General features: G+C 50.1%; 335 protein-coding genes, 1 tRNA gene, 6 pseudogenes and 1 riboswitch (2 of these 343 cut by a window edge). Of the genes and pseudogenes, 72 read left to right on the top strand and 270 right to left on the bottom strand.

The window, feature by feature from the left end:
- The 6 genes from MKY64_RS18950 to MKY64_RS18975 form a co-directional block, all read right to left on the bottom strand.
- A protein-coding gene (locus MKY64_RS18950) for a hypothetical protein (protein WP_155991451.1) crosses the window boundary here: on the bottom strand, positions 1-657 show its 5' portion. 168 nt of this gene lie to the left of the window's left edge; only the first 657 of its 825 coding nucleotides appear in the window; it begins with the start codon at positions 655-657; the stop codon falls past the left edge of the window.
- 61 nt (positions 658-718) lie between these two features.
- Positions 719-1,312 carry an RNA polymerase sigma factor gene (locus MKY64_RS18955; protein ID WP_036725686.1) on the bottom strand — a complete coding sequence of 198 codons (594 nt, stop codon included), beginning with the start codon at positions 1,310-1,312 and terminating at the stop codon, positions 719-721.
- 283 nt (positions 1,313-1,595) lie between these two features.
- Complete coding sequence (locus tag MKY64_RS18960; protein WP_340955038.1) at positions 1,596-2,564, bottom strand: glycoside hydrolase family 43 protein; 969 nt, start codon at positions 2,562-2,564, stop codon at positions 1,596-1,598.
- A gap of 72 nt (positions 2,565-2,636) precedes the next feature.
- Positions 2,637-3,473 (bottom strand): carbohydrate ABC transporter permease, encoded by an 837-nt coding sequence (locus MKY64_RS18965; protein WP_076155496.1) that lies wholly within the window; start codon positions 3,471-3,473, stop codon positions 2,637-2,639.
- A 24-nt stretch (positions 3,474-3,497) separates the two neighbouring features.
- The gene (locus MKY64_RS18970; protein WP_036725691.1) at positions 3,498-4,388 is read right to left on the bottom strand and encodes a carbohydrate ABC transporter permease; all 891 of its coding nucleotides are present in this window, start codon (positions 4,386-4,388) and stop codon (positions 3,498-3,500) included.
- Positions 4,389-4,579: 191 nt separating this feature from the next.
- On the bottom strand, positions 4,580-5,977 hold the full coding sequence (locus MKY64_RS18975) for an ABC transporter substrate-binding protein (RefSeq protein WP_036725692.1): 1,398 nt from the start codon (positions 5,975-5,977) through the stop codon (positions 4,580-4,582).
- A gap of 460 nt (positions 5,978-6,437) precedes the next feature.
- Between MKY64_RS18975 and MKY64_RS18980 the strand changes: the two genes are divergently transcribed.
- The gene (locus MKY64_RS18980) at positions 6,438-7,400 is read left to right on the top strand and encodes an ArsR/SmtB family transcription factor (protein ID WP_209878121.1); all 963 of its coding nucleotides are present in this window, start codon (positions 6,438-6,440) and stop codon (positions 7,398-7,400) included.
- A 118-nt stretch (positions 7,401-7,518) separates the two neighbouring features.
- Complete coding sequence (locus MKY64_RS18985) at positions 7,519-7,677, top strand: hypothetical protein (RefSeq protein WP_036725695.1); 159 nt, start codon at positions 7,519-7,521, stop codon at positions 7,675-7,677.
- A gap of 64 nt (positions 7,678-7,741) precedes the next feature.
- Here MKY64_RS18985 and MKY64_RS18990 read toward each other — a convergent pair whose 3' ends face one another.
- The 17 genes from MKY64_RS18990 to MKY64_RS19070 all read right to left on the bottom strand — a co-directional run bounded on the left by MKY64_RS18990 (position 7,742) and on the right by MKY64_RS19070 (position 21,596).
- Positions 7,742-8,104 (bottom strand): hypothetical protein, encoded by a 363-nt coding sequence (locus MKY64_RS18990; RefSeq protein ID WP_340955039.1) that lies wholly within the window; start codon positions 8,102-8,104, stop codon positions 7,742-7,744.
- 412 nt (positions 8,105-8,516) lie between these two features.
- Positions 8,517-9,287 carry a class I SAM-dependent DNA methyltransferase gene (locus MKY64_RS18995; protein WP_340958127.1) on the bottom strand — a complete coding sequence of 257 codons (771 nt, stop codon included), beginning with the start codon at positions 9,285-9,287 and terminating at the stop codon, positions 8,517-8,519.
- 22 nt (positions 9,288-9,309) lie between these two features.
- Positions 9,310-10,233, bottom strand: a complete 924-nt coding sequence (locus MKY64_RS19000; protein WP_340955040.1) for a CvfB family protein — start codon at positions 10,231-10,233, stop codon at positions 9,310-9,312.
- Positions 10,230-10,577, bottom strand: coding sequence for a ribosome silencing factor (gene rsfS / locus MKY64_RS19005; RefSeq protein WP_036725699.1), 348 nt, complete (start codon positions 10,575-10,577; stop codon positions 10,230-10,232). The genes MKY64_RS19000 and rsfS overlap by 4 nt, the downstream gene beginning before the upstream one ends.
- Positions 10,574-11,152: a bis(5'-nucleosyl)-tetraphosphatase (symmetrical) YqeK gene (gene yqeK, locus MKY64_RS19010; RefSeq protein WP_339257359.1), complete on the bottom strand. Its 579-nt coding sequence runs from the start codon at positions 11,150-11,152 to the stop codon at positions 10,574-10,576. Before yqeK ends, rsfS begins: the two co-directional genes overlap by 4 nt.
- On the bottom strand, positions 11,136-11,726 hold the full coding sequence (locus MKY64_RS19015; protein WP_340955042.1) for a nicotinate-nucleotide adenylyltransferase: 591 nt from the start codon (positions 11,724-11,726) through the stop codon (positions 11,136-11,138). Before MKY64_RS19015 ends, yqeK begins: the two co-directional genes overlap by 17 nt.
- Positions 11,727-11,738: 12 nt before the next feature.
- Positions 11,739-12,032 (bottom strand): ribosome assembly RNA-binding protein YhbY, encoded by a 294-nt coding sequence (gene yhbY, locus MKY64_RS19020; protein ID WP_340955043.1) that lies wholly within the window; start codon positions 12,030-12,032, stop codon positions 11,739-11,741.
- A gap of 51 nt (positions 12,033-12,083) precedes the next feature.
- Positions 12,084-12,962 carry a shikimate dehydrogenase gene (gene aroE, locus MKY64_RS19025; RefSeq protein ID WP_340955045.1) on the bottom strand — a complete coding sequence of 293 codons (879 nt, stop codon included), beginning with the start codon at positions 12,960-12,962 and terminating at the stop codon, positions 12,084-12,086.
- 20 nt (positions 12,963-12,982) lie between these two features.
- A complete protein-coding gene (gene yqeH / locus MKY64_RS19030) occupies positions 12,983-14,104 on the bottom strand; it encodes a ribosome biogenesis GTPase YqeH (protein WP_340958128.1) in 1,122 nt (373 codons plus the stop codon).
- Positions 14,105-14,112: 8 nt separating this feature from the next.
- Entirely contained in the window at positions 14,113-14,637 is a 525-nt protein-coding gene (locus MKY64_RS19035) for a YqeG family HAD IIIA-type phosphatase (RefSeq protein ID WP_036697929.1), read from the bottom strand.
- Positions 14,638-14,732: 95 nt separating this feature from the next.
- The gene (locus MKY64_RS19040; RefSeq protein ID WP_340955047.1) at positions 14,733-16,976 is read right to left on the bottom strand and encodes a DUF4129 domain-containing transglutaminase family protein; all 2,244 of its coding nucleotides are present in this window, start codon (positions 16,974-16,976) and stop codon (positions 14,733-14,735) included.
- Positions 16,973-18,223: a DUF58 domain-containing protein gene (locus MKY64_RS19045; RefSeq protein ID WP_340955049.1), complete on the bottom strand. Its 1,251-nt coding sequence runs from the start codon at positions 18,221-18,223 to the stop codon at positions 16,973-16,975. The genes MKY64_RS19040 and MKY64_RS19045 overlap by 4 nt, the downstream gene beginning before the upstream one ends.
- Before the next feature lies 1 nt (position 18,224).
- On the bottom strand, positions 18,225-19,181 hold the full coding sequence (locus tag MKY64_RS19050) for an AAA family ATPase (RefSeq protein WP_076079719.1): 957 nt from the start codon (positions 19,179-19,181) through the stop codon (positions 18,225-18,227).
- A 221-nt stretch (positions 19,182-19,402) separates the two neighbouring features.
- Positions 19,403-19,753: a stage V sporulation protein AE gene (gene spoVAE / locus MKY64_RS19055; protein ID WP_340955050.1), complete on the bottom strand. Its 351-nt coding sequence runs from the start codon at positions 19,751-19,753 to the stop codon at positions 19,403-19,405.
- On the bottom strand, positions 19,750-20,784 hold the full coding sequence (gene spoVAD / locus MKY64_RS19060) for a stage V sporulation protein AD (protein WP_340955052.1): 1,035 nt from the start codon (positions 20,782-20,784) through the stop codon (positions 19,750-19,752). The genes spoVAE and spoVAD overlap by 4 nt, the downstream gene beginning before the upstream one ends.
- Positions 20,785-20,787: 3 nt before the next feature.
- Positions 20,788-21,285: a stage V sporulation protein AC gene (spoVAC, locus tag MKY64_RS19065; RefSeq protein WP_076079722.1), complete on the bottom strand. Its 498-nt coding sequence runs from the start codon at positions 21,283-21,285 to the stop codon at positions 20,788-20,790.
- 134 nt (positions 21,286-21,419) lie between these two features.
- Complete coding sequence (locus tag MKY64_RS19070) at positions 21,420-21,596, bottom strand: hypothetical protein (protein WP_209878112.1); 177 nt, start codon at positions 21,594-21,596, stop codon at positions 21,420-21,422.
- A 148-nt stretch (positions 21,597-21,744) separates the two neighbouring features.
- On the opposite strand from MKY64_RS19070, the gene MKY64_RS19075 reads away from it, so the two are divergent.
- Complete coding sequence (locus MKY64_RS19075) at positions 21,745-22,818, top strand: M42 family metallopeptidase (RefSeq protein WP_209878110.1); 1,074 nt, start codon at positions 21,745-21,747, stop codon at positions 22,816-22,818.
- Positions 22,819-23,022: 204 nt separating this feature from the next.
- On the opposite strand, the gene MKY64_RS19080 is transcribed toward MKY64_RS19075, so the two are convergent.
- The 8 genes from MKY64_RS19080 to MKY64_RS19115 all read right to left on the bottom strand — a co-directional run bounded on the left by MKY64_RS19080 (position 23,023) and on the right by MKY64_RS19115 (position 32,794).
- Positions 23,023-24,168: a mannitol-1-phosphate 5-dehydrogenase gene (locus tag MKY64_RS19080; protein WP_036725725.1), complete on the bottom strand. Its 1,146-nt coding sequence runs from the start codon at positions 24,166-24,168 to the stop codon at positions 23,023-23,025.
- Positions 24,168-24,602, bottom strand: a complete 435-nt coding sequence (locus MKY64_RS19085; protein ID WP_076079725.1) for a PTS sugar transporter subunit IIA — start codon at positions 24,600-24,602, stop codon at positions 24,168-24,170. Before MKY64_RS19085 ends, MKY64_RS19080 begins: the two co-directional genes overlap by 1 nt.
- Positions 24,603-24,618: 16 nt before the next feature.
- The gene (locus tag MKY64_RS19090) at positions 24,619-26,685 is read right to left on the bottom strand and encodes a BglG family transcription antiterminator (protein ID WP_340955056.1); all 2,067 of its coding nucleotides are present in this window, start codon (positions 26,683-26,685) and stop codon (positions 24,619-24,621) included.
- A gap of 108 nt (positions 26,686-26,793) precedes the next feature.
- Complete coding sequence (locus tag MKY64_RS19095) at positions 26,794-28,233, bottom strand: PTS mannitol transporter subunit IICB (RefSeq protein WP_340955058.1); 1,440 nt, start codon at positions 28,231-28,233, stop codon at positions 26,794-26,796.
- 399 nt (positions 28,234-28,632) lie between these two features.
- Positions 28,633-29,496 (bottom strand): aldo/keto reductase, encoded by an 864-nt coding sequence (locus MKY64_RS19100; protein WP_340955060.1) that lies wholly within the window; start codon positions 29,494-29,496, stop codon positions 28,633-28,635.
- 110 nt (positions 29,497-29,606) lie between these two features.
- Positions 29,607-29,921, bottom strand: coding sequence for a DMT family transporter (locus MKY64_RS19105; protein ID WP_339254722.1), 315 nt, complete (start codon positions 29,919-29,921; stop codon positions 29,607-29,609).
- A 1-nt stretch (position 29,922) separates the two neighbouring features.
- Positions 29,923-30,282, bottom strand: a complete 360-nt coding sequence (locus tag MKY64_RS19110) for a DMT family transporter (RefSeq protein WP_076079730.1) — start codon at positions 30,280-30,282, stop codon at positions 29,923-29,925.
- 59 nt (positions 30,283-30,341) lie between these two features.
- Positions 30,342-30,453, bottom strand: a riboswitch (guanidine-I (ykkC/yxkD leader).
- Positions 30,454-30,514: 61 nt separating this feature from the next.
- The gene (locus tag MKY64_RS19115; RefSeq protein WP_340955062.1) at positions 30,515-32,794 is read right to left on the bottom strand and encodes a glycoside hydrolase family 3 C-terminal domain-containing protein; all 2,280 of its coding nucleotides are present in this window, start codon (positions 32,792-32,794) and stop codon (positions 30,515-30,517) included.
- Positions 32,795-32,910: 116 nt separating this feature from the next.
- Here MKY64_RS19115 and MKY64_RS19120 point away from each other — a divergent pair, with 116 nt between their 5' ends.
- Together MKY64_RS19120 and MKY64_RS19125 are read left to right on the top strand one after the other, a co-directional pair.
- The gene (locus tag MKY64_RS19120) at positions 32,911-34,167 is read left to right on the top strand and encodes a helix-turn-helix domain-containing protein (RefSeq protein ID WP_340955064.1); all 1,257 of its coding nucleotides are present in this window, start codon (positions 32,911-32,913) and stop codon (positions 34,165-34,167) included.
- A 140-nt stretch (positions 34,168-34,307) separates the two neighbouring features.
- Complete coding sequence (locus MKY64_RS19125) at positions 34,308-34,622, top strand: hypothetical protein (RefSeq protein ID WP_340955065.1); 315 nt, start codon at positions 34,308-34,310, stop codon at positions 34,620-34,622.
- A 139-nt stretch (positions 34,623-34,761) separates the two neighbouring features.
- On the opposite strand, the gene MKY64_RS19130 is transcribed toward MKY64_RS19125, so the two are convergent.
- From MKY64_RS19130 to iolG, 18 genes are all read right to left on the bottom strand, one after another.
- Positions 34,762-36,009 carry an MFS transporter gene (locus tag MKY64_RS19130; protein ID WP_340958129.1) on the bottom strand — a complete coding sequence of 416 codons (1,248 nt, stop codon included), beginning with the start codon at positions 36,007-36,009 and terminating at the stop codon, positions 34,762-34,764.
- Positions 36,010-36,051: 42 nt separating this feature from the next.
- Positions 36,052-38,007: a B12-binding domain-containing radical SAM protein gene (locus tag MKY64_RS19135; RefSeq protein ID WP_340955067.1), complete on the bottom strand. Its 1,956-nt coding sequence runs from the start codon at positions 38,005-38,007 to the stop codon at positions 36,052-36,054.
- 28 nt (positions 38,008-38,035) lie between these two features.
- On the bottom strand, positions 38,036-39,406 hold the full coding sequence (locus MKY64_RS19140) for a radical SAM/SPASM domain-containing protein (RefSeq protein ID WP_340955069.1): 1,371 nt from the start codon (positions 39,404-39,406) through the stop codon (positions 38,036-38,038).
- A 77-nt stretch (positions 39,407-39,483) separates the two neighbouring features.
- Positions 39,484-39,618 (bottom strand): hypothetical protein, encoded by a 135-nt coding sequence (locus tag MKY64_RS19145; RefSeq protein WP_281068293.1) that lies wholly within the window; start codon positions 39,616-39,618, stop codon positions 39,484-39,486.
- 69 nt (positions 39,619-39,687) lie between these two features.
- Positions 39,688-41,070, bottom strand: coding sequence for a radical SAM/SPASM domain-containing protein (locus MKY64_RS19150; RefSeq protein WP_340955075.1), 1,383 nt, complete (start codon positions 41,068-41,070; stop codon positions 39,688-39,690).
- Between the two features lie 353 nt (positions 41,071-41,423).
- The gene (locus tag MKY64_RS19155; protein ID WP_340955077.1) at positions 41,424-43,202 is read right to left on the bottom strand and encodes a hypothetical protein; all 1,779 of its coding nucleotides are present in this window, start codon (positions 43,200-43,202) and stop codon (positions 41,424-41,426) included.
- Positions 43,203-43,272: 70 nt separating this feature from the next.
- Entirely contained in the window at positions 43,273-44,175 is a 903-nt protein-coding gene (locus MKY64_RS19160; protein WP_076076924.1) for a sugar phosphate isomerase/epimerase family protein, read from the bottom strand.
- Positions 44,176-44,254: 79 nt separating this feature from the next.
- Entirely contained in the window at positions 44,255-45,127 is an 873-nt protein-coding gene (locus MKY64_RS19165) for a carbohydrate ABC transporter permease (protein WP_036725750.1), read from the bottom strand.
- A gap of 25 nt (positions 45,128-45,152) precedes the next feature.
- Complete coding sequence (locus tag MKY64_RS19170; protein WP_235191891.1) at positions 45,153-45,992, bottom strand: ABC transporter permease; 840 nt, start codon at positions 45,990-45,992, stop codon at positions 45,153-45,155.
- A 137-nt stretch (positions 45,993-46,129) separates the two neighbouring features.
- A complete protein-coding gene (locus MKY64_RS19175; protein ID WP_036725756.1) occupies positions 46,130-47,743 on the bottom strand; it encodes an extracellular solute-binding protein in 1,614 nt (537 codons plus the stop codon).
- Between the two features lie 411 nt (positions 47,744-48,154).
- Positions 48,155-50,422 carry a helix-turn-helix domain-containing protein gene (locus tag MKY64_RS19180; RefSeq protein ID WP_340955081.1) on the bottom strand — a complete coding sequence of 756 codons (2,268 nt, stop codon included), beginning with the start codon at positions 50,420-50,422 and terminating at the stop codon, positions 48,155-48,157.
- Positions 50,423-51,175: 753 nt separating this feature from the next.
- Positions 51,176-52,072, bottom strand: a complete 897-nt coding sequence (iolE, locus tag MKY64_RS19185; RefSeq protein ID WP_036725856.1) for a myo-inosose-2 dehydratase — start codon at positions 52,070-52,072, stop codon at positions 51,176-51,178.
- 94 nt (positions 52,073-52,166) lie between these two features.
- Positions 52,167-54,113, bottom strand: a complete 1,947-nt coding sequence (gene iolD / locus MKY64_RS19190; RefSeq protein WP_340955083.1) for a 3D-(3,5/4)-trihydroxycyclohexane-1,2-dione acylhydrolase (decyclizing) — start codon at positions 54,111-54,113, stop codon at positions 52,167-52,169.
- Between the two features lie 23 nt (positions 54,114-54,136).
- A complete protein-coding gene (locus tag MKY64_RS19195) occupies positions 54,137-55,597 on the bottom strand; it encodes a CoA-acylating methylmalonate-semialdehyde dehydrogenase (RefSeq protein ID WP_340955085.1) in 1,461 nt (486 codons plus the stop codon).
- Positions 55,598-55,644: 47 nt separating this feature from the next.
- Positions 55,645-56,655: a 5-dehydro-2-deoxygluconokinase gene (iolC, locus tag MKY64_RS19200; protein ID WP_340955087.1), complete on the bottom strand. Its 1,011-nt coding sequence runs from the start codon at positions 56,653-56,655 to the stop codon at positions 55,645-55,647.
- A gap of 1,091 nt (positions 56,656-57,746) precedes the next feature.
- Positions 57,747-58,757 (bottom strand): LacI family DNA-binding transcriptional regulator, encoded by a 1,011-nt coding sequence (locus MKY64_RS19205; RefSeq protein WP_076076418.1) that lies wholly within the window; start codon positions 58,755-58,757, stop codon positions 57,747-57,749.
- Positions 58,758-58,955: 198 nt separating this feature from the next.
- A complete protein-coding gene (iolB, locus tag MKY64_RS19210; protein WP_340955089.1) occupies positions 58,956-59,789 on the bottom strand; it encodes a 5-deoxy-glucuronate isomerase in 834 nt (277 codons plus the stop codon).
- A gap of 39 nt (positions 59,790-59,828) precedes the next feature.
- Positions 59,829-60,878, bottom strand: coding sequence for an inositol 2-dehydrogenase (gene iolG, locus MKY64_RS19215; protein WP_209875191.1), 1,050 nt, complete (start codon positions 60,876-60,878; stop codon positions 59,829-59,831).
- Between the two features lie 207 nt (positions 60,879-61,085).
- Here iolG and MKY64_RS19220 point away from each other — a divergent pair, with 207 nt between their 5' ends.
- From MKY64_RS19220 to MKY64_RS19260, 9 genes are all read left to right on the top strand, one after another.
- Positions 61,086-62,072 (top strand): alpha/beta hydrolase, encoded by a 987-nt coding sequence (locus tag MKY64_RS19220; RefSeq protein ID WP_036725774.1) that lies wholly within the window; start codon positions 61,086-61,088, stop codon positions 62,070-62,072.
- A 119-nt stretch (positions 62,073-62,191) separates the two neighbouring features.
- On the top strand, positions 62,192-63,121 hold the full coding sequence (locus tag MKY64_RS19225) for an alpha/beta hydrolase family protein (RefSeq protein WP_340955093.1): 930 nt from the start codon (positions 62,192-62,194) through the stop codon (positions 63,119-63,121).
- A gap of 145 nt (positions 63,122-63,266) precedes the next feature.
- Entirely contained in the window at positions 63,267-63,530 is a 264-nt protein-coding gene (locus tag MKY64_RS19230; RefSeq protein ID WP_340955094.1) for a hypothetical protein, read from the top strand.
- Positions 63,531-63,905: 375 nt separating this feature from the next.
- Positions 63,906-64,430, top strand: a complete 525-nt coding sequence (locus MKY64_RS19235) for a GrpB family protein (RefSeq protein WP_036725784.1) — start codon at positions 63,906-63,908, stop codon at positions 64,428-64,430.
- A 4-nt stretch (positions 64,431-64,434) separates the two neighbouring features.
- Entirely contained in the window at positions 64,435-65,013 is a 579-nt protein-coding gene (locus MKY64_RS19240) for a hypothetical protein (protein ID WP_340955097.1), read from the top strand.
- Between the two features lie 171 nt (positions 65,014-65,184).
- Positions 65,185-65,526, top strand: a complete 342-nt coding sequence (locus MKY64_RS19245) for a DinB family protein (RefSeq protein WP_340955099.1) — start codon at positions 65,185-65,187, stop codon at positions 65,524-65,526.
- Between the two features lie 37 nt (positions 65,527-65,563).
- On the top strand, positions 65,564-66,016 hold the full coding sequence (locus tag MKY64_RS19250) for a GNAT family N-acetyltransferase (protein WP_076076440.1): 453 nt from the start codon (positions 65,564-65,566) through the stop codon (positions 66,014-66,016).
- A 74-nt stretch (positions 66,017-66,090) separates the two neighbouring features.
- Positions 66,091-67,020, top strand: a complete 930-nt coding sequence (locus MKY64_RS19255) for a phosphotransferase enzyme family protein (protein WP_340955101.1) — start codon at positions 66,091-66,093, stop codon at positions 67,018-67,020.
- Complete coding sequence (locus tag MKY64_RS19260) at positions 67,001-67,375, top strand: hypothetical protein (RefSeq protein WP_340955103.1); 375 nt, start codon at positions 67,001-67,003, stop codon at positions 67,373-67,375. Before MKY64_RS19255 ends, MKY64_RS19260 begins: the two co-directional genes overlap by 20 nt.
- A 481-nt stretch (positions 67,376-67,856) precedes the next feature.
- Here MKY64_RS19260 and MKY64_RS19265 read toward each other — a convergent pair whose 3' ends face one another.
- Together MKY64_RS19265 and MKY64_RS19270 are read right to left on the bottom strand one after the other, a co-directional pair.
- Positions 67,857-68,996: a glycoside hydrolase family 88/105 protein gene (locus tag MKY64_RS19265; protein WP_340955105.1), complete on the bottom strand. Its 1,140-nt coding sequence runs from the start codon at positions 68,994-68,996 to the stop codon at positions 67,857-67,859.
- Between the two features lie 16 nt (positions 68,997-69,012).
- The gene (locus MKY64_RS19270; RefSeq protein ID WP_340955107.1) at positions 69,013-72,147 is read right to left on the bottom strand and encodes an alpha-mannosidase; all 3,135 of its coding nucleotides are present in this window, start codon (positions 72,145-72,147) and stop codon (positions 69,013-69,015) included.
- Positions 72,148-72,305: 158 nt separating this feature from the next.
- Between MKY64_RS19270 and MKY64_RS19275 the strand changes: the two genes are divergently transcribed.
- On the top strand, positions 72,306-73,217 hold the full coding sequence (locus MKY64_RS19275; RefSeq protein ID WP_340955109.1) for a helix-turn-helix transcriptional regulator: 912 nt from the start codon (positions 72,306-72,308) through the stop codon (positions 73,215-73,217).
- Between the two features lie 53 nt (positions 73,218-73,270).
- On the opposite strand, the gene MKY64_RS19280 is transcribed toward MKY64_RS19275, so the two are convergent.
- From MKY64_RS19280 to MKY64_RS19290, 3 genes are all read right to left on the bottom strand, one after another.
- Positions 73,271-73,708: an Imm26 family immunity protein gene (locus tag MKY64_RS19280; protein WP_340955111.1), complete on the bottom strand. Its 438-nt coding sequence runs from the start codon at positions 73,706-73,708 to the stop codon at positions 73,271-73,273.
- On the bottom strand, positions 73,705-77,898 hold the full coding sequence (locus MKY64_RS19285) for a hypothetical protein (protein ID WP_340955112.1): 4,194 nt from the start codon (positions 77,896-77,898) through the stop codon (positions 73,705-73,707). The genes MKY64_RS19280 and MKY64_RS19285 overlap by 4 nt, the downstream gene beginning before the upstream one ends.
- Before the next feature lie 152 nt (positions 77,899-78,050).
- A complete protein-coding gene (locus MKY64_RS19290) occupies positions 78,051-80,891 on the bottom strand; it encodes a glycoside hydrolase family 3 C-terminal domain-containing protein (protein ID WP_340978977.1) in 2,841 nt (946 codons plus the stop codon).
- A gap of 255 nt (positions 80,892-81,146) precedes the next feature.
- Between MKY64_RS19290 and MKY64_RS19295 the strand changes: the two genes are divergently transcribed.
- Entirely contained in the window at positions 81,147-82,358 is a 1,212-nt protein-coding gene (locus tag MKY64_RS19295) for a sugar efflux transporter (RefSeq protein WP_340955116.1), read from the top strand.
- 24 nt (positions 82,359-82,382) lie between these two features.
- Here the strand turns inward: MKY64_RS19295 and MKY64_RS19300 are convergent, their stop codons facing one another.
- The 4 genes from MKY64_RS19300 to MKY64_RS19315 form a co-directional block, all read right to left on the bottom strand.
- Positions 82,383-83,081 carry an SDR family NAD(P)-dependent oxidoreductase gene (locus tag MKY64_RS19300; protein WP_340955118.1) on the bottom strand — a complete coding sequence of 233 codons (699 nt, stop codon included), beginning with the start codon at positions 83,079-83,081 and terminating at the stop codon, positions 82,383-82,385.
- Between the two features lie 33 nt (positions 83,082-83,114).
- Positions 83,115-83,591 (bottom strand): VOC family protein, encoded by a 477-nt coding sequence (locus MKY64_RS19305; RefSeq protein ID WP_339254656.1) that lies wholly within the window; start codon positions 83,589-83,591, stop codon positions 83,115-83,117.
- Positions 83,592-83,729: 138 nt separating this feature from the next.
- Entirely contained in the window at positions 83,730-84,557 is an 828-nt protein-coding gene (locus tag MKY64_RS19310; protein ID WP_340955119.1) for a metallophosphoesterase family protein, read from the bottom strand.
- A 120-nt stretch (positions 84,558-84,677) separates the two neighbouring features.
- The gene (locus MKY64_RS19315; protein WP_340955120.1) at positions 84,678-85,259 is read right to left on the bottom strand and encodes a TetR/AcrR family transcriptional regulator; all 582 of its coding nucleotides are present in this window, start codon (positions 85,257-85,259) and stop codon (positions 84,678-84,680) included.
- Between the two features lie 298 nt (positions 85,260-85,557).
- On the opposite strand from MKY64_RS19315, the gene MKY64_RS19320 reads away from it, so the two are divergent.
- On the top strand, positions 85,558-86,988 hold the full coding sequence (locus MKY64_RS19320; protein WP_340958130.1) for a DHA2 family efflux MFS transporter permease subunit: 1,431 nt from the start codon (positions 85,558-85,560) through the stop codon (positions 86,986-86,988).
- Between the two features lie 162 nt (positions 86,989-87,150).
- A complete protein-coding gene (locus tag MKY64_RS19325) occupies positions 87,151-87,441 on the top strand; it encodes a hypothetical protein (RefSeq protein WP_340955121.1) in 291 nt (96 codons plus the stop codon).
- 44 nt (positions 87,442-87,485) lie between these two features.
- Here the strand turns inward: MKY64_RS19325 and MKY64_RS19330 are convergent, their stop codons facing one another.
- Together MKY64_RS19330 and MKY64_RS19335 are read right to left on the bottom strand one after the other, a co-directional pair.
- On the bottom strand, positions 87,486-87,827 hold the full coding sequence (locus MKY64_RS19330; protein WP_340955123.1) for a hypothetical protein: 342 nt from the start codon (positions 87,825-87,827) through the stop codon (positions 87,486-87,488).
- A 187-nt stretch (positions 87,828-88,014) separates the two neighbouring features.
- On the bottom strand, positions 88,015-90,393 hold the full coding sequence (locus MKY64_RS19335; RefSeq protein ID WP_340955126.1) for an ABC transporter ATP-binding protein/permease: 2,379 nt from the start codon (positions 90,391-90,393) through the stop codon (positions 88,015-88,017).
- Between the two features lie 216 nt (positions 90,394-90,609).
- Here MKY64_RS19335 and MKY64_RS19340 point away from each other — a divergent pair, with 216 nt between their 5' ends.
- Complete coding sequence (locus MKY64_RS19340) at positions 90,610-91,284, top strand: response regulator transcription factor (protein WP_340955128.1); 675 nt, start codon at positions 90,610-90,612, stop codon at positions 91,282-91,284.
- Positions 91,281-92,324, top strand: coding sequence for a HAMP domain-containing sensor histidine kinase (locus tag MKY64_RS19345; protein ID WP_340955130.1), 1,044 nt, complete (start codon positions 91,281-91,283; stop codon positions 92,322-92,324). The genes MKY64_RS19340 and MKY64_RS19345 overlap by 4 nt, the downstream gene beginning before the upstream one ends.
- 64 nt (positions 92,325-92,388) lie before the next feature.
- Here the strand turns inward: MKY64_RS19345 and MKY64_RS19350 are convergent, their stop codons facing one another.
- The 16 genes and pseudogenes from MKY64_RS19350 to MKY64_RS19425 form a co-directional block, all read right to left on the bottom strand.
- Positions 92,389-92,541: a hypothetical protein gene (locus MKY64_RS19350; RefSeq protein WP_340955131.1), complete on the bottom strand. Its 153-nt coding sequence runs from the start codon at positions 92,539-92,541 to the stop codon at positions 92,389-92,391.
- A gap of 121 nt (positions 92,542-92,662) precedes the next feature.
- A complete protein-coding gene (locus tag MKY64_RS19355) occupies positions 92,663-93,343 on the bottom strand; it encodes a hypothetical protein (protein ID WP_340955132.1) in 681 nt (226 codons plus the stop codon).
- A 295-nt stretch (positions 93,344-93,638) separates the two neighbouring features.
- Positions 93,639-94,721 carry a Gfo/Idh/MocA family protein gene (locus tag MKY64_RS19360; RefSeq protein ID WP_340955133.1) on the bottom strand — a complete coding sequence of 361 codons (1,083 nt, stop codon included), beginning with the start codon at positions 94,719-94,721 and terminating at the stop codon, positions 93,639-93,641.
- 112 nt (positions 94,722-94,833) lie between these two features.
- Complete coding sequence (locus tag MKY64_RS19365; protein WP_036725823.1) at positions 94,834-96,438, bottom strand: response regulator transcription factor; 1,605 nt, start codon at positions 96,436-96,438, stop codon at positions 94,834-94,836.
- A 43-nt stretch (positions 96,439-96,481) separates the two neighbouring features.
- On the bottom strand, positions 96,482-98,245 hold the full coding sequence (locus tag MKY64_RS19370) for a sensor histidine kinase (protein ID WP_051478050.1): 1,764 nt from the start codon (positions 98,243-98,245) through the stop codon (positions 96,482-96,484).
- A 100-nt stretch (positions 98,246-98,345) separates the two neighbouring features.
- Positions 98,346-99,191, bottom strand: a complete 846-nt coding sequence (locus MKY64_RS19375) for a carbohydrate ABC transporter permease (RefSeq protein WP_076076492.1) — start codon at positions 99,189-99,191, stop codon at positions 98,346-98,348.
- Positions 99,188-100,150 (bottom strand): carbohydrate ABC transporter permease, encoded by a 963-nt coding sequence (locus MKY64_RS19380; RefSeq protein ID WP_036725828.1) that lies wholly within the window; start codon positions 100,148-100,150, stop codon positions 99,188-99,190. Before MKY64_RS19380 ends, MKY64_RS19375 begins: the two co-directional genes overlap by 4 nt.
- Before the next feature lie 199 nt (positions 100,151-100,349).
- The gene (locus MKY64_RS19385) at positions 100,350-101,699 is read right to left on the bottom strand and encodes an ABC transporter substrate-binding protein (RefSeq protein ID WP_076076497.1); all 1,350 of its coding nucleotides are present in this window, start codon (positions 101,697-101,699) and stop codon (positions 100,350-100,352) included.
- Positions 101,700-101,900: 201 nt separating this feature from the next.
- Positions 101,901-103,085, bottom strand: a complete 1,185-nt coding sequence (locus MKY64_RS19390; RefSeq protein ID WP_340955137.1) for a hypothetical protein — start codon at positions 103,083-103,085, stop codon at positions 101,901-101,903.
- A complete protein-coding gene (locus MKY64_RS19395) occupies positions 103,067-103,624 on the bottom strand; it encodes an RNA polymerase sigma factor (RefSeq protein WP_235191889.1) in 558 nt (185 codons plus the stop codon). Before MKY64_RS19395 ends, MKY64_RS19390 begins: the two co-directional genes overlap by 19 nt.
- Positions 103,625-103,817: 193 nt before the next feature.
- Positions 103,818-104,309: a pyridoxamine 5'-phosphate oxidase family protein gene (locus tag MKY64_RS19400; RefSeq protein WP_036725832.1), complete on the bottom strand. Its 492-nt coding sequence runs from the start codon at positions 104,307-104,309 to the stop codon at positions 103,818-103,820.
- Between the two features lie 107 nt (positions 104,310-104,416).
- Positions 104,417-105,124 (bottom strand): annotated as a pseudogene (locus tag MKY64_RS19405) (DNA alkylation repair protein).
- Between the two features lie 19 nt (positions 105,125-105,143).
- Positions 105,144-105,629, bottom strand: a complete 486-nt coding sequence (locus MKY64_RS19410; RefSeq protein ID WP_036725835.1) for a molybdenum cofactor biosynthesis protein MoaE — start codon at positions 105,627-105,629, stop codon at positions 105,144-105,146.
- Between the two features lie 170 nt (positions 105,630-105,799).
- Positions 105,800-106,337, bottom strand: a pseudogene (locus MKY64_RS19415) (Rpn family recombination-promoting nuclease/putative transposase); the annotation flags it as partial.
- Positions 106,338-106,535: 198 nt separating this feature from the next.
- Positions 106,536-107,822, bottom strand: coding sequence for a cellulase-like family protein (locus MKY64_RS19420; protein ID WP_340958131.1), 1,287 nt, complete (start codon positions 107,820-107,822; stop codon positions 106,536-106,538).
- Positions 107,823-107,882: 60 nt separating this feature from the next.
- Positions 107,883-111,239: a tetratricopeptide repeat protein gene (locus MKY64_RS19425; RefSeq protein WP_340958132.1), complete on the bottom strand. Its 3,357-nt coding sequence runs from the start codon at positions 111,237-111,239 to the stop codon at positions 107,883-107,885.
- A gap of 323 nt (positions 111,240-111,562) precedes the next feature.
- Between MKY64_RS19425 and MKY64_RS19430 the strand changes: the two genes are divergently transcribed.
- Positions 111,563-112,459: an AraC family transcriptional regulator gene (locus tag MKY64_RS19430; RefSeq protein ID WP_340955139.1), complete on the top strand. Its 897-nt coding sequence runs from the start codon at positions 111,563-111,565 to the stop codon at positions 112,457-112,459.
- Positions 112,460-112,562: 103 nt separating this feature from the next.
- Here the strand turns inward: MKY64_RS19430 and MKY64_RS19435 are convergent, their stop codons facing one another.
- A complete protein-coding gene (locus MKY64_RS19435) occupies positions 112,563-114,278 on the bottom strand; it encodes an ABC transporter substrate-binding protein (protein WP_340955141.1) in 1,716 nt (571 codons plus the stop codon).
- A 129-nt stretch (positions 114,279-114,407) separates the two neighbouring features.
- Here MKY64_RS19435 and MKY64_RS19440 point away from each other — a divergent pair, with 129 nt between their 5' ends.
- On the top strand, positions 114,408-115,268 hold the full coding sequence (locus MKY64_RS19440) for a helix-turn-helix domain-containing protein (protein ID WP_340955143.1): 861 nt from the start codon (positions 114,408-114,410) through the stop codon (positions 115,266-115,268).
- A gap of 74 nt (positions 115,269-115,342) precedes the next feature.
- On the opposite strand, the gene MKY64_RS19445 is transcribed toward MKY64_RS19440, so the two are convergent.
- The 4 genes from MKY64_RS19445 to MKY64_RS19460 form a co-directional block, all read right to left on the bottom strand.
- A complete protein-coding gene (locus tag MKY64_RS19445; protein WP_340955145.1) occupies positions 115,343-116,866 on the bottom strand; it encodes a glycoside hydrolase family 43 protein in 1,524 nt (507 codons plus the stop codon).
- Between the two features lie 147 nt (positions 116,867-117,013).
- Complete coding sequence (locus MKY64_RS19450) at positions 117,014-117,679, bottom strand: serine/threonine protein kinase (RefSeq protein WP_340955147.1); 666 nt, start codon at positions 117,677-117,679, stop codon at positions 117,014-117,016.
- 179 nt (positions 117,680-117,858) lie between these two features.
- Complete coding sequence (locus MKY64_RS19455; RefSeq protein WP_340955149.1) at positions 117,859-118,896, bottom strand: Gfo/Idh/MocA family protein; 1,038 nt, start codon at positions 118,894-118,896, stop codon at positions 117,859-117,861.
- Position 118,897: 1 nt separating this feature from the next.
- On the bottom strand, positions 118,898-120,430 hold the full coding sequence (locus tag MKY64_RS19460) for a DUF5605 domain-containing protein (RefSeq protein ID WP_340955151.1): 1,533 nt from the start codon (positions 120,428-120,430) through the stop codon (positions 118,898-118,900).
- Positions 120,431-120,747: 317 nt separating this feature from the next.
- Here MKY64_RS19460 and MKY64_RS19465 point away from each other — a divergent pair, with 317 nt between their 5' ends.
- On the top strand, positions 120,748-121,785 hold the full coding sequence (locus MKY64_RS19465; protein WP_340958133.1) for a LacI family DNA-binding transcriptional regulator: 1,038 nt from the start codon (positions 120,748-120,750) through the stop codon (positions 121,783-121,785).
- A gap of 127 nt (positions 121,786-121,912) precedes the next feature.
- Here MKY64_RS19465 and MKY64_RS19470 read toward each other — a convergent pair whose 3' ends face one another.
- From MKY64_RS19470 to MKY64_RS19485, 4 genes are all read right to left on the bottom strand, one after another.
- Positions 121,913-127,621, bottom strand: coding sequence for a HAMP domain-containing protein (locus tag MKY64_RS19470; protein WP_340955152.1), 5,709 nt, complete (start codon positions 127,619-127,621; stop codon positions 121,913-121,915).
- A 4-nt stretch (positions 127,622-127,625) separates the two neighbouring features.
- A complete protein-coding gene (locus MKY64_RS19475; RefSeq protein WP_340955155.1) occupies positions 127,626-128,855 on the bottom strand; it encodes an ATP-binding protein in 1,230 nt (409 codons plus the stop codon).
- Positions 128,856-129,035: 180 nt separating this feature from the next.
- Complete coding sequence (locus tag MKY64_RS19480) at positions 129,036-130,469, bottom strand: PAS domain S-box protein (RefSeq protein WP_340955156.1); 1,434 nt, start codon at positions 130,467-130,469, stop codon at positions 129,036-129,038.
- A gap of 78 nt (positions 130,470-130,547) precedes the next feature.
- Positions 130,548-131,837, bottom strand: a complete 1,290-nt coding sequence (locus MKY64_RS19485; protein ID WP_340955158.1) for a DUF1963 domain-containing protein — start codon at positions 131,835-131,837, stop codon at positions 130,548-130,550.
- Between the two features lie 170 nt (positions 131,838-132,007).
- Between MKY64_RS19485 and MKY64_RS19490 the strand changes: the two genes are divergently transcribed.
- On the top strand, positions 132,008-134,041 hold the full coding sequence (locus tag MKY64_RS19490) for an ATP-dependent DNA helicase (RefSeq protein ID WP_340955160.1): 2,034 nt from the start codon (positions 132,008-132,010) through the stop codon (positions 134,039-134,041).
- Between the two features lie 273 nt (positions 134,042-134,314).
- Here MKY64_RS19490 and MKY64_RS19495 read toward each other — a convergent pair whose 3' ends face one another.
- Positions 134,315-135,382 carry an SGNH/GDSL hydrolase family protein gene (locus tag MKY64_RS19495; RefSeq protein ID WP_340955163.1) on the bottom strand — a complete coding sequence of 356 codons (1,068 nt, stop codon included), beginning with the start codon at positions 135,380-135,382 and terminating at the stop codon, positions 134,315-134,317.
- A gap of 108 nt (positions 135,383-135,490) precedes the next feature.
- Here MKY64_RS19495 and MKY64_RS19500 point away from each other — a divergent pair, with 108 nt between their 5' ends.
- Together MKY64_RS19500 and MKY64_RS19505 are read left to right on the top strand one after the other, a co-directional pair.
- Positions 135,491-136,372 (top strand): AraC family transcriptional regulator, encoded by an 882-nt coding sequence (locus MKY64_RS19500; protein ID WP_340955165.1) that lies wholly within the window; start codon positions 135,491-135,493, stop codon positions 136,370-136,372.
- A 109-nt stretch (positions 136,373-136,481) separates the two neighbouring features.
- The gene (locus MKY64_RS19505; protein WP_340955167.1) at positions 136,482-137,762 is read left to right on the top strand and encodes a glycoside hydrolase family 27 protein; all 1,281 of its coding nucleotides are present in this window, start codon (positions 136,482-136,484) and stop codon (positions 137,760-137,762) included.
- Positions 137,763-137,871: 109 nt separating this feature from the next.
- Here MKY64_RS19505 and MKY64_RS19510 read toward each other — a convergent pair whose 3' ends face one another.
- Positions 137,872-138,921: an NAD(P)-dependent alcohol dehydrogenase gene (locus MKY64_RS19510; protein WP_340955169.1), complete on the bottom strand. Its 1,050-nt coding sequence runs from the start codon at positions 138,919-138,921 to the stop codon at positions 137,872-137,874.
- Between the two features lie 117 nt (positions 138,922-139,038).
- On the opposite strand from MKY64_RS19510, the gene MKY64_RS19515 reads away from it, so the two are divergent.
- Positions 139,039-139,428: a MerR family transcriptional regulator gene (locus MKY64_RS19515; RefSeq protein WP_340955171.1), complete on the top strand. Its 390-nt coding sequence runs from the start codon at positions 139,039-139,041 to the stop codon at positions 139,426-139,428.
- Positions 139,429-139,532: 104 nt separating this feature from the next.
- Entirely contained in the window at positions 139,533-139,739 is a 207-nt protein-coding gene (locus MKY64_RS19520) for a hypothetical protein (protein ID WP_036723873.1), read from the top strand.
- 91 nt (positions 139,740-139,830) lie between these two features.
- Here the strand turns inward: MKY64_RS19520 and MKY64_RS19525 are convergent, their stop codons facing one another.
- From MKY64_RS19525 to sbnA, 11 genes are read right to left on the bottom strand one after another with little or no spacing between them, the layout of a single operon-like run.
- Positions 139,831-140,805 carry a 2,3-diaminopropionate biosynthesis protein SbnB gene (locus MKY64_RS19525; RefSeq protein WP_340955174.1) on the bottom strand — a complete coding sequence of 325 codons (975 nt, stop codon included), beginning with the start codon at positions 140,803-140,805 and terminating at the stop codon, positions 139,831-139,833.
- A gap of 13 nt (positions 140,806-140,818) precedes the next feature.
- Positions 140,819-142,060 (bottom strand): ATP-grasp domain-containing protein, encoded by a 1,242-nt coding sequence (locus tag MKY64_RS19530; RefSeq protein WP_340955176.1) that lies wholly within the window; start codon positions 142,058-142,060, stop codon positions 140,819-140,821.
- Entirely contained in the window at positions 142,038-143,264 is a 1,227-nt protein-coding gene (locus MKY64_RS19535; protein ID WP_340955178.1) for an ATP-grasp domain-containing protein, read from the bottom strand. Before MKY64_RS19535 ends, MKY64_RS19530 begins: the two co-directional genes overlap by 23 nt.
- Positions 143,252-144,490, bottom strand: a complete 1,239-nt coding sequence (locus tag MKY64_RS19540) for an MFS transporter (RefSeq protein ID WP_340955179.1) — start codon at positions 144,488-144,490, stop codon at positions 143,252-143,254. The genes MKY64_RS19535 and MKY64_RS19540 overlap by 13 nt, the downstream gene beginning before the upstream one ends.
- Positions 144,487-145,005: a citrate lyase holo-[acyl-carrier protein] synthase gene (citX, locus tag MKY64_RS19545; protein ID WP_340955181.1), complete on the bottom strand. Its 519-nt coding sequence runs from the start codon at positions 145,003-145,005 to the stop codon at positions 144,487-144,489. Before citX ends, MKY64_RS19540 begins: the two co-directional genes overlap by 4 nt.
- The gene (locus tag MKY64_RS19550; RefSeq protein WP_340955183.1) at positions 144,945-145,901 is read right to left on the bottom strand and encodes a triphosphoribosyl-dephospho-CoA synthase; all 957 of its coding nucleotides are present in this window, start codon (positions 145,899-145,901) and stop codon (positions 144,945-144,947) included. The genes citX and MKY64_RS19550 overlap by 61 nt, the downstream gene beginning before the upstream one ends.
- Positions 145,898-147,139 (bottom strand): hypothetical protein, encoded by a 1,242-nt coding sequence (locus MKY64_RS19555; protein WP_339313165.1) that lies wholly within the window; start codon positions 147,137-147,139, stop codon positions 145,898-145,900. The genes MKY64_RS19550 and MKY64_RS19555 overlap by 4 nt, the downstream gene beginning before the upstream one ends.
- Before the next feature lie 9 nt (positions 147,140-147,148).
- Complete coding sequence (locus MKY64_RS19560; protein WP_340955185.1) at positions 147,149-147,880, bottom strand: HpcH/HpaI aldolase/citrate lyase family protein; 732 nt, start codon at positions 147,878-147,880, stop codon at positions 147,149-147,151.
- Complete coding sequence (locus MKY64_RS19565; protein WP_340955188.1) at positions 147,877-148,149, bottom strand: hypothetical protein; 273 nt, start codon at positions 148,147-148,149, stop codon at positions 147,877-147,879. Before MKY64_RS19565 ends, MKY64_RS19560 begins: the two co-directional genes overlap by 4 nt.
- A complete protein-coding gene (locus MKY64_RS19570) occupies positions 148,149-149,273 on the bottom strand; it encodes a glycoside hydrolase family 88 protein (protein ID WP_340955190.1) in 1,125 nt (374 codons plus the stop codon). Before MKY64_RS19570 ends, MKY64_RS19565 begins: the two co-directional genes overlap by 1 nt.
- Positions 149,274-149,279: 6 nt before the next feature.
- A complete protein-coding gene (sbnA, locus tag MKY64_RS19575) occupies positions 149,280-150,251 on the bottom strand; it encodes a 2,3-diaminopropionate biosynthesis protein SbnA (protein ID WP_340955192.1) in 972 nt (323 codons plus the stop codon).
- Positions 150,252-150,509: 258 nt separating this feature from the next.
- Here sbnA and MKY64_RS19580 point away from each other — a divergent pair, with 258 nt between their 5' ends.
- Both MKY64_RS19580 and MKY64_RS19585 read left to right on the top strand, forming a co-directional pair.
- The gene (locus MKY64_RS19580; protein WP_340955194.1) at positions 150,510-151,775 is read left to right on the top strand and encodes a cation-translocating P-type ATPase; all 1,266 of its coding nucleotides are present in this window, start codon (positions 150,510-150,512) and stop codon (positions 151,773-151,775) included.
- A gap of 21 nt (positions 151,776-151,796) precedes the next feature.
- Positions 151,797-153,215, top strand: a complete 1,419-nt coding sequence (locus MKY64_RS19585; protein WP_340958135.1) for an HAD-IC family P-type ATPase — start codon at positions 151,797-151,799, stop codon at positions 153,213-153,215.
- Between the two features lie 44 nt (positions 153,216-153,259).
- Here MKY64_RS19585 and MKY64_RS19590 read toward each other — a convergent pair whose 3' ends face one another.
- From MKY64_RS19590 to MKY64_RS19605, 4 genes are all read right to left on the bottom strand, one after another.
- Positions 153,260-155,182 (bottom strand): FtsX-like permease family protein, encoded by a 1,923-nt coding sequence (locus MKY64_RS19590; RefSeq protein ID WP_340955195.1) that lies wholly within the window; start codon positions 155,180-155,182, stop codon positions 153,260-153,262.
- Positions 155,179-155,958, bottom strand: a complete 780-nt coding sequence (locus tag MKY64_RS19595) for an ABC transporter ATP-binding protein (protein ID WP_340955196.1) — start codon at positions 155,956-155,958, stop codon at positions 155,179-155,181. Before MKY64_RS19595 ends, MKY64_RS19590 begins: the two co-directional genes overlap by 4 nt.
- 169 nt (positions 155,959-156,127) lie before the next feature.
- Complete coding sequence (locus tag MKY64_RS19600) at positions 156,128-157,165, bottom strand: sensor histidine kinase (RefSeq protein WP_340955198.1); 1,038 nt, start codon at positions 157,163-157,165, stop codon at positions 156,128-156,130.
- Between the two features lie 14 nt (positions 157,166-157,179).
- Positions 157,180-157,863, bottom strand: a complete 684-nt coding sequence (locus MKY64_RS19605) for a response regulator transcription factor (RefSeq protein ID WP_036723891.1) — start codon at positions 157,861-157,863, stop codon at positions 157,180-157,182.
- A gap of 145 nt (positions 157,864-158,008) precedes the next feature.
- Between MKY64_RS19605 and MKY64_RS19610 the strand changes: the two genes are divergently transcribed.
- The 4 genes from MKY64_RS19610 (at position 158,009) to MKY64_RS19625 (ending at position 161,537) form a co-directional block, all read left to right on the top strand.
- Positions 158,009-158,704: a response regulator transcription factor gene (locus MKY64_RS19610; protein ID WP_340955200.1), complete on the top strand. Its 696-nt coding sequence runs from the start codon at positions 158,009-158,011 to the stop codon at positions 158,702-158,704.
- 1 nt (position 158,705) lies between these two features.
- A complete protein-coding gene (locus MKY64_RS19615; RefSeq protein ID WP_209874978.1) occupies positions 158,706-159,749 on the top strand; it encodes a HAMP domain-containing sensor histidine kinase in 1,044 nt (347 codons plus the stop codon).
- A gap of 121 nt (positions 159,750-159,870) precedes the next feature.
- On the top strand, positions 159,871-160,821 hold the full coding sequence (locus tag MKY64_RS19620; RefSeq protein ID WP_340955203.1) for an ABC transporter ATP-binding protein: 951 nt from the start codon (positions 159,871-159,873) through the stop codon (positions 160,819-160,821).
- On the top strand, positions 160,821-161,537 hold the full coding sequence (locus tag MKY64_RS19625) for an ABC transporter permease (protein ID WP_340955205.1): 717 nt from the start codon (positions 160,821-160,823) through the stop codon (positions 161,535-161,537). The genes MKY64_RS19620 and MKY64_RS19625 overlap by 1 nt, the downstream gene beginning before the upstream one ends.
- Before the next feature lie 261 nt (positions 161,538-161,798).
- On the opposite strand, the gene MKY64_RS19630 is transcribed toward MKY64_RS19625, so the two are convergent.
- Positions 161,799-164,123, bottom strand: a complete 2,325-nt coding sequence (locus MKY64_RS19630) for a helix-turn-helix domain-containing protein (protein WP_340955206.1) — start codon at positions 164,121-164,123, stop codon at positions 161,799-161,801.
- Positions 164,124-164,349: 226 nt separating this feature from the next.
- On the opposite strand from MKY64_RS19630, the gene MKY64_RS19635 reads away from it, so the two are divergent.
- The 5 genes from MKY64_RS19635 (at position 164,350) to MKY64_RS19655 (ending at position 169,861) form a co-directional block, all read left to right on the top strand.
- Positions 164,350-165,285: an ABC transporter permease gene (locus MKY64_RS19635; RefSeq protein WP_340955208.1), complete on the top strand. Its 936-nt coding sequence runs from the start codon at positions 164,350-164,352 to the stop codon at positions 165,283-165,285.
- A gap of 21 nt (positions 165,286-165,306) precedes the next feature.
- Positions 165,307-166,179 (top strand): carbohydrate ABC transporter permease, encoded by an 873-nt coding sequence (locus MKY64_RS19640; protein WP_340955210.1) that lies wholly within the window; start codon positions 165,307-165,309, stop codon positions 166,177-166,179.
- 58 nt (positions 166,180-166,237) lie between these two features.
- The gene (locus tag MKY64_RS19645; RefSeq protein WP_340955212.1) at positions 166,238-167,800 is read left to right on the top strand and encodes an extracellular solute-binding protein; all 1,563 of its coding nucleotides are present in this window, start codon (positions 166,238-166,240) and stop codon (positions 167,798-167,800) included.
- A 33-nt stretch (positions 167,801-167,833) separates the two neighbouring features.
- The gene (locus MKY64_RS19650) at positions 167,834-168,784 is read left to right on the top strand and encodes a DUF1861 family protein (RefSeq protein ID WP_340955213.1); all 951 of its coding nucleotides are present in this window, start codon (positions 167,834-167,836) and stop codon (positions 168,782-168,784) included.
- 66 nt (positions 168,785-168,850) lie between these two features.
- Positions 168,851-169,861: a glycoside hydrolase family 130 protein gene (locus MKY64_RS19655; RefSeq protein WP_340955215.1), complete on the top strand. Its 1,011-nt coding sequence runs from the start codon at positions 168,851-168,853 to the stop codon at positions 169,859-169,861.
- 65 nt (positions 169,862-169,926) lie between these two features.
- Here MKY64_RS19655 and MKY64_RS19660 read toward each other — a convergent pair whose 3' ends face one another.
- A complete protein-coding gene (locus tag MKY64_RS19660; protein WP_340955216.1) occupies positions 169,927-170,571 on the bottom strand; it encodes a hypothetical protein in 645 nt (214 codons plus the stop codon).
- 318 nt (positions 170,572-170,889) lie between these two features.
- Here MKY64_RS19660 and MKY64_RS19665 point away from each other — a divergent pair, with 318 nt between their 5' ends.
- A complete protein-coding gene (locus MKY64_RS19665) occupies positions 170,890-174,015 on the top strand; it encodes an amidase family protein (RefSeq protein ID WP_340955217.1) in 3,126 nt (1,041 codons plus the stop codon).
- Positions 174,016-174,430: 415 nt separating this feature from the next.
- Here the strand turns inward: MKY64_RS19665 and MKY64_RS19670 are convergent, their stop codons facing one another.
- From MKY64_RS19670 to MKY64_RS19735, 14 genes are all read right to left on the bottom strand, one after another.
- Positions 174,431-177,397, bottom strand: coding sequence for a chromosome segregation protein SMC (locus MKY64_RS19670; RefSeq protein WP_340955218.1), 2,967 nt, complete (start codon positions 177,395-177,397; stop codon positions 174,431-174,433).
- Between the two features lie 254 nt (positions 177,398-177,651).
- Entirely contained in the window at positions 177,652-178,284 is a 633-nt protein-coding gene (locus MKY64_RS19675) for a hypothetical protein (RefSeq protein ID WP_235191972.1), read from the bottom strand.
- 25 nt (positions 178,285-178,309) lie between these two features.
- Positions 178,310-179,764 carry a hypothetical protein gene (locus MKY64_RS19680; protein WP_340955220.1) on the bottom strand — a complete coding sequence of 485 codons (1,455 nt, stop codon included), beginning with the start codon at positions 179,762-179,764 and terminating at the stop codon, positions 178,310-178,312.
- The gene (locus tag MKY64_RS19685; protein ID WP_340955221.1) at positions 179,740-181,047 is read right to left on the bottom strand and encodes a DUF2399 domain-containing protein; all 1,308 of its coding nucleotides are present in this window, start codon (positions 181,045-181,047) and stop codon (positions 179,740-179,742) included. Before MKY64_RS19685 ends, MKY64_RS19680 begins: the two co-directional genes overlap by 25 nt.
- Positions 181,048-181,264: 217 nt before the next feature.
- Positions 181,265-182,569, bottom strand: coding sequence for a glycoside hydrolase family 1 protein (locus MKY64_RS19690; protein WP_340955223.1), 1,305 nt, complete (start codon positions 182,567-182,569; stop codon positions 181,265-181,267).
- 107 nt (positions 182,570-182,676) lie between these two features.
- Positions 182,677-185,094: a glycoside hydrolase family 2 TIM barrel-domain containing protein gene (locus MKY64_RS19695; RefSeq protein ID WP_340955224.1), complete on the bottom strand. Its 2,418-nt coding sequence runs from the start codon at positions 185,092-185,094 to the stop codon at positions 182,677-182,679.
- 165 nt (positions 185,095-185,259) lie between these two features.
- Positions 185,260-187,548, bottom strand: a complete 2,289-nt coding sequence (locus tag MKY64_RS19700; RefSeq protein ID WP_340955226.1) for a glycoside hydrolase family 3 C-terminal domain-containing protein — start codon at positions 187,546-187,548, stop codon at positions 185,260-185,262.
- A gap of 63 nt (positions 187,549-187,611) precedes the next feature.
- On the bottom strand, positions 187,612-190,122 hold the full coding sequence (gene bglX / locus MKY64_RS19705; protein ID WP_340955228.1) for a beta-glucosidase BglX: 2,511 nt from the start codon (positions 190,120-190,122) through the stop codon (positions 187,612-187,614).
- A 38-nt stretch (positions 190,123-190,160) separates the two neighbouring features.
- Positions 190,161-192,416, bottom strand: a complete 2,256-nt coding sequence (locus MKY64_RS19710; RefSeq protein WP_340955230.1) for a glycoside hydrolase family 3 C-terminal domain-containing protein — start codon at positions 192,414-192,416, stop codon at positions 190,161-190,163.
- A 29-nt stretch (positions 192,417-192,445) separates the two neighbouring features.
- Positions 192,446-194,212, bottom strand: coding sequence for a family 43 glycosylhydrolase (locus MKY64_RS19715; protein WP_340955232.1), 1,767 nt, complete (start codon positions 194,210-194,212; stop codon positions 192,446-192,448).
- Positions 194,213-194,258: 46 nt separating this feature from the next.
- Positions 194,259-195,146, bottom strand: a complete 888-nt coding sequence (locus MKY64_RS19720) for a carbohydrate ABC transporter permease (protein ID WP_340955234.1) — start codon at positions 195,144-195,146, stop codon at positions 194,259-194,261.
- A gap of 17 nt (positions 195,147-195,163) precedes the next feature.
- Positions 195,164-196,114: an ABC transporter permease gene (locus MKY64_RS19725; protein ID WP_340826585.1), complete on the bottom strand. Its 951-nt coding sequence runs from the start codon at positions 196,112-196,114 to the stop codon at positions 195,164-195,166.
- 206 nt (positions 196,115-196,320) lie between these two features.
- Complete coding sequence (locus tag MKY64_RS19730) at positions 196,321-197,856, bottom strand: ABC transporter substrate-binding protein (protein WP_076076706.1); 1,536 nt, start codon at positions 197,854-197,856, stop codon at positions 196,321-196,323.
- 129 nt (positions 197,857-197,985) lie between these two features.
- Positions 197,986-199,578: a response regulator transcription factor gene (locus tag MKY64_RS19735; protein ID WP_340955235.1), complete on the bottom strand. Its 1,593-nt coding sequence runs from the start codon at positions 199,576-199,578 to the stop codon at positions 197,986-197,988.
- Positions 199,579-199,675: 97 nt separating this feature from the next.
- On the opposite strand from MKY64_RS19735, the gene MKY64_RS19740 reads away from it, so the two are divergent.
- A complete protein-coding gene (locus tag MKY64_RS19740) occupies positions 199,676-201,331 on the top strand; it encodes a sensor histidine kinase (RefSeq protein ID WP_340955237.1) in 1,656 nt (551 codons plus the stop codon).
- Positions 201,332-201,503: 172 nt separating this feature from the next.
- Here MKY64_RS19740 and MKY64_RS19745 read toward each other — a convergent pair whose 3' ends face one another.
- The 4 genes from MKY64_RS19745 to MKY64_RS19760 all read right to left on the bottom strand — a co-directional run bounded on the left by MKY64_RS19745 (position 201,504) and on the right by MKY64_RS19760 (position 206,670).
- Positions 201,504-203,000, bottom strand: coding sequence for an alpha-L-fucosidase (locus tag MKY64_RS19745; protein ID WP_340955239.1), 1,497 nt, complete (start codon positions 202,998-203,000; stop codon positions 201,504-201,506).
- Between the two features lie 53 nt (positions 203,001-203,053).
- On the bottom strand, positions 203,054-203,962 hold the full coding sequence (locus tag MKY64_RS19750; RefSeq protein ID WP_036727859.1) for a carbohydrate ABC transporter permease: 909 nt from the start codon (positions 203,960-203,962) through the stop codon (positions 203,054-203,056).
- Between the two features lie 16 nt (positions 203,963-203,978).
- Entirely contained in the window at positions 203,979-204,896 is a 918-nt protein-coding gene (locus tag MKY64_RS19755; RefSeq protein WP_051478221.1) for an ABC transporter permease, read from the bottom strand.
- A gap of 76 nt (positions 204,897-204,972) precedes the next feature.
- Positions 204,973-206,670 (bottom strand): hypothetical protein, encoded by a 1,698-nt coding sequence (locus MKY64_RS19760; protein WP_340955240.1) that lies wholly within the window; start codon positions 206,668-206,670, stop codon positions 204,973-204,975.
- Positions 206,671-207,006: 336 nt separating this feature from the next.
- Here MKY64_RS19760 and MKY64_RS19765 point away from each other — a divergent pair, with 336 nt between their 5' ends.
- Positions 207,007-207,834: an AraC family transcriptional regulator gene (locus tag MKY64_RS19765; RefSeq protein ID WP_340955241.1), complete on the top strand. Its 828-nt coding sequence runs from the start codon at positions 207,007-207,009 to the stop codon at positions 207,832-207,834.
- A 242-nt stretch (positions 207,835-208,076) separates the two neighbouring features.
- Here MKY64_RS19765 and MKY64_RS19770 read toward each other — a convergent pair whose 3' ends face one another.
- Positions 208,077-211,160, bottom strand: a complete 3,084-nt coding sequence (locus MKY64_RS19770) for a glycoside hydrolase family 2 TIM barrel-domain containing protein (protein WP_340955242.1) — start codon at positions 211,158-211,160, stop codon at positions 208,077-208,079.
- Between the two features lie 139 nt (positions 211,161-211,299).
- On the opposite strand from MKY64_RS19770, the gene MKY64_RS19775 reads away from it, so the two are divergent.
- A complete protein-coding gene (locus MKY64_RS19775; RefSeq protein WP_340955244.1) occupies positions 211,300-212,148 on the top strand; it encodes a helix-turn-helix domain-containing protein in 849 nt (282 codons plus the stop codon).
- Between the two features lie 41 nt (positions 212,149-212,189).
- Here MKY64_RS19775 and MKY64_RS19780 read toward each other — a convergent pair whose 3' ends face one another.
- The 12 genes and pseudogenes from MKY64_RS19780 to MKY64_RS19835 all read right to left on the bottom strand — a co-directional run bounded on the left by MKY64_RS19780 (position 212,190) and on the right by MKY64_RS19835 (position 222,028).
- Positions 212,190-212,426: a hypothetical protein gene (locus tag MKY64_RS19780; protein ID WP_445323314.1), complete on the bottom strand. Its 237-nt coding sequence runs from the start codon at positions 212,424-212,426 to the stop codon at positions 212,190-212,192.
- Entirely contained in the window at positions 212,419-212,598 is a 180-nt protein-coding gene (locus MKY64_RS19785) for a hypothetical protein (RefSeq protein ID WP_036727852.1), read from the bottom strand. The genes MKY64_RS19780 and MKY64_RS19785 overlap by 8 nt, the downstream gene beginning before the upstream one ends.
- A 176-nt stretch (positions 212,599-212,774) precedes the next feature.
- Positions 212,775-213,287 (bottom strand): annotated as a pseudogene (sigK, locus tag MKY64_RS19790) (RNA polymerase sporulation sigma factor SigK); the annotation flags it as partial.
- A gap of 117 nt (positions 213,288-213,404) precedes the next feature.
- Entirely contained in the window at positions 213,405-214,136 is a 732-nt protein-coding gene (locus MKY64_RS19795; protein ID WP_340955246.1) for a hypothetical protein, read from the bottom strand.
- A gap of 48 nt (positions 214,137-214,184) precedes the next feature.
- The gene (locus tag MKY64_RS19800; RefSeq protein ID WP_155991595.1) at positions 214,185-214,370 is read right to left on the bottom strand and encodes a hypothetical protein; all 186 of its coding nucleotides are present in this window, start codon (positions 214,368-214,370) and stop codon (positions 214,185-214,187) included.
- A 289-nt stretch (positions 214,371-214,659) separates the two neighbouring features.
- Positions 214,660-216,192 carry an AAA family ATPase gene (locus MKY64_RS19805; protein WP_340958137.1) on the bottom strand — a complete coding sequence of 511 codons (1,533 nt, stop codon included), beginning with the start codon at positions 216,190-216,192 and terminating at the stop codon, positions 214,660-214,662.
- Entirely contained in the window at positions 216,162-216,878 is a 717-nt protein-coding gene (locus MKY64_RS19810; protein WP_340955249.1) for an AAA family ATPase, read from the bottom strand. Before MKY64_RS19810 ends, MKY64_RS19805 begins: the two co-directional genes overlap by 31 nt.
- Positions 216,879-217,197: 319 nt before the next feature.
- Positions 217,198-217,728, bottom strand: a complete 531-nt coding sequence (gene sigK, locus MKY64_RS19815; protein ID WP_340955250.1) for an RNA polymerase sporulation sigma factor SigK — start codon at positions 217,726-217,728, stop codon at positions 217,198-217,200.
- Positions 217,725-218,774 (bottom strand): hypothetical protein, encoded by a 1,050-nt coding sequence (locus MKY64_RS19820; protein ID WP_340955252.1) that lies wholly within the window; start codon positions 218,772-218,774, stop codon positions 217,725-217,727. Before MKY64_RS19820 ends, sigK (MKY64_RS19815) begins: the two co-directional genes overlap by 4 nt.
- Positions 218,771-219,874 carry a glycosyltransferase family 2 protein gene (locus MKY64_RS19825; protein ID WP_036727845.1) on the bottom strand — a complete coding sequence of 368 codons (1,104 nt, stop codon included), beginning with the start codon at positions 219,872-219,874 and terminating at the stop codon, positions 218,771-218,773. Before MKY64_RS19825 ends, MKY64_RS19820 begins: the two co-directional genes overlap by 4 nt.
- A complete protein-coding gene (locus MKY64_RS19830; RefSeq protein WP_036727843.1) occupies positions 219,861-220,967 on the bottom strand; it encodes a glycosyltransferase family 2 protein in 1,107 nt (368 codons plus the stop codon). Before MKY64_RS19830 ends, MKY64_RS19825 begins: the two co-directional genes overlap by 14 nt.
- Positions 220,964-222,028 carry a hypothetical protein gene (locus MKY64_RS19835; RefSeq protein WP_155991594.1) on the bottom strand — a complete coding sequence of 355 codons (1,065 nt, stop codon included), beginning with the start codon at positions 222,026-222,028 and terminating at the stop codon, positions 220,964-220,966. The genes MKY64_RS19830 and MKY64_RS19835 overlap by 4 nt, the downstream gene beginning before the upstream one ends.
- Before the next feature lie 349 nt (positions 222,029-222,377).
- Here MKY64_RS19835 and MKY64_RS19840 point away from each other — a divergent pair.
- Positions 222,378-222,719: pseudogene (locus MKY64_RS19840) on the top strand (TIGR04141 family sporadically distributed protein); the annotation flags it as partial.
- 282 nt (positions 222,720-223,001) lie between these two features.
- On the opposite strand, the gene MKY64_RS33440 reads toward MKY64_RS19840, so the two are convergent.
- From MKY64_RS33440 to MKY64_RS20045, 43 genes are all read right to left on the bottom strand, one after another.
- Positions 223,002-223,154 carry a transposase gene (locus MKY64_RS33440; protein ID WP_155991593.1) on the bottom strand — a complete coding sequence of 51 codons (153 nt, stop codon included), beginning with the start codon at positions 223,152-223,154 and terminating at the stop codon, positions 223,002-223,004.
- 149 nt (positions 223,155-223,303) lie between these two features.
- Positions 223,304-224,377: a hypothetical protein gene (locus MKY64_RS19845; RefSeq protein WP_340955254.1), complete on the bottom strand. Its 1,074-nt coding sequence runs from the start codon at positions 224,375-224,377 to the stop codon at positions 223,304-223,306.
- Between the two features lie 9 nt (positions 224,378-224,386).
- Entirely contained in the window at positions 224,387-225,397 is a 1,011-nt protein-coding gene (locus MKY64_RS19850; protein WP_036727835.1) for a hypothetical protein, read from the bottom strand.
- Positions 225,398-225,507: 110 nt separating this feature from the next.
- On the bottom strand, positions 225,508-226,536 hold the full coding sequence (locus tag MKY64_RS19855) for a BtrH N-terminal domain-containing protein (protein ID WP_036727833.1): 1,029 nt from the start codon (positions 226,534-226,536) through the stop codon (positions 225,508-225,510).
- A gap of 203 nt (positions 226,537-226,739) precedes the next feature.
- Positions 226,740-228,335, bottom strand: coding sequence for a serine hydrolase domain-containing protein (locus tag MKY64_RS19860; RefSeq protein ID WP_340955258.1), 1,596 nt, complete (start codon positions 228,333-228,335; stop codon positions 226,740-226,742).
- A gap of 39 nt (positions 228,336-228,374) precedes the next feature.
- Positions 228,375-229,316 (bottom strand): hypothetical protein, encoded by a 942-nt coding sequence (locus MKY64_RS19865; RefSeq protein ID WP_340955260.1) that lies wholly within the window; start codon positions 229,314-229,316, stop codon positions 228,375-228,377.
- Complete coding sequence (locus MKY64_RS19870) at positions 229,313-230,797, bottom strand: class I adenylate-forming enzyme family protein (protein WP_036727827.1); 1,485 nt, start codon at positions 230,795-230,797, stop codon at positions 229,313-229,315. The genes MKY64_RS19865 and MKY64_RS19870 overlap by 4 nt, the downstream gene beginning before the upstream one ends.
- Positions 230,794-231,042: an acyl carrier protein gene (locus MKY64_RS19875; RefSeq protein ID WP_036727825.1), complete on the bottom strand. Its 249-nt coding sequence runs from the start codon at positions 231,040-231,042 to the stop codon at positions 230,794-230,796. Before MKY64_RS19875 ends, MKY64_RS19870 begins: the two co-directional genes overlap by 4 nt.
- Entirely contained in the window at positions 231,017-231,823 is an 807-nt protein-coding gene (locus tag MKY64_RS19880) for a 2-amino-3,7-dideoxy-D-threo-hept-6-ulosonate synthase (RefSeq protein WP_340955267.1), read from the bottom strand. Before MKY64_RS19880 ends, MKY64_RS19875 begins: the two co-directional genes overlap by 26 nt.
- 39 nt (positions 231,824-231,862) lie before the next feature.
- Complete coding sequence (locus MKY64_RS19885; protein WP_036727821.1) at positions 231,863-232,957, bottom strand: 3-dehydroquinate synthase II; 1,095 nt, start codon at positions 232,955-232,957, stop codon at positions 231,863-231,865.
- Entirely contained in the window at positions 232,954-236,142 is a 3,189-nt protein-coding gene (locus MKY64_RS19890; RefSeq protein WP_340955268.1) for an amino acid adenylation domain-containing protein, read from the bottom strand. Before MKY64_RS19890 ends, MKY64_RS19885 begins: the two co-directional genes overlap by 4 nt.
- Positions 236,143-236,157: 15 nt before the next feature.
- Positions 236,158-243,345 (bottom strand): amino acid adenylation domain-containing protein, encoded by a 7,188-nt coding sequence (locus tag MKY64_RS19895; protein ID WP_340955270.1) that lies wholly within the window; start codon positions 243,343-243,345, stop codon positions 236,158-236,160.
- Positions 243,346-243,369: 24 nt separating this feature from the next.
- The gene (locus MKY64_RS19900; RefSeq protein WP_036727815.1) at positions 243,370-244,341 is read right to left on the bottom strand and encodes a serine hydrolase domain-containing protein; all 972 of its coding nucleotides are present in this window, start codon (positions 244,339-244,341) and stop codon (positions 243,370-243,372) included.
- Positions 244,342-244,363: 22 nt separating this feature from the next.
- Entirely contained in the window at positions 244,364-246,409 is a 2,046-nt protein-coding gene (locus MKY64_RS19905) for an ABC transporter (RefSeq protein WP_162174709.1), read from the bottom strand.
- Between the two features lie 333 nt (positions 246,410-246,742).
- The gene (locus MKY64_RS19910; RefSeq protein WP_340955272.1) at positions 246,743-247,906 is read right to left on the bottom strand and encodes a U32 family peptidase; all 1,164 of its coding nucleotides are present in this window, start codon (positions 247,904-247,906) and stop codon (positions 246,743-246,745) included.
- Between the two features lie 18 nt (positions 247,907-247,924).
- On the bottom strand, positions 247,925-252,865 hold the full coding sequence (locus tag MKY64_RS19915) for an SDR family NAD(P)-dependent oxidoreductase (RefSeq protein WP_051478217.1): 4,941 nt from the start codon (positions 252,863-252,865) through the stop codon (positions 247,925-247,927).
- A 33-nt stretch (positions 252,866-252,898) separates the two neighbouring features.
- A complete protein-coding gene (fabD, locus tag MKY64_RS19920; RefSeq protein ID WP_340955274.1) occupies positions 252,899-254,170 on the bottom strand; it encodes an ACP S-malonyltransferase in 1,272 nt (423 codons plus the stop codon).
- Positions 254,171-254,194: 24 nt separating this feature from the next.
- The gene (locus tag MKY64_RS19925; protein ID WP_036727807.1) at positions 254,195-255,247 is read right to left on the bottom strand and encodes an HAD-IIIC family phosphatase; all 1,053 of its coding nucleotides are present in this window, start codon (positions 255,245-255,247) and stop codon (positions 254,195-254,197) included.
- Positions 255,248-255,278: 31 nt separating this feature from the next.
- The gene (locus MKY64_RS19930) at positions 255,279-256,406 is read right to left on the bottom strand and encodes an acyl-CoA dehydrogenase family protein (protein WP_036727805.1); all 1,128 of its coding nucleotides are present in this window, start codon (positions 256,404-256,406) and stop codon (positions 255,279-255,281) included.
- A gap of 30 nt (positions 256,407-256,436) precedes the next feature.
- Positions 256,437-256,676 carry an acyl carrier protein gene (locus MKY64_RS19935; protein ID WP_340955277.1) on the bottom strand — a complete coding sequence of 80 codons (240 nt, stop codon included), beginning with the start codon at positions 256,674-256,676 and terminating at the stop codon, positions 256,437-256,439.
- Between the two features lie 20 nt (positions 256,677-256,696).
- Entirely contained in the window at positions 256,697-257,557 is an 861-nt protein-coding gene (locus MKY64_RS19940; RefSeq protein ID WP_036727801.1) for a 3-hydroxyacyl-CoA dehydrogenase family protein, read from the bottom strand.
- Complete coding sequence (locus tag MKY64_RS19945) at positions 257,550-257,807, bottom strand: acyl carrier protein (RefSeq protein WP_051478215.1); 258 nt, start codon at positions 257,805-257,807, stop codon at positions 257,550-257,552. Before MKY64_RS19945 ends, MKY64_RS19940 begins: the two co-directional genes overlap by 8 nt.
- A gap of 4 nt (positions 257,808-257,811) precedes the next feature.
- Entirely contained in the window at positions 257,812-263,052 is a 5,241-nt protein-coding gene (locus MKY64_RS19950; RefSeq protein WP_340955280.1) for an amino acid adenylation domain-containing protein, read from the bottom strand.
- 12 nt (positions 263,053-263,064) lie between these two features.
- Entirely contained in the window at positions 263,065-268,158 is a 5,094-nt protein-coding gene (locus tag MKY64_RS19955; RefSeq protein WP_340955281.1) for an SDR family NAD(P)-dependent oxidoreductase, read from the bottom strand.
- Positions 268,159-276,024, bottom strand: coding sequence for an amino acid adenylation domain-containing protein (locus MKY64_RS19960; protein ID WP_340955283.1), 7,866 nt, complete (start codon positions 276,022-276,024; stop codon positions 268,159-268,161).
- A 3-nt stretch (positions 276,025-276,027) separates the two neighbouring features.
- Positions 276,028-279,927, bottom strand: a complete 3,900-nt coding sequence (locus MKY64_RS19965; protein WP_340955285.1) for an SDR family NAD(P)-dependent oxidoreductase — start codon at positions 279,925-279,927, stop codon at positions 276,028-276,030.
- Positions 279,915-283,763, bottom strand: a complete 3,849-nt coding sequence (locus MKY64_RS19970) for an SDR family NAD(P)-dependent oxidoreductase (RefSeq protein WP_340955287.1) — start codon at positions 283,761-283,763, stop codon at positions 279,915-279,917. Before MKY64_RS19970 ends, MKY64_RS19965 begins: the two co-directional genes overlap by 13 nt.
- 11 nt (positions 283,764-283,774) lie before the next feature.
- The gene (fabD, locus tag MKY64_RS19975; RefSeq protein WP_036727795.1) at positions 283,775-284,998 is read right to left on the bottom strand and encodes an ACP S-malonyltransferase; all 1,224 of its coding nucleotides are present in this window, start codon (positions 284,996-284,998) and stop codon (positions 283,775-283,777) included.
- Positions 284,998-292,395, bottom strand: coding sequence for an amino acid adenylation domain-containing protein (locus MKY64_RS19980; RefSeq protein WP_340955289.1), 7,398 nt, complete (start codon positions 292,393-292,395; stop codon positions 284,998-285,000). The genes fabD (MKY64_RS19975) and MKY64_RS19980 overlap by 1 nt, the downstream gene beginning before the upstream one ends.
- A 35-nt stretch (positions 292,396-292,430) precedes the next feature.
- The gene (locus MKY64_RS19985) at positions 292,431-296,285 is read right to left on the bottom strand and encodes a non-ribosomal peptide synthetase (RefSeq protein WP_340955291.1); all 3,855 of its coding nucleotides are present in this window, start codon (positions 296,283-296,285) and stop codon (positions 292,431-292,433) included.
- A gap of 24 nt (positions 296,286-296,309) precedes the next feature.
- Entirely contained in the window at positions 296,310-298,262 is a 1,953-nt protein-coding gene (locus MKY64_RS19990; RefSeq protein WP_340955293.1) for a carbamoyltransferase C-terminal domain-containing protein, read from the bottom strand.
- A gap of 32 nt (positions 298,263-298,294) precedes the next feature.
- Complete coding sequence (locus MKY64_RS19995) at positions 298,295-299,293, bottom strand: U32 family peptidase (protein ID WP_036727789.1); 999 nt, start codon at positions 299,291-299,293, stop codon at positions 298,295-298,297.
- Between the two features lie 21 nt (positions 299,294-299,314).
- Positions 299,315-300,682, bottom strand: a complete 1,368-nt coding sequence (locus MKY64_RS20000; protein ID WP_051478210.1) for a hypothetical protein — start codon at positions 300,680-300,682, stop codon at positions 299,315-299,317.
- 45 nt (positions 300,683-300,727) lie between these two features.
- A complete protein-coding gene (locus MKY64_RS20005) occupies positions 300,728-308,098 on the bottom strand; it encodes a non-ribosomal peptide synthetase/type I polyketide synthase (protein ID WP_340955295.1) in 7,371 nt (2,456 codons plus the stop codon).
- Between the two features lie 10 nt (positions 308,099-308,108).
- On the bottom strand, positions 308,109-308,819 hold the full coding sequence (locus tag MKY64_RS20010) for a thioesterase II family protein (protein ID WP_036727785.1): 711 nt from the start codon (positions 308,817-308,819) through the stop codon (positions 308,109-308,111).
- Entirely contained in the window at positions 308,816-311,998 is a 3,183-nt protein-coding gene (locus MKY64_RS20015; protein ID WP_340955297.1) for a cyclic peptide export ABC transporter, read from the bottom strand. The genes MKY64_RS20010 and MKY64_RS20015 overlap by 4 nt, the downstream gene beginning before the upstream one ends.
- Positions 311,999-312,017: 19 nt before the next feature.
- On the bottom strand, positions 312,018-316,535 hold the full coding sequence (locus MKY64_RS20020) for an amino acid adenylation domain-containing protein (RefSeq protein ID WP_340955298.1): 4,518 nt from the start codon (positions 316,533-316,535) through the stop codon (positions 312,018-312,020).
- Positions 316,536-316,866: 331 nt separating this feature from the next.
- Positions 316,867-317,457 (bottom strand): antiterminator LoaP, encoded by a 591-nt coding sequence (loaP, locus tag MKY64_RS20025; RefSeq protein WP_036727781.1) that lies wholly within the window; start codon positions 317,455-317,457, stop codon positions 316,867-316,869.
- A 1,329-nt stretch (positions 317,458-318,786) separates the two neighbouring features.
- On the bottom strand, positions 318,787-319,107 hold the full coding sequence (locus MKY64_RS33445) for a 4'-phosphopantetheinyl transferase family protein (RefSeq protein ID WP_081751260.1): 321 nt from the start codon (positions 319,105-319,107) through the stop codon (positions 318,787-318,789).
- Positions 319,108-319,119: 12 nt separating this feature from the next.
- A complete protein-coding gene (locus tag MKY64_RS20030; RefSeq protein ID WP_051478208.1) occupies positions 319,120-319,506 on the bottom strand; it encodes a 4'-phosphopantetheinyl transferase family protein in 387 nt (128 codons plus the stop codon).
- A 701-nt stretch (positions 319,507-320,207) separates the two neighbouring features.
- Positions 320,208-320,504, bottom strand: a complete 297-nt coding sequence (locus MKY64_RS33450) for a zinc ribbon domain-containing protein (RefSeq protein WP_445671729.1) — start codon at positions 320,502-320,504, stop codon at positions 320,208-320,210.
- Positions 320,505-320,621: 117 nt separating this feature from the next.
- Positions 320,622-320,909, bottom strand: a complete 288-nt coding sequence (locus MKY64_RS20040) for a recombinase family protein (protein ID WP_162174707.1) — start codon at positions 320,907-320,909, stop codon at positions 320,622-320,624.
- 37 nt (positions 320,910-320,946) lie between these two features.
- Entirely contained in the window at positions 320,947-321,603 is a 657-nt protein-coding gene (locus MKY64_RS20045) for a hypothetical protein (RefSeq protein ID WP_051478205.1), read from the bottom strand.
- Positions 321,604-321,825: 222 nt separating this feature from the next.
- Between MKY64_RS20045 and MKY64_RS20050 the strand changes: the two genes are divergently transcribed.
- Entirely contained in the window at positions 321,826-322,077 is a 252-nt protein-coding gene (locus MKY64_RS20050; RefSeq protein ID WP_235191965.1) for a single-stranded DNA-binding protein, read from the top strand.
- Between the two features lie 505 nt (positions 322,078-322,582).
- Here the strand turns inward: MKY64_RS20050 and ltrA are convergent.
- The 11 genes from ltrA to MKY64_RS20105 form a co-directional block, all read right to left on the bottom strand.
- Positions 322,583-323,875, bottom strand: coding sequence for a group II intron reverse transcriptase/maturase (ltrA, locus tag MKY64_RS20055; protein ID WP_036727773.1), 1,293 nt, complete (start codon positions 323,873-323,875; stop codon positions 322,583-322,585).
- A gap of 580 nt (positions 323,876-324,455) precedes the next feature.
- Entirely contained in the window at positions 324,456-325,616 is a 1,161-nt protein-coding gene (locus tag MKY64_RS20060; RefSeq protein WP_036727771.1) for a hypothetical protein, read from the bottom strand.
- A gap of 186 nt (positions 325,617-325,802) precedes the next feature.
- Entirely contained in the window at positions 325,803-326,861 is a 1,059-nt protein-coding gene (locus tag MKY64_RS20065; RefSeq protein ID WP_051478204.1) for a hypothetical protein, read from the bottom strand.
- Positions 326,862-326,964: 103 nt separating this feature from the next.
- Entirely contained in the window at positions 326,965-327,519 is a 555-nt protein-coding gene (locus MKY64_RS20070) for a hypothetical protein (RefSeq protein ID WP_036727769.1), read from the bottom strand.
- Positions 327,507-328,073: a phospholipase D-like domain-containing protein gene (locus MKY64_RS20075; protein ID WP_051478203.1), complete on the bottom strand. Its 567-nt coding sequence runs from the start codon at positions 328,071-328,073 to the stop codon at positions 327,507-327,509. The genes MKY64_RS20070 and MKY64_RS20075 overlap by 13 nt, the downstream gene beginning before the upstream one ends.
- A 61-nt stretch (positions 328,074-328,134) precedes the next feature.
- Positions 328,135-328,650 carry a hypothetical protein gene (locus MKY64_RS20080; RefSeq protein WP_036727767.1) on the bottom strand — a complete coding sequence of 172 codons (516 nt, stop codon included), beginning with the start codon at positions 328,648-328,650 and terminating at the stop codon, positions 328,135-328,137.
- Positions 328,651-329,071: 421 nt separating this feature from the next.
- Positions 329,072-329,962, bottom strand: coding sequence for an InlB B-repeat-containing protein (locus MKY64_RS20085; protein ID WP_340958138.1), 891 nt, complete (start codon positions 329,960-329,962; stop codon positions 329,072-329,074).
- A gap of 548 nt (positions 329,963-330,510) precedes the next feature.
- Entirely contained in the window at positions 330,511-331,212 is a 702-nt protein-coding gene (gene sigK, locus MKY64_RS20090; RefSeq protein WP_036691086.1) for an RNA polymerase sporulation sigma factor SigK, read from the bottom strand.
- A gap of 128 nt (positions 331,213-331,340) precedes the next feature.
- Entirely contained in the window at positions 331,341-334,589 is a 3,249-nt protein-coding gene (locus MKY64_RS20095) for a DEAD/DEAH box helicase (RefSeq protein WP_340955311.1), read from the bottom strand.
- A 44-nt stretch (positions 334,590-334,633) separates the two neighbouring features.
- Positions 334,634-335,443: a protein phosphatase 2C domain-containing protein gene (locus MKY64_RS20100; RefSeq protein WP_340955313.1), complete on the bottom strand. Its 810-nt coding sequence runs from the start codon at positions 335,441-335,443 to the stop codon at positions 334,634-334,636.
- A gap of 180 nt (positions 335,444-335,623) precedes the next feature.
- Positions 335,624-336,361, bottom strand: coding sequence for a hypothetical protein (locus MKY64_RS20105; protein WP_340955314.1), 738 nt, complete (start codon positions 336,359-336,361; stop codon positions 335,624-335,626).
- A 197-nt stretch (positions 336,362-336,558) separates the two neighbouring features.
- On the opposite strand from MKY64_RS20105, the gene MKY64_RS20110 reads away from it, so the two are divergent.
- On the top strand, positions 336,559-337,191 hold the full coding sequence (locus MKY64_RS20110; RefSeq protein WP_340955315.1) for a CPBP family intramembrane glutamic endopeptidase: 633 nt from the start codon (positions 336,559-336,561) through the stop codon (positions 337,189-337,191).
- Positions 337,192-337,231: 40 nt separating this feature from the next.
- Here the strand turns inward: MKY64_RS20110 and MKY64_RS20115 are convergent, their stop codons facing one another.
- Complete coding sequence (locus tag MKY64_RS20115; RefSeq protein WP_036727757.1) at positions 337,232-337,861, bottom strand: YfbR-like 5'-deoxynucleotidase; 630 nt, start codon at positions 337,859-337,861, stop codon at positions 337,232-337,234.
- Between the two features lie 297 nt (positions 337,862-338,158).
- Here MKY64_RS20115 and MKY64_RS20120 point away from each other — a divergent pair, with 297 nt between their 5' ends.
- Positions 338,159-338,377: a PspC domain-containing protein gene (locus tag MKY64_RS20120; RefSeq protein WP_339222989.1), complete on the top strand. Its 219-nt coding sequence runs from the start codon at positions 338,159-338,161 to the stop codon at positions 338,375-338,377.
- Positions 338,378-338,439: 62 nt separating this feature from the next.
- A complete protein-coding gene (locus tag MKY64_RS20125; RefSeq protein ID WP_340955319.1) occupies positions 338,440-339,111 on the top strand; it encodes a PspA/IM30 family protein in 672 nt (223 codons plus the stop codon).
- A gap of 68 nt (positions 339,112-339,179) precedes the next feature.
- Here MKY64_RS20125 and MKY64_RS20130 read toward each other — a convergent pair whose 3' ends face one another.
- From MKY64_RS20130 to MKY64_RS20165, 8 genes are all read right to left on the bottom strand, one after another.
- Positions 339,180-340,808 (bottom strand): glycoside hydrolase family 13 protein, encoded by a 1,629-nt coding sequence (locus MKY64_RS20130; RefSeq protein ID WP_340955321.1) that lies wholly within the window; start codon positions 340,806-340,808, stop codon positions 339,180-339,182.
- 5 nt (positions 340,809-340,813) lie between these two features.
- Positions 340,814-342,535 (bottom strand): glycoside hydrolase family 66 protein, encoded by a 1,722-nt coding sequence (locus MKY64_RS20135; RefSeq protein WP_340955323.1) that lies wholly within the window; start codon positions 342,533-342,535, stop codon positions 340,814-340,816.
- A 43-nt stretch (positions 342,536-342,578) separates the two neighbouring features.
- A complete protein-coding gene (locus MKY64_RS20140; RefSeq protein ID WP_340955325.1) occupies positions 342,579-344,153 on the bottom strand; it encodes an ABC transporter substrate-binding protein in 1,575 nt (524 codons plus the stop codon).
- 89 nt (positions 344,154-344,242) lie between these two features.
- On the bottom strand, positions 344,243-345,121 hold the full coding sequence (locus MKY64_RS20145; protein WP_036727749.1) for a carbohydrate ABC transporter permease: 879 nt from the start codon (positions 345,119-345,121) through the stop codon (positions 344,243-344,245).
- A 12-nt stretch (positions 345,122-345,133) separates the two neighbouring features.
- Positions 345,134-346,096: an ABC transporter permease gene (locus MKY64_RS20150; protein ID WP_340955327.1), complete on the bottom strand. Its 963-nt coding sequence runs from the start codon at positions 346,094-346,096 to the stop codon at positions 345,134-345,136.
- A 75-nt stretch (positions 346,097-346,171) separates the two neighbouring features.
- A complete protein-coding gene (locus MKY64_RS20155) occupies positions 346,172-347,797 on the bottom strand; it encodes a response regulator transcription factor (protein WP_340955330.1) in 1,626 nt (541 codons plus the stop codon).
- Positions 347,798-347,800: 3 nt separating this feature from the next.
- Positions 347,801-349,555, bottom strand: a complete 1,755-nt coding sequence (locus MKY64_RS20160; protein ID WP_340955332.1) for a sensor histidine kinase — start codon at positions 349,553-349,555, stop codon at positions 347,801-347,803.
- A gap of 71 nt (positions 349,556-349,626) precedes the next feature.
- Positions 349,627-354,735 (bottom strand): glycoside hydrolase family 66 protein, encoded by a 5,109-nt coding sequence (locus tag MKY64_RS20165; RefSeq protein WP_340955333.1) that lies wholly within the window; start codon positions 354,733-354,735, stop codon positions 349,627-349,629.
- A gap of 409 nt (positions 354,736-355,144) precedes the next feature.
- Between MKY64_RS20165 and MKY64_RS20170 the strand changes: the two genes are divergently transcribed.
- Both MKY64_RS20170 and MKY64_RS20175 read left to right on the top strand, forming a co-directional pair.
- Positions 355,145-356,149, top strand: coding sequence for a LacI family DNA-binding transcriptional regulator (locus MKY64_RS20170; protein ID WP_340955334.1), 1,005 nt, complete (start codon positions 355,145-355,147; stop codon positions 356,147-356,149).
- Positions 356,150-356,381: 232 nt separating this feature from the next.
- On the top strand, positions 356,382-356,924 hold the full coding sequence (locus MKY64_RS20175) for a hypothetical protein (protein WP_340955336.1): 543 nt from the start codon (positions 356,382-356,384) through the stop codon (positions 356,922-356,924).
- A gap of 90 nt (positions 356,925-357,014) precedes the next feature.
- Here the strand turns inward: MKY64_RS20175 and MKY64_RS20180 are convergent, their stop codons facing one another.
- The 10 genes and pseudogenes from MKY64_RS20180 to MKY64_RS20225 form a co-directional block, all read right to left on the bottom strand.
- A complete protein-coding gene (locus MKY64_RS20180) occupies positions 357,015-358,355 on the bottom strand; it encodes an LLM class flavin-dependent oxidoreductase (RefSeq protein ID WP_340955339.1) in 1,341 nt (446 codons plus the stop codon).
- 55 nt (positions 358,356-358,410) lie between these two features.
- Positions 358,411-358,935 (bottom strand): DinB family protein, encoded by a 525-nt coding sequence (locus MKY64_RS20185; RefSeq protein ID WP_340955341.1) that lies wholly within the window; start codon positions 358,933-358,935, stop codon positions 358,411-358,413.
- 403 nt (positions 358,936-359,338) lie between these two features.
- Complete coding sequence (gene solA / locus MKY64_RS20190) at positions 359,339-360,499, bottom strand: N-methyl-L-tryptophan oxidase (RefSeq protein WP_445165094.1); 1,161 nt, start codon at positions 360,497-360,499, stop codon at positions 359,339-359,341.
- Positions 360,456-361,641, bottom strand: a pseudogene (locus MKY64_RS20195) (amidohydrolase). Before MKY64_RS20195 ends, solA begins: the two are co-directional and overlap by 44 nt.
- Positions 361,638-362,660: an LLM class flavin-dependent oxidoreductase gene (locus MKY64_RS20200; RefSeq protein ID WP_339254447.1), complete on the bottom strand. Its 1,023-nt coding sequence runs from the start codon at positions 362,658-362,660 to the stop codon at positions 361,638-361,640. Before MKY64_RS20200 ends, MKY64_RS20195 begins: the two are co-directional and overlap by 4 nt.
- Before the next feature lie 11 nt (positions 362,661-362,671).
- Positions 362,672-363,424, bottom strand: coding sequence for an amino acid ABC transporter ATP-binding protein (locus tag MKY64_RS20205; RefSeq protein ID WP_339254445.1), 753 nt, complete (start codon positions 363,422-363,424; stop codon positions 362,672-362,674).
- On the bottom strand, positions 363,421-364,131 hold the full coding sequence (locus tag MKY64_RS20210; RefSeq protein WP_209874845.1) for an amino acid ABC transporter permease: 711 nt from the start codon (positions 364,129-364,131) through the stop codon (positions 363,421-363,423). The genes MKY64_RS20205 and MKY64_RS20210 overlap by 4 nt, the downstream gene beginning before the upstream one ends.
- A complete protein-coding gene (locus tag MKY64_RS20215; protein ID WP_339254440.1) occupies positions 364,131-364,913 on the bottom strand; it encodes an amino acid ABC transporter permease in 783 nt (260 codons plus the stop codon). Before MKY64_RS20215 ends, MKY64_RS20210 begins: the two co-directional genes overlap by 1 nt.
- A 34-nt stretch (positions 364,914-364,947) precedes the next feature.
- Positions 364,948-365,820, bottom strand: coding sequence for a transporter substrate-binding domain-containing protein (locus MKY64_RS20220; protein ID WP_036727732.1), 873 nt, complete (start codon positions 365,818-365,820; stop codon positions 364,948-364,950).
- A gap of 122 nt (positions 365,821-365,942) precedes the next feature.
- On the bottom strand, positions 365,943-366,830 hold the full coding sequence (locus MKY64_RS20225) for a LysR family transcriptional regulator (RefSeq protein ID WP_340955346.1): 888 nt from the start codon (positions 366,828-366,830) through the stop codon (positions 365,943-365,945).
- A 275-nt stretch (positions 366,831-367,105) separates the two neighbouring features.
- Between MKY64_RS20225 and MKY64_RS20230 the strand changes: the two genes are divergently transcribed.
- The gene (locus MKY64_RS20230; protein WP_339254434.1) at positions 367,106-367,660 is read left to right on the top strand and encodes a GNAT family N-acetyltransferase; all 555 of its coding nucleotides are present in this window, start codon (positions 367,106-367,108) and stop codon (positions 367,658-367,660) included.
- 636 nt (positions 367,661-368,296) lie between these two features.
- Here the strand turns inward: MKY64_RS20230 and MKY64_RS20235 are convergent.
- Together MKY64_RS20235 and MKY64_RS20240 are read right to left on the bottom strand one after the other, a co-directional pair.
- A complete protein-coding gene (locus tag MKY64_RS20235; protein ID WP_339257335.1) occupies positions 368,297-368,962 on the bottom strand; it encodes a vWA domain-containing protein in 666 nt (221 codons plus the stop codon).
- Positions 368,963-369,196: 234 nt separating this feature from the next.
- Positions 369,197-369,670 (bottom strand): annotated as a pseudogene (locus MKY64_RS20240) (TerD family protein); the annotation flags it as partial.
- A gap of 144 nt (positions 369,671-369,814) precedes the next feature.
- Here MKY64_RS20240 and MKY64_RS20245 point away from each other — a divergent pair.
- Complete coding sequence (locus tag MKY64_RS20245; protein WP_339254432.1) at positions 369,815-371,185, top strand: TerD family protein; 1,371 nt, start codon at positions 369,815-369,817, stop codon at positions 371,183-371,185.
- 85 nt (positions 371,186-371,270) lie between these two features.
- Here MKY64_RS20245 and MKY64_RS20250 read toward each other — a convergent pair whose 3' ends face one another.
- Positions 371,271-372,227 carry a 3'-5' exoribonuclease YhaM family protein gene (locus MKY64_RS20250; protein WP_076076858.1) on the bottom strand — a complete coding sequence of 319 codons (957 nt, stop codon included), beginning with the start codon at positions 372,225-372,227 and terminating at the stop codon, positions 371,271-371,273.
- A gap of 192 nt (positions 372,228-372,419) precedes the next feature.
- Entirely contained in the window at positions 372,420-374,741 is a 2,322-nt protein-coding gene (locus MKY64_RS20255) for an FMN-binding protein (RefSeq protein ID WP_340955350.1), read from the bottom strand.
- A gap of 485 nt (positions 374,742-375,226) precedes the next feature.
- Between MKY64_RS20255 and hemH the strand changes: the two genes are divergently transcribed.
- Positions 375,227-376,252: a ferrochelatase gene (gene hemH, locus MKY64_RS20260; protein WP_340955352.1), complete on the top strand. Its 1,026-nt coding sequence runs from the start codon at positions 375,227-375,229 to the stop codon at positions 376,250-376,252.
- Between the two features lie 73 nt (positions 376,253-376,325).
- Here the strand turns inward: hemH and MKY64_RS20265 are convergent, their stop codons facing one another.
- From MKY64_RS20265 to MKY64_RS20355, 19 genes are all read right to left on the bottom strand, one after another.
- Complete coding sequence (locus MKY64_RS20265) at positions 376,326-376,781, bottom strand: IDEAL domain-containing protein (protein WP_036727946.1); 456 nt, start codon at positions 376,779-376,781, stop codon at positions 376,326-376,328.
- Between the two features lie 767 nt (positions 376,782-377,548).
- The gene (locus tag MKY64_RS20270) at positions 377,549-379,357 is read right to left on the bottom strand and encodes an adenine deaminase (RefSeq protein ID WP_340958139.1); all 1,809 of its coding nucleotides are present in this window, start codon (positions 379,355-379,357) and stop codon (positions 377,549-377,551) included.
- A gap of 318 nt (positions 379,358-379,675) precedes the next feature.
- A complete protein-coding gene (locus tag MKY64_RS20275; protein ID WP_340955353.1) occupies positions 379,676-380,908 on the bottom strand; it encodes a pyridoxal-phosphate-dependent aminotransferase family protein in 1,233 nt (410 codons plus the stop codon).
- 103 nt (positions 380,909-381,011) lie between these two features.
- Positions 381,012-382,406, bottom strand: coding sequence for a Zn-dependent hydrolase (locus MKY64_RS20280; RefSeq protein ID WP_340955355.1), 1,395 nt, complete (start codon positions 382,404-382,406; stop codon positions 381,012-381,014).
- Entirely contained in the window at positions 382,370-383,767 is a 1,398-nt protein-coding gene (allB, locus tag MKY64_RS20285; protein ID WP_340955357.1) for an allantoinase AllB, read from the bottom strand. The genes MKY64_RS20280 and allB overlap by 37 nt, the downstream gene beginning before the upstream one ends.
- Positions 383,768-383,829: 62 nt before the next feature.
- Positions 383,830-384,228, bottom strand: a complete 399-nt coding sequence (gene uraH, locus MKY64_RS20290; protein ID WP_340955359.1) for a hydroxyisourate hydrolase — start codon at positions 384,226-384,228, stop codon at positions 383,830-383,832.
- 38 nt (positions 384,229-384,266) lie between these two features.
- Positions 384,267-384,785, bottom strand: coding sequence for a 2-oxo-4-hydroxy-4-carboxy-5-ureidoimidazoline decarboxylase (gene uraD / locus MKY64_RS20295; RefSeq protein WP_340955361.1), 519 nt, complete (start codon positions 384,783-384,785; stop codon positions 384,267-384,269).
- Positions 384,786-384,837: 52 nt separating this feature from the next.
- On the bottom strand, positions 384,838-385,767 hold the full coding sequence (locus tag MKY64_RS20300) for an ABC transporter permease (protein WP_340955363.1): 930 nt from the start codon (positions 385,765-385,767) through the stop codon (positions 384,838-384,840).
- Between the two features lie 30 nt (positions 385,768-385,797).
- Entirely contained in the window at positions 385,798-386,913 is a 1,116-nt protein-coding gene (locus MKY64_RS20305) for an ABC transporter permease (RefSeq protein WP_340955365.1), read from the bottom strand.
- The gene (locus MKY64_RS20310) at positions 386,910-388,442 is read right to left on the bottom strand and encodes an ABC transporter ATP-binding protein (RefSeq protein ID WP_340955367.1); all 1,533 of its coding nucleotides are present in this window, start codon (positions 388,440-388,442) and stop codon (positions 386,910-386,912) included. Before MKY64_RS20310 ends, MKY64_RS20305 begins: the two co-directional genes overlap by 4 nt.
- A 107-nt stretch (positions 388,443-388,549) precedes the next feature.
- A complete protein-coding gene (locus MKY64_RS20315; protein WP_340955369.1) occupies positions 388,550-389,725 on the bottom strand; it encodes a BMP family ABC transporter substrate-binding protein in 1,176 nt (391 codons plus the stop codon).
- A gap of 213 nt (positions 389,726-389,938) precedes the next feature.
- Complete coding sequence (locus MKY64_RS20320; protein WP_340955371.1) at positions 389,939-390,568, bottom strand: NTP transferase domain-containing protein; 630 nt, start codon at positions 390,566-390,568, stop codon at positions 389,939-389,941.
- A gap of 44 nt (positions 390,569-390,612) precedes the next feature.
- Entirely contained in the window at positions 390,613-392,187 is a 1,575-nt protein-coding gene (locus MKY64_RS20325) for a PucR family transcriptional regulator (protein ID WP_340955373.1), read from the bottom strand.
- A gap of 450 nt (positions 392,188-392,637) precedes the next feature.
- Positions 392,638-393,159 carry an integrase core domain-containing protein gene (locus tag MKY64_RS20330; RefSeq protein ID WP_340955374.1) on the bottom strand — a complete coding sequence of 174 codons (522 nt, stop codon included), beginning with the start codon at positions 393,157-393,159 and terminating at the stop codon, positions 392,638-392,640.
- On the bottom strand, positions 393,105-393,569 hold the full coding sequence (locus MKY64_RS20335) for an IS3 family transposase (protein WP_340955376.1): 465 nt from the start codon (positions 393,567-393,569) through the stop codon (positions 393,105-393,107). Before MKY64_RS20335 ends, MKY64_RS20330 begins: the two co-directional genes overlap by 55 nt.
- 5 nt (positions 393,570-393,574) lie before the next feature.
- Positions 393,575-393,889, bottom strand: a complete 315-nt coding sequence (locus tag MKY64_RS20340; RefSeq protein ID WP_340955378.1) for a helix-turn-helix domain-containing protein — start codon at positions 393,887-393,889, stop codon at positions 393,575-393,577.
- A 326-nt stretch (positions 393,890-394,215) separates the two neighbouring features.
- The gene (locus MKY64_RS20345) at positions 394,216-395,529 is read right to left on the bottom strand and encodes an amidase family protein (protein ID WP_340955380.1); all 1,314 of its coding nucleotides are present in this window, start codon (positions 395,527-395,529) and stop codon (positions 394,216-394,218) included.
- Positions 395,530-395,874: 345 nt separating this feature from the next.
- Complete coding sequence (ggt, locus tag MKY64_RS20350) at positions 395,875-397,452, bottom strand: gamma-glutamyltransferase (protein ID WP_340955382.1); 1,578 nt, start codon at positions 397,450-397,452, stop codon at positions 395,875-395,877.
- 226 nt (positions 397,453-397,678) lie between these two features.
- Positions 397,679-398,056, bottom strand: coding sequence for a PH domain-containing protein (locus MKY64_RS20355; protein WP_036696174.1), 378 nt, complete (start codon positions 398,054-398,056; stop codon positions 397,679-397,681).
- Positions 398,057-398,517: 461 nt separating this feature from the next.
- Here MKY64_RS20355 and abc-f point away from each other — a divergent pair, with 461 nt between their 5' ends.
- The gene (gene abc-f, locus MKY64_RS20360) at positions 398,518-400,551 is read left to right on the top strand and encodes a ribosomal protection-like ABC-F family protein (protein ID WP_339254401.1); all 2,034 of its coding nucleotides are present in this window, start codon (positions 398,518-398,520) and stop codon (positions 400,549-400,551) included.
- 45 nt (positions 400,552-400,596) lie between these two features.
- A complete protein-coding gene (locus MKY64_RS20365) occupies positions 400,597-401,070 on the top strand; it encodes an ASCH domain-containing protein (RefSeq protein ID WP_339254399.1) in 474 nt (157 codons plus the stop codon).
- 95 nt (positions 401,071-401,165) lie between these two features.
- On the opposite strand, the gene MKY64_RS20370 is transcribed toward MKY64_RS20365, so the two are convergent.
- The 3 genes from MKY64_RS20370 to MKY64_RS20380 all read right to left on the bottom strand — a co-directional run bounded on the left by MKY64_RS20370 (position 401,166) and on the right by MKY64_RS20380 (position 403,153).
- Positions 401,166-401,321, bottom strand: a complete 156-nt coding sequence (locus MKY64_RS20370) for a hypothetical protein (protein WP_156949647.1) — start codon at positions 401,319-401,321, stop codon at positions 401,166-401,168.
- Positions 401,322-401,522: 201 nt separating this feature from the next.
- Positions 401,523-402,140 (bottom strand): NUDIX hydrolase, encoded by a 618-nt coding sequence (locus MKY64_RS20375; protein ID WP_209874774.1) that lies wholly within the window; start codon positions 402,138-402,140, stop codon positions 401,523-401,525.
- 50 nt (positions 402,141-402,190) lie between these two features.
- Positions 402,191-403,153 (bottom strand): TRM11 family SAM-dependent methyltransferase, encoded by a 963-nt coding sequence (locus MKY64_RS20380; protein ID WP_442792658.1) that lies wholly within the window; start codon positions 403,151-403,153, stop codon positions 402,191-402,193.
- Between the two features lie 304 nt (positions 403,154-403,457).
- On the opposite strand from MKY64_RS20380, the gene MKY64_RS20385 reads away from it, so the two are divergent.
- A complete protein-coding gene (locus tag MKY64_RS20385) occupies positions 403,458-404,813 on the top strand; it encodes a dipeptidase (RefSeq protein ID WP_036727698.1) in 1,356 nt (451 codons plus the stop codon).
- A 165-nt stretch (positions 404,814-404,978) separates the two neighbouring features.
- Here the strand turns inward: MKY64_RS20385 and MKY64_RS20390 are convergent.
- The 3 genes from MKY64_RS20390 to MKY64_RS20400 form a co-directional block, all read right to left on the bottom strand.
- Positions 404,979-405,052 (bottom strand) — tRNA-Gly (locus MKY64_RS20390).
- Between the two features lie 85 nt (positions 405,053-405,137).
- Positions 405,138-407,261 (bottom strand): putative bifunctional diguanylate cyclase/phosphodiesterase, encoded by a 2,124-nt coding sequence (locus MKY64_RS20395; RefSeq protein WP_036727697.1) that lies wholly within the window; start codon positions 407,259-407,261, stop codon positions 405,138-405,140.
- 188 nt (positions 407,262-407,449) lie between these two features.
- Complete coding sequence (locus MKY64_RS20400) at positions 407,450-408,409, bottom strand: aldolase catalytic domain-containing protein (RefSeq protein WP_200869575.1); 960 nt, start codon at positions 408,407-408,409, stop codon at positions 407,450-407,452.
- Between the two features lie 218 nt (positions 408,410-408,627).
- Between MKY64_RS20400 and MKY64_RS20405 the strand changes: the two genes are divergently transcribed.
- From MKY64_RS20405 to MKY64_RS20420, 4 genes are all read left to right on the top strand, one after another.
- Positions 408,628-408,870 carry a FeoA family protein gene (locus MKY64_RS20405; RefSeq protein ID WP_036696155.1) on the top strand — a complete coding sequence of 81 codons (243 nt, stop codon included), beginning with the start codon at positions 408,628-408,630 and terminating at the stop codon, positions 408,868-408,870.
- Positions 408,867-410,879 (top strand): ferrous iron transport protein B, encoded by a 2,013-nt coding sequence (feoB, locus tag MKY64_RS20410; protein ID WP_036727693.1) that lies wholly within the window; start codon positions 408,867-408,869, stop codon positions 410,877-410,879. Before MKY64_RS20405 ends, feoB begins: the two co-directional genes overlap by 4 nt.
- A 36-nt stretch (positions 410,880-410,915) precedes the next feature.
- Positions 410,916-411,107: a FeoB-associated Cys-rich membrane protein gene (locus tag MKY64_RS20415; RefSeq protein ID WP_327196469.1), complete on the top strand. Its 192-nt coding sequence runs from the start codon at positions 410,916-410,918 to the stop codon at positions 411,105-411,107.
- 112 nt (positions 411,108-411,219) lie between these two features.
- Positions 411,220-411,351, top strand: a complete 132-nt coding sequence (locus MKY64_RS20420) for a hypothetical protein (protein ID WP_256707444.1) — start codon at positions 411,220-411,222, stop codon at positions 411,349-411,351.
- 108 nt (positions 411,352-411,459) lie between these two features.
- On the opposite strand, the gene MKY64_RS20425 is transcribed toward MKY64_RS20420, so the two are convergent.
- The 5 genes from MKY64_RS20425 to leuB all read right to left on the bottom strand — a co-directional run bounded on the left by MKY64_RS20425 (position 411,460) and on the right by leuB (position 417,050).
- Positions 411,460-412,992, bottom strand: coding sequence for a leucyl aminopeptidase (locus tag MKY64_RS20425; RefSeq protein WP_340955387.1), 1,533 nt, complete (start codon positions 412,990-412,992; stop codon positions 411,460-411,462).
- A 129-nt stretch (positions 412,993-413,121) separates the two neighbouring features.
- A complete protein-coding gene (locus tag MKY64_RS20430; protein ID WP_036727689.1) occupies positions 413,122-414,225 on the bottom strand; it encodes an ATP-binding protein in 1,104 nt (367 codons plus the stop codon).
- Positions 414,226-414,559: 334 nt separating this feature from the next.
- Positions 414,560-414,967 carry a hypothetical protein gene (locus MKY64_RS20435; RefSeq protein WP_036727687.1) on the bottom strand — a complete coding sequence of 136 codons (408 nt, stop codon included), beginning with the start codon at positions 414,965-414,967 and terminating at the stop codon, positions 414,560-414,562.
- A gap of 223 nt (positions 414,968-415,190) precedes the next feature.
- Positions 415,191-415,730, bottom strand: coding sequence for a peroxiredoxin (locus MKY64_RS20440; protein WP_036727686.1), 540 nt, complete (start codon positions 415,728-415,730; stop codon positions 415,191-415,193).
- 237 nt (positions 415,731-415,967) lie between these two features.
- The gene (leuB, locus tag MKY64_RS20445) at positions 415,968-417,050 is read right to left on the bottom strand and encodes a 3-isopropylmalate dehydrogenase (RefSeq protein ID WP_036727684.1); all 1,083 of its coding nucleotides are present in this window, start codon (positions 417,048-417,050) and stop codon (positions 415,968-415,970) included.
- A 226-nt stretch (positions 417,051-417,276) separates the two neighbouring features.
- Between leuB and MKY64_RS20450 the strand changes: the two genes are divergently transcribed.
- Positions 417,277-418,257, top strand: coding sequence for an aldo/keto reductase (locus MKY64_RS20450; RefSeq protein ID WP_036696143.1), 981 nt, complete (start codon positions 417,277-417,279; stop codon positions 418,255-418,257).
- A 117-nt stretch (positions 418,258-418,374) separates the two neighbouring features.
- On the opposite strand, the gene MKY64_RS20455 is transcribed toward MKY64_RS20450, so the two are convergent.
- The 4 genes from MKY64_RS20455 to MKY64_RS20470 all read right to left on the bottom strand — a co-directional run bounded on the left by MKY64_RS20455 (position 418,375) and on the right by MKY64_RS20470 (position 421,054).
- The gene (locus MKY64_RS20455; protein ID WP_340955389.1) at positions 418,375-419,466 is read right to left on the bottom strand and encodes a LiaF transmembrane domain-containing protein; all 1,092 of its coding nucleotides are present in this window, start codon (positions 419,464-419,466) and stop codon (positions 418,375-418,377) included.
- A gap of 19 nt (positions 419,467-419,485) precedes the next feature.
- A complete protein-coding gene (locus MKY64_RS20460) occupies positions 419,486-419,983 on the bottom strand; it encodes a hypothetical protein (RefSeq protein WP_076076916.1) in 498 nt (165 codons plus the stop codon).
- 61 nt (positions 419,984-420,044) lie between these two features.
- Entirely contained in the window at positions 420,045-420,515 is a 471-nt protein-coding gene (locus MKY64_RS20465; protein ID WP_209874751.1) for a zf-HC2 domain-containing protein, read from the bottom strand.
- On the bottom strand, positions 420,512-421,054 hold the full coding sequence (locus MKY64_RS20470) for an RNA polymerase sigma factor (protein WP_036727677.1): 543 nt from the start codon (positions 421,052-421,054) through the stop codon (positions 420,512-420,514). The genes MKY64_RS20465 and MKY64_RS20470 overlap by 4 nt, the downstream gene beginning before the upstream one ends.
- A 211-nt stretch (positions 421,055-421,265) precedes the next feature.
- On the opposite strand from MKY64_RS20470, the gene MKY64_RS20475 reads away from it, so the two are divergent.
- Positions 421,266-422,414: a response regulator gene (locus MKY64_RS20475; RefSeq protein ID WP_340955391.1), complete on the top strand. Its 1,149-nt coding sequence runs from the start codon at positions 421,266-421,268 to the stop codon at positions 422,412-422,414.
- A 156-nt stretch (positions 422,415-422,570) separates the two neighbouring features.
- On the opposite strand, the gene MKY64_RS20480 is transcribed toward MKY64_RS20475, so the two are convergent.
- The 5 genes from MKY64_RS20480 to ilvB all read right to left on the bottom strand — a co-directional run bounded on the left by MKY64_RS20480 (position 422,571) and on the right by ilvB (position 432,978).
- The gene (locus MKY64_RS20480; protein WP_340955393.1) at positions 422,571-427,430 is read right to left on the bottom strand and encodes a SpaA isopeptide-forming pilin-related protein; all 4,860 of its coding nucleotides are present in this window, start codon (positions 427,428-427,430) and stop codon (positions 422,571-422,573) included.
- 463 nt (positions 427,431-427,893) lie between these two features.
- Positions 427,894-429,435: a 2-isopropylmalate synthase gene (locus tag MKY64_RS20485; protein WP_036727673.1), complete on the bottom strand. Its 1,542-nt coding sequence runs from the start codon at positions 429,433-429,435 to the stop codon at positions 427,894-427,896.
- A 108-nt stretch (positions 429,436-429,543) separates the two neighbouring features.
- Complete coding sequence (ilvC, locus tag MKY64_RS20490; RefSeq protein ID WP_036727672.1) at positions 429,544-430,536, bottom strand: ketol-acid reductoisomerase; 993 nt, start codon at positions 430,534-430,536, stop codon at positions 429,544-429,546.
- Between the two features lie 205 nt (positions 430,537-430,741).
- A complete protein-coding gene (gene ilvN, locus MKY64_RS20495; protein WP_036727931.1) occupies positions 430,742-431,221 on the bottom strand; it encodes an acetolactate synthase small subunit in 480 nt (159 codons plus the stop codon).
- Positions 431,222-431,226: 5 nt separating this feature from the next.
- Complete coding sequence (gene ilvB / locus MKY64_RS20500) at positions 431,227-432,978, bottom strand: biosynthetic-type acetolactate synthase large subunit (RefSeq protein ID WP_036727670.1); 1,752 nt, start codon at positions 432,976-432,978, stop codon at positions 431,227-431,229.
- Between the two features lie 621 nt (positions 432,979-433,599).
- Here ilvB and MKY64_RS20505 point away from each other — a divergent pair.
- Entirely contained in the window at positions 433,600-434,046 is a 447-nt protein-coding gene (locus MKY64_RS20505) for a GNAT family N-acetyltransferase (RefSeq protein WP_036727669.1), read from the top strand.
- Positions 434,047-434,067: 21 nt separating this feature from the next.
- On the opposite strand, the gene MKY64_RS20510 is transcribed toward MKY64_RS20505, so the two are convergent.
- The 5 genes from MKY64_RS20510 to MKY64_RS20530 all read right to left on the bottom strand — a co-directional run bounded on the left by MKY64_RS20510 (position 434,068) and on the right by MKY64_RS20530 (position 439,518).
- Complete coding sequence (locus tag MKY64_RS20510; RefSeq protein ID WP_036727667.1) at positions 434,068-434,418, bottom strand: hypothetical protein; 351 nt, start codon at positions 434,416-434,418, stop codon at positions 434,068-434,070.
- A gap of 274 nt (positions 434,419-434,692) precedes the next feature.
- Complete coding sequence (locus MKY64_RS20515) at positions 434,693-435,649, bottom strand: ABC transporter permease (RefSeq protein WP_036727665.1); 957 nt, start codon at positions 435,647-435,649, stop codon at positions 434,693-434,695.
- Entirely contained in the window at positions 435,650-436,726 is a 1,077-nt protein-coding gene (locus tag MKY64_RS20520; RefSeq protein ID WP_339313108.1) for an ABC transporter permease, read from the bottom strand.
- Positions 436,719-438,257 (bottom strand): ABC transporter ATP-binding protein, encoded by a 1,539-nt coding sequence (locus tag MKY64_RS20525; protein ID WP_340955395.1) that lies wholly within the window; start codon positions 438,255-438,257, stop codon positions 436,719-436,721. Before MKY64_RS20525 ends, MKY64_RS20520 begins: the two co-directional genes overlap by 8 nt.
- Positions 438,258-438,435: 178 nt before the next feature.
- Positions 438,436-439,518: a BMP family lipoprotein gene (locus MKY64_RS20530; protein ID WP_036727661.1), complete on the bottom strand. Its 1,083-nt coding sequence runs from the start codon at positions 439,516-439,518 to the stop codon at positions 438,436-438,438.
- A gap of 308 nt (positions 439,519-439,826) precedes the next feature.
- Here MKY64_RS20530 and MKY64_RS20535 point away from each other — a divergent pair, with 308 nt between their 5' ends.
- A complete protein-coding gene (locus MKY64_RS20535) occupies positions 439,827-440,369 on the top strand; it encodes an acyl-CoA thioesterase (RefSeq protein WP_036696107.1) in 543 nt (180 codons plus the stop codon).
- A gap of 85 nt (positions 440,370-440,454) precedes the next feature.
- Here MKY64_RS20535 and rplT read toward each other — a convergent pair whose 3' ends face one another.
- The 4 genes from rplT to MKY64_RS20555 form a co-directional block, all read right to left on the bottom strand.
- On the bottom strand, positions 440,455-440,814 hold the full coding sequence (rplT, locus tag MKY64_RS20540; RefSeq protein WP_036649386.1) for a 50S ribosomal protein L20: 360 nt from the start codon (positions 440,812-440,814) through the stop codon (positions 440,455-440,457).
- A 31-nt stretch (positions 440,815-440,845) separates the two neighbouring features.
- Entirely contained in the window at positions 440,846-441,046 is a 201-nt protein-coding gene (gene rpmI / locus MKY64_RS20545; protein WP_036696104.1) for a 50S ribosomal protein L35, read from the bottom strand.
- 57 nt (positions 441,047-441,103) lie between these two features.
- Positions 441,104-441,601, bottom strand: a complete 498-nt coding sequence (infC, locus tag MKY64_RS20550) for a translation initiation factor IF-3 (RefSeq protein ID WP_036696103.1) — start codon at positions 441,599-441,601, stop codon at positions 441,104-441,106.
- A 284-nt stretch (positions 441,602-441,885) separates the two neighbouring features.
- A complete protein-coding gene (locus tag MKY64_RS20555) occupies positions 441,886-443,127 on the bottom strand; it encodes a glycosyltransferase family 2 protein (protein ID WP_340955398.1) in 1,242 nt (413 codons plus the stop codon).
- Between the two features lie 417 nt (positions 443,128-443,544).
- Here MKY64_RS20555 and MKY64_RS20560 point away from each other — a divergent pair, with 417 nt between their 5' ends.
- Positions 443,545-444,072: a phosphatase PAP2 family protein gene (locus MKY64_RS20560; protein WP_036727657.1), complete on the top strand. Its 528-nt coding sequence runs from the start codon at positions 443,545-443,547 to the stop codon at positions 444,070-444,072.
- Between the two features lie 53 nt (positions 444,073-444,125).
- Complete coding sequence (locus MKY64_RS20565; protein WP_340955400.1) at positions 444,126-445,265, top strand: MGDG synthase family glycosyltransferase; 1,140 nt, start codon at positions 444,126-444,128, stop codon at positions 445,263-445,265.
- Positions 445,266-445,344: 79 nt separating this feature from the next.
- On the opposite strand, the gene trmB is transcribed toward MKY64_RS20565, so the two are convergent.
- Together trmB and MKY64_RS20575 are read right to left on the bottom strand one after the other, a co-directional pair.
- Positions 445,345-446,061, bottom strand: a complete 717-nt coding sequence (gene trmB / locus MKY64_RS20570) for a tRNA (guanosine(46)-N7)-methyltransferase TrmB (RefSeq protein ID WP_076160578.1) — start codon at positions 446,059-446,061, stop codon at positions 445,345-445,347.
- A 201-nt stretch (positions 446,062-446,262) separates the two neighbouring features.
- The gene (locus tag MKY64_RS20575; RefSeq protein ID WP_179090500.1) at positions 446,263-446,436 is read right to left on the bottom strand and encodes a hypothetical protein; all 174 of its coding nucleotides are present in this window, start codon (positions 446,434-446,436) and stop codon (positions 446,263-446,265) included.
- A gap of 244 nt (positions 446,437-446,680) precedes the next feature.
- Here MKY64_RS20575 and MKY64_RS20580 point away from each other — a divergent pair, with 244 nt between their 5' ends.
- The 4 genes from MKY64_RS20580 to MKY64_RS20595 all read left to right on the top strand — a co-directional run bounded on the left by MKY64_RS20580 (position 446,681) and on the right by MKY64_RS20595 (position 450,362).
- A complete protein-coding gene (locus MKY64_RS20580) occupies positions 446,681-447,637 on the top strand; it encodes a TIGR01212 family radical SAM protein (protein WP_036727652.1) in 957 nt (318 codons plus the stop codon).
- Entirely contained in the window at positions 447,637-448,233 is a 597-nt protein-coding gene (locus MKY64_RS20585; protein WP_036727651.1) for a tRNA (mnm(5)s(2)U34)-methyltransferase, read from the top strand. Before MKY64_RS20580 ends, MKY64_RS20585 begins: the two co-directional genes overlap by 1 nt.
- A gap of 120 nt (positions 448,234-448,353) precedes the next feature.
- The gene (locus MKY64_RS20590) at positions 448,354-449,322 is read left to right on the top strand and encodes a type I phosphomannose isomerase catalytic subunit (protein WP_036727649.1); all 969 of its coding nucleotides are present in this window, start codon (positions 448,354-448,356) and stop codon (positions 449,320-449,322) included.
- Between the two features lie 89 nt (positions 449,323-449,411).
- Complete coding sequence (locus tag MKY64_RS20595) at positions 449,412-450,362, top strand: alpha/beta hydrolase (RefSeq protein WP_340955402.1); 951 nt, start codon at positions 449,412-449,414, stop codon at positions 450,360-450,362.
- Between the two features lie 78 nt (positions 450,363-450,440).
- Here the strand turns inward: MKY64_RS20595 and MKY64_RS20600 are convergent, their stop codons facing one another.
- The 8 genes from MKY64_RS20600 to recQ form a co-directional block, all read right to left on the bottom strand.
- On the bottom strand, positions 450,441-451,844 hold the full coding sequence (locus MKY64_RS20600; protein ID WP_340757849.1) for an aldehyde dehydrogenase family protein: 1,404 nt from the start codon (positions 451,842-451,844) through the stop codon (positions 450,441-450,443).
- Between the two features lie 36 nt (positions 451,845-451,880).
- Positions 451,881-452,129: a hypothetical protein gene (locus MKY64_RS20605; RefSeq protein ID WP_340955404.1), complete on the bottom strand. Its 249-nt coding sequence runs from the start codon at positions 452,127-452,129 to the stop codon at positions 451,881-451,883.
- Positions 452,130-452,208: 79 nt separating this feature from the next.
- Positions 452,209-453,051 (bottom strand): hypothetical protein, encoded by an 843-nt coding sequence (locus tag MKY64_RS20610; protein ID WP_340955405.1) that lies wholly within the window; start codon positions 453,049-453,051, stop codon positions 452,209-452,211.
- Between the two features lie 114 nt (positions 453,052-453,165).
- Complete coding sequence (locus MKY64_RS20615) at positions 453,166-453,642, bottom strand: histidine phosphatase family protein (RefSeq protein ID WP_340955407.1); 477 nt, start codon at positions 453,640-453,642, stop codon at positions 453,166-453,168.
- A gap of 27 nt (positions 453,643-453,669) precedes the next feature.
- Positions 453,670-454,251: a nucleotidyltransferase family protein gene (locus tag MKY64_RS20620; protein WP_340955409.1), complete on the bottom strand. Its 582-nt coding sequence runs from the start codon at positions 454,249-454,251 to the stop codon at positions 453,670-453,672.
- Positions 454,244-454,753 (bottom strand): GNAT family N-acetyltransferase, encoded by a 510-nt coding sequence (locus MKY64_RS20625; protein ID WP_340955411.1) that lies wholly within the window; start codon positions 454,751-454,753, stop codon positions 454,244-454,246. Before MKY64_RS20625 ends, MKY64_RS20620 begins: the two co-directional genes overlap by 8 nt.
- Positions 454,754-455,210: 457 nt before the next feature.
- Entirely contained in the window at positions 455,211-457,148 is a 1,938-nt protein-coding gene (locus MKY64_RS20630) for a B12-binding domain-containing radical SAM protein (protein ID WP_340955413.1), read from the bottom strand.
- Positions 457,149-457,163: 15 nt separating this feature from the next.
- Positions 457,164-458,990: a DNA helicase RecQ gene (recQ, locus tag MKY64_RS20635; RefSeq protein WP_036727639.1), complete on the bottom strand. Its 1,827-nt coding sequence runs from the start codon at positions 458,988-458,990 to the stop codon at positions 457,164-457,166.
- A 187-nt stretch (positions 458,991-459,177) separates the two neighbouring features.
- Between recQ and MKY64_RS20640 the strand changes: the two genes are divergently transcribed.
- On the top strand, positions 459,178-460,803 hold the full coding sequence (locus MKY64_RS20640) for a spore germination protein (protein ID WP_339313099.1): 1,626 nt from the start codon (positions 459,178-459,180) through the stop codon (positions 460,801-460,803).
- Positions 460,796-461,373: the 5' portion of a GerAB/ArcD/ProY family transporter gene (locus MKY64_RS20645; RefSeq protein ID WP_339313098.1), read on the top strand. Its footprint extends 520 nt past the window's final position; 578 of the gene's 1,098 nt are visible here — the first part of the coding sequence; the start codon lies at positions 460,796-460,798; its stop codon lies off the right edge, out of view. Before MKY64_RS20640 ends, MKY64_RS20645 begins: the two co-directional genes overlap by 8 nt.

The raw sequence follows: 461,373 nt of genomic DNA on the forward strand, positions 1-461,373 counted from the left end.
TGTTATAGTCTCTGCTGACGGCTCCTCAGAATGGTGTATCGTTAACTTCTCATTCATTTTCATCGGCTGAACGAGAATCATTTGTCCCTCCCCTTTATACGTAACGATCATACTCCAGCCCTCTTTAGACACATCAAGCATTCTCATAGCATATCCATCTTTGGAATCCCGGGCTTCTTGCGCTAATTGTTCTGTCAATTCAGCTTCTTTCTGGTCGGTGAGCGGATCAGGATTATAGGTCAAAGCACCTGTAACAAAATCATATTTATCCTGCAGCCTATCATAAATAAGTGCGCCGGACTGCTTCAGCTCATCGCGAAGTGTAGCTGCATCCGAGAACCCGGATGCTGCTCCTCTCCTGATGTAAAGCTCTCCCTCAGTATTCTCTCCTGCCATATAGATTGCTGCTGCCTGGCCCGGCTGCAGCAAGTCGTTTCCTAGACCGTGTGCTTTTAAGCTGCGTAGCTGCTCTTCCTTCGTATAATCCGGAAAATTTGAATCCTCGAATTTCTTTTCCTCATAGATTACATCCCCTTTGTTGTTCGTGAGTGTAATCAGCTGTGTAGCCGCAAAGGCTGATGAAGCTAACAACAGTGATGCCAGTACGATAAGAGTACTCAGCTTATATTTAGAATAGAAGGTAACCCGTTTATTCATTTTCTCATCCTCCAATATATTCATCACAGCTTTCGTTACATCTGCCTCAGGAACTTTGACGTTATGAAATATGGTTCTGAGGTCTTGACTGCTGTCGTGATCCATCCGATATCCCTCCTGTAAGATGAGCATGATACTTTCTGAATTTAGCTGCCGTGCGTTCAAATTTCTTACGGAGACTGCTGCTGTTTTGCTGCATAATTTCTCCGATTTCCTTATAGCCCTTATCTTCCACACATCGCAGAATCAGCAGGCTTCGTTCCTCAGGTGTCAATTTGGACATTGCCCGCAGAACATGCTCATTGTAATAGTTATCCTCAATGGCTTGATCTACATGCTGATTCTGTTCATCGCTGCGATACAGGAATGGAAGATATTTACTTAACCTTCGCTTACGAATGGTGTCGATACAGCAGTTAGAGGCTATCGCATACAACCAGGCTTCAAAAGGCTTCTCCAGGTTGTATTGGCTTAACTTCCGGAATGTCTTAATAAATACCTCCTGCGTACAATCCTCCGCTTCTGTATAATGACCTAACATATGGTAACAATACGAAAAAATCCGTCTCTGATACCGGTGCATGATCTGTTCAAACTGAGCAGTATCCCCGTTGAGGATATCCGGGATGATCTGCTGCAGATCAGTTTCATCCATTTTCCCACCTCTTTCCTAAAGTCCCTGTGAACTCTTTATATTCTGTACTACGGATGAGCCCTGCCCTGATGTGACATCCCGGCTAATAAAGTTGAATCCGCGCAAGGTCAACTTCTCCAGGCTGAACCTATGTAAAAATAGAGGTAGCCAAGGACATCATCATAATGTCCTTGGCTACCTCTATTATAGTGTATTTCTAGGGAGTCAACCGCTTAAGCAGCGCCGCAATAGCCGCGTTCCTGATGCATTGAATGCTTCGGAGCTGCCGGATCTCCGTTTATTATCAGAACTTGCTCAGGCTATCCTTCACCGGCACCCCGAAATCCGGCGTGCCGTCCGCGTTCCACCGCAGGCGCTTGGCACGGGTGTGGCGGTTGGGGTCGTAGAGCGGGTCTCCGGTGATCTCCTTATAACTTCGGGCATGGTAGATCAGCACATCCTCGCCGTTCTCGTCCACTGTGAAGCTGTTATGACCCGGACCGTACTGCCCGTTCTCCTCACTGGTCTGGAACACCGGCTCGGGATGCTTGGTCCAGGATGCGGCGTCCAGCAGATCGCTGTCCTCGTCTGCGGTAAGCAGTCCCAGGCAATAGTTATGATCGGTGGCGCTGGCCGAGAAGCTCACGAAGATCCGGCCGCCCCGCTTCAGCACCGCAGCGCCTTCATTCACCTTGAAGCCGATGACCTCCCACGGATACTCCGGCGAAGAGATCATCGTCTGCGGACCCTTGAGCGTCCAGCCGTTCTCCATGGCTGAGATATACAGATTGGAGTTGCCGCCAATCTCAGGGTCCTTTTGCGCCCATACATAGTACTGTACTCCCTTATGCCCAAATGAGGTACCGTCCAAGGCAAAGGATTCCCAGGCCGTTTTTATCTGGCCCTTCTCCACCCACTCCCCTTGCAGCGGGTCCGCCGAAGTATTCTCCAGGGCGTACATCCGGTGGTCGAACAGCCCTTCCTTCGTCTCCGTGGTCCGGGCCGCCGCGAAGTAAATATACCATTTGCCGTCAATATAATGGATTTCGGGTGCCCAGATATTGGCGCTGAGCGGGCCGCTCTCATATTTGCGCCAGGCAACTACCGGCTGTGCTTCCCGAAGTCCCTCAATCGTTAACGCTCTGCGTACCTCAATCCGGTCGTACTCCGGCACGGAAGCGGTGAAATAGTAATAGCCGTCGGTATGCTTGTATATCCAGGGATCTGCACGCTGTTCGACAAGCGGGTTAGTGTACTCTCTATTTGTATTCATTATGGTTTCTCCTTTGGTCTTGAACTGGTGGCTGGTGGTCTCAGCCGGTATTTCGGTATTCCGAAGGAAGGGTCAGCCCTTCACTCCGGAGATGGCAACTGATTCAATAATTTGCTTTTGGAAAACAAGGAAGATAATCAGCATCGGCAGCAGGGCAATAATCGAAGCCGCCATAATCAGCGGATAGTCCGTCTGGATCGCATAGGTCGCATTGAAGTTGGCGATAACCAGCTGGAGGGTCTGCTTCTCCGGTGAATTCAGATAGATAATCGGAGACAGGTAGTCGTTCCAGATGCCCATGAACCACAGGATCAGCTGCGCTGCAACCGCCGGCTTGATAAGCGGGAAGGTAATCGAGCTGTACAGGCGGAAGTACGAGCTTCCGTCGATTTTGGCCGCTTCGATAATGGCATTCGGCACACTGCTCAGATACTGCCGCAGGAAGAAGATCATGACGATATTGCCGAACAAGCCCGGCACGATCAGCGGCAGCAGCGTATCAATCCAGCCCAGCTTCGAGAACATGAAGAACTGCGGAATCATAACTGCCGGATACGGAATCATCAGGGATGACAGCATCAGCAGGAATATTTTATTTTTACCCGGAAACCGCAATTTAGCAAACGAAAACGCCGCAAGACTGGAGGTGAACGTACCCACGATCGTTACTGTGACGGCGATAATCAAGCTGTTCTTGATCCCGCTCAGCAGCGGACCCGCTTCCCAGATCTCACTATATTTATCGAAATGGAACGGCCGCGGAATCCACACCGGAGGCAGGGCGAACACATCCTGCTTATCCTTGAATGAGGTGGACAGCATCCAGAGCAACGGGCCGATCATGAACACCGCGCCGATTAAAAGTAGAACAAAGATAATGCTATGCGTAACTCTTCTTCTGCTCGTCATATTTATGGTCTCCTCCCTCTTCAGTTAATCGACATCGAACGATTGCTTCTCGTTCATTCGGAATTGGATAAGAGTCACAACAAATATGAACACGCCGAGGAATACCGCCATAGCAGAGGCATAGCCCATCTGGAAGTTGCCGAAGGCTTTTTGCCAAATGTAGAACACCACGGAGGCTGAAGCATATTCAGGCCCGCCTGTAGGGGTCATAATGTTCATCTCGGTAAAAATTTGCGATCCTCCAATAATGTTGGTCACGATGATGAAAAAGGTTACCGGGCGCACCATCGGCCAGGTGATATGCCAGAAGGACTTGAAGCCGCTGGCTCCGTCCAGCTCCGCCGCTTCATAATAAGATCTGGAGACACTCTGCAGCGCCGCCAGATAGAGCAGCATCGTATAACCGAGGCCCTTCCATACCGCCATAATGATCAGCGCCGGCTTGACCGTATATTTATTCGCCATCCAGTTCGGCCCGCTGATTCCGAAGAGATCAAGGAACTGGTTGACGAGACCATAATCACCGTTATAGGCCCAGTTCCACATGATCGATACTGCGGCCAGAGAAGAAATGACCGGAACATAATAGATGACCCGGAACGCTGTAGTCCCGGGCACCCCCCGGTTAAGCCCAAGCGCCAGCAGCAGCGCCAGCGTAATGCCAATCGGAATGCCAAGCATCATAAACAAAGTATTGAATAAGGCCTTATGGAACAGCTCATCCGACCACAGATCCTTGAAGTTGCCGAGGCCGATGAAGTTCATCTGGCCGAGCCCATCCCAATCCGTGAATGAGCCATAGATCGAATAGATCATCGGATACAGTGTAAAAATCAGCAGTCCCAGCAGCGGAGGCAGGATAAACAGAAATCCGTAGATTTTCTCCTTGCGGTACAGACCCAGCTTAGTGTTCATTAGAATCACCTCAAATTCGGATAGTCTATAACTTTCCCCACAAAGTGATGCATCAGCTCCGATGAGTATTCAGATACTTTGCGGGGTCCCCAAAATATATACAAGTTCATCTCAGAATAAAGTGATGCCGGCCCGCTGTTACAGGAGACCGAGCATCACTTTGTATGCTGGATAAGAACGATGCGTACCGCTTATTTCTTGGATTTCGCCTCTTGCTCAACCGCTTTATCCAGCAGCTTCTGCATCTTCGGCTGTTCCGTCTTCACATACTCCTCAGGGGTAACCTTGCCGTCAAGCACTGGCTGGATGTCCGTGTAGAACAGGTTATACCATTCAGCATTGTACGTGTAGTGGCCAGGCAGCACCCGTCCATATTCATTCACGACCTGGAGGAATTCTTCCTTGTTCGCCGGTTTGGTCGTAGTATCAGCAGCCCATTCCTTAGCCATATCCATCAGGTTCGGAATTTGCACCTTAGCCTTCACCAACGCTTCCATTCCCTCCTTGGAGGCCGTCAGATAGTTGATCAGATCCACGGCTTCATCGGGATGCTTGGTTTTGGCGGAAGCACCGATACCGAGTGAGCCGGTCCATGTGGCGGATTTGCCTGTAGAGCCGGCAGGATATGGAATCAGGTCATAATCGAAGGGAAGCTTCTCGTAAGTGCTCATATCCCAAGGACCTACAGGGAAGAAGGCCATTTCACCTTTCATCCAGCGCTGGTAGGTATCCAGAGTCTGAGCTTGTTCCGTTGATGGCGTAATTCCGTATTTAAGCTGCATGTCAGTGAAAAATTGCAGGGCTTCGATAAACTTCGGATCATCAATCGTAACCTTGGTCTTAGTCGCATCCAGCCAGTCCGCCCCGTTGCTCCAGACGAAGGAAGGCAAGGCCCACTGCACGTTGAAGCCTGCGCCGAATTGATCCAGCTTGCCGTCCCCGTCCTTGTCAATCGTCAGCTGCTGGGCGACTTTGATGAATTCATCCCAGGTGTACGGTTTGTCTTTGTCCGGCAGCGGGATACCCGCAGCTTCGAACATGGTCTTATTATAGCCGAGTGCAAAAGGGCCTACGTCCTTGGGCATCCCGTACAGATTGCCTTGCCCTGCCATGGTGCCGTCGTAACGGTACAGATCCACGCCATATTTCCAGATATTATTCAAATCAATGTTAGGGTTCTTCTCCACATAGCTGGTCAGGTCCAGCAGCACACCGCTGTTCACATAAGCCTTCAGATCACCGGATTCAAAATAGAATACGTCCGGAACGCTGTTTCCCGTAATAGAGGCTTTCAGCTTAGTCGCATATTGATCCGCCGCAGTCACAACGATCTTAACCTTGACGTTTGGATGATCGGCTTCATATTTTTTCACTACACCCTCATAGGCCTTCTGCTCATCGGTTCCCCCGCGGAACATAAAGGTAAGATTCTTGGTTTCCTTGGAATCCTTGCTCCCGGCATTCGCCGTAGCTTCGCTTCCGCTATTGCCCCCGGACGATGCATTGTTCTTCCCGCCGCAGCCTGTAAGTACAACCGATACCATCAGAACCAACGACAGCAGTGTGAACCAGCCCTTTTTCTTTAACACTGTAACCCCTCCTAGGATTTGCTGAGCAATTCAATTGATACAATCTATATAGAAGAACTAGGGAACCTCACCGGCTCTGTTAGTTCAAGCTACCGCATGATGTACTATATTTCACACTTTAATCAAATAATTGAGAAACAATTGAATGTATTCGCTTACAGGTATAAAATAGCATATATAAAGTGGAGTGTAAATATAAAAGTTAAATCTTTTTAAAGATATTCAAACTAAACGTTGTAAATTGTCTTTTTACTGAAAAAAATCATTTAATATTGACTTAACCGCGCATTAAGTATTCATATTTATGTAAAACAAACAGTCTTAAACTTTTGCTTTTAACTTAAATTTAATCGTTTTCTACAAAAAAAGGCAGAATACTTTCCTTTTAGGGTGGGTTAGTTTATAATTTTATAAAATAGTTTCGATTCTCATGACCTCAGTGGAAGAAGGTATTCTAAATATGATTTATATTAAAGATCTGATGAGCGGGATTGATATCTTCAAGGCGCTCAGCTCGGAAATCCGCATTCAGATTCTTGAGCTGCTGGCGACCAATCAGGCCCTGAATCTCAACGAAATTGCCAAGAAGCTGAATCTCAGCAACGGGGCCATTACAATGCATATCAAGAAGCTGGAGGAGAGCGGCTTAATTGAGATCAATACGGCCGTAGGCAAACACGGAATTCAAAAGGTCTGCTACCTGAATAAAGATAAGCTGATGGTGGATCTGCGCAGCAAGGATGTCGATAATCTGTACGAGGTCGAGATTCAGGTGGGCCATTACAGTAATTATCAGGCTGTTCCGACCTGCGGTCTGGCCACCAAGGACAGCATCATCGGGGACTTCGACGAGCCGCGTTACTTCGCCGATCCCCAGCGGATCGATTCCGAGATTATCTGGATGGCCGAAGGCTTCCTGGAGTACCGCATCCCTAACTATCTCAAAGCCAACCAGACCTTCCGGGAAATCCAGTTCTCCATGGAGATCGGCTCCGAGGCTCCCGGGTTCAGCGACAATTACCCCTCGGATCTGTACTTCTATGTGAACGGAATTGAGATCGGCTTCTGGACCAGCCCCGGGGACTTCGGCGATGCACGCGGCACCTTCAACCCGGACTGGTGGCCACCCCACCTTAACCAGTATGGCATGCTGAAGCTGATCCGCATTAACCAGGAGGGCAGCTTCATTGACGGCTGCCGCATCTCAGACATCACCTTGGATGACATTAAGCTGGATTACAAGAGCGAACTGACCTTCCGCATTGCCGTCACCGACAAGCCGGTTAACAAACGCGGCTTGACCATTTACGGCAAGCACTTCGGCAATTACAGCCAGGATCTGCTGGCGCGTGTGCTCTATAATGTGCATGAGGTCGAAGATCCTGCCGGCCGGCCGGCGACCACAGCGGGAGTGGCTGATTGACTGTTTATGACAGATAGCCGCCTCCCTGCCGCCGCTGGCATAAACTCTAAGTATAATTGTTCCCTCCGTAACCCACACTAACGAATGTCTTTCAAACTACCGTGAGGGAGTGTTTCGAATGCGTGAAGGGATGATACCCGCCGTACTGGGGACCGTAGTTACTGCTTCGAGTGCAGCTTTTCTGGGAAGCAGATATAAGATCGCGGCAACCGGCATTCTTGGATTTGGTCTGGCGCATATTGTACTCGGCACCATCGATTTGTTCGAACACCGGTAAGCCTGCTTGAAAGATGACCGGACCGTATCCTTCGGATAGGGTCCGGTTTGCTATGTCTTGCAGATTAGAACGGCTGATGCGTCCCTTGTACATATGGTACTTGTACATCTGCCTCACTCGCCCTCGCATCAGCACATCGCGCCGATTGTATGCTGTTTTCCACATACATTTTGTCCATGTACCTCAGCAGCGCCCATTGTATGCTGTTTTCCACATACATTTTGTCCATGTACCTCAGCAGCGCCGATTGTATGCTGTTTTCCACATATATTTTGTCCATATGACCCAGCAGCGCCGATTGTATGCTGTTTTCCACATACATTTTGTCCATGTACCTCAGCAGCAGCGCCGATTGTATGCTGTTTTCCACATACATTTGGTCCATGTACCTCAGCAGCGCCGATTGTATGGTGTTTTTCACATACATTTGGTCCATGCACCTCAGTTGTGCCGATTGTATGCTGTTTTCCACACACATTTGATCCATATCAAGATCAAAGAAGGCCCTTACCTAATTCAGGTAAGGACCTCCAATACAACCTCAACCATATATGAAGCTCTAAAGAATTCAACAAGAAGCAAAAAGGAACGGAGGGGAAATTTGGAACTGTAGGAGCGGTAGCGTCCGCCTTTGTCTGCGGATTTCTACCGCGAACAGCAGTATTAAATCATGAAATCTGCAGACAACAGCGGCCGTAAGTCCAAATGTTCACCGCAGTGACGATTACGCTTCAAGTTCTCATCTGTGCTCTATACAATAAAGAACTCTGTTGACCAGCGGCTAAAAGTCCAAATGTTCTCCGCAGTGACGATTACGCTTCAAGTTTTCTTTAGCAGCTTCATTTCACAGCCACATAGAACAGCCGCTGCGCCGAATCATCCGCCGCCACCCACTCGAAGTCCGCATACACCGACACCTCGCTGAATCCGGCGGCAAGCAGCTCCTGCTTCATCCACTCCGGGTCATAGGCACGCTGGGTATGAGTCTCTTCGAAGCGCCGGTACGTGTCTGAACGGCCCTCCTCGCGGGCGAAGATGGACAGGTGATGCTCAATCTCCCGGCGCGGCACATCCAGCTCACAGGTCCAGATGTAGGATACCTCCGGCTCATCCAGTACAAAAGGCTGCTCTTCCTCATAGCGGATCAGCGTGTTCGGATGATGCACATCGAACAAGAAGGTCCCGCCTGGCTTCAGTCCGTCATATGTACTGGAGAACACAGACCGGATGTCCTGCTCCTCCAGCACATAGTTCAGGCAGTCGCAGAAGGAGATGACGGCGTCTACCGGCTCCGGCAGCTCCCATTCCTTCATGTTCTGCTGAACCCACTGCACACTGCCCTCCCGCAAAAAGCGCCGTCCCTGCGGCTGCTGCTCCAGCTTACGCTGGGCAACGGACAGCATGTCCGAAGAAAGATCAATCCCCGTCATGTGGTAACCTGCCCCCGCCAGCGGAATCGTCAGGCTGCCGGTACCACAGCCGAGTTCGGCTACCGTGCGCGGCTTGCCGTATTTGCCCCATGCCGTCTCGGCAAAGGCCAGCCAATCCGGATACGGCATATCCGCCATAAGCGCATCGTATACATAAGCAAATTTGCCATAGGAAGACACTGCGTACACCGCTTTCTCTATACTATTGATTGTCAGAATCGCTGTCCGGTCCGGCCTGCTCCTCTTCGCGGGCAGCCAGATAGGTCCAGTTCTCCTTCTGGACAACCATCCCTTCCTTCATCAGCTTGCCAAGCGCGCGCTTGAACGCTGATTTACTGATGCCGAAGCGCTGCTTGATAATATCGGGAGGTGTAGCATCCGAATATGGCATTCCGCCGCCTGGACGGGAAGCCAGAAAATCCAGCAGAGCCGCCGAATCCACATCACGGCCCACTTCCTTGCGGTGGCCCATGCTAAGGTTGACGCGGCCATCCTCACGGATATGGGCCACGCGCGCTTCAATCACTTCACCCAGACGCAGCAAGCGAACGCGTTCAGAGGAGTGGACCATACCGATGATGCCGAAGCCGAGCACACCGGCATCTACAAGCACGAAGGTGCCCATCTGCAGCGGCTTGTATACCCGGGCAGTGACCGTCTGCCCCTGCCACGATTCCGGTGCAGGCAAGGCCAGCGGCGCAAGCTCCTGCTCTCCGGCCAGCTTGGCACGGAGACGTCCCTGCTTGTCATGCTCCATAATTGCGAAGACCTTGTCGCCAATCTGCGGACGCAGCTCCACCAGCTCAGGAAGCTCGCTGAGCGGCAGCAGCAGCTGCCGTCCAAGCCCCATCTCCAGAAAGCAGCCCAGCCGGGGATGGATATCCGCCACTTCAAGCAGCGCCATCTCGCCAAGCGTCAGATAAGGCTTCTTCATCGTTGCCGCAGGACGGTCCTCGGTATCGAAGAAGAGGAAGACCTCCACCTTGTCGCCGATCTTCGGCTTGCTGCCCACAAGCTCGGTGTAATGAAGCATGATATCCTGGTCACCTGCGCTCAGGAAGTATCCGTAAGGGGATACCTCCCGCATCACTTCAAGCGTAACCGTAGTTCCTGCAATCAGACTCATACCGTCTCCACGACCTTGGCATCCGACCACAGACGCTCAATATTGTAATATTCACGTTCATCGCGGTGGAAGACATGGACGATCACATCGCCAAGGTCCATCAGTACCCAGCGTGCGGCATCCATCCCCTCAATGCCTTTGATCATTCCGCCAGCTTCATGAACAACCTTGCGCACCTCAGTGGCAATTGCCTGAACCTGGGTATCGGAATTACCGTGGCAGATGATGAAATAATCGCTGATCGGCGACACACTGCGCAGATCGAGGGCCACCACATTCATTGCTTTTTTATCCTGAACGGCGTGTAACGCCAGTTCAAACAGCTTGTTTGATTGTACACTCATAGTTTATCCTCCAATGTTCTAACTAAATCGTTGCGCGCCAGCACCGTAAGCGGAAATACGACCCGGCGCTTCTCCAGCAGTACGCGTATAGTGGAGTCCAGTCCGGCAATCAGCCCTTCCTCCAGGCTTACCTTCGATAGCCTGCGGATCTCCTCCACACCGGGGAAGTCCCGTCCAGGCTCAATATAATCAGCCAGACAGACGATCCGCTCCAGCAGGCCCATGTTCTCCCGGCCCGAGGTATGGTAACGGATCGCATCCAGTACCTCCGAATCCGTAATGCCATAATCATGCTCGGCGGTATAAGCACCAACCTCAGCATGCCATAGCTGCTTGTCATATTTCAAAAGCTCAGCGGATAATCCGTTCTGTTCAATGATCTCCCGCATCCGTTCCACCGGCCAATATTTGGCCACATCATGCAGGATGGCGGCGGTCTCGGCCCGCTGCGGGTCAGCGCCATACCGCTGCGCCAGCTTCACAGCAGACTCCATCACACCGAGTGTATGCTTCCAGCGTTTGTCCGGCATCTGGCCGGAGACCGCCTCAATCAGCGCTTCACGGCTGTACTCCATACAATCCACTCCTTTGAACATATTCATATACAGCATCCGGAACCATATAGCGGATCGACTTTCCTTCGGCGGCCCGGGCTCTGAGCATGGTGGAGGAGAGATCGACCAGCGGCATATCCGCCAGCAGCACTTTACCGGCAATGAACTCCGGCAGCAGTCCCAGATCCAGCGGAGTGCCCGGACGTCCCACACCGATGAAGGTCAACCGCTGCACCAGCTCTTCGATCCCCTGCCACTTGGGAAGATACTGAACCATATCCGCACCCACGATGAAAAAGAATTCATGCTGCGGATACTCCTCCTGCAGACTAATCACCGTCTCCAGCGTATAGGATACTCCGCCCCGCACGATTTCCCAGTCAAGAATGCCAAAGGAAGGGTGATTCTTCACCGCTCCCTCCACCATAGCCAGCCGTTCTTCACCGGTTGCCCCGGCCTCATGCTTATGAGGCGGAATATGCGAAGGCATGAACCAGACCTCCTGCAGACTGTAGCTCTCGCGCGCCGTCTCAGCAGCCATCATATGGCCGATATGCAGAGGATCGAAGGTCCCTCCCATTATGCCTACTCTCAAGAGGTCAACCTCCTATCTTGGAAGCTCGATCGTTTTGTTGTCGCGTGATTCCTTGTACAGAACGATAGTCTTGCCGATAACCTGAACAAGCTCCGAACCGGACTGCTCGGCAAGCGCGGTACCAATTTCCTTGGGATCATCAGCGTTGTTATTCAGTACACTGATCTTCATCAGCTCGCGTTTCTCAATAGCTTCTTCAATGTGACGGATCAGATGATCGTTTACGCCGCCTTTGCCAACCTGAAATACAGCATCCAGATGATGAGCCAAAGAGCGCAGATAACGTTTTTGTTTGCCTGTTAACATAAATGTGAAAACTCCTTAATTAACATATATTATTACCCTGTTTAGTGAAAATCATTTGCCCGGCACCTGGCCAAGGCAATCCGCAATAGTCTGCCGCATAATCGCTGCGGGAGCCACAAGCCCCGTCCAATACTCCAGGGCGTAGGCTCCCTGGTAGACGAACATGCCCAGCCCGCCGTGAACGGTGCAGCCGCGCTTCAGACTCTCTGTAAGCAGCCGGGTATGCAGCGGATTATAGATCAGATCGCTGACGATCATCCCTTCATGCAGCCCGGCCGGATCGATCGGCATGTCCTCCATATGCGGATACATGCCTACGGATGTTGTATTAATTACAATATCCATGCTGCCAAGCACGCCGGGAACGGCATCCATCCCTGCTCCGGTTAAGCTGCCCCGGCTGCTGAAGCTATTTGCCAGCTGACGGGCCCGTTCCTCATTTCGGTTCACAATCAGGACCATTGCCGGCTGCTCCTTCAGCAGCGCCGAGACAATCCCTCTGGCCGCACCGCCGGCTCCAATCACGAGGATGCGGGTGCCGGTAAGATCCGGCGCAGCCTCTGTCTTCAGTGAGCGGACATATCCGATGCCATCCGTATTGAAGCCGGTCAGTATACCATTGTCGTTGACGATGGTATTGACTGCGCCGACATCCACCGCACTTGAATCCAGCCGGTCCAGATACTCCATCACGGCAACCTTGTGGGGGATCGTTACATTCACGCCCCGGAAGCCAAGCGTCCGTATCGCCTGCACCGCATCGCCCAGCTTGTCCGGCGTAATGTGCAGCGGCACATAAGCGCCGGAGAGACCGAGCGCCTGGAGCGCCGCCCCGTGCATCAGCGGGGATTTGGACTGGGCAATCGGGTCACCCATCACGCCCAGCAGGAGCTCCCCGTGACTCTGCGTGTTCCTGTTTGTCTCAGTCATGTCGCCTTCCTCCTGTACAATTAGATCAGCGAAGGACGGGTAAGCACCTTGACGCCGCGCGGCACATGGACAGCTACTACTGCTCCGGCTGTACCGTTCAACTTGATCCAGCCCAGACCGGAGATGAACAGGTCGGTCTCACTATTCCTGGCGATACGGAATTCATGGCGCTGCCACTGCGGCAGCTTGTCTATGTCGGCAGTCCCCGGCGGAGACAGCAGCTCACCCCGGTGGTCTTGATACAGGGAATCTGCACGCTCCAGCTTCGTGCGGTGAATCTTGAGGGTGCCGCTGATGAAGCAGGTGAAGGACTGGCGTTCCCCCTGGATGAAGTCGAAGCGTCCCAGTCCGCCGAAGAACAGCGACTGGCCTTCATTCAGCTGATAGACCGCAGGCTTGAGCGGATTCTCGGGCATCACTGCGCCCAGATCCTTGCGCTCAACCAGCTCGCTGTAGCGCCACGGGTAGACGATTCCCGGCGTATCAATGATGGAATGGCCGTCATCCAGCGGGATTTTGACCATATCAAGGGTCGTGCCCGGATAACGGGAGGTCGTCAGCTCCTCTTCCAGGTCACTGTAATCGGAGATCAGCCGGTTAATCAAGGTGGACTTGCCTACATTGGTAGCCCCGACAACGTATACATCACGCTGCCCGCGCAGCTCGGTAACGGCCTCCAGCAGACGGTCGAAGCCCTGATTGCGCTTCGCGCTGACCAGGACAATCTCCGCCGTGCGCAATCCCTCTTCCTTACAGCGCTGCTGCATCCAGTTGCGCAATCGGTTCCAGTTGGTCACCTTCGGCAGCAGATCGATCTTGTTCACCGCCAGAATGACCTGATTATTGCCGACAAACCGCTGCAGCCCGGAAATCAGACTGCCTTCGAAATCGAACAGATCCACAATATGGATCACCAGTGCATTCTTCTCGCCTACTCCGCTTAACAGCTTCAGGAATTCATCCTGATTCACCGATACGGAAGAGGCTTCATTGTAATTCTTGATCCGGAAGCAGCGCTGGCAAATTACCGGCTCCCGTTCGAAGGCGACCTCCGGGATATAGCCGGGGAGCTCCTTGTCCACGCTCTGTAGCTTAATGCCGCAGCCGCTGCATTTCTCAGGCCGCGCTGTTCCATCATTCATTGCATTCATTAAGATTTATCCTCCTCTTGCCACAATCCTTGCTTCCGCAGACGGGTCAAGGCAATCTGCTCCACTCTGCGGTTAATTCTTGTTCCTATTCCCTCATCCTTGACGGAGATCGGCAGCACGAGTACCGTGAACAGACCCAGCCGGTTGCCGCCGTATACATCGGTCAGCATCTGGTCGCCGACTACAATCGTCTGCTCCGGTCCCAGCTCCATCAGCTTCATGGCCCGCAGGAACGGGGAATTGCTGGGCTTCTTGGCCTGATGTACAAATTCAATATTCAGCGGGGTGGCAAAACGCGACACCCGGTCCATATTGTTGTTGGATACGATCACAAGCTTGAAGCCCAGCTCCTTCACCTTGGCGAACCAGAGCAGCAGCTCAGGAGTAGCCAGCGGCGCCTTGGCGCCGACCAGCGTATTATCCAGATCCGTAATAATTCCCCGGTAGCCTTGGCGGTACAGCTCCTCCAGAGCGATATCAAACACCGTGTTTACCCGGAGCTTGGGGACTAATCTTTCAAACAATACATTCACCTCATTTTCATACAGGAAACTTGTAACCCGGCTCTATAGGACTGCAAAAACCCCAGGGTCCGGCAGCATTTCATCACCAGTGGGCATTACTTGCCGGACTTCATGCTTTTTCGCAGCCGCAAAGCTTCAGTATACACGCTGTGCCAGTCTTTGTCTTCAATAACCTCAGGGCTGTAATTCGCCCGCTCGAACATCTTCAGCAGCGCAGCAAGACTGCCTGCAGCTTGCGGGCGTTCCACGCTCCACCGTGCCACGGATTCGCGCAGGGTTTCATGCTCTTTCTTCAGCATACCCTTCCTGCGCATATACCTTACCCAGCGCTCCGTTTCTGCGATAACTTTTTGCGCCGGACTCGGCTGACCGCCGAGACGCATACGGGTAATCAGGAAGCGCAGGCTCAGCCGGCGCTGCCAGATCAGGAATAGGGTCCAGAGCAGGAGTACAGCAGCTGCTCCAGCCACGGCCCAGGTGCCGGGATGGAATCCGGAGGACTTGTCCGTCTGGCCCGCTGCCGCCGGTTCAAGCTCCTCGGGCTCCTCAACCTCTACTTCAGGCTGATCCGGATTATCCTGCTCACTCTGCGTCAGCACCGGAACATCGAAGCCCGGCGTTGCCTCTACAGGAACCCAACCGTAATCGCCGAAATAGATCTCAGCCCAGGAGTGGGCGTCCGCATTGGTAATCGTGTAGTTGTTATTCACATAACCGGCAGCGCCCTGCTGAAGCATTACGCTATCCGGAATCTCGGCCTGCTCCCCGGGAGCATATCCCTTCACCCAGCGGGCCGGTATATCCAGTGACCTCGCCATGGTGACAAGCGCCGTGGAATAGTAATCGCAGTATCCCTCCTTAATCTCAAACAGGAAGCTCTCGACCATGTCCTTGCTTCTGGCCCGTGAGGTATCCGGCTGATTCGTATAAGGGAAGGAAGCTTGCAGATATTGCTGCAGCAGAATCGTCTTCTCGTAAGGCGTCTGCGCTCTCGCCGTAATCTCCTTGGCCAGCGCGCTCACCCGCTCAGGATAGTTATCCGGGAGCTGAAGATACTGCGGGTCGATATTCTTGTTGCTGTAGAGCTGCTCGAAGGTCTGCATGCTCAGTTCCTTAAGGGGAACCACCGGCACCTCCGAGGTTACCACATAGGTCTGCGGGTAAGCCCTTGTTTTGCCTCCGGGATTCCACAGCAGTTCACTGTCTTCACTACGCCAGGACAAGCCGCTGCTCTGTTCCTGCCCGTCCACCGAGTCTACCCCCGAGATCGAATAGCCGCCGAACAAAACCGGATAGCTGTTCCCTCCGAGCAGCTTGACAGTCTGCTTGAGCGTACGGGTCTCCGTCTTGGAGGCGGCAGCACGTTCCAGCGGCTCGCCCACCTGCACCTCGTTATGCGTTCCCCGGCCGGAGGTATCATCGTCTGTCCAGCCTTTGCCCGAATACACGCTGCGGATCTCGCCGCGCATATAGGTGCGCAGATCGGAGGTCACTTGCATGACCGGCGAATAATCGAAGTTGAAGCCCCCGCCCAGATTGTCATCATTCAGGCTGTAGCCCGAGGTCGTCCCGTTCGCCGCTGACCCGCCGCTTGCAGCGTCCCCGCTCCCGGAGGAGGGTCTGGACGAGACGGAGTTCCCGTTCCACTTTTGCCAGGCGGTATAAGGGTCGGTCAAGGTGGGACGCACGCCCGGCATATTCACCCCGGCAAGGATAACCAGTGAGAAAATAATCGCTATATTCAAGGCAACCTTCATCGGATACCTCAGCATATAGGTCCAGCCGCGCGGATAATGCAGCTGGAAATTCCTCAGATGCCGGGTGACCAGCCAGCCCATACCGGCAAAGACCGTCCAGGCTACCTCCTGCCACATGACCGCTGTCGTGAATGAATCCAGCGCGGCGAAGGCCGTGATATTCGCCGCGATGAACATCAGAATCCGCGCCTTGCCGTTCACCCACCAAGCGGACATAAGCAGCAGCGCCCAAGCCCCCAGCGCAAACCAGATGTAAGGAATCATCGATACCGCTATCCCGGGCAGCCGGTCAAGAAATGCCGGCAGCAGAGGATCGGGAATGTAAATCCCGTAGCTGATAATCACGTTGTATACAATAAATACCACTGCCGCGCCTTCCAGCAGCATGCGGTACACTCTTTTGAACGGAAAAATGATTTCAATAGCTGTAACAGCCAGCAGGGTTAGCGCCACAGAAACGGTGGTCTCCTGCAGCCAGAAGGGCACCGTATAGGACACCCACTGCATAGCGATAATGCTCAGCCATAGCAGCGTCAGCCCGTGATGCCATGAGGAACGTATCGCCTGGAACCAGTGCTTCATCGGACAGAATCACCTCCAAGTACCGCAGGAAGCTCCTGAAGTGTACTGATGCTATGTCCGGTAACGCCATGCGAGTGCAGAATATTCTGCCACTCTCCGGCCCGGTATTTCCCGGAAGGATGCAGAACATGAATATGGGAAGGGGTCATCCCCCGGTTCTCCGCCCAGCGCAGCGTATCCAGTACCGCTCTGCCGCTCTGCGGACTGATCAGTACGAAATACGATCCCTTGGGGAACAACCGCTGGACACTCTCCAGCCTGTCAATCAGCGGCCCCTTGCCTTCCGCGTTGATGTCTATTAAATATTGAATCATCTTTTGCCGCTCGGCATTGCCTTCCGCCGGACTGAACACCTTATTATGCTTATCCAGACAGCACAGGCCGATGCCTATCCGCTCCCGGATGCCGAAGCCGAGGAGAGAAGCCGTGACCGAGACTGCCAGCTCGAATTGTGCGGAGTTGTAATAGCCGCTGGAGGTTCCGTCCAGCACCAGAATGGTTCTAGGAACGGATTCATGCTCGAATTCCTTCGACTTCCACTCGCCGGTCTTCGCCGTTGCATTCCAGTGAATGCGCGTCAGCCGGTCCCCGTAGACATAATCACGGACACCGTTGATCTGCGTGGTCTCGCGCCTGGACTGAAGCAGCGATACCTGCGGCCCCGACAGCCGCGCCTTGCGCTCATACAGCTGCCAGCGCGGCACTACGACGGCCCGGGGCATCACCCGGAATTGGCCTTCTGCCTTGAAGGTCCCCTTATGCTCCATCAGACCGAAGATATCCTCGCTGAGAATATCCGTATTCTCAAAAGAATAACGGCCCCGCTCCAGCAGCGGCGTCTGGAACAGCAGCTCGCCCCGTCCGCCCATGTTCGGAATCAGGCTCTCCTCGAACACCCAGGACTCTCCGTTATGGCGCTTCAAAATTTCTCTTACAACCACGTAGGGCAAAGGCAGAAATCCCGGAATGGTCACTTCCAGCTTCACCTTTAAAAAACCCCCGGCATAGAGCAGATCCGGCTTATCCTGTTCGGAATAGAAGCTGCGTGCGCCTCTGGCCCGCCGGACCCCTTCAAGACCGCCAATGAACAGATACAGAAAAAGAACAGAGACCATGATGAACAGCATGAACGAGGTTTTGCCGCCCTGAAACAGCACGTAGAAGAGTGTAATGACCCAAATCGCCAGAACGCCCGTGAACTTCCTCAGCTGAACCGCAGCGGCAGCCCGCGTAAGTAAGGCCCTCATCTTATTGCCTCATGGTTACAGGCACGTTAATGCTCTGAAGCAGCTTCTGCAGCAGGGAGTCCATGCTGACGTTGTCCAGGCGTGATTCCGGCCGCAGCAGGATCCGGTGTCCCAGTGTATACGGGGTCAGGGTCTTCACATCATCAGGCAGCACATAATCCCGTCCCTGGAGAAAAGCGTAGGCCTTGCAGGCCATCATGAATGATAAGGATGCCCGGGGGCTTGCGCCGAGCAGCACCAGCGGATGCACCCGCGTCTGGCGGACCACATCCAGCAGGTAGTTCAGCACCGGCTCGCTGATGAACACATCGCGGATCTCCTCCTGAATGGCAGCAATCGTCTCCATGCTGGTTACGGGAGCCAGCCTGTCCACCGGTTGGCCCTGCTGATGGGTTAGCAGCAGGTTTTTCTCGGTATCGGCATCGGGGTAGCCCAGGCTGATCCGCAGCATGAAGCGGTCCAGCTGAGCTTCGGGAAGGGTATAGGTTCCCTCGAAATCTATCGGATTCTGGGTCGCACAGAGCATGAACGGATGTGGAAGGGGATAGGTCTCTCCATCGACCGTAACATTGCGTTCTTCCATTACCTCAAGCAGTGCGGACTGGGTCTTGGTGGTCGCCCGGTTGATCTCATCGGCCAGCAGGATATTGGTCATCACCGGACCCGGACGGAAGTGGAACATCTCATCACGCGGATGATAGACGGATACGCCGGTAATATCACTCGGAAGAATATCCGGGTTACACTGGATGCGCCGGTATTCGCCGGACATCGACCGGGAGAGCGCGCGGATAAGCTGGGTTTTGCCAGTCCCCGGAACATCCTCAATCAGGACATGTCCGCCTGCTAACAGTGCAGTCAGCAGCAGTTCTATTTCAAAGCTTTTACCAAGAATACAGGATTCCAGATTAGTGCGGACAGCGTTCATAATTTGCGTGGATTCTTGACGTACGGGCATGTATATTAAACCCTCCTATATCAGAATAAGCAGTAATATATACATTTTACATGATAGGAGTACCGAAAGTACATGTTAGGCCAAGTGAATTTATAGAGTCGCATGCTATATTCGTCCAAAAGAAACCCGCATCAGGCGGCGTAACCCACCTCCATATAAAAAGGGACCGCCTTAGGCGATCCCGGAATCAACTTATCTATATACACTCCATCTATCGTCAGTTACCCCTTTGGCCGGACCACCAGCGCAGCCAGGAAAGAGAAGACAATCGCCGAGGAAATCCCGGCGCTGGTCACATCGAAGATCCCGGTGACGACACCGACCCAGCCATCGCGCTCCAGCTCAGTCAGCGCGCCGTGCACCAGGGAATTCCCGAAGCTGGTAATGGGCACGCTCGCCCCTGCTCCCGCGAATTTTACCAGCGGATCGTAGATTCCAAAAGCGTCGGCAACCGCGCCCAACACAACCAGCGTGCTCATGGTATGGGCCGGAGTCAGCGCAAACACATCGAACATCAGCTGGCCGATTACACATATTGCTCCCCCGACCAGAAAAGCCCATAAATAAATCATGCTCCCTCACCTCCACTCTCTAGGGCTACCGCATGGGCTACACACGGAATACTCTCCCCTTGCTGATAAGACAACGGTGACAGAAGCGCTCCGGTCGCTACGATCAGTACCCGCTTCAATTCCCCTTTCTTCAGCCGGCCCATAATATGACCATAGGTTACTGTGGCTGAGCAGCCGCAGCCGCTTCCCCCGGCAATAACATACTTTTGCTTGTCCAGGTCATAGATCATCAGGCCACAGTCATTAAAGACCGTCTCCTCCATGGGGATGCCTTCCTTGGCCAGCAGATCCTTGGCAATCGGCAAGCCGACAGAAGCCAAATCGCCCGTAACAATCAGATCATAGTGACCAGGCGACAGCCCCGTATCGCGGAAATGTGCCGTGATGGTATCGGCGGCTGCCGGGGCCATGGCCGTTCCCATATTGAACGGATCTTTCAGCCCCAGGTCCATGATGCGCCCAAGAGTTGCGTACACCACATGCGGGCCTTGAACCGTCCCATCGTTCACTCCTACCACTGCGCAGCCGGAGCCTGTAACGGTGTACTGGGCGGTGGGAGGCTTCTGCGAGCCATACTCTGTCGGGTAGCGGAACTGCTTCTCAACCGTACAGTTGTGACTGGATGTTCCGGCCAGCGCATACTTTCCACCGCCGGAATCTATAATCATTGAGGCGATCGCCAGGCTCTCCATCGAGGTAGAGCAGGCGCCGAACACTCCCAAGTAAGGCACGCCGAGCTTCCGCGCGGCGAAGGAGCTGCTGATGATCTGATTCATCAGATCCCCGCCGACGAAGAACTCCAGCTTCTCCTGCTCCAGATTCGCATTCATCAGGGCGAGCTTGGCGGCTTTTTCGAACAGGGCGCGTTCTGCCTTCTCCCATGTCTTCTCGCCCATCTCCAGCGAATCATAGACGAAGTCGAAGCTTGAGGCCAGCGGCCCTTCTCCCTCTTCAGGCCCCACCACAGCGGATGTCCCAAGGATCACCGGACGGTTCGTAAATTCCCAGGTCTGACTACCGAGCTGCTTCATCGTTTAATGCGCACCTCCCCAGCCCATAACGGCATACACTACACCCACGATAAAAGCGGCAACGACACCGAACACAATAACCGACCCGGCCAGCTTGAACATGTTCCCGCCCACGCCCAGCACCAGCCCTTCAGCCCTGTGCTCCAGTGCGGCAGAGCACATGCTGTTGGCGAATCCTGTGACAGGCACCGCTGTACCTGCACCGCACCACTGGGCGAGCTTGTCATATACCCCGAAGCTGGTCAGTATGACGGAGAGTAGAATCAGAATGGCCACGGTCGGACTTGCCGCCTCTCTTGAGGTCATATCGAATATCGCCATGAATGCTTCCTGGATGCCTTGTCCCAGCACACAGATGAGTCCCCCGGAGAGGAAGGCGCGTATACAATTTTTGAATACAGGACGAGAAGGCACGTAAGGCTTGGCCAATTCCTGATAAGCCTTCGGGGTCAGACCGTCAAGGTTCAGCTTGACGCCTGACTTTTTTGTTTTTGCCGGCAATGCAGACACCCCCTGAACTGTTGGATACGAAAGGGAACGGGCAGCGGGTAAGCTGTAGTCCCGTTCCTTCGTGCTATGCGGAATTAAGTTTTCCTTATTGTTCACTTCAGGCGGCCCCGTTATGTCCCTCCTGCTCAGGAAAAATAAAACAGCACAACAATCAGCAGCAGAAACAGCACCAGAATCAGCACTGCCTCATTCTCCCGCCCGTACCGGCGGCGGTACCGCCTGGGCAAGCCCTGCCTGCGGACCGGCACTTTCCGGAAACCGCTCCGGCTGCCTGCCTGGGCTACGCTACCCGAGAGCCACATTCTCCTCGCTTCCTTTCTCCGGCCCCTGCCTGCAGAGCCCTTACCGTATAGTATTCGCACAATGAGCCTCTGTGTTCATTTGCCCTTCCAGCATGGACAAGCGGCGCAACAATGTTCATACTAGATGACATAAAGGAGCGATATATGTATGAATACAGACACACTTGAATTATTTAAGACATTGACTGAATTCCCCTCAGCCTCCGGCTTCGAGCGCGAACTGCGCGCTTATGTCAAAGAGGCAATGACGCCTTATACGGACGAATTTGTACAGGACCGACTGGGCAGCCTGTTCGGCGTGATGCGCGGTGAAGCTAACGGTCCAAAGATTATGGTGGCCGGCCATTTCGATGAGGTAGGCTTCATGGTTACTGGCATTACAGACAACGGGATGATCCGCTTCACACCGCTGGGCGGATGGCTGGCTTCGGCAGTGGCCTCACAGCGCCTGCAGATTATTACGCCGAAGGGTACGCTGAACGGCGTGGTCGGCAGTACACCTATCCATCTGCTGAGCGCGGATGAACGCGGCAAGGCCGGGGAGATCAGCAAGATGTACATCGATATCGGCGCAGACAGCCGGGAAGAGGCGCAGAGCTTCGGTGTAGCTCCGGGACAGCAGGTCGTGCCGGTCTGCCCGTTCACACCACTCGCCAATCCGAAGAAGATTATGGCCAAGGCCTGGGACAACCGCTACGGTGTCGGCCTGGCTATTGAATTAATGAAGGAACTGCACGGACAAGCCTTGCCGAATACGCTTTACTGCGGGGCTACCGTTCAGGAAGAGGTGGGACTGCGCGGTGCCCGGACGGCTGCCAATCTGCTGCAGCCGGATATTTTCTTCGGGCTGGACGCCAGCGCCGCTGCCGATATGACCGGCGACCGCCAGGCCTTCGGCCATCTGGGCCAAGGCGCGCTGCTGCGTATTTTTGACCCGACGATGATTACCCACCGGGGACTGATTGAATATGTGCAGGATACAGCTGACACCCATAAGATCAAATACCAGTATTTCGTCTCCCAGGGGGGAACGGATGCGGGCCAGGTGCATCTCAGCGGAATCGGTATTCCTTCAGCGGTGATCGGGATCTGCTCCCGTTACATCCACACGGCAACCTCGATCATCCACAGTGATGATTATGCGGCAGCCAAAGAGCTGCTGATTAAGCTGGTACAAGGACTGGACCGCACGACACTGCAGACGATTCTGGAGAACAGCTAGAGAATCTCCCGATAAATTGGGGCTTTAGCTCCGAAGCCTATTCAGGTACTTTGCGGGGACCCCAAAATATATAAAGTCTTTTCTTTCAAGCGAAAAACGGTATTGCCACTCTTTTAAGAGTCACAGACTAACGCAAACAGCCGCAGGGATAAGCTTATAGGCTTTCCCTGCGGCTGTATTTTTATGTTGTTAGCTCATATGTTCTTAGCTCAGCTTCGCGTATTGCTCCATCGCCGACTGATGAATAGGGTGATCCGCAGCAAGACCCGTGTACTTCGTCAGCGCTGCTTCTGCTCCAAGCTCCGCGATTGCGGCTTGCAGCTCCACCGCTTCCGGGTCATCCCCCTCCTTGAACAGCAGCGCACCGGCCATGGAACGTGTCAACGCGGTGTAGCTCAGCCCTCTGTCATACGCCTGCGTTGCAGGGGATACCAGACGGTCATTTGGCGACAGCTTGCGCAGCGGCGAACGGCCTACACGGGACACCTCATCGGTCAGCGCCGGATTGCGGAAGCGCTCCAGGATTTTATCGATATACTTACTGTGCTCCGCTTCATCGAAGCCATGCTTCTGGACCAGCACTGCGCCGGTCTCCTCAAGTACCTCACGAACCTTCGCCGTTAACGCCTCATCCGCCATAGCCTGCTGTATGGTCTCGTAGCCCTGCAGATAGCCCAGGTACGCCGCAGAGCAGTGCCCCGTGTTCACAGTGAAGAGCTTGCGTTCAATATACGGCTCCAGATTCTCTACATAATGCACACCTTCAACCGGCGTATAGCCCGGGATCATCTGCGAGGCGTCCACCACCCATTCATAGAACGGCTCAACGACCACCTTCAGAATATCCTCATGCTGCTGGAGCGGAACGATCCGGTCCACTGCCGCGTTAGGAAAAGCAACCGAAGATTCAGCCTTCGCACGGGCAGCTTCATCGAGCTTCGCGTACACCAGCTCCTTGAGCTGTGCACTGCCGCCAATCGCATTCTCGCAGGCGATCACATGCAGCGGCGCGGAGGAGACAGCTACTCTTCTGCTGATGCCATCAGCCAGTACACCCGCGATATGCTTCAGAATCGACACGCCGACCGCCGTAGTAACCAGATCCGCTTCAGCAATAGTCGCCGCCACTTCATCCGCATGCGTGACACTGCTAAGAGCCGTTACATTCTTCACGATGACCGTTTCCTGACCGTCGCTGGCCAGCGTGACCGGATACTCGCCGCGTTCCTTGAGCTGGGTAACAAAGGCCTCATTCACATCCACAAAAGTAACTTCATAGCCCGCCTGCGACAGCAGTAGCCCGATGAAGCCCCTGCCGATATTGCCCGCGCCGAAATGGACCGCCTTCATTACTCCAGTCCCCCTTCGAAGATTGCAATAACATCAGCAGCCGTAGGGGCGTTCATGACGCGGTCAATGGCATCATCCTCGGTGAAAATCATCGCCACGTTCGTCAGAACCTCCATATGCCCGTCACCTGCGGCTGCAATGCCGATGACTACAAACGCCGGCTCATCGCCGCCGAAATCCACCCCGTCCGGAAAGCGGATGATAGACAACCCAGTTGACTTAATAAAAGGCCGCGCTTCTTTGGTACCATGCGGAATAGCCAATCCGCCGCCCATATAAGTGGACACCACTTCCTCGCGCTCCAGCATCTTGGGAACATATTCCTCCGTTACATGCCCTGCATCGACCAGCAGCTTGCCCGCCATCTTGATGGCTTCGTATTTATCGTTTGCCGCACCGTGCATAATCACTTTATTTTCTGACAGTATACTCATATGGTTTTTCCCACTTTCAACTTTTATTTTGGAAAAAATGAAGCAGCTCCGAGGACAAATACCCCCGGATCTCAGACTCTGAACGTTCTTCTAGCAATTGAACCAGCTCGGAATTCAGCAGCAGTGCGCTGATCTCGCTGAGCACCTCCAGGCTCTCCTTGGAGAGTCTGCGCGGAGCCAGCATGAGCAAAATGACTCTGACCTCTGTATCCCCCTCCAGAATTACGGGCTGATCAAGCCGGTACAGGGTCAGCGATGACAGGTGAATATGGCTGCTTCTGGTATGGAACAACGCCAATGCGGTATCGGGGATCACTTGGCTGGTCATCCGCTCCCGTTCGAGCAGACGCTCCAGCACAATACCGGCATCCCCGACCACGCCGTTTCCATTCAGTGTCTCCAGCATCTCCACTATCGTCGCTGACAGATCCATCCCCTTATTATCAATCGGATGGAAGCGGAACCGCTCCAGCAAGCTGACGATCTCATCCAGAATACCCTTGTAGCTCCTGAGCCGTTCAAGCGAGGCTTCCTCCCGCGCCGCATGTTCCGGTTCACCGGACATCCCCTTCCCTCGTTCCCGCAGCGTAGTATTCTGGATGTAATTCAGCAGCTTCTCAATCTCCTCCGCTGTGAGCAGGGGGCTGATCTTGATGTAACGCTCCTTATCAATCGGCAGATCAATGGTAGATATAATCAGATCGTAACTTTCATCCGGCAGGCGTGCCGCTTCATACCAGGAGATGTTGCCGAGAATCTCAATCTGCGGCATTTCCTTGGTCAGCCGGGTGGCTAGCAGCCGGGAGGAGCTAAGGCCGCTGGCACAGACCAGAATGGCTCTTACGTTGCGCCTTAGCTGGTTCAGCCGCTCTGCGGAAGCTCCGAAATGCATGACCAGAAATCCGATCTCTTCATCCGGAATCTCCAGTTCCAGCTGCATATCCTCCACGGCTGCGCGGATGATGTTGAACAGATATTCGTAATCCCTGCGGATCGGGCCGAGCAGCGGGTTGCGGATGCGTGTGCCTTCCCGGATCCGCTTCAGCGCCGGATCAATATGCTCCAGCAGCCCCTCGCGCAGAGTACGGTCACTCTGGAAGGGCAGCCCTGTCCGCTTGACCACACTCTCCGTCAGCTTATAGACAATCTCCATTAATTCAATATCGCCATAGGCGTAGCCCGACGAGGAGAAGGAATCCTGGACCCGGTCGAACAGCCCGGCGATATACATAATCTCTACCCGCGGGATTTTCAGCTTAAGCACCTCAGCGAGCTGCCCCACAAATCGCTCGGCTCCGGCAATGTTCCGGTGATCGGACACCCTGGAATAGCCCGCTTCCGCCCCGCTGTCGATGCTTCGGCTAAGCTCAATCCGCCGGGTAGTGACAGCAAGGGCCAGGAGCATCTCCATATAGACAATTTCGGGCAGCTCCGCCGTCCATTTCCATTCCATATCCCACAGTGTATTCTCTACTTCCATAAGGTTGGATTGTCCAACTGTAGTTAATAGAACACGAAAAGCCGGATTGCTCTCAGCCACAGAACCATGGCCGACCAGATCAGACAAATCCAGATGCTCTGCGGCTAACCGGCCAATCGCCCGGCGCTTGTCGATCTCGCTGCCGGTGATTTCTACGCCGTAGCCTCGTCTACGAACCAGCTCCAGGCCGAACTTACGAACCCATTGCTCCAGTTCATCCAGATCGTAGCTAACAGAAGCAACTGTAACCTTGAGGGAATGCGCAAGTGTGAACAGCTTCACCGGCTCCTCTGCCTCCAGCAGCACGCAGAGCTCGAATACCTTTCGGTCTTCGCCGGAATAATCCGCCGGCTTCTCTTCCCGCAGGAATAGGCGCAGCTCCGCAAGACCGGCCTCCGGGCCGCTCAACTGGATACCTTTGCCTGATTTTTTGATCAGATCAAGACCAAAGTCCTCAAGCGCGGACTCTATATCCTCCATCTCCCGGTGTACGGTTCTTACGCTTACCCCGGTAGCCTCGGCAATTTTTACAGCGGTAATCTCTCCGCTTGCTTCAAGCAGAAGCCACAGGATCTGGCGCTGTCTGGCGGTAATTTTCGTCATTTCCGCTAACCCTCCGCCTTGCATCAAATACAAACGGATATGCCGTCCTATAAGGGACGGCATCCGTTTCAGCGAGAACTATATACTTAGATTTTACACTTGTGCCGCTTACTTCAAACGTTCTACGAGCTCATCATATTTCGGACTCTTCAGGAAGTTATCGATCGAGATATGCTCTGCCTTCGGATTGCTGGCAATCGCCCGGTCGGTAAGCGTCTTCTGGGTAACTACGATATCCGCGTCAGCAGGAATTTCACTAACAGCAGAGTTCGTCACCGTAATGTTGACCCCTGCGTTCTGCAGTTTCTTTCTCAGCACCGAGGCCCCCATGGCACTGGAACCCATCCCTGCATCACAAGCGAAGACGATTTTGTTCACATTGGCTTTGCTGCGGACATTGGAAGCTACAGCTGTAGTTGCGGCGGTCTGTGCTGCTGTACCGGCCGACTTCATGTCTCTCATTCTGGCTTCTGCCGCTTCCAGATCCATCTCCTCTTCATCATTACTCTTGGAAGATCTCAGAAGCACAGCTGCAATCAGGAACGATACGATGGTAGCCACGACAACCCCGGCAATCATCGGAAGATATCCGCCCTTAGGCGTCATTGCGAAATAGGCAAAGATACTGCCTGGTGAAGGAGAAGCTACCAGACCGGCGCCCAGCATCTGGAAGGTGAATGTACCGGACATTCCGCCACCGATGACCGCCAGAATCAGACGAGGGTTCATCAGGATGTAAGGGAAGTAGATCTCATGAATCCCGCCCAGGAAGTGAATGATAATAGCGCCCGGTGCAGAGGATTTGGCAGAACCTTTGCCCGCCAGCCAGTATGCAAGCAGGATACCCAGACCAGGACCCGGATTCGATTCAAGCATGAACAGGATGGATTTGCCGATTCTCTGGGACTCTTCAAGCGCAATCGGTCCCAGTACCCCGTGGTTAATCGCATTGTTCAGGAACAATACCTTGGCCGGCTCAATGATGATGTTGATGAGCGGCAGCAGATTGTGGTTAACCAGGAACTCCACGCCATTCGAGAGGATATTGGTCAATCCTTGAACCAGCGGTCCAACGCCCTTTAAGGCTCCAAGCGTCAAAGCGCCGCCGATGATACCCAGCGAGAAGTTGTTGACCAGCATTTCGAACCCGGCTCTGATTTTGCCGTCCACAGCTCTGTCGAACTGCTTCAGCACCCAGGCAGCCAGCGGACCGACAATCATCGCACCCAGGAACATTGGAATCGTCGAGCCGACGATAACCCCCATGGTCACCAGCGCGCCGATGACAGCACCGCGTTTGCCGTGAACCATCTGTCCGCCGGTGTACCCGATCAAGAGAGGAAGCAGGTAGTTAATGATTGGGCCTACTAGAGCTGCAAGGCTCTCATTGGGATACCAGCCCGTTGGAATGAATAATGCTGTAATCAATCCCCATGCGATAAAAGCGCCGATATTCGGCATAACCATACCGCTGAGCATACGTCCGAATTGTTGAACCTTCACCCTTGCACCGCCGGATGAAGCTTGTTTCGTTGCCGTTGTGGCCATTTAAGATGCCCCCTTATTGTAATGATCGGGAACCTTCCGCACCGCATACTGAAAGGTGTTTTCCCTTTGAACACATCGTAAATCAAAGCGCTTTCTTTGTCACCAAATTGAAAACACGGTTTCGGCATGAACATTGTTGACAACATTTAAGAGTTCCTGCCAAGGGGCTTAAGTCCGGTATCCGCCCTGCTCCCATCGGCCTACAAGCTTCCTCATAGGATGCACAATTTCACGTATAATATCATTTAAGGCTTAGGTAGTGTAAAGAACAGAATCAACCTGCGGATGGATAATGTAAGAACTTAGGGCTGTAGCTCATACGGCTATGTTTCCCAGACAACAAAAAAGCCGCCCCCTCAGCGGAGACAGCTATGCCATGCAACAGCGGTTAAGCTATGATTAAATCATGTCCAGCGGAACCTTCCACGACGGCTGGGGAAAAGCATCGTCGAGCTGCCACAGCTCGTCGTCTGTGAGCACAAGCCTAGCGGCAGCCGCATTCTCATTCACATGCTCATGGGTGGCAGCCTTGGGAATAGCGATGACCTCCCCGTCCCGGATGGTCCAGGCCAGCAGAACCTGCAGCGGAGTGACCTCATGATTCCGGGCAATCTGCTGCACAGCTTCATTCTCAGTCAGCCCTTTTCTCAGCGTGCCTGCCTGGGCCAGCGGAGAATAGGCCATGACAGGAATCTTATGTCCTCTCAGCCAGGGCAGCAGATCATGCTCGATCCCTCTTGAGCCCAGATGGTAGAGCACTTGATTGACTGCGCAGTGATTGCCGCCGGGAATACTCAGCAGCTCCTGCATATCTGCCGTATCCAGATTGGATACGCCCCAGCGGGCGATTTTGCCGGAAGCAACCAGTGCCTCCATCCCCTCCACGGTCTCTTCCAGAGGAATGTTGCCGCGCCAATGCAGCAGGTACAGGTCCAGATGGTCTGTGCCGAGCCGCTTCAGGCTGGCTTCGCAGCTGTTAATAAGCTTAGTCCCGCCCGCATTATGCGGATAGACCTTGGAGACCAGAAATACGCTGTCGCGGATTCCCCGCAGCGCTTCACCAACCAGCTCCTCGGAGCGGCCGTCCCCGTACATCTCAGCCGTATCAATCAGATTCATACCCAGTTCCACGCCATGGCGAAGCGCAGCAATCTCTTCTGCCCGCTTCGCCGGCTGGTCACCAATCCGCCACGTCCCTTGCCCCAGTCTGGGCAGCACGACTCCGTCCTTCAGACGGATACTTTCAGATACAGGTCTGCTCATATGTGATAAGTCTCCTTATAAGAATAATGTTCTTACTTACTATACTTACCATATCCAGGGCAACGAAACATCCGTTAAGTGTCCAACTCAGTAACGTTTCAGCGGAATTCTCAGCCGATCAGCTTCAGGCCTGCTACGGCTCCCAGAATCACTACAATACAGGCAATCCGCTTCACATCCCTCGCTTCACCGTAGAACAACATGCCCATAATCGCTGCCCCTGACGCTCCAATCCCTGTCCAGATCGCATATGCAATCCCCATCGGCAGACTCTCCATCGCCAGAGACAGCAGCAGGAAGCTTGCCCCGAAGCCTAGAACCAGCAGGCAGACAGACTGCCAGTTGCGGTCCTTGTGCAGCTTGCCAATCATGGCGACCCCGAACATTTCACATATACCAGCGGCAATCAGCATCACCCATGCCATATCAGTTCAGCTCCTTTGTCTGTTCAGATTCAGCCTGAGCCGGGGTAACCAGCTTCAGTCCGACGACCCCGGCCAGCAGCAGGCCAATCAACAACAGCTTCAACGGCCGCAGCGGTTCACCGAATAGAACTCCTCCCGCCAGAACGGTACCCGCGGTTCCAAGTCCGACAAATACAGCATAGACCGTCCCGACCGGCAGCCTGCCGCTGGCCCAGATGAGGGCGTAGAAGCTGATCACGATAGCCGCTACAGTAACCGCCCATTCCCATGGAGCGGAGGCGTGCTTCAGCCCGATGACCCATACCACTTCAAAGCAAGCAGCGCCTGCAATCATGATCCAGCTCTTAGTGCTCTTTTTCATTTCTCCTGCCTCCTGTTTCATAAAATAAGCCCGGAAGGTTATCGTCATTACCTGACGATACCTCCCGGGCTTTTGTCCCTCCGTGTATACACGGATTAGCTTCATCCGTGTGTTCTCCCTCGGACCAGGCCAGCGGTGTGTACCTGCTGCGGAACCCTAGAGAACTATTAACTGCTTATGAACTTACAACGTATGTTAGCAAATTACGTTGCCAAAAGCAACTCTGTATCTCTTACTCCTGTCCGGCCAGCCTGTTCAGCTCCTGCAGATCCGCTTCCAGATCCGCCTCGGTATACTTGCCCTGACCGAAGCCGATCATGGCGCGCAGCGGCATGTATTTCATCATGGCCAGCAGCATCTCCGGATTGTCGCCAAGCACATCCTCCAGCCCGAACACGCTGCTGAAGCTCTTCGCCTTCTCCTCCGTCAGCGGATTGGCAAGCAGGTCACCGACGGTGGTGTTGCGGTGGAACCGGGTGGTCAGCTTCACGGTGGATTCCACCTCAAGCTCCGTGCTCAGTCGGATATCGCGTGAGGAAGATCCAACAGAGATCTTGAACCTCCCGCTCTCCACATGCCAGTCGCCTAACTGCACATTATAATAAGCGAAGGAACGCTTATCCAAGGTGATGGTTAAGCTGCGTTCTTCCCCAGGCTGCAGCTCAATCTTGCCGAAGCCCTTCAGCTCCTGCAGCGGACGGATCACACGGCTCTCCACATCACTGACATAGAGCTGCACGACTTCTTTGCCCGCTCTGCTGCCGGTATTCTTGACAGTGACCGATACCTGAACGGTATCTGTGTCCTGAATGCGGGTCTGATCCAGCAGCAGGCGGCTGTACTCGAATTCCGTGTAGCTGAGGCCGTAGCCGAAGGGGAACAGCGGCTCGATTTCTTTTTTGTCATAATAACGGTAGCCTACGAACAAGCCTTCCTTGTACTCCACCGTATCGCCTTCACCGGGGAAGTTCAGGAATGACGGATTGTCGCTCAGCTTCATAGGGAAGGTCTCCGCCAGCTTACCACTCGGGCTCACTTCGCCGAACAACAGATCCGCAACCGCACCGCCAAAAGCCTGACCGCCCAGGTAGCCTTCAAGCACCGCCTTCGCCCTATGCAGCCAAGGCATCTCGACCGGCGCGCCGTTGCTCAGCACTACAATAATTTCGCTCTGAACCTCGGCCACCGCTTCAATCAGCGCCTTATGGCTCGCAGGAAGCAGCAGATGGCTACGGTCATAGCCCTCCGATTCGTAGCGGTCAGGCAGACCAAGGAACAGCACAGCTGCATCCGCCTTAGCTGCTGTATCACAGGCTTCGCGCAGCAGATCATCATTGATGTCATCGCTCTCCAGCTCATAGCCCTGTGCGTACAGGAAGCTGGCCGCATCCCCGGCAACGGCCTGCAATTCAACGAAGGCATCATCCATCCGGGATGGATTCACATGCGAGCTGCCCCCGCCCTGATAGCGCGGCTGCTTGGCGAATTCACCGATCACGGCGATCCGGCCGCTCTTCACGAGGGGCAGAATCCCGCCTTCATTCTTCAGCAGTACCATACTCTCCCGGGCCACTTCGCGTGCAAGCTGATGATGCTTATCTGCATCGAAGACAGCGTGCGGGTTGCGGTTTTCGACACTTTTGAAGGTAAAGGCCAGCATCCGCTCTACAGCGAGATCCAGCGTCTCCATAGCCAAATCACCGCTCTTCACAGCCGCTACAATCTTGGCGTCTCCGATTCCAGCACTTGACGGCATTTCCAGCTCAAGCCCTGCTGCCAGTGCCTTTACCCGCTCATTAACAGCTCCCCAGTCGGACACGACGAAGCCTTCGAAGCCCCATTCCTCACGCAGCACCTTGGTCAGCAGCTCATAGCTCTCGGAAGCATACTCTCCGTTCACCTGATTATACGAGCACATCACACTCCACGGCTGGCTCTGCTTCACGGTGCCTTCGAAGCTGGCTAGATAAATCTCGCGGAGCGTCCGCTCATCAATAACTGCATCCACTGACATGCGGCGGTGTTCCTGGTTATTGGCAGCATAATGCTTCAGCGACGTCCCCACTCCCTGGCTCTGCACACCCTTCACATGATTTGCAGCCATCTCTGAGGCCAGGAACGGGTCCTCCGAGAAATATTCAAAGTTCCGCCCATTCAGCGGAGAACGCTTGATATTATTGCCTGGTCCGAGCAGAACGGCGACATTCTCCACCTGGCATTCCGTTCCCAGCGCCTCGCCCACCCGGAAGATCAGATCACGGTCCCACGAGGAGGCCAGTCCGGCTGCTGACGGAAAACAGGTTGCCGGTACACTGTTATTCAATCCAAGATGGTCTGCGTCACCCTGCTGCTTGCGGAGACCGTGGGGACCGTCTGTTACCATCACTGAGGGGATACCCAGACGTTCAATGCCTTTGGTGTTCCAGAAATCCAGCCCGGAGCAGAGTCCGGCCTTCTCTTCTAGTGTCATTTGCGAAATGAGCTTTTGAAGCTCTGTTACGTCCTTTGCCATTATATAGCCTCCTATGAATACGGTTTCTTGACTTCATTCTATACGACTGTCCCGGCCAATTATGGTACTCTAATTCGATTTTTGGTATTCTAAGTAGACAAAAGAGGGGGTGGCCTATGGCGAAGGAAATCGGGAATGACGAAGGTATACAATACATCTGCAAACTGATCTACGAAGCTTACCGGGTCCCGGTCTTGTGGCTGGATGAAGCGGCTGCGCCCCGTCTAGCCCTGGGACCGGCTGCACTAAACCGCCCCTCCGTTCAGGGAACAGGCGGCCTGCCGGTTGAGGTGATGGAGCTAGTGCGTGCGGACCCCAGCGCGGAGGCGGCCGCACCCGCGTTACCGCGTCTGTACGCAACTGGCTTCCTGGAGAACTTCATTATTCTCCAGCTTCCCGGCGCTGACGGTGCCATCGTCACCGGCCCGGCGCTGAACGCACCTGTTACCGGTGATAATGCAGCCAGCCTGCTGCGCGACCACAACATCCCGCCCGGGCAGCAGGCAAGCTGGCTAGAGTATTACGGCAACCTGCCTATAATTAGCCGGAAGCGCTGGTATCATGCGGCGCTGCTGCTCTACACGCTTGTCACCGGGCAGGCATTGTCCGTAACGGAGCTGCTGCTGGCGGCGGGTCCGCTGGCGGAACCGCTGCATCCGGCGGACGACAGCCCGGATCTGGACTTGTCCTACCGCCGCGAGCATACATGGCTGCACCATGACCCGATGCAGGAACGCGAAATGTTCCGCTATATTACCAATGGGGACAAGGCGGGGCTGCTGCGGACCCATGCTTCTTTTGCCGAGGAGAGCTTCGGAAGGTTGTCCCGCAAAAGCCAGCTGCGCAGCAAAAAAAATCTGGCTGTCTCCTCCATCACGCTGGCCACCCGCGCGGCGATTGAAGGCGGACTGTTCTGGGAGGCTGCCTATACCCTGAGTGACTTCCATATCCAGTATATTGAGGAGCTCCGTGATATTCCGGCGGTGGATCGTGCTATGCTAGCCGCACTCTGTGACTTTGCCGATCAGGTGGAGGGCAGCCGCAGCGCAAGACATTCCCGCATCTCCGACCGGTGCCGGAATTATATTTACAATCATCTGTATGAGGAGCTTCCACTCGGCAGGCTGGCTGAATACGCCGGAATGAGTGCCAGTTACCTGTCCCAGCTGTTCAAAAAAGAAACTGGAACCGCCATCAGCGACTACATCCAGCAGCAGCGGGTCGAAGAAGCCAAGCGTCTGATCCAGCTGCCCGGGATCACGCTGTCGGATATCGCTACCCGTCTGCATTTTAACGACCAGAGCTATTTTACCAAGGTATTCAAGAAGTATACCGGCCTCACCCCGGGACAATTCAAGCAGCATTTCAAGTAGTTTCCAGAATTATGGTATGATTCAGCTATGAGGGCAATCCTACATTTAGTTAAAGGAGAGGTTCTGCATGATGGGAAGCTTAATATTCGCAGGAGCAGTTATCTTCGTTGCGGTGAAGTTGATTAATCGCAGTAATCGTAATGCGCGGTACAAAAATTACGGCAATAGAACCCGCTCTCACTCTGGAGATCATTATTTTATCACAGGTACCGGAGCCGATGCGGGCAGCTACAACGAAAACAGCCCACACAAAATCCATCCGGGCACGGACGGGCACAGCGGCCCCAGCCATCATCATGGTCATCACCACGGGAATCATACCCATGATCATCATCACGGCAGCCACGGAGGCTGGGATAGCGGAGGTCACAGCAGCCATGGAGGAGGCGATTTCGGAGGCGGTGGCGATTCTGGTGGCGGTGATTCTGGTGGCGGTGGCGGAGACTGACGGATAGAATTATGGAGCCTCTCAGACTGCCGGGAAGCGGCAGCTTGGGAGGCTCTTGTGCTGATTATGATTACGGTGAACGCTTGCTGCGTCTGAATGGGCTACTCTTTAACGCTCATCCCGCCGGTACATCCCGGGTTAGGCTGTTACTGGGACGGGCTGATGAACTCCTGCTGTTCGGCACGGACTCTCCGGGCCGGGGAGAGTACAGACTGAAGGCTAAGGGCCAGCAGAAACGCCATGAAGAACAGCATAGTGGAGATGCCGAAGATCAATCTGGCGCCAGTGTACACATACAACCATCCGAAGAATAAATAAGACAGCATATTGGTCGCCAGCGGACCGCCTTCAAACACGGAACCGACGCGTCCGAGCAGGTTCTCAGGAACATAGGTCATTAACAGAGTCGACAGCGTAATGCTCAGCAGGGATATGCCAATCCCGATAATGACACGGCTGAGCAGCATGGACCAAGAGCCGAAGGAGAGCGTGAGCAGCAACAACCCCAGAGTCATGACCGCTGCTCCCCAAATGTTGATTCGCACATAATTTTTGAATTTTGCCCCAAGCAGGTTCAGACCGAGCGCCCCCGCGAACATACCGATGCCCCCGGCGGTGCTTGCCCAGGCTAAGTAATTCTGGTCTAAATGCAGCTCTTTCACTACGAAATATATATTTAACAGATTAATCGCTCCTGTGCACGCCCCCATTACCGCCAACATGATAAATAAGCGTTTGGTGAGCGCAGAAGCGAAGATATACCGGAAGCCTTCCAGGACATCCACCCAAAAGGAGGTTGCCGGACCGGAATCGGAGGGTGCTGCCAGGGGGGCCGGGCTCACCTTAAGACTCAGAATGAACAGGCTGCCTGCGATGAAACAAAAGCCGTCCACAATTAAAGAAGTTGACGCCCCCCACCATTGGTAGACAAAGGCTCCGATTGCAGGCCCGGCAAGACTGATCAGCGTATCTACCGTCTTTACAGAGGAACTGGCGGTACCGTAATCCTCGTTGTCCACGGCTGTGACCGTTAATTTACTGATGGCAGGCTGAAAAAATTGCTGAACCGTACACGTGAAGGCCAGCATGACCAGCAAAAGCGGAACCTGCTCCATCCAGATCAATCCGGCCAGTACAAAAGACATCGCAGCCCGGATCACCAGCGTCGCCTGCAGCACCTTCTTTGGTTTCCTGCGGTCAACCCATGTTCCGGCAAGAGGAGCCATGATAAAGACCGGGAGCATCTGGGCAAACAAAAGAGCCGTCCGGTAAAAGACAGCTTGATCCGCTTCCGCAAATACCCAGAACAGGATGGCCCAGTTCCTGATCTCATCTCCTACAGAGGATAAGGTCTGCGTGCACCATAATCGGCGGAACACTCCGTTCTTCAGCATACTCCACAAGGAAAGGCCCCCCTCTCTTTCGGTATTGTCACCCTAGGAAGTCAGCAATTCATGCGTATGGAAATGATCGTACACCCGGCTGATCCATTCCTGCCGATCCTGTTCGCTGGCAGCAAAAGGATTCTCTAACGCCAGGTTGTGTACAACCGTACGGAAGTCGCTCCCGTCCTCCATCTGTTGAATAATAGCAATGCTTAAAGGGTCCATGCTCATCACCCGGACGTAGCGCCTGCGTCCTTCAAGAGCCGGTGCGCTCTCCAGCACCAGCAGAATCCAATCTTCATGCCCTTCCGCAAGCTCAAGCTCTGCAGGAAGGGGACTGTGCAGCTTCAGCGCAGGGATGGAATAGTGCGGCTGCATCACTTTGACAGGCTTCATAGCAGTTGTGTCCTGCGGTGCTGTATCCTGCTGCATCAGTTCCATCACCGCACGCTCATAAGACAGGAAGTCCTTAAGGACCCGTCCGGTTTCCGGCACAAGACCCTGCACCAGCTCATCAAGAATGAGGGCCAGCTCCGCTTCCGGCGGCATTGCCTCATGCATATCCAGCCTGGCAGAGACATAATCGATTGTACGGGTGTATGGAACAGCCGCCAGATGATTGAGATAATACAAGGTACGGAAGAACGAACGGGCCAGCGGGTAGTAGAGCTTTCTGATCCTGTGCAGAGTGTGTGTATCCACAGACCGCAAGGAGTAATAGTTGCTGAAAATTTGCGGGTAGCTGGCAATCCAGTTCTTTTCAATGCCGGATAGCTGGAAATCACTGTTCATATCGTTCGTGCTCCAGAACTGCTCGTCCAGCACCAGGCTGCCCTTCGCTGCGTCAAACAATTGGGTTCCGGGAAAAAGGGACAGTTGATGCAGCTGCACATCCGCTATTCCTATGGAGAGCAGCCGGACAATCATATCCAGCGTCTGATTAAGGTCTTCGGTTGTCTCTTCGGGAAATCCGGTAATAAATGAAGCCGTACATGACAGACCCAGCCGATGAAGCTCGCGGAGCAGCTCATAAGCCTGGTTCAGATCGAGCTTTTTGCCAATGACCTGCTGGATGGGCTGGCTGCCGCTCTCAATCCCGAAGAAGACACCATTACATCCAGCCTGCATCATCACCTCAAACAGTTCTATATTGACGTGGTCCGTCCGGGAGGAGCAGCTCCAGGTGAAGGGCTCGCTGCAATCCAGCAGCTCCCGGCAGAATTGTCTGACAAACTTCTGATTAACCGTGAAATTATCATGCGTTAAGCTGAAATGGGTGATTCCCCAACGATCCCTGACGTATCTCATCTCGGCGATGATCCGTGCAGGACTTTTAGTTCTGTATTTTCGTGAAAAGAAGGTCGAGGTGCTGCAAAAGCTGCAATTAAAGGGACAGCCGCGTCCCGCCTCAACCGGAAAAAACCGGCTCTCCGGAGTGGTAAAATAAGCTTCAATATCCTCGATTAGATGAAAGGCAGGGAAGGGCGTATCATCGAGATTCCTCAGAATCGGCCGCGGCGGATTGGTGCGGATTGTCCCCTCTTCACGGAAGCAGATTCCTTCTACCTCTGAGAGCGGATGGCCCGACTCCAGGACCGCAATCAGCTCCGGCAGCGTCAGCTCGCCTTCTCCGGCAACGATATAGTCTATCGCTGGGAAATGGGTTAAGGTTTCAGCCGCTACGAAGCTCGCATGGGGTCCGCCAAGAATAATGATTCTGTCCGGGTCCAGCCGTTTGCATTCCTCCGCAATTCTCAGTGCGATCGAATAATTGCCGCACATCGCCGTGAATCCGAGAACTCTGGATGGCTTGCCGATGATTAATTGGGCAATACCGGCAAGGGCTGCTGTATCGAAATGGCTGGTGCCTGAATAGAGTAATGCCAGATCAGTGAGACATACCCCGTACCCCGCTTCAAGAAGTGCAGCGCCTAGCACAAGCAGGTTGAGCGGAGGATCAACGGTATCCACAGCTGCATTATAGGGCGGACATATCAATTGAATCATTTCCCAGTCACCTCACGTAAGAGAAGATTTAACTTAAGGCGGTGAACGAAGCATTCAGCAGCTCCAGATGGCTGTCAAGGTCACGCTTCACATTTCCGCAGTAGGCGCCTAAGATCGAACCGGTGGTCCGGTCGGCTTGAACCGGACAATTCCCGGAGCATAGAAAAGCGATATTGCATCCTTTACACTCCGGCTGATTCAAGACATGACGTTCCTTCCAGAGCGCCAGCTTCTGGTCATCCAGCTTAAGCTGAGGGTAATACGTTCCAAGACTCCATTTGGGATTACCTATAATACTGGTGCAAGGGTAGACCTGGTGGTCCGGCGAGAAGGTGAATGTTTTTCCTCCGGCCGCCTCACAAAAATAATAGTTAGGGAAATAGTTATCTTTAGCGAGGCCTGTTCCCAGCACGTGCTCGAACGGCAAGGAGAGTCTGGTTAGATCACTGTTTAATACGACATTCAGCCTTTTTAATTTATCGTTTGGCACATGCACTTTGATGAATTCCGTGAGCTGATAGCTGGGCAGCAGGCCCGGGGCGGAATTCCCTGCATAATTCTCAACGGGAGACAGTGAAACCGAGAAGTTAGGGTAAGCATTCCATTGCCGTTCCTGGAAGAAATCCAGGAGTTCATTCAGATGCTCTATATTCTCACCATCCAGATTGACACGAATAGCGATGTCGAAATCATGCTCCAGGAAGGAGTCAATCTGAGCGGTTATTTTCATAAAGGTTCCCTCATTGGCCCGGGTGATCCGCCGCCGGTCATGAACCGCCTGGGGGCCGTCTATGGTTAACTGGATTCTGAGCATGTCCTTGTAAGGCTCTAGCAATTCCTGATAGTGTGACAGGAACACCCCATTGGATATGACCGTTCCTGTAATTCCCCTAGCTTTGGCCTGCTCAAGAATAAGTCCGACGATAGAATGGTTCAGGGGCAGGAGTGGTTCCCCGCCAAAAATAACAAAATGATGCCGGGTAGACTGTTGCTGCTCCATGATTTGATCCATGGCCAGGAAGGCAGCCTGCACCTGATCTTCAGTCATCTGTTCATGGCTGGAGCGGATCTCTTGGGGCTCAAAGCAGTAGACACATTTCAAATTACAGGTCATGGAAGGACAGAACACAAAGGAAATGTCACCCGATCCATGCTGATCCAGGTATTCTTTGTACCGGCGGATCAGGGCTTGCTCCTCTTCACGCTCCCTGTACAAATAACCTCTGCCGGCCAGAAACTGTTCTTCATCAGCGGTGAGAGTATAGGCAACAGGCTGATGTTTCTGGAGGAACCGGCTGATATGCTCTTCCACAATATCCATTGCGCCTGACAGGGAATTGAAGATAAGATGACGGCCGTTTCTTAAGCGATACGTAAGAATATATTCTGAAATATACAATGTCTATCCCCCCTGGTATGAACAGCGGGAAGGCATAAGGATGCGCTTCCCGCTATTTCCCAAATATAAGGATGCTGTTAGATGGCTTTTTTGGTAGGATTGTTGATTTGAATGGATGCTTTCTGGCAACATGCCATTGGAACCGTAATTTCTTCAAGGTCTTTGGCTGAGAGATTCGTCCAGAGATCCTTGTTCTTCGTCAGTGATTTCATGTACATTACCTCCTCTCCTCTAAGAATATTTATGGCAAGGTAAATACCTTGACATCAGGGTAATGGTGTTCACCGGCAATAGCTTTCGAGCAGACGGTCCCGGTGAAGATCGAGATAGGTCTTCAGATATTGCCTTGTATCGCTGCAGTTCGATTCGAAATCCCTTAATTCCCCGTCTCTGCTTCCTTTCAGTACGCAGCCGCCCCCACAGAGAGGCGCAAGATTACAGTGTCTGCATTTGTCATTCACCACGATATCCCGGTGCCATCTCTGCCACTTCTCTTCATCCAAATGCAGCCCTTGAAGGTAGCTTCCAATCGAATAATCCGGGAATCCGACGGTTTCAACACAAGGATACAGCCGCCCGTCTGCACCAAATACGAGATTATGACGCTTTGAAGCACTGCAGCCGGACAGATCGAAGTAATAGTGGTCATCGTCTGTGTCAAACATAGCTTTGCGGAGTATCCGCAGCTTCTTCTCCATGAAATACCCCAGGCTGACCTTATACCTGCGCCGGGTGGCTTCCCAATCCGGGAAGAGTAAATGAAGCTGCTTCAGAAGATCAGATTCAGGCTGGAAGCCGGCAACCTTCCCCGTATTGAAATTATCATTGATCGGGGCAATCTGGCAGGAGAAATCAGGTGAGCTTGTCCACTGAAGCCGCTCGAACCCGGCGAACATCTCCGGCAAATGCCGGACATTCTCCCGGCCTGTGTTGATTCGGACGGTTACGGGTATATGGTGCTCCAGGAGAAAAGTAATGTTTGAGCAGATAAGATCATAGCTGCCGCTGTTGTTCCTGTATTTACGCAGCTGGTCGTGGATCTCCTTCGGGCCGTCCAGTGTGATTTGCATATGGCGGAAATGCGCCGAGTGCTTCTGCAGAAAAGGGAAATACGCACCGAGTTCGGTACCGTTCGTAATGGAGAGAATAGGCCAACTCCGCTCAATAGCCTGCTGTAAAATATACTCCACCTGAGATTGATTACGGGCCAGGAAGGGCTCACCCCCGAAAAGCTCGAACTGGACGGCCGCCTCAGGCTTCAGATGCACCATCTGATCCATCGCCTGAAATATCTCATTAATCTGTGCAAGGTCAAGCGTCGGCGAGTCCTGGTGAATGTCCGATTGGAAGCAATAAGGGCAGGCGAGGTTGCATTTGTAGGTGGGGCAGATTGTGAATTGTAAGGCCGGATGAGAGCGGTAGTAGGTTTCAAGTGATTCGCGGACATATTGTTCTTCACTCATATCCGTGAGATACCCTCTGCTCTTAAGCAGGGTACGAGTTTCCGGATCCAGATCGTTTAATGCAGATGTATCAGAGCTTCTATTAAAAAGAACACGGGCTACCTTAGGCTCAACCAAGTCTACAGCGCCGGTTAATGTATTCATGATCAGCAGAACATCATCGCTTAATCTGTGTTTGTAGTTATACTTAGACAATCTCATACGCCCTCATCCTCCTCAGGACTGATAGAGTTGCATTTACTAACTTGTAAATAATGTAAAACTTTTCCTGATGGACAACTATGATAAAAGTCATAAAATAGGAAATAATCTATTAAATGATAAAAAAACAGAGAAATAGAAATTTCCAATTACTCTTGCAATAAGTAGATAGAAGCGGTTTACCACTCCAGTCCGCACCTGCCGCCAACTTTCTCCGAAATCAGGTGCACTAATGCACCTCATTGTGCCAACCGTATCCTCACGCCAAAGACACCAGCCTCCGAAGATGCTGGTGTCTTTGCGCATGTCCAAGCGAACATGCCATCGCCCACACGCTACTACTTCTGCCAACTCTACTGCGCAGGAGAGAGAGTTAGCGTAAATGTCTTGTCAAACGGGGTCACCAGGTTAACCTGCACGGTTTTGTAGCTCTTCGGCGGGCCGGGTTCCGGGGATGTTCTGCCGAGATGGGCCATTTCGCCGCCCGTCAGGTCGATCCACTCTCCGCCAGAAGTATACCGAATCTGCCCGCCGCTCCACAGGAAGTTATCCTCGTCCACTGACTGCAGTTCTCCCAGGGTGAAGTTGTTCTGATCCGCTGGCTCTAGCTCACCTGAAGCGAAGTTACCTTCCCAGCCGAATTTGAAGGACAATTGAGCCAGGACCTGGGCAGGCTCCGCGCAGCGCAACCGGATAGTCCAGCCCGTCTCCGTACGGTGTACCTCAGTCTCCACAGACAACGTCTGTTCATGGGTCAGCGGACGGCTCTGATGCGGCAAAAGATACCACGGACTGACAGCCGTACCCGCTTCCGGCGGGAGAAGCGCACCCTCCACCGGACCGTAGTAGCCCTTCTTCTGCACGCCCTTCAGCAGGTAGCCCTCCGGCAGCCGGGTCATCTCCTGCATCGGCACGAATCCGGGGTAGAAGCTGGTATTCAGCTGCACGGCCAGCAGCCTTACAGCACCGTGACGCATCGCGAAGAACGAAGGCGTCTCCGTGATCAGCGTCACGCTGGTCGCCCCGTCTCTGAGCCGGGCCACAGGCGCCCCGAAGTCGGTATGCAGCCGGCTGTGGTAGATCCGTCCCTGGTGACCCGCCGACTCCATTCTTTGCAGATAGCGCTCCCGCAGGAAATCACCGTTCAGGATTTGCTCATACTGTACAGGCAGCTCTGCTGTAGCCTCCGGCGGCTGCTGCAGCTCCGGCTCCAGCAGCATACGTACCAGGGCGTTCACCGAGCAGACGCCCGGATTGGACAAGGAGCGTCCGGCCCATTCCGCCATACCGGCCAGCACGGCATCCTTGTCCGAACGGGCAAGGATCGCATACGGCAGATAATAAGGAGACAGATCATGGAGCACCCCCAGATCCTGCCGCCCGGAATAATCGGTCACGACTTCGCCGGACGGGTGAACAAGGTAGACCATCATGTGCAGGTTCCGGCGCACCGGTTCCAGCAGCTCCGGCTTATCCAGCAGCCGGGCGGCATGAATCAGCATAATATCACTTACGGCGCTGTAGATGCCGTTGCTCCGCTCGGTCCATTCCCCGTCCGGCGTGATGTCCATTCCTTCTGCCAGCCATTCATCCGCCCGCTGCCGGGCCTCTTCTCTGCCGAACAGCTCATAGAGAAACCCTAGCGCCGCGCACATCACCCAGCGGTGATTCGGAGTATGGACCCCGCCCGTAAGCATTACGGGGAGGGACTGCTCCAGGAACAGGAGCATGTTGTCCAGCACCGGCTGAAGCGGCGGCCACTCCTGCTTCGCCAGCAGCTGATATAACTGCGCGTAGCCGACCACAACGAAGGCCGTATCCGGCGGCGAATGATAATTCGTCCAGCCCGGGGAGATGGAGCCGTCCTGATGCTGGAAGCGCAGCACGAACTCCGTCGCCAGCTTCAGCCGTTCCAGCAGCTCCTCATCCCGGTAATACTTCGAATCCGGGTTCACCAGCGCCGCACCCCAGTAACACATATCCGTCGGGGTACCAGTGGTGTGATTCACCCAGGCAATCCCCGTATGGGGATCAAGAGTTCCTCCATAATACAGGTTGCTCTGATCCAGCACCTGCCGGGGGATTCCCTGTTCTACTGCTCTGTCATTACTCTCTACCAATTGCTTATACATTAGGGTTCCTCCTTGCGGGAAGCTCTCTGGCTAATTTCTCTGATTTCTCTGATTCCCATCCGCCTTCTGCCTATCCCCTGCGCGCCAGCTTAGCTGTAAGCAGACGGTGGCTCTCATGTATCTCTTCCGGGCGGCAGGCCGCCTTCAGCTCATACACCTTGACCTGCGCCCGTTCAATCATCGGCAGATAGGCATCGTAGAAATCCGGATCTCCGCTGTTCACATAAGGGCACCAGTGGTCGGCAAGGCCGATCGTCTCATGAATATGGACACCGACGATATCATCCATCAGCCCTTCCATTTCCCCTATACTGTCATACAGGCCCAGACGGTCCATCAGAATAGCGTGACCCGTGTCGTACCAGATGCCGACAGGCGCTCCCTTTAAGGCATGGATGATCGTCTTCGCTTCCGCCAGTGTCGGAATCTGCTGCGGCTTGGAGCGGGTCTCGATGCCGAAGCGGATATTCAGCCCCTTGGACACCGCGCGGTTACACACCTCGTCCAGACTCTCGATAATGGTCTGCACATAGCCTGTACTATACGCTTCACGCCGCTCCATCAGCTCCGCCCATTTGCTGCGGTAAGCTGCCGAATCCCTGCCCTGCCCCTCGTAGATCTGCTCCAGCTCCCCGGAGATATCATACGGGAACGGTACCTCGCCCGGATGCACTACCACTGCTTCGCCGCCGTAACGCTGAGCGTATTCTGCCGAGCGAACCAGCAGGTCTATCGCCCGCTTCCGTTTCTCCTTGTCCTCGAAGCCCAGCAGGACCGAATCCGTGCCGTAGTCAGGGTCCGGGACATGGGGGAACGTATTATGAACGCTCGATATACCGATCTCCCCGCGTTCAATCATCGGCTCGATGGTAACCAGCATTTCCTCCGTCACATTATAATTCAGCTCCACCCTGCGGAACCCCAGCTCCCGGATCTCATTAAGTAATCCATCACCTGTAGAATGACGTCTCATATTCCAGCAGGTGGAGAAGGAGAATTCTCCCTTATCCTCCACGACCGTCTCTCCTCTCGCAACGCCTAAGTAATATCAATCAGCCCTTCACAGCTCCCAGCATAACACCACTGACGAAATATTTCTGCAGCCAAGGATAGACGACCAGAATCGGCACCGTGGCGAAGACGACAGTGGCGGCCTTGAGGCTCTCCGGCGGCAGCTTGGTGCGGGCCGCCCCCTCCAGGTTCGTCAGCTCAGTGATCATATTGTTCTGAACCATCTGGAAGAGCTTCAGCTGAAGCGGATACAGATCGGGATTATTGATATACATCAGGGAATCCTGGAATCCGTTCCAGCGTCCTACCGCATAGAAGAGCGCAAGTGTAGCCATAACCGGCATAGATAACGGCAGAACGATTTTGAGCAGGGTGCGGATATGCGAGCTGCCGTCAATCTCGGCCGATTCTTCCAGACTCGGCGGAATGCTGCGGAAGAAGGAGATCAGGATAATCAGGTTGAACGGGCTGACCAGACCGGGCAGAATCAGCGACCAGACAGAATCGATCATATGCAGATCACGGATCAGCAGGTACTCAGGAATAATACCGCCGCTGAAGAACATGGTGATGATGATCAGGTACATGAACATCGTACGGCCCTTCAGCTTGCTTTTGGTCAGCGGGTAAGCAGCTGCAACGGTGAAAAGCATACATAATACCGTAGTCGCAACCGTCAAAATAATGGTGAAGATCAGCGAGCGGATCATCGCATTGTCGGTGAAGACCTGCACATACGCCTTCCAGTTCAGCTCAATCGGGAAAATCGTAACTTCCCCGGAAGTAATAGCCCGCGTGGAGCTGAGGGACACCGCAATAACGTGTATAAACGGAGCCAGGCAGAACAGCACGAACAGCGCAATAAAGGTAACGTTAACGATATCGAATATCCGGTTAGAGGTACGTTCACTCATTGTACTCCGCCTCCTTTCTGTATAATCATAGAATGCCGTCGCCGGTCACTTTTTTCGATATATAATTGGAACCAAGGATGAACACCAGTCCAACCACCGCCTGGAACAATCCAACTACAGTTGCCAGCGTATACTGGCCCGATTCCAGACCAATCCGGTAGACGAAGGTACTAAGCACATCGGAGTATTCGCGCACTGCCGTATTCCCGATGATGTAAGGACGATCGAAGCCGATGCTGACCATTTTCCCCAGGTTGAGAATGAGCAGGGTAATAATGGTTGGTTTGATACTGGGCAACGTAATGTAGAAGATCTTCTTCATCCGGGTAGCCCCATCCACTTCAGCAGCCTCGAACAGCTCGCGGTTGACACCGGTAAGCGCCGCCAGATACAGGATGGTCCCCCAGCCGGCACTTTGCCAGACACCCGTGAACAGGTAGGTAATCAGCCATGGATTTTTTTCGGTCAAAAAAGGAATAGGATTCAGCCCCATGCTCTCCAGTACACCGTTCACCATACCGGATTGGTTGCCGAACAATTGATAGACGATACCCCCGATAATCACCCAGGAAATGAAATGGGGAATGTAGAGGAGGGTCTGTGATATTTTTTTGAACCATACCGACTTCACTTCATACAGCATAATAGCCAGAATAATCGGGGCCGGGAAAGACACTATCAAATCGAGAAAATTCAGCATAAACGTATTGCGCAGACTGCTGTAAAACTCCTTCATGCCAAACACTTCGCGGAACGCATCGAAGCCGATCCACTCACTGCCGTTGATGCCTTGGAACAGGTTGAAATCCTTAAAGGCAATCTGTACCCCGTACATCGGGCCGTAGCGGAAAATCAGGAAATACATAATGGGCAGTGAAAGCAGCGCGTATAGTTGCCAGTACCTTCTGATGTAAGACGCTTTGCTCAAGTTCCTCTCCTCCTATGGAGAAAAAACCGGGCAGAGCAGCATGCCAGCTCCCCCCGGTTTTCACTTTTTTTAGTTTATTTGGCTGAAATCTCTGTAAGCGCCTGCTCCAGCTCCGCTTTCAGCTTGTCTCCGCCCAGAGACATGTAGTCCTTCATTTCCTGTTCGAAAATAGTATCGAATTGATCCGGCTTCGCCATCGCAGTCTTCACGATGATCACGTTAAGCTTATCGCTGAGCGTAGTGCCGTATTTCGATTCCGATTCAATCGGCTTACCGAAGACGATAGGACCCACAGTATCTGTGTTGGCAATATCAATAGACTGCTTCAGCGCCTCCTGGTTGTTGGCAGGGAAGCCCAGAATCCAGGCTTTCTCATTGGTAGCCTGATCGCCGAGGTTCTTACCGTTGGAGATAATTGCGGTGTCCCCGGAAGTGAACAGACGGTCTTGGAATTCCTGGGAAACATCAGCCTTAACGACCGGGATGCCGTCCACCATATCATAGTTCTCGCCTTCAACACCGTTGTAAATGTCAATCAGGTTGTTGCCAGTCGCCATCCAATCGAGATATTTCACCGCTTCCACCGCACGCTTGCTGCTCTTAGGGATCATGATGTACATACCGTTCGAGGCATAGCGGGATTTGATATATTTATTGTCCACCTTGGCATTGGTGAGGATATCCGCCGGCAGCACCTTGCTGCCCGGCACATTCTTGTAGAGATTATCAAGAGTGCCATCGGCATAAAACATACTATCCACATCCTCCGACCAGAAGCCGACGTTGCCGTTCTGAATATCCTTGGATACCTGGGCTTTGTCTTCATCCAGACTGAAGTCCTTGCTGACCAGCCCTTCATTGTAGAGCTTGTTGAGGAACTGTGCCGCATCCTTGAAGCCCTCATGCAGCGGCAGCTCGTAGCGCTGGCTGTAAGTAAGGTCGCCGCTGATCGGCTTGATGAAGGAGTAGATCAGGGTCTCCAGCTGAGCCGAGCCGAGGGACATGCCCATCGGAATGGTTTTGCTGCCAAGACCGCCCGGGTCCTTCTCTTTAAACGCTTTCAAAGTAGTGTATAGCTCATCGGTGTTCTTCGGTACCGGCAGCCCCAGCTTATCCAGCCAGTCCTGGCGGATGTATGAAGCGTAACGGCCTGTAATCGCCCGTTTACCAGGGATGGCGAACTGCTTGCCGTCGAGCTGGCCGAAGGCCATCGTCTCGTCACCAATGAATTTCTTCAGCGTCTGGCCGTGCTCCTCTAATAAGGAACCTACGTCGGTCAACCCGCCCTGCTGGGCGTAACGGTAGAAGACACTGGAATCATAAGTGAAGACAATATCCGGCACATCCGTATTACTGGCCATCAATACGTTCAACTTGGTCACTTCTTCCGAACGCTGTACCGGGACAAATTCTACATTGATATTATTAGGATCACCGAAATTTTTCTGAATCATCTGGGACACGAAGTTGTTGGTAATGGTGTATTGCTTCGGCGTTTTACCGCGGTCGAAGATCTCCACCTTCAAGGTTACGCGTTCCGCGCTCTTCCCCGGTGCGTCTGTACCTCCGGCTGCCGAATTCGATTTACCGTCTGAGGAACAGCCTGCAAGCAGAGTAGCTCCCATTACTGCGGTCAAGCCGATGCCGATTGCCTTCTTCAGAACTCTTTGGTTTACGTTCACTGTCATTGTTCCATCTCCCTCGCCTTAGCAGGCTATAATGGTGACTTCATGATACCCCCGAGCTTGATGATGCCCGTATGTCTTATTCGTTCATCCCGTTCATGTAGGCCGGCCTCAGTGTTTCAAGGCTGCTTGCTGCTGCGGGATGACCACAGTATTCCATAACATTCGGAGGTCTGACAATAAACCTGTTTCGGATGCGATAAAGCGCCTGAATTCGGACATCCGGTTTATCAGACCAACGATTTTCGTACAATAAACCGCTTTCATATCAGCAAAAACACAGGCCGCATCGCTATTCGCCCCCCTTGTTCAGCGGTTGGCGTAAGAGAAATGCGGCCTGGACCTTACACGAATGCGGCAGATGAATCCCATGCTTCACCATCAAACGGAATTCCTTCATTTCCCCAGCTTACGCTAGTCCTGCGGCTCCAATCTGGAGGCTGCTTCGCGGCGTCTGGAGGAGCGGTAATCGCCCGGCGTGATGCCGGCAATCCGCTTGAAGACTCTTCCGAATGAAATGGCATTCCCATACCCTACTTGAAGTGCGATATCCTGGAGGGAACAATCCGTATCTATCAGCAGCTGCTCCGCTTCCTTCATCCGCAGCTCGGTGAGGAAATCCACGAACTTCATTTTGAATTCGGTCTTGAACAAATAGCTGGCATATTTGCCGGAGACCTGGAACCGGTCACTCAGATGCTTCAGCGAGAGATCGGGATTCGTGAAATTCTCTTCGATATAATCCTTCATCTCATTGACCATGGCCCGGTAGCTCTTCGTTTCGCTGGCAGAGACATAGGTGCGGAATAAGTCGGTGACATATTCGAATAGAACCGTCTTCACTTCATGGAGCGCCTCGGCCTCCTCCAGCTGCTTCAGCCGGACCTCAGCATTCTCTGCCGACAGCTCGTCCTGCAGCTGTTCAGACATCACCGCCACTTCCCGGCTCAGCATCTGCAGCATAGCCTGGATCAGGGAACGGATATCCTCGTCCTTCAGGAAATCCTGTTCAAACGACCCGAAGATCCGTTCCAGCTGCTCCCGCCACTGGCCGCTCGACATGCGGAAATACTTCACGAATTCAGCAATCATCTGCAGATATTTATACGTCTCAAGCAGCGGCTGGCGCGCTTCGCCGCTGCCTGCCAAGACGATATCCTCATGAATCAGCAGCTTGTGCTGCATCACATATTCGGCTGCCGCATAAGACTCCCGGATCATCCCCGGCCCGGCGGCAGCGGAGCCGATACCGAAGCTGAGCGAGATCCGCAGATTCTGCTCGACCCAGGAGCGGCAATCCTCCGCGAAGACCCGGAGCTTGGCCTCCATCTCCTGATCGCTGCCAGTCGCCAGGAACAGAATCGCTGCGCGTTCGGTGCCCACCCATTCTGCCCATCCCTGCAGCTCCGCATTCCGTGCCAATTCCTGAAATACATTCATCAGAGCAAACTTCAGCGTATTCTGATCCCCCCGGGTATACCTGTCCTCGAATACCTGCTCATAGCGGTTGATCTCCCCAAGCACAACGATGAAGCGCGAGGAAGCATTCGCACCAGTAAGCGGAGACAGCTCCTCCAGCCGCCGGGTCACCTGCTCCAGCCGCTCGCTATGCAGCAGATCGGTGAACAGCTTGCTGCGCTGCAGCAGCAGGTTCTCCCTGGTTTTGGTATCATAATCGGTCATGTGGTTAATCAGATTCTCCAGCACGCCGTCAATCAGCATCATCTCGTCCGGCCTGTCGGTAGACTGATCCATCGTGCGGATCTGATGGCCTTCAATCCGGTTCATAATCACCTGGATCGGCTTATAATTGCGCCGGGTTACATAGATTAGATACAATACCGCACAGAGCACGGTCCCCACCGCAATCGCTACCCAGAGATAAGAGATCACAGAGACCCAACTGAACAGATTCCCCGCCTTGATTCCGCTCTCGAACGTCCAGCCGGTTCTCTCCAGCTTAAGTGTGTTCAGCAGCTTGCCGTCAGCCGCACCTTCCGTATCGGAATGGGCCTGGTACACGGTGTTGCCATTGCCGTCCACAATAGTCATGAACGAGAGCTGCTGGTTAACCATGCTGTCGATGAGCTGCTCCAGGGCACTCACTTTAATGTTAATGACCAGTATTCCCCCGGAGCCGAAGGGAAGCGGCATTGCTTTATTGGTTGTCAGCACACGAATTTCTGTACGCTGGGACAGACCCGAATGATAATCCCTGACCGGTTGCCAGCCTTCCGGTACTGCCGGAGTCGAAGTCATGGCCCTGATCCAGTCCTCATCGGCGAATCCCTCCAGCTCCTTCAGCCCCGTATCGGTAAGAACGCTTCCACGCACCCGGTCATACAAATACACCGACTGGATATATGAGGATTCCTGTATCAGATTGCGCAGACTCTGGGCAACCGCATAGACCGTCGCCTGGTCCGGCTGGCTCTGCGTATTGAAATAACGTTTGTAGACCTCGCTCCGCTCTACCGCATCCAGCACCGACAGCTCGGCTTCCTTGATCGTCCGGTCCACACTATCCCTGAGATAGCTGGCGGAGATGCGGTCTGCCTTCTTCGTCTCCGTCCGGGAGATATCATTAATAAACACAAATGAGGCAAAGATCAGAATCGTCACCGTCAGCAAAAATATAGGGAAATAAGACAGCAGCAACCGGCGATACCAGGAACGGGACATTCGACAACCTCCTCCACAACCATCAGAATACCCGGCCGCATCCGGCCGCTTCATATACATATCGTCCAAGGCTGCTCTGGGGCGGCTATGGACTTCAGATCTATTTCATCTGCGGCAACCGGCCATACTGACCGCCGTTCGAATTCCTGCCATTATAGCACATGCGCTTCCCCTCCAGCTAACCAGATAAAGTCAACTCCCCTCGGGCCTTTTCCCGCCATTCTCCTGTGCTGGTGCAGGTTGTAACTGCCTCCACAAACAGTCAGTAATTAGCGCTTCAACCGCTTCGGCGGGTGCCACTGTAACTGCGCACGCACTACCTTAACAATCACAGCGGCCAACGCTGCTGTAACTGCTTCACAACCACCTTGGCATACCTCGGTAACCAACTCCGGCACTGTCTTCAACCCACTCGTCCACCACCCCTGCAACCGACTCCGGCCACAACAGGTGGATAAATGCATCTTATTTATTCAATTTATTACATTTATGCCCAAGCAAGTGGAAAAACAGCATTTAATAGTATCGATAATGGCACTTTGAATGAAATGTGATTAAATTAAGTGCTGTTTTTCCAACTGCTGTTGTACCAGGATTCATTCTTCCGGCAGCAAGTGGAGTAATTCCAACTAACTCCGCCCGTAGCTTCCACCTGATCTATGGATTTCATGAAAAAACGGAGCGCGCACAGCCGCAGCTGTGCACCCCCGCATATTCCTGCCCTTCAGACATACAGGCTGCCACCCGGATGTCCTACAAACCGCTATGCTCCCGGATATACCGCCGCGCCTTGATCGCATATTCCAGCGGATCGGCCAGCGCCGGGTCCTGCTCCGCTTCGACGACGAACCAGCCCGTATACGGGGAGGCCGCCAGTTCGGCAAAAATCTCCCCGAACGCGATGCAGCCATCGCCCGGTACGGTGAAGGCTCCCGCTTTTACCGCCTGAAGGAAGCTTAGGTTCTCTGCCTTCACCCGCTTGACTACCTCCGGACGGATGTCCTTCAGATGCACATGCTTAATCCGCGGCAGATGCTCACGCAGCACCTCCAGAGGATTCTCGCCGGAGAAGGCCAGATGTCCCGTATCGTATAGCAGCGATACTTCATTAGGATCTGTAAGCTCCATCAGCCGGGCAATCTCCGCTGCAGTCTGCACCCCGGTGCCCATGTGATGGTGATAGACCAGCGTCATGCCCTTCTCAGCCGCCAGCCGTCCCAGCCCGCTAAGACCTGCCGCAAGCGCAGCCCAATCCGCTTCGGTAAATACCGGCTTGTCAGCGAACAGCGGCGTATCCATCTGCCCCTGAATACTCCGGCCCTGCTCGGATACTACAATGACCTTGGCACCCATCTCATGCAGGAAATCCCGGTGCGCACGGAAGGCTTCCGCTGTCTCCTCATACGGACGCACCGTCAGGAAGGCGCTGAACCAGGCACTGGCGATACTCAGACCGCGCAGTTCCAGTGCCTTGTGCAAAAGCTCCGGGGAACGCGGATACTTGTTGCCCACCTCGCTGCCCTCATATCCGGCAAGCGCCATCTCGCTGATGCATTGCTCGAACGTATTGCCGCCACCCAGCTCAGGCATATCATCATTCGTCCAGGCAATCGGAGCGATCGCCAGCCGGACGGCATTGTCTCTGAACATGCTCATGTTCTACCCCTTCCACAATCCCAAGTATGGCAGAATCCTTGATCCACTGTGCGCCGTCTGCCTTGGTTCGCGCACATGCAGCGCCCGCTTAGTAGCTCCGGGCTTTCTTGAGTCCGCTGTGCTTCCGGTCATAAGCCTCCTGTACCGCTTCCTTGCCAGACACTTCCGCAACCCCGACATTCCACCAGGCCCCATAGCCATGGGTCATCGTCTTCGGCAGCACTTTGATGTCGATCAGCGTGGAGCGTTCCGATTGGCGGGCCGCCGCCAGGGCCGTGTGAAGCTCCTGGGCTGTAGACGCGCGGAAGGTCTGCACCCCATAACCGGCCGCACTTGCCGCATAGTCGATCCGCATCAGCTCACCACTGAGCTGGCCGTCCGTACCCCGGTGGCGGAATTCTGTGGCCATGCTGTCCATTCCCTGCTCCATCTGCAGATTATTAATACAGCCGAAGCCTGCATTATCCAGCAGAAGGACGTTGATCTTCCGGTTCTCCTGCAGGCTGGTTACCAGCTCAGAATGCAGCATCTGGTAGCTGCCGTCCCCGACCAGCGCGTAGACTTCACGCCCCGGCTCAGCCAGCTTGATGCCCAGCGCCCCGGCAATCTCATAGCCCATACACGAGAATCCGTATTCCATATGATAGGTATCCGGCACCTCCGAGTTCCACATCCGCTGCATATCTCCAGGCAGACTGCCCGCCGCTCCAATGACAATCGCATCCTGCGGAATCGCTTCATTAATGATCCCCAGCACCTGCGTCTGGGTCAGCGAAGTGCCTAGCACCTCTGCATATTCCGGGAGCTTCTCATCGAGATGACCGGCTACCTCCGGGGTGAACGCACCTGTGTTGCCGGTGTTCACCGGATACTCCACACCAGCCAGGCGTTCTCTCTCCGCAGCCCACGATTTCTTCGCCTGGGTGATCTCATCCGTATACGCAGAGCGGTATCCCCGCTCTTCCAGCGCTGCGGCTAAGGCGTTCAAGCCTTCAGCAGCATCGCAGACCACCGCAAGCGCATCCAGTTTGGCCGCATGATATGGCGAGGCGTTCAGCGTCAGGAATTCCACCTCAGGATGACTGAACAGACTCTTCGAGGCGGTGGTGAAGTCCGTAAACCGGGTGCCTACGCCGATCACCAGATCGGCCTCAGGGGCCAGCTCATTCGCGCAGCCGTTGCCGGTGACGCCAATGCCGCCGAGGTTGTACTCGAAGCTGCTGGCTACGGCGCTTTTACCGGCCTGGGTCTCTCCGAACGGAATGGCGAATTTCTCGGCAAAAGCGCGCAGCGCCGCTCCGGCATCCCCATACCGGACACCCCCGCCGCAGACCAGCAGCGGCCGCTGCTTGCTGGCGATCAGCTCAGCCGCAGCCGCAATCTCCTGCGGATGAGGCAGCCGGGCGATGACCCGGTGAATCCGCTTGCGGAAGAAATCAGCCGGGTACTCCCAGGCTTCGCCCTGCACATCCTGCGGCAGCGCAATCGTAACCGCCCCGGTATCTCCCGGATCCGTCAGCACCCGCATCGCGTTCAGCATTGCCGACATCAGCTGCTCCGGCCGGGTGACACGGTCCCAGTATTTGCTGACCGCCTTGAAGGCATCATTGACCGTGATCGACAAGTTATACGTATGCTCCATCTGCTGGAGCACCGGGTCAGGCTGGCGGGTAGCGAAGGTATCTCCCGGCAGCAGCAGCACAGGAATCTGATTCGCCGTTGCTGTTGCAGCAGCCGTCAGCATATTGGCAGCCCCCGGCCCCACTGAAGCCGTACAGGCCATAATCTTCCGTCTGCGGCTCTGCTTGGCGAACGCGGTCGCCGCGTGAACCATCCCTTGCTCATTGCGTCCCTGGTAGACGGTCAGTTCACCCGGCGCTTCCTGCAAGGCCTGCCCCAATCCAAGTACATTACCATGCCCGAACACGGTGAATACCCCGTGCACGAAGCGTTCCGGCCCGCCGCCGTAATCCACATACTGCTGATTCAGAAATTTAACCAGCGCCTGCGCTGTCGTTAATCGGATACGTTCCACTTCATGTCCTCCCTTCGCCTTGTCTACTGCCAGCGGGCAGTGACGACTTTTTTGCGCGTATAGAATTCTACCCCGTCGCTTCCGTTCGCATGAAGATCGCCGTAGAACGAATCCTTCCAGCCCGAGAACGGGAAGAAGGCCATCGGTGCAGGCACTCCAACATTGACTCCCAGCATGCCGGACTCGATATGTTCGCGGAAGTAACGGACCTTCCCGCCATCATTCGTGAAGATACAAGCTCCGTTCGCAAACCGCGAGCGATTCGCAATCTCCACCGCCTGGGCCACATCCTTCACCCGGATCACCGACAGCACCGGCGCAAAAATCTCCTCCTGCCAGATCTTCATCTCCTCTGTCACCCCGTCGAACAGCGTAGGTCCGATGAAATAACCGTCTCGCTGTACCGCCGCATCCTCACGGCCATCCCTGAGCAGCTTCGCGCCTTCGGCGATCCCCTGTTCAATGTAGCTAACTGTCCGCTCTTTATGGCCTTGACGGATCACCGGCCCCAGGAACGTATCCTCCTCCAGTCCATTCCCGATGGTCATGCTGTTGCACTCCCGCAGCAGGATCGAGATCAGCTCATCGGCGACTTCCTCCTGCACCGTTACCACCGAGCAGGCCATGCAGCGTTCCCCGGCAGAGCCGAAGGCCGCATTCACAATCTGGGAGGCCGAAGCCTCCAGGTTCGCGTCCGCCAGCACGATGGAGTGGTTCTTCGCTCCGGCTAGCGCCTGAACGCGCTTGAGATGGTCTGTTCCTTTTTTGTATACATATTCCGCCACCGGCTGCGATCCGACAAAAGAAATCGCCTTGACATCCGGGTGCTCCAGCAGCCCGTTCACCACCTCATGCGCGCCGTTCACCACATTTAGCACACCGTTAGGCAGTCCGGCTTCCTCCAGCAGCTCCGCAAGGCGGGCCGCCAGCAGCGGTGTACGCTCCGATGGCTTCAGCACAAAGGTGTTGCCGCAGGCAATCGCCAGCGGGAACATCCAGCAAGGCACCATCATCGGGAAATTGAACGGGGTAATCCCGCCAACCACTCCAATCGGATAGCGGTACATGCCTGACTCGATGCCAGTCGCAATATCCGGCAGCTGCCGGCCCATCATCAGTGTCGGAGCACCTGCTGCGAATTCTACGCATTCAATGCCGCGTTGGACCTCGCCGTAGGCTTCTTTGAAGCTTTTGCCGTTCTCCAGGGTGATGATCTTCGCCAGCGGCTCCCAATTCTCTACTAGCAGCTGCTGATATTTGAACAGAATCCGTGCTCTGCGCGGCACCGGTGTTGCAGACCAGCCTGCAAAAGCTGCCTTAGCCGCCGCCACCGCCCGGTCTACATCGGCTCTGCCGGATAAAGGCGTTCTGCCCAGCAGCTCACCTGTGGCCGGATTAACTACCGGCTCCGTCTGCTCCGTATCGGCTGTTACCCATTGCCCGTTGATATAATTTTTGAGTACTTGTGCCGTTTGCTCTGTCATTCTGTCCACTCCTTCTGTTCTATATAAAGTCTGCTGACTAACCTTACTTATTGCGCTCCTGCTGTAACCTCCTCGTTAGTTCGCAGGAATTCCTCCAGCTCCTCCAGGGTTGGCATAGCATCGGAGCAGCTGTGGCGGGAGATGACAATCGAGGCCGAGGCACTGCCGCGCCGCATCGCCTCGCTTACACTGTGCCCGCTCATCAGACTGTGGATGAAGGCTGACGCATAGGAATCGCCTGCGCCGAACGTCTTGAGCACTTTTGCCGGGAAAATCCCGCTCCGGTGGCTCTGCCCATCCGCTGTATAGCCGATCGAGCCGCTGCCGCCGTGCTTGATGACCACCAGCTCTGCCTGATGCGAGAACCAGCGGGCTGCGGTGGCCTGATCATCGGCGCCAGCCAGATTATACAGATTCTCCATCATATCGAATTCTTCGCGCGTGCCGATGATGCAGTGGCTTTTCTCGGCTGCGAGGTTATAGTAGACCGCCGTTTCAGCGGCTGATGTCCAGGTATAAGGGCGGTAATCGAGATCGAAGAACACGGTCACGTTATGCTTGCGGGCAAATTCCAGTGCCAGGAACACCGCTTCGCGGGAAGGGCTCTGCGCCAGCGCCGTACCGGAGATGAGCAGCGCCTTGGAGCTGGCGATGTACTCCTCCGAGATCTCCTCCGTGTTCAGCAGCAGATCAGCCACATGGTCGCGGTACATTAGAATGCTGCACTCCTGCGGGCTCTTAATTTCTGTAAAAGCCAGCCCCGTCACCGCACCCGTCCGGTCCACGCACACCTGGCTGTCGTCAATGCCATCCTTGCGCAGATAGCTGCGGATGAACCTGCCCATCTGGTCGTCGGCCAGCTTGCCGATAAAACCGGTACGCATGCCGAGCCGCGCTGCACCAATGATAATATTCGCCGGAGAGCCGCCGACATATTTGGTGAAAGTCATCGTCTCTTCCATCGGCCGCCCGGTCTCATTGGCGTTCAAATCAATACACAACCGGCCAACAGCAACTACATCCAGCCGCCGGTCAGAGTCGAACTGTAAACCGTTCATAGTGATGCCTCCTTGATCAAGCTAGGGAAAAGGTGGTTCATTCGGTAATACGAATGGCTGTAAAACGCTGTGAATGGGACAATGAAGTTGAAAATCACACAGTGAAGTTGTAGATCGTACAGTGCAGCTATAAATCGCATAATCGTAAGTTTAATTTGATACGCAGCTGTAAGAGTCGCTTGGCGTGCGGATTGAATATTTCAACATTTAATCGTTTCCTTCGGCACAGAATGTTTCATTTCTTTTTGGGGGAGGGTAAGCGCTTAACCTAATTTTCTACTTTAGTATAGTTTAGAAGCGAGCTTTTGGCAATCCTCAATTTGAAAGCGATCTCAACAAGCAGGGTGAAGGAATTGAAGGGGAACCTCACCCCCCGGAAAAACAGGTGGAAAAACGCAGCTTAATTTCTCATTTTTTGATACTTAGGAGCAAGCAAGTGGAAAAAAGCAACTACTGTGATTGATTTTGCAGCCAAGGTGGATGTCGGGATTATTCAAGTGCCATTTTTCCAACTACTGCTCCTCCGGCGGGCAATTGTTCGCCAGCAGCTGTAGTAAATCCACTTGTTCTCCGACTTAGCACATGCTGCTGCCTAGCGGGGAGAGTCGGCTAGCCCATTGTGTTCGGTTTTTCGCCTACATTTGGCCCACGCGCCTCGCGCCTGCCCAATGTGTTCGGTTTTTCGTCTACATTTGCTTCACGCGCCTCCGCACTGCCCATTGTGTTCGGTTTAATACGAAAATAAAAGTCGGGATGCGACTGATGTACCCGACTTATTTTCATTCCTGGGGGTGACAAGGCCTCTGTCTTGTCATGCCTGTTTTTCGCCTACATTTGGCCCACGAGCCTCCGCACTGCCCATTGTGTTCGGTTTTTCGCCTACATTTGGTCCATGCGCCTCCGCAATACCCATTATGTTCGGTTTTTCGCTTACATCTCGCCCACACACACTCGCTCGGCCCATTGTGTTCGGTTTTTCGCATCCCTCCAGCACACTCCCCCCACACATCTCGCTCTTCCCCAACTACAGCACGCAAAAAAGACCCGCTCCCAGCCGCAGCCGGAACAGGCCTTGAATAGATAATGTGTGCTTAGTGCGGAACCGGACCCGTCGAATGGCGGATGACAAGTTCGGGCATCAGCATGATTTTGCGCTTGGGGCTGGTGGGGTTACTGATTGATTCATTCAGCAGAAGCATCGCCTGCTCGGTCATCTCGCGCAGAGGCTGGGCGATACTGGTCAGCGAGGGATGGCAGATTTCGGCCAGCATCGTATTGTCGAAGCCTACTACGGACAGGTCGCGGGGAATGGACAGGCCGGCACTGCGCGCCTCCTTGAGCACCCCGATCGCCAGCAGATCATTGCAGCCAAAGATGGCTGTCGGGCGTATGTTCTGTGCCTGGTTCAACATTTCTGCTGCTGCCGTACGCCCGTTCTCCAGCGTTGCCGAGGTGTGGATCATATTCGCCGGATTGTCAAAAGAAATCCCGGCCGCCTTCAGCGCATCCAGGAACCCCTCCACCCGCAGCCTGCTCCCCGGCAGATTGTCAGAGATCACTCCCAGCCTGCGGTGACCGAGGGACAGCAAATATTCCGTAGCCTGATAGCCGCCCTTGTAATCATCGACGGTGACACTGTTGCCCTCCAGCATACGGATATCGGCTGAGAACAGTACGAGCGGCACATGATCAGCCACCATTCCGCGAATCAGCTCAGGATTCCCCGTATGAGAGGCAATAATCAGGCCATCCACCCGTTTGCGCAGCAGCAGCGAGATGTACCGGGCCGCCTTCTCATCGCTGCGGTCCGTACTGCACACGATTAAGTCGCTGCCCTGCTCCTGGGCGTAATCCTCGATGCCGCGGGCCGTCTCCGCAAAAAAAGGATTGGCAATATCGGGGATCATCAGCCCGATGGTACCCGTCCGGCGGCTGGTCAACGCAGAAGCTACCAGACTGGGCTGGTAGTTCAGCTCCTCCATGACCCGCCCTACCTTTTCCCGCGTCTTGTCGCTGATCCGGCCGCTTTTATTCAATACCTTGGACACCGTAGCGATAGAGACGCCTGCTTCCCGTGCCACATCATAGATCGTAGGTTTCATTGTTATTAAGCCCGCCTTTGCGTTCATGCCTTCTTATCCTTCGATTATAAGGAAGTCCTCCCACGCTGTCCATCTATCGGGTATGTGTGTCTTCTACAGACCAGCTAGTTCAAAAAGGCTCCCGCTGCGCGGAAGCCCCATAATAATCCATTCGCTTATCTGCCAAGCTGCATAACTTTCTACACTCTTCAGCTCTATTTACTCTGCCGCTGCCGCAGAGCCGCTCTGTCCCGGCTTGAACAGCCACTCATGATCGGGATCATTGTGGAACACCCATGTGCGCACCGGTCCGGCCATCACGTTAAGATAATACGAATCATATCCCGGCGGTGCTGAGACAGGATGATAGCCCTCCGGCACAAGCACAATGCTCTTATCCGGAACAGCAATAGTCTCGTCGAGACTGCGGTCATCATTATAGACCCGCTGCACCACGAAGCCGTGGGCGGGATTAACCCGGTGATAGTATGTCTCCTCCAAATAGGATTCGGCCGGCAGGTTATCCTGGTCATGCTTGTGCGGCGGATAGCTGGACCAATTGCCGCCGCCCGTGCGCACCTCGACCACCAGCAGGCTCTCGGCTACGCTGTGTTCTGGCAGGATATTAACAACCTTGCGTGACATACTGCCATAGCCGCGATCCTCGATTGCCGCATCTGACGGGGTAATCAGCCGTGCCGGATATTTGCCGCTTCCCGGAGCAAGACAGACTCCAAGCTCCAGCTCTGTCAGTGCAGTAACCTCATAATGCGCTCCCGCCGGAACATACACAGCATAAGGAGCCATATCTTCAAAGACCGACATGCGTCCGCCGATATCGGCGAACCGCTCGCCATCCACCTCTATGTCTGCTTTGCCCGCCAGCAGCACCAGGCAGATCTCGTCCCCCCCGCTATCACGCTCCAGGGTAGCCCCGGCCTGCAATTGGTACACCTTGAACCCGACATACTTCCATCCGGCACTCTCGGGGCTGACCGCAGCGATACAGCCATCCTTATCCGGCGCTCCGGCCTTAATCAGTAGATCAGACATCCTCGTTCATCCTCCTCTGTCTTCAGAATCTGTATCCGCTTACAAGGCCTGCAGTTCAGAAAATCCTGCTTCCGCAGCAGTTACAGACAGCTTGACGGGAAGTCCGCTCAGATACGATTCTCTGGCTGCTTCAGCAATGAGCTGTGCGGCTTCGCCGTCACGGCCGCTGCAGATCACCGGCTCCTGTAGCCGCACGGAACGGGCGAACGCAGCAATCTCCTCCGTGAATGCCTGGTTATAGCGCTCCAGGAAGAAATGCTCCGGCTGATCGCGGGTAACCGAAGTCGCGGTGGATACCTCAACTGTTGTCGGGCGGCAGTTGTCGGCGGTCGCCGAACCCAGCGTTCCGAAGACCTCGACCCGTTGATCATAGCCGTATACGGCCTGCCGGCTGTTGTCGATCACGCAGATCGCCCCATTCACGAACGTCAATGTAATGACGGCGGTGTCCACATCCCCGCAACGGCCGAACATCGGATCAATCAGGTTCGCCCCCCGGGTATAGACCTCAGCCACTTCACTGCCTACGAGATAACGGGCCATATCGAAATCATGAATCGTCATATCCATGAACATCCCACCGGAAGAACGTACATAAGCTTCACCGGGAGGCTGCGGGTCACGCGAGGTAATCTTCACAATATGAGGATTTCCCAGCTCTCCGGACTGAACCAGCCGCTTCAGCTTGCGGAAGCTGGGGTCCATCCGGCGGTTGAAGCCGACTTGCAGCAGCACGCCAGCGTCCTCTGCCGCCTGCAAAGCCCGCTGGGTCTCTTCCGAGGAGAGGCTAATCGGCTTCTCACAGAAGATATGTTTGCCCGCGTGCGCAGCCCGCTCAATCCAGGACGCATGCGAATCAGTCGGCGTGCAGATGAACACCGCTTCAATCTCAGGATCATTCAGTATATCTTCACCCGCAGCAAAAACAGAGCCAAGCCCCCTGCTCTCTGCCCAGGCCAGCAATTCCTCACTCATCATAGCTTCAGCTATGGACTTCAGTTTGAACGACGGCATCGCACGCAGATTGTCTGCGTGGAGGCGGCCGATTCTTCCCGCTCCGATAATGCCAACTACAATCGGTTTAACCATGTTCGCTTATCCTCCTCAAAGGGTAAGCGCTTAACCTTCCCGAGAACAGTATACTTCATGCCCGGGAAAGCTTCAAGCAAATCTTTTCTCAAAAAGATCAGATAAGCGTAGGCCGAAATAAAATAGGAAATAGATACAGTAAGATTTCTCTTTAACACCCCATGAATTCCTATATTATCTAAACTAGAACAGCAAATGAGGTGACTTATGAGCAAAATTAATTTTACCGAAAGCCTTCTTCGTGTCATTATTTCTCTGATCGGACTTCCATTCACAGGGATTCAAGCGGCTCTTTCCAGATACCTTCTGTATAAATATAAAGCTCCAGGAGAAAAGATTTCAGTTGGCTCACATCATCTCCATGCGATGGTTACCGGCAGCAACACAAGTAATCTTCCGACGATTCTATTAGAAGCAGGAATGGGTGGTTGTGCTCTGGATTGGTCATTGGTTCAACCCGCATTAGCTAAGCATACCAAGGTCCTCTCCTATGACCGGGCCGGTTTCGGTTGGAGCACTACACCTATCAGTGAGCCAACTTGCGAAGGCTATGTTCGTGATTTGCGGGAATTATTGACGCAGCTTGAATTAGAACCCCCATACATTCTTGTAGGGCACTCCTATGGCGGAATGATCATGCGGCTGTTTGCTTCTAAGTATCCTGAAGAGGTCTCCGGGATTATTCTTGTGGACTCCACACATGAGCAAAGATTCATAGAATCCACTTTTAATCAAATCAGATATGAAGAACGGCTGCGGCACCTGAGACGGCTAAGAATGGGTTATCTTTTATCCCCTATTGGGTTGCCCCGTCTATTAAAACAACCTATTGGTGCCAAACGGCTGCCTCCACCAGTTCAACATACAGTGAATACACTCGGATATCGAAATAATGCGTATAAAGCGGCATATCTGGAATCTCTCTGCACTATAGAAAGTGCCCTCCAATTAATAGAGTCAGAGCCTTTAGTTCCGGAATTACCAATCATCGTATTATCTGCCGGAAGGCAGAATGAGGATTGGCAACAATCACAGAAGAAGCTCCTCCAGTTAACCGCAAAAACCCGGCAGATCATCGCCACGGATAGCTGGCATTCCATTCAACTCTATCAGCCGCAAGCTGTCGTAGATTCGGTACTGAGTTTATTAAGAGAAAATCATCGCAACCAAACAGACAAGCAGGCGTCTATTTAGTAGGAATATATATCCATTATGAAAGGTGAGCTAACATGATTGGGAGATTCATAAGGGTTGTGGAAGGAAGTTCCAGACTCGTTATTAGTATTTTTCATCCAGCCATCGGGGGAGAACCGGTGAAGGGTATAGACCTGTATGCCCCTTGTCAGGCGAAGGCCGCCAAGCTTTTGACAGAGATGGGCGTGGATCTGGACAACTTGAATATTACCAGTGTAACAACCAACGGGGCCATAGCTCCAAAACAGGGAGGGTATCCCGTCGTCCTCTTCTCCCCTGGTTTCGGTGTAGAACGCGATATGTATCTTGGATTGATCTCCAAACTAGTCTCCAAAAACTACGTGGTAGTTACAATTAGCGCTCCGCATGAGTCCGTGTTCACCGTATTTCCAGATGGCAGCTATCTCAAGCAGGCACCGGAAATGGCGGAGCTGGCAAGCAGTGACTACACCAGTTGGTCCCGTCTGTTAAACAACCGGGTTCAATATATACACGCAGTTATGGACGTTCTTGAGACGCTTAACTGCTCCGATGATGCTGAGCTCGCCGGGCTGTTCGACCTGGATAAGATTGCTGTCCTGGGACATTCGCTCGGAGGTGCCGCCTCCCTGGAGGCCGCCAAGCAGGATCACCGGATCAAGGCGGCTGTCCTGCTCGATCCCAGTTTTCACCTCATACGCCGCGAAGACGTCCCCTCTTCTGTTCCAGTTCTGCTGCTGCGGCAAGAAGCTTCGGCGTACCGGGAGATGGCAGCATCTATGAATGAGACCATTGCATCCGATTACATCGATGGGCAGCGCTATGCCTTCAACTCTCTGAATAATGTCCATTTCTATCGGGTAAAAGGGGCTCAGCACATGTCGTTTTCGGATATTCCGCTTCATTACGGTGATCAACACGCAGTTCCCGTTCACGCCGTTACCGCAGAAGCTGCAACCGCATTCATGGAGGCGGTCTTTTGTAAGGGTGAGGCGGGCCGAAATTTCGCTTTACAGCCTGGAGAAACCGTTGTTCCCATCAACGCAGAGGGTGAACCTGTAGGAACTTAGCACGAAGACACCCTGCACATGACGGACCCTCTTAGATTAGTTACAGGGGCAGTATTGCTTAATTTTAAATGTTCTTTACAGCTAAATACGGGTACTCAATGATACACTTAGGCTATCTTAACTCTTGCTTGAAGGAGTGCTCCAAATGCAATTACAAATAGTGAAAGTGCCCGGCACAAACGATACATCTTATGTTACAAACAAAATGATTGAATTCAATCTCAAGCATTTCCCTGACGAATTGAAGGGCAGATATCAAGCCGTCAACCTTCTTATGAAGGATAGCGATGGAAATGTATACGGCGGACTAGTTAGCCAGCGTTTAGACTACCGCCCCCCCAGGAAAGCAAACGTCTATTCAATTGGGAAAAGCAGATTGGAAATTAAAGGTGTTGCCGGAAGCATCTAAGAGAAGGATAGATTACTTATGAAAGCTAATAGGAATATAGCACTTATTCTTAGTTTCATTGCCTTAACTGGAGGCATGTTCATCTCGTCGCTGATTGGTGTTGTCTTTGGAATCATTAGTATAGCTTTGAGTTTGCAACAAATGAAGGCTGATAGAAAGAAATCCTTAATCGCTATAATAATCAGCACAATTGCAATGTTAATTCCAATAATCCTGGCGGTCACTCTAGCCACTATACTCGATGAGTAGGATAACGCGGGAGTATTTTCATAAGGGTGCTGTGTCTCGAAATGTAGCATTACAGCCTAGCGAAACCGTTGTTCCAATCAATTCAGAGGGTGATCCTGTAGTAACTGTATCGTAGGAGGGTTTTTCATGAAAGTTAGACTAAGCGATTATAATCCGGACTGGGTTAACCGTTACCAAGAGGAAGCTTCGTTTTTAACTACAATATTTGCGGATGAAATCGTACGTTTTGAGCATTTTGGCAGCACCTCAGTGCCCGGTTTAAAAGCTAAACCCGTCATTGATATGATGTGTATTGTAAAAGACATAGGCAAAATCGACTCGTACAACGATAAGATGACACTGCTCGGATATGATGCAGGTGGAGAATGGGGAATTCCCGGCAGAAGGCTATTCCGCAAAGGCGGAGAGGCAAGGACGCATCATATTCATTGTTATCAGGCAGACAACCCTCAGATTGAACGGCATCTCGTGTTCAGAGATTATTTAAGAGCCCATCCGTCGGAAGCGGCAAGATACAGTCAGTTCAAACAAGAATTAGCGGATCGCTTCGAGGATACCAGCCAGTACGGCCCGGCCAAAAAAGCATTTGTGAGCTCAATGGAACAACAGGCGCTTTCCTGGTACACAAGCCTGCGTTCTGATGCGAGGTGAGCCGATGAATTTCAGATGTGAATGCGGACACCGAATCCACGACAATACGGATTATTTGCCCTATAAAGGATACTTCCTTGCGGACCAGGATCAGGATGATCTTATGGATGAGATTGACGATGCTATTGAGAAATCGGGTCCGACGCCGCGGGATAAGGAAGAAGCTGCTATGAGGATTAGATCCTTAATCACTAGACTGTTCAAATCCGCTTACCAGTGCTCCAATTGCGGGAACCTCTTCATGGATCTTGGTCCTGCCGGACTGGAGATGTTCAGGGGAGTTGATCCTGTGAATAAGAATCTGTTACGGTCGGCTTTAGGGGAGCAGTGGCGGGGGCATGTATATGGAGAATGGAAGGACATCCTGCCTGAATGGCAAACTTCCCATGGCATCCTGTACAATGAGACCAATGTCAGCTGTCCAAGCGGAGAATCGGCGGGGAATGGACATTATAGCGATTGGGAAGCCTTGGAACGGGACTATTATCAGTTGTTTCATGAACTCAAGAACAGGAATGCCATACGTTACAGCCAATTGGAAAAGAACGGGACCCTAATTCATTCATGGAGCTTACCTAAATAGCTTTTCTGTATAGGCTGAATGAGTGGAAATAAGCTAAAAAACTCTAAGGAGGAACTCCAATGAAGACAATCCTGCGCATGATGGACCACCTGTACTGGGCGGACGGGCGGATCTTGGATGCGCTCGAAGCGAGTCACACGAAGGACGCGGAGCTTCTGAAGCTGGTGCGGCATGTGGCGGTGGCGGAGCAAGTCTGGCTGTCGCGATTGCAGGGAAAGGGCAACGTACAATATTGGTTATGGGAGGAAGCAGAAAACCTGCCGGAGATTCGGCGAATGTTCGAAGCTAACGCTAAGGAATACCGCAGCTACCGGCAAGCTGGAAGAATCTGCGCTGGATCAGATGATCAGCTACAGCAGCCAGAATGGACGTTCGTTCCAGACCTCCATCCGGGACATCCTGCTGCAGGTGCTGTTACATGGGCAATATCACCGGGGACAGATCAACCGGGCCCTTCGGATGGAATCGGCAGAGCCTGCCCCTGTTGACTACATCGCATTCTCAAGGCTTTAACCTCGCAACTATTAATGAACAAGGAGCGATGCAAGAAATGGAGATCAGAGCATTACATACGGGTGAACAACCACCAACCGGATTACTCTTATTGGCGGACCCTTCCCCGAAGCTGGTTGAAGACTATGTGGCAAGAGGGCAATGCTTCGTTGCTGAGGCGGATCAACAAGTGGTCGGAGTCTATGTGTTACTGCCTACAAGACCGGAGACTGCCGAGCTGGTCAATATTGCAGTGAATGAGGAGTTCCAGGGGCAGGGAATCGGGAAGCAACTGGTGAATCACGCGATTCAGGAGGCTAAGCGGCTCAGATTCAAAACGCTGGAGATCGGCACAGGCAACTCTAGTATCGGCCAGCTTGCGTTGTATCAGAAATGCGGCTTCCGGATCACCGGGATAGACAGGGACTTTTTCATCAGACATTATAGTGAAGAAATCTATGAGAACGGGATGCAGGTGGTGGATATGATCCGACTGTCTCAAGATCTGTAAGTCATTCTCGGATACGGAACAGCTTCACCAATGTTAATGCAGTGCAGAAATTACCGCGGGAGGTAACGCATCTTATGCAAGCACAAATATTGCAATTCCTCAATAATACCTATCCGGTTCAACTCTCCAGTATGGAGGCCGTCACCAATGAAATGTACCGTTGCCACTCGGAGAAGGGGACATTCTTCGCCCGAATCACGAATTATAAGACCTATGAAGAACAATTAGCTGAAGTGAACTGGACTACTTATCTGTTTAATCGGGGCGTACGGGTGCCTGAGGTTATACCTACAATACAGGATTCGCTTGTCAGCACCCTGCTGATGAATGAAGAAGAGAAGTGCGTAGTCTTGTTCCAGGCGGCAGCCGGAATTCATCTGCCCCGGGCCAAATGGGACAAAACCATATTCAGAACCCTTGGACAGCAGATAGGCAGAATGCATCAGGTGAGCAAAGAATACCAGCACTCTGAAGCGGCCCAGCCGATTCCGCATTGGTATGATAACGATGAATATGATTTTCTCAAGTCTATTCCTGCAGAAGAGAGGGCCATACGGGATATTGTGAAGGATGTGCTCAAGCAGGTCCGAAGACTGCCCAAAGATGAGGCGAACTACGGCATCATCCACGGCGACTTGTGGCTGAACAATACGCTTGTGGACAGTGACTCTGCGCTGACGATGATTGACTGGCAGGATTGCGAGCGGCATTATTACGTCTATGATCTGGCGGTGCCTATCTACTCTGCCCTGGAGTTCTCGTTTGCGGGCGGACAGAACCTCATAGACTATAAGCGTGCGATAACTAAGGCAATCACGGACGGATATAAGGAAGAGCATTCCCTCTCCGCCGAGATGTCCAGACAGCTGCCGCTGTTTATGAGACTGAAAGAGCTGTTTGAGTACAACCTGATGCATATGTATTGGAACTTCGAGGAGCTCAGCGAGGAGCAGGTGCGCATTCTAAATCTGTACAGAAGCAAGATTGAGTATATGCATACGTGAGGTGAGTGAGGTGTATGACTATATCAGTATTCATTCTGCGGGCTACGCCAAGACTGTAAGGACGGAGGTACTGGTGCGGTTTATCGTGCAAACCTTGGGATTTGAGCAGACTGGACCGCTTCAATTCTCCAAAAGGCTTCACGGCACGCATGTTGGACTGAAGGGAATCTCCGCAAATTCGGATGGCAGTTATGCTTACTACACCCTGGAAGGGATTGAAGAGGTGAATCTGGTCGAGGTCATCCTGCCGGCGATGATGGATGAGCAGCTCGAACATGCCATAACCGGTCTGGCGATGGCCATTGCCGACGAATTCGGCTGGTGCATTGATGAGGACCACGGTTTGGATACTTGACGCAATCATACCTATTCTCCGTGCCTGCACAATGTATGCTGTTTTTCGCATACATTCGGGCCATATGCCTGCTTGCGAACACAATGTATGCTGTTTTTCGCATACATTCAGGACATACGCCTGCATGTGAGCACAATGTATGCTGTTTTCCACATACATTCGGGCCATGCGCCGGTATGTGAGCACAACGTATGCTGTTTTCCACATACATTCGGGCTATGCGGCGCTGCTGTACCAGCCGATTGCATTCGGTTTTTCGCATACCTTCAGCAACACAGTTACTCTACGAATCACTCTAAGAAATCTTATCCACAAATTTACACACACCTTATCCACTGCAGGAGGAAACGATAGCTTCCTATGCAAAAAAAAGCGGCAACCGAGGACGATTCGTCCTTCGCCGCCGCTTGTCTGATCCGCTGGCTTCTGTCACCTGCCCACTTCCTGTTCCGACTCTTCTCGCCTAAGCAGAGTTTCCCCCTCAGCAGTAATGCAGCGCTTCGCCCAGCGCGACCAGCGCCATCGCCTGGCCGTAGGCCATAGGGGCAATGATGATCCCTTTGTAGTCCTCCTTGGCTGCGCCGATGGGAGTACCGCCGGACACGCCGAGCACTGTGCCTTCGCCGTCAATTCTGTCCAGGATAGCACGGATTGCCCGCAGAGCCGGTTCGCTATAGGCCTCCGGGAGCAGCCCCCGGCGCACACTGTTCAGAATACCAGCGGCAATCGCAGCCGAACCCGAAGTCTCGGTATAGCTGCCGGGGTCATCCAGCAGGGTATGCCATAGTCCGTCCCCGCTCTGACAAGCGAGCAGGGCTTCGGCCTGGGCCTGTAGCGTCTGCTGGAGATAGCTGAAGACTCCGTCTGCCAGATAGGGCCGCATCAGCTCCAGATATTCCGGCAGGCCGAGAGCGAACCAGCCGTTGCCGCGGCACCAGAAGGCTTCACTGAAGTTATGGCGCTCTGCAAAATGCCAGCCATGGAAGAAGAAGCCGGTTTTTTTGTCATACAGATATTTAATATGCAGCAGCAGCTGATGCAGCGAGGTCTCGCGCCACTGCGGGTTGTCGTACTTCACACCCATTTTGGCAGTGAACAGAATCGCCATGAACAGCGTATCAATCCATATCTCGTTCTCATGGAGCGAGACCTCATGCTTCTGAGTCCCCGTAGTCACATGCTGATAGCCTTGCTCCAGCGTCCGGGGCAGGCCGTGCATTAGCCATTCTATCCATTCGAGACTCAGCTCTCCGGCCTCTTCCAGCTCCATCAGCGAGAGCAGCGGGGCAGTCGTATTAATATTCCGGCTGGGTAGTCCCTTCGTAAGCTGCCGGGCCATCCATGGCTTGGTGTATGCCGCATAACGGCCGTCCCCGAAATGCCGGTCAAGCTTTTGCAGGCCATACAGCCCCACTCCCTGCGGCCAATCCCACTCTTCCATCCCGAAGTCCCTGGCAAAATACCCCCGGCGTCCCGCATCCTCCCCCAGGTTCTGCAATTCCGCTTCATTATCCGGCCGGCCCAGCTTCAGCAGCTTATTCGTGACCAGGTCCAGCTTCTGCATAACCTCTTCCTTGCTCACACAGCTAACCGGCACCACTTGCTTCTCTCCTGCTCCCATCCTAGCCTCTCTCCTCTCAGCTCTGCGCCCCGCGCAGCTTGATTCTGAACGTCCTGATCTCATACGGCTTCACCTGGAAGCTCAGCTCCTCTGCTTCCTGCCAGTCTCCCAGCGGCTCCTCCATCAGGTTGCATTCCTGCCAGGAAGCCATAGAATAGGCGCTATCTACAGTAATCTGTGTCCGGGAACCGGCGTACTCATGCAGCCGCAGCACCACATACTTGCCGTCCTCCGAACGTTTGATAGCATCCACTGTCACATGCTCACCATCAATATAGAGCAGCGGGGGCCCTTCCAGCTCACCTGCCACACTGCGAAGCGGATTATTCAGCTCCCACGCCTCCTGGACCACCCTGCCTTCGACGAAATCACCGGTATGCGGGTACAGGGCATACGTAAATTCATGATGCCCCTGATCCTGCTGCGGATCGGGATGAACCGCCGATTTCAGCAGCGTCAGCCGGAGCACGCTGTCCTTGATGTCATAGCCGTATTTGCAGTCGTTGAGCAGCGCTATCCCATAGCCCTTCTCGCTGATATCCGCCCACTGATGGCCCACCGTTTCGAAGCGGGCGTAATCCCAGCTCGTATTCCAGTGTGTAGGACGCTTTACGTTACCGAACTGAATGTCATACGTAGCCTCCAGCGCATGAATATCCACCGGGAAAGCCACCTTCAGCAGCTGGTTATACCCATGCCAGTCCAGCTCAGTGCGGAAATCAATCCGCGCGGTATCGCGGTAGAAGATGATGTCCTGAGTTACCGCTGTGCGGTGATAGGTCCAGGTCATGCGCAGCACCGCCCGCAGCGGTCCGTTCTCGGTCAGCTCACATCCGGTCAGCTGTGAGATCTCGGTCATCTTTTCCTGGTAGAAAATATCGATATCCCATGCTTCAAAATCCAGCGGCTTATCCTCGAACACCTGTAGCACATTCCCGCGCTGCCCTGGCGCCAGCAGCTCGCGGCCGCTCTGCCGGTCGATCATTGAAGTGAAGTGGCCCTGTTCATTCCATACCACTTCCACAAGCGGTGTGCTCAGCGTGTTGCCGGATACGGCTGCAAGCGGCTGAATCCGCGCCTCCAGGGAGGCCTCGGTTGCTTGCCCGTGAACTACCTTCAGCACTGCCGTGCCCAGTGCAGGCACAGACGGAACATAGACCAACACTTCCCCGTCTGCCGTCCGCTGCTGCCACAGCCGGTTCCCGTCAGCGTCATGAACACTTGCGGAATCTGCGGCACCCATAGGAAGCAGCGCATAACGCGGGCGGTTCCAGTTCGAGCTGTTCAGCAGAGTGAAGCTGCTGTCCGTCTTTTCTTGGGCTACACCGTTAATCAGAGCTAGTGAGCGCGCCTCGCCTTCCGCATATTCAGCATCACTGTCCTCGTAGACCTCAGCGATCGACGAACCGGGGATGATGTCATGGAACTGGTTGCGCAGCAGGATCTCCCAGATCCCGGTCAGTTCAGCCGCAGGATAAGCGGTTTCAAGTTTCCCCTGTCTAACACCCATCAGTGTATACAGCCACTCCGCATCCCGCAGCAGCAGCTCCAGGCGTCGGTTATATTTCTTGTTGCGGGCTTGAGAGGTATACGTGCCCCGGTGGCATTCGAAATACAGCTCACCGTTCCAGGTGTGTACGAACGCCTCCGCATTCCCGATCCGTTCATGCAGCCCGGTAAAATACTCCCCGGCACTGCCCATCTCAATCTTCGGAATGCCCGGAAGCTTATCGAAGCGCCGGCGAAGCTCCAGCATCTCCCGCGTCGGCCCGCCGCCTCCGTCACCCCAGCCGTATGCAAACATCAGATGATCGTTGATCTCCTTATCCTGATAGGAATTCCAGATCCCGCGCAGCAGCCCCGCCGTCATCCGTCCGTTATACGTGTACTCCGCCCCATCCTTCTCAGAGGTCGTGATGAAATGGGTCAGCACATCCGAGCCGTCCATCCCCCGCCACCAGAAGGTGTCATGCGGCATCCGGTTGAACTGATTCCAGCTGATTTTGGTCGTCATGAACGTATCGATGCCCGATTTGCGCAAAATCTGCGGCAACGCCCAGCTGTATCCGAAGACATCCGGCAGCCACAGGTACTTGCTCTCTACGCCGAATTGTTCACGGAGATAGCGTTTGCCCAGCATAATCTGGCGGACCAGCGACTCGCCGGACGGGATATTACAATCCGACTCCAGCCACATCGCCCCTTCCGCTTCCCAGCGGCCTTCCTTCACCTTCTCGGTGATCCGCCCGAATAGCTCCGGATAATCCTGCTCCAGATAAGCGTACAATTGAGGCTGCGTCTGCAGGAACTGGTACTCCGGGAACTCCTCCATCAGCCGCAATACGGTGGAGAAGGAACGGGCTGTCTTTTCACGGGTATGCTTCAGCCTCCACAGCCAGGCAACATCAATATGGGTATGGCCCACAGCCGTAAGCGTTACGTCAAAAGTCTGCGGCATCGCCTCTATCGCCTGATTCAGACTGGCGCCTGCCTGATACAGCGAAGCAGTATGCTCCGGTGAACCCGGCTCCGACCAGTCGATCAGACGGAAGGCCTCATTCAGCGCTCTAAGCAGCCACTGCTTCTCCGGCTGGTCTCTGCCAAGGTAACGGAAGGTGTCGAGCGCCGCCTTCGACATGTAGAACAGATCATCAATGCCCTCGTCCAGATAGCCGATGAACGCTTCGCTGAGCCGGTGCTCCTGAATTCTGGGCAGCCCGCCGCCCTCAAGCCCCGACCACAGCCGGAAGGCCAGCTCTACCGTCTGTCCGCCCCATTCATCGCCGAAGATTACCTCTCTATGGTTGTTATCTACGCCTTGATAAGGCGACCCGTTCACGAACAACAGCGATTCGAAGCCGGAGTTATTGAAGTCCCCTGTTTTGCCAAAATCAAATCTGCCGGCAATTTTGAAGCCTGCCTGACTAGGCGGCAGCACGATCTCCGTGCGCAGCCAGATGTAACGGTCCCGCCCGCGCCAATGCTCCTGAAGCCTGATGATGCCATCAAAGGACACCGACTCCGGGTATACACCGTTAGCCCCTTCCTCATCCTCAGCGAACGCGAACTCTGTAAGCTCCTGGACCTTAAGATATCTATACTTTTCTACTTCAGCCTGGCGTTTGATCAGCTTTTCTTCTGTGAATAACATCTCTATCACTCCCTGTATCCGCTTTCATATGGTCACTATAGCAAACCTTCCAATCCAAAAACTACCCTACTCTTGCTGTATTCCGCCCTATTCATTGCATATTTTGCTTTTTTGAGCCTATAATATACAGGATAACGGCAATAGTGAGGAGAGAGGATATGCTTGACAGCGACCTGTTATACGAGCAAGGATACAGCATACGCATCAATACTCCGGCTGATCCGCTCTTTTACTATTTTGACTACGATCAGCGCTCTCACGACATCAATATGGAGTTCCAGCACGATCATGACTTTTATGAGATTCATATTCTGCTGGATTCCAGCGCTACTCATATTATTGAAGGTAATGTACATGCCCTCCAGCAATATGACATTGTTCTGCTTGCTCCGTACCGGCTGCATATGACCCAGTATCCCGCAGGCCCGCCGCATAAGCGGCTGATTATCAACTTCAACCTGCCCAGGAATACACCCGGACTTGAGACCGCTTACAATGCAATGCTCCAGCCGTTCGCCGAGGAGGTTCCGATCTACCGGTTCACCGGAGGGCCGCGCAGTGCCGTGTTCGAGCCGCTCAATGCTATTTTCAACTGCTCCCGCAGCACTTCACCGCTGAATCCGGTGCTGATTCATAGTCTGTTCCAGCAGTTCCTCTGCAGTCTGTCCCAGCAGAATGACAAGAATGCTTACGTGCTGGAGGAGATCGGCAATGCCATGATGCAAAAAATCTATTCAATCACCGCCCACATTCACAGCCATTACGGCAGCGAGCTGTCCCTGGACTCAATCTCCAAGGAATTCTATATCAGCCCTTATTATTTATCGCACCAGTTCAGAACCGTCACCGGCTTCACCTTGACCGAATACATCCAAATGACCCGCGTCCGCAAAGCCCAGCAGCTCCTGCTCCATACCCGGCACAAGATCTCCGACATCGCCGGACAATGCGGCTTCAACAGCTTCTCCCAGTTCAACCGCATCTTCAATAAGCAGAGCGGCATGTCCCCTTCCGCGTTCCGCAAGGCGCAGGGGGCGTCTGGCGGGGCTTCGTCTACGCTGTCGTATTGAGTAATTAATATAGAATCTGAACAACATATAGTCGTTCAAGGTCGATTCATTAACTACTTTAGCGGGTCTCTATGCCATTTATCGTCGCCCATAATTCTATCAATTATATGTTCTGCCTCCCACACTGCAGCAACTTCCAGGCCATCACATTCTTGCTTACTAGCTGCTTTTAGTTCTCCTTTATAATAAATTGAGTATTGATCGGATAACTTATCAATAACACACGCAGGGGGAGGCCATGCTTCCTCCTCATCCTTAAACGGCCGGTTAGCAACAACTGGCCACTGACCCGATTTAAGTACATCATCATAAACTCCGACTATAAACTGATAATCCTCGTCTTGAGGCAAATCTTCAACCGATTCACCTATGTAACGATAGAGTGCAATACTTGCATCCTTTAACCTTCTTCCGAATGCAAATCTATTATTAGGTAAAGGTATCGCATAAATATCTCCAAGTTTTGTTCGCTTACGTTTCGTACTTTTCATGGTTTACCAAACTCCTTTATTGCAGCATTAATATAAGCATTAATTTTGTCGTTCTTTTCTGAAATCCCATTTATACTGTTCCCCGAAGTCCCTTTTTGAGATTTTGCACGGCCGTGCTTCTCTATCATCATTTGCTCCCTACCACGGATTGCAAAATAGTTACTTGACGTTTTATCAAGAGTTGCACGTCCAAATCCTTTCTTACTCATATGATGATTGGCATCCCTTTTCGCAATATTTTCCAACGGAGTCCCTTTACCACTCGTACGACCCGTATACACCTCATTTATAGTAAGATTTGTTTTTGTGTATGTTTGATATGTGGTTTTACTCTTCCCCTCAGCCCCACCCTCTTTTTTCTCCAGATACTGTTCAACCGCTCTAATCACAGGCACTACAGTTTCTAGATCTGAACTCGCTAAATCATCTACCGGCGTTGCCCCGATCTTTGCAGCATATCCTTTCAATTGATTGATCAGATCTGCTACGTTAACTTCAGAAGCATCTTTCTCAGTTTCTTTTTTCCCATTTTTATCCTGATTTAATTTCTCTATGCGTGTCTCAAATCCCTTTATTATGACAGTTAAAGGTTGTGGATACTCACTAGCCATCATCACCACATGCCTGCTGCCGCGTTTCTCGACCCAGAGCTGGTGGCTTTCCTTGCCGATTTTGAAGTTGACCAGCAGACCGGTAATGGCGTTCTTCAGTTTCCCTGCACCCGCGACTACGAGATTAACCCCTGATTTCAAAAGCTTCTTGCCGAAGGCTAACAGGCGGGTATGCACGCCTCCCTTGACAGTGCCGAGGAAGTCACCGGTGGTTTCATTTTTGGCAGCGCCCGCTTTTCCGCTGGCCTTGGGTTCTTCTTTTTTGCCTGAGCTGTTTTTCCCTGGACTGTCTTTGCCCGCACCGCCGGTGATCCCGGACAAATTAGCCAGCAGCTTCGTGCCGTTGCCGAAGACCTGATTGGTCTGCGACTGGGCTTCATCCACAAGTCCCGTTGCTCCTTCTGTGGCTTCGTCGATCAATCCGCCTACCTTATCCACTGGCCCCTGAAGCGGCTGAAGCAGGCCCTGGACCGGGCTGGACGCTGCAATTTTGTTAATCAGCTTGTCTGCGAACGGAATATGCTGGCGGATCAGGTCAACCAGTGATTGGCCCGCCACGGCTTCAATCCCTTTGAATACGGCCTTAATCAGTGCTGACGGCGGATTAGTGATGATAAAATTCAGTACCATATCGACGCCTTTGTTAGCCAAGACGGACATAAGCTGGGCCGGTTTTCCGAGCAGCTGAACCTTTGCTTTAATGCCGCTGGCGGCTTCGGTTACCTTCTCACGAATTCCCTTGAACAAGCCTCCAGCCGCTTCCTTCAGCTTGCCTGCCCCCTCACTCAGAGCCTCGGTAGGGTTCTTCAATACCTCCAGACCCTGAACCATACCGGCATACACCATGCTGAACGGATTGAACCACGACTTGCCCGAGATGTTGATCACCGGCAGAGCCTTATTAATCGCGCCTGCCACCTTGCCGACTGTCTTTTGAAGAATTTCGAACACGCCCTGAAGAAGCTGCAGCACCTTCATCAGTCCTTTTTCCTGGCTTCCGCCCTTCGGAGCCTTGCCCCCATCCTTGTCATCTCCCTGGCCCGTCTGTAGTGGCTTCAGCTCACCGAACAGCCCCTTGACCAGAAAGCCGCCCAAGCCCGCCGGATTCAAAAACTGCTTCAGATTCTGCACCTTGAAATTCCGCAGGGTGTTAACCACAGTCATGACCGTGTTCGCCTGACGCAGCAGCTTAGGGAGGGTCGAGGTCAGCCAAGTGGCGATCTGCACCAGGACACTTCCCCCGCCCGTAGCAAAAGCAGCCGCAACCTCCGCAGCAATCTGCGCAACCTCCAGCGCCTTGCCGAAATTAATTTTGAATTCACCACTCAAGAACTTCCCAATTCCCGATAATATGCCGTTATACAGCGACTGTACGCCAGCGAACAGCTTATCCACCGTTATCCCCATGACATCCAGCACGGCACTGACCCCCTTCTTCAGGAGAGCAGCAGCCGTATTCACAGCTTGAACTGCCTTGTTGACCGCACGGTCGATCCAGCCGTTAATCTTCTTGGCAATGCCCGGGAAGCGGGCAAATAGGGTATTCGCAATTCCCTTCAGCACGTTCCCGAAGCCTTTGATCGCACTGACAATCAGCTTCCGGCCGGCTTCAATCAGCCCAACAACCGCTTGTTTAGCTTTATCGAAAATGGCTTTGACGGCCTTGCGCAGCTGTGTGAAAAGGAAATTCATCCCCTTTTGGATGGCCTCGCCAATCTGCTTGCCTTTTTGCTTGAGCCACTCCCAGGGATTGTTGGCCTTTTTCTTTTGTTCTCCTTCAGCCTCCCCTTCCTTTTGCTTCTCCTCTGCCTGGCTCTTCGTGTTCTTGTATTCCTTGCGGGAATCAGCTTCTGCAGCAGACAGCTTGCGCTTAACCTCGTCTTCCTTCTCATCCTTGATTCCCTTGATTTCCCGATTCTTCTCAGCTGTGGCTGCCCCTGCTTCGCGGTCGTACTCCCCGCTGGTAGCCTTGATCTCTTCCTGCCACTGCGTCCTATATCCTAAGACCTCCGCTTTAGCCGCAGCCTGTTCAGTTTGCTGCTTCCCGGATGCTTCAGTCTTCAGCCGTTCGATCTCTGCCTTGGTATCGCCCTCTGCAGCTGTGACTCCCGCATCAAACGGCGCCTTTCCTTTCTGGTACTTCGCTTGACTATTCTCCATATAGACCTGAAGCTGAGCCGCCAGCTGCGGGTTGAGGTAGCCAGCTACATCGGGCGGAATTGAACCCGCGGGTTTCAGTTGAAAAGCTGGCGGCGCCACCGCGCGGATCGTATGCGCAGAACGCAGAATGCTCTTATCAGGCTTGGGCTGAATCCGGTTTTCTCCGAAATCCTGCCGGGTCTGCTCCAGCTCGGAAGCCTGTACAGTCTGCACATGCTGCTTGGCTTCTGCCTGAAAGCTCTCCACCTGGGATGGATCAGCTTCACCAGTGAGAGCAACCTCCGGCGGATTCGCCGCATACCTGCTTGCTTCCTCCATCATCTGATCCGGATCTGTCTCCTCGGTGACTTGAGGAAAGCTGTTCACTCCAGCTGACGTATCCCCGCCTTGCTTACCGCTCTGAAAAGCAGGCAGCTTGGCGGCGGGCAGCGGAGCTGCCGCTGTGCGCTTCATAGGATCAGCAGCCGGGCCGGGTGCAATGCCAGTGGGTGCCGCAATGACAGGCAGCGCCTTCTCTGCCTGCTGTCTTTGCTGCCCCAGCGCCTCACCGGAGACACCTACCGCCTGGTTGTACGCCTGAGTGATTTCAGCCGGAGCAACGCTGCTTAGCTGCCCGATTATGCCGCCCGGATTGCTGCCTTTAATATGAATAACCGGAGCTTTAACACCTGTTCTCCTGGCTTTCAGAAGCGAGGCAGAAGACTGTGGACCTGCTGCTGTAGACTTCTGTCCTGGCGTAGCTGGCTTGTCTGCAGACTTTTGCTCCGGCCCAGCTAGCTTGTCTGCCGGCCTCTGCCTTGGCGCAGCTATTCTAGCAGAGGTCTTCTCCTCTGCCTCAGCGCCCATCTTAGCTTCCGGTTTGCGTTCCGGCTTCGCACTGGAGCTCACTTTCACCGGAGGCTTGAGTCCACCTTGTGACCGGGCATGGATGGCCGCCTCCGCTTTTCCAGTCTTCTCTGCCTGTGCTTGGACTACGGCAGGCTTGACCTCTGACTTCCCTCCCCGCTTGGCTTCCGACTGTGAGGTTTTCCTGAAGGCATGGATGGCCCGGGCCGTATCCGGTTTTTCGATGATTGGTGGAGACTTGATTTCAGCCGTTTTTTTGGAGCCTAATTCAGGTAAGCTAGGTTTGTCTGCTTTCGCGCGGGTCTGTTCAGCCTGTTCAGACTTGGTTCGCTTGCCTTGGTCCAGCAGCATAAGCGCGCTCCGCAGGCCAATTACACCGCTGAGCAGATTGAACTCTCTGGAGCTTACAGTCTCCGGGGCTGTTCGAAGGCGGTGGGCCAGCTGGTTGAGCTCAAGCGGGGTTCGCAGCGGCGGCTTCAATGCCGCCTTGTCTGCGAGCGGGACTTGCACTGGTCTTCTGTGGGTCACGTTCTGCGGCTCTGCCGGTTTATGCACTGCAATCTTGCTTGGCATAGAAGGTCACTCCCTGATTATTCCGTATACAAGTAATGGTATTTTTAGGGACTGATTCACAGCCAGTTCAACAAAAAAGCTTCTGGACCGCCCAAAGGGCCATCCAGAAGCTTTTTTCACATCTATACAAAGGTCCCGCAATGCAAGAATACCTACACCGTAAACTGAACGCGGCTGAGCAGAATCTCACCCCGCAAGACAAGATATATATCCGTGATTCCGGCGTCCACACCCGCTATAGCGGACTGGCCATGCCACTGCTGCTCACCGCCTGCCGGAACCGCGAGCGTTGCTGCCAGCTTGCCGGACGGACTGCCGGTCCGGACTTCAACCACGCCTCCCTGAACGGAGGATACAAGCATCTCGACGCCCGCTGCACCCTCTGCAAACCGGACATTATGGAAGGCGATCCATGCCCCTTCCTTCACCGGATGCACCGCAGCGCCGCCAGCCTTGCATTCATCAAGGAAGACGCTATCGTAATCATCGTAATTCTCAGCCTTAACCGGCGTATACAGATCACGCGGCGGAACGGTCTCGCCATGCAACCTGATTGTGGCTGACAGCCGGATATCTCCCGAGGAACGGCCTGCCATCAGCATGTATTCCCCATCCTCCACACAGTACTGTTCGCGGCTGACGTCCCAGAAGGAAAGTTCAGCGGCCGGTAAGGTGAAGGTGACCGTCTGCTTCTGTCCGGCAGCCAGCCGGATTTTGTCAAACCTCTTCAATTGCTTAAGCGGACGCCTGATCCGGGTAGACAAGCACTGGACATACAGCTGAACTACCTCGTCACCGTCTACACTCCCGCTGTTCTCAAGCTCTACGTTCAGACTGATAATACCATCCTGCTGTACTTCCTCCGCTGCCAGTGATAGCTTGTTATAATTCACCTGCGCATAGCTCAGACCGTGACCGAATGGGTAGAGCGGCTCACCGTCAAAGTACATATAGGTTCTCTTGCCTTTGATAATATCGTAGTCCATGAATTCAGGCAGCTGGCTGACGCTGCGGTACCAGGTCATATTCAGCTTGCCGGACGGGCTGTAATCGCCGAACAGGACATCTGCGACTGCATGGCCCAACTCCTGTCCGCTGTGCGAGGTGTACAGCACAGCCGGAATATGCTCGTCGATCCAGGTGGAGGAAATCGGATAGCTGCCGACGATCACCACGACGGTGTTCGGGTTGGCGGCATAGACAGCCTTGACCAGATTCTCCTGCTCTGCGGGCAGTACGATATCCGGCCGGTCAATCTCCTCCTTGCCGTTCAAGAGCGGATGGTTACCGACGAATACAACGGCAACCTCAGCGGCCCGGGCCGCTTCCGCCGCTGCTTCTACGCCGTTCACGACAACTTTCTTATGGAATTGGGCTGCTTCGGCAGACGTTTCTTCTTCAGCAGCGCGAATGGTTCCGTCCTCAGCACTGATAACGAGCGGCTGATTGTTCCAGGTACGCAAGCTGACGGTGCCTTCCCCCTCCGGGACCAGATTCAGCGATTCCTTCACATACCAGCCATAGATTTCATCAGCGGAAGCGGTCAGTGTGCCGGCATCTGTCAGGGTAACATATTGTCCCCTGCTGGCAGATTCAAGGGTATGAGCGGTCCAGCCCCACGCCGTATGGCGGAACATCTCTCCCCGCTCCGGCTGATCATGCAGCACTGCGAGCCGTCCGTCCTCGCCCGTGATGCCCACTGCTTGTCCGCTGGCAGCGGAGGTCAGAATGATCCGGTCATCCCCGCTCTCGAAGGTGACCTGCTTACCTGCCAGCTTCTTGATGATTCCCTGCAAAGGGGTCACCGCATATGGCAGCGTACCGGAATACCAGTCTCTGAACGCTTCGTCCCCCAGCGTGCCGATCACAGCGACCTTGGACAACGAGGCTGCATTCAGCGGAAGGGCAGCGTTGTCGTTCTTCAACAGCACTATGGATTCCTTCGCGGCTTCGAGTGACAGCTCGCCATGCGCTTTGCTGAGAATGGCTGAGTCGTCTATCTTCGTATACGGATTACCTTCCTCCGGATCGAACTCACCGAGCCGGAAGCGGACGCGGAAGGTGTTCGCCAGCGCGCGGTCCAGATCCTCCTCGGTCAGCAGCCCTTCACGAAGCGCCTCGTGAATGACCTTAATGGTCTCCTCCGTCTCTTCGGTCACACTGTCAATACCATTCTTAATGGATTCCGCCATGGACTGGGCGAAGGAATCATAGTACTTATGGTCCTTCACAATCCCGAACAGGTCTCCGGCATCGCTGACAATGAAGCCGTCCATCTCCCATTCGCCCTTCACAATCTCCATCACCGCCGGATGGAGGATAACCGGCACGCCGTTCACCGAATTGTAGGCGGTCATCATGGATTGTGCGCCGCCTTCCTTGAAGGCAGGCTTGAACGCTTCCAGATAATATTCGCGCATATTGCGCGGGTCAATGCTGGACGAAGCCACGCCACGGTCGATCTCATTATTGTTCCCGAGGAAATGCTTCAGGGTCGCTACCGCTTTCAGATACACCGGATGATCCCCCTGAATTCCCTGGACGAGCGCTGTACTCAGCCGGCCTGTCAGCTCAGGGTCTTCCCCGTAGGCTTCCTCTGTTCTCCCCCAGCGCGGGTCCCGTTCCATATCCACAGTCGGTGCCCACAGAGTCAAGCCGTTAATAGTGGGATTCTTGCGGTAAAAGGCTCTGGCCTCATCCCCGATCGCCGAGCCGATTCTCTGCAGCAGCGCCGGGTTCCAGGTACAGGCGAGGCCGCTTGGCTGCGGGTAAGAGGTGGCTTTGCCCAGCCATGAAATCCCGTGCGCTCCCTCCGTTCCATGCTTGTAACCGCCTACACCCAGCCGTTCAATGGCAGCCTGATATTGCGGCATCAGACTGACCTTCTCCGCAAGCGTCAGCCGGGAGAGCAGATCCTGAACACGTTCATCTAATGGCAATTCCGTTTGTCTAAAGGGATATGCAGCAGCGTCCAAATGTAATCTCTCCTTCATTCTTCATGATAACGGTTTCATCTCCAGCCAAACCAGCGTCCTCTTTCCTCCGCACAGCCCGGCTGTCCTATCCTCCTCCATCTTAAAAGATCCTTCCTGACAATAACACCTGAACAATTGGCCCAAAAATCAGTTCATTATTAGGGATTCCGTACTGTAAAGACGTTAATCAGATACATCACATACTATTGACGTTATACTATAGATAAATCGAAGTTAAGACTAAACAATGCTGAAAGGAAGTTCACACACTCTATGCTCAAAAGAACCTATGCTCTGCTCCTCATTCCAACCTATCCTATATTCCTGCTCTGCATGCTGTTCCAGGGAATGGCCATCTCGATCAGCGCTCCATTCCTGGCGGTCTACTTCACAGAAGAACTCGGCGTATCCGCCGGAACCTTCGGAATATTTACAGCGGTGACGCTGCTTAGCGGAGTAGCCTTAAGCATGTTCATTGCCAAACGCTCCGACGCCGGGCTGAACCGCCGCAGGCTGATGGTGATCTGTATGATGTTCAACGCGGTGGCTTTTGCCGGATACATATTCATCCATGACTTCTACCCGCTGCTGGCCTATATGACCATATTCACCGCAGCCGGCGCCCCGGCGATGCCGCAATTATTCGCCAGTGCCAGAGAAGCTGTGAGCGCCAGCAGCTCTCCTGATCATGCCTTGGCTAACTCGGCCCTGCGCTCGATGTTCTCCCTTGGCTTCATCAGCGGTCCGCTGGTAGGAGCCGCCCTCCTGAGCCGCTTCGGATTTCAGGGGATCTTCTCTTCGACCACTCTGATCTTCCTGCTCAATGCTCTTCTGGTGTTCAGCTTCGTACGGCCTTCAGCCGCTAAGCAGCAGCTTCAACAGCGTGTCCGGCAGCCCGCCGGGGTGCAAAGGAATGCCAGGGTACTGGTTCCTTTTCTCATCCTGACCCTGCTCTATACCGGACACTGGGCCAATAATCTGAATATCTCCTTGTTCATTGTCAATACGCTGGGAGGCACTACACAGAATGTAGCTTCGGTGGCCAGTATCTGTGCGTTAATGGAAATTCCGTTCATGCTGGTGCTGGGGCTGCTGTCAGCCAAATACACAAGCAAGGCGCTGCTGGGCTGGGGAATGGCAATGGGGGGAATCTATTATGCGCTGGTGATCGGAGTAGGTGAGCTGTGGCAGCTCATCGCCGGACAGGTACTGCTGGCTTTTTTTGTCGCTGTGATCTCTGCAATTGGCATCAGCTATATTCAGGATCTGCTGCCGGACCTTCCCGGCTATGCCTCCACGCTGTACACCAATGCTACAACCATCGGCAGACTGGCCGGAAGCCTGGCGGGAGGAGCCGCAGCCCAGTGGTTAGGATACCGCCATTCCTACCTGCTCTGCGTAGTGCTGGTAGTCTGCTCACTGGGATTGCTGCTCTGGCCCCGCCGCTCTCCGGACGAGAACATTACAACTCCACTCGCCTCTTGACAGGTGAAGTGCCGGGCATGGCGGCTAGATATCCATATCCTTACCTGTGTAATCCACGAATCTGAAATGGCCGGACGGCTCGGCTCTCTGCCCGATCAGGTCCAGAATCCCTTCGGCACTGGTGCGCGGGTGAAGCGGTGCCTTAGCTCCGCCCATATCCGTAGGCATCCAGCCGGGATGGACGCTGAGCACATGGATGCCGCGGTCCTTCAGCGTGACATGGAGCTTCTGCGTGAACATATTGAGCGCGGTCTTAGAGATCGTATACGGATAGCTGCCCGGGTAAGCATTGGTGATACTGCCTGCCTCTGATGAGATATTAATGATTGAAGCATCCGGCCCTGTCAGCAGAGGTAGAAGGTGCTTGACCACCCGCATCGGCCCGTACAGATTGATGTCCATGGCATGCTGCATCTCTTCCATATCCAGCTCTTCAAGCGGGGTGTCCGTGGCATTCAGCACTGCGGCATTATTGATGATGACGCCGAGTGTCCGGGCCTGCTCTGTCAGGCTGGCGGCAAGTGCTGCTATTCCGGCCTCGTCCGTCACATCAAGCGTTACTAGAGTCAGCTTATCCCCGTGTACTGCCGCCAGATCAGCTAAGGCTGCCTGCCCGCGCATCAGATCCCGTCCCCCGGCAATAACAGCATGTCCACGCTCCAGCGCAGCCGCCGCCAGCTCAAGGCCCAGTCCGCGTCCCGCCCCTGTAATCAGAATATTCATTGTATAATTCCTCCCGTCTGAATTCTATTTGTATTACTGATCCTTATTATTACTGTTATCGTTGTCATTCTCCAGCAGTTCCAGCACTACCTTCAATTCCTTGAACGTATCCAAGTAGGCATACCGTCCGCCGGTATACTCGCCCTTCTGCTGGAGCGGGAATCCCTTGCCTTCGAGCAGCATGATCTTGTCCTTCATGCCTTCGACCACGAACGCAATATGGTGAACCCCTTCCCCGTGCTCATTCAGGTAATCGCGCCAGGTGCTCGGTTCATGATCCGGTTCAATCAGTTCTAACTGCAAGGAGCCCATGTCGAAAAAAGCCAGCTTCGCCCTCGACCCTGTCCCTCCGCCGTTATACTCCGTCCGGGCAATGTCTGCCGTGTCCGTGATGCTGATCTGAGGCTTGTCCAGTCCGAAAAAGTCTGCATACGCCTGACTCACCTTCTCGATATCGTGAACCAGAATCCCAATCTGTGTCATGAAGTGATTTCCAAGTAATCCTGACATTCTGTTCTGCCTCCTTTATCTGCTGACCAGACAACCATACCCAACCTGTGAAAGGGCTGTCAAGTTCTCATAAGGCAGCAAAAGACAAAAGAGAATGCCTTGAAGACATTCTCCTCAGTTATGCTCCGTCTAATAAGCTTAGTGGGCAATAAAAGCCTCGACTTTATAGCCTGATCCGCTGCTGGTTAATGTGGCGTTATAATAGCCCATATTCCCGCCGAGCTTGCATTTGTAGTCCCCGGAGCAGCCGGTGACGAAGAATTTGGTCTTCGTGTACCCCGGATAGATGTTATTCAGCTTCCGGTAGAATTTGTGACCATGATGTGTGAAGATCGCCAGCACCTTCTCTCTGGCTTTTGCCGGAATGGCTGTGAAGAACTTGGAGGTCTCGGCCGCACTGAGCACATGGCTGGAATCCACCGTAATGCCCTGTACCCGGAGCGGCCAGTGGAAATCAATAATATAGAAATACCTGTCATCCAGATTACGCAGCAGATTGAGGCTGGCCGGCGTGAACTGGCCCAGTGCGCAATCCAGCCATACATATCTCACCTTCCCCTGCGTTCCCGGAAAATTCATCTGTCCGGACACCGCCCCCAAGTATTGAGTGAACAACGACCGTGTGCTGGCCTCCCAATTTCCAATAGAAGCCTTGTAAGGGATGCTTCCCAGCGTACTGGTAACGGTGTCCTTGAATTCCTTATAGTACGTCCCGGCGTTATTCCCGTGATCCGCCCCCGCCTGGGTGTTATCTCCCCCGAAGATGATAAACCGTTTGTTCCCGCTGCTCACTGCCTTAGGCAAAAGACTCTTAAAGATGCTCAAGCTGTTACCATATCCCACATGGCTGTCACCAAACACCGCAAACTCAACTGTCTGTGCCTTGATTCTGCGCTTCACTCCGGGTACAGCCTGCCGCTTGGCGCGAAGCACCCGCTTCCGTGCCGGTCTTGCCTGTCTCTTCATCTCGCACCACCCCACCTCATCAAAAATAGCTTCAGAATACATAGTAGTCTCTACTATTTATATGCGGGAGGAATTGGCTGCTCTTGGACCTGTGGAGCCATCCTGATCTGCCCCTCGCAATCAATTCGCCCGTAGCGAAGTGATCTGCTTGGCCAGATACTGCGGTGTATACGGCATATCCTCCCGGAGCCAGGCGATGATGGTACCAATGAGGGCCGCCGAGCCGTACCACACAGCGATGTCCTTCTGTACCGTTACTTCGGAAACGTCATGTGCGGTAACCCTGCTCTCCACCCGTGCAGAAATAATGTCTGCCATCAGTTTAAAAAGCCGGTCGGTAAATATCGTGCTCTTCCGCGACGTAAGTACGATTTTGTAGAATTTGGCGTTCTCTGCAATATGCACAAGCAGGTGCTCCAGCATCGGCCACTTCTCTTGTTGTGCGGCTTCCATAAAGTCTGTATCCTCTCTCACTACTTCCAGAACCTCCTCAGCCATATCATCCGCCATTTTCTCCAGCATATCCGGGATATCCCGGTAATGCAGATAGAAGGTCACACGGTTAATTTGGGCCCGCTGCGCAAGGCGGTTGACGGTAATTTTCTCTATACTCATCTCTTCCATCAGCTCTATTAGAGCCTCTTTAAGAAATTGGCGTGTACGAAGGACACGCGGATCTGTCCGCTCGGCGGGATTCGTCATTTCTGTTCTCTCCAATCTGTGCTGCCCAAGAGCAGGCTACATTTTCAGTCAAAAGTGTCGTTTTTCAACTATATACACTACACATATCCTCAAAGTGTAAACTAATTTACATTTTCACGAAAATCGTTGCTTGATTACATGATATTTTCATTTATAATCTACTTTATACATTGTAAACTATACGACACATTGTAAATTTAGTCCATGAGTTGGCGGTTTGAAAGGATGAAGAATAGTGAGTAACAAGACAGCAAGCAAAGAAGCCCAATCCATTTCCAAGGGACCTATTCTTTTCGTAATGATTCTGGGTGCCTTTCTGGCTACACTAAATCAGACCATCATGAGTGTTGCTACACCGGAGCTGATGCATGACTTCAATATTACGGCGGCCACGGCCCAGTGGCTCACTACCGGCTATATGCTGGTTAACGGTGTGCTGATTCCCATTACGGCCTATCTGATGCAGCGATTCACTACACGGGAGCTTTTCCAGGCCTCGATGTTTATTTTCTTTGCGGGTACCCTTGTATCAGCGCTCGCGGGAAGCTTCCCGGTGCTGCTTACCGGACGGATGATTCAGGCTGCCGGTGCCGGCATTATCATGCCGCTGCTCACCCAGGTTATTTTGACCCTCTTCCCGCGTGAGAAAAGAGGAGCCGCCATGGGGATGGTCGGGCTAGCCATTATCTTTGCCCCGGCTATCGGCCCTACGCTGGCCGGATATATTATGGAACGTTATTCTTGGGAGATGATGTTCTACGGCATGCTTCCACTCACGGTTATGGTCATCGTATGCGGTTTTATTTATCTGAGAAATGTGGCCGAGCGATCTTTTCCCAAAATCGATATTACCAGCGTGATCCTGTCCACCATCGGATTCGGCACCCTGCTCTATGGCTTCAGCCGGGCAGCCAGTGCTGGCTGGTCCAGCGCAGAGGTGCTATTGTCGCTGGCCGCCGGCGCCGTGTCCCTAGGATTATTCATATGGAAGCAGCTCACCTCCGTGAGCCCGCTGCTGGATCTGCGGGCCTTCCAATACAATATGTTCTCCTTGACCACCGTCATCAGTGTGGCGGTTACGATTGTGATGTATGCGGATATGATGCTGCTGCCGCTCTATCTGCAGAATGCCCGCGGCTTCACCGCTATGGAATCCGGCCTGCTGCTGCTGCCCGGCGCGGTGATTATGGGGGCGCTGATGCCGGTCACCGGCAAGCTGTTCGACCGCTTCGGAGCGAAATGGCTCGCCATTATCGGCCTGACGATCACGATTCTGACTACACTCAGCTTCGTGAATCTTACAGACTCGACAAGCTACGGGTATTTGATGCTGATGTCCACCGGCCGCCGGATTGGCATGGCCTTGCTGCTGATGCCGATTCAGACCCTCGGGCTGAATCAGCTGCCCTCCAGGCTGAATTCACATGGTACAGCGATCTCCAATACCGTAAGGCAGGTTGCCGGCGCAGTAGGCACTTCTCTGCTGGTCACCGTGATGACCAGCCGTACCGCCACTCACTTCCAGGAACTCGCAGCCAGCGGCGGAACTGCCGGCGAGAGTCAGAAGCATATGGTAATGGAGGCTTCCATCCAGGGCATCAACGATTCCTATCTGGTTATTGTGGGCATCGGCATTATCGGGCTCTTACTCTCCTTCTTCATTAAGCAGGTGGGTCAAGCCAAGGAACCGGCCCTGAAGCAGCAGACCGTTGTCGCCGAGGAGGTCTGAGGAGAGCACCTGCCTGCTGTGCTATTCCATAGGCTGCTGACAGAAGAAGACCCGCGGAGCGCACTCCACGGGTCTTCTTCTACACCCTCGCATATACGTAGCGCTTATAGTACAATGATATCCTGACTGCTTATTATATTAATAAAAGTAAGAGGTGCCCGTATGGCTATTAATTTCACAAAACCGGTGCTGGATCGTTTAAACCAGGAGATCGCAGAGATGGAAGCCGGTATTACAGAGCTGCAGAAGAAGACCCGCAAGACCAAGCTCAAGATCAACCAGCTGGAAAAAGACTGTAAGCTAAGCCCATCCCCAAGCTCCCTCAGCAGTAAAATGAGCCGTATCACCAAGCTGCAGGCTGAGCTCAAAAAAATCTCCCAGCAGCAGTTAGAGCTGTCCAAGGAGATTAACAAAAAGAAAACGCTGCGCGCCCAGCTGCCTTCTGCGGAGTAATCCCAGACTGCTGCTCCGGCTACATCCAATGCAAGCGGCTGCTTTTATCTTGAGGGGCTTAGCCGGGCACGCATCCAGATTAACAGGTAAATTACGCACATGAAAATCCAAAAATCATTAGCGAATACGCTCTGCTCCAGAACTACGGACAAAAGGATATGGTATGCGCAAGTGAATATCAGCAGTGATACTAACGCTACCGTCATCGTTTTGCCGGATACCTGCTGCGGAAGACTGATTTTGGAAAGAAAATAAGCAGCGGCTACCGCTACAGTGATCGATAATACGATTCTCAGAGTCTGATTCTCCAGCACATCGTGCAAGGTAATAATAGCCGCCAGCATAAGAAAACCTGCAATGACCTGCAACCTGCCTCTGGTCTTCATTTAATCCCTCCTGGATACATGATTAAATCTCTATTTCCTGTTATTTTATCCCACAATATCCCTGTCTGTCTGTGATCTATGACAATTTATCATGCGGAAATTAAATGCAGAAAGAACCAAAGGAACGGATTCCCTTGGTTCTTTGTTATTTCGTTATTTCAGTCTGGCTGATCTGGACTACGGCTGGTTATTCACTGCGCAGGGCAGTCACCGGGTCCTTCTTCGCCGCCATCTTGGCCGGAATAGCTCCGCCCAGCATAGTGAGCAGGACGCTGATGACACCAAGAACGAGCGCGTGGAGCGGATTCAGCTGGGCAACATTTTTCAGCTCCGTCAGGTTGTAGAGGACTGCATTGACAGGGATGGTCAGCAGATAAGTGATGCCGATGCCCAGAATCCCCGAGCATGCTCCGATAATGAAAGTCTCGGCATTGAACACCCGCGTGATATCCTTCTTACGGGCACCCAGTGCACGCAGTACGCCGATCTCCTTCGTACGTTCCATCACGGAGATATACGTAATGATCGCAATCATGATCAGGGAGACCACCAGGGAAATCGCCGCAAAAGCAATCAGCACCATCGTAATCCCGTCCATAATTCCGCCGGAAATGTTGGTGACTATAGCTGCGAGGTCGGTGTACTGTACCTGAGCTTCGGCAGCCTTCCCTTCATTCCACTTATCGAGATAAGCCGTTACAGATTCCTTGGCGCTGAAATCAATCGGATACAGCGAGACTGCGCTTGGAATATCCGTGGCCCCCAGCGCTGCAAGGGCATTCTCCTTCGTCATGGACGACATGCTGGCTGCCGCTGCCATCCCGGCGTTCACTAGCGGCATCTCGCCCATTCCGGTACCGGAGCCTCCGCCTGCGACCCCCTCCGACAGGGCTTGCCCCGTCAATACATTGATATCGGATTTCTCTTGTGCGAGTACAATTTTCGATTTCTGTGCATCTGCAATGAAGGAAGCCGCCAGCTCATCGGAGTAGACCAGGCCGGGCGACAGCGTTGAGATTGTCGACCCCTCCTGTGCGCGCAGCACACCGACAATATTAAGTGTTACTGCCTTAGGGCTGTTGTAGAGGTCATTCAGATTCCCTCCGGTTGCATTGACTACAAACTGTTCACCATTTTGCTTATAATAATCATTGTTCATGACCAGCTTGAGCGGAGTTCCGACCAGATCACTCAGATTGATACTCTTTGCTTTATAATCCAGTCCAAGCGCATTCACTGCTCCATCGGTCAGACGGTTGTACTGATCCACGATCAGCACAAGATCCGTCTTCTCTGTCGGGAATTTCCCCTCCAGCAGATCATAGTATTGCTCCAGATAGCTGCCCGAGGCACTGCCCTGTTTGCTTGGATACGGTGCTACTGTGATCTTGCTTTTATCCAGAACCGACGCCTTGTCCCCATTCTTCACCAGCCAGTTCATATTCACGGTACGGGTGTAAGAGACGCCGTCAATCAGCTTGGGATCGATTCCGTCAAGGTACTCGATATACTCCTTGGTCAGCACGTTCGTGTGGATGGCTGAATTCACCGTAGGGTCGTATGGATACAGCTTTTTCTCAGCCGGATAGGAGGGGAGCTCCGTTGTTTCCTGGCCTGGAGGGCCTGCATTCTGCAAATTCATTGCCGTCTGGTTGATGGAGATCGGGAAGTTGGATAAGGCCCCGGTTTCATAGGAGCTGATCTGTTTGTCGAAGCCATTGGACAGGGACAGGATCAGGGCAATACCAATGATTCCGATACTGGAGGCAAAAGCGGTCAACCCCGTGCGCCATTTCTTGGTGGCAATGTTTTTGCCGGATAATTTGAGGGCTGTGAAAAAGCTCATGCTTGTCTGCTTCAGCTTATACGCACTTGAGGTCTTCTGTGTAGGCAGCGGATTGCTGTCCGAGATCGCATGACCATCCGAGAAGCGGATTACGCGGTCTGCATAGTTCTCTGCCAGCTCAGGATTATGGGTAACCATGATGACGAGCTTATCCTCGGCAATCGACTTGATCAGCTCCATGATCTGCTCACTGGTCTCCGAATCCAAGGCTCCGGTAGGCTCATCGGCCAGGATAATATCCGGATTGTTCGCGAGTGCACGGGCAATCGCCACACGCTGCATCTGTCCGCCTGAGAGCTGGTTCGGCTTTTTGTGCACATGATCCTTAAGTCCGACCTTCTCCAGTACCTCCAGCGCCTTACGGTGCTTCTCGGCTGAAGATACCCCGCTGAGTGTCATCCCCATCTCCACGTTGTCTGTGATGCTTAAGTGCGAGATCAGATTATAACTCTGAAAAATAAAGCCGACACTGTTATTGCGGTACGCATCCCATTCGCTGTCCTTGAAGCGCTCCGTCGATTGGCCGTTAATGATCAGCTCTCCGCTGTCATACTGATCCAGTCCGCCGACGATATTAAGCAGCGTGGTCTTGCCCGAGCCGCTTTGGCCCAGAATCGCAACGAACTCACTTTCTCTGAAATTGAGATTTACTTTATCCAGTGCAACTTGAGTGAATTCGCCGGTCTTATAGCTCTTGGTAATGTTTTTTAATTGCAGCATTGTCCAGTCTCCCTTTCCATTCCTATACTCTTATTCTCTGTAGGTGCGACGCACTTCCTGTCCTGCTGTTCCCCAGTATAATCGTCCAATATAAACTAAACCTAAACTCCCGGTTGAGATTAAGTTGATCTTGATGAGGTATACTTAAAAAAAACCACAGAACATATATACAGGCTATACGTTCTATAACATGGAACCGTTCCAGGAGGAGAATCTATGTTTACTATTCTTGTAGTTGAGGATGACGCCAAGCTGCGGCAGCTCTTCTGTACTGTACTGACCAGACACGGCTACCGCACGGTTCCGGCTGTGAATGGCGAGGATGCGCTGGCGATGCTGGATAAGGAATATATCGATCTGATGATCTGCGATATTATGATGCCCATGATGGACGGCTTCGAGCTGACACGGATGATCCGGGACAACAACAGTCAGCTTCCGGTCCTGATGGTGACGGCGCGGGAGAATTTTGCCGATAAGCAGCAGGGCTTCCTCGTTGGCATTGATGATTATATGGTCAAGCCGGTCAATGTGAATGAGATGCTCCTGCGTGTCGGGGCGCTGCTGCGCCGGGCCAAAATCATCAGCGAACGCAAAATCGAATGGGGAGAAACGGTGCTGGACTATGATGCGTTAACCGTGATTCAGGGGCCTGAGCGCATCGTGCTGCCGCAAAAAGAATTCTATCTCCTCTATAAAATGATCTCTTATCCGAATAAAATTTTCACCAAGCAGCAGCTCATGGATGAAATCTGGGGGATGGACTCCGAGTCGGATGAGCATACGGTGGTGGTTCACATTAACCGGCTGCGGGAGCGTTTCAGGGACAATCCGGATTTTGAAATCGTCACGGTCAGAGGGCTTGGCTATAAGGTGGTGAAGCAGGGATGATTCGGGGAAGAGACAGGGGGCTATGGTGGTATTTCGTCTCAATGGTGTTCGTGATCATTCTGTTCTTTGTCTTCATCCTGGGAGTCATAGCCCTCCTGTATTACCGGCTGGGCAATCATACCAGGGAGCACGGCAATCCGTTTCCGCCCGTTCTGACGATGATACTGTTCAGCCTGGTCGTCGGGACCACGATCACTATTATGGTGGGCAAGAAGATCCTGGCCCCGATTACAGACTTCAGCAGGGCAGCCAAAGAGATTGCAGACGGCAACTTCAATATCTATCTGAATGAGTCCCACCGGATCAATGAGATCAGTGAGGTGGCACATCATTTCAACCTTATGGTTCAGGAGCTTCGCAGCATCGAGACCCTCCGCAATGACTTCGTCGTGAATGTGTCTCACGAATTCAAGACGCCCATTGCAGCAATCGAAGGGTACGCCATGCTGCTGCAGGAAGAGAATCTGAGCAAGGAAGAGCATAACGAATACACCGGAATGATCATTGAAAGCTCACGGCAGCTCTCCAACCTGTCCGGTAACATCCTCAAGATATCCAAGCTGGAGAACCAGGAGATGCTCTCAGAGCTGGCCGAATATCCCCTGGACGAGCAGCTCCGCCAGGCCCTGCTGCTGCTGGAATCCCTCTGGTCCGCCAAGCAGCTGAATCTGGATATTGAGCTGGATGAGCAGCGGTATTATGGCAACGAGGAGCTGATGATGCAGGTGTGGCTTAATGTGCTCGGCAATGCGATCAAGTTCACGCCGGAGGGCGGAACGATCTCGGTCGCGCTCCACTCGGACGGGGCCTGGATCTCGGTGGTCATCGCGGACACCGGCATCGGCATGACCCCGAAGGTGCGCAAGCACATCTTCGAGAAGTTCTACCAGGGCGACCCCGCCCGCGCCGCCGGGGGCAACGGCCTCGGCCTGCCGCTCGCCGCGCGCATCCTCAGCCTGAGTAAAGGCACCATTGAGGTGCGCAGCGAGCCGGGCCAAGGCTCGGCGTTCACGATCAAGCTGCCGGTGGGCGGGGGGTGAGGGTTAGTTGAGGGGTGCGCTCCCTTGCGGCCGCTTATGACGGGATCAGGCGGAATCTGGTGCACTAATGCTCCTCATTTCCGCCTACCCCACTTTCTGCGAATTCAGGGGCACTAATGCCCCTCATCTCCGCCTCGCCGCCGACTTTGCCGGATTCAGGGGCACTTGTGCCCCTCATCTCCACCTCGCCACCGACTTTCTCCGCATTCAGGGGCACTTGTGCCCCTCATTTTCGCTCGCCACCGACTTTCTCCGCATTCAGGGGCACTTGTGCCCCTCATCTCCGCCTCGCCGCCAACTTTGCCGGATTCAGGGGCATTAATGCCCCTCATCTCCGCCTACCATATCTCTGAATCAATGAAACTATGAATCAGCTCGTACCGGCAGACTCGACTACTATCCTGCGCCAAAACGGGTTTAAATTTGCCTTTCTCACATAGAATATTGATATATTTCCTCGCAATCCGCCGATTTACTCCAAGCCCCTCCACCACATCCACCGGCCGAATCATCCCATTCATCCGGCTCGCCATCCGCAAGATGTCGCGCTCTATCCTCGTAAATTGACTGCTCCCCTCCGAACTGGTTTTCAACAAACTTGGGGTTAGCAAAGCTTTCAGCAGGGAGATGGTCTGCTCCGGTGCAGACTCCAGATCATCGTACGGGATGGCGATGACGCGGTATCCGGCAATCTGCAGATACGTCTCCCGGTTCAGCTCTTGACGGTATCTGGTCCGGTCCGTGTTCTGAACATGCGGCCCATATCCCTTGATCTCAATAGCGAACTTAACCTGTCCAGGCTTCCACACAAAATCCACAAAATACGGCCTGCCCCGCCAATCGGCAACCTCGTACTCCGGATGAAGATCATCCAACTTCCCGAAAATCGGCCACCATACCCGCTCCACAAACATTTGCTCCCCATGCCGGTGGCCCCGGTCCAGCCGGTCCAGACGTTCCCCCGTCCTGCATTTCTTATGATATTCCAGCCATCTCTGATGCTCTTCAGCAAATCCCATTTCTCTCTTCCTCCTCTATAAAATCAACTCTCCCCCCGCAAACTGAGCTTGATCATCCCACCTGTCTCCACTCACTTCCGGGGGCGTCAGAACCTAAAGTTACAGGCATATTCACGCACAAAAAATCCCGCACCCAATCAATCAGGGTGCGGGATGTGCTTCATCCGTTTTTCAGATTATAGTACCGGCTTGCTCCCCCCGTCAATAACATACTCCACACATTCAGCCACAGCAATAGCTCAAGCCGGGCCAGAATGCGAGCAGCATAACCAGCAGCTACACTCCCGCCACTACCCTACTTCCCCTCCGCCCAGCACATCCGCTCTGCTCTTACGGCTTCGCCGGACTCAATGGCCTTCTCAATCAGCTTGCCGAGGTATACATCCTGCGAGGCTTCCTCCAGTCCGTAGAAGGCGGGGCCGCCAGCCGCATAGAGGGCCATCTTATCCAGACAGGACGCAATGGCGAGCTCGTCATCGTACAGCCGAGCCGGGGCGAATGGGTTGTTATACAGCCATTGCTCTCCACAAATTATCCCTTGGAGGTAATAGCCTTCGGCATTCTCCTGTTCTCCACGGTTGATGCGCTTCAGCTCCATTTGCAGAGGCACCAGATTCTCCTGCTGGATCAGCACCCGGTTGTCGAAGATCTCCCCGCGCTCTCCGCGCACGCTAAGATGATTCGAGCGCGTCCAGGAGCGGTGCTGGTCCTTGGTGAAATCGTAAATGCCCAGCCGGTCTCCGAAATCCAGCCAGGCCAGATCCCTCTGCAGCGGAATCAGCTTGTCTTCAACCGGAGGGCCGCTGCGGGTTGGTCCGCCAACCCAGCTGGAGTCGAACCGCATCCCCCGGATGACCGCCTCCTCGAACCCGATGCCGAGCATCCTGCGCATCAGGGCTGCCCCATGATACAGATGAGATACCGAGACCGTCGTCTCGGTGATTCTGCCCAGCCTGCCGGAGCGGATCAATGACAGCCGCGCCTCCTGGATCGGATGGTACGGGTACTGCTCTGCGACTTGTATCCAGGCCCCGTGCACAGTCAGCTCCTTATGCAGCTGCTCCAGCTCTTCCAGACTGGAGGCAGGCGGCGTCTCTGTCAGTGCCGGAAGGCCAATCTCGGCCAGCCGGTACAAATAGTTCATTGCCGCCCCGCAGCTGACGGAGACTACTGCGAAATCCGGGTCCTCATTCCGCAGCAGCTCGTCAAGGGAACGGTATGTCTGAACACCCCACGCAGCTTCTATCTCCTGTCCCTGGGCCCGGTCCCTGACTACAAGGCCGCCGATCCGAAACAGGTCCGGCAAGACCCGGGCAATTCGTAAATAATACTGTGCGCGGAATCCTCCTCCGCCGATAATGCTGAAGTTAACGGGCATACCCCTGTCCTCCTTGATGACACATTGATGTTGATGCAGCTCAGCCGCAAATCCCTGCTCTGTCATCGCGGCTTCTATCATCATACTTGTCTCTAGCGGATTATATGTGTCATCATTTGATCAGCTCCGTGGGATTCATGCCGGTGATCTTCTTGAATAGAGTACTGAAATAAGGAATGTTCTTGTAGCCAACCCGCTCCGCCACTTCATAGACCAGCATATTGCGTTCCATGAGCAGCTCCCTGGCCTTCTCAATCCGTACCCGGGTCAGGTAATTGTTGAAGGTCTCCCCGGTAATATTCTTGAAAATAATCGACAAATGATTCCGGGAGATGAACACCTTATCCGACAGATCAGCCAGCGTAAGCTCCTCGGCATAATGCTCATGAATGTAGTTCGTCATGAAATCAACGACCTGCCGGTGCTTACTGCTGCCCTTCCATTGACGGCTGGCACAGATGGCTGTGATTTTGGCGGACAACCAGCTTGCCAGCTGGTCGGGTATGGCCAGGTTGCCGATCTCCTGGGCAATCTGGTCATTGGTGAACAGATCATCGAGCACGAATCCGGACTCATACAGGGAGTAGGTGATAATGCCCCATAGCTCGCTGCCGAGCATCTGCACATAGCTGGCGGAGACCCCTTGCTGCGCTTGCAGCTCGGTAATGTATCCGTATACAAGCTGCTGCGCCTCCGCCTCCTGTGAAGCCTTCATCGCGGCGGCCAGCTTGTAAGAGAACTTCACCGGGAAGAGCACCCCACGGTCCTGCCCGCTGCTGTGGCTCTCCCGGTAGCAGTACACCTCATAGGCCGGACTGATCCGTAAGGCTCCGTGATCCATGGCGCGGAACGCCTCCTCCGTCGATTCTGGAATCTTCGTCCATGTATCCTTCAGTCCTCCAATCCCTATGCGGACTACCAGCCTGAGATACGAGTGGATGCTGTCGACTAGCCGGGTCCCCAGCTCCTCCAGCTGCTGTGTGCATTCTGCCTCGGGGTGAATAATCAGCAAGGCCCGGTAGCTGTTCAGCTCGGTGTATTCCATATTAGCGTAATGCTTGCGCGTAACCTCACAGGCAATGTTACTGACTGCGAAGCGCAGCAGATTCCAGTCCGAGACCGAGAAGGAGCTGGCCCGGTCATCACGGATCAGCTCGATCCCTATGCTTGCATGCCTGCCTTCCAGCCAGTAATGATACGAAGGCGGAAGATGGGAATTGTTCCGGTACGAAGGCTCCAGGGTGCCGACCGCAGCGGACCGGACCCATTCCTTCTCGACAAAAGGCTCATACAGCATCATTTTCAGCTCCAGCTCGCCTTGTCTGATCACCTTCTCCTGCTCTCTGAGCAGCTCTGCAATAACCTTGTGCAGGATCGTTCTAAGCGTAGGCAGACTGATCGGCTTGGAGACATAGTCACTGACCTGAAGCCGGAGGGCTTGTCTGGCATGCTCGAAGTCTGAATAACCGCTTAGAATAATGATTTTGCCCTTGAAGCCCTCGTTCCTTAATTGCTCCATCATCTCCAGGCCGCTCATCACCGGCATATAGATATCTGTGATTACAATGTCCGGGCTGGTTGCCCGGATCATCGCCAGACCGTCCTCCCCGTTCAGCGCCTCACCGGCCCATTCCGCACCCAGCTCCTCCCATGGAATCGCCCGTTTCATCCCCTGAAGTACTTGGCGCTCATCGTCAATAATAGCGATCTTCCACATCATGTCTGCCTCCTTAAGCTTCTCTGGCCCGCAGCAGCCGTCCTCAGCCTTCCTTCGCAGCGAGAGAAGCAGTCAGTATCTGTGCCGGAGCCTCTGTGAGCAGCGGCAGAACAATCTCTACCCGGGTCCCTCCCTCTTCACGTTCACTCAGTGTAACCCCGTAGTCATTTCCGAAATATCCGGCAATCCGCTCTCTCACATTCCGTATGCCATAGCCGCCGGTATGCCGCCTGTGCGTCCGCGCCTCCGGCTGCTTCAGGCCTGCCCCGTTATCATCAATTATAATCTGCAGCGTCTCCTCTACCTTAGTTAAGGAGATCGAGACATGGCCGCTGCGCTGCTTATTGAAGCCGTGTACAATGGAATTCTCCACGAACGGCTGCAGGGTGAGCTTGGGAAGATAAGCCTCCTGAAGCCCCGGTTCCACCTCGATGGTGTACTCCAGACCGTCGCCCCAGCGGAGCTGCTGGATTTCGAGATAACACTGGATATGCTGCAATTCCTCCGATACCATAATGAAGCTTGCCCCGTTGGATAAGCCGATCCTGAACATCTGGCCCATCAGCTCCAGAATCCGGCTCAGCTCATCCTGTCCGGCCTCAATCGCCATCCAGTTGAGCTGGTCCAGCATATTGTAGAGAAAATGGGGATTGATATTGGCCTGCAAGGCCTCAATCTCCGCTTTGCGCTGCTGCTCGTACCGCCGCTCCAGCGACAGGTACAGCTCCTCGATACGCTCGGTCTGCTTGCGGTAGCCGGAGAATAAATAACCGAATTCATTCTCGTAGTCGCTTGGCAGCTCCTCCTTGTGCCCGCCGACTGAATATATTCTCATAGCGCTTACAAGCTGCTTAATGGGCTTGGAGAATTGCCTGCTCAGATAGTGCGTCAATAGCAGGACCAGCAGAATCGCTCCAATTCCGATCAGCCCGATCCATTCCGCCAGCTCCAGACTGCTTGCCGTAATCTGCTTCCAGGAGGTGAACTCAATCAGCGTCCAGATGGAATTATCCATTCTGGAGTAGACCAGCAGCGTATTGCCGGTATCCTTATCGCCGGGAATGTGGACATAGCCGGATTTGTTGCTCTTGAGGTCGATCCATTTCGACCACTCGCTCTGCTCCAGCGTCTCCCCGATGCTCAGAATCTGCTTGCCGGCGCTGTCCGCCATGATCCGGTTCGACCCGGAGGAGTTGCCGGTCAGCAGCGCACGGATTTCCCTGGCTTTAATATGAACGACAAGCACACCGAGATAGTCGTTCTCGTTCATGATTTTCCGGGCGAAGCTAAGCACCGGAATGTCTCCCTGCACACTGGGAATGGAATGTTCTCCCGACCAGGCGAAATCGCTTTTCACCAGATTCCTGGCCCAGGACTGCTTATCCAGATCGCGAATATTCCGGAATTGGATATAGCTCTGGCCGTCGCTCGGCATCGGCTCATCCATATACAGGTCAATCCCCTGAATCAACGGAATGGCATAGGTCAAATTGCCAAGCGCACTCTCAACGCTTACACGCTTGCGGTACCGCTCGAAATCATCCTGCCTGTTCAAGAGAAAGGTCGTCAGCTCGTTGTCCCGGGAGGTGGACAGTGAGATCTGCTCAATCATATCGAGCCGGGTGGTAATCTCATTGTTCAACTCATCCAGCAGCCGCTGCTGATAATGGGAGGTGGTCTGTACAAGGGCCTTGGAGGAGTTGCTGTAGCTGGTCCAAGCCGTTACCGCTATCACCAGAATAATTATAATGGCAAAGCTGTGAAAAAACAGACGGTCGATCCTGTACTTTTTAAAAGGATTGGTCAAGTGATCCCCTTCCTTCGCCTCCGCTTCATACGAAATAAACGGTAAAGCGTCGAATAAGGCCCAGGCGCTTTACCGTTATCGGACGGATGTTTTTTACATCTTATCCCTTTATGCCTGTTGTCGCAATCCCGTCCACGAAATACTTTTGCAGGAAGGTGAACACAAGCGTTGCCGGAACAATAGAGACAAGCGACATGGCCAGAAGCTGGCCCCACTCGGCTGCAGACTGGGAGTCATTAATCATGCGCAGCGCAAGTCCCACCGTGTATTTGTCTACCGTGTTGATGTACAGGAGGTGTCCCAGGAAGTCATCCCAGTTCCACAGGAAGCAGAAGATCGTCACCGTAACGACCGCCGGGAAGGCGAGCGGCATGACCACTCTCCAGAAAATCCCGAACCAGGAGCAGCCGTCGATTTTGGCCGATTCGTCCAGCTCCTTGGGCACGCCGCGGATGAACTGGATCAGCAGGAAGACGAAGAAGCTTCCGCCGGCCCCGCCCGCCAGCAAATGGGGAACGACAAACGGCAAATACGTGTTCACCCAGCCCAGCTGATGGAACAAGGCGTACTGGGGAATGATCAGCACCTGACCAGGCATCATCAGCGTCAGCATCAAAATCGAGAACCAGAATTTCTTCAGCGGAAAATCCAGTCTGGCGAACCCGAAGGCAACCAGCGTACAGGATAACAGCGTTGCGATCAGCACCATAATTTCCAGCCAGAAGGTGTTGAGGTAGAAATCAGTGAACGTATGTCCGGGAACTGAGTTCCAGCCTTTGGTGAAGTTCTCCCACTGCGGGACGGACGGGAAGATTCCCGGTGAACTCAGCTCGGTGCTGTCCTTCAGCGAGGCTCCGATCCACCAGACAATAGGATAGACCATGAGGAAGCTGAAGAGAATCATGAACACATGCCGGAATGCAGGCTTCCAATTCAGAGTTGTCATTTGCGTTTTTTCCCTCCAGTGTCAGTCTCATAGAATACCCAGTACTTCGAGGTGTAAGAGATCAGAAGTGTTGCGGCCACAATGGCGACCAGCATAATCCAGGCCAATGCAGAAGCGTAGCCCAGCTCGTACCGGCTGAAGGCCCGTTCGTACAAATACATGGCATATACATATGTAGCGTTCATCGGTCCGCCATTCGTAATCACGAAGGCCGAGGTGAACATCTGGAAGGCGTTGATCACGGCCATAATCAGGTTGAAGTAGAGAATCGGCGACAGCATAGGCAGTGTAATGCGGAAGAATTGAATGAACCTGTTCGCCCCGTCTACCGAGGAAGCTTCATACAAGTCATTGGGAATCTGCTTCAGCCCTGCCAGGAAGATAACCATGGTGGAGCCGAATTGCCAGACCGTGAGCAGAATCAGTGTGCTAAGCGCGGTGTCCGGGTTGGTAATCCAGCTTTTCCCTTCGATGCCAAAGACGGCAATCAGCTTGTTAAAGATCCCGTCTACCCCGAAGATGTTACGCCAGAGCAGCGATACCCCGATACTGCCTCCGATTAGAGAAGGGAAATAGATCGCTGTGCGGTAGACGCTAATCCCTCTGACCGCTCTGCTGAGTACCATGGCCACGAGCAGGGCCGCAATCAGCTTAAGGGGCACAGAGGCCAGCACATACATGACTGTGACTTTGGCGGATTGAATGAATTTGGGGTCTGCGGTGAAAATCCGTTCGTAATTGCGGGACCCGATCCATTTCATCGGCTGCATCAGGGTGTAGTCGGTAAACGAATAGTACAGGGATAAGAACAACGGATACGCCGTCAGTACCAGGAACCCGATCAGCCAGGGCGAAATAAACAAATAGCCTGCAAGCGGAGCGTTCCACCGGCTTTTGAAATAGGAGCTTTTTTTCGGCGCTGGCGAGGCTTGGGCTAAAGTGGTTGTGGAGCGGTTCATCTGTGGTCACCTCTTGTGGTCAATTTGTATAGCTTAAGTATAGTATTGGCCCACACTTTGGCTAAAGGAGGGCAATGCTCGAATTCTTTCAAAATATAACGATTAATTCGAAAACACGAGTATAACCGCGTTCCAAGTGGAAACGATATTTCAAAAGATAAAGCCCGGAACATCGCTGTCCCGGGCTTCTGTACATAAATTATTTCTCGTAGGATAGCGAGGCTTCCTTCAGCTGCTTGAACGCCTCTTCTGGTGTAGACTTGCCGAAACTGAGCTGGTCGCGGACAAGTACCCAGTCCTTGTCGATGAAGTTCGTCCAGCCGCCGGCTCCGGCCGACCAGGTCTGGCCATCCGGCTCCGTAGCACGGAGCAGAGCCAAGCCTACCTTATCCAGATCGCTCATGTTCGCTTCCAGCAGGGCCGCATTATCCTTGTTGGCCGGCAGACCGCGGAAGGTTTGGGTAATATTGGCCGCTTCAGCATCATTCACGAACCAGTTGATGAATTTCTTGGCTTCTTCAGCATGCTTGGAGTTCTTGGAGACCGCCATGTACATCGACGGCTTCAGCCAGCCTCCGGCCTCTTCGGCACGCGGCATGGTTACAAGTGCGTAGGCTCCCGGCTTAATGCTGTCCCAGGTTCCCAGATTGTTGGAGAAGCTGTAACGGAACAGCACCTTGCCTGCTGCGAGCAGATCCATTTGCGGATCATTTTCCTTATCGGAGGCATTCACATCCGCCGGAGGAACCAGTCCTTCCTTACGCAGCTCTTCGAATTTACGGGTCCAGTCCAGATACGTGGCTTCATCCACGTTGAAATGACCCTCATTCGTGATAACCTGCCCTTTGCCTTTGGCATACTGATACGCCGAGTACATGAAATAGTTACCTGCATAGTCGAGGGTGAAATACTGTCCCTTCGGCAGCTTGGACTTGGATTCCTTCGCTAAGGCGAAGAACTCATCCCAGGTCCAGCCGTTGGCCGGGTTCGCGATGCCCAACTTATCCATAGCCGCTTTATCATATACCATACCGAAGGCTACCGAACCGAGCGGAACAGCGTACTGCTTGCCGTCAAGCTGTCCGCCGGACAGCAGCTTCGTATCGAATTTGCTTACATCCACCTCAGGAGCGAGGTCTGCCAATTGCTGGCGGGCCATCCAGTCCGGCATCCAGCCCGGGTCAAGCTGAACCACATCAGGTGCATTGTTGGCCGCAGCCTGCGTGGATAATTTGTCCAGATAACCGTCCATACCGGAATACTCCGGCTCGAAGGTTACGTTCGGATTGTTCTTCGTGTACAATTCCAGGGCCGCCAAAGTGGCTTCGTGACGCGGCTGGGAGCCCCACCACATAATCCGCAGCTTGACCGGCTCATTGGTGCTTGGTGCATCAGTTGCAGCAGCCGTCGCAGCAGCATTGGTGCTGGCAGGTGCTTCTGTAGCCCCTCCTGCATTGTTTACTTTATTCCCTCCGCCGCCGCAGGCAGCCAGTGTACCTAATATCGCTGTCATCGCCAGGACCGAAAGAGAACGCTTCCATTTCAACATCTTTAACCCTCCTGTATACATCTGTATTCTCTTGCTACATTGCTATAGTAACAATATGGAATTGAAGTTCATAGGAGAGCAATGCACGAATTCTTATAAAATCTTACGAATATGCCTTCCTGCAGACAGTCCAAAAACGTTCAAGGGCTGCTCCGCTATCCTAAGATAGGGAAACAGCCCTGAGTGTCAACTCTGCGTTACTTATTTCATCATACTGGCGGCAATGCCGATAAGCTCGTCTTTCGTTAGCTCCGTATTCTCCTGGCCGGCGATCACAGAATAGATAACCTTTGCACCCGGATCAGACCAAACTAACTCGTACTTAAATCCCAAGTCAAGCTCCTTGTTGCCGGAGTCATCCGAAAAAATAGCTTGTCTGCCTTTGATCTCTATATTCTCCATCTTTGTATGTTCACTCCACGAGAGCTTATCAGCCGGGTTTTGGTAGTCATCCACACGTGAGACACCGATTCTCACCTGAACCTCCCCTTTCTTGTATACCAGTGAGGAATACGGGTAGTCAATGTTCTCCGCCTTCTCCACTCTCCAGGCCAACTGGAAGTTGTCTCCCAGGTCTCTCTCGTTTCCGCCTTTAAGCTCCTGCACATCCGGAACTTTTAAGAAAAAAGGCTTGATGATTGCCTCATGCAGGGCATATCCTTCCGGCAGATACGCCGGCTGCTCCAGGATCGGAGCGTTGTGCTCCTCTACACTGGTCTTATAGGCGGTATAGTCCTTGAACGTGAGGGGCGGGCGATACATATTCATACTCCCCTCTCCCTCGTCACCTTCACGTGTAATTAAATAGGTGGCATACTCTCCGGGAAGCAGCAGCTCCTTCATGAGTGCTGCCCCCTTTGAATATTTCTGGTTATAGAGAATACTCAGCTTCTGGTTGGCTTCATGCTCAATACCCGGCTGTGCTTCCGGGATATAAGGCTTCAAGGGTTCTTTCGCCTTCTCAATCAGCGTTCCGCCGGAAGCCGTCGCCGGAAGCGGCTGATAAGGAAGCACCTTATATTGGGCTCCGGCCCCTTGCCGGACTTCACCCGAACTCTGGGCTTCAGCTCCTTGCTGGAGTTTGCCGGAGAACTGGGTATAGCCGCCGCCCAGCAAGACCAGTGCCAGGACCGCCGCCGCCCAGCCCTTCACCGGAATCCGCTTCTGTCTCCGCCCGGTTCTTGTTTCCATTCTGCGCATTACTTTTGGTGCCTCTCCGCTTGGCGGAAGGGTCTGAAGCAGGGTCTCGTCTTCTTCAGCAGTCAATGCCCCCTCAAGCCCGAGCGCCTTCATTACTGGTTCATGAACATCAACGGTGTTCCAATGTGCTGAACGGTCTCCCTCCTTCAGAAACTGCTCCTCTGGAGTTAATTCACGCTTGCCCATAATTGTTTCTCCTTTCTCTCAATCGCTTTTTTAAGTTTTTCCCTGGTCCGTTCATATCTTTTGCGTACGGTAGCCGTACTCACACCCAGAATTTCACTGATTTCCGCAAATGATTTATCTTCATAAATCCGCAGGATCAATAAATTCCGGTCCTCCACATCCAGCTTCCCCAGAGCAGCCGAGACCGGCTCGCTGAACAGGCGGTTCTGGGCTATTTGCTCTGCACTTTTCTCCGTAACCTCCTGCCGGAGCAGTTTCCGCACCTGCTGCTGGAATTTCTGCCGCCGCAGCAGGTTCAGGCAGTGATGATAAGCAATTTTGTAGAGCCATGAGGTGAAATCTGCCTGAGGCTTGTACTGCCCGATATTCTGGTAGGCCTTGATCAGGATGTCCTGTACCGCATCTTCCGCATCTTCCTTGTTATTCAGCAAGCGGTAACAATAGAGGTAAATCCGTTGCTGGTACAGCCTGATCACATCCGAGTACAGGCCTCCTTCCCCGTCTTGTATCCTTCTAATTTTCTCTTCAATAGGGTCCACGATAATCTCCTTTCTGCAAATCATATAGATATAACACATGAGCCGTATGTAATGTGACAATTATCTTTTCCCGGCTCCACAGCAAAAAAAGAGACCCACAGATGAATTCTGTTGATCTCTCCGTTGCAGAACCTATGAACCTAAGGCTTCCTAAAACCGTCTGTCTGTCTACTCTACTCTACTCTACTCTACTCTACTCCAGCTCGACCGTCTGATTCAGATTCAGCTTGTCAGTGTCCTGGCCGGTCATCCGTTTGAACATGTATACTGCCTTCTCGGCCAGGTTGCCGCTCTTCCAGTATTCAGCCGCTTCGGCATGGACTTTAATCAGAATGACATTCGGGTCATCATAGCTTGTCTTCAGGAACGCCTCGTACCCTGCACTCCAAAACTCTTTTTTCTTACTTACATCGGTTACAATCTCGGCCGTTCCACGGATGGAGACATAGGACTTGTCGGCATACACGACATTGACGCGCGGGTCATACAGTATCTCCCCGAACTTGCTCGTATCCTTCTTGGTCAGGAACCACAAGTCTCCGTCGAATTCAACCTCCTGTGTCTTCATAGGCCGGGAGACCAGCCCTTCCTCCGAAATCGTGGTAAGCATAGCCATATCAATACCCTTGATCAGCTTGCGGACCGTCTCAACGGCTTCCTCGTGACTATGGTGTGTAGTTGACATCTTAACCGCCTCTTTTCTTCCGGGATAGGGAATAGGTTATCCAAATGCATAGCATTTATTAACCAGAAACGGCGAAGCATTACCGGATGCCGGTGAAAACCGGGAAATCAGCAGCGTACATGTTTGCGTTTGAAGCCGGTCCGTCCTTTGCCGACAGCCTTCATAATATTATCGTAAGCGCTGATGAGCTTGCTCTTCGGCTTGTCCTTGTCCACCTCGACCGGACCCACCCGCTCCGCCGTCTCACATGCCAGATCATGCAGCGGTAAATAGGACACGGCTACGGTATACATAAAATTGTTCATAGAGTACCGGGTACGCTCCGGGGAGTCATGAATGGTCCTACCTACAAGCTCCAGCATCCCGGCCAGCTTGTCGCGCTGGAACTCCTGATCGGGGCGGCTTCCCAGCAGCCAGCAGTAACAGCTCCAGCCTGCAGACATTCTAAGGTCCTCTCCGCTCCTGATCCACTCATCCGCCACCTGCTGGGCAATATCTGCTTCAGCCAAGGTTACAGCCACCACGAAATCAGACAGCATATAGAAATAAGCCCCGTCCATCCAGCGGTTATAGTCCGCTTCTGTCATCCCGTTCGGGTCGGCAATGATCCCGGCAAAATACATCGCATCATAATTACCTGTAGCATACAGCTCCTCAGCCAGCGCCTGATCGATCTTGGTTTGCTTGAAGATCGGCTTCATTGCACCGGTAGCCACACCAAAGAGCGGCTACCGTGCGCCGTTTGCGGTATACATCTTCTTGGTCCGTTCCTTGCCAAGCGCTTCAAGCTCCTGCATCACTTGTTCTGCATTCATTGAACGTTCCTCCTTTTAGCTACCTCTCGTCTTCCGCCGGAATATCTGGCAGCAGCGGACGGCCCTCAGGGTAGGCATTTTGATTCAGCTGGTCGCCAATCCACGCTTTGCCGTCCTCACCGGTTTCTTTTTTCCAGATGGGGACGATTTGCTTGATCCGCTCAATCACGTATTCATTCGCTTCATAGGCAGCCTTACGGTGGGGCGAGGAGACTGCGATGACCACTGCAATGTCGGTAATCTCAAGCTTACCTATCCGGTGGGTGACTGCAACCTTCGTATCCGGCCAGCGCTCCAGCACTTCCTGCCCGATGCGCTTCAGCTGCGTTACAGCCATGGACGGGTATGCTTCATATTCAAGATACAAGGTTTTCTTCCCCTGTGTGAACTCACGCACCGTCCCAATGAATAAGGTAATCGCCCCGGCTTCTCTGCGCAGAACTTTATCGGATACCTCAGCGGGTATAATTGCGGACTCTGTAATTTCAAATAACGAATGGCCCATTCGCTCACTTCCCTTCGATAGATGCAGCAGCCAGCTCTTCCGATTATAACACTACTCCGTTGTTTATCTGTCATCTGCTGATTTATCCAGTAGAAGGATAAGTTATTGAGTGAAACATATAAATTCTTATATTTTCAAAAAAACTGCCCCAAGTTGGAGCAGCCTGTTGATCCTCTCAGCAATCCCTCAGCCTTAGCACCATTCATTCGTGACGCCTCATCACGTAAATACTTCATCCGGGCATCATATTCCATACGTGTAGCGGCATCCTGACTCAGGAACTCGAGCGTATCCATTGCTTTTTTCAACATCGGTTCATTCATGGTCAGCACCTCCCAGTTTGGTTGTTCAACACCCTTGAGGAATAATAGCCAGTTGATCAGACCACCAGTTAATGGAACGGCCTGCTCCTCGAGCTTCGTTAATTCCATCACATGAATCTCAAGATCGTTATTAAGAGAAATTCCAGTGTGATCTTCCCGAAGATGAAACACATTATGATGACGGTCATTCGGCAGACAGGAGTAGTTCAGTATATTGATCATCGTCGCCTTTTTGAATTTGGTGGTAATACATCTCACTCCAGTAGAAAAGCGTCCGCTTCTCCATATTGTATGGATTGAACAGCTGCATTTCGATGTTGATCCGTTTGCCCTCAGCCGTCTTGGCCTTGATGTCCAGAATAGACTGTTTTTCTGCGATTATATCATGGCAGAACTACTCGTTGTAGACAAAGCCAGCCCATTTGGGCCTCATATACTGCTATTCTGTCCCCAAAGCTCTATAAAACATACAGCCAAGACAATGCGCTCTCTCGTGTTACTTCGGAACGGCTGTCCGCCCCGGAGGGACGCGGCATGACAAGCTGCCGGTCTGCCGCGCTGACTACGCCGCTTCACTACTCCGCTACTCCGCTTCAAGAATGTACCGGTTCCACCGCTGCTGCCAGGCCACATCCTGCCAGAACGGATGATGCGGCGCACAGTTGGAGCACAGCGTCATGCCCCAGAAGCCCAGCGCCATCCCCTTACGCAGCGCATACTCGGCAATGAACTTCCCGACCGGGCCTTCCTCGAAGCCTGCAAGCAGCGGGGTATAGCCGACATAGCCTTCGCCGATCACTACCGGCAGGCCCGAATGTACCGCCCATTCCTGCGCTTCTTCCAGGCGCATGTCCGCTTTTTGCAGCATCGCCAGCTTATGGGCTCCGTAGCGGTCATATAGATAGAGATCCCATAGATCAGGGTCGGCCCAATCATGCAGATAGATCAGCTTCATCCCGACCGGATTGCCCTCCATCCGCCACTCCTGCCCTGCGGGCAGGGTCCATTCTCCGAAGGGTGGGGCATCTTCCCTCAGCATAGACCGGACAAAGGTATTCGGAAAAGGCACCCCCTCATCATTCAACCCCGCTGCGTCCATAAGCTCATTCAGCACGCCTTTGATATAGAGATGATAGTGAGCCACCTGTAAATTACGGGCTACATATGCCTTCGGATAAGCTTCGTTCAGTGTATAGCTGGCTGTGATCAGAACATCAGGATGCTGTTCGCGGAGATACCCTACCGCTTCCTCGATATAAGGCTGCATGGCCTCCACCAGCCTGGGCGTATCCGCTGCGCCGATTCCCTGCACGGTACCCACGGCGGTAAGCTGCCCGAATTCCACTTCATTATGCAGCTCGGCATAAACAATTCGATCAGCGAAGCCTTCCCCCTTGACATACCGGATGAGCTGGTCCATCGACCGGGCCAGGGCCATGAACCGCTCTGCGGGAGCAATTGCTGCCAGCTCATCACGCAGTGCGGGATAGGCCAGGAAGCTGGGGCTCTGCTGATATTCCCAGGAAGACAGCATAATATAGAGTCCGTGCGCCTTGGCCTGCCTGAACAGCTCCAGCAGATGCGCATGCCCGTCCAGCTCGGCACCGCCGCGACAGTTGTACCAGCGGGTACGCTGGCCCACTTCCCCCAGACTGCCGAAGTGCAGCGGTCCGGGGCGTTTGCCTTCCGCTGTGAATAACAGGAACGGCATGGCGCAGATCCGGATGGTGTTATATCCTCTGTCGGCTGCCTCCTTGCATCTTGCCGCCAGATCATGATAAGGCTCGCCCGGCAAGGTCATGGTGTACCAGGAGAAATCCCACATGGTAAGAGTAAGCTTGCGGGGCAATCTGTTCAGCACTGCATCCATACTGTCCATGCTAATCCTATGCCGTCCTGTTGTATGCATAATCTGTTGTCCTCCTTCTGCTTAGAGTTGTCCCCGGTTCAGGGCACTATCGGCCATCCGTCTGTGAACCCCGGCTCCTTGATGATTAGGGTCCAGGGCAAGAGCTGAATCAAGCTCCGCTGCCGCAGCTTCATACCGGCCCAGCCCGAGAAGCCCGAGCCCCCGCATGTAGCGGCAATGTATGACATTGCGCCGGTTGAGGTCATCCTCAAACACCAGGAAATCCGGCAGCGATACGGCGAAATAGTCCAGCTTGATATCATCGAAAAGATGACGCTCGGCATAATCAATCAATATATTGAAGCGGCGCTTGGCCTCCTTCGGCTGCTGGAGCCTCAGCCAGGCCAGCCCCTGGTAGAAAATCATCTCCGGCGGCTGGTCATTGTAGAACACCGCACTTGCCGGCTCCGCCAGACCTTGTGAAGCCGCCCTGTAGCAGCGCTCAGCCTCTTCTTCCTGCTGAAGCCCTTCGTATACCCGGCCAAGAGCATATTGAATATTATTCTCCTGCGCCCCTTCCAGCTTCCCTTCGCCCAGATTATGCGGATAGGCCAGCGCCAGCCGGAAATGCTTAAGCGCAGCGTCATACTGCCCGTTCTCCAGTGCCAGTCTGCCAAGCCCGCTATGGGCGAATTGGTATTGCCCGGTCACCTTCCCCTCTCCGCCCTCCCAGGGATGGAAGGTACGCGAGCTTAATGCCCTAACCGCTTCGTCATAGCGCTCAAGCTGGTTAAGCATCGTTACATATTCGATATACAGATCATCCCGCTGCTCCACCAGACTGCGTTGTGCTTCAAGATGACCCAGCCGTTCCCCGGCAGACCACACGAGCTTCTTGCGCAGCTGGTCCAGCTCATACAGAATCCGCGCATCCTGCGGCGCACAGGCGAAGGCCTGCTCCAGTGAAGCGAGCGCCGCCTCAGGATTGTTCTGCTTGTTGTAATAGGCCAGAGCCAGATTGCGGTGAACGATGGCGAAATCCCCTCTCAGTTCACGTGAACGTTCCCAGCTTGCCGCCGCTTCCTCCGGCCGCTTCTTGTCATAATAGAGATTGCCGAGATAGTAATAGGCCTTATCATCCAGGGGATTCGCCCGGACGGCGCTTAACAGCCATTCAAGCTCGGACAGGGAGTTCGGGAAGCAGTGCAGCGGGGAGGCTGCTTGCCCCTGGCGGCGGGCCTCCCGTGCCTGCTCATTTTGTCCCGTACACTCATAACATTCGCCAAGGGCATAATGCAGCATCGGATAGACCGATTCGGATTCTAGTTCCAGTCCGGGTTCAGATTGAGGTTTGGAGCTGCCCCGTTCGACCGCTCTCTCTCCTATAGCAAGAGCTTCCGCATACAGTCCGCAGCCCATATAATCTGCCATAAGATTAAGGTAGTTGTGTGCGTCACCACGCATAAGCCGTTCCAATTCTGTCAGCGCCTCTTCTGCCGCAGCAGGGTCACCCAGTGCTGCAAGGACCAGGGCCAGTTCGTTATATGCGCCAAAATCAGCAGGATCAAGCTGCACAGTCTCACTTGCGAATCGCCTCGCCTGCTGCGGCCGGCCAAGCCTCCGCAGGAGAGCAGACTTGAGGTTCCTCGCCTTATAGTTACGCGCATTGCGGATCAGCGAACGCTCCGCCAGCTCCAGCGCCTCGGCATACCGGCCCTGCCGGCAGGCAATCTGAGCTAGTGAGTAATACCCTGCATCCTGCCAGGTTGCCGACCATACCGCTTTGTAATAAGCAGCAAAAGCCTCATCCAAGCGGTTCTGGCCGCGCAGGGCAACCCCCAGCTGATAATAGGCTTCGCTGTCATACGGGTTAGGATTACGCGAGGTCAGACGCTCAATGGCGCGGCGGAGCAAAGGCTCACTCTGAGCATATTGCCCGCGGCGGAGCAGCAGCGTTCCATACGCTACATTCAGCCGGATATCCCCGCTGTCCCGTTTAAGCCCCTCCAGATAATAGGCCTCCGGCTCAAAGGTGGCATGCCGGTACTGCTCCAGATGCAGGCCGGCCAGATACAGCTCCTCTGCTGAGCGCAGCTCTTCCGGCGGGGCCAGCGGCTTCGCCGCCTCAGGGATACGCCCAATCTCCGGACGCTTCGGCTGATAGGCGACCAGCAGCCTGCCCTCCCCGCTATGGACTGTCAGCTTGAGGTCATGCTCCTGCTCTCCATGGTCCAGCATAACCGTAAGCTCTATAGCCTCTGCCAGAGACAGATCGGCAGTCTCCCGCAGATATTCGCCTGCGGCTCCACTTAACCGGATAATGGCCTGTTCAAACCGTGAAGTCACGTATACCTTCACCACCGCCTGAGCTAATGCCGCATCCACCTCCAGATTGACCGCAGCGTCTACCGAGGCATTTTTCACCAGACCGATGCCTTTATACGGCATGAAATACTGGTTGAAGCTCTTCTCCTCATACGGCTGCAGCCAGGTGAAGTCAGGCTGGTTATCCGTGTACACGCCCGTCATGAGTTCAATATAAGGTCCGTCTTCATCGGTCAGCTGGCGGTCCCAGGCCTGGCCGAACTCCCCGTTCCCCCAGGTCCATTGCTTCTTCCCCGGTGAGATGTGATGATCAGCCACATGCAGCAGCCCCGCCTGGACGCCGTGATCATATCCACCGACGAAATTATAATCCGACTTGTAGGCCATATAGGAGGTCGGAACCGGAATATTCTTATAGCGGGAGATGTCCACGCCTTCCGAATAATCCTGTTTGTAGTAGGTACCGGTCGCAATAGGGAACCGCGATACATCCCTTTTGCCATGATCGAAGACGGCTGTGACATCAGGCGGAAAAACAGACTGCGTCTGATCATTGACCGCAACCGCCGGGTTGGCCCACCACAGGAAGGTCTGCGGCAGCGGCGTCCGGTTATAACACTGCGCATGGACATCCAGATAGGCTCTCCCGGGATAGAGTCTGAACGCAGCCGTAACCTTCGTTCCGTACATCCGGTCAATCTCGCTCACCCATACGGTAGCGCTTCCATCCTCAGCAGCCTCAAGTTTATATTCAACCGGGCCGAACGTATTCGGGCGGTGATGCTGCGGCCAGTTGAACTCAATGCCCCCGGAGATCCAGGGACCTGCAAGGCCGACCAGCGCTGGCTTGATTACACGGTTATAATAGACAAAATCATAATTGTTCGTCTTGTCGAGCGCCCGGTAGATCCGCCCCCCAAGCTCCGGCATGATCTCTATCCGCAGATATTCATTCTCCAGAATAATCAGCTTGTACGTCCTATCCTTCTTCACATCCGAGATGCTCTCAATCACGGGATGCGGATATACACGCCCTGAGCTTCCCTGATAGACTCTTTTCTCCAGAAACATGGGGTTCGGATCAGCGGCGCCTGCCTCATAGGTTGGTATCATCACACTGGTCTCCCGTACCTGTACCCGGTCCGCGCTGTCCGTATTGTCCCTGTTGTCTGCGTTGCCCGCATTGTACGTATTGTCCACATTGTCCGTATTATCCGCATTATCCCCATTGCCACCGTAGTCAGCGTTGTCCCCGGCTGCCTCCGGCTTCTTACCGCCACCTGCATACTGCATGCCCTTCACTGCCTCCCTTGACTTGATAGTTCTACTCTAGCCGCTGGCCGGGGAGTTTCCAATTGACGAAATGCGGGAAGTGATGGATTATATTCTTATTCTGTGTAAGCTTGTTAACCTACTATCTGTTAGGGGGAAGCGGCATGAATCACGGTCATATCCGCAAGCCGGAAGGGTTTGTGGAGGAGAAGCTGTATGTGCTGCCGGAGTACTGGATGAAGGAATTGGAACAGGAGGAGCTGACCGCCTCCTTGTTCATTACGGACATTGGTTATTTCCCGAATGCCCGTTATCATTTCAGGGAACGCCTGGAAGGCAGCCCGTCGCATATCTTGATCTTGTGTGAAGCGGGGGAGGGCTGGGTGGAGCTGAATCATGGGGAGCAGATGACCATGCAGCCGGGGGACATGGTCATTATTCCTCCACACACCCCGCACCGGTACGGGGCCATGCAGGAAGAGCCATGGAGCATTTACTGGTTCCATTTCAAAGGAAATCATGCGGACCGGCTGGTGAAGCTGTTCGGATTGTCGGGCGCTCCCCTCGCCCTGGCCCCGAGCGGCAAGGCCCGGCTCATCGAATGGTTCGTTCCTGCCTATGAGCTGCTGGCTGAGCGGACCTACGCCCTGGCTACCCATGTGCACATCGCCCAGACGGCCAGACAGCTGCTCTCCGGCATCGGCATTACGGCAGGCCCGTCCGCGCAGGAGAAGAAACGCGGGACGTATCTGGAACAGGCGATCCAGTATATGAACGGACGGCTGGGCAGCAACCTCACCCTGCCTGAGCTCGCTAAGCAGGTCGGCGTGTCAAAGCAGCATCTGATCTATATCTTCAACGCTGAGACCGGGGTCTCCCCGATCGGGTATTTCCTGCGGCTCAAAATCCAGCGGGCAGGCCATCTGCTCGATCTTACCGAGCTCAGCATTAAGGAGATCGGCTCCGCTATAGGGATCAACGACCCTTATTACTTCTCCAGGCTGTTCAAGAAGATTTCGGGGTTCTCTCCTTCAAGCTACCGGAAGATCCCGAAGGGCTGAATCTGTACTCGAACGAAAAGGGCCTTCCAGGCTAATTTCTTAGCCGCAGAAATGCCCTTTTTGAATATCTCTGAATATCTGCCGCGTAAGCTAAGCAGCTCTGCTATTCAATCTCCTTCCCGGTAAACAGCGAGACTCTCGCTTTAACCAGCTCCGTATATTCCTTCTCCATTTTCTCTGCACCCGCTTTGTTCAGCTCCGCAATGAAATCATCGTAGATTTTATCGAAATCGGCTGTGCGGGAGAGGATGGCTTCGGGAATCCTTTTATGGACGATATCCTGCGTCTTTTGATAGATTACCTGATAATCCCCATCTGTCGGCACCGGCATATTGTACAGCGCGCCCCATTCCTTGACCGGGAATTCATCCTCCGCCGGGAACAGGTCTTTCCAGGTTGTTGCGTTATACGCAGCCAGACTCGCCTTCTCCGCATCCGAATATTCGGCCAGAATCTGTTCCGGGAAGTTCGTAGTATAGTAATTGCCTGTAGAATCCTTCACACCGTCCCCATAACGGACTCCCAGCGTGGAATACAATCCCACCCCTGTCGCCTTGGTGAAACTTGCTGCATCGTTGACCTTCTGATCGAGAATGTCGGCAGGGATGACGCGCTTCCCGTTCTCCACATTATAATGCTTGCCTTCGATCCCCCAGTTTCTCAGCACCTGGCCTTCTTCCGAGGAGAGCCAGTCCAGGAATTTAATCGCGCGGACCGGATCTTTACAAGCCGTGGTGATACTGATCCCGTAGCCGTCCACTCCGACAGACTGCATGGCGTGATCCTTGTACTCCTCACTCAGCGTAACCGGGAAGTGGGCGTACGTATATTCGTCTTTGCCCGCAGCCTTCAGGGCGTTCTCCGCATCCTGATACTCCCATTCCACTGAGGTGAGCCCCAGCACCCGGCCGCTGGAGATTTTGGATTTGTACTGGTCATCCTTTTGAACAAAGGATTCCTTGTCGAGCAGCCCTTCATTGTACATATGGTTCAGCCAGCGGAAGTACTCCTTCTCTTCAGGCTTCTTATAATGCAGCATCGTCTCGTACGTCTCAGGGTTCACATAATATTCGCCGTCATTGGTTCCTCCGGTAGTGATATCGCCCTGGTTGGTCACCGTAATCATGATCTTCCAGCCGTCAGCATTGACGGTCAGCGGTATGGTCGGCTGCCCGTCCGTCGTTGGATGCTTAGCCACATACGCCTTGAGGACATTCTCGAAATCCTTCACCGTCCGGACTTCGGGATACCCAAGCTCTTTCAATACGCGGTGCTGAATCTGAAATCCGTTCGTCGCATCGAAGCTCTGTTGATCAATGCCGACATTCGTCGGGATCGAATAGATCGCCTGATTATCCTTGCTGTATTTCATCCGGTTCATGTTCCCATCCATGACTTTCTTTATATTCGGAGCATATTTATCAATCAGCTCGGTCAGGTCGATAATGGCTTCGGCATCCACCAGCTTGCCCAGCTCTCCCTTGGCATAGATCATATCAGGATACTCTCCGCTGGCTGCCATCATTGAGATTTTGTCCTGTCCCCCTCCGCTGCCCACATCATATTCCGCGTTCAGGGTAACACCTGTTTTGGCAACAATCTCCTTGCCGATATCATCCTCCATCCTGTTCCAATTCGGACTGGCATCGGCGCCAAAGAAGGTAAACGTTACGGGAGCTGTATCATTTGCGCTGTTATTTCCGTTCGTTATATTCTTTGTGTTATTTCCGGCACTGCTGCTGTTGCTGCAGCCTGCCGAAATGAGCAGCATACTTGCCAGCAGACCCATCCCTAATCTTCTTGGCATTTGTTTTTTCATCCGTCTCATCCCCTTTGGTTGAATGCGTTTACAGTTATATTTTAGCGTCACCTTTGGCGGATAACCTTGATTTTCAAGTCGCAGACTAGCATTATATAGACAAATACGTATTTCTGAGGTGGGAGCTTTGTGAGCAATGTTTATTTGAACTGGTTCACGACTGACGAGCATTTTCCTTTCTTTATCCAATATGGCGGGCACGAAGAAGACACCTCCCTCCATCAGCATGCAGACTTCTCCGAGCTTGTCATTGTGCTGAACGGACATGCTGCGCATATCGTCAACGACGAAGAGGCTTTTATCAAGAAAGGCAATGTATTCGTGATTAACGGCGGCACTCCCCATGCCTATAAGGACCCTTATGATTTCATAATTTGCAACATTATGTACAAATCAGGCATGCTTAAGCTGGCCGGACCGGACTTAAGGACGCTGAACGGCTATCAGGCGCTGTTTGTCTTAGAACCCTTTTACCGCAGCATTAACGCCTATAAAAGCAAAATGAACCTCCCCATCGTCAGCCTGGAGGCTGTCTCATCGCTTGTGGCCGGCATGATTACCGAATATGAACAGAAGCAGCACGGCTATCAGACCATGCTCGCCTCCAAATTCATGGAGCTGGTCGTGTATCTGTCCAGACATTATGACATTCAGGAGAAGGGCGTGGACAACAGCCTGATGCACCTCGCCAGTGCGATCTCCTATATTGAGGATCACTATCATGAACCGGTTACTCTTGATGCCATTGCCGCCAAATCGGATATTTCCGTCCGTCATTTGAACAGGATATTCCAGGCGTATTATCTGACTACACCGATTGCTTATATTCAGCGTCTCCGGCTGGAACATGCATGCTCACTGCTCAAGCAAACCAGACACCCTATTACAGACATCTCCTATAGGTGCGGATTTAATGACAGTAACTACTTCGCCCGTCTCTTCAAAAAAACGTACGGCAAGTCCCCGAAGGCCTACCGCAATCAGCAGTAGTTGTGCAGCAGCCAGGTCCATACGTGTTTAACGCAAAAAAAAGCAGCATGTCCCAAGGAACTGCTGCTCACAACTTATACCGCCGGCTGATCCAGCGGCTCATAATCGAACCAGTCATACGCTGCCGGAGCGCCCTGTCCCGTCACGGACGTTGCATACATGGCGACGAATACCCCGGTGAACCCTCCTGAGATTTCGGTGCTGAGATAATGTGTCTCTCCAGCCCCCAGCTTGATCACCCCGGAATCCGGTGCCTCAACCGAGGCTTCTATGCTGCCGGGCAGCGCCTTGATTCTCAGGATGACCGGCCCGTCAGGACACTCCTCCACATGCTCCACCCGGAGTGAACCGACCGTCCGCCGGAACACGGCGGCTCTCCGCCCGCTGACAGAGCGGATCACCAGCTCATAATGATGCTTCTCGTTCTTGTATACTGTAATTCCGGCTTCTTCCCCTTCATGCTGCGGCTCATAATCCAGCTCTGCTGCTATATTGGCCGTGAAGTGGCTGAGGCGGCGGCCCGCAAAGGCAGGTGCGGCGGCTTCATTCAGCGTAGCCTCGTGGCCATGCAGAACGAGATGGCCCGGCCGTTCTTCAAGCGACCAGCTTCCTTCTGCCGGATTACGCAGAAAAGTCCAGTCCAGCCCCAGCCGGGTATCATCGAAATGGTCTCTTACGGGCTTCGCCGGCCAGCGGACTTCCGGCAGCAGCGGCGAGTCCATAACCGGCTCGATGTGGCCGCCGTTCCCGATAACCGGCCAACCCTCGGATGTCCAGGTTACGGGAGCCAGGAAGCTCTCTCTGCCCAGATGATGGCCCATCGGATAGGAGACCGGACGAATGCCTAAGCACACCGCCCACCAGCTCCCGTCCTGCGCCTCAACCAGATCGGCATGGCCTGTGGCTTGTATGCTGATTGCCGTACTGCGGTTGGACAGAATCGGATTATGGGGACAAGCAGCATACGGGCCATACGGCTGGCGGCTTCTGGCGATGGTCTCCATATGTCCATACTCCGTTCCGCCTTCGGCGATCATCAGATAATACCAGCCGTTCTTCCGGTACAGATGCGGAGCCTCGGGATGAGCGCCGCCCGTTCCTGTCCAGATCAGCACACTCCCGGTCAGCATTTCCCCGGTCCCGATATCAATCTCGCACTGGTAGATTCCTTTCCCCTGTCCGCCGTCCATGGCGGACTGGAAATATACGCGCCCGTCCTCATCGAAGTACAGGGAAGGATCAATTCCGCTCTGCGCAACCAGATAGGGCTCCGACCAGGGGCCTTCCGGATGCTGTGTTTTGACGAAGAAATTGCCCATCCCGCTTACATTCGTGGTCACCATATAGAACCAGCCGTTATGGTAACGGAGGGTCGGCGCGAATATTCCGCCTGAGCTCCACGAATTCTCCAGCGGCAGCTGTTCTACCGTTGTAAGGCAATGGCCGATCTGACGCCAGTGGACAAGATCCCTGCTGTGAAAGACTGGTACTCCCGGATAATATTCGAATGTGCTGGTTACCAGATAATAATCATCCCCTACCCTGCAGATGCTGGGATCGGGATGGAAACCGGATATGATGGGATTGGTATAGTGCATGAAGCCGCGCTCCTGTCCATTTTCAATTGAATTCTAGGTTCTATATCGATTATATCTGGAATCGCTCTGCCAAACCTTCACTTTCAAGTCACGGGAATAGCAAAATCCAGACATGGCCGCGCTTAGTTCCGTGCAGATGTTATATAGTTACCTTTTCAAATGATTGAAGCCGCTCCGCCTCTGCTTCCGCCGCCGCCAGAACCGGTACCCTCTGCGGACCGTCTCCAGAATCAGGCGCGGAACCGGAAATACCCGGCGGGAAGCCACCGGCTGGTACAACCGGTAATACAGCCGCTTATAATCCTCCCACATGCTGCAGTCGTCATCCTTCAGGAAATCCGAGACATCTACAATCAGTCCCCGCCCGTCCCGGAGCATCACATTCTTGGCATGGATATCATGCGGGCGCAGTCCCCGGGATCTCGCATACTGAAGCGCGTTGTCGATGTCTTCAATAGCCTGTCCGGTAATGAGAATGCCGCGTTGCATGGAATCGTAGAAGGTGACTCCTCCCAGCCTTTTGAGGACCAGGAAATCCGCTCCGGCATAATAGCACTCCGAGAAGGCCGGATGCTGTCCAAGGCGGCAGTACACTTCTGCTTCTTCCTCAATGCCCGGCCTGCCCGGCGCGTAGATCTTCACTGCGAATTCCTCGGCTCCCTGCCGGCAGAAGACAGCCGCATAATTTCCGGTTCCGAGCACACTCCAGGGCTTTGGTACACCGCTGACCTTCACCGGCTCCAGCGGATTCACGCTCTCAATACTAACCTGTCCCAGCAGCTCGCCCGTGATCTGCTCCAGCAGCTTGTCCATCCTTCTCACCCCGCAGCTTAAGTTCAGTAATGACTCTACCCACCCAGTGTACGCTATTCCCCGGAGATCAGCCAATCTTGCCGGTAAGCATGGCGAAGAACCGGACAACAGCTCTCCGGCTCTTCGTATATATGAACGTACCTGTACACTCGCCCATTATCCACGCCGCCACCTTGGAGTTAAGCTAAATGAATGACCTCATGCTCCTCCGCACTTCGGTAGGTTCCGAATACAAGCTCCAGCGTCTTCAGATTATCTTCGCCGCTCGTCTGGAATTCCTCACCCTTATTCAGGCATTCAATGAAATGCGACTGCAGGCGGTAATGACTCTCTTCAAAATCAAGCCCGTTGTCCTCCGAAACCACCGTCTCGGCTCCGCTGTTATCAATCAGGCTGAGTGTGCCGCTGCTGTACAGCTTAATTGTAGCCTGATCGCCTTCAATAATCAGCTGCTCCTTATGGTCCGGCAGCACCGGAAGAGTTAGCGGGCCGGGCAGATTCTGCCGGGTGGCCCAGCTCATATCCATCAGTCCCATATAATCGTCGTAGCCAAGTGTAATCAGCCCGGCATCCTCTCCGGCAATATAAGAGCTGACCTTCCGGGTCTCCGCATATAGCCGCTTAGGCTCCCCGAACAGGAAACGCCACGTATCATACCAGTGAACCCCCATCTCATAGAATAGCAGCTTCGGCATCTCCCGGAAGAACGGCTGCGGAAGCTCATTCTCCGGGGCAAACCGCGGTGAATAATAATCCGTGTGGATATAGCGGATCGTCTGGAGCCGTCCTGCCGCTCCCTCATCCAGCAGCTTGCGGATGGCCTGAATCGGCTGCAGCCAGCGCCAGTTCTCTGTAACCATCAGCCGGACGCCCGCAGCACGGGCCGTTTCCACCATCTCACAGGCTTCCTCCATGGAGCGGGCAAAAGGCTTTTGGCACAGGATATGCTTCCCGGCCCGTGCGGCCAGTCCGACCAGCTCAGGATGAGTATCCGGCGCAGTAATAATATCTACTATATCCAGTTCCGCAGAAGACAGCATGTCTTCCAGCGTAGAGTACAGCATGTCCCGGGGAATCCCGTATGCCTCACCCTTACTGTGCAGCTTAACCGAATCCAGGTCACACAGGCCTTGAATCTGAACGCCGGGGATACGCTGCCATGCCTGCAAATGCTTGTCCGACCAATACCCTGCGCCCACAACACCAACCTTCCACATCTTATTTCGCCTCCAGGTCATGCTCATCGCGCAGACGCGTCATTCTCACCGCCATATATGTCCGTCCCGGCAGATCGACCCTGAAGGTTCCCTGATAGCTACCCGCAAGCTCATCCACCGTCATGTTCCAGGTATCCAGCAGCTCCACCTTATAGCGGAACTCCGGGTTCATCGTGAACTGGCGGAACTTCGGCCGGTTGAATCCGAAATAATAGAGAACATATTCATCCTCCACCCCGGCTCTGGGCAGATCCCACTCCGAAGGCAGCGGGTTCAGACCCTCAGAAGGCCCTTCTTCCAGCACGCGGCGCAGAAAAGCAATCCGCTCAGGGCTCGTACCATACAGCCGGCCACCCTTGGCCCACCAGAGCTTATCCTCCGGGTGCAGATAGGTTTCCCCATGTCCGACATACCCTCCACGGACCGCGCCTTCCCAGAAACGGCGGACCATCTCTTCCCCGGTAATATTCCCCCAGCCATGCTCGACATTGCCCTCGTAGGCACATTCATCGATCACGACAGGCTTATTCCAGCGCCGTCTCCATTCATCCGTATGCTCAGAGGTCTTGTAAGCATCCACACGCTGAATGCTACAATGCGTAACCCAGGGCTGGTTGAAATCATAGAAGGCAATGCCATTGTGATTAGAGATCAGGTGCCCGTAAGGATCATACGACGTTACAATGTGGGCATACCGCTCCCAATCAGCCAGCACCTTGTTGCTCATGAAGTCATATTCATTGGCCAGCGACCACCAGACATGACGGTACGCCGAGAGCCTGGCTACAAGGTACCGGAGATAGCGGTCATCCGCCTCCTTGCCCATATCCGCGAAGCCCCAGCGGTCATACGGATGGAACAGGATCAGGTCGGCCTCGATGCCCAGCTCCCCAAGATCTGCAATCCGCTCCTCCAGATGCCGGAAGAACGCCGGGTTGAACCGACTGTAATCCCAGCCTGCCTCGACCGTGCCTTCATAGGGATAGTACTCCGGTTCATTCTCGTTATAGGAGTATGACTTCGGGAACACGCACATTCTTATTTTGTTAAAAGAAGACGCTTTCAGCGTGTCCAGCGTCTGGCGCTCCATCTCATCCCCCTGATGGGTCCAGGCGTAGCAGGTCGTGCCGACAGGAAGATAGGGCGTTCCGTCCGCATAGGCAAAATGAAAAGTATTCCGCACCCGGACCGGACCGTGATTCCCGCCTGCCGCAGCCGTGCATTCCAGTCCCCCTTCAAGCTCATGCAGCGCAGGCTCATTGCTGCTGGTCCGGAACGTCCACTTCCCCTGATGCTCTGGCATGAAGCGGATGCGATATACCCCGTCTCCATCATAGAAGCCCAGAACAAGAACCGAACGTTCTCCCATCGAAAATTCCGCCTGCAGCGCTACCTCCGTAAACGGATTGCCCCCGGCAGGGCCTCCTTGCAGTACAATTTCACATACGCCCCACTGTGAAGTCTGGTCAGGCACCGATACGGAGACCCTCCCCTGGAATGCTTCAGCCTGCCCTGCTTCCTTCGGATTAGCCATAAGTCCTGCTCCCTTCTGTATAAATCCTAAGATATACAAATAGCAACATCAAACTAAACAACAACTAAAAAAAACTAATATCACTAACTATAAATTTATTATAAAGCAATCCTACAACACCTTCATGCCATCGTCAACGTTCTTATTCAAGCTAAAAACCAGCTTATTCAACTATTATATTAACCTCGATGATATGCCAAATTCACTAAACATAACTAAACAAAAATACAAATTACGCTTCATTGCTAAAATTAGCGCCTTCCCTTACACTAAACATACTTAAGCTACGATGCTGAATGGAGGTCTTGTCATTGAATATGGAGGAGCTTGCCCGGCTGGCCGGGGTCTCCAAAGGGGCCGTCTCGCTGGCGCTAAACGGAAAGCCGGGGGTCGGGCCGGAGACACGCGGGCGAATCCTGCGCCTGGCGGAGACCTACGGATACACCGGCAGGGGAAGAGCAGCGGCCGCCGAAGCGAACGCCACCACCCTGCGGTTCCTAGTGTTCACCAATGCCGGACTGGTTCATGAGGAGTATTATCAGCAGCCCTTCTTCCGGGAGCTGATTCATCATATCGAGGAACGCTGCCGGATGGGGGGCTACAGTCTGATGTTCTCCGCGCTTGAAGAGAAGAACTATGAGCAGGGCATTCAATCAGTGATGGAGGAGCCTACCAGCGGCGTGATTCTGCTCGGGACCAGCCTGGATGCGGCCAGAATAGCCGATATCTCGGACAAGCTGCCCGGCTTGATCGTGCTGGACACCTGCTTCGATGCGCTGCCTGTCCATTTTGTCGAGATCAACAATTATATGGGTGCTTATCAGGCAGGCACCTATCTGACCGGCCACGGGCACCGGAGAATCGGTTATATCGCATCCGAGGAGCGGATTCATAACTTCGGGGAACGGGAGCGCGGGTTCATGGACGCCATGGCGGAGTCGCAGGTGGAGATTCCCCGGAGCAGCCTGCTGGCGGTGCCGCCGACTTTATTTTCCTCTCAGGGACCGTTACGGGACAAGCTGCAGCAGCTGAAGGACAGCGGACAGCCTTTTCCCACCGCCTTCTTCTGTGAATGTGACTACATCGCCATCAGCGCGATCAAGGCGCTCAGCGAGTTGGGCTTCTCCGTCCCGGAGGATGTATCCGTCATCGGCTTCGATAATATCAATGAATCACAGATTGTAGCCCCGGAGCTGACCACGGTTCATGTAGAGAAAGAACGGATGGCCGCATGGGCAGTGGATCTGTTCACCGCTTCTCTTCACCGGCAGTCCGCAGTCAGCACCAAGGTCAAAGTCGACACCCTCTTGATCGAGAGAGCTTCCTGCCGGCGGCTCGAACCCTCTACGGATTAATAAGCTACACTCACAGCCTATTTGCAAAAAAACAGGAGTCAGCCCTAACCGCATCATCGCGGCTAAGGGGTTGGCTCCTGTTCCTGTTCCATGGACCTGTTTTAGGGTCCGTACTAATCGTCCTGCTCTATTCGTCCAGCCAGCTACGCATCATCGATAACAGCTGTCCGCTGTTTACCGGCTTGGTAATATAATCCGAGCAGCCTGCTTCCAGGCACAGCTCCCGGTCCCCTTTCATCGCCTTGGCAGTAAGCGCAAGAATCGGGAGGTCCCTCCACTCCGGCTTCTCCCGGATCGCCCGGGTTGTCTCGTAGCCGTCCATTCCCGGCATCATGATGTCCATCAGGACAATTCCGATATCCGGCGTCTGCTCCAGCAGCGTGATCGCATCCTGCCCGTTCTCCGCAGGGATCACCTTCATCTGATGACGCTCTAGAATAGAGGTAAGCGCAAAGATGTTGCGGATATCATCATCCACGACAAGCACCTTTTTATACTCGATCATCTCATCCGATTGATACAGCTTCACCAGCTTGTCTCTGGAGAGCGGCGGCAGATCCTCTGCCTTGCGGTGCAGGGCGAGGGTGGATTCATCAATCAGCTGGGCATCCGATTTCACCTCTTTGAGCACCGCCATCTTGGCCAGCTCATCCCATTCGGTTTCTTCCTCCGGCGTCAGCTTCCGGTTCATCTGCACCAGCACAGGGATTCTTTTGTTCCTGGCGTTCTTGTACATCTCCCGGAGGAAGCGGATCAGATTCATGTCTGCCAGGCTGCTGTCCAGCACGATCGCATCGAACGTCTTGCTGTTCAACTGGTTCAAGGCTTTGCGCCCGGTCTCTACGGCGGTGAGTGTAAGATCAGGATTGTCCAGCAGCTCGGCTATATGCTTGCGCTCCTGTTCATCCTGGACGGCGACCAGCAGATTAGCCGTGGTGTGATCCGCGAACCGGTTCAGCCGGTCCAGCGCATTCTCCAGCTCCTCATTGGTCACGGGCTTGCGGAAGTAGTCGTAAGCCCCCTTCTGCAGCAGCTGCACCTCGTCTTCATCCACGGTCATTACGCAGACCGGAATATGCCGCACCCCGATATCGTTTTTGAGCTGCTGAAGCACCAGCCAGCCGTCCGTATCTCCGCCAAGATGCAGATCCAGCGTGATGGCCGACGGCTGGTATTTCTGAACCAGCTCCAGGACATCCCAGCCGCTGGTGGCGATAACCGCTTTGATTCCTTTTTTGTGGAGCATCCCCAGAATGATCTCGTTGAACTTCTGGTCATCCTCAACGATCAGGAACACCCGGTCTCCCGGTTCAATCCCATCGCGGTCATCCGCGAAGGGCTCCTCTTCCGGCTTGACAAGGCTGCTTCTGCGTTTGGCCGGGGTAATGTCAATGACCTCCGGAACATGAACCTTCGGAGGCTCCGGTTCAGTGAATTCCGCATCTGTCGGCAGGTACAGGTTAAATACGCTTCCCTTGCCCACTTCGCTGTACAGGCTAATCTCTCCGCCGAGCATCTCGGCGATCTCGCGGGAGATGGCAAGCCCGAGACCCGTTCCGCCGTATTCCCGGTTCGTACTGCCGTCCGCCTGCTGGAACGCTTCGAAGATAATCTGCTGCTTCTCCGCCGGAATGCCGATTCCCGTATCACTTACCGAGAAGCAGATTACGGTGGTGGCCCGCTCAAGCGACTCCTTATCCGGGTGCCACCCGTCAGCCGCTTTGCGGATCTGCAGCATAATCTGCCCCTGCTCGGTGAATTTGAAGGCGTTCGACAGCAGGTTCTTCAGGATTTGCAGCAGACGCTTGGAATCCGTGGCGATGCTGGCCGGTACACCGGGATCAATCTTGATCCGGTAGTCGAGCTTCTTGGCATCCACCATATGGCGGAAAGAACGGTCCAGCCCGTCCGTCAGCTCCGCCAGCGAGACTTCGCTGAAATCCGGCGTGATCGTGCCGGATTCGATTTTGGACAGATCGAGGATATCATTAATCAGGTTCAGCAGTTCCAGCCCGGAATCCTGTATCGTCTTGGCGAACTTCACCTGCAGCTCATGCAGATTCTCATCCGGATTCTCGGCCAGCTGTTCTGCCAGAAGCAGCAAGGAATTGAGCGGCGTGCGCAGCTCATGGGACATGTTAGCCAGGAATTCGGATTTGTACTTGGAGGTAAGGGCAAGCTGCTCCGCCTTCTCCTCCAGGTAACGCTTGGCCACCTCCACCTCATGGTTCTTGCTCTCCACCTCCGCCTTCTGGAGTACGAGCAGCTTCGCCTTATCCTCCAGCTCGTCATTCGTGCTCCGCAGCTCCAGCTGCTGCTTCTGCAGCTCCTCGGTGAGCGACTGGGACTGGATCAGCAGCTCCTCCGTACGCTGGTTCGCCTGCATCGTGTTGATCACACTGCCGATGGATTCCGTAAGCTGATCCAGGAAGGCGATGTCGATATCGCTATAAGGCCGGAAGGTCGCCAGCTCCAGAATCGCCAGCACCTGATCCTCGAAGATGATCGGCAGCAGAATGATATTAAGCGGCGTTGCTTCGCCCAGTGCGGACGAGATCATCACATAGTCGCCCGGAACATTGGTCAGCAAAATCCGCTGCTTCTCAATCAGGCACTGGCCGACCAGCCCCTGCCCCGCCCGGAATTCATTCGCCAGATGCTTGCGGTTCTGATAGGCATAGCTGGCGAACAGCTTCAAGACCGCTTCCCCGCCGGAGGGTTCATTAATGTAGAAGACGCCATGCTGCATCGATACCAGCGGAGCCAGCTCGGACAGGATCATCCGGCTGACTGCATACAGATCACGCTGCCCCTGGAGCATCCGCGAGAACTTGGCCAGATTGGTCTTCAGCCAGTCCTGCTCGGTGTTGATGCGGGTCGTCTCCTTCAGATTACGGATCATCTCGTTGATGTTATCCTTGAGCGTGGCAACCTCCCCGGAGGCGGACACATCAATCGCCCGTGACAGATCGCCGTTAGTCACTGCGGTAGCCACATTGGTGATGGCCCGCACCTGTGTGGTCAGTGTACTCGCCATGTAATTGACGTTGTCCGTCAGATCACGCCAGGTACCTGCGGCCCCCGGCACACTGGCCTGACCGCCCAGCTTCCCTTCGGCTCCAACCTCGCGGGCCACGGTAGTCACCTGATCGGCGAAGGTGGCCAGCGTCTCGATCATGTTATTAATCGTATCCGTCAGCTCGGCAATCTCGCCCTTGGCCTCCACCGTCAGCTTCTGCTTCAGGTTACCGTTCGCCACTGCTGTCACGACCTTGGCGATTCCCCGCACCTGATCGGTCAGATTGGTAGCCATAATATTCACGTTGTCGGTCAGATCCTTCCAGATGCCCCCGACACCGCGCACCTGGGCTTGTCCGCCCAGCTTCCCGTCCGTGCCGACCTCGCTCGCTACACGCGTTACCTCAGAGGCGAACGAATTCAGCTGATCCACCATCGTATTGATCGTGTTCTTCAGCTCAAGCAATTCGCCTTTGACATCCACCGTAATCTTCTTGGATAGATCCCCGTTCGCTACCGCTGTGGTTACACCGGCAATATTGCGCATCTGAATCGTCAGGTTGCTCGCCATGAAGTTGACGGTATCGGTCAGATCCTTCCAGGTGCCGGACACATCCTTCACCTCGGCCTGCGCTCCCAGCTTGCCGTCCGTACCCACCTCGCGCGCTACACGCGTCACCTCGGAGGCGAAGATGGAGAGCTGATCCACCATCGTGTTGATCGTATTTTTCAGCTCCAGAATCTCGCCCTTGACGTCTACGGTGATCTTCTTGGACAGGTCACCCTTGGCTACCGCCGTGGTCACATCTGCAATATTACGCACCTGGTCCGTCAGATTGCGGGCCATGTTATTTACGCCTTCGGTCAAGTCCTTCCAGGTGCCGCCGACTCCCTTCACCTGCGCCTGGCCGCCGAGCTTGCCGTCTGTACCGACCTCGCGCGCTACACGCGTCACCTCGGAGGAGAACATGGAGAGCTGGTCCACCATCGTATTAATCGTATTCTTCAGCTCCAGAATTTCGCCTTGCACATCCGCAGTGATTTTCTTGGACAGGTCCCCGTTCGCCACCGCTGTCGTTACGACCGCGATGTTGCGCACCTGATTCGTCAGGTTGGACGCCATATAGTTCACGCTCTCGGTCAAATCGCGCCAGGTCCCGGCTACGCCCTTCACCTGCGCCTGTCCGCCCAGCATCCCTTCAGTGCCGACCTCACGCGCCACGCGCGTCACCTCGGAGGCGAAGATCGACAGCTGCTCCACCATGGTGTTAATGGTGTTCTTCAGCTCCAGAATCTCGCCGGTCGCATTCACCGTAATCTGCTTGGACAGATCCCCCTTCGCCACTGCAGTCGTCACTTCGGCGATATTGCGCACCTGATCCGTCAGCGTACCAGCCATGAAGTTCACGCTGTCGGTCAGATCCTTCCAGGTGCCGGAGACTCCCTTCACATCGGCCTGTCCGCCGAGAATTCCTTCTGTAGATACCTCGCGCGCCACACGCGTAACCTCGGAGGCGAAATTGCTGAGCTGGTCCACCATGATGTTAATGGTGCTTTTCAGCTCCAGAATCTCGCCCTTCGCATCGACGGTAATCGTCTTCGACAAGTCGCCCTTGGCTACCGCCGTGGTCACTTCCGCGATATTGCGCACCTGATTCGTTAAGTTGGACGCCATATAGTTGACACTTTCGGTCAAATCCCGCCAGGTGCCGGACACGCCCTTCACATCAGCCTGCCCGCCGAGAATCCCTTCCGTACCCACCTCACGCGCCATCCGGGTCACCTCGGAAGCAAAGGTCGATAACTGGTCCACCATGATGTTGATCGTGTTCTTCAGCTCCAAAATTTCACCCTGCACATCGGCGGTAATCTTCTTCGACAGATCGCCGTTGGCCACCGCCGTGGTCACCACCGCGATGTTCCGCACCTGGTTCGTCAGGTTGGACGCCATGTAGTTGACGCTCTCGGTCAAATCCCGCCAGGTGCCGGAGACATCCTTCACATCGGCCTGTCCGCCGAGCTTGCCTTCGGTCCCGACCTCGCGCGCCACCCGGGTCACCTCAGAGGCGAACATGGAGAGCTGGTCCACCATTGTGTTGATCGTATTCTTCAGCTCCATGATTTCGCCGCGTGCATTGACCGTAATCTGCTTCGACAGATCGCCGTTCGCTACGGCTGTGGTCACCGCCGCGATATTGCGCACCTGATCCGTAAGATTCGTCGCCATATAATTCACGCTGTCCGTCAGGTCCTTCCAGGTGCCGGAGACCCCCTTTACATCAGCCTGTCCGCCCAAAATACCTTCGGTACCCACCTCACGCGCTACACGTGTAACCTCGGAAGCGAACGTGCTGAGCTGATTGACCATCCTATTGATATTGCTTGCCGTTCGCTGGAACTCGCCCGTAAGCGGCCGTCCTTCAATCGCCAGCTCCACCTGCTGGGACAGATCGCCCTTGGCTACGGCGTTAATCACCCGGACCATCTCGCTGGTCGGCTGAATCAGGTCAATGACCAGCCCGTTCAAGGAATCAGTAACCGTCTCCCAGGACCCGCCCAGGTTCTTCTGCACGAACCGTCTGGACAGATTCCCTTCCTTGCCGACCACTCTGGCCACCGTCTGAACCTCGTTCACCAGGCTCTCCTGAATCTCCATAATCTCGTTGAACGTATCGGCTACCTTACCGGCGAGCCCTGTCCGGTCATAAGGCATCCGGTGGGAGAAATTGCCCTTCTTCATCGCCATTAAGGCGCTCAGCAGTTCACCTGCGTCTATTCCATCGCCCTGGTTTTCTTTGATTTGGTTGTCATCGCTCATAATATCAACCCTGCCCCTTATTCAGCACGTATTTTTGCTCCAATCCAAGATGCTCACGAACGACAATTGTAAAAACAAACGTAGCCCCGGGCTCCTCCGATGGCTCGACCCGGATGCTTCCGCCCATCAGCTCAACCAGTGCTTTGCTGATCGATAAGCCAAGCCCCGTGCCTTCGAACCTGCGTGTGGTAGAGGCATCGAGCTGGGAGAAGGGCTGGAACAGCTCGCCGATTTTATCCGGGGGAATCCCGATTCCTGTGTCTCTGATCGTGAATTCAAGCGTAAGCTTCTCCGCCGGTCCCTCCTGCTTGTTAACCATTATGTATACACTGCCTGCATGGGTGAACTTCACGGCATTGCCTACGAGATTATTCAGCACCTGGCGGAGGCGGTTCACATCTCCCACCAGATCAGGCGGCACAGCAGGATCAATCTCCACTACCATGTCAAGCTTCCGCTCACGGATCTTAGCAGTGAACAGAGCAATAGTCTCACTCAGGCAGTCCTGCAGAGAGAACGGCGCATCTTCCACCACCAGCTTCCCGGCTTCCAGCTTGGAATAATCGAGAATGGGATTGATCACCGACAGAAGGGCATTGCTGCTCGTGTGGATAATCCCCGCCATCTCACTATATTCCTCCGGCAGATCAGAGGCCAGCAGCAGATCAGACATCCCGATGATCCCGTTCAGCGGCGTGCGGATTTCATGGCTCATCATCGCCAGGAATTCCGATTTCACCTTGGAGGCAACTTCTGCCGCTTCCTTCGCTTCCCGAAGCTCCTGATTCGTCTTCTCCAGCTGCCGCGCCTGCTGCTTCAGCATTTCGCTCTGGAGCTGCAGCGTCTTATTCGCTTCATACATGCTGACATAGCCCTCAATCTTGGACTTGAACAACTGCGGGACGAAGGGCTTCGTCATGTAATCCATCGCACCCACAGAGTAACCTGAGAAGATATCCTCCATCGTCGTACTGTTAGCGGACATGAAAATAATCGGCACCACATGATTCTTCTCCCGGGTACGGATTAGGCGCGCCGTCTCCAGCCCGTCCATATCCGGCATTTGCACATCCATCACAATGACGGCGAATTCCTCCTCCAGCAGACAGCGTAAAGCTTCAATCCCGGAATAGGCCCGAAACAACCGGTAAGGCTCTCCGCGGAGAACGGCCTCAAGGGCAAGCAGATTCTCGGGATGATCGTCTACGAGCAGGATGTTGACCGGAAAATCCATGAGAACCCTCACTTTCCAGCTTGTAGCATGCCTTGCGTTTATATTTCGAAAATATAGCTTATATACCCAAAATTTCAAATAACGAAACCCCATTATTCTTAGTGTGAACTTTCCCTGAGCGCAGATAATCAAAAGAGCAGCGGGGTCTGGTCTGACCTCACTGCTCCGTTTGGATACCGCTTATGTATGTTGTAATTCATGAAGCAAAGGCAGCGTAATCTCAACTATTGTTCCCGTCGGCTGGTTGGTTTTGAACTGTAGAGTCCCCTTATGATTATGGATAATTTTCTTACTGATCATAACACCTAATCCATTCCCTCCGGATTTGGTCGTGAAGAACGGAGCACCGATCTGCTGCAGAAGCTCTACCGGTATGCCCGGCCCGGTGTCGATGATGCGAATAATGGCTGTATGCTCCTCATGTTTCAGCTCCAGCGTAATTTCTGCTCCGTGCGGGCTTGCTTCTATCGCATTTTTCAGCACATTGATGAACACCTGCTTCAGCTTGTTAACCGCGCACCGGACAGGCAGGCTGTCGAGATCCGTGTGCATGACAATTTCGTTATCTGTCATATGCGCCTGCGCATTCAGCAGGACAATCACCTGTCCGAGCAGCCGGACCAGGTTACAGTCTGCCAGCTCGGACGGCATTTCCTTGCCCAGCAGCAGCAGCTCGCTGATGATTGAATTGATCCGATCCACCTCTGACAGGATGATCTCGTGCAACTCCCTGTTCATCTTGGAGCGGGAATACAGCAGCTGGACGAACCCGCGGATGCTGGTCAATGGATTGCGGATTTCATGGGCAATGCCTGCGGACAGCTCACCGATCATGGACAGGCTCTCGCTATACCTCAGGAACTCTTCCGTTTTTTTTCGTTCGGTCATATCGCGGGTAATCGAGATTACCAGCTGGCGGCCATTCAACCTGAATGGCTTCGCACTGATCTCCACCGGAATTTCCCTTCCATCCTTCGTAACCTCAACCCATTCGACGAACATTCCTTCTCCGCTAAGAATGGACCCGAACATCTTATTCACCTCCGGCACCAGAGCTTCTGCGGCAATAGAGCGCGGGGTCTTGTCCAGCAGCTCATGGCGTGTGTAGCCCAGCATCCGGCAGCCCGCTTCGTTCACATCCAGGAACTTCGAAGGCTTGCCCTCCTCATCCTGCTCATAAATGAAAATGGGATCGTTCGCTTCATTAAACAGCTTGTAATATTTCAGCTCTGAGAACTTGATCTCCGTTACATCCCGTAGTACACATACATATGCTGTAATGCGTCCTTCCGGATCTTTGACAGGGGATATGGTTATCTTGACACTGATCAGCTCTCCGTTCCGCTTAATCCGGAAGGTATCGAGGGCAAACAGAGGCATCCCCCGATCGATGAAATTATACATCTGGTTAAGCTCGTCCCTGAGCTCTGGGGGAACATGAGGGAAATCATGGAGGTTCAATTCCTCTGTTGACCAGCCGTACAGCTCCACGAATTTGGAATTGGCGTAGCTCACTTTTTTGTCCATACCCAGAATGTAAATCGGGTCCGGGCTGTGCTCGGCAAAAGAATACAGTGAATAATGCATCATCTGATGAACTGAGAAACGACTCATATATCAGCTCCCGCAGCCAGTTTATTTTTCATTCCATGGTAGCACTTTACCCGTAACTTATCTGTGACAAAAGCAGGCTCAGGTCTGCTGGTAATTCACCGCTGTAATCAGGCACTCCCGGCACAGAAAAGCATAATAAATTCCCTCGTCCTCCGCCACCTGGCCCATATCCGCCTGCGCCGCAAAAGTCATCGTCTGTGCGCAGCAGGGACAGGCCGGATAGTCCGCATCCTGAATCCAGGCCGGATGACCTCCGATCTGCGAGGCCGGTGCCTCCAGAACCCAGTATGCACTCTCATAAGTACCTGCCGGCTGTTCCGACAGCTGCATTACATGCCACGTGTTGAACGCCAATGCTCCTCCAGTATTGTCAGGCAGATATCCAGGAACAACATTATATTCACTCCATGCATACCCGCCCTCCAGATCAGCCTTCATATATACAGTGCCATAACAGTTGCAGTGCATACAGGCTGCAATTCTTAGTCGCTTGCCGGGAAGCTCCATGAACCTAACCTGCGGATGCTGCAAATCATAATCAAATAAAACAGTTAGCGCACCTCCGCACCAAGGACAGGCGTGCGTTCCTGTCTGGAGCATTTGAACAGCCGCCGGAGCACCGGGCGCTTCCAGAGTGTCTTCCCTGCTTACCAGGAAGGGGTAACATTCAGGATGATACAGCTGCCTTTTGTCCCCTCCGGCATCCAGCTCCCAGCCCGCTTCACGGGCATACATCTCGGGAGCTATATATAACGCTGACGCCCACTCCGGCGGGGACTGCCGCCATGCCGATAACAGCCTGACCACCTCTTCATCGCCAATCCAGGCCAGCGCCAGCAGCAGCAGATTACGGTTAGCCGGATCGGACTCCACCTGAGCAATGAGCCGGTCCCTGACCTGCGCGTCAGCATCCTTGAAGAGGATCGCGGGCGCATAATTCCCTGTGTGGAGGAGCATTTCCAGACCCGGCCCAAGCCGTGTATCCGTGAAGCAGAGGAGTGACACCAGCACCGTCTCCGCCTGGTCTATATCCTCTTCTTCTAATAAATGAACGGCGTAGCTCTCCATCCGCCCTCTCTCTTCCTCCGTCAGTCCGTGATACAGCTCCTGTGCGGTCCGGGGGTAGGGGACTTCCTTGATCAGCGGATCAGGCTTCCGCGGGCTGTGCATCATGGTGAGAATTTCAACCGGATCATGGATACCGGCGTACCTGTTCACCTCTTTACGGTTCTGCTCAATATAAGCTTGTCTCTCCTCTGCAAGCTTCCGCTGCTGGCAGGGCATACAGATACCCCCGGTCTTCAGTGCGGTTGCAGGAAGAATGCTTCCCGTGCAGCCCGGGGTCTGACAAGGCAGACGTTCGCTCATATGTTCTCTCTCCCTTCGTGATCAGTACGCAGACTATGATTTTATTAACATTATAAGATAGAGGACTTCCGGGATGCCAGCAGACGGATTCCGCCCTGGCCCTTGACTGTTCGCCCGCCATCTAAGATAATAACAACCTCTGCCGTATATCATGCAGGACAAGACTAACATTGACAGGAAAAGGGGCGGTCGTTATCAACTGGTTAAATGATCTCTACAAATTACAGAAGCAGGAGCCGGCCAAAGACGCCGAGCCTGCTCTGGTCAATGCCATCTTCCGCATGTATGACCGGTTCAAACGGCTCGGTCTCACCGAACGGCTCGGCCAGCAGGATATGTCGCTGGATATTGCCGACGCTTATGTCCATGGCCGAAATGCCATGATTGAAGCCGGAGTCGGTATCGGCAAATCCTTCGCCTACCTGATTCCCGGCCTGCTCATCAACCAGCTCTCCCGGCAGCCGGTCATTATCGCCACCTCGTCCATCCAGCTCTCCGAACAGATCCATAAGGATCTGCGGTTCATCGGCAGCCGGCTCGGCTTCTCCATGGTCCGCTCTGTAGTCGGCAAGGGCATGGGGCAATATGCCTGCCGGTACCGGGCAGCGGACCTGTTCCCGTCCGGGGAGTCCGGCTCACCGCTCACTGTAATGGCAGAACGTATCCTGAATGCAGAAATCAGCGAGCGGGCAGATCTGAAGGGCGGAGTCAGTGATGCCTTATGGTCTAACGTGTGTGTGACAGATTGTAAGTTCGAGCACTGCCACTACAAGCATACCTGCGCCTTCTACGACATGCGGGCCAAGATCAACGCCGGCCCGGGCGAGATGGATATCATCATCGTGAACCAGGACCTGCTGATCCGAGACCTGATCAAGAAAAAGGAAGGGACCAAAGGCCTGATCACCGAGCGGCCTGCTCTGATCGTTATAGATGAAGCACATAATCTTGAGGCCAAGGTCAGGGATGCCCAGACGCTCGAATTCACCTTCCGGCAGATCGCCCGGGTGCTGGAGGATGCCATGCAGCTTCTGTTCAAGCAGTCGGCGGACCGCAGCCTGATGAAGTCCTGCCAATTCGTCCGTCGCTGTGCCAAAGAGTTATTCAGACAGATAGAAGCAGACCTGCTGCACACGGCCAAGCAGGACACTGACCGGATTAAAGTATCGGCGATTACCGGAGTCCCGCTGCAGCAGGCCGTGCAGATTCTGCAGGAGTTCCGCCTCAGTCTCTCGGTCCTGACCTCCCGGCATGAGCGGGAGATTGATAATACCTTCGAAGCGGTTAACGGAATGATTGACCTCTTCCAGGTGCTGGCCGGGACGGAGGACAACTATCTGCTCTGGGCCAGTGAGCCCCGGGGAGAAGCTACCGTCAGCATCTGCCCCAAGGGGATCAGCCAATTCCTGAAATACAGTCTGTTTAGCGGCAAGACCTCTGTCATCCTGACCTCCGCAACCCTCAGCCAGTCCGGCGGTACGCTGGAGGAACAATACGCTTATCTCTCGCGTTCGCTGGGCTACAGAGGGGAGTATATGGAGCGTCAGGCTTCACCGTTCGATTACGACAACCATACGATGATGTATATTGCCAAAGACGTTCCTTACTATAACCACAACAACCGGGAAGCTTATCTGGAAGCGGCGTATAAGGAGCTGCTGCGGCTGTGCAATGTAACGGACGGGCGGACGCTGGTGCTTTTTTCGGCCAAAGAGGATATGAAGTACATTCACAAGAAGCTGAGTGCGGAGAAGCTGAACTGGGCGCTGCATATGCAGCGGGAAGGCTCGTCGCAGGACGGTGTGATCGCTGAGTTCCGGGCGAGTAAGGGCGTGCTGCTGAGTACCGGTGTATTCTGGGAAGGGGTGAATATCGAGGGTGCAGATCTGTCGCATCTGATCGTCTTCCGGCTGCCGTTCCCGGTTCCGGCTGATCCTGTCTACGAATACAAGGCTGCGCAGGCGAAGAATCCGCTCATGGAGGTCTACGTGCCGGACATGCTGCTGCGCTTAAGACAAGGTACCGGGCGCCTGATCCGCAGCGAGACAGACCTCGGTGTACTCAGCATCCTGGATTCCCGCCTGGCGGCCGGAGCCCGTAACCCGTACCGGGAGCAGGTTCTTGCCGCCCTGCCGTTCACCAAGGTGACGGAGGAGTTCGGGGTGCTGGAGAGGTTTGTGCGTGAGAAGGGAATTCATCGGTGATGAGGGACGGAATGGCAGGTTGGAGTGCTGAGACGTATGTGCCTATTGCACTTTGTACATTAGATCGAGCTATAAAACTACCCTTCTAGCCTTTCTACTGTATTATGTACAGCAGAATTTAGAGATTTTGCCCATATTGGGCCTCTCTCCAGTATTCTACTGTACTAAATACAATAGGGACTATTTTTAGAGGTGTTTTATGAATTTCTATTGCACATAGTGCAATCACCATTGGACTACTGGACTACCCGCTCCATTTCTTCACCAGCCAGATCACCACTTCATCAGCTTCCTGATCTCTGACGCCAGTCTATCCGCCGCTTTGCGGTGGGTCACCCGGGAAGGGTGGAAGTCGACGGCGTAGCCGTCCTCTTCGCGCTGCACCTCGAATTTCATCACCGAGATTCTACTGTCACCGGTTTCCCGGACATAGCGGTCCACCGCCTGCTCCAGGATAGGATACAGCCTGTCCCCCATGATCCCGAGCGTACACAGAATGGTCGAATCGGGATTATTCCGTCTGACCATTTGTAGAAAAGCGACATAGTTCTCTGCATAATCCGCCTGCTTGGCAGGGTCATCCTTCGTGTACGAATCGTCGTTGGTCCCCAGATTAATAACGATCAGCTCCGGCGTGAATCTGCTGAAATCCCAAGCTATCTCCTGAGGCAGCAGACTGCCGCCGAACCTCCCTTCAGACTTGCCTACCTTCTCGTAGTAATCGGGCAGAAGATGCGTGGTGAGCTTCTGATCATTTTCTGTATAGCCGGTAATAATGCCGTATCCGCTGTAACACACCATACTGTAATCCGCACCAAGCTGCTCTGCGCTCAGGTAGGCATAAGCCTTCGTTACATTTTCTGTAGCCGTAGAAAAGGTATGCAGCGCTTCTTCATCATCCACACCATACCCGCAGGTAATGGAATCGCCGATGAATTCGATCGTATGCTGCGGAGATGGAGTCGGCTTAATCCCTTCCTCAGCCTGCACCGCGATCTCCGCAATGCCAACCGTTGACATGGCTGCTTCAGACAGCTTCGTTATTCTTACAGTAACCTCTTGCCCGGTGTCGCTTTCAAACACTGTATACGTTTTGCGTAGCTGATCCACCTGATCGTCTATCACCTGCTGGCCGTTAACACTGATTCCAATCCGGGCCAGATTGTTGCCGGTTGCAGCGATATCATCGCCTTGCAGAGTGATCCGGGCCGCCCGGCCGTAGAATGAGAATTCCACCCCGCTCCCGGAAAGAGCCAGCCACAGCACCTCTCCCATCCAGTGGGTCCGTCCGATGAGTCTGACATGATTAGCTGCCGGTTGGTACGTCTGCATCTGGGACATTCCATAACCTTCCTTCTCTCGTTTCTATTCGTAACAGTAGCAAAGGCGCTTTATATTTTCAATGATATGTTAAGATATTAAGTACTTGTTGAGAAAAGGAGGCTATCCATGGACATCCCCAGAGGGACCTATGGCTTTCGCTTTGCCGAAGATAAGGAGCTGCAGCTGTGCGTATTGTTCGCAGCCGGTTATGATTCCGTCTCCGATCCCACATACCGCTGGGACGGGATGGAGCGCAGCGACGGCCCGCTGCTGCTGTTCCAGTACACGCTCTCCGGTGAGGGCGTGTTCGAGTCAGAGAACCGGACCTACCGGGTCCGGGCCGGACAGGCTCTGCTGGCGGAAATCCCGGGACCTCACCGGTATTACTATCCGCCGGATGCGGCAGAGCCCTGGGAGTTCCTGTTCCTCCTGCTGCGCCCAAGCCTGATCCTGCCCCACTGGCGCAGATTCCTGCGCGAAGCGGGCGAGGTGCCCCGGCTGCCCGCAGATTGTGCCCCTGTCCGGCTGGCGCGGATGATTGTAATGGATGCCGGAGCGGGCAGAATCTCCGATCCGCTGATCGCCTCATCCAGCGTCTATCAATTCATGACCGAATTGACCCGAATGCAGACAGCTACGCTACGCGACAGGGACAAATGGTCAGAGAATATTAAGCGCGCCGCTGCATTCATCGAGCAGCATTACCCGCAGATGATCAGCATCGACCAATTGTCGGAGCATGTCTCCCTGTCCAAATATCATCTCATCCGCCGTTTCTCGGCCAGCACCGGCCTGACACCCGGCGCTTATCTGACCCGGGTCCGAACGGAGAAGGCGATGGAACTGCTGCGGGGGACAAGCTTAAGCATTGAAGCTATTGCACAGCAGATCGGCTATTCCAGCGGAAGCTACTTTATCAAGGCCTTCCGCAGCCTGACCGGACTGACACCAGGCGATTTCCGCAGCGGGGGCGAGAGCCTGATCTACCGCCAGCTCTTTTTCGATTAAGCGCAATATAGTGCTATTCCACTTGCAACATTACTATAGATATTGGGTTTCTCCTTGATTATGATGGACTTATGAGGAGCAATAATCCATCTGATAAGGAGATTACACAATGAATCATAAGCTTGCAGCACCTATCCCCCCGCTGGGCTGGAATAGCTGGGACTGCTACGGCGCAGCCGTAACCGAAGCGGAAATCCGCGGCAATGCGGAGTATATGGCCGAGCATCTCAAAGACTACGGCTGGAGCTATATCACCGTTGATATCCAGTGGTATGAGCCTGGTGCCGTGTCCTCCCTGTACCGCCCCTTCGTCCCTCTAATCATGGATGAATACTCCCGGCTGATGCCAGCCGAGAACCGCTTCCCTTCGGCAGCGGGCGGGCAGGGCTTCAAGCCGCTGGCTGACTATGTCCACGGCCTAGGACTGAAGTTCGGTATTCATATTATGCGCGGCATTCCGCGTCAGGCCGCCCATGCAGGCACCGCGATTCTGGGGACGGAGGCAACTGCCCGCGAGATCGCGCACACGAACTCCATCTGTCCATGGAATACAGATATGTACGGTGTCGATGCTTCCAAGGAAGGCGCTCAGGCCTACTATAATTCACTCTTTGAACTGTACGCGCAGTGGGGCGTCGATCTGGTCAAGGTGGATGACATCGCCGCTTCCAGACTATACGATACCCATCAGCCGGAGATTACCCTGATCTCCCGGGCAATCGAGAACTGCGGCCGCCCCATGGTCCTGAGTCTCTCCCCCGGCCCTGCTCCGGTAGAATATGCACAACATTTCATCGAGCATGCCAACATGTGGCGCATCACGGATGACTTCTGGGACCGCTGGGAGCTGCTGCTGGACATGTTCAGCCGCTGCCGCAGCTGGCAGGGCGTCCCGCAGGCCGGCTCCTGGCCGGATTGCGACATGCTGCCGCTCGGCCACATCGGCGTCCGCTCCGTTGACGGCGGCGGGGATGACCGCTGGACGCGCTTCACCCGGGATGAGCAGCTGACGATGATGTCGCTGTGGAGTATTTTCCGTTCGCCGCTGATCTTCGGCGGCGAGCTGCGGGACAATGACGACTGGACCCTGTCGCTGCTCACCAACCGCGAGGTGCTGCGCATGCAGCGCGAGAGCCATGGCGCCAGGGAAGCCCTTCACCACGATGAGCTGATCGTCTGGACCGCTGCTCATGACGACGGCACCCGGTATGCTGCCGTCTTCAACACCAGTAACAGCCCGCTGCCGGTTGACCTGAACCTCGAAGAGATTGGCCTCGACGGCGTGGCCGCAGGTACGGAGCTGTGGAGCCAGACGCCTGCTGAGCTTAGCGGCGGCGTGCTGCAGACCACCGTGCCTCCGCACGGGGTGCGATTATATAGCTTCTCGTAGGAGAAGCTAGGCAGAAATATCAACAGCCTGCGGGAATGGAGTAGTTCCATTCCTGCAGGCTGTTTTTCAAACAATATAGATTAAGAATCTTTCTTGCTCCTCTAAAGACTTAAGCCTTCCCCATCGTGCTGATATCAATCACAAACCGGTAACGCACATCCGAGGCCAGCACACGTTCCCAGGCTTCGTCAATCTGGTCAGCCGAAATCACTTCGATCTCGGAAGCAATCTGATGTTCAGCGCAGAAATCAAGCATCTCCTGTGTCTCGCGGATTCCCCCGATCATCGAACCGGCAAAGGAACGGCGGTGTCCGATCAGCGAGAAGGCATTAACAGCCAAAGGATCAGCAGGCGCACCGACATTCACCAACGTCCCGTCCAGCGCCAGGAGTGACATGAAAGCATTGATATTCACCTGCGCACTGACCGTATTAATGATCAGGTCGAAGGAACCGGCCAGCTGCTTAAATGTCTCCGGATCAGTGGTGGCATAATAATGATTTGCGCCCAATTGCAGGCCGTCTTCCTTCTTCTTCAGGGATTGGGATAACACCGTAACCTCAGCCCCCATGGCATGAGCAATTTTTACTGCCATATGCCCCAGCCCGCCGAGACCCACTACAGCCACCTTTTTGCCGGGAGCAGCTCCCCAGTGGCGCAGTGGTGAGTAAGTAGTGATTCCGGCACACAACAGCGGTGCAGCAGCGTCAAGCGGAAGGCTGTCAGGAATCCGCACCACGAAGTCTTCAGTGACAACGATATGCGTGGAATATCCGCCTTGCGTATAGTGCCCGTGGCGGTCAGTCGCTCCATAGGTTCCCGTGTTTCCCTCCAGGCAATATTGCTCCTCGCCTTGCCGGCAGCTGCTGCACTCTCCGCAGGAATCGACCATACAGCCTACCCCGACACGGTCGCCAACTGCATATTTCGTCACTCCAGAACCGATCTGGCTGACAATACCTGCAATTTCATGCCCCGGAACCAGCGGATATTTCACCGGTCCCCACTCCCCGCGGACGGTATGAATATCGGAATGGCAAATACCGGCGTATTTAATCTCGATCAGAACATCCTGCGGCAGCAGCTCCCGGCGTTCGATCGTAGTCAGCTTGAACGGGCCTTCCTGGCTGAATGCAGCACGTGCGTTAACTTGTATCATAGTGAACCTCTTTTCAATAGAATAGTAGACATCATTCTTTAAGCTTTACAAAGCCTATGATATTCCTTAAAGTTAACTCTAAGTCAAGCCCGAAATATCCAGGACAGGAGAACGATGATGAAGACCTATTCCATAAGCGAAGCGGCAGCGCATTTCAACATGACCCCGTATACCCTGCGTTATTATGACAAAGAGGGCCTGCTCCCTTCTATAGAGAGAACTCCCAGCGGCAAACGCGTATTCAAGCCCTCCGATATGGAGGCCCTGCGGATTATTGAATGCCTGAAGGCCTCCGGGATGCCCATCAAAGAGATTAAGCATTTCATTGAATGGTGCTCCGAAGGAGATTCCACCCTGCAGCGCCGATACGACATGTTCTTGGAGCGGAAGGCTTCCGTAGAAGCGCAGATGGAGGAATTAAGAAAAACGATGGAAGTCATAGACCATAAATGCCACTATTATAAGACTGCCCTGGAAAAGAGTATGGAAGTGGTCCACCAATCCTAACCAGCCGTATGGTTCATCAGCCTCCGCTGCGGTTATCGATACATAGAACGGTTACCGCAGACACATCCTAAGACAGAACCTGCACTTAGAAGGGAGACTGACAGATGAAGGATGATAAAAAAGCACCGCTCGACGGACGCACCGCAGGCGTCCACCCGATTCCGGAGGGCGAACCCAGTCCGGCGGACGGTCAATCGGAAACAGATAAGCTGGATGAGGTCGTAGGCGCCGTGCTGGGGAATGACCCCGAGGTGTCAGCTCCTGGCCTTGCACCAGATCCGGAAGAGAAGAAGCACCGCAAGAATCCATAGCCTTGTGATGAGGCAGTACACAGCCGGGCCGGACAAGAGGATATCTCTTATCCGGCCCGTTTATTTTGTATGCTGATTTTGCCCCCTGCTCCTACTCCTCCAACTCCTTACCACACCCGCGATTCAGCGCTTCACGATAATATAGTGATCCAATGGCAATATCAAAGGCAGCCATTCCCATCGGATTGAACATGACCGCTTCCTCCTTCGGGAATTTCGCCAGCGCGTTGCCGCAGACCACCTCGACGATGGACGCCGTGTCTTCCTTCCGCAGCCCTCTTTGATGATGCATATGTTCAATATCCGTATTCGCACGGCACACTTCATCCCAGTCATCGACAATAATGGCCGAGGTGTAGCTTAAGATCGCCGGGGTGAAATCGCGCAGAGACACGTTCAGCAGCAGACTCTGTTCTTTGGGCTTGCGGTCAATATAACCGGAGCTGGAAATTGTACAAGTGATGAACAGATCAGCCCCTTCGTAGGCTTCCTTCCAGGAATCCACAGGCCGTACCCTTGTCCCAAGCTCTTCCGGGATATGATCCAGAGCACCCGGATTCTGATCAAAGATCCGAACCTCCTCCAGCCGGTCCCCGAGCAGCTGATTCAGCATCGACAGATGGAGCTGACCGATCGGTCCGAACCCGACAATACCGGCAATCATTTTACCGGCAAAAGGGTGTACCTTCTCATATTCCTGAATCATCAGCCCGCTGACCGAAGCCGTGCGAATCCCGGAGATAAGCGGACTGTTGATGATAGCCACAGGCTTCCCGCTGCCGGAATCATTCAGTATCGTCACCGAGTGGGCACGGGGAAGCTGCCTGCCATGGTTACCGGGAAAACTGGCGATCCACTTGATGCCTGCCATCCCGATCTCTCCGCCCACATAAGCGGGCATGGCAATAATCCGGCTGCTTGGATCTTTATCAAAGAGCAGATAGGGTTTAATCGGCTGGGAGAATTCATGCGCTGCCATCACTTGGACAGCACTCCGTATCGTATCCATGCATAGTGCCCAGGGAAGATTCATCTGCTCCAGGTTTGTGGTATTCAGATATAACATGCTCAAGGCCTCCTCAGCTTATAGGTCTGGCTGCAATGTGCAAGCCGATCGTATTCTGGATTTCACTGCACTTCTGCTCAGCCTGCTCTGCATCGTCCCCTCCAACCATCACTCGGCCAATCCAGTCAAAATTAGATCTCGGAAAGGACACCTCGCGCCCGGCAGCAATGAAATGCGATCGCAGAATGTCCGCACGCCCCTCTAATTCCTTAAGCCCCGTAACCTCGATCAGCCTGCCGTCAACCGGCGAACAGAATTCCCGTGAAGCAGCACCGCGTGAGACGCTCGGCGTCAACTCCGGGGCCTCCCCCATATGCATACGAAGCACTTCACGCGGCAGGTCAATGCCGGTTGCGTATTTAATCATCTCCGGAACAGGCCCGCCTACCATCCGCGGATTAAATTCAATAATCTTGGGACCTTCAGGAGTGAGAGCAACCTCTGTATGTGTGGGGCCAAAGTCAACCCCAAGCGCATGCAGTCCCCGGCGGACCACCTCCACGATCTCCGCCTCATGGCTTAACCGAACCGGAAAGCTGGCGCCAGTCTCTACAAAATAGGGAAATCCAACCAGACGGCGGTCCGTAATCCCGATCAGGTGATCCTGCCCTTGATAAGTGACCATCTCCACACTGACCAGAGGTCCGGCTGCATATTCCTCAATGAGCACATCCGTACTTCCATAGAGATTACGCCCAAAATTCCGGTTGTTCACATAGCTGTCGTAAGCCTGCCGCAGCTCTCGCTCATTGTTGACAAAGACCACCCCGATACTCATAGCCCCGTCACACGGCTTAACGATACAGGGATAACCCATGGAATGGGCGTGCCGGCAAGCTTCCTCTATACTGCCTGCGAGCAGTGAACGGGGAACCGGAACGCCGCTCTGAACGCAGATTTCTCTGGATTTATATTTATTCCGGGCATTCTTGGCCGCCAGCGGCTGCATGGTCGGCACACCAATCGCATGCGCAGCAGCCGTTGCCTGAACCACGTAGAATTCCGCAAAAGACATCACTCCGGTCAAAGGGTTCGCTTGATGGTACGCTTTGACAAAGTCAACCACAGCTTCTTCATTAAAGGTGTCCACTTCATGAATGTAATCTACCAACCGGAGCGGGTGGGACTCCAGCGGCTGGCCCTTCAGGTAATGCTGAATATTCTGGGTCAGCAACGTTACGGTGTACCCCATCTCCTGGCAGGCCTGGATACCTGCGATAGACTCATTGCTCTCAACTAGTAACAGGTGCTTCATTGGTTGTATCCTCCTTATAGGCGGGCAGAATTTGCACTTCTTGCTCCAGATACCGCAGCAGCTGTGACAGCCTGGCTTGCAGCGATGCCGAATTCTCGCCTACGATGATTACGGTCATCACGGCATCCACGCTGGAATGAGCCGCGTCCAGCTGTTCGCCTGCTCTGACACGGGGAACATATTCCGCCACCCATTCAAAGGGCAGCGTCTGCGGAATGGTCTCTACCGTTCCCGGGCGTTTCGGCATTAGATATACCCCCGCTACCTGTGACGGCCTTGGCACCGGCAGCTTCAGCGGCAGTCCGCATTGCCCCCGGACCCACTCCCGGTTCAGATCAACGTCATACATGGCGCTGATTGACTCACTGATCCGCCCGCCTGCGGTCCGGCTGGCAATTTCACAGAATACCCATTCATCCTCCGGGGTATGGAACATTTCACAATGAAAGGTTGAGACTCCCGGTGAGGGCAAGGCTTCAATGACCTGCTGAACTTCATGAACCAGCCGCTCATACACCGCGCAGCCGGGGCTGAGCAATTCCACGAAGCAATCCTGCTGGAGTATCTCCAGCGGCTTGCAGGAATATTTGCCGACAGAAGCGAAACGGATCTCCTGGCCCATCATCAGCCCATCGATCTCATACATTTCTCCCTCTACGTAGGCTTCAACCATTAAGCCGCTGCCGAGGCCGCGTTCCCATACATCGTTCAATTGCTCCCGGGTCCGTATAATGTCCGTATTCATGGAGCCCATGCCGTCCACCGGTTTAACCACAACCGGCAAGCCGTGCTCCAGCACAAAATCATACAAGTGAAGCGGTGAAGCCAGTCTGCGGAATGCCGGGCAGGATACCTGCGGGCTGACTAAGCTTTTCATCACCGCCTTATCCCTGTAAGCCACTGCACTCTCCAGCTGTTGACCAGGCAGGTGCAGCCGTTCACGCAGCCGGGCCGCACGAATCAGATCACTCTCATCGAGAGCGATGATCAGACGGTAAGGATGTTCCTCATACAATCGTAACGCATCGATCTCTACCCGGTCATTGCTCACCCAGTTGTCGAACACTTGCACAAGGGCAAAGGGTTCCGTTATCTCACCATATGCCGGCGAAGTATACAGGTATACTTCTTCATCCAGATCCTCCAGCCAGGTCAGATAAGGAGCGAAGGCCCGCCTCCTCTGATTCAGAATTAATACCGCCATAGTTTCTCCTCCTCCTTGTGATGAACAGGTGACCGGTTTAGCATTACGTAAAGTACAAGAGACAGTCCAGACAGAAGAGCCAGGGACAACCAGAAATAGGACAGCTTTCCGTAGATGCTCCACATATGTATGAATTGCAGCCCGGTATATACACCGATTCCTTCTCCAAGGGCTGTGGACAATCCGATGACACTGAAATATGTGATACGCAGATCCGGGTGGGCAGCGTTAGAGACATACGCATCTATCGTAGGGATGAATAATATTTCTGCAAGGGTGAACAACGCGACGAATACGTAGTAGCCCCAGATCGAACCGATGATCGCATTCATTGAGAAAGAAACACTAAATAGCAGAAACGCCAGCATCAGCCGGTATCCCTCACGCTGGCCTGACAACGCGGTATTCATCCAGCGCCCGACCGGAATCTGCAGCGCCACCACGAGGATTCCGTTCAGCATCAGCAGACTTCCCAGCCTTTCCGGAGCGTTATAATAAGTGCCGATTAAATAAGGAAAGGAATTGAACAATTGGGTGAAGAAGAAGCAGCCGATCATATTGAACAGCAGCACTTTACGGAAGCTTTTATCGAGCAGAACGGTCTGATATCCTTTCCAGAAGCTTACCGGCTTCCGCTCCCGGCCCATCAGACTACACCCGGGCGGGAAGATATTGAGCAGGATGGCACCTAACACATAAAACCCTCCAACGAAGGTCAACGTGAAGCTTTTCAAGGAGCTAGTCAGCAGAAAGGAGCCGATTAAGGGCCCGGCAATGGCTGCACCGTTCGTATACATATTGGAATTCGCAAAATAAAACAGGGCATTGCCATCCTTACTCCCCACGAAGGATAAAGAAGCCTTCGAGGATAAGCCTCGGACAGAGTAGCCGATCCCGGCAATGATAAGCTGTATAGTAATCAACACCGGAGACTGCCAGAAATCTACCATAGCGATGGAGACCCCTGTTAGCAGGCAGCCGAACCACATGCATTTGAACGGGTCCATGTTGTCCAGCAGGGGTCCGGTAAGGAATCTCGCACTGCGGTAAGACACCGTGAAGATCATGGTAACTACAGCGGTAACCGACAGCGGCAGTCCTTTGACCTGAGACAGATAGACCGTTAATATCGCCGTCATAGCGTAGAAGCCAAGATGGGTAACCAGTGTGTTCAGACAAATGGCAAACACCGGCCGGGGCACCTTTAAGTTTCGGAAAAGATTCATGTGACTGCCTTCCTTGCCGCCAGATCAGCAGCCATACGTCCGATTAATTCCTCTGGCGAATGATGCTGCAGGAATCCGCACACTTTAGCAGGCTGCCCGCACAGATAACAGCGGCGTGAAGGAGCCCCCAGCTCATGCCTGCCCATTGCTTTTCCCGATGAATCATAAATATCCATATCCCAATAAGCGCTAAGCGGATGCTCCCCTTCAAAGGACAGACAGAATAGCTTCAATGCCGCCGCATCCGCAGATACCTGAAGATAAGCAACCGGACCAAGCGCCAGCCCGATCCGCTCCAGCGCAAGAATCTTATAAGCTGCAACCGCCAGAGCTTCCTGTAAAGCCTCCATACAGAGCTCGAATAGTTCATAGGCAACAGCCAGCCTCTTATCCGGCCCCGGAATATTCATCATAATCTGGATCAGCGAGCCTGCTGCCGGATACCTGGCCTCTCTTAGCTCATGGAGGCGCTCCCGGTCGCGAAGGATGGCTGATACAGCGGAATCGTTCGCCACACTCTTTCCTCCCCCTGATTCTCAGTCCACAAATGCAAAGCAAGCGTCATCGCCAGCAGATCGGCTGATCCGCCGGGAGATAAGGAACGGAGACGAAAATCCTCCTCCATGGTGCGGATATAGGCTCTGCCTTCAGAGGTGAACAGACTCCCCCGGTCCAACGCCGCTAATGCACTCGCCTGAGTATAGTCAATCCTTGTCCTGTCGAACTTGCGGTTCAGCAGCGTGGTATCCTGTACCACAGCCATCAATGATAGCAAGCAGTGGATCAGCGCCGTCCGCAAATCTGCTCCTTGTTGAAGCGCCTCCCGCAAGGCAGGCAAGCCCTGCTGAAGAATGGACGGAAATCCGTCTATAACCTCGCCCCGTATGCCTCTAATCCCCCACTCCCTGTAGGCGCGTCCGCCCGTGCTTGCACTGTGCGTCTCCTCCAGAATGTCCGCCAATTGTGCCCGCAGCGGATACTCAGCCAGCCTTCCAGCCAAGCGGCATATCTCCTGCGGTTCTACTGCACTGGATGGACTTTGACTCGTCATTCCGGCAGCCGCGCATAGAATCAGTCCCAGGAAGATCGTTCCTTTATGGGTATTCACTCCCCCGGTAGCCCTTAGCATGTCAGCCTCGGCCCGCCGCCCGGTCTTCTGGAGCATCCTGAACAAATCCTCCCTGCCGGTTCGGCCCCCGGATTGTTCTATGCCCAGGCGCGCAGCTTCCTGGTAATACGGCTGAATGCGGAGTGCGCTTCTCAGAAAAGTGTAAATATCCATATCCCCGTGACATCCGTTGCTGACCGCCGATACCAATCCGGGGGAAGGCCAGCTCACAGCCTCGGCCAGAACACTATAGACAAGCGTTTCGGCAATCCAGACCGATGCTGCTTGGCCGGAAGCAGTCACTTTACGCTCTCCGGGATAGCCGCAGGCCAGTGTTCACTCTGTAGACCGTACTGCTGAAGGAAGCTCCATACTACCCGTTCCAGGCCAAGTCCGATGCAGCCCGACCATGTCTCAGCGTTGTCCCTCAGTCTAAAGTTAAAGGTCTTTGCAAAAAAATCGCCGTGCGTGTCATAGGAAGCAATCGAAATCGTGTCGTTTTTATACGGGATATCCGCACGAACCTCGTATTTGACATGTTTGGGCACTTTGAAATTCTGCTTCACCTTACCCGGCAGGAAGAATGGATCATTGGCTAAGACACACCCGCCTTTCAGCCCTACCGCTTCCATCCACTCCACGGTCCACTCTAATGTCAAGTCACGCATCCGGGTGACGTATTCGGGAGTACCCAGAAATACGAATTCCCGCATGGTGAAATTCAACAACCGTTCCAGCAGATATACACGTTTGCCCTCATTGCGGAAAGACTGGCCTTTGAGTACAAAAGCGGTATTGTCCTCAAACACCTGATCCTCCATTTCCATATAGACTTTATAGCAGGGGGCAGATTGCAGAATATAGGGAGGCGTCTCCAGATAAGGGCCGCAGTCCTGCGGCAGCTTCCCGTTATTCGCGGATACATCTGCAGCGAAGGATTTCATTGTCTCATGATCATGGCTTAAATGGGTGGCCAGCAGCAAATGCATTGGTGCGCTATGGAAGTAATTCATCTTCTCGGCGAACGAAGCAGGCAACAAGACCGAATACTGCCGCTGCTGACAATCCCCAATTCTCCGGCCGACATAATCCACATAACTCTGGTCAAAATACTCCAGCAGAGTGATGATCGGACGATGGTACGCCAGCTCCTGATTCTTCAATAAAGTCAGCCATCTCTGCTCCAGCAGGTCATCCGAGATATTCCGCTGATTGCCCGGCGTGCAGCAGGAGCACAGCTTCTCCAGCGGCGGCTCATGCAGCTCCACCATATTCAGCTCAGGCTCCAGTATTTCAGCGGATGATGCGGATGCCTCATCATGCTCCGGGGTGAAACGCTCCAGGAAAATAGCAACCTCCCGCTCAATCTGCTCCCTGGGATAAGACGATAGATAGGTGACGCTGATCCGCTTCCCTTGAATCGGGTCGACCTGCACCTTATGGGCAGATACATTTTGCAGGAACATATGGGTGAACACAGGGATTTGCAGCTTATTTAGAGTCACAGGCTCAGGCAATTCCAATCGGTATGTTGTGAACATAACAGCCTCCTACGCTATTGAAATTCCGTATATGTCTTGGACGACGGCAACCTGGTCCGGATGGATTACGGAACGCCCCGTGAAGCCGTATTCCCTGGAGAGCAGACAATCCTCGCGGAACCCCTCCAGATCACGATAAGCCATGTAAGTGGTGTCAAAGCATTGAAGGCCCACACTGCGGCAGTATTCCCCCAGCTTCTGCTTGGCCTTCCGGACCTCCAGGGCCGGGTCCCCAAGCCCCTTAGCCACACAGTCATTGAAATAATCTGTTCCTCCAAAGGTAAAAGCATAAATATTCCGGCTGGCCTGATGAATCTCTCCGAGATTGGCAATAGCCTCACAGCATTCAATCATGACTTCATAGCTGGGTGAATAGTTCAAGCTACGCTGGTGTATAACATCCTGCACCTTGCGTTCCACTTGCCGTAAATCCTCAGCCGTCCGGACCATGGGCAGCCGGATTCGGGCAGGGCGCTCTGGCACAAGCTCTTCCAAATCCTGCTCCCAGTGAGGGGTATGAACACTATTCACGCGGACAATGAGCGTATGCTCCGAGTCGCTGCTGAATTCCTGAAGGGCATTCTTGACCACGTATCTTGCTTCAAGCTTCTTCTCCTCCGGCGTACCGTCTTCCAGACAGAGAATAATATTCATAGGATAGAAGGTCATAGCGTACTCTATGTAATTCGGTTTGTATCCCGGAACATAGAAATAGACTAAGGGTTCGGCAGCTACACTCATCCTGTTACACCTTCCCGCTGATTAACCGTGTTCAGAGAGTAGGCCAAGGCTTCGCAGCGGCTGCGGATGACCCACTCATTGGCTCCATTGAACCAGATCTGGGGGGACAGATCCGCCAAGCCATACTGCTTCAGAATGGGAACAACATATTCATAGACTTGGCGGTCCGTAAGCTCCGGCACCATATTCATGCATTGCATTGCAGCGTGGCCTTCTTCGATGACAATTTTAATATCGCTAGATTCTATCGATCCGGCACTGACATTCATTAAGAACCGACCTCCAATGAGTAATATAGAGCCTCCAGCAGAAAATAATCGCCCCAGATCTGGGACTCTCCTGCGGCTTGAACGACATGCAGCGGCGTGCTGGCATGCACCAGCAGTCCCTCATGCTCCGGACCCGGGGGCGCATACTCCGCAGAAATCAGAACATCGAGCACCCTCTCTGCTTCTTGCCGGAACTGCTGGCGTAAGGGATCATCAGGGCTTAAGGCTGCGGCAAACTGGTAGAATGCAGAGCAAGCGATCGCAGCAGCCGAAGCATCCCTCATAGCCGTCTCCTGATGGGACAGCATCAGATCCCAGGCCGGAACACCATCCGAACAGACATGGGCTAAGTAGAAGGCAGAGAGCTGCTCAACCTTTGTCCTCCACTCCTCTTCATGACCCAGCACATACATTTGAACTGCTCCATAGAGTGCCCATGTGTGGCCTCTGGCCCACACCGATGCTGAGCTGAATTTGGCGTTCTTGTTGTAGGGCTGCTCCGGGGCTCCCGTAAGTGAGTCCATTCTCATATATTCGTAAGTGAAGCCGTCTTCCCTCATCAGCGCAGCACTTGTAATCTGTGCTGATTCGATGGCAGCGGCGCGATAGCGCTCCTCACCGGTTATCCGATAGGCCCATAGCCACAACCGGATGTTCATCATACTGTCGACGCCTGCATAGCGCTTCCCCTCGGGCAGCCAATTGCATTCCAGATAACCGCCCGGGAGACGCGAATCAAAGAGGCTGTCAGCAGCTTCAAGCGCAATCGTTCTGTATGCTTCCTTACCGGTCAGATCGTACCCGAACGCATAAGAATAATAGAACAGGAAGCCAATATCCTGATAATCCCCCTGATTCTTATAAGTCTCAATCCCGCCTATCCAGCGGTCAGCTTCCTCAATATAAAGAGTATCGCCGGTCAACTGATAGAGCTGGTAGAGGAGTCCAATGAAGAATCCGGAGGACCACTTATCCTCCAGCATATATCTTCCGTTGTTCGTAACATAAGGAAGCCTAATCTCACCGGAGGATGGCATAGAAGCAAGCTTGTCAAGCTGCCTGCGGGTCTGTCTGACGGCACGGTCAATCACCTCATTACGTAAGGAAACGGTAATCTCCAGCACCCCCGATCATATTTTCACAGCGCTTTTACCCAGTTCAATTCCAATCTGCTCCAGCCATTCATCCGAAAAAATAGTATTGTAGTACCGGTCTCCGCGATCTGGAAGAATCGCAAGCACTTTGTCCCCGCCAGTCAGGCGGCGGGCAAGCTTCAGGGCCGCGAACACCGCTGCACCTGCGGAGCCGCCGACCAGCAGCCCTTCTTCCTTAACCAGCCTGCGGGTGGTGGAGAAGGCCTCTGCATCCGAGACATGCGTAATCTCGTCATACAGCTCTCTTCGCACATTGCCCGGTACTATAGCTGAACCAATGCCAATCTGATGTCTGACACCCGGCGGCTTCCCGAAGGTAACCGAGCCGGCAGCATCAACAGCCATAATTTTTATGTGCGGGATATGTTCTTTCAGCCCCAGGCTGCACCCGGTAATGAGACCGCAGGTGCCTGACGGTATCACTGCCCACTGAAGCTCATTACCGAACGCCTCATAGATTTCAAGCGCGGTCGTTTGTCTGTGTGCCTCAGGATTACTCGGGTTATTATACTGATTAGGCCAAAATGCTCCCAGTTGCTTGACGAGCTCCTGTACCTTGTCCAGGCGGGCTCTAAGATAGTTGCCATACTCATCAGCCTGATCAACCATTACCGTCTCCGCACCATAGGCCTGGATAATACTGAGATTGACCAGACTGATCTTGGGATCGACCACACAGATCAGCTTGTACCCCTTTTGCCGTGCCACAAGCGCCAGTCCGATGGCCAGATTCCCGGAGGAGGATTCAACAATCGTGCCGCCGGGCTTCAGTTGTCCCGCTGCCTCCGCTTGGCTGATAATGTAGAGCGCCGTGCGGTCCTTCATGCTGCCGCCGGGATTAAGCCCCTCCAGCTTGATGAATACCTGCGCCCCATACGGGTCCGGAAGATAATTCAGTTTAACAATAGGCGTGTTCCCAATTAATTGCAGCACATTGTCGTAGATCAAACCTATCACCTCCCAAGGCATATTCTCATAGATTTTTCTATAAAAAGTAAAATAAATACATTTGCATCATACACTTCTATCCTAATAAATGTAAATATATTAAAAATTTTTATCACTTTGATTCAAAACTTCTATAAAAATCCATCACCTTGTATTTTCTATTAGTGAACATTTCGCAACGACTTCCCTCTAAAGCGTTTGCCCGGACGGGTTCCCGTTTAATGAATGGGAAGATTTGAACCAGAGGAGGCGACTGACTTGGCGAAGAAGCAGGACAAGCTGTGGCATGCCATGGACAGCCAGCGTACGCTGGAAGCATTGGAGACAAGCAGGGAACAGGGATTGAGCGGCAGCGAGGCAACCGCGCGGCTGAACCGCTATGGAAGGAATGAGCTGCCGGAAGGTAAAAAATCGCCGGCGGCCCTTAAATTTGTAAAGCATTTCAATGATGTGCTGATCTACATTTTGCTGGTTGCTGCCGTCATTATGGCCCTGCTCGGCCATTGGACCGATACCATCGTCATCATTATCGTAGTCATCGTCAACGCGGCCATCGGTTTCGTGCAGGAACACCGGGCCGAGCAAGCGCTGGAGGGCATCAAGAATATGCTGTCCCCGGAAGCTCAGGTACTGCGGGACAGCAGCCCGGCGGCCATCGAAGCGGCAGAGCTGGTGCCGGGCGATATCGTGCTGCTGAATCCAGGCGACCGAATCCCGGCAGATCTCAGGCTGCTCAGCAGCAGCAATCTGAAGGTCGAGGAATCGGCGCTGACCGGCGAATCTACCTCGGTGGAGAAGCAGACGGAAGCGCTGGAGGAGGACTGTCCGCTTGGTGACCGGACCAACATGGTTTTCTCGGGCACAACCGTTGCTTCCGGGACAGGAATTGGAGTAGCGGTGGCAACCGGCGGCAAGACGGAGCTCGGGAAAATTAACCAGTCCATCGCCTCCGTGGAGGAGATCCGCACCCCGCTTTTGCAACAGACCGCCCGTTTCGGCAAAATGGTGTCGGTTGTTATCGTAGCTGTGGCCGCCTTGATGTTCGGCTTCGGCTACGGGCTGCGCGACTATGAGACCGGAGAGCTGCTGCTGTCGGTCATCGGACTGGCTGTAGCGGCCATCCCCGAAGGCTTACCGGCCATTCTGTCCATTATATTAGCGATCGGTGTGCAGAATATGGCACGGAGAAAGGCCATCGTCCGCAATCTGCCTTCTGTAGAGACGCTGGGCGCGGTCTCCGTCATCTGCTCGGATAAAACGGGAACGCTGACCAAAAACGAAATGACCGTCACCTCTGTAGTAACGTCCATGCATGAATACGGGGTTACGGGAACCGGATACGCGCCTGAAGGTGAAATTATACGGGATGAAGACAAGGAGGCCGATCCAGAGCAGGACCGGACGCTGAAGCATCTGCTGATATGCGGGGTGACCTGCAACGATTCTGTGCTGACGGAAGAACAAGGGGAGTGGAAGCTTCAAGGCGATCCTACAGAAGGCTGCCTGCTGACGCTTGCGGGCTAGGCCCAATCTGAAGTTACTGAACTGAAGACGCGCTCCAAGCTCCCGTTCGACTCCGAATACAAATACATGGCGGTCCTGAGCGAATACGAGGGACGTTCAGTCATTTATGTCAAAGGTGCGCCGGACCGTCTGTTTGAAATGGCGGACCGGCAGGCGGACGACGAAGCCGAGACTCCGTTCGATGCTGATTTCTGGTACGGCCAGATGCAGGCCCATGCCCGCAAGGGACAAAGGGTCATCGGACTGGCGATGAAGGAGCTGCCGGAGGACTCCTCCCCTGAGCAGATAGACCATGATGATCTGAAGGAAGGACTGGTGCTGCTGGGGCTGGCAGGGATCGTCGATCCGCCGCGTGATGAAGTGGTGGATGCGATCCGCGAGTGCCAGAACGTCGGGATCGAGGTCAAGATGATTACAGGCGACCATAAAGAGACAGCGATGGCCATCGGTGAACAGCTGGGCATCGGCGATGGGAAGCATTCGATTGAAGGCCGGGAGCTGGACAACCTGTCTGCGGAAGAGTTGAAGGAAGCTGCACAGAAGTATTCCATCTTCGCCCGCACCAGTCCGCAGAACAAGCTCCAGCTGGTCGAAGCGCTTCAGAGCAGCGGCAGCATTTGTGCCATGACCGGTGACGGGGTCAATGATGCCCCGGCACTCAAGCGGGCAGATGTAGGCGTAGCCATGGGCATCAAAGGCACCGAAGTATCCAAGGACGCCTCGGAAATGGTTCTGGCCGACGATAATTTCAGCACCATCGTCAAGGCCGTCAAGGAAGGCCGGCGTGTGTACGACAATTTGAAGAAAACCATCCTGTTCATTTTGCCGACCAACGGTGCAGAAAGCTTCCTGATCATGGCGAGCATCCTGCTGGGCACGATGATTCCACTGACACCGATCCAGATTCTGTGGGTCAATATGGTCAGCTCGGTCACGGTCTCCCTGGCACTGGCGTTTGAGCGGATTGAGCCCGGAGCGATGAAGCGGCCCCCGCGCAATCCGGCGGCCCCCCTGCTCAGCGGCTATTATATCTTCCGCATTCTGTTCGTATCCGTATTGCTCGGCGGGGGAACCCTGGCCATGAACATGTCCATGCTCAGCAATGGATATGAACAGGCTGTCGTCAATACAGTGACCATGCAGACCATCGTCCTGGCGCAAATGTTCCATCTCTTCAACTGCCGCACCGAGCTGGGACCGGCAATCCGCAAGGGATTTTTCGACAATAAAGCGGTCTTCGTCGTATCCGGCCTGCTGGTCGTACTCCAGCTGTCCATCACCTACCTGCCGTTCATGAACCGGGTGTTCGGCACAGTGCCGATCGGCCTGTCCTACTGGTCCTTCCCGCTCATCATGGGAGCCGCGCTGTTCGTAATTATTGAGCTTGAAAAGGCGGTTACGCGCGGAATTATCCGCCGCCGACGCCAGTGGGAATGGTGACCGTTCGGCTGCTGCTTGAGTAGAATAGATACTGTTCTTCCTTTCTATATAGCATCAGTAACAATACTTCTGTAATACCGGATGGTCACCACGGTAAACATCAGATAGATGACGATATATGCAGCCATGCTGATGAGGATGGGGGTGAGCATACTTGCGGCGATGAGGACCGAGCCGACGTTAAGCGCAAACGCAGCATGAATTAACCCGATCCCCAGAGGAATTAAATAGACAAAAAGCTGTTTGCGGATGATGCCTTTCATGATGTCGCCGACTTGAAATCCAAGCTGCCGCAGGGTGCGGTAATGGGCTTTCTCTTGTTCAGCCTCGGTCATTTGCTTGAAGTATAGGATACTTCCCGTGGACAATATAAACACAAATCCCAGGAATCCGGCAATAAAAATGAGCAGCCCGAAGGTCTGGCGCGATCCCTCATAGGCGGATTGGAAGTCCGTGAGATACCGGTCACTGTCCACATTCGACAGGAAGATGTCAGAAGCAGCCCCTGCTTGCTCAGGGTCCAGCACATTAAAGACCTCATAGGTCAGGAATTCTTTGTACTCCTCCTTCTGAATACTATCTCTCATTCGCTCGAACGTATCACCCGAGACCAGCAATTGATCCCCATAGAAAATGTAATTCATCACGTTCGCAAGCTTATACCTGGAGACGGACAGGCGGTCTGCTTGATCGCTTGATTCATACAGCACCTCTTGGGGAGAGACAATCTCCCTTCCTTCTATCACCGCCCGTGAACTATAATAGATGCCTTCACCATCCTGGGGATGCTCCAGATCTAACCCAGCCTGCGCCATCTGCTCTGCGGAGAATAGCAAAAACGTGCTGTCCATCTCATCTGCTGTTGAACCCTGATCCACCCATACGCCATGAAACCGGATGGCCTCGACTTGATGGCGGTCGAATGCAATCTGCTCCTCTTCTAACCGGCTGGATATCTTAGCGGCTTCCTCAGGCATATTCTCCACGGCAAAGTCAAAGGGCATCGACAATCTCACATCGCTCCGCGTGGAATAATATAAGGAATAGGACAGGGACACCATCGTAATTGTCATCGCAGACAACACGGTAATTAAGGTTAGGGAATTGGCGTGACCCTTGATTCTGTGCATTAACGGGGCGACCGACAGGCTGTTATACAAGCCCAGATTTCCGTTCCTCCTGTTCCGGTATACATTGAGAATCCAGCTTATGGTCGTATGGAAAATCAGATAGGTTCCCAGTATCGTACTTGCGAGCACGAGCAACATCAGGAACATCAGTATATCGGTGTTGGTAACAATTAATGTAGACAGATAATAGCCACACCCGATCAACCCTAATCCGGCTATTCCCAACATGCCTGAGATGATGCTTGGACGTTTGACCGGGGAATCCTGCCTATGATTAGCCTGGAACAATTGCAGTAGCGTACTGCGGTATACCGTCCATATGATCTGTACCGAGGTGACCACAATTAAGCAGGTAAACACAGCAAGGGTCTGGAGGGCAGCCGTGCCGGAGAACGTTAAGCCAATCACCGCTTCAAGCCCTAACAGGTTCATGAACAGCAGCTGGAAGAGCCGTGAGAGCAGCGCCCCGACCCCCATGCCAATCAGCAGTGCACCCAGACCCAGCATAGCGTGCTCCAGGATCAACACCCGGGCAACCCAGGCTTTGGATAAGCCGATTAACTGATACAATCCGATCTCTTGACTGCGTCTTCGGATGAAGATGCCCGTAGCGTACATGGTAAACACAATGGTGATTACAACGAGCAATATTCCGGCAACTTGTAAGGTTGTGGAGAAGTCCATACTGGATTTCACCATCGTTACAATCGTCTGATCATTCTGCAGAGTCGAAAAGATAAAATACAAGCTGATGCTGAAAATCATCGCAAAAAAGTAGAGGTAGTACATCTTGAGGTTCTTGCGCATACTGCGAATGACTAATTTTCGTAGAGTCATTGCTGGCTGCCTCCTCCGAGTACGGCCTGCATATCGAGAATGTCCTTGAAGAAGGCTTCCCTCGTCTTGTCACCCTTGTACAATTCCGCGAACACTTTACCATCCTTGAGGAAAATGACACGGCTGCAATAGCTGGAGGCGAGCGGGTCATGCGTAACCATCACAATGGTGACCTGCCGGGTCTGGTTAATCTCATGCAGATTCCCCAGCAGGTTAGAAGCAGCTTTGGAATCAAGAGCTCCGGTAGGCTCATCCGCAAAAACAAGCGAAGGCGAGTGAATTAACGCCCGTGCCGCAGAGGTACGCTGTTTTTGGCCGCCTGAGATTTCAGCAGGGTACTTGCCCGCCAAATCCATAATATCCAGAATCCCGGCAATGGCATTAAACTCCGCCTCGGCCTGACTATTGCTTATACGGGTTAACGACACCGGCAGCAGGATATTCTCTTTGACCGTTAAGGTATCGAGCAGATTGTAATCCTGAAAGATAAAACCCAGGTGCTTACGGCGGATGTCGGAAAGCTGGCTATCCTTCATTTTGGAAATCTCGTATTCTTGTATAAAAATCTGCCCCGCTGTGGCACGGTCAATCGTAGCTAAGGTATTAAGCAGAGTGGTCTTGCCGGAGCCTGAAGGCCCCATGATTCCCACAAACTCCCCCTCCAACACCCGCAGGTCGATCCCCTGTAACACCTGCTGGGCATTTCCTTTGGCACCATAAGATTTATGCAAGCCTTCAGCCAATAAAACAGTCTTCGTTGCGCTCTGATGTTTCATCTGAGCCCCTCCCATCCGGTTGTTCTATACACAGTGTAAAGGGTTCTACGGCCCCGGGTCGCAAGCTTTAGGTGATAAAAAGAGGCCTAATGTGATATTTTTGTCACCTTCACGTAAATTAAAAAGCAGCCAGGCTGTAAAAATCCTGACTACTTCATTTATGCCCATTTTACACTAAGGAGCGTCTAATGCGTTCAAATGGATTATCACTGGAGAATATCATCCGAACCGATGTACCTTCGCCAATAGCCGAGTCAACTTCCAGCCGGATGTGCAGCTTCCTGCTTATTTCTTTGGCCAGGTACAGTCCCATGCCCGTGGCGGAGTGCTGGACTCTCCCGTTCTCTCCGGTAAAACCTCTATCAAATATTCGCGGCAGGTCATGCGCCTGAATGCCGGGCCCTTCATCTGTAATCGTTACGGTGACGAATTCATGCTCATCGGGGGCGATATGAATAGTTACCTTTCCATCCGCCCGGCTGTATTTAATCGCATTCGTTAGCAGCTGTCTTATCACGAACCCGCACCACTTTTTGTCCGTGTACACGGTACACTCTGTGTCCCCCGTCAGATCGATGGATATATTCTTTTCCATACACCAGGTGGCCAGCTCGCGAACCTCTTCCCTGATCAGGTCCTGCACCCGCTGCTTCTCCGGGAGTAAGTCGGAGTCTATGTTAGCCAACCGCGAAATATACAGCTGCCGGTCAATTAACAGGTGCATCCGGAGCCAGGGCGCGTCAAGTTTCTGAGCTAACTCATTCGATCGATGGGCATCCATGATAATCTTCATCGCTGTAAGCGGCGTTTTCACTTCATGCACCCAGGAGGACAGATCATCATGCTCCATCCGCTTGGCAGATTGATACTCACGGTGCCTGTGCTCATCATGCTTATGAATGTTCTGCAGAAGAGTATAGATCATCCCCTCTGGATAACGGCTGCGCGGTTCCGGGATATTCACAAACCAGTCCTCTTCCACCCCGTTAGACAAGCTAAGCAGAGACTTATAATAAGCAGTTTCCTTCTTGTACCTCCAGATCAGGAAACCAGCACAGACCGTCAGGAACAGAACATTCAAATAGAGCAGAGATTGAGGCTCCACACCGATACCATCGTCGAATTGGATCAGAGCGTTGGTAAGCAGCAGCAGCAGACCCATTAAGCCAATCCAGCTTTTTTTATAAATAAGATAAGCGATGAACAACGGATTCCTCCCTCCTACAGCGTGACGGCCATATAGCCAAGACCTTTTTTGGTGACAATCCCTTCAGCTAATTGGAGAGCAGCAAGCTGTTGCCGTAACCTGGTGATGTTGGCAGTGAGCGTATTGTCATTCACATATTGATCATCGTCCCACAGCTTCTTCATCAGTTCATGACGGGAGACGATCTTATGATTAGACCGGACTAACGCCGCCAGAATCAGCAATTCATTTCTCGTCAGGCTAATGGTCTTCCCATCCTTATAAATTTCGCCGCTGTGTACATCAATCAGTGCCTGATTCCACTCCATCATATCCGGGGATACCTCTTCATACGTATACGTGCGGCGCAGTACCGCCTGAACCTTGGCAAGCAGGACATCCATATGAAAAGGCTTCTGGACGTAATCGTCCGCCCCTAGGTTCATCGCCATGATCATATCCGTTGGATGATCTCTGGAGGACAGAAAAATAATCGGAACCTTGGAGACGGCCCGGATCTCCCTGCACCAATGAAAGCCATCGAATTTGGGAAGCTGGATATCTATAATCACCAGATGCGGCCGATGCTCAGCAAAGGCTTCCATCACCCCAGCAAAATCACTGGGGCTGCTTACTTCATAGGACCACTGGCTTAAGCTTTCTCGAAGCGCTTCCAGAAGCAGAGCGTCATCCTCAATAATAAAGATGTTCCTATTCATGATTCGCAGCCCTTTCTGTCAGTATACTTAGCAGACAAAGCAATACGCCCGTCAGCTAATGGTACCATTTTGGCAAGGATTGCAACAACAAGGGTAAGCAATTATGATTAACCACATAATTGTTAGTGCCCCGGGAGGTAGTCCAATGTCCAAAACAATACTAGTTGTAGACGATGATGCAGAAATTGTGAAGCTCATCACCAAGACGCTAAGGTACGAGCAATTCGCTGTAATTACGGCATGCTCCGGGAGAGAAGCCCTATCTGCGGTGGAGGATCACCCTATTGATTTCATTGTTCTCGATGTCGTCATGCCAGATATGAGCGGACTGGATGTCTGCAGAACGATCCGGTCGTCTTATAATGTTCCGATTATGTTGTTAAGCGCACGGGATCAGGACATTGATAAAATTGTCGGTCTGGAAATCGGCGCAGATGATTACATGACCAAACCGTTCAGTATTCAGGAGCTGGCCTCCAGGATCAAGGCGCATTTCCGCAAAGTGGACAGGCTGCACAAAGAGTGGGGCGAGCTTAGTCCTGCCAAAGACAAGGCGGATGCTCCACTCATTTTGAATGACAAAACGTATGAAGCCTTCCTCTACAGCCGGAAGCTCGACTTATCCGCGAAGGAATTTCAAATTCTGTCTGTCCTGATGCGTCACCCCAACCAGGTACTGAGCCGGGAGCAGATCTATGAGAACGTCTGGGGAGACGAATACGGCGAGATCAATACCGTAACCGTTCATATCAAGAATATCCGCAAGAAGCTGGGTCCTGAGCAACACTTCATCAAAACCATTTGGGGCATAGGCTATAAATACACGGAAAGAGAGCAATAGGATGAAACTGAAAATCAAGCTTCCCCTGTTATTCCTGCTGATGCTGCTGATTCTGATGTTCTCGATTGGTTTGTATTTAAAGTTTATCTTTGCTGTATATTCCCCCATACGTACCACTTTGCTGGACTCACCATATGTAGTATTACTGCTGCCCATCTTCGTCATCGCCGGCTGCATATTTTCCATTCTGATCATCTATATTCACTTCCGCATCGAGCAGCCCATCCGGCGTCTGAATGCCCGGCTGGAGGAAGTCAATGTGGTCCGTCCCCTGCCTCCGCTGGCTTTGAAGCGTAAGGACGAGATCGGAGAGCTATATAATCACTTCAATAAGATGGAGCATCGGCTTCAGCTCGCCCACAGAGAACAGACCGATATGCTTGCCGCCATCGCCCACGATTTGAAGACACCCCTGACCTCGATTAACGGCTTCACTGAACTGCTGGCTACACACCAGAACTTACCCGAAGCTGAGAAGCAGGAGTATTATGAATTAATTCAGCGGAAGTCCGCCTATATGGTGGAGCTCCTCAATGATTTCTCCAGCTTCACCAAAGAAAAATCGGAGCTTGAATCCATGACCGCCAAGCCTGTAAAGGCGACAGAATTATTCGCAGACATTGCTTTTGAATATGAGTATGAGCTGGCGGGACTTGATATTGAACTGGTTTGCCGCCATTCCTTCACGGACAGCATATGGCTGACGGTTAATGAACCGATGCTCCGCCGGGTGTTCGGCAACCTGTTCAGCAATGCCGTCAGATATGGCGGGAAGCCGGATCTGAAGGTGTATATGACCGGATATCTGCGGGAGCATCATGCCTATTTTCAAATAGAAGATAATGGAATTGGCGTACCGGATCAGGACATGTCTTCACTGTTCCTCAAATTCTTCACGGTGGACCCGTCGCGGCAGATCCGGAAGGGCGGACTCGGGCTGGGGCTGGCCAGCTGTAAATCGATTATTGAGCACCATGGAGGCGAGATTACGGCCTTCTCCTCGGAATATGGCGGTCTCGGGATCAGATTCAGCCTGCCTTTATAGTTTTTTATATTCTCTTCAGATTTGTTTATTTTTCCTTTAATGAAGCTTCATGTTTGGATGTGACAATACGTTGTAGCAGGATACAACAATCACTGGAACCAAGCAGGAGGTCGGAGGAAGAATGAGTATTCTATCCAAGAAAAGAATCGGCAGCACGCCCGCGATACAAATTGACGGAGTGCACAAAAGGTTTGGCGACTATACCGTATTAAACAATCTTTCGCTGGAGGTCACCCGGGGTGAGATCTTCGGATTCCTGGGACTGAACGGCGCCGGGAAGACAACGACGATCAAGATGCTGCTGGCGATGATCAAGCCTAACTCGGGCTCGCTCTATATGTTAGGTGAGAAGGTCGACGCCGGAAACTCTAAATTATGGAGCAACGTCGGATATTTGGAGGAGGCGACCTTTTATCCGGATCTGACTGTAACGGAGAATCTGGAGATCGCCAGACGTATGCAAGGGGTGCCGGACAAGGATGCCGTACCGCAGGTAATCTACAAGCTGGGGCTGGAGCCGCACAAGAAGAAAAAAGCAAAGCATCTCTCCCTCGGGAACAAGCAGCGCCTGGGACTGGCCAAAGCGATGATTCACAACCCGGAGATTCTGATCCTGGACGAGCCGATCAACGGTCTTGATCCCGCAGGCGTAGCAGAGATACGGAATATGTTATATAATCTGGCGCACAATTTCGGCATCACGGTGTTTATATCCAGCCATCTGTTAGAGGAGCTCTCGAAGGTGTCCACACGGATCGGGATTATTCACGGCGGCAAGCTAGTGCAGGAAGTCGCAATGGACAAGCTGGAGCAGTCCTTGGAGAAAAGCCTGGTCGTGAACGGCCGGAACAAGCCTGCCTTAAAGAAGGTGCTGGAGGAGCATGGCTATGACTTCGTGGATACTTCGGACGGCTCTATTAAACTAACCAATGAACATGCGGCAGATCATCCCGAACGGCTGGCCGAACTGCTCGTGCAAAGCAATCAGCCGCCAACGTCGCTCCGGGTAGTTACGGAGGATCTGGAAGGCTATTTTCTCCGCACCATCGGGGTTAACAGGGGGATTAAATAATGAATATTCTATCGGTGCTACATTGTGAGCTTCGCAAGATTATCCGCTCGAATGTGTTCTGGATTATGTTCCTCGTTCTAGGCTTCGGGCCCATCATGATGGGCGTCGGAAATGTATTATCCAGTGAAGCCGGCGGTGTTACCTGGGAAGCGTATTTAAACGGATTGCTGGAGACGCTTGCCCCGCTGGGACTGATCGGATACACCTTTGTGGCGGCATGGGTCTTCGGACGGGAATTCTCAGACCGGACCATCAAAGATTTACTGGCCAAGCCCATTTCCCGGGCGAAAATTGTATTGGCCAAGTTCCTGGTCATTTTGGCATGGTGCCTGTTACTTTCCATCTATATGTTCGCAGTAGGTTTTGCCGTAGGAGCCATTCTGGGCGTTGCAGGCGGGTCGGCCGCTTTCATTTGGAGCTTGTTCCTTAAATTTCTGATTACCTCCCTGCTGTACATTTTGGTGACCGCACCAAGCATTCTTTTGGCTAATGTAACCAAAGGCTATCTTGCCCCCCTGGGGCTCATCCTGATCATCGTCATTCTGTCCAACGTGCTCAGCTCCTTCGGATTCGCGCCTTATTTCCCATGGACGATCCCATCGGTATTTCTAAGCACCGGTTCGCTGCAGCTGAGCAGTATCATCATCATTGCCTATACCGGGATTATCGGAATCGCCGGAACCTTCGCCTGGTGGAGATATGCTGAGCAGCCATAAGCGGAACGGATCGTCTCAAATCATACGAAGAAAAGAGCTGTTCCCAAAGCCATGAAATGGCTGCTTGGGACAGCTTTTTTATTGCGGAGCAGGATCAACGTAAGCACTTAGATGGACGCTACGCAAACGGACCGTTGTTACAATCGCTGTTGTGTCCAGATTTTTTTCATTTCCCTTAGCGGTGAAAATCCTTACACAAAGGCGACCGCTGCCGCTTTTTCACAATCGTTCCGTCCGCTCCGCTGTTTAAGCGGGAAATAATCACTCATCATCACCTGCAGCACTCTTCATCGCCTCCTGTTCGCGGAAGGCCGAAGGGGTTAGCCCGTACTTTTTCTTGAACAGGGTGGAGAAGTAAGTGATGTTGTAGATCCCGACCGCTTCACTGATCTTAGCCGCCGTGTCCGAAGTTCCAGCAAGCAGCTCCTTCGCTTTGTCCAGCCGGGTGTTGTTCAGGTATTCACTGAAGGATTGCCCGGTCGCTCCTTTGAACAGCTTGCCCAGATAGCTGGGAGACAGGCCGGCGATTTTGGACACCAGATCGAGTGAGATGTTAGGCTCGGCATAATGCTCATGGACATAATTCTGCACCTTTTCAATGAGACTATTATGCTTCTTGGCATTCATCCAGTGATTCTTGTCTTCAATTAACTTGCAGATGGTGGAGCAATAGCGGTTAAACAGGTTACGGATCTCCGTGAGATCCTCAGCACCTTCAATTTCGGTTACCGCCTGCAGGTAGTCATTGAAATTAGAATCCGGCACATGCTGCAAATAATCAAAAGCTTTAAGCAAAGACAACATGAGCTGCGTGCTGAAGGTGATGATCTGATGAACTGATCCGCCAGATAGGGTGTCGATAAACTCATCAATGGTGCTAACAATAGGCTCCGGCTTGCCCTGCTGCACAGCATCAATCAGCTTCTTCTCGCTGGCGGCAGGATAACTTAAGGCCGTTAACACATGGTGCCGTGTGGCTGCCGCGTCCAGAATCGCTTCTTTCCCATAGATTAAGCGGTATTTCACATACTGCTGGGCTGATGTATACGAGGACGGAATATTCCCCTTGCCAAAGGAGATATCTCCTACACCTATCGATACGGTCACCTTGAAGTAACGGTTCAGGAAGCTTTGAATATTGCGCAAGGCAGGCACCAGTTCCTCCGGCAGCTGATTTTTCGTATATTGAAGGATGGCGGCAGCTTCGTTTCCTCCCATAATAAGAACATCGCAGGGGCCGATATGCTCCAGCAGCTCTTTGGCAATATTCCCTAGTGCGAAGCGCAGTAAGGACTGCTGTTTCCCCTCTACCCTCTCCCCTGCAGGCTCAAGCTCATTAATTTTGAACACCAGCACGCCGAAGAACGGTCCGGCAACCTCCTCGCCGATCTCCTTAATCATTTCGCTTGAGACCGAGTCCTCCAGGGATTGACCGCGCAGCAAGGCATGAAGATAATGCTCACGGACCGTCCGGGAGGAATGGCTGATGACGAACTGCATCGATTTCTCACGTTCATGATAGGAGTGGAACACCTCGGTCACCATTTTGTATTCATCAATCAGCGCCAGGCCTGATGCGGGTTTGACTGGGCTCGGCATGACCTTCTCCAGCAGCGCCGATAAGGGCTTATTCATGTTCGAGGTCAACAGGATAGAGATCAACAGACCTGCAAGTACAATACCGGCTGTGACCAGCAGCGTAATCCCCCGGAGCTGGTCAATGTCAGTGATGAGCTCAGAATACGGTGAAACGCTTACAAAATACCAGTCCAGTTCCTCTGATTTCACATAAGTGACCAGATTCTTTTCGTTTGCGATCGTTGTGGTGAAGCTGTTCTCCGGTTGGTTCTCAATTAATATGGTCCGTACATACTCCTCCCCGGATAAGTCATCCAGGAACAGATTGGAATCGGTATGAGACAGCACTTTACCTTCATTATTGATCACGAAGACATTATTGGCCGCGTCCGCTTTGCCGATCTTGCGGATCGTCGTCAGAATCGACTGCTCCTCCACATTGATATAGATCAGCGGACTGCCTGTGGTCTGGTATGCGAAATTCGGATACAGCAAGAAGGTCAGGAACTGTAACGGCCTGCCGTTATTCCGGCCCGCAACCTTCAGGCTGCGCGGATTGAACTCCATGTACTGCTTCGCACTGAGCGCAGTGAGCGATGCGTCGAACGGAAGCCCGGCTGTATCGATGGTCGTGCCTGTAGAAGGCCGGTGGATTCCGATACTGTGGATGTACGGGTTCAGATTGGCAATCTGTTCGATCTGCTGATGAATATGATAATTGCTCACCTTATTCTCCGCCGTCTCATCCAGAAAGGACAGGATCTCCGGTTGAATCAGCAGTGTATTTCCGATTGTCATGACTTGGTTATAGACGACATCCGAAGCATATGTGATTTGGGATAACATGGCCCGGGAATTGCGTTCGATCTCCTTGATGGCACTTCGGGAGAACAAGGCGAAGAGTACACTGGACAGCAGGCTTACAGTAAGCAGAACGAGCAGGAAATATGAAATTGTGAGTTTTTGAAAGGCCTTGTATCGAACAAGCCGCTTGATGGTTGCCCGCATGCTGTATTCCTCCCCATGCTGCTCGGTATCATTTCTAAATATAGTACATTTCCGTCTGGAACGGTACTGAATCAGGCGAAAATGAAAGCCATTCCGTTTTTTTGAAAGCCTCGTGAGCGAATTTGAAAGCGTTTGCCGTGTTTTAAAATAGACACTTGCTGCGGCCATGGCTAAGCTGAAATCAAGGCAACAGTAATCTATACAAACAAATAGGGGGGAACAGGAATTGAAGAAAAAACGGCGTCCAGGGCTCAGCATACTGTCAGACATCCGCAGGAATGGTACATCCTATTTGTTGGTTTTGCCGGCCATGGCATACACGTTTATTTTCGGCTATATGACCTATCCTTATATGGTTATTGCTTTCCAGCGCTTCAATTATACAAAGGGAATCTTCCATAGCGAATGGGTCGGCTTCAAAAACTTTGAGTTTTTCTTCCGTTCCAATAAAGCGCTTACAGTTACCTTTAATACCATTTACCTTAATTTGCTGTTTATTGTTTTCGGTACGCTGATGGCGCTTACTATTTCACTGGTGCTGAACGAGCTGCGCAAGAAGCTGTTTGTGAAGATCAGCCAGTCGCTGATGTTATTCCCGAATTTCATCTCATGGATCGTCATCAGTTATGTGCTGTACGCGCTTTTCTCCATGGATATGGGCGTAATTAACAGAATTCTGAACCAATTCGGCATGGCCTCCGTGAACTGGTATACCGAAGCCCAGTCCTGGCCTGCGATTCTGACCATCATGCATGTGTGGAAGGGCGCCGGTATGAGCGCGATCATCTACCTGGCGACTATTACCGGCATTGACGAGACGTTGTATGAAGCAGCAGAAATTGACGGGGCGAACCGCCTGCAAATGTGCTTCCGGATCACACTTCCGCTAATGATGCCAACGGTTATTATTCTGACGATGCTCTCGGTCGGCAAAATTATGTACGGCGATTTCGGGATGATCTATGCGCTCATCGGGGACAACGGCACCCTGTATTCGACTACGGATATTATTGATACGTATGTGTTCCGTTCCTTGCGCCAGATCGGTGACCCTTCCGAAGCTATGGCCGTGGGACTGTTCCAGTCGGTTATCGGATTCATCCTTGTCTTTGGTACCAATGCCATTACCCGTAAGTACTTCAAAGATGGCGCATTATATTAAATCCGGGAAGGAGGAGTATTAATGAAAAGAATTTCAATCAGCAGGACGGTCATGTACACGCTGACTGCGGTCTATTCGGCGCTGTGCCTGCTTCCGATGCTGCTTGTGCTGATGATCTCCATCACGGATGAGGATGCCATTCTTAAGAACGGCTACAGCCTGTTTCCGGAGAAATTCTCTCTGTATGCCTATAAGCTGATCTTCACGAGCGGCTCCCAGGTCATTCAGAGCTACGGCATTTCGATCTTTGTTACACTCGTCGGCACCACGCTGGCCCTGCTGATTACTTCTATGGCAGGCTACACCCTGGCGAACAAAAATGTGAGGTACCGTAATCTGCTGGCCCTTTACTTCTTCATCACCATGATTTTCTCAGCCGGGATTGTGCCCTGGTATCTGATGAACCGGGCGCTCGGATTAACCGATAATATTCTCGCCCTGATTATTCCGTCGCTGCTGTTCAGTCCGTTCAACCTCTTCCTGGTGCGCAATTTCATGAACGGCATCCCTGACTCACTGCGGGAATCAGCAACCATAGACGGAGCTAGTGATTTTGTCATTGCTTTCAGGATTTATCTTCCGTTATGTAAACCGGTACTGGCGACGATTGCCCTCTTCTATGGACTGGATTATTGGAACAACTGGTGGAATGCGATCATGCTGATTGACACGAAAGACTTGTACCCGCTGCAATTCATGCTTCTGCAGATGCAATCGGAGATCAGCATGCTGAACGATATGGCCATGCTGGCGGGAACAAGCGACGTTACGCTCCCCTCGGAGTCGGTCAAGATGGCGACAGCTATCGTAACCATCGGGCCGATCATCTTCCTGTATCCTTACTTACAGAAGTACTTTGTGAAAGGACTCGTGATCGGTTCAGTGAAAGGCTGATGTCATCCCTTAGGGGTTAACATATAGAAGACAACATAAGAGGAGGTCCGTATTATTCATGAGAAAATCCTATGCCACCCTGTTAGCTGTGGTGCTTGCCCTGTCCACCCTCGTTGGATGCGGCAAGTCCGATAATGCCAGCCCTGCCGCAAATGGAGAAAGCAATGCTTCATCCCCGAATGCAGAGAAGACTAATTCCTCTGAGGTCGTCAAGATCAAATACGTGGTTCCCGGCACCGAGCCCAAAGACTACCAGAAGGTGTTCCAGAAGGTCAATGAGAAGCTGGCTGCTGACGGTGTCGGGGTTGAGGTGGAGAAAATCTACATCCCCTGGGATGCGTGGGACCAGAAGCTGAACCTGATGCTGTCCACCGGCGAAGATTTCGATCTGTTCCATGTCATGCAGGACCGTACTCCGTTCTCCAACTACTATACCCGGGGAGCACTGGCAGATATCTCGGAGGAAATTGAAAAGTACGGGGCTAACCTGAAAAAGAATATTCCGGAGGATATCTTCAACGGGGCGACCATCGGCGGGAAATATTATATAGTGCCCTCCTATTGGGTTGAAATGGCTAGCGAAGGCCAATTCAATATCCGCCGCGACATTCTCCGCGAGAACAATTTGCAGGAGCCGGCAACTCCGGCTGAGCTGATCAGCGCCTGGGAGACGGTGATGAAGAACTGGAAGGGAAAGAACAAGCCTTACTTAGGCACCCGGGCTGATTTTGACCCGATCAATCTGCATACCTCCATCCTGCACCGGACCTACGACACCTTCCCGTTCACCGTTAAGGATAAGTTCTTCTATGTCAACCAGAACGGAGAGGTCAAATCCTGGATTGAAACTGACGAATTCAAGAAGGATGCCGCCTTCATGCACGAGCTGTACACCAAGGGAATTACGAATCCTGACATCCTGGTCATGAAGCAGGAACAGGTAGATGCCCAGCTCGACAGCGGGGAGTGGTTCGTACGCCTGGGAACGGGCGGAAGCCTGAATGGGCTCCAGAAGTACAATCCGGATGCTACAGTGGACGATATCGGCGTAGTATGGTTTAACCCGGAGAAAGAGTATCTGCGTCCCCTCTCCTTCAAGAACGGAAATGCCGTACCGGCGAACAGCAAGCATCCGGAGGCCGCTGTTAAATTTATGGATTGGATGCTGGCCAGCCAGGATAACTACGATCTCGTTCAATACGGCATCGAGGGTGAGCACTACACCAAAGATGGCGACAAAGGCTTAAAGCCGATCAGAGACCCGAACAACAATAATAATCCGCGGTACAGAGGCTCAGATTCGCAGAACGGCAATGTGAACTTTATGCGCTTCGACCCGGAGAGCAGTATTCCTGAGAATAACAAGGTCTTATTCGAGCCTAATCCGAGTGCGGTCAACAGTATTGCAGCCAACTTTATTTTTGACCCGACGAATGTAAGAACCGAATATACCAATATTCTCTCGGAAGCTTCAGCCAGCATCACTCCAATCTATATGGGGGTCCTGGACTACGACAAGGCCTTCCCCGAAGCGTTGGATAAAATGAAGAAGGCAGGTCTGGATAAGGTCATTGCCGAATATCAAAAACAGTTCAAGGAATATCAAGCTTCTCAGCAATAAAACGAGCTGCAACACCAAAGGAGCGGAGAAATCGTGAGCCTGCATCAGCAAAAACAACAATTTGAAGCAACCAAAACCATCTATGACAGCGCAACTCTGGTATTTAAGAACGTGGACGGATTCGATGTCTATAATATTTCAATTCCTTTGGAACGGGATGGCAAGCGTTACTTGTTCGGCCGGGTGGAACGCCGGGAGGAATGGGCCCGCTCCTGGGTCCGTCTGTTCGAGCAAACAGGCCAGGATGAATGGACTCTTGTGGAGAACAGCATGATCTATACGCTGGAGGACCCGTATATCACTGAAATAGGTGATGAGCTCGTACTGGGCGGAACGCATGTGCAATATGAAAGAGGCAAATACAGCACGTTTTTCGGATATTTTTACCGGGGGACGGACCTCCACGATTTGTACTACTTCACTACCGGTCCTAACAAAATGAAGGATATCCGCCTTGTTGCTCTGGCGGACGGCAGAATTGGCGTCTTCTCGCGTCCGCGGGGCCATGAGGTGAAGGGCCAATATGGCAGCGAATCGATGATCGGCTTCACGGTGATTGACAAGCTGGAGGATTTGACTGCTGAAGTCATTGAGAACGCCCCTTACATCCATGGTATCTTCGGAGCAGGTGAATGGGGAGGCGTCAATCAGGCTTACCTGCTGAGCAGCGGCAAGATCGGAATCATCGGCCATATTTGTTATTCGCATCAGGAGGAGAGCGGACAGGAAATCAAGGTCTATCTGAACATGTCCTTCATCTTCGATCCCGTGACCCGGGAATCCCATGACCTGCATCTGATCGGAAGCCGCTCCTGCTACCCGCCCGGACCGGCCAAGGCACCGTATTTGACGGACTGCGTCTTCTCTTCGGGGATCGTGATGCTGGGGGACGGCAAGGCCGATCTGTACAGCGGCGTTGGCGACTGCCAGGCCGGACGTATTACGATCGACTATCCGTTCGCACCCTACGGAAGCATTGTCTAAATAGATTGAACTAAAAATTCAAGTTAAAGAAAAAGCAGTTCAACACTCAAGGAGGATTATTCAACGATGAATGATAACAATACACCCGTCATAGGAGCTTTGGCATCCAGTCCCTTCATCCGCCGTCATCCGGCCAACCCTGTGCTGGATGCAGCGCGGGTCCCTTACCCCACCGCACTTGTGTTCAACGCGGGAGTGGTTAAGTTCGGCGGCCGGTATGTGATGGTATTCCGCAATGACTACGGCTCCCTTGAGAAGCAGACCCTGGAGCCGTCTCACACAACGGATCTCGGTATCGCTTTCAGTGAAGACGGAATTCACTGGACGGCCGGGCCGAAGCCGGTGTTCAAGCTGAACGACGAAGAGTTTGTGCGCGGATACGATCCGCGGCTGACGGTAATTGATGACCGTTGCTACATGTGCTTCGCTGTAGATACGCGGCATGGGATCCGGGGCGGGATCGCAGTCACGGATGATTTTGAATCCTTTGAAATCTTGAGCCTGTCTACGCCGGACCTGCGGAACATGGTGCTGTTCCCGGAGAAGATCAACGGCAACTATGTGCGGCTGGAACGGCCGTTCACCGTATACAGCCGCGGAGGCAAGGACCGGTTCGACACCTGGATCGCGGAGTCGCCGGATCTCATCTATTGGGGCCGGTCCGATCTTTTGCTGGCGGTGGAGCAGGTCCCGTTCGCCAATGACAAGATCGGTCCAGCAGCACCGCCCGTGAAGACAGATAAGGGCTGGCTGACCACCTTCCATGCGGTGGATGTTGATCCCGCCAGAGGGAAGAACGGCTGGGAGCCGTCCTGGAAGAAGCGGTATACGGCAGGGATTATGCTGCTTGATCTTGACAATCCGAAGAAAATTCTCGGGATGAGCGCTTCGCCGCTGCTCGCCCCTGAAGCTCCCTACGAAATCGACGGAGGCTTCCGCAATGACGTCATCTTTCCCGGCGGCATGATCCTGGAGGACGATGGCGAAGTTAAAATCTATTACGGCGCCGCCGACACCGTAGAATGCCTGGCCACCGCTCATGTCGATGATTTGATCAGGCTTTGTTTGGGGCAGTAAAACTGACATCTTAACTAACAGAAGCGGGTATCATCCTTCAATGAGGATGATACCCGTTTTTCAAACTATGCTTCAACCGCTTGCGGTAACGTTCTTTCGTACTCCTTATATAACACATAACGCTGGACGCCCCTCGAAGCCTCTACTGCTTCCCTCGCATGAGTGATAGCAGTTTCAATGTTACCTGCTTTGAGTTCAATTTCTGCGAGCAGAGCTGATCTCATCCATTGCTTCCTAATGGACTCAAGATGTTCCCGCGCCTGTGCACTTTTCCCTTCCTCCAACAGCAGAACCACTTCATAGTACGCTCGGTAATCAGCATGGCGGATATACGGCACGGCTTCCTGAACAGCAGCCATGTCTTTGCGGTACAGTCCGTAACCCGCCTTGAATGTTGCCTGTACTGCTACCCTTTTATGCTTGCTCATCAGCTGCTCCATAACCGTTCCCGCTTCATCCTCAAGCCTGTTCGCAAGAACATACTGAATATAAAGGGCTGGATTACTTTTTTGGCTGCGCAAAAAAGACTCCACGCGCTCCACACGCTTTTCCAAAACTGCCGGATAATAGAATTGGATTGTAAAAACAATGAGACAAGCCGCCACAGCCCCCATAACAATCAGGATGGGTGAATAGTCATTGAATAATGCGAATAAGACAAACACGAATAGCATGAAATAAACAGCAATGCTCCAGCGAAAGCGTTTCATTATAAATCTCCTTTGAGTGTCATCCTATACAAGCAAAAATTTCATTTAAAATATTGTAACAAATTCCATAATCTATCAGCATAAAAGTAGGATTATGAAAAAACTAATCAGTATAACTACCATATACATAACACAAAACGTTATATAAAACACCTTTATATTATTTTTCATGCACTTTTTAATAAATAAAGTACTCTCCCTTTGTTAAAATCTCTAAAAATAGTTCAATTTCATATTATTCATTGACTGAATTAATATACAATGTTATATTTCTTAACACAATTAATAATATACATAGAGGAAAGGGAGATTGCCTACATGAGTAAGTTAAAACGTCTGCGTAGAACGAAGAGGCAAGTTATAGCTACTTCCATTGCGTTATCTGTTATTGCTTCAGGAGTCATTCCGTTTCAAACGGCCGATGCTTTAACGAGGGTTACTTCATCTAGTGGCACCGTATGGGAGATTCACGATGCTTTTGCACCCAGCTTGGACACAGGGAGCTTGCGTACCGTCGGTACTACACAAGTACAAGGCTTCGGTAATATTTTTGTTAAAGTATCTTCGCCTTCCGCCTCCCTAATGAATGGACAGATGATGCGCGGGTTCGACCTCAAATACGATGGCGTTAATAGATTCACTTCCTCTCAATCTGTCAATCTGGGAAATGTCACCGTCACCCGTGATGTGTATGTGGACACTATCAATAACCGGACTAGATTCTTTGATACTTTTACCAATAAGAATGATATGGCTGTAAAGGTTGATGTATCCTTCGGCGGCTCCTTAGGCTATGGCACAGCGGCCAATGCTTCAGTGGTCAAGGCAACCTACTCCAATGATCTGGAGGTGACTACAGACGATTCATGGATTGTGGTCGATAGCAGCGCCAGAAACAATAAACCTCTAGGTGTTGCGGTCGGGTCTCCACATCCATTTAATAATGGATTAACCGCTCTAGGGAATCAGCAGCAGAATCCATTCACCACACCTCTGGCCAAGTCCGGTAATGAGGCGAATTTCTATGGCTTCATTAATACCTTGAATCTTGAACCGGGCCAGTCGAAATCCCTGGTGAATTTTGTACAAGTTGGAGAAGCTGGTGAAGCCGGGCTGAACAATCTGGTTGCCACGCTTAATGGACTTAATCAGCAGCTGGATGTATCCGGCTTAACCCCTGCACAGATCCGCTCTATCAGCAACTGGGATATCTCAGGCATAGAGGGACTTAATACTGGAGATAACCTGTTCATTCCAGAGGCTCCTGCAGCGCAAAGCTTCATCACTTCCTCCCCTTACGATGTTGTGAATAAATCCATTGCACAGATGCAACAGGATATGATTAGTGGTAAAACAACTTCTGTCCAAATTACGCAAGCGTATCTCGATCGAATCAAAGCTTACGATTTCGGGCAACTTGGCTTCCATGCCTTCCTGCATGTATCCGAAACTGCGCTGGCTCAGGCCAAAGCGGCTGATGATGCCCGTGCACAAGGCGCTTCAGGCGATCTGCTGGGAATTCCGATTGCGATCAAAGATATCTATGACACCAAGGACATGCCGACTACAGGCGGCAGTAAAGCACTTGAAGGGTGGCGGCCTGAATCGGATGCCTTCCAGGTGAATAAGCTGCGCGAAGCCGGCGCGGTCATTATTGGTAAAGTGAATACTTCGGAGTTCGCGAACAGCGGAAGCTTTAGTGAAAGCGGCTGGATGCAGACATGGAACGCACTCTATCCTTCCAAAACCTCTTTCGGCTCCAGCGGAGGATCGGCAGTATCGGTTGCAGCTGATTTCGCAGCGGCAGCTATGGGATCGCAGACCGGGGTATCTCTCTATGCACCGACAACAGGCGCCAGTCTAAAAAGCTTCCGTGGTACAGACGGCATGGCGAGTACGACAGGTGTGCTCCCGCTCACTTGGGGACAGGATTATGCGGGACCCATTGCCAAAACCGTAACGGACCTGGCTATTATGCTGAATGCTACAACGGGTACGGACCCGCAGGATATTTTCACCGTAACTGCTGATGCAGATCATAAACGTCCGGAGAACTGGAAGGAGTCGCTGGATGCCGGCGCACTGAAAGGAAAGAAAATCGGATACATCCCCGAATCCTTTGTCTCCAGCTACGCAGATGATGATACCGGAGTGGCAGTAAAGAATAAGTTCTCTGAGCTGCAAGCTGCGGGAGCGGAAATGGTTGAAATGTCAAAAATGCCAGCAGCCCCTACCCGTCCTCAAGGCATTAACGGTTCTACGGAAGGCTGGGCACGCTACATTGAGCTTCATAAGGCCTTCCCTTACGCGGATGGAGCAAGTGTGCTCGCTTCAGATAAGGTGCTTATCTATAATCAGAGAGGATATACTGCACCTACGCGGATGACGGAACAGGCTGTACAAGATTACATCAAGTATAGAACGGACTATAAAGAAGTGATCAAAGGCTGGATGGACGAGAATGGCGTGGATGCCATTGTCTATGCAGGCTTCATCAGTGACGTGTATAACAATGACGCATCAGCCTCTCAGTTAAGCTCTGACCGCAACACGGGAGTATTAACGTCTAATGTCGGCCTCCCTACCGTAGTGGTTCCTGTAGGAACGAACGACAGCGGTTATTCGATCTCGATGCAGCTTGTGGGCAGAGCATGGGACGATGCCAAAGTTCTGGGTATGGGCTATGCGCTTGAGCAGCAAAGTCAAGCCAGACTGCTTACCGCTTTTGCTCCAGCACTCCCATATGTTCCAACCCCTACTGATCCTGATCCAGTAGATAATGAACCAAGCAATCCAAGTCCTGGAGGAGGTACCGGAACTCCACCGGTAACAGCAACACCAACGCCAGCACCTACAGCTACACCGGCTCCTACAGCAACACCAGCACCAGCAGAAACAACAGCACCAACACCTGCGCCGGAAGTGGTAAGTTTTACAGATACACTGAATCATTGGGCAAAAGCAAGCATTGACCTGCTGATTTCCAAAGGATTACTAACAGGTTATGAAGATGGAACCTTCCGTCCGAATGCAGGCTTGACCCGTGCCGAAGCCATTAAGGTCATTACAACGCACATGGGGCTTGACGGACAAGCAAGCAGCTTCACCGATGTATCTGGAGCACATTGGGCGAACAAGTTCATCGGCGCAGCCGCCAGTGCCGGCCTGATGAATGGTTACAGCGACGGCACCTTCCGCCCTAATGCGAAGATTAGCCGCAGTGAATTAGCAACCCTAATCGCCAGAGCCTTCAAGCTGACTGGTACCGGAAACACCACATTCAAAGATGTTAAAAAAGACGCCTGGTATTATAACTCCATTGATGCACTAGCATCCAATAAAATTATTACCGGCTACGAAGACAGTACATTTAAGCCTGCAAAAGACATTACCCGGGCAGAGTTCGCTACCATGGTGGCGAGGTTGCTGGAGAGTGGGAAGTAATTATTAAAAGTATAGAATTCACAGGAAAGGCCATCCCGAAAGGGATGGCCTTTAACTTGCTGTAACAAATTCTTGATTTGTACTGCTGCTTGTGGTTAAAGTTTCATTTAGTGAATGCAAAAATAACGAGAATTATAAACATAACAAAAAAAATTGTGAATATTATCAAGCTAATTTTTACATGATTATAAATCCTCATCAATTCCGGTTTTCTTTCTATCAACTTTAAGGAGGATAGGGATAGTAATGGGATACTCAGTAGTGCTATAAACGCTGGTATTATAGTAATCATGCTTGATGGATCAACATAATTGTACTTTTTCAAAATAGTAACAGTTTGCATCACAGAACAAATCAACCCGTTAGACCCAATAATGTTCAGCTCACTCTAACGGGCCAATCTACTCTCAAGCTCTCATTCACGCTTTAGAATCAACCCCGTCACCTTACTCCAAGGTACGGTAGGGTTATGTTGCACAATGTACGCTTTGGAGAACCGGTCCAGGTAGGAGTTCTCATGTGACTTCGGAGATAGGATAATTAATTTGCGCTTTAGCTCGCTCGCATAGAGATCAAATACTTTTAACTTCCGCTGCTCATCTAACGCACTATCGAATTCATCCATCACAATAAACCCCGGTGCCGTTTGCAGATTCTGTAACAAAGCGAGTGCAAACAGTAGTGAACTAAGCGACTCCTCCCCGCCAGAGACACCCTTACCAACTCTTCCTCCCCGTGCCTTCACACTGACATCCTCTAACGTTCCCCGGTGCCCTTCCTTACGGGCTCTTATGAATAAATGGAACAGCACCCGTCCCTTGCGATCCTCTTGCTGCTTCCAATCAATCTGCCCCTCGAACTGAAAACCGCTCATGTAGTTCTTGAATCGCTGCTGAATTTCAAGCACTCTCATATTAATGGTTGTCTCCAATTGATCCCTGAGCGTCTCAGCCCGTTCTTGATTCTCTTCATACAATAAGCTTGTCCGCTTATACTCATCCTGCAGCCGGTGAACCTCTTCTTCAATGACTTTGTAATTCTCAGGTGCAGCAGGGTCTAGACCCGATTCATACCTGGCATTATCAAATGTAACCTTCCCGGACTCATATTCTTGACGGAGCTTGGTAACCGACTGCGTTTTTTTGACATTACTAAGTTCTGGTCCAGGCTCGTTAACCAGCTCATCATAAATAAACCGGGCTATTCCTTTGAAATTCTCAATTTCTTCGATGGCCGTAAGCAGATTTATTTGTGATGTCTCAAGCGCCTCATGGGTATCTTTTAATTGGATATTCATTTGCTGCAACGTACGCGTTACCTGTTCAACATCGTCTTGATTCTTGGCAAAATTCCGGTTTTGTCGGCGTTCATTACCCTCTATACGATCAAGCTGTTCTTCAAGAGTGTCAGATTGCTGCTTCATCATATCCTGTTGTGCGGCTAAGCTCTGGCGGTGCTTTGTCTTCTGCTGCAACGTCTCATACTGTTCCTTCTGCTGTCCCAAGCGTACATAAAAATCCGCTTCCTGCTGCAAAATTTCCTGTGTATGCTCCAGCTTGACCTGTTTCTCGAGGATTTTTTTGTGCACAACCTTTATTTCCTGAAGCTGCTGCTTCTGCTCGTCAAGACGTAGCACTTCAAGTGCATATTTCGCAGCCCGTCCTTCACGTTCATGCTTCTTGGTGAGGAAAGCTTCGGATTCACGAACAGCTTGAATAATCGCATGCAATTCCTGCATAGTCTGTGTATCTTTCTTAATGGAGTCTTCGATATCCGCAAGCACTGTATTTAATTGGCTAGTGTTCTTCTGAATTTCCTCTTTGCGTTTCTGCAGAGCCTTCTGGCTTAGGATATAGTTCTTCTTCTCCTGTGGCCCGCGAATCCCCCTCGGATCAATCAGCAGACCCTTCTCTACACGTATTTCTCCTGCCTGATAGAATTGCTCTACCCACCATAGAGCTTTAACTGCATGCGGGAATACATCATCACTGATGCCTTTTTTCACATGAATCTGAAGCTCTTGAATGTCAGTAACCGATCGATCCGGCACGATACTCCGCAGAGGAACATGATACAAATCATTCGGAGCCTGTACATGCATACCATCAAAAAATACTGTATATTTAATAGCTTCGAATTGCTCCTCTGCTGCGGGCCGGGCGGACTCGTCTAATTCAACCAGCTCATTTAAGGTATAAGCACGCACTCCATTCGCTTTAAATAGCGCAAGTGATTCTCTTTGGCGGTCCGACCATAATTGATTATGCTCAAGCTGAAATCCCTCTTCCGTTAATGCCTGAAGCAGCTTCGCCTTCTTATCTCGTTCATGCTTAAAGTCTCGAATTCTTTGCTCTAATGCTGCAATATTCTTATCCACATCATAACTGCTGTGATATTGCCATAACCGTCCCTGGTGTTCGTACTCCAGTGCCTTATCCTGCTGAATCTGCGCATGCAGAATATAGCTTGAATTCATTAATTGCGCTATCATACCCTCGGATTCCTGGATGTCTGCATCAGCCTTCGCCAAGTCACGATTCCGTTCTTGAAGCTGTAAAGTGATTGCCTCGAGCTGCGCCTGTACCTCTTCTTCAGTGCGCGTAATTCCAGACTTTTCTTGATTCAGCTCCTTCAGCTGGTGGTTCAATTCATTAATAACGTTCGTGGTTTCATTTATTTCATTATTAACAAGAGATAGCTTCTCCTGTAATAAAGTGATTTCCTCGTTAATCTGCTCTTTTTCCGCTTGGACCTGCGTTAGCTCATAAGTAATCCGCTCGGCTTGCTCCTGCAATAGGTCAAGGTTGTCCTTCGTTGCTTCCTGGTCCACGAGCAATTGTTCTTGCTTGGCTAATAAATGCTGTTGTTCCTGCTTATAAAAGGTTTCTAATTTCAGCAGTGCTCCAGCGTACATCCGGCCTCCTTGTACAAGACGCTTGCGATTATCCTCATACCGTTCCAGCGCTGCCTTCGCAATTCCCAGCCATTGCTTTTTATTGGAAACGTTAATGTCAGCTGTTCTTAGACTCTCCTGCACTTCCTTCAACTTCTCCATACTTTCTTCCCAGTTGTGCTGTACCTGATTAATGCCATGCATTTCAGCAAAAATACGAAACCGCTCCTGCGGGTCCATGACCGCGAATTGATTAACCTCCTGCTGATACCAAATCAGGTAGAACAGGTCGGGATCAATTTTGTATTTGTACTGGAGGTCCTTCTTGTACGTAGTGAAATTGTATTGCCGGTCACCTGAAGTATACTTAATAGTCTCATCCCATTGCTCCGGATCATCCCCCGATTGAATGATAAATTCCTTCTTGGCCGGCTGTCCCGGTTCCTGCACAATATGAATCGAGAATTCGATAAAAGCAGGGGCATCCATGCGCACGCTTCCCTCATTCTTAAACAATAGCCGAATATGAGCTTTCCACATATCATCCGGAAGGAGATTGCGGGATTTTAGACCCTCTAAGTCTACCTTGGAAGAATACAAAACAACCCCCATGCAGTACGTTATGGTAGATTTCCCTGCTCCATTCGGGCCGGTGATCAAGATATGTGATTCTTGTCCTGACAAGTCCATCATCGTTGGCTGATAATCCCGAATGCCAGTAAACCACATTTTCCAAGGTATCATTATGCTTCGTCAGTTCCTTCCTGATACAGATTATATCGTTTGAAAAACTTCAGAACTTCCTCTTTGTTTAATTGATTGGATTGACTGAATTCAACCGTACGCCGCAGAAAGGAATCCGAGAACATATTAGCCCCAATTCCAGTGATGGTATACGCCTTCTCATTTGAATTGGTATCATATTCTTCGAGTGCCCCGATTTTTTTCAATTGGTCAATATTTAGAATCAAACGCTGATTTGCCTTTGTCGTCTCATGTCCAAGAGCATTTAACAATTGATCGAATAGCGTGAACTCATGCTGCAACACTTCTTGCTGATAAAAGATAAACAAGAGAATGGCCAGACTTTCTTTGGACAATGTACTGCGTGCCGATCGGGCAGGAACCCGCATCATCACGATCACCTGATCTCTTTTCACATCATAGATTACTTTAAAATACCGGCTTACCGCCTGATTAACCCGCATTAAAAATGAATTGAACTGCTCATCATCATTAGATATCTTTAACTGCTTCTCTACCTCGCGCCGGGATAAGCCGAAATTGCCCACACGTATTGTTGCAGAGGATGAGAATAAAAGATTCATGAACACGATCTCTTCCGCCTCGGTTAGCATGCCTTTGATTGCCTGCATGACATTAAGCGGATTTACATTTAATTCATCCGTCAAGCTCATCGTCACTCCTCTTCTGCCTGTTCATTGAAGCTTTGTTATGCTTAACGACTTGATTAATATCCTTCGGATTCATCCAGTCCCATTCCTTGTCATATCGGGGGGCTTGGGATTCTGATTCCGCCCCCGCTTCCTCCATTGTCAGCTTCTTGCTGCCTACTAACGCAGATAACGCCGTAAGTGCGTTAATCGCATCGCCCCACTCCGCAGATGTTGCTTCAATGATTACCGTCTCTAGCGGAGCTTGCTCCACTTCCTGCATGAATCCTTCAATGGCGTCCGTCTCAATCATAGATTTCGTCAGCAACCACGCTGAATCTCCCATCATATCCTCTAATTGTGTAATATCAATCTCCTCATGGATATATTGGGTCTCCTGGATATCTTCCTGCATTCGATCCACTAGCGGCTCATAGTCCTCAAGATAATGAATAGCTTCACTAATAGCTGCACCGGACAGCGGCGCGGCGAATTTAACAGGCATCCACAGACCATCCATGGACTCCCCCTCGTATTCATTCTGCTCCATAAAGCTCATAATCTGATGAGCATTAGGAATGTCCGATTCTGGAGGCGGGTCATACATTTGAGTAATGAACATCCGAACTTTTTCGGGATTAATCGAGGACAAGAGCATCGTTTGCTTCATCATCGTAAATTTGAGATATTTATTAATCATCCCCATGCTCAGATTCGTGCCATCGGCAAGTGCAGATGTTCCTGCCTGCATTAAATCACTGAGCACCAGACTGTCCTCTAATGTATGAAACTTACGGAGACGCTCTGTCAGCTTCATCTCCAGCTCCTGCATCAACTGATGGATAATCTCTAACTGAGGCAGTGCATTACGGTCCGCCAGCATTTCTAATTCACGTTCCTTCATCAGTTGTATAGCATTTTCCACGTTGCGAATCATACTGGCAATTTTGTTACCGCCGGAAATGCCATGATCATCATAGGCTTCGCTAAGCTCGGCATCCCGTCTGGCCTGGAATAACGATCGACCTATATCATCATGCATATAATAGGCTAAAGAATCATTGGCAAGCCGTATGAGCGTATCCATCATCCGCTTCCCTACATCACGCATTTTTAGCTGCCTGGTTTGTTTGGATATCCAGTTATACTTCACCAGGACATTTACAATTTGTTCAACCTTTTTCTTGCTTGGCGGGTCGAGGTCCTCATAGCGGTTCCGGTAACGAAAATACAGGGTATCTACGTTCTCAATCGGTTCATCCAGCCCCAGGGCCTCCTCATTGAGCAGTTGAATAATACGTAAGAACCGTAAAATTTCGATAGGCGTCTGCAGAAAGTTCTGGGAGCCCAGATCATTCAATACCCCTGACAACAGAGCAATATCCCTTAAGGCCTGGTGCATTTCCGGCCCGGATTCGTCAGTCTGAAAAATTGAAATTAATGGTTGATCCAGCTTCTCCAATCCTCTGCCTCCCCTAACACAATCTCTTGTTCCAACTTCATATACTGTAGCAAATCCTCCAGACGCTGTTGATACTCCGGCCAACTGGTTAGTATGGAGCGATCAGGGCAGATCCATTTATGTCGCACATCATGTCCACTAAGCGACTGGTACATTTCCCTTGCAATTTGCAGCCCCGCCTCATCATAATCACTCCACATGATTACTTGATCAATGGCGCTGTTATTCATTAATTGCCTGATAAAATACCGGTGCACACTCCGGATATGGCCGTCCACACATATAATCACAGAATTAGTCGCCTGCAAGAAATGGGGTTCTGCTGACATCCGCGTCAAAACAGCCCGATTCTCGACTAACCATAGCGTAGTTGCTGCGGTTGAATACTGGTCTTGGGATACTGAAATATTGGTTAAGGCATGAACAGGTCCTGCCTGGAAATTGGACCATTTCCCTTCAAGGGTACCGGCAAAATAGATCGGCGTAATCTGCCCTCCGCTTATCATTCCTAATGCTTCAGCTGGCTGACCGCTTAGCGTCTCTAGCATGTTAAGAAACTCTATTTTAGACAGATCAAATGCCTTAGAGCCTCCAATACCCGGGTAATACTGCGCGCCAATTTCTTTCCAGTCAAATATTTCTTTGGTACAAGAAATCATGCCAAAAGCCAGTAAAAAGTGTAATGAATGGATTCTCTTAGATACGCTCCAATTCGCAGGGAAAACAACCTGATCCTTCAACGTACCAATACTCCACGCTAAACTATCCGTTAAGAATATTGTCAAACCCTTTAACTGAAGCATCCGTTCGCCCGGTACACACATTATTTCTTCCATTCGCCGGGCAGCTTCTGACTGATAAAACGTAAATTGATCTATTATATCCCTTTCTGTGTCTTTTTGCTTATTTATCAGTTGAACATATAATAAATACCCCATACGGTAATATATCCGGTCTACCGATTTCCCGTCTTGCTTGAACCGGACCTCCTTCACAATCCATCCCTTACTCAGCCAGTCAAAAGTTTGTTGATTGTCATCTAATAAGGCACGCTTCCCCACTGTCCAGCGTAACAGCTGCTGCTCCGGAGGTTCTTCGGCACTTAAGCCATCCTGCCATGCAACGGTAATGATCCCTACTCTTCGTAGCGTACGGGCAGTCCTTTTTACAATATCTATATCAACAAGAGAATCATCACTTATTACTGTTGGCATCTCCAGTTGCTCATCTTTTTTCAAATAATTTCGGCTTATAAACGAAAGGATATCATCTGAAGTATTCACTTTTGCCTCCTACCCTAAGCTCTTTAATTACATATTCAAGCTGCTTAGATAAGTATAGCGGAAAGTAGAATGCTCTACGATGATACCCAAAATTTGTTCATGATATAGAAACATAAATAGCCTGTAGTAATGAGACGTTATTCTCTCATCTCTACAGGCTATTATCCTCAGCGGATGCTTCTATGTCGTCCGCTAGTAAGGTTATAGAAAATCCACACTAATAAATAATATTAGCTCGGGCAATCTTTCCAAGATGATAAGCGCTAGGTTTAGGAGTGCGCTCCTGTGTCTGGCGGTTTACTTCAACTAACCCGAAACGCTTGGAGAATCCAAGCTGCCATTCAAAATTATCAAGTAGTGACCAATGCAAGTATCCCTTAACTGGAATCCCGTCAGCAATACATGCAGCTACACCCTTTAAAGCCCGATCAATAAAAGCAACACGGCGTGTATCATCATCTGTAGCAACACCATTCTCCGTTACGATAATCGGCTTGTTCAGATGCTTCGAAGCACAACGAATAACATTCTCTAGAGCTTCGGGATAGAATTCGTAACCCATCTGGGTACGCTCACTATCAGCCGGTACAGGGATGAGACCATCCGGTCCGTAGATCTCACGTGAATAGTTCTGTAAGGCCAGGAAATCATCGTCCTCCATATAAGGAAGGAATTGTAGAAATTCCTCATGTAATTCATGAGCAGCCTGTTCTTCTCCACCAGGGACGGACTGAAAATCAAAGAGCGACATGCTTAATCCGATTTTAGTGTTCGGACTAACCTGCCGGATAGCCGCCCTTGCCTCCACATGCGATTGGAAGATGATGTGCAGGCCTTTTTCGGAACGTGGTGACAGGAAGGTATGCACCTCCATGGGTGGTATACCAAATGCTTTGGACAATTCAGCATAGTAGTCCCGCATTTGTTCCTGAAAATCCATGTTCATGCCAAGTTGTCCTGCTGCAGATCCCCCCTGCTGATACTGCTTCATAACTTTTGCAATTCCAATAGAAATATTTGCCTCATTGATTGTACATACATAAGGAATTTGATCTCCTAATTGGCTCATGACATGAGCACAATAACGTGCAAACCTTGCTGGCGTACCTTCAGCTTCCCAGCCTCCGGCGCTAATAAGCCATTGCGGGGAGGTGAAATGATGAAGCGTTACGACCGGGGTTACATTCAAGTTGCTGCAAGTTCTTAATACATCCCGGTAATGTTCCATGGCTGCTTCATCGAATTGCCCTTCCTCCGGTTCAATCCGGGCCCACTCGATGGAAAAGCGATAAGAATTGAGGCCAAGTGCGGCTAAACGTTCAATATCCTCTCTGTAGAGTCGATAATGATTTACTGCAATTCCTGATGGCTCCTTGTAGCTCGTGCCTTTCAGGTTTTCCATCACCCAGCTATCGCTATTTGTGTTATTGCCTTCTACTTGGTGGGCGGCTGTTGAAGCCCCCCATAAAAATTTGTCTGGGAATTGATATTGCATGGTTAACTTTTTACTATTATCGTTCATAATATATCTCCTCGTGAATCTATTTGAGATGACTCTTCCCGCGACAGGCGGCTCCCGCCCATTGCTATGATCGTCCTTAGGGGGTAATGTCTCATATCAAACCCTCCCTATTTACAAACTTCAATTTTCGCAGTTTTTGTCGCACAACCCTCAGCCTCAACCCTCATCTCAATACTTCCGGCCTCAGTAGGACGAATGACAGCCAAGACTCTTCCATCGTAGGTAAAGTGCGTAGAATTTACATAGCTTTCTTCATTTTTGGGATTCGCGCTTCCCAGACCCTGAAGGATTCCCGCACCCTTTACGGTGACGGATACTTTCCGGTCGGCAAGGGGTTTCACCACTCCTTTATCATCCACGAGCGAAATCGTAACAAAGGCCAGGTCAGTATCATCTGCCTTAATTTGCATGCGGTCAATCTCAAGCTGGACGTTCACTTCGCTCTCAGCCGAAACCAGGGTCATACGTCCGGTTTCCTTTCCATCCGAATAGGCGATCGCCACCACTTCACCGTGTTGGTATACGGTATCAAACAATGCTTTAAAGTCATGCGCTTCACCGGCCTCTGCCTTGCCAACTGATTTTCCATTGATCAACAATTCAACTTCCGTCGCGTCAGAGTATACCTCTACCTTAACAGGCTTACCCTCAAAGCCCTCCCAGCTCCAACTGGAAACGGCGTCACTCCAGCTCCAAGGCATCATTGTAGGCTGCTCACCGTAATGTGCAGGACGCTGAACGGCAATATACGGCTCTTTGCGCAATCCGAAGACAATTTCACGATAATAAGAAACAGGAAGACGATGACCCGTAATGTCGATATCGCCACAATGTGCTGTCAGCCATGGAAATGCTCCGGACGCCCCAAGCCCTCGGCTGACTTCTCCATATTCAACCCTGCCAAGACCTGATTCCCCTAGATAATCCCATCCTGTCCAAGTGAAATCACCAATGACGTGTCCATTTTCTAGTACCAACTTCCAATTATTGGCGATATCTTTAGGGAAGGTTTCACTTCCGCAGATCACCCGGTTCGGAAAAAATTCTTTATCAGGTACATAGCAATTGTCCGCATAGTTATATCCCGCGATATCCACCGCCGCAAAGGATTCAGCTGTTGCATTCTTAACAAATTCCAAACCTTGCACGTATTTAATCATATCGCCGGCAGAGGCCATGGCCGTATTGACATCACCTGAGAGTTGGCTGCTCATGACATCCTTCAATTTATCCATGATAGAAACAAAGCCGTTAATCGAGTTAATTACATATCTTGTGCTATCCATACGGCGAATCTTCTCTGCAAGCTTTCTGCCCCATGCCGCACCATTGGCACTCCCTGTCTCTTTGATCTCATTTCCAATGGAATACATGATCACACTCGGATGGTTAAAATCCTTATTCACCATAGCTTCGATATCCCGTTCCCACCATACAGGGAAATTCAAGGCATAATCGAAATCTGATTTTGTGTTCGTCCATATATCGAAGCTTTCATCCATGACCAGCATACCCAGACGGTCACATGCATTCAGCATGGCCTTACTCAAAGGCTGATGCGAGCTACGAATGGCATTGAATCCGGCTTCTTTCAAAATCTCAATGCGGCGTTCCTCAGCACGGCCGATCGTGGCTGCTCCAATCACACCATTGTCATGATGGATACAAGCTCCTCGGAGCTTTACAATTTCTCCATTGATAGATAGACCTTGTTCAGCATTTAAAGAGAGAGAACGGATTCCAAATGTACTCATCTCCTCATCCAGAATGTTGTCCCCATCCATTACTCTGCTGTTGCAGGTGTATAGATACGACGTCTCTACACTCCACAGCTTTGGCAGCTTTACAACCAGGCGCTGGCGCATTGTTGTAACTTCTCCCGCAAAAACAGTTAATGGGGAATGGTCAAAAGCTACTACGTTGCCCTCAGCATCCAGGATTTCCGTGGATATCCGGGTCGTTTGCGGATTCACGCCCTCATTCTCTACAAACGTTGCCACGTTCACAATAGCATACCCGTTAGAAATTTCAGGTGTTGTAATTTGAAGGCCATCCACTTGGAAATGCACCAGATTCGCTACCATCATTTTTGTATCACGGTAAATCCCTGTTCCTGTATACCATCGTGAATCGTCACTGCTCTTGGTAACCACTTTAATCTCATTGTCTTCCCCATATTTCAGGAATCGATCTGCTTTGATATAGAAATTGGAATACCCGTAAGGATGCTGTCCTGCGAAGTCCCCGTTGATGTATACCATGGCGTTCATATATACACCTTCGAATTCAAAAGTGATTCTCTTCTCCTTATAGGTCTCGGGTACATGAAATTGCTTTACATAATCGTAAGTTCCATCAGGAAAATATCCCTTTTTGCCTCCACTCACGGCATTCTCACTTCTTAACTTAGAGATCATAGCATCATGGGGCAAAGTAACCTGCTGCGGCATTTGATCTGGAGCCATGTTAAAGAATCCACTATTTGGACCGACGGTCCAGCCCTCATTGAAAGAAACTCGAATCATATTTCACAACACCTTTCGTGATTATTTAGAAAGCAGCACAAAAAATAAGCCCATCAGGAGAAATGAGCTGCTATAGCACATTCTCCCTGCGGGGACGTTATAATATCAATCCTATTCGTTCATTGCGAATTCCGAGAAGTTGTACCATTGCGTTATACATACGAATCACTTCTCCTTCTGAGCTGAGTATTTGATGTTCATTTGCTCTAATATTTCGTTGATAGGTTGGCCATCAAGCTCTGGAACAAAGGCCGTCATGATCGATATAGGCTGGATCATTAATGCTGAGTCGTTATTTCCAAGCTGCATACCCGCTGCAAGCGCCTCTTCCTGGACTAAGCCGGTTCGCACCATTCCTTCTGCCATCTTGCCAAAGTTCGCTTCCCAAAAGGTTTTACCAATCGGATGACGTATAAAGTCCTTTATAGGTGTGAACATTGTGTATTCCATTCCTTCGGGGTTCTCTTTCCCTTCGATATGCAATGTGGTTTCTTGTGCAATCGAATAAGAGGAATACCCAATTTGCACAGTGTATTCACCTGTTTCTACTGCCCAGTCTTGCGCAGCCATGTTCCAATAAGCAAAATCCCGCTTACCCAGTGTAAAGGTCACCGTTTTCATTTCCCGTGGGTTCAGTTCAATTTTCTCAAAGCCCTTTAATTCACGTACCGGGCGGATGATCTCCCCTTTATGAGGTGCGATATATAACTGTACTACTTCTTTCCCTGTCATACTTCCAGTGTTAGTTACGTCAACCGAGACAGTTACCGTATCATCTTCCGTCATGTTTGTTGCGCTAACCCTTAGGTTACTGTACGAAAAAGTCGTATAGGACAACCCATGACCGAATGGAAACAGCACGTCCATCTTTTTGCTCTCATAATAACGGTATCCAACAAACATCCGTTCACTGTAATCCACTACCCCATTTTCCCCGGGAAAAAATAGATAGGAAGGGTTGTCCTCCAGACGAACCGGGAACGATTCCGGTAGCCGTCCAGAGGGATTCTCCTCACCAAACAACACCTGGACTGTTGCTTCGCCGACCGCTTGCCCCCCGAGGTATACTTCGAGAATGGCTTTCGGTGCTTTAACCCATGGCATTTCCACAGGCGAGCCGTTATGCAGCACAACAACAGTATTGGGCTGGGCAGCGCTTACAGCAGCAATCAGTTCATTATGATTGTGTGGCATCCGCATGTCACCACGGTCGAAACCTTCCGATTCCATCGAATCCGGCAATCCGGCAAAGATTACAGCAACGTCTGCATCCTTGGCTGCAGCAACTGCTTCCTGGACTAAATCCGCATCCGGCTCCAAACTGTCCAAGTGATAACCTTGAGCATAGGTTAAGTTACCAGACATGAGTTGAGCAGCAGCATCGAAAGCATTTGTAACTTTATAACTGTTAATATGACTGGAACCACCGCCTTGATAGCGGGGCGCCTTGGCAAACGCACCTATAAATGCAATTTTTGCATTCTTCTTTAGCGGTAATACATTATTGTCGTTTTTCAAAAGCACCATTGATTCAGCTGAGATCTTACGCGCCAATGCATGGTCGCTGTCGTAATCAAAGGTAACATCTTCTTTACGGTTATCCATTGATTTAAAGACAAGCTTCAATAAATGAATGCAGGCTCTGTCCAGTTCACTTTCGGATAGCTCACCTTCCTGCACAGCCTTTACAATCTCCTGATCTGTTTTGGTAGCTGAAGGCATTGTAAGATCGGTTCCTGCGGCCACAGCTTTGACCCGGTTGTGCGTCGCTCCCCAATCACTGATAACAAGACCCTCAAACCCCCATTCCTCACGTAACAAATCGGTGAGGTATTGTTTGTTTTCTGTAGAGTACGTGCCGCCAATTTTATTATAAGAAGCCATAATGGTCCACGGCTGGGATTGCTTGACTACCCGTTCAAATGCCGGCAAATAGATCTCACGCATGGTACGCTCATCCATTTCAGAAGAAGCGTCCATGCGGCGGTACTCCTGATTGTTGGCGAAGAAATGCTTAAGGCTTGTGCCTACACCCTGGCTTTGAACACCATTTACAAATGCAGCACCAAGTTCTCCGGACAGCATAGGGTCTTCGCTGAAGTACTCGAAGTTACGGCCACAAAGCGGACTGCGTTTAATATTGATACCAGGTCCAAGCAGCACCTGCACATCCATCGCCTGAGCCTCTCTCCCTAAAGCCTCCCCCATGCTACTCAGCAACGCTCGGTCAAAGCTGGCTGCCGTGGCACACCCTGCCGGGAAGCAGACTGCTGGCTTACTATTATTTGCACCAGGCTGATCATCAAACGTCCGTAGACCATGAGGTCCGTCACTTGTACGGATGGAAGGGATGTTTAACCGCTCTACCGCTTTTGTCAACCAATCGTCTTTTCCGGAACACAGTCCCGCTTTTTCTTCAAGCGTCAATGTACCGACCAGTGTTTCGATATTCATTCTTCTACCTCCTGATTTATACTTTTACTCTTGTTGATCATTTTCCGTATTGTTTCCCGATACCTACACCAGTTCGAAAGCAACTTCCATTACATCAACTGAATTTGAGCCAATATATAGTTTGAACTCTCCGAGCTCTGCTTCGTATCTATGATTGCCTGTGTAGTAGATCAAATCTTGCTCCGAAATTTGGAATTCTACCATTTGACTTTGACCCGGCTCCAGCCATATAGAGCGGAAGTTTTTAAGTTCTTTGACCGGACGAACAGTGCTGCCGTATAGATCTTGAATATAAAGCTGTACAATTTCTTCACCGGCATAATGTCCCGTATTGGTTACTGTCACGCTCGCATGAAGTACTTCTTTCCGGGTCATCTTTGGTGAGTCTAAATGGAGATTCGAGTATTCAAATTTGGAATAACTAAGTCCGTATCCGAACGGGTATAACGGATCATTAGGACAATCAATATATTTTGAGATATATTTCTGATCCCGAGTTGCATTCGTCACTGGACGTCCAGTTTTAAAATGATTGTAATACACCGGCACTTGTCCTACGTTCTGTGGAAAGCTCATTGTGAGTTTACCAGATGGATTGTAGTCACCAAATAAAACGTCGGCTATGGCATGACCTGCCTGGGAACCCAAAAACCAAGTTTCAACAATCGCATCCGTATGCTGTTCAAACCAATTAAGCGCAAGAGGCCTGCCGTTAGTTAATACCAGAACAACTGGCTTTCCTGTTGCTACAACCGCTTCAGCCAATTTCATCTGAACCGCTGGGAGTGTAATATCTGTCCGCGAAGCTGCTTCTCCACTCATATCGCTGTGTTCACCTAATGCGAGAACAATGACATCTGACTCCTTGGCAGCCATAATGGCTTCCTCGATACCGTTCTCAATATCTGTCTCTACACCGCATCCCTGCACGTATTTCAGCTGGCTCTTGTCCAACCCTTTAGCCGATATCCCTTGTAATAAGGATATGGTCTCGTAAGCATATTGGGAGAATTGCCAAGGTCCAAGCAAATCTCTGCTCGCACCAAAAGGCCCAATTACTGCAACCTTTTGTTCTCTTTCCAGAGGGAGTACTCCGTTATTTTTGAGCATTACAACCGATTTACGAGCTAATTCTCTACTCTTCTCCAAATGATCTGGATGAAGATGGAGTTGAGCTTCTTTCTCTGGCTGGATATAACGATAGGGATCATCCATAATTCCTATTTTATATTTGTAAGTTAGAATCCGGCGAACAGCGTCATTAAGTTGTTCCTCTTTAATAGTACCTGCTTCTACCAGGCGAGGGAGCTCATCAGCATACGCTCTTGTGACCATCTCAATATCCATCGTAGCATTGATGGCCATAGCCGCCGCTTCTCTTTTATCCCGGGCTGCTCCATGAATCTGTATCTCTTCCACAGAACCATAATCCGAGATTAACATTCCCTCAAATCCAAGCTCTTCACGCAGCAACTCACGAAGCAAGAATGAATTCCCGGCTACAGGCACACCTTGATAAATATTGAAGGCATTCATCACTGAACCCGCCCCTGCCTCTATACCCGCTCGGAATGCCGGCAAATGGAAATTCCGGAGTGTTCCCTCGGAGATATCCACAGTATTGTAGTCGCGTCCTCCTTCAGTCCCTCCGTAGCCAATAAAATGCTTCAGGCAAGCAATCAAGGTTTCGTCGCTAAACAAACTATCTCCTTGAAATCCCTCTACTTGAGCCTTAGCGATTTGAGCTCCAAGGTAAGGATCTTCTCCCGCTCCTTCTACGACACGTCCCCAACGTGGATCCCTGGTCAAATCAACCATAGGTCCGTGATTATAGGTATTGCCGGAAGCTGTCGCTTCCTTTGCTGCAATGGAACAAGCATCTTTAATTAATTCCATGTCCCAACTGCATGACCATGCCAGCGGAACAGGAAAAATAGTCTGAAATCCATGGATAATATCCGCGTTGAAGAATAACGGAATTTTATGAGGAGACTGTTCTACCGCAATCTTCTGCAGCTCATATATACGCTTTAGATCAAATGCTCCAAGAATAGAGCCTGCTTTTCCTTCCGCAACTAATACTTCAGGTGGTGCAGATTCCACTTCACCGCCAAAAGAGTGATTGGACGATAAACACTGGCTCATTTGCCCAATTTTATCTTCTAGAGACATCTTGCTTAGCAGCTTATCAACTTCTTCTTTTATCTCCGCATCTGTTCGGGGACTTAGATCCGTTTTACGGACCTTTTCCGCTAGAGCTGCGAACTCTTCGGACAGAGCGGTTCCTCTACCTTTTTCACCAATCAGCTCAAGCTCTTGACCCATCATATCTAATTTTCCTGTAAAAGAGTTTTCTTCAAAATATAAATCGAACGTAAGGATACCAGGCGCATATTTATTATGTCCCTTAGCAAAAAGATGATTTCCCTCTATAACCGTCTCATCTATCTCAACCATAGGGACGGGCTCAGACCAGACGCGGAGCTGCAATCCGTTCAGTTCCTCAATTTGAAAGATAAATTTAATACTAGCAAGTTCTGTTTCAATTTTACTGTTCCAAATTCCAATTATCATAATAACCCTCCCTGGGCTTATCTGATTTGTCTAGCCTTCTAGCCCTCATTTAAATATGCAAGAAATTGCTCCAGCTGTTCCTGCGGCATTGCTCTTTGGTTCTCAATAATTCTGAGCTTAATACTGTTCAGTAAAGATTCCATGTCCATTCCAAATGGCCCCTCAGATCCTGAGCTTCCGAAGCCCATCCCTGTCAATAACGATGAAATAAATGAAGCAGCAGCTGGTTCAGACTTAATATCGCCTAAGGTAGAATCTAAGGTATATTTCTTGCGTAATCTAACGGATGAATTGACCTTGATTGTATCTTGCAGAACGATCTCTTTAGAGGATTTACCAATAAGAAGTTCAAAGTCACCGCTTTCCACATGCCAATCCTTTAATTCAACGTTATAATAAGCAAACGCACGTTTCCCCAGTTTAAAAATAACCCGCTTTTCCTCTCCTGGAGCTAACTCAATTTTTTCAAAGGCCTTTAATTCTTTAACAGGTCTGATAACACTAGACACAATATCCTGCACGTAGAGTTGTACAATTTCTTTCCCTGCTCTGCCTCCTGTATTCTTCACCTTTACCGAGACTATGACTTCTTCGGAATCTGTAATTTCTTTCTTATTCAATTGAAGCTCGGAATATTCAAACGTGGTATAGGAGAGACCGTGCCCGAACGGGAATAAAGGTTCAATCTCAACTTTATCGTAATAACGATAACCTACGAATAGGCCCTCTCTATACTCTACCTTGTCACCTTCACCCGGGAAGTTAATGTAAGATGGGGTTTGGCTCAGTTGAACCGGGAAGGTTTCCGCGAGTTTTCCGGATGGATTCTTATCACCGAAAAGAATATCAGCTACAGCACCGGCCATCCCTTGTCCACCCAAATATGCTTCAAGCACCCCCTTCACCTTGTGAATCCATGGCATTTCAACAGCAGAACCATTGAATAGAACAATGACAGTGTTGCTCTGAATCTCGGTAACTGCTTCTATCAAAGCATTCTGATTATCTGGAAGCTTTAAGTGCTCTCTGTCCACACCTTCAGCATCATATTTCTCTGGCAGTCCAACGAACAAAATCGCTACTTCCGATTCCCCGGCAACCTTTTTAGCTTCCTGAATCAATTGAGCATTAATCTCGCCTGAGTCCAATGAATAACCTTCAGCATATTGTACTCGTGCTTGCGACGCTGTTTTAGCTATTTCGTCCATTGGGACTTCTAACTGTGTAGGATTTACCCGTGAACTTCCTGCGCCTTGGTATCTTGGATGCTTTGCAAAGGCGCCGATTACTGCGAGTTTTCCTTGTTTTTGAAGCGGAAGAAGCTGATCGTCATTTTTCAATAACACCATGCTCTCTGCTGCTACGGATCTAGCGAATTGGTGATGAGCTTTTTGATTATAGGTTACGTGATTCTTTTTATTGTCTATCGCTTTATATATAGTTGAAAGAATTCTTTCAACAGCAACATCCAAGATTTCTTCAGACATAGTACCACTGCGCACGGCGTTAATAATCTTCTCGCTGCCTACACCATTACTGTCGGGCATTTCCAGATCCATACCTGCTGAGAGTGCAACATCCCTCTCACTAACAGCCCCCCAGTCAGAGACAACTATTCCTTCGAACTCCCATTCCCCTCTTAAAATATCATTTAATAATTTCTCGTTTTGTGAGCAATATTCACCATTAATCTTGTTATAAGCAGCCATTACACTCCACGGCTGTGCTTGTTTTATTACATTTTCGAAGCCCGCAAGATAAATCTCACGTAACGTTCGCTCATCAAGAATGACATTGATATTAAACCGTTTCGTTTCCTGGTTATTGACTGCAAAATGTTTGAGTGACGTTCCTACCCCTTGACTTTGAACGCCTTGAACATAACTGGTCGTTAATTCAGATGATAAGTAGGGGTCCTCAGAGAAGTACTCAAAGTTTCTTCCGCACAGCGGCGATCGTTTGATATTTGCCCCGGGTCCAAGGAGAATATGAACATCTTCTGCCTGACATTCTTCGCCAAGTGCAGCTCCAACTTGTTCTAGTAAAGTCTTATTCCACGAACTGGCTAGTCCTGCTGCTGTAGGAAAACAAGTTGCCGGCACACTGTTGTTGAGCCCCATATGATCTTGGGCTCCTGATTGTTTTCTTAGACCATGCGGCCCGTCTGTGAGCATTAGCGATGGTATTTCGTGTTCAGGAAGAGCAGCTGTATTCCAAGCGCCTACTCCTGAGCATAATTTCACTTTCTCTTCCAAGGTCATCCGTGAGATGATTTCTTTAAGATCTCTATTCATTTCAAGCATCTCCTGTCGCGCTAGACGTATTAGATCGCCTTGTAAACTTCGCCTTCAGTTATCCCGATCTCATTGAAACTATCTACCCGGACATATAAAGGCTGATCTTTGATTAATGCCTTAATTACCATCTGATTTTTTCCGAATATCATGTGACTATGGTACAGTTTATCTGGAGCAAATCCCCAGAGCACATTGTAACCAACCGCTTCAACACTGTTCCATGAAACCGAAAGATCAAGATCATTTAAAAGTTCGAGTTGAATTTCGCTCGTTTTATCAGGGAGTGTTCCAACGCCAATCCCGAACACGCGAAGACCCGAAATACATGCCTGTTGGTTAAACGGAAGCTCCTTTACAATGCACCGGAGATACCTTGCCTTTATTCCGTCTTCTTTCACTATGAGATCATGTGACAAATCCGTAGTTGCATCCGACTTATCCTCAATTACAAAATATTCTTTTCCATCCACTGATCCTTCGAGAATCCATCTGGTATAATGCTGACGTTCGTCGATGAATCGTCCCTCTGTCATAGCCGCTCCCTCTGGAAGCGAAAGATTCAACTGATCGTCGGCAAAATTGATTTGGATGGCATGTACGTCGCATGAATGCTTCAAATCTACTTCGATCCATTCTCCGGAACCATTAGAGCCTGCTTGCCACCATGTTTGAACATTCTCATCCGTCGCTTTCGAAGCTTCTTTTCCTTCTGTACAGGAAGATGCCTTAGCGGGTTTATTGTAAGACAACAGCATCCATTCCGGCTTGTCCCATGGATTCATCTGTGCCTGTTCGATCCTGAAGGGCCAGTCCCCAAATCGCTGATTGCAGAATAATTCCCCGTCCTTATCGAAGCCTGCAGGCCATAATCCCAATCTTCTTTCAAAAATATAATTGATGCTGATTCTCATGGTTGAAGAATGCCAAAGATTCCCGTATTTATCTTCCATTGTCGATCCGTGCCCAGCACCTGGGATGAACCCCCCCGGCTTGTAGGAGAAAGGATTATTATTCGCCAGCGTAAACGGTCCTAATGGTTTATCGGATACGTAGACCCCATCCGAATAAATGTTACACTCCGTCCCGGGGCTAGAATATTGAAGATAGTATTTTCCGTTATGCTTATCCATCCATGCGCCTTCAATGTATGGATCACCCCCTACCGCCTGCCTAATTATATTCAGATGCTCATCAGTAATACCCGGATTTGCATTTGCATAGCCTTGCACTATCTCCTCAATTTGCTCGAGCGTTTTTGGGATATGATTTTCGCCATTTCTCTCATAACCAATAACCGTAGTATTGCTATAGATCAGTTCTAGCGGCTCCCCTTTGGGTTTCATATCCCTTGGATCCAGCTCGACCCCATAGATAGGCGTTTGACTGGAACATCCCCAGTAAAAATAAACCTTACCATCATCATCTACAAATAGATTGGGATCCCAGAATGGAAATGTCCCTTCTATTTCCTCAAACTCACCGCGAATCGGGTCTTTTGTTCTGTAGAAAGAGCAATTCTTCGATCGGCTGGATGCAGAAAAATACATATACTCCCCGATAACCCGCACATCCGGAGCATAATCATGAATAGGCAAACCCTTCAAAGGATAAAATTCCCAGTCATGCAGATTATCGCTTACTAGAAATCCCGCTGTCATTGAGGGAAACATATAGTATTTTCCATGAAATACAATCATAGAAGGATCAGCAGCTTCCCTAAAAGTAAGCATTTTCCCTGCTCCTTCGATAAACTGATATTTGTATTCCATGTTAATAGGATTGCAAACGTACATCTTATATCCACTCCCTTTAATTGTTATATTCTCGTTTCAAATATTTCTACCCTTTAACTGCCCCATCAGTTGCCCCTTTAACGAACCATTTCTGGAAGATTGGGAACAACGCCAGCATCGGCAAGACACCGACAACAGCAATAGCCATACGTATGGTAACTGAAGGTAAATCTGCTGTTGTTACCGCTGTCCCTACATTATTTTGCTGTAGGAATTTGATATTCTCATTAATATTATTAAGAATGGTTTGAATACTTTGAAGTTTACTGTTCGTCGAGAGGAAATACATCCCGTTCGTCCAGTCGTTCCAATAGGTCAATGCTGAAGTCATCCCGACCGTCACGATCATTGGCATAGACAGCGGTATTGCAATTTTGTAAAAGACCTTAAACTCTGTTGCCCCATCTATTCTTGCAGATTCTACAAGCGCTCCCGGAAGAGTGTGCTCAAAATAATTTTTGAACATGATAACGAAATAGGCATTCATCAACAAATTTGGCATCATCAAACCAAAAATTGTGTCTTTGACATGCAAGATCTGTGTATACACAATATAAGTTGAAGTCAATCCACCATTAAAAAGCATCGTAAAGGTTAGCAGAAACATTAGTAGCCGGCGTCCAGGCAGATCATGTTTACTAAGCGTATATGCAAGCATAGCCGATATACTTACGCCAAGGATTGTTCCAACTACGGTAATGAAAATGGATACCAAGTACCCTCTCCCAATAAGCTCCCATTGCCCCAGAATATAAGAATATGCATCCAGAGAAAATTTTTGCGGAAAGAAGCTGTAGCCGTCCTGTAATGCCGTTGCTTCGTCCGTTATAGAAGACATAAACAGCAAAATAAAAGGTGCAACCGCGAGAACGCTTAAAATTATCATGAGAACATGTCCAGCAATGGACCATCTTTTATCTTTGTTTTCTATCATCGTTAATCGCTCCGTGTTCAGAATAAGGAATCTTCTTTGCTAGCCTTTTTAATCACTGCATTTGCAATTAAAATCAATATGAACCCGACTGCTGACTGGTATACACCTGTTGCAGTTGACATTGTAATGTCACCAAGCTTCATGAGCGCCCGGAACGAATACGTATCGATTGTCGTCGTAACGTCATACAGTGCACCTGAGTTCATTGGCACCTGATAAAACAATCCGAAATCCGAATAAAACATTCTTCCAATAGATAAAATTGTCGTCAATATAATTACTGGTTTGAGAAGCGGCAGCGTAATGTTCATGATTTGCTGAAACTTTGTTGCACCGTCTATTTTTGCAGCTTCATAATAATCAGTACTGATCGTAATAATTCTCGCTGTATAAAACATTAGATTGTATCCCAAACTTTTCCATATGTTTATAAATAACAGAATGAATGGCCAGTACTTTGATTCGGAGTACCAGGATATAGGCTCGATCCCTAATGGCTTCAAGATGGAATGATTAATGAAGCCATTATCACTGCTAAGGAATGCGAAGACTAAATACCCTACAATAACCATTGAGATAAAATAAGGAATCAATACAGCAGATTGATAAGCCTTGGATATCTTCTTACTAATGATTTCATTAAAAAGAATCGTTACAACGATAGAAAATAGGGTTCCTACAACGATAAACAGAAGATTGTATAAAACTGTATTTCGTGTCATGATCCAGGCATCATCAGTTGCAAATAAAAACTTGAAGTTCTTGAACCATACGAACTTTCCGCTGAAAATACTTCCCGAGAAATCAAGCTCCCGAAAAGCAATCTGCATTCCGTACAATGGCATGTAATTGTTAATAAACAGATAAATTAATGCGGGCAGAGCCATAAGATATAAAGGAATATAGGACTTCCACTTAATCTTTTTTCCACCTCTGTTCTGTAATCTTAAATCTGATATTGCTTTCACCGCTTCCGCCTCCCCATTCAAGTTACTCTCTTCATTTATCTTACACAAAGAATAAAGGCTAACGTTATACTTTGAACGACGTATAATATATCCTTTTCCGACTTGTTACTTGCTGTTTCATCTCATTCGGAGATAAAAAAAGAGCCGCTTCACCTGCAAAAAACGCTACAGGAAAACAGCTCCAATTATGATCATTATCGTTTGACTTATTTCCCGTTTTGTGCCAGCCAAGCATCTAATTGACGCTGTTTTTCATCTATTACCTTTTGCAGGCCTGCTGCATATAAACTTTCATTAAATGTCTTAGCCATTTCATCCGTATCCACAGCACCGTTGCCTATCACCTTCACATATTGTTCACTAGCAGCGTCCAATGCCGAGATTTCCGTTTTTACGGGTGTCGGATCGAATATAAATCCATACCCAGGAGATTTCGCCGTTTTGTCATTCCACTCTTTCAGTTTCGTTTTATATTCCTCGACGGAAAGACCGGTTGGTTCAACAAATTTAGCAGCTAACGGTAATTGATCATAATCCCCGAACATCAGCCAGCTGTTTTGATTGTAATTTGTATTTTTGGACTCATCAATGGTCCCGTCTTCGTTTATCTCGTAATGTTCGCCTTTAATACCAAAACGAAGCAAGGTCGACAACTCAACATTGGAGTTCATCAGGTTCAAGAATTGAACTGCCTTGTCGGGACGTTTACTAGAAGAGGCTACCGCCCAAACGAATAACTGCGAATCTACAGTTGAGAGAACAGGCGGATGCAATGCCACTGTTTTCTGCTCAATGGGCTGTGAGAATCCGCCAGCAAATCCGACAGAATTAGCTGCTGTTGCAAAAACTTTTCCACTCTCAAGTAGCGCAGCGCCATCATCTTGCGAAGTGCTTACATCTTTGGAGATATACCCTTTTTTGTACCATTCCCGAACTTTTTTCGCTGTGTTCATCCACTGCTCGGATTCATACATGTTCACCAGCTTCGTACCGCTGCCATCCATGAGCACACCATATGAATTCCCGAGCCCATCTCCATATACCAGGGAGTTTGTAATATTGGACGAACTTACTTCAGGAGCAAACGTGATCATTTTGGGTTCCCCCTCGTGAACCTTGGCCAACACGGAGTCCATGTCAGCGATCGATTGAATAGAAGTAAGATCAATATTGTACTTATCCAAGACTGCTTTGCTCATATTAAAGCCAAATGTAAGTTTTTGATCCATCTTTTGCGGAATCCCGAATTGCTTCCCGTTGAATTGGCCAGTTTTGATTATATCCCCCAACGTTTCTTTAAGCGCGGGTCCCCACTTCGCAAGTTCATCGTCAATGGGACGAATCATTTTGTTGTTCGCAAACGGAGCGAGATAAGCACTTCCGGGCATAAGGAGCATTAGGTCTGTTTTCTCGCCGCTGGAAGCTTTTAGCGCATATGCATTGGCCATATTATATAGACTAACACCTTCAAGATCGACTTTTGCATTAATTTCTTTTAGAGTGATTTCATTTACCTTTTCCTCGATTTTAGGCAGATCCACTTGTTCTTGCCCCAGTACCGCATAGTTGACTTTTATCGTGTACGGTTCTTCCTTGAAATCAATTCCCCCAGGCTCCACACCTTCACTTAGTGAACCATTCCCGTTGTTTGTAGCTGATGAATTCGAATTGTTACCGTTTCCACATCCTGCTAAGGCTAGCGTTAGACTGGCTGCCAGTAATACAGGTGTTATTTTTTTCAATGTTATTTCCCCCTCATAGTAAATGGATTTATTTTTTCTGTCTTGTCTTCATTATAATAAGCGGGGGAACGCCTACGTTATACTTGTTCCGACTATATAGATTACAAAAACCGACTTTTAATATATCGTTTAATTTCTGTTCCTGATTTTGAATTCTTGAGGAGACATTCCCGTCTCTTTGGTAAAGATGCGATTAAAGCTCGAGTAATTGTAGTATCCGACAAGTGAAGCAATCTCCCCAATACTCCTGTCAGTATGGATTAGAAGTTCTTTTGCAACTTCCATTTTTTTGTTGATAATGTATTTACTAATCGATATTCCTACCTCTTTTTTAAAAATCCTCGTCAGGTAATCGGCATTTAGATGCACATTCTGTGCAATTAATTCCATCGATAATTCCTCAGAAAGATGAATATGGATATACTTTTTTGTCTGTTCAACCGGTAAATCTCTATTTGCATTTTCCTTATCAAAATTCCGCATGAGAATTATGGCATGATTCACCCATTTCAGCATACCTTCTAATGATTCCGAAGCGTTCTCAAATAATTGATTAGATTCCTCGTCGCCCAACAGCTCATTAATAAAGATACTTCGATCATGGGTAAATCCAAAGATCAAATAATAGAAATCTCTAATGAATTTATTCAAAAATTCCCGGTTAATCTTGAGCCTTTGTTCTTTAGAGGTTAACCTGGTCGTAATATCATCCTCTACTTGGTTATATCTTCCTTGCCTTAACCATTCTCTCCACTGGGCAATAGGGAATTCTGATTGTACTGAACTATGCGTACGGCGTTCTTGTTTCAGATAGAATACTTCGGATTCATGAATTACGTTATTAAAATCCCTCTCTTGCAGCGCTTCAATAACGGAGGGCATTTCATAAATAGTATCTTTATCGCCAATATAACAGCAGATAATCTCCTTAATGTACTTCGCAGCTGTATCACTTAATTGGCGGCAACAATCATTAATTTGATTATATAGACGATGTTCATCTTGGCTTGCATCCATCTCTAGCATAACTAATATGGTCGTTTCCGAAAAAGGGATCACCTCTTCAGCAACTCCAGGAATTACAAAAATCTCCTCCGTTATATTCCTCAAAGCATAATGCAGCAGTTTTTGGTCTTCTTTGGTTACAGACTCCGTGAATTTCTTCGTCACAATCAGAATAGGAAGATAGGCGTTCTCCAGATTAATCTCCAATCGTTTCTGTCGAAAGTAGTTCGTCAGGCTATCTTTATTCGGCGATATCTCACCAAGGAAAAAGTCTTTCCAAAATTGTTTTACTACAGATTTTTTATTCTGGATCCAAGAGTTACTATTTTCATTCAGAATCCGGTCCGCCAGGATATTGTCCTTCGTCTCCTTTAGAACGAGCTCCATTTTATCAAAATTCAAAGGTTTCAGGATATAGTTAACACTCCCCAATTGCATAGCTTCTTGTAAGAAGCGGAAATCTGCGTGACAAGTCATAAAGATGCATTTCACATGGGGATGATGCGTATTTACCCATCTCAACAATTCCAGGCCTGTACCCATCGGCATTTCGATATCGCTAAGCAAAATGTCTATTGGAACATTATCGAATTGGCGGGTAGCCTCCTGCACATTCATTGCGGTAAATACATTTTCAATTCCGATCATTCCCCACTGTATACCGTTACGCACAGCTTCTATGGCACTCAGCTCGTCATCAACTATCAGCACATTCATGATTTTGAACCTCCTGTTGCATTTTTTCTTGATTTAATCTTACAATATGATGTACTGTAGCACGGTAGTTTAATCACAAACAATAAGGGGCCGAGCGATGAAGCGATTTTACCATAAGGAGTTCTATAACTCTATTTTTTTTAAACTCATATCCATCTTCACGCTCCTTATACCGGTAATCGGGATGTTTATTTACAACAATTATGAATCCCGGTCTACACTGCTGGGGCAAGTGCACAGCACTCATGAAAATATGTTAGAGTCCTATTGGTTTCAGGTTGACAATCAGCTTAATAATGCAACCACCTTTATAACTACTACAGCGTTGTTTGATAATGATCCCCAGTTGGCAATGAGCAATAATGAAACAGACTCAATGTTAGCTAAGCAAAGAATTAGCCTGACTCTCTCTGAGAAAATTATAAATATAGGCAGCAGCATCGATATGTTATTTGTCTATACTGATGATAGTTTTATATCGGGAAGCCAGGCCACCTTAGAATTGAAAGAACGAAGTGAAATCCAAAACTATGTTTTAAATACCGCCCATGCTGAAGATACAGATAATCTGAAATCAAATTGGCAACTTATGAATATCAACAATCACTTCAGTATGCTAAAAATCATTAAAAATGGCAATGGCGTTTTAACCGGGGCTTATGTTAATCTGGACAGGCTTTTAAGTCACTTTGTACCTAATCAGGAAAGCAAATCCCTAAGACTGGTAGCGGAGGGGGATGTTGTAAACCCCAAACTTTCACAGCATGATAATGCTTTGGTTGTTACAGCTTCTTCCTCTGCTGCACCCATCACCTTCATTGAAATCATACCATTCAATGAGTTATTGAGGACCCTTCCATTCATGCAGAAGTATGTAGTGGCAATATCTGTAATCGTCGCCTTGATGCTTCCCTTTGTTTTTTATATTTTGAGAATTACGGTTGTTCAACCGCTACAAAAATTGAATAAAGCCATGAAACATATTCAACGAGGCGATTTGCAATACCGGATTCCCCATTACCGCGCGTCCAATGAAATTGCCATTGTCAATAAGACATTTAACCAGATGATCGATGAGGTTCAGCATTTGAAAATAAGTGTCTACGAAGAAGAAATCAAGGCTCAAAAGTCACAACTCCGGAATCTTCAACTTCAAATCCAACCTCATTTCATTATTAATTCGTTAAATATGGTTTATAATCTCCTGGAGAATGGAGATTCGCAGACCGCTCAGAAATTGATTGTTCATTCTGTCGACTTCTATCGGTACATGATCAAAATAGAGGTCGATTTGCTCCCACTTTATGAAGAAATCAAACATGTTAACACTTATCTTCAGATTCAGTCAATCCGCTATAAAGACAGGTTTACCTATTCCATTGAAACCGATAAGATGATCGAGGATATGCTTGTTCCACCTATGCTTATTCAAAATTTTGTAGAGAACTCCATTAAATATGCTATACAACCCGATAAATCAACACATATTTCAGTTAAAATTGTCGCGATCGAACTCGATTTCTACCCATTTGCTAAAATAATGATTTCCGACACAGGAAACGGATATCCTGCAGCTCAACTAGAGCAATTGAATCAAGGGAAAGCTATAGTTGATAGCAAGGCTGAGCATATTGGAGTCAGTAATACCCTGCAGCGTCTCTCCTTGTTATTTGAGGGAAAAGCAAAATGGCGCTTTTATAATCAAAACGGCGCCGTAAGTGAACTCATCTTGCCTGCGCTCTTCCAAGAATAAGTAAAGTCACAGTTAGCAGCTCGGACGTCATGAGTTGAGTGCGGCGTATTACGATCGACTATCCGTTAGCACCCTATGGAAGTATTGGCCTAGAACACTTTTCGTACACTTTGTTTGGGACAGTGAAGCAAAAGCGGGTATCATCCTTGAATGAGGATGATACCCGCTTTCTCTATCCTTCCAGTTCGACCGCAAGACAATGCACGTACGGCGTCGGCAGATCTTCCGGCAAAGATACAACCAGCGGGCCTAATGCCTGGCTGAATTCTACCGGTCCTGCACCGAGCAGACGCACGTGTCTAACCCGTTCTTCCGGCCCGAATGACCGTATGACAGCCATCCGGTCACCGGGTGCCTTCATCTGGAAGGCGTAGACCGTATTCCCTTTCTGCGTGAACCGGAAATCCGTCGCATCCCACTCCACCCTGCCCTCTTTGTATTGCTCGATAACCACGCGCGAATTCCCTTCGCCAGACACGTGGAACGGCCTCGTCCCGTAGACGCCTTCCGAAGATACAGCCATCCACTGAGCCATCTCCTGAAGAATATATCGGCATTCGTCATCAATTGTTCCATCCGGTCTCTGGGGTATATTTAGCAACAGATTGCCGTTCTTGGAGATGATATCGATCAGGATTTCAATCACGTGATCCGGTCTCTTGTATACGGCTTTGGCATTATAGAACCAGTCACCGACACAGGTGTCCGTCTGCCAGGGCTCTTCCTTGATACCCGGCTCCTGGCTGCGTTCGATATCCAGGACGCCGACCGAGTACACTGCTTTCCTGCGGTCTTTCTGATTATAGACCGCCTTATTCACGCCTCCGTTACGGGCGGCGCTGCTGTTATAGAGATGGGCAACCGCATGAAGCCCTGCCGCCATAACCGCCTCGTCCGGCGCAGTGGCCGCATCCTGAAAGATGTCAGTGAACGGAAGTGCTCCGTCGGAATACAGCAGATCCGGCTGGTACAGATCGATGAGCTCCATCATCACATCCAGCCAGCGCTGATGCCACTCCGGCTCGGTGGCATACCACGGATCCAGATCGTACATCTTTTTATCTGCGTGATAATACATCTGGTTGGGCAGGTACAGGTCTTCGTATTGCGGATCATTGCCATCGTATGGGACACCCTTGTACAGGCCTTCCTTATCCTGTCCCTTATTGCTCTGGAACCAGCTGAAAGTTGCTCCAAGATGCTCGGTCAGGCCGAATGGCAAGCCCCGCTTGTCTGCTGCTGCTTTCCACAAGGCCACGATATCCTTCTTGGGTCCCATCTGAACGGAATTCCAGCGGTGCAGCCTGGAATCGTAATTGAAGAAGTTGTCATGGTGCATCGCCTGCGCCACGAAATATTTGGCACCCGCAGCCTGATACAGATCCATCAGCTCTTCGGGATCGAACTTCTCTGCCTTCCAGAGCTGGACAATGTCCTTGTAGCCAAAGACCGACGGATGGCCGTAATGACGGATATGATAGCGGTATTGGTCCGAACCTTCAAAGTACATGTTACGGGCGTACCAGTCACCGAACATCGGCACGGACTGCGCTCCCCAGTGCGACCATATTCCCAGCTTCGCATCCCGGAACCAGGCTGGACATTCGAAGGTTTGCAGAGAAGCAAGCTTCGGCTCAAACGGTCCTTTGACCCTAGCAGATGTCTTCATTGAACGTTCCTCCAATTCGCTTTGTGTTTTAGAGACGGGTAATATGCCTGTACCTATTCTTTCACCGAGCCGATCATGACCCCCTGTACAAAATACTTCTGCACAAAAGGATAAATGATCAGAATGGGAACAGTTGTAATGACGATCAGTGAATATTTCAAAAGCGTCTCCATGTTCTTCATCATGGTCAACCGCTGAGGGTCGAGCGACGCGGACATGCTGGTGTAGTCGATTTTGTTCTCGACCAGAATCTGGCGAAGCACCAATTGCAGCGGATACAGAGACTGTGAATTCAGAAAGATCAGTGCATTAAAATACGAGTTCCATAACCCCACCGCCGACCATAACATCAGGACAGCAAGAATCGGCTTCGATAACGGCAAGACGATACGGGTCAGGAACTTGAAGTCCCCGCAGCCATCCAGTTGGGCAGCCTCGTACATTTCCTTCGGCAGCGAATTCTGGAAGAACGTCTTCGCAATGATAATCGAGTAAATATTGAGTGCCGACGGCACGATAATCGCCCATGGCGTATTGAGCATCCCCAGATCCTTGACTACAAGATAGAAAGGAATAAGTCCTCCGTTAAACAGCATCGCGAACAGAATCGCCCAGATCCAGATGTTGCGTCCAACCATCTCTTTTCTTGACAATGGATAGGCCATCATGACAGTAAGCGATACGCTCAGCAGGGTGCCGCCCACCGTGTAGAGCAGCGAGTTGACGAATCCCGTCCACACCGCATTGTATTGAAAAACACCAATATAGCCGTCCAGCGTGAAATCCACCGGCAGCAGCCAGACCTTGCCTCCCTGTACCGCCGCTGCCGAGCTGAAAGAGGAGCTGACGATAAAGATCAGCGGGTACAACACCAAAAGCAGAACTATTGTTAATCCGGTGTACACGCAAAATAAAAAGATGCGGTCTGAGCCGGACTCTCGAATCGCGGATGTGCGACGCATGAAATTTCCTCCTAACCTAGAACAGACTGCTGTCTGAAACTTTACGGGCGCTATAGTTGACCGCGGTAATCAGGATCAGGCCGATGACAGAGTTGAATAAGCTGATCGCTGTCGCAAAGCTGAAGTCGGCGTTAACCAGTCCGATCTTGTACACATACGTGGATATAACTTCCGAACTGCTTAGATTAAGGTTGTTCTGGAGCAGGAATACTTTCTCGAAGCCGATACTGAGCAGCCCACCCACGCTGAGAATCATCAGGATAATAATGGTGGAGCTGATGCCTGGCAGATCAATATAGCGGATCTTTTGCAGCCGGCTGGCTCCGTCAATTCTTGCCGCCTCGTACAATTCAGGATTGACGCTGGCCAAAGCCGCAAGATAGATAATTGCCGCATACCCGGTTTCTTGCCAGATGCCCGACCAGACATAGACCGACGAGAAGCTGTCGGCGCTTGCCAAGACATTCGGAGGATTGTTGTTGCCGAGCAGACTGGAGAACAGCGCCAGAGGGCCGCTCGTCGGAGACAGCATGATCTGGATCATACCGACCAGGATAACCGTCGAGATAAAATACGGCGCGTAAGTAAACATTTGCACGGTTTTTTTGAAGCGGACATGCTTCACTTCGTTCAGCGCCAGCGCCAGAATGAGCGAGCACGGGATCGACACGATCAGATAGTACAGGCTCAGGACCAGCGTATTCTTGACCAGCGGCCAGAAATACGGTGACGAGAGAAACAGCTCGAACTGCTGAAGGCCGACCCAGGGACTCCCCCAGATACCCTGAACCGGATTAAAGTTGCGGAAGGCAATCTGAACGCCAACCATCGGCCAATAGCTGAACACGAGCAGAAAAGCTGTCGGGAGCGCGATGATGGCGTACAGCGGCCAGTGCCGGACTATGCGTTGCCGTAATTCAGAATTCGGTTTCATCGTCGATCATTCCTCGCTTAAAAAAGTTGCATCATCCGCTCCGGAGTACCGCGGAGCGGATGATGCCCATGCCGCTTTATTGCAGCGATTCGAGATTCTTCACCACTGCATCATCGCGCTGGTAGCTGCTCGTATCAAACGGGCTCACGATCGCTTCTTCGGTGATGCTCAGGAAGTCTGCCAGACCCAGCTTCTTCACACCCTCCACATATGCATCCCAGTCCTTGTCGATCGATTTATTGCCGACGATGAACTCGGCGGTCCATTGGTTGACGTATGAAGTAATGTTCGTCTTCAGCTGGGAATATTGCTGCGACTTGGCGGGATCGATCCAGATTGAGGCTGGCACAACTTGCGCCGGCTGCTTGCCTTTGTAATCCTTCTCCGTATAGTAGTGCAGCAGCGCTTCCGAGCCGGAGCCATCCGGCGTGAACGGGGATTTGGCGACGATGCTGTTGCGCCATTCCTCCGACTGGTAGATCGGCCCCAGCTGATTCCAGCCCCGGGTGAACGGTGTCGGCGGCTGAAAATCAATATCGAACAGCGCCGGTGTCCCGACCAGTCCGGTTTCACCTTCCTTAGCTCTAGTCCAGTATTCGCCTTCCGGCCCCATGTTCGCCATGGTCGCGCCTTCCGGCGTCCAGATGAAATTCAGCAGCTTCATGATGGCAATTTTCTCTTCTTCTGATGCTTTATTCGTAATGGTGAAGACGGCTCCACTGACACCATTGCCGCTGAATGCCGCGTATTGGGCGCCCCCCGGACCTTTGAGCGGCGGGATGGTGACCCAGTCAATGATTTCACTCATGTTCTCGGCTCCGACGACGCAGTTGATGCAGCCCCAAGGCACTACGCCAACTTCATGATTGACCGCTTGCTTGCTGAGTACGTCATTGGTCTGGGTAAATGCCGCACTGCTGATCAGACCTTTGCTGTACAAGCGGTTGATATAGGAGAGCCCGTCTTTCCATTCATCCTTGATTGCGGCAAATTCAAGCTTTCCGTTATTCATCTCCAGGCGGTTCCCGCCGTCGTTATACACGAAGGCATTCATCAGGAACGTCGTCGGATCGGAGTTCCAGCCGTCCGTGGACCCTGTAAGCGGCAGGATGCCGTTCGACTTAAAAACCTCCAGCATATGCTCAAATTCATCCGTAGTCGTCGGAATACTAAGACCGTACTTTTCCAGGAGCGGCTCATATACCCACAGCTTGCTGGAGTAGTAGCAGTGCAGGCAGTAGTTATAGAACGGCAGGCCGTAAATGTTGCCGTCCGGAGCGTATACCCCTTGCTTGAGCGCCGGCGTGTTCTCGATTTCCTTCCAGACATTAGGCGCATACTCTTTCAGGAGATCGTTTAAGGGCACAAATACGCCTTGCTTGCCGTATTTCAGCAGGTCCTCATTGGTGAACTGCCCCGCCCAGAAGATCGAAGGATAATCTCCGCTGGCCAGCAGCAGCGGCTGCTTGGTCGTAACATCCGTATTAGGTACAGTTGACCACTTGATATCTATATTAAATTTCTCTTCGGCATACGTTGTGAACCAGTTGGTATCCATATTCCCGTTGGTGCTCGATGTGCCGGCGAACAGATTGACAGTGACAGGCTTGCCTTGTCCGGATGAGTCCGTCGGATCCGTTGCGTTTGTACCCGATACACCAGCCGGAGTGGTAACGCTTTCTTTTTTACCGTTATTACTTTGCGAACATCCGGCTAACAGTATAATGACCATGATCGTTAACATTAAAATTACGGTTTTGCGTTTCCCGTTCATCCTTGAAGCCCCCTCTATTTTATTCATGCTGTACAACGATACTGTGAATCACCCCCTTAAACTGAATAATCCATTCTTAAAATTATATAAGATTATCACTGCTGCTTCAGACAAACAATAACTGTAGCGGAATGAAAATGAATACCCTTTCAAAACTGTTGATAACGGATAAACAGACCTCTATCCATTGTTCCAATCCAATAATCAGAAGGTTAGGTGCTGCATTTCGTTCAAACTTTGTCTTGATTATAAGGGATGGCAGTTCAGAGTAAAATCAGGTAAAATTAAAGTATCATATAAAAAAATGAAAGTTGTTGATGGTCCATGGAGCGTTATATGAAGCATTACATGAAGCAATTTCTCGTCACCACTTTGGATCGGACACTGCCGATTTATATAGAACTGACGGGCTATAATGAATGGCAAGAGGAATTTGACCGGCCAGAGGGCTATCACTGCTATCACTGGCTGCATACGGTAAGCGGGGAAGGCCAATTCGAATGTTCGGGAACCACGGTTACGCTTGGACCGAACCAGGGAATCCTGCTTCCTCCGCATGTCCCGCATCGTTATGTCACCTTATCACACCCGTGGTCCACCTGGTACGTTACCTTCAATGGTAATTTAGCTCCGACCATTATCTCCTCATTGGGATTGGCTACATCTACGGTCATTAGCTGGGAGCCCGGCTCCAGGCTGTCCAAGATTCATTACAGAACGCGCCATCTGGAGCAACGGCCATCCGAATTCAGCGGAATGGACAGCTCGGCTTTCGTCTATCGCTTCCTGATCGATCTAAAGCGCTTTGGACAAGTGGATAACCAGCGCTCCTATTCCCAGCATTCGAAACGTCTGCTACCCATGATTCAGTTTTTGGAGAATAATTTTCATGATCCCGGCATCGGTCTAGCCAATCTTTCCGAGTTCACCGGCCTCAGTTCGCAGCGGCTAAATTATTTATTCCGCATAACCACCGGGATGAGCCCTTATCAATATTTGATTCATTTACGCATTCAAAAGGCCAAGGAGCACCTGATCCTGGACAAACACCTGACCATCAAAGCCATTGCCACACTTGTCGGTTTTTTGGACGCGAGCCATTTCATCTCCACCTTCCGCAAATTCGAGGCCGTTACACCCCAGCGCTTCCGGGAGCTTAATTGAAGATGCTGTAAATATCAATAAACCGGAACCTCTTCTGGGTTTATTACTCGTTATTTAAATGTGACATTGTTTATAGACCAACAAAAAAGACCCGCCTATGGCAGGTCTGCTTTGTCTCTCACCGCTTCGCCTTATAATACCCCAATACGGTAATATATCCGGTCTACGGATTTCCCAGCTTGCTTGAACCGGACCTCTTTCACAATCCTTCCCTTACTCAGCCAGTCAAAAATTAGTTTTTCTTAAGAAATGATTTCTATAGTTACCGTATAAACATAGATACCTTTCTTAATTTGATAGGGATCGTGAATATTTTTGGTCCAGCCGGTATCTCCGCCAAGACCTGCATGTTTGTGATCAATATGAAGATAAACAGAATCTGAATCTCCCAGCTCGTCTTCATAGGCGGCGTTGTCATATTGCTCAATACTGTGTCCATGAATATCGAAATGGAAATGTCCCGCTGCCGAGACTTTTACTGCTTGTTCTTCGGATGACAAATATAAATACCGGACATCCTCCTTACCACCGCATTCTACCGGTAAGATATAGGGTACGTGCTGCTGTTCTACAGTACTCTCATATACTCCAACGAATGCGGCAGATTTACGATCCGCGTAGTTCTCCCATGGCCCGCGGCCATACCATTTCATCTTCTTCCAGGCATCAGAGAACTTAAAGCTTAGTCCAATTCTCGGGAGGGTGTCGACCTTGGCATTGTTCACAACTGTATTGGTGATTTCTATACCTTTGCCGCCGACGGTATAATTGGTTTTGGTTTCAATGCATCCATGATATATACAATGAACTTGAATGATAACAGCAGCCGGTGCTGCAAATACCCGAATATTCTTGATTTCTTTCTCATTGGAATGGAGCCCGAGAGCTTGCCATTCATCTGCATAATTGGACGTTTCGAGATGAATACCTGCATCAATTCCTGTTGGAGGGCGATAGAAGTTATTGGTTCCTCCCGTGAAATAATTCTTGTGATTATATTTTACAGCAATGAACTCTGCCGTTTCTTTCGAGAAAAGAACCGTTGTATTTTCATTATATATACGAATTTCATTTGTCGTTTCATCATACTTCAAGCTATCCTTTTCAATATCTCCGGTATGCACTTTATTCACAGAATCCTTAATCTCTATCTGGCAGGCATAAATACAGGCTCCCTTCTTCGAATAAAAGGTGTCCTCGTCTAAATAAGCATAGAAATTAAGAAAAGCTTCCCCGGAGACTTTAGACGAATCGTATGGCGCTTGCAGCTTATCAACGGATCCGGGTGCTGTGTGATATCTAGGCAAACTACCGCTTTCTATCACATTGCCATCGCAAACCAGTTCCCAAGCCATATTCAAATGGCTTAAATCCCGATGCGTGTAATGATTATAAATTCGATAGCCATCATTCCCAGGCATGTAATCCATTTGGATAGGAGCTTGTACATTTTTGATTTCATTCGCAGCCGGCTTGAGAGTGAGATCTGGGAAAACTATACCATTCAGGCACATATCAGGTGCAGGATCAGTAACCTCTTCCTGGAATGCCCCGCCATAGACATACTTTTTATTTCCGTCTTTATCCTGCTTAACCAGCGCTTTATCCTGAAAATCCCAAATAAATCCTCCTTGAAACCGCGGGAATTTATGAATGAGATCCCAAAATTCCTTAAAGTTTCCGTTACTGTTACTTTTCGCATACGCATATTCACACATAATAAAAGGACGCAAATCCTCGCTTTCAGCCATGACATCCAGAATCCAATCTTTCTGAGGATACATAGGCGCCATAATATCGGAGATGTTTGCCGGAGGATTCAGAGACTCATACTGAACGTACCTTGTTTTGTCATACTCCTTAATCCAGCCGTACATCGCAGCATGATTCGCTCCATAACCGGATTCATTACCCAGAGACCAGAGAATAATGGATGGATGATTTTTATCTCTCAGAACCATCCGTGTAGCCCGTTCCATATACGCATTTGTCCATTCGGGGGATGCGCTTAACTGGCCGCCAAGACCGTGTGTTTCAATATTGGCTTCATCCACCAAGTAAATGCCCAGTTCATCACACAAGTCATACCATTCGATTGCGTGCGGATAGTGACTTGTTCTTACCGCATTGATATTCAGCGATTTCATGACCTTGATTTGCTCGCGCATATATTCTGTTGTTACGACTCGTCCGGTTTCAGGACAAAAGGCGTGAAGATTGGTTCCCCGTATAATGAGACGCTTCCCATTAATTCTCAGGACCCCTTTTCGATCGATATTCACTTCACGGAAGCCGACATTCGCGCTCTCAATATCAACTACATTTCCAGACAAATCAATCATTTCTAACACCAATTTATAGAGATAAGGGCTCTCGTCGCTCCACAAGTGAGGATTTGAAATGGTTTTCGTAACCTTTGCTACATATTTTTCTCGCAGGTAGGAATCACAATCCGCAAACTTTGGCGTTTCAAACTCAGTAACCAATTTCTGTTCGCTATCATACAGGGACAACCGCACATGAGCCTCACCATAACCATTCACTTGATTATTAGGTGCAACCGTCACTTTTAATTCGGCATTGTTGTAATTCCCTGAAAAGAGGGTTTCGATCTTATAATCATGAATGCGCATACGTGGTTTTGCATAAATGAGAACATCCCGGTAGATCCCCGAGAGATGCCAGTAATCCTGATCCTCCAGATAAGTCCCGGCTCCAAACCGCATCACCTGAACAGCTATAAGGTTTTGTCCCTTTTGAATGTAATCCGTGATATCAAAAGAAGCGTTAAGCTTACTATCCTGAGAATAACCAACCAGTTTGCCGTTTAACCACAGATAAAAACACGATTCTACACCTCCAAAATCGATAAATATATCCCTTTCGTTAAAATGTTCGTCAACTTCAAACGTTCTAACGTAACAACCGGTAAGGTTACTCTCTGGAACATGAGGCGGATTCAAAATGTATTCATTATTCCTGAGTTGAATTTCGTGACTTGAACCCTCCCCTTTTTGAACAAAAGGATACAACATATTGGTGTATACAGGTTTTCCATACCCCGAAAGCTCCCAATTGGAAGGAACCGGAATATGATCCCAATGGGAAACATCATATTCAGGACTATAGAATTCATCCGTTACTTCATCGGGAGATCCGAACATTTTAAACTTCCACATTCCATTCAGGCTTTTTACGTATTTAGACTTTCTCCGGTCTCCGCTTAAAGCCTGTTCAACGGTTTCGTATACTCCGTAGGGCTCATGCATGGGATAACGGTTTTTTTGAGTAACATATTGATTTTCCCAATCTCTGCTTAGCTTCATCGGCTTAAATAACACTCCCATCCATTGTTCTAATTGGTTGATCTTTCAATGTAGATACCCCTATAATATAAGGAAAATTCCTAATATTAAATGTTGAGTATGGTATTTCATTTATCCATTTTGGTAGGAGTGTGAATACATGAATTTTGCAGACATTAATGAAAATGATGTAATCTACCGATGTATCGGCAAAGACTTTAATCAGGGTATTTTATCTTGCGGCTTTATGCGGAAAAGATCAGCAGAGCGTTCTCAATATGATTTTAAGATAGGATATTACAGCTGTTTTGTGGTATTGCAAGGCAGTGGAACATTTATTTCTGCGGACGGTACCGTTACTCCTATGCAAGCAGGCGATCTTGTTCAACGTCTACCTGAACGTTTGCACTCTACTGCAATTGAATCAGATGGGAATTGGATCGAGTTTTATATCAGTGTCGGGTATCCTGTCTATTCATACTTAAAGACACTTGGAATTATTAATTCCGATAAGGAAGTCCAATCGGCACAGCATACGAATGATTTTTTCTTTGATTTTGTTTCCTTGCTGAAAGCCTTGAAAAGTGCAACAGATGAAAGTCTTCCCTCCCTGCTAATGAAGTCTCAGGATTTGATTATCAGATTGCACAGTAGCATTCATAATGCTCATAGCAATGAAATTGAAAGTAAAATAACAAAAGCCTGCGAGCTGATTAGTGTCTCCAATGATATTCACTTTGATATTCAGGAGGTGGCATCTGCCGTGAATATGGGCTACGAGAACTTCCGGAAATTTTTTAAAGAGACTACCGGGATTTCCCCTAAGCGGTACCACACTGAACATTTAATGAGACAGGCAAAAATGATGCTGCTATCCGGACTTCCCATCAAACACGTAGCCGTTAGCCTTGGTTACGGGGATATATATTCATTCACCAAACAATTTACGAAGTCAGAAGGGGTATCTCCAGGACGATATATCCGTAAAACAAAACCTGTTCAAAATTAAGTTTGAAAAACAAAAAGCAACTCATCCGCAGACAAGTTGCTTTATAAATGCTCTATTGTTATCGGATTACGGATGCATTCCCTGGCTATTCTTATGGCTTCCTTTCCAGCGGATACTTTACTCTTTTCAGGATGCCCATTATTAATTTTACGGGCCAGTGCATCGGGGTCAATATTTACACTTACCCCAAGCCTGTCAACAATCAAGTTGCGGATTGTGCTCTTGCCACTTCCATTATTACCGGCAAACACAAACATCGTTACCTTTGTCTCATTCATGGATGAAATCCTGTTCATTCATTTTCTCAATTTCACCCGTACTATATTCTCTAACAATTTGCCCCTCATTTGTCTTATATACTATATATGTTCCATTTGCTTTAGCATCCAACTTCGCCCGGTCACCTGTTAACCGAATCAATTTAGCAAGGTCCTTCGTAAGATTCATCATTCCACAAACACCTCATTTCGCACTTATAGTTCGAGTATACCACAGTACAGCGCATTTTATATCCGCTTCAATCCTTACAGATAACACAGTGATTTTTGAATATCTTATTAAAAAACACAAACAACCTGCAGGACCGAGATATCTAATGTCTCATTCCTACAGGCAATTTTCTTACCTCACCGCTTCACCTTATAAAACTCATGATACAGCTTCATCAGCGCCCTCTTCTCTATCCGCGACACATAGCTCCGCGAGATCCCCAGCTCCTTCGCAATCTCCCGCTGCGTCCTCTCTTCTCCACCTGTATCAAGCCCAAACCGCCCGACCACAACTTCCTTCTCCCGGTCATCCAGGATATCCAGATTACGATAGATCTTGCTCTTCTCAATCTTCAGATCTACTTCCTTAATTACATCATCCGCTTCCGAGCCTAGGATATCGATCAGGGTGATCTCGTTGCCTTCCTTATCCGTTCCGATCGGATCGTGGAGGGATACGTCTTTGCGGTTTTTTTTCAGCGAGCGTAAGTGCATCAGGATCTCATTCTCGATACAACGGGCAGCAAAAGTAGCCAGCTTCGTGCCCTTGTTCGGGCGCTAGCTCTCGATGGCCTTGATTAGGCCGATGGTGCCGATGGAGATCAGGTCCTCCATGTCTTCGCCGGTGTTGTCGAATTTCTTGAGGTTATGGACACGATGCGATGTCATTTCATTAATCAATTTTAACTTAATGAAAACATGCATTTCTGAACAAAATCTAACTATAGCACTTTTTAATAATTCCCATAAAAATTCAAGTTTTCTACTTTAGACCTCGTTGTTGTAGCGTGATTTATACTTAGCAAAGCGTTCATGGTTCATAAATCCTTCTCGATACTTTTGGTTTATTTTAACTGCTTGGACAAATCTCATATGGATTTGTTGGTTTCTTTTTGCGAAAGAACATTTTTCAAGTGCTAAATACCACAAGTCAAAAATAACGATAGTAAGATACCCGATCTCCCAAAGGAAAGCTTTTTGCATCACTACATCACGACTATCGATAAAACCAAAATGATCCTCTTTACTAAGCGAATTAAACATATTCCCATGTGCATAAAAATTATTTATCATATCTTTAATTTGCTTTAGCTTTTGAGAATGACTTGGAAATTCTTTTTCCACATATTTAAAAGAATTAACTAGGGCCGCCTTTATTGGCTTTGCCCCATCTTCATCCTGACCAAGGAATTTCTCAATGTTTGGTTCGACAAGAGAATAAGCCGCCAAACATGCTTTTTCAATAGCTTGACGTTTCATTAATTTTGATTGTGTCTCATGTCCTCTTAGAGCAGATAGTAAACAAAGATACAAATCATTTTTAACCTGGTTACTTAGAAGAAAAAAACTTCCTGCCTTCTTATCTTCAAATATAACAATATCCGATAAAAGAACAAGTAGCTCATTAATATTAGAAATAAGATCTTGACTCTTTTTTAATGAATCTTGCAATACCATTTCCTCTTTATGAATATAATCACCGATATCATTTTTTCTCATCAGGGCCTCCCTTCCATTCCCTCCGGAGCCTCTACCCGGGCATCTATATTATAATTTTCCTAGTAAGACACGTTGACGATAATCTCTAAGCATTTGATTCAGGACTTTTCCCGTTTTCAACCGAACCACGACCTGCTCTTCTTGACGTTTGGTATTAGCCTCAATCCATGGCCATTCACCATCAAGAGCAGTTAAGCCTTCTAGGAAGTCATCTTTGTAACGGTGTATATTCAAGAAATGCATTCTCCATTGTATCTTCAAACAACAAGATGACCTCGAAGAACCTTCCTCGAGCAAAGCTTGCTTCAGGTTCTTCTTCATCATACAAAAACTCATTAAGCTTATAAGCGGGACTATTCTTAATAAAATATTTCAAGGCATAATCTGCATGAACTCTATATTCTCCAAAATAAAGGAATTCCCGTTCTGGTGTAGGGGTTACATACCGTCCACTGTCTAAATAAACTATCTGTTTACCATATAGTTATATTCTTTCTTAATAAGAAGGATAAGAAGGACTCAATCATGATACCTGTGCTTGAGGAATCTTATTTTCTTCCTCAATGCCCATCATCATATTGTAATGTGCATGATGATTTGTAACCTTGAATATTTTCTCGAAAATATTCAGGTACCTAGCATTTGTATCTAATGGATGCTCAATATACAAATCATCACTTGCAAAATGAGACCCATCATTCGCCCAGGACAAAAGCGATTTACATACTACCTTTTCTTCTTCATCGAATTTATTCAGTATATCATCTTCACTAAAATTTCCAAATACTTTGAAATAGTTTTCTATAATTCTACGAATCAAGTTTTGAACCGTAGTTGAAGAACTAATCTGTGTTGCTGATCTAAGTTCTTGCCACATTAACTCGTACGAAGTTTTAATTGGATTTGTATCGTAAGATTGAGCCGCTGTAACATCATTATTAACTTTTCGAATAATCCAAAAAGTTTCATCATGTAATTTAACGCCCTTTGAACGCTTTTTATTAAACGTTACTTCCTTGTGAAAGTAGACATTATGGGTTAAAACAAATAATTGAACAACATTGTTTTTATTGTTCCTGCTATCCTCTATAAGTTTCAAAATGAGATTGCTAACGATAAATAATACGTTGCTATCCAAGCTAGAAATTGGGTCATCTATCACAACGACTTTATTCTCTGAAATAAGATCTCTGTTATTACTTCCATTCAATAAATGCATAAAATATAAAAAGGTTACGAATGTTTTTTCTCCTTCACTTAACGTCTGATTTACATCTTCTCCAGTGGATCGTACCAATCGATAATTACCCTGGTTTTGTGTATGCGCAAATTTAAAATTTGTAAAATTATATGCTTTTAACAGACGGTTCATCTCATTAACGGATGGAATTACACTAGTGATTTGAGCCTCCAACCCCTCAACTTCTGAAATTAATCTGTTTTTCTCAGATGTTTTTGACGTAATCCTATCCTTTATCCCCGTTATCGCATTCTTAATGTTAAATTCTTTTCGTACATATTTTTCGTGATTATGCAGATTCTCATTTGCTATGAATCTCAATATCTGATTCTTTAGTAGTTGTTCTTCCAGAGTCCGATTACCAATCAACCTATTATGTCCATGAATCTCCTGATTTACTCTCTCAATTTCCAGATTGATATTTTTTACAAATTCATCAACAGGAACTAGTGTCATTCCTTTACTCGGTTCTTTTTGTTTTTGTTCAATCAATTCGAGATTGATTTCATTCTTCGATCTGATTAGTTCAAACTGTTGATAAATTTTCTCTTTATCGATATATGGCAATTCCTTTTCCAATAGGTCCTGGATTGAAGTTTTAAGAATACTATAAGATTCCATGTACTGATCAACACACTTTTTTAATTCCTTCATCTCATTTTCATAAGTTTCATTAAAATACTCTTCTAATTGATGTAGAAAACCAACCGGCAATGACTGTTGACAAAAAGGGCATTTACCTTCTGAATTATGTACATGATCATATCCTCTTTTTACCCAATCGCTTATTGCCAGTTTAGAAATGAGAGCGGCGATATCAACCTCTTGTTACCAACAATTTGATTTTGGTATATCTGACTTGAACAAGCAGCGTCTAGTTCGTCATTTTTTATTGATTGTATAGCTTGAATTATCACTAAACTTCCATTGAATAATTTATTTGAACGAGCGCGTAAATTTTCAACATCACATAACATACCTTCAAGTGAATGCGACTGTTTACATTTATTCATAAAGTTAATTTTATTATTTCGAACACCTGAAAAAGCTTGCAAAAACTCGTTATCATATTTTCTTTTCATTTCCCAACAATCATCTATAAACTCATTTTCATTCGAGGTATATTCTTCTTCTTTATTGGATAAGTTAGTGCGCATTTTCCGAATCTCTTCATCTAATTTATCAACCAGCCTCTTTTTTTCAGTAATTTCGTTTTTTATTTCAGTTGACTCCTTACCTAATGTGAATATACCTTTTATGTTCGATTCCTGATGGAAATTTTCCTCAACGAATTTCTGGTTATATACCAATGTTTTTAATGGTTGAGATACCCAATTAATATTACAATCTGAAAAGTTATCAATATTCTTCATAACATTTGATAATGATGTTTTCCCACTTCCATTAGAACCGTAAAAAAAATTAATTTTATTTAATCCGCTAAAGACAACACCTATATCGTTATAAGTGGCTATCTTCTTAATGGAAATCTCTTGAATCATTACTTTTCACCCCTTAACCGTTAATTGAGCGTGATACGCCATCAGATCATTATCTGTTCACGAATAGCAATATTCCTGGATTTTACAGCTGCACGTTGCGCTTTCGCAGTTTCTTTAATCAATTTAATAACTGTAATTCCAAAACTCCTAGCCACCTCACCCCCTCTAAATTACCTTGTATTGAATCACATATATCCAAATTATAACATCAGATTTCAAATGTTTTACATGGAAATCCGACTTTTCACATAATTCTTTTGAACTACTTATCCATATTTCGACAACAAAAAGAGCCTGTCAAAAGACAGACCCTATACTCTTACCGCTTCACCTTATAAAACTCATGATACAGCTTCATGAGTGCCCTCTTCTCTATCCGCGACACATAACTCCGCGAGATCCCCAGGTCCTTCGCGATCTCCCACTGCGTCCGCTCCTCGCCTCCAGTGTCCAGGCCGAAGCGGCCGACGACAACCTCTTTCTCCCTCTCGTCCAAGATATCGAGGTTACGGTAGATCTTGCTCTTCTCTATCTTCAAATCCACTTCCTTAATCACATCGTCCGCTTCCGAGCCGAGGATATCAATCAGCGTGATTTCATTACCTTCTTTATCTGTCCCGATCGGATCGTGCAGGGATACGTCCTTGCGAGTCTTTTTCAGCGACCGAAGATGCATCAGGATCTCATTCTCTATACAGCGAGCTGCAAAAGTAGCCAGCTTCGTGCCCTTGTTCGGGCGGTAGCTCTCGATAGCCTTGATCAGACCAATGGTGCCGATGGAGATCAGGTCCTCCATGTCTTCGCCGGTGTTGTCGAATTTCTTGAGGTTGTGGACACGATATGATATCAAAGTCCACTAGCGGCATATTTTGTTAGTATCTCACCAAAAAAACTGTTTTTAGGGATTAACTCTTTAAGAAACTCTATATCCCAAAAATATTTCAATATTGTTGCCCCATACGGAATAAGTTGCTCATATTCCAGTTCCATAAACTCAATTTGATACAACTCTTCCATTTTATAATTCTCGATATCTTGAGAAAAGTACTTTTGCTCAAATTCAAATAATTCAACTATATTAAAATCTGTGCATAAAGGGCTATTTTTAAATAGTCCCTTTTCATGGATTCTCTTAAAAAAGATTAATATGATGTATCTGGTAATTTTGGAATACCAGTAATGATGAATAGTACAATCAGTGTTGCAGATCTTATACTGTTTACCATAAACAAATGACAGAGCAAATTGCTCTAAAATGCGGTAATGAAACTTCTCATAAATCGTATCTATCATTTCCAGGACCTCATCCAGTGAAGAAAGATGGGATTTATTAAGTCCAACTACACCTGAATTCCACATTTCCATAGTAAGAGGTACTTTAATTTCTTTAGCACTTGTGGTCATAAAACTGTTATCTTTAATAAAATTCAACAGACTGAGTTCAGAGTTCTGCTCTTTGGGGTCGATGACCACTTCCTGATGAATCCGCATTCTTTGCTCAAGCGTATTTTCCTGAGCATACATATGAAATTGATTTTGGCTAATTCCGCAGAATAACTCCTCCAGATTATCTTTTATAAAGATGGTATCTGTATCTACTAATAATAGATTGCCCGGATATTTGCCCATACAATCTTGGAGTAATTTAATTTTCGCTCTATAAACATAACCTCCTTTCATCCAAGATTCTCTCAGTGTTTCTGTCAACTCCTGATAGATAATTCTGTCGTTCTTTCCAAACACACGTGTGAAAAAATCGCTTTGATCCGTATAAATTATAATGCTAATGTCTTTATGGTCTTCAAAGCCAGCGGAATAATAAAGTGACAGAATTGAATAGACTGCTTCCAGAGCAAATTCACGTTTTCCGTAAGCCAAATAGGCAATATAGTTCATTTCTCGCCTCCGTCCAGAACAGTACTATAAGTAAGTTTTTTGGACATTGGGAAATATTTAATAACACTCCTGGTCTCGCCCAGCAGCTGAATATATATATCCAGGTCTGTAGATTCAATGTAATCGTACACAACCAGTTCCAGGCCTTCTTCATTAAGACATTTTATAATAACCTGCTTGATTTCTAGTAATTCTTCAGTTTGCTTGAGATTAAGTTCAATTCTTCTGAGAATAGCATGAGCAGGAGTAAGCAACTCCAGCATTTGATCATTCATAAAATAGTCAGTTAAATTTTCAGGCAACTGATTCAGCGCATCCGGGTATTTCTTAAAAAAGAGGCTGATATTGTTTGTGAATTCAATTACTTTCACGTTCTCAGGTGTATCTCTCATCTCGTTGTGAGGCTGATGCAAGACTTCGATTTTATGATTTATAATAAACTTAACGCCCGCTTTAAAAAGTCTGTACATTAGTTCTGACTCATCAAAGCCCCAGCCTTTTATTTCTTCACTAAAGAGCCCTACCTTATTAATATAGGCCTTGGGAATGGAAACAATATTTGTATGCGCCATAAGCCAGGGGTGCCTCATAGCATTGGAGTTGTAAGAAAGCACATTATATTTTCTGTAGCGGTCATCCAGAGATTCATTATTACTGCCGTCAAATCTGTGCTTCATGAATATACTTTGATCATGCACCGCTTCATACTCCACATTCCGCTCCAGCATAATCCGTGCTCCAGCAACTACAATATTACTGTCCATCGAATAACATCTATCAAATTCACTCAATAGATTTTTATTGGCTAAAACGTCTCCGTCCATACAAATAATAATCTCACCGCCGGCTTCCTTGATTCCCAAATTTCTCGCCCTATTTCGGCAGGATAACTGGCTTCTTTCCGTAAAGATATACTTCATTTCATAATTTCTGTTAATCCCCTGTACATATTCTTGCGTTCCGTCCATAGATCCGTCATCTGAAACAATAACCTCAAACTCATCCCTTCCGAATCCTTCCATATAGTTTAACGCTTCTAATGTATTTCTCAAGGTTTCTCTCATTTGATATGTAACGATGACAATGCTATATTTTCTCATACACAGCCTCTCTTTTCTCAAAGATAAATTTCATTGTCATTGGATAGTATCTTATAGAGCTTTTTCTTTTCCCCAGCAACTGGATCCAAATATCTAAATCTGTATCCTCAATGAAGTCATAGATCTCTAATTCGTGTCCCTCCCAATCAGAGATCTTTTCAATTGTTTCTTTGAGCATTTCCAGATCCTGTTTTTCACTGAACTCGAACTTCAATTTTAATGGATTATTTTTGCGGGCCTCCAACATATTATACCTCGTGGCTATACTGCTAAAGAATGCATACACTTCCTCATCCGACAGCGGCAACACACCGCGATGCTTGCGCAGGAATACATCAATATTTTTATACAGTCCCTCTATTTTATCTTCTTCAACGAAATTCCCATGATTTCCATGCAGTTGATGCAAAACCTCCAGCTTACTATTTATTATTACTTTCACACCTGCTTTATACAGTCTGTAGGATAATTCAATATCTTCAATCCCCCAGAATATTAACTCTTCGTCAAATCCGCCAGCCAGTTCTATTTTGCTTTTAGGTACGGCCAGATTGCACGTTAAACCATAGATATAAGGGAATTTCATCGCAGAGCTGTTATAAGAAAGTTCATCAAAGATGGGAAGGCGAAAGTCAAACATTTCCGGCTTATCTGCTGTTAAAGAAAATTTATCAAAAACACTTTTATTACATATGTCCTGGTATGTAACATTATCTCTAAGCATTAGCCGTGTACCCACTACCATCGCTTCCGCTTCCATCCGATAGACACGATCCAGTTCGGCCAGGTAATCAGGTTTTACAATAATATCTGCATCAATAAATATAATATATTCTCCTCTGGCTACCTTCAAGCCGTGGTTCCTGGCTCTAGATCTGCTGGATAATTCATCTCTATCAAGATATAAATAATCCAAATCATAATTTTGATTTATATTTTCAATAAAGGGATATAACGGATAGTTCGAGCCATCATCTATCACTATAACCTCATATTCGTCTCTCACGTAACCTTCTTGATAATTAAGCGCTTTCAGACAATTAAGAAGAAGATCCTTATTCTGGTAAGCAGGTATAATAAAGCTAAATCTCATTGAACAACCTCCTTCCCGTTCCTGAATGCATTTGTCTGTCTGATCTTCTCCAGAAGCTCCGACAAAATCATTTGTTCTTTATGAGCAATATCGTCTAGTGAATTCACAATAGTATCGATGCATGATTTATTCCCTGTTAACATATATTTAATCATAAGCCCATGGAAAATAACGAACCTCTTTTCTATTTCGACATAATGTTCATATAAAGGTTCTATACCCATGAGATATCCTTTGTCGTGCATGTGCTTTATCCTTTTCAACATACATCTTTTATGCTCAACTAAAATACTAGTAATTCTTGTATCATATTTTATTTTACGATTTATCAAATGCATATAATATTTTTTCAAATAAGGATACACCTCCATTCCAAAAGCTTTGTTCTCATTTGACCATGGATTACTTGATGCCCGATGTTTTTCGGAGGTATTTATGCCAAATAAATAATCATGGAGCAGTTCTTCTACCAGCTTCAAATCAAAATTGTACTGCCCATGATTATTGAATTTGAAAAGATAGACCCAATCGTGCCAATAAGGAATATTTTTATTAATAGAATAGCCTTGCAAAAAACCCTGTTTAAATGTATCGAAACTAATCTCGAAGTGATCAAAGAGCGCATTTTTGTCATACGCTATGACCATAAAGATACTTTTTTCCTCATCATAACCATAAATCATCAGATCATGTAAAAAATGATGTTTTCGATGATCCATTCTAAATGGAACATAAAAATCATCTAAATGACCATAAAAATAGTAGCCAAGATCGATATGGCCGATAATAAACTTGATGATGTCCTGCTGTGTTTTAGCCAATGTACATCCTGACAAATGCTGATTTTTAAGCCAAGGGGAGGTGAAAGCCTGATTTTTCCCGTAAAACTCTAGAAATAAATACCCATCCTCCAATATATTTTTACTACAGAATAACTGAATATAGTTACTATAGAACCAATCCAGATAATCTTCTGTATTAGCCAAGATAGATAGCGGACAGGCATCGTATAGATAGCATTTTACTAATGGCTTACTAATGGGCAAAACATTTCGACTCATCGCTATCCTCTCCAAATATTCAAATTCATAGAACTTTCCAATAATTATCCCCACACTATGTTTCTCTAGTTTGTTTTCAATTTTATACCAATACATGCCAAGTAAAGTATGATAAATGATATAATTCTTATAAAATGAAATAATATTAGATGATCTATACTCGTTGGATCAGGATTTTCTCACCGAGATTCAAGCTAAAGAAAAAGAAGGACAGTATAATGAGAGACAAAATTCGAATTATTAATTATGTTTAGATAAACAGAACTTTCAGGTGGCGAATTCAAGAAGCAAAATTGAAGTTTGCGACCAACTATCTAAAGATAAACATTTTGTTTGAGTAAAGAAAAGAACACGTTCAGCGACCCTAAGTCACCTCTTTGCTCATGATTCTGTTTCAATGGTCTTATTAAAAGATTCATCTGATTATTTAAATTTTGTAGTAGAGCAAGCGAATGTGAAGTTCCCAAACGAGAACTTTAATCAGGAAAACCTCCCATATAATGATTGCACATTAGTTTATGTTATTTCCTCCACGAACCCGAATGACATCAAGGCAATACTCCCATACTTCAGTAAAGTAAACCTTTTGCATCATGTTAACCTAATTAAACGTTTAGGTATCAAGGTTGCCTTGTTCAAAATTCCTGTAAATGGAGAGGCTAATGAGACTGATGAGGGCGAAGAAGAGTAAAAGTAATTTATTTTGTCATACAGTAGGACGTTTAAAGGGACGAGTCATTATGATTTGTCCCTTTTTTTACTTGTGACTTATTTTAGTTCATCTCTAGACCACTCTCATTTTAACAGGTAAAAGTTTATTCAAAGAAGAATCTCAGCCTTAGCCTTATCGAAGTATTGGTTTAGCCAATTTGGAATAATGGGAAAGTCGTAATTCAAATCGGTCGTCTGGACTTTAAATTTCCCCATCGCCTGTGGCCGCAGAAGGTGTGCCCGTATGGCCGACCTGGTTTTTTCACGCACCGCAAATCCAGTTCTCGAGTGGCCATTTTGGAATGTTTAGTTCCAGAGCAATCTCATCCATAGACTTCCGTTGTTCTTGAATGTTCTTTACCGCTTCTTCTTTAACCTGTTTGTTGTATCGCTTCCGTTCGGCCCTGGTTACCACCTCTTTTAGTGATTAATCTATTATCCTGAGTTAGATTTACCATATCTATCTACTAATCTAATTCAAACCTTCTGATGAAAAGCTTTGCAAGGTCCCGGTCGCGTTGTTTTGAAGAGCCATATAGGCATCACGCTACTCCGATATTGTTCTTATAAGAATACATAGAGATCATGTAAAAGCCTGTTGAGAATTACAATCTCTTTTCTCACGTAAGAATCAAGCATACTGCAAAACAATTTGTTTTTCATGTGTTTTTTTAATAAGTTTCCTTTCAATACAACATTACGCAGTTTCAAAAAATCGCGTTGTAAATCCTTTGCATCCACTATGTATTCAACTTCTCTTTTGAATATATTTTTTGAAATATATTCAATTCTGTCCAGCATTACTTTTTTATGTTCCCACAATAAGTAAAAAGGGCGTATATCAAAATCGTGAAATTGTAGTTGATAGTCATAGAATTCTTTAAGTGCTTCATACACATTCCGCATTTCTTGAAATGAAGTGGAATTCAGATAGGCGTCTAGTAAAGAAACAACTTGCTTCAGATCGAACGCAAGATCGGCATTTTGGGGAGCGTAAAGATAAATATACTGCATCCAATGATATTCTTCCCGATCAACTCTAATAAGCCGATTTGCACTCATAAATGCTTCTTTGAATTCATTAAAAGTAATTTGGGCTTCAATAAAACCACTCTTTTCGTCATATCCAAGCACATGAAAAATCATTAAATCCGAATCATAACCATATAAAAACAATTCATGCGGAGTATGATTTTGATGAAATACACGTTTGCGAAAAGGTATAAAATAATCATCGAGATATATTTTGATGTAATAGCCGTTTTCAATAAACTGAATAATGGCAACAACAATATCTTTCTCAATTAAGAAACCATTTTCTTTCATTTCGATAGCATAAGGAGAGTAATTGTGAAATGGCGCATTGGTGTCATAGTTAAAAAAATCTATAACTTTGTTTGTTTCTTGAGGAAATTCGGGAGGGCAAGCAATTTGAATATAGTTCGAATATAGCCACGCTTCGTGATTTTCGCATGCGGTCACAATGGATAAATGAGAGGGATGAACCGGATACGAGATGATGGGAGGCTTTCCAATACAAAGTTTTTTTTCACAATTAATCTCCTCGAAATCATTTAGATTAGGAATGAAATTCCACCTAGGATTAGCATACGTAGCCCTGAAATAATTTGCCGTCAAAAATTCCGCTCATTGTGGAACTATCTCGGTCAATAGCTGAATAACCTCGGATAAAGTACGGATTTCCCTTTCTCGAACCTCCTCTATAACGTTTACAATATGCTCCAGCACTACTGGATTTTTATTCATCTGATACTTCAAACCAATATTACGGGCTTTCAATGCGTCTTGTTCGATTTTGCAGTATTCATTTATTAAGTATTCCGGTATGTCTAACGTTGATGTATCCAGCAAATATTTCAACCTGGATACCATGCATTTTTTGTGTTCGTAAATAATATGAAGAGGACGAATATCCAGTTCGTCTGTTGATTTTCTGAGATACTGTACAACGGAATCATATACATCGACCCCATATATGTTTTCCGATGGATCATCGTACATCCGAAATCTGATCGAAGTATTCCGCGATAATAAATAATCCTGCATGAGTTCAATAGTAATCTTCAAATTAAAATGAAAGGACTTTTCGAATTTCACTTGAAACAAGTGCATTCCATTGGCCCATCGGACTAAATAACCATCCGAAGTTTTTATATCAATAAAAGCTTGCTCGAAGTCACGTAAATTGACTTGCGAATATCCGTACTGCATTTTTGCATTAAAACCAGCGACATCTAGAACTCCTTTCGTCTCGTCGAAACCATATAGGAGAATATCATGCACATTATGAAATTTCCGATATGCCGACCGATTCGGGATATAAAACTCATCAACAAACGTAACAATATAATGATCGTTACTTATGGAATCGATGAGAAACCTCATTGGGTCAGCGTATTTGAATATAAAAGTTTTCGGTAAATACATTTCTTCCAATAGAGGCGACTTAGGATTCAGTCTCGAAAATTCATAAAAGTTTAAATTAAATTGAGGAGTATCGTTATTACAGTAGAGTTGAATATAGTTGCAATAAAACCAATCGTAAAATGACGGATGCAGTGAACTTATTGATAACGGGTATGCGTGATGTTGATAACCTATAATTGGTGACTCACCCAACGGCAACTTTTTAATCATACTGCTAAGCACCACCCTTATATTTTTTTATCTCTATCAAATAGACAACCTTCGTATGATCAAATAAACACAAGCATATCGCACAATTCGTGAGGATAGCTAACAGTCCGCTATAGTAATTTCACCAGTTTTCTTAATGCAATTTCTTCGGTATTTACAACTTCACTAATAATAGTGTCTATTTTGTCTAGGATACTATCATTTTTAGTCATATTATATTTTATAGTCAGGTTCCGGATATTTAATGAACTATTTACAATTTTCTCATAATCACTATAAAAATCGTACACTCTTAAGTTTAGATAATTGATTCGTTCAACCATACACTTCTTATGTTCCCATAGAAGGTGGGGAATTCGTATATCCAAATTTTTAGTATCTTTTGTCTCTTTTACTTGCTTGATGAGTTGCCGCATATAGCTATAAACTTCATGGCCAAATATCCAATATTTTATATTCTGCGCATAAGCATGAGGCCCATCAATGGGATTTTGGTCCCAGTAGACTCCATTATTGATAATGTTCGATGATAAATAACCTTCTATTTGATTTTTGAGATGTGTGGTGTTAAGTTTATATTCGCCTTCTTTAAAATTAATTACTCGAAACAATCTTCGAAAGTGTTCGCAAATATCGCTTTCCCAGGCTTCTATCAGTTGTTGATATGAAATCATTGTTTTTATAAACTTACCGTTGTCTAAATTATCAGCTATATAAAATATATTTGCTTCATCATCATACCCATAGACAAGTATAGAATGTTCTTTATGAATTTTCTGATAAGAGTTGCTTTGGGGAATATAAAACTGATCCAAATAGAGCCACACATACTTATTTTGGTTTAAATAACCAATTAAAGTATCCTTAATCCGAAATATGTACTCATAGTAAATTGTTTTATGTGGCGGCTTATAAACCTCTAGCCACGGACATGAGCTTAATCCATCCCCATACTCAAAAAAAGTGAAATGATCAGTAAAATACAAAGTATCATCACAAGTATTAATTCCTAATGATATAAAATTACTATAATACCAGGGAAGATAGCTTTCATCTTTCGCAATAATTGAAAATAATGCAGCATATACGTTGAAGGTATTTAGTTTGGGTTCATACATCGGCAGAATAACGCTCTTCACTGTTAAATCATCTCCCAAATATGGTGTTGTAGGCATGATGCAGATTTAGAAAGGAATCCCTTTTTCATATTTCGATTGAAAGATGTGCACAATGCATCGCTTATCCCATCTTCCTTTTGCTAGTTCTCTTCCCGTAAAGCAATCAGCTCCTTCTCTTCCGAAGAAGGATTTCCCTCTTCAGAGAAAGAGCCTGCCGTTTACGCTCACAACAATATGGACCTGTCTATTCTAGTAAAGTATATATTTTTAGCTTGGATGGCAGAGGATACAATGCACCCGATCACTTGGTCATTCTCCCTAACAAATTGGACAGACCTGAACCAGTAGTGTTCCCCGGAAAAGTGATCCCTCTGATAATGAAACAATTCCATACTTCCATGCTTCATATGCTCCGCGTAAAGCTCTTTCTCCCGTACGATCATTCGGTAAGCAACGTTCAGCCCGCTGTTATAATACACACCTGCATAGGCCTCAACCCCATCGGATACAGGCACAATCTTCTGCACCCGCTTCTCTTCGCCGCACCAAATAAGTGTCATACTGTCTATCCGGTTATCCCCGTTCCGATAAAATACAACAGGATCACCGTCTTGATCTATGAAATTGTCCTGCAAATGCGGAACCAGTTCGAACTTGGGCCCGCCTGTTATTTTCCAGAAAACTTGTCCGTCCTCAATGCCAATAACCGCAACATGTCCTTCGCAGATGAGGTAATGGCCCGAAATCTCTTGATCCGGTACATGCTGGACAGACCGCAAGGGCTGGCCGGATTGAGCCGCCACCTGCTCTTCCTCACTGTCATTTAAGAGAAACTCTATAATCCCTCTTACAATATCCCATTCCTTCAACGAATCGAGATTGCTAAGCAGCGCGACGCCAATGCGTTTCTCTGGAATAAAGCTAAGTGCGCTTCTGTAGCCTGCGTACTTCCCGCCGTGTTCCAGCACCTGTACCTTGTTATGCTGGCCGAGAAACAGACCGAAGGCATAATTGGTTACAGACCCATCTGCCAGTTGGCCCGGTACGGCCATTCGCTCCACAACGCTTCCTCCGTCAAGGAGATGGCCGAGCCATTGCCCCAAATCCTCAATGGTGGTGTATAGGCTGCTTGAACCAGCCACGCGCAAATAGTCCCTGCACTTCGCATACGTTCCGCGGTCTGCCAGCCGATAAGAATACGCCATACCCGGAACAACCTTATACAAATCATCATTGAAGAAAGAATGCTTCATTCCGATACTGCCAAACACATTCCTGTCCATCCATTGATGAAAAGGCTCACCCGCAATTCTGGATATGATCTCCGCCAACAGCGTGTATCCAGTGTTGACATATTCGAATTGCTCTCCTGGCGCAAAATTGCGAGAGTTCATGCGGGGAATCAGCGCTCTCACATCATCCATTGTAATTTCGTCCCCAAAGCGCCAACCGGCAATCTGCAGGATATCGCCCCATTCCTGCAACCCGCTGGTGTGGTACAACAAATGACCGACGGTAATTTTACCGCTTGATTCCGGAAATTCCGGCAGATAGGTGCGAATGTCCTCGCCGAGGGACAGCATATTTCGTTCAATTAATAATGAAACCGCATATGCGGTAAATTGCTTTGCCAAAGAACCGGAGTCAAAAACCGTACGGCCTTGAATAGGCATCTCATACTCCAGATTGGCTGCCCCGTACCCTTGGATAAGAACGGGTTCGCGGTCCACATACACTACAACCGCAGCTCCAGGCGAGTGTTGGTCGATCGTATCTTGCATCAGAGAGTCCACGTACCGCATCAAAGATTTCTGATCCATGCTTCACCTCGTATAAATGACTTTTTTAATGCGTTTTTATCATAGCCGAGTGGCAAGCTGCTCTAACCCGGCAAAGGCTTTTCTCTCCGACTGAACGGCATGCATAACCCGCTCTATGATTCTGGCTCTTAAATCCTCTTCCATGGTATGGCTTAGTTTAAACAGCAAATTAGCGATCATTCTCCACTGTTCCGATAAATCATGAAACTCTTCGTCTTCACTATCGCCGTAAATATCCCGTTCTCTTTTTATCTCGGCTATAAATCTGCTCATGAGCAGCCTGCTTTGCGCCAGTCCTCCGGGTCTTTGAAGTTGAAAATAGATTGGGTAGATCTGCTCTTCCCCCGTATGTGTCCGTATCGTCTCACAAAGCTTATTCAACCCGTCATAACCCAACAGCATGTCCCCGTGTGATGTCATATTCATATGCTTTACCGCACCGAGCAGTCCCCTCCTCTCCATAAGGTACCGGTCTTCCTTCCACACCGGTAAGCCGTCAAAAGTGTATAAGGTAACCAGTCCATCTCCGAATCCCGCCGCTTTTGCAAAAATATCCGTATCCAGCTCTCTGATGCCGTTGTCGTAATAAGTAAACCGTTCCTCCGAAAGATGAAGGAAAACTACGATCCTGCCGCAATCCTTCACACCGTAGTTTGGAGAATACTCCAGATAGAAGTCATTGACCCATATGAGGTATGGAGTCCTTCTCATCTGTTCCAGGTCCTGGATCACCGGGACATCTATGCGGGTAAGCTTATGCGTGAATAAAGCTTCGAATCTTATAAACAGCTCCTGAAAATCACCATTAAATCCAAATAAATAGTCTGCTCCCCGGACATCTTGATTAATGCGGAAGCCAACCAGCCCCAGAATGCCCCCCAGCCAATCCTCTGACACATTTAAGCCGTGGAACTGGAGATAATTCCTTACGTTGGCAAGAAAACAAAAATTGCGGGTATCTTGCTGGAAATTATCGGTCATTTCAGTTCGGACTCCTTAATGCTACTTGAGATAAGTCGCTCATTGTTGAGCTGTACGCTCTTGCCAAGACTGGTCTTTGTAATCTCATTAACGAAATAGACTACCCTTGGTGCTTTGTATAAGGCCAGTTTCTCGTAACAATACTGCATAATCTCTTCTTGTGTAACATTGGCAGCCGGATGGGGGATTAGATATGCCGCTACAATTTCTCCAAATTCGGGATGCAGGAGGCCGCCTACCATCACATCAGCCACCCCGGGATGTGCCGCTAGCACCGCTTCCACCTCTTGCGGATTGACTTTAAGCCCGGCGACATTAATCATCTTCTTGAGCCTTCCCAGAATGAAGATATTGCCCTCACGATCCATTTTTCCAAAATCACCTGTAGGCCACCAATCGTCTTCGAAAGGAGCATCGTTTAAGTACCCGTAAGCATGCCCTTTTTTACGGACGAATAGCTGTCCCTCTCCGCTTCCTTCATCCGTAATCCGTATCTCAACATTAAACAGCGGCTTTCCGACAGATTCAATATTAAGCTTCATATCGGGACTTAAATTCACGGCCATAGTACCTGTTTCAGTGCTTCCATATTCCTGATGGATAACATGACCTGTCTGCTTGTAGAATTCGGCCGCCTCCATCTCCTTGATTGGAGCACCTGCTGAAATGCATAACCTTAATGATGACAAATCATATGTACGGGATTCCAGCTGTTGGATTAACAGATGATACATGAATGGAACCCCTTGAAAAACCGTCGCTTTCTCCTCCTCTATAGCCTTAAGGATTGGTCTAGGAATAAAGGTGTCATACAACAATAAAGTCCCCCCAATAGCCAAACACGACAGGAAACAAGAGCCAAACGCATAGGAATGGAAAAAAGGGGTAACTCCTACAAATATATCATCAGACGTAAACGGAAGCGTTCCCAAATAGTTGGACAATGCTTCGTTCAGCGTACGGTAGGTATTGACGATTCCTTTGGGATATCCTGTTGACCCTGAAGTATACAGAATCAGCGCGATATCGTCCTGACTGGGCACCTCCAAGGCGTTGGCTTCCGGTGAATCAGGGCTAAATCCGGTAGCGTCAGGCTGGAGCCGTGAATTGACATCAATGATAATCTCATCGCTTAGATCTACATATTGCCGTAAATGCTCCAGACTCTGTCCATTTCCGATAATGCACTTCAATTGGTTCTCAGCAAAAATATGTTTCATTTCTTGCTGATATTTAATATCTGCAAGCACCGGTATCGCTCCGATACCGGTGCTTGCAAAGTAGTGGACAACAAAATCAATGCTATTGGGGAGATATAACAGAATTTTATCCGTTCTGCCGATGCCCTTATCCGCCATATCATTCATTACTCGGGTAATCTCCTGGATTAAGGACCGGTATGTCCATTCCTTTCCTTGATATTTGATGGCGGTATGGTCCGGCCTGTTGCAAGCATGACTGTGAAGAAAACTGAACGTCATTCAGGCTCCTCCCCCGACTGTTTTTTTTGGATGCTGTCAAGCAAGCTGCTGACGGATGCAAAACCGCCCCTTGCCCAGTCTTCATCATCGATACTGATGTGAAAGGTTTGTTCAATAAGTGTCATGAGTTTAAGAAATGCAAGAGAGTCCATGACAATTTTCTTATCGCAATACAATGTATCTTCGGCGTCCAACTCCAGACCCGGCAAATCTCTCAGCTTATCTAAAATATCTTGGCGATTCATCGAGTTCCTCCGTCTCAATGCGAAATAAACAGTCCTTATATTCGTATTCCCGGTGAATAAGCCTGCTTAACGTTTGCGTTACCGATTTGGGATTCGGATGCTGGAAGATGTTCCGTCCCATTGCAATTCCCGAAGCTCCCCCAGCCAAGGAATTTTCCACCATTTGTAATAATTCAATTACGGGTTGCTTTATTCCTCCAGCTACTATGACTGGAATGTGAACACTATTCGTAATTTTCATAACCGCTTCCCTTGAACCCGGATATTCAATCTTGACAATATCTGCCCCCAGCTCTTGTGCAACTCTGGCCGCATGTGCAGGGGTATCTGCACCGCCATTTTTCGCATATATCATGACTAAAAGCGGCATCCCCCATTCCTCACAGGAATATGCCACCCTGCCTAAATCCTCCAACATCCGGGGCTCATATTCCACTCCAAGATTCACATGCATGGATATCCCATCTGCCCCCAGCTTTACCGCCTCTTCTACTGTCGCAACAAGCACCTTGGCTCCTTGTGCCGGATTCAGTACGGTTGAGGCAGATAAATGAATCAACAATCTGCAGCGCAACGGTTTTGGCAATGTCAATACTTGCCGGAGGAGGCCTTTGTGCATCACGACTGCATCAGCCCCTCCCTCATCCACTTGTGTAAGCATATGTGCGATATTCTCCAGGCCTTGCAATGGCCCATTGGTTACACCATGATCCAAAGGAACTATACATAGTTTACCATCTGATGGAATTAATCTTTGCAATCTAATTTGCTTTCCGTTCATTTTCCAACCACCTCTCTCTGAAGATACAGCAGTATTGGATTATTTCTCTTCAAAGTGCTCATCAATTTTAATCCCGACATGCCGGCCTCCCGAACAAATATAAGCCGCCAATTCATCCCCTGGCTTCAATGTCGAAGCGTTATAGGGTTCTCCATTAAATCCTAAAATGCGGATATGCCAATCATCCTGTACAATTGTATTGATAACCTCATTCCCGGCATCAACCTCAATTTTTATTAAAGGTCTCATTTCCGTTTTCACTCTGCCAACAGATACTTCCCTCGTATTCCCTTCTACATCCACACATAGCACTCTACTGCCAGCCTTCAGGTTAGCCAAATATTCGGTCATCCCCTGCGGAGTCCAAATATATGAATGAATGGCTCCCGCATTGACACGGAACGGCCTTAGCTCCATATAGGGAAGATAATGGGTCTCCGAACTGACCAATAGCCCTCCTCTTGAAGTAGAGCCGATGATCATGCCCTCAATTTGCGTCATCAGACTGGTGGTATCTACACAAGCTCTGTACCCCATACCAATGTGTTCTATACTTCTAACGACACCTTTGACTAGATTCAACTTGCCTTGTTCCTGTTTACCGAGTAATTCATTCATTTTCACCAATTCGGCAGCCTCTTTCGTTTCTAGAACTACACCATGACATCCCACTTCCATTACACCGAATGCAATTTCCGCATCCTGTGCGCTATCCACCGCCTTAAGAATTTTCGTGTCGGTCTGTTGAAGACGGGCGATTAACAGCTCCAAGGGGATGTTGGTAACATCCTTAAATTCTGCGATCAAAAAGTCATGCTTCATTCCGGCTTGCCAGGCGCTGTCCATTTCCTCTTGATTTCCAATTTGTTGAATAAATGCAGTGACATAGCCCTCTGCTTTTTTGGATTCCAACAGTACCCTGTTTCTGGACATGATAATGACCTCCATGCTAAGGTCCTCGCAGTCCTCTTCATTCCGGCACTCCACAATAAATTTTAATTTGCTGGGAGCTTTCAATATTCCCAAGGCGCTCCGCTGAACGATTGCATATTCAAACCGCTGGCTGAACAGCAACGGCCAAAGATTGCTTGCAGCTTCAATTTCTCTTCCGTCAAACCATACCGTTTTATTCATAGGTCATCATCTCTTTCACTAATGGATTGGAGTTGTTTCTTGGATTTCATAAACGTAACCAGATCTTCAACCGTACTTAAATGGTCACCCGCTAGCTCTCCGTCGTCAAAGGCAATATCCGTAATTTGTTCGATAATCACGATCAGCTTGATGTATTCCAGTGAATACATGCCCAGATCATTCAGGAGTACCTTCGGCTTCACCAGCTCTGGCTCAACGCTCAGAATATCCACTAATATCTGCCGAATGTTCATAAAGTCCTCATCCTCCAAATAGGACATGTCCTCCTGTTCCATGGCAATCACGCTGGTTGCAAGCTCCCGGGCCATTTGGGCAAGGACATTTTTATGAATCTTTTCATTAGCAGTTAGAGGAAGCTGGTCTACCTTAAAAAACTGCCCAGGAATCATATATTGCGGAAGCAGCTGCTCCAGCCGCTCCCTTAGTTCTGAAGGGGTCACGGAAGTACCCGAAATATAGAACGCTACGATTTGAGAATGTTCATTATCGTCATCGGTCACAACTGCAACAGCATTTGTAATTCCAGGCAGGCCCAACATGACATTTTCAATTTCTCCGAGTTCTATTCTGTAACCGCGTATCTTGATCTGGTCATCCATTCGCCCCGCTATTTCCAGCTCACCATTCATCCCCCATCTTGCGATATCCCCGGTTTTATAGATTCTGATATCTTGGGAATGTCTGCTGTATACGAACCGATCAGTGGTTAAGCCGGGTTGCGTATATCCTCTGGCCAGTCCGGTACCCGAGATATATAACTCTCCGTACACCATCGGCGGCTGCAGACACATATTGTGGTCCATAATATAAATCTGCATATTTGTGATCGGGCCGCCAATTGTGACATCGTCCTTATCTGTCATATCTTCCACTGTTGCATATACAGTGCATTCGGTAGGGCCGTAAACGTTGTATACTCTTGCTCTGGTATTCTCCCTAAGCTGCTGCAGCAGCGGAGGTGACAGCGGCTCTCCGCCGGTTATCACAATATTCACCTTTTGTAAGACAGGGGCTGATATATTGTCGCTTAGTATAAGCTTCAGCTTAGACGGGGTGAATTGCAGTATTTTAATTCGTTCATTTCCAATTAATTGAGCCAGCAGCCTTGGATTTTTTTGCTCCTCCTTCGAGGCGATGACAACCGTCATGCCTATACATAAAGGCAGAAGTGTCTCCATTACAAAAATATCAAAAGAAAAATTAGAAGAACATAATATGGTCTGCTGGGAAACAAAATCAATCTTCTCATTCATCCCCTCAATAAAATTGACAACCGCTTGATGTTCAATTACAACTCCTTTTGGAGTTCCGGTTGAACCCGAGGTATAGATGAGATAAGCCATGTGGTTTCGTTCTGCCAGCGGGAGCAAATTAACATCGTCATAATCTTCGTATTTAATGTCGGCAAGGTTGATCACATCTTGATCAATTCCGGGCGGGACTTCATCCATGTTCGTCAATACCAAGGCAGTCTGGCTATCCTGCAAAAAATACTTAATTCTTGCTTCCGGCAATTCAGGGTCAATAGGAAGATAGGCCCCCCCTGCTTTTAAAACGCCTAAAACGCCCACAATCATATCAACAGAAGGCTCCAGTAGTAATGCAACAACACGTTCCGGTCCAACCCCCCTGTCTCTTAAATACCGGGCAAGCCTATTCGCGTGACGGTTAATCTCGTTATAATTAAATGTCTTATTATCAAAGACGACCGCAGCGGTACTTGCTGATAGTTCTGCCTGTTGCTCAAATATTTGATGGATGTTCTGTGTATAGTAATGATTGCTGACATTATTGAAGCTATACGGGATGAGATGCTGCTGCAGAGACGATATCTCCATATGTTCCACCGGCATTTCCGGTTTGTCCAATACTTGCTGGATCAGACTTCGTAGATGACAAGAGATCGATTCGATAAATTCCGGCTGATAAACATTTGCATTGTATCTGAAATGAAAGGTTATTCCATCCTTCATAATCGGAACCGTTACAGTGCAGTTGTAATTAGTCTGGCCGGTCATATGAGTCTCTTCAATTTCAAAAGGAAGCCCGCTCTCTTCACTGCCAGCTCTTATATTCTCGTTGATGGGATAATTCTGAATGACCAAGATATTATCGAACAGTTCCTTCTGAAGCGGGCTCATAGCCTGTATAGAATTCAATGGGTAATGACTATAAGCAGTTGTTTCAATCGACTCTTTTTGTATTTGTTTAAGCAGATTGCTGAAGGGAATTCCTTTCGGAATATTCATTCGCAACGGAACCGTGTTTACAAACAGTCCCGGCATTTTTTCGATTCCCTCCACGGCGGGATTTCTACCGGAAACAACCAAGCCGAACAATACATCGTTTGTACTGTTGTAGCGGGACAAAAGTATTCCCCACAGGGCTTGAATCAAGTTGCTTATGGATATTTTGTTGTCTTTGGCAAATACAATCAACCAATTCGTCCATTCTTCACCCAAACTGAATTCAAATTGCTTCTGAAGAAACCCGGATTTTTTTTGCTTTAGCAGCGCGGGTAAGCCTGTCGTCACTTTTAAGCCGTCAAGATATCCTTTCCAGAACAATGAACTCGTTTTATAGTCTTTTTGTTCCTCCACCCACTTCACGAATGTTCCGAACGGTACAGCTTCGTCCAAGCTTGGCTGCTTACATTGGGACAAGGATTGATAAACAACAAGAAACTCATTGAACAGAATCCCCATTGACCAGCCGTCCAAAATAATGTGGTGGTAAGACCAGATCATCATATAGCGGTTCTGCCCAAGTTTCACCAGTGTTGCCCTGATTAACAGGTCTTCCTGTAATTTGAACCCCCGTGTCCGATCTGCTGCCTTTAAGCGCTCAATGTATGCGCTCTGTTCCTCCAATTCCAAGTGCGAGAAGTCATGACAGGCGACGCGGGCTATTCTTTGCTCCAGTGTAATCTGCAGGAAATCCTCTACGTTCTCATAAACAAATATGTTGCGAAGCACCTGGTGCCGATGGATTAAATAATTTAGACTTTCCTCGAATATCTTTAAGTTTACTTCTCCTTTTACCATAACGCTGCATTGTTCGAAGTACGTTTCCGGGTTGCCGCTCCGCAGAGAATGATATAATATTCCTTCCTGTGTAGGTGTCAACGGTAAAATACTTTCAATTTCATTTATCGTCGTTTCCAAGGCTCCAATCCTCCGCTATTTGAGATTTTTGATTCGTTGAGTGAGCTTGTCCAGATCTTCAATTCGCAGATTCTTCCGATACCCCAAATCTGAAGGAGTCTTCATTTGCGTATCGCGCAGCATGCAATAATCCAGAATCCCCTTCAATTGTTCAAAGTATAAATTCATCAAGCTCTGCATTGATTCATACCGGTATTGATTGTTGCTGAAACGGACGGATGTCACCAGCTCATCGTTATTGATCCAGGCTTTAAACTCCAAAGCAACCGTCTGCGGAAACAACGGGCTTATCGTCTGACCGCATTGACTGGATACAAGGAAACCCGGTATCTTCTCAGCCGTTCCCTTCTCGGATTGCCCACTATACGAAAAACTGATTGCAGGCGTGATTTCAATTTGTTCGCGGTTTGGAGTTAAATAGGCAAGCATTCCAAAACCCGCTCCTTGATTAGGAATTCTTCTGATCGTCTCCTTGATATTTCTGATGTTGTAGGATAAGTCGCCGGCTTGTTTCATCTCTATTAAAACCGGAACCCTTGTATCAAAGCAGCCAACCGTCCTCTCCGTGCTCCCCCCGTTATGGACATTGCTTCTTCCGCTCAACTCCATCTGTAGAAGCAATCGTTCCATTCCGGACCACTTATGAAAAGCCAGCATCAGAGAGGTAATCAGAAGATCGCTGATCTCGGTATGAAATGCAAGATTGGCTTTCGTAAGCAGAGCATCGATATCCAAGCTCGGTATTGCAACCTCAATGACTTCACTTTCTCCAACTGTGCCTGCTGTTCCGCCCAGTTCATTCTTCAATTCAATTCCAGCCGCTAGTTTCTTTAAATTTCTCCAATACGGCAGTTCGTTGTCCAAATTAGAACTGGCATATTCAATGGTTTGTATTGCCCAATCCTTATATGAATGCGTTTTGTCCGGGAATGTAATGCTCTTGCCCTGGAGAAGCGCTTCATACCCTGAAACAAAATCCTCATAAATAATATTCAAAGAGATACTGTCAGCAAGAAGATGATGAATAACGACAAGCAACCGGCTATCTGTGCCACACTCATACAGGGCCAAGCGTACAAGCGGTCCTTCTAACAGATTCAAGCTGCTGTGAATAGCATCCGCACTCTCCCGGAGGATACGCTTAGAATGCTCCTCGTCCAGTCCGCAAAGGTCAAAGCTCTCTAATGAGAAAAGACCGCTATCCCATCCCCTGTTGATCTGAACGGTTCTTGTACCCTTCCTGGCAAATATGCTTCTTAAGACGTCGTGATGCATCAGGATAGAGTCGAAGGTACTGTGTACCAAGGCCTCGTCAAACCCGCCCTCCCGATGAATCATCATGGCTTGATTGAAGTGGTTGACCTGGCCGTTCGCAACTTCAAAAAACCAATGGTGAATCGGCATCAGAGGAATCTCTCCTACGATGAGGCTCTGGTCAATGCTGCTGTTGGTATCCTTAAGACATTCACTTAGTTTGCTGATCGTCTGAAATTCAAACAAATCCTTCATATCGAAGTACATCTGATGCTTATGCAGCTGCGACAAGATTTGAATAGATTTGATGGAGTCTCCGCCCAACTGGAAAAAGTTCTCCTCCACTCCGATTCGCTCGTAACCGAGCACTGCCTGCCAAATCTCCGTTAATATCTTCTCGTGCTCTGTTACAGGCGCTGCATAAGGAGTTGTGTCCGGCTGATGGTGATTCTTCTTTACGGCTGGGAGCTGCTTTTTATCCACCTTGCCATTTCCGTTAAGAGGAAATTGATCCACTTCAATAAAGTAAGAAGGAATCATGTAATCGGCCAGCTTCTCCATCAGGTACTCCCGTAAATTCAAGGATATGCCCTTGATTACTGGGAGATAATACGCGACTAAGGAACGATGACGGTCTTCATTCAAGAAATCCGATACAATAGCCTCTTTAATTGCCTCATGCTGCCTTAACTGGTATTCGATCTCTCCGAGTTCAACCCGGAATCCTCTGATCTTGACCTGGTTCTGCTCTAACCTTCCCATAAACTCAATATTGCCGTCCGCAAGAAATCTGCCCATATCACCGGTTTTGTACAACTGCTTGCCAGTGTAGGGATCACTAAGAAAGGCTTCCTTCGTCATGCCCTCATTCTTGTGATATCCCAGGGAGAGCCCCGCACCGCCGATAAATAGTTCTCCGACAGCTCCATAGGGCATACGCTGCAGGCTGTTGTCCAAAATGTAAAACTGATTATTGTCAATCGGCTTTCCGTAAGGAATGCTTACCTCATACGCACATGATTCCTCTATCGGATAATATATCGACCATATTGACGCTTCTGTAGCACCGCCGAGGCTGATACATTGGGCATTTGGAAAGAAGCCCTGTATGCGGGCCGGCAATCCGACACCGATCCAATCTCCGCTCATAAACACCAGCCGCAGATACGTCTGCTTGGTCGTCAACTCGCTGTCTTCCATGTATCCGACCAAATGCGATAACGTTGAGGGAACAGAATCCCAAAAGGTGATTCTCTGCTCGTACAAAAGATTATGCAGCTTACGTGGATCCATAACGCTTTCTTTATCTGCTATGACAACTTGTCCACCTGCCGATAAAATCCCGAATAAATCATAAACTGATAAATCAAAGCTAATTGAAGTCACAAATAAAAGCCGATCATCCCGTCCGATGTCAAAGCGCTGATTCACCCAACAAATCAAGTTCACCACGGAATGATGTGCGATGGTTACCCCTTTGGGGGTTCCTGTCGAACCTGATGTGTAAATTATATAAGCTACATCCACTCCGCTTACTCTTACATCGTTGTTATGCGATGGAAATGACCTGAAGTGTTTGTCGTTATACCGTAAGAGACGGGGATGATATATCCCTTCCTCCGCGTCACCTGACACCATTAAGCGGACTTCCGCATCCTTCATAATCGCTTCTTTTCTTTCCTGCGGATAATCAGGTTCGATTGGAACGTATGCCGCCCCCGATTTCATGACCGCAAGTAAGGTTACGATCATATCGAACCCGCGATGCATACAAATAGCTATCCGATCACCCGGTTGTATTCCGAACTCCCGTGTTAAACAGTGCGCTAATCGATTGACCTTCCGGTTTAATTCGCCATACGTGATCGTTGCATCTTCCAAGAGAAGTGCAATATTCTCCGGGAACAACTCCGCTTGCTCCTCAAAAAGCTGATGGATGGTTGTATTCGATGGATACTCTTTCTGCGTCTCATTAAGAGCGTTCATCCGCTCCAATTCCCGGTCATTCAGAATCTGTTCTTTATTAGTCTGGATATCGGGATTCTTAATGAATTGCTCCAAAATAGCAAGATAGTAATCGGCATATATTTCGACTTCGGCAACCGGCAAATAGGCTTCTTTATAAATCATTCTGATTTCCAGTTCTGAGTCAAAATTGCTGATCGTAAAATCAAATAAAGTATTGGTCCGTTCATAGTTACTGATCGACAATTCACTCTTCGCTGACAGGTCCTGCTTCACTTCGTTATAGACATAGAAGTCTACATAATTAAACAGGGTATCGAAAAACGGATTGGAGTTGCCCATTTCACCCAGATGTTTGGAAATCTCATATAACGGCATTCTTCCAAAATACTTTAGCTTTGTTAACTTCTCTTCAACGCGATGGATGAGATCCCTCCAAGTCAACCGGCTGTCCCCCAACTGAAAGCGAACAGGAATCGTATTCAGGAAGCAACCCAGTATCTTATGACTATCCTCAGACATAAGCCTGTTCTGATCTACAATACCTGCTACAATATCATTATCGTGGGAATACAGGTTCAACATATACAGATAAGCGCTGAATAAGACGGTTTTCAAAGAAACTTGATTCTGGGCAGCAAATTGCTTCAGCGATTGTGTTGTAATCTCATCAATCTTAAATATGGATGCCTTACTCTCCGCCCCTTCTCCCGCCTCCTTACTGCGTTTAGGGAATTGAGAGCGCTTATACTCGTTTAGCTCTTCCTCCCAGAAGTGATAAATGTCGTTCTTTTCCTTCAGCGATAATTGATAGAGAACGTAGTCATAATACGTACTGCTTAATTTCTCAAACACGGCGAAGCCATCTGATTTCATTTGGAAATACGTATTAATGATTTCCGTACTGAAGGTTGCGTTGCTCCAACCGTCCAGCAAAGCATGATGGAAGCTCCAGCAGATGCAAACGGATTGAGTATTAATTTGGAATGCCTTCATTCTCCACAACAGCGAGAACCCTTCCTGCAACGGGTAAATAAAAGGCTTACGCTTATCCTCTTCCTGGTATGAAGCGATGATTCTTTGCTGATCGTCTTTGGAGTACCCGGTTATGTCTATGTAATCAATAATATAATCCATATTATTGTGAACGATCTGAACCGGCTCGTGAAAATGTTGAATATCAAATGTGGTTCTGAGAATAGGATGCTTCTTCAGCATTAATCCCATGGATTTATTAAGCGCTTCCAATACAAAGCAGTCATCCTCAATTTCATAAACAAATTGTTCATGATAAACAGCATCCCCGGAGTTTTTCAATGAGTAAAAGATCATGCCCAACTGAATATCGCTGATCGGGTAAAAATCTTCATATTGCTCAGGAAGAAAAGCTGCCTGCAGCGGATCGTTTAAGATGGTGTCCCTGAGCTTTTCGACACGCTCGATAGCACCGGATAAATCGTTCGCAGGTGATTCATTTTGTTTCGCATGCACGGCTAATCGGCGAATCGTCGGATGTTCATATATATAGCTGATATCCAATTCAATGTGTGATTTCTGCAAAGCTGCCACAATCTGAATAGCCTTAAGGGAATCTCCCCCCAAGTTAAAAAAGTTATCGTCAATTCCAAACTCACTCAAACCTAAAATCCCCGCCCAGGCTTTATGGATTCTACGTTCCATTTCATTTGCAGGCTGCTCCTGGCCGTGATCTACTTGCTCTGTTAACATCTTCAGTGCATGCCGGTCAATTTTCCCATTGGCATTCAACGGCATCTCATCCAAATGGATAAAGCGGGCAGGAATCATATAACCCGGTAAATAAGCACTTAAGAATGCAGCGAGCTCCCCCGCCGGCGCGGCCTTACCTGCAGCATAATACGCGGTCAATTCCTTATTGCTGGAACGGTCCTCCTGAACCAGCACCACTGCAGACTTCACCATTTCAACCTTCAAAAGCTGCAGTTCAATTTCAGGAATTTCGATCCGATTTCCTCGAATTTTCACTTGATAGTCGATCCGGCCAATGTATTCCAGCTCACCGCCGGCTGTCCATTTTGCCCAATCGCCGGTTCTATACATCTGTCCCTCATGGGTAATGCAGTTATCTTTAAATCTGGCATCAGTGAGGTCCTGCTGATTCAAATAACCTCTGGCAACCCCTACACCTGTGATGACCAATTCTCCCGGTACCCCGACAGGCTGCAACTGATTACTGCGGTTAACTACAAACAATCCGATGTTATCAATCGGCTTGCCTATTGGGACTGCATCAGCCTGATGCGATTCACTGCACACATGATACGAAACATCAACGGTTCCTTCAGTCGGCCCGTACAAGTTCACCAATTGCTTATTCCGGAAGACGGAGTGGAAATTTTGTACATGCTTTCCGTGCAAGGCTTCTCCGCTGGCAAACACTACTTTTACTGTATCCATAAGATGTGCGTTCCCGGTTTGTTGAACATAATCGACAAAGATATCAAGCATCGACGGAACAAAGTGCATCACCGTCACCCCGCCCTGATGAATAGCTTCCAGTATTGCAATGGGGTTTTTTTCGCCTTCCGGCTCTAGTATGCATACCTTCGCACCTTGGAAAGACCACCAAAAAATCTCCCAAACCGAAACATCGAAGGTATAGGGGGTCTTCTGCAATATGACGTCATTGCGCTGTAACGGAAATTTTTTTTGCATCCAATGCAACCGGTTCACAACGGAATGGTGCTCAACCATAACCCCTTTTGGCACTCCTGTCGAACCCGATGTATAAATGACATATGCAAGGTCTGCCGGGGAATTGACAGGAGCCATATTGGTAGCTTCCCCGGAATAATTCGCCGCTTCATCAAGGGCAATGATCTCCAGGCCTTGCTTCTCAAGCCCGGGACAGCTGTGGTCTGTCAAGACCACCCTCACACGGCTGAAGTCCAGCATATAATCCCGTCTTTCAATGGGACATTTGGGATCAATCGGCAGGTAGCATCCGCCCGCCTTAAGAATAGCCATGATACCGACCAGCATCTCAGGAGAACGCTGGCAATACATCGCAACGGATTCATTGCATCCTACTCCCAGTGAACGCAATTTCCTGGCCAGTTGATTGCTTCTCCGATTCATTTCTTTATACGTCATTCTTTCATTCTTGCAGATAATGGCCACTTGATCCGGCGTTTTGGCCGCCTGCTCTTCAAAGAGCTCATAGAGGAGTTTATCCTTCGGATAGTAGGCTTTTGTGTTATTGAACTCATATATGATTGTATTTTTTTCTTCAGATGTAATATACTCATACTCTTGTATCGGGCGCTCCATACTGCTCATCACCTGCATGAACAGTTGAATGAACCATTCTGTAATCCGGCAAATGGTAGCTTCGTCAAAACTGCCCAAGCGGTACAGTACCTTCCCTTTAATCAGCCCGTCAGTCTGAGCAAAGGAGAACACTAACTCATTATTTGGGTTGGAGCTAAGGCTGGTGATGAATTCTTCCCGGTGTAACCCCTGCATATGCAATGCCACCCGGAATACAGATTGCGCAGCTTCTTCTCCAAGAAGCTCACTTAATCTGCGGATAGAGAAATAATGATGCTTGTAGGCATCCATCAAGCTTTGCTTCTCCTGAAACAGCAGACTCTTAAATGTTTGTTCAGGGTCGATTTCTGTTCGGAGAAACAAATACGGATTCAGCGATTCTTCTGCTAACGCAGGAATAACAACCGTCATGTCATCCTGATCGCACCATTTGTTTAGGAAAACATGCAATGCGCATAAGATCACGGTAAACACCGCTAAATTCTGATTTTTCCCGAGCCGCAAGATTTGCGCCGATAATTCGGCTGGTAGGTTAAAAAGATACTCACCCTTTTCATTTCCCTGAGCAGAATAATCTTTTGGAAGTCTCAATTCCTGGTATTCCTTCCTGAACTTTTCGATCCAGTAATTCATCGTTTCACTTTGTAAACCTGATGAAAGAAGAGATTCATTCATTTTTGCGCCTCCAAAGAGATGTTTTTAACTTAAGCCGATGTATGGGAATAAATGTGTATGCATCGCCTCCATAGGATGGCGGAACCGCTTCAGATGTTTAGCTTGAAAAACAATAACCATATCCGCTTGAGGCAGAATGATTATGCTTGTTCCCCCGGCCCCTGAGGCATAATAGCCATGCGGATGCAGCCACCACAAATATGAATAGGGACCGCTTCCGGCGGTGGATTCAGTTACCCAAGTGGAGGGGATAACTTGTACACCGTTCCAATCCCCCTCATTTAAGTACAAATAACCGAACCGGGCCATATCTTTTGCAGTTAAATGCAAGCTTCCGGCCAAATGCTGCTGCGGATCCTCGCATTCCCAAGCATCGGCGTGTATACCGATTGGACCAAACAGCCACTTGTTGGCCAATTCGTAAATTGACATTTGGCTTACTCTCTGTAACACAGCCGAAAGAAGCCAAGCATCGAAATTATTATATTGAAACCGGTTCATCGCCCTGTTCTTGACAGGAAGCTCAAGAATATACCTTAACCAGTTATCAGACCTGCGCATCCTGTCAACCATTGGCTGACTGTCGGCTGCAAGTCTGGGATAGTAGAAACCCGATGTCATCGTTAATAGATGCTTGATGTTGAGACAGAGTATCCTTGGATCACAATCCTTGCTGAGAAACTCGGGAAACAGTTCTATGATTTGCTGATCCGTATTCGACAGGTATCCTTTAGCTAAGGCTATACCGGCCAAAGCTGACAGTATACTTTTATTCACAGACAGAATATCCCGTTTATCAGTCTCTCTTGTTCCTCTGTAATACTGTTCAAAGGCGATTCTTCCATGTTGTACTACTAAAAAACTGTATACATGGGGGAAATCTCTCTGAAGATGCTTACTGGCATTCCATAACAGCTCCGGATCGATTCCTGCTGAGCTTGGAGTGCCGTATTCCCATTCCTCCGCCGGCCATATCTTTGATCCGTGAACCACCATGGTATTGCTAGCCTCCGTAGTTTTAGTTTAGATATAAGAAGCTTCCTATAACCGAATGCGGATTATGGACTAGCATCTCAGGCGTCCCCTCCGCAATGATAGAGCCGCCCTGTTCCCCGCTTCCCGGACCCAATTCCAAAATCCAGTCACAACATGAAAGAAACAAGGCGTCATGCTCAATCACGATCACGCTATTCCCTCTTCCAACCAATTCATTTAATAAGGTCAGCAGCTTGCCTATATCATGATAGCTAAGGCCCGAAGTAGGCTCATCAAGAACAAACAGCTGTCCTGTATGCTTGTGATCGGCTAATTCCTTAGTCAATTTTATCCGCTGGGCCTCTCCGCCGCTAATCGTTGTAATCGGTTGCCCCAATGCAATATAACCTAATCCTACATTGACCATGGTTAACAGAATCCTTGCGATTTTTGGATCATGAACAAATACTCCAGAGGCTTCTTGTACGGTCATCCGCAAAACGTCACTGATGGTATAGCCTTGATACCGGATTTGAAGAATTTCAGGCTTAAAGCGCTTCCCTTCGCAGCTGGGACAAACATGGCTGAACCGGGCGATCTCAACGATACCGTCACCACGGCATTGCTGGCAAGCTCCCCTGGAGTTGAAGGAGAAATCTCCTTCGGTATAATGCTCTCCCTGATCAATGGCTTGCTTGGAAAACGCCTGCCTGATAAGGTCCCAAACTCCGATGTAACTGGCAGGAATGGACGTTTTGGCCCTGCCTATAGGCTTTTGTTCAACTAAATGGCACTTCCTAATATGCTCCGCTCCATCTAAATGTGTGGAACCGGCAACACTCTTTCTTCCCTTGGACAAGTGCTCTTGCAGTGCCGGAACAAGCGTGTCCGTGATCAAGGAGCTTTTGCCGCTTCCGGATACGCCAGCAACTCCAACCATTGTGCCCAGTGGAATGGCAACATGGATATCCTTCAGATTGTTTGTGTTAACCCCATACAGGCTAAGACGCGGTGTATCTGCAGTTATAATCAGATCTCTTCTTCTCAGCAAACGCTGCACTTGTTCCTTTGCAATATATTGGCTGATCACACTCTCCTTACAGCTGATGAACTGTTCATAGTTTCCCTGGAACAGAATCTGTCCGCCTTCTTGTCCACCGCCGGGTCCGAATTCAATAATGTGCTCCGCTGCCCTTAGCATCATATGGTCATGTTCAACGACTATAACGGTATTACCGGCTTCCTTTAACTTAAGAAGCTTATTAATAACCTTATCTTTCTCAATTTCGTGCAGCCCGACTGTAGGCTCGTCAAAAACATACATGATCTCATTTAATTCAATATCAAAGAATGAAGCCAGATATAGTCTTTGCAGTTCTCCTCCGCTTAACGTTGGAATTCTGCGTTGCAAAGAGAGATAGGACAATCCGACATCCAATAAATGCAGCAGTTTTCTGCACATAAGCTCGGCAAGCTGCACGGACCGCTCATCGTGCCCGTGCTCGGCTGCCTCAGTCAGAATCCCGTAAAGCTCCTTAACCGAAATGGATTTCAGGTATGAGATATGGTGGTTCAATACCTTTACCTTCAGAACCTCCGGAGCCAGTCCGCTGCCCTCACACCCAGGACAAACCGTGGTTTCTGCCCAGTCTTCAATATCTTTTTGAGCGTAGATTTGATTAATGTAGGGAATATAGCCAATAAAATAAAATTCATTGCTCCCATACAAGTAGTCACGCTGTATTGCGGGAGACTGCTTGGAATACGGCAGATTGGCATCAAACCCTGCCAGCTTCGCATAACGCAGAAGCTCCTGTTTCAAATTCCGGTTCGTATCGTTGTACAGGCTTGCTTTGGATAACATTAGCTTTTCAAATATACTTTTTTCATCCACATGGGAGATAACGCCCCGTCCGTAGCATTGAAAACACATGCCGATGCTGGAGTTAGGCGAGAATGCTGAAGGGACGTATTCCCCGTGGCGGCTCCCACAAACCTTACAACTTGTATTGACGGCTACGGTGTTACCGCATACCGTACATTCCAACGTTCCGTAAAGTGAAAAGAACAACTCCAGCAACCGGTTCATTCCCAGCTTCGTCCCGACCGTGCTGCGGGGATTGCTCTGCCGGACAAGCTTCTGTTCCACCGCAACCGTCGGGTTAAGTCCCTCCATCTTGTCGAAGGAAGTAGTCTCATATTCATAATTCAGATCCCATTCTCCAAGTGCGCTAAGGTAACGTTTGGTGCCTTCGTAATGAATCAAATCAAAGGCAAGGCTTGATTTACCTGAGCCGCTCGGTCCGGTAATGACCGTTAACCGGTGCTTCGGTATTTCAACATAGATTTCCTTTAAGTTATGCAGGCGCGCTCTGTGGATTTTGAGCGATGACATCGTAACTCCTCCCCGGTATATACAAGCTTAGAAATCAAACTCGATTTCGATACCGCCTACAGTGCTCGAAGCTTCTTCTTTCTTGTCATGATCAACAGCTCGCACAAATTTCTTGTAATCATCGTATTTGGTATGAAAATCCTTGGCGAGTGCGCTTATTTCATTGACTCCGTCACTCACAACACTTTTGCTGGCATACCTGTCGCAGTAACTGCATCTTGTACAGTCTTTTTTGCAATATCCCTGAATGTCGTAGAAAGGTTTGAGGAAACCATCGAGCAGCTTATTGTCAACTGAAAACTTATAAGCATAATTCGATGAGAACATATCCAGCAATTCCATCAGATTCCCGTCAAATGACCCTCTGAAATATGCTTCCACTGCCTTAAGCGGATTCCCGCGGTTCACGTATTCTCTGCCTTGTAATTTGTAATAGCGGATTCCGATGCTTTCATAGTAATGCAGGTCCTCAGGACGGATCCAAGACAACTTCATAAGTTGGTTTACATCCTGAAAAATTTTCAGCGCACACCTGGTTGTATAGTAGTTTGTTCCTGTATCCATAGGATCCCGTACAACACCGCTTGTCTGGTTGTAATGGAACATCCGGTACGTACACTCCTGATGGCACAGGGAGTTAATAATGATTTCCGATTTGTCGCCGAAAGCGCTCGCGATTCTCCGGAGCATGTCAAAATCCCGGTTGATTGATTCGTCCAGCACGATACGGTCTACACCATTCTTCTTGTAGTGCAGAGCTTTGTTTACGGAATTGATCTGGCAGATGACAGACGCTTTAATCTTTATGTCCAACTCCATGGAGTTCACAAGATCCATCAGCGATGGGAGTGTTACGGTCAACGATCTGACCCCTGCTTTATATAATGCGGATATAAACTGCTTCGTCTCCTTCACGCCTTCTGCAGTAAACTCACGGTTATGCATGTAAGGTGCATTGAAAACATAGTTAAAACCAATGCCCTTCGCTTCACAATACCGGATGTATTCTGTCAAATCATACATGTCAATCTGGGGTAAATATTCGTTGATCCGTCCCGATTCAAAAGAGTTATTAATGGATATTTGCCCGTAAGTCTCGAGTACCTGACTACCGGGATATTGCTTGGCAAGCTCAACATACCCGTTGATTGTAGTCTCTTTGAAATCCGCCGGAATACTGAAAAACCTCATTTTAGCATAACCTCCATTTTAGTCCAGTTCAAGTTCAAAATTGAAATCCCAGCTGTCTGCCAGCGGCTTTTGCTCTACAGCACGGGAGGTTAGGCTCCCGATATCCATGGAAGGGTCGTTCAGGGTTAATTCAATCAGCTTGTTGTACTCATCGGCTATGCTGCGGATCGTCTCCTCTTTATAAAGAGCCGTTTTGTAAGTAAAATTAATCCGCAGCTGCGCGGAAGTTTCCGTAACTTCAACCTCCAAGTCCATTTTGGAAGCAGTCTGGTCAATGGAATAAGGGACCAGCCTCACATCCTGGAACTGCCCCTGGATCTTAGTAGAATTTTGCAGTACGAACAAGGTGTCGTATAACGGGTTGCGATTGGTATCCCGCTGTATTCCCAAGGCGTTAACCAACTCATCGAATGGAAGCTCCTGATTATCATAAGCTTCCAAAAGACTCGTTTTTACCTCAAACAGAAAATCCAGAAAGCTCTTGCAGGGAACAGGATAGTTTCTTAGCGCCAGGGTGTTGACAAATAAACCAATGATCTTTTCCGTCCCCATTTGCGTTCTTCCTTCAATAGGAAATCCCACCACAATATCCTCTTGTCCGGAGAATTTGTTTAGCAGCACATAGTAGACAGACAGTAACACCATATAGAGAGTACATTCTTTCTCCGCAGCGAAGCTTCTCAGCCGATCCGTCGTCTTCCGGTCTACCTCGATAGAAAACATACGTCCTTCGAAACCTACATATGATGTTCTTACATAGTCCGTCGGAAGTTCCAAAGGCGGAGCCAGTGTTTGATACCGGCGGAGCCAGTACTCGGTTTGCCTCTTGAAGTACCCTTCCTTTTGCATCTCGCTCTGCCAGGTGGAATAGTCTTTGTATTGCAGCTCCAATGGAGGCAGCGTTCTTCCTTCGTAGCCGTCTCCCAATTCACCCAGAATAATTCCCCGGGAGGTTCCGTCGGTAACAATATGATGGATATCAATAAGCAGCAAATGCTCGTTCTGCTGCAACTTGATAAGCTTCGCCCGTATCAGCGGAGAAGTGCCTAAATTAAAACAGCTGATGAAGGGGCGAATACAAGCCTCAACCTCCATGCTGGTATCCTGGGAGAGATCCGCCCATTCAAGCCTAAAGCTGCACTCGCTGGATACTTTCTGTACAACCTCTGCTCCCTCAACTAAGAAATACGTTCGAAGGGTCTCATGCCTATGAATCAAAGAAAGAAAGGCCTTCTCCAATCTTTGGCGGTCCAGATCGCCATCTATCCTGAAGGCATCCAGCATATTGTAAGCCGTGTTATTTCTGCTGATGCTTTGCAAAAGAAATATTCTTTTTTGTGCAGCCGACACCGGATAATATTTCTGTTCCTTGGCTGGAACAATCGCCTTTAACATGGATAATTGTTGCCACAATGTCTCCAAATGTCCGGATAACTGATGGACGGTTGGATATCTGAAGATATCCGCTACCTCCAAGCTACAGTTCAGCTGATTCTGGATTCGGTTGATAATTTTGGCCGCAATGATAGAATCAACACCCAACTCAAAGAAGTTCTGGTTATAATCCACATGCTCATAAGATAAGAGCTCTCCAATCAGACTTCCGATCTTCTGTTCAATTGTCCGTGTTGCGGTCTTATTGTTCACCTGAATACGACTGTCTGCATCCGGCCTGAGCTGTTGCCGTTTATGAAACTCCTCGTTGACGGATTCCGAAAAACGGATCGGCAATTGTTCAGAGATTTCATACAACTCACATCCCCAATTTATCCTGCCCGGGATCAAATCGTGGACATTATGGTGCAGCACCCAGTCAAAATAACGTATGGCCCTCTCCAGTAACAGTGGCTCAAATAATTCTTTGCGCAGATTGGTTTGCTTGCATTCTGCCAGCCCGGTATCCGTCCATTCAGGCCACCTGATGTTAATAAACGGAGTCGATGCGCTGCAGCGCATACTCGCGTAACTGTTCATGTAACTGTTAGCTGCTGTGTAACCGGCAGCCCCGTATCCTCCGATCAGGGTCATGGCCGAAGAGAATAGACAGATAAAGTCAGGCGGTTCGTTACATGTCAGCCGGTCCAATATCCAAGTGCCCTGCACCTTAGGACGCAGGATTCCCCTAAGGCTGTCTTCCGACAACTCATGGATTTCTTTGACCATCCCGTTTCCGGCACAATGAACAATGCCATTCAACGGGCCATGTATCACCCTGATCTCCTCCATTATTTGCTTCATCCGGTCAAAATCCGCAATATCCGCAGCATAATGGATAATTGTACTGCCGGAGTTCTCCATCTGCTTAATCATGTCCATCTTTCGGGCATCCGTATCGGGAAGTCTGGAACGGCCGAGAAGAATAAGCCGGACTTTCTTTTTACCGCTCAGATACTTGGCCAGTTCCAGCCCGATCCCGCCAAATCCCCCGGTTATCAGATACAGCCCGTTTTCCTTTATCCCCACATTGCGTAATTCAGCATGGACGGTAGTCTCGGACATTGGGTTCAGCTCTTCATAATATCTTCTTCCAGCACGGAGAGCCGTTATGAAATAAGGTGACTGGCAGAGCACTTCACGCGTGATAACGGAAAGCTCAGTGGCATCGTCTATATCAATGCATTTGCAGCCCACCTGGGGAAATTCCCAATGAAATGACTTGGCAAACCCGTGCAAGGCCGCATTCACAGGTTGTACCAGGTCTGTTTGATTCACCAGATAGGCATACCGGGTAACAATGACCAATTCGGCCTCTTGGATTTGATTCATCTGAAACGTTCTAATCAGTGTAAGCAGATTGATAACCGGGTCTATCATGGATGTTCCCAGTTCCATATAATCATCCGCAGCGTTGACTGAGCCCACGGAAGTCATATGAACCAATTGTACTTTCCCGCTTATGCCGATTTGTCTGAACAGCCATTGATACCCCGTTCTATCACCTGTGATGAAGAACCTTTCCCCCTCCTTGGCGCAATAATCCGTTATCGTCACAGGAATTACATTCTCGGTATCTGCCTGCAATGATGCTAGAATCGCCCTCTCCCGCTCTCCGCCTCCGCCCAACACTATGGTGACTACATCATTACGGGCAGCAGCCGGCCGGTTCGGGCTCAGATCCTCCTTCCAGACCACCTCATAGCCATCCTGCATTTCAAAACACTTCCCAACCCGGCTATGTTCCGGTATTTGGATCCAGCACCGCTTCCGTTCAAAGGGGGTAACCGGAATTCTGACCCTATGCCTGCTCTGGCCTCTATATAGGGCGGAGAAATCAATCGTCATACCAGCAGCATAGCGCTGCGCAATAGTCTGAAGCGGCAGGGGGGCCTCTTCGCTGCAAGACAACGCCTGCTGTGTGAAGGCTTCCTCACCGCCAATATATATATCCGGTTCCTGAATCCACAAAGAATCATCCATGCAGTTCAATTGTTCCAGCTTTGACAGCAGATCTTCTTTGCTCTTAATAAGCATGGATAGTCTGTGTTTGTAATGCGTTCTGCCGTTGTTAGCTGTAAAACAGAGATCTTGGATATTCAATAAGTCTAAATGGGTTCGAAGGTGTTGTTCATATTGCTTCATTAGCTCAATCAAAGATTTCCTACTTTTTGCGGAAAGACAGAGAACATCGGGCAGTTCCTCCTCGCGAGGTGGAACGGAGGGCTCCTCCTCCACAACAATATGACAGTTGGTTCCGCCAATTCCAAAAGAACTGATCCCACTTCTTCTAGGCACAGCATTCCAGGGCTCGTTCCTGTCGCTGACATAGAGAGGAGAATCAATAAACCGGATTCTCTTATTCGGTTGCAGAAAATTTATTTGCTTGGGTATCACTTTATACTGCATAGCCAATATAACCTTGATCAGTCCCGCCAAACCGGAGACACAATTTAAATGGCCCAGATTCGTTTTGACTGAGCCGATGGCACAGAACTGTTTTTTCGAGGTATACGCTTCAAATGCTTTTCTGATTCCTAAAACTTCAATCGGATCCCCGATTTTGGTCCCAGTACCATGCGCTTCGATATAGGTAATGGTCTCTGGATCAATATCCGCATTCTTCCACGCCTTTCTGATGACATTGCCCTGTGCCTCCGCACTGGGAGATGTCAGGCCGATGGTTTTACCGTCCTGGTTAACCGCACTGCCCCTGATCAGGGCATAGATATGGTCCCTGTCTTCCTTCGCCTGATTGTAGCTCTTCAATAGAAGCGTAATTACACCTTCGCTCTCAACGGTACCGTCCGCTGAGGCATCGAATGTCTTCGTCTTGTTGAATTCCGACTCAATTCCAATCTTTACATCACTCTGTATCGGATCAGGCATGATATAAGCTCCACCGACGAGAGCCATGCTGCAGTCGCCTGAACGGATAGCTTGGCATGCCAGATGGAGGCCGACCAAAGAGGAAGAGCAAGCGGTGTCTAGGGTCATGGAAGGCCCTGTGAGATTGAGCAGATAACTCACTCTATTAGCTACTATAGCCGTTGCGTTCCCCGTCAAGAAATTTCCATACCCCTCCGGATCAACTTCTTTTGCAATCGTTGCATAGGCGGAATGATTCAAACGGACTCCCGCATAAACCCCCGTATCGGTTCCTGCCAATCGTTGTACGGCATAACCTGCGTCCTCAATTGCTTCCCAGCAAGACTCCAAGAACATCCGGTGGGTGGGGTCCATCACCGAGGATTCTTTGGGTGAGATCCGAAAATGACTGTTGTCAAACTGGTCTATATTTTGCAAAAAACCGCCCTTATTGTACCTAAGCTCATGATCATATCCCGCGGAATAATCCCGGTAAGCTTCAATATCACGCTTCCGGGCCAAAGGCAGGTCAGAGATGCACTCCTTCCCCTCTGTAATAACTCCCCACAATTCTTCCAGACTGCCGGCTCCAGGCACTTGCATAGCGATTCCGATAATCGCTATGCTCTCTTGATTGTATTTGTCAGATTTATTCATCCAAAGATGCTTCCCTCCTGCACTAAACCAGACTTAATGGTAAATAAAATCGGCGAACAAGGCTTTTGTACCGGTCTCTTCAAAAATTTGATCAAACCGCTTTACTCTAAGCTCCGCGGGAGTACGTTTAGTTTCAAATACACTCATCAGCATCGCAAGCGCTTCTTCCATGTGTTCCTTCGTCGGCATACTCTGCTCTTTCTCCAGTTGATCCTGAAGGGCTTGTATTTTCTCGTAAGGCATAATTACGCCGGTTTCGTATTCTTCGTTGTTGTCATTATTATTTTTTGTACAAACCGCGATTGCTAGGCAACGGGTAATCACCGTAAACTGATTGTCCTCTGGAGTGTTGACATGATGAGTCTGAAATTTATCCATTACGGAGTTGCGGTCGTCAATCTGACCAAAGGAGTAAGCCTGTACGTTGCTGCAGGTTGCCCTAATGACATTGGTCATGATGGATTGCGGTCCCATCTCAATATACAAATCTGTGCCTTGTCCAGACAAGTATTCCATCGTCTTGTCCCATTGAACCGGCTTGTACAGCTGCTCGGTCAGATTGGTGATGATTTGCTCTGAGGTTGTATATGGCATTCCGGTAACATTTGAAATGACAGGCCACTTTACGTCGTTCAGTGTAATTTTTGATATTTCTGCTCTCAATTGATCCGAGACATCCTTCAACAACCCGCTGTGAAAGGGAGGACTCGAAAACAACGGTGTAATCTGCACGTCGTCGGCAAGTTCAAGCAGTTCATTCTCCGCATCCGTGATAGCCTGTTCACTGCCGGCAATCACCTGCTGGTCTTTGAGATTGAAACAAGCAATAGAGACGGTATGTCCCAACCGGGACAGGCAATTGCATACTGCTTCCACCCGGGCTGAATCTAGTCCGTTCACCACCGTCATCCAGCTTGGATGTGTATCCTTGACATTCATCGCCAGTGAACCCCTTAACCGGACAAGCCGGAGGGCATCGGCAAACCGAAGCCCTCCCGAAGCAACCAAAGCTGAGTATTCTCCCAAACTGTGACCGGCCAAATACCTTGGTTCAAGTCCGACCTTATCCATAAAGGCCCTGAAGATGGCATAGCTTGCCGTCAATAAAGCAGGCAACATGTTCTCAATGGCATTCAGCTCCAAGACAGGCCCTTCAAAGCAAAGTTTTTTAATATTAAACCCCAGGATATCATTCGCTTCCTCGAATACTTCCCTCGCTACTGAATAGTCATCACAGAGTGTTTTGGTCATACCGACAAATTGCGATCCTTGTCCCGGAAAAACAAACGCCAGCTTGTTATTCATTTATTGCAGCTCCTTCGTCATTGGTTAATCATTGATGATAATGCTTACATAATCGGGCAGCTGAGGAATTTGATCCGTATTCCGCTCCATAATTGTACAATTCCCTTGTTGTTCAACTTCTTGGAACCCGGCAAATTTATAGGTAATCAGCATAGGCCTGTTCCGGTCATTGGAAATAAACTCTGCCCGCAGCTTCACTCCGGCGTTGGCAGCTTCCTGCATCAGATAGGTTAACATTATGCTGCCGACACCGCGCGACATGACACGGCAAGACATCAGCAGCAGCTTAATATTCCACACCTTGTCCTGACATTCCAGCAGGACAATACCGATTTTTCCATATGTGCCGTATTTGTCGCTGAGACCGGATATAATCAGCCTGTGGCTGTCCGATTTGATAAACTCTCTTAGCTCCTCATATGAATAGGTATACCCGGTAGTATTAAGCTGGTGTGTGCGGACAGTCAGCTCCTCGACTCGCTGTAAATCTGTTTCGGTTGCGGAAGATATTGTGAACTCCATATCCAAGGAAGCCAAAAAATCCTCCTGGGCTCCCTCAAAGCGTTCTTCCACCAGCTTACGTTCAATATCATCCTGATACATTTTCCGTCTAATCTTGGAATCTTCCGTAATAAAGACAGGGTGCAGCTCTGGTAGATCAAGCAGACCGTCCAGCCCTTCCGCTAGAATGCAGAAAACATCAGGATGAACAAACTGTACTTCATCCAATTCAAAAGGCTGGTCATCTATAAAGGCTATACTGTCCAGACTGATATTTAAGGATTTTGCAATTGTGCCGATGGAATCCGATTTATTATTCCAATTGATCTGCGGGTACAAGAAATACTCGTAAAGGCCCAAATCTCTTAGCTTTTGTTCCGCATCCGCATGATTGTTTTTACTGGCGACCGACTGCAGTATTCCCCGTTCATCCAATGTACGTATGATCTCGCTGACATTGTCCTTGACCGTAACTCCGAAACCTTCCAGCAGTACGCCATCCCACAGGGTATGATCCAAATCCCAAACGACACATTTCATTTTCAGCGTTTTGTGTGCTGCACCTGCAATACTCATTTCGCTCGTCGCCCCGTTTCTAATCTATTCTTCAGATATTCCGAAAGGCATATGTTGCAATCAAAATCTCATGCATTTCGTTTGTGCCTTCGATAATCTCATTGACCTTAGAGTCCCTGTAAAAACGCTCCACATGATACTCTCTGCTGAAGCCGTTGGCTCCGTGGATTTGAATAGCATCGCTGGCGACTTTGGATACCATGGTTGAAGCAAAATATTTTGCCACCCATGTTTCCATGATTGAATCTGGCTCTCCCGCTTCTTTTAAGCTAGCGGCATGATGGCATAAAGCTCTCGCCGCTTTGATGTTCGTTACCATGCCGGTAATCATTTTTTGAATCAACTGATGTTGTCTGAGCGATGCACCGAACTGCTTCCGTTTTCTGGCGTATTTTAAGCTTGCATTCAGACAGGCTTGGCCAAGTCCGACGCATCCCCATGCTATTGTAAACCGCCCATAGTCCAGCGAAGCAAGAGCTACGTGGGATAACCCCGTGCCCAAGCTGCCTACAAGATTTCCCTTCGGGATTCTGCAGTTCTTAAAGTCTATTTCGGCTATCATTGAAGCTCTTGCTCCCAACAAACCCTCAATCGGCTTTATCTCCAGGCCAATGTTATCTCTTTCAACGAGGAAGGCAGTGGGTAATCCCTCGACCTGGGCAAAAACCAAAAAAAGGTCGGCGATTTGCCCCATGGTCGTCCATTTCTTCGTTCCGTTTAAAACGTATTCATCCTGCTCCAGCGTTGCAGACATGGTAATATTTTTTGCATCGCTTCCAACAGTAGGCTCAGTAAGGGAAAAGGCTCCAATAACCTCTCCCCGGGCTAATTTTCGAAGCCACTTGTCCCTTTGTTCCGGCGTACCCCATTTTAAAATAGCGAGTGCAACCATCCCTTGAACCGTCAACAGGCTTCTTACACTCGAACAGCCTCTGCCGATCTCCTCATTTAATAAGCCAACTGTAACCATATCCAGCCCCAGGCCGCCGTAATCTTGAGGCAGCATAGACCCCAGATATCCCGCATCTGCAACCTTTTGCAGCAGCTCCGCTGAGATCTTTTCCTCTCGGTCATTCTGTTCCGCAACCGGAATCAGCTCACGATCGACAAACAGACTGAAGGATTCCTGCCATTTCAATTGAGAAGGTGTAAATTCCATTTCAAGGCCTCCCTGTATATTTAAAATTGATCAAACAGCCTTTTTCTGTTCTACGAACTGCGCAATGCTCTCAATGGATCTGAATTTATTCATGTCCAGGTCATTGTTTTCAACCCGGATGGAAAACTCTTTCTCCATGAACATAACCAGCTGCATTGCAAAGAGTGAGTTTACAAAGCCCAGCGCAAAAATATCTTCGCTATCAGATATTTCTCTTTTTCTATAAAACTTGCTTAAAAAACCTTTTGTTTTTTCCTTGATCTGTTCCATGTGTTATAACCTCGCTTTTTTTAGTATATAAAGAAACCCTGGCCCGATTTCTTCCCGGTCAGCCCTGCACTGACCATTCTCTTTAGCAGCGGACAGCAGCGATACTTCGGATCCTGAAAATCCTGATAGAGCACTTCCAGCGAATCCACTACCGTATCGAGGCCGATCAGGTCGGCAGTCTCCAACGGCCCCATCTTATGTCCATAACATCTCTTGAATATTTCATCCACATCATGCGCAGACGCAACCTGATCCTGGACAACAAATGCCGCTTCATTCATCAGCAGATGAGAGATACGGTTCGACACAAAACCCGGTGAATCCTGAACAATCACACAGTCCTTATCAATAGAGGAGAGAACGTCCTTCGTCTTCTCTATGGTCTCATCGGAGGTGTAGAATCCTCTTATTACCTCTATCGTTTGGATGAGGGGAACTGGATTCATAAAATGCGTGCCGATGACACGCTCTGGCTGCTTGGTCAATGCTCCGATCCGGGTTATTGAAATACAGGATGTATTTACAGCAAGAATGCAATCCTGTCTGACTGTCCGCGATAAAGTAGCATATACCTGCTCCTTTACCTCCCATTTCTCCGACACATTCTCTATAACAAATGTAACGTCTGCCAAGTGATTATAGGATGTTGTAAATTCGATTTGGCTCAATGCCTCTTCAGGCTTTACTGTGAGCTTGTCAGGATGGAACATAGTATACAGGCGGAGGCTGTTGCTGATTTCTTCCTTCGCTTTGGCCAGTATTTCTTCAGAGATATCAATCAGAATAACTCCATAACCATTCTGTGCAAAAGTTTGTGCAACGCCTCTTCCCATAACTCCTGCGCCAATCACACCGATTTTCCGTACACTTATTTCACTCATGGGAATCTTCCTTACGACGCGCAATATAGGTAATCAAGCTTTCCAACGTTTCAAAGTTCTCGGAATCGAAATCTTCATCTTTGAATTGAAATCCGAATTGTTCTTCAACAGCTAAGATCAATCTCAGCAGCCCGGCTGAGTTTAATCCGTAATCGGCCAAGCTGTCGTTCACTTGGATACTGTCAACGCCTTCAATGTTCAAGTCTTCCAGAATCGCTTTCAATTCCAGCAGCATCTGTTCGTCCCCCATGACTTTAACCTCCTTGTATTGTCTTCGAAGACTCCAAGACCATGTCTACCTTCTCAATCAGTCGCTGTTTCAGGCCTTCCATGGTTTCCTTTGCATAAACCAGTGAGTTGTATACAAAATTCACCTGATATTCATCTTGCGGAAGAATAACAATATTCAGGTTGTGGCTTGTCTCCTCATAACTGTGTATTCCTACCAAGCGGAAGGTGCTTTTCACCTTGGTAACTACCTCTTCCAAACGCGGATAATTCTCATATATAATCATGTGATCTATGATTATGTTGTCAATACCTGCGTTGCTAAGAACCTCACTGAGAGGAAGACAACCGAATTGTTCGGATGACAAGATAATCTCCTGAACGGAAGCGGCTGTTTCCGGCACTCCGGATGTTAAGACATTTTTGACTCGTACCGGCACAGCATTAATGAACATCCCCACCATTTGGTCAATTTCGCTGATCTCTGTGGGTCTTCCCGATATTACCAGGCCAAATAATGCCTCATTCGTCCCGCATATGTCTTGGAGGAGTAATCCCCATACTGTTAAAAACAATGCACTCTGCGTTACCCCTAAATGCTCGGCCAGCTGTTTTAGACCTTGTGTTCTGGCCTCCCCCAGAGAGGTTTGAATCTCTTCTTGAACATACTGCCGGGTCCCACCTCCCTTTTTGAATTTCGACAGCTGCGTCCCAGCCGTGGCACCATCCAGCGTATGTCTCCAGTACGCAATCGCTTCCTCCCGCTTGTTATACTTCTGGAACCATTGGAGGTAGTCGCGGAACAGCCGGGGCTCCCTCAGCCGAGGTGGATCTTGGACCGACAAGGCTTGATAGGTTTCAAAAAACTCCCTCATGATGATACTTAAGCTCCACCCGTCCAGGAGAATATGATGAAAGTTCCATATTAATAAATGCTTCGTATTGCTTCGCTTCACTAATACAATCCGAAGAGGAGGGGAGCTGCTTAAGTGAAATCTGGCATTTCTGGAGCTACAGATAATCTCTTGAATGGATTCAGACTGTTTCTCCTCGTCCATGCCTGAGAGTTCAATTATTTCCAAAGGAACCTCTGTCTCTTTCAGCACTATTTGAACGGGAACCTCGATAGTACGGAATGTAAATACTGATCTCAAGGTCGGATACCTCTTGATTAGAACAAGCAGACTTTCCTGAACCAGGTCATTCTGTATGGACCCTTCAAAATCAAAAGACATCTGATTAAAATACGAATTCTTCTCTTTATAGAGCATGGAATGAAACAAGATCATTTTCTGCGTCGGCGTAAGCGGGTACACATCTTCCAATTGAGCATTTATTCCCCCGGCAAAACGGCAGAGCCGTTCCAGCTTGTGCTCATTCAACCCTTGAAGGGTAAGATCGCTTGGGGTTAAGGTTTGCTGCTTTCTTTCCATGCAATGGACGATCATACCCGAAAGATTGTTCTTCATCACATCGGCGAACCGCTCCATGGTTGCCTGTCCAAGCTGATGCTTGTTATAGGTCATAGATATGGAGAGCTTTCCGCCGATATGGATACCTGAAATGTCGAGATCATGCTTTCGCTTCCAGCGAGGCGAGACCATTTCCCCCATAGAGATGCCGGAGAAATGAAACCCCTGATAATCAGACACGTCAAAATTCCCCAAGTAATTAAAGCTGACTTGAGGTTTTCGCGCTCTGTGTTCTCTTTTGCCGGTCCCGTAGTCAAGCAGCATACTTCCGATTCCTTTGTTCGGAACGGCTCTTAAGGTTTCTTTCGCCAGTTTGATATATTCGGAATAGTCGTCCGAGAGTTCTTTGACCCTTAATACAACCGGATAAATACTTGTAAACCAGCCGACTGTTCTGGAGATATCCGCTTCTTCAAACAGCTCCTGATTCCTGCCGTGCGATTCCATATCCACTGCAGCCTTGTCTACATTAAAGCACTGTTTCAGGGTTAATGCGGTCGCGGCCAGCAAGATGTCGTTGATTTCGGTGTTGTAAGCGTGATGGACAAGCTTCATCATTGCTTCCGTTTCGGCGGCAGACAACTCAAATTCAACCCTGGCAACATCCTGAAAGCAATAGCCCTTTCCTTCATGATTACTTGGCAGGAACGGTTCGATCTGCTCCTCCACTGCAGTCCAGTAATCCTTCTCCCTGTCAGCTCCGGGCAATTCAAAATACCTGTTCAGCCGCTGAATCCACTGCACATAGGAATCAGTTTTTCCAGACAAAATCAGCCCCTCACCTGCAATTGCCTGATTATAAAGGGTAGTGAAATCCTCCAGAATAATTCTCCAAGAAACCCCATCAACCACAAAGTGATGGATCAAAGCAGCTACATAATCTTTGTCTTTGCAGCGAAAATGCACTACCTGCAGCAACGGGCCATCAACCAGACGCATGGCTCTTTGTTTCCCATTCAAATGTCCCGTAATCCGCTCTTCTGCATGTTCAAGCTGCGACAGGTCCACCGTTTCAAAGGCAAATAAAGGGCGAGCACCGGGTTCTCTGATTTGCTGAACGGTACCTTGCTCATAGACGCGAAGAACACTACGCAACGCATCGTGATGTTCCATCAGTTTGTAAAAAGCCTGTTCTATACAAACTGCCCTCATCCGCTCGACTGAGGTTAAGAGTATGCCTTGGTTATAGTGATTGGCGATCTCCAAGGAGCATTCCTCCAGAAACCATTGCTGAACAGGTGACAATGCAGCCTCGCCGGAAACGCTGTCATAGTTGTCCAGCTTCTCCGCCGGCTCCATGTGGTTACTGATCTCCCGGATGGTGGGAGAATGAAAGAAGTGCTTTAACTCCACCTTCCAGTTTTTTTGCCTTAACTTAGAAAGAATTTGTATAGCCTTGATCGAGTCTCCGCCCAACGTGAAAAAGTGGTTGTCTATACCGACCTCAGCCACCTTAAGGACATCCTGCCACACCCCGGCCATAATCCGCTCCGCTTCGGTTCTGGGCTGGATCACACCCTGTTCCCTCATTAAGACTGGGGAATTCTCCATTAATTGTTTTCTGTTGACCTTCCCGTTACTCGTCAGAGGAATCTCCCTGATGCGTGAGAAGAAAGCCGGAAGCATATAGTCCGGGAGCTGCTGCCCTAAGTGCGATCTGATATCCGTAAGGGTTAATTGATCACTGCCGGTAAAAAAAGCATGCAAGTACCTGCTGTCTTCCCCGTCCTTCATATCAAGGACAACTGCATTCCGCACCCCGCCCAGCTTCAACAACTGGTTCTCGATCTCTCCCAACTCAATCCGGTGTCCTCTGATCTTCACTTGCTGATCTATCCGGCCCAAATAGAGCAGTTCGCTGCTTTTTGACCATTTTACCAAATCCCCTGAACGGTACACCCTCGATCCGTGTTGAAAGAGATCCGGAATGAACTTGTCCTCTGTCAGTTCTTCACGGTTTAAATATCCCCGGGCAACTCCTAGTCCGGCAACCAGCAGCTCTCCCGGAATTCCTTCCGGCACCAGCTGCAGGTCTTCATCAACAACATAGGCAGATAAAGTGGGAAGCGGCCTCCCTATATTGGAATGTCCCTTCGAGATCTCCGTTTCCGTAATCTCTTTATAGGTCACATGAACAGTTGTTTCCGTTATGCCATACATATTGATCAGTTTGGTTGCCTTATATTTGTTATGCCAGTCCCGGAGAATTGAGGGATTCAGCGCTTCCCCGCCGAATATGACATAGCGCAATTGCGATAGACCTGCATCATGATAGCTCTCATCTTCCCGAATCAAGGTATGAAAAGCCCCCGGAGTCTGATTCAGAACGGTTACCCGCTTCTCTATAAGCAGCTTACGAAAGCGGGGAGTATCCCGGGCAACCTCCTTGGGGACAATGATCAGATGCCCTCCGTTCAGAAGCGGGCCGTACATCTCCCATACAGAGAAGTCAAAGCTGAAGGAATGAAACATGGTCCATATATCATCATTATTGAAATCAAACAGGCTTTTGTTATTGCTCAGCAGCCCCGCCACATTTCGATGTTCAATCATGACCCCCTTCGGTCTGCCAGTCGATCCTGAAGTGTAGATCACATATGCCAACTGCCCTGGATTCCGATCAGCTGGCTTAGAAGCGGTCTCCGGTTCTTCATTCAAGCGGGCCAAGTCCTCGGTATAGATGACGGCTGCTTGTCCTGATTCTCCCCCTGTATCTGCGAACCGTCTGCTTGTGATAATGACAGGGGACCGGCTGTCTTCAATGATTTCCTTCATTCTCGCCGCCGGCATTTCCGGATCAATCGGCAGATAAGCTGCACCCGATTTCAATATTCCTAACGCAGCTGCCACCAAATCAATGCTTTTATCCAGCTTCACTCCAACTATAGTTTCCTGCGGAAGGTTGAGCTTGCGAAGCTGCCGCGCGTATACATTTGCCAGCTGATCGAGTTCTTTGTAAGTCAATGAGCTGCTGTCGCAGGTTATGGCAACCCGGTCTTGGTAACACTCGGCAACCCGTTCAAAGAGTTGGTCGATGGTATGGGCCTCCGGGTATTCTGACGCCGTCTCATTATATTCGGTTATTATCCGCTGCTGCTCTTGGTTCGTTAACAGTTGAACATCCTTCAATAACGTATTGGTATTGCTCAGGACCTGCTCAAAAAAAACATTTAACTGACCGAAGATACGGCGAATAGTACCGGCATCGTAATATCCGGGATGAAATTCGATATCCAATGCAATACGGCCGCAATCATCCGAATAAAAGGAAAAGCAAAGGTCCGCCTTCCACTTTTCAAGATAATGGATATCCCGGTGAACGACTAAGGCGGGCAGAGACATCTCCGGTAGAGGGTGAAAACCCGAATCCGGGCTATTCAGGGCCTGCTGCAGCGTTTTTCTCACACCGTCCATATAGGATTTAAAGGTCATCTCCCGCTTTAAATGAAAACATACAGGGATAAGCAACTTTTTGACAACATCAACGTCCGGTTTATCCCACTGATTCATTAGCGGAGTTACAGCAATAACCTCGGAAACCCTTCCATATTTGGACAGCAAAAAAATGACTCCCGCATTCAGCATCATAAACTCTGCGTAGGGAGATTTCTTGGTGATCCGTTTAATTTCGTTATTTATTGCATCCGGAAACAGGAACGTTTCAACTGATGAAGGATAATCGGAACTGCCAACGTGTACACAATCTCGTGGAAAACCGCTTACTTTCTCCACCAGCGTTTGTTTGTCCTTCCAGTAGTATTTGCCATCCCCTGGATATGCATCTTCTAATTCCATCTCATTCCCCCCTTACCAATCAAATTCAACGCTTTCCAAATCAACCTTGCGCGATATCTTCGAAGGATCATCCAGATTGATCCGGGCCAGCTGAATATCCCCGTTGCCTGCAACTGCTTCCAATATTGTTGTATACTGGCGCAACAGCTCCTCTGCCGTTTCCTTTTGATACAATTTGGTGTTGTAATCCATATTGCAGCTCAATACCCCATCGTAGTCCTGAATATTTAACGTAAGGTCATATTTGGAATTCGAATTCTCATACCTGTACGGATTGGCCTGCAGACGCCCGAAGGAAGCTTGGGGTATCGGAATATTTTGCATGGCAAACACAACATCGAATATAGGATTGCGGCTGACGTGACGCGGTGCATTCCATAAGGATACCATCTCATCATAGTACAACTCCTTATGCTCAAAGGATTGCAGCACTTCACTCCTAAATCTGGCAAAAAAGCCGTTAAAGGTATCCTCAGGGACCGGACGGGTCCTTACCGGCACAACATTGACCAGGTTTCCGACCAAGCCTTCCAGGGCTGGCTGATCCCTTAAAGCTATGGGTGTACCGACGATGACATCCTCATAACCGGAGACCCGCATGAGAAGAATGTGAAAAGCCGCAAACAAACTCATGAACAAGGTGCCTCCTGATTGATGTGCTAACCGGAATAAACCACGATTTACGTCCCCGCTGACGTCCAAAGTGACTGTGTCTCCAGCAAATTCTCTGATTGGTCCCCGCGGGAAATCGGTCTGAAGCTCAAAAGAAATTGCCGGCCGGTTCAATTTCGCATCCCAGTATTCCAGATCAGCCGCCATCTCATTGTGCTCACATTGCTTGCCGCGCACATAAGCATAGTCCTTAAAATGAATTCTCACCGGTTCGAGCCTCTCTCCGTTGTACAAACTTGAGAGCTCCTTAGTGAGAATGCTAAGCGACACTGCGTCAGATACAATATGATGGATATCAAAACATAAGATAAATTGCTCTGTACCTGCTGCCAATACCTCTAATCGTGCCAGCGGAGCGCTTAGAAGATGGAATGGGCGGATAAAAGCCTTTAAATAATGTCTGATCTCCTCCTCCGTCTCCACTTGTTTGACAGTTACGATTCCCGGTACATCCGATTGGACGGTTTGAACAACCTCGCCGTCGGCAATCCGGAAGGCAGTCCGCAACGCTTCATGTCTCCGAATCAGAGCTCCAAAGGCCTTTTCCAGTCTGTTCAAATCAAAGTTACCGGTAATTCTGACTACATTAGTCATATTGTAAGAACAACCGGCGTTTCCCAGCTCTTCGATAATGAAAATCCCCCGTTGAATTGGAGTAACGGGATAATAATTCTGCTCAGGTGCCAGGAGAATGTCTCGGCTAATATCCCTCGCCGTGTTCTGTGAAGAATCTTCAACCATGGTCTGCTCCGCAATAAACCCGGTGAAAGCATGAAGGTCTGGGAACCGCAGCAGATCCGTTACCTTAAGTGCCGTCTGGAAGACTTGATTAATTTGCACTATTACTTTCATGGCAATGATGGAGTCCCCGCCAAGCTCAAAGAAGTTGCTCTCCAGATCAAGCTTCTCCATGCCAAGGACGCCGCCGATGATTTGTCCAAGGCTTTCCGAATGTCCATGCGGTGGTACCTTTTCCCCCTTGTACCTTACCTCGACCACACGTTGATACGAAGAAGCCTGTTCAAGCCCGCCTTTGATTCTTTCAATAATGGAATCGGACAGACGGAAGGAAAACTCCTTATAGTAAGGAAGAAGCTCGCCCTGGTAGTTTAATCCTCCAATAATGGACTCCTGCACGTCATGGTTTAAAATGTCGTGAAACGCTTCACGTACCCTCTCTGAAGAAATGACCTGGAACAACTGCTTCTGCGGATTAAACCGCTCCCCCATCAACTGCACTGTGAACTCCCACGGTGCCCAGCTCATGGCAATCGTTCGCTTACCACCAGTATTTCGGTAATGAACGAAGGAATCCAAGAAGGAATTGGAACAAGTATAACCTGAAAGTCCCACACCGCCGATCAGGGTGACCGGTGAGGTGAACAGCACCATAAAATCCAGCTTATCCTGCTGTGTTAAGCGATCCAAGAGCCATGTTCCCTGAACCTTTGGGGCTAATGTGCGAAGGAAGTCTTCTTCTTCCTGCTCTTGAATACTCACCCCTCTGGCACCCGTTCCTATTCCTGCACTATGGATAACTCCGTGAATGCTGCCGTAAGTCTCACGAACCTCATCCAGAACAGAAATCATGTCCTCCGGGCAGGAAACATCCGCCTGGTAACACCGGACCTGAGATCCTCGTCCCTCAACTTGTTGAAGCGACTTCACTTTATCGCTTAAGGCATTGGCAGGATCGGCCGCTATTGCTGCCCACTCTTTCTTATCCGGGAAGCAGGAGCGGTTAATCAGAATCAAGGTTACCTGATTTTGAACCGACAAATAATGGGCAACCTGAAGCCCTAGCCCTCCCGTTCCCCCTGTAATGACATAAACACCTTTGGGCCGGATACCGGTCGGTTTCAGCTCCATATCCAGAGGCTGGAAGGTCTCCAGCCGTTCCACATATCTGATCCCTTTCCGGTAAGCCACGTTCGAATCCATTGCCGCTGACGCAATCTCATTGGCGATGACTTCGGCTTCCGTCTCGGAATCTATATCGATGCATTTGCATTGGGTATTGAAATTTTCGTACTTCATTACTTTCGCCAGCGCGAACATCGGCGCGAAGACCGGGTTGATTACGGGATCACTGCGGTGTATAGCGTTGACGCGCTCCGCTATCAAATAAAGGTCCAAGTCTGCAAAGGTTTCTTCTGCCAGAGCCAGATGGAGGTTTCTAAAACTGTACACTCCCCGCTGAAGACCTGCAGTCAAATCATTTTCGCTGTCCATCCCCCCCTGCTCGGAAAGGCTGGCTAAGTGCACAATCGCGGTCAAATTCATGTCCTTCATTTGCGCAAGCAGAGCCGAGAAGTCCGCTGCCGTATTCCGAATTAGATACTCCATCGCACTGATCTTGGAATATTCACGGCCGAGTTGTGCCGTTACAACATATCTTTGTCCACGGAGCTCCTTCATTATCGCATCGGAGAGACAACCATCCCCCACAATGACCAGAACAGCACCTTCCCATGTTCGCCCGGGTGGAACAGCCTTCTCTGCCTCCACCCAATTGAGTTGATAATACTGTTCTTCCCCTCTGTCTTCCGTCTCCTTGGCAACCCAGCACCTCTTTTCATCAAAGACGTAAGGAGGTAATGGGACTCTGCGAAATACCGTATTCTTGTACATCGCGCTCCAGTTCACTTCATGTCCTTGAACATACGATATTGCAAGCCGGCCCAGCCGCTTCGGATCATGGCCTTCCGCCAATACATCTTCATAAGCTTCCAAGAGAGCTCCTGCAGCATCGGCAGCCGCTTTATTGACTGAGCCATAATAAATTTGCAGCTCCGGGCAGTTTTTCTTCCCGGATTGGAACAGCATTAATTTATTCTGAAGATCCAATTGGTCGTTCGTAATGATCGCCAGCCGGTATTGATAATGCCCCCTTCCAATATTTGAAGTGTAGCAAACCTCTGCCAGACTACAAGGATCATTGAAGTATTTAATGTAGCTTTGCACAAGCTGATATAATGAGCGTTCTGTTTTGGCCGACAGTGTAAAAAGAGAATCCCCGGTTGCTGCTGCACCAGGCCACTTCCTTGTGTACTCCTCCAAGACCATGTGACAGTTGGTTCCGCCGAGACTGAAAGAACTTACACCGCACCGAACCGGTTCCTCGCTCTCCTCCAGGTCCCGCAGCACATCATTCACATAAACCGGAGATTTGTGAAACCCGATATTCCGGTTGGGATAACGAAAATGCAGGGATGAAGGCAATTGACGATTTTTCAGAGAAAAAACAGCTTTCATGAACCCGATCATTCCCGCCGCATTGTCCAAGTGGCCGTAATTGGATTTGACCGATCCAATCGAACAGAATTGCTGCTTCTCCGTGAATTGGCGGAAGGCCTTCGTGATTCCCTCCACTTCAATCGGATCCCCCAGCTTAGTCCCTGTGCCGTGAGCCTCTATAAAGGACAAGCTTTCAGGGTTAATTCCGGCGGCCTTCCATGCACGAACGATTACTTCTTCCTGGGCAAGCGGATTCGGTGCGGTAACCCCCATGGAATCGCCGTCATTATTAACCGCACTGCCCTTAATGACAGCATAGATATGGTCGCCGTCCTTCTCCGCCTGGACTAGGGGCTTAAGCAGCACCGCACCAACCCCTTCGCCACCTGCTGTTCCATCGGATGACTGGTCAAAGGTCTTCGTAAGCTGATCCGCGGATTCAATTCCCAGCTTCTCTGGCGGCTCAACGGGGAGCATATTCAGTTTGATGCCTCCTGCGATCGCCATACTGCATTCTCCTTGCATCAGAGCCATGCACGCCATATGAATCGCAACAAGAGAAGAGGAGCATGCGGTATCCACCAATATAGAGGGTCCATGTAAGTCAAGCAAGTAGGCTATTCTGCCTGCCAGCAATGACTTCAGATTACCCGGTATGGACATCGCAGTATATTCAGGACACAGCTCGGCAATAAGCCGGCTGTATTCACTGTCGCTGCCGAAGCCGGCGTATATACCGGTTCTTGTCCCCTTTAAGCTGTGCCCTCCATATCCTGCGTCCTCGATCGCTTCCCAGACAGTCTGTAAAAAAAGTCTTTGATTGGGGTCCATCAGACTCGCTTCTCTGGGAGAGAGATTGAAAAAATTATAGTCGAAGCGGTCAATGCGCTCCAAATACGACCCACGGGAATATTGGATCGCAGCGGGCTGTCCAGACATAGAGCCCAGAATGTCGTCGAGATCTTGTCTGCGGCTTAACGGAAGTGACTTCACACAATTTTTCCCACTGACAAGATTATTCCAGAATTCAGTCTGATTGTCGGCATCGGGAACCCTGAGCGCCAAGCCGATCACGGCAATATCCTGGAAGTTTCTGATTTGCTGTTCTTTCATCATGGATAACAGCTGTGAAGCAACTGTACGGTTGATAGTGCCTCTTTTTGTCTCCTCAAGAATGAACCGGTAGACGGACTCCAATTAATCTCCCCCAATACCCTTTAAATCCTGGAGCATTTGCTCCACATCAAAATCGTCACTGTCAATACTGTCCAGCATCTGGTCAATCTCATTCTGTATAACCGTTTGGTTCAGGACTGTCTTTAACGTGCCGCCCTCCCCCTTCTTGCCGATATAATCGGCCAATGCAGAAATGGTGGTGTAGTTGAATAAGTCAACCAGCTTAACCTGTTGCGGAAACACCTTCTCCAGACGGTTATGCAATCTGACAAGTGAAATAGAGTCGCCTCCCACATTGAAGAAGCTTTCCCGGGGATCAATCCGGTCAAGCTGAAGAATCTCTTGCCAGATCAGTGTAATCTCCGCTGTCAGCCCGTCGTCGGCAGGCCCGCTCTGATTCTCAAGCCTCAGGGGCTCTTCCAGTGCAAATAGTACATCCGCAGCAATTTTGCCGTTAGCATTCAACGGTAACTCATCCACATAGGTGAAGCTTGCCGGAATCATATACTGAGGCAGTACGCCGGCCAAAGCGGTCTGGAGCTCTTCACGGCTCATCCGGTTATCACCAATCAAATAAGCCCTTAATTGATGGACCTCATCCTTGCCTTGCTGCACCAGCACAACCGCCTCATGAATTCCTTCAATCCCGCCGAGTTTTGCCTCTACTTCACCTAATTCGATCCGGTAGCCGCGGACTTTAACCTGCTTGTCTTTTCTCCCGCCATACTCGATTTGGCCTCTTGCATTGAACCGGCCCAAATCCCCGGATTTGTACATCCTTCCGTTTGGAATGAACGGGTCGGGTACGAAGTATTCATCCGATTTCTCCCGGTCATTTATATATCCTTTTGCAACCCCGTCACCGGCAATATAAATCTCACCCATGACCCCCACGCCACAGGGAACCCGGTGCTGGTTCAAAATGTAGATCCGTACATTATCCGCAGGTTTCCCGATCGGCACAGAGCGCCCTGTATCCTCCGTTTCGTCATACCGGTGGATCATGCATCCGACTACGGTTTCCGTTGGACCATATTCATTGTAAATCTCGATCCGGTGCTGAAATTTATTAACAATACTGCGGGCCAGAGAAGTCTTCAAATCCTCCCCTCCAACTATAAACCGTCTAACAGATGTATTGCCGATATCAACATCCGTTAACAGCATCAGGTGAGACGGAGTCAATTTCACAACCGTTGCCCTATTATCCTTCATTACTTTGTACAAAAGAAATTCATTTCCATCATTTCTGTATACCTCAATTGTGCCGCCGCAAATAAGCGGAGTAAAGATCGACGTAAGTGTCAAGTCAAAGGCTAGGGATGAATACAAAGGGAACACCGCATCCCCCTCATTGGCATACATTTTTTGGGCCCACCAAATATAATTTAGCAGTCCCTGATGCTCCACCATGACCCCCTTCGGCCTTCCTGTTGAACCCGAGGTATAAATAACATAAGCAAGCTGATCCGCAGCAATTCGGGCAAACACCGGTGTAGCCTCCGTCTCCGGTTCCCCTATCAATCGCAGGTCTATGATCTTGCCTTCAAATGCTGTGTCTTCCTTCATGTCCGTATTGGTCAGGAGCAGGCATACTTGCGAATCAGCCAGCATGTAGTCCACTCGCTCCGCAGGGTATTCGGGATCAATTGGCAAGAAAGCCCCTCCCGCCTTCATAACGGCAAGCAGCCCGATAATGGTTTCCGCCGAATGCTCTGTCATCATGCCGACAATCGCTCCCCGCTTAACTCCCTCTGTCACCAGCCGGGAAGCCAAATGAGTCACACGCCGTTGCAATTCCGAATAGGTAACCGTAAGCTTATCCTCCGAAACGGCTGCTTTGAAAGGTTCTCTCTCCGCTTGCTGCTCAAACAATTCCACAATGTTGGAGTGACTGGGATAAGGAGCGCCGGTAGCATTGAATCTGTTCATGTAGATCTCCCTGTCATCCAAAGTGAGAAGCTCCATCTCTTCTAGCTTTACGGATCTAACCACGACTGTGTCTATCATTTTCTCGTAGAAGCGGGATAATCGTTCAATCGTTGACGGACTATATAGATCACTGTTGTACTCAAACCTGATTTCCGTCATCCCCTCCACTTCCCGGCAGCTCAGGTATAAATCAATCAGACTTGTATCATCACTAACCTGGGCATGCTCGTAAAATTGAAACATCGTCGAGTAAATTGGGGATGTTGTCAAATCCCTTTCAGGGTTAACCTTTTTCACCATCAAATCAAAGGGATATCTGCCGTTTTTGAATGCCAGCACTGATTTTTCTCTGACAACATTCAGCACATCCTGGAAGGTCTCAAGATTACGGAATTGGGCCCGAATGCATAACGTGTTGATAAACAGACCTATCAGATTCTCCACCTCTTCAGAATCCCTGCCTGCGATTGGGAAACCTACGATGATATCCTCATCGCCCGTTACCGAATGCAGAAGAAGGAAGTACACACTCAGGAAGAAGACATGCTGAGATGTCCCCCATTCCCTGAGTTTACTTTTAACCGACTGGGTCAGCTTTTCATCAAGGCGGAACGTATGGGAGCCTCCATTAAAGGTCTGTATGCTGGGACGGCTGTAGTCGGCAGGTAAATTTAATGCTGGCAGCGGCTTAACTAATTCACCTAACCAGTAGGATTCCATCGAACGGGCCTGCTCGCTTTCAAACCAGCTTTTCTGCCTCATCATCCAGTCTACATACCGCATGGCCGGCATGCTCAAATCAGGTACTGTATCTTGTGCCAGCGCCTTATACATGGTCATTAATTCTTCAAAGAATATTTTTGAACTCCAGCCGTCTGTAATTAAATGATGCAAATTAACATAAAAGCACCAATCCTGGCGGTTCAGCCGGAACAAAATGAACCTGTGCAAGGGCTTGCGCAAGTCAAACGGCATTCTTTTATCGGCATTGATCATTGCAAGCAAAGTTTCTTCCTTATCTGCGTCATCTGCCAGGTCGATAACCTTGATGTCAGCATGGCAGTGATCGACTATTTGCTGGCGCGGAGAACCATCAGCATCCTCTACGAATATGGTTCTCAAGGTTTCATGGCGGGCCAAGAGCCTGTCAACCGCATTGCAGACAAGCTCCGTATTCACCTCCATTTCAAGCCGGAATGATGACGGAAGATTGTAGGCAGTCAAGCCCGGATGAAGCTTCTGCAGGAACCACATCCGCTCTTGTGCATGGGACAGCTCATAATCAATATTGACTAGGGCGGTTTCCGGTTCGCCGGCAAGAGAAGCCTGGTTCAGTTTGTCTTTGACATGACCCTCCAGTTCCCCTATGGTTGTGTAAATGAACAAATCCCCCATGTCTATATCAATGCCGTATTCCTTGTTTAAAACATTTGAAATTTTTATGGCTTGAATGGAGTCCCCACCAAGCTCATAAAAATCATCAAATACATTAATGGTCTTCAAACCCAATACTTCTCCCCATATTTGGCCAATCCTCGTTTCAAGCGGGCTATAGACCCCATTGGCTCTTCCTTTCAGTTCCAGTTTCTCCAGTGGTCGCGCCTGCTCTTGGAAATCGGCCTGCAGACTTCTGTAGTTAACAAGCCGGCTTTCAATATTTTCGCAAAACCGATATGGGATTCTGTCCAAGCTTCCTAATAGTGGATAATTAAGTTCACCGACCATGACTTGATGCTCATTCAAGCTTAAAATATCTTTATACGCCGCTACTCCTTCCTGTGGATCGATCGGATGAATGATTGCCTGATCGTGTTCCAAGGCGCTTCCGGCAGCCATGCCAACAAATTTCCATGTAGTCCATTTTACACTTATTGCAGGAACTTTCTTACAGTTCCTAAGATAGTCGGCAAATGAATCTAAATAAGTATTCGCCGCTGTATAATCGCTCTGGCCTGCTCCGCCGGCCAGACTCGCGACAGAGGAGAACATCATAAAATAATCAAGCTCATCGTCCTTCGTCAACTGATGAAGGATCCATGTCCCGTTAACCTTGGGTTGTAGAACCGCCCGCAGCTTATTCCTATCCTTTCGGCCTATTACACCCTCTCCCGGAACTCCGGCAGCATGTATGACGGCGTTAATGCGGTGGAACTCTTGGCGGACCCTTCCAACGATTTCACGCATCGATTCATAATGGGAAACATCCCCGGCATAGAAAACGATTCGTGCGCCTAGACTCTCGATTTCCCGCAGCTTCCTGATTATGCTCATCAGTTTGCTATCGATGCCTGCGGCGAGAATCCCAGCCCACTCCTCCTTGGATGGAATGGCAGTACGGCTCACAAAAGCCAGCGAGACCGGGCCGCTTCTCGCCATTTCCAAAGCAACCTCTAAGCCAATCCCACCGGTTCCGCCTGTAATCAGGTAGACTCCGTCTTTTTTCACTTTTATCGAAGAAGAGTGCTCCATGACTTCGATTTCCGCTATTTCCTCCTCATACGCTAAGTCATTCCTCATAGCGGTAAGGTAGGATGACGGTGTGCGTCCGATTTCTGTAACTAATGAAGGAACTGATGTCTCATCATCCAGATCGATGCACTTGACTGTCAGATTGGCGTACTCTTTCTGAATCACTTTTCCGAATCCTGCCATTGTTGCATTTATGGGAATTACCGTCCGCTCATTTCCGGTTACGGAAAATGCATATTTCGTAATAACGGTCACATGAATTGGCTGAGCATGTAGATGCTGAGCAATGGCTTTAGCACAGAAGAAGAGACTGTCAATCCCGTCTGCTTGGGCGTCCTCCAGCTCATCCAAGGTGTCCGGCTCCTGTCCGGTATTCAGAGAGAACAGATACAAGATACTGTTTATCTGGTTTCGCTTCAGGTCTTGGAACAGCCGCTGAAAGTCGTCCTCGCTTGAACTAATCGTATAATGCTCCTCATCCGTCTTCTGATAGACCGGGCCCCTTTCCACATGAATCACCGGGAAGCCATGGCCTGTAAACTGTGTAATCAATTCTTCCGATATGCCCTGCCTGTCTTTCATAATTACCGTTACACCTAACCTGGGCGCTGATTCCCTGGGAGCCTCCTCCTTCTTCTTCCAGCTGATCCGGTGTAACTTTTGTTGTTCCCGTTCTTGAATGAACCCGCTTTCATGATTTTGTAGCCGGCGCATTCCATAATCCGTTACTTCTAATATGACATTCCCATCCGTATCAAGAAAGGTAATGTCAAACAAGGCCATGCGGGAAGGAGAACCCTCCTTTCGTCTGATATAGCTCAAAAAACGGGAAGGGATCGGTGCATATGCAACCAATTTTTTATAGCTATAAGGAACATACAGGCCCTCGTCGATTAATTTCCCTGCAAAGTTTATACCAATATCCATCAAGGAAGGATGCAGATGAAACTGCCCCAATTCCCGAAGAACATCCCCGGCAGCTTGCACCTCCAGCAGCAGGCTATCCTTCGTCTGCTGTAGCATCAGTTCATTGCCATGCCAATGCTTGCCGAATACGAAAGGTCCCCCCATAGAGCTTATATTAATCGGCTGCTGCTCTTCTCTGAAGGCTTGCTTTAATATCCCTACCGCTTTCTTGTCCGGGGGAATTTCCGCTCCCCGCCGGAAAGCGCCCTTAGCATGAACTGTCCGCACACCACCGTCATCAACAGACTCAATTGCGAACGTCAGAGCATCCTGCGGACCAGAATGAATAGCGGCCACTAGCTTTTTCTTGCCTGGAGCGTCAACAAAATACGGGCTCAAAAAGGTAACATCCCTCAGCTCAAAGGATTCCCCCTTCCACCTCTCGTTCACAGCCTCCAGCGCCATTTCCAAATAACCAGTGCCCGGCAGCATACTTCGCTCATGCCATTTATGCTCATTCAATACCCAACTTGCCTTGGTCTCCATGTCCAGACGAAAGATTGTTTCAGATTCACTACTCTTTATTCTCTCTTTAATGAACGGCGCCTTATTGAACCTCTGCTCAGCTCTCTGCCCGATACCTTCCGGGGCGACCCAATAGCGCTCTTTTTTTAAAGGATACGCCGGTAAGGGAAACTTAGTACATTGCTGCGAGTAGAGCCTGTCCCAATTCACGTCCGCCCCCTGTATGTATAATTGGCAAAGAGAGGTCAACAGAGAAGAGTCCACACCACCTGCTAACGCGGCCCGGTCCAGTATCTCGGACGATAACCGATTTAGTCTGTCCAGTTCCCGGACGGTAATGCCCCCCTCCTCCGCTAAGTGTCGATTGTTCTTTGTCACATGATGTGTCCCGGTAAAAATCCCCCGGCCCTCTTTCGTTAGCCCGTGAATATATACATGTATCAGTTTTTTCCGCAAATCAATCCAATCGGTGTAGAGAATTGCCAGCCTGTTTGAAAAATGCGGCCTTCCTACTGAAGCACTATACGAAATATTGTCCAAAGGCAAGGAATCTGTGCCAATGATGAATTTAACGAACCGCTCGACATACTGAACCAAGGAATTATTGTCCCTTGCTGACAGGGTCAGAACCCTCGCTTTGACGTCGTTCTCTGCAGCAGCCTCCCGGGGGGCTTCCTGCAGAACAACGTGGCAATTCGTTCCACTGAAACCAAAAGAGCTGACACCCGCCAAAAGAGGCTTGTCCGGCTGTTTCCATTCTTTAAGCCGACTGTTCACATATAGAGGCGATTGGCAGAAATCAATGAAAGGATTGGGCGACTCAAAATTAACAGTAGGCGGTATCTGCTTATTTTCCAAAGATAAGATCAATTTAATTAATGAAGACATTCCGGAAGCTCCCACCAAATGGCCAATATTCGGCTTTACAGACCCGATGCCGCAAAATTGGCTTTTGGAGGTGTACCTTCTGAACGCATTGGAAAGCGCCCTCACTTCAATAGGATCGCCTAATTTCGTTCCGGTTCCGTGGGTCTCAATATAGGTAATATCCTCCGGATTGATACCCGCCCTCTGCCATGCAGTAACAATGACATCTTCCTGCGCCTCGGCATTTGGGGCCGAAATCCCATTGGAGGTGCCATCATTGTTGATGGCGCTGCTTTTAATTACAGCCCTTATATGATCCCTGTCCTTTAGCGCCTGTTTCAAAGGTTTCAGCATGACAATGCCTATCCCTTCTCCCCACACGGTGCCGTTCGCATTTTTATCGAAGGTGCGCACCAAGCTTTCCGCCGATTCTATCATACTGTCTCCACTTACAGGAAACAGAGAAAGATTTATTCCTCCGGCCAAAGCCATCTCACAGTCCTTATTCTTCAGTGCCTGACAGGCCATGTGAAGCGCCACCAGACCAGAAGAGCATGCTGTATCGACGACGATGCTTGGACCCTTTAAATTCAAGTAATATGAAATCCGGCTTGCCATAATGCCGGCAGTCGATCCGGTTATCGCTAAAAAATCCGAATCATGCACCAACCGCTTGTATATCGTATCGCTCGAATGATCCCGTCCAGCAAAGACACCAACCTTTTTCCCATGAATCTGCTTTCCGGCGGAGCCTGCGTTCTCAAGTGTTTCCCATGCCACTTCTAGGAAAACCCGCTGGTGGGGATCCATTAATAATGCTTCTCTCGGTGAGATCCGGAAGAATGCTGGATCAAACTGATCAATATGCTCCAAATATCCCCCTCTGCCGTAAAAATCCTCTGGAGAATCCCCCTCGGGGATAAAGCAATCTGTATCCTTTTTGCGCGTAAAGGGAAAGTCCCGTATCATCGATTTGCCATTTTTGAGATTCGACCAGTATTCCTGTTCATTATCCGCCTCAGGGAATCTACAGCTCAATCCGATAATGGCAATGTCTTCGTCTTGGTGTTCATGCTGGGCTTCATCCTGTTCATTGATTGTTGTAAGAAGCGTCAAAGCGGTGTCTTCATTTAACCCGCCTTTTTGCAACTGGTCCAGAATATATTTATTCAGCATTTCGATTTCCACAGCTTAGTTCTCCTTTCTGTGCTGCTTCAGAATCTGCAACCCATTTTCAACGGATACCGCTCCTGCTTTCACACTACCGATCAGAGCTCTTAAGCCCTCATTATCCAGAGCGGCAGTTAGTCCCCGCTGTTCTGCTTTATTCGGTTCCGGCCTTTTATTTGAAGCAGCCTCTAGCTGTTGTTCAATATATTCGGAGAGCAGCGACACCGTCGGATAGGTGAATATATCCGAAATATTGATTACGCCAGGAAATCTAAGCTCCAATTCTTTGAGCAAGTCGATAGCCAGCCTGGAGTCCCCTCCAAGCTCGTAAAAATTCATATCGACATCAATCTCATAGATATCCAGCACCTTTCCCCATAAAGAGGAGACAGTGATTTCCGTCTCAGAATAATGAATTTCGTTTCTTCCCATCAATGTTACTGATTCGATGGGCACGGGAGCAGAAGGCACTCCATCCTGATTCATGCGAACCCGCTCGATCGCCGATACAATGTCCTCGGATAACCTGATACCCAACTTAGCCGGGTCATCGGCATGCAGGAACAAGGCATCGTTATAATTCACCCGTGCCGCAATAATCCGTGCGCCTGTGTGGTTGAGTGACTGCAGTATTAAGGAGATACCCCCTTCCTTTTCTAATGCATGGAACAATGTATCTTTGTTAACCCCGTGCCGGACAGACATCCCTACATGTTTCCATGTAGCCAAATTCACCGAAACAGTTTTGCGCCCTGTCTTACTCCGCTTCATAGCATAAGCATCCATGTAGGCATTGGCTGCTGCATAATCGGCCATCCCCAGCCCTCCGGCAAACGATGCAATGGAGGAGAATAAGACCATAAAGTCCAGTTCATCCTTTGCCGTTAACTTGTCCAGAATCCATGTCCCATCTACTTTTGCCTGAAGTACGCCGGATATATCGGCATAGCTCTTATGATAGATCATATTCGTCCCGGAAATACCCGCGGCATGGAAGACTCCCGAGATCCTTCCGTATCTGCTTCTGGCCTCCTGCAGAACAGCCGCAACTTGTTCTTCATCCGACACGTCGGCAGAGAAATAATCTACAGTTGATCCATTTCGTTTCATTTCAAGAATAGCATTATGCTTATCCAGCCATTCAGCGTCCTCTGATTGAGCAGGAAATTGCTGTCTGCCAAGCAAGATAAGGTGAACCGGGCGCAAGGCGGCTATAGCCTGCGCCAAGCTGAAGCCTATTCCGCCAAATCCTCCGGTAATTAAATATACGCCAAATTCATGAATCCAGTGCCCGCGAGCTTGAACGGGATTAGACTTTTCAGCTTCAATGATTTCAACATATCTGCGCCCTTCCCTATAAGCGGTCAGGTACGACTCTGAATGATGCATAATTTCACTGGTAAGTTGTTGCAGGGAGGTTAACTCATCATAATCAACACATCTGCAGGAGATATGAGGCAATTCCTGATGGATTACCCGGCCCAGGCCAACCAGTAGAGCATATTCGGGAATAATATACGGCTCCGTCCCTGTCACTTCATGCGACGACTTCGTTAACAGAACCAGATCAATATTTGAACTGACATTATTGTGAACCAGCGATTTGATTAAATTCAACAGGCTTTGGATGCTTTTATCCTCGAAGCAGTGGATGTCATTCAATGAAGCAACCGTCGTTTCCATGAAGACTGACAGGATGATCTTATAAGGTCCTGAACCCTTAACGGAAGAGATGAGCCTCTTGAAGCTGTCCTCCGATAGGTCTACCATATAACGCTCGGCTTCCAGCCGTTGAAATTGCTTGCCTAACGTTATATCGAGCACCCCGGGGATGCTCTGCAGCAAAGAAGCTGCTGTCGGGTTTCCGTCATGAATCAGCAATACGGATTCCTCGGGAGTTAGATTCCCGCTTGCTTCCACCGGCGCTTCCATCCAATTTATTCTATAGAAGGAGTCCTGCGATTTGTCGGTGCCGGCAGATTCCTTTTCCCCATACCGCCGGAGCTGCAGCCAGTGCCGTTTGGATTCAAACGGATAGGTTGGCAGGGATGTCTTCCGGTACCCCTGTTTAAGGTACAGTACTTCCCAGCGAACATCAGCACCACTAATATACAATCGGCAAAGCTCTGTAAGCATGGACTCCTGAGTCTCTTGAGATTCCATCATCTCTAACCAATGATCGACCGTTCCGCTAAGGCTTTTTTTCATATCCTCGGTCAGATCGTTCACGGATAAAGCCTTCTTATTAAAAACTAAATTAAAATGGCCATAATGAATTTGTTGATTTGTTCTGCTTGCCGCTTCCAATCCTATTCCATTAATCAAAATCAGCAGCGACTTCAATTCATCCAAATCCTTCGCAAGCAAAGCCATACGATGATTGTAGTGTTGTCTGCCGGTGTTAGCTGTAAAACAAATGTCCCCCAGACTCGATTCGTTTTTCTCCAGAAAAAGTAAATATTTCTTAATATACTGCATTAATCCTTTTTCGCTGTAAGCAGACAATACAAACACAGAGCTGCCCGATTCGCTCTCCGGAATCACACGTTTTTCAAGTGAAGGTGCTTCCTCAAAGACCATATGACAATTAGTTCCGCTAAAACCGAAGGAACTAACGCCACATCTTCTAGGGAAGTGGGCCGGCTCCCAAGGAGTCAACCGGTCAACGATATACATGGGCGATTGGATAAGCTTCACCATCGGGCTGGCTTCTTGAAAATGAAGGGTAGGCGGAAGCATCTGATGCTTAAGTGCTAACGCCACCTTGACCACTGATGCCAGGCCTGATACCCCTTTGGTATGACCGATATTAGTCTTTACAGAACCTATCCCGCAAAAATTACGTTTGTCGGTGAATCTTCTGAAGGCCACATTCAGGCCCTTCAGCTCTACCGGATCACCCAGCTTTGTCCCGGTCCCATGAGCCTCAATATAGCTGATGGTTTCGGGATTTATCCGCGACGCTTTCCATGCCTTCTCGATTACCTCTGTCTGAGCAACGGGGTTAGGTGCTGTTAATCCGTTTGAGGATCCGTCATTATTTATCGCACTGCCCTTAATCACCGCATATATTTGATCTCTGTCCTTTAACGCTTTATCCAGGGGCTTAATTACAATGGCACATATACCTTCACCCCACACTGTACCATCCGCTCTTCTATCAAAAAAACGCACCTTACCCTCCGGCGAATTCAGCATTTCATTTTGCTCCGGGGTCAGTGTAACTGAAATACCGCCTACAATCGCACTCTCACATTGCTGGTCCACCAGGCTTCGATATGCGGTATGAAGCGCAACCAGACTTGAGGAGCATGCGCTGTCCAAGACAAGGCTTGGACCGGTCAGGTTCAGCAAGTAGGCAATTCTGCTGGCAGCAATGCTGGTGTTCGCTCCTGTTGCCAGCAGGGGATCAGATGTATCAATTACATTAACGTAACGCAAAGCACTTGTATCCTGTCCGACAAAAACACCGGTTCTGGTTCCTGTTAATTGCTGGGTAAGCCCTGCATCTTCTACTGCCTCCCAGGCGACTTCAAGAAACAGCCTCTGGCAAGGATCCATTACCTGTGCTTCTCTAGGCGATATCTTAAAAAAACCGGCGTCGAACTTATCGATCTCTCTTAAGTATCCGCCTACACAATCCTCACGCTTAGCGTCTTTAGCTAATAGCTCCTTCGTATCCGCCCATCTTGCTTGGGGAAACGGAGCCAGACAGCTCCGGCCTTCTGAGAGCTGCTTCCAATATTCATTAACCGATTCCGATAAAGGCAGTCTGCAGGCCATACCAACGATTGCCACATCCATGGCTTCTTTCCGTTGATCCTGCATCTGCATCATTTCAGCTAATATTTTCTTTGACTCTTCTTTGGACAAAGCACCCGATGTAATTTGCGAATAAATATATTTTTTTAGGTGTTCCAACTATCTTCACCAACCATCTTTAAATACTCGCCAAATTGCTCCTCCGATACTTCACCTTCGGTAATTTGCCTAAACAGCTCATCCAGGTCCATCGCTTCATTTTTTTCTTCCTGCTCTGCTTGTCCCGAATTCCGGTCTAAGAATTGAGCCATGCTAGAAATCGATGAATAGGAGAAGACATCTACTATCTCGAGTCTCCCCGGGTATTCAAGTTCCAGCTCTTTAAACAATTGGGCAACCATGATAGAATCTCCGCCCAGATCATCGAAATGGTCATATATGCTGATCTCCTCAACGCCCAGCACTCTCGACCATATTTCCGACAACCTCTGCTCGGTCGTTGAGCATTTATTACCGCCCCCTGATTGGGCCGCCTGTTTGTCAACAGCAGGGGTTCTATGCTTAGTTTGACGCTTTTCAAGCCTGGCAAGCTTCCTTTTGATCTCAGGCGAGAATTCTATCGGCAAAAAGCGTTCAAGGTACATCAGATTCCCGGAATAATTAAGCTCACCTATAATCAACCGGCTGACACTCTTGGAAACCGCAGCCTGAAATCCACGTAAAGCATCATCCACTTTCAGAAGCTTAAATAAATGCTTCGATTCGTCAAAAGTAGTAAGCGTGTGTTCAACCGAGTGCCTCCAAGTCGGCCAATTAATAGATAGTGTTCTTTTCCCTCTCCGGCTCCGCCAGGAAGCGAATCCATCGAGATAAGCATTAGCTGCAGTGTAGCCTCCAACACCAATGCCTCCGGTAAGTGCTACAACAGATGAGAAGAGTACAAAAAAGTCCAGTTGATCCTTTTCGGTCAATCTATCGAGAATCACTGCACCTTTTACCTTCGGCTCCATCACCCTTTCAAGTGAATCCCTGCTCTCATCTTTTAGTAGAACAAGCTCACGGCCCGCGACCCCCGCACCATGTATAATACCGTTAATTGTCCCGAACTTTCTCCGGAGATCATTCAGAATCGCGCTCATATCGGATTCAATGGTTACATCACCCGCATAGACAGTTACGGACGCACCGGTTGATTCAATTTGCAGCAAGTCTTCAATTTTATTCCTCAAGGCTTTGCTTTGGGCTTCATCACGCACTAAGGCAGTCCAAGCATCTTTTGGCGGCAGTTCCGATCGATTGATCAACGCAAGATTAACTTTGGCCTGCGAAGCTAAATGTTTCGCGAATAGAAGTCCAAGTGAGCCTGTCCCCCCAGTAATAACGTATACTCCATTCTCCTTATACACGACTGGATGATGGTCATCCACCATATTTATGCTTACGCTCTCCAGCGAACCTGTATACCGCTTTCCTTCTCTGTAAGCAACATCCAGCGCCGTATGCCGTGCTCCCATTTCATCAATAATTTTATTAATAAATACATGCTGGTCAAAATCAATCGCACTTACCTGTAAACGATGATTTTCGAGATTTACTGCTTTGCCAAGTCCTAGAAAAGCTGCATTCCCAGGATTCATGTTCTCTTTAAAGGATGTGATTTCATTTGCATTCTGGGTAATAAGATACAACTCCGCTTTATTGATATGGCTCAGTGCTTCTATCGCCTTTGATATATGGAACAGGCTGTACACTCCAAGCTCCGGTTGTTCATCTCTTTCCCCTGCAATTGAATTGCCAATCGTGGCCATATGAACAATCCGCAACGAAGACGCCGGCTGGATTTCATCTAATAACCGGAAGATGTCATTCTCCGAATATCCGATAATGTAGCGGTTATCACCGGCCCGCTGAAATCCATGGCCGTACTCAACCTCTACAACCCGTTCACACCCGTAATTCCTTAATCCCGATGCCAGTTCACCGGCATACCCTGAACGGTCCTTAAATATAAGGACTATAGAGGCTTCAAAAGGGGCCCTGGGATCTTCCGACTCATTCACACTCCATGAAGTGCGATACATAAAGCCCGGTTCATCCGGATACCGGACCCAGCACCGATCCATTTCAAACACATAGGAAGGCAAATGGACCCGCTGAACGTCCCCCTCATATAACATATTCCAATTCGTGTCCGCCCCCAGCGAATAGAGCAGCCCTATCCTATTGAGATCTCCTTCTCCCTGCAGAAACAATTGGACCTCTGATGCAAGCTCCATGTCTATTTTCTGTTTCTTTGGCAAAGTCATTTCCCATGGGTCAAGTTCAGGCTTCTCCGCCGGAGCAACTGTGTAAAACCCCCAGTGTATGGACTGATCTGCAGCAGCATCAAGCCCATGTTTGTGAACATGGTTTAGCTTGTGGAGTAAATCATCGAGACTGTCACAGACAATCGACAATCTGCACGGATGATGATCCCTTCCAGTCGATGCAGTATAGCAAATATCCAGCAGCCTTAACCGCCTGTCACGATGTAGCGCGTTTGCATATTCGTTGATTAGAGCAGTAAGACTATTTTCAGTTTTCGCAGATAACACGAAAAGCTGGCAGTGCTGATCCGTTTGGTTAACCTCCTGATGCTCAACATACTCCTCGAGTATGACATGACAGTTGGTCCCGCTGATTCCAAATGAACTTACGCCGCATCTTCTGGGGAGAGCACCCTCTTCCCAATCCATTAATATGTCATTAATATAAACTGGCGATTTGTGGAACGGTATTTTTCGGTTCGGACGTTTGAAGTGTATGGAAGGCGGTATTTTCTTCTTTTGCAAAGACATAACAGCTTTCACAACACCAGCCAAACCGGATAAGCTGTCCAAGTGCCCCAGGTTGCTTTTTACGGAACCGATCGCGCAGAACTGCTGCTTTTCCGTATAGTGATCAAAGGCCCTTTTGATTCCGTCTATTTCAATAGGGTCACCTAGCTTAGTAGCTGTTCCATGGGCTTCAATGTAGGATAAAGATTCCGGTTTAATCCCTGCATCTCTCCATACGCGAAGATGAAGCTCTTCCTGGGCTAGGGGGTTCGGAGCAGTTAAACCGGCTGAAGCGCCATCTTGGTTAACGCTTGAGCCCTTGATAATAGCATAGATAGGGTCTTTATCTTCAACTGCCCGATCATAGGATTTAACGATCAGAGCAATGCTTCCCTCACCCAGGCCAATCCCCTCACAGTCATCGCTGAATGACCTGGATCTGCCGTCGGATGACAAAATGCCGATGCTGTCCTGCAAATCTGCAATAGGCGCAAGCGTAATTTTGACCCCCCCGACGATGGCCATCTCACAATCGCCGTTTCTTATCGCCTTACAAGCGGTATGAAGAGCTACCAGGGACGATGAACACGCCGTATCAACAAGAAGGCTGGGGCCTCTAAGATTCAAAAGATAGCTGATCCTGCCGGCGATAACCGATTTTATATTTCCCGCCGTTGCCAAATGGGATAATTCTTGTTCCATATCATAAACAACTCGCTTGTATTCCAAAGGCGAATCGCTGTTATGGCCTACATAAACCCCTGTTTTTGTCCCCCTGATCCGGTCCCCCCCGTATCCCGCATCCTCAATTGCACTCCACACGGTCTGCAGAAAGATCCTCTGTTGCGGATCCATCAACCGTGACTCCTGGTAGGATAGGTTGAAAAAACGGTAGTCGAAACCGTCTATTCTATTAAAATAGGAACCTTCCATATACTGGTTATCAGTGACTTGGTTTCCACTTGCTCTAAAATAAGCTTCCATATCGTCGCAGCGGTCTTCAGGGAATTTCCCAATGCAGTCTCGGCCTTCAACCAATGCCTCCCACAGCTGTTCGGCCGATTCCATGTCGCCGATCTGACAAGACACACCAATTATAGCCATGTCCTTTATCGTTTCACTCTCTACGACCACCTCCTTCTCCAGGCCCTCCAAATCCAAATCCGAAAAGTTTATCATGTTCACCCTCCTTAAACATTACACTCTATCTGCGATTTCAGTTCTATTTGTTCCTCTGCAGATACTCCTTTGGTTACCAGTATTCTTTCAAGCAGCATCAAGCAGGTATCCGTCTCATCATGGGTGACCGTTCTGTTCTCCCTCTCAATGGCTCCTTGAATTTCGACCAGCTTCTTATAAGATTCAATGACACCTTCGGAATATGCCTGAGTGTCCCAATTATCATTGATAGTTGAGACAGCAACGGCCATGCACCTCTCCACAAACCCTGCAGACCGGGTAGAGGGTACAGACTTGCACAGCCTGCTTGCCAGCTTGTCCTTTAGCTCTGCAAGGTCTTGATCATTGTCAAAGGAGAAGGCGTCCGCGTTCCATGATGATTTGCGGATTAATTTTGTCAGTACATCTTTGGGTCCCATTTCAACAAATAGATCCGCCCCGGCTTGAACAAGATAAGCCATTATTTGTTCCCATTGCACTGGCCGGGTCATTTGCCGGAGCAGCGAAAATCTGATATCTTCCGGTTCCTGATACGGTTTGGCTGTAACATTGGATATAACCGGCCACTTCGTAGGCCTCCACTTTATTTCCAGCAAATCAGTGGCGAAGCGTTCAGCGGCAGTTGCCATTAAAACAGTATGAAAAGGTGCAGGCACTTTTAAGGGAACAACCGATGCCCCTTCTCTCTCTAAGGCTCTCGCCGCTGTGGACAGAGCTTCAGTATGACCTGCGATGACGTATTGTTCCTTAGAATTGTAATTTGCAACAGAAACGAACACTCCTTGTTCGGAGTGTTCATGGCACAAGTTATTAACAGTAGACAGCGGTACTCCCATAACTGCTGCCATGGAACCGGTCCGTGAAGCAGCAACTTCCTCCATATATCGGCCCCTTGCATCTATTAGGCGTAAGCCATCCGCATACGAGATACCGCCGGAGCATGTAATCGCTGTATATTCGCCTAAGCTATGCCCTGCCATGAATGAAGGAGCCGCATTCGTTTCTGTCATGTACGCATGGAAGGATGCAACACCCATGATATAAATTGCAATTTGATTCAAATGTGTGCCTTGGGACAAATCCATCTCTTCATCTAAACATATTTGCGCTACATTCCGATGAAGAATATCGCTTGCTTCTTCAAACACCCGCTTAGTGGAAGGAAAACGCGACATCAGCTTGCTTCCCATACCCTTGTATGGAGAGCCTTGACCTGGAAACAGCAGACATATCATCAGTTCGACTCACTCCGTCCTTTTCGTGACAGTATAACTAACGATTTTGCATAGAAGCGGATAAGTTCCATCATTCGTTGCTTCTTAAGCTTCGCGTTGTTGAAATGGCAGACGATCTTGACTACACCGTTTCTTTGCTCTATCACTGTAACCACTAGATCCGTCCGCATTGCTTGATTGTGACGGGTAAAGACAGGAATCATCCGATCCTTATCAACCGGCTGCTTTAAATGATTCATAAACGTATCTCTGTCGTAATGATTGTCTGTTTCACACTTCCGCTCTTTATAGGCAGATCGGACTGTCTGCAGAATGTCGGCAAAATCAGCCTTTTCAAAAGGCAATGGAACAATGGATGAATTATGATCATAGCTGCCATAGACCATCACTTGCCCGTAGCCGGTCTGATCCAGCAGACCATAAGCGAACATAGATACGAGTATATCGAATAAGCCAACATCTATCTGCTGCGCAATCAGCTTTAACGATGTAACAGAATCGCTGTCCAATTCAGTGGATATCGACACTGTATCCACATAATCAGTTTTACCTGCCAGGAAGTTATCCGGGACGGCCAGCTGCTTCAAAGAGGCTTTGCTTGGATCAAGACCTCCCGATGTAGTATCCAATATATTTACCAAGCTTTTAATGGTCGGGTAAGTAAATAAATCGGCAACAACAATCTTGCCGGGGTACATTCTGTTAATTTCGTCGTACATATGGATTACCTGGATCGAATTACCTCCAAGCTCAAAGAAATGATCGTATACGCTTATCTTGTCTCTTCCCAATATCCTCTTCCATAAGTCAACGATGAAGGTTTCCGTTGCTGTCTCCGGAGGCGAGAATTGGCCTGCCGTCTCTTCTGCCAACTTTTGGACTTCCCGCAATTGCTTATAATCGACTTTGCCGTTGGCCGTTAAAGGAATCTTGCTGATTAAGGTAATAAAATTGGGAATCATATAATGCGGCAGCCGTGAGCGGATACTCTCCCTGATCATTTTAGGGCGTTCTTCTGCGACTGTATAAGCAACGATATTGTCTTCGCCATCCATCGTCTCCACTGTAACTATGACGGATTCTACACCGCTGACATTTCCAATTACGCGTTCAATCTCCTTAAGGTCAATCCGGTAACCCCTGACTTTGACTTGATTATCAGTTCTTCCGATGAAATCGATACGCCCATTTGACAGCCATCTTGCAGCATCGCCAGTTCTGTACAGAACTTCGCCCTTTATGAATGGACTTGGAATAAACTTCTCCATTTGAAGCTCATCTCTGTTCTGATACCCCTTAGCTATGCCCGTTCCGGTTAAATAGAGCTCTCCAGGTATTCCCACAGGTTGCGGAACCAGCATTTCATTAAGAATATAGACCTTTGTGTTGGCAACTGGGATCCCGATAGTTATTGTTGTCTCGCACTCCAACCGGCGTTGGTATGTCGCTACTACGCTGTTTTCTGTTGGTCCGTACGCGTTTACAATTTCTATATGGGGCATCAGCTCTACACATTTTTTCACGAGCTTTTCATTTACCTGGTCACCGGCCAACGTAATGACTTTCAACGATTGGAGGTGCTCCGGTTCAGAACAATCCAGAAGCAGCCTCATCATTGCCGGAACCGTGATGAAGTGGGTAACTTGCTCGCTTTTGATTAGGTCTCTTACTTCAAATACATTTCGTGGATCATTCACAAAAACCGACTTAACACCACTTGTCAACGGCGTGAATAAACTGGCTACATAACCGTCGAAGGCCGGAGAGAACAATTGAATGAAGCTGTCTTCCTGCTTCAACTGATATTCCGCTCTAAACCATGAAATTGAGTTATGTATCCCCTGATGAGAGATCAAAACTCCCTTGGGATAACCGGTTGTCCCCGAAGTGTAAATGACATAAGCAGTGTCGCTCGGTCTAACCCCAGTCTTAAATGGTGTGCTGTATCCATTGGTCAACCTGTGAGTGTCAATAGCCAGCACGCGGCCTGTAAATTCAATTCCCTTCAAATAGTCCTGTTTTGGTGACAACAGGATCTGGCTTCGGCTATCTTCCAGCATAAAATTCTTTCGTTCGGCCGGATATTCGGGGTCAATTGGCATATAGGCGCATCCCGCTTTAAGAATTCCCAATATACCTGCAACTGTCTCAACCGAGTGATCTGTCATGATGCCGATCACATCATTAGCCCCAACCTCCTGCTTATGCAGCATACTTGCTATACGCCCGGAAATAATGTCTAACTCCCCGTATGTCATCTGTGCAGCATTGGTCTTTACAGCAATAGATGACGGGTTGGCTGTTGCCTGCTGCTCAAAAAGGTCTACAATCGTCTCATTCTCCTTATAGGTACAGTGAGTCGAGTTCCACTCATCAAGAAGCAAACTTGTTTCAGCTTGGGACATAAATTCAAATTCCAGCAGCTTTTTAGCCGGTTTATGAATAATTTCATGGAGAAGACGTACATAATGATCAACAAATCTTGACATATCAGCTTCTTCATAAAGATCCGTGCAATACTCCAAATATAGGGTTAACGAGTCGTTCTTCTGGACGATTTCGAGCGTTAGATCCAACCGGGAAGTCTGCTTTTTGTAGGGATAATCGCTAATATGCAGCCCCTCTACCGTCTCCTGTTCTCCGAAGGCATTCTGCAGCACAAACATCACATCGAAAATCGGATTGCGGCTTACATCCCTGTACTTATAGAAATTTGTCACCATATCCTCGAATTGATAATCTTGGTTATCATACGCTGATAAGGACATCCTCTTCACGTACTCCAGAAACTCATTAAATGAAAGCTCACCGTTTACCTTGGCACGCATCGGCAGCGTATTGACAAACATCCCGATAATATCTTCAAGGTCCGATATAGAACGACCTGATACAGGAGTTCCAACCACAATATCCTCCTGAGAGGTATATCGCATAAGCAGCGTGTATAATCCGGCAAGTAAAACCATAAATAAAGTGGTTTTAGAGGTCTGTAAATAAGTGTTGATTCTTTGGTACAGCTCACTATCAATATCATAGATGATCGTGTTCCCTGTGAAGCTCCGCTCGTTAGTGCGTGCATGTGCGAACGGCAACTCCAGCAGTGGAATATCACCTTCCAACTGCAACTGCCAAAAGTCGGCTTGCTTCTTTAACGCATCATTCTGCAGCAGCGAACGCTGCCAATTGGCGAAATCCTTGTACTGATAGCCGGGATCCTGTAAGGCCTTGCCCAAATAAATATCGATTAATTCCCGGGTGAAAATGTTCATGGAGATGGCATCCGAAATTATATGATGCATATCCAAAATCAACATATGCGTATTGCATACATCACGAAGCTTTAGTAATTTGATTCGGAACAACGGCACCTGCCCTAATTGAAACTGTCTTACGAGTTGACTGATTTCCTCTGCAACAGAAGCATAATTGACTTGCGCAAACTCCAGTTTGATGTCTGCATCCGGATTGACCTTCTGAACCACTTCTCCATCTCTAAAGTGGAAGGAAGTCCGCAGAATAGCATGCCGTTGAACCATTTTTTTGTACGCGCTTTCAAGTCTGGCATAATTAATTTCACCTTCAAGCCTTCTGACAATTGTCATATTATAGCTCAAGTCCTGTTCATTGACCTGATTTAATATATACAACCGTTTTTGGGCGGAAGAGGAAGGATAGTACTCACGATCTGCTATTTTTTTGAGAGGGGGAGTATTCGCCCTTCTCTTTTTTGAAGAAACTTCCGCAACGAATTTAGAGAATTGCTCCAAAGTTCCATGCTGAAAAAGATCCGAGATCATTATGTCGATAGTGAAGCTCTTATTGCACTGATTGATGATTTTCATGGCACTGATGGAGTCTCCGCCGATTTCAAAAAAGTGATCATAGAGATCTATCTTTTTGAGGCCCAGTATTTTACCCCATATACCGGCCACGGCATGCTCCTCTGGAGTGTAAGTGTTATCCTCTCTTCCGGTGAATTCAAAGGCATGGATGGTCCCATCCTGAGAATCCCTTCCATATAATTGACGATATTGTCTAACCCTCTTACTCAAACTGTTTGATAGAGAGAACGGCAGATTGTCCAATATGAATATTTCACTGTTATAGTTCAGTTCGCCAAGATATACTGTCGTGCACGGAGACCGAAGAATATCTGCCAATCCGCTTAATGCCGAATCAGTGGAGATCATATTAAACAATAAGCGGTTCTCATACACCATGTGCGGATTGCTTACAGTCTCGTTCCAAATCGGCCATCCGATGGTTACCGCTGGGGTCCCTGCTCTTCGCCCGTATGTGCTGAAGGAGTCCAGATAGGCATTCGCCGCCGTGTAATCCCCTGAGCCAGCCTGAGCCAGTATCGTAATGACAGAGGAGAAGGGAATGAAAAAGTCCAGCCTCATATCTAATGTTTTTTTATGTAACAGCCATGTCCCATGAACTTTGGGAAGCAATGTCGCCCGGAATTCATCCACGGTCTGTTCCGTCACTGGAATCCCTTCCCTGTCGAACCCGACTCCCGCACAATGCATAATCCCGTGAATGATACCATGCTTTTCTCTTATTGCAGAGATGGCCTCCTCCAATTGCAACTCATCAGCTATATTCCCCCGGTAGATCTCAACCACGGAGCCATTGGCCTCGATTTCTTCGATTTGCTTCACTATTTCCCGGTGCCGCTCGTTTCGCACTGTATGCCATTCGGCTCTGTCCGGAAATACGGACCGGTTGACTAAACATAAAGTAACATTTTGCTGTGCGGAAAGAAATTGCGCGACCCGCAAGCCGATTCTGCCAAGTCCGCCGGTTATCAAATAAACGCCATTTCCCCTGATTTCAATAGGTGCCGCAGATCCAACCTGGTTATCGGCTTCCGCTAAAATTTCTGTATAGCGGATACCGTCACGATAAGCAACTTTAAAATCGGAGGCAGCAGAAGCAATCTCTCTCGCAACTATTTCAGCTGTTGTTGAAGCATCGATATCCACACATCTGCATCGGCACAGGTAATGCTCCATCTCGATTACTTTGGCAAGCCCGAAGAGAGAAGCATTCTCAGGCTTGATCGCTTTTTCCCGGCCGTCTACTTCATGCACATGATCCGAAATAATAATAATTTCATGCTTTCTATGGGTCTGGGCAAGTCTCTGGACCAACGGCAACAATCCGAGCACACCATTTCGCTGGCTGTTGTCTAATTCCTCCAAAGTTTCAGGTGTTCTTTTGTGTAGGGTTGCCATATGAATGACTCGGTCTACAGCACCAAACGGAATTTCATGCAAAGTCCGCTCCCAATCAGGACTTTCCAAGTCAATCTCTGTGACATTGAATCCATTGTCCGTTAATCTCTTCGTAACTTGCCCACATAGAGGAGATTTATTTTTTAATAGCACAATACTTCCGGTCTCCCGGGCTTGCTTATGCGGGCTTTGTTTTTCTATCCATTGTGCCTCGTAAAAACTCTGCAAAGGCTGCTCATTGCTACGTACCGCAACATTGCCTTCTAACCAGCACCTTAGATCATCGAAGGAATATGTCGGAAGACTCAGTCTGCGGCGAAATGTACCCGAATACATCGTCTGCCAATCCGGTCTCGCTCCTTGTACATACAAGCTGCATATCTGATTCACAGCATCTTCCGAGCACTCCCTTGCCCGGGCCATTTCGGCCAGCAGCCGGTTTGCTTCAAGCGTCATTTCTTTGATCTGGAGCTCAGAGAGATGATGCGGATTCCGTTCATCCTTCTCAAAAACAATTTTATGCACACCATAATAAATCCCTCTGCCTGACTGCAGGTATTCACCATCGGCAATTACGCTTTGCAGGGCTGCTAACAGTTCTTCAGTACTTGAGACAGCAACCGCCATACGGATCTCGTAATGCCCCCGCCCGACATTTGTTGTGTAACAGAGATCGTGGTAACAAATATCAGGATTCTCGGTTAAATAGACCATATAGTTCTTCACCAACCGCTGAAAAGCAGTATGGGATTTCGCGGACAATGTGAATATCGGAGCACTATTATTCGGATTGGACTGCATTTGGTAATGGTCATTATATTCCTCAAGAACAATGTGACTGTTTGTACCGCTCACCCCAAATGAACTGATCCCGCATCTTCTTGGCAATTGGTCAGTATCCCAGTCATTCAGCCCATCGTTAAGATAGATGGGCGTATGTACGAAAGGAATATTCTGATTGGGATAACGCACATGCAATGTTGGCGGAATTTGTCTGTGCATCAGCGATAGAACGGCTTTGACTAATCCGGCCATACCTGCGCAGTTATCCAAATGTCCGATATTACTTTTGACGGAGCCGAGTGCACAGAATTGTTTTTTATCGGTAAATTTAGAGAAGGCATTTTTGAGTCCTTCAATTTCTATCGGATCACCCAATTTCGTTCCGGTTCCATGTGCTTCCACATATGTCACCGTCGCAGGATCTATACCGGCATCCTTCCATGCTCTGCAAATGACGTCTTCCTGGGCAGCGGGGTTAGGAGCTGTTATCCCAATGGTATTCCCATCCTGATTTATTGCACTGCCTTTTATGACTGCATATATATGATCGCCATCATCCACCGCTTTGCTTAAAGTTTTGAGGACAACAGCTATGGACCCCTCTCCCACACCAATTCCATCGGATTGATCGTCAAATGCTTTACAGCGGCCGTCTTTTGCTTCTATACCGTACTTCTCCGTGCTTTCCACGGGCAGAACATGCAATTTGATACTGCCGACAATAGCTGTATCACACTCCCCGTTGCGCAGCCCCTGGCAAGCATAGTGAGCGGCTACCAATGAGGATGAACAAGTTGTGTTAAATACAACACTTGGCCCCCGCAAGTCCAATTGATAAGATACCCTGCTTGCAATGATCGCCGATAAGTTACCGGGTACAGCGTAAGTTAGCGAATCTTTGCCCAACTCTGAAATCATATGGATGTAATCATTATCGGCACCGTAACCAACATACACCCCGGTCATGCTGCCGGCTAACGTTCTCCCTCCATAACCCGCATCCTCTAAGGCTGCGTAGGCGGTCTCCAGAAAGACCCGCTGATTCGGATCCATTAATTCAGCTTCTTTGGGCGATAAATTAAAATAAAGAAAGTCAAAAGTATCAATACGGTCCAAGTATCCCATACGGGCATATTTAAACCGCTGACCGCCGGTGAAGGACGATTCAAGGTCTTTTCTTCGGATATCCGGAATATGACTGATGGAGTCGATTCCTCCCTTTAGATTGTTCCAAAAGTCATGAATCGAGTTCGCTTGAGGAAGTCTGCCGGAAATACCGATAATGGCGATGTCTTTCCCGTTAATCGACCGCCCGTCCCATTCCGCTTCCCAGTTTTTTGTTACAGGCTCTTTCGTGAACAGATTCTTTTTCATATTATTTCATCCTAGTAGTAAGATTTTACATTCCTTCAAATACTATATTCGCATAAGATTTGATCAATCGTTGTCAAATACATTTCAAGCAACGAGGATATTTCTTCAGCATTATCTAGTAACGAATGAAAAGTCCATTTCAGCTTAATGGTTCCCTTAACCGGCTTATCAACCATCAATAGAAGATCGAATAACGAATTCAGCTCCGATTCCGACCTACAGCATTCTTTGAGATACACCATGGGAAGCAGCGTATTTTTCACCTTGCTCTTTATGACATGTGAGAGCGGAATTATTCTTCCATTCCCCATTGTTTGCCTCCGTAATTCGTTGACCAGCTGTTGGATATGGTCTATATTGCCGAAGTCCACTGCAACCGGTGTGATACTGTCTAAGGAATGAACCATCGTATAGAGATAAATCTGCTCAGAGGCTGCTATCTGATAGAGAACATAAATGTAGGCCGACATTATGATTTCCGTCGGCTCGATTATATTTTCCGCAGCTCCTTGCTCTAACCTCCGGGTCAAGCTTTCCGGTATCTGCATATACCTTATACTTAAATGTCCCTTGTCCGAAACAGGATGGTCTTCCCTGAGGATTTCAACGCCTTCGGAAATGGCCGTTTCCTTGAAAGACAGATCGGCTCGTTTGTTGTTTTGACTTGTGATCAGCAGAGATTGGGCCTTAATTGTGGGAGAAGTGAACAAATCCGTTATTTTAACCGTTCCCGGATATGTTTTCTCAATATAGTTAAATAATCTTACCAGCATGACCGAATTGCCGCCGATCTGGAAGAAGTTATCCTCCATTCCAAAGCCGCCTGCCCCAAGCGCTTGCTCCCATCCATCCCGCAGAAACAGCTGAATTTCGTTCTCTGGTTGAATACCCTCACTATCCTTATAGACTGATACTGGTTCAATCTGCGGGAGAGATCTCTTGTCAACCTTTCCGTTGGGTGTAAGCGGAAGCTGCTGAAGCTGCATCCAATATTGGGGAATCATATACTCCGGCAGTTGTTCCGATAAATACGAGACGATTTCAGCGGACCGTAAGGGATTGTCGTTGTCGGTTACATAATAGCCAAGCAGGCAATCCTCGTTAAATGGATCCTTGCCCATAATGACAGCGCATTCCTTAATATGGGGATGGGAGCCGATATGCATTTCAACCTCTGTCAACTCAATACGGTAACCTCGAAGCTTGACCTGACTGTCAAGACGCCCTAAGTGTTGTATGTCTCCGCCGGGGAGCCATTTCCCCAGATCCCCTGTCTTATATACCTTTGTTCCATCTGCTCGTAGTGATACAAACCTGCTATCTGACAGCTCCGGTTGGTTATAATATCCTGGAGATAAACCATCCCCGCCAATGCAAATTTCTCCTTTAATGCCCGGAGGCACGAGATTTCCGAATTCATCCACAATAACGATCTGCGTATTGGCGATGGGTCTTCCTACAGAAATCTTCGTATCCCCGGTTAATTCCTTAATGGTTGACCAGACTGTAGTTTCAGTTGGACCGAAGAGGTTATATATCCGGGCATTGGTATGTTGATTCAAATAAATCAGCAATTGTAATGGAAAAGTCTCTCCTCCCAGCAGAATCTCTTGAACGCCTTGCAGGAAACCTGTATCCTCTGTGCCCTGAATCAGCAAGTTCAAGCGGGAAGGCGTCATCTGAAGCATCTTGATCTGATATTTCTTAATAGCAGATTTCAACCGCTCAGGATTCCTCTGCTCGTCATCAGTAGCCAAGATGATCTTCATTCCACGGGTAAGCGGCAAAAGCGATTCAACAAGAAATATGTCAAAAGACATACTCGTAACGGCAAGTATACTCTTCTTACTTGAGAAGCCGATTTCTTTGGTAAGCCCATGAATGAAGTTCATCACAGATCGGTGGGTAATCTTTACCCCTTTTGGTTTCCCCGTTGACCCGGAGGTATAAATCACGTACATGAGATCCTCAGGTACAGGCGCGGGGAACTCCGCCGGTTCGTAATCCATCATATGCTCAGGGTACTGCTCCAAAAAGATGTTCCGTACCTGGTGCCCACAATCAGCTGTCAAATCATTCCGGGTGAGGATAAACAGCATGCCCGAATCTTCAATCATATGGTTGAGTCTGTCTGCCGGGTACCCGATATCCAGAGGAACGTAAGCAGCCCCCGTTCTGATTACTGCCAATATTGACACAATCATATCAATGCTGCGCTCCATGCATATTCCGATAAGCATACCCGGTTGTATATCTTGCTTAATGAGGTATCGTGCAAGCCGCTCTGTCTTCTCATATAAATCATGGTAGGTTATCGCAGCTTCTCCGCAGATAACCGCGATGCTATCAGGAGTATCTTCTACTTGTCTCTCAAAGAGATCATACACAGTTGTATCTGTGTCATATTCTGATCCGGTAAGGTTCCATGATGCCAACTCATTATATTCTTTATGGGTCAACATGCTGATTTCATCAATGCCAAGATGCTGATGGGTAATAACTGTACCGATCAAATGTTTGAAGTGCTCTGTCATTCGTTCAATGCTGGAACGATGGAACAATTCGCTGCAATATTCGAAGGAACCCTTAAGTCCCTCGTTTGTTCTTCTCATATAAAGTGTCAAGTCACATTTGGACGTATTATTGTCGATCTCAAGGATCTCCACCGTAGCTTGACCAAGCTTCATTGGCTGAATCGGTGAATCTTGCATGATCAGCATCACTTGATACAAGGCGGAATGGGACAATTCACGTTCCAGCCGAAGTCCGCCGATTATCCGGTCAAACGGGAGTGTCGCATTTGACATCGCTTCCGCGGTAGTTCTAATTACTTGCCTTATGACGTCACGGATGGCGGGATTTCCCGACAACCCGATCCGTAGCGGCAAAGTATTAATGAACAAGCCGACCAGGTTTTCCACTTCTTTTGCATCCCTGCCGGCTACCGGAGTTCCAATAATAAGATCAGGATTACCCGAATACTTATACAATAAGATACTGAATAAGGACAGCAACACCACAAAAAGCGTGGTATTCTCTTCTCTGGCAAGTTGCTGCAGTGTGTTGGCGGTATCCTGCTCTATATCAAAATAGAGGGTGTCCCCCTGAAAGGATTGAATTGCAGGGCGCAACAAATCGGTAGGCAAATCCAAAAAGCCCGGAGCCTCTTGGAGTTTACTCTTCCAATAGTCCATTTCAGCACTCAGCTCATTCGTTGTATACTTTTTCCGCTGCCATTCAGAATAGTCGGTGTATTGAATAAGCAACTCAGGTAATTTATTTCCTCTCTCCTGATAATACCGGTATAACTGGGTCAACTCCCGTTGAAGAATGCCTACTGACCACCCGTCTGAAACAATATGGTGTACGCTTGCTACCAATATATGCTCATCATCACTGCACTTTATCAGAAGTACACGAATTAGCGGAGCCTGTGACAAGTCGAACGGAGCCCGAGTTTCACGCATGATCCATTCATCTGCAGCTGCCTGCCTTGCTTCTTTGGGCACATTTTCAAGACTGACCAGCTGCATCTGAAACGGAACTACTTCCTCTATTTGCTGAAGCACCTTTTCTCCATCTGCTACAAAGGATGTTCTTAAGGTTTCATGCCTGCGGATAATCTCCTTGAAGCACTCTTCGATATGGGACACAACAACCGGTCCGCGCAATAAAAGAGCCATTGGGATGATATAAGCCGGGTTACCCGGCTGAAGCTGATCCATGATCCACAGTCTCTGCTGTGAAAAAGACACACTTGGATTTATGTTGCGATCTCTTATGGATATAGGATGAATATCCTTTGACTTCAAACCTTTTTTCTCCATAAATTTCTTCACGAATTTAGCCTTCTCAAAAGCATAGCGTTCCAATGGATCAGTAAGCTCCACATCTTCACCCCAATTTGTTTACTTTTATTTGCCAGCGATTTTATCGAAAAAAGCTGCTATCCTCAGTTTGTTGATGCAGTCATCTGCATAATTTTCCAATTCTTGAACATCTTCCTTTCTCATTATGTCATACCGGTTCATAAGATCTGGCAGCATGTAATAAAAAATTAAAGCGCGTTTCGAGACGTTGAAGGGATTGTACAGCTTGGTGTAAATTTCCTTCATTCTTCCGACAGAATGAAACGTTCTTAAAGGCCTTGGTAAAGGTCTATTCTCTTCGTATTCGCCGTGACGGTGAAGTTCAACCCTCATACCATTAACATAAATAATCTTGAAATTTTTCCGGAGTGCAAAGTTAATCGCTTCCTCAATCCGGTCGATGATGGGTTCAGCTTTATCATTTAAAGAGGTATTGCATACAATCGGCACACCGGTCTCTTCGTTAAATTTCTCTATCAGTCCATACAAGAGATCCTTCTCATCTTTTTTTATCGTTTGTATTCTCGCACTGTTATCCAAATGCAGGATGGCAGGTACCTGATTCTTTTTATCCTCTCTGATGTGGTAAGTATGAAGCATGTAAGGTGATTTTTCTGAACCATCAAACCATTCCTTTAAATGCTCTTCTAAAATAATCGGAGCAACGGGCCTCCACCATTGTCTGTCTTTAACCTGATTCAACAGCGTTTTGGCATCATTGTACCTCGGGTCGGCAATAATGCTTCGATTTCCTAGTGCCCTTGGGCCTATTTCGGACCTTCCATAAAACCATATAAAAGGCCCATTGATCAGGTCCCGGACAGCCTCTTCCGGATTGAACTCACTTATGGAAAGAATGTGCTTCTGATATGGCTCTGATTCTATAACAGTTAATAATCCGTTGTGCTGATTACCGTAATAGCTGTTTCCCAATGAAAAATGAAAGGTATGTATTTTTTTGTAGAAAGCATATAGTGCAATCCCCATGGACATACCGGTATCACTGACACAAGGTGTACTAATAAACCCTTTAAAATTATATTTTTGCATTAAATAAGTATTTGTCGGGCAATTCAGCGCAAAACCACCAGTAATGGAAAGATAGGTATCTTTTCCCTCTATGCCGGACCGCTCTAATAAATTCTTGACATTTAGGTCCATGATCCGAATTGACATCTTCTGAATTTCTTTCATTACCATACTGATTTTATTGTCCTGGTAGTCAAAGGCTTTGTCGAAACCATTGAATACAATGCCGATATCTTGTTCCGTTGCCTGATCAATGTTTTTCTCTAAACCGTCAATATAATCGGAAATGACTTGATAAGAATTATTGAGAACTCCGGTCGTTTGGAATAAGAAAGTTTCTTCTTCCACATCAAGAAGCTCACTGGTACTTGCCGAAGCAAGCGCCATTAGCGTTCCCTCCCGCAGATTGTACCGAAGTCTGCAATAGGCCCACAGCAATGCCGGCGAGTAAAGCGGATAAAACTCGATTTGTCCATTCTTCACTATGCAACCAATATAGCAATATTTATTATCTCGATAAACATTTGGATCATTAACATTATCGGGACCGTGGTCAACCGCAAGACCGATAATGTTGTCATGTTGAAGAAGCCGAGTTTCGGAATAAATAGCGGAAAATAAATGTGCTACGCTGTGATATGCATATTCGGGAAAATCTTCGACAGAATGGTAATCATCTACTGTGTCCAGCCCGGGTGAACCCCAAACCTCATTCATATCATTCAGCGATAACTGGTACGTATCCAACAGGGAATTAATCACTCTTCTCGCCTGATCAATGTCCAGAAATGAAGTGGAATGTTGTTTATAGCCCGTCAATCGTTCCAATTCCCAATAATGAATAAGCTGGACATGATCCCCCTCTTTTTTCCATAACGATACATTTTGATCATGCCTGATTTCCAAATCCAGAATATGTGCCTGTGTATTGATATCTATATAAGCCGATAAGTAATATCCATCTTTCATTGCCAATACCTCCAGCCTAAGGTTTGATTTCATTAATCAGGATAATAACAAAATGCCGGGCAGCGGTTATTGAATATTTCCGCTTTGACTCTGACCTCGTATTCGTGCGGGTCGGTTATTTCGTTTGCCAGACGAATCAGGCTCTTCATAATCTTGATATCTTCAATCATGTACTCCAGTACATAGCCTCGTCCTACAACCTTCAAATGGGTAACCCCTATATCCATAAGCTTTCTGATCTTGCATACACCGCAGCCCTCGTTTCCAAACCTCGGATAATCATAACCTCTTTTCTTTTCCGGGTCCGCGAGTTTTAGACGGTCTCTGAACATCTCCATACTTTTCAGCTTATCTCCAACCTTTGGAAAAATATTCGATTCATCGTCCAACTTAGAGGTTTTTTGCGGGATATAACATGCCGGTAAAAGCTCGTCACAATGCAGCGAATTACAAAAACCTCCGGAAAACGAACAAAGTGCGTTGAGTATAAACGCTTCGAACTCGATCTGGCCTTTCACGCCCGAACCATTAATCAGTTGTTCCATATTCGCAATGGGTATTTTTCTCGGGAACACATACCTTGAGACCTCAAATTGGTTTAACAGCTGAATCGTCCGGTGATTAATGGCTTCAATCTCGCCGCTGAAATGAACCGTGCATTTAATTCCAGCTTCCCGCAGATAAATGACCAAAGCCAAATCGGCAATAATGAACGTTTCAAATCCGATGTCCATTAAACTGTTTACAATTTTGGTAATATAGGGATATAACTCATTTTGGTAATAATGTGCATTAAAAGTTATTTTAACGGGAATTCCATAGGAATCCGCCATTCGCTTCAGGATCTTCATGCTGCTATAGCTGGTCATATTGGTTGCCTTCGCCAGATTTTCTCTCCGGTTCAACGGAATAACGGAAGAAAATTTATTGAGCCACTCAAAAGGAATAAATCCGCAAAAAAATTCATCCGCTCCAGCTTCGGCCAACGGTTCAAAGTTCCTGATCTCTGATAAAGGAGATAAAATTTGCATACCAGTATCCTCCAATGATAGTTAATACACTGACAAAACAATCCTATCAATCCCGCTGGCGATATAATCATCCAAGCAGGATGAATCCTGCAGCAATGACGTTTCAACCCCGATAATACTGTTGCCGAATCCGAATATATCCAAATGCTTCGGATAGCTGAAATAAAACTCATTGCAATACTGCTGGCATTTTACGGCAAGTCTCTGGTCGCTGCGGTTTGTACTGGTACACTCAGCATACAAGGGACAATAAACCGAAGTATTGATCTGGTAAAAGGGAAAATGTAAGCTATGATTCCCCTCCGGAATACGATTTTTCAGCTTATGCGACTCGAATTCGTATCTCTCGATCCGGTGTTTCAGCAGAAATTGTCTTAAATGCTCTGTGTTTAGATTATTCTCTTCAAAAGCAATGGACCTTTCTTTGAAGCCCCACATAAAGCCTACTCTGGAATCTTTCTTTCGCTTATTCAGCAGCCGGCCAAGAATGGGCTTGAGACGTGTCGTTTGTTCGTTGATTATCCCCAACATTCCCCAGTCATTGACGCTGAATTCCACCTCTGTGTCCTGCTCGATGCACCAATTGTCGATAAATTGGATGATTCGCTCAACGCTTTCCACAGAATTCTCAAGCAAATAGGGATATGAAATCACAATTTTCAGTCCCAAGCCATGGGCTTTAGCAAGAATTTTTTCCAGCAATGGCTTTGCCGGAAATAGATTGTGACAGAATTCGTTTCCAATATAGATTGTACGGACCGCTTGAGTGAACAATTCATGCTCTTGAAGATTTAACTTAGTAAGCATCTTGTACTTAAACGCAGAGAAATCCATTTGAAAAAAATCAATATATTGGAAAAATCCTGATATTGAAATAGCTAAATCTGTTTTTTCCGATAGGGAACGAAATTGTTGCTTCTCTTCTTCCGATAAGGTAAAGGAGAACAGGCCTTGCAGATGCTCTTGGTATTGCTCTGAAAAAACGGCATCCTCTTCAAAGGGATACTTCGGTTGCTTGGCATCCAAAAAGTCTAAGTCATTCAATCCATCCGCACTAGCTTGTTTGGCAACGTTCATTATCCGGTTGATTCTGGATAAAAACTCATGAAATTCCGCTCCATCCTGACCCTCAATCTGAAAGGAAGCGATAATTATCTTATAGAACCGCATATCTTCTATATGTGATGTCTTACAACAAAGGCGGAATTTTTTATACTGGAAATCGGCATAATCAAACATTTGTATATCCAACCCAAAAGCTTCCTTTTCTATTATGGAAGGGCTTTCAATAATAACCTCATCATGTGTAATACTTCTGACTCGAATATCTTCTCCATTTCTAAAACCAACAACCAGCGTAGGAGACATTTGTTCGGTGTTAAATCTCATTTTATTCCTCCTGCCCATAGTAGGCTTCGCTTGTAATTATCATAATCACAACATGCCCTGATACTGTTCTTCCCACTTTGAGAGCTCCTCTAAAAATTCATCCATGGTATCCAGATCGCCGAAAAATTCAATAATTTTGCCCGAAATGTGATGAATCGTAGGGTAAAGAAACACATCCTGTACTTTCAGTTCCAGATGAAACTTGTTATTGATGGCATTAATCAAGCTTATGCCAACCAATGAATTACCGCCCAAATCAAAGAAATCATCATACATTCCAATGTTCTCAACCCCGAATATATCCTGCCACAACTCACTAATAGCCTTCTCAAGGTTATTACTGGGCGGGGCATATCTTACACTTAACTCCGGTCTTTGATACAACGTAGTGATGTTCGGTACATCCGTGCCGCTGGTGTTCAAATGCACATTCATCCAGGAGACCTTGTCCTGAGCAGTAATAAGATAAGCTCCATCGCTCATGCTAAGTATACTCCGCAGAATATTTAGAGTTTGTCGCTTATCCGAACCCCACTCCCACGCGGCCGTCTGATATGGACGACTTGCATAAGAGCAGTTGTTCAACAACAACCAAGCCGGTAAGCCGCTGCTGATATCCTTGTCAAATAAGTGGAGGTGTAAATGCAGCATAGGCTTCATCCCGTAGTCCTTGTCAGTCCAACGCAGGTTTGGTGCAGAACCCTCTGATGAATCGGAGAAACAAATGATGCCATTAACACCGAATTCGGATTCACAAGCATCGCGGTAAATTCTAAGCGTATGCTCCTCATCATTTCTCTGAATCTGTTCCCATCTGACTCCATCTAAGCTTCTATACTCTCCGCTCGAACTGTCAGCCACCGCAGCAATTCTGCAGCCCATCTCTGTGAGTAAGGCGATCATTTCCGCTTCCCGTTGCTTGATATCCCCCATAATAAACAAGGACATAGCTTCATCTCCGGCAGAGCTTGAACAGACGCTGTTCTCTTCGGTCCATTCTATAACCCATCGATAGCCGTTGCGGTATACCGCGATGGTCGAATCCTGTCCCTGCTCAAGCTCCATAAGAAGCTGCGCCGCACACTGCTGGTATTGCTGTTCGATCTCCATATCAATCAGCTTGCAGCGTAGATTCTTTGATATGTTATTGAGTGTTAAGCAGCACTTGTTGTAGATGGACGCATCCGTTCTTGTCGGTTCATTTCCTATCACATGGAACAATCTTGACCCGATGAGATAGATCCGGAGAATCTCATTAACCAGCACCTCCCGGAAGAGCCGTTCCAGAATGGACAGCGACTGTTCTACAACTGCCTCCTCCTCATTGAGACCCCACATATACAATATTTCATCCGGCAGGGAGCCAATTCGATCCATGATGCTGATATAATCATTCATTCTTGTGGAGTTGATGTAATATATCCCGTCCGCCTCAGAGAAGTCCTCTGCAGGGAAAATGCAGTATACCTCATTTCCTTCGTCAACCAATTGCCTTTGAATGGAGTCAATAAGCTCTGAAGGGTACCCGAAGATACATACCCGTCTGGTATTTTGCTTAACCCGCAAGCCCCCCAACGAAGCTCTCTTCCAGGTAAGTGAATACAGCGATTGTGATTCATCTCCCTCACGGCGGCTAAGCGTGTCTTGAGGAAGCCAATATCTTTGTTTGAAGAAGGGGTATGGTACCAAAGGCACCCTCCTGCGCTCTTCATTCTGATAAAAACGTTCCCAATTAAACGGAACATGCATTCCCGCTAGCATCCCTGCCGATTTTATGAGACTATAATGCTCACTGTATCCCCGGACGACATGTCCCATGGAGGCAATACATGGGACATCAGCCGATGGCTCCTCGACATTTTGTTGAATCAGGCTTGATAAAAAACGTCCTGGACCTACTTCTAGCGCAACACCTAAGCCTTCTCTCAAAAGCGACTGAATCCCCTTTGAAAAGTTCACAGTCTCACACATATGCCTGATCCAATACTCTGGGTCTGCCGCATCTTCATCCTTCATCCAATGACCCGTTACATTTGAAATATAAGGTATCGTGGGTTTTTTTAACGGAATGCTTTGAAGGAGCTCCAAAAACTGTTCCCGGGCAGATTTCATCATGTGTGAATGAAAAGCCTTGGAACCTTTAATGGCCTGATAGGCCACTCCCTGTTGCTGAAGTGACACCTTAAGAATATCAAGTTCGTCTAATGAACCTGCCACAACTGTTATACTAGGGCTATTTACTGCTGCAACGGACAGTCCCGGTGTCAAGGTTAAGATCGGAAGTGTCTCCTCAACACCCATGCAAACAGCAAGCATCCCTCCCTTTTCCGTGACCCTGTCTATTATCTGTCCGCGCTTCATAATGAGAAATAAGGCATCTTGAAGCGTAATGACCTCTGACAAACATGCCGCTACGTATTCGCCAATGCTGTACCCAATCATTGCTTTCGGTACAACGCCCCAGTGAATGTAGAGAACACTAATTGCGTATTCCAATACAAATAGAGAAAGGTGTATTTGACATGTACTCCATTCATCCGCTTGCCGTCTAAACATTATGTCTCTGATATCAAACCGAGCATGCTGCATAATAATCTTAGCGCAGCGGTCAACTGCTTCACGGAAAACAAGCTCGTTCTCGTACAAATCCTGTCCCATACCGGTATAATGCTCACCTAAGCCCGGGAACATAAATGCGACGCCATGCTGCGTATCTGCACGCTTCAGATAATGAAGTTCCAGCGGGTCTTTGGTTTCGAGTACTTCGATCAGCTCATTTACATCACTGCAAACAAGCATATAGGATTCTTTGAATCTCTTTCTCCCCACAGCCAAAGTGTAGGCGACATCCGCAAGCGATAACTCCGCATGGTTTCGAAGATGACCGATAACCCCCTCCACTGTATCGGTTAAGCTCTCCCACTTTTGGGCGGACAGAATAACTGGCAGATACCTCCTGGATTCTTTTGACGAATGTACAGCTGGTGCTTCCTCCAGAATAAGATGCGCATTCGTTCCGCCAATACCAAACGAACTGACAGCCGCCCTCCGCGGGCCCTCATGAACATTCCACGGCTTCGCTTGGTCGATAACGTAGAAGGGGCTTGTTTGAAAATCAATGTTCGGATTCGCAGACTGATAGTGCAAACTTGGGACAAGCATTGCGTTTTTAAGCATAAGGGTTGTTTTTATTAACCCGGCAATACCCGCCGCTGCATCAAGATGGCCGATATTGGTTTTTACCGATCCGATTGCACAGTATTGGATTTCATTTGTATAGTTCCGGTAAGTCTGGGTTAATGCCGCAACCTCTATCGGATCACCCAATATCGTTCCGGTTCCATGCGCTTCGACATATTGGATGGATTGGGGGTCCACACCTGCACGTGCAATTGCCTTGTCAATTACCTTGGATTGCCTGTTGACACTAGGAGCAGTGTATCCGATTTTCTCGGCTCCATCATTATTAATGGCTGAACCCTTGATCACAGCATATATGTGATCATGATCGTGGAGAGCATCCTCCAACCGTTTCAGTACAACAACACCTGCACCGTTCCCGCTGACAGTTCCATTCGCGCGTTCATCGAAAGCCCTGCACTGCCCGTCTTTAGAAATAACTCCGCCTTCGTCATGATACACAATTTCATCCTGCGGAATTTTCACAGCCACACCGCCGGCCAGAGCCATGCTGCACTCATCGTTAATAAGACTTAGGCAGGCCTCATGGACACACACCAATGATGATGAGCAAGCTGTTTGAATATTAATGCTTGGCCCGCTAAGATTCAACTTATAAGACAATTTGGTGGAGAGGAAATCCTTGTCGTTCATAAGCATGGTCTGCAGAACCCCATGTTTTTTTGCGATGCCCCAAGCTTGGCTGGAGTTTAACAGATATGTATTCATTCCTGTGGTGGCAAATACACCTATCTCACCGGAATACATCTCTGAATGATAACCCGCATTCTCAAGGGCATGGTAGGCACATTCCAAAAAAATACGATGCTGCGGGTCCATTAACTGCGCTTCCATCGGCGTATAGCCAAAAAAACCGGCGTCAAACATATCGATGTCAGAAATGACTCCCGAAGAATATGTTCTCGCTGCGCTCCCCGGCTCTTTCGGGAAAACGCTAATACTGTCAACGCCGTTCACCAGATTGCTCCAGAATGTATCAAGGTCTCCCGCTCCAGGAAATATGCCTGATATACCGATAATGGCTATGTCTGTTTCATGATGAGGGCCCATCTTATGAACTGGAAGCCGAACGTCAGACTCAGCCATGGTCAAGCCACTCAAATGTGACGATAATGCCTCTATCGTAGGATACTGGAACAACGTTGTTACCGGCAGATTCAACTGGTATTCCTGATTGATCCGGTTCATGATCCTCATTACGGAGAAGGAATTGCCGCCAAGATCAAAAAAATTATGCTGCGTATTGATCTCACTGCATTCCAGCTCTTCCCGCCATAATTCCATTACCTTTTGTTCGTAACTGCTCTTGGGAGCAGACCGCTCAATCCTCTTCTCCTCTGGACGGGTTATCTGAAACAGTCCTTGACGGTTTATTTTACCGTTTGGAGTTTTAGGGATATCATTAAGCTGTACCAGAGTCGAAGGAATCATATAAACGGGCAGGAAGCTAACCAAATAATTACGCAGGCCGGTTGTATCCAGCGGTTGATCGGATGTAAAAAATGCATGAAGATTGTCCTCTCCATGCTTGTTCTTCTTCGCAATCACAACCGCCTCTTTTACGCCCCCGAACCTTGCTATAAACCTTTCAATTTCCTCAAGCTCAACCCGGAAACCTCTGATTTTAATCTGGTTATCGAGCCTTCCAAGAATCTCGACACTCCCATTCGGAAGCCACCTTGCGGCATCTCCGGTTTTATACATTCTGCAGTTTTCTTTAAAGGGATGCTCTATAAACCTTTCTTTTGTTAAATCCGGGCGGTTAAAGTAGCCTTGTGACAGTCCCTCACCGGAGATATACAATTCACCGGCCACTCCAATTGGTTGCGGTTGAAACTTATGATTCAGAATATAGATCTGTGTATTACGGATCGGGGTTCCTATGCTGAGTTCCGCGCTGTCAGTCAGCCGCTTGACTGTGGACCATATAGTTGTTTCCGTCGGACCGTACATATTATATATTTCGCCCTTCATGCTATTTTTTAACTCTTCCAGGAGCGGTTCATGAAGGGGCTCCCCGCCGATCAACAAATGCTTGATCGCGTTTAGTGATTCTTTACCTGCATTTTTGTTCAGCAACAGCCTTAAGCGGGACGGGGTGCTCTGAAGAAAATCAATCTTCTTTTCCGTAATCATTTGGCCCAACCGTTCCATATCCGTCTGCTCAACTTCACTGGCAAGAACGATTTTTGCTCCGACTGCCAGCGGCAGCAAACCCTCCAGGGCAAAAATATCGAATGAAATCGTAGTGACTGCGGCAACTACACTAGTCTCATCCATTGGAATGCGTTGTAGCATGCCCTCTATGAAATTATAAAATGCCTTATGTTGAATCATTACCCCCTTGGGAGTCCCGGTTGAACCGGAAGTGTATATCAAATACATCATATCCGAAGGAAGAGGATGCCCATGGGTAAGCACGGAGTCATCCTCGGAAGATTGAACGAGTTCTTCCATAGAAATTGTATCAAACTTTGAACATACATCTTCATATCCGCTCTTGTCGGTAATGATAAGCTTTGTCCCGCTATCCTCAAGAATACTTGTAATTCTTTCCTTAGGATATTGAGGATCAAGCGGCAAGTACGATCCGCCGGCTTTGAGAATGCCCAAAAGGGCAATGAGCAGTTCCGGCTTCCTGCCAACCAATAAACCGACAACCTGATTGGCCCCTATTCCATGGCGACGCAGCAATCGGGCAGCCTGGTTTGATTTTTTATCAATATACTCGTATGTATATCGGTTCTCCCCTTGCTCCACTGCGATGGAATTCGGATATTGTTTGACTGAATCCTGAAGAAGACTAAGAAATGAAGTATTTTCCCCGTCCCCGTTATCCGTTTGGTTGAAATCATGAATTAGCTTATGCCGTTCGGCTGTTGTTAGTATGTCAATGGACTCCACCCATTCATTTGGATCAGCGGCCATTTGTCTCAGTGTATTTTCAAATTGCATTGCAAGGCCGGATAAGGCCTCTGCCGTAACTTGTGTTTTGGGTCCCCCTAGGAAATGCAATTCTATGACATCGGTCAGGACCACTTGCAAGGTAATATCGAAATCACTGCCTTCAAACATCGAGTAATTTCCCAACCGAAACGGCAGATTGTATGTTTTTTTGTTTATATAATCAATGGGGTAGTTCTCAATGATGATATTGGTATCAAACAGTTCCCCGGGAACAGTGGCATTGCAGAATTGTTTGATGTCAATCAGCGGTGTGTTATGATATTGCCTCCGTTCGATTAATTCTCCTTTCACTTTCAGCAATAGCTCTTGCACCGTTAGCTCTTCAATGAGATTGATTTGCATAGGTACCGTATTGATGAACAGTCCAATCATTTGCTCTACTCTCGGGATGCTGACGGGTCTGTCGCTTATAGTTGTTCCGAATATCACGGAATCGGTATTTTTATACTTACTTATGACAATAGCCCAAGCGGAATATAGAAAAGAAGCTGCAGTCAGTTCAAGATTTCTGCATACGCTCTCCATCTTTTCTTTAATTTCCGTAGAAACGACATGTGTATGCTTGAGATTAAGGTTATGTTCTTGTCTCCTGGAGTCCTTATCGGGAAACAGGAGTACCTGTTCTTGTAAATCAATTAAATGAGCACGCCAATATTCCCGCTGTTCTGCTGTATTGCTCTGTTTACTGGCTTTAACATAATCCTTAAAGCTGCTCTTGTTATTGGAATACTCGGAATAGCCCGCTAAACTTTCATAAGCAGTAAATAGATCATCTATTAAAATCACATTACTCCAACCATCAAACAAGATATGGTGATAGGTAAGCAATACTTCATAAGTATCCTTTGCCAGTCTTATCAGCTTCAGCCGCAATGGTTCTTTTTGGAGATCAATCAATTCCCTCCGGTCTTTCGTCTTCAAATCATTGACCAAGGAATTCCTTGTCTCAGCCTCAACAGCTGAATATTCATAGACCTTCACAGGGACCTGCATATGTTTCAAAATGATTTGTACCGGCTCTTTAATATTTTCCCAGCGGAATATCGTCCGCAACATTTCATTCCGCTGTACAACCATATTCCAAGCTGCCGTAAACATATTCACATCAAGAGTGCCTATCAGCTGCAATGATAACTGCTGGTAATACAATTGGCTATCAGGGTTGCTGATGCAATTGAAGAGTATCCCCTTCTGTAAGGGCGTTAATGCCAATATGTCCTCGATTTCGCGGCTAGGCGCCAATTTCATCCCCACCCTCTTATTGTGACACAAGGATTCGGCTGTTCAGGTATCGGATCAGTTCCTCTTCTCTATCATTTAGGTAGAAATGTCCGCCGTTGAATAACCGAATCTCCGTAGGTCCATCTGAATATTCCTTCCATTGCTCCATGATCGGATAAGAAACCAGTGCATCCTCTTCACCCATCAAAGCATACAGATCACAGGTAAGCTTATTCTTCTTGTTATATGTGTAATTCTCAAGCATCTTAAAGTCGGACCGTAAAATGGGGATAAAGATTTTGGCTAAATCCTCATTCTCAAATACCTCCGGGTTCGCGCCTCCCAGTTTCAACACCGCTTCGATAAATTTATCGTTGGAAAGAGTGTGATACACTGTTTTATCGCCCGCTACGTGAGGAGGCCTTCTGCCTGACAGAAATAATCCTTTGGGTTCAGGATAACCGTGCTCAATCAGCTGATAGGTTACCTCGAGTGCCAGCCAGCTACCCATACTATGTCCAAATAGAAAGAAAGGGGCGGAGTCCAAGGTTGACGTTATTTGTTGGAATACATCTTCGACCGCCTCATCAAACCGATCATACAAAGCATTTGTAAACCGTTTGCCCCTTCCGGCCAATTCGATAGGCATGATCCCTATCTCCGGATTGAAATATTTTTTCCACTTGTGGTACATCATCGCTGAACCCCCGGCATGAGGAAGACAATAGATGCGCATTTTTTCATTCATTGAACTAATTCATCCTTTGCGGCAAAGATAAGAGCTGATGCTATGTATTGCGATTGGGGCACAATTTTCCCCAAATCCATCTTTATAATTTGATCTGCCAGATGGAAGTATTGATCATCATGAGTAATGACAATTACACATTTCGATTTTTCCTTCAACTGAAACAACAAATGACTGTAGAAGTAGCTGCGGAATTCGGGGTCTTGATCAGACGCCCATTCGTCAAAAAGAAAAATCGGTTTATCCTCTATATAACTTACAAACAGCGCCAATCTTTTTCGTTGTCCGGTAGAGAGATCTACGGTGCTAAACTCTCCGTTTTCAATTCTTACTTTGTCCGCAACCTGCAATTCAGCAAGCAGATCATCTACTAAGGCATCCTTCAACCGGTTATCTTCGTTCATTCCATACAGCTTTTTGAACAGATAATAGTCGTTGAAGACGGTTGTGTATAAACCCTTCAATTGCTCTGACCCTGACTCCTCCCCGTTAAGCGAGATGCTGCCGGAATGTTGGGAATACAACCCTGTGATTATTTTGGCCAGAGTGGATTTGCCGCTCCCGTTTCCTCCTGTTATGAAAGTTACCTCTCCAGACTTAAACGAACAAGAGAGGGGACCGAGCAGAAACTCATGCCCACTTTCGGTATTATATCTGAATGCAACTTCCTTTAACTGGAGGTCTATTCTCTTTCGCTCTCTGTCAGGGGTTGCCGGAGCGGGTTCTATTGAATCCACCGTCCCGTTCCCCAGCAGATCAATCAATTGATTTAATCTGTTCCAGCTAATTCTGATCTGAAACAGGTTAGGGATCGCATTCAGAACTCCGTTAACAGGACCTGTCATGTAAAGAAAGACCAATACATAGCTGCGCAAAGAGTTATTTTGCACATTATCAAATATGACCGGAAACAAAAATACTACGACACCAATTACAAAAGTAAACAATAGCTCCCCAATAACAAAAACGTTCGTGAATTTCAAATTCCCGGCAATTTGCTTTCTTTTGTAATTATCGCAACATTCCATCATATCCTCATGAAATTCGGAGCGTTTTCTCCTATTCAAGTTGAGTTCTTTAAATCCGTCGACCATGTCACGAATGAAACCGAAGAAAAGGTTCTGCGAATCTCGGGTTTCCTCCCATAATTTATTCGCTGATTTACCGGTGGCAAAATACAAACCCGCAGCAATAGCAATAAAAATGATTGAGGATAAAAGACCATAAAAGTTGATAACACCGAGATAGATAAAGCAACAAAGCAACGTTACAATATTTGTAATCAACGAAACGAAAATATTCACAAAATTGCTGATGTTCTCTGTATCGTTATTAAGCCCGGCATACAGCTTGCCGTTATCGATCTTCTCGAACTGCTCATAATCCGAACCTAGAATTTTGGTAATCAGCTCGGATCTTTTTTCGTACACCAGGTTATTTGTTATATGAATAAATTTAGATCTTACAATCCTCTGACCGAATACATAAATCAAGATCCCCAGAACAAAATACATAACCAAAGCTGTATCTGTATCACCATTACGATTCAGCGCTTCGTTGATGACAAAGATGATTAGGGCGTTGCCAAACCCGCTTAGTAAACTTAAGGAGATCAGAGAGAATATCAATCCTTGTCTTTTTTCTTTCGCTTCAAAGATTGAAGAAATCAGACTATAGACAACAAACAAACCCACCGTAACGTATAGCAGAGCAACAGCGTAAATTACGCTGTTTGGTGCCCATACGTTAACAAAACTCCAAGGCAATCCCCAAAACAAGAGGGCCGGCATTTTGTATAAGGAAAAACCGACGGAGAGAAGAACAATAAGGGCAAATAATACTTTTAAAAAGGATTGAATGAAATTCCCCTTTGCTCTCCAGCCTTGCCTGTGAATTTGAATCAGAGACATGATCAAAAAGAACATAATAGCTAAAGATGCCGGTACCGCTACACAAAAGATTACAAAGGATATTGTGTCAGCCGACTTGTAAGTATCTCCGGTTATAGCATTCGAAGGTTCATAGCCCTGTAGAATTTCTGTAATTCCTTGCCCGATCAGCTCTGTATATGAGCTGTTCAGATTTGCCAAGACAGCTACTCCCACGCCATCCGAGGGACGAATTGAAAAGAATGAAGAATAATTGGGGTTCGAGCCAGCATGTGAAAGCTCCCCTCCGCCCTTCTGAAAAACGTTCCACCCTGCGGCATAGGAAGAACCGTTCGGCCCAGGCATAACCGATCTGTCCGGCTCATGAGATGCACTAATCAGTTTTGCCAATGAAGATGGCAGTTCGGCTTTTCCAAGCTGGATCTGCAGCCAACGCTCAGTGTCACTTGCGTTAGAAATAATATAGCCTGCAGGTGTATTTCCGCGGTATTCCGGCGCCTGATAGGCTGCAGCTCTTAAAAATTTCAGCTTATAGCCCTCTGCAATCCGTCCACTGTCCGATTTATTTCGGCCTAGGTAGGTTTGATTCATTCCCAGTTTCAGCATGACTTCATTCTGCAGATAGTCCTCGAAGGACTGGCCGGTACATTTCTCTATGATGAGCCCAAGAATGTCATAATTAATAGTCGCATACAAAAAACGCTCACCCGGATAAAAATCAAGATGAACGCCACTCACATTTTTAACAGTGTTCTCCAGCGCCATGGATGTGCTGTCAATAGGGATATCCCCAATCGTTTTAAAAGGAATGCCACTTGTGTGATGAAGCAGCTGTTCAAGGGTAATTGGGACCTTCTCCGATATTTGGTGCCCTTTATATTCACCGGAATAGCTTGCCTCAAACCACGGCAGATATTTGGTCACAGGATCCTCTAAGCGGATTAATCCGTTTTCTACTAATTGAAGAACTCCTATCGCTGTAAAAGCTTTGCTTGTCGAGCCCAATTCAAAGAGAGTATCAGGAGACACCTTGACTTTGTTCTGCTTATCCGCATATCCGTAACCCTTTTTTAATATAGTTTTGTTATCCTTCACTACGACAACGGAAATACCGGGTATTCTCCCCTCGCGCATTTGTTTATTGATATACCCTTCAATCTCTTCGAGTTGACTGGAAGGATCGCCACTATTGCCTCCGGAAGCAAATGCATACCCTGTACATACAGACATCAAAAGGATAATGCAAACAGCCGCAACTATAACCCCATTGCTAAAAACAATCCTCTTCATTATGACGTTCCTTCCTCACTTATAATGAATCTAGAATGTAATTCACCTCATCCTGCGTTAAATCGACGGAATGAAAATCTAAATTGGAACGTCTGCCTGCTGCCCCTGAATCTGCCCCCCATTGGGCGATCCTCTCAATATTCTCCTTGAAGATTGCCGCTAACCGGTGAATAGACTTCATTGTATAGCGCTTATGGTTATAGCATATTTCTGTAAAAAGCCGGCGGTTGATTATATAAATATTGATGTCCATCAGGGATGTACATTGATTGCCCGGGTGATTCTCATATTTCCGCTTGGTTAGGTCGAGATCAAAACTGTCCATGTCAAGCGCCAGATCTCCCAGATAATTGAACCGGATATATTTCTGGCATGTCCCTGTAAACAAACCCTTATGATATTGTAAAAGACCAAATCCGTTACCCTTATTCGGAATTGCCTGGAGTTGGTCTCTCAACTCGCCCAGTTGGTTCTGCAGGCTGCCTGACCCTAACGTTATTCTCACCGGATAAATGGAAGTGAACCATCCCACCGTCCTGCTCAAATCAATATCCGTATCCAGGCCATCTCGTCCATGCCCTTCTAATTCAAAGACTATATCGAGTTCCCCTGTTAAATCGTTCATGGTCCTTATAAAGGACAACAATAGCAATTCATTCATAGAAGAATGAAGCCTCACGTTGGCTGCAGTGGTCAAATGAAGCGTGGTTTCCTCACTGAATCCCCATTCATGCACAATACAATTTGCGATGATATCATCTTCCCGGGCTACTTCCTGATCATCCCCTTGAAAAGAAGCCGACTTAGCGGCAACCACGCTCCAATATTCTTGCTCTTCCTGCTCCAGATCGTCCAGCCTGCAAATCATCGCATCGGACCATTCTTTAAGCGAATGGGTTCTCACCAAGGAATTGGCAGAAAAAGCTCCCCCTTTCCCGATCAGTCCGTCCAGGTCGCGCAAGAGGATCCGCCAGGATACTCCGTCTATGATAAGATGATGGGCCACGATCATACATACTTGTCTCTGTGCGCCTAAATCCGCCAAGCATACTCTCAATAAGAGGTCATTATTCAGGTCAAAAGCCCTGTTTAACTGGAAACTGATGTGGTCCATTTGCTCAGCTTGCTCCCCTGCGGACAGCCCGCTGAGGTCATAAGAGCCAACTACTAACGGAACGTTTAAATGCCGGTTATTATAGAACATGCTACCCGATTCTTTGTCCAGGTTAATTCTTAAGCCATCATGTACACGGATGAGCTCTTGAACCGCCCGTTGCAGCATATTCTTATCGGTGTTCCGCTTCATGTTAAGTACCACCGATTGCATATAGTGCCCCGGGCTGGCTAACTGCTGCGACTTAAACCAGCGCACAATCGGTGTATCCTCAATATTTCCTTGAAGCACTTCCTGTACGCTACCAGTATTCAATTCTAAACAATCTATCATCTGTTCAATAACAGGAAACGACAAGATATCCCGTACACTTATTTTTAAGCCGAACTGGTCTAATAATGCGGAAGCAATTTGAATAGCTTTTATGGAATCGCCCCCCACATGGTAAAAGTTATCCTTTAGGGATAATTGGGAGACATTGAGAATATTTTGGACGACAGAAAGAAATAACCCGCTGATGTCATGTTCCGCTGCTCCCCTCTCTGTCACTAGGCGCTCCGTTGAATCAGAAGCACCCTGCTCAGGAACCGGAAGTGCCGAACGGTCAATTTTCCCGTTGGGGGTAAGGGGCATTGTATCCATCCTGATAAAGTAAAGCGGACACATATAATCCGGCAGCTGCCCGGATACAAAACGTCGAAGGTCCTTATCGTTAATATCCTTCTTGGCAACATAATAAGCGACTAAAGCAACAGCCCCGTTGATATTATGGTCAACAATCGTCACATGCTCAATATTCCTGTGCTTCAGCAAAAGGTTCTCAATTTCCGGTAATTCCACCCTGAAGCCTCTAATCTTCACTTGCTGGTCCATCCGCCCGAGATACTCCAAGCAACTGGCTGAGGCTAATAATTTTCCCAAGTCTCCTGTGCGGTACATCCGGTTCCCTTTATTAAACGGATCTTCCATAAATTTATCTTTAGTTGTCTCTGGTTGATTCATATAGCCTCTCCCGACACTATCCCCTGAGATATAAATCTCCCCGGATACCCCTGTAGGAACTGGCCTTTGTTTTTCATCGAGTATATAGATTCGGTTATTATGGCTGGGTTTCCCGATAGAGACCGACGCAGCCCTTTCCAGTTGCGGCTCAAAGCGGTGGATCATACAACCTACCGTCGTTTCTGTCGGACCATATTCGTTGTAAATGCGGATGTTCCCGTCAAAATTGTCATAGACGGCCTGTGCCAACGCCTGCTTCAAATCCTCACCGCCGACGATTAATGTATGGACACAGGACTCCTTATATATTTTGTCCTTTATTAAGTTCAAATGTGAGGGTGTGGCCTTCACAACCGTCGCATGTTTGTCTTTAAATATCCGATAAAAAACATATTCATACGCATTATCCTCATACACTGCGATCTCGCCGCCGCTCAACAATGGCGTAAAGACGGAGGTTACTGTTAGATCAAAGGCGAGTGAAGAATAGAATGCAAACACCTCGCGGGGTGCTTTAACATAAACTTGCTTTGCCCACCAGATATAGTTCACCAAATTGCGATGCTCAATCATGACACCTTTGGGTCTCCCGGTTGATCCCGAAGTATAGATCACATACGCAAGATCTTCTGGGGAATTCACAACGTTCAAATTCCTGTCTTCCCCATTGTACAGGGATGAGTCTTGAACATGGACGACTTCCCCCCAGAAATCATTGTCGGGAAACGATGTATTATTAACAAGAAGTATCTGTACATTCGCATCCTGCAGCATATACTTTATTCGATCCGGCGGATAAGACGGGTCCAAAGGAAGATATGCGCCTCCCGTCTTCAAGACTGCAAGTATACTGATAACCGTCTCAATGGAATGTCGGGTAAGGATGCCTACTACCGATTCCACACCCACATTCCTTGACCTCAGAAATCTTCCAAGCTGGTTGGCCTTCCGGTTCAGTTGGTCATACGTCATAACCTCTGAGCCGAAGCTTACAGCCCGTGCATCCGGACATTCATCCACATACTCTTCAAATAATTGATAGACAAGCTTATTCCGGGGATATGCGGATTCTGTACGGTTATACTCTTCCCGGATATTATCACTCTCAGTCGGGACATGAAGGCCAAGTATGCTATTAAGAGGATGCTTTATCATTTGTTCCGCGATATCTGTAATTGTCCCATACATATGATTGATCTGATCCCTGCAATACAAATCTGTTTTGTAGTCAATATCAATTGTAAGAGCGCCGTCTGCGTCCCAATCTCTGATGATGACATGCAGGTCGTACAGCTGACATCCATTGTAGAATTCCTTATTTTCAACTTTCAGATCATTGATAGCATTAGGCAACGCCGTATTGTAATAATTGATGCTTATTTTCATCAGTCCGTTTATATGTGGGTGTCGTTCTTTGAGGTCGTGAATCATCATGTCATAGGGATACTTCTGGTGGAAGTAGCATTCCTTGAGTTCCCTTTGGATGGATTTAAATGTCTCCAATACAGATGTACTAGGCTCCACCCTGAACCTGAACGGCATCGTACTTGTGAACATACCGAAGATTCCTTTTTCCTTTTTCCCTGAACGGTTCAATACCGGAGTTCCGATTACCAGTTCAGACTTGTTTAAATACAAATAAAAATACGCAACGAACATACTTATAAAGAATGTGTTAATTGTAATTTCATTATCTCTAACATATTGTTTCCATTGAGCAGCTGTATGCGGGTCTAGAATAAATGATTCTCTACACCCTTTCTTTACCTCTAAATGGACTGAGCTACAATCTTCTGGTATGATGTTAAACTTGTCACACCAGAACGCTTTATCCTTTAAACGCCGCTTTGAAGATAAATAATTGTTTTCAATTGCAATATACTCACTGAACGGCAGTGCGTCTGCACCCGCATATTCCTGAATTCCTGTAAATTGCTTATAGTGATCTGCAATCTGATTTGTTAACAAATGGATGGACCAGCCATCCGCTATAATATGATGTAATTTAACAAAATAACCGCATTGTCTATCATTTAATATGTACATCACAAAACGGAAAAGATTACTGTTTTCTTTGAAGAATGGCAGTTGCGCTTCTTCCTTCACCCAGTCATCGAATGCTTGTTCCGGTACTTTATGACTGCGGAAATCAATAATAGGGATGTCAATATCCTCACTTCTATATTCCGCTATAAACTGCATGACAACGCCGTTTACTTTTTTTAGCTGTACCCGGATTCCTTCGTTGCTTCTGATGACGGATTTTATAGCTTGCTCCATTAATTTGAAGTTAACCATCCCTCCAATGTTTACCGGGCCGCCAATATTATGGACGGATGTTCCTGAATAAATTTCCTCAATAACCCAAACCCTGCGTTGAGGATGGGTTAAAGGATAATATTGTACGTCCCTTTCCTCCATAACTAACTACCTCCGTACATATAATAATATAAAAAAAAGACAAGACACTGGGTGTCTCACCTTTTTCGTTTCAGAGATGCATTTATTAATTGATTGCCTTATAAAGACATAGTTTCACCATGTCATCCAAGTATCCACCTGCACTACGGGAACTATAAATATATGATCTCCATTAGCGGTTATCGTGCCGAAACAACGTATAACTTATAGAGACTTCTATTAAATTATCAGCTTGAATTATATATATATCAATAGATAAATTCGACAAAAATGGAACATTTTTAAAATGTGTTAATTCTGCGGGAAACTTCAAAAAACTCTACTACACTTATTAGTTGTCTATATAATTACCTTCTATGTAAAAATCCTTTTCTTCGTAAAGTAATGAGACATGTATTTTCACCTTGTGCTTGCGCTTATCAATCTTTTTTATCAAATATTCTTTTCCTACCAGAGGCCCGGAAACCACTTCTATTATACCGTCTTTAATTCTAAAATTAGAGGGCTGAATAATATGGCCATCATCGAGCAAGTTAGTTATAAATAATAAATCCTTTTCATCCACCTCTTTAAAATAACTATTTTGAAATGCTTCACTTTTTAAAGTTTCACAGTACTCTTTGTTAACTTTCTTCACGTTTTTTAACTCTAGCTTTAAATATTCTGTATCGTAATTAATTAAACGGTATAAATGAGGTGTTTTTTTTAAGTCGTAATACTTCTGGAAGTTTAGTCCTGAATCGATATTCGCAAAAATATAGCCTGGAAATAATAATTTTAACGTTGCAACCGTTTCTCCGCCTCTCCTTTCCGTCAAATAACGTCTAGGCAGGACAAACTTGTAACTCGGATGCTGCTTCATTAAATAGTCGGTTACTATTTCTTCCTTACCGCTTTCAACATACAATGCGTACCAACCCACAGGAGATCACCTTCACTAATTTAAGAGTATTGGCTTTACTGGCAGGGAATTGTTCCAACTTTATTAGTCCAATGTTTGCGTTTACAATATTAAATTCTTCAGTATGATTATTGTATTGCAGCAATGTCAGATATATCGCGTTCACACATCAATTCATTCAATACTTTAGCTAGTACTTCCCTTTCGTGCGACTGAATTTTTTGTAGGTTATTGATTATTTTATCTTTAACGATTCATTCTTTGTAAATATATACTTAATATATAATTTGCTGACCAAGTGAGAATCACGTTCAATCTCCAAGTAATCGCTAATATAGGAATTCGTAACTATTCTTTTTGGTTCCAAATATTCTAATCTCATTAACATAACTTTTTTGTGCTGCCACAATACATATAAAGGACATTTATTCCAAACCTCTTTGGCACACATTAAAAAGTTAACCATAATGTGATATTTTCCCATATAAACCCCATATCACTTACATGACTCATCCATTGATCATTAGGATTACAATATCTCTCTACGGTTCCCATTCTTTAAATCCCAAAGTAGTTTTCCACCTCGTAATTGACAAGTTTAATTCCTTCCAACCAATCTTCAAGATCCAAAATATTAAAACTTTCGTAGGCTGCATTCAATTCGCTAAACAAAACTTCTGTATAGCTATGTCTTCCATTAGCATAGTTATCTGCAGTATAAAATACCATTCTGTCAGTATCTACTCCAAAGATAAAATATCATGTTCCTGATGTGTTTGTTGGAAAGTGTCGGTGTATTTCGAAATATAAAAAGTATCAACCAGCAGATAAACATAAGACTTTTTAGAATATCTTTAAGAAAATCAGTGAAAGACCTGTAAAGCCTATCCACCATTTTTCTTGACACTTTTTGCAGATTAATCCATGAGCAAAAATGGAAATGATCATTTGTATAAAAGTCTAATCTCAGAATATCTTTTATATAGTCATTTTTGTCGGCGAATAATTGCAGATAAATATTAAAAACCCAGTCTAAATAATTCTTATTTTGTGAGATTATCGATAGTAAGTTTGCATGATTTGGATAGCAATCAATAATTGGATACTTCATATACAATTTAATTTCCAAACTCTTGCCTCCCTAATAATATCCCCCCCATATTAATCAAAATATTTCCTTATTATTCATATTACTTTGTTTTTTTAAAGTTTAATGTACTAAATATCATATTTCCCAAACCCTGTTATTTTATTGATAATACAAATACCTGATGCCCCCACCTTGTTCATATCAGGGCGTGAGGGCATCAGGTATAAGACAAATTGGATCAATATTTGTTCATCCCTTACTCAAACATGCTCTCCAGAACTATCTTCCAACTGCCTTACAGCGTCTAATAATTGATCAAGACCCCATATTATGAATTTTGGCGGAAAATCCTCACTTAAGCTGCACACAGCTAACTTGTACTGAGGATGTACCTGATATTGACGAAAATAATAACGCTCAGGGCTGTGCCTATTCTCAAATAAAATATCATTACCGTTAACCGAAAATGATACTAAATTTAATGGGATGGTCAAGCCTTGACCATAAGCTTTAATATAGCTTTCCTTTAATGTCCATAAATCATAAAAATACTGAATTTTCTCCTTTTCATCCTTTAAAATTAATTCTTTATATTATTTCTCCGCGAAGAACCTTTTAGCAATATCCATCTCTATTGGTTGAATCTTCTCCACGTCTATACCGACAGGACTTTGACCAACTACAGCTACAACCCATTCTCCAGAATGAGACACATTGAATTCTACCGGATATGTCGCTAAATATGGCTTACCATAAGCATTTGATTCAATTTGAATATCTGAATTTTTCAAACCTAATTGCTTACCGAGAAGTACACGGATAAGAAGGTCTGCGGCCAGCGACCGGAGAAAGTCCCCTTTACGAATGTATCGACTTAAACGTTCACACTTTTCTTCAGGTAAAAACTTTAAGTAAACCATATATTCACTTATTGAAGTTATTTGTTCAAGTAATGTAAATCTTATACAAATAATGTCCACAGTTTTTCTCTCCTAATTAAGATAAACGGAAGCTTAAGCCTTTTTTACTTCTGTGAGAAAGAATTTTTTATACTATTCACATTTAGGTCGTGTCTGAAAACTCTTCATTGAGTCAATTTAAAAATGGAAGCCACGTATACAAATGCCAAGAATGACTTGGCTTGTCTATCGTAGCGAGTAGCCACACGGCGAAAGTGCTTGATTTTATTGAAAAAGCACTCCACTAAGTGGCGTTCTTTATACCGATACCAATCGACGTTCCATGGGTTTTGACTATTCGCTTTAAGCGGGATGGTGTAGGATGCCTGTTTAGCTGTGATCCAATTCCGAATCGCTTCGGAGCCATAGGCTTTGTCGCCAAGAATATGCTATAAATCGAGTAGGAGGAGGCGGTGAGCCTCCCTCCTCTCACACCACCGTACATTCGGCTGTCTCTGCTCTTCATACTGTTTTTTGCAAGTAAAAAACAAGCGATATCTCTGATCGGATAGTTGCTGAGATATTATTGGACAGTCATGATAGATACTCGATAAGTTTTTTATATAACTTAACCGATATCTTAAAGCCGCAAGGGTAGCGTCAAGAAGTTTGTGTAAGAGAAGTAGAAGTACCTCCCCGGGGTTACGGGTTGGGGGTGTAGTGTTTCTGGGGGAGGGGGAACCCTTGATCTGATTAACAAACTTCACAGGATCAGTTATTATTCAGATTACCTGCCCCCAAATGTAGTCCTCAATTTGCTCAGCATTAAAAGAAGGTGCTATACATTTTTCAATCTCGGGTCCATATTTCTTGGGAACCGTATTAGGGCAACGATATCTTCGACTTTTACCAATCTCACCGGTTTCCTTATCTTTAGCACCTTTAGTAGTGGTCGCATCATATGTTCTTCCGCAATGTCCACATTTCAATAAAGACTTTAATAAGTACTGATACTTCTTATTGCCTACGTATTTATTTGTATCATTTTGAACTCGTTGCATCTGTGCCAGTTTCCACATCTCGCTATCTATAAGCGGGGGAACATCGACGGTCAACCAATCCTTACGGTCTCGAAAGGTGTATGATTTTTTGGGATTACCTCCATCAGTGAGTTCGCCTTTAACCTTCTTAGTTTCTCAGCGATTGTAATAGTACTTTCCAATATAAATTTCTGAAGTCAAGATCTTACTGATACTGGATGCTCCCCAGTTTGAACTTTCGGCTCGTTTAGGTTTAACTTTACCGTAAAGACGGTCTCCGATTTGACGCAAAGTAAGTTTCTCAAGTACATACCATTCATAAATCATTTGAACATACTGACGTTCAGTTTCATTTACTACTAGTTGACCTTCCTCATACTTATCAAAACCAAATGGGGCTACACGCATGGGCATAATCTTCTTATCATTTCTAACTTTTTCCAATCTGCCTCGGATCGTCCTTTTTCTTATCAGTTGCAACTCATATGATGCGATTGCAGACATTATTCATCGCGGTCTGGTTCAGCAATCCAACAAGCTGCGTATAGACATGCATCTCCTCGGGTGTGCGTTCAGTTGGGAAAAATTCAAAACTGATCGTGCTGCTGTCAAAACTGAAGGTGATGCCTGGGTAATATTGTTTGCCAATTTCAAATATCGCTGTCTTGAATTTTTCCATTGTATCGACATTAGCATCATTGATGGCTTTAGCAAAACTATCTTCGATAAAATTCGCTTCAATACCAAGCGATCTCTTTACAAGTACTTGTTTGCCGTAAAGCAAATTAATCAAATTTCTAAGTGTTATCCCTGTGTGACCTTCCAGCGGGACAACTACTTCCAGTGAAACATTCGTGTTTGCCGCGGGCTTGTCTGGAGTACCTGAATCAACATGTCCGACTAGTCTGACTGGTTCTTCTGATTTTAAAGGTTTCTCTTGTTTCTCAATAACCTGACTGGTCAGTAAGCTGTCAAGAGCAACCTCCGTGCCATTCGATGTGGTGATTTTACCCGCTCTGTCAATCCAGTAAATCTCCGTATCAGTCTCAATCTGGTAAGCGAAGCTCGGAACTCCCATGTACTTAGGCTCTATTCCTAGATGGTCGCTCAGCGCCTTAACGACTTCTTTTCGGTCCATATTAACCTCCAATTAGAATCGATGTTCTCAACGAGCTTGGGGATAACCCCTTCCATTGAGGTTGTAACCGTTCTAACTTGGACGGAGGTTTAATGCAAGTAAATTATCGAGCATGCCCTGATAAACGGATTGACGGATATGTATGACAGGTGTAGCATATAGCTACTAGCTATATGCTATTAGCTACTACGAGAAAATCTCGAACAGAACGGAGGATGTAAAATGCTAATCGATAAGAACACTTCTTTGGAAGACTTGATGAACATTGCCAAAGCAACTGTTCCAAGTCTGGTTCAAGGTGAGGTCTTCCTTGTCAAAGATCTGTTTCGGGGCTTTGAGTGGAACCGGATCGCAAAGGGTAATCGTACTAAGCTTGGCTCCATGTTCCTAAACTACGCTGAGAAGCATGCAAGCAATTCCCTTAAGATATTAGGGAAAACGCCGCAGAATCAGCAAATGTACGAAAAGCTGTAATCAACTTTATAAATTAAAAGAACAGGGATGGTGACTCTTATAACACCGCCCCTGTTCTTTTGAGTTTAACCCCTGCCTGCTTTTCTTACCCCTGTCTCAAAGTCATTCCGACACCATCTGACAAATGTAGATGAATGACGTAGGTACGTCTTAGCCGCGCTAGGTTCAAGTTGACCCGCCTTCAGCTTCTCCGTTACTTCTTGCTCATACTGCTCATATAATAGCTCCAATTGCTTGATAAATTCCTGCGATGCTTTCATTCGGATAACCACCTTAGAATATTGGCATAAGCTCATTATACTGAACTGGAAGCATTTGCATAAGTAATTGGAGATATGTGATTCACAGTTGTGATTGAACTATGTGAGTCTAGGATTAGGATTAAACACAGTACACAAGTCATCTAGAGTAAAGGGCTGGTATGACCCAGCCCCTCCTCATCAAACCGTACGTGAGGTTTTCCCTCATACGGCTTTCCGATGTTTGTCATTCATGGGCATGCAGATTACAATAGCGTTTTTAGTCCACACTTATTGGCCATATACTTGACCTCCGGGAATGAACTCATCCATCTCCTCCGATTTCTCTTCTTTGCATACCACCGGGTGAATCGCTGCAAAATATACCAATCCAGCTTCGCTAACCTCTTTTGGCTGTAGTTCGTGTAGTAATAATTTCTCCATCCCTGTATCTTTGGATTGAGCCATTCCACGTGTTCCTCAAACGATTTCCAGCGCATGCCAGGCGGTGCTAATCGGTCTTTGACCACGCCTCGGATGCGTTCCTCTGCCTTCTTCGTTAGCCACTGCTGGGTGGTATAGTACAACTTCCCTTGAGAAGTTTCTGCTTTCGTTTTTCGGTGGTGCATTCCTAAGAAGTCGAAGCCTTCGTCTCCTGTCCACAGACCTACAATGCGGGTTTTGGTCGGATGTAGCGTGAGTTCTAGACATTCCATAATGTTGCGGATGAGTTCATATGCATGTTCTGCATCCTTTTTGGTTTTACAGACCACGACAAAGTCGTCTGCATACCTCGTCAGTTCTCCCAACCTACTTCCGTGTTTCTCCCATAACCGGTCAAAGTAGTTCAAATATCTATTCGCCAACAGTGGCGAGATGACGCCACCTTGGGGTGTACCTAGATCGGAGCGCCGTAGGTTTCCTTCTTCCATCACTCCCGCATGAAGCCACTTCCGTATTAATTTCAGGATTCGCCTGTCATTGATACGCATTTGTACCCATTTCATGAGCTTCTCCTGATTAATGTTGTCGAAGTAGCCTTGGATATCGACGTCGACTACCCAATTTTCTTTGCGGTTGCAGGCTTTCCGGATTCGTTCCAGCGCTCCTTTCGCACTTCGCTTCGGACGAAATCCGTAGGAGACTTCTTTAAAATCGGCTTCAAAGATGGGTTCAATCACCAGCTTGGTTGCCATCTGCACTACTCGGTCACGCACGGTGGGGATGCCTAGCGGTCTTGGCTTCCCGTCTTTCTTCGGGATATAGTGCCGCCGTACCGGCTGCGGATGGTAGCTGCCTGCTTTCAGTTCTCGCTCACATCTTTTGAGAAATCTCGTCACTCCCTGTTTCTCGATTTCAGCGAGCGTTACGGCATCTACTCCCGCAGCTCCCTTATTCGCTTTCACCCGTCTCCAGGCTTCGCACAGCACATCCCACCGGTAGACTTTGTCATACAAGGCGTGGAATTTACGCTTGTTGTTCTCCTTGGCCGCATGACCTAGCTTTTCTTGGAGTTCTTGAACTTTTTCCTTGGGTGTCGTTAGCCGTTTGGCATTCACTCACTCGTACCTCCTCCAAAAGCGTAAACAAAGCAGGGCTCCTTCCCTCCCTAAGGTTATGTTGTCCTTAGGTTCTTCGGTACTATAAGCCCCTCGGACTCCCTTCCCACAGACGGTTCACTTCGTCTTCTGGACTTATAGAGCGTCTCTCTACGGGTTCCTTAAAAAAAATTTTTTTCTCCCGTGTGGGGAGGGTCTCCCCAGTTCACTGCATTATCTTTCAATCCATGCCGTTCCCTATACGCCGGAGGATTCTTCACTGCTGTTCCAAGTTCTGAACAGTTTCCTTGGCCTTCGTCTATTGTTTCGAGACTCGGCATCCTCTCTTCCCCTTCGCAGGGCCTTTTTGACGACGCGGCAAGATTCACTTCATGTTGCGGCCTGGATTGTTGCTCGCCCAGTCTCTGACTGGTACTTTTGTCGATGCGCTTTTACACACAGATTTCGCCATGCGCAAGCATCCTAGCTACAAAGGTGGCTTGGTCCCTCCTTTGGTTGGACTTTCACCAACTAGGTAATGCGTGCCTCTGGGCACGCAAACAAGAAAAGAGGTGCAGATTTTCCCTGCACCTTGTAAGCATTACTCGGAACGGAACTGAAACTGACTATCAATCCATTCCTTAACCATTGTCTTTGATTGAAAAAAGATTTGGGTTATCACGAGCAGGTCGGAGAACATAATGTCGTCAGCTCGAATCAGATGAGTGCGATAATTCGCGTCTGTAATTCGCTTGCCTTTGGTCAAGGTAGAATTCATTCGCTCTTCGATACTGTCCCCTGTATAAATGTTAATCGCAAGATCCAAATGATTAAGTCTCACCTGATCGAATGGTGTGTCATACGAATCCATTGCATCCAAGTGAATCATTCTTCCAATCAGCATCCCGTCACCAATTGATTCTTCGGAAAGTTCCTCTAGTGACATGCTGAAATGTTTCTGGTTGCCTTCATTCTTCATCGTGGCTACAATTTGTAATTTACGAATGCCATCAATTTGGTATTCCCACCACTGCTTTCGTTTCCATTCATCTCCTTGTATATCTTCAGCAGTATATTCTGGTAAAAACAACTCGCTACCTTCATGTTGATCAGGATGAATTATTAATCGTTCGATCCAATACGGGTTAGGGGGTTGAATAAACTCTTCTTCTAATGATAGTGGCGGTGCCTTTTTAGATACAATGTGTGGATCGACTCGAATGTATAATTTTTTGGTGCCATATTTATGTATTAAATAAGAAGGAACCATTGAGTTGAGGTATCTATCAATAAGAAGAAAAGAGTCTTTGTACTTACAAGTTCTGTGTTTTGGTAAATCGGGAATCGGTTTATATCCAACTGCATCTAATCGAATTAACTCTAGATCAGGATTTCCGTTCGACTTCTTTCTGAGCTTATCATAAAGCTCTGGGTGCGCCTGAAAAATTGGCTGTGAGGGATTATACTCCTCAAAAGATTTAACTTGATGATAAATGCGACTAGCCTTAAAAATCTCTCCTAATATACTGGTAAGTGCAGAATTATCATCACCAATTAGAGTAGGAAAATTATTACCAACTAGATGAACCAAATTATGGTCTTCCGGCGTAAGCATCTGCTTTCTTACCGAAATCAACCGTGTTATACTATCGGTTTCGTTCTGCAACTTGTCTTGTAAAAAAGCCGCTGCTCCGGCTAAGTCCAATCTTTGGCTTTCTGCATATCGCTGAATACACTGCTCATAGAATTCTAAATCATCCATTTTGCCGCACACCTCTTTCAGTAAGGAACCTACATTTCTCTTATCTTATCCCATTAAGGATCGTGTCTCAATTTACACCCACTATAAATAAAGTATGTATGATAGTTGCGAACGTAGCCATCGAAAAGCTTCATTAAAATAATATTCAAAGTAACCCCCATAGAGTAAATAACAATATAATACAGATCAAGTAGTCATGTAATGTTGTCTTACCCAATTAAACGTTCTTGTTGGTGCATTACTCACCTTGCCTATTTCACTATCTGGATCAAGATAGTCATGAATATAATTTTCGATTTCATCCGGTAATTTTTCTAGCTGTAGTAAATCGTTGATTCGCTTAGAAAGTTTATCAAGACCTTCCCTACTATAAGATTCATAATGATAATAAGTGTAATAATCCCAAGTCCCCATCTGAGCACCTATTCCGAAAATTTTAACCTCATTCGGCTCTAACCATCTTGTCAAATTTCTAATTGAATCTTCTAAGACCTCAGCCAACTCGTTAGCTTCTTTCCACTTTTTAATCTTCCCATCAACTATGGCATTAATTTCTTTCTTGAAATTATTAAGAGCCTCAATTCTTTTCGGTAGCTGTTCCGTATTTGCAATCACTGAAAGAGCTTCCTCTATTAATTCAAGCATCGAGTAAAACTCCCTAATATCTTTATCGGTACAACCAAACAATCCAAATGAAATCCCCATTATACCCCTAACATTCAATCCATAGAACCCAAGATCAAGCGCACTTACCATCCGATTTCCTTTTACAATCGATTCTTGAGGTAGCTGTGTCATAAATTGACTGTAGTATTTTTGAAAGAGCATAGTGTTTTTAGCTAACTCTGATTGAATGTCATCCCAAAATAATATTTGAATACTAAACGTTCCAGACGCTTTTCTTTTTATATTCTCTAATCGTACTGACTCTTGTAATACACTATCCCTTTTACCTGTAGTGGCAACGTAATAAGCATTAATAGCAGGTTTAAAGGATTCTGCCTTTTGTGCTTCATCAATTATTGTTTGAAGGTTCAAGTTTTCTGTATTCTTACATTGAACTCCAACAAACTCACCTTTATGGTTTTCTCCGAATATATCAACGCCAGCTTGGTCTTGTCCTTGCCTCCCGTTCATTTCTAAGTCAGGAGAACTCCACTTTTCACTTAACGCATCACGAGTCAGTGACTCAAATTCTTTCCAATCTTGTGGTGGTGCAAGTTTAGAAGTTGCAACTAGTGGCATTCAACATACCTCCATGCTAATAATGTAGTTTACATTTCTAGTACAACAAAGAATTGCTTGATAGAGTTTTGGTGATGCTTTCATTCCGATTAGCCCCCTTGAGCTAAGTCTTAAGCTTATAATAATGGCTGGTATTATCGATTTTTGCCTGCTGATCCTCAAGCCGATTTATTTCGTTTACAGCTGCATGGAATGAATTTTTCACTTGTTCCAAATAGTTATATAGCTCGTTTACTGGATCTTCTGCTACTTCAGCTAAGTCATATCGACGTTCAGCAGCCTTATCTACTGCATCTTGTGAAACATCATTCATGTCTTCGTTATGAACCATCTGCTCAGATAGTAAATCGGACGCATACTCAACTGTATCAAATTCAGCAAGTTCATAGATTGGTTTACCATAATCACAAAGATCACGGATTGAAGTAATAGAATCCATGTCAACAAGATTCGCTACGTTTTCCAAACCTGCGACCTCTCGGAACTCATTATCGAGTTCACCTTCGATTTCATCAAGCACATCTAGTAAACTCGCTAAATCGCTTACCTTCAAATAAGGATCGTGAATGTTGTAGATTTCCTGATCCTCATATGGATAACCTACAAACGTAAAAAGTCCGTCACGAATAACAGCAGCTGCCCCCTCTAACCTTGACAACAGGAAGAAAGGAGGATTTTCTTATCATCCAACATGCTTCCGAAGTAAGGAATACCTTCATTGATTAAGATAGGGACAATACTCTCTCTGATAATACTTACCAAATCCTGTCCTCGGACAAAGAACCCCGTTTCCCTGCTTTGTTTGCTCTCTTCGGAATAGTTGGCCGAACCAATATAAGCGATATTATCCGTCATAATCACTTTGGAATGATTACTGAAATTGAAGGATGTAGCTAAGTTATCAATGTTCGATGGATCAAGGCGTTGTGTATAGCGATCAATACTTTCTGATGCACGTTCACGTGGTGCGTCTCCATAGTACCTCTCATATCGGTCAGGGATATTCGTAATGATACGAACCTCGGCATGGGAAGTCGCATCTTCAAGTGCACGAAGCAGTTCCTTACGACGTGCTGAAATGTTGTATGTTGTTACGAATATTCTCTCTGCATTGGGGAAATCGTCCAATACCTCTTGAAAGTTGTATTCCCCTTTCGAAGTGACAATATCAATCTGCCCTGGGATTAATGGGATTATCGTGGTTCTACTCATTCAAATCCAACTCCTTACAATTTTATACTAAAAGAGTAACCCCTTTGAGTACAATGTCAAGCTATTTATTTGATATGGATGTTACTTCCACTCCCTCACCTCTGACCTCAGAGGATATGTCCTTATAGAGTTTCACTACAACTCCCTTTACCGCTTCATAATGCTGCATCGCCATTTCATACGCCGAAAGACCAGTATCCGAGTAATGTGCCATTACGATGTAGAGTCCTACCGTTGCAACCGCGCTGATCACGAGGAATTTCAGGATACTGCCGAAGAATCCAAAGAGACTGATGACCCCATTATGCAGGGCTTTGAATAACCCCTTTACTGGTGCTACAACAAAGGTCTGAATTGTCCAGTTCACCGCTTTACCAGCTCGGTCAGCGGTCGTTACTTTGTCTACCTCAACAACTTTCTCTTTGATCGCTGCGGTCTGATCGATATATTCGGCTTCTAATTGCTCGATAACAGGCAACAACGGAGAAGCTTCAACTTCATCCAACATATCGGGTTGCTCTAATGGCGATTCTGCGATATTGTCCGGAAGAGGTGCTGTATATTCAATTGCTTCCATTACCACTCTCGTCTCGGCAAATAGCTTTGCGCTGCTCTCGGCTACGGTCTCCTTGGCTTCGAAATCTTTTTTTTCTTCTGGCTCTTCATCTGTGTAGATGCTTACTCCAACAGGTTCCTTATGGTCTGACTCTGCCGCGGGGAGGTCTTCGCTGGTTGATGAATCGACTGCGATGGCAGCTACTGGCTGTTCAGGCTCAGCATCTGCAGGACTGAAATGGTCATTGGGTATCTCTGGCTCGTCAAAAGATGCTCTTCGACCAAAATCGGTATTCGAGTCAATGTCTACTCCAATTCCGGCATCAATCTTATCACCGAACGAGTCAAAGAATGAGTAGGTTTATTTTCGGGAGTCGGTACTGGCTCTGGTGTTGGTTCAGGCTTCGTCGTTGGCTCTGAACTCTGTGGTGTTTCTGGTTTGACTAGTATTTCTGGCTTGGTGTTGGCTTGGGACTTGGTTCAGGACTTGGCTCGGGCGTTGGTGTAGGCTCTGGACTCCGTGGAACTTCTGGTACTTCTGGCTCTGGATTTGGCGATGGTGTCGGTGTCGGAATAACGGCTTCCTGTTTATAAAAAAAGGGCAACCTTTTGAACGGCTCTGTGGCTGACAGCACCACTTGTTTGACCGCATCACCGATTAACTTGTATATCCCGATTATCGAGTCCGCTGTATACGATTGGTTTCCTAATGGCAAGTCAGTTAGTGTGACATCCGCTTTAACTTTACTGTTCGTATCTTGATCAACAAACTCGACCGTTATCGAGCCTTTCGGATCGGGATGAACAATGACAGGTTCGAAATAAGCTTGTACGAGCTTATCCTCATCCATGATGAATTGAAGCGACTGGTCGGATACTTCTAGATCATTTAGCACCCATTTTGAGAAGGCATACCCCTGACCTGGACTCATTACTGCATCTACCTTGCTGCCCTCATTAAATTGTCCGACTGTTCCCTGCACATCTTGATATACGACAGTTGTTTGATCGTTTGTAACATCGATTTTGCCTTGACCTACGACCTCTACGACCAGTTCAAATTGCTTCGGCATAACAGAGATAGGAGAGAAGTATGCAATAGCGTCCATGTCCCGATCCATAAATACGCTAATAGTCGGGCTTCCCATCTCAATACCGTTGATCATCCATTTCTCGAATTTGTATCCTAGCGAGGGACTAGCAGTCAGGTTTAACGTTTCAAACTCAGGAATTTTGTCAAAGTCACAGCAGCATAAGGGGCTACTGTTCCCGTACCAACTTGATCGACGGTCAATGTGTATTCCACAGGCTGCGGTGCCATTTGCTTGAAATATGCAATCGCTACCTTGTCACTGTCCATCTTCACATTTTTCAAATTAAAAGCCTGGCACTGTGTCCTGAGTCGATACAGATATCCATGCTCCATCATCGTAATCATATGTGCCGACCGTGGGGAATGTTGTGCCTTGCCCTTCCATAGTGACTGTTAGTTACTTTTTCCAGTTCGGTATGCTTGTCCATGACGTTCCCCACTTGTCCGTTTTTTAGATTTGTTTCTTATTCGACAAATGGTTCGTTTTTCCTTGTCAAGGTTTGCTAAGAACTTTGATTCAACTTATATAGATGTTTAAGAATACTACACATTTAATGTTTTCCGCCCTTCTCGTATATCTTTGTTATATTTCTCATATGATTGTAGTAACTGAATATGGAGACCATATATATCTTTGTATGTCATTCAATTGCTCTTCTCTACTAATGAAATAGTATTTTCTAAATTCCATTTCCTATAGCAAGAATAAAAAAGCAACTCATCCGTAGACAAGTCGCTCACTATACAATTTATTTCAAAGAATATTAATTTTAGTTATTCACATGTTGCTCACCGCTTTACCTTATAAAACTCATGATACAGCTTCATCAGCGCTCTTTTCTCAATCCGCGACACATAACTCCGCGAGATCCCCAGCTCCTTCGCTATCTCCCGCTGCGTCCGCTCTTCCCCACCTGTATCAAGCCCAAACCGCCCGACCACAACTTCCTTCTCCCGGTCATCCAGGATATCCAGATTCCGATAAATCTTGCTTTTCTCAATCTTCAGATCTACTTCCTTAATTACATCATCCGCCTCAGAACCGAGGATATCGATCAGGGTGATCTCGTTGCCTTCCTTATCCGTTCCGATCGGATCGTGGAGGGATACGTCTTTGCGGGTTTTTTTCAGCGAGCGTAAGTGCATCAAGATTTCATTCTCTATACATCTAGCCGCAAAAGTAGCCAGCTTCGTGCCCTTGTTCGGGCGGTAACTCTCGATGGCCTTGATCAGTCCGATGGTGCCGATGGAGATGAGGTCCTCCATGTCTTCGCCGGTGTTGTCGAATTTCTTCACTATATGGGCAACCAGCCGCAGGTTGTGCTCAATCAGCAGGTTCCGTGCCTTGGCATCTCCCTCGGCCATCATGCCTAAGTATTTGCTCTCATCCTGCTCCGATAGAGGCTGGGGAAAAGCGTTGTTCCTTACGTAAGATACCAGCAGCGTCAGTTCTTTGATCAGCAGCGCAATCGTGCTTATGATTCCAGGCAACTTGGCGACACCTCCCGCACATGTACAATGAAACCGGTCAGCAAGGAGAACTACGGGTTCATGGTCCTTTTATTCTATGTGGGTAGGTGCCTAGAAGTGCATGTACGGGGAAAATAGGTACGGGCCTCCTATACCCGAAGCAGCTCGCGGATATCCTCCTCCGACAGCCGGGTGGTCTTGTTCTCGCCAGCTTCGATGACTTCTTCGATAAGGTCCTTTTTGCGCTGCTGGAGCTCCAGTATCTTCTCCTCAATAGAGCCTTCGGTAATCAGCCGGATCACCTGGACCACATTCCGTTGCCCCATCCGGTGTGCCCGGCCGATGGCTTGCTCCTCGACTGCCGGATTCCACCACAGATCGTATAGAATCACCGTGTCCGCTCCAGTCAGATTCAGACCTGTTCCACCCGCCTTAAGCGAGATCAGGAACACTTCACCTTCACCTTCATTGAAAAGCTTGCACAACTCCACCCGCTCCTTGCTCGGAGTGGAGCCGTCCAGATACAAGGGCTGAACTCCCGCTTCGTCCAGGCGTTGCCGGATCAGCTCTAACATACTGGAGAATTGTGAGAACACCAGCATTCTGCGGCCGGAATCACGGTATTCCTGCACAATCTCCAGCAATTGCTCAAGCTTGCCGGAGCCGCCCGTATAATTCTCGATGAACAGCGAAGGATGGCAGCAGATCTGCCGTAAGCGGGTGATACCCGCCAGAATCTTCATCCGGCTCTTGTGGAATCCGTCCGCAAGCAGATCCTGTTCGGTATCGTCACGGAGCCTCGCTAAGTAAGCGAGATACACCTGTTTCTGCTCGTCCAGCAGCTCCGTGCGCTGTTCAGTATCAATGCGGTCTGGCAGCTCCTCCAGAACCTCTTTTTTGAGCCGCCGCAGAATAAAAGGGGATACGATGCTGGCGATACGTCCGGCAGGCAGCTCCTTGAAGGTCAATCGTCCGGTGAACAGCGCCGGGAAGACTGTGCTGAAAATCGCCTCCAGCTCATCCACCGAATTCTCAATCGGTGTTCCCGTCAGAGCGAATTTACGCGCGGACATAATTGATTTAACTGCCTGGGCCGTTTGGGAGGCCGAGTTTTTGATCGCCTGGGCTTCATCCAGAATTAACGCATGAAAGGTTATACCGGAATACAGATCAATATCCCTGCGGAGAAGAGGGTACGAGGTAATAATCACATCCGCTTCTTCTACGGCCTTTCCCTCCAGCAGTCCACTGCGCTCCTCCTTCTGCCCTGCCGCCACTAATACGTTAACTGCTGGTGCAAACCGGGCAAACTCATGGCTCCAGTTATAGGTTAAAGAAGCCGGACACAGAATCAGCACCGGAGCTTTCCCTTGTACCTTAAGCGGCATCTCAGCCAGCTCGGAGCAGATATAAGCAATGCTCTGAATTGTCTTGCCGAGGCCCATATCATCTGCCAGAATTCCGCCGAACCTGAACTTCGACAACGTCTTCATCCACTGGAAGCCTCTGGCCTGATAATCGCGGAGAACCGGCTTCAGCTCAGCGGGCAGCTCGAATTCCAGACTGTCCGGTTCCCGCAGCTGGTCCAGGAATTCCCGGAGGGACTTGCCCCACTTCGTATGCTTGAAGCCATGTCCCCGCTCTGGAAGCTGAAGAGCTTGTACGGAGGGCAGGCGAATTACCGAGTGTTTAAGATCCCTTTGCCTGAGATTCAGCCGTTCGGCAACGGTGCCGAATTCGCTGAAACTGTCCACTTCAATGGGCAGAAACGCCCCGCTGCGCAGGCGAACATACTTCCTTTTCTCCACAATCGCCTGCATGACCCGAACAGTCTCCTCCTCATTCAAGCCTTCCAGCTCAAAAGAGATATCCAGCCAATCCAGACCTTCGCTCAGCTCCGCTTTCACTTTGGGATAAGCTTTACGCTCCAGCACAAGTCTCTGAACAGCAGGTGTGACAAACAGCTCGGCAACCTCTTCCAAAACCGGCACAAGCTCATATAACGCCTCGTAGATGACCGGCTCACTTACGGAAACCCAGTGCTGCCGTTCCCGTCTGAGCGGAGAGTTGTCCAGAATATCAACGATCTTATTTTCCCGCTGCATATTTCGGATCAGGATCTTCTGCTTGCGCGCTTCATCCACGCTATTCTCTTCCAGCGGATGAATCACAATCTCCTCATAATGAAATTCCAGCCGGAAAGTTAAGGTGCCATCCGCATAATCCAGATACAGCTTAGCCTGCAGTTCAGGCTCCACAATTCGCTCGCTTACTGCCTGTTCCACACTTACTTTCCCCAGCTTTCTTAAGGCTGGCAGCACCTGCTGTACGACCGATTCGATTTGTCCGGGAGCGATCTCAATGTTCTGCGATGCCGTGAACTGCTGCCTTAATAGTGAAATCATGCTTATAACATCACTGTTTATGGAATATATCTTCCCGTTCATGATCATAGTGGAGTAGTCTGGAAACAACATCAGCTTATCCAGCGCTGAAGCTGACAGAACGTAGTCCTTCTTCTGCCCTGGTCCAATCGTAAATTCAAGCGGAGGCGCCTCTCCTGCAAGCTCAGCCCGAATTCCCGGGTTCCCCGATCGCCCCATAATGACATTCACCTCCGGAAAAAGCAGTTTAAGCTTGTCCCAGGCCAGCGGGGTGACGACAATTGTTTTCCCGTCCTTTAAGGAGTTATTATGATAGCTGGGGAGATCATTTCTATAAATCTTCTCAGTGTTTTTCATTAGAAGCAACAGTTCAAGGAATTTCATATCCTCAGGATTAATGTGCTGGTTTTCAGAATCAAAGGTAAATATACTCTTAAAGTATAATGGCTTACGCTGCTCGAAATACTCTAGAAATTCGTTTATTTTGGACACTACATACAGACGTTTGATTCCCACACGCATTTCAACGGAGAAATGCGGATTGCTATTGTAACCACCATGAACGTTAAGCGTGAACTCGAACTGCAGCGACTCTGCATGACCGAATAGCACAGGCTCACTCTCACGGGTAAGAACTGATTTCTGAAAAGAAGAAATAAGCTGCTCCATCTGGTTGTATTTAGACTTATTTACGCGTCTGGATGGAGCAGCTTGTGCATCGGTAGGCTCCTTAATCTGCTGCATGTGTATAGCAATAAGTGTTGCCGCCACATGTTTACAGCAGCCATAGTTCTCATAGGCAGGACAAGAGCAGTCTGCTTTGAAGGTATCGGTACGGTCATAAATATCAATATTTACCTCATATACCTTTCTTCCCTTCACCTGTGCACCATAGCTGCTATCATCCGGATAGAAGGTAAGGCTGCGGACACGCCCCTGTTCATAATAAGACTTCCCCCGGTTATAAAAGTCAGTTCCGCAAAAATCTCTAATTGTTCTCATTGTAATCTTCATATTAAGCACCTTCTCAATATAAAATTCATCTTCATCATTTATAGCTAATCACTCGGCATCGCCGCTTCTCTACTATTATCATAACTCCAGGCAACAACCGTAGCACTGTCCCGGCCTAACTGCTCATGTACATCCTCTAATACCTTGTGCACACATCCCTCCAGATCCTCTTCACCTGTAAAAGCAAGATAAAGCCTGCGCGGGTCCTCCATTACCCTTGCCCCAACCTCCAAAAGACCGTCCGTCGTTAACACGATCACGTTACGGCCCTGCCGCAGCTCACGGATGCCTGAAGAGTAACAGGCGACGGGCTGGGCGAAGGTGTTGACGAAGCCAATCCATTCGTAGTAATTGCGCTGGTTCAGCAGATATTGCCCGCGGGCAGCCAGCTCAGGGTGGAGTACATAGAGCGAGTTATCCCCTACCGAGAACCACCAGAGATAATTCTCCATCCGCACGCAGATCAGGCAAGCCGTTTCCCCTGTAACCTGCTTGCACTCGCTGATGAACGTCTCAGATGTGAAAATAGACAACAGAAATTCCTCCAGCGCCCGGAACGCCCGCTGAACCGGGAGCGACAGCAGCCTGATGATCTCATCAGCTTCATTGTCGATTGTGTGGATCAACAGCTCCGCGCTTTCTGCCGTATGATGCGCATCCAGGAGCATTACCCACTCCCATCCGCCGCCCGGCCCGCTTAATACGTAAGCGCCATCTTCATTTTTGTCGGCACCAGCCGCAGTGTTTCCGCCGTAACGGCCGATAACCATACTCTTATATGCACATATAGTGGGTTGATCCAAATACATCTCATCACTGCCCACCCAGCTAAATTTATGAATCTCCTGTTCCATCCTGCTCCTCCTGTCCGTAAGTACACGGTTTTGTATTTCTAGTATTATATACTTATACGCTTCCTGCGTTAAGCCTGCACCCAAGCAGCCGTCATTAGCTGCAAGCAAATAGGATCACAGCAAATAGCCCCCGGACCGTCCATACGGTCTGAGGGCTATTAATTGTCTTACCTATTTAGATCAGCTTACACTGCCGGCTCTCTCCATATACTCTATCTTCTCCCGGCTGATTCTGTAGAGCCTGGCATCCGGCCCCGGATTCAGGCTGTCGCTTGCAGACAGGAATCCTCTATCCGTGTCCCGCAGAATATACACTCCGCTCAGAAGCTCTCCCCCAACCAGCTTGATGTTCATCCTGGAGGCCTGGTAAACATTCGCTCTGTACCAGCAATACAGCGGCCGCATCAGCAGCTTGCCGATCACGAAATAGAGCGCAGTCATAATCAGCAGCACCACATACACCACCGCCCGGTCCTGTCCATAGACGAAATAGAGTATATCGAACTGATTCGTCATGTTAAGATTATACGTGACAATCAGCCTGCTCATCAGCAGCATACCAAACAGCAGGTAGAAGCTTATGCCAAGCACAACATGGATCAGCAAGATCCAAGGCTGGTATGGGGAGAGGCGCTTGCGCATACCGGAGGTCATAAAATACGTAACGAGCAATCCCGCAGCAACCAGCGAAATCAGCAGCGGATTGCTCAGAGGATGAAGTACATACAATAGCAAGCTGTTAATCCCGGCAAAAATTAGAATATCCGCAAGTATGGATTTGGTCCGTTCCCTGCGGCTGCCCGCCGGAAGCTGAACAGCGGAGTCGCCCTGCAGGAAGTCTACAGCCCATACGATCAGGAGCAGAACACTGAACCATAACAGCGTAGTAGAGAACGGAATAAGATTGAAATACTGCAAAAGTGATACACCATCCTTATTTTTCCTTTATCGTATCATTTCCACCGATCTTCCTGCCGTAACATTCATCTCCTACATTGTTATAAGATTTGTAATTGCTTTCTAACTGCAATGCTGCAAGAATAGATACACTTACGTTCTGATACAGACTTACCATCCATACTTACACTCCGACTATCTCTGAGGGGGCACCACTTATGCTGTTGCTGGGATCATGCGTTATTGCTGTACTGCTTTCTTTTTCATACCGGATCTTCGAGAGGATACTCGGGGTTATCTCTAAACCGCAAGAACGGTATACGATTTATTATTGGGGAGCTGCCATGATTGGAGGAAGTGTTCTCTGGAGCAACAGTTATACGTTCAGCGCTACACAGCATGTGATGAGAGTGCTTCCGCTGTTCCTTATTATTCTGCTTGTGAACCTGATCATCTCCAGATCCTCCGGCTATAATCCAGTGGGCACATATAATACAGTCAATTTCGTGTTGTGCTTCCCGATCTTTGAAGAGATTGCCTTCAGAGGACTTATACTGCCCATCCTTGCGCGCCATCCGGTACTCGGTCAGCTGCATTCCACTTCGATCATTGATGTCAGCGGGGCGATCCTCCTTACCTCACTACTGTTTGCGGTGTCCCATTTGCAGTATTACAGGCTGAACCGCGAGAGCGTCAGGTTTATGCTCTTTGCTTTTAGCGCGGGAATATTCTTTGGGCTAATCGTACAAGTTACCGGGTCTATCATGCTGACGATTCCGCTCCATATTGCTTTTAACGGATCAGCCGTGCTGTATGCCCGGGCCTCCGCAAGCAAGCACCTACAGGCCTGACGTATAACTATATATGTATGAAAAAAGAGCCACAGCTCCTCTACAGAGCCAGCGCCTCTTCCGTAATCTGTCTGATATCAATCGGAGACAGTGTCTCCTCGTTCACCATGTCCGGCAGAATCTCTGCCAGGAAATACTCGACACACTTAAGGTCAATATGTTTGATCTTGATCAGGGCATTGCGGTACATCACCACGAACTCCTTCTCCGTGTTGCCTCTTTGCAGCTCGGCGAAGGCCTCATACACCTGATCCATCTTATCCGCAACCTCCAGAATCAAGCCTTCTAGCGACTCGTCCTTGCCTTCGCGCAGCTGCTGGTAGAAGATGCTTTTGAATTCGTCCGGGATATGCTCCTTGATGAAGTTGTCGATCATGCCCTCCTCTACCTGCTGGATCAATGATCTGAGCTGGAGCGAGGAGTGCTTCACCGGCGTTTTGATATCCCCGATAAAAATCTCTCCGTAATCATGGCTGCTCGTGATCTCGTACAGCTTCTTCCAGTCGATCACCGCGCCGTGCTTCTCTTCAATATCCGCCAGCGTCTTCGCGTATTGCACGACCTTCCAGGAATGGGCCGCAACGCTATGCTCCTCGAATTTGAATTTGCCCGGACAGCGGATAATGCGCTCCAGCTCATTCAGTGAGCGAAAATACTTGTGAATTCCCATGGCTAGTCCTCCCGTATGTTAGTTAGGCTACGCTAGAGTTCAGTCTAATCCTCCAGTGTTAACCCCGGATGAACCTCAGCACCCCATTGTGTAAAATCCGCACGGCTGCGCGCATCTAACGTTTTTGCCCGGCCTCTCCCCGTCCTATTGCGGTCCCCATCCCCGACTAAGGTCGGGAACAAAGAACAGTCTGCAGGCCGTTTTGCCAGAATGAATAATTACGTACAATACATACATAGACAACGGAAATGAACACGCCACACAGGCGGTCATCTAATATGAGAGGAAGATATCACTATGACAAAAAAATTAACCCGCTCCGTAACAGACAAGAAACTCACCGGTTTATGCGGAGGACTGGCCCGCTATTTCAAAGTTGATGCAACCCTTGTAAGATTGATTGTTGCTATCGCTACGATATTCAGCTTCGGCACTGTAGTCTTTCTGTATATTATCGGCAGCCTAATTGTTCCCCAGGAATCCTACGGCGGCTTCGATGATGGCTTCAACTACTAATTCCTTCTATTAAATACTTGCGTCATACCTTAACCAACCCACATAAAAAGGAGATCATTATTATGAGCATATTCCAAAGAATCACCACGTTAACGAAGGCTGCTATTCACGAAGGACTGAACAAGCTGGAAGATCCGATCCTGCTGACCGGCCAATACCTGCGGGATCTGGAGGATAAAATCGCAGGCGCCGAAGGCAAACAGCGTGAACTTAAGGCAGCAGCCAGTGTGCTGGAGCGCCGGATCTACGAATACAAGGTGCTCGCAGAGCGCAGTGAAGCGGAAGCAGTCCAGTTCATGAGCGAGGGTAATGAACCCGCTGCCCGCACTGCGGTAATGGCTAAGCTCCGCTACACAGAGAGCGGACAGGAATGCACCGCCGGACTTCAAGAGACACAGGCAGCACTTTCCTCGCTGGAGGTACAGCTTGCCGGTGTTAAGGAAGAACATACGCGCCTCAAAGCCAAAAGAGCCGAGCTGGCTGAACGTGCCCGCAAAGCTGCGGAGATCAAGCAGTCTGCACAGGCCAGCGCATCATGCTCCCCGGCCGGATACGGCGGACAGGTGCTGAACGCGGGTGCCGCAGCACGCGGGTTCGAACGGATGGAAGACAAAATCGCCATGCAGGAAGCACTGGCCGAGCAATCCGGTCTGGCTGCAGCCGCAGCAGCTCCTGAATCCCCGCTGAACAGCGCGGTTGAAGCCGAGCTGGAGCGCCTCCGCAACCGCAAATAAGCTGACGGTGTATAGTAAGCAATAAGGCTGCCTCCCTTTTTATCAGGGAGGCAGCCTTGTTTTGGTGTCTAGGCAAGTACGACAGCAAAAGCTTCATAAGGCCGTAATTGCAGCTGCTTGAAGTCCACATCATCTCTGGAGTAGTTGCCGATAATGAATCCGGCGTGACCTAGCTCCGGCAATTCCAGTGTGATGGGCTCCCCGCTGAAGTTGGCCGTTACCAGCCAGGTCTGTCCTTCATAGCGGCGGAAGTACATGAACACTTGATCCGGAACGCCGGTCACCAGTTCGAAATCGCCCCATACCACAATTGGGTTGTTCTTCCGCAGTTCAATCAGCTTACGGTAGCAATGGAACACCGAATCCGGGTCCTTCAGATTCGCCTCCATATTAATTTCCTTATAATTCGGATGTACAGGCAGCCATGGCTCTCCGGTTGTAAATCCTCCGTTACGGGTAGCATCCCACTGCATCGGAGTCCGGGCGTTATCTCTTCCCTTCGCATTAATGGAATGAATGATAGCTTCCTTGGCGTATCCTTGCCCGATCCGTTCATGATACATATTGATGGCCTCAATATCCTGCGCTTCGCTGATATCCTGAATCGGATAATTGGTCATTCCGAGCTCCTCGCCCTGATAAATGTAAGGCGTACCCTTCATCAGGTGAAGGAGTATGGCGAACATTTTGGCGCTCTGCACACGGTACTGCTTATCGTTGCCCCAGCGCGATACAATTCTCGGCAAATCATGATTGTTCCAGAACAGGCTGTTCCAGCCCTCGTTCCCCAGCTCGGTCTGCCATTTCGCCAGCACCTGCTTCAATTCGCTGACATCCAGAGGCTTCAGATCCCACTTCTCTCCCCCGCCCTGCTGATCCAGACCGATGTGCTCGAACTGGAACACCATCGACAGCTCCTTACGGTCCGGGTTGGAATAGAGCTTGGCTACATCCGGAGTCGCCCCCCAGGTCTCTCCCACCGTCAGAACATCATGCGCTCCGAAGGTCTCCCGGTTCATCTCCTGCAGATATTCATGCAGCTTCGGACCATTCCCTGTGATCTCCTGATCGGGAATTTTGCCGACCAGATCAATGACATCCATGCGGAATCCGCCGACGCCCTTATCCAGCCAGAAATTCATCATGTCCCATACCTCTTGACGGACCTTGGGGTTCTCCCAGTTCAGATCCGGCTGCCTGCGGCTGAACAAATGCAGAAAGTACTGGCCGCTCGCTTCGTCAAGCTCCCAGGCCGATCCGCTGAAGGTTGAACGCAGGGAGTTGGGAACCCGGCCGTTGACCGGATCACGCCAGATATAATAGTCACGGTACGGATTATCCCTTCCTTTGCGGGCCTCAATGAACCATGGGTGCTCGTCCGAGGTATGGTTGACGACCAGATCCATAATAATCCGGATATTGCGCTGCCTGGCCTGCTCGATTAACTCATCCATGTCATCCATCGTTCCGAATTCGGTCATAATATCCTGGTAATCGCTGATATCATAGCCGTTATCGTCATTGGGTGATTTGTATACGGGACTAAGCCAGATGGCGGTAATGCCAAGCTGCTCCAGATAGTCCAGCCTGCTGATTATCCCCCTGAGATCGCCGATTCCATCCCCGTCGCTGTCCTGAAAGCTTCGGGGATAGATCTGATATATTACAGCTGTCTGCCACCATTTCGTATTGTTCAAGCCAATCACTCCTGTAAGCTAAATTTAACTACAACCATGGACCAGATGCGCAGGGACGGCAAAGTGAATCTGGCCGCAAGTCCTTGCCCGTGAGGAACCACCTCATAATCCAGGACAATCACTTCCTGGGCCTCATCATCCGGGTTGGCCGTGTAAATGCATTCAATCGGCTGTTCGATCAGCAGTGTGCACACCACATCATTTTGAGCTTCAGGCCGCTGTTGCTTGCCATGCTCCCAATAATCATCTTCAAGCCCGGCAAGATTAATCAGCTGCAGAATCTGATAGCCCGGCTTGCGCTTAATGATCGTCCAGACCGAGTCAATATCTCCGTTCGGGGCAAATGGCACCTTGCCTTCGAAGGTAATCTCGGTGTTCACCCCGGCGGTATAGGTATAAGACACATCTTCCAGCTCTGCATCCTGGATCAGCACCCCAAAACGCACGATGAAATCATAGTAGCGTCTGACCTCGACGGCAAATTCAGGCCGCATCACTGCATAATCGGGATAGTAGGGCATAGTCAGCATTCCATGATCCTCACCCAGCAAGAGGTGATATCCCCCGCTGGCGAATATGGAGGCCATCGTCAGCAGCGCCCCATTCTCAGCCCATTCCTTGTCATGTCCGGCTTCCGGGTAGAAGGAGGGCAGATAGGCGGAGAGAATCACCGGCTTGTGCGGGTCGAGTGAACGCGCATGATCGATCAGTCCTTTAAGCTCACGCAGCCGGACCACCGGCGGCCAGACTTCAATATATAGCGCCTCCTGATCCGCCGGGGCCGTCTTGTGTATAGGATAATTACCCACATTATTGAAAATAACCCCGGCCTCTGCCTTGATTTCCTTCACGGCCGCCTGCGTCCGGTTAATCAGAGCCGGATAACATTCCGCCAAATCGACCTGTTCTTCTTTTCCTGCGATCCGGCGCACGGCTTTCTTCGGAAAGCCATATTGATCCATATGAATTCCGTCGAATCCGGCATGTACGGCCTGACGGAACTGTTCAACAATATGATCGGTCCAAGGAGAATCCGGCGTAATATCCATAATATAGAATAGATCTATTAATTGAAACGGATCTCCCTGGCGATTATACAGTCCCCATTCCGGGCGTGCCTGCAAGAAGTCCTTAAGACTTGCATATACCGCTCCATAGGCCATGGCAGCCATCCCTTTATCGTGTACGGCTGCGATCTTTTCACGAACCACCTTATAGGACATCGTCCGTCCCATCGGATCAATAAATTCATCCTCTTTCGGAACCAGATCATCATGCCTGTACATCCAGTCATAGAACTGTATGACATTCAAGTGGAATTTGTTCATGCTGTCAACGTCACGGGTGTCTCCGGATTCTTCACTCCGGAAATCGCTTAGAAATCCATACCGTGGCGCCCGGCCCCAATGATCGGCAATATCGTAGGAGGTATAGGCGGTTGACACTACAGCTTCATTGCACAGAACTGTAGCCTTGACCCCGTAACCCGCCCACTCTGTAGCTTCAGTGAACAAGGGAACGGGCACTCTTTGTCTCAAGCCTGGTTCCGTACGGATGCTAAGTCTTGCTTCCGCAACCTGCTGCTCCAGCTTGTAGAAGCTGACCACCAGCTGCAGAACCGCTTTCTCCCCGGTCTCTACTTCAATAATAATACTGCCGGATTGGCCGGTTTTGTACTGGGCCTGATCCGGATATATATCTATATGTGTCAATACTCTATGGTCCATATGAATTCTCCAATCCTTGTAGATCGAGCTTGGTCACTTCGGCTTATTTCTTTCCATTTTCCGCCAGCCAGGCATCCAGCTGCTTTTGCGCCTCCGCGATGACTTTGTCTGCTCCAGCCGCTTTTTGTTTTTCCAGCATTTTAGGAAGAGACTCTTCCGGATCGAGCTGACCGGACTTCAGACCGTCAACAAAGGCTTTGTTGGCGTTGTCAATCGAGATCAATTCATTTTTTACCGGCTCCGCATCGAAGACAAATCCAAAGATCCGTGAAGGATTAGAAGACACCTGTTCGTTGAACTTCTCGTAGTTCTGGTATTTATTCGGATCTTCGCCTACACGGGTATAGTTGAGCATTTGATTGCCAAGCTGCCACATAATATCGTGATAGTAGCCGACATTATCTGTAGTTTTGCCTTCCGGCAGCGCAACTTGTCCGTCTTTGAGCACATAATGGGTTCCTTCAATCCCGAAGTTGAAGAGGGTCAGCAATTCCTTGTCCTTATAGAACAGGTTGAGCAGCATCATGGCACGTTCCGGATCTTGGGAGCTTTTTGAAATCGCATACATGGTTGCTGTCATTTTCCCTGTCTGCAAGCGGTCAATATTAAGCGGAATTTGCAGCATCTCACGGCCCGCTTTAATCGAACCATTCGGTGATACGGCTGCTGTGCCGATCTCCATATCCGCGATAATATCCATATCAGAGACAAAGGCGAAGCCCTTACCCGCTTGAATCTTCTTCCAGGCGTCCAGACCAGGTGTCAGCGCATCCTTGTTAATGTATCCTGCCTTGTACCACTTGTTGGTAAGCTTGGCAAGCTCCATATACCGCGGAGTCGTGTAGGAATTGATGACGGTATAATCATCTGCCGCTGTTCCCACGGTGTTAATCGCTGCAATACTCACAATAGAATCCAGATTCGTGGATGAATAGTACGCTTCGAGAGGAAAGCTCGGTGCTACCAGAGGCGTAATCCCCGGTTCGTTCTCCTTGATGGTTTGAAGCATGGGCTCCAGATCCTCGACTTTACCAGACTTCAGTGCAGTCAGATCAAATTTGTACTTGTCCACAAGCTCTTTGTTCAAGTAGACCCCTTGTGCACCGCCCAGCTCCTGGTGGGTATGAATACCGTATAGCTTGCCGCCGCGTTTAGCCGGCCCGTGATAGTCCTTCTCCACAGCTTCGATGTCCGGGCCGTATTTAGCGAGCAGATCATCCAGCGGCAGCAAGCCCCCTTTGGTCACCTGCTGCTGGAACCCGAGCCAATCCGCTGTAAACAGCAGGTCCATTTTGTCTCCGGAAGCCATCATCAGATTCGTTTTATCACTCCAGGCGCCCCAGTCGATGGGATTCAGCTTGACCGTCATGTTCATTTCCGGATAGGTCTTTGCCAGATAATCATTCATCGCATCCTGTACCCGCTGATTATCGTTTTGCGGCGCATCGGGGAATACCATTACAACTTCGTAAGGCTTCAATTCGGAGCTGCCCTCGCTTCCCGGCTGGACTGTGCCCCCCGGTGAATTCGCAGCATTATTCCCGCCGCAGCCGGTTACTAGGGCTGAAGTCAGCACAAGCGATGTCAATACAACAGAACTCTTTTTCAACCACTTCATAGATAATAGACCTCCCTGAATGATTCTGTATTCTTGCCTTTGTCCTCTAATTCTGAACTTGCTTATACTAATCCGGTCATATACCGGGATCAGCCTTTCACAGCGCCTACGGTAAGGCCTTTGACGAAATACTTCTGCAGGAACGGGAATACCAGCACCAGCGGTCCGATTGCAATCATCGCCATCGCCATCCGGATGGATTCAAGCGGCGTTGTGACCTGTGCGGTTGAGCTGTAAGCCTTATTGGCAATCGTCTGCAGGAACGAAGCGTTCATTAGGGTTTTGGTCAAAAGATATTGCAGAGAGAACAGCTTCTCATTCTGGATGAAGACCAGGCTTGTAAACCAGTCGTTCCAGTAGGATACGGTGGTGAATAACCCGATTGTAGCCATTACAGGCAAGGACAGCGGCAGAATAATGCTGAAGTATGTCCGGAATTCACCTGCACCATCGATCTGAGAGGAATCAATCAGGGAAGGCGGGATACTGTTCGTGAAGAAGGTCCGCATGATGATCACGTTGAAGCCGCCGATCAGCCCCGGAATGATAAGCGCCATCAGCGTATCCTGAACATGCAGGAACCGGGTGTAGACCAGATACCAGGGCAGCAAGCCGCCCGAGAACAGCATCGTGATCAGGATATAGAAGCTTAGAGCACCTCTGAGAGGAAACTCTTTCCGCGATAATGCATAGGCCATGGCCGAAGTCACAAACAGACTGACTACAACTCCAATCAGTGTTACCGAAGCAGAAACACCATAAGCCCGCAATATTTTTCCGGCATCTTCCAATAAATACTGATAAGCGACAAGGCTGAATTTGCCGGGCCAGAAGCTGTATCCATTCGCAGTTACCCAATCCTCATCAGCAACCGAGATCATAAAGATAAGCCAGAACGGGATCAGGCAGGCAAGACTGAACAATGACAGGACAATAAGGATAAAGGGATTGGTTCGTTTTTTCTGCATGGTGTTCTCCTTCTAGAACAAAGCATTTTCTTTGCTGAATTTACGGACAACCAGGTTGACGGTAATGACAAGTGTAAAGCCAACTACAGATTGCAGCAGCCCTGCCGAGGAGGCGAGTCCCGTATCCCCGGTAACCATTAACGCCCTGTATACATAGGTATCGATAACATCCGTTGTCTCCTTGATCATACCGGAGGCCATGGTTGCCTGATAGAACAGACCGAAGTCCGCGTTGAAGATCCGGCCGATCGCCAGCAGTGTCATGATGATGATGATCGGAGCGATCAGCGGAATCGTAATTTTCGTCATTTGCTTCCAGCGTGTGGCCCCGTCAATGACGGCCGCTTCATAATATTCAGAGTCTATCCCGACAATGGCTGCCAGATAGACGACGGCCGAGTAACCCACACCCTTCCAGGTGTTAACAATGGTCAGGATATAAGGCCAATGCTCTGCTTCCGCATACCAGTTTCTAGGATCTATTCCGAAGGGCTCCAGAATGAATTTATTGATGAATCCCAGCTCCGGATTCAGAAATCCATACACGATATAGCCGACAATGACCATGGAAATGAAATTGGGCAGGATCACTGTGCTCTGAAAGAACTTGGAGGCAAACTTATTTTTGACCTCGTTAAGGAGAAGTGCCAGCATCACTGCGAGTATCGTATTGATGATCAGGAAGCTAAGGTTGTACAGCAAGGTATTCCTGATGATCAGCCAAGCGTCGTTCGAAGCAAACAGAAACTTAAAGTTGTCTAGTCCGATCCATTTGCTGCCCCAGATTCCTGACGTATAATTCAGGTCCTTGAAGGCGAGGAAAATACCGAACATGGGCAGGTAGTTATTGATCAGCATCAGCAGCACACCGGGCAATGCCAGCACGACCAAGGCCCTGTACTTCCATATGCTTTTCCATTTTGAGCCAGGCCGCGAGCTGCCTGATTGTGCCGTTAGTGCTTTTTCCGAAGCCATAGTTCCACACCTTCTTATTGGGTTATGGCTTCATTATAAGGAGTTGCCTGCAGCTGCTCTGCCGTTTTTATAACCTTAATCTATTCGTTTTGTGACATTGCGGTATTCCTGGGGATTGACGTCGAACTGCTTGCGGAACATTTTGGTGAAATGGGAAAAATTGCTGTAGCCTACCTGCTGCGCGATCGCGCTGACCGGCATATCCGTGGTGTCCAGAAGCTCGCGTGTGCGGTCCATCTTCACCGAAATCAGGAAATCAATCAGGTTCTGGCCGGTCTCTTTCTTGAACAGCCTGGAGAGGTAAGCCGGGTTCAAGCCCGCATAATCAGCGACACTGGACCTGGAAATCTCTTCCTCCACATTCTGCTGGATGTAGCGGATGGACCGCTCAATCACACCGCCCTTCTCCTGCCGCTCAAATTCCGCTTCCATGACCGCCGATACAATTCCTTCCGCCCAATGCCTGTATTGAAGCAGTCCCCGTATCCGGGCGGTTGTCCAGTCTGGAAACAGAGCTATGCTTCCCGCATTGATTCCTCTGACCTGCAGGAAGTGATATATAATCTGCAGGGTATCCTGATGCAGGGCGTCCAGATGTCTTCCCTGAAAAGAAGGATTGGCTTCCAGCTTCGCTGTCAGATTATGAATGAACTGCACAGCGGACTCACGTTTGCCGTTCAGCATATAAGAGATCAGATCACCCAGCAGGATATCCTCCGAATTAGAATTGGCGGACAGCATCTGATCCTGTGGTAAGTATAAGAGCACGGATTGGGTCCGGGAGATATTATCACGCTCCATGGTCTTTAGACTTTCACACATTCCCGGCAGCTCCTGGATGGGTTTGAACGAACCGACATAGCAGGTTACGATGCTGTAGAACAACTCCTGGCAAGCTTGGATGAAACGTTTACCTGTGGCCGTGAGCTGCTGAAGGCTAACCTTCTTAGCCGCAGGTCCTCCCTCCACACCTCCGGCATACAACAGAATGAACAAAACCCCGCTCTTATCGGTGATGGCCTCCCCCGGATGCTCTTCTGTAAAACATTCCTCCGCCGCTTTCTTCACAGCATACTCCATGATTTCCTGATCACGCGGGCTGAGCGGTTTGGACCACTCCTCAATACTGATCAGAATCGGGAGCACCTGATCGTCAGGATTTAACCCTACCCCTGCACCCGCCAGCTCCCGGTCAAAGAAATCCCCGAACGACAGGATGCTGCGGGACAGCAAATCCTGCCAGAAGCGTTCTACACGCTTCGGCTTTTCCTGTTGCCACAGATTCAGATACTTATGATACATCTGGTTGTAGGACTCATACTCTTCCTTCTCACGGATGGCCGCCATCATCCCCGATACAGTTGACAACAGCTCCTCTGTGTCAACAGGCTTCAGCAAGTAATCAAAGCTCCCGAGGTTCACGGCTTTCTTGGCATAGGAGAATTCGGAATGACAGGTCAGAAATATCGATTCCGTCCAGGGAGAGTGCTCCCGCACCCAGCCAACCAGTGAAAGTCCGTCTTCATCCGGCATCTCAATATCACAAATCAGGAGTTCTATTCTCTGATCCTTCAGCAGCTCCCTGGCCTTGTCGGCCCTGTTCGCCGTCAAGACCTCTTCAATTCCATACGCCTTCCAGTCACAGCAGTAGAGCAGCCCCTCCACAGCGAATTGTTCATCATCTACAATCAATAATCGCATGGCTCATCGTTCTCCTTCTGTATATTCTATAGGCAGGCTAAGCCGCACACGGAATCCGGACGGCTGATTGCCGCTGAAGTGAATTTCGGCTCTCCCCTGATAGTTCATAGCCAGTCTCTGTTTCACATTCCAGATCCCGATATGTCCTTCATCTGTGGCCGGGGTATAATCCGGTGCATTCAGCTCCTGCAGCTTCTCTGCACTGCTGCCTTTTCCGTTATCCGAGATTTCAACGATCATGGTATCGGCCGCTTCTTCTGAGAGACCCGCCGAAATCTCCAGATAAAAGATCTCAGCCTTCAGACTTATGCCGTGAAGCATGGCATTTTCTACAAAGGGCTGTACGATCAAGGACGGTATGGAGGCGCGGCTAAGCTCATCGGCTACGGTGATCTGAAACTCAAACGACTGCTGGTAGCGCATCTTTTGAATTTCAAGGTAATTGCGGAGATGTTCAATCTCTTGCCCCAATGTAATATGGTTATTCTTGACCTGAAGCATAAAGCGGAAATACTGCACGAGATGCCGTACGGTCTTTTTGACCAATTCGAAACGTTTCAGATCGGCAAGCTGAAAAATAATATTGAGTGTATTCAAAAAGAAGTGCGGATTAATTTGCAGTTGCAAATGCTTCATTTCGGCCTTTTGCGCATTAATCCGCTCCTCATAGATATCAATTCTCAGATCTTGAATTTCCACAACCATGTTATTAAAGGCCTGATTCAGCGCCTGGAACTCCACCAGATTAGAATCGGGAAGCTTGGTTTCCATGGCGCCGTTGCGGATCCGGTGGATGCCGCTCAGCAAATCCAGAATCGGGCGGATGACCATACTGCGGAAATAATATAAGTAAACCAGTAAAATGAGCAAAATAACAAAAGGCAGGACATTAATAATCGTCTGGAAGGTATTGAGTCCCTGGAGCAGCTCGGAAGCGGGGATGACCACAGACAGATTGATTCCCAGGGCGGAGGACTGGCTGGACACCACAAACCACTTCAGGCCATCATGCGTAAACGAAAAGGAAGAATTCAGATTCATCTTCTCACCCGGCAGCTTGAAGTCGTAGCCCATGGAGGCCGATGGACGGGTTAAGATAATCCCTTCATTATCCACAATCAGCACATCACCGCCCGATTGCAGGTTCAGATTGCCCAGCGGTGAGCGCATAGAGTCGATTCGGATCAGAGCACCAATACAAGCGGTATGGCCCAGATTATTGCTGACGGTCCGGTTTAAATAGTACTCTCCGGCAATATTAACGATCGTCCATTTGTACTGGAGCGACTCCAGATGATCTTCATTCTGAACCTTAGCCGTGATCCAATCCCTTATCTGGTCCATATCATCCTCTGTCGTTCCCAGTACATTGGATAGTGTCAAGGTATCATTAACTCCGGAGTATAGATAGAACATGTCCACGCTATGGTAATAGGCCTGGTAGGCCTGATTTCTCTGCATAATCCCCATACGGGCAAAATAATATTCGGATTCAGTCAGCCCCGGCTGATTCAATTGAAGGAAATTCACATCATGATCGACAATATCGACCAGATTAATCGTAATGTCCTCCAGACTGCTCTCCATCATCTTAAGATTGGAGTTGACCAGATTCTGATAGGATCTGGATACCTGATCGAGTACAATTCCCTTGGCATAATATCCCCCGGCAAAAAGAACCGCGAGGAGCGGAATCGTTATTGCAGCAGACAGCTGAATCAGTCTTGCGCCCAGCGAGTTCTTCCTGTTTTTCATCATGGATCCTTTCTGCAACAGAACATAAGAAAGAGTCACCTCAGTGACCCTTATCCTATGACCTTATTTGCGGATTAATCAATTAAATGCTCTATGACCTGAGCGGCTTCTGCCCGGGTTGCGCTGGATTCAGGTGCAAAGTTTCCATTCGCGTATCCATTCATCAGACCCGCTGACTTCACCTTCAGAACTGCTGACTGTGCCCAGGCAGAGATCTCTTCGCTGTCCCTAAAGGTTAAGTTTACCTCTTCGGTCTGCTTGATACTTCCATGGATGGCTGATGCTTTGGCAAGCATCACCGCCATCTCCTGACGGGTTATCGCTTCATCAGGTGCAAATCGCTTCCCGTTTCTTCCGTTCACCAGACCTGCCTGATAAGCAGCGGCAATATCACCGGCATACCAGCTATCCGCAGTTACATCCATAAATGGAGCCGGTCCTTCGGCTTTTAACCGAAGTGCCTTGACCATCAATGCAGCGAACTGTGCCCGGGTAATCTTCGCCGCTGGAACGAACGTATTCTCCGTCATTCCGTTGATGACATGCTTCGCGGTCAAGCGGCGGACAGCCTTATATGCCCAATGCTCCGCAGGTAAGTCAGCATACGTTTTGTCATATGCAAACACGGTATAACGGCTAAAGTGACTAAGCTCAGCTGTAATCTCCTGTTCGGCCGTGTTGGCTCTGCTGCCGGTATATTCCCATTTCTTCAGCGGCTCACTGAAAGTGTAGATGCCCAGCAATTCATTCAGATCTTCTTGCTCCAGATCATCAACCTTTAAGGTAAGCTGCACCGGGCTTCTAAAGGAAGCGAGCCTGGATAATCCTCCATCAGCCGTCGTTACTCCGAATTCAAATTCATAGATCGATCCAGCGGGAACCCAAGGCTTCACAGCCGGAAGGAAAGCTGCCTGCGGCTCGATTCTGTTGAAGGTAATTTGAATTTGTGAATCGGCTGTTATTTTCCCTTTATTCTCTTCCAGAAGCTGAAGAATAGGATCATGGGTGAAGTTCAGGCTGAAATGACTTCCTTGAAGCTGCAGCTTCTTCCCCTGCAGCCCTTCCGCAACAGAGACAGGAATCTGAATCCGGTTGTACTCATCCTCATTGACCGCAATTGTGATTGTCCCATCAAACGCCGGATTCAAATCCTTCGCCTGCAAAACAAGAACATCCCTTTCCGCTGCTGCTGGAGTAGGCGTAGGCGCAGGTGTGGCCGATACCGTAACTGTACCTATATCTGCCCCTCCGGGAGCAGGTGCAGGAGTTGCCTCTGCAGTCGGTGACGGGCTTGGAAGGCCCGGTTCATCATCACTTAAGATCGGCTGAACCCATGCTGTCCTCGGCGCCTTGTCGATATAAATCATCGTCCAATACTGCATCGATGGCAGTTCAATCTGCAATTGTTCACCATTCCAAGTATAATTCAGCTCTTGTGACAGACCATGCCCGGCGTCAGGACTGGCGGCATAGACCTTCAGATCCGGTGCTTCCGTCTCGGTGATGCCGATATCGTAAGACACTTTTAAATGGTTGAGGACCGCTGGCTCATTGGCTGCATTTCTCCAGTTGTCATCATTATGAAGCAGATTGATCAGATGCAGTACATCATACCGCTCAAAGCCTGTATTAGTATCATTTTTTCTGACTGTTGTCCAGAGTGTATTCTCCGTTCCGTCTTTGCTTGTTGCCAGATTGCCGCCGTCCGCTTCCACGGACACAACAGCGGATGAATCGGCTTTGCTGCCGAACAGCAGGTTTTCATATGCAGCATTGAATTTATAATACTCCTGCATGGATTCCTTGGTGGATTCCAGCATTTTTTTGCTGCGGTTCGGATAATATTCATGGGCTAGCATGTTCGGGCCTTCCGATTGCTTCTCGGCGGTTCCCAGCTCAATATGGGTTGCACCCATCGATGCCAGCCCGGCATCCATCAGCCGCACGGACGGCTCGTTGAAATAGCCAGCCGTTACCCCGCGCAGCCGGACGCTTCCGGCAATATCATCCGCTTCCATCTTCAATGTAACGGTATGGGTCCCCGCCTCCATGTGTGGAATAATCACGTATCCGTCCCCGCTGTACTTCTCACTGCTCTCAGTTCCATCCAATCCAATCTTCAGATCGTTGCCATGTTCATCCTTGGCGCGCACGCCGTCAATATAGACCGAACGTGTGGTCATGCCGCCTGCATTGGAATAGGTGAAGATCAGACTCTGTTCCCCCGATTGAGGGATATTCACCGGATAGGTCACCTGCTCTCCGATTGTACCAAAGTTCAGCACGGTATCCTTGTAGAGAGAGAACGGTGACTCCGTATCCGTACTTTCGGCTTCATAGCTGCGGGTTACCGGGTCAGGATCACCGGATAATGCAACGTTCAGCTTATCCAGCCTGATTCCGCTGTCCTGCCCCTCCGGCATTTTGATGATTATGCGATTTATGCCTTCCTCCATTGGAATGCCGCTCATTGCCGCTTCTCCCCATTCCGAGTCAGCGGTTGGTGCAAAGCTTACAGGAGTGCCCGCGCCATTGTTAATATACACACTGCGGCTGACGGTCGCTGCCCCCGGGGCATTATTTTGATAGATCCAGCCGAGATCGTAGATGCCTGATTGCGCTGTATTCACTGTAAAAGTCAACCGGTCATTGACATTATTGAACTCGGAGGCATATCCGATGATAGGGACAACCCCGCCTGTTGTTTCAGCGCCGCCTGTACTGTATTCATACCCTCCGGCAGTGATCCCGCCCACATTGATATATTGTCCGCTTGATTCCATTCGCAGCGTAACCTTATGGTGTCCCTCCTGGACAGGGACAGATAATTCACGGGGCTGCATAGAGCCCTCCCAGCCGCCGGCTGTTTTAGCAAATGTGATATTCTGGGCCTGTGGAGCTGGTTCGCTATCCACCAGAACCGACATTACAGGATCATTATCGCCATGATACAGGACCGTAATCGTGTCCAGCGGATGTTCTGCATATACATCGTAGGTGACAGTCTGTCCTGCCTGCCCGAAATTGTCTGTCTTGCTCTGGCTGTAACTCAGGCTGCTAGTCTGCGGAACATCCGCATACAGTGCATAGTTTCTCTGTGTGCCGACCGTCATATACCGGAGCTTAATACCCAGGTCATTTGCAGACGCTCTTAGCGTTATGGTATTATCGCCTGCGTTCAGATGAACCTTGTGCAGATTGCCAAGCTCCGAGAATTTATCCCATGTACCCGTGCCGGCAAACGAGACCTCTCCTTGAGGCACATCATTCACAAGCAGCTCACGTTTCACCTCCTGCCAATCCGAAGCGTAGCTGAATCCGAGCGGATATTCTCCTTCAGCAGGAACATTTACATGGAATTTCACATAATCGCCTGCGGTATCAAAATAATACACATTGCTGTACTGATCCACAATTACCGTATCCAGCTTGGCATCTGCCGCCTCATAGCGCTCATTGATCCCCTGCCCTTGAACCTCCAGACCCGCCAGATTGAGCCAAAGGCTATTGGTATTCAGGGTAAGCTTAACGGAATTTTCACCTTCCTTTAACATTGCCGTTACTGCGGCTTGTGCTGTCGGGTTCCCCCACCCCGTATTGGCCTCAAAGGGAATTGCCGCAGCAGCAATCTCATCATTAACCATCAGCTTGCCTTCCGGAGAACCGGAGCCATTGCCCTGTCCATAATTCAGGACAAGCGTATACATTCCGTCTGCTGGAGCATTTACGGTAAACGTCACCGAATCCGTATCTTTGCGTCCAAAGTTGCCGACCCAGCCGTAAGCTTTGGCAATCCGTGATTGGTAATCCACGGTTACCGGAACATCCTGGGCTTCCGTGCCTCGTGTCGGCAGACCTGTAGCCTCTTTGTAGTTCATATAACCGGCGATCACCATCGCCTTACCGCCATCCTTCTCCCGGGTATCTTCTACCACCTTCTGAATATCCCGGTAATTGTTGCGGTCCTGCCAAATCTCACTGTAGTCGAAATCGGTTTTTGTACCCGGATCGGGTACAGCGCTGTATTCGGCATTGCCTCCCACCATATTGAAAGTAACCTTGCTCTTTAAGGGGTTATTTGCGAGCAACGAGTCCTTGACGGAATGAATGAACCGGGCATAATCCAGGGAATAATAACGTTTATTGCCGTTATAGTCATACAGGAAATTGTTATCATTGGCTCCCCACTGATCCAGGTGGATGCCGTCAAACCCGAATGTATTAATGGAACGGTCAAACTGTTTAGTGATATAGTCCTGCCAGAACCTGCTTCCCGGGTCCTGCAGGAACAGGGAGGTCGTCTTCCCGTTCACATCGAAGGTATACCCGTTCTGGTCTTTGTGCGGATTGTTCTGATCGAGCTGAGCACTGTTATAGAGTCCCCACTCCGGACTGACGCCGAAGTCCTCATAGTTCTCACGCGCTGCATAATTCATCTGATAGGCCATAGCTGCGGAGCCGTATTTCTGTGCAGCCTCCACCTGCTGCTTAACGCTGAGCGGATACAGTGAACGTCCCAATAGATCCGAATAGTGTGTATCCGCGTTAATGTCTTCATCAATGAAATTGCCGTCTGCATCTGTGACCGGCTGTCCATTGCTGTCGGTCTTGGAATACACCGAAACATCATGCCGCCACATCCAATCATAGAACTGGTAAGCATTAATGTAGTAGTCCCGGGATAATTCCCGGAGCTTGGAGTCACTCTCCTCCGCCGTCTCTTTCGGAAAATCAGCGACATATCCGTATCGTGGGAATTTCGTCCAATCGCTGGAAACATCGATTGCTGCGGTCACATACTCTGATGGCGCATCTCCTTCTATCCACGCTTTCGCCGTGTAGCCGCGGAAGTCCTCAGCCGGAGGCGTCCACCCCACGGTTAGCTTGTTGCTCCCTTCCTGCAATACCGTCAGCGCTTTGTCGCCTTCAGCAACCAGGGTATTTAACTGATAAATTTGCAGATGCAGCTGGCCGCTCCAATCCGCAGATTGATCCAGGGTCATAATCAGCTCTGCGGCTTCCCCCGGAGCGAATCGTGCCTTTGAGGGTACCATTTTTAGTATTTTGGGATTCCCCGTCCCCGTTGGCTCTGCCTGGGCCGTTCCTCTGCCGCCATAGCCTGTTGTACAAATTTGAATCAGCAGTAATAAACAGAGACAGATAACAGCTTGTTTCTTAAACATACAGCATCTCCTTTATATCCATATTGTTGAGAATACATGTTGCTGAAAGACTGAATAAGGATGTTAGGTTTTGCGAAGGTATCGAAGGAATAATAGATTTCAAGGAATCCATTTTTTACGTAAACGTTTACTCTAATAGGCAAAGAACATCCCTTTATTAAGGCCTTTCCCTCCTCCTCCAAAAAATTCATGGTGTAAATTTATACGTTTACTTGAATGTAAGTTATGTATTTTTGTACCTACAATCCTAAATTCCCATAACGTAAACGCTTACCCTAAAAGTTATCTCGTTTATTTTTCCTTGTCAATGCTTATTTTACAGAATGTTTAATTTCAGTTGACAAAGAAAAAGCAAGGACTTATATTTTCAGTAAGCGTTTACTGCTATAAACGACAAGTAGGAGAGTCCATGAATCCCACAATTAAAGATGTTGCCCAAAAGGCGAACGTATCCATTGCCACCGTCTCACGGGTTCTGCATAACTTAGGCGGATATTCAGATAAAACGAAGCAAAAGGTAGATCAGACCATCAAAGAGCTTAAATATCAGCCTAACGCTATCGCTCGCGGACTGATTAACAAGCGCACCCAGACCATCGGCGTATTATTTCCTGATGTGTCGAGCACCTTCTCCTCCGATCTGCTCCACGGAATCGGCGAATTCGTCCATGACCGCAATTACAGTGTGATAGTCTGTAATACCGATCAGGACGGCAAACGTACGCTGAAGTATTTGCAGCTTCTGCGCGAGAAGCAGGTTGACGGGGTTATTTTTTCCAGTGAAGTGCTCAAGCAAGAGTACTATGACATGCTGGAGAGCATGAACGTTCCAGTGGTGCTGGTCTCTTCCCAAACGGATTATGCCAATGTACCTTATGTGAAGGTTGATGATTATCAGGCGGCCTATGACGCTGTCCATTATCTGATCACCAAAGGCCACCGCAGCATCGGCATGATCAGCGGCACCAAGGGCGATCCCATCGCCGGAACTCCACGGGTCGAAGGATACCGCAAAGCGCTGGAAGCACAAGGCATCGCCTTTAATAGCCGTTACCTAGTGTATGGGGACTTTTCCTACGAAAGCGGCTGCAGAGCCATGGAAGCCCTATTACGGAGAACGCCTGAGATTACTGCTGTCTTCGCGGCCAGTGACGAAATGGCGATTGGTGCCCTTTCGGTCGTTACGAAGCATGGAATGAACGTGCCTGAAGATATCTCCATCATGGGATACGATGATCTCAGGTTAGCCCGGATGGTCAATCCGCCATTGACTACAGTGCGCCAGCCGCTGTATGACATTGGAATGCTCGCTTCCGAGAAGCTGATCGGCATGATTGAAACGGGGGAGCCTGCAGAGAGTCTAATCTGTGCCCACTCCATTGTGGAAAGACAAACCGTTCGGGCAATTACCTGAACAGGGGCGCATAACCGTTCTTCCTGAATCCAAAAAGGTTGCTCCTAACGCCATAATGGCAGAAGGAACAACCTTTTTCTGTACTATTGCTATTTTAAATTGTATCCCCTTCAAAGATGTCCTAAATTGCATCGACCTATCAGAGGTGTGTTTTTACCATTATTTGTAACTTTCTCTGGGCATTCGCATAGATATATTCTATAACTTATTTCAATGCCAAGGAGCGATTCTGTTGGAAAATCAAATGTTGTCCCCGCAAACCTGCAATTCAGAGACTGTTGGCCTGCCGCCGCAGTCAAATCCCAGCCCGCCGTTCATCCCGATTCCCCCAACCCCCGAAACCTTGTGTACAAACACCTGGGTGTATATCTGGACGAATACCAATGTGGGAAATCTCTGGGTTTATGTTCAGCGGGTCATTCAAGGCAAACGAAACACCTTAACCGGCTGCGCCTTGTTCCAGGATTGGAGCGGCAGGCACTATTATCAACAAATCACCGTGGACTTGGCTTATATTACGATGTATGTATGCCATTCGCCGGCCTCTGACTCCATGGGGCTTTCCCCTGACAGCGCATCTTCAGGAGCATTACCATCCGGTAAATCCTTAGTCAAGCTATGCCTGTACCAGCAGTTCCCGGTAGGCAATTTCGTCTATGAACTTACTCCACTCAATACAACATGTCCAACACGGCCTTGGGATGAACGAATTCTTAAGGGCTCCATTCTTATCCCTTACGATCCTGCGATGCCGGTTATGGGCGAGTTCAAATAAATTCACTAATAAGCGGGAGCACGCTCTAAGCCGAATAGGGGCCAAGAGCTTGCTCCCTTTTCCATCAATGGTGCGGGAGGGAAAGCAGATTCACAGCGGCTGCCCAGCCGGTTCAGAAACCTTTGTATAACGGTTCTCCGGAACCGGAAGTCCGAGATTGCCCCGCAGCGTATCACTTTCGTATTCGGTGCGGAAAAGCCCGCGCTCCTGGAGAATTGGAACGACCTGATCAACAAATTCCTCCAGCCCGTTCGGTACGGCGGCCGCCAGCATGAAGCCGTCGGCGGCTCCGCCCTCGAACCAGGCCTGAAGCTGATCGGCCACCTGCTCTGGTGTACCTATGAAGCTGCTGCGCGGCGTTGCCGATTGCAGGGCAACCTGGCGCAGGGTTAAGCCCTGCTCTCTGGCATCCTTTTTGATTTTGTCCGTGCCGCTCTGGAAGCTGTTTCGGCCCAGATCACCGACATCCGGGAATGGCTCATCCAGCGGATACTGCGAGAAATCATGATGCTCGAAGAAGCGGCCCAGATAGTTCAGCGCATTCTCAATCGTCACCAGCCCGGCAACCTCCTGGTATTTGCGCTCCGCTTCCTCCGGGGTAGCCCCAAGAATAGGTGCTATTCCCGGGAAGATCAGCACTTCATCGGGATTGCGCCCGAAGGAGGCAACACGGCTTTTCACATCCTTATAGAATTCCTGCGCGGACTCCAGCGAGTCATGACCCGTGAAGATGGCATCCGCCACGCTGGAGGCATAATCTTTGCCGACTTCAGAGGAACCTGCCTGGAAAATAACCGGCTGCCCCTGCTTCGAGCGGGCGATATTGAGCGGTCCCTTCACTGAGAAGAATTCACCCTGGTGATCGAGCGTATGCATTTTCTGCGGATCAAAGAAGACGCCCGTGTCCTTATTGCGGACAAACGCGTCGTCCTCCCAGGAATCCCACAGCCCGCGTGCCACCTCCAGATATTCGGCGGCAATACGGTACCGTTTGCCATGGTCCGGATGCTCCTGCTTGCTGTAATTGAGCGCAGAGCCTTCGAGCGGCGAGGTCACCACATTCCATCCGGCCCGTCCGCCGCTGATGACATCCAGTGAGCCGAATTGCCGGGCTACCGTGAACGGTTCACTGTAGGAGGTAGATAAGGTACCTACCAGACCGATGCGGCTGCTGACTGCCGCCAGCGCACTGAGAATCGTCAGCGGCTCGAAGCGGTTCAGGAAATGAGGGATCGACTTCTCATTGATGAACAGACCGTCTGCAATGAAAATCAAGTCCAGCTTGCCTTCCTCCGCTTTGCGTACCCATTCCTTGTATAGCTCGAAGTTCACACTGGCATCAGGCTGCGCATCGGGATGACGCCACATGGAGGTACTGCCTCCAACGCCGTGCAGCAGGGCCCCCAGCTTCAATTGTCTTGGTTTCGTCATATTCATTCCTCCTCGAATTGGTATTCAGTCCGCTTGGTTCCTCATGAAAATATTCTTACAGGGCCGCTTGCTGCGAAGCTTGAGCGGCTGATGCAGCTGGTGCAGCTTGACTTGCCTGCGCTCCCCGCTTCACTCGTTCAATCTGGGCCAAATGCCGCTCTACATGTGCAGTGAATCCGCGGACAATATCGGTGATACGCACCGTTTCGCCCTTAAAGTTAATTCCGCTTTTCTCCCATTCTGCGGGACTCAGCCTTCCCAGCAGCAGACTGTTGTAATGCAGCAGGCTGCGGAACAGCTCCAGGCTGTCAGCGGCTTGCCCCTGATTACTATGCTGACCACTGACCCATGCGTCCTGATGGAACGCCGGGAGCTGTACCTTCGTATCCGCCAGAATATCACGGATACGGAAGGAGACCACAATGCTGTGATCCGCCAAATGGGCCAGCACCTCGGTCACGCTCCAGCTTGACGGCTCCGCCTTCCACCTCAGCTGCTCATCCGATAAGCCTCTGATTGCCTGCACTAATTGCTCGTGCGTGTTCAAGTAGCTGGCTAGCTCCACACTCACACTACTCATTGCGATTCCCTCCAATATAGGTTTGGATTATCGTTGTTTCCCGCTGATGGGATATGCTTAATTGCACTTTGTACATCTAAAACGTCTGATTTTCAACCCATTATCTGTTTAATTGTAGTTCGTACAATTAAGAATCCATTTGCTTCAGATATTCACCCATTCGGGCAGATTTAGTTGTACAGGCTACACTTATACGATGCACGTACGTCTTTTCGCTGTTTTTACGTGTACATTCTACAACTATCCCTGAATGGAGGTGTGTTAAGCCTAGCCAAACACCCATGAAACGCATAAGAACAACAACTCCGGCCTGGGAAGGACTCATCCGAAGGGGAATCGCTCCACTTCCTTGGTCCTCCAGGTATCATCGCTCGCCCTCTACGATTTCAAATCGGATACACTACTATATAAATCGCGACAACGCAAACGGTGCTATATTCTGCCTGGTATGTCCCTGAACAGCCATGTCCGCGAGAATCTCTCCAACCACACTGGAGAATTTGAAGCCATGTCCCGAGAAGCCTCCGGCCAGCAGCACATGGTTGTGAGCGGGATGGCGGTCGATGATGAAATCCTCATCCGGTGTATGCTCATATTTACAGACGGAGCCCTTAAGCAGACGCCCGGCTGCGCCAGGCATATATGCTTCGAGAACCCGGCGGAGGTCGCCTTCATCACTCTCCAGGCTGCCGAACGGCTGCAGCGGTTCGCCGGGCTTCCACTCTTCGCCTGTGTCATGGCGGCCGATCTTCAGTCCCGCCCCGCCGATACTGGGAAAACCGTAGAACCCGCCTTCCTCAGCACCCAGCGTGAAGCCGGGGAACCTCCCGGCCTCGAAGTCCGGCGTACTCCCAAACCAGCCTACTACCTTTCGTACCGCCTTAATCGGCAAGTTGACGAAGGGCGACAATGAACTGAACCAGGCCCCGGCGCTAAGTATAGCAGCGGCTCCGTGGTAATCCCCCTGCTTCGTTTGGACTGTGACACTTCCTTCGCGGGCCGTCACCTTCAGCACAGGAGTATTCGTCAGCAGCTCCGCACCGTGATCCAGTGCAAGCTGCCGGTAAGCGGTAATGCACCTCTCACTGTAGAGATAACCGGCATCCGGCTCATACATCGCCTCGAAGGATTCGGGGAGGTTCAGGGCTGGCCAGCGGCGGCAGATTTCCTCGGCATCCAGCTGCTCAGCCCGGACCTTCCGCTTCCGCGCCTCTTCCAGACGTCCGGCGAAGGAATACACCTTGCTGTCTGCCAGATTGAGCACACCTGACGGAGCCAGCAGCTTGAGGCCGCTCTCTGCCTCCGCCTCTTCCCATAGCACCTGGGCACGGAGCGCCAGGTCAATATAGGCCGGATCGCCGCTATAGGCATGCCGGATCAGCCGGGTCTCCCCGTGATGGCTCCCTTCCGTATGCGGCGGATCGAAGGCATCGATCAGCAGTGTCTTCACCCCGCGCCGGGCCAGATGATAGCCTGCGCTCATGCCCATGGAGCCTGCGCCGACAATAATGACATCATAATCAGAACGCTCCGCTATGATCTGCACCCCTCTCCGCAGCCAGATGCTCAAGTACACGTACCGCCAGATCGCTGAAGAATTCTGCACCTACAGGCAGCGCTGCTTCGTCCAGATCGAACGCGGGATGATGCCATTCCCGGCTTCCGGCGGTGCCGGTGAAGACGAACAATCCAGGAACCGCCTGCTGATAGAAGGCGAAATCCTCCCCGGCCGGTGACGGCACCGGCTGCACAGAGGTATAGCCCAGCTTCGCCGCCGTCTCTTCTCCAAGCCGGGCCAGCAGCGCATCGTTGATGACCGGCGGCGGACCGCCGATCCAGCGCACACTGGCTTCGGCACCAAGCGCAGCGGCCACACCCGTGACCACCTCTTCGAAGCGCTTCATCGAAGGAACGGATCGTCCCTTCCAGCACCGCCGTGTCCGGGATGATGTTCCACGAATTGCCGCTGTGGATCTGCGTGACGCTGATTACTGCGCTATCCAGACTGCCCACATTCCGGCTGACGATGGATTGCAGCGCCGTTACAATATGCGAGGCGGCGACAATAGGATCAATCCCGGCCTCCGGCACGGCTGCATGGGTACCGAAGCCCCGGATACTGACCGCGAAGCCGTCTGCGGCCGCCATCAGCGGACCGGCCTTAATGCCAAGGGTCCCTACCGGCAGATCCGGCTTATTGTGCATACCGATCACGGCACGGACCCGATCCAGCCCTCCGGCTGCGATAATCTGCTGTGCCCCCTTCGCTTTCTCCTCGGCAGGCTGGAACAGGAAGCGAACCGTTCCGCTCAAGGCGCTCTCCTGCTCCTTGAGCTGATACACAGCTCCAAGCAGCGCCGCCGTATGGAAGTCATGTCCGCAGGCATGCATTCTGCCCGGATACAGCGAGGCATACGGCAGCCCGGTCTCTTCCTGAATCGGCAAGGCATCTATGTCAGCCCGCAGCGCAATCACCGGACCGCCCTGCTGACCGCCGATTTCGGCAATGACCCCGGTCTTCAGCCCGGAATCTGTAATCTTCACCCCCGCCTGCTTCAGCAGCGATGTGATGTATGCGGTAGTCTCAACCTCTTCCCCTGACAGCTCCGGGTGCTGGTGCAGATGACGCCTGATTTCAACCAGCCGCTCCTTGAACGCCAGTGAATGCACTTCACGGGCAGCGGATTCTGCCGCTGTACTGGTCATAATGAAGCCCCTGCAATAGCCCCGGAGAGCACCTCACTCAGCAACTCGAAGGAACGCTGCCGCTTCTCGAAGGGCTGCACGTTAGTAGTGACGATGAACTCCTCTACGCCGGAAGCTTCAGCTAACGCCAGCAGCTGCTCACGTACGGTCTCCTTCGTCCCCTTGGTAATCTCAGGCTCCCGCTCCTCCAGCGTGTACGCTTCCTCACTCTGGCGGGTGAACTCCTCGGCCTGCTCCCGGCTGGCCAGAGTCAGGGTCTTGCCGCTGGCGAAGCGGATGCGGATCAGCTTATGCGCTCCAGCCAATTCCTTGGCCTCCTCTTCCGTATCAGCCACGATAACAGCCAGCGCAATAATCACCTGCGGCTCCTGCCCGCCGCTTCGATTGAAGCCGCTGCGGTATGCCCGCACCGCCTCTAGAGCAACAGCCTGATCGCCGCCGATGAACAGGGAGAACACATACGGCAGTCCCAATCTGGCCGCGATCTCGGCGCTGGCGACACTGGCGCCAAGCACATACAGCTCCGGCGGGATGCCGGGGAGCGGGCCTGCCTTCAGCCCGTGCAGCGGATGCTCCGCCTCCAGCCGGTTATGGACATATTTGTCCAGCTCCACAATCTTGTCCGTTAATGAAGCGGCTTCCCCGCCTCCCTGCTGCAATGCCTGTGTGCTGCGCGGCAGGCCGCCGGGAGCGCGTCCTACCCCTAAGTCCACCCGTCCCGGAGCCAGCGAAGCCAGCACGTTGAAATTCTCAGCCACCTTGTAGGGGCTGTAGTGCTGAAGCATAATTCCGCCAGAGCCGATGCGGATACGCTCCGTCCTAGCCAGCAGGTGCGAGATGAGCACTTCAGGAGAAGATCCGGCTACCTGCTCAGAATCATGATGCTCGGATACCCAGAAGCGGCGGAAGCCGAGGCGTTCCGATAGCTGCGCCAGCCTGATCGTATGTGCAAAAGCCTCTTCCGGTGTCTCCCCCGGATAGATTGGGCTTTGGTCGAGTACGCTGATTGTAATTGCCATAGATATGCCTCCTAGATGGAATAGTTCAGCTCCGGCGTAATCCGCTTCAGGAACTGCTTCGTTCGTTCTTCACGCGGGTGGTTGAATACTTCCGTGGGCGTGCCCTCCTCGACAATCACACCGCCGTCCATGAAAACCACATGATTTGCCACATCGCGGGCAAACCCCATTTCATGCGTCACCACAATCATCGTGATGCCTTCCTTGGCGATCTTGCGGATCACCGCAAGCACTTCGCCCACCAGCTCCGGGTCCAGTGCCGAGGTCGGTTCATCGAACAGAATCACTTCCGGCTCCAGCGCCAGCGCCCGGGCAATGCCGACCCGCTGCTGCTGCCCGCCGGAGAGCTGGCTCGGATAGGCATCCAGCTTGCTGCCAAGCCCGACCTTTTCCAGCAGCGCGATGCTCTTCTCTCTCGCCGCCTCCTTTGGCAGCTTCTTGACGATTAGGAGGCCTTCCATCACATTCTCTAGCGCGGTTTTGTGCCGGAACAGATTGTACTGCTGGAAGACCATCGCCGTCTTTTGCCGGAGCTGGTGGATATCCTTCTTGCGGGCGTGCCGGAAGCCCAGCTTGAAGTCCCCGATGGAAATTTCGCCTCCGCTGGGCTTCTCCAGAACATTCACACAGCGCAGCAGCGTGGTTTTGCCGGAGCCGCTGGGACCGAGAATGACCACCACCTCGCCCTTGGACACCTCCAGATCAATCTGGTTCAGCACCTGATGGCGCCCGAACGACTTCGATAGCTGTGTCAGCTTAATCATGCGACTCCCCCCCGGTTATACAGATTGATCCGTCTCTCAATGACGGCAGTTGCCCGCTCAATGAGGAACGTCAGTCCCCAGAAGATCAGCGCCGCCGCCAGGTAAGCCTCGAAGAACTTCCAGTTGGTCGAAGCGACAATCTGCGCCTGGGCATTGATATCCACCACCGATACGGTAAAAGCCAGCGTAGACCCGTGCAGCATCCCGATCACAGAATTCGACAGATTCGGCAGGCTCGCCGCCAGCGCCTGGGGGAACACAATCCGCCGCAGCGCCTGAGGCGTGCTCATTCCGATGGAATGGGCCGCTTCGAGCTGACCTCGATCCACCGCGAGCAGACCGGAGCGCACCACCTCGGACATATAGGCACCCGCCGTAATGGAGAAGGAAATATAGGCGAAGCCGATCATCGGTATCGATACAGAGCGGAAGCTCCAGCCAAATTGTGCAGCAAGGCCGTCGATAATCATCGGCAGCCCGAAATAGATCAGCAGCAGATGCGTCAGCATCGGGGTGCCGCGTATGAACGTGACATACCCTACGGCCAGCGGATACAGCCCGGGGACTCTATAAATCCGGATCAGAGCCACAACCGTACCGATCACGAAGCCTGCCAACACCGACACAACCGTAATATACAGCGTCGTAGGAATGGCTCCCAGAATTTGCAGAAACGCCGTCCAGATAAAAGATGGATCCAGCTTCATTACGCACCGCCTCCTTTACCCGCTCCCATATCCGCGACAATTGTGCGGTAGGACGCTTTTCGCTGAAGAGTGAACCGCTTCTTGGCCGGACTGTCCTGGGCTTCATGCCTGAGCAGACGCTTCTCCGCAACCAGCAGCAGCTTTTCAATCGTAAAACTGATCACAAGATAGATAAGGGCAAGTGCAATATACGTCTCAATGAAATGCTGGGTCGCACTGCCCAGGGTCTGAGCCTTGCCCGTCATCTCCATCACTCCCAGCGTGAACGCCAGCGAAGTATCCTTCAGCAGCGCTATGAGCAGGTTCGAAAAGACAGGAACCGCAATTCCCAGCGCCTGCGGCAGCACAATACGGGTAAAAGCCTGGTAAGAGGTCATCCCCGTAGCATAAGCCGCTTCCACCTGGCCCTTATCGACTGCTGTCACTGAAGCGCGGATCATCTCCGACATGAAGGCCCCGGTATGCAGGCCGTAGGTCAGGATCACGAACACCAGCACCGGCGTCCGCGTCATATCCAGATTCACCAGCTTCAGCACCTCAGGCAGACCGTAATAGAACAGGAATAACTGAATGAGAATCGGCGTCCCCCGAAAAAAAGAAATGTACACCTCAGCGCAGGTCTTCAGGACCGGCACCTTATACAGGCGGGGAAGCGCAATGATAAATCCGACAATCATTCCTGCCAGCAGCGAGCAGGCTACGATCAGCAGCGTGGTACTTAGCGTAGTCAGCAGCTTGGGCAGGAACGAGAAGACAAAACCTAGATCAAACGGTGCACCCATCCTGCACCTCCTTTCCGCTGTACGGGCCTGCGCATTATTGAACCGATGAGGTGGTAACGTCCGCCCCCAGCCACTGTGTGCTTATTTTGCCAAGTGTGCCGTCTGTCTTCAGCTCCTTGACCACTCCGTCAATGGCCTCCGACAGCTTCTGCGACGGGGCATCATCCTTGCGCAGCACATACAGAATATCAGCAGAGGACAGCTCTGGACCCACCGCCTGCAGCTTGCTCTGCGGGTCAATGATCGGCAATACGAAATCCGCAGCAAGGGTAGCATCCACCCGGCCCGAATCAATCTGGTTGACCGTATCATTGGCGGCACCGTTCTGATAGACAATTTTGATCGGATCTGCACTGTGCTCCTTGTTGTAGTTCTCAAGAATTTGCGCTTGCGCGCTGGTGGCGCCGGTCAGCACCTTCTTCCCTTGCAGATCGTCCAGTGTCTGGATCGAGGTATTGCCTTTCGCTACAACGATGCGGTTTCTCCAGTGGGCATAAGCTTCCTTGTTAAAAGCGTACTTTTGCTCCCGTTCCGGGTTCTTCTCCATAACATGGGCTACCAGGTCAATCTTCTTCGTCTCAAGGCTAAGCAGCAGATTGCTGAAATCCATCGTCTGGAATTCAAACTCATACTCCGGCAGGCGCTTGTCAATCTCCTTCAGCAGTTCAACATCGAACCCGGTAAGCTTGCCGTTCTCATCGATGAAGCAGACATTGGGAAAAGCTGTCCCGGTGCCGACCACGATCTTGGTCACCTTAGCCGGATCGGCGGCGGCAGCCGTGGACTCGGAACTATTCGGAGATGCTGCCTCCGCTACCTTGCCGCTATTAGCGCTGTTATTATTGCCGCAGCCAGCGATCAGCAGTGTTAGTACAAGTGTGGATGCGAACGAAATCGTCTTGTTCATCTCTCAAACCCCTTTTCAATTTAGATAATCCCTATCTGTTTAGTGGTGATTATATGCAATTAACTTTATCACTGCATGCTGCCATGCGCTAATAGAGTTTCTTAATATGGTTATTCAAGAAGTCAATTCTGCTTGCTCAACGTCCCCGTCCCCAGCTCCAGCAGGGTGTCCAGGAACTCCGCGTTCTCCCCGTTCAGCGAGATCAGGTGGGTCCGCAGGGAGATGCCTTCGGTCTCCGTGATATCCACCCTTACCAGCGTTCCCGCCTCTACCTCCTCCTGCACACTCAAGGCTGGAAGGAAGCAGATTCCCGCTTGCTTCAGCACCAGCTTCTTGGCGGTCTCCAGGTTATCCACCTGATAGACAATGCCCGGCGGACGCTCCATGCTCTCGAATACCCGGTGCAGACGCATCCAGTCCAGCGAGCCGCATTCGAAGAATACAAGGGTCTCGTCAGAGATCTCCCGGATCGAAGCGCGGCCCTTGCGGGCCAGCGGATGACCGGCATACACATACAACGAGATCGGGTCTTCACAGAAGGGGAACGACTGGATGGCCGGATTCACTACCTTGCGGATAAAAGCGAGATCGATCTCCTTCGCCTTCAGCTTCTCAATTAATACTTCCGTAGGAGCAGTCGTCAGCTTCATACGGATGTGGGGATACCGCTGCTTCAAATGCAGCAGCAGACGGGGCATCAGATAATTGGAGACCGATACTGTGCTGCCGATTCTCAGCTCGCCGGGGATTTGGCCTTTGGATTGAATCTGATGCCTCCCGTTCTGATAGACCTGCAGAATTTGCTGCGCATAGGGGAGGAACTGACGGCCTTTATCCGTCAGGTTAATCTGCTTGCCCAGCCGGTCGAATACCTTGCAGTCCAGCTCCCGTTCCAGCGACTGGATACGGGCAGTCACTGTCGGCTGCGAGATATAGAGCACATCTGCCGCTTTGTTGAAGCTGCCGTAGTGGTTGATGTAGACAAAAGCTTCAATATTCTCGATGTTCAAGCGTAGTCCCCCTCCGCATTTTATAATTTTTACTATTCCAATCGTTTAACAATGAATTAGATCCGCACTTTCCTATAGAATTTGTTTATATCTTAGTCACCGGCCCTTTTTTTGTCAACAGACTTATTGTGTAACATACGGCCATAACCATTACATTGATCACAATTACAGATAGAACTTTTCTATCCATTAATCAAAATCATTAAATCCCTCTTATACTCATCGGATTTATAGATTATAATAACAAAAAACCATTACCGGACAGGAGGCACCAGATGAATCACTCAGCAGAAATTGTAATCCGTGAAGCCGCAGCTTCCGATCGTGAAGCCATTGCCAGGGTCTTGCTCGAAGCTTACAGCGAATATGCAGCCGTGCTGCCCGGGCCGTTCTGGGCGGAGTACCGGGATTCCATTCTCGGCTCGGTTCATGGCGATGCACCCGTCTCCCGGATTGTAGCGGAGCTGGACGGACAAATTGTAGGGAGCGTGCTGCTGTTCACCTCCTCAGAGGCTGCTTATGGCAGGCCGGAGCTGGGTATCCATACACCGATCATCCGTCTGCTGGCTGTATCTCCGGCGGTCCGGGGACGCGGGGTGGCCAGACTTCTGATCCGTGAAGCCGCAGGAAGGTCCATTGCACTGGGGGCAGCCAGCCTGAACCTGCATACTTCAGATATGATGGCCTCGGCGATCAAGCTCTATGAGAGACTGGGCTTCAAGCGGGCTTATGAGACAGATCTGAAGAACGGGGATACTCTGGTCAAAGGCTACCGCCTGGAGCTGCAAGCCCCGCCCGGTCTGCAGAGCAAAAAAACCTCCACAGCCTGAGCGGGGAGGTTGGGCTCCGTTTCGGCGGGGCGGTGGGACTCCGTTTCGACGGGGCCATGAGGTCCGTTCCCGGCGGGCGTTGAACACCTTCCGTGGGCCGTGAGGTCCGTTACTGCGGGGCGGTTGGGCGGCGGGGCTATGAGGTCCGTTACGGCGGGCGTTCAGCACCTTCCGCGGGCCGTGAGGTCCGTTACTGCGGGCGATGGGGACTGTTCCGACGGGGCGGTGGGGACCGTTCCGGCGTGACGCCCTAAAGCTCCGCCTGGCCGGGAAATTTTGCACAATCCTGCCCAAAGTACAACATTCCCCTCCTCATTCCGGCCAAAGTCCAACATTGTTGCATAAAAAGCAGGATTTCTCCACCTCCGGACGGTTTGGCGGCACAAATCCTGCATTTCGTGCAACAATCCCCCCTAACACACAAGTATCTAGGAATCCAAGTTGCAATTAGTACAACATTCCCGGCATCACTGTGCAATCCGTCCACAGTAAGGAGGCAGACACAGCTCGATGTGAGGGCCGCTAAAGAGCGGAGACAGCACGTTTTTCTGCGAATGCTACTATAGAGCAGGGACAGTACAGTTCCCTGCGAATAATGCTACTGAGCCTAGACTTTGCGCTTCCCTGCGAATGCTGCTACAGAATACTCTTCTCCTTCGCGGCCTTCAGCCACTGCGGGAATTCATTCAACAGCTGGTCATACAGCACCTCATCGGATACGTCTTCAATCCGGTCCAGATGGATGAAGCTGGCGTTATCCACCAGTCTGCCGCTCATCGTGTCGAGCTGCTTCAGCACCTCGAAGTCAGAGTCGCCGATGCCGACAAACTGCCAGAAGATCGGAAGGGCGGATGCGGCCATAATCACCTTGCGGGTCGGCTTCACTACGCCGCCGTCATTGATGAAGATAATGAACACTGGTGTCGTGTCCGGCTCCTCCTTGATGTATTTTCCGATGACATCCTGCATTACCGGCGGTTCGTTATTGCGCCCGAACTTATGAATTGAATCGTTGTTCATAATATGAGTAAAGACATAGCTGCCAAGCTCCTGCTCGGTAACCGGCGGAAGTCTGCTGAATTCCGTATCATAGACCCACACATCCAGGGAGCCGTTATCATCGAACTTGCTGGCAACCGCAAGGATACGTTCTACCACCTCCTGCACCACCCCTCTGGCATAGAGGCTGCGCATGGAGCCGGTGATGTCCAGCACGATACCCACTCTTGCGGTTACACCGGTGAGCTGTTTTTTGACCAGGGTGAGCTCCACGATCTTTTTGCGCAGATTAATCGAAGACAACACATTCACCGGAGGCTCCGCCTCGGGCTGACGGATTACCTTCGGGGTCTTATTCACCACCTCAGGTGTCTGCTCCACTAGCTCAGATGTTTGCTCCACCACTTCAGGTGTTCGCTCCAATACCTCAGCCGCCGCTGCGGCTTCGTTCCCGGACTCCTGTTCCACCTCAAGCCCGTAGCTTCGGCACAAGGCTGCAAGTCCTCCATTATACCCGCTGCCAATTGCACTGAACTTCCACTCTCCCTGATGGCGGTACAGCTCCCCGGCTACGACAGCTGTCTCCTCTGACAGATCCACCCCATACTCGAAGCGGTACAGCTCTTGCCCAGTCCTGTGGTCTGCCAGCGTTAGCTGTAAGCCGGACAGATCCTTCATCCGCTGGTTGCGCTGCTCTCCCTCATAGATCGTCAAGGTTACCGCAATGCGGGCATAATGCTGAGGTATTCTCGATAACGAAATGGACAGGTCTGCCCCGTTCTCCCCCTCCGCAGAATGAGCTACTCCCCCCTCCCTCGACACCGGATTTCCGTAAAATATAAAATCCTCATCCCGTTCACACCGGTTCTGATCTGATAATAGAAAGGCTGCCGCATCGACGCCCACTCCGCTATGCTGCGTGTTCCAGCGGAGCTGGATGGATATCTCTTGAGCTTCTCTTCCTTTGGTGATATCGACCTTTTGACCTTTTGACAGCTGCAAGTCTTTCATCTCCTCTTCATAGCAGTCTATTCCAGAAGTTCATAGATAAGGTATACCCCATTGAGGCAGCCTTGCACAACCTGAACAGATTGTATTTCCAGCTTTGCTCCTTTAATATGAAAGGTAATAGATGATAGATAGGGGCTTTACCTGATGAATTTCACTGCGATAGATTTTGAGACTGCCAATTCCGGCCGCTCCAGCGCCTGTGCCCTGGGGCTTGTTCAGGTCCGTGATGGTATCGTTACAGCAGAGCACAACTGGCTGATTGACCCGCAGCAACCGTTCGACGGGATGAATATTGCCATTCATGGAATTACACCCTCTATGGTTAGAGGCCAGCCTACTTTCGCTGAGCTGTGGCCCACGGTGGAACCGCTGCTGCAGGGGGAGATTGTGATCGCGCATAATGCCGCCTTCGATATGAGTGTGCTGCGGTACTGCCTGGACGACTACTCTCTCTGCTATCCAGGCTTTCAATATTTATGTACCTACCTACTCGGCAAAAAAATGCTCCAGGACCTCCCCTCCCATAAGCTCAATGTCATCTCGGCACATTTCGGCATCCGGCTGAAGCACCATGATGCCCTGGAGGATGCCAGAGCTTCTGCACTGATTCTCCTGAAATTGATGGAGCAGTGGCAGCAGTTCGATCCGCTGCTGTTAGCCAGTAGCCAGGGCTACAAGGCCGGGACGATGTATGACGGCGGGTATACGCCGTTCAAGGCAGCGCCCAAGAAGGCCGCGAAGAAGCCGGCCGCCGGGAAGAAGGCTGCTGCCAAGACAACCAGCAAGGAGGCCAGCACAACACCGATGCCCGCAGCATCCGGCCTGCTGGATAGCGAGGCTCCCGTTGTAGCTGCTCAGGATGTCACAGCTTCTGTGACTCACCCGGCTACAGTCAAGGAGCCTACTCCTGCAGCTCTGCTGGTCCCTGAGCTGGTTCGCGGCCAGCGAGTCGATATCGGCGACAAGCTCAGCGCCTCCAGACTCCTTGCCGCTGTGGAGTGGGACGCTCCGGCTTCGCACCTGGAAGTCAGCCAGCCGGAGACCGCTGCCTTCCTGCTCCGGGAGAGCGGACGCTGTGAGCAAGAGCGGGAGCTTATCTTCTCTGGGAATATGGAAGACCCTAGCGGCTCCGTCTTCTGCTCTAAGCCCGCTGCGCACATGGGGCATCTGTATCTTCAGCTGACCAGCCTGCCTGCAGCCATCACGCGGATTGCGCTGGCCTTTACGGTTGCGGAGTTCAGCGGTGACCGGAATCCGGGCCCGATCTGGAACGCTTCCGTATCCCTGATTGATTCCCGGACGGGAGTCAGACTGGCCGTATTCCCCTTCGTCCAGAACATTATGCCAGGCATGTCCGTTGTTATCGGCGAGTTCTACCGCTACAAGGACAAATGGAGATTCGCTGCTATCGGAGAGTTGCTGCCGGGCGGCCTTCCGGCCCTGTGCAGCCACTACGGCCTGGAAGCTGACAGCGTCACGAAGGCACAGGCGGAGTCCGCCGCAGCGGCGGACTGAAGATCCCAAATAAAGCAATCCCCCCAAACCGCAACTACGGGAGGGGGGGATTGCTTTATTTTCAGCGATACCAGTGTCTCAATCGTTATATCTTCAGCCGGTAGACGGCCTTATTCTCCAGTCCACGGATGAATGGCGTCCATTCCTCGGTCTCCGGAGTGGTATCAAGGGCGTCCTCCACCATTTGCAGCTTCGCATCCATCGCATCGATATGATGCAGGGCAACTGCTTCAGCCGTCTGGGGCTGGACCGGGCTTCCCCACTCGCCCAGATTATGATGGGATAAGACGAGATGCTGAAGCGCCATGACCTTCTCGGATTCCAGATCAATGCCGGTGCGGATGGCCGCTTCTGTAATCCAGCTTGAAGCCATCGAGATATGTCCAATCAGTTTTCCGTGCACACTGTAGTCTGAGACAATGCCGTACTGCGAGATCATCTCTTCCGGCTTGGCGATATCATGGAGGATAATGCCCGCTCTCATCAGATCAGGATTCAGGAACGGACGCTGCTTACACAGGAAATCACCAATCTCCAGCATGCGGACCATGTGATAAGCAAGCCCGGCGAAATAGGCATGATGATGGGTCTTGGCCGCCGGATAATGCATCAGCTTCTCCTCAACCTTCCCTACACAGAAGTTCACAATCGCTGCAATCTCCGGATCGGCAATACTCGCCATCTCGTTCTTAATCGTATGGACCAGGTCCACAGGACGCACCGGGGCTGAGCGGATGAAGTCGGTCAGCGATACGCCGTCGGATTCATTGACCAGTCTTAGCTTGGTGATTTTGACCTGAAGCTTCTCGCGGTACGTATGAGCCATCCCCCGGACCTTCACCAGCGCCATCGGGAAAAAAGTCTCCTTATCCGTCACGCTGACGTCCCAGTATTTCGCCGAAATCTGGCCGCTGGCATCACCTAGTACAATATCGAAGTAATCCTTGGGAGGAGTCCCGTTCGTCTGTTTCAGCACCAGTTCTCTAAGCAGATAGAAGCCGGTGAATTCATCCTGCGGGGCTAGCTGTTTGATTAATGTCATTGTGAAGCCTCCTATGACTTACAGGCCTGGGCCTGCTGGGTATATTAGTGTGTATATTAGAGGTTTGACACTCCCTTCCCAAATCCCTTTAAATTACTATACGATTGGCATTCCTATTTATGTCCACACCTGCAAAAAGGGCTGTCCCGGCCATTTGCATGACCCAAGACAACCCTTAGTGAATGGATTCTGTTATTTGCCGGCAGATTCGAGCGCTGCTTTGATCGCTTCTACCGCTTTGGCGGAGATGGCTTTCTGGGCATCATTCGCTCCGAAGGCTGCTGCACGGTACCCATACTTATGCAGTCCCTTGCCGTTCGAGGTATTCTCGATCTCGTATTTCACCAGCAGCTCATCATCCGTCAGATTATATCTTACTTTACCTTTATCATCCAGGTAGTACACAGCCATAGTTACAGGAACATTATACTTAGTAGTAACCATGACATTTACAGTCTTATCCACACTTGCACCGATGAAAATGCCATCGAAATACGCAGCCTTATCCGTTTCCGTAACTTCCGCTTTACCATAAGCTCTGTCAACGGCTGCCTTCAGCGCATTGCTGCTGCTGGTAGCGCCGGATACGGCATCCACATCCTGAGCGCCTTCTCTTGTGCCTGCGGCCAGGAAGCTGGCGGTCAGCACCGGAATAGCTTTTTGCACCTCAGCATATGCGGATTTACCCAGATCCACCATGTTCATGCCTACACGGGAAAGGGCCACATTTACGATCTTGCCGTTACGCAGTGTAACATCTGCTTTGTTCGTGCCTTTGTCATAAGCATCACCATAAGCGGTGAAAGTGCCGTCTTTATAAGTGCCTTGTACCTTGGACGCATTGGTCAAAGCATCCGTCAGTGCTGCCTTCGCTGCAGCCGACAAGGCTTCCTGTCCGGCGATATCTGGAGCCTGCACGCCGCTTGCGAGCAGTCCTGCGGTCAGCTTGTCGACCAGTGATTTCTGTCCTTCGGTCCGCTTGTCATCTGCAATCAGCTTACCGTCTGCGCCGAACAGGCTCAGCTTGATGCCCGTTACCTGATCCGCATCGATATCAACCAGCAGCATAACCTTGGACTGATTATCCACACCGGCAAATTTACCATCGAAGGTTTGACCTTCACCCGGAGTCTTCAAGGCTTTCTCAAAAGCGCGCTCTACGGCCTGGTTCCAGCCATGGCTGCTCTCCGTAGCGCCGGAGATTCCATCTACCTTCTCATTATAGTTAGCGATAAAGAATCCGTTAGCCAGCAGTTTGGCGGTCATCGGAGCATTCGCCTTCACAACTTCCGCATAAGCGGTTGCCCCTCTGTCGATCAGGTTGCTGCCCAGTCTGAACAACTTCACATCTACCAGCTTACCGTTACGGATCACAACATCCGCTCTCTCCACGCCCACACTTCTTGCTGTACCGTAGGAAGAGTAGAATCCGTCAACATAAGCAGCCTTGTTGTTGATGCTGGCATTCTGTTCGGCATCCCAGAAGGCGTTCACTGCGGCTTTGGTCTCTGCCTCGAAGCCGGCTACCGGCTGCGCACTAGCACCTTTGGCAAGCAGTGCAGGAGTGATTGCTGCAATCGCTGCGGTCTGTTCAGCCGTATATGTCTTCTCATCCACGAAATCTCCGGTAGCGCTCAGCAGATACAATTTCACCGCAGTCAGCTTGTTTGCTTCATAGGTAGCAAACACTGCATATTTGGCCTCAGGGTCTACGCCCATATGGACTCCGTTAAAATAAGTGGCATCAGCCGCTTGGTGCGCAAGGGATCGCTCAAAAGCTCTGTCTACAGACAGCTTCCAGCCGTTACTGGTACGGGTTGCACCGGATACAGCGTCAACCGCAGCCGCGCCGTCTCTGGTTTTACCCATCAGTCTGTCTTTCATCAGGCCATAGGCTGCCCACACGCCGCTGTAATTCTCACGGGCATTGCGGTCGATGATCTTCGGGCTGGTTCTGAGCAGCTCGATATCGGCGATCTTGCCGTCTTTAATCGTTACCTTTGCACCCTCTGTGCCTTTGGAATACGCATCGCCATAGGCAACATATACTCCGTCCTGATATACAGCCTTGTGCACAGTAACTGGAGCTGCCGTTGCTGCCGGCTTAGCAGTTGCCGCTGGCTTCGCTGAAGCCTTGGCAGATGCTTCCGGTGCAGTGGTTGCTGCCGGCTTAGCGGTTGCTTTAGCCGTTGCTGCCGGTGCAGCTGTCGCCTTAGGAGTGGCTGTCGGTTTGGCTGTTGCCTTCGGGGTTGCCGCCGGTTTGGCTGTTGCCTTCGGGGTTGCCGCCGGTTTGGCTGTTGCCTTCGGAGTTGCCGCCGGTTTGGCTGTTGCCTTCGGAGTGGCTGCCGGTTTGGCTGTTGCCTTCGGAGCTGGTTTAGCAGTCGCTGCCGGCGCTTCTTCCGAGGCTGCTGAAACCGCATCCACCTTCAGGTTCAAGGCCGGTGCGTTAATCGTGTAGGCTAATGGCGCGAGCAGCAAGGCTGCGCTTACAGTCAAAGAAATTAGTTTTTTCAAATGCGTATTCTCCTTTATTATTCCCCAGTAGTATGTAGCGTTTTCAAACCATCTTGTTCCGTATCATTTCCTTCTGATTACGAAGAGCAGCCAACTCTTCCTGAACGTCACCCACTCCTTCCTTCATTCCTGCTCGGCCCAGCCCGTGTAAGAAAAGATTCATCTATATATACAATCTTTCAAAAGGTGAAACAATTCACATAATAGAGTGAATTAATTCACATAAGTGGACTTCAAGCTGCTGGTGAATATTTCTGGCTTGATGGTAACAAAATTGAAACTCTTTTCTCTGTGTAGAAAATCACATACCCTATAAGAAACATCACTTTTTTGCAATAGCACAAAATATATACTCCTCCGACCTCTCATAATCTCCCATATCCTCCTTCATATGATAACGGTGAGATATATTATATTGTGTGATTGGGCTTGAATATGATATTTTAAAACGATGTCATGTTCATGGAAGGGAGTAACAGCTGCTGATGAATCAGTCGTGTATAGGCGTTATTCTTGCTCAGATCGGAACCCCTGACGCCCCGAGCGCCAAGGCGGTCCGTCCTTATCTGAAGCGGTTTCTGTCTGACCGCAGAATCATTGATTATCATCCGCTGCTCTGGCAGCCGCTGCTGCGCGGCATTATTCTGCGTACCCGTCCGCGCCGGTCCGCGAAGCTCTATCAGGAAATCTGGATGGAAGAGGGATCACCGCTGCTCGTCCATTCCAGAGCTCAGCAGGCAGCGCTCCAGGCACTGCTGGGCAGCAGTTATCAAGTCGAGCTGGGGCTTGCTTACAGCACACCCGGCATGGCCGAAGCCTTCCGCAAGCTGGAAGCTTCGGGAGTGACCCGTATCATAGTTCTTCCGTTATTTCCCCAGTATTCCTCAACAACAACAGCTTCCGTCTATGAAGCTGCCAGCTTCGCCGCTCTGGGACGGCACAGCCGCTACGGGCAGGTATCCAAGCGCTTCGTACCGGCACTGCGGTTCGTAGAAGACTACCATGATGCACCCGGATATATCGCAGCGATGCAGTCCTTATTACAGCGGCAGATCCGCGCCATGAGTGAAGAGCCGGATTATTATGTCCTGTCCTTCCACGGCATTCCCCGCCGTTATGCCGAGACCGGAGATCCCTACCCGCCGCAGTGCCAGGAGACAGGCCGTCTGCTCGCAGAAGCGATGGGCTGGACCCCGGAACGGTGGCAGCTCTCCTTCCAGTCCCGTTTCGGGCCGGAGACCTGGGTAGGGCCGTCGACTGCGGACACGCTGAAGGAGCTTCACGGACGCGGAATCCGGCGGCCGTTGATTTTCTCACCCGGACTTGTCACAGACTGCCTCGAAACACTGCATGAGTTGGCCGTAGAAGGCCGGGAGCTTTTCGCCATGGGCGGCGGGAACGCTGAGATGCTGGAGGTGGCCCCTTGCCTGAACGATACGGAAGAATGGATCAGCTTCCTTGCGGAACGGGTAGACTGCTCGGCCCAGGGCTGGCTGTCTTCCGCCGAATGAAGATAACAAAAACGCCCGGTCTCACGGATGCCATCATCCTGTGAGCCGGGCGCGTTTTATTTTGATAGTACGACTATTGAACCGTGAGCTGTTTATATTTGGCAGTCAGTTCCTCGAACCACTGCTTATCCTGCAAAGTCAGCGCAAAATCGATCAATTCGGCAATTTCATCAGGCTGCAGATCCGGTGAATCCTTGAAGCTGATCTCAGCCGAGGCCGCCGCATTCCCCTCCGAGCCCTCCGCAAAATCATAGGAGAACATCAGCTTGATGTCACTTTCCAGAAACTCATTGCGCAGGAAGTAGAGCACCTCACACATCAGAACAGGTCTGACATGGTTCTCGAACACACAATCCATAACCTTAGCCCAATAATGCTGGTTGCTGAGATGCAGCTTATCATTGGTCAGCAGGTATTGCTCACCCTGATAATCATTGACAAATTTCAGTTCAACCGGCTCCATTTTAAAAATACCGGCAATTTGCTTCCTGGTGATATTCAAGATGTCCTGTGTTTCTAATCTCAACATTCTCATGCACCCCGTTCCTCAGGTTTGGACGATCTGTATATGCTGAATTTTCATGATTCGACAATAATTTTAACTAATTTAAAAGTATTATCGTCTTTTCCGCCCCTATTGTTAATGCTTTTTCATTAAAAACTTAAAATTTTCTGTTTCACACTGCAAAAAATCGGTTAATTATTATCTTTTTTATGCCCACAGAGTAAGGACAAAGCAGTGCAGGATATGGAGTATGAATTACGGCGGCGCTTAGGAGCACGCTCCGCAAACGGAATGTTGTTCCAATCGCTCTTGTATCCAGATTTTTCTCATTCCCCTAATCGGTGAAAATCCGGATACAAAGGCGACCGCTCCACTTTTCCACAATCATTCCGCCCGCTCCGCTGTTTAAGAGTGGGAGTATCAAACCCTAATACAAGTGCACTTCTGCTCTTTACTTACGTTCGCCCACCTCCGGCGAGTTTAGGTGAACTATACGTGGATCCAATGTTGTCTCTTCCTTTCCTGGCGGTGCTCCGCCTATCTCTTGCCAATTCTAAGTGTTTTCTCTCACCGACCGATTGTATGGATAGCATTGTTGCATTTTTTGCAGGATTTCTTTATAAATGTTATTGGCTGTGGAGCATGGAGCCATACGCCATCGCAGCAGCACCGATTGTATTCGGTTTTTCGCATAATTTCCTAAACAACAAAAAGCCACCCAGTCTGTGAAAGACTGAATGGCTCAAGATTAGAATACTAGTATATCTTCCCCGGCAGGTTCTCCCTCTGCCTTAGCTGACGAACAACGGTACCAGCTGAATTCCCTCTTCGGGGGAGATCCGCACCAGGCCTTTATCGGAAATCCGCAGTGCGGGGATAACCGCCAGGGCCAGCAGAGACAGGGTCATAAAAGCATAGTTCAGCGTACATCCCGCATCATATAACGCTTTGCTGATGGCAGCGGATTGCGCGGCGGCAATCTCAAATGGCTCTGCGGACATCAGTCCGGCAATCGCCAGCGGGAACAAGGTGGTCCCGGCAGCGGTAATCACCGCAACACCACCCTGCGCTTCCGCCACGGCAGCCGCCGCCTGCGCCATCAAGCCATCATCATTGCCGATGACCAGCACATTATGGCTGTCATGAGCTACAGTCATCGCTATAGCCGCAGGCTCGCGGAAGCCAATGCCCTGCACAACCCCTACGGATTTGTTGCCGGTTCCCTTGTGCCGCTCCAGAACAGCGATTTTGCACAGGCCGCCCTGCACAACCAGCTCCGATCCAGACACTGGCAGGCTCATGATCAGCTCGCCGGTCTCCACATGGTTCTCAATGACCTGGATGACCCGCGTAGCCAGAACACCTTCCTCAATGGGCGCGTGGATCACGAAGTCTGCGGGAACCGGAGGCTGCTGCAGATGCACAGAGGCCAGTACTTCATCCGGGTAGGTGTAAGGACTCAGCTCAGCCGTCATGCTGCCGTTCTCAGCCACAACAACGCCAGCCGCAATTGTCATGACCACATGAACATCGGCCAGATTACCGTCCAGCAGAATGATATCTGCGCAGGAGCCCGGAGTGATGGAGCCGATATCGCGGGCTACGCCGAAGCGCTCGGCTGTGTTGATCGTTGCCATCTGAAAAGCCGTGACCGGCTTCACCCCCTGGGAGATCGCATGGCGCACGACAAAATCCATATGCCCCTCATCGCGCAGCGATTCGGAGCTGCGGTCATCTGTCACCAGCATCATCCGGCGCGGGTCCAGCCCGTGCTCGGTATGCGCCGTGATGGTTTTGGCGACATCATGCCAGGCAGAGCCGCGGCGCATTTTGGCATACATCCCCAGACGTACACGTTCGATCACATCCTCCGCTGTCACACACTCATGATCCCCAGTCACCCCTGCTGCGGCATAGACCGGAAGTCTCCAGTCACTCGCCGGCCAGGTGAAATGCCCGTCAACATACCGTCCCGCACGCAGCGTGGCCTGGATCTCTCCGATCATCTTCTCATCGCCGTAAACCACACCCGGGAAGTTCATGACTTCGCCGAGCGCGATCACATCCTCGCCCCAGGTGTAGGCTTCCGCTACTTCCTCCGGTCCGATGGACGCACCGGTTGTCTCAAATTCTGCGCCCGCAGAAGGGACACAGGAAGCCACCTGCATATAGGCAGCCAGCGGTGTTCCCCGCATCTCGTCCAGCATCAGCTTAATTCCCTTTAGCCCGAATACATTGGCTATCTCATGGGCGTCGAAGAAGCCTCCGGTCGTCCCCAGCGGCAATACAGCGCGGGCGAATTCAGTCACCGTCAATTGAGTGCTCTCGATATGGCAGTGTCCGTCAATCAGGCCGGGAGCAATGTATCTGCCGGCCGCATCAATAACCTGCGTTCCCTCCCCGATCGTATGAGAGACATCCTTGCCGACATAAGCAATGCGCCCGCCCTGTACAGCGACGGACATGCCGTCCAGAATCTCCCCGGAGCAGACATTGACCAGCTTGCCGCCTGTAATTACCAGTGTAGCCTTCTGATCTCCCCGGGCTGTAGCTACCAGCTCAGGCACGCAGTCGGCCAATGGTTGTCGTGTATAAGTCATCATGTGTACTCCCTTCCGGTTATTATATAAATTGTACTTGATTGTTTTCCGTTCTGGGATGGCCGTGACTCCAGAGAATGTTTGGCCCTCCGGCCGCTGTTGTCCCCAGATTTCTTTAATTCAAACCGCTAATCGCGGTAGAAATCCGGGGACAAAGGCGGACGCTATCGCTCCTACAGTTCCAAAATTCTCTTCCGCCACTTTTCCCTGTCTGTTTTTTTCAAGTTCAATCTATATTTTTTCTTTTCTTTTAGAAAAAACGGCCCTGACGCCCCTCAAGGGGCGCAAGCCGTCACTTAAACAAATCGCATTGTATGATTATCTTACTTTTGAATCATATACGTCAAGTGCCGCCTGAACGCCCTGTCCGGCAGGTACCGCGTACCCGTGGCGGATAAGCACCGCCTCCAGCGCACCAAGCAGACGCAGCACATTATTCTCCCGGCAGCTGAAGCCCATGGTACCGATCCGCCAGATCTGGCCTTGTAACGGCCCGAAGGAGCTGGCGATCTCAATACCGAAACGCTGCAGCAGCATGGAACGGACGGCTTCCCCGTCTATCCCCGCCGGAATGAGCACACAGGTGACTACCGTCAGCTTGCTCTTCGCCTCCCCATACAGCTCTAGCCCCATAGCTGACAGTCCGGCAGTAAGGGCTTGCTCATTGAATCTGTGCCGGGCATGCCGCGCTTCCAGCCCTTCCTCCAGGACCAGCCGCAGGCCTTCACGCAGAGCATAGAGCATAGAGGTCATCTCCGTATGGTGATTGAGCCGCCGGGGACTCCAGTAATCCTGCAGCATACTCAGGTCGAGGTAATTACTGCGCACTACGGGCAGCTCGCTGACAGCAGCAGTGTCAGTTCTAAGTCCACGCTCAACCTGTTTGCGCCTGAGCAGCTTGGCCTCGGCCCGGTCATTATACGTCACCGGGGCCATGCCCGAAGGGATGGACAGGCATTTCTGCGTTCCGCCGACCACGGCATCCAGCATCCAGGCATCTGTCTCTACCGGCACCCCGCCGATCGTCGCCACCGCGTCCACAATCAGCAGCGCATCCTGCTCCCGGCAGGCCTGCCCGATCCCGTCCAGCGGCTGCACACGGCCTGTAGAGGTCTCACCGTGAACCATCGCCACCACATCCGGCTTGAAGCGTCGTATAGCCTCAATTACCTCCTCCGGCGGAAAGACGCGGCCCCAGGTCTGTTCTATCGTGAGGACCTCAGCACCGCAGCGTTCAGCAATCTCATGGAGCAAATGGCCGAAACGGCCAAAGACCGGAACCAGCACCCGGTCCCCCGGCACAATCAGGCTCACCATCACCGCTTCAATACCGGAACGCGAAGTCCCGTCTACCGGATACGCCCACTGATTCCTGGTGGCGAACAGCTCACGCAGCATCTCCATCGTCTCGTTCATGATCTCTGTGAATTCGGGATCGAATTGTCCCAGCACCGGATAAGACATCGCCCGCAGCACACGCGGATCAACCTCCACGGGGCCGGGGGTCATAATGCACCGCAAGGACGGCGACAAATCTTCGTACCGCTTCATGATTCTCTCCCCTCCAGACTTTCAGGTGATCAGATCTCGCGATTTATAGCGAAATTAAAATTACAACTCGAAGCTTGGTCGTCGCTGCGGTGAACAGTGTCTCTTATTCGTAAGCTAATCTATATAATATGGCTGTCAGCACTTCCAGTCCAGCAGCGAGTTCCTCCGGGGAGGTATACTCCCCGGGGGAATGGCTGATCCCGCCCCGGCTCGGCACGAAGATCATCGCAGCCGGGCAGCGCGGGGCGAACAGCTGGGCGTCATGCCCCGCACCGCTGACCATGCTCAGATAAGGCTTCTCCTGCTGGAGACAGATCTCTTCAAGAGCCGCGCGCAGCTCCTGGTCCATAGGAGCAGGGGCTGTCTCCAGCAGCATCTGTACCTCAAGCGTAAGGCCGCGCCTGCGGCCAAGCTCTGCGAACTCCGCCAGGACCGCTGCGCAGAAGCGCTCCAGCACCCCGGCTTCGCTATGCCGGATATCCAGCGTGAACTGCACTTCGCCGGGAATCACATTGGATGTACCCGGATAGACCTCTAGCCGCCCCGTTGTGGCTACCAGCGGATCACCCTCCGCCAGAGCGGAGCGCTCCAGCGCCAGCAGCATCTCAGCACTACCGGCGAGCGCATCCTGTCTTAAACCCATCGGCGTAGTCCCTGCATGATTGGCCGTCCCGCCGACCTTGACAAGATACCGCCGCTGTCCGGCGATAACCTGCACGACCCCGATTCTCCGGGACGTCCGTTCCAGAATAATCCCCTGTTCAATATGCAGCTCGACATATGCGGCAATATCACTGCGCACAGGACTATTATTACGCCAGAAGCTTCCCTCCAGACCTGCCATAGATTCAACTTCTGACCCCTCACTCCCACATCCGGCACTCCTACTTCCGCCACTCTGCTCCAGACCCGCCGCAGCTTCAGCAGCCAACCCTTCATCCCCTGCCAGGCCACAGGCCGCCATCGCTGCCCCCAGCGTGATCCCATCCGCATCTGTGCAGTCTATACATTCCTTCCCGCTATACAGCCCGGTCACATTCCCCGAGCCCCAGAACGTCAGCGGAAAGCGGCTGCCCTCTTCCTCGCAGAAGGATACCACCGCAAGCGTCCGCAGCGGCGGACCGAAGGTCTCCAGAAGATAGTGCAGCGCAGTTATAGCTGCCGCTACACCATAAGCACCGTCATACCGCCCGCCGTTCACCACCGTGTCAATATGCGAGCCGGTCAGAATAACCTTGTCGCTTACCTGAGAACCGGCCAGTGTGCCATAGACATTCCCTACCTGATCCATCCTGACCTCAAGCCCGAGCCCGGCCATTCTCTCCTGCAAAAAATGCTGAACCCCTTGCCACTCTGGCGTATACAGCAGCCGGGTAACTCCAGGACCCGGAGCGCTGTAGGCTGCGAGTTCATCCAGCAGCTTCAGCATCTCCCCGGCGGGGACATGCGGGACCGGCGGTTTCATATCCCCGGCTGGCTGTGCCGGATACGCAGCCATTCTCCTCCGCCGCCGGCAACTACGCCTTCCGCGGCAGTATAGACAATTTTGCCCCGGCAGATCGTTGCCGTTACCTTGCAGGATAAGGTCATCCCGACATAAGGGCTATGCCGGTGGCGGTACAGCAGATCCTCTGCACGCAGGGTATAGGCCGCATCTGGATCAAGCAGCACCAGATCGGCATCCAGCCCCGGTGTGATGGAGCCCTTGCGCCCCTCCAGCCCAAACCGCCGGGCAGGAAGGCCGGAGATCAGCGCTGAGATCTGCGTAACCGGCAGGCCGCGCACATGAACGCCTTCATGGAACATCAACTCCAGACTGCTCTGGGCTCCCGATATCCCGCCCCAGGCTTCCATGAACGACAGCCCGGGCGCCAGCTTCAATTCAGGCGGACAGGGGGAGTGATCGGAGGCGACCAGATCCACCCGGCCCGCAGCCAGCGCCGCCCACAGCCGGTCCCGTTCACTGCTGCTGCGCAGGGGCGGAGCGCATTTCGCCAGCGCCCCGAGAGTCTCCATGCTGTCTTCATCCAGGATGAGATAATGAGGACAGGTCTCTGCGGTCACATCCAGACCGCGCAGCTTGGCCTCATGAATCAGCTCCAGGGCTGCCGCTGTGCTGATATGGACGAAATGCAGCTTACAGCCGGTCCGCTCACTGTACAGCAGCGCCCTGGCTACAGCCTCCAGCTCCGCTTGCGGAGGGCGTGAAGCCGCAAAATCCCGCGCACTGCTGCGCCCGGCACGGAGTGCCGCCGCCCCCAGCACCGAGGTTATCGCTTCGCTCTCCGCATGCAGGGCGAGTATCCCACCGGTTGCGGCGATCCGAAGCATCCCCTGATACAGGGTATCATCGTCCACCTCACGGAACCGGCCCTCGCCTTCACCGCCGGGATTCGAGATGAACGCCTTGAACCCGGTAACACCCGCTGCAGCCAGTCCCTCCAGCTCCTCCAGATTCCCGGGCATAAGGCCGCCCCACAGCACATAATCCACCGCCGAGTTCCCGGCTGCGGCCTCCGCCTTCAGCCGGAGCGCCTCCAGATTCACTGTCGGCGGATTCCCGTTCAGCGGCATATCCGCATAACAGGTGCAGCCGCCGGCCGCAAGAGCAGCCGACCCGCTGCGGAAGCCCTCCCAGTGACCGAACGCAGGCTCATTGAAGTGAACATGCATGTCGATCATGCCGGGCAGCACATATTGTCCTTCCGCATCCAGAATTCTGGTCCCGGGCGATGCCTGTAAGGCTTCGCCCAGTGCAGCGATTTTGCCATCCTTCACCCCGATCTCAAGCCTGCGGACTTCTTCGGGCAGGACCACCTGTCCGTTCCTGATGATAAGCTCATAATCTTCTTCCTTCATGATAGGCCCACCTCCGGTCTATTGGCTTAAGATTAGATGCAGCGGTACACTGAATTGCCGCGTTAACTCCCGCGATAAGTGCTGTATCCTCCAGGTGCAACCAGCAGCGGTACATGGTAATGGGCGGATGGGTCCGGCATATTGAAGCGGATCGGAATCTGGTCCAGGAACGGGACTACAGCGCCTGCTCCCTCCTCCTCAGCCTCCGGTTCTCCGGCACCAGCCTGAGCGCCCCGGAAATAATCCCCTGCCATGAACAGCAGCTCATAGCTTCCGGCCTGCATTTCTTCTCCCGCCAGCAGCGGAGCGTCCAGCCTGCCATCCTCATTCGTCACCGCCTTACGCAGCAGCACAGGCCCTCCGGTACTCAGCCGCCAGAGCTGAAGCGACAGGCCCGCAGCAGGCTTGCCCTGTGACAGATCCAGCACATGAGTTGTCAGCCGTCCGTTCCTTCCAGACATTTGCGTCACCCTCCTCCTATAATATGCAGTGCCCTGCTCTATTCCGCCCCCAGCAGATCCTCCAGCCGAAAACGAGTAATCCCACTAATCTCCAGCAGCGCCTGTTCCTGCTCCTCTTCAAGCGAACGATCCACACGCTCACCGATGGCGCTAAGGATCTCTTCTTTAGTTTTGCCCCGTACGGCGAAGATGAACGGAAAGCGGAATTTCGCTGTATAGGCGGCGTTCAGCCCGGTGAGCTCCGCGAATTCCTCCGGTGTCAGCCGGTCCAGTCCGGCCCCCTGCTGCTCTGCCGCCGAGAGCGGACTGACCGCAAGCCTTGTCGCCAGATCCGGGTGAGCTCTCAGCAGCGCCAGCACCTGGTCCGGCTCCGCCTGCCGTGCTATCTCCATCATGGCAGCATGCAGCACCTGCACCGAATCGAACGGACGCCTGCTGCACACCCCCTCAGCTACCCAAGGGGAATGCTCGAAGATGCCGCCGAGCTGCTCCACGAAGTCATTTTTTTCCATCGAGTTCATCTGCTCCAGAGTCAACCGGTCCGCCGGTATAGTCATAGGTCAGCCTCCATCCCTCTAATTTGCATATTGCCGCCCGCGCCCTTCCAGCCTAGAACCGCTGTTCGCGAATATAAGGTGTTCCCAGCGATTCCGGCGTACCGGAGGGCTTGTTGCGGTTGCGGTATCCCAGATACATCAATACGAGAATCGTTACGACGTAAGGAATCATTTTCAGAAAATAGGACGGAACCGCACTCCCCAGCAGCTGAATACGGAAGCCCAGCGAATCGAGTGCTCCGAAGAAGTAGGCACAGAACAATGCGCGCAGCGGATTCCATCTGGCGAAAATCACCAGACCCACGGCGATCCAGCCCCGTCCGGCGGTCAGCCCTTCATTCCAGGTCGGCGCATACGCCAGCACCATATCCGCACCGGCCAGACCAATCAGCGCCGCTCCTGCAGTAACATAGCAGTAACAGATCAGCTGCACACGAATCCCCATGACGTCCGCAGTAGCCGGATTGTCGCCGACCGCCCGCAGATGCAGCCCCCACGAGGTATGGTGAATCAGCAGATGCAGCATAAGGACGAGCAGAAGACTGAACCAGGTCAGCATATCCAGCCTTCCAAAAAGCTCCCCGAGCACCGGCACCGGCTTCAGTATCTCCAGATCCAGCTTGGGCAGACTGCCGGGAAGCGGAATGCCGCTGATCGACTTGCCCACATAAGCGCTAAGGCCGCTGCCGAACAGCGTCATAGCCAGACCCGACATCGTCTGATTCGCCCTCAGCGTGACACACAAGAACGAATGGACCATGCCCAGAAGAGCGGTAATGGCTACCGCCGAGAGCAGCGCAAGGATCAGATTCCCGCTGCGGATGTAGACAATGCAAGTCGTCACTGCCCCCATCAGCATCAGCCCCTCCGCGCCGAGCTGGATAATCCCGGCCCGTTCGGTCAGAATGCCTCCCAGCGTAGCCAGCAGCAGCGGTGTTCCGGCGGAGATAGCGGCGATTAATAACTGTGTAGTGAAATCCATGAGTGAACTCCCTCCTGTAAGAGAATGCTGTTATGCGCTCCGGCGGATGCGGAACCGGTGAATCATGTCGCCGGCAATCAGGAAGAACAGGATCGCGCCCTGCAGCATTTCCGATATGGACGAAGGCAGTCCGATAGTCTGAACACTATAGCCGCCCACAATCAGGCCGCCGAACAGAATCGAAGTCACAATCAGGCCCAGCGGGTTCAGCTTGGCAAGCCAGGCTACGATGATCGCCGTATAGCCATAGCCCGGAGAGATCCCCTGCATCAGCTTATGCGTAACCCCCGACACTTCAGCCATGCCGGCAATCCCGGCAAGACCGCCGCTGATCAGCATGACGATGATAATATGCTTCTTGATATGGATGCCTGCATAACGGGCTGCTGTGGGATTGGCGCCGATCAGACGCAGCTCATAGCCCCAGCGGGTGAACCGGATCATCAGATAATAGATCAGCACAGCCACGAGGCCGAAGACCAGCCCGATGTGCAGCCGGGTGCTGCCAAGCACCGGCAGGGACTGGGCGGCCGTGAACATCGGCGAACCCGGGAAGTTGAAGCCCTTCGGGTCTTTCCAGGGGCCGAACACCACATAATCCAGAGCCAGCAGGGCCACGTAGTTCAGCATCAATGAGGTAATCAGCTCATTGACACCGAAATGGGTTCGCGGCACTGCCGTCATCAGACCCCACAAAGCTCCGGCTGCTGTACCGAAAACCAGCATCAGCATGATGGACCAGAAGGAAGACAGGTCCGGGAAATAGATCGTTACCGCAGTAGCCGCCATAGCGCCTACTGTCAACTGACCCTCTGCCCCGATATTCCACACAGAGATCCGGTAAGCTACAGCAATGCCTAGCCCGCAGAGCAGCAGCGGAATAGCCTTGACCATGGTTTCAGTGAAGCCGTAGGAGGTGCCGAAGGCTCCCCGGAACATTTTCTCGTAGACGACCAGCGGGCTCATTCCATTAGCGGCGATGAACACCGCACAGAGCAAGAGCGCCAGAACAACGGACAGGATGGGCGTCCACCACGGTGAACGGGTACGGCTTGAATCATATTCCAGCCTGAGGGAGTACCACCTCCCGGTGCGCCCCGCCAGCGGCGTAAGCGTTGCAGACTCATTTCCAGGCTTCGGACTCATACAGCACTTCCCTCCCTGCTCCGGATGCCGGCCATCATCAGGCCGATTTGTTCACGGTCCGCTTGCTCATGATCGCTCTCACCTATAATTGACCCGCCATAAATCACCAGAATACGGTCGGATAACTGCAGCAGCTCATCCAGATCCTCGGAGATCAGCAGCACCCCGCTGCCGGAGCTGCGCAGCTCCATCAGCAGCTCATGCACCCCTGCCGCTGCGCCGACATCCAGCCCTTGCGTTGGATGCACGGCCACCATCAGCTTCGGACGGTGGCTGACCTCGCGGGCGAACAGCAGCTTCTGCTGGTTCCCGCCGGACAATTGCTGCACGGGAGTATCCAGCTCAGGCGTCTTCACATTGAAGCGGCGGACCAGCTCCTGCGACCAGGAGCGGTTCCTGGCCGCCTTCAGGAAGCCGAACCGGGAATGCTCCCCGCTGCGGTAAGACTTGAACAGCAGGTTGTCAACTGACCCCAGCCGTCCGGCCAGACCGCTCTTCATCCGGTTCTCCGGCACATGCGATATGCCCGAATCGATCGCTCCTCTTACCGAAGCTGTTTTTACAGGACTGCCGTCAAACCGGATCTCGCCCGTCCTCCATGCTCTTAGCCCTGTCAATACCTCCGCCAGCTCCTTCTGCCCGTTGCCTGCGACACCGGCCACGCCCACAATTTCGCCTTCATGAACCGTAAGCGACAGGGCATCCAGCGCCTTGCGGCCATGATCCGCAGCCACCTCCAGATCGCGGACGATCAGCAGCGGCTCTCCAGCCGTCGCCGCTCGCTCCTGACGGCTGATCGTAACCTCCCGGCCCACCATCAGCCGGGCCAGCTCCAGCTCATCCGTCTCGCCCGTCATCAGCGAAGCAATCATTTTCCCCTTGCGCATCACGGAGATCCGGTCCGAGGAGGCCATGACCTCCTTCATTTTATGCGTAGTCATAATCACCGTCTTACCCGCCTGCTTCATCACCTGAAGCGTCTCGAACAGCTGCTCCGCCTCCCCCGGCGTCAGCACCGAGGTCGGCTCATCCAGAATGATGATATCTGCCCCCCGGTACAGCGTCTTGACAATCTCAACGCGCTGCTGCTCTCCAACAGACAGCTGCCAGATTGGCCGGTCGACGGGAAATTTCAAGCCAAAGCGTTCACCAAGCGCCTCTATCTCTTCATGCTTATGCTTAATCCATCTGCTGCCGCGCCAGAAAGACGACTTTTCGCCAAGCACGATATTCTCCGCCGCTGTAAGGCTCTGCACCAGTCTGAAGTTCTGAAAAACCATGCCTACACCGAGCAGTGCCGCATCCTTCGGGGAACGGATTCTGGCCGGTTTTCCATGAATGAGAATCTCCCCGGCGTCCGCCCGGTACACTCCTGACAGCATGCTCATGACTGTGCTTTTCCCCGCCCCGTTCTCCCCGAGCAGCGCGTGAATCTCTCCCGCATTTGCCGAAAAATCAACTTGATCGCTGGCCGTTACAGCACCGAATGTCTTCACTATCCCGCGCATTTCAACCGAAGGGTCCTGCATAATACTACGCTCCTTTCCGGGTAGTTATAGTACAGGTGGGGAAGGCTCCGGTATCCGGAACCCGCCCCACCCGTAAGGCTGTGCTGTATGAAGATGTGTAGCAGCTGTTATTGCGGAATCGTGCCCTCGACACCCTTGACCAGCCAGTTCATGCCAAGCACCTCTTCAAGGGTCAGCTTCTGGCCGTCCTTAACGGTTACATTGCCCTTGTTGTCCGAGATTGGTCCGGTGAAGACCTCCAGCTCGCCGCTGATGATTTTGGCCTTGGCGTCCTCCACCAGCTTCTTCACATCCTCGGGAACCTTGTTGCCGAATGGCGCCAGCTCCACCATGCCGTCCGCCATATCGCCGGAATACTGCTCACTTTTCCAGGTTCCGTCCATCACAGACTGTACAGCTTTTACATAATAAGGACCCCAGTTCCATACAGGGTTGGTTAAGTAGTTGTCCGGTGCATACTTGCTCATATCCGAGTCATTCCCCCCGGCAAAAGCTCCCCGTTCCGCCGCAGCCTGAAGGGTAGCCGGTGAATCCTGATACGCCAGCAGGACATCCGCCCCTTTGTCGAGCAGGCTGATGGCCGCCTGACGTTCAGTGGCAGGGTCATACCAGGTATTCGTCCACACTACATCCACTTTAACCGACGGGTTGACGCTCTGCGCGCCCAGCGTGAAGGCGTTCAGATTATAGATCACCTCGCTGATCGGGAAGGCTCCCACATAGCCGAGATGGTTTTTCTTTGTCATTTTTCCTGCCGCGATCCCCGACAGATAGCTTGCCTGATAGTTTTTGCCGAAGTAGGTTCCCATGTTCTCAGCGGTCTTGTAGCCGGAGGCATGCAGGAACTTCACGTTAGGAAATTTGCCGGCCACATTCAAGGTGAAATCCATATAGCCGAAGCTTGTGGTGAACACGATGTCATGGTTCTGTGCAAGCTCTGTGATGATCCGCTCGGCATCGGCGCTTTCCGGTACATTTTCTACGAAATCCGCCTTAATCCCGAGCTCCTTCTCCATATACAGACGGCCCTGGTCATGCTGATACGTATACCCGCCGTCACCCGGAGGCCCGATATAGACAAAAGCAACCGTCGGCTTCTTTGCTGCCGGCTCTGTCGTTGCCGCCGCCTCGCTGCCTGCCGGTGTACTGGCTGCCGAAGGCTCTGCCGTTGCTGCCGCCCCCGTATTAGACGCCGTATTATTCTTCGCGCATCCCGTCAGAACCACCGCCAGCAGGAACATCGTGATGATGCTGAATTTGAATGCCTGACCCCTTTGTTTCATAATTCTCCTCCTCCAGGATATCTCTCCTAATGGCTACAGCCATTAATGTATCTCTACTATACTGAGGCGCAGCACTTACGTAAATTTATATAACATAGCTTTGTGTGGTTGGATAAGAAGAGGGGGCCGATTTTGTGCTTCATGCACGAAGTCATCTCAAATTAAACTTAAATACTGTGATATTACCTTACATAGCTTTAAAAAATAGCGAATTCACTGTCTATTCCCGCTCCGCACGCTCCATTCTCTGCTGTACTCTCCGAAGCTCTCCGGCAGCCCGGTCTCTGCGAAGGCCTGAACAGACTCTTGCGGCAGGATGAGCCCCTTATACTCCTTGGTCCGCATAATGGCAGCTATCCCCTCTTCATCGTCCAACTCCTGAAGTCCGCCGAACAGCGTGCTTGAGAAAAGGGTAGGCGGCATCAGCAGCCCTTCCTGTGCACTCGTGACATAATCAAGCTCCGGGTGCTGCTCATACGCCTGGATGAACCGGCGGATCTGAGCCGCTGTCACAAACGGCTGATCTGCCGCCGCAATGACCACCGCATCCGGCTGAAGCGAAGCTACAGCATTCAAGCCGCAGCGCAGGGAGAAGGACAGGCCTAAATGGGCCGTCAGGCAAGTCTCAATCCGCCGCATATTCTCCGCCTTCCCGGCCGGCGGCAGCCAGCCTAAAGGATCATCCGCACGCACCACTACAACCAGCGGCGCGAGCCCGCAGGTCTCCAGCTCACTGAGCATCGCCGCACCGGCTGAACCCGCGCCCGCCCTGTTCTGAGAACCTTCAGAGGCCCCTGCTCCATTACTGCGGCCTGCCGCCAAAAAGATTCCGGCCACCTTCATTGTTCTCCACTCCTTTTTTTGGGCAATCTGCTGATGGACGGCTGTTATTCACGCTCCAGCATTCTGCGGAACAGGAATACCAGCTTCAGCTTCATGAGATCATTGATTTTTTTGAAATCGACATCCAGCAGCTCACTGAGCTTCTCAATCCGGTAAGTGGCCGTATTACGGTGAATGAACAGCTTCTTGGCCGTCTCGTTCACATGGCCGTCATTCTCCAGGTAGACCTCCAGCGTGTGGAGCATCTCCTTAACATATTCCGGTTCCCGGCTAAGCAGCCCCCGCAGGCTACCGTTGTAGTAACGCTCCATGGTCTCCGCCGGAATCTTGCTCAGCAGCAGATCAAGCTCCAGCTGGCGGTAATGCACCACATTTCCGTGTGCGCCCCATTGCCGGGCCATGCCCATACATTCCTTAATCTCGGCAAAAGCTTCCTTCAGCCCCTCCGGCTTCAGCTTCACGCTGCTGACAGCCGCCTGCGGATAATACCCTTTATCGAACTTCAGGCTGTCGAAGCATTCCTGAATCATTGCCCGGAACTCCTCCGGCTGATGCGGCCCGGCCGGATACAGCGACACCAGTCCCTCCTCCACCAGGAAGTGAACCGCCTGCAGGCCATGCAGCACCGGATGCTCCGAATACTCCTCCTTCAGCCGCAGCAGCTCTGCCTGACGGGCTTCTCCCTCAGCAGCCACATCGGTAAGCAGCAGTTGATACGGGGACTGGAGCAGCATAATCTCCAGCCGGAGCGCTGCCTGCGCCAGCTCAGCGTATTTCAGCCCGTCCTTCAGGAACCGCCGCAGCAGCCCGCTGAATTCCCGGTGTCCGGCCTGCTCGAAATAATCCTCCAGCCCGGTATGCATATGATAAGAAATCAGCTCTGCCCCCTGGACGAACAGACTTTCCTCCACGGGCAGCAGCAAGGGATCAATATCGCAATAATGAAGGTAACCGAGGCATTTCCCAGCCTGTAGCAGCGGAAGCCGGTAGCCAGTGCTCCCTCCAAGCCGAAAGCGCTGATTGCGGGGCGGCCAGGGCCACCCTTCCAGCTGCTCACTCTCCGTATATCCCGAGTTGTTGAATACTACCGCCCCCCGGTTGCTGATTACAGCCAGCGGATAACCGATGATGTCAGAGACGGTGTCCAGCAGCGGACGGCTGCGACCGGAACGCAAGGCAAGACGCATCAGCAGCCGCTGCTTCTCCATCATGCTCTGCAGGGTGCCCACGCTGCGCGACAGCTCCGCGCGGAACAAGCCGTTCATCTGGTCGGAGAAGGTGAACTGGAACGGCAGCTCGATCAGCGGGAAATTCAGCTGCTCCGCTTCCGCAATCAAGGGCGGCGGCACAGCCTCCCAGAACCGGCCCAGCTTAATGCCCAGCCCCGCTGACCCGCGCCGGTTCAGCATCTGCAGCAGTGCCGAGGCATCCTCCGGGCTGTCCTTGATCAGATAGGCTGTGGTCAGCAGCATTTCTCCTTCCTTGATCCAATCCGAGATATCGGGAGCATCCATGACATTAATCGATTTCACGATCCTGTGCTTCCCCTTGGACCCGGCAATCAGCTTCGCTTCGGATAAAGGATAAATGGACAACGCTTCTTCCACCGTAAGATGCATAGCCACCCCTCCTTCTCTACCTTCATAATAGGTTTATTCGAGTCATATGTTACTTTATGTAACATTATAGATAAAATGACCGCTGTTGGAAAGAGAAAAGTTAGAATTAGGCTCAACAATGTTAGGTAATATTACACATCGGGCGGCAGTGACTCTCATTTGGTCCCTAGAAGCTGCATAATTGCCACGTATCTTTGCACCGGCCGGATGTATGCTGTTTTTCGCATACATCCGGACCACTCACCCCCGCAGCTGCCAAATGTATGCTGTTTTTCACATACATTTGGCCTGCTCACCTCGCATCGGCCCATTGTATGCTGTTTTCCACATACATCCGGACCACTCACCCTCGCACTGGCCAAATGTATGCTATTTTTCACATACATCCGGTGCGACCCCCTTATCCCGGAGTCCTCCGTATAAAATCGGTACTTGTCGTAGATATGCTCTTTATTTCGCTTTTTCTCTCGGCCAGAAGAAGCGGGAGCGGTCTTCTAGAGTCTGGACCCACTCCGCAAAGGTAGCTGGCGGCATGTTCCGAAGGCTTGTATGCATTCTGCGATTGTTGTAGAAGTCCATGTACCGGTCCACCGCTTCATAGGCCTCTTCGAACGTGTCGAAGGCCTCTTTGCGGAATAAATCCCGATCGATATTACTGTGGAACGATTCAATAAAAGCATTTAAATCCGGCGTTCGAGGCGGAATGCGTTCATGAGTCATTTCCCAGCTTTCACACATGTCGCCAAACAGATGGCTGACGAACTGTGGGCCGTTGTCGGTGCGGATCACCGGGCGTGCGCTGTCAGGGGCGCAGTGTTGCTCCATGGCGCGTCCCAGCGTCTGGCAGGCGTGCTTGGCCTCACACGACGATCCGCGGTGGTAGCCGACGATGACACGGGTAAACACATCGATAATGCTCAGGACAAAGAAATGCCTATCGCGGCCCGCCACGTAACCGTACTTAATGTCCATCTGCCAGAGCTGGCCCGCCCCTGTAATGACCCGGTTCTCCGGCAGCTTCCGAGGGTGCTTAAACGCTTGTGACGCTGCGGCTGCAGGATCTCCAGCGCCTGACACAGCCGGTAGCTTTTCTTGTGATTCAGCCTCAGCCCGTGCTGGTTCCACAAGCACTTGGCCAGCAGTTTGTACCCGTACACGTGCTCCTCTCCAGCGATTAATTCCAGCAGCCATTCCTGGATTTCCTCGTCGCTAATCTTCTCTCCAGACTCGGTCAGGGAATAGCCGGGTACGGGTCTTCCGCGCCCCTGGGGTACGGCCTGTGCCTCCTGCTTCTTGCGTTTCTTACGGTCGTAATACGTAGACTCTGCGAGCCCCACGAGACGTAGTACCAACGCTGCGGTATTCCCCTGCTTAATGAACATGTCGGCTACCTCGATTTTTTCGGATAAGCAGGGGTTGGCTTTTTTAGCAGTTCACGCAGAATCTCGATCTCTAACTCCTTTTCGCCGAGGATCTTGACGGCCTTCTCGTATTTCTGCTCCACGTCCAGGAGGCGCTTCAGTTCTTCCACTTGCTCCTGAGGATACGGATGATCTTGTTCCCCATGGGCCTCTCGGTAGTCCCTCACCCACTGATTCACTGTCGATGGGGTCACCCCATATTTCCGGGCAACCACCGCTGCCTTAATGCCAGACAACACCTCTTGCGCTGCCTTCTCTCTTGTCCCTGATAAGTGTCCCATCCCGTTCATCCTCCTCCTATATCTAGTCTACATTTTTGTGGGGGAGGACTCCAACTTCTTTAGGGGGCTGTGGAGCATCCGGACCCACTCACCCTCGCACTGGCCAAATGTATGCTGTTTTTCACATACATCCGGACCACTCACCCCCGCACCGGCCGGATGTATGCTGTTTTTCACATACATTTGGCCCGCTCACCTCGCTGCTGGGTATTGTATTCGGTTTTCCGCATACATTTGGCCCACGCACCTCGCGCAACTAGCGGATCTCCTAGCGATCAGCAAAAAGCCCTGGTTCTCTACGTTCAGAGAACCAGGGCTATGACTTCCTACTTCCATACCTCCTGTATCCAGGACAGGAGTCTCAGATCTTGTCCGTGTCCGCCGATGACGGACAATCCCAGCGGCAGTCCGCCGGGGACGGGCACCGGCAGCGTAACCTGCGGCAGCCCGGCCAGTCCGGCCAGGCAGCTGAGCATCATGGCGCTGCTGCGGCTCCGCTCCAGCTGCCCGGGTCCGGCGCCGCGCAGCGGGGCCGGACCCGGCACGGTCGGAAGGACGAGACAGCCGTCCTTCCCGAGCAGCGCCCGCAGCCGCTGAGTGATCCGGCTGCGCAGCATAGCGGCCGGGCTGTGATCCGCCCCGGCCAGCCCCGCCGCCCAAGCGAACCGGGCGGCAATATCCGGCCCGAAGACCGGCTGCTCCCGCCCGATCCACTCCCCATGGGTTGCCCAGATCTCGGCACCCTGCAGCTCGCGGAAGGCGTCCATCCAAGTCTTCAAGCCTTCAGGGGCAACCACGGCTTCAGCAGCCTGTAGCGAAGCGCCTGCCTGAAGCTTGTCCAGCCCCCGCCTCAGGTAGTCTGCACAGTCCTGCTCCACAAGCGCCCAGCCTTCCGGGAGAATGAACATCCGGGACATTCGAAGATCACCAGCAGACTCGTCAACCGCCTCACCACCTCTCTGCTCCATACTATTCTCCATGCTCTGGGCACCTACGCCGCTGTCCACAGACCCGGACAGATCGCCCGCCTTCTTCCTATTTTCCTCGCACCGGGCATCTCCGCCGCTGTCCACAGCCCCAAGCAGAACGCGCCCCGTCTTCAGCAGCAGCTCCGTGCTTCCAGCGATCCAGCCCACCGTATCAAAAGCCGGGGCCAGCGGAATAACCCCCTCCAGGGATACCGCACCGTGAGTCGGACGATAACCGAATACACCGCAATAAGCGGATGGAACCCGGACAGAGCCGCCTGTATCCGTTCCGAGGGCAAAATCCACGCTCCCCGAGGCCACCGCCACCGCCGAACCGCTGGACGAGCCGCCGGGAATCCGATTCTCCCCGTGCGGATTCACCGGCGTACCGTAATGATAGTTCTCTCCGCCAAGGCTGTACATCAGCTCATCCGTATGGGCCGCCCCCCGCAGCGTAGCTCCGGCTTCCAGCAGCCTGCGTACAGCAGTTGCATGGGAGACTGCCGGTTCATGGCTGCGCAGCCAGTCCGGGTTACCGGCGGATGAGCGGTGCCCGGCCACTGCGAAGACATCTTTTACCGTGAAGATCAGGCCGTGCAATGCCCCGTGCCCGCTGCCGGAAATCTCCAGCTCCGGGACCCGGAATGCGCCGTGCCGATTATCAAGAACCATGCTGCTCCACCCTCTCCCTCCCGGACAAACCGGGTTTCTCTCACCCTGCTGCTTACCTCCTTAGCTCCCTATCTCCCTACCTCCTTACCTCCCTATCTCCCACTCTCCCATTCCCCTTATCTCCTTGTCTCCCTATCTCCTTATCTCCTTATCTCCCTATCTCCCTATCTCCTTATCTCCTTATCTCCTTGTCCTCCTATCTCCTTATCCTCTTACCTCCTTGTCTTCCTATCCCCTTATCCCCTTATCCCCTTATCCCCTTACCTTCCTATCTCCCACTCTCCCATTCCCCTTATCTCACTATCTCCTTATCTCCTTGACCTTCACGCCAAGAATCCAAATCGCTTACCACCCGATAGCCGCTCCATCAGAGCGGGGGTCCGTCCCCCCGCTGCGGTAGCCGTTACCGTCAATCGAGATGGCGTGGGCGTGACCCATCACCCCGTCATAGCTCTCTGCCTCACGGACCAGATGCCCCGCCTCCGCCAGCTCAGCCCGCACGGCTTCCGCCACCCGGTTCTCGATCCGTAGCTCCTGGGTCGGCTCTCCCCAGGTTCTGCCCCAGACAAAGCGCGGTTCACTCACCGCAGTCTGCGGGTCCATCCCATAGTGAAGCATGCGCGTGAGCAGCAGGGTCTGCGTCTGCGGCTGTCCTTCGCCGCCCTGTGTGCCATAGAGATAAGCAGGCTTCCCGTCCCGGCAGGCCATCGCAGGCATCAGCGTGTGGAAGGTGTGCTTGTGCGGCTCCAGCGTATTGATATGGGCGGGATCAAGCGAGAAGAAGGACCCGCGGTTCTGGAGCAGAATTCCCGTATTCCCGGCCACAACCCCCGACCCGAATTCGAAATACAGACTCTGGATGAACGACACCGCGTTACCCTCTTCATCTACTACCGCCGCATAAGCTGTATCCCTTCCAACCGGTTCGCTGCTGAGAGCAAGCGCCTTACGGGGAGAAATTGCCGCCGCGAGTTGAGCCGCATAAGGCTTACTCAGCAGACGTTCCAGCGGAATGCTGCTGAAGGACGGGTCAGTGAGCACCTGATCACGGTCACGGAAGCTCAGCTTCAGCGCCTCCACCAGCAGATGATAATATTCATAGGAGCCATGCCTGATCTCCGCGAAGTTAGAATGCTCCAGGATATTAAGCGCCATGAGCGCCGTGAAGCCCTGCGAATTCGGCGGAACCTGATAGACGGTATGCCCATGGTATCCGGTCTGAAGCGGCTCTTCCCAGCTCCCCTGGTGGTCCGCGAAATCATCGCGGGTCAGATACCCGCCGGAAGCCTGCATATAATTACTGATCTCTTCCGCAATGCTCCCTTTATAAAAAGCATCCCGGCCTCCCGCCGCAAGCGCCCGCAGCGTCCCGGCCAGCTGCCGCTGCACAAACCGCTCTCCCGCCGCCGGTATCCGGCCGCCGGGAAGATACACCGCCGCCGCTTCAGGCGACAGCGCGGCTCCGGCCAGAACACTGCCGCCATGCTGGTCCGGCGACAGCGGAAAGCCCCCGGCGCTGTAGCCGATAGCCGGCTCCAGCACCTCGGCCAGGGTCAGCCGTCCATACTCCCGCTGGACGGCCTCCCAGCTATCCGCCATTCCGGGCACCGTAATGGCGCTGCGCACACCCCGCCGGGGAATGGCCTCTTCCCCGGCATAGCAGTCCCGGCGGACGGCGTAGCCCGAGCGTCCGCTGCCGTTGTAGGCCCGCACGCGCCCTTCGCTGGCGCTGTACCCCAGCCAAAAGGCGTCGCCGCCGAGCCCGGTCATATGCGGGTAGACCACAGCCAGCGCCGCGCTGACTGCAACGGCCGCATCATAGGCGTTGCCGCCTTTGGCCAAAACTTGCGCGCCCGCCGCCGAGGCCAGATAATGCGGGCTGACCACCATTGTTTTCGTTCCGGTCACCGGTCCTCTCCTCATGTTCCGCCTCCGCCTCCCTTCCCTGCCGCTTAAGTTAGTGTCATTTAACAGCAGGACCTGAACCCCTGTCAACGGCTTCCGCAGGACTCTACATTTGCTGCCGCTTATTTTGTGAGCCATGCACAAATTTCAGGACGGAAGCAGACCCAGGCGGGCATTCGTTCTACCCGTCTGTTATATGGAGCTGCAGCAGGCTACAGCCTTAGTACGCCCTCTGTGCGCCCCCTTACTTCAGGATATATTGCGACAGCACAGCCTGCACTTCGTAGATATCGACCGATTTGTTGAAGGTTTTCTTCAGCGGCAGCCCCGCGCCCGAGATATACAGACACAGCTCCGCATCCAGATCGAAATGCCCCGCCGTCTCCACAGAGTAATGAGTGATGCTTTTGTAAGGAACAGAGTGGTATTCGGTTTTCTTGCCGGTCATCCCCTGCTTGTCTACAAGAATCAGCCGCTTGTCTGTAAAAATAAACATGTCCCGGACCAGCTTATAGGCGCGCTCAATCTTTTCATTCGGAGCCAGAATCCGTCCATATTCCCGCTGCACCTCCCCCAGCTCCACCTGAGTTGCATTGCCGAGCAATCCGTTAAAAATCGCCATAACTCTCCTCTTTTCCCGCAGCTGTTATAAGGGCAACGCCCCCTCGCCACACTCCATACTACTTGCAGTGCCATGCATTTATGTCTCTGCGGGAACAATTCTCCCTTGCTTATTTCGGGATTTTTGGTTACACTAGCTTTAAATTTATCAAAAAGGAGGTGTAGGAGAATGGATCACAATCGGACCAACAGTGTTAGCAGCCGGCTGATTAATATTATGGCTGGCGTTATTCATGCAAATCTGGACAACGGGAGAAGTCTGTCCATTTACATGAATTTAATAACACTACAACATTGTGAAATGCCTTTCTCGCCTACACTTCAACGGATATCCTAACCCGAAGAATACTCAGGCCGCAGGGAAATTTCCCTGCGGCCTTTTTATGCTGTTTTGACCGGAATCCGCAGAAGCCAAAGGACGGCGAAGGAGAGTGCATTCCTAATTAAAGGAGAAGAATAACGATGATTATCTCATGTCAAAATATCCAAAAATACCACGGTGCCCAGCTCGTTCTGAGCGATATCACCTTCGATATCCGCCAAGGCGAAAAAATCGGTCTGATCGGCCGCAACGGCTGCGGCAAAACCACCCTCTTCCACCTGCTGAGCGGAGAAGAACGCCCGGACCAAGGGCAGCTCTCCATCCGCCGGGGCAGCGTCATCGGCCTGCTTGCCCAGATTCAGGAGGTGAACGAGAGCGACACGGTCTATGCCGTCCTCCAGCGCAGCTTCGCCGAGCAGCTCGGCTGGCAGCGCCGCCTGCGGGAGCTGGAGCAGGAGATGTCTTCCTCCGGCGCGGGCGAAGACGGGCAGGCCTGGAACCGGCTGCTTAAGGAATACGGCACCCTGCAGGAGAAGTTCGAGGCCGCAGGCGGCTATGAGCTGGAAGCCTCGATCCAGCGTGTAGCCTCAGGGCTGGGAATTGGAACGGGACAGTACGACCGCCGCTTCTCCTCCCTCTCCGGCGGAGAGAAGACCAAGGTAGGGCTGGCCGAGCTGCTGCTGCGCCGTCCCGACATCCTGCTGCTCGATGAGCCGACCAACCATCTGGACATGGAGGCTATCGAGTGGCTGGAGCAGTTCCTCCAGAGCTATGACGGCACGGTGCTGGCGATCTCCCATGACCGTTACTTCCTGGATGCCGTGGTGAAGAAGGTCATCGAGATTGAAGACGGGGAGGCTTTCACCTTCCATACGAACTACAGCGGTTATCAGGTGGAGAAGGAAGCCCGGCTCCTTCAGCAATTCGCTGACTACCAGGAGCAGCAGAAGAAGATCAAGCAGATGCAGGAGAGTATCAAAAGGCTGATCGAATGGGGCAACCGCTCCAATCCGCCGAACCCTTCCTTCCACCGCCGTGCGGCGTCCATGCAAAAGGCGCTGGACCGGATGGTCAAGGTCAAACGCCCGATCCTGGAGCGCAAGTCCATGGATCTGCAGCTTCAGCAGGAGGACCGGACCGGCAACCAGGTCGTCATCCTGGACCGGATCAGCAAGTCTTACGGGGAGCGCAGGCTTTTCTCGGCCGCCAGCGATATTCTGAGATATGGCGAGACCACCGCACTGATCGGCGGCAACGGAGCAGGCAAAAGTACCCTGCTGAAGATCATCCTTGGCCAGGAGTCACCGGACAGCGGGAGCTGTACGCTTGCTTCCCGAGCTGTCGTCGGTTATCTTGCCCAGGAAGCTGTGCCGGAGGAGGGCGACCACTCCGTGCTGCGGTATTTCCGCGAGGAGGCCGGACTTGAAGAAGGCGAAGCACGCGGCCAGCTGGCCCGCTTCCTTTTCTACGGCAGCGATGTCTTCAAGAGCATCACCAACCTGTCAGGAGGAGAATGGACCCGGCTGCGCTTCGCGATCCTGATGCACAAGAGGCCGAATCTGCTGATTCTGGATGAGCCGACCAACCATCTGGATATCGATTCCCGCGAAGCGCTGGAGGAAGCGCTGGAGGAGTTCCCCGGCACCGTGCTGGCGGTATCCCATGACCGTTACTTCATCAACCGCTGCTTCGGCAAGCTCTGGCATATTGACGGCGGACGCTTCTCCTCCTTCTCGGGTAACTACGAGTATTATAAGGATAAGCAGGCTGAACATGCCGCAGCCGCCCAGCGGCAAGAGGCCACGCAGCCGGAATCTTCCGGGGGCGGCACCGGCAAGCCCCGCTCCTTAAGCGGGCAGGTAGACCGCTCCCCTTCTGCCTCCGCCTCTGCCTCAGCAGGTTCGGGTACGGAATCCGCTTCCTCCCGCCGCAAGAATACAGGGGGATCACCCTCCAGCCCTGCCAGTCCGAACCGCAAGCCGCGTCCGGCAGCTTCGTGGGAGCAGGACATTGCCGCAGCGGAAGCGCAGCTTGCTCTTATCGATGCCGAGATGCTGGACCCGCAGCTGTCGAGCAATGCAGAGAAGCTGGCCGAGCTGCAAGGAATGAGAGATGCTGCACAGCAGAAGCTCGATGAACTGTATAGCGGCTGGTTGAGCGAAGCGGAGATGTGAATTGTAGACAGACTAAATACTAAATCTAAGGTAGAGGTGACCGTAATGACATTAACTCCGGAAATTGCGAAATATTGGGAGAGTTATCTGGTGAAGCATCCGGAAGCGGCAGACAAATTCGACAGCGCCTGGGCGTTCGGCGACAATCCCCGGCTGGCAGATGAGCTGCTGGATCTGGTTCTTAGAGGAATCAAGACCGGGACCGCGCAAAATTATGAGTTGATTGAAGCGCAAGGGCTGACCATGCCTTTTACAGGCGGTTTATCCATCCTGCTGGACAGCACAGGGCAGCCGCGCGCGATCATCGAAACAACGAAGGTGGAGGTCGTTCCATTCGCTGAGGTAACCGCTGAATTCGCCTACTCCGAAGGGGAGGATGACCGCAGCCTTGAATCCTGGCGCTACGAGCATGAGGTGTTCTTCACCAGGGAGCTGGAGCGTGAGGGTAAGCCCTTCGACCCGGATATGCGGGTGGTCTGCGAGACCTTCCAGCTGGCGCATATCAACAACGACTTGTAATTTCAGCATAAAAAGGCTGCTTCTTCACTTCGAAGAGGCAGCCTTCATTGTATATGTGTAAGTTAGTAGTGGAATATAGCTTCTGCGGACGGGTCTTAGAATTTCCAGATGCCCATCATCCAGCCGATCAACGAGATCCATAAGGGAATACTGATCAGGACACCCCATACCAGGCCCGTGGCGATATTGCCCTCTGTAGGCCGGGTCATCCCCTCCTGCGCAAGCGGAAGTCTTAGCTCTTCTTGTTCCATGCGATCCCCTCCTAAAATTCTTATCGTCAAAGCAGAGGAAAAAATGTAGACCGCCAGGCCCAAAAAGAGATGTTTTCGATAAATTTTTAGATATAAAGGCTCAGCGGATCATCACTGTAAAGGCTTACATAAATAATATTAACCAAAAAATGTATTCATAAAACTTATATACACTCTTGGTTATCTATTATATGCAGTGCTTTAGTCCAATATTACTTCTTTTTCGGGATGATGTAAATATTGGAACATAGTGTGTAGCTGCTCTGCCGTGTTGCGTTCTTCAGACAATTCGGGCAATGCATCCTCGGCAAAAAATCCAACACCGCTCGTTTCCACACCACCCGCCGCCTCCCCGCCGGTAATTCTGCACAGGATGAACATTTTATAGGTATGGTATGGCTCCGGCGGATGCTGATGGAACTTCTTATCCAGTACAGCAAGCAGACGAACCGCTTCCGCCTGGTAACCGGATTCCTCGGCAATCTCCTTGACAGCCACCTCACTCGGTGACAGGCCGATATCCGCCCACCCTCCGGGCAGCGCCCATTTTCCGTCGAGCTTCTCGTGTACGAGCAGAATTTTATCCTCCTGAAAAATCACTCCCCGGATATCCACCTTAGGTGTGCTATACCCGCCTTCACCCGCGAAAGAGAGCCGTATACGCTCCTTGCTCTCATACGTATAGTTCGCCAGAATATCCACGCTCAGCTCGCGCAGTGCCTGATAACGCTCAATATCATATACATCCTTGGCATACGTCAGTCCGGTCTGGGCAATCGCTTGAATTTCTTTGGCCCAGGTTAACCATTTCGGTTCCATAAGCACACCGCCTTTATTCGGATTTAGTTACACTACTTCTTCCAGACGCTCTACTCGCACAGCATCAGATGACGGGAGAACGCACCTTTTCGCGCCACACAACGGTCTATAATTGTAAAACCGGCGGCAGCAATCATCTCATCCACAGCCTCAATCGCTACAATGACCACTCTGTCCGCAATCCGCCGCGTATGGCTCAGAATCGCAAACTGCTCTTCGGGGGTAATCCGTGAATACAGATTATAAGGCATATCCACGATGGCCGCATCGTAATGCTCCTCTATGTCTGCGATATCTCCGAGCGTAACAACACTCTCGAAGCCGAAATGAGCAATGTTCGTCCGCGCACCGGCTGCAATGAGCGGGTTAATATCACGGCCGACGACATCGATTCCCATCGACAAAGCTTCCACCATTACTGTGCCAATTCCGCAGCAGGGATCGATCAGCTTCACACCGGGTATGCGCGGAACCGCCATATTGACCGCCGCCCGGGCTACCCGTGTGCTGAGCGCTATGGAGTAGCTGCGGGGCTTGTGCATCTGCCGGAACCAGGTTGCATTGTTCTTATGATAAGAGCCGAAGTACCAGCGTCCGCCGAGCGTTACAATCCCGTACACCAGCTCCGGATGGTTCACATCCGCCTCTCCCTCAATCCGCAGGCCAATTTCCCGCTCAATCACTCTGCGCTCACCGTATTCGATTTTGTGTTCAGGAGCCAGATCATTAGTCTTCACAAAAATAACCTTGAAGCTCCGCCCCCCCAGCTCTACCTGCTCTGTCTGCTTGTAGATCTCCGGGAGCGTGTCCCCTTCGTACATCACATCTATCCGCTCTTTGATAAAAGGACTGCGGCTGACATCCGCCTCTACCCCGCTTGCAAATATAGCCGGAGGGATCTCCCGGCCGAACAGGCAGCGCAGCTCCATCCCGCACAATGAGGTCTCATCCGGCGAATGGGCATACGTATAAATATATATCGGTTCAACACTTGCAGGTATGTTCGTTGACACTACAATTTCGCTCCTGTCGCTTCCGCCGCGCTCGGCGGTTCCTTTGCTTAAACTAAGTAAGTCTATCACGGTTACTGCCAGTAATCAACAGCCTGCAAGGAAGTGTTACCTAAGCTACGCAGCTCCAGTCACCCTATGTTGAAGGGCCGGACAATCCTTTTTTGATCCATCGGGATATCTCCAGTATAATGAATGCATTACACTGCCGAACCTGAGCCGCAGAGACCCTCCGTTATGCATGTTGCCGCATAATACGGGTAGCTGTGGTATTAAGCAGCGAATTCCAAGGAGGTACATACCCACTATGTCTTACGAAACTTACTTTCAGGCTGAGCGTGAAGCCCAGCTGACCGAGCTTAAGCAATGGCTGGCGATTCCCAGCATCTCAGCCCTCTCCACCCACAAGGAAGATATCAATGCTGCTGCCGCATGGCTGACTGAGACACTAAAGCGCGCAGGACTTGAGAATATTGAGCTGCATCCCACTGCCGGCCATCCGGTGATCTATGCAGACTATCTTCATGCGCCCGGCAAGCCGACTATTCTGGTATACGGGCATTATGATGTACAGCCGGTGGATCCGCTGAACCTGTGGACTACCCCTCCGTTTGAACCGGAGATCCGTGACGGCAAGCTGTATGCGCGCGGCGCTACAGACGACAAGGGCCAGGTATTCATGCATATCAAAGCCATCGAGGCTATCCTGAAGCAAGAGGGCACGCTGCCAGTCAACATCAAGCTCTGCATCGAAGGGGAAGAAGAGATTGGCAGCATCAACCTGCCGCCATTCCTGGAAGCTAACCAGGACAAGCTTGCGGCAGATGCCGTTCTCGTCTCGGATACCTCCCTGCTGGAACGCGGACGCCCCGCCATCTGCACCGGGCTCCGTGGTCTCTGCTCCATGGAGGTCACAGTGAACACCGCCTTGACTGATTTGCACTCCGGCTCCTACGGCGGCGGCGTTCCCAATGCGCTGCATGCGCTGGTCTCGCTGCTCAGCACCCTTCACGATGACAAGGGCCGCGTATCTGTAGAAGGCTTCTACGAAGGTGTGCCTGCCCTGTCCCCGCTGCTGCGCGAAGAATTCGCCAAGCAAGGTGTGGATGAAGACAAAATCCGGACCGCCCTCGGCCTGGAGCAATTGTACGGCGAAGAAGGCTACACCTTCGTGGAACGGGTCGGCGCGCGTCCAACGCTGGAGCTGAACGGCGTATACGGAGGCTTCCAAGGCGAAGGCAGCAAGACAGTAATCCCGAAGGAAGCCCATGCCAAGATTACCTGCCGCCTGGTCGGCGACCAGGACCCGCAGCACATCCTGGATGCCGTTGAAGCCCATCTGAAGGCTAATATCCAGAGCGGCGCCAAGGTTCAGGTGAAGCAGATGGAGAAGGCACGCGCCTTCAACATCGATCCGTCACACCCGATCCTCCAGACCGCTGCCGATGCTTATGGCAAGGTCTACGGCACACGTGCCCTCTTCACCAAAGACGGCGGCTCCATCCCAATCATGGAGAGCTTCGCCCGCATCCTGAAGGCGCCGGTCGTCCTGATGGGCTTCGGACTCGATGACGAGAACCTGCATGCGCCGGACGAGCATTTCAATCTGGAGAACTTCGACAAAGGACTGCTGACCCTTGTTGAGTTCCTGAAGACCGTCTAACGTCCAAGGCAGACGGCTTACCTGTCACATCATATAAGTAAGCCAGGCCCCCGAAGGATCGGAGGCCTGGCTTCTTTTTGTTTTATTTTCGCCTACATTTGGTCCAATCGCCCTCATTTTCACAACAAAAAAACCCTTGCGGACAAGGATTTCGGAAGTTAAATATGGAGCGGGTGATGGGAATCGAACCCACGCTATCAGCTTGGAAGGCTGAAGTTCTACCATTGAACTACACCCGCAACTCGAATTGAGTACAAGAAACATTGTAGCACCACTACGAATAAATTGCAACCCTATTAAATTCAGATAACGGAGGTCCAGAGGTTACGACGGCATTTCCAGCAGAGGCCTGAGGAAGGACTGCTCGAATTCGGCCGCCTTCACCGGCTTGCTGAACAGAAACCCCTGGGCTTCATGGCAATGCTGCTGACGCAGAAAGTGGAGCTGCTCCTTGTTCTCCACACCTTCGGCGGTGACCTTAAGCTTCAAATGGTGGGCCATCGAGGTAATTGTAGAGACAATCGCGGCATTGTTGCTATCCTCCATGACATCGGATACGAAGGAACGGTCGATCTTCAAGCGGTCAATCGGCATATTTTTCAGATAATGCAGAGAGCTGTAGCCTGTGCCGAAATCATCGATGCTGATGCATACGCCAAGTCTTTTGAGGCGGTTCAATTGGTCGAAGGCGGTCTCCTTGTCCAGGGTCATACTCTCGGTAATCTCCAAATCCACGTAGCAGGGATCTAGACCGATATCCTTCAGGATGGCATCAATTTTGCCGGCCAGATTGGGCTGCAGGAACTGGCGCATCGAGAGGTTAATGGACACGCAAATCGGATGATAGCCGGCATCCTGCCACATTTTATTCTGCAGACAGGCTGTCTTAAGCACCCATTCCCCAATGGGAACAATTAGCCCGCTCTCTTCAGCGATAGGAATGAAATCCACCGGAGAGACCAAGCCGCGTTTGGGATGGTTCCAGCGCAGCAGCGCCTCCATGCCGACAATCTCTTCTGTCTCAAGCAGTACCTGGGGCTGATAGACCAGATAGAACTCCCCCCGTTCCAGCGCCCGGCGCAGATCGTTCTCCAGCTTGAGCCGTTCCTTCGCCTTCATCTGCATAGCCGGAATATAGCGGCGGATCTCCACCCCCTGATCCTTGGCATTGTGCACCGCTGTGTCTGCATTCTGTATCAACTGCTCTGCCGTATCTCCATCCCCGGGGTAGATGCTTACCCCCAGACTCAGCGAGATATGGTATTCGCCCGACTCCAGGCCTACCGGTGTCTCGAACAGGCGCAGCAGCTCACCCGCCCGGACCAGACAATTCTCCAGACCCGTCCGCTCCGTCATCAGAAAAGCAAACTCGTCCGCTCCCATACTAAAGAGCTCTTCATTGACTCTAACCTCATCCCCGATCCGCCGGGCGACCAGCTGCAACAGCAGATCTCCTGCATAATGGCCAAGAGAGTCATTGATATTCTTGAAATGGTTGATGTTCATAATGACCAGCCCGGCGAAGCCGCGGCTTTTGTCCTGCTCACTCTGGAGCACCACCTCTTCCATGCGCTGCATCAGGCGGCGTCTGTTCGGAAGACCTGTCAGCTCATCGTGATACGCCAGATAATTAATCCGCGCTTCCGCCTGCTGATTCTCCTGAAATGGCTCCTCAATCGTCAATCTGTAGACCCCGGTCAGCAGAAGATAATAGGCCGCTGCGCTGCTGAGCATCCCGAAGAGATAATCCAATTCTCCGACACTGAACAGATTCATGAAGAAGACCTGAGCCAGTGAGAAGAATACAAGGGAACGGATAATAATCAGCAGAGAGGCTGACTTTTCGCTTTTGCCAGGATAGATAATAATCGCAGCACCAAGTAAATAGACGAACAGTATCGCCATGTTCATCAGGTCTCTTGCCGTTTCTGCCCATGGTTCGTCCGCCAGCCCGGAGACAATCAGGTTGCCGAGACCAAACACAGCCAAAGACAGCAGAATCACCACAAAAGCATTCCGAAACACCTTCCCCTTGACGCCGTTTCCTACAAGCTGGTCTTCTCTGCTGAAAATAAGCATAATCCCCAGTGCACTAGCCAGCCGGGAGAACGTCAGGAGCCATAAGGACTGCTCCGGGCTGATATACGAGGTGATTCCAGGAATACCTACAAACCCGAGTACATGCAGGAAATCAAAAATGCTCACCCCCAGGAACAATGCAGAGGTGTACAGCCTAGCCTTAGATAGACTATTGGCGAACAGCAGCCAGCCCTGGGCAAAAATCGCAAAACCGAACGCGACAGTACAGCAGCCCAAAATAAGGTAAAAGGCTATCAGTAAATCCTTGTCCTCGATTCGGCCCAGCGGTGTACGAAAAATCTGGATCAGAAGGAATAGCACAGCCCCCAGAATAGCCGCATGAATCGTCTTTCTCTCTTCTTGTCTCATAAGTCCCTCGCGTCTAAAAATAATATCTATAAAGTCAGATGGATGTGTATGATGTCCTATGTATAAATATCGGCTAGATAGCTCTGTAAAGTTACATTGATCACCTACTAATATTGTAAGGAAGCAGATTCGGCAGAAAAAAAGCACCTGCCTACAAACAGAGGCCAGTGCTTTCTCCTTCCAGACGGTTATTTGTCCCCGAAATTGACCTCGGGTGTTGTCAGTGTGTCATAGAAGTCAACCGCCTTATCTTTATCGGCCGAAGATCGCAGCGCCATTGCCGAGCGGGGATGCTCGTCCAGCGTTCCTGTAATCATATACGGAATGATATAGCCCCACTCTTCCTTCTCCCGCAGAGGGATCATCAGGTTCTCAATGATATCCAGAACAGGCCGGAGCGTATAATTCGTATTCTTCAGATGGGTAACCAGCAGCTCTGTAGGACAGTTACCTGCGGCGCGGCCCATTCCATAACAGGAAGCATCCAGCAGCTCTACCCCCTTCTCGGCTGCAATCAGCGTATTGGAGAAGGCCAGCTGAAGATTGTTGTGGGTATGCACACCGAGCCGCTTCTCCGGAAGATGTGTCTTGAACTTCTCTACCAGGTAATGAAAGTCATTATGATCCAGGCTGCCGTAAGAATCCACGATATAGACTACATCAACTACGCTCTCACGGATCTGCTCGAAGGCTTCCAACAGCTCATTCTCCATCACATTGGACAGGGCCATAATATTAATGGTCGTCTCATAGCCCAGGTCATGGAAGGTCTGCACCAGCTGAAGGGCCTTGTCCACATCCTTGCTGTAACAAGCCACACGGATCAGATCGAGCATGCTCTCGCTGCGTGGCAGAATATCATTCTCGTCCACCCGGCCGATATCGACCAGAGCCGACAGCTTCGTATGCCCCTTTTGCGGAATGACCTTGCGCAGGAAGTCATCATTTAAAAAGCGCCAAGGGCCTGCACCCTCTGCCCCTTTGAGCAGCTTCGGCGAGTTCTTATATCCGATTTCCATATAATCAACACCGGCTTCATTCAGTCCGGCATATAATTTCTGAACAAATTCAATACTGAAATCCCAGTTATTTACCAATCCCCCATCACGGATGGTACAATCGACAATTTTACTATGATTAGTCTTCACAATCTGTTCTCCCTTCGGGGTATCTCTTTAGTACTATGCTTATATTATCGTTCAATCATACTTTAACGAAGAAGATATTGTAAAGAAAATTTCAGTAATCTTCATATCGATTTTCGCTAACAGAAACAATGACATTAATCACAGAATAAATGGCAGTAAAATGCTACATTACAAGAAATCATTGAGATTGATTATCAGTCTCTTTCGGAGGGATAACAATGGCTCTAACATCCTGCTCCTTGCTGCGTTTGCAACCAGGCACTACCGGCTCCATTCAAAGAATTGAAGGCATGAATCCAATTTTGCGCCGCCGTCTGGCCGATCTGGGAGTATCTGAGGGTGTAATGATCCGTCTCAAGGGCAAAGGGCCGTTCATGGGTCCGATTACGCTTGAATGTAACGGTCAGCTATTTGCTATCCGGCGGAAGGAAGCATCTATGATAGAGGTGAAAGTATCATGAGCTCCATCGCACTTGTGGGGAACCCCAACACCGGGAAAACCTCGCTGTTCAATACCCTGACTTCCTCCTACGAATACGTAGGGAACTGGGCAGGCGTTACGGTTGAGAAAAAAATCGGCAGTCTAAAGAACGGAGCCGGGAAGCTCATCGATCTGCCTGGAATCTACTCCCTTCACCCCCTCTCCCGTGATGAGGGCGTAGCCGCACAATACTTAATCGAAGAAACCCCTGAAGCACTTATCAATATTGTCGATGCCTCGCAGTTGGAACGGAACCTGCTGCTTACCCTGCAACTGCTGGAGTATGGCAAGCCGACGATCCTCGGACTGAATATGACCGATGTCGCCAAGGCGCGCGGCATTCAGGTGAACCCCGACATTCTTTCGGAACAGCTTGGTATTCCCGTGCTGCCGCTGATTGCCCGGACAGGCAAAGGAACCAGTCAGGTGCTTAGCGTGCTGGAGCAGCCTTCCCATATCCCGCCTGTTACCTTCCAGTTGAATTATGGGGAACTCGCTGAAGAAGCCATAGCCTCCATTGTTACACATTTGCAAAAGATCTCTGGTCTGCCTAATCTCCGCTGGGTTGCTCTCCAGCTGCTGGAGCAGAACCCGGTAATCCTGGAGCTGCTTAAGAAGCGGACGGATATTTCCGGCTTGCTGCTGATTGCAGATACCGCTCAGACCCGGCTGCAGCGGGATAAGCTTGCACTCACTCTTCCCCAGTTGATTCGCTCGGTCCGCATGGACTACATCCGCAAGGTGTGCGCTGAAGCGATAGACTCCACCCTGCAAAAACCGCATAATTTGACCGAACGTCTGGATTCCATCCTTACCCACCGTTTTCTCGGACTGCCCCTGTTCATCCTGTTTATGTATGCCATGTTCAAAACTACCTTTGACTGGATTGGCGGGCCGTTGTCAGATCTCTTGGATGGCTTCATCGGCGGTCAGCTCAGCGATTGGACGAATTCGCTGCTGGGGGCCATCGGAGCTTCGGAATTCACGCACGCACTGATCGTTGATGGTCTCATCGGCGGTGTGGGCGGCGTACTCGTATTTGTTCCACAGATATTCATCCTGTTCCTGATGATCTCCTTCCTGGAGGATTCCGGGTATATGGCCCGTGTCTGCCTGCTGATGGACAGCACGATGGAACGGATGGGACTGAATGGCAAGGCCTTCATTCCGTTCATTATCGGCTTCGGCTGCAACGTACCGGCGATTATGGCGGCCCGAAGTATTGAACAGCCCAAGGACCGGATGCTGACGACACTGCTTATGCCGCTGATGTCCTGTTCTGCCCGGCTTCCGGTCTATCTGCTGTTCGCAGCGGTCTTCTTTCCTGCCCAGCAAGCTACAGCTGTACTCTCTATGTATGTCATGGGTGTTGTATTTGCCCTGGTTCTGTGTAAGTTCTTCTCCAAGTACCTGTTCAAGAATGAGGCGTCTATCTTCATTATCGAGCTGCCTCCTTACCGGATGCCGCAGCTCAAGACACTGAGCCGCAGCACCTGGGAGAAGGGCAAGGGCTTCCTGCGCAAAGCAGGGACCATTATCCTGGCCGGCTCGGTCCTGATCTGGCTGATGTCCTATGCTGGTCCTGGCGGCCTCAATGTGGACATGGATCACTCCTTCCTGGCCAAATTCGGCGGCTTCATTGCCCCGCTGCTGCAGCCGCTCGGCTTCGGAACATGGCAGGCGGGATCAACTCTGGTGCCCGGCTTCCTCGCGAAAGAGGTTGTGGTCTCTACCATGAACATCATCTACCATGCTCCGGATACAGCGGGACTGGAAGGCCAGATTGCTTCAGTCTTTACACCGCTTAGCTCGATCAGCTTCATGGCCTTTATCCTGCTCTACATTCCTTGCCTGGCCACTGTCGGCGTTATCAAGAAAGAGACTGCGTCCTGGAAATGGACATTCTTCTCCATGGGTTACTCTCTGGTATTGGCCTATGCGGTGTCACTGGTGATCTATCAAGGAGGACGTTTGCTCGGATGGTCGTAGCCCCGCAGCAAGTCCAAGTTATTAAGAGAGGAAGCGATGACGGCAATGATCGTTAATATTGTGATTGTGGCGCTAATATTCGGGTATTCCGGCTGGATAATCTACCGCCATGTGCAGAAAGGCAAGCAGGGGGCCTGTGCGGGCTGTGACAAGGGCAAGACCTGTCCCGCAGCAGCGATGGATTCACCTCTGTCCTGCGGCAGTGCTTCACTGGGCAACAAGCGCTAGGATGCAGTTCTAGCGGATACAGACTTAGTATTCTTTCGTTTAGAAACCTTGGCATGCGGGTATGTTAGTTATAAGCTTTTAACAACCAGACTATTGCCAAGGAGGAATAACCATGAACACCAAGAAGACTTTGTTTACAACGGTAGCCTTGGGAGCCGCCTACTTGCTGAAGAATAAGAATACACGGGATAAGATTATGAATGGCGTCCAATCCCTGACTGCCCAGATGAAGGCCCGTAAATAGGCTGCTATTCCCGCAGTTATGAGAAGCAGGATTCCAAATGAACAAAGAGCCGCAGGTCTCAGGAAACTGAGAATCTGCGGCTCTTTGTGTCTGTTTGGACGATTCGGTCTAGGCCTCAGGGGAGCGGTGATCTGGTTCAGCCGCAGCGCTCAGCAGATATTCCAGCAAGGTGCGGACCATGATACCTGTGGCACCCTTAGGATTCACACCCCGTTCCGCAGACAGAAAGGCAGTCCCTGCAATATCCAGATGCACCCACGGCAATCCCTCGGCGAATTCTCCGATGAACAGCCCCGCCGTGCTGACAGCTCCATATCGTCCGGCAGCATTGCGGAGATCCGCAACCTCGCTTGTCAGCATCTCCCGGAATTCAGGATAGGCAGGCAACGGCCAGATGTGCTCCCCTGACAGCCTTGAGGCTGCCAGAAGCTCTTCCAGGAATGCTTGATCATTCGTTACTGCCCCTGTAGCCACATCTCCCAGAATCGACACCACAGCTCCTGTCAGCGTGGCTACGTCAATGATCCGCTGTGCTCCCCATTCCCGGGCATAGGTGAGCGCATCTCCCAGAATGATCCGTCCCTCCGCATCAGTATTGATGATTTCGACCGTTCTTCCACTGAGGGTAGTAATGATATCGCCCGGTTTATAAGCATTCGCTGCCGGCATATTCTCTGCCGCCGGAATCAGCATGACCACATTGACCTTGGGACGCAAATGCCCCAACGCATCCATAACCGCAAGAACGGCTGCGGCCCCGGCCATGTCACTGAACATGCTCTCCATGCCCGGTGCCCGCTTCAGGGAGATGCCCCCGGTATCGAAAGTGATTCCTTTGCCGACCAAGCCCACTGCGTTCTCCCATTGATTCGTCCCCTGATAGCGGATAACAATCATGCGGGGAGGATTCACACTGCCGCTGCCGACCGCAAGCAAGCCGCCCATTCCCTTAAGCGCAAGCTCCCGTTCATCCAGTACTTCAGCCGGAAGCCCGTGCCGCTGTGCAATTTCGATGGCAGCCACTGCAAGACCCGAAGGAGTCAGCAGATTCCCCGGACGGTTGGTCAGATCACGGGCAAGGTTAGCAGCCTCCCCGAAAGCCTTCCCCCGCTTCATGCCTTGTCTCCAGGCTTCCTCGTCTGCTGCTTCGCTCTTGCCTTCCGTACGCAGATGTACCGTATCTATACCCGTATAGGCTGCCTGGTCCAGCTTATAGTGTCTTCTGCGGTAAGACCCCAGGACCAGCCCTTCCGCGATGGCCTGGCCGGCCTGCTCCGCCTTCAGCGCCCCAGTCAGCCCGCCCGGTACCGCCAATATCTGCACAACCAGCGTAGCGGCCTTCAGCCTATAAGCTGCCCTGGCGGTCTGCGCCATCAGCTGCCGCAGCTCGTGCATACCCATCTGGCCCTTTCCGCTTCCGGCCAGAATGACCACAGGCTGCTCAGGCTGCTCCATTACGGGCAGTATATACACTTGCCCTTGTTTGCCACTGAACAGGCCCGCAGCGGACAATAGGCGGACTCTCGCGGCCCAATCTGCCGGAAGTCCTTCTCCCTGTGCCTGTGCCTCTGAGATGATTAGACATACAGCATCTCCTTGCGGCGAAGCTTTACCGGCATCACTGCTCCATTCAAAGATCAAACTTCATCCCTCCGACTAACGCAGATAAGGCTGATCTCCCGCACTTGTTCGTGCATCGCAGGAATCAGCCCTTACATATTAATTATAACCCGTATGCACTCCACCGAGAACAAAGGGCTTAAGATAGCATTAGTGAGTAAGCGGAAGCGAAATGACGAACCGGGTTCCTTCATTCAGCCGGCTGCTGACCGAGATGCAGCCGCCATGATTCTTGATGATCCGGTCACTGACGGAGAGCCCGAGTCCCGTCCCATTCTCCTTCGTGGTGAAGAACGGATTGAACAATCTGTCAAGCGTGCAGATATCCATTCCCTTACCGTTGTCAGAGATGAAGATGCGCACCTCTGTTCCTTCTTTACGTGCACCTACCTCAATCCGGCCTACAGAATCATCCACCCGCTCCGAGATCGCTTCCATCGCATTTCTGATCATATTCAGCACAACCTGCTTCATTTGCTTAATATCCCCTGAGATGACCAGGTCCTCCTGGAGCACCTGCAAGTTGATCTGGCAGCCCTTCATCAGCGCCTCGCTCTCTGTCAGCAGGACCACTTCCTTCAGCAGGGCAGAGACAGGAATCATGCTGATCTGCGGCACAGAAGGCTTGGAGGAAGTCAGAAATTCATGAATAATGTCATTGGCACGGTCAATCTCCGCTAATATAATCTTCGCATATTCTTCTTTGCCGAGCAGATGCAGATGGGGATGAAGCAATTGTATGAACCCCCGGATAGCCGTCAGAGGATTGCGGATCTCGTGGGCGATGGAGGCCGATAACCGGCCCAGCATGGCCAGGCTGTCGTTCTGGTAGGCCGTCTGTTCAATCAGCTTGTAGTCGGAGATCTCTTTGAATGTGAACAGGTAGCTGCCCTTCATTTCCTCTCCGCTGGACAGGGTTGCGCGCCAGTACCGTCCATATTCATCCACAAATTCATAGCTTGGCTTACCTTTGAGCACCATTTCACGATAACTCCTGAGCACCTGTTTCTTCTTGAAGCGGCTGAGCTGAATATGGGATAACAGATGATGCAAGGTGCAGCCCAGAAGAGAGTGACGGTTAAGCTCCAGAATGCCGTACATCTGCTTGTTGACGAAAGTCAGCACACCCTCATCATCAAAAAGCAGAATCCCGCTGTCGATGTGCTCCAGCACATCCTCAAATGTGGTATCCATCGGACCAGATTGAAACGTTCTTGCCGATAATAGCAAGCTTTCCTGATATTGGCTTATCACGATACGAAGTTCCCCCTTTTACTGCAATTGACGAAGACGCTTAAGCGACATCAAATTACTATGTATCTGAGTATATGACGAAGCCGCCAGAACATTCGAAAATCGTATTGTATTATCCAACCGTTTCAACTATATTCCAATCATATCCAAGAGAAGAAGACAACGCAATCAGAGAATCTGTCGAATGGCAAAAATATTCCTAAAATGATTCTTAAGACACATTTAAGTGGGAGGGGAATGATTTGTTTCCTGCAAATACATTGAAAAGAGCCCCCGCCAGGCGGCGGGAGCTCACTGATTTATAACATGATGGTGGCAGGATCAAGACAGACATTCAAGCCTTCTGCTGGAGCCGGTGACGCCGCTGGCTCATGACAGCCAGACGCTTCTTCAGCTCACGTTCCCATTTGGAGTCGCCGATCTGTTTGGCAACCGCCAGCAGGTCCAGCGACATATCGATCTGGCTGCGTATGATCGCGAGCGGGTCCTCGCTCTCCATATTGATGACGTTCTCGAAGATCGCTTCCTCTTCCTCCATCACATAATCCTGGAAATCCACATCCGTGACGCCGTCGCCATGGGCATATTCCGCCAGAATTTCATATTCATTCTCGACTTTGTAATGTACCTCTACCCGGTGGCATACCGGACAAAAAAGCAGGGGAACATTATGGACTTGCGTGCGATAATGCTTTAGGGTCCCCTTCGTTCCAACCATACTCGCTCCACAGCAAAAGCTCATTTTTGTTCACCCTCCTTGAGTGTTGTCGTTGATTTGATTTCCTATTAGTATATTACAAAACAGCGGGAGAGATTCCTCTCCTTACAAGCTATATATTAACCTTTATGCCTATTTTCAAACGTCTGTCCATATCTTTGCAAAAAACCTCCTTGAAGGGAATAATGCTTCCCGCAAGGAGGTCCTCTTAGTATATCAAAGATCGCGGTTCATGAGGCCCGGAAGCTTACAGGTTCTTGTCGCCTGGCTTCCAGTTCATAGCGCACAGCCCGCCGGATTGGAGAGCCTGCAGCACACGCAATGTCTCTTCAACGCTGCGGCCCACATCGTTATGGTTAACAACCTGATACTTCAGTTCACCTTCAGGATCGATGATGAACAGTCCGCGCAGCGCAATGCCTTCTTCTTCAATCAGGACGCCATAATCGCTGGCAACCTTCTTCGTGATATCAGAAGCCAGCGGGAAGTTGATCTGGCCAAGACCGTTCATATCCTTAGGTGTAGACAACCAAGCCTTGTGGCTATGGATGGAGTCGATGCTCACACCTAGAATTTCTGTATCAAGCTCTGCGAAATCAGCAGCAGCATCACTCAGGGCTGTGATTTCAGTTGGACATACGAAGGTGAAATCAAGCGGATAGAAGAAGAATACAAGCCATTTGCCGCGATAGTCAGACAAGCTTACCTTACCGAAATCCTTACCGTCGCCTGTTACTGTCTCCATGAAGAAGTCAGGAGCGGGTTTACCTACCAAACGTTCTGCCATTGCTTAAATCCTCCTTTTGATTATGTAAGAAAAACAGCTACCGGACCGTTGCCGGATGCAATATGCTTTTCTTGATTTTATTGGATGGTTACATTCTTACGGGTACAGACCAAATGTTATCATCGTACAAAATCAAAGTCAATATTACATTGATTACTTTTTTATAATAATTATAAATAAGCAACATTTTGTGAAGTTTTTCTTCATTCTGCGTCAAAAGGGATACATGTGGTAGAACTAGGCTTTGCGGATAGCGGCTACAATCAGGTCGCCCATCTCTGTGGTGCTGATCGCCTTGCTCTTATCAACTGCGATATCGCTCGTCCGGTGACCGGCATCCAGTACCTCCGCAACTGCGGCTTCAATGGCTGCGGCTGCATTCTCGTAGCCGAAGGTCATACGGAACATCAGTGCAAGCGACAGGATCGTAGCGATCGGGTTCGCCAGCCCCTGTCCGGCAATGTCAGGCGCGGAGCCGTGAACCGGCTCATAGAGTCCGTAGCTGCCTTCTCCCAGTGAAGCGGAGGCCAGCATACCAATGGAGCCTGTCAGCATCGCTGCTTCATCGCTCAGGATATCACCGAACATATTCTCGGTCACGATGACATCGAAGCTCGAAGGACGGCGCAGCAGCTGCATCGCACAGTTATCCACCAGCACATGCTCAACTTCAACCTGCGGATATTCCGGCGCCAGTCTGTTCACCACTTCACGCCACAGACGGGAGGTCTCCAGAACGTTGGCTTTGTCGACACTCGCCAGCTTGCCCCGGCGCTTCCCGGCAATCTCGAACGCCTGGCGTACGATCCGTTCCACTTCAGTGACGTTGTAGACACAAGTATCTACCGCTTCTTCCCCATGCTCACCTTGACGGCGCAGCTTGTCCCCGAAGTAGATCCCGCCTGTCAATTCACGCACGACCATCAGGTCTGTGCCTTCCAGGACCTCCGGCTTCAGCGTCGAAGCATCCTTCAGACAATCGAAGACCACCGCCGGACGCAGATTGGAGAATAGGCCAAGCGCCTTGCGGATACCGAGCAGTCCGGTCTCCGGACGCAGCTCCTTAGGATTGTTATCCCATTTCGGTCCGCCTACGGCTCCAAGCAATACAGCATCGGCGCTGCGGCAGATCGCAAGCGTATCCTCAGGCAGCGGAGTTCCGCGTTCATCAATGGCGATTCCGCCGAACAGGGCGTGCTCTGTTTCAAATGTATACCCAAACAGCTCTTCCGTTCTTTTTAATACCTTTTCCGCTTCCGCCACAACTTCAGGTCCGATACCGTCCCCGGCAATTACGGCGATTTTTTTGACCTCGCTCATTCCTGTCACTCCTTAGGTAGTCCTGCTGGTCGCAGACATAGTTCTTCTGTATATTGTTGTATCATAACGAAGGACAAAGGACAAAGATATAGATTCTATCACGTTCATAGATATAGCCTATAAGTGAGACAAATCCCTAATTTGCCCTTGTCCCGCCAATTGATTACAATTAATGGGTAGGTGAAATTATCGGATCTCTAATCATATGGAAGAGGAGTGATTCAAGATGCAATACGCGAAGCTTGGCAAGTCTGGTATGAAGGTAAGCCGCCTCTGTCTGGGAACGATGAACTTCGGTCCCATCACCGACGAGAAGGAAGCCTTCCGGATTATGGATGCGGCGCTGGACGCGGGAGTCCAGTTTTTTGATACCGCCAATGTGTATGGATGGGGTGAGAACTCGGGTCTGACCGAGACTATTATCGGCCGCTGGTTCAAGCAGGGCGGCGGACGCCGTGAGAAGGTTGTCCTGGCGACCAAGGTCTACGGGGCGATGAGTGACAAGTTGGATGGACCCAATGATGAAGGCGGCCTCTCCTCCTACATTATCCGCCGCCATCTGGAGGGCTCCCTGCAGCGTCTGCAGACCGATCACATCGAACTCTACCAGATGCACCATATCGACCGTAACGTGTCCTGGGACGAGCTGTGGGGCGCCTTTGAGCTTGCGGTCAGCCAAGGCAAGATCGGCTACACCGGCTCCAGCAACTTCGCCGGCTGGGATATTGCCGTTGCCCAGCAGGAAGCGAAGGCCCGCGGGTTCCTTGGACTGGTATCCGAGCAGCATAAATACAGCCTGACCTGCCGTCTGCCGGAGCTTGAGGTTCTGCCTGCGGCGCAGCATCTGGGCCTCGGCATTATTCCGTGGAGTCCGCTTGACGGAGGACTGCTGGGACGCAATGCGCTGAAGAAGATCGAGGGCAGCCGCAGCGGCGGCAACGCGGAGCGTGTGGAGCAGCACAAGAAGCAGCTTGAGGCCTTTGCGGAGCTGAGTCTGGAGCTGGGCGAGCCGCAGGATAATATCGCTCTGGCCTGGCTGCTGGCCAACCCTGCCGTAACAGCGCCAATCATCGGACCGCGTACGCTGGAGCAGTTCGAGAGCGCGCTGCGCAGCCTGGAGGTCGTTCTGGACGAGTCCGTGCTGAAGCGTCTGGACGAGATTTTCCCCGGACCCGGCGGTGCGGCTCCGAAGGCTTATGCATGGTAATCAGGACTAACTGGCTGCAGCCCGCATAACCTCCCGATATCATTTCTTCTCTTACAATAAAGAGCTGTTCACCGGCATAACGTATCCGGTGAACAGCTCTTTATGCTTCTATGTCTTTTATTGCGCCGTATCCACTGTTATAGAACCATTGCTGGTGGACAAGGTGACCTCATGGGTGCCTTTTCCAAGTACAGCCGTTCCATGGTCCTCATCGTCGCCGCCCCAGTCCACGTTGCCTTTAAGTGATCCGTTACTGGTATCTGCCGTAATCTTGGCATCCGTTACCGCCGGAAGACCCAAGACAATCTTGCCGTTGCTGGATTTCAGTTCCCATGCACCTGTGATTGCCGAATTGACCGTAATCTTGCCGTTGCTGCTTCTGGCCGACACAGCGCCGTCAATATTCCCCAGCGTAATCGCACCGTTCGAGCTAACCAGGTCTGCTCCGCCCTGTACATTCTTTACCGTCAGCGTGCCGTTGCTGCTATGAGCCTTCACCCCTCCGGAGACATCATGGATATCCATCGTTCCGTTGCTCGTATCCACATTAATGCCTGCGGCCAGCCCCCCGGCTTCGATGGAACCGTCACTGGTCTCTACCTGAGCGGCCAGATTCTGCGGAATGCCGACATTCAGATATGGCGCATTGTTATTAAAGCCGATCTGGATATTGGAGAGCCAGCCTGAATCTCCTTCCAGCTCCATCACAAGCGTGTCGCCCTCGGTCGTCACTTTCCATTTACGCTCCAGAGCACTTGCTGCTTCATTGTCTGTATTGCCCGGCAGCTCCAGCTTTCCTTCATACGTCAGCGTGCTCCCATCCACACCCTGGAGCTTAACCTTGCCTTGAGGCAGATCAATCCGCACATTCTTAATATCCTGTTGCACTTCTACCTTCCCGTTCACCGGCACCAGCTTGGTATTGCCGAAGATACTACTCAGCGAGCCTCCGGCCAGCACCGTCTGTGCCCCGCTTGCCGCGATAAGCACAATGATCAGCAGAATGGCCCAGCCGCTTACGCGGCTTTTGACATCTGATTTAATGAAGAGCCTAAGCAGCATCTCCAGGCCGAACAGGATAAGCAGGGCCGGCCAGATATAACCCAGCACATCGTACGTGATTACACCATATTGAGCCATGACTACAATAACGCCTACTATTATGCACCCTATTGCGGCGGTAAAGCTGCCGATTTTCCATCTCCCCATCGTTTAATTCCCCATTTCACTATACTTTTGAATTATTCTTCAGCATTCTGAATCCATACCCGATCAAGGCAAGCGACAACAGAATCGCTCCGATATTCATATCGCTCAGTATTTCCCACAGAGCGGGAAATGCAGTGATGAGCAGCAGCAGGATGCCCGCGATAACACACCCTATACCGACCCACACTGGATTCACGTCATCATGCGGGTACATCGGGGGCGCAGACATTCCCATTGACCAGGGTGCTCCAAAGCTATCCGGATGGAACATCATCCGCTCATGCTCGGCAGCCGACACCTTCATCCAAGCCGCCTTTTGCAGCGCATCGAATAATTGATAGAACCAGAGCGCAGCAAGTGCGAACGGAAACACGGCGGGCATAGACGGAATGAATATAATACAGAGCGATGCTCCAATCATATACTCCAGACCCATTTTTTTAAAGCCCAGATACATGTGGCCCAGTCCCGGAACCATAGCCAGGAGAAACGTGAGCCAGCGTCTTTTTTTAATCATATGTTACCCTCCCAAAAGTTTTGTTGAAATAAATTAGATAACCGGCGAAGCCGCTATGGATTTATTTATTGTTACCTTGCGGGCCGAACCAGGAGCTGACCGATGTGGACATATGCCCGTTGATTTCAGTGATGCCATAGGCCAAATTCTCAAATACGCCAAGCTGCAGCAGGAGAAACGTCAGACCGACCGCCACGCCGTAATGCATCCAGGAGGTTCCCCGGGTCGTACGCCGTCTGGACATGGTTGATTTCACGATCCGTTCTCTGCGTCCGTTCTCCAGCTGGCCTATCCTTGCCATAACATCCCCGGTCAAATCAGGGAAGTCATGCGGCAACACGGGCTCTTGCCCGTTAACATCCAGCCCGGCTTCCATCTCGCTCCACATCGCCGCAAGCTCCCGCGCCTCCTCCAGCCATTCCGCGCAGCCGGGACAGGTCTGGATATGCAGATAGATCGCCTGCTGGGCCTCAGGTGACAACTGTCCATCTATATAATGCGGCATCCACTCTTTTACTGTTGAACAATTCATCGCCATTCCTCCCCGCTTTTGCGCATCATCTGTCTGGCCCGATAGAGCTGCGATTCAACCGTTTTAACCGAAATTCCTTTTTGCTCCGCGATCTCCTGATAGGAGTGGCGCTGAAAATAGTACAGCTGCACAACCGACCGGTACGGTTCCGCCAGACTATTCAGGTTCTCACCCAACTCCCGGGAAGCCTCCTTGCGAAGCACTGCCTGTTCAGGTGTCTGTGAAGTCACCCAGTCATTCTCAGTGTAATCTGCTGCACTCCGGTGCCGCCATTCCCGGTCATTGGCCCGTTTCCAGTCCAGACAGGTGCGGTAAGCAATCCGGTACAGCCAGGTGGAGAAGGAAGATTGTCCTCTGAAGGTGGGAAGGGCTTTATAGGCTTTGATGAAGACTTCCTGAGCCATATCCTTGGCAGACTCGGCTTCTCCTGTAATTTTGATGCATACGCTATATACCATGCCTTGATAACGGGTCACCAGATTCCCGAAGGCCTGATGCTCCCCGCTTAGCACAGCACTGATCCACTCCGTCTCTTCCAAGTCTTTCTTCCCTCCTTCAGCTACATAACGTTAGACGTCTGGCTTTAAGGTTCCCCTGCATAGTTTTTTAAATTATTTTAGAATAGCAGCATTTCTATTCAAAATCAGCCTCAAGTGCAAGCTCAGAGGGAGGATAACCCGCATCCTTGTCGAATTATCCTTAAACAGCCTATGACAAGACAACATTCCTTAATGAAGTGGTGGGATAGACATGATTCAGGCCTTGCTGGTAGATGATGAACGGCTTGCTCTTATGAAGCTGAAAATGATGCTGGAGGAACTGACAACTATAAATATAATCGCTGCTTATACTGATCCTTCCGAGGCGGTCAAAGCAGTGCCGCTGCTACGCCCTGATGTGATTTTCCTCGACATTGATATGCCTGAGATGAATGGCGTCCAGGCTGCGGAGGCCATGCAAAGGCTGTGCCCGCAGGCAAGCATCGTATTTGTAACTGCACATAACAGCTACGCCATCGAGGCGTTCGAGCTTTATGCGCTTGATTATGTTCTTAAGCCTGTACAGCGGGGCCGTCTGCTGAAGACCATCGAGCGGCTGGAGGAGCGTCTCAGCCAGGCACAGGAGGATTCGCGCAAGCCTGTACAGACGGTAATGATCCGCAGCTTCCAGTCCTTAAGATTCGAACGGGGCGGCCAGCCGCTGCCCAATATCCGCTGGCGCACCTCCAAGGCACAGGAATTATTCGCTTATTTATTTCATAACCGCAACCGGTTCGTAAGCAAAGATACCCTAACCGATCTGCTGTGGCCTGATTTCAATCTCAAGAAGGCCTCCACTCATCTTTATACAACGATTTATCAGGTTCGGCAATGCCTGAAGCAGGCGGAGATCGATCTGCAGATCAGCAATGCCAGCGGAGGAGAAGGCTACACCCTGGAGACCGGCAGCCTGCTGATAGACAGCTACGAATGGGAGAAGGGCATTCTTACCCTGGATGCCATCAATAAAGATAACTATGAGGAACATCAGCGGTTGTTCGAATTCTATTCCGGCGATTATCTGAACGATTACGATTACCTCTGGGCGGAAGGGGAACGGCAGCGTCTGCGGACCATCTGGCTGCATCACGCAATGAATATCGCAGAATTCTATGTCGGCAGCGGCCGGATACCGGAAGCAGTGACCGTGTACCAGAGAGTGGTGCAGCTCCAGCCTTATTTTGAACAGGGGCATCTCGGGCTGATGAAGGTCTACGACAGCATTGGAGAGCGTTCAGCGGTAGAGGAACAATATCATATTCTGACGGATTTACTGAAGCGGGAGCTCGGCGTGAAGCCGCCCGCGAGTATTAAGCGCTGGTATGAGGAATGGAAGCATCTTAACCTCAGAAGCATGTGATTCTCCGTAAATAGAAACGGCAATGCTGACCTTTCAGGGGACGGTATGATTTCAGCGACTTTATATTTATAAGAGCAAAGACACCCGCAGCCTGCTGCGGGTGTCTTTGTGTATGCTGCCATATTAGCTGGTTAATACCTGCTAAGGTGCATTCTCCTACATTTTCTTGCGGGCATTAAATCTTCTGGCCAGTACAGCTCCCAGAATAATCAATCCGCCGCCAGTCAGATACAGCGGGAGAGGACTTTCTTCTCCGGTCTGCGGAAGCTTGCCGGGAAGTCCGCTGTTGTTGCCTTTGTCAGTTGGTTCTGTAACCGTGCCCTTAGGCACTTCATCGACTCCAACTTCAATTGTAATCTCTTCCTCATTGCCGTCTTCATCTGTTACGACAATCGTGAATTTATCCTTGCCGGTGTAGCCTGGATCAGGAGTATACGTCCATTTGCCATCCGGTGTAATAGTTACCGTACCATGCGCCGGCTCTTCGCCGATGCTAGGAATACCTCCCAGCGGGATCTCGCCGTCGATAGGCACTTCCTCAATCGTAGTGACCTGTGTGGCTTGCGGCGTTGGAGTGCTAACCGTTCCAGGCTGGGCCGGTGTTGCTGCTGGCGTCACCTGTGGTGTTGCCGTTACTCCTGGCGTACTGGAAGCAGCCGGAGTCCCCGTTGGTGCTGGCGTTACCGATGGAGTCGGTGTTGGTGTACCGATAACTCCAGGAATGCTTGATGGTTCAGGTGTCGGTGTATAGTACACCGGCGGTGATGTTGGTGCTGGTGTTGATGTTGGTTCTGTAACTGGCGTCGGTGTCGGTGTTGATGTTGGTGTCACCGGCGTTGGTGTTGGTGTTGGTGTCGGTGTCGGTGTTGCTGGTTGTTCTGTCGGCGGTGTGGTTACCTTTTGGTTAGTAATTGGCAACAGCACCTTTTGCACGCCGGAATCAATCGTTACAGAATGCTCTATTGTGCTCAGAACATAACCTTCCGGAGCTGTAATTTCCTTCAGAATATAATTCCCCAGCTTCAGGGATGTGAATACCAGTTCACCATTTGCATCTGTTTTTCCGCTTACCACCAATTTCTTAGCGGAATCATACAGTCCGAACTCTGCTCCTGCAAGCTTCTTGTTCGTATCCTCCCCAGCAACCTTCGTTACTTTGAGTGAACCAAAGACTTCGGCTGGAATCAGTTTGTTCGTAATTGGCGCGAGTACCTTCTGTACGCCGAAATCAATTGTTACAGTCTGCTCTGTTGCATTCAGAACATAACCGGCAGGGGCAGTAAGCTCCTTCAGTGTGTACGTTCCGAGCTTCAGCGATTTGAATTCCAATACACCTTTAGCGTCTGTTTTACCACTTGCAACTAATTTCTTAGTGGAGTCATACAGTCCGAACTCTGCGCCTTCCAGCTTCTTGCCGGCATCCTCCTCAGCAACCTTAGTCACCTTGAGTGAACCAAAGACTTCGGCTGGAATCAGTGCGTTTGTAATTGGCGAGAGTACCTTCTGTACGCCGGAATCAATCGTTACAGGATGCTCTGTTGCATCCAGCACATAACCGGCAGGGGCAGTAAGCTCCTTCAGTGTGTACGTTCCGAGCTTCAGCGATTTGAATTCCAATACACCGTTAGCGTCTGTTTTGCCACTTGCTACTAGCTTCTTAGTGGAATCATACAATCCGAACTCTGCGCCTTCCAGCTTCTTGCTGGCATCCTTCTCAGCAACCTTAGTCACCTTGAGCGAGCCGAAGACTTCGGCAGGAATCAGTGCGTTAGTTACTGTAAGAGTTTTCTCTTGTGATGGATCAATGGTAACATTAATCACTTTGGTATCCAAGATATAACCGGCAGGAGCGGTTTTCTCCTTCAGGGTATACTCCCCGCCCTTAAGCTTAATGAATTTCAACTCACCGTTACCATCGGTTGTTTTCGAATCCACCAATGCACCCTTGGAGTCAAACAGCTCGAATACTGCGCCTTCCAGCTTCTTGGAGGAATCATTCACATCCAACTTGGTCAGCTTGAGTGAACCGAAGAAATCATTCTTGACGGTCAGCTTCACAGCTGTGGACGAATTGATTGTTACCTTAATCTCTGAGCTGTCCAGTGAGTAGCCTGCCGGAGCTTTGGTTTCTTTCAATACATATTTACCAGCCTTAAGATTTGTAAAAGTCAGGGTTCCGTCTTCTGCAGAAGTCTGTTTTTGAGTCTCCTTCAGTTCAGTTCCAATCACCCGTGAGAGTGCGAACTCGGCACCTTTAAGCTTTTCATCACCGGTCTGATTGGTCTTGGTTACGGTCAGCGTGCCTTTTACACCACTACCTGTACCGGATGTGTCTACAATGGTTACATTATTATTGGATGTATACGGTACATTAATTTGCTTCACGCCTTCTCCGCTGAAGGAGATGGCATTGCTCACCGCTACATTTCCAGCCTCAGTCACAACGGACTGATACGAAAGAATGTATGGTTCGCTGATCGGGTTCAGGAAGACAAGCTCGAAGCTTTCCTTACCATCCGTTCCCGTTTTAAAGTCCAGAGTGTAGTCTACACCCTTCTTCAATTCATCCTCAGTCTTTGGATCCGCAGCGTTCCCGCTCTGATCCACTGTCGTCACATAGAGGTGGAAGCTGTCATACAGCAGCACCTGATTCACACTTGGCGTATCCACAATTTTAACATTTTTGACAACCGACTGGTTCGCGTTGATGACCACTTTCCAGTTCAGGAGAGTCTGATCATTATTGGCCTGGGAAAAGCCTTTAATTACATATTGTCCGCCCTTAGGAATAGTAACTGTTGCTTCCAGGGGCTTAGAAACCGCTTCGTTGTCCTTGTCATATAAAGTGGCTGTATTCTTAACTGTACCTTGATTGATATCACTGCCAATGAACTCTGTACTGAAGACCACATAGAAGGCATAGTCCACCTGGTCTTTAAACTTAACTGTAAGTTGCTTGTCTGTGACAGTCAGATCGTATTTCGATGCGTCTATGACAGCACCTTTAACAGGGTTTCCATTCGCAGCATAATCAAATTTATACACTACTGCAGTAACGCTAGTTGCTTTCTGACCTGTGGGAATCGTATCCACCAGCGTAGCTCCTGCAGCCAGCACCCGTTTATTATAGTTGGCTCTTACTGTCCAAGTAAGCTGTTTGGTCTTTACATCGTATGAACCTGTTTTATTACCGTTGTTCTTGACTTCAGACCTCGGATCAAAGGTTGCATCAACCTTAATGGCGTGATCCTTGTCATTAGTATCCTTCCAATCGAGCTGTGCGGTGTTCTTGAAGCTGGTTGCACCCTGCAATTTGTAGAAGTCGAAGCTAGTTGTATACGTCACTGTAAACGGCTTGTCGATCGGCTTCGAGAATGTGATGGTGAATCCGGCACCCTTGGCATAATCTGTTCCGTTAGGTGTAATCGTATAGTCTGCGCTGTTTATAGCTGGTGTAGAACTAATAGTGATCGGCTCGATCAATTTCAACCCGCCATTATCAAAAGTGTCCGTCAGCACCAGATTCTTCATCAGTTTAGAATCTTTGTTTACATTGATGGTCCATTTTACCGTCTTGTTCAAATAGTCTACATCCGCATAACTTTTATCCACAATGCGCTGGTTAATATCCCGTGAAGCCCCTTTGGTCTCACCATTGTAGGACACATCATTGCGGATCGTTTCTGTATATCCGTATACTCGATCTTTAACTTTTGTTTTATAGACAATTTTGTAAGCTGAATTGATATCATTATTAAACTTCAGTTCGAACCCGTTCTTGCCCGTTTTGTCGTTCAAAGGGCTTAGCGTATAATCAGGTCCCTTAACAATTGGAGTCCCGCTTCCTACTTCTTTTCCGTCTTGATCCAATTGTATTTTGTATACGACTAATGAACTCTCCACCAATTCCTGGGAGTCGTTAAAATAATCCAGCAACACCGCATTCGCAGATGTAATGGTTTGTTCATTATAGTTGAACTGGATCTCCCAAGGAATGGTCTCATCCGTAGGATCAAAATTTCCTGCAGTCTTCTTTAACGGAAGTCCGCGCACAATATCAACCGTCTTTGAAGAACTCTTATCGATGCCTTCGCCAGTAAGCTTAGCGGTATTAGTGAAATTTTTAACCGATGTATCTGTAATCTTAGTCGAGAATTTCACCCGGTACGCATCTTTAATTGTATTATTAAACTTCACGTTCAAGCTGCTTGCCGTGCTGCCTGAAGCATCATATTGGTCGGACCCGATCTGCGCTCCCTGCGATGTATTCCCTTGGACATCCACTGCAAGCTTATAGACCTCAATCGAACTTGGATCAAGCTCCAGGCCTGCCGGAAGAGAGTCCGTAACAACCGCTTTGTATACTTCGTCCTGCACCGTGTTCACATCAACGGTCCAGAGAATACTGGACGGGTTGTATTTTTGCGGCTGCGGAATTCCGTCCTTGGTAATGCTGGTGCCGCCCTTAGGATGGACTTTAATCACAATCGTATTATTCAGGTTCCCGGCGATCGGGAATAACAGCTCCTGAGTCGTGGTTCCTGTGACTTTGGTAGAGCTAAGTTTGGACGTCACATTGAAAGTACCGCCTACATCAAACAAGCCTTCGATTTCACTATTGAATGTAAGCACCACTTTGTTATCTGTGCCTACCGCATAGGTCCCGATACTGCCCGACTCCACTCCGTCGTATAGCAATTTACCCGAGTAATTTTTATCGATGGCTAACTGGGAAGGCAACTGATACACGAACGTATCTCCACCCTTGTAGCCATGTGCCCCAGTACTCGGGTCCGTTACCGGAAGCTTGAAGGTAAGCCCTACTTTAACCTCCGAATCCAGCTTATACACGTTATCCGTGACCTGTGTGCCATTCTCATACACGGCCATAGTAACACTGGTGATAATATTATCCGTCCCATCCGCCTTAACCTTCGTCATGAACCCGAAACCGTTGGCAAACTGTGTAATCAGCATTACAACAACCAACCAGGCGCCTATCGTCTTTCTTTTCATATCACTATAACCTCTCTCTCTTTCTGCAAAATGATTATTCCAGCTTCGCCATTTCTCATATCCGCCTGCTTCTTCCCGATCGTCCCCCTGTCACTAATATGTATGTGGGCCTTCGATTTCGCTTTTACTGTACTTCCGTAACTTTACTTGCCGCCTCTGAACAATTTCTGAACAGATTATGAGATAAATCATAGATAACTTAAAAATAAAATATTTTTATCGACAAAAAAGTGGTTTCAAACGCTGATAATGTGGAATCCACCCTGGATTATGAACTATTTTTCATTTTTCCGACTCATCTTGTTCATTCTTTTCATTTAAAACTTGTTTCAAATCCCCTTCAGCTGGATTCTACCCCGGAATGCTCAGCGTCAAAAAATTTTCAGCAGATTATTGAACAAAAAAAAGAAGCCTCCCCGGACAAAATGAACTGGTCCGGTGAAGCTTCTTTTAAATAATTGAATTATAGATTGGCATGCTCCCGCTTGGTGTAGGTCTTGCGCTTCTCAATCAGCTTGTTCAATGCATCCAGGTAGGCTCTGGCACTCGCTTCCAGAATATCGGTGCTGAGTCCGCGGCCCTGCGCAGCCACCTCGCCTTGAGAGAGCACGACATGCACCTCACCCTGAGCATCCTTCCCTCTGCTGACGGCTTTGATCGAATAATCACCAAGTGTGACTTCTTCCCCTGTAGCCTGGTCAATGGCATTGTAGATCGCATCTACCGATCCGTTGCCTTCGGCAACCGCCACAATCGGCTGCGGGTCCTGGCCGTGAATAATCACCTTGGCGGTTGGAGTAGCCTCGTTGCCATACGTAACATAGATCGTCTGCAGGCTGAAGGTCTCCGGTGTATCAATCAGCTTCTCTTCCAGAAGCGCAAGGATATCCTCGTCTGATACTTCTTTTTTCTTATCTGCGAGATCCTTGAACTTGGCAAAAGCAGCATTGACCTCTTCCTCAGAGATGTCATAGCCCAGATCACTCAGCTTATCGCGGAAAGCGTGACGGCCCGAATGCTTGCCGAGCACCAGCTTGCTTTCTTTGAGGCCGATGGTTTCCGGTGTCATAATCTCGTAGGTCGTCTTCTCCTTCAGCATGCCATCCTGATGAATCCCGGATTCATGGGCGAAGGCATTCGCGCCGACAATCGCCTTGTTCCCCGGCACAACCATCCCTGTCAGCTTACTGACGAGGCGGCTGGTACGGGAGATTTCGGATAGGACCAGAGAGGTCTTCGCGCCGAAATACTCACTGCGGGTCTCAAGCGCCAGAGCCACCTCTTCAATCGCTGTATTGCCGGCACGTTCCCCGATCCCGTTGATCGTACCCTCAATCTGGTCTGCGCCATTCTGAATGGCGGCCAGCGTATTGGCAGTAGCCATCCCCAGATCATTATGACAATGGGCGCTAAGCTGTACCCGCTCGATATCCGGCACCGTATCCTTCAGGAATTTGAAGATGGCACCGTATTCCGCCGGATTCAGGTAACCGACCGTATCCGGAATATTCACCACATTCGCACCCTCGCGGATCGCCATGGATACCATTTCAGCCATGAAATCACGCTCGGTACGGCCGGCGTCCTCCAGGGAGAATTCCAGCTTGGGAAAATACTTCTTGGCATAGCGGATCGCCGATTGTGCCGTTTCCAGCACTTGTGACTTCTCCATGCGCAGCTTATGCTGCCGGTGTATCGGCGATGTAGCCAGGAAAATATGAATGCATGGGTCCTGTGCCCCCTGCAGCGCTTCCTTGACCGCATCAATATCGCTCTCTCTGGAACGGGACAGACCGATTACGGTGACGTTCTTGACCGCTCTGGCCACTGCGTTCACCGCAGCCAGATCTCCTGGCGAAGCGGCTGGAAAGCCTGCCTCCATCCGGTCAATTCCCAGCTTCTCCAGCTGGTAAGCGATTTCTACTTTCTCACGTGTATTGAGGTTCACACCCGGCGACTGCTCCCCGTCACGCAGCGTCGTGTCGAACACATGAATTTTCCGCATGCTGAGCACCTCCTGAAGATTGTCCATAAACCCTCAAATGCGGCCCGCAAAATTACGGCCGCATCTGAGAATCACACTATGGTTACTTGTATTCTGAAGTATATGATTTTATTTCTTAATCCAGTGCATCATTTCACGCAGCTGGCTGCCAACCACTTCTACCGGATGAGCGGCTTCATTGCGGCGGGTAGCGGTCAGGAAGGCACGGCCGGATTGGTTCTCAAGAATAAAGTCGCGGGCGAATTTACCCTGTTGAATATCAGACAGTACTTCTTTCATAGCTTTCTTAGTCTCAGCAGTGATGATGCGTGGTCCAGTTACATAGTCACCGTATTCCGCTGTGTTACTGATGGAATCGCGCATGCTGGACAATCCGCCTTCATATACCATGTCAACAATCAGCTTCAGCTCATGCAAGCACTCGAAGTAAGCCATCTCAGGCGCATATCCGGCTTCAGTCAATGTCTCGAAACCAGCCTTGATCAGTTCGGACACACCGCCGCAGAGAACAGCCTGTTCACCGAACAGATCCGTTTCTGTCTCTTCACGGAAGGAGGTTTCGATGACTCCGGCACGGGTACAGCCGATGCCTTTGGCATACGCCAGACCAATAGCCTTGGCATTGCCGGTTGCATCCTGTTCAATAGCGATCAGGCCGGGAACGCCGAAGCCTTCAACATAAGTGCGGCGAACCATGTGTCCAGGAGATTTAGGAGCTACCAACAGCACATCCGCATCCTTAGGAGCTACGATTTGTCCAAAATGCACGTTGAAACCGTGGGAGAACATCAGAGCCGCGCCATTCTTGAGGTTCGGTTCGATATCATTCTTATATACAGATGCCTGAGTTTCGTCCGGCATGAGGATTTGCACCACATCTGCACGGGATACTGCTTCTGCTACAGACAATACTTCAAAGCCGTCATTCTTGGCAGTTTCAAAAGATTTACCTTCACGCAGACCGATAACCACCTGAAGACCACTGTCACGCAGGTTCTGTGCCTGGGCATGTCCTTGGCTACCGTACCCGATTACTGCAATTGTCTTTCCCTTCAATACGCTAAGCTCTGCATCCTGTTCATAGTACGTTGTAACTGCCATTGTCAAAATCCTCCTTTAATTTGGGACCCATCGTAAAGAGCGGGTGCTTCAAGAGCACACTCCTGTTAGGCTTACTCTATTATAGCGTGCTCCTCAAGCCCCCGCTCTTTAGCGGGCAAAGTCTGTCCTAATCTTAATTAAATGAATGTCTTAATTAAATTAATGCACGCAAGCAGCAATTCGTTAAAGCTGTAAAATGTGACGATTAGGCATTCCCGCGGATCATCGCCGTTACTCCTGTCCGGGACAGCTCCTTAATGCCATAAGGCTTAAGCAGCTCAATCATTGCATCAATTTTGGTGGTTTCTCCGACTACCTGCACCAGCAGGCTTGCCGTACCGATATCTACTACCGAGGCACGGAAGGTCTCGACTACGCCCATAATCTCAGGCCGCTCAGAGGGCTCAGCCTTGACCTTAATGAGCGCCAGCTCACGGGCAACCATAGGCTTTGAACCCAGATCAACTACCTTAATTACATCAATCAGCTTGTAGAGCTGCTTCTCAATCTGCTCCAGAGTATGCTGATCACCTAACGTTACAATAACCATCCGGGACAATCCGACCTCTTCGGATTGCCCAACAGTAATACTCTCAATATTGAACCCCCGGCGGCCGAATAATCCGGATACCCGCTGCAGCACGCCAGGCTGGTCATTCACAAGCACAGCAATCGTATGTCTCATCACTGTTATTCATCCCCCATCAGCATTTGATCAATGGTAGACCCTTGGGTTACCATCGGGTAGACATTCTCGTCTTTGGGGACAACGAATTCTACCAGGACAGGTCCAGGTGTTTCCATGGCTTCTTTCCAGGCGGCGCTGGCTTCTTCCTTGTTCGTTGCCCGCAGGCCCTTCACACCGTAAGCCTCAGCCAGCTTCACAAAGTCCGGGCTGCCGGCCAGATCGGTATAGCTGTAACGCTTCTCATAGATCAGGTTCTGCCACTGACGAACCATTCCGAGTACCTGATTGTTAATCACAACGATCTTGACCGGAATCTTATTGATCGCACAGATCGCAAGCTCCTGGGAACACATCTGCATGCCGCCATCACCATTAATAGAGACTACGAGCCGCTGCGGATGGGCCATTTGCGCCCCGATCGCTGACGGGAATCCGAAGCCCATTGTTCCAAGGCCCCCCGAAGTAATCCATGAACGCGGATGGTTGAACTTGTAATATTGAGCAGCCCACATCTGATGCTGGCCTACGTCAGTCGTCACAATAGCTTCACCTTTGGTGGTGTCATTGATCATCTGGATGACCCACTGCGGCTTCAGCTCCGTCTCCGAATCCTTGTACCGGTACGGCTGGTCCAGCTTCCACTGGGCAATCTGTGTTCTCCAGGCATCGGCCTTCGAGGCACGCTTCACATCCGGGATCAGCATTTCCAGAACCGTCTTAACATCGCCCACAATGGGAATATCAGTTGCTACATTCTTGCCGATCTCGGCCGGATCAATATCGATATGCACGATCTTCGCTTTGGGAGCGAAGCCGTCCAGCTTGCCGGTTACGCGGTCATCGAACCGGGCACCGATGTTAATCAGCAGATCGCATTGCTGAATAGCATTATTGGCTGTGTATGTGCCGTGCATTCCCGGCATTCCCATCCACAACTCTTCGCCGCTCGGGTAACACCCCAGTCCCAGCAATGTAGTAGTAATTGGAATCTCCGTGCGCTTCACGAATTCATACATGGACTCATGCGCTCCAGAGTAGATGACTCCGCCGCCTGCAATAATAATCGGACGCTCCGCCGCCTCAATAGCCTTCACCAGCTTATCGAGCTGCAGCTTATTGGGAACCGTGCGCGGATTGTAGCCGCGAAGGTTAACTCCCTGGTGTTCTGCCGGAGTGAACAATGTCATCGCCGCCGATACATCCTTCGGAATATCGATCAGTACCGGACCTTTACGTCCCGTATTCGCAATATGGAAGGCTTCATGAATAATGCGCGGCAGATCCTCAACATCCCGCACCAGATAGCTGTGCTTCGTAATCGGCATCGTTATCCCGGTAATATCCGCTTCCTGAAAAGCATCTGTGCCAATCAGGCTGGAGAATACGTTACCGGTAATGACTACCAGCGGAACCGAATCCATAAAAGCTGTAGCGATTCCGGTTACCAGATTGGTTGCCCCGGGGCCTGAAGTAGCAATACATACGCCAACTTTACCGCTCGCTCTTGCGTACCCGTCAGCCGCATGGATCGCTCCCTGCTCATGGCGTGTCAGAATATGATTGAAATCGTCGAATCCATAAAGAGCATCATAGATATAGAGTACAGCCCCGCCGGGATATCCAAATACAGTATCTACACCTTCCAGTACAAGACTGCGCAGGAGGACTTCGGAACCCGAAACCACCTCTGGATTTTTCCATTTCTCACGTAACTGCTCTATCGACCGCACTTCTTCCGGTAATTGCGCGCTCATCAGTATTCCTCCCTTCGATCGTTCACATACATTATTCAAATGACAGGACGTCAGTATCCAACCTTTAATATTAGCGAACAGGCTTAAATCTTTCCTGTTTCAACAAAAAAACCTTTCGCCTCCCACGCGCAGAAGAAGCGCGTGAGGGACGAAAGGTTTAGCTTCCGTGGTACCACCCATGTTTGCATAACATCTCACGATGATATGCCTTATCAGGTATACAAAAATCCATCGATGTAGGCAGGGCCCAAATCTTCGTAACCTGAAGTCCCTAACGCGGACCAAACGATTCCCCCTAATAATTCCACCGCTCCTGCTGGTGGGCCTTTCAGGGAAACAGCTCCGAGGTGAGCTCGTATATAAGGGATTCTGGTGGAGGTTGCAGCAATTCCTCTCACTCTCTGAACAAAAGAGCCCTTAAAACTTCGTCCTCATCATTGCCGATACATGTATGCTCGTTAAATGTTTAGACACATTATATGATTCCTCACACGGTTAGTCAATACCCATCTGCGGGTTATACATTAAATTGTTCATAAAATCTTGTTCTATTCTTGCCGGAACGCCCACACCGCCCGGGGCATATGATGTACGACAATGCGTGGAAAGGGGGCAATATTTATGATTCGTTACCGCAGACCCAGGCAGGATGACACGATTATTTATGACTTAATTGAAAAGCAGCTTGTCCCGTTATCCCATCTTCCGCAGACAATCATTAATCAGGTCAGGAAGGATCTGCCCCGCCGCCTGGGACAGGGAGTCACACTTGTTGCTTGTCCCGACTACGACAGTGATCCGCTGGGGTTCGTGCATTTTCTGCTGCATGGCGATTTATTATACATTGATATGCTCGCCATTGCCCCGGATGCAAGGCGTAAGCGATACGGAAATATGCTTATGGACAGGGCGGAGCGGTTTGCACTATCCCGTGCATGCCACAGAGCAAAGGTCTCTGTAGATACCGGAAATACTGCCGGTCTGAACTTTTATGAAAAACTGGGCTACAGCGTAGCCCGTTATCAACCGCAAAACTACTGCTATGAGCTTGAGAAACAGTTCCGCTAATAAAGCAGCAAGTTATATGGCTTAAAAGAATCCGATCGGCGGAATTCCATAACCAGGACCTGGGCCGTAGCCGCCATAAGGGCCGGGAACTGGACCATGGCCATAGCCATAACCGCCCCCGTAAGGAGCACCGCCATACCCGTAGCCTCCGCCATAACCGTAAGGAGCCGTACCAATGGCCAGCAAATCAAACAATACGAGCGGAATCAGTGCCTTGGTTTGTACTTTTTTACCACTGATACGCTGCAGAATCAACCGGTTGCCTGAGATGCGGATCAGTTTGCCCGTCACTTTGGACCCGTCTTTTTTTACCGCCACGATATGTTTGCCTATCAGCTTGATCACTTGTTGCTTCGTAACCGGGTGTGCCATAATATCCCTCCTGTATTTGTTTCTTAACACTCTATTCGCCTCACCTGGTATTTGCCTGTACATCTGCCCGCCTCCGGGCTGAAAGTATCCGCAGCTGCTGCCTGCAATGATTACAAAATCCCCCCACAAAGTGGGACTTTAGCTTCGACGATGACTCAGGTGCTTTGCGGGGACCCCAAAACATATAAATTCTTATCTATCAAAAAAGCGCATTCCCGGAAATCCGGAAATGCGCTCTGTTCTGATAAGCTCTGGAATTGGTATACCGATAGCCTTAGCGTTTGCTCGGATCGTAAGGTTCACCAAGCGCCTTAGGTGCCGAGGAACGGCCCACAGCACTCACCAGAACGATAATGGTTAACACATAAGGAATCATGAAGATGAATTCCTGCGGAATGCTCTTGGACCATTCAAACAGCTGGACATAGTTGCGGATCGCCTGGGAGAAGCCGAAGAATACCGCAGCACCGAAGGCACCAAGCGGATTCCACTTCCCGAAGATCATCGCAGCAATGGCAATGAAGCCTTGTCCCGAGATCGTATTGTGCGCAAACGTACCTGTAGTAGTCAAGGTAATGGTGGCTCCGCCGATACCCGCCAGCAGTCCGCTGAGCATGACGCCGATATATCTCATCTTGTTGACATTGACACCCAGGGTATCAGCCGCACTCGGATGTTCACCGACTGCGCGCAGACGGAGTCCAAACGGAGTTTTGAACAGGATGAAATAAATGACAATGACTAAGATAATCGCCAGATAAGTGGTTGGATAGGAGTTAAATATCCCCTCGCCGATAACCGGAATCTTCGAGAGCCCGGGAATCGCCACTTTGCTGAATCCGTCGATCAGCGGAGTTTCGCCTGATCCTTCGAAGAACAGCTTAACCATGTACAATGTGCTGCCTGCGGCCAGGAAGTTAATAACCGTACCGCTTATCGTCTGGTCAGCCTTGAAGGTAATCGCAGCCACAGCATGGATCAGTGAACCGATTACTCCGACAGCCATGGCACAGAGCACCCCGACCCAAGGTGCCCATTCGCCCATGCCTGCATCTTGAGCATAGTAGCCACCTACTGCAGCTGCAAAGGCGCCAAACATCATTAAGCCTTCAAGTCCGATGTTCACCACACCGGATCGTTCAGAGAAGATGCCGCCGAGGGAGGCAAATATTAGCGCTGTGGAAAAAACAAGCGTCGTATTGAGCAGTTGGCCTAAGACTACGAAGTCCATCTATAACACCTTCTCTTTCTTGCGCTTGAAGTAAAACGGTTTGAGCACCCAGCGTACAATGCCTTGCGCAGCAATGAAGAATATGATCGAACCGATTACAATACGGATCAGCTCCGGAGGCACATCCGCACCGAAGCTCATGCCTGCCGAACCGTACGTCAGCGTGCCGTATAGAATAGCAGCGAGAATGACACCCAGCGGATGGGTCAGTCCAAGCAGGGCAACAGCGATACCGTCAAATCCATAACCAGGTGAAGCTGCAAATACGGATTGATAATGGAATACACCCAGTACTTCACCAGCGCCTGCGAGACCTGCGAACACGCCGCTGATGAACATTGCCTTCACCACATTGCGTCCGACGTTCATTCCTGCATATTCGGCAGCATGCGGATTCAAGCCTACTGCACGCATTTCGTAGCCCTGCTTGGTCTTCCACAGATAGACATAGAAGAAAGTTGCTGCCGCCAGGGCAATCACGGTTCCCCAGTGCAAGCGGGCATTATCAAAGGTGGAGAAGAGGAAGGTCATGGATAGAGAAGCCGGATTATCCTCCGACCGGTTCTGCCCTTGCAGAAGCAGGAACGTCCGGACAATATAATTCGACAGGAAGAGCGCAATCCAGTTCAACATGATCGTTGTGATAACTTCATTAATTCCGCGCTTGGCCTTCAGATATCCGGCAATACCGGCCCATAGTCCGCCGCAAACAGCGGCTGCAATGACTGCAAGCGGGACTAACAGGAAGCCGGGCAATACCCCGCCAAGCTTAATGCCGACAACAGATGCAGCCGTCATCCCGATCATGACCTGCCCGTCCGCACCAATGTTGAACATCCCTGAGCGGAAGGCAAAGGCTACAGCCAGACCCGTCAGCATAAGCGGAGTCATCTCGCGGATCGCCTCACCGAAATCATACGGGCTGCCGAACACGCGCTTGAACAGCGCAGAGTAAGCCGCAATAGGATCATAACCGCCAATCAGCATGACGATAGCACCGACAAGGAAACCCATCAGAATTGCTACTAGAGGAATTATGTAGCTGTCTGTTGCGAATATTTTCCGGAGTCTAGACATCCGCATGACCTCCCCGCTTCAAACTGCCCGCCATCATCAGACCCAGCTCCTGGTCATTCGTATCCTGCGGGAATACCTCTCCGACAATCTGCCCTTCATAAATAACGGCAATCCGGTCGGACACATTCATAATTTCATCCAGCTCAAATGAAATCAGCAGTACAGCCTTGCCTTGGTCACGCTGCGCAATCAGCTGCTTCTGCACAAATTCAATGGCACCGACATCCAAACCGCGCGTTGGCTGAGCGGCAATCAGAAGAGTCGGATTCTTGTCTATTTCCCGCGCAATAATCGCTTTTTGTTGATTACCGCCGGATAAGGAGCGGGCTTTATTCTCTATAGAAGGTGTGCGCACATCGAATTGTCTTACCAGATCTTCGGCATGCTTGTTAATCACATCTGTGTTCAAGAACCCGTTCTGGTTATATGGACTCTTATAATACGTCTCCAGAACCATGTTCTCGCTCACGGTGAAGTCCAGCACCAGACCATGCTTGTGACGGTCCTCCGGAATATGGGAGACATTCATTTCAGATACCTTGCGCGGTGACAGATTGCCAATCTCCTTACCGGAGACCTGGATCGAACCTGAGTCAATCTTGCGCAGCCCGGTAATGGCCTGAATCAGCTCACTCTGGCCGTTACCGTCCACTCCGGCGATTCCGAGAATCTCCCCCGCCTTAACTTCGAAGCTCAGGCCATTCAGCACAGGCACGCCATTCTTGCTTTTGCTGCTGACATTAGACAGCTTCAGGATGCTCTCGCCAATATGCGGCGGCTGCTTGTCCACTTTGAAGGTTACTCCGCGTCCGACCATCTTCTCAGCAAGCTCGTTAGGATTGGTCTCGGTGGTCTTCACCGTATCAATCACCTTACCGCGCCGGATAATGGTGACACGGTCGGAAATCTGCATGATTTCTTTCAGCTTATGTGTGATCAGAATAATGGATTTACCTTCTGCAACAAGCCGCTTCATAATCGCCATCAGTTCCGTAATTTCCTGCGGCGTTAGTACAGCGGTAGGCTCATCGAATATAAGTATATCCGCTCCGCGGTACAGGGTTTTCATAATTTCTACCCGTTGCTGCATGCCTACCGAAATGTCATGAATTTTGGCATTTGGATTGACTTGGAGCCCGTACTGCTCAGATAGCTTACGAACCTGCTCCGCAGCGGATTTATAGTCAATTTTAAGACCTTTCTTCGGCTCCATGCCCAGAACAATGTTCTCGGTGACCGTAAAAGGATCAACAAGCTTGAAATGCTGGTGAACCATACCAATGCCAAGCTCAATAGCTTTATTGGGGTTATCAATAATAACCGGTTTCCCGTCGATTTCGATGCTGCCTTCATCGGGCTGGTACAGTCCGAATACGATATTCATCAAGGTTGATTTGCCTGCCCCGTTCTCACCAAGCAGCGCATGGATCTCCCCTTTTTCCAGCGTCAGACTAATGGAGTCGTTCGCAACGATACCGGGAAAGCGTTTTGTGATTTGCTTCAACTCTACGACAGGAGCCGCAGCACTCATGGAATCACCCTCATCACAGAATATATATAATATTGCCTTTTAGACACGGCTGTACCGCCCCACACAAGGACGGTACAGTTGTGATTGTCTATAACAGATGCTGACAGAGAACAAGGCCAGTGTTTGAACCGGCCCTGCTTCGTCGTTATGTTAAATCGGGTTAAGCTGAAGCAATGAATTACTCGGAAGGAACAACGATTGTTCCATCAATGATTTGTTTGCTGTATTCGTCAACCTTAGCCAGAATATCGGCAGTAACGTTAGCTTTGGATGTTTCAGGAAGGCCTACACCGTTGTCTTTCAGACTAAGAACAGTTGTAGTACCACCTTTGAAGGTACCGTCAACAACCTGCTGGGAAACCTTCTTAACCGCTTCGTCAACACGTTTGATCATGGAAGTCAGCGTTACATCATCGCCAAATTCCAGGGACTGGTCTTTGTCAACGCCGATAACCCATACTTTGCTGCCGCCGGCTTTGTTGCGGGATTTCGCTTCGTTAAATACGCCGTTGCCTGTTGCGCCTGCAGCAGGGAAAATAATGTCGTTGCCGGCATCATACAGCGTTGCAGCCAAAGATTTACCAGTATCAGGCTTGTCATAAGCACCTGCATAAGTGATAGTTACTTTTGCATTAGGGTTAACCGCTTCTACGCCGGCTTTGAAGCCCACTTCGAAACGTTTGATAACCGGGCTTTCCATACCACCGATGAAACCTACTTTGTTGGTTTTGGTTGTCATACCAGCAACAACACCCACCAGGAAGGAGCCTTCATTCTCGGCAAAGGTTACAGATTCAACGTTAGGAGCGTCCACTACACTGTCGATGATCGCAAGGTTAGCATTCGGGTTCTCTTTGGCAACCTTCAGTACGGCATCGCCAAGGTCGAAGCCGATTCCCCAAGTGAGGTCATAGCCGCCTTTAACGAACTGGTTAAGGTTAGGCTCATAGTCTGCATTGGATTTACTCTGCAGGTATTTGATCTCAGCGCCGAATTCCTTCTCCATAGCCTCCAGTGCTTCCCAGGAAGACTGGTTAAAGGACTTATCGTTTACTCCGCCTACGTCAGTTACTAGACCCAGTTTGACAGCCTTAGGAGCGTCAGTTGCTGCTGGTGCTTCTGTTGCAGCTGCGTCTGTTGGTGCAGTAGTTGCTGTTCCAGCATTGGAGCCGGAATTAGCGCTGTTATTGTTACCGCAACCTGCCAGAATGACAGTGAAGGCCATAACCATAACCAAAGATAGTTGGTAAAACTTCTTCATCGAAAGTGATCCCCCTTAGTAAATTGGATGTCTTCTTTGTTCTGCTTTGGACATACCATTAGTACAAATTATACCTGCAAAAAAAGCTAAAATCCAGTCTATTAATGACCTCAGGTCAATAATAATTTGCATTTTTCAACAAGAAATCGCTTACCTTGACACGGGCTGTTATTTCTGTGTCCGTTATATGTTAGAAAACCTCAAAATGTAGCTTATGGCTCCAAGTGCATTAACATTATTATTGCACAGGGAAAGCTTTTCTATTATCATGTATGATTACATCTTGTACGCAAAGGGAGTTACTGAAAATGGAACAAGAACACACACCACAAGCTGCACCCGACTTCAAATACTGTCATGAATCCCGCGTATTCAAAACCGGCCGCGTCTTCCCGAATGATGTGAACAATCACAAGACACTGTTCGGCGGCAAGCTCATGAGCACCATCGATGAAGTCGCCTCCATCTCTGCCATGCGCCACTGCCGGGTCAACGTAGTAACGGCATCCGCTGACTCTGTCGACTTCCTCCTGCCGATCCGGCCGACGGATTCCGTCTGCTTCGAATCCTTTGTCTCCTGGACGGGCCGCACCAGCATTGAGGTATTCGTCAAGATTATCTCCGAGAATCTCTACACTGGCGAACGCGCTGTTGCTGCAACTTCCTTCCTGACCTTCGTAGCTATGAATGAAGACGGCACTACAGCCCCTGTTCCGGCCATCGTGGCCCAGACCGACGAAGAGAAGCTGATCTGCCAGTCTGCTGACGAGCGGTCTGCGCTGCGCAAGCTGAGACGCTCCAGCAGCAAGAAACTTGCTTCGCTGCTTAGCACAACGAAATACTGGGAATAGCCGTCCATCCGGCGGTTCCCACCGCGCAAAAAAAGCACCGTCACACGGGAGAACCCGCAGGCGGTGCTTTTCGGTTTATAGCGTCTTACGCGTTGATCTTCTCTTTGGCAACAACAGCCAGGGAGTTGAAGGCGTTCAGATCATTCACTGCCAGATCAGCCAGCATCTTACGGTTCACTTCTACACCAGCCAATTTCAGGCCGTATACAAGCTTGCTGTAAGACAGACCGTTCAAACGGGCTGCAGCATTGATACGAACGATCCACAGTCTGCGGAAGTTACGTTTCGTCTGACGACGGTCACGGTATGCGTAAACCATCGATTTCATTACTTGCTCTTTAGCTGTTTTGAAAATGCGGTGCTTGGAACCGAAGTAACCCTTTGCCAGCTTCAATACTTTTTTATGTCTACGACGAACTACAAATCCGCCTTTAACTCTTGCCATATTAATAAACCTCCCAAAAATGTGTGATTAACTATTTCAAGTTAGCGAGTCCTTGTTTCAAACGTCTTACATCCCCAGGGGCCATTACCGGATTGCCGTTCAATACGCGTTTTGCACGTTTCGATTTGTGGGACAGCAAGTGGTTCTTGTGAGCTTTGTAACGCAATACTTTACCAGTTCCAGTGATCTTGAAGCGGCCTTTCAGGCTGCTATGTGTTTTCATTTTAGGCATGGTGTTTCCTCCTTGAATATTATGCGGCGCCAAATTGCTATGCAAGTGACTCCAGGATTATTGGGGCTTCGGAGCCAGAATCATAATCATGCTGCGGCCTTCCAGCTTAGGCTGGCGCTCTACAACAGCAATTTCTTCTACTTCGCTCTTCACGCGCTCCAGGATCTTCTGGCCGATACTAGCGTGGGTAATCTCACGGCCGCGGAAACGGACGGAGCACTTCACTTTATCGCCTTCGCCCAGGAACTTGATTACATTGCGGAACTTGGTCTGATAATCATGTTCCTCAATGTTTGCACGGAACCAGACTTCCTTGAGATCCACGATCTTCTGGTTCTTGCGGGCTTCCTTCTCTTTCTTCTGCGTTTCATAACGGAACTTGCCGTAATCCATGATGCGGCATACCGGCGGCTTCGCCTGCGGTGCTACGTTGACTAAATCCAGATTAAGATCGATCGCCATTTGTAACGCCTCGCGGATCGGCTTGATCCCGATTTGTTCACCCTCTGCTCCGACCAGCCGAACCTCTTTGGCACGAATTTCATCATTGATCATATGTTCCTTACTGATAATCCTCCACCTCCGAATAATTTTCAGATAATATATTACGGTTCTCCATAAAAAAGGGATGCCGGTAATTCCCCGACACCCCGTTTGATCAACGTTCATGAATTGTAACCATTCATAAAGCATTGAGATCAAAACCAGCAGGCTGTTAGCCTGTCAGGTGAGAAGCCGGTGCTTCTGCTTGCAATCCCTATGTTTTGCACACTTGAATACTATACATCATCAGACTGAAGATGTCAACATCCTCAGAAATTATTAATTTACAGTGCGAATTATGAAACCTGCTTGCTCTGCACTTCCTCCAGCCGGACTACGCGCGTATGCTTGGTATGACTCCACTGCTTGTTGTTCTGCGTGAAGAACGCATAGAACGTGATGGGATACCACGAGAGCAGATAGACCGGGAACACCAGCAGGTACAGATAGACCTTCTTGAACTTCACCCGCTCCAGCGCCATGGCCAGCAGGAAGGTCAGAATGTTCGCCCCTACGGCAAAGTACCCGAGCCACAGCGGCAGATGTCCGTAAATATTCGCAATATGCGGACCGCCAAACACAGCATTATCCACAAACATTACGGCAGTCATCAGGAACGTAAGCAACACAATGTATACGTTAGCTCCATACAGTGCCAGGTCGAACTTCGTCAGGCTGCGTTCCTTGATCCCCTGCCACAGCAGCGGGAAGAAGTAACGGCGGGCTACGGTGAAATGACCCTGCATCCAGCGCAGACGCTGTCTGGAGGAAGCCTTGAAAGTAAGCGGCTTCTCATCGAATACTTTGGCATCATAATTAAACTTTGGATATACGCCCTTGGAGGCGCTGCGCATGGTGAATTCCAAATCCTCAACCAGACTGGTTGCCCCCCAGCCCATTTCCTTCAGCAGATTCGTCTCGAAGCACATGCCTGTACCGCCGAGGAAGTTGGCCATCTTCAGATTATGGCGCGACAGCTGCCACAGCCGGTTGATGTACCAGTAGGATACGCCGTAAGCAGCCGTGATCCAGGAATCCTCCGGGTTCTTCGTATCAATGTAGCCTTGAATGACCCGTCCGCCTGAACACAGATCGTTGTTCATCTCTGTCAGGAACTCTGTATGTGCGAGGTTGTCGGCATCGAACATGACTACAGCGTCGTACTGGCGGGGCAGCGCCCACAGCTCCTTCAGCATCCACTCGATGGCATAGCCTTTACCGCGCAGGTTGCTGTTGGTACGTACACAGGCATTCATGCCGTGCTCCCGCACGATCGCAGCGGTATTATCCGTACAGTTGTCACAGATGACAAATACATCGTAAAGTTCCTGGGGATAATTAAGCTGCTTCAGGTTCTCCATCAGAGCGCCAACCACTTCTTCCTCGTTGTGTGCGGCGACCAGTACGGCAAATGACTTTTGCGGCGCATGCCTAACCTTGTTCTTCTTCTTGCGCAGTCCAAACAGCGAAAATGCAAACTGATAAACTGCGATTGCCGCCAAGATCACTTGGAGCGTAACAAACAATGCGTCTGTCATGATCTTTAGATGCCCCCTTTTTCCAAATCTTGATGTTTTTTCTCTTTTTCTCTCTCTAACTTGCTAACGTTCTATCTGACCCTTTTGTTGCATCCCTTACTGTAGACAAGAATTTCCCCTTAGTTCCGGGCAGGATTCCGAATTGTGTTATGTCCCGTTTCACAAGATATGAATATGGATTCCAGTGTACTGGCTGGCTCCTTATTTCTCTGTTACCTTATAAACGCGATCTTCCTGCTTGAATCATTGTAGTCGCTTTGGGGCTCACAAGTCAAAAGAGACATTTTTCGAGCGGACCCGAGCTTTTTCTTGAACGGGCTACCTTAAAAAAGTATGATAAAGACAGCTTCAGGCCGTGAAATCTGCTGCTTAAGCTGCGCCAGAACTCTTTTAGCCGGACTATCGGAGGGACATGATATGAGACCTTTATTCAAGAAACTGCATCTCCTGGAGCAGCGGGTGTTTCAATGGATTAACGGACGGATGCACAATCCGTTTCTGAACTTCTGGCTCTTCTACCTCACTCATCTCGGAGGTGCAACAAGCGCGATCGGCATCAATCTCCTGGTCTGGGCAGTGTGCCCGCAGCCATGGAGAACTACAGGACTTCAGGCACTGGCCGCGCTGGCGATAAGCCATGTGCCCGTCGCTATCGCCAAAAAGCTCTACCCGCGCCTGCGGCCCTATCTGGCCCTGCCGGACACCAATACGTTCCGCAATCCGCTTAAGGATCATTCTTTTCCTTCAGGCCATACGACCGCTATCTTCGCCTCAACGGTTCCTTATATGATAGCCTTTCCTGTCCTGACTGCGGTCCTGCTTCCTCTGGCCTGCACAGTCGGCTTCTCCCGGATCTACCTCGGGCTGCATTATCCATCTGATGTCCTCGCAGGAGCGGTCATTGGGTCTGGAGTCGCAGCCGGTACGCTTGCCCTCTGGATATGATGCCTAAGGGGCGCCGGCCGGTCAATACCTCTAGGGAACAGGTGAACTATACATTGCGCAAAAAAAGAATATTATTGCTGTCAGAGGGCTTCGGTGCCGGGCATACCCAGGCTGCATATGCGCTGTCGAGCAGCCTGCGGAAGCTGTCTCCAGAGGTGCAGACCAAGGTGCTGGAGCTGGGGAGCTTCCTGAATCCCAAGGTGGCCCCGCTCATTGTCTCGGCATACCGCAAGACGGTTACCTCCCAGCCCCGGCTGATGGGCTATGTGTACCGTCACCAGAAATCATTCAATCGTCTTACCACACTTGCCCTGCACCGCTTGTTTTATACGCATGCCCAAAATATTGTGAAGCAGCTGAATCCGAACATTATCGTCTGTACCCACTTCATTCCCGGTGCTGTTATCTCACGCCTGAAGCGGCTTCACCCGTCGCTGAAGGCTCCGCTGATTACAGTCATTACAGATTATGACGCCCATGCCAGCTGGATCAGCCCGCAGGTGGACCGCTATCTGGTATCCACCCCTGAGGTCAAGGCGAAGCTGCGCCGCCGAGGCGTTGCCGCCTTCAAGATCCGGGTAACCGGCATTCCTGTCCACCCGAGCTTCTGGGAGCAGCACGGCCGGGAAGACATTCAAGAGCAGTTCAAGCTGCTTGGTGTTCCGACGGTCATGGTCATGGGCGGTGGATGGGGCATGATGAATGACGAAGTAGTCAATGCGGCTCTGGCCGGATGGCGGGACAAGGTGCAGATTGTGTTCTGCCTCGGCCAGAATGACAAGCTGCTGCAGGAGATGATGCAAGACCCGCGGTTCAGGCATCCCAACATCCGGCTGCTGGGCTTCACCCGGGAGATTGACAAGCTGATGGAGGTGTCCGACCTGCTGGTCACCAAGCCGGGCGGCATGACCTGCAGCGAAGGCTTGGCCAAGGGCATTCCGATGCTCTTCCACTCTCCGCTGCCGGGCCAGGAAGAAGAGAACTGCCGGTACTTCACTGCCGCCGGACTGGGAGAGCCGATCAGCTCCCTCGATGTAGTTGACCGGTGGATGGAGCGGCTGCTGAATGATTACGGGAATGTCCGTGCGGCGCGCAAGGCCCATCTGGAGGCCATCTCCAGGTACAACCCGCTGCAAAGCGCCCAAAGCATTATTGATATGCTGGATAAACCGCGCGCAGAACATGGGGAGTAGAGAAGCAGGTAAGAACGCAAAAGGCAGTCCGGTATGAATGAACCGGACTGCCTTTTGCTGTAATTGCAGGTAATGCAGCCTAGAGGCGGTACTTGTCCAGACGGGTGGCCTGATATTGCTTCAGCGCCTCGTCTCCGACAATTGCCTCGCAGCGGTGAATGTTCACGCCCCGTCCATAGAACTTGGTCTCGTATTCGGTCATTACATGCTCTTCGTTGATCACGCCGCCCTCATGCAGGTCAAGCGAAATATTCTTCATCTGCAGGCCATAGTCCGCAAAGGCATTAAGCGAGAATTCAAACAGGCTGCGGGAATCCGTCTTCAAATGGATCTCGCCGAGCGGACTGAGCAGTCCGCGGTATTTATCCAGAAAACGCGGATGCGTCAGACGGCGGCGGGCATGCTTGCTTTTCGGCCAGGGATCACTGAAGTTGAGATAGATCCGTTCCAGCTCCCCTGGAGCGAACACTTCCTCCGCGTAATCGATATTGGCCAAGGCCACTCTCACGTTGGGCGGTGTCTCTTCTCCTGCCGGCTCCCATACATTCCGGGCCTTCTCGGCTGCGCGCCGCACCAGCTCGTCATACATATCCACGCCGATGAAATTAATCTCCGGGTATTTGAAGCTCATTTGACTGATAAACTGTCCCTTGCCCATTCCGAACTCCACATGAATCGGATGATCATTGCCGAACAATTCGGACCAGCGCCCCTTCAGGCTGCGTGGTTCCAGGATGACCAGATCGGTCTGCTCCTCAAGACTTTCACGTATTCCTTTTCTTCCGCGTAAACGCATAGGTACTCCTCCGCTTATCTCTTTATTGCCTTATCTGTGAATAGGATAAATGCCACTTGCAATATTGTGCCGAACTTACCGGCAAAAGTAAAGGGATTTCAGCAAAAGAAAAGGAACCTCCATCCCGCCCCTGTTGGACTGGTCGAAAGTTCCGTGCGTGTTGTATCTGTAATACCGGCCCGCCGTTCAGCGGACTGCCATTTATTTATCGAACTCGAAGGTCTTCTCGAACGCATTGCGGATCTTCCGCTGCGCTTCTGTCTTGATCTTGTGGTTGCCGTTGAATTCTACGCCTGTCAGGGCGAGAGCTTCATCGGGAGTCAGCTGCACATCAATCGAACCTTTGTTATCAGCAAATACCGTTGGAGAATTCATCGTTATCACCTCTAAGGTTTAGTATGGACCGGACGACACGAAATTATGAATTCAAGCATAAGATTGTGGTTGCTGCAGCGGCTTTTTAACACTTTAAATATAACATAATGTGTAAGCATTTTCAAGCCGAATAGCGGTAATTCACAGCCTATTTTTAGTTTTTTTTCGGCGGAATTCCGGGAGGGATTGTTACGTTCATCACGGATTTTTGATACAATGGGAAGGTTAATGAAAGGAGCTGCACATGTCTAATCTTTTACAGGCCTCCTCTCCGCTTCTGTGGGGGGATAAACGGTTCCATACCTGGAACTACGAAATGCGCGGGCAGATGGATACCAAGGTGTTCAAGGTCATGCTCGATGCGGGCTTCACCTGTCCGAACCGTGACGGTTCCATCGCCAAAGGAGGCTGTACATTCTGCAGTGCCAGAGGGTCAGGCGATTTCGCCGGAAGCCGCCGGGATGATCTGGTCACCCAGTTCAACCATATCCGCGACCGCCAGCATCAGAAATGGCCGAATGCCAAATATATCGGCTATTTCCAGGCCTATACCAATACGTATGCTCCCGTCGAGGAGCTAAGGGAATATTATGAAGTCATTTTGCAGCAGCCCGGGGTTGTCGGCCTCGCCATTGCCACCCGCCCCGACTGCCTGCCGGATGATGTAGTGGAGTATCTCGCGGAGCTGAACCAGCGCACCTATCTATGGGTGGAAATGGGGCTTCAGACCATTCATCAGTCCACTTCGGATCTGATTAACCGCGCGCATGATACCGCCTGCTATACTGAAGCTGTTGCGAAGCTCCGCCGTCACGGCATCCGGGTGTGTACCCATATCATTCACGGTCTTCCGCAGGAAACGCATGAGATGATGCTGGAGACTGTAGCTGCTGTAGCGAATATGGGGGTTCAGGGGATCAAAATCCACCTGCTTCACCTCATGCGCAAAACGCCGATGGTGAAGCAGTATGAAGCCGGACTGCTGCGGTTCCTGGAGCAGGATGAATATGTGAAGCTCATTGCCGACTCGCTGGAAATTCTGTCGCCGGACATGATCGTCCACCGCTTGACCGGCGATGCCCCGCGCGATGCTCTGATCGGCCCGATGTGGAGCCTCAAGAAGTGGGAAGTGCTGAATGCCATTGACCAGGAGCTGGTTGCCAGGGACACCTGGCAGGGTAAGTACTGGAGGAAGGGCTGATGGGCTTCCTGTCTGTCCTTAGCTTCGCCCATAAGCTGACCGCTGAGCGGCTCCCGCCCGGCGGACGGGCTATCGACGCCACCGTGGGAACCGGCGCCGACACCCTGTTCCTCGCCAAAGCGGCCGGGCCGCGCGGCGGGGTGTACGGGTTCGACATCCAGCCGCAGGCGCTGGCTCTTGCCGGCGAGCGCCTGCGGCTGGCCCGGGAGGAAGCGCCTGCTGCGCTGGCTCCCGTGACGCTGCTGCTGCAGAGCCATGCAGCCATGGCTGCAGCCGTTCCGCCCGCTTGGCGCGGAACGGTCTCGGCGGTGATGTTCAACCTCGGCTATCTGCCTGCAGGCGATGCCGATAAGACTATCATCACCGAGCCGGGAAGCACGCTGGCCGCGCTGGAGGCGTCGCTTGCGCTGCTCCGCCCGGGCGGGATCATCACGGCCGTGCTGTATCCCGGCCACGAAGGCGGCGGCCGCGAAGCCGCCGCTGTCGAAGCCTGGGCCGCCGGACTGGCCCAACAGGACGCGCAGACCATCGTGTACCGCCAGCTTCAGCGCGAGTCTGCACCGTACGTAGTAGCTGTAGAGAAGAAAAGAAGCTGATCAGAGATTGCAATCGCCCAGTTTTCGCAGCGATTGTATTTTCCCGGGACACCATCATCGGGTTGACAGACCGGGACAAGACAAATCGCCAATTCTATTATCAGGAAGGAAGATGTTGTAATGACGAAACCATATCCTCTGAAATTTCAGCCGGAATTCAAAGAACGTGTCTGGGGAGGCCGAGCGCTGGAGAAATTCGGCCTGGATCTGCCGGAAGGCCATATCGGCGAAGGCTGGATGATTGCCGATCATCCGAACGGCACCTCCTCAGTAGTCAACGGCGAGCTGGCCGGACAAGGCCTGGATGCCATCCGTGAGCAGTTCGGGCACGAGTGGTTCGGCAGCAAGGGCATCACGGAAGAAGGCGGAAGATTCCCGCTGCTGATCAAGCTGCTGGATTGCAATGACAACCTCTCCGTGCAGGTGCATCCTACGGATGATTATGCCGGACTCCCCAAGGGCGAGCTGGGCAAAACCGAAATGTGGTACGTGCTGGACGCCAAGCCAGGCGCCAAAATCATCTACGGCCTGAAGGAAGGCGTCACCCGCGAGATGCTGAAGGACGCGCTGGAGAACGGAACGGTTATGGACAGCCTGCAGGAAGTGACTGTAGCTGCCGGTGACTCTTTCTATATCCCCGCAGGGACAGTACATGCCTTGTGCGCTGGTGTCGTTGTAGCGGAGATCCAGCAGAACTCTGACACTACATACCGGATTTACGATTATGACCGTCCGGGTCTGGACGGGAAGCCGCGTGAGCTGCATATCGAGGATTCCCTGAATGTTACCGCTTATGAAGGCGCAGGAGCGACTTCGATGAAGACCGATGGTGCAGTGGCCGGTGAATGGCTGCAGATTGCCTCCTCCCCTTATTTTATCGTGGAAAAAGGTCTGGTGTCCGGCGAATGGCAGCTCGCCACCACCGATGACAGCTTCACCATCCTGGTGATCTGCGAAGGCAGCGGCCACCTGATCTGGGACGGCGGCTCCCAGCCATACGCAGCGGGCGAATGCTATCTGCTTCCGTCCAGCCTTGGCGCTTACAGCATTGAAGGACAATCTACGGTGCTGCGCTCCTATCTGCCGTAAGAAGCCAGACTGCATTTCACTTGGATCAGTGTAGCACCAGGTACTCTTTACGCTAGGAATGCTGAATTTCACTTTCAGGAGGACAGGCGATGACTGAGAACACTTTTACCATGACTGATCCCTTAGATGTCAAAATCCATGTCTATGAATGGCTGCCGGACACGGGAACGGAGATCCGGGGGATTGTGCAGATTGCACACGGGATGTGTGAGACGGCTGCGCGGTATGCCCGGTTCGCTTCGGCGCTTACCGCAGCCGGTTATGCCGTGTATGCCAATGACCACCGGGGGCATGGACTTACCGCCGGCAGAGTCAACCTGCTCGGTGACAGCGGGGAGAACGGCTTCTACTGGATGCGGCGCAACCTGCTGCAGCTTGCGGGAGTTGCCTGCTCCCGGCATGAGCATGCCCCGATCTACCTGTTCGCGCACAGCATGGGTTCGTTTCTGGCTCAGAAGCTCATGTGCGAAGAGGGGCATGAGATTTACAGCGGCTTCATCCTCAGCGGCACCAATGGTCCCCGGAGCATGCTGCGGCTGGCAGAATCCTTGTCGGCTATGCAGTTAAGGCTGCAGGGCGACCATCACCGCAGTGTACTGCTGAATGGCATTGTTTTCGGCGCTTATAACCGGTCCTTCTCTCCGGTCCGCACAGCTTTTGACTGGCTCAGCAGTGATCCGGAGGAGGTAGATAAGTTCATTGCAGACCCGTACTGCGGGGCGATCTGCACCACCCGCTTCTTCCGGGACTTCTTCCATTTGCTGCGTGAGCTTCATACCAGGTCCACTCTTCAGCACCTATGCAGCGACAAGCCGGTCTACCTGTTTGCGGGCGAGAAGGACCCTGTGGGGATGAACGGTCAAGGGGTGATGCGTCTGGCTGAGCTATACCGGAAGCAGGGGCTTCAGGATGTAGAATGCAAGCTGTATCCGGGAGGAAGGCATGAGATGCTGAATGAGGTCAACCGGGACGAGGTCACGGCCGATGTGCTGGACTGGCTCGCCCGCCATCTCCCTGCCGGGTCCATGATTAGTTATTAACAAAAACAACAAGGCAGCGATTCCCCTCTTATTGGGAGGATCGCTGCCTTGTGTTTATTGGAATTGCGTAACCGGTCTCTACACATTAAAAGATATCAGCTTCAGCTGTGTCATCTCCTGTACGGCGTAAGCAACGCCTTCGGTTCCCTTACCGCTGTCTTTCACACCGCCATACGGCATATGATCCACTCTGAACGTCGGAATATCATTAACGACTACACCGCCGGCCTCAAGTTCACGGGCAGCCTGAAAAGCGCGCTTGATGTCAGAGGTATACACCCCCGCCATCAAACCGTAGCGTGAAGAATTCACCTCGCGGATTGCCTCCTCCCAGTGGTCAAAGGGCAGAAGCACCGCAACGGGTCCGAATATCTCCTCTGTCCATACCTTGGCGCTGCGGGGCACCTGAGTCAACAGGGTAGGGGCAATAATATTTCTGGCTGAGCGCAGGCCGCCTGTTTCGATCACAGCGCCGCCTGCCACGGCTTCCCCGATCCAATTCATAATACGGTCTGCCGCCTTCTCCGAAATCAGTGAGGTCACATCCGTAGCTTCTTCCAGCGGGGACCCGGTTATAAGCTTTGCTGCTGCTGTGACAAAATGTTGTTTGAATTCTTCATAGAGCGATTGATGGACTAGAATCCGCTGCAAGGAAATACAGACTTGCCCGTTATAGGCAAAAGCACCACTGACACACCGGGCGGCAACCGCCGCAATGTCTGTGTTCTCATCAATAATCAAAGCAGCGTTGGACCCAAGCTCCAGAGTGGTGCGGCGCAAACCCGCCTGCCGCTGAATCAGCTGGCCCACGGCATAGCTCCCGGTAAAGCTGATCTTGCGGACCAGCGGATGGGTCGTCAGTACTTCCCCCAGCTCCGCTCCCTCACCGGTCACAATATTCAGCACTCCGGCCGGCAGCCCCGCCTCTTGAAACAGCCCGGCAAGCAGCAACCCGCTTAGCGGTGTCTGCTCCGCCGGTTTCAACACAATGGTGTTGCCGGCCGCAAGGGCCGGTCCCACCTTATGGGCTACCAGATTAAACGGAAAATTAAACGGAGTAATAGCTGTTACAACCCCGATGGGGACCCGGATTGTAAAGCCGAAATGCTGGTGTCCGCCTTCAGCCGCATCCATCGCAACCTGCTCACCGGTCACCTGTTTTGCAGCTTCGGCTGCAAAACGGTAGGTCTCCACGGTCCGGGCAATTTCGCCTCTGGCTGCCTTGAGGGGCTTGGCCGCTTCCATTGCTATCACCCGGGCCAGTTCTTCCCTGCGCTCGTCAATCAGCCCGGCCACCCGGTATAGAATCTCGCTGCGCTGATAGGCCGTCATCCGCCCGAAGACAGCAAAGGCTTCGTGAGCCGCCTCGATTGCCCGCACTCCCTCAGAGGCATCTGCCTGGGCAATCCGTGCCAATACTTCCCCGCTGTATGGATTATATAAGTCCTTGTATTTCCCGGCCTTGTGCCACTGGCCGGACATCCATAAGCCGTAACATTCCTGCAGCTTCAAATTTTCTCACTCCCTATTTGCAAGTTGCAGCCATGCTGTATGAATATCGGCTGCCCGAATCTCGCCCTGATGACCGGCGAGATGACGGTGGACCTCCTGCTTCCGGTGCCAGCGCAAGGCTGGTGGCAGTTCCAGCAGCAGCACCGCTAGCGCATCGCTGGCTTCAGGAGTAAACCGCTGTTCATAGCTTTCACGGGCAGCTCCAAACTGCCATAGCGGCTGTACTATAACCGAGATTTGCCAGCGGCCCGACATATCCGAAGAGCTTCATTCCGTCCAGAGCCTGAACCAGGATTTCAGCATCTTGTTGGCCTAACTGCGGCCGGTTGCCGCGCTAAAAATATTCTGCTAAAACCTCCGCTAAAGCCTGTTTGTAGGCATTTAAATCATACGAAGAGTTATTTGCTTTTTTCTTGGCGATAGTTAGGCCGTCATATATCTTCTCTTCCAGTTCCCGTCTTGCCTCAAGAACCTGAAGCGTTCCTTCTAAGCCCTGGTGGCCCTGTCCTAAGCCATACCCCTGGGTGATGTAATATTTGATGAACCCTTCCGACCACTCTTGGGGTCTCTCGCGGACAGCTTTGCGGAAAGAATGCTCCAGATCGTCCTGTTCAATAACAATCAGCAGCGGATTCAATGGCTTAATGATGGCCTCCAGCTCCTGAATGTAGCCTATCATGTACTCCTCGGCAACATCGTGCTTGATCATCCCCATGGTCACAGGATTCTGGATAAAACAGCAATCAAACACATACGTGTCCGTTCCCTGTAGCGCCTTCTCTGTAAACTGCCGCCATTTTGCTGTGATCAGTTCTCTGTGCTGAGCCAGCGGCAATTCATAGATATCCTTCCGGGCTAATGTGTCCATCCATTCCTTTGGAAGGAGAGGCTCGTGTTCATTTACTATTTTCCGGTATTCGACAAGGTAATAGCCGTCATGAAAAGTTGTCCGCGGACTTAATATATGCCTTGAATCGGCCCACATCCCCAGCAGCTCATCGTACTCTGCCTTTGTAAGACAAGCGGCGCCGTCATAATCCGCCGGATGATCCAAATTCCCCTCAAGGAATAGCTGAGCATTATTGCCCGCCTCCGTAAGAATTTCGTAAACCAGCTGTGCCGCTGTGGACTTCCCGAAGCCGGGTAGACCCTCGATTAAGATTAATTTCGGTTGCATGCATCGTTCCCCCATTCACGATTTAGAAGGATAGGCAGGGAAAGAGCCAATACAACTAGGTGTTCACTTTAGTATACTCGCTGATTGAGGCATGTGGAATTTCAGCTAATTCTCCTAACAAGGTACGAAAAGCCATACCGTGTCCGGCAATATCACCTTTTGGAAGCCCAAATATTGGTTAATCACCTTCTCCACACGCTTCCTCATCAGTTCCTTGGATTCCCACAGCTTAGTTGCCCCGGGAGGGTACACTCCATGATGAGCATCGTAATCACTCCCCAGTTCTGCCAGCCGCTCCAATGAATCATATTCAAAAGTTAAGTCGGGCTGCCATTCTCTGAGACCGAATTCAATCCTTATGTCCAAACCCAATTCCTTGGATAAAATTGCAGCGGTCTGAAGAGCACGTGTGTACGGAGAAGAGACGATCAGTTCAGCATCCCGTAGACGCTCATCCCGTGCTGCCAGAGACACCTGTTCAGCTCCTGCATCGGTAAGCGGAACCAGGTCCCGGCCATGCCCCTTCAACTTGTACTGCTCGTTAACATCCCACTGCGGTTCACCATGGCGGATAAGATAGAATTGCGTCACTGATATTCCCCCAACTTTACATATATTCTACCAAGGAACCGCCGTAAGCTCCGGCCACTTCGACTTCCATTTCTGCGTCTTCGCTTCGTAGATCTTCTCGCTGATCAGTGCTTTGTTGGGGCGTAGAATTAATTGAAATAAATCCTCCAGACCAAATGGGGCATAAATCTTCCATTCACCGTTCAGCTCAAGCCTTGCTGCCATCGAGGTCACTGTAGTCGGCCAGCTGTCGATTGCTGCTTCCAGGGAGAGGTAGGGGTTGATCTCCACACCGAATTTCTGCAGATACCACAGATGAACTCGGGCCTGATTCTTGAGATCGACCGGGATAGCAATTCCCGCAAAAAGCTTCTTGCCCTTCGCAACCACCTTATCCTCAGCAGCATAACTCAGATCAGCCGCATCATAGTAGATAATATCGATGTCACTAATTCCGTACCCCGGCGCACGCCCGGTAAGCTCATTCCACACCGTTTGCACCAAGCATCCTGCACCTATGTAGTAAGGGAACGGGGCCAAGCCTTGGGCACGCTTAAAAATATCCATTAGCAGTGTATTGCGGGTGAATAGCTCCGTAAGACGGTTATACATTTCATCGCAACTATCCATCGCCCAAATCCCCCACACTCCCGCCAGACAGCCCATATTGCAAAATCAGCTGTGTTCCCTTGCTACCACTGCGCCGCAGGCCGTGATCCTGAAATCCGGCGCGGAGATATAGCTGACTGGCGGCGGTATTGCGTTCATTCACAGCCAGCACCGTCTGTCGGGCTTCAGGGTAATGGCGGCGGACGAAGTCCGGCAGCAGTGCCATGGCTGCTTTGGCGAACCCGCGGCCCTGGCTGGCGCAGTCCATCAGGAAGGCCCGGAGAAGAACTGCTCCTTCGTAGTCCTGGTAGAAATTCGAGATACCTTCACCAGTATGTAGGATGAAGAAGCCCACCGCCCGTTCTCCATGAGCAATAACCACCCCGGCCTTACCGGCATCCTCCCTGAGGTCCTGAAGCGTCTCCTCCGGCAGACCGGTGAACTGCAACTGCTCCGCCGGAAGCTTAAAGCCAAGTAACTGGGCCTTGAATTGCTCCCCGTGCTCGTCACCGTACCTAAACAATGATATGTGCTGCTCCTGACTCAACTGTATGCCCCCCATAGGTAACCGACTTCCGCTCATACTCCCTTGCGGCCGCTTCGCCGAATGTGGTCGGTTTTTCGATTACATTTGGACCACGGGCCCACTCAGCGCCAAATATGGTCGGTTTTTCGATTACATTTGGCTCACGTGGGCACGCAACGCCGAATGTGGTCGGTTTTTCGATTACATTTGGCTCACTCGCACACGCAACGCCGAATGTGGTCGGTTTTTCGATTACATTTGGCTCACGTGCACACGCAGCGCCAATTGTGGCCGGTTTTTCGATTACAATTGCCCGACGTGCCCACACAGCGCTAATTGTGGTCGGTTTTTCGATTACACTTGGTTCACGCGCACACGGAACGCCGGATGTGTTCGGTTTTTCGCATACATCCGCATCGGCAGGCAGGTGTCCAGTGTAGTCAGGGGCATTCCCCTACAAAGGCAGCGTATAATACTGTGCCCGCTGGCTCTCGTCCTGCTGATACAGGACGACCAGCAGCGTGCGGCCATCGCTTGCCCCGGGGTGCGGACCAGGCAGGGCCACCCCGCTCCCGGCGGCGACCGCCGTTGCAGCCGCCCGGCCTTCACTCCCGCCGCCCCCGGCAACCGCCGGAGGCGATACTTCTGCCTTGATTGCGGCAACTGCTTCACCTTCGCCAGAAGCTCCAACCCCCGCCTCAGCGCCAAGCTCCCCGTCATAGCGTAGCCCGCTGATCGATTCCAGCACCGGATCGAGCCGGAACGGCAGCTCATCGAGCACGATGAACTTCTGGAGCTCCCGCTCGCTAAGTCCGGCCTCCGCCAGCTTGGCCGAGATTAGCTCCGGCTGACTGGCGATCTGCTTCAGGTGCTTCGCCCACTCCGCTTTATCAAGCACATCGTCCCACCAGATCTTGCGGGGCTTGTACTTGTGGGCGAGGAAGTAGTCCAGCTTCATCAGGCCGGTGACTATGTCCATAGAGGCCGTGCCCCGGTCCGTCAGGAAGTCATGCAGCCGGGTGAACAGATCCTCCAGCTGATGCCCGATCTTCTGCCAGCCCCGCTCTTCCCAGTAGTCACCGAACTCCTGGAAGAAGTCGAACGGAGACGGGAAGACATGGCGGATCAGGTACTTGACCGAATGAGCCAGCCGCTGGCTGTTCCAGTACTTCTCCAGCACATCCTCCAGCCGCTTGAGCCGGATAATATCGGCGAACGGCATCACATGGCTGCTGAGAATTTCGTATGGCGCATGCTCCATATACGTATAGTCATATTTGGCGGCCTGGGCGCGCAGCCCGGTGCCGCGCAGCATTTTGAGGAACCCTAATTGCAGCTCCTCCGGCTCCATGGCGAAGACGTCATTAAACGTCTTGCGGAAGGTGTCGTAATCCTCCATTGGCAATCCGGCGATCAGATCGAGATGCTGGTCGATGTTGCCGCTGGCCTTGATCTTCATCACAGTGCGCGACAGCTTGGTGAAGTTCTGGCGGCGCTTGACCAGCTCATTCGTCTCGTCATTCGTCGACTGGACGCCGATCTCGAAGCGGAAGACGCCCGGAGGGGCGTTCTGCGCCAGGAAATCCAGCACCTCGGGACGCATAATATCAGCGGTAATCTCGAACTGGAACACGCAGCCCTGATGATTATCGATCAGGAACTGGAACATCTCCATCGCATAATTGCGGTTGATATTGAACGTGCGGTCCAGGAACTTGATCACCTTGGCCCCGCCCTCAATCAGATAGAGCAGATCGGACTTCACCCGTTCGATATCATAATAACGCACGCCCACCTCAATGCTGGACAGGCAGAATTGGCAGTTGAAGGGACAGCCCCGGCTCGTCTCAAAATAAACAATCCGCTTGCTCAGCTCCGGCAGATCCTCCGCGAAGCGGTGCGGGGTCGGCAGGGTGTTAAGATCACTTTTGGGACGGGGAGGATTAACGATCAGCTCTTCGCCCTTGCGGTAAGCCGCACCGTATACGAAATGGTACTTATGTTCATCCCGGATCTCCTGCAGCAGATGGTGGAAGGTCTCTTCCCCGTCACCGATCACGACAAAGTCCACTCCGGCCTCCCGCTTCATCCAGTAGAGCGGCTCATAGGATACCTCCGGCCCGCCCAGCACAATCTTGACCTCCGGCATGACCTGCTTGAGAATACCGACCAGCTTGATGGTCTCCTCGATGTTCCAAATGTAACAGGAGAAGCCAATCACATCCGGCTGCTTCTGAAAAAGGTCAGACACGATGTTCATCGCGGGATCTTTGATGGTATATTCCGCCAAAAGGATATCCTCGAACTCATGCTCGCTATACGCCTTCAGCAGCCGGATCGCAAGCGAGGTATGAATATATTTGGCATTTAATGTGGCCAGGATGATTCTCATGCCTTATAACCTTCTTTACATGTCATTTTGAAAAAACTCCAGGAAGGCCTTGCCGTACTTCCGGTACTTCACTTCACCGACACCCTTCACCCTCAGCATCTCCGCTTCTGTCTGCGGACAAACCACGCTCATCTCACGCAGCGTCGCATCATTGAAAATGATGTACGACGGCACATGCTCGCGCCCCGCCAGCTCGCGGCGGATCAGACGCAGCTGCTCGAACACCGTCTCGTTGACCGCAGACGGCGAAGTATCGCGCGAGCGGCTGCGGTCCCGCGTGCCGGAGGTGACCAGCGTGCGGGCCACGCGCTGATGCACCTGGCGCTGGCCGCGCAGCACCTCGGCTGCCAGCGGCTGCAGCCGGACCACCGGATACTGGCCTTCGGACAAGGCCAGATATCCTTCCGAGATCAGCATATTGATGATCTCGGTAATCTCCTTCTCGCTGCGGCTGGACATAGCGCCGTGAGTCGGCAGCTTCTCGAACCCGTATTGCAGCACCTTCTGGTTACGTGAGCCCTTCAGCACGGATGAGACCAGCGCCACGCCATAACGCTCCCGCATCCGGTGGATGCAGGAGAAGATCTTCTGCGCTTCAACGGTGATATCGACCAGTTCACGCTCGTCGGTACAGGAGCTGCAAATCCCGCAGTGATCATCGTCATGACTCTCGCCGAAATAGTCGAGCTGCGCACTGCGCAGGCAGCGGGTGGTATAGCAGTATTCAATCATCTGCTGGAGCTTGCGGTATTCGTTGGCTTTACGTTCCGGGTCCTGCGGGTTCTGCTCAATCAGGAATTTCTGGGTCATGATATCCTGCGCACTGAACAGGAGGATACAATCGCTCGGCTCCCCGTCACGCCCGGCACGTCCCGCCTCTTGAACATAAGCTTCCATGTTCTTCGGCATATTGTAATGGATGACATAACGCACGTTAGACTTGTCGATCCCCATCCCGAAGGCATTCGTGGCGACCATGACGCGGATATCGTCATAGAGGAAGCCTTCCTGGCTGTCCGCCCGCTCCTGGTCGTTCATTCCGGCATGATAGCGCCCGGCGGTGATTCCTGCGGCCTGGAGGCGCTGATAGAGATCATCCACCTCCTTGCGGGTGGCGGCATACACGATGCCCGGCTGATGGGCATGCTGAGCCGCGTAATCCAGCACGAACTCGCGCTTGTTCTCTCCGCGCAGCACGGACATCGCCAGATTGTCGCGGCCAAGTCCGGTCATGAAGACGCCCGGCTCGCGCAGGCGCAGCAGCCGGACCATATCCTCCATGACCTCCGGGGTAGCTGTAGCGGTGAAGGCCGCCAGAATCGGACGCTGCGGCAGCTGCTCCACGAACGGGGACACTGCCAGATAACTGGTGCGGAAGTCATGGCCCCACTGCGAGACGCAGTGCGCCTCATCCACAGCTACGCAGGAGATGTTCAGTCCCGCCATCTCCAGGCGGAACCAGTCCAGCTCCAGACGCTCGGGAGCTACATAGAGCAGCTTCAAGTCGCCGCGGCGGGCCGCACGGATGCGCTCATTCACTTCCTTGCCGCTCAGGGTGCTGTTGATATAAGCAGCCGGAATCCCTGCCGTCGTAAGAGCATCCACCTGATCCTTCATCAGGGAGATCAGCGGTGAGACGACCAGGGTAAGCCCCGGCTGCAGCAGCGCCGGAACCTGATAGCAGATGGACTTACCGCCTCCGGTAGGCAGAATGCCCAGCGTATCGCGGCCTTCCAGCAGATTGTTCACAATTTTTTTCTGGCCGTCCCGGAAATCGGGATAACCGTAATATTTTTGCAGCTCGGCCTGGGCCTGCTCCATTAATGATCCTTGCATCTCCATATCTCTTCAAACTCCTTAAGGCTTTCTACCTTTTAGTTTACCGGGCAACCGGCTGCCAAGCAACCGCCTGAAGCAGATATCATAGCACTCCTTCCGGGCCTTACACATAGAAATTACATAAAAACCGTACGATCAAGCAACACTTTATATAGATTCATCCATCTGCCCTATGAAGGAGGTCGCCCGTTTGCAAGACTGGAAAGATAAATATGCCTCCTACATAGATAAGCAACAGTCTTCTTCTTCAGAGCAGAAGCCTGCTAGCGGCAGCAGGCTGAGCGGCAGCAGGCTGACAGGAGAGCTGAAGACCGATCTGCCGGAGCTTCAGGCGAGGCTCGGAGAGAACGGCGACCTGGTCGTACGCGACTTCCTGCTCTTCGGGGCTTATCCTGCTGCAATGCTCTTCTTCTCCTCACTCGTGAATATGGAGCAGGTGCGCGAGCATGTGCTGAAACCGTTAATGGCACCGCCTCCAGGGCAGTCTGAGGTCCCGGAGGATACGGGCGGAATGATTCATTATATCTGGAGTACAGCTGTCCAGGTCACTCAAGGCACCACGACTGCCGATCTGTCCGCACTCCCCCAAGCCGCCGTGAAGGGCGACCTGATTCTGCTGATCGACGGGATTCCAGAGGCGCTTCGCATGGAAATGCGCCAGATTGAGATGCGCGGGGTCGAGCAGCCGCAGACGGAGCAGGTCATCCGCGGGCCGCGTGAAGGCTATGTGGAGAAGCTGGAGAACAACCTCTCCCTGCTGCGTTACCGGCTGCAGAGCACGGACTTCCGCATTGAGATCAGCCCGCTCGGAGAGCGCACCCAGTCAAGGGTGGCTCTATGTTACATTGACAGTGTCACTGACAGCAGTCTGGTCGCTGAAGTCATGCGCCGAGTCTCGCTGATTCATACGGACGGCATCCTCGATGCCGGATACATCGAGCAGTTCATCGAAGACCAGCCGCTGTCCCCCTTCCCTCAGGTTCAGAGCACCGAGCGGCCGGACAAAACTGTGGCCGCCCTTCTGGAAGGACGGGTCGCCATTCTTGTGGATGGCTCCCCGTTTGCCCTGATTGTTCCCGCCCTCTTCAACCAGTTCTTCCAGACGGTGGATGACTATACGGAACGCTTCATTATGGGCAGCCTGATCCGGATCATCCGGCTGATTGCTTTGGCCTGCTCGCTGTTTTTCCCGGCGTTGTATGTGTCTGTCATCTCGTACAACCCCGAACTGCTGCCTACAGATTTCGCTGTGGCGATCTCGGGCGGCCGGGCGGGCGTGCCGTTTCCGGCTGTGCTGGAGGTGCTGATTATGGAGGTATCCATGGAGGTGCTGCGGGAAGCGACGATCCGGCTGCCGCAGATGATCGGCGGGGCATTATCTATTGTAGGCGTCCTCGTCATCGGACAGGCTGCAGTGGGCGCAGGACTCGCCAGCCCGATCACGGTTGTCATTGTGGCTCTGACGACCATCGGCTCGTTCGCCACCCCCGCCTACAATGCAGCGATCGCCCTGCGTATGCTGCGGTTTCCGCTGATCCTTCTGGCCGGTATGTTCGGCCTCTACGGGGTTATGATTGGTACGATTCTGATTCTGAATCATCTGCTCTACCTGGAGTCCTTCGGAGTTCCCTATATGTCCCCCTACATTCCCGGTAAGTGGCGTGATCTGAAGGATACGCTGGTGCGGGTGCCGCTCTGGTGGATGCGCCGCCGCCCCAGCTTCCTGCATGTCCGGGATACCGACAGACTGCCCCGCAGTGTACCCACCGCAGAGATTGACCAGATTCTCAGGCAGGGAGATGAGACCGATGAATAATCCGCGCCAGATTACGAGTCTGCGCGCAGCAGCCGTGATCAGCAGCACCATTATCGGAGTGGGCATCCTCAGCTTCCCGCGCTATATGACCGAAGCAGGTAACAGCAGCGCTCCCCTTGTTGCATTCTGCGGCGTACTTTTCTCCTTCATCAGCTACTGGCTGCTGGCCTCTCTCTGCCAGCGGTTTCCGCAGGAGACCCTGTTCGTGTTCAGCCGCCGCCTGATCGGACGCCCGCTTGCTGCTATTTTCACTGTGGTGATTATGCTGCTGTTCATTGTACTCACCGGCCTCACTGTACGCCAGTTCGGGGATGTTGCCACAACCGTGCTGTACAAAAAAACACCGATCGAAGCAACCATCTTCCTGATGCTGCTTATCAGTCTGCTGTCCTCCAGGCGCAACGTTGTGAAGTTCTCCTATATCCACTTCTTCTATCTGCCGCTGATTGTCGGCTCTATTCTGGCCACCATTCTGCTCTCGCTCAAAAATGTGGATATGCTCAATCTGCAGCCTGTCCTGATGGCTCCCGGCCTCCAGTTCTGGAAAGGGGCGCGGGAGGCCACCTATCT

It is taken from the genome of Paenibacillus sp. FSL R7-0210 (genome assembly GCF_038009085.1).
In the GTDB taxonomy this organism is placed as follows: Bacteria; Bacillota; Bacilli; order Paenibacillales; family Paenibacillaceae; genus Paenibacillus_AQ; species Paenibacillus_AQ silagei.

Coding starts and splice junctions, on each gene's coding strand:
- MKY64_RS19100 (WP_340955060.1), bottom strand. CDS start 29,496: ATGAGCAGACCTGTATCTGAAAGTATCCGTCTGAAGGACGGAGTCGTG.
- MKY64_RS20605 (WP_340955404.1), bottom strand. CDS start 452,129: ATGTCGGGCCGCTGGCAAATCTCGGTTATAGTACAGCCGCTATGGCAG.
- MKY64_RS19175 (WP_036725756.1), bottom strand. CDS start 47,743: ATGACAGTGAACGTAAACCAAAGAGTTCTGAAGAAGGCAATCGGCATC.
- MKY64_RS20560 (WP_036727657.1), top strand. CDS start 443,545: ATGAGACCTTTATTCAAGAAACTGCATCTCCTGGAGCAGCGGGTGTTT.
- MKY64_RS20135 (WP_340955323.1), bottom strand. CDS start 342,535: ATGGACCATAGAGTATTGACACATATAGATATATATCCGGATCAGGCC.
- MKY64_RS19425 (WP_340958132.1), bottom strand. CDS start 111,239: ATGATACCAACCTATGAGGCAGGCGCCGCTGATCCGAACCCCATGTTT.
- MKY64_RS20520 (WP_339313108.1), bottom strand. CDS start 436,726: ATGTCTAGACTCCGGAAAATATTCGCAACAGACAGCTACATAATTCCT.
- MKY64_RS19770 (WP_340955242.1), bottom strand. CDS start 211,160: ATGAAGCTAAGCAGAGATTGGGAAAATCAATATGTTACTCAAAAAAAC.
- MKY64_RS19450 (WP_340955147.1), bottom strand. CDS start 117,679: ATGGACAAGCTGCTGGAGCAGATCACGGGCGAGCTGCTGGGACAGGTT.
- MKY64_RS20515 (WP_036727665.1), bottom strand. CDS start 435,649: ATGGACTTCGTAGTCTTAGGCCAACTGCTCAATACGACGCTTGTTTTT.
- MKY64_RS19520 (WP_036723873.1), top strand. CDS start 139,533: ATGAAGGATGATAAAAAAGCACCGCTCGACGGACGCACCGCAGGCGTC.
- MKY64_RS18980 (WP_209878121.1), top strand. CDS start 6,438: ATGATTTATATTAAAGATCTGATGAGCGGGATTGATATCTTCAAGGCG.
- MKY64_RS20110 (WP_340955315.1), top strand. CDS start 336,559: ATGCTGTTGCTGGGATCATGCGTTATTGCTGTACTGCTTTCTTTTTCA.
- MKY64_RS20050 (WP_235191965.1), top strand. CDS start 321,826: ATGCTAATCGATAAGAACACTTCTTTGGAAGACTTGATGAACATTGCC.
- MKY64_RS19265 (WP_340955105.1), bottom strand. CDS start 68,996: ATGGGAGCAGGAGAGAAGCAAGTGGTGCCGGTTAGCTGTGTGAGCAAG.
- leuB (WP_036727684.1), bottom strand. CDS start 417,050: ATGAGCGAGGTCAAAAAAATCGCCGTAATTGCCGGGGACGGTATCGGA.
- MKY64_RS20325 (WP_340955373.1), bottom strand. CDS start 392,187: ATGCATCTTACGGTGGAAGAAGCGTTGTCCATTTATCCTTTATCCGAA.
- MKY64_RS20265 (WP_036727946.1), bottom strand. CDS start 376,781: ATGTTGAGATTAGAAACACAGGACATCTTGAATATCACCAGGAAGCAA.
- MKY64_RS20620 (WP_340955409.1), bottom strand. CDS start 454,251: ATGGATAGTTGCGATGAAATGTATAACCGTCTTACGGAGCTATTCACC.
- MKY64_RS19720 (WP_340955234.1), bottom strand. CDS start 195,146: ATGATAGAAAACAAAGATAAAAGATGGTCCATTGCTGGACATGTTCTC.
- MKY64_RS20065 (WP_051478204.1), bottom strand. CDS start 326,861: ATGCCACTAGTTGCAACTTCTAAACTTGCACCACCACAAGATTGGAAA.
- MKY64_RS19835 (WP_155991594.1), bottom strand. CDS start 222,028: ATGAGTCGAAATGTTTTGCCCATTAGTAAGCCATTAGTAAAATGCTAT.
- MKY64_RS19970 (WP_340955287.1), bottom strand. CDS start 283,763: ATGATAAACTTTTCGGATTTGGATTTGGAGGGCCTGGAGAAGGAGGTG.
- MKY64_RS19910 (WP_340955272.1), bottom strand. CDS start 247,906: ATGAGGTTTTTCAGTATTCCGGCGGATTTCAAAGAGACTACAATCAAC.
- MKY64_RS18985 (WP_036725695.1), top strand. CDS start 7,519: ATGCGTGAAGGGATGATACCCGCCGTACTGGGGACCGTAGTTACTGCT.
- MKY64_RS19735 (WP_340955235.1), bottom strand. CDS start 199,578: ATGAATGTGCTGATAGTTGATGACGAGCTGAGTGCCATAGAAGCTGTG.
- MKY64_RS19500 (WP_340955165.1), top strand. CDS start 135,491: ATGGACATCCCCAGAGGGACCTATGGCTTTCGCTTTGCCGAAGATAAG.
- MKY64_RS20375 (WP_209874774.1), bottom strand. CDS start 402,140: ATGGAACCGAAATGGTTAACCTGGGCCAAAGAAATTCAAGCGATTGCC.
- fabD (WP_036727795.1), bottom strand. CDS start 284,998: ATGATATGTCTGCTGTTTCCAGGTCAAGGCTCTCCATACAAGGGTATG.
- MKY64_RS19165 (WP_036725750.1), bottom strand. CDS start 45,127: ATGAGTGAACGTACCTCTAACCGGATATTCGATATCGTTAACGTTACC.
- MKY64_RS20370 (WP_156949647.1), bottom strand. CDS start 401,321: ATGGAACAAGAAGAGCTAAGACTTCCGCTTGCGCAGGAGGGGATGACC.
- MKY64_RS19930 (WP_036727805.1), bottom strand. CDS start 256,406: ATGGAATTTACACCTTCTCAATTGAAATGGCAGGAATCCTTCAGTCTG.
- MKY64_RS19445 (WP_340955145.1), bottom strand. CDS start 116,866: ATGCACTATACCAATCCCATCATATCCGGTTTCCATCCCGATCCCAGC.
- MKY64_RS19145 (WP_281068293.1), bottom strand. CDS start 39,618: ATGAAATCACTGACGAAGAACAAGGATCTCTGGACGAATCTCTCAGCC.
- MKY64_RS19295 (WP_340955116.1), top strand. CDS start 81,147: ATGCTCAAAAGAACCTATGCTCTGCTCCTCATTCCAACCTATCCTATA.
- MKY64_RS20185 (WP_340955341.1), bottom strand. CDS start 358,935: ATGAGTAGTGTGAGTGTGGAGCTAGCCAGCTACTTGAACACGCACGAG.
- MKY64_RS19620 (WP_340955203.1), top strand. CDS start 159,871: ATGAGTATTCTATCCAAGAAAAGAATCGGCAGCACGCCCGCGATACAA.
- MKY64_RS19780 (WP_445323314.1), bottom strand. CDS start 212,426: ATGAATGAGACAAAGGTAACGATGTTTGTGTTTGCCGGTAATAATGGA.
- MKY64_RS19655 (WP_340955215.1), top strand. CDS start 168,851: ATGAATGATAACAATACACCCGTCATAGGAGCTTTGGCATCCAGTCCC.
- MKY64_RS20505 (WP_036727669.1), top strand. CDS start 433,600: ATGATTCGTTACCGCAGACCCAGGCAGGATGACACGATTATTTATGAC.
- MKY64_RS20145 (WP_036727749.1), bottom strand. CDS start 345,121: ATGCAGAAAAAACGAACCAATCCCTTTATCCTTATTGTCCTGTCATTG.
- MKY64_RS20155 (WP_340955330.1), bottom strand. CDS start 347,797: ATGCGATTATTGATTGTAGATGATGAACAATTCGCTGTGGAGGGGCTG.
- MKY64_RS20320 (WP_340955371.1), bottom strand. CDS start 390,568: ATGAAGGTGGCCGGAATCTTTTTGGCGGCAGGCCGCAGTAATGGAGCA.
- MKY64_RS19995 (WP_036727789.1), bottom strand. CDS start 299,293: ATGCAAATTTTATCTCCTTTATCAGAGATCAGGAACTTTGAACCGTTG.
- aroE (WP_340955045.1), bottom strand. CDS start 12,962: ATGACTGAGACAAACAGGAACACGCAGAGTCACGGGGAGCTCCTGCTG.
- MKY64_RS19040 (WP_340955047.1), bottom strand. CDS start 16,976: ATGAAGCACTGGTTCCAGGCGATACGTTCCTCATGGCATCACGGGCTG.
- MKY64_RS19945 (WP_051478215.1), bottom strand. CDS start 257,807: ATGGGGGACGAACAGATGCTGCTGGAATTGAAAGCGATTCTGGAAGAC.
- MKY64_RS20250 (WP_076076858.1), bottom strand. CDS start 372,227: ATGACATTAATCAAACAGCTAGCCCCGCAGGATGAATTCACCGGCTTC.
- MKY64_RS19535 (WP_340955178.1), bottom strand. CDS start 143,264: ATGGCGGTATTAATTCTGAATCAGAGGAGGCGGGCCTTCGCTCCTTAT.
- MKY64_RS20510 (WP_036727667.1), bottom strand. CDS start 434,418: ATGGCACACCCGGTTACGAAGCAACAAGTGATCAAGCTGATAGGCAAA.
- MKY64_RS20220 (WP_036727732.1), bottom strand. CDS start 365,820: ATGAACAAGACGATTTCGTTCGCATCCACACTTGTACTAACACTGCTG.
- MKY64_RS20280 (WP_340955355.1), bottom strand. CDS start 382,406: ATGGCTGCGTATCCGGCACAGCCAGCCGGGGATATGAAACCGCCGGTC.
- MKY64_RS19630 (WP_340955206.1), bottom strand. CDS start 164,123: ATGCGGGCAACCATCAAGCGGCTTGTTCGATACAAGGCCTTTCAAAAA.
- MKY64_RS19220 (WP_036725774.1), top strand. CDS start 61,086: ATGAGCAAAATTAATTTTACCGAAAGCCTTCTTCGTGTCATTATTTCT.
- MKY64_RS20010 (WP_036727785.1), bottom strand. CDS start 308,819: ATGAATGAAAAAATGCGCATCTATTGTCTTCCTCATGCCGGGGGTTCA.
- MKY64_RS19340 (WP_340955128.1), top strand. CDS start 90,610: ATGTTTACTATTCTTGTAGTTGAGGATGACGCCAAGCTGCGGCAGCTC.
- MKY64_RS19875 (WP_036727825.1), bottom strand. CDS start 231,042: ATGAATCGCCAAGATATTTTAGATAAGCTGAGAGATTTGCCGGGTCTG.
- MKY64_RS20340 (WP_340955378.1), bottom strand. CDS start 393,889: ATGGGACACTTATCAGGGACAAGAGAGAAGGCAGCGCAAGAGGTGTTG.
- MKY64_RS19940 (WP_036727801.1), bottom strand. CDS start 257,557: ATGAGTGAAATAAGTGTACGGAAAATCGGTGTGATTGGCGCAGGAGTT.
- MKY64_RS19755 (WP_051478221.1), bottom strand. CDS start 204,896: ATGAAACCGAATTCTGAATTACGGCAACGCATAGTCCGGCACTGGCCG.
- MKY64_RS19560 (WP_340955185.1), bottom strand. CDS start 147,880: ATGAGTGTAGCTGCCGAACCCTTAGTCTATTTCTATGTTCCGGGATAC.
- MKY64_RS19160 (WP_076076924.1), bottom strand. CDS start 44,175: ATGAGACGTCATTCTACAGGTGATGGATTACTTAATGAGATCCGGGAG.
- hemH (WP_340955352.1), top strand. CDS start 375,227: ATGAATCAGTCGTGTATAGGCGTTATTCTTGCTCAGATCGGAACCCCT.
- MKY64_RS20415 (WP_327196469.1), top strand. CDS start 410,916: ATGACGGCAATGATCGTTAATATTGTGATTGTGGCGCTAATATTCGGG.
- MKY64_RS19565 (WP_340955188.1), bottom strand. CDS start 148,149: ATGAATGTCAGTGCCGGATCGATAGAATCTAGCGATATTAAAATTGTC.
- MKY64_RS19380 (WP_036725828.1), bottom strand. CDS start 100,150: ATGAACCGCTCCACAACCACTTTAGCCCAAGCCTCGCCAGCGCCGAAA.
- MKY64_RS20270 (WP_340958139.1), bottom strand. CDS start 379,357: ATGACTTATACACGACAACCATTGGCCGACTGCGTGCCTGAGCTGGTA.
- MKY64_RS19310 (WP_340955119.1), bottom strand. CDS start 84,557: ATGAAGAGACAGGCAAGACCGGCACGGAAGCGGGTGCTTCGCGCCAAG.
- MKY64_RS19125 (WP_340955065.1), top strand. CDS start 34,308: ATGCGCGGTACAAAAATTACGGCAATAGAACCCGCTCTCACTCTGGAG.
- allB (WP_340955357.1), bottom strand. CDS start 383,767: ATGAAGGAAGAAGATTATGAGCTTATCATCAGGAACGGACAGGTGGTC.
- MKY64_RS19045 (WP_340955049.1), bottom strand. CDS start 18,223: ATGAGGGCCTTACTTACGCGGGCTGCCGCTGCGGTTCAGCTGAGGAAG.
- MKY64_RS19375 (WP_076076492.1), bottom strand. CDS start 99,191: ATGACAACTCTGAATTGGAAGCCTGCATTCCGGCATGTGTTCATGATT.
- rsfS (WP_036725699.1), bottom strand. CDS start 10,577: ATGAGTGTACAATCAAACAAGCTGTTTGAACTGGCGTTACACGCCGTT.
- iolE (WP_036725856.1), bottom strand. CDS start 52,072: ATGTTCAGAGACAATGCCGTCCGGCTGGCGATCGCTCCGATTGCCTGG.
- MKY64_RS19105 (WP_339254722.1), bottom strand. CDS start 29,921: ATGGCATGGGTGATGCTGATTGCCGCTGGTATATGTGAAATGTTCGGG.
- MKY64_RS19640 (WP_340955210.1), top strand. CDS start 165,307: ATGAAAAGAATTTCAATCAGCAGGACGGTCATGTACACGCTGACTGCG.
- MKY64_RS19715 (WP_340955232.1), bottom strand. CDS start 194,212: ATGTACGTTTGCAATCCTATTAACATGGAATACAAATATCAGTTTATC.
- MKY64_RS19950 (WP_340955280.1), bottom strand. CDS start 263,052: ATGGAATTAGAAGATGCATATCCAGGGGATGGCAAATACTACTGGAAG.
- MKY64_RS20420 (WP_256707444.1), top strand. CDS start 411,220: ATGAACACCAAGAAGACTTTGTTTACAACGGTAGCCTTGGGAGCCGCC.
- MKY64_RS19120 (WP_340955064.1), top strand. CDS start 32,911: ATGGCGAAGGAAATCGGGAATGACGAAGGTATACAATACATCTGCAAA.
- recQ (WP_036727639.1), bottom strand. CDS start 458,990: ATGGAGATGCAAGGATCATTAATGGAGCAGGCCCAGGCCGAGCTGCAA.
- MKY64_RS20610 (WP_340955405.1), bottom strand. CDS start 453,051: ATGCAACCGAAATTAATCTTAATCGAGGGTCTACCCGGCTTCGGGAAG.
- abc-f (WP_339254401.1), top strand. CDS start 398,518: ATGATTATCTCATGTCAAAATATCCAAAAATACCACGGTGCCCAGCTC.
- MKY64_RS20365 (WP_339254399.1), top strand. CDS start 400,597: ATGACATTAACTCCGGAAATTGCGAAATATTGGGAGAGTTATCTGGTG.
- MKY64_RS19895 (WP_340955270.1), bottom strand. CDS start 243,345: ATGAATGAATCTCTTCTTTCATCAGGTTTACAAAGTGAAACGATGAAT.
- MKY64_RS19745 (WP_340955239.1), bottom strand. CDS start 203,000: ATGAAGACATCTGCTAGGGTCAAAGGACCGTTTGAGCCGAAGCTTGCT.
- MKY64_RS19695 (WP_340955224.1), bottom strand. CDS start 185,094: ATGATTCGAGTTTCTTTCAATGAGGGCTGGACCGTCGGTCCAAATAGT.
- MKY64_RS19825 (WP_036727845.1), bottom strand. CDS start 219,874: ATGAGAAAATATAGCATTGTCATCGTTACATATCAAATGAGAGAAACC.
- MKY64_RS20405 (WP_036696155.1), top strand. CDS start 408,628: ATGGCTCTAACATCCTGCTCCTTGCTGCGTTTGCAACCAGGCACTACC.
- MKY64_RS18960 (WP_340955038.1), bottom strand. CDS start 2,564: ATGAATACAAATAGAGAGTACACTAACCCGCTTGTCGAACAGCGTGCA.
- MKY64_RS19420 (WP_340958131.1), bottom strand. CDS start 107,822: ATGGATGCAGTGCTGAACAGATTGCCCCGCAAGCTTACTCTTACCATG.
- MKY64_RS19270 (WP_340955107.1), bottom strand. CDS start 72,147: ATGTTATTCACAGAAGAAAAGCTGATCAAACGCCAGGCTGAAGTAGAA.
- MKY64_RS19625 (WP_340955205.1), top strand. CDS start 160,821: ATGAATATTCTATCGGTGCTACATTGTGAGCTTCGCAAGATTATCCGC.
- MKY64_RS19870 (WP_036727827.1), bottom strand. CDS start 230,797: ATGACGTTCAGTTTTCTTCACAGTCATGCTTGCAACAGGCCGGACCAT.
- iolC (WP_340955087.1), bottom strand. CDS start 56,655: ATGAACGGTTTACAGTTCGACTCTGACCGGCGGCTGGATGTAGTTGCT.
- MKY64_RS20450 (WP_036696143.1), top strand. CDS start 417,277: ATGCAATACGCGAAGCTTGGCAAGTCTGGTATGAAGGTAAGCCGCCTC.
- MKY64_RS19710 (WP_340955230.1), bottom strand. CDS start 192,416: ATGAATAGAGATCTTAAAGAAATCATCTCACGGATGACCTTGGAAGAG.
- MKY64_RS20015 (WP_340955297.1), bottom strand. CDS start 311,998: ATGAAGAGGATTGTTTTTAGCAATGGGGTTATAGTTGCGGCTGTTTGC.
- MKY64_RS20315 (WP_340955369.1), bottom strand. CDS start 389,725: ATGAAACAAAGGGGTCAGGCATTCAAATTCAGCATCATCACGATGTTC.
- MKY64_RS20020 (WP_340955298.1), bottom strand. CDS start 316,535: ATGGAGGAAAGGGACGTACAATATTATCCTTTAACCCATCCTCAACGC.
- MKY64_RS19905 (WP_162174709.1), bottom strand. CDS start 246,409: ATGAACCGGTTGCTGGAGTTGTTCTTTTCACTTTACGGAACGTTGGAA.
- MKY64_RS19785 (WP_036727852.1), bottom strand. CDS start 212,598: ATGATGAATCTTACGAAGGACCTTGCTAAATTGATTCGGTTAACAGGT.
- MKY64_RS20435 (WP_036727687.1), bottom strand. CDS start 414,967: ATGAGCTTTTGCTGTGGAGCGAGTATGGTTGGAACGAAGGGGACCCTA.
- MKY64_RS19510 (WP_340955169.1), bottom strand. CDS start 138,921: ATGATACAAGTTAACGCACGTGCTGCATTCAGCCAGGAAGGCCCGTTC.
- MKY64_RS19980 (WP_340955289.1), bottom strand. CDS start 292,395: ATGAAAAAGAATCTGTTCACGAAAGAGCCTGTAACAAAAAACTGGGAA.
- MKY64_RS19180 (WP_340955081.1), bottom strand. CDS start 50,422: ATGTCCCGTTCCTGGTATCGCCGGTTGCTGCTGTCTTATTTCCCTATA.
- MKY64_RS19000 (WP_340955040.1), bottom strand. CDS start 10,233: ATGAGTCTGATTGCAGGAACTACGGTTACGCTTGAAGTGATGCGGGAG.
- MKY64_RS19430 (WP_340955139.1), top strand. CDS start 111,563: ATGAATCACGGTCATATCCGCAAGCCGGAAGGGTTTGTGGAGGAGAAG.
- MKY64_RS19290 (WP_340978977.1), bottom strand. CDS start 80,891: ATGAAGGAGAGATTACATTTGGACGCTGCTGCATATCCCTTTAGACAA.
- MKY64_RS19050 (WP_076079719.1), bottom strand. CDS start 19,181: ATGCCCGTACGTCAAGAATCCACGCAAATTATGAACGCTGTCCGCACT.
- MKY64_RS19665 (WP_340955217.1), top strand. CDS start 170,890: ATGAGTAAGTTAAAACGTCTGCGTAGAACGAAGAGGCAAGTTATAGCT.
- MKY64_RS19070 (WP_209878112.1), bottom strand. CDS start 21,596: ATGTGGCTCTCGGGTAGCGTAGCCCAGGCAGGCAGCCGGAGCGGTTTC.
- MKY64_RS20355 (WP_036696174.1), bottom strand. CDS start 398,056: ATGGCGATTTTTAACGGATTGCTCGGCAATGCAACTCAGGTGGAGCTG.
- MKY64_RS19320 (WP_340958130.1), top strand. CDS start 85,558: ATGATTCTGGGTGCCTTTCTGGCTACACTAAATCAGACCATCATGAGT.
- MKY64_RS20580 (WP_036727652.1), top strand. CDS start 446,681: ATGTCTAATCTTTTACAGGCCTCCTCTCCGCTTCTGTGGGGGGATAAA.
- MKY64_RS19740 (WP_340955237.1), top strand. CDS start 199,676: ATGAAGCGATTTTACCATAAGGAGTTCTATAACTCTATTTTTTTTAAA.
- MKY64_RS20595 (WP_340955402.1), top strand. CDS start 449,412: ATGACTGAGAACACTTTTACCATGACTGATCCCTTAGATGTCAAAATC.
- MKY64_RS20305 (WP_340955365.1), bottom strand. CDS start 386,913: ATGAGTCCGAAGCCTGGAAATGAGTCTGCAACGCTTACGCCGCTGGCG.
- MKY64_RS19990 (WP_340955293.1), bottom strand. CDS start 298,262: ATGAAAGATGGATATTACTTATCGGCTTATATAGATATCAATACACAG.
- uraD (WP_340955361.1), bottom strand. CDS start 384,785: ATGACTATACCGGCGGACCGGTTGACTCTGGAGCAGATGAACTCGATG.
- MKY64_RS19315 (WP_340955120.1), bottom strand. CDS start 85,259: ATGACGAATCCCGCCGAGCGGACAGATCCGCGTGTCCTTCGTACACGC.
- MKY64_RS20455 (WP_340955389.1), bottom strand. CDS start 419,466: ATGGGGAGATGGAAAATCGGCAGCTTTACCGCCGCAATAGGGTGCATA.
- feoB (WP_036727693.1), top strand. CDS start 408,867: ATGAGCTCCATCGCACTTGTGGGGAACCCCAACACCGGGAAAACCTCG.
- MKY64_RS19495 (WP_340955163.1), bottom strand. CDS start 135,382: ATGTCCCAGATGCAGACGTACCAACCGGCAGCTAATCATGTCAGACTC.
- MKY64_RS20170 (WP_340955334.1), top strand. CDS start 355,145: ATGAATCCCACAATTAAAGATGTTGCCCAAAAGGCGAACGTATCCATT.
- MKY64_RS19410 (WP_036725835.1), bottom strand. CDS start 105,629: ATGGGCCATTCGTTATTTGAAATTACAGAGTCCGCAATTATACCCGCT.
- MKY64_RS19275 (WP_340955109.1), top strand. CDS start 72,306: ATGCTTGACAGCGACCTGTTATACGAGCAAGGATACAGCATACGCATC.
- MKY64_RS20345 (WP_340955380.1), bottom strand. CDS start 395,529: ATGGTTCTTGATAATCGGCACGGCGCATTCCGGGTCCCGGAGCTGGAG.
- MKY64_RS19660 (WP_340955216.1), bottom strand. CDS start 170,571: ATGAAACGCTTTCGCTGGAGCATTGCTGTTTATTTCATGCTATTCGTG.
- MKY64_RS19670 (WP_340955218.1), bottom strand. CDS start 177,397: ATGGATGCCCCTGCTTTTATCGAATTCTCGATTCATATTGTGCAGGAA.
- MKY64_RS20210 (WP_209874845.1), bottom strand. CDS start 364,131: ATGAAGCTGGATCCATCTTTTATCTGGACGGCGTTTCTGCAAATTCTG.
- MKY64_RS19820 (WP_340955252.1), bottom strand. CDS start 218,774: ATGAACTATATTGCCTATTTGGCTTACGGAAAACGTGAATTTGCTCTG.
- MKY64_RS20165 (WP_340955333.1), bottom strand. CDS start 354,735: ATGTTTAAGAAACAAGCTGTTATCTGTCTCTGTTTATTACTGCTGATT.
- MKY64_RS19205 (WP_076076418.1), bottom strand. CDS start 58,757: ATGAAACCTACGATCTATGATGTGGCACGGGAAGCAGGCGTCTCTATC.
- MKY64_RS19880 (WP_340955267.1), bottom strand. CDS start 231,823: ATGAACGGAAAGCAAATTAGATTGCAAAGATTAATTCCATCAGATGGT.
- MKY64_RS19925 (WP_036727807.1), bottom strand. CDS start 255,247: ATGAGTATTGCAGGTGCAGCACACAAAACGCTGAAAATGAAATGTGTC.
- MKY64_RS19480 (WP_340955156.1), bottom strand. CDS start 130,469: ATGAGTCGTTTCTCAGTTCATCAGATGATGCATTATTCACTGTATTCT.
- MKY64_RS20125 (WP_340955319.1), top strand. CDS start 338,440: ATGAGCATATTCCAAAGAATCACCACGTTAACGAAGGCTGCTATTCAC.
- MKY64_RS19700 (WP_340955226.1), bottom strand. CDS start 187,548: ATGAATATCGAAACACTGGTCGGTACATTGACGCTTGAAGAAAAAGCG.
- MKY64_RS19525 (WP_340955174.1), bottom strand. CDS start 140,805: ATGTTATATCTGAATACCACAAACCTGGAGCAGATGAATCTTCCCTGG.
- MKY64_RS19075 (WP_209878110.1), top strand. CDS start 21,745: ATGAATACAGACACACTTGAATTATTTAAGACATTGACTGAATTCCCC.
- MKY64_RS19110 (WP_076079730.1), bottom strand. CDS start 30,282: ATGAAAAAGAGCACTAAGAGCTGGATCATGATTGCAGGCGCTGCTTGC.
- MKY64_RS20000 (WP_051478210.1), bottom strand. CDS start 300,682: ATGAGATTTAACACCGAACAAATGTCTCCTACGCTGGTTGTTGGTTTT.
- MKY64_RS20475 (WP_340955391.1), top strand. CDS start 421,266: ATGATTCAGGCCTTGCTGGTAGATGATGAACGGCTTGCTCTTATGAAG.
- rplT (WP_036649386.1), bottom strand. CDS start 440,814: ATGGCAAGAGTTAAAGGCGGATTTGTAGTTCGTCGTAGACATAAAAAA.
- MKY64_RS19335 (WP_340955126.1), bottom strand. CDS start 90,393: ATGCTGCAATTAAAAAACATTACCAAGAGCTATAAGACCGGCGAATTC.
- MKY64_RS19455 (WP_340955149.1), bottom strand. CDS start 118,896: ATGTGGAAGGTTGGTGTTGTGGGCGCAGGGTATTGGTCGGACAAGCAT.
- MKY64_RS19690 (WP_340955223.1), bottom strand. CDS start 182,569: ATGAACGATAATAGTAAAAAGTTAACCATGCAATATCAATTCCCAGAC.
- rpmI (WP_036696104.1), bottom strand. CDS start 441,046: ATGCCTAAAATGAAAACACATAGCAGCCTGAAAGGCCGCTTCAAGATC.
- MKY64_RS19590 (WP_340955195.1), bottom strand. CDS start 155,182: ATGACTCTACGAAAATTAGTCATTCGCAGTATGCGCAAGAACCTCAAG.
- MKY64_RS19195 (WP_340955085.1), bottom strand. CDS start 55,597: ATGACAGAGCAAACGGCACAAGTACTCAAAAATTATATCAACGGGCAA.
- MKY64_RS20590 (WP_036727649.1), top strand. CDS start 448,354: ATGACGAAACCATATCCTCTGAAATTTCAGCCGGAATTCAAAGAACGT.
- MKY64_RS19130 (WP_340958129.1), bottom strand. CDS start 36,009: ATGCTGAAGAACGGAGTGTTCCGCCGATTATGGTGCACGCAGACCTTA.
- spoVAE (WP_340955050.1), bottom strand. CDS start 19,753: ATGATTTATTTATGGGCTTTTCTGGTCGGGGGAGCAATATGTGTAATC.
- MKY64_RS19330 (WP_340955123.1), bottom strand. CDS start 87,827: ATGAAGACCAGAGGCAGGTTGCAGGTCATTGCAGGTTTTCTTATGCTG.
- MKY64_RS19810 (WP_340955249.1), bottom strand. CDS start 216,878: ATGATTCAAGAGATTTCCATTAAGAAGATAGCCACTTATAACGATATA.
- MKY64_RS19485 (WP_340955158.1), bottom strand. CDS start 131,837: ATGAGCGAACGTCTGCCTTGTCAGACCCCGGGCTGCACGGGAAGCATT.
- fabD (WP_340955274.1), bottom strand. CDS start 254,170: ATGAATAACAAGCTGGCGTTTGTTTTTCCGGGACAAGGATCGCAATTT.
- MKY64_RS19255 (WP_340955101.1), top strand. CDS start 66,091: ATGCAAGCACAAATATTGCAATTCCTCAATAATACCTATCCGGTTCAA.
- ilvN (WP_036727931.1), bottom strand. CDS start 431,221: ATGAGACATACGATTGCTGTGCTTGTGAATGACCAGCCTGGCGTGCTG.
- iolG (WP_209875191.1), bottom strand. CDS start 60,878: ATGGTTAAACCGATTGTAGTTGGCATTATCGGAGCGGGAAGAATCGGC.
- MKY64_RS19230 (WP_340955094.1), top strand. CDS start 63,267: ATGCAATTACAAATAGTGAAAGTGCCCGGCACAAACGATACATCTTAT.
- MKY64_RS20300 (WP_340955363.1), bottom strand. CDS start 385,767: ATGGATTTCACTACACAGTTATTAATCGCCGCTATCTCCGCCGGAACA.
- MKY64_RS19085 (WP_076079725.1), bottom strand. CDS start 24,602: ATGAGTATACTGTCAGAAAATAAAGTGATTATGCACGGTGCGGCAAAC.
- ggt (WP_340955382.1), bottom strand. CDS start 397,452: ATGAGGAGAGGACCGGTGACCGGAACGAAAACAATGGTGGTCAGCCCG.
- MKY64_RS19285 (WP_340955112.1), bottom strand. CDS start 77,898: ATGCCAAGCAAGATTGCAGTGCATAAACCGGCAGAGCCGCAGAACGTG.
- MKY64_RS19765 (WP_340955241.1), top strand. CDS start 207,007: ATGAAGCATTACATGAAGCAATTTCTCGTCACCACTTTGGATCGGACA.
- MKY64_RS20100 (WP_340955313.1), bottom strand. CDS start 335,443: ATGGAACAGGAGATTCATAAATTTAGCTGGGTGGGCAGTGATGAGATG.
- yqeH (WP_340958128.1), bottom strand. CDS start 14,104: ATGAATGATGGAACAGCGCGGCCTGAGAAATGCAGCGGCTGCGGCATT.
- MKY64_RS20060 (WP_036727771.1), bottom strand. CDS start 325,616: ATGGATGATTTAGAATTCTATGAGCAGTGTATTCAGCGATATGCAGAA.
- MKY64_RS19505 (WP_340955167.1), top strand. CDS start 136,482: ATGAATCATAAGCTTGCAGCACCTATCCCCCCGCTGGGCTGGAATAGC.
- MKY64_RS19280 (WP_340955111.1), bottom strand. CDS start 73,708: ATGAAAAGTACGAAACGTAAGCGAACAAAACTTGGAGATATTTATGCG.
- yhbY (WP_340955043.1), bottom strand. CDS start 12,032: ATGTTAACAGGCAAACAAAAACGTTATCTGCGCTCTTTGGCTCATCAT.
- MKY64_RS20215 (WP_339254440.1), bottom strand. CDS start 364,913: ATGGGTGCACCGTTTGATCTAGGTTTTGTCTTCTCGTTCCTGCCCAAG.
- ilvB (WP_036727670.1), bottom strand. CDS start 432,978: ATGAGCGCGCAATTACCGGAAGAAGTGCGGTCGATAGAGCAGTTACGT.
- MKY64_RS20630 (WP_340955413.1), bottom strand. CDS start 457,148: ATGAGAATCATCCTGGCCACATTAAATGCCAAATATATTCATACCTCG.
- MKY64_RS19795 (WP_340955246.1), bottom strand. CDS start 214,136: ATGAGAAAAAATGATATCGGTGATTATATTCATAAAGAGGAAATGGTA.
- MKY64_RS20465 (WP_209874751.1), bottom strand. CDS start 420,515: ATGAATTGTTCAACAGTAAAAGAGTGGATGCCGCATTATATAGATGGA.
- MKY64_RS20530 (WP_036727661.1), bottom strand. CDS start 439,518: ATGAAGAAGTTTTACCAACTATCTTTGGTTATGGTTATGGCCTTCACT.
- MKY64_RS19345 (WP_340955130.1), top strand. CDS start 91,281: ATGATTCGGGGAAGAGACAGGGGGCTATGGTGGTATTTCGTCTCAATG.
- MKY64_RS19325 (WP_340955121.1), top strand. CDS start 87,151: ATGGCTATTAATTTCACAAAACCGGTGCTGGATCGTTTAAACCAGGAG.
- MKY64_RS20335 (WP_340955376.1), bottom strand. CDS start 393,569: ATGTTCATTAAGCAGGGGAATACCGCAGCGTTGGTACTACGTCTCGTG.
- MKY64_RS20440 (WP_036727686.1), bottom strand. CDS start 415,730: ATGGCAGAACGTTTGGTAGGTAAACCCGCTCCTGACTTCTTCATGGAG.
- MKY64_RS20330 (WP_340955374.1), bottom strand. CDS start 393,159: ATGGACATTAAGTACGGTTACGTGGCGGGCCGCGATAGGCATTTCTTT.
- MKY64_RS20120 (WP_339222989.1), top strand. CDS start 338,159: ATGACAAAAAAATTAACCCGCTCCGTAACAGACAAGAAACTCACCGGT.
- MKY64_RS18965 (WP_076155496.1), bottom strand. CDS start 3,473: ATGACGAGCAGAAGAAGAGTTACGCATAGCATTATCTTTGTTCTACTT.
- MKY64_RS20095 (WP_340955311.1), bottom strand. CDS start 334,589: ATGAAGATTACAATGAGAACAATTAGAGATTTTTGCGGAACTGACTTT.
- MKY64_RS20575 (WP_179090500.1), bottom strand. CDS start 446,436: ATGAATTCTCCAACGGTATTTGCTGATAACAAAGGTTCGATTGATGTG.
- MKY64_RS19555 (WP_339313165.1), bottom strand. CDS start 147,139: ATGTTCACAACATACCGATTGGAATTGCCTGAGCCTGTGACTCTAAAT.
- MKY64_RS20460 (WP_076076916.1), bottom strand. CDS start 419,983: ATGATTAAAAAAAGACGCTGGCTCACGTTTCTCCTGGCTATGGTTCCG.
- MKY64_RS19760 (WP_340955240.1), bottom strand. CDS start 206,670: ATGAACGGGAAACGCAAAACCGTAATTTTAATGTTAACGATCATGGTC.
- MKY64_RS20075 (WP_051478203.1), bottom strand. CDS start 328,073: ATGAGTAGAACCACGATAATCCCATTAATCCCAGGGCAGATTGATATT.
- iolB (WP_340955089.1), bottom strand. CDS start 59,789: ATGTCTGATCTACTGATTAAGGCCGGAGCGCCGGATAAGGATGGCTGT.
- MKY64_RS19615 (WP_209874978.1), top strand. CDS start 158,706: ATGAAACTGAAAATCAAGCTTCCCCTGTTATTCCTGCTGATGCTGCTG.
- infC (WP_036696103.1), bottom strand. CDS start 441,601: ATGATCAATGATGAAATTCGTGCCAAAGAGGTTCGGCTGGTCGGAGCA.
- MKY64_RS19540 (WP_340955179.1), bottom strand. CDS start 144,490: ATGAATCTTTTCCGAAACTTAAAGGTGCCCCGGCCGGTGTTTGCCATT.
- MKY64_RS19860 (WP_340955258.1), bottom strand. CDS start 228,335: ATGGATCAGAAATCTTTGATGCGGTACGTGGACTCTCTGATGCAAGAT.
- MKY64_RS19080 (WP_036725725.1), bottom strand. CDS start 24,168: ATGAAGGCGGTCCATTTCGGCGCGGGCAATATCGGCAGGGGCTTCATC.
- MKY64_RS19170 (WP_235191891.1), bottom strand. CDS start 45,992: ATGTATTTCCTGATTTTCCGCTACGGCCCGATGTACGGGGTACAGATT.
- MKY64_RS19775 (WP_340955244.1), top strand. CDS start 211,300: ATGAATTTTGCAGACATTAATGAAAATGATGTAATCTACCGATGTATC.
- MKY64_RS20080 (WP_036727767.1), bottom strand. CDS start 328,650: ATGGAAGCAATTGAATATACAGCACCTCTTCCGGACAATATCGCAGAA.
- MKY64_RS20150 (WP_340955327.1), bottom strand. CDS start 346,096: ATGGCTTCGGAAAAAGCACTAACGGCACAATCAGGCAGCTCGCGGCCT.
- MKY64_RS19645 (WP_340955212.1), top strand. CDS start 166,238: ATGAGAAAATCCTATGCCACCCTGTTAGCTGTGGTGCTTGCCCTGTCC.
- MKY64_RS19675 (WP_235191972.1), bottom strand. CDS start 178,284: ATGCAGGCAATCAAAGGCATGCTAACCGAGGCGGAAGAGATCGTGTTC.
- MKY64_RS19360 (WP_340955133.1), bottom strand. CDS start 94,721: ATGCCCGTTAACTTCAGCATTATCGGCGGAGGAGGATTCCGCGCACAG.
- MKY64_RS19515 (WP_340955171.1), top strand. CDS start 139,039: ATGAAGACCTATTCCATAAGCGAAGCGGCAGCGCATTTCAACATGACC.
- MKY64_RS20205 (WP_339254445.1), bottom strand. CDS start 363,424: ATGATTAAGCTGACACAGCTATCGAAGTCGTTCGGGCGCCATCAGGTG.
- MKY64_RS19135 (WP_340955067.1), bottom strand. CDS start 38,007: ATGATTCAATTGATATGTCCGCCCTATAATGCAGCTGTGGATACCGTT.
- MKY64_RS20525 (WP_340955395.1), bottom strand. CDS start 438,257: ATGAGTGCTGCGGCTCCTGTCGTAGAGTTGAAGCAAATCACAAAACGC.
- MKY64_RS19250 (WP_076076440.1), top strand. CDS start 65,564: ATGGAGATCAGAGCATTACATACGGGTGAACAACCACCAACCGGATTA.
- MKY64_RS20395 (WP_036727697.1), bottom strand. CDS start 407,261: ATGAGACAAGAAGAGAGAAAGACGATTCATGCGGCTATTCTGGGGGCT.
- MKY64_RS19095 (WP_340955058.1), bottom strand. CDS start 28,233: ATGGCCACAACGGCAACGAAACAAGCTTCATCCGGCGGTGCAAGGGTG.
- MKY64_RS19610 (WP_340955200.1), top strand. CDS start 158,009: ATGTCCAAAACAATACTAGTTGTAGACGATGATGCAGAAATTGTGAAG.
- MKY64_RS19465 (WP_340958133.1), top strand. CDS start 120,748: ATGGAGGAGCTTGCCCGGCTGGCCGGGGTCTCCAAAGGGGCCGTCTCG.
- MKY64_RS19470 (WP_340955152.1), bottom strand. CDS start 127,621: ATGAGCGATGACAACCAAATCAAAGAAAACCAGGGCGATGGAATAGAC.
- MKY64_RS20180 (WP_340955339.1), bottom strand. CDS start 358,355: ATGACGAAACCAAGACAATTGAAGCTGGGGGCCCTGCTGCACGGCGTT.
- uraH (WP_340955359.1), bottom strand. CDS start 384,228: ATGTCTGGAAGGAACGGACGGCTGACAACTCATGTGCTGGATCTGTCA.
- MKY64_RS19155 (WP_340955077.1), bottom strand. CDS start 43,202: ATGTATAAGCAATTGGTAGAGAGTAATGACAGAGCAGTAGAACAGGGA.
- bglX (WP_340955228.1), bottom strand. CDS start 190,122: ATGATAATTGGAATTTGGAACAGTAAAATTGAAACAGAACTTGCTAGT.
- MKY64_RS19885 (WP_036727821.1), bottom strand. CDS start 232,957: ATGAATAAAACGGTATGGTTTGACGGAAGAGAAATTGAAGCTGCAAGC.
- ilvC (WP_036727672.1), bottom strand. CDS start 430,536: ATGGCAGTTACAACGTACTATGAACAGGATGCAGAGCTTAGCGTATTG.
- MKY64_RS33450 (WP_445671729.1), bottom strand. CDS start 320,504: ATGTGGAAACTGGCACAGATGCAACGAGTTCAAAATGATACAAATAAA.
- MKY64_RS19365 (WP_036725823.1), bottom strand. CDS start 96,438: ATGTGGAAGATCGCTATTATTGACGATGAGCGCCAAGTACTTCAGGGG.
- MKY64_RS20275 (WP_340955353.1), bottom strand. CDS start 380,908: ATGAAGCGGTACGAAGATTTGTCGCCGTCCTTGCGGTGCATTATGACC.
- MKY64_RS19385 (WP_076076497.1), bottom strand. CDS start 101,699: ATGTTGAAATGGAAGCGTTCTCTTTCGGTCCTGGCGATGACAGCGATA.
- trmB (WP_076160578.1), bottom strand. CDS start 446,061: ATGCGTTTACGCGGAAGAAAAGGAATACGTGAAAGTCTTGAGGAGCAG.
- MKY64_RS19245 (WP_340955099.1), top strand. CDS start 65,185: ATGTGGCGGTGGCGGAGCAAGTCTGGCTGTCGCGATTGCAGGGAAAGG.
- MKY64_RS20600 (WP_340757849.1), bottom strand. CDS start 451,844: ATGTCCGGCCAGTGGCACAAGGCCGGGAAATACAAGGACTTATATAAT.
- MKY64_RS20480 (WP_340955393.1), bottom strand. CDS start 427,430: ATGAAAAGAAAGACGATAGGCGCCTGGTTGGTTGTTGTAATGCTGATT.
- MKY64_RS20385 (WP_036727698.1), top strand. CDS start 403,458: ATGTCTTACGAAACTTACTTTCAGGCTGAGCGTGAAGCCCAGCTGACC.
- MKY64_RS19750 (WP_036727859.1), bottom strand. CDS start 203,962: ATGCGTCGCACATCCGCGATTCGAGAGTCCGGCTCAGACCGCATCTTT.
- yqeK (WP_339257359.1), bottom strand. CDS start 11,152: ATGGAGTACAGCCGTGAAGCGCTGATTGAGGCGGTCTCCGGCCAGATG.
- MKY64_RS20310 (WP_340955367.1), bottom strand. CDS start 388,442: ATGCAGGACCCTTCGGTTGAAATGCGCGGGATAGTGAAGACATTCGGT.
- MKY64_RS19150 (WP_340955075.1), bottom strand. CDS start 41,070: ATGAGATTGTCTAAGTATAACTACAAACACAGATTAAGCGATGATGTT.
- MKY64_RS19460 (WP_340955151.1), bottom strand. CDS start 120,430: ATGGCTAATCCGAAGGAAGCAGGGCAGGCTGAAGCATTCCAGGGGAGG.
- MKY64_RS19595 (WP_340955196.1), bottom strand. CDS start 155,958: ATGAAACATCAGAGCGCAACGAAGACTGTTTTATTGGCTGAAGGCTTG.
- MKY64_RS20115 (WP_036727757.1), bottom strand. CDS start 337,861: ATGGGAATTCACAAGTATTTTCGCTCACTGAATGAGCTGGAGCGCATT.
- MKY64_RS19235 (WP_036725784.1), top strand. CDS start 63,906: ATGAAAGTTAGACTAAGCGATTATAATCCGGACTGGGTTAACCGTTAC.
- MKY64_RS20005 (WP_340955295.1), bottom strand. CDS start 308,098: ATGAAATTGGCGCCTAGCCGCGAAATCGAGGACATATTGGCATTAACG.
- spoVAD (WP_340955052.1), bottom strand. CDS start 20,784: ATGAAGCAGCTCGGTAGTCAGACCTGGGAATTTACGAACCGTCCGGTG.
- MKY64_RS20160 (WP_340955332.1), bottom strand. CDS start 349,555: ATGATGAAAAACAGGAAGAACTCGCTGGGCGCAAGACTGATTCAGCTG.
- MKY64_RS20555 (WP_340955398.1), bottom strand. CDS start 443,127: ATGACAGACGCATTGTTTGTTACGCTCCAAGTGATCTTGGCGGCAATC.
- MKY64_RS20230 (WP_339254434.1), top strand. CDS start 367,106: ATGAATCACTCAGCAGAAATTGTAATCCGTGAAGCCGCAGCTTCCGAT.
- MKY64_RS18990 (WP_340955039.1), bottom strand. CDS start 8,104: ATGTATGTGAAAAACACCATACAATCGGCGCTGCTGAGGTACATGGAC.
- MKY64_RS19305 (WP_339254656.1), bottom strand. CDS start 83,591: ATGTCAGGATTACTTGGAAATCACTTCATGACACAGATTGGGATTCTG.
- MKY64_RS19865 (WP_340955260.1), bottom strand. CDS start 229,316: ATGACCGATAATTTCCAGCAAGATACCCGCAATTTTTGTTTTCTTGCC.
- MKY64_RS19850 (WP_036727835.1), bottom strand. CDS start 225,397: ATGATTAAAAAGTTGCCGTTGGGTGAGTCACCAATTATAGGTTATCAA.
- MKY64_RS19090 (WP_340955056.1), bottom strand. CDS start 26,685: ATGACGAAAATTACCGCCAGACAGCGCCAGATCCTGTGGCTTCTGCTT.
- MKY64_RS19240 (WP_340955097.1), top strand. CDS start 64,435: ATGAATTTCAGATGTGAATGCGGACACCGAATCCACGACAATACGGAT.
- MKY64_RS20200 (WP_339254447.1), bottom strand. CDS start 362,660: ATGGCAATTACAATCAGCGTACTCGACCAAAGCCCAATCTATCCGGGG.
- MKY64_RS18955 (WP_036725686.1), bottom strand. CDS start 1,312: ATGGATGAAACTGATCTGCAGCAGATCATCCCGGATATCCTCAACGGG.
- MKY64_RS20140 (WP_340955325.1), bottom strand. CDS start 344,153: ATGAAGTGGTTGAAAAAGAGTTCTGTTGTATTGACATCGCTTGTGCTG.
- MKY64_RS19935 (WP_340955277.1), bottom strand. CDS start 256,676: ATGGAACAGATCAAGGAAAAAACAAAAGGTTTTTTAAGCAAGTTTTAT.
- MKY64_RS19475 (WP_340955155.1), bottom strand. CDS start 128,855: ATGGATTTTCCGGTCAACATCCTGCTCGTAGACGATCATCCCGAGAAT.
- MKY64_RS19390 (WP_340955137.1), bottom strand. CDS start 103,085: ATGGGCAAGCGTGAATTAACTCCAGAGGAGCAGTTTCTGAAGGAGGGA.
- MKY64_RS19435 (WP_340955141.1), bottom strand. CDS start 114,278: ATGAAAAAACAAATGCCAAGAAGATTAGGGATGGGTCTGCTGGCAAGT.
- MKY64_RS19355 (WP_340955132.1), bottom strand. CDS start 93,343: ATGGGATTTGCTGAAGAGCATCAGAGATGGCTGGAATATCATAAGAAA.
- MKY64_RS19300 (WP_340955118.1), bottom strand. CDS start 83,081: ATGAATATTCTGATTACAGGGGCGGGACGCGGACTGGGCCTTGAGCTG.
- MKY64_RS19115 (WP_340955062.1), bottom strand. CDS start 32,794: ATGGCAAAGGACGTAACAGAGCTTCAAAAGCTCATTTCGCAAATGACA.
- MKY64_RS20245 (WP_339254432.1), top strand. CDS start 369,815: ATGAATTTCACTGCGATAGATTTTGAGACTGCCAATTCCGGCCGCTCC.
- MKY64_RS19605 (WP_036723891.1), bottom strand. CDS start 157,863: ATGAATAGGAACATCTTTATTATTGAGGATGACGCTCTGCTTCTGGAA.
- MKY64_RS19900 (WP_036727815.1), bottom strand. CDS start 244,341: ATGGTGGTTCACGGATCAAAGATATGGCCGGCGGAGGAATGGGAATAC.
- MKY64_RS19830 (WP_036727843.1), bottom strand. CDS start 220,967: ATGAGATTTAGCTTTATTATACCTGCTTACCAGAATAAGGATCTTCTT.
- MKY64_RS20485 (WP_036727673.1), bottom strand. CDS start 429,435: ATGCGGAAAATTCATGTGTTCGACACGACGCTGCGTGACGGGGAGCAG.
- MKY64_RS19915 (WP_051478217.1), bottom strand. CDS start 252,865: ATGAATAAATCTGACAAATACAATCAAGAGAGCATAGCGATTATCGGA.
- MKY64_RS19530 (WP_340955176.1), bottom strand. CDS start 142,060: ATGAAGCACCTGTTACTAGTTGAGAGCAATGAGTCTATCGCAGGTATC.
- MKY64_RS20585 (WP_036727651.1), top strand. CDS start 447,637: ATGGGCTTCCTGTCTGTCCTTAGCTTCGCCCATAAGCTGACCGCTGAG.
- MKY64_RS18970 (WP_036725691.1), bottom strand. CDS start 4,388: ATGAACACTAAGCTGGGTCTGTACCGCAAGGAGAAAATCTACGGATTT.
- MKY64_RS20045 (WP_051478205.1), bottom strand. CDS start 321,603: ATGGACCGAAAAGAAGTCGTTAAGGCGCTGAGCGACCATCTAGGAATA.
- MKY64_RS19400 (WP_036725832.1), bottom strand. CDS start 104,309: ATGTCAACTACACACCATAGTCACGAGGAAGCCGTTGAGACGGTCCGC.
- MKY64_RS20535 (WP_036696107.1), top strand. CDS start 439,827: ATGGAACAAGAACACACACCACAAGCTGCACCCGACTTCAAATACTGT.